Source organism: Microbacterium forte (assembly GCF_031885415.1).
GTDB classification, from domain to species: domain Bacteria; phylum Actinomycetota; class Actinomycetes; order Actinomycetales; family Microbacteriaceae; genus Microbacterium; species Microbacterium forte.
The window spans coordinates 2,786,722-3,241,636 of sequence record NZ_CP116871.1; the positions used below are offsets into that span (position 1 = coordinate 2,786,722).

Annotated in this window: 427 protein-coding genes, 1 tRNA gene, 3 rRNA genes and 1 riboswitch (2 of these 432 running past the window's edge); of the genes, 244 read left to right on the top strand and 187 right to left on the bottom strand. The window is 68.7% G+C overall.

Annotated elements, in window-relative coordinates; genetic code table 11:
* A protein-coding gene (locus OB895_RS13480) for an ROK family protein (protein ID WP_042541267.1) crosses the window boundary here: on the top strand, positions 1–868 show its 3' portion. 35 nt of this gene lie to the left of the window's left edge; only the last 868 of its 903 coding nucleotides appear in the window; its start codon lies beyond the left edge, outside the window; it ends in the stop codon at positions 866–868.
* Here OB895_RS13480 and OB895_RS13485 read toward each other — a convergent pair.
* Complete coding sequence (locus OB895_RS13485; RefSeq protein ID WP_079113697.1) at positions 837–1,037, bottom strand: hypothetical protein; 201 nt, start codon at positions 1,035–1,037, stop codon at positions 837–839. The genes OB895_RS13480 and OB895_RS13485 overlap by 32 nt on opposite strands.
* A 116-nt stretch (positions 1,038–1,153) precedes the next feature.
* On the opposite strand from OB895_RS13485, the gene OB895_RS13490 reads away from it, so the two are divergent.
* A complete protein-coding gene (locus OB895_RS13490) occupies positions 1,154–2,320 on the top strand; it encodes an anhydro-N-acetylmuramic acid kinase (RefSeq protein ID WP_079113696.1) in 1,167 nt (388 codons plus the stop codon).
* Positions 2,321–2,347: 27 nt separating this feature from the next.
* Here the strand turns inward: OB895_RS13490 and OB895_RS13495 are convergent, their stop codons facing one another.
* The 5 genes from OB895_RS13495 to OB895_RS13515 are packed head-to-tail and all read right to left on the bottom strand — an operon-like array spanning position 2,348 to position 4,897.
* Positions 2,348–2,515 carry a hypothetical protein gene (locus OB895_RS13495; protein WP_194285971.1) on the bottom strand — a complete coding sequence of 56 codons (168 nt, stop codon included), beginning with the start codon at positions 2,513–2,515 and terminating at the stop codon, positions 2,348–2,350.
* Entirely contained in the window at positions 2,512–3,081 is a 570-nt protein-coding gene (locus OB895_RS13500; RefSeq protein WP_079113695.1) for a YdeI/OmpD-associated family protein, read from the bottom strand. The genes OB895_RS13495 and OB895_RS13500 overlap by 4 nt, the downstream gene beginning before the upstream one ends.
* Position 3,082: 1 nt before the next feature.
* The gene (locus OB895_RS13505) at positions 3,083–3,892 is read right to left on the bottom strand and encodes an HAD-IIA family hydrolase (RefSeq protein ID WP_042541273.1); all 810 of its coding nucleotides are present in this window, start codon (positions 3,890–3,892) and stop codon (positions 3,083–3,085) included.
* Between the two features lie 55 nt (positions 3,893–3,947).
* Positions 3,948–4,580, bottom strand: a complete 633-nt coding sequence (locus OB895_RS13510) for a metal-dependent transcriptional regulator (protein WP_042541275.1) — start codon at positions 4,578–4,580, stop codon at positions 3,948–3,950.
* 14 nt (positions 4,581–4,594) lie between these two features.
* Positions 4,595–4,897, bottom strand: coding sequence for a hypothetical protein (locus OB895_RS13515; RefSeq protein ID WP_042541277.1), 303 nt, complete (start codon positions 4,895–4,897; stop codon positions 4,595–4,597).
* 158 nt (positions 4,898–5,055) lie between these two features.
* On the opposite strand from OB895_RS13515, the gene OB895_RS13520 reads away from it, so the two are divergent.
* Entirely contained in the window at positions 5,056–7,617 is a 2,562-nt protein-coding gene (locus OB895_RS13520) for a rhamnogalacturonan lyase (RefSeq protein ID WP_079113694.1), read from the top strand.
* A gap of 122 nt (positions 7,618–7,739) precedes the next feature.
* Here the strand turns inward: OB895_RS13520 and OB895_RS13525 are convergent, their stop codons facing one another.
* Positions 7,740–9,029, bottom strand: coding sequence for an Nramp family divalent metal transporter (locus tag OB895_RS13525; protein ID WP_079113693.1), 1,290 nt, complete (start codon positions 9,027–9,029; stop codon positions 7,740–7,742).
* A gap of 70 nt (positions 9,030–9,099) precedes the next feature.
* On the opposite strand from OB895_RS13525, the gene OB895_RS13530 reads away from it, so the two are divergent.
* Positions 9,100–9,759 (top strand): TrmH family RNA methyltransferase, encoded by a 660-nt coding sequence (locus tag OB895_RS13530; protein ID WP_194285970.1) that lies wholly within the window; start codon positions 9,100–9,102, stop codon positions 9,757–9,759.
* A gap of 70 nt (positions 9,760–9,829) precedes the next feature.
* Positions 9,830–10,297, top strand: coding sequence for a VOC family protein (locus OB895_RS13535; RefSeq protein WP_153302259.1), 468 nt, complete (start codon positions 9,830–9,832; stop codon positions 10,295–10,297).
* Between the two features lie 2 nt (positions 10,298–10,299).
* On the opposite strand, the gene OB895_RS13540 is transcribed toward OB895_RS13535, so the two are convergent.
* On the bottom strand, positions 10,300–11,619 hold the full coding sequence (locus OB895_RS13540) for an MATE family efflux transporter (RefSeq protein WP_056374550.1): 1,320 nt from the start codon (positions 11,617–11,619) through the stop codon (positions 10,300–10,302).
* A 114-nt stretch (positions 11,620–11,733) separates the two neighbouring features.
* Here OB895_RS13540 and OB895_RS13545 point away from each other — a divergent pair, with 114 nt between their 5' ends.
* The 4 genes from OB895_RS13545 (at position 11,734) to OB895_RS13560 (ending at position 15,859) form a co-directional block, all read left to right on the top strand.
* A complete protein-coding gene (locus OB895_RS13545; RefSeq protein ID WP_079113692.1) occupies positions 11,734–12,291 on the top strand; it encodes a DnaJ family domain-containing protein in 558 nt (185 codons plus the stop codon).
* Between the two features lie 63 nt (positions 12,292–12,354).
* Entirely contained in the window at positions 12,355–14,319 is a 1,965-nt protein-coding gene (locus tag OB895_RS13550) for a M13 family metallopeptidase (protein WP_079113691.1), read from the top strand.
* Positions 14,320–14,498: 179 nt separating this feature from the next.
* Positions 14,499–15,422, top strand: coding sequence for a serine hydrolase (locus tag OB895_RS13555; RefSeq protein WP_042541288.1), 924 nt, complete (start codon positions 14,499–14,501; stop codon positions 15,420–15,422).
* Positions 15,423–15,463: 41 nt separating this feature from the next.
* Complete coding sequence (locus OB895_RS13560) at positions 15,464–15,859, top strand: hypothetical protein (protein WP_056374541.1); 396 nt, start codon at positions 15,464–15,466, stop codon at positions 15,857–15,859.
* Between the two features lie 19 nt (positions 15,860–15,878).
* On the opposite strand, the gene OB895_RS13565 is transcribed toward OB895_RS13560, so the two are convergent.
* On the bottom strand, positions 15,879–17,321 hold the full coding sequence (locus OB895_RS13565) for an MFS transporter (protein WP_079113690.1): 1,443 nt from the start codon (positions 17,319–17,321) through the stop codon (positions 15,879–15,881).
* A gap of 57 nt (positions 17,322–17,378) precedes the next feature.
* The gene (locus OB895_RS13570; protein ID WP_079113689.1) at positions 17,379–18,842 is read right to left on the bottom strand and encodes a peptide MFS transporter; all 1,464 of its coding nucleotides are present in this window, start codon (positions 18,840–18,842) and stop codon (positions 17,379–17,381) included.
* 42 nt (positions 18,843–18,884) lie between these two features.
* Here OB895_RS13570 and OB895_RS13575 point away from each other — a divergent pair, with 42 nt between their 5' ends.
* The 3 genes from OB895_RS13575 (at position 18,885) to OB895_RS13585 (ending at position 21,737) form a co-directional block, all read left to right on the top strand.
* On the top strand, positions 18,885–19,508 hold the full coding sequence (locus tag OB895_RS13575; protein ID WP_311877940.1) for a hypothetical protein: 624 nt from the start codon (positions 18,885–18,887) through the stop codon (positions 19,506–19,508).
* A gap of 50 nt (positions 19,509–19,558) precedes the next feature.
* Positions 19,559–20,248 (top strand): GNAT family N-acetyltransferase, encoded by a 690-nt coding sequence (locus OB895_RS13580; RefSeq protein ID WP_042541296.1) that lies wholly within the window; start codon positions 19,559–19,561, stop codon positions 20,246–20,248.
* A gap of 103 nt (positions 20,249–20,351) precedes the next feature.
* Entirely contained in the window at positions 20,352–21,737 is a 1,386-nt protein-coding gene (locus OB895_RS13585; protein ID WP_042541298.1) for a glycine--tRNA ligase, read from the top strand.
* Positions 21,738–21,794: 57 nt separating this feature from the next.
* Here OB895_RS13585 and OB895_RS13590 read toward each other — a convergent pair whose 3' ends face one another.
* The 4 genes from OB895_RS13590 to OB895_RS13605 form a co-directional block, all read right to left on the bottom strand.
* Positions 21,795–22,220 (bottom strand): DUF1801 domain-containing protein, encoded by a 426-nt coding sequence (locus tag OB895_RS13590; protein WP_042541300.1) that lies wholly within the window; start codon positions 22,218–22,220, stop codon positions 21,795–21,797.
* On the bottom strand, positions 22,217–22,789 hold the full coding sequence (locus OB895_RS13595; RefSeq protein WP_079113687.1) for an HhH-GPD-type base excision DNA repair protein: 573 nt from the start codon (positions 22,787–22,789) through the stop codon (positions 22,217–22,219). Before OB895_RS13595 ends, OB895_RS13590 begins: the two co-directional genes overlap by 4 nt.
* Positions 22,790–22,825: 36 nt before the next feature.
* Positions 22,826–23,083 carry a hypothetical protein gene (locus tag OB895_RS13600; RefSeq protein WP_079113686.1) on the bottom strand — a complete coding sequence of 86 codons (258 nt, stop codon included), beginning with the start codon at positions 23,081–23,083 and terminating at the stop codon, positions 22,826–22,828.
* A 145-nt stretch (positions 23,084–23,228) separates the two neighbouring features.
* Positions 23,229–24,536 carry a glutamyl-tRNA reductase gene (locus OB895_RS13605; protein WP_079113685.1) on the bottom strand — a complete coding sequence of 436 codons (1,308 nt, stop codon included), beginning with the start codon at positions 24,534–24,536 and terminating at the stop codon, positions 23,229–23,231.
* Positions 24,537–24,597: 61 nt separating this feature from the next.
* On the opposite strand from OB895_RS13605, the gene hemE reads away from it, so the two are divergent.
* The 11 genes from hemE to OB895_RS13660 all read left to right on the top strand — a co-directional run bounded on the left by hemE (position 24,598) and on the right by OB895_RS13660 (position 33,967).
* The gene (gene hemE, locus OB895_RS13610) at positions 24,598–25,620 is read left to right on the top strand and encodes a uroporphyrinogen decarboxylase (RefSeq protein ID WP_079113684.1); all 1,023 of its coding nucleotides are present in this window, start codon (positions 24,598–24,600) and stop codon (positions 25,618–25,620) included.
* Between the two features lie 99 nt (positions 25,621–25,719).
* Positions 25,720–26,058 (top strand): metalloregulator ArsR/SmtB family transcription factor, encoded by a 339-nt coding sequence (locus OB895_RS13615; protein ID WP_079113683.1) that lies wholly within the window; start codon positions 25,720–25,722, stop codon positions 26,056–26,058.
* A gap of 107 nt (positions 26,059–26,165) precedes the next feature.
* The gene (gene hemG / locus OB895_RS13620; RefSeq protein ID WP_079113682.1) at positions 26,166–27,704 is read left to right on the top strand and encodes a protoporphyrinogen oxidase; all 1,539 of its coding nucleotides are present in this window, start codon (positions 26,166–26,168) and stop codon (positions 27,702–27,704) included.
* A gap of 203 nt (positions 27,705–27,907) precedes the next feature.
* A complete protein-coding gene (locus tag OB895_RS13625; protein ID WP_042541310.1) occupies positions 27,908–28,330 on the top strand; it encodes a hypothetical protein in 423 nt (140 codons plus the stop codon).
* A gap of 1 nt (position 28,331) precedes the next feature.
* Positions 28,332–28,739, top strand: coding sequence for a phage holin family protein (locus tag OB895_RS13630; RefSeq protein WP_056374522.1), 408 nt, complete (start codon positions 28,332–28,334; stop codon positions 28,737–28,739).
* The gene (locus OB895_RS13635; protein ID WP_042541313.1) at positions 28,726–29,007 is read left to right on the top strand and encodes a hypothetical protein; all 282 of its coding nucleotides are present in this window, start codon (positions 28,726–28,728) and stop codon (positions 29,005–29,007) included. Before OB895_RS13630 ends, OB895_RS13635 begins: the two co-directional genes overlap by 14 nt.
* Before the next feature lie 67 nt (positions 29,008–29,074).
* On the top strand, positions 29,075–29,752 hold the full coding sequence (gene hemQ / locus OB895_RS13640; RefSeq protein WP_042541315.1) for a hydrogen peroxide-dependent heme synthase: 678 nt from the start codon (positions 29,075–29,077) through the stop codon (positions 29,750–29,752).
* 7 nt (positions 29,753–29,759) lie between these two features.
* Positions 29,760–30,776: a hydroxymethylbilane synthase gene (gene hemC / locus OB895_RS13645; RefSeq protein WP_042541317.1), complete on the top strand. Its 1,017-nt coding sequence runs from the start codon at positions 29,760–29,762 to the stop codon at positions 30,774–30,776.
* On the top strand, positions 30,773–31,564 hold the full coding sequence (locus tag OB895_RS13650; protein WP_056374518.1) for a uroporphyrinogen-III synthase: 792 nt from the start codon (positions 30,773–30,775) through the stop codon (positions 31,562–31,564). The genes hemC and OB895_RS13650 overlap by 4 nt, the downstream gene beginning before the upstream one ends.
* A complete protein-coding gene (hemB, locus tag OB895_RS13655; protein WP_079113681.1) occupies positions 31,561–32,538 on the top strand; it encodes a porphobilinogen synthase in 978 nt (325 codons plus the stop codon). The genes OB895_RS13650 and hemB overlap by 4 nt, the downstream gene beginning before the upstream one ends.
* Positions 32,539–32,644: 106 nt before the next feature.
* Positions 32,645–33,967: a glutamate-1-semialdehyde 2,1-aminomutase gene (locus tag OB895_RS13660; RefSeq protein WP_079113680.1), complete on the top strand. Its 1,323-nt coding sequence runs from the start codon at positions 32,645–32,647 to the stop codon at positions 33,965–33,967.
* A 150-nt stretch (positions 33,968–34,117) separates the two neighbouring features.
* On the opposite strand, the gene OB895_RS13665 is transcribed toward OB895_RS13660, so the two are convergent.
* Positions 34,118–35,521, bottom strand: a complete 1,404-nt coding sequence (locus tag OB895_RS13665; RefSeq protein ID WP_079113679.1) for an HNH endonuclease signature motif containing protein — start codon at positions 35,519–35,521, stop codon at positions 34,118–34,120.
* Between the two features lie 144 nt (positions 35,522–35,665).
* Here OB895_RS13665 and OB895_RS13670 point away from each other — a divergent pair, with 144 nt between their 5' ends.
* Positions 35,666–36,115, top strand: coding sequence for a hypothetical protein (locus OB895_RS13670; RefSeq protein ID WP_056374511.1), 450 nt, complete (start codon positions 35,666–35,668; stop codon positions 36,113–36,115).
* Between the two features lie 79 nt (positions 36,116–36,194).
* Here OB895_RS13670 and OB895_RS13675 read toward each other — a convergent pair whose 3' ends face one another.
* A complete protein-coding gene (locus OB895_RS13675) occupies positions 36,195–38,102 on the bottom strand; it encodes an ATP-binding cassette domain-containing protein (RefSeq protein ID WP_079113677.1) in 1,908 nt (635 codons plus the stop codon).
* 121 nt (positions 38,103–38,223) lie between these two features.
* Between OB895_RS13675 and OB895_RS13680 the strand changes: the two genes are divergently transcribed.
* The 3 genes from OB895_RS13680 (at position 38,224) to OB895_RS13690 (ending at position 43,453) form a co-directional block, all read left to right on the top strand.
* Positions 38,224–39,285 (top strand): enoyl-CoA hydratase/isomerase family protein, encoded by a 1,062-nt coding sequence (locus OB895_RS13680; RefSeq protein ID WP_079113676.1) that lies wholly within the window; start codon positions 38,224–38,226, stop codon positions 39,283–39,285.
* Between the two features lie 200 nt (positions 39,286–39,485).
* A complete protein-coding gene (locus OB895_RS13685) occupies positions 39,486–41,213 on the top strand; it encodes an ABC transporter ATP-binding protein (protein WP_079113675.1) in 1,728 nt (575 codons plus the stop codon).
* The gene (locus OB895_RS13690) at positions 41,210–43,453 is read left to right on the top strand and encodes an ABC transporter ATP-binding protein (protein WP_079113674.1); all 2,244 of its coding nucleotides are present in this window, start codon (positions 41,210–41,212) and stop codon (positions 43,451–43,453) included. The genes OB895_RS13685 and OB895_RS13690 overlap by 4 nt, the downstream gene beginning before the upstream one ends.
* A 101-nt stretch (positions 43,454–43,554) precedes the next feature.
* Here OB895_RS13690 and OB895_RS13695 read toward each other — a convergent pair whose 3' ends face one another.
* Positions 43,555–45,192: a D-alanyl-D-alanine carboxypeptidase family protein gene (locus OB895_RS13695; protein ID WP_079113673.1), complete on the bottom strand. Its 1,638-nt coding sequence runs from the start codon at positions 45,190–45,192 to the stop codon at positions 43,555–43,557.
* Between the two features lie 82 nt (positions 45,193–45,274).
* Positions 45,275–45,384: riboswitch (TPP riboswitch) on the top strand.
* Here OB895_RS13695 and OB895_RS13700 point away from each other — a divergent pair.
* The 5 genes from OB895_RS13700 (at position 45,378) to OB895_RS13720 (ending at position 51,006) form a co-directional block, all read left to right on the top strand.
* Positions 45,378–46,034, top strand: a complete 657-nt coding sequence (locus tag OB895_RS13700; RefSeq protein WP_042541329.1) for an ECF transporter S component — start codon at positions 45,378–45,380, stop codon at positions 46,032–46,034. It overlaps the preceding riboswitch by 7 nt.
* Positions 46,031–47,491 (top strand): ABC transporter ATP-binding protein, encoded by a 1,461-nt coding sequence (locus OB895_RS13705; RefSeq protein WP_228385587.1) that lies wholly within the window; start codon positions 46,031–46,033, stop codon positions 47,489–47,491. The genes OB895_RS13700 and OB895_RS13705 overlap by 4 nt, the downstream gene beginning before the upstream one ends.
* Positions 47,488–48,285: an energy-coupling factor transporter transmembrane component T family protein gene (locus OB895_RS13710; RefSeq protein WP_079113672.1), complete on the top strand. Its 798-nt coding sequence runs from the start codon at positions 47,488–47,490 to the stop codon at positions 48,283–48,285. The genes OB895_RS13705 and OB895_RS13710 overlap by 4 nt, the downstream gene beginning before the upstream one ends.
* A gap of 215 nt (positions 48,286–48,500) precedes the next feature.
* Positions 48,501–49,589: a TerC family protein gene (locus OB895_RS13715; protein WP_042541332.1), complete on the top strand. Its 1,089-nt coding sequence runs from the start codon at positions 48,501–48,503 to the stop codon at positions 49,587–49,589.
* Between the two features lie 94 nt (positions 49,590–49,683).
* Complete coding sequence (locus OB895_RS13720) at positions 49,684–51,006, top strand: hemolysin family protein (RefSeq protein ID WP_079113671.1); 1,323 nt, start codon at positions 49,684–49,686, stop codon at positions 51,004–51,006.
* 3 nt (positions 51,007–51,009) lie between these two features.
* Here OB895_RS13720 and OB895_RS13725 read toward each other — a convergent pair whose 3' ends face one another.
* The gene (locus OB895_RS13725) at positions 51,010–51,735 is read right to left on the bottom strand and encodes an aminoglycoside 3'-phosphotransferase (RefSeq protein ID WP_079113670.1); all 726 of its coding nucleotides are present in this window, start codon (positions 51,733–51,735) and stop codon (positions 51,010–51,012) included.
* Positions 51,736–51,873: 138 nt separating this feature from the next.
* Here OB895_RS13725 and OB895_RS13730 point away from each other — a divergent pair, with 138 nt between their 5' ends.
* From OB895_RS13730 to OB895_RS13740, 3 genes are all read left to right on the top strand, one after another.
* Positions 51,874–52,524, top strand: a complete 651-nt coding sequence (locus OB895_RS13730; RefSeq protein ID WP_228385586.1) for a hypothetical protein — start codon at positions 51,874–51,876, stop codon at positions 52,522–52,524.
* Positions 52,525–52,694: 170 nt separating this feature from the next.
* Positions 52,695–53,456 carry an SDR family NAD(P)-dependent oxidoreductase gene (locus tag OB895_RS13735; protein ID WP_079113669.1) on the top strand — a complete coding sequence of 254 codons (762 nt, stop codon included), beginning with the start codon at positions 52,695–52,697 and terminating at the stop codon, positions 53,454–53,456.
* An 86-nt stretch (positions 53,457–53,542) separates the two neighbouring features.
* On the top strand, positions 53,543–54,376 hold the full coding sequence (locus OB895_RS13740; protein ID WP_079113668.1) for an SDR family oxidoreductase: 834 nt from the start codon (positions 53,543–53,545) through the stop codon (positions 54,374–54,376).
* A 24-nt stretch (positions 54,377–54,400) separates the two neighbouring features.
* Here OB895_RS13740 and OB895_RS13745 read toward each other — a convergent pair whose 3' ends face one another.
* From OB895_RS13745 to OB895_RS13755, 3 genes are read right to left on the bottom strand one after another with little or no spacing between them, the layout of a single operon-like run.
* Entirely contained in the window at positions 54,401–55,150 is a 750-nt protein-coding gene (locus OB895_RS13745) for a sulfite exporter TauE/SafE family protein (RefSeq protein WP_079113667.1), read from the bottom strand.
* Position 55,151: 1 nt separating this feature from the next.
* On the bottom strand, positions 55,152–55,790 hold the full coding sequence (locus OB895_RS13750; protein WP_079113666.1) for a bifunctional 4-hydroxy-2-oxoglutarate aldolase/2-dehydro-3-deoxy-phosphogluconate aldolase: 639 nt from the start codon (positions 55,788–55,790) through the stop codon (positions 55,152–55,154).
* Positions 55,791–55,843: 53 nt separating this feature from the next.
* Entirely contained in the window at positions 55,844–56,398 is a 555-nt protein-coding gene (locus OB895_RS13755) for a ribosomal protein L7/L12 (protein WP_079113665.1), read from the bottom strand.
* Positions 56,399–56,468: 70 nt separating this feature from the next.
* Here OB895_RS13755 and rlmN point away from each other — a divergent pair, with 70 nt between their 5' ends.
* On the top strand, positions 56,469–57,758 hold the full coding sequence (gene rlmN / locus OB895_RS13760; protein WP_194285969.1) for a dual-specificity RNA methyltransferase RlmN: 1,290 nt from the start codon (positions 56,469–56,471) through the stop codon (positions 57,756–57,758).
* Here the strand turns inward: rlmN and OB895_RS13765 are convergent.
* Positions 57,707–58,366 (bottom strand): NAD(P)H-dependent oxidoreductase, encoded by a 660-nt coding sequence (locus OB895_RS13765; protein ID WP_079113664.1) that lies wholly within the window; start codon positions 58,364–58,366, stop codon positions 57,707–57,709. The two genes, rlmN and OB895_RS13765, sit on opposite strands and share 52 nt — an antisense overlap.
* 65 nt (positions 58,367–58,431) lie before the next feature.
* Between OB895_RS13765 and OB895_RS13770 the strand changes: the two genes are divergently transcribed.
* Both OB895_RS13770 and OB895_RS13775 read left to right on the top strand, forming a co-directional pair.
* Complete coding sequence (locus tag OB895_RS13770) at positions 58,432–59,001, top strand: TetR/AcrR family transcriptional regulator (protein ID WP_079113663.1); 570 nt, start codon at positions 58,432–58,434, stop codon at positions 58,999–59,001.
* A 77-nt stretch (positions 59,002–59,078) separates the two neighbouring features.
* Entirely contained in the window at positions 59,079–60,704 is a 1,626-nt protein-coding gene (locus OB895_RS13775; protein WP_079113662.1) for a DUF4407 domain-containing protein, read from the top strand.
* An 87-nt stretch (positions 60,705–60,791) separates the two neighbouring features.
* Here OB895_RS13775 and OB895_RS13780 read toward each other — a convergent pair whose 3' ends face one another.
* Positions 60,792–61,127 carry a hypothetical protein gene (locus OB895_RS13780; protein ID WP_079113661.1) on the bottom strand — a complete coding sequence of 112 codons (336 nt, stop codon included), beginning with the start codon at positions 61,125–61,127 and terminating at the stop codon, positions 60,792–60,794.
* Positions 61,128–61,146: 19 nt separating this feature from the next.
* On the opposite strand from OB895_RS13780, the gene OB895_RS13785 reads away from it, so the two are divergent.
* Positions 61,147–62,652: an aminotransferase-like domain-containing protein gene (locus tag OB895_RS13785; RefSeq protein WP_194285968.1), complete on the top strand. Its 1,506-nt coding sequence runs from the start codon at positions 61,147–61,149 to the stop codon at positions 62,650–62,652.
* A gap of 69 nt (positions 62,653–62,721) precedes the next feature.
* On the top strand, positions 62,722–63,735 hold the full coding sequence (locus OB895_RS13790) for an aldo/keto reductase family protein (protein ID WP_042541345.1): 1,014 nt from the start codon (positions 62,722–62,724) through the stop codon (positions 63,733–63,735).
* Between the two features lie 62 nt (positions 63,736–63,797).
* On the opposite strand, the gene OB895_RS13795 is transcribed toward OB895_RS13790, so the two are convergent.
* The 4 genes from OB895_RS13795 to OB895_RS13810 all read right to left on the bottom strand — a co-directional run bounded on the left by OB895_RS13795 (position 63,798) and on the right by OB895_RS13810 (position 68,287).
* On the bottom strand, positions 63,798–64,703 hold the full coding sequence (locus OB895_RS13795) for a carbohydrate ABC transporter permease (RefSeq protein ID WP_197066066.1): 906 nt from the start codon (positions 64,701–64,703) through the stop codon (positions 63,798–63,800).
* A complete protein-coding gene (locus OB895_RS13800) occupies positions 64,700–65,650 on the bottom strand; it encodes a carbohydrate ABC transporter permease (protein WP_042541346.1) in 951 nt (316 codons plus the stop codon). The genes OB895_RS13795 and OB895_RS13800 overlap by 4 nt, the downstream gene beginning before the upstream one ends.
* 3 nt (positions 65,651–65,653) lie before the next feature.
* Positions 65,654–66,967 carry an ABC transporter substrate-binding protein gene (locus OB895_RS13805; protein WP_042541347.1) on the bottom strand — a complete coding sequence of 438 codons (1,314 nt, stop codon included), beginning with the start codon at positions 66,965–66,967 and terminating at the stop codon, positions 65,654–65,656.
* 84 nt (positions 66,968–67,051) lie between these two features.
* Positions 67,052–68,287 (bottom strand): aminotransferase class V-fold PLP-dependent enzyme, encoded by a 1,236-nt coding sequence (locus OB895_RS13810; protein WP_079113659.1) that lies wholly within the window; start codon positions 68,285–68,287, stop codon positions 67,052–67,054.
* A 164-nt stretch (positions 68,288–68,451) separates the two neighbouring features.
* Here OB895_RS13810 and OB895_RS13815 point away from each other — a divergent pair, with 164 nt between their 5' ends.
* Entirely contained in the window at positions 68,452–69,165 is a 714-nt protein-coding gene (locus tag OB895_RS13815; RefSeq protein ID WP_042541350.1) for a FadR/GntR family transcriptional regulator, read from the top strand.
* A gap of 39 nt (positions 69,166–69,204) precedes the next feature.
* Here the strand turns inward: OB895_RS13815 and OB895_RS13820 are convergent, their stop codons facing one another.
* The 7 genes from OB895_RS13820 to OB895_RS13850 all read right to left on the bottom strand — a co-directional run bounded on the left by OB895_RS13820 (position 69,205) and on the right by OB895_RS13850 (position 74,591).
* Complete coding sequence (locus OB895_RS13820) at positions 69,205–69,639, bottom strand: GNAT family N-acetyltransferase (protein WP_311877943.1); 435 nt, start codon at positions 69,637–69,639, stop codon at positions 69,205–69,207.
* A gap of 10 nt (positions 69,640–69,649) precedes the next feature.
* Positions 69,650–70,165, bottom strand: a complete 516-nt coding sequence (locus tag OB895_RS13825) for a glycine cleavage system transcriptional repressor (RefSeq protein ID WP_042541354.1) — start codon at positions 70,163–70,165, stop codon at positions 69,650–69,652.
* Positions 70,166–70,301: 136 nt separating this feature from the next.
* Entirely contained in the window at positions 70,302–71,360 is a 1,059-nt protein-coding gene (locus OB895_RS13830; protein ID WP_079113657.1) for a PLP-dependent cysteine synthase family protein, read from the bottom strand.
* Positions 71,361–71,380: 20 nt separating this feature from the next.
* Entirely contained in the window at positions 71,381–71,902 is a 522-nt protein-coding gene (locus tag OB895_RS13835; RefSeq protein WP_311877944.1) for a hypothetical protein, read from the bottom strand.
* Positions 71,903–72,411: 509 nt separating this feature from the next.
* Positions 72,412–73,215: a GntR family transcriptional regulator gene (locus OB895_RS13840; protein WP_042541358.1), complete on the bottom strand. Its 804-nt coding sequence runs from the start codon at positions 73,213–73,215 to the stop codon at positions 72,412–72,414.
* 1 nt (position 73,216) lies between these two features.
* The gene (gene rbsD / locus OB895_RS13845) at positions 73,217–73,621 is read right to left on the bottom strand and encodes a D-ribose pyranase (protein ID WP_042541360.1); all 405 of its coding nucleotides are present in this window, start codon (positions 73,619–73,621) and stop codon (positions 73,217–73,219) included.
* A 19-nt stretch (positions 73,622–73,640) separates the two neighbouring features.
* Positions 73,641–74,591: a ribokinase gene (locus OB895_RS13850; RefSeq protein ID WP_079113655.1), complete on the bottom strand. Its 951-nt coding sequence runs from the start codon at positions 74,589–74,591 to the stop codon at positions 73,641–73,643.
* 107 nt (positions 74,592–74,698) lie between these two features.
* Between OB895_RS13850 and OB895_RS13855 the strand changes: the two genes are divergently transcribed.
* A complete protein-coding gene (locus tag OB895_RS13855; RefSeq protein WP_311877945.1) occupies positions 74,699–75,361 on the top strand; it encodes a transaldolase family protein in 663 nt (220 codons plus the stop codon).
* A gap of 16 nt (positions 75,362–75,377) precedes the next feature.
* Here OB895_RS13855 and OB895_RS13860 read toward each other — a convergent pair whose 3' ends face one another.
* On the bottom strand, positions 75,378–76,055 hold the full coding sequence (locus OB895_RS13860) for a FadR/GntR family transcriptional regulator (RefSeq protein ID WP_042541364.1): 678 nt from the start codon (positions 76,053–76,055) through the stop codon (positions 75,378–75,380).
* A gap of 46 nt (positions 76,056–76,101) precedes the next feature.
* Between OB895_RS13860 and OB895_RS13865 the strand changes: the two genes are divergently transcribed.
* Positions 76,102–77,082 (top strand): amidohydrolase family protein, encoded by a 981-nt coding sequence (locus OB895_RS13865; RefSeq protein WP_311877946.1) that lies wholly within the window; start codon positions 76,102–76,104, stop codon positions 77,080–77,082.
* An 8-nt stretch (positions 77,083–77,090) separates the two neighbouring features.
* Here OB895_RS13865 and OB895_RS13870 read toward each other — a convergent pair whose 3' ends face one another.
* Both OB895_RS13870 and OB895_RS13875 read right to left on the bottom strand, forming a co-directional pair.
* Positions 77,091–77,864, bottom strand: coding sequence for an SDR family NAD(P)-dependent oxidoreductase (locus tag OB895_RS13870; RefSeq protein WP_311877947.1), 774 nt, complete (start codon positions 77,862–77,864; stop codon positions 77,091–77,093).
* A complete protein-coding gene (locus OB895_RS13875) occupies positions 77,846–78,706 on the bottom strand; it encodes a fumarylacetoacetate hydrolase family protein (RefSeq protein ID WP_311877948.1) in 861 nt (286 codons plus the stop codon). Before OB895_RS13875 ends, OB895_RS13870 begins: the two co-directional genes overlap by 19 nt.
* 133 nt (positions 78,707–78,839) lie before the next feature.
* Between OB895_RS13875 and OB895_RS13880 the strand changes: the two genes are divergently transcribed.
* Positions 78,840–80,135 carry an L-fuconate dehydratase gene (locus OB895_RS13880; protein ID WP_042541369.1) on the top strand — a complete coding sequence of 432 codons (1,296 nt, stop codon included), beginning with the start codon at positions 78,840–78,842 and terminating at the stop codon, positions 80,133–80,135.
* Complete coding sequence (locus OB895_RS13885; protein WP_042541370.1) at positions 80,122–81,087, top strand: aldo/keto reductase; 966 nt, start codon at positions 80,122–80,124, stop codon at positions 81,085–81,087. Before OB895_RS13880 ends, OB895_RS13885 begins: the two co-directional genes overlap by 14 nt.
* A gap of 123 nt (positions 81,088–81,210) precedes the next feature.
* On the opposite strand, the gene OB895_RS13890 is transcribed toward OB895_RS13885, so the two are convergent.
* The gene (locus OB895_RS13890) at positions 81,211–82,212 is read right to left on the bottom strand and encodes a LacI family DNA-binding transcriptional regulator (protein WP_079113650.1); all 1,002 of its coding nucleotides are present in this window, start codon (positions 82,210–82,212) and stop codon (positions 81,211–81,213) included.
* Positions 82,213–82,426: 214 nt separating this feature from the next.
* Between OB895_RS13890 and OB895_RS13895 the strand changes: the two genes are divergently transcribed.
* The 4 genes from OB895_RS13895 (at position 82,427) to OB895_RS13910 (ending at position 87,067) form a co-directional block, all read left to right on the top strand.
* Positions 82,427–83,296: a sugar phosphate isomerase/epimerase family protein gene (locus OB895_RS13895; RefSeq protein WP_079113649.1), complete on the top strand. Its 870-nt coding sequence runs from the start codon at positions 82,427–82,429 to the stop codon at positions 83,294–83,296.
* Between the two features lie 188 nt (positions 83,297–83,484).
* A complete protein-coding gene (locus OB895_RS13900) occupies positions 83,485–84,987 on the top strand; it encodes a sugar ABC transporter ATP-binding protein (protein WP_079113648.1) in 1,503 nt (500 codons plus the stop codon).
* On the top strand, positions 84,987–86,018 hold the full coding sequence (locus OB895_RS13905) for an ABC transporter permease (RefSeq protein WP_194285966.1): 1,032 nt from the start codon (positions 84,987–84,989) through the stop codon (positions 86,016–86,018). Before OB895_RS13900 ends, OB895_RS13905 begins: the two co-directional genes overlap by 1 nt.
* Positions 86,019–86,065: 47 nt before the next feature.
* On the top strand, positions 86,066–87,067 hold the full coding sequence (locus OB895_RS13910) for an ABC transporter substrate-binding protein (RefSeq protein WP_042541376.1): 1,002 nt from the start codon (positions 86,066–86,068) through the stop codon (positions 87,065–87,067).
* A 63-nt stretch (positions 87,068–87,130) separates the two neighbouring features.
* On the opposite strand, the gene OB895_RS13915 is transcribed toward OB895_RS13910, so the two are convergent.
* The 8 genes from OB895_RS13915 to OB895_RS13950 form a co-directional block, all read right to left on the bottom strand.
* Positions 87,131–87,427: a putative quinol monooxygenase gene (locus OB895_RS13915; RefSeq protein WP_079113647.1), complete on the bottom strand. Its 297-nt coding sequence runs from the start codon at positions 87,425–87,427 to the stop codon at positions 87,131–87,133.
* 24 nt (positions 87,428–87,451) lie between these two features.
* Positions 87,452–88,420 carry a phosphotriesterase family protein gene (locus OB895_RS13920; protein ID WP_079113646.1) on the bottom strand — a complete coding sequence of 323 codons (969 nt, stop codon included), beginning with the start codon at positions 88,418–88,420 and terminating at the stop codon, positions 87,452–87,454.
* The gene (locus OB895_RS13925) at positions 88,420–89,364 is read right to left on the bottom strand and encodes a shikimate dehydrogenase family protein (RefSeq protein WP_079113645.1); all 945 of its coding nucleotides are present in this window, start codon (positions 89,362–89,364) and stop codon (positions 88,420–88,422) included. Before OB895_RS13925 ends, OB895_RS13920 begins: the two co-directional genes overlap by 1 nt.
* Positions 89,365–89,375: 11 nt before the next feature.
* Positions 89,376–90,332 (bottom strand): NAD(P)-dependent oxidoreductase, encoded by a 957-nt coding sequence (locus OB895_RS13930; RefSeq protein ID WP_079114071.1) that lies wholly within the window; start codon positions 90,330–90,332, stop codon positions 89,376–89,378.
* Complete coding sequence (gene xylB, locus OB895_RS13935) at positions 90,332–91,834, bottom strand: xylulokinase (RefSeq protein ID WP_079113644.1); 1,503 nt, start codon at positions 91,832–91,834, stop codon at positions 90,332–90,334. The genes OB895_RS13930 and xylB overlap by 1 nt, the downstream gene beginning before the upstream one ends.
* An 8-nt stretch (positions 91,835–91,842) precedes the next feature.
* Complete coding sequence (locus OB895_RS13940) at positions 91,843–92,433, bottom strand: glucose-6-phosphate isomerase family protein (protein WP_079113643.1); 591 nt, start codon at positions 92,431–92,433, stop codon at positions 91,843–91,845.
* A 224-nt stretch (positions 92,434–92,657) separates the two neighbouring features.
* A complete protein-coding gene (locus tag OB895_RS13945) occupies positions 92,658–93,641 on the bottom strand; it encodes an acetylxylan esterase (RefSeq protein ID WP_079113642.1) in 984 nt (327 codons plus the stop codon).
* A 161-nt stretch (positions 93,642–93,802) separates the two neighbouring features.
* Complete coding sequence (locus tag OB895_RS13950) at positions 93,803–94,339, bottom strand: CGNR zinc finger domain-containing protein (RefSeq protein ID WP_079113641.1); 537 nt, start codon at positions 94,337–94,339, stop codon at positions 93,803–93,805.
* 39 nt (positions 94,340–94,378) lie between these two features.
* Here OB895_RS13950 and OB895_RS13955 point away from each other — a divergent pair, with 39 nt between their 5' ends.
* From OB895_RS13955 to OB895_RS13975, 5 genes are all read left to right on the top strand, one after another.
* Positions 94,379–95,359 carry an EamA family transporter gene (locus OB895_RS13955; protein WP_079113640.1) on the top strand — a complete coding sequence of 327 codons (981 nt, stop codon included), beginning with the start codon at positions 94,379–94,381 and terminating at the stop codon, positions 95,357–95,359.
* 229 nt (positions 95,360–95,588) lie between these two features.
* Entirely contained in the window at positions 95,589–96,257 is a 669-nt protein-coding gene (locus OB895_RS13960) for a GntR family transcriptional regulator (protein ID WP_079113639.1), read from the top strand.
* Entirely contained in the window at positions 96,254–97,780 is a 1,527-nt protein-coding gene (locus tag OB895_RS13965) for an MmgE/PrpD family protein (RefSeq protein WP_079113638.1), read from the top strand. The genes OB895_RS13960 and OB895_RS13965 overlap by 4 nt, the downstream gene beginning before the upstream one ends.
* Positions 97,781–97,976: 196 nt before the next feature.
* Positions 97,977–98,879 (top strand): methylisocitrate lyase, encoded by a 903-nt coding sequence (gene prpB, locus OB895_RS13970; protein WP_079113637.1) that lies wholly within the window; start codon positions 97,977–97,979, stop codon positions 98,877–98,879.
* A 2-nt stretch (positions 98,880–98,881) separates the two neighbouring features.
* Positions 98,882–100,015, top strand: a complete 1,134-nt coding sequence (locus OB895_RS13975) for a bifunctional 2-methylcitrate synthase/citrate synthase (RefSeq protein ID WP_079113636.1) — start codon at positions 98,882–98,884, stop codon at positions 100,013–100,015.
* Positions 100,016–100,089: 74 nt separating this feature from the next.
* Here OB895_RS13975 and OB895_RS13980 read toward each other — a convergent pair whose 3' ends face one another.
* Complete coding sequence (locus tag OB895_RS13980; protein WP_194285965.1) at positions 100,090–100,509, bottom strand: META domain-containing protein; 420 nt, start codon at positions 100,507–100,509, stop codon at positions 100,090–100,092.
* A 340-nt stretch (positions 100,510–100,849) separates the two neighbouring features.
* Between OB895_RS13980 and OB895_RS13985 the strand changes: the two genes are divergently transcribed.
* Positions 100,850–103,060 carry a S1 family peptidase gene (locus OB895_RS13985; RefSeq protein WP_311877950.1) on the top strand — a complete coding sequence of 737 codons (2,211 nt, stop codon included), beginning with the start codon at positions 100,850–100,852 and terminating at the stop codon, positions 103,058–103,060.
* A gap of 225 nt (positions 103,061–103,285) precedes the next feature.
* Here the strand turns inward: OB895_RS13985 and arfA are convergent, their stop codons facing one another.
* From arfA to OB895_RS14010, 5 genes are all read right to left on the bottom strand, one after another.
* Positions 103,286–104,809, bottom strand: coding sequence for an arabinosylfuranosidase ArfA (gene arfA / locus OB895_RS13990; RefSeq protein ID WP_079113633.1), 1,524 nt, complete (start codon positions 104,807–104,809; stop codon positions 103,286–103,288).
* Positions 104,810–104,838: 29 nt separating this feature from the next.
* Positions 104,839–105,744, bottom strand: a complete 906-nt coding sequence (locus tag OB895_RS13995; protein WP_042541398.1) for a carbohydrate ABC transporter permease — start codon at positions 105,742–105,744, stop codon at positions 104,839–104,841.
* On the bottom strand, positions 105,744–106,697 hold the full coding sequence (locus OB895_RS14000) for a carbohydrate ABC transporter permease (protein ID WP_042541399.1): 954 nt from the start codon (positions 106,695–106,697) through the stop codon (positions 105,744–105,746). The genes OB895_RS13995 and OB895_RS14000 overlap by 1 nt, the downstream gene beginning before the upstream one ends.
* A complete protein-coding gene (locus tag OB895_RS14005) occupies positions 106,694–108,031 on the bottom strand; it encodes an extracellular solute-binding protein (RefSeq protein ID WP_079113632.1) in 1,338 nt (445 codons plus the stop codon). Before OB895_RS14005 ends, OB895_RS14000 begins: the two co-directional genes overlap by 4 nt.
* Before the next feature lie 132 nt (positions 108,032–108,163).
* A complete protein-coding gene (locus OB895_RS14010; RefSeq protein WP_042541401.1) occupies positions 108,164–109,210 on the bottom strand; it encodes a LacI family DNA-binding transcriptional regulator in 1,047 nt (348 codons plus the stop codon).
* Between the two features lie 78 nt (positions 109,211–109,288).
* Here OB895_RS14010 and OB895_RS14015 point away from each other — a divergent pair, with 78 nt between their 5' ends.
* The 11 genes from OB895_RS14015 (at position 109,289) to OB895_RS14065 (ending at position 120,715) form a co-directional block, all read left to right on the top strand.
* Complete coding sequence (locus OB895_RS14015; RefSeq protein ID WP_079114070.1) at positions 109,289–110,548, top strand: D-arabinono-1,4-lactone oxidase; 1,260 nt, start codon at positions 109,289–109,291, stop codon at positions 110,546–110,548.
* Between the two features lie 68 nt (positions 110,549–110,616).
* Positions 110,617–111,636, top strand: coding sequence for a LacI family DNA-binding transcriptional regulator (locus tag OB895_RS14020; RefSeq protein ID WP_079113631.1), 1,020 nt, complete (start codon positions 110,617–110,619; stop codon positions 111,634–111,636).
* A complete protein-coding gene (locus OB895_RS14025) occupies positions 111,633–113,180 on the top strand; it encodes a sugar ABC transporter ATP-binding protein (protein ID WP_311877951.1) in 1,548 nt (515 codons plus the stop codon). The genes OB895_RS14020 and OB895_RS14025 overlap by 4 nt, the downstream gene beginning before the upstream one ends.
* A gap of 180 nt (positions 113,181–113,360) precedes the next feature.
* A complete protein-coding gene (locus OB895_RS14030; RefSeq protein ID WP_042541404.1) occupies positions 113,361–114,359 on the top strand; it encodes a substrate-binding domain-containing protein in 999 nt (332 codons plus the stop codon).
* A gap of 95 nt (positions 114,360–114,454) precedes the next feature.
* Positions 114,455–116,062, top strand: coding sequence for a sugar ABC transporter ATP-binding protein (locus OB895_RS14035; protein ID WP_311877952.1), 1,608 nt, complete (start codon positions 114,455–114,457; stop codon positions 116,060–116,062).
* The gene (locus OB895_RS14040) at positions 116,059–117,126 is read left to right on the top strand and encodes an ABC transporter permease (RefSeq protein ID WP_079113629.1); all 1,068 of its coding nucleotides are present in this window, start codon (positions 116,059–116,061) and stop codon (positions 117,124–117,126) included. The genes OB895_RS14035 and OB895_RS14040 overlap by 4 nt, the downstream gene beginning before the upstream one ends.
* Complete coding sequence (locus tag OB895_RS14045; protein ID WP_052492985.1) at positions 117,123–118,160, top strand: ABC transporter permease; 1,038 nt, start codon at positions 117,123–117,125, stop codon at positions 118,158–118,160. Before OB895_RS14040 ends, OB895_RS14045 begins: the two co-directional genes overlap by 4 nt.
* A 176-nt stretch (positions 118,161–118,336) precedes the next feature.
* Positions 118,337–118,627, top strand: a complete 291-nt coding sequence (locus tag OB895_RS14050; RefSeq protein WP_042541407.1) for a type VII secretion target — start codon at positions 118,337–118,339, stop codon at positions 118,625–118,627.
* Positions 118,628–118,641: 14 nt separating this feature from the next.
* Positions 118,642–119,934: a putative T7SS-secreted protein gene (locus tag OB895_RS14055; protein WP_311877953.1), complete on the top strand. Its 1,293-nt coding sequence runs from the start codon at positions 118,642–118,644 to the stop codon at positions 119,932–119,934.
* A gap of 101 nt (positions 119,935–120,035) precedes the next feature.
* Complete coding sequence (locus OB895_RS14060) at positions 120,036–120,431, top strand: hypothetical protein (RefSeq protein WP_231567592.1); 396 nt, start codon at positions 120,036–120,038, stop codon at positions 120,429–120,431.
* A complete protein-coding gene (locus OB895_RS14065) occupies positions 120,431–120,715 on the top strand; it encodes a WXG100 family type VII secretion target (protein ID WP_052492986.1) in 285 nt (94 codons plus the stop codon). Before OB895_RS14060 ends, OB895_RS14065 begins: the two co-directional genes overlap by 1 nt.
* Positions 120,716–120,731: 16 nt before the next feature.
* Here the strand turns inward: OB895_RS14065 and OB895_RS14070 are convergent, their stop codons facing one another.
* The 4 genes from OB895_RS14070 to OB895_RS14085 all read right to left on the bottom strand — a co-directional run bounded on the left by OB895_RS14070 (position 120,732) and on the right by OB895_RS14085 (position 125,770).
* Entirely contained in the window at positions 120,732–122,600 is a 1,869-nt protein-coding gene (locus OB895_RS14070) for a glycoside hydrolase family 127 protein (RefSeq protein WP_153302257.1), read from the bottom strand.
* Positions 122,597–123,487: a carbohydrate ABC transporter permease gene (locus OB895_RS14075; protein ID WP_079113626.1), complete on the bottom strand. Its 891-nt coding sequence runs from the start codon at positions 123,485–123,487 to the stop codon at positions 122,597–122,599. Before OB895_RS14075 ends, OB895_RS14070 begins: the two co-directional genes overlap by 4 nt.
* Positions 123,488–123,497: 10 nt before the next feature.
* The gene (locus OB895_RS14080) at positions 123,498–124,403 is read right to left on the bottom strand and encodes a carbohydrate ABC transporter permease (RefSeq protein WP_079113625.1); all 906 of its coding nucleotides are present in this window, start codon (positions 124,401–124,403) and stop codon (positions 123,498–123,500) included.
* Between the two features lie 71 nt (positions 124,404–124,474).
* A complete protein-coding gene (locus OB895_RS14085; RefSeq protein ID WP_311877954.1) occupies positions 124,475–125,770 on the bottom strand; it encodes an ABC transporter substrate-binding protein in 1,296 nt (431 codons plus the stop codon).
* 190 nt (positions 125,771–125,960) lie between these two features.
* Between OB895_RS14085 and OB895_RS14090 the strand changes: the two genes are divergently transcribed.
* Complete coding sequence (locus OB895_RS14090) at positions 125,961–126,983, top strand: LacI family DNA-binding transcriptional regulator (protein ID WP_311877955.1); 1,023 nt, start codon at positions 125,961–125,963, stop codon at positions 126,981–126,983.
* Between the two features lie 37 nt (positions 126,984–127,020).
* Here OB895_RS14090 and OB895_RS14095 read toward each other — a convergent pair whose 3' ends face one another.
* Positions 127,021–127,866, bottom strand: coding sequence for an NAD-dependent epimerase/dehydratase family protein (locus OB895_RS14095; RefSeq protein WP_042541414.1), 846 nt, complete (start codon positions 127,864–127,866; stop codon positions 127,021–127,023).
* A 57-nt stretch (positions 127,867–127,923) separates the two neighbouring features.
* Here OB895_RS14095 and OB895_RS14100 point away from each other — a divergent pair, with 57 nt between their 5' ends.
* From OB895_RS14100 to OB895_RS14120, 5 genes are all read left to right on the top strand, one after another.
* Complete coding sequence (locus tag OB895_RS14100; RefSeq protein WP_042541415.1) at positions 127,924–128,937, top strand: LacI family DNA-binding transcriptional regulator; 1,014 nt, start codon at positions 127,924–127,926, stop codon at positions 128,935–128,937.
* Positions 128,938–129,042: 105 nt separating this feature from the next.
* Positions 129,043–129,762, top strand: coding sequence for an L-ribulose-5-phosphate 4-epimerase (locus OB895_RS14105; RefSeq protein WP_311877956.1), 720 nt, complete (start codon positions 129,043–129,045; stop codon positions 129,760–129,762).
* Positions 129,759–131,390 (top strand): xylulokinase, encoded by a 1,632-nt coding sequence (locus OB895_RS14110; protein ID WP_311877957.1) that lies wholly within the window; start codon positions 129,759–129,761, stop codon positions 131,388–131,390. The genes OB895_RS14105 and OB895_RS14110 overlap by 4 nt, the downstream gene beginning before the upstream one ends.
* 89 nt (positions 131,391–131,479) lie before the next feature.
* Entirely contained in the window at positions 131,480–133,003 is a 1,524-nt protein-coding gene (gene araA, locus OB895_RS14115; protein WP_042541418.1) for an L-arabinose isomerase, read from the top strand.
* Positions 133,003–133,962, top strand: a complete 960-nt coding sequence (locus OB895_RS14120) for an aldose 1-epimerase family protein (protein WP_311877958.1) — start codon at positions 133,003–133,005, stop codon at positions 133,960–133,962. Before araA ends, OB895_RS14120 begins: the two co-directional genes overlap by 1 nt.
* A gap of 112 nt (positions 133,963–134,074) precedes the next feature.
* Here the strand turns inward: OB895_RS14120 and OB895_RS14125 are convergent, their stop codons facing one another.
* Complete coding sequence (locus OB895_RS14125; RefSeq protein ID WP_311877959.1) at positions 134,075–134,740, bottom strand: type 1 glutamine amidotransferase domain-containing protein; 666 nt, start codon at positions 134,738–134,740, stop codon at positions 134,075–134,077.
* Positions 134,741–134,834: 94 nt separating this feature from the next.
* Here OB895_RS14125 and OB895_RS14130 point away from each other — a divergent pair, with 94 nt between their 5' ends.
* Complete coding sequence (locus tag OB895_RS14130) at positions 134,835–135,734, top strand: LysR family transcriptional regulator (RefSeq protein ID WP_311877960.1); 900 nt, start codon at positions 134,835–134,837, stop codon at positions 135,732–135,734.
* Between the two features lie 129 nt (positions 135,735–135,863).
* Here the strand turns inward: OB895_RS14130 and OB895_RS14135 are convergent, their stop codons facing one another.
* Positions 135,864–136,451: an antibiotic biosynthesis monooxygenase gene (locus OB895_RS14135; RefSeq protein WP_311877961.1), complete on the bottom strand. Its 588-nt coding sequence runs from the start codon at positions 136,449–136,451 to the stop codon at positions 135,864–135,866.
* 200 nt (positions 136,452–136,651) lie between these two features.
* On the opposite strand from OB895_RS14135, the gene OB895_RS14140 reads away from it, so the two are divergent.
* Positions 136,652–137,836 carry a thiolase family protein gene (locus OB895_RS14140; RefSeq protein ID WP_311877962.1) on the top strand — a complete coding sequence of 395 codons (1,185 nt, stop codon included), beginning with the start codon at positions 136,652–136,654 and terminating at the stop codon, positions 137,834–137,836.
* A 486-nt stretch (positions 137,837–138,322) separates the two neighbouring features.
* A complete protein-coding gene (gene pulA, locus OB895_RS14145; protein ID WP_311877963.1) occupies positions 138,323–144,355 on the top strand; it encodes a pullulanase-type alpha-1,6-glucosidase in 6,033 nt (2,010 codons plus the stop codon).
* Between the two features lie 59 nt (positions 144,356–144,414).
* Here the strand turns inward: pulA and OB895_RS14150 are convergent, their stop codons facing one another.
* Together OB895_RS14150 and OB895_RS14155 are read right to left on the bottom strand one after the other, a co-directional pair.
* Positions 144,415–145,380, bottom strand: coding sequence for an aldo/keto reductase (locus tag OB895_RS14150; protein WP_311877964.1), 966 nt, complete (start codon positions 145,378–145,380; stop codon positions 144,415–144,417).
* On the bottom strand, positions 145,380–147,440 hold the full coding sequence (locus tag OB895_RS14155) for a beta-galactosidase (protein WP_311877965.1): 2,061 nt from the start codon (positions 147,438–147,440) through the stop codon (positions 145,380–145,382). The genes OB895_RS14150 and OB895_RS14155 overlap by 1 nt, the downstream gene beginning before the upstream one ends.
* Positions 147,441–147,610: 170 nt before the next feature.
* On the opposite strand from OB895_RS14155, the gene OB895_RS14160 reads away from it, so the two are divergent.
* The 4 genes from OB895_RS14160 (at position 147,611) to OB895_RS14175 (ending at position 152,094) form a co-directional block, all read left to right on the top strand.
* Positions 147,611–149,113, top strand: a complete 1,503-nt coding sequence (locus OB895_RS14160) for a CoA-acylating methylmalonate-semialdehyde dehydrogenase (protein ID WP_079113610.1) — start codon at positions 147,611–147,613, stop codon at positions 149,111–149,113.
* A 68-nt stretch (positions 149,114–149,181) separates the two neighbouring features.
* Positions 149,182–150,387: an acyl-CoA dehydrogenase family protein gene (locus tag OB895_RS14165; RefSeq protein ID WP_079113609.1), complete on the top strand. Its 1,206-nt coding sequence runs from the start codon at positions 149,182–149,184 to the stop codon at positions 150,385–150,387.
* Entirely contained in the window at positions 150,384–151,271 is an 888-nt protein-coding gene (mmsB, locus tag OB895_RS14170) for a 3-hydroxyisobutyrate dehydrogenase (RefSeq protein ID WP_311877967.1), read from the top strand. The genes OB895_RS14165 and mmsB overlap by 4 nt, the downstream gene beginning before the upstream one ends.
* A gap of 46 nt (positions 151,272–151,317) precedes the next feature.
* The gene (locus OB895_RS14175) at positions 151,318–152,094 is read left to right on the top strand and encodes an enoyl-CoA hydratase (protein WP_042541428.1); all 777 of its coding nucleotides are present in this window, start codon (positions 151,318–151,320) and stop codon (positions 152,092–152,094) included.
* Positions 152,095–152,221: 127 nt separating this feature from the next.
* Here OB895_RS14175 and OB895_RS14180 read toward each other — a convergent pair whose 3' ends face one another.
* The 3 genes from OB895_RS14180 to OB895_RS14190 are packed head-to-tail and all read right to left on the bottom strand — an operon-like array spanning position 152,222 to position 153,682.
* Complete coding sequence (locus tag OB895_RS14180) at positions 152,222–152,665, bottom strand: YdeI/OmpD-associated family protein (RefSeq protein ID WP_311877968.1); 444 nt, start codon at positions 152,663–152,665, stop codon at positions 152,222–152,224.
* Positions 152,662–153,144: an SRPBCC family protein gene (locus OB895_RS14185; RefSeq protein ID WP_079113606.1), complete on the bottom strand. Its 483-nt coding sequence runs from the start codon at positions 153,142–153,144 to the stop codon at positions 152,662–152,664. The genes OB895_RS14180 and OB895_RS14185 overlap by 4 nt, the downstream gene beginning before the upstream one ends.
* Before the next feature lies 1 nt (position 153,145).
* Positions 153,146–153,682, bottom strand: coding sequence for a MarR family winged helix-turn-helix transcriptional regulator (locus OB895_RS14190; protein ID WP_309691505.1), 537 nt, complete (start codon positions 153,680–153,682; stop codon positions 153,146–153,148).
* Between the two features lie 131 nt (positions 153,683–153,813).
* Here OB895_RS14190 and OB895_RS14195 point away from each other — a divergent pair, with 131 nt between their 5' ends.
* The 3 genes from OB895_RS14195 to OB895_RS14205 are packed head-to-tail and all read left to right on the top strand — an operon-like array spanning position 153,814 to position 157,344.
* Entirely contained in the window at positions 153,814–154,590 is a 777-nt protein-coding gene (locus OB895_RS14195) for an electron transfer flavoprotein subunit beta/FixA family protein (protein ID WP_079113604.1), read from the top strand.
* 1 nt (position 154,591) lies between these two features.
* Positions 154,592–155,563, top strand: coding sequence for an electron transfer flavoprotein subunit alpha/FixB family protein (locus OB895_RS14200; protein ID WP_042541433.1), 972 nt, complete (start codon positions 154,592–154,594; stop codon positions 155,561–155,563).
* Positions 155,564–155,565: 2 nt separating this feature from the next.
* The gene (locus OB895_RS14205) at positions 155,566–157,344 is read left to right on the top strand and encodes a cytochrome b/b6 domain-containing protein (protein ID WP_311877969.1); all 1,779 of its coding nucleotides are present in this window, start codon (positions 155,566–155,568) and stop codon (positions 157,342–157,344) included.
* A gap of 113 nt (positions 157,345–157,457) precedes the next feature.
* On the opposite strand, the gene OB895_RS14210 is transcribed toward OB895_RS14205, so the two are convergent.
* Positions 157,458–157,964, bottom strand: coding sequence for a GNAT family N-acetyltransferase (locus OB895_RS14210; RefSeq protein WP_042541435.1), 507 nt, complete (start codon positions 157,962–157,964; stop codon positions 157,458–157,460).
* A gap of 130 nt (positions 157,965–158,094) precedes the next feature.
* Here OB895_RS14210 and OB895_RS14215 point away from each other — a divergent pair, with 130 nt between their 5' ends.
* The 11 genes from OB895_RS14215 (at position 158,095) to rrf (ending at position 173,397) form a co-directional block, all read left to right on the top strand.
* Complete coding sequence (locus OB895_RS14215; protein WP_042541436.1) at positions 158,095–158,655, top strand: acyl-CoA thioesterase; 561 nt, start codon at positions 158,095–158,097, stop codon at positions 158,653–158,655.
* A gap of 4 nt (positions 158,656–158,659) precedes the next feature.
* Positions 158,660–159,484: a Rossmann-fold NAD(P)-binding domain-containing protein gene (locus tag OB895_RS14220; protein ID WP_194285964.1), complete on the top strand. Its 825-nt coding sequence runs from the start codon at positions 158,660–158,662 to the stop codon at positions 159,482–159,484.
* 132 nt (positions 159,485–159,616) lie between these two features.
* Positions 159,617–163,327, top strand: a complete 3,711-nt coding sequence (locus OB895_RS14225) for a proline dehydrogenase family protein (RefSeq protein ID WP_311877970.1) — start codon at positions 159,617–159,619, stop codon at positions 163,325–163,327.
* 232 nt (positions 163,328–163,559) lie between these two features.
* Positions 163,560–164,006 (top strand): hypothetical protein, encoded by a 447-nt coding sequence (locus OB895_RS14230; protein ID WP_228385585.1) that lies wholly within the window; start codon positions 163,560–163,562, stop codon positions 164,004–164,006.
* Entirely contained in the window at positions 164,006–164,236 is a 231-nt protein-coding gene (locus OB895_RS14235) for a helix-turn-helix transcriptional regulator (RefSeq protein WP_042541438.1), read from the top strand. Before OB895_RS14230 ends, OB895_RS14235 begins: the two co-directional genes overlap by 1 nt.
* A 1-nt stretch (position 164,237) precedes the next feature.
* The gene (locus OB895_RS14240) at positions 164,238–165,284 is read left to right on the top strand and encodes an NAD(P)-dependent alcohol dehydrogenase (protein ID WP_231567594.1); all 1,047 of its coding nucleotides are present in this window, start codon (positions 164,238–164,240) and stop codon (positions 165,282–165,284) included.
* 164 nt (positions 165,285–165,448) lie between these two features.
* The gene (gene ddaH / locus OB895_RS14245) at positions 165,449–166,336 is read left to right on the top strand and encodes a dimethylargininase (RefSeq protein ID WP_311877971.1); all 888 of its coding nucleotides are present in this window, start codon (positions 165,449–165,451) and stop codon (positions 166,334–166,336) included.
* Entirely contained in the window at positions 166,333–167,532 is a 1,200-nt protein-coding gene (rocD, locus tag OB895_RS14250) for an ornithine--oxo-acid transaminase (protein WP_311877972.1), read from the top strand. Before ddaH ends, rocD begins: the two co-directional genes overlap by 4 nt.
* 599 nt (positions 167,533–168,131) lie before the next feature.
* Positions 168,132–169,656, top strand: a 16S ribosomal RNA gene (locus OB895_RS14255).
* 414 nt (positions 169,657–170,070) lie between these two features.
* A 23S ribosomal RNA gene (locus OB895_RS14260) occupies positions 170,071–173,174 on the top strand.
* Between the two features lie 106 nt (positions 173,175–173,280).
* A 5S ribosomal RNA gene (gene rrf, locus OB895_RS14265) occupies positions 173,281–173,397 on the top strand.
* The 16S, 23S and 5S rRNA genes sit together here, the layout of an rRNA operon.
* A gap of 109 nt (positions 173,398–173,506) precedes the next feature.
* Here rrf and OB895_RS14270 read toward each other — a convergent pair.
* A complete protein-coding gene (locus OB895_RS14270; protein WP_311879926.1) occupies positions 173,507–174,283 on the bottom strand; it encodes an IclR family transcriptional regulator in 777 nt (258 codons plus the stop codon).
* Between the two features lie 52 nt (positions 174,284–174,335).
* Between OB895_RS14270 and hutH the strand changes: the two genes are divergently transcribed.
* Genes hutH through OB895_RS14290 form a run of 4 tightly spaced genes read left to right on the top strand, consistent with a single transcriptional unit; the run spans position 174,336 to position 179,646 of the window.
* On the top strand, positions 174,336–175,877 hold the full coding sequence (gene hutH / locus OB895_RS14275) for a histidine ammonia-lyase (RefSeq protein WP_311877973.1): 1,542 nt from the start codon (positions 174,336–174,338) through the stop codon (positions 175,875–175,877).
* Positions 175,870–177,558 (top strand): urocanate hydratase, encoded by a 1,689-nt coding sequence (hutU, locus tag OB895_RS14280; RefSeq protein ID WP_311877974.1) that lies wholly within the window; start codon positions 175,870–175,872, stop codon positions 177,556–177,558. The genes hutH and hutU overlap by 8 nt, the downstream gene beginning before the upstream one ends.
* Positions 177,555–178,760, top strand: coding sequence for an imidazolonepropionase (gene hutI / locus OB895_RS14285; RefSeq protein ID WP_311877975.1), 1,206 nt, complete (start codon positions 177,555–177,557; stop codon positions 178,758–178,760). Before hutU ends, hutI begins: the two co-directional genes overlap by 4 nt.
* Positions 178,741–179,646 carry an arginase family protein gene (locus tag OB895_RS14290; protein WP_311877976.1) on the top strand — a complete coding sequence of 302 codons (906 nt, stop codon included), beginning with the start codon at positions 178,741–178,743 and terminating at the stop codon, positions 179,644–179,646. Before hutI ends, OB895_RS14290 begins: the two co-directional genes overlap by 20 nt.
* 60 nt (positions 179,647–179,706) lie before the next feature.
* Here OB895_RS14290 and OB895_RS14295 read toward each other — a convergent pair whose 3' ends face one another.
* Positions 179,707–180,228: a DEAD/DEAH box helicase family protein gene (locus tag OB895_RS14295; RefSeq protein WP_311877977.1), complete on the bottom strand. Its 522-nt coding sequence runs from the start codon at positions 180,226–180,228 to the stop codon at positions 179,707–179,709.
* Positions 180,229–180,243: 15 nt separating this feature from the next.
* The gene (locus tag OB895_RS14300; RefSeq protein ID WP_311877978.1) at positions 180,244–181,521 is read right to left on the bottom strand and encodes a DUF445 domain-containing protein; all 1,278 of its coding nucleotides are present in this window, start codon (positions 181,519–181,521) and stop codon (positions 180,244–180,246) included.
* 127 nt (positions 181,522–181,648) lie between these two features.
* Here OB895_RS14300 and OB895_RS14305 point away from each other — a divergent pair, with 127 nt between their 5' ends.
* From OB895_RS14305 to OB895_RS14315, 3 genes are read left to right on the top strand one after another with little or no spacing between them, the layout of a single operon-like run.
* Positions 181,649–181,924 (top strand): type II toxin-antitoxin system prevent-host-death family antitoxin, encoded by a 276-nt coding sequence (locus OB895_RS14305; protein WP_311877979.1) that lies wholly within the window; start codon positions 181,649–181,651, stop codon positions 181,922–181,924.
* A gap of 3 nt (positions 181,925–181,927) precedes the next feature.
* Positions 181,928–182,338 (top strand): type II toxin-antitoxin system VapC family toxin, encoded by a 411-nt coding sequence (locus OB895_RS14310; protein ID WP_079113593.1) that lies wholly within the window; start codon positions 181,928–181,930, stop codon positions 182,336–182,338.
* A 29-nt stretch (positions 182,339–182,367) separates the two neighbouring features.
* On the top strand, positions 182,368–182,640 hold the full coding sequence (locus OB895_RS14315; protein WP_042537810.1) for a metal-sensitive transcriptional regulator: 273 nt from the start codon (positions 182,368–182,370) through the stop codon (positions 182,638–182,640).
* Positions 182,641–182,660: 20 nt separating this feature from the next.
* Here OB895_RS14315 and OB895_RS14320 read toward each other — a convergent pair whose 3' ends face one another.
* The gene (locus OB895_RS14320; RefSeq protein WP_309691471.1) at positions 182,661–184,208 is read right to left on the bottom strand and encodes an amino acid permease; all 1,548 of its coding nucleotides are present in this window, start codon (positions 184,206–184,208) and stop codon (positions 182,661–182,663) included.
* A 156-nt stretch (positions 184,209–184,364) separates the two neighbouring features.
* Between OB895_RS14320 and OB895_RS14325 the strand changes: the two genes are divergently transcribed.
* Genes OB895_RS14325 through OB895_RS14345 form a run of 5 tightly spaced genes read left to right on the top strand, consistent with a single transcriptional unit; the run spans position 184,365 to position 189,399 of the window.
* A complete protein-coding gene (locus OB895_RS14325; RefSeq protein WP_311877980.1) occupies positions 184,365–185,720 on the top strand; it encodes a glutamine synthetase family protein in 1,356 nt (451 codons plus the stop codon).
* Positions 185,701–186,453, top strand: a complete 753-nt coding sequence (locus tag OB895_RS14330) for a gamma-glutamyl-gamma-aminobutyrate hydrolase family protein (RefSeq protein WP_079113591.1) — start codon at positions 185,701–185,703, stop codon at positions 186,451–186,453. The genes OB895_RS14325 and OB895_RS14330 overlap by 20 nt, the downstream gene beginning before the upstream one ends.
* Positions 186,450–187,811 carry an aldehyde dehydrogenase family protein gene (locus OB895_RS14335; RefSeq protein ID WP_079113590.1) on the top strand — a complete coding sequence of 454 codons (1,362 nt, stop codon included), beginning with the start codon at positions 186,450–186,452 and terminating at the stop codon, positions 187,809–187,811. Before OB895_RS14330 ends, OB895_RS14335 begins: the two co-directional genes overlap by 4 nt.
* Positions 187,812–187,856: 45 nt before the next feature.
* Complete coding sequence (locus OB895_RS14340) at positions 187,857–188,636, top strand: 3-oxoacyl-ACP reductase (protein WP_042537821.1); 780 nt, start codon at positions 187,857–187,859, stop codon at positions 188,634–188,636.
* Positions 188,637–188,670: 34 nt separating this feature from the next.
* On the top strand, positions 188,671–189,399 hold the full coding sequence (locus tag OB895_RS14345) for a FadR/GntR family transcriptional regulator (RefSeq protein ID WP_042537823.1): 729 nt from the start codon (positions 188,671–188,673) through the stop codon (positions 189,397–189,399).
* 50 nt (positions 189,400–189,449) lie between these two features.
* Here OB895_RS14345 and OB895_RS14350 read toward each other — a convergent pair whose 3' ends face one another.
* Both OB895_RS14350 and OB895_RS14355 read right to left on the bottom strand, forming a co-directional pair.
* Positions 189,450–190,838, bottom strand: a complete 1,389-nt coding sequence (locus tag OB895_RS14350; RefSeq protein WP_079113589.1) for an aspartate aminotransferase family protein — start codon at positions 190,836–190,838, stop codon at positions 189,450–189,452.
* A 33-nt stretch (positions 190,839–190,871) separates the two neighbouring features.
* Entirely contained in the window at positions 190,872–192,356 is a 1,485-nt protein-coding gene (locus OB895_RS14355; protein WP_079114068.1) for a CoA-acylating methylmalonate-semialdehyde dehydrogenase, read from the bottom strand.
* A 95-nt stretch (positions 192,357–192,451) separates the two neighbouring features.
* On the opposite strand from OB895_RS14355, the gene OB895_RS14360 reads away from it, so the two are divergent.
* Entirely contained in the window at positions 192,452–193,993 is a 1,542-nt protein-coding gene (locus OB895_RS14360; protein ID WP_153302255.1) for a PucR family transcriptional regulator, read from the top strand.
* A gap of 28 nt (positions 193,994–194,021) precedes the next feature.
* Here OB895_RS14360 and OB895_RS14365 read toward each other — a convergent pair whose 3' ends face one another.
* From OB895_RS14365 to OB895_RS14390, 6 genes are all read right to left on the bottom strand, one after another.
* Positions 194,022–195,416 (bottom strand): aspartate aminotransferase family protein, encoded by a 1,395-nt coding sequence (locus tag OB895_RS14365; RefSeq protein ID WP_042537827.1) that lies wholly within the window; start codon positions 195,414–195,416, stop codon positions 194,022–194,024.
* Complete coding sequence (locus OB895_RS14370; protein ID WP_153302254.1) at positions 195,413–195,880, bottom strand: Lrp/AsnC family transcriptional regulator; 468 nt, start codon at positions 195,878–195,880, stop codon at positions 195,413–195,415. Before OB895_RS14370 ends, OB895_RS14365 begins: the two co-directional genes overlap by 4 nt.
* A gap of 88 nt (positions 195,881–195,968) precedes the next feature.
* A complete protein-coding gene (locus tag OB895_RS14375) occupies positions 195,969–197,129 on the bottom strand; it encodes an acyl-CoA dehydrogenase family protein (protein WP_079113587.1) in 1,161 nt (386 codons plus the stop codon).
* Positions 197,126–197,884 carry an alpha/beta fold hydrolase gene (locus OB895_RS14380; RefSeq protein ID WP_079113586.1) on the bottom strand — a complete coding sequence of 253 codons (759 nt, stop codon included), beginning with the start codon at positions 197,882–197,884 and terminating at the stop codon, positions 197,126–197,128. Before OB895_RS14380 ends, OB895_RS14375 begins: the two co-directional genes overlap by 4 nt.
* 44 nt (positions 197,885–197,928) lie before the next feature.
* Entirely contained in the window at positions 197,929–198,843 is a 915-nt protein-coding gene (locus OB895_RS14385) for a sugar kinase (RefSeq protein WP_079113585.1), read from the bottom strand.
* Positions 198,840–200,003, bottom strand: a complete 1,164-nt coding sequence (locus tag OB895_RS14390; protein ID WP_056374294.1) for an MFS transporter — start codon at positions 200,001–200,003, stop codon at positions 198,840–198,842. Before OB895_RS14390 ends, OB895_RS14385 begins: the two co-directional genes overlap by 4 nt.
* A 434-nt stretch (positions 200,004–200,437) precedes the next feature.
* On the opposite strand from OB895_RS14390, the gene nrdH reads away from it, so the two are divergent.
* From nrdH to nrdF, 4 genes are read left to right on the top strand one after another with little or no spacing between them, the layout of a single operon-like run.
* Entirely contained in the window at positions 200,438–200,671 is a 234-nt protein-coding gene (gene nrdH / locus OB895_RS14395; protein ID WP_042537838.1) for a glutaredoxin-like protein NrdH, read from the top strand.
* 6 nt (positions 200,672–200,677) lie between these two features.
* Positions 200,678–201,139, top strand: coding sequence for a class Ib ribonucleoside-diphosphate reductase assembly flavoprotein NrdI (nrdI, locus tag OB895_RS14400; RefSeq protein ID WP_042537840.1), 462 nt, complete (start codon positions 200,678–200,680; stop codon positions 201,137–201,139).
* Between the two features lie 20 nt (positions 201,140–201,159).
* Positions 201,160–203,280 carry a class 1b ribonucleoside-diphosphate reductase subunit alpha gene (nrdE, locus tag OB895_RS14405; protein ID WP_042537901.1) on the top strand — a complete coding sequence of 707 codons (2,121 nt, stop codon included), beginning with the start codon at positions 201,160–201,162 and terminating at the stop codon, positions 203,278–203,280.
* 33 nt (positions 203,281–203,313) lie between these two features.
* Complete coding sequence (gene nrdF / locus OB895_RS14410; RefSeq protein ID WP_042537843.1) at positions 203,314–204,294, top strand: class 1b ribonucleoside-diphosphate reductase subunit beta; 981 nt, start codon at positions 203,314–203,316, stop codon at positions 204,292–204,294.
* 68 nt (positions 204,295–204,362) lie between these two features.
* Here nrdF and OB895_RS14415 read toward each other — a convergent pair whose 3' ends face one another.
* From OB895_RS14415 to OB895_RS14430, 4 genes are all read right to left on the bottom strand, one after another.
* Positions 204,363–205,298, bottom strand: a complete 936-nt coding sequence (locus OB895_RS14415) for a hypothetical protein (protein WP_311877984.1) — start codon at positions 205,296–205,298, stop codon at positions 204,363–204,365.
* Between the two features lie 176 nt (positions 205,299–205,474).
* Entirely contained in the window at positions 205,475–205,915 is a 441-nt protein-coding gene (locus OB895_RS14420; protein WP_079113584.1) for a hypothetical protein, read from the bottom strand.
* A gap of 62 nt (positions 205,916–205,977) precedes the next feature.
* A complete protein-coding gene (locus tag OB895_RS14425; protein WP_079113583.1) occupies positions 205,978–207,324 on the bottom strand; it encodes an MFS transporter in 1,347 nt (448 codons plus the stop codon).
* 5 nt (positions 207,325–207,329) lie between these two features.
* Complete coding sequence (locus OB895_RS14430; RefSeq protein ID WP_042537858.1) at positions 207,330–207,770, bottom strand: MarR family winged helix-turn-helix transcriptional regulator; 441 nt, start codon at positions 207,768–207,770, stop codon at positions 207,330–207,332.
* A gap of 81 nt (positions 207,771–207,851) precedes the next feature.
* Here OB895_RS14430 and OB895_RS14435 point away from each other — a divergent pair, with 81 nt between their 5' ends.
* The 9 genes from OB895_RS14435 (at position 207,852) to OB895_RS14475 (ending at position 215,899) form a co-directional block, all read left to right on the top strand.
* Positions 207,852–208,589 carry a copper homeostasis protein CutC gene (locus OB895_RS14435; protein WP_042537860.1) on the top strand — a complete coding sequence of 246 codons (738 nt, stop codon included), beginning with the start codon at positions 207,852–207,854 and terminating at the stop codon, positions 208,587–208,589.
* Between the two features lie 78 nt (positions 208,590–208,667).
* Complete coding sequence (locus OB895_RS14440) at positions 208,668–209,522, top strand: alpha/beta fold hydrolase (protein ID WP_079113582.1); 855 nt, start codon at positions 208,668–208,670, stop codon at positions 209,520–209,522.
* A 269-nt stretch (positions 209,523–209,791) separates the two neighbouring features.
* The gene (locus tag OB895_RS14445; protein ID WP_079113581.1) at positions 209,792–210,529 is read left to right on the top strand and encodes a DUF1684 domain-containing protein; all 738 of its coding nucleotides are present in this window, start codon (positions 209,792–209,794) and stop codon (positions 210,527–210,529) included.
* A 49-nt stretch (positions 210,530–210,578) separates the two neighbouring features.
* A complete protein-coding gene (lplAB, locus tag OB895_RS14450; protein WP_079113580.1) occupies positions 210,579–211,628 on the top strand; it encodes a lipoate-protein ligase LplAB in 1,050 nt (349 codons plus the stop codon).
* Positions 211,625–212,626, top strand: coding sequence for a DNA-methyltransferase (locus tag OB895_RS14455; protein WP_079113579.1), 1,002 nt, complete (start codon positions 211,625–211,627; stop codon positions 212,624–212,626). Before lplAB ends, OB895_RS14455 begins: the two co-directional genes overlap by 4 nt.
* Before the next feature lie 77 nt (positions 212,627–212,703).
* On the top strand, positions 212,704–212,949 hold the full coding sequence (locus OB895_RS14460; protein WP_042537868.1) for a hypothetical protein: 246 nt from the start codon (positions 212,704–212,706) through the stop codon (positions 212,947–212,949).
* A complete protein-coding gene (locus OB895_RS14465; RefSeq protein WP_042537871.1) occupies positions 212,946–213,290 on the top strand; it encodes a type II toxin-antitoxin system PemK/MazF family toxin in 345 nt (114 codons plus the stop codon). Before OB895_RS14460 ends, OB895_RS14465 begins: the two co-directional genes overlap by 4 nt.
* A gap of 115 nt (positions 213,291–213,405) precedes the next feature.
* Entirely contained in the window at positions 213,406–214,365 is a 960-nt protein-coding gene (locus tag OB895_RS14470; RefSeq protein ID WP_079113578.1) for a DUF1214 domain-containing protein, read from the top strand.
* 67 nt (positions 214,366–214,432) lie between these two features.
* Entirely contained in the window at positions 214,433–215,899 is a 1,467-nt protein-coding gene (locus OB895_RS14475; protein ID WP_079113577.1) for a carboxylesterase/lipase family protein, read from the top strand.
* Positions 215,900–215,930: 31 nt separating this feature from the next.
* Here the strand turns inward: OB895_RS14475 and OB895_RS14480 are convergent, their stop codons facing one another.
* The 10 genes from OB895_RS14480 to OB895_RS14525 form a co-directional block, all read right to left on the bottom strand.
* A complete protein-coding gene (locus OB895_RS14480) occupies positions 215,931–216,428 on the bottom strand; it encodes a DUF3237 domain-containing protein (RefSeq protein WP_042537877.1) in 498 nt (165 codons plus the stop codon).
* Positions 216,425–217,669, bottom strand: coding sequence for a flavin-dependent oxidoreductase (locus OB895_RS14485; RefSeq protein ID WP_042537879.1), 1,245 nt, complete (start codon positions 217,667–217,669; stop codon positions 216,425–216,427). Before OB895_RS14485 ends, OB895_RS14480 begins: the two co-directional genes overlap by 4 nt.
* Before the next feature lie 58 nt (positions 217,670–217,727).
* Positions 217,728–219,350 (bottom strand): amidohydrolase, encoded by a 1,623-nt coding sequence (locus tag OB895_RS14490; protein WP_079114066.1) that lies wholly within the window; start codon positions 219,348–219,350, stop codon positions 217,728–217,730.
* Positions 219,351–219,408: 58 nt separating this feature from the next.
* Positions 219,409–219,876: a DUF3237 domain-containing protein gene (locus OB895_RS14495; protein ID WP_079113576.1), complete on the bottom strand. Its 468-nt coding sequence runs from the start codon at positions 219,874–219,876 to the stop codon at positions 219,409–219,411.
* Complete coding sequence (gene nikE / locus OB895_RS14500) at positions 219,873–221,579, bottom strand: nickel ABC transporter ATP-binding protein NikE (protein ID WP_042537883.1); 1,707 nt, start codon at positions 221,577–221,579, stop codon at positions 219,873–219,875. Before nikE ends, OB895_RS14495 begins: the two co-directional genes overlap by 4 nt.
* Entirely contained in the window at positions 221,576–222,439 is an 864-nt protein-coding gene (locus OB895_RS14505; protein WP_079113575.1) for an ABC transporter permease, read from the bottom strand. The genes nikE and OB895_RS14505 overlap by 4 nt, the downstream gene beginning before the upstream one ends.
* Positions 222,436–223,371: an ABC transporter permease gene (locus tag OB895_RS14510; protein WP_237049533.1), complete on the bottom strand. Its 936-nt coding sequence runs from the start codon at positions 223,369–223,371 to the stop codon at positions 222,436–222,438. Before OB895_RS14510 ends, OB895_RS14505 begins: the two co-directional genes overlap by 4 nt.
* A gap of 40 nt (positions 223,372–223,411) precedes the next feature.
* Positions 223,412–225,061, bottom strand: coding sequence for an ABC transporter substrate-binding protein (locus tag OB895_RS14515; RefSeq protein ID WP_311877988.1), 1,650 nt, complete (start codon positions 225,059–225,061; stop codon positions 223,412–223,414).
* A 110-nt stretch (positions 225,062–225,171) separates the two neighbouring features.
* Positions 225,172–225,606 (bottom strand): DUF3237 domain-containing protein, encoded by a 435-nt coding sequence (locus OB895_RS14520; protein ID WP_042541469.1) that lies wholly within the window; start codon positions 225,604–225,606, stop codon positions 225,172–225,174.
* Positions 225,603–227,261 (bottom strand): CocE/NonD family hydrolase, encoded by a 1,659-nt coding sequence (locus OB895_RS14525; RefSeq protein WP_042541470.1) that lies wholly within the window; start codon positions 227,259–227,261, stop codon positions 225,603–225,605. The genes OB895_RS14520 and OB895_RS14525 overlap by 4 nt, the downstream gene beginning before the upstream one ends.
* Positions 227,262–227,408: 147 nt before the next feature.
* On the opposite strand from OB895_RS14525, the gene OB895_RS14530 reads away from it, so the two are divergent.
* Both OB895_RS14530 and OB895_RS14535 read left to right on the top strand, forming a co-directional pair.
* Entirely contained in the window at positions 227,409–227,978 is a 570-nt protein-coding gene (locus OB895_RS14530; RefSeq protein WP_042541471.1) for a TetR/AcrR family transcriptional regulator, read from the top strand.
* 49 nt (positions 227,979–228,027) lie between these two features.
* Positions 228,028–228,714 carry a hypothetical protein gene (locus OB895_RS14535; RefSeq protein ID WP_042541472.1) on the top strand — a complete coding sequence of 229 codons (687 nt, stop codon included), beginning with the start codon at positions 228,028–228,030 and terminating at the stop codon, positions 228,712–228,714.
* A 47-nt stretch (positions 228,715–228,761) separates the two neighbouring features.
* Here OB895_RS14535 and OB895_RS14540 read toward each other — a convergent pair whose 3' ends face one another.
* Genes OB895_RS14540 through OB895_RS14550 form a run of 3 tightly spaced genes read right to left on the bottom strand, consistent with a single transcriptional unit; the run spans position 228,762 to position 231,007 of the window.
* Entirely contained in the window at positions 228,762–229,109 is a 348-nt protein-coding gene (locus OB895_RS14540; protein ID WP_042541473.1) for a cupin domain-containing protein, read from the bottom strand.
* Positions 229,106–230,512, bottom strand: coding sequence for an NAD(P)/FAD-dependent oxidoreductase (locus OB895_RS14545; RefSeq protein WP_079113572.1), 1,407 nt, complete (start codon positions 230,510–230,512; stop codon positions 229,106–229,108). Before OB895_RS14545 ends, OB895_RS14540 begins: the two co-directional genes overlap by 4 nt.
* Before the next feature lie 27 nt (positions 230,513–230,539).
* Entirely contained in the window at positions 230,540–231,007 is a 468-nt protein-coding gene (locus tag OB895_RS14550; RefSeq protein WP_042541475.1) for an Lrp/AsnC family transcriptional regulator, read from the bottom strand.
* 100 nt (positions 231,008–231,107) lie between these two features.
* Here OB895_RS14550 and OB895_RS14555 point away from each other — a divergent pair, with 100 nt between their 5' ends.
* The 4 genes from OB895_RS14555 (at position 231,108) to OB895_RS14570 (ending at position 235,985) form a co-directional block, all read left to right on the top strand.
* Positions 231,108–232,541 (top strand): gamma-aminobutyraldehyde dehydrogenase, encoded by a 1,434-nt coding sequence (locus tag OB895_RS14555; RefSeq protein ID WP_079114065.1) that lies wholly within the window; start codon positions 231,108–231,110, stop codon positions 232,539–232,541.
* Between the two features lie 77 nt (positions 232,542–232,618).
* Positions 232,619–233,758, top strand: a complete 1,140-nt coding sequence (locus tag OB895_RS14560) for an ROK family transcriptional regulator (RefSeq protein ID WP_079114064.1) — start codon at positions 232,619–232,621, stop codon at positions 233,756–233,758.
* Positions 233,755–234,663 carry a polysaccharide deacetylase family protein gene (locus tag OB895_RS14565; RefSeq protein ID WP_079113571.1) on the top strand — a complete coding sequence of 303 codons (909 nt, stop codon included), beginning with the start codon at positions 233,755–233,757 and terminating at the stop codon, positions 234,661–234,663. Before OB895_RS14560 ends, OB895_RS14565 begins: the two co-directional genes overlap by 4 nt.
* Entirely contained in the window at positions 234,660–235,985 is a 1,326-nt protein-coding gene (locus tag OB895_RS14570) for an MFS transporter (RefSeq protein ID WP_079113570.1), read from the top strand. The genes OB895_RS14565 and OB895_RS14570 overlap by 4 nt, the downstream gene beginning before the upstream one ends.
* Positions 235,986–236,029: 44 nt before the next feature.
* Here OB895_RS14570 and galE read toward each other — a convergent pair whose 3' ends face one another.
* From galE to galT, 3 genes are all read right to left on the bottom strand, one after another.
* Positions 236,030–237,007, bottom strand: coding sequence for a UDP-glucose 4-epimerase GalE (galE, locus tag OB895_RS14575; protein WP_079113569.1), 978 nt, complete (start codon positions 237,005–237,007; stop codon positions 236,030–236,032).
* Positions 237,008–237,071: 64 nt separating this feature from the next.
* On the bottom strand, positions 237,072–238,256 hold the full coding sequence (galK, locus tag OB895_RS14580) for a galactokinase (protein ID WP_079113568.1): 1,185 nt from the start codon (positions 238,254–238,256) through the stop codon (positions 237,072–237,074).
* Positions 238,253–239,494: a galactose-1-phosphate uridylyltransferase gene (galT, locus tag OB895_RS14585; RefSeq protein WP_228385583.1), complete on the bottom strand. Its 1,242-nt coding sequence runs from the start codon at positions 239,492–239,494 to the stop codon at positions 238,253–238,255. Before galT ends, galK begins: the two co-directional genes overlap by 4 nt.
* A gap of 167 nt (positions 239,495–239,661) precedes the next feature.
* On the opposite strand from galT, the gene OB895_RS14590 reads away from it, so the two are divergent.
* The 7 genes from OB895_RS14590 to OB895_RS14620 all read left to right on the top strand — a co-directional run bounded on the left by OB895_RS14590 (position 239,662) and on the right by OB895_RS14620 (position 247,431).
* Positions 239,662–240,612 carry a LacI family DNA-binding transcriptional regulator gene (locus tag OB895_RS14590; RefSeq protein WP_079114063.1) on the top strand — a complete coding sequence of 317 codons (951 nt, stop codon included), beginning with the start codon at positions 239,662–239,664 and terminating at the stop codon, positions 240,610–240,612.
* A 391-nt stretch (positions 240,613–241,003) separates the two neighbouring features.
* A complete protein-coding gene (locus OB895_RS14595; protein ID WP_079113566.1) occupies positions 241,004–242,167 on the top strand; it encodes a Gfo/Idh/MocA family protein in 1,164 nt (387 codons plus the stop codon).
* A 2-nt stretch (positions 242,168–242,169) separates the two neighbouring features.
* Positions 242,170–243,369 (top strand): dihydrodipicolinate synthase family protein, encoded by a 1,200-nt coding sequence (locus tag OB895_RS14600; RefSeq protein ID WP_079113565.1) that lies wholly within the window; start codon positions 242,170–242,172, stop codon positions 243,367–243,369.
* Entirely contained in the window at positions 243,366–244,229 is an 864-nt protein-coding gene (locus tag OB895_RS14605) for a sugar phosphate isomerase/epimerase family protein (protein WP_079113564.1), read from the top strand. The genes OB895_RS14600 and OB895_RS14605 overlap by 4 nt, the downstream gene beginning before the upstream one ends.
* A gap of 206 nt (positions 244,230–244,435) precedes the next feature.
* Entirely contained in the window at positions 244,436–245,194 is a 759-nt protein-coding gene (locus tag OB895_RS14610) for a sugar phosphate isomerase/epimerase family protein (protein ID WP_079113563.1), read from the top strand.
* 81 nt (positions 245,195–245,275) lie between these two features.
* Complete coding sequence (locus tag OB895_RS14615; protein ID WP_079113562.1) at positions 245,276–246,331, top strand: LacI family DNA-binding transcriptional regulator; 1,056 nt, start codon at positions 245,276–245,278, stop codon at positions 246,329–246,331.
* The gene (locus OB895_RS14620) at positions 246,331–247,431 is read left to right on the top strand and encodes a glycerate kinase (protein WP_079113561.1); all 1,101 of its coding nucleotides are present in this window, start codon (positions 246,331–246,333) and stop codon (positions 247,429–247,431) included. The genes OB895_RS14615 and OB895_RS14620 overlap by 1 nt, the downstream gene beginning before the upstream one ends.
* 418 nt (positions 247,432–247,849) lie before the next feature.
* On the opposite strand, the gene pgm is transcribed toward OB895_RS14620, so the two are convergent.
* Positions 247,850–249,493 (bottom strand): phosphoglucomutase (alpha-D-glucose-1,6-bisphosphate-dependent), encoded by a 1,644-nt coding sequence (gene pgm / locus OB895_RS14625; protein ID WP_079113560.1) that lies wholly within the window; start codon positions 249,491–249,493, stop codon positions 247,850–247,852.
* 62 nt (positions 249,494–249,555) lie between these two features.
* Between pgm and pheA the strand changes: the two genes are divergently transcribed.
* Positions 249,556–250,506, top strand: a complete 951-nt coding sequence (pheA, locus tag OB895_RS14630; protein ID WP_042541487.1) for a prephenate dehydratase — start codon at positions 249,556–249,558, stop codon at positions 250,504–250,506.
* 13 nt (positions 250,507–250,519) lie between these two features.
* Here pheA and OB895_RS14635 read toward each other — a convergent pair whose 3' ends face one another.
* The 11 genes from OB895_RS14635 to OB895_RS14685 all read right to left on the bottom strand — a co-directional run bounded on the left by OB895_RS14635 (position 250,520) and on the right by OB895_RS14685 (position 261,463).
* Positions 250,520–252,586: a molybdopterin oxidoreductase family protein gene (locus tag OB895_RS14635; protein WP_079113559.1), complete on the bottom strand. Its 2,067-nt coding sequence runs from the start codon at positions 252,584–252,586 to the stop codon at positions 250,520–250,522.
* Positions 252,583–254,124, bottom strand: a complete 1,542-nt coding sequence (locus tag OB895_RS14640; RefSeq protein WP_079113558.1) for an FAD-dependent oxidoreductase — start codon at positions 254,122–254,124, stop codon at positions 252,583–252,585. Before OB895_RS14640 ends, OB895_RS14635 begins: the two co-directional genes overlap by 4 nt.
* A 2-nt stretch (positions 254,125–254,126) precedes the next feature.
* The gene (locus OB895_RS14645) at positions 254,127–255,518 is read right to left on the bottom strand and encodes an MFS transporter (RefSeq protein WP_079113557.1); all 1,392 of its coding nucleotides are present in this window, start codon (positions 255,516–255,518) and stop codon (positions 254,127–254,129) included.
* A gap of 127 nt (positions 255,519–255,645) precedes the next feature.
* Positions 255,646–255,930: a DUF6457 domain-containing protein gene (locus OB895_RS14650; protein ID WP_079113556.1), complete on the bottom strand. Its 285-nt coding sequence runs from the start codon at positions 255,928–255,930 to the stop codon at positions 255,646–255,648.
* Positions 255,927–256,622 (bottom strand): molybdenum cofactor guanylyltransferase, encoded by a 696-nt coding sequence (mobA, locus tag OB895_RS14655; protein ID WP_079113555.1) that lies wholly within the window; start codon positions 256,620–256,622, stop codon positions 255,927–255,929. Before mobA ends, OB895_RS14650 begins: the two co-directional genes overlap by 4 nt.
* Positions 256,619–257,884, bottom strand: coding sequence for a molybdopterin molybdotransferase MoeA (locus tag OB895_RS14660; protein WP_228385582.1), 1,266 nt, complete (start codon positions 257,882–257,884; stop codon positions 256,619–256,621). The genes mobA and OB895_RS14660 overlap by 4 nt, the downstream gene beginning before the upstream one ends.
* A gap of 91 nt (positions 257,885–257,975) precedes the next feature.
* Positions 257,976–258,185: a methyltransferase gene (locus OB895_RS14665; protein WP_042540132.1), complete on the bottom strand. Its 210-nt coding sequence runs from the start codon at positions 258,183–258,185 to the stop codon at positions 257,976–257,978.
* Between the two features lie 273 nt (positions 258,186–258,458).
* A complete protein-coding gene (locus OB895_RS14670) occupies positions 258,459–258,812 on the bottom strand; it encodes a DUF559 domain-containing protein (protein ID WP_311877991.1) in 354 nt (117 codons plus the stop codon).
* Between the two features lie 829 nt (positions 258,813–259,641).
* Positions 259,642–260,682, bottom strand: coding sequence for an LLM class flavin-dependent oxidoreductase (locus OB895_RS14675; protein WP_056374223.1), 1,041 nt, complete (start codon positions 260,680–260,682; stop codon positions 259,642–259,644).
* A 64-nt stretch (positions 260,683–260,746) separates the two neighbouring features.
* Positions 260,747–260,983: a DUF2795 domain-containing protein gene (locus OB895_RS14680; RefSeq protein ID WP_311877992.1), complete on the bottom strand. Its 237-nt coding sequence runs from the start codon at positions 260,981–260,983 to the stop codon at positions 260,747–260,749.
* A gap of 57 nt (positions 260,984–261,040) precedes the next feature.
* The gene (locus tag OB895_RS14685) at positions 261,041–261,463 is read right to left on the bottom strand and encodes an Hsp20/alpha crystallin family protein (protein WP_042539909.1); all 423 of its coding nucleotides are present in this window, start codon (positions 261,461–261,463) and stop codon (positions 261,041–261,043) included.
* 122 nt (positions 261,464–261,585) lie between these two features.
* Between OB895_RS14685 and OB895_RS14690 the strand changes: the two genes are divergently transcribed.
* The gene (locus tag OB895_RS14690) at positions 261,586–261,870 is read left to right on the top strand and encodes a MerR family transcriptional regulator (RefSeq protein ID WP_311877994.1); all 285 of its coding nucleotides are present in this window, start codon (positions 261,586–261,588) and stop codon (positions 261,868–261,870) included.
* A 69-nt stretch (positions 261,871–261,939) separates the two neighbouring features.
* On the top strand, positions 261,940–263,670 hold the full coding sequence (locus tag OB895_RS14695; RefSeq protein ID WP_311877995.1) for a cation:proton antiporter: 1,731 nt from the start codon (positions 261,940–261,942) through the stop codon (positions 263,668–263,670).
* 63 nt (positions 263,671–263,733) lie between these two features.
* Here OB895_RS14695 and OB895_RS14700 read toward each other — a convergent pair whose 3' ends face one another.
* Positions 263,734–265,161, bottom strand: a complete 1,428-nt coding sequence (locus tag OB895_RS14700; RefSeq protein ID WP_311877996.1) for a dicarboxylate/amino acid:cation symporter — start codon at positions 265,159–265,161, stop codon at positions 263,734–263,736.
* A 266-nt stretch (positions 265,162–265,427) separates the two neighbouring features.
* Here OB895_RS14700 and OB895_RS14705 point away from each other — a divergent pair, with 266 nt between their 5' ends.
* Complete coding sequence (locus OB895_RS14705) at positions 265,428–265,781, top strand: YbjQ family protein (RefSeq protein ID WP_311877997.1); 354 nt, start codon at positions 265,428–265,430, stop codon at positions 265,779–265,781.
* A gap of 1 nt (position 265,782) precedes the next feature.
* Here OB895_RS14705 and OB895_RS14710 read toward each other — a convergent pair whose 3' ends face one another.
* Genes OB895_RS14710 through OB895_RS14720 form a run of 3 tightly spaced genes read right to left on the bottom strand, consistent with a single transcriptional unit; the run spans position 265,783 to position 267,265 of the window.
* Complete coding sequence (locus OB895_RS14710; protein WP_042539919.1) at positions 265,783–266,013, bottom strand: helix-turn-helix domain-containing protein; 231 nt, start codon at positions 266,011–266,013, stop codon at positions 265,783–265,785.
* Positions 266,010–266,645 carry a hypothetical protein gene (locus OB895_RS14715; RefSeq protein ID WP_042539922.1) on the bottom strand — a complete coding sequence of 212 codons (636 nt, stop codon included), beginning with the start codon at positions 266,643–266,645 and terminating at the stop codon, positions 266,010–266,012. Before OB895_RS14715 ends, OB895_RS14710 begins: the two co-directional genes overlap by 4 nt.
* Positions 266,645–267,265 (bottom strand): DUF2975 domain-containing protein, encoded by a 621-nt coding sequence (locus OB895_RS14720; RefSeq protein WP_311877998.1) that lies wholly within the window; start codon positions 267,263–267,265, stop codon positions 266,645–266,647. Before OB895_RS14720 ends, OB895_RS14715 begins: the two co-directional genes overlap by 1 nt.
* Before the next feature lie 227 nt (positions 267,266–267,492).
* On the opposite strand from OB895_RS14720, the gene OB895_RS14725 reads away from it, so the two are divergent.
* The 4 genes from OB895_RS14725 to OB895_RS14740 all read left to right on the top strand — a co-directional run bounded on the left by OB895_RS14725 (position 267,493) and on the right by OB895_RS14740 (position 272,009).
* A complete protein-coding gene (locus OB895_RS14725) occupies positions 267,493–270,018 on the top strand; it encodes an ATP-dependent Clp protease ATP-binding subunit (RefSeq protein WP_042539926.1) in 2,526 nt (841 codons plus the stop codon).
* A gap of 122 nt (positions 270,019–270,140) precedes the next feature.
* Complete coding sequence (locus OB895_RS14730; protein WP_042539928.1) at positions 270,141–270,644, top strand: amino-acid N-acetyltransferase; 504 nt, start codon at positions 270,141–270,143, stop codon at positions 270,642–270,644.
* A 9-nt stretch (positions 270,645–270,653) separates the two neighbouring features.
* Entirely contained in the window at positions 270,654–271,319 is a 666-nt protein-coding gene (locus tag OB895_RS14735) for a hypothetical protein (RefSeq protein ID WP_042539929.1), read from the top strand.
* Between the two features lie 279 nt (positions 271,320–271,598).
* A complete protein-coding gene (locus OB895_RS14740) occupies positions 271,599–272,009 on the top strand; it encodes a hypothetical protein (RefSeq protein WP_042539930.1) in 411 nt (136 codons plus the stop codon).
* 31 nt (positions 272,010–272,040) lie between these two features.
* On the opposite strand, the gene radA is transcribed toward OB895_RS14740, so the two are convergent.
* Entirely contained in the window at positions 272,041–273,408 is a 1,368-nt protein-coding gene (gene radA / locus OB895_RS14745; protein ID WP_311877999.1) for a DNA repair protein RadA, read from the bottom strand.
* A 100-nt stretch (positions 273,409–273,508) separates the two neighbouring features.
* On the opposite strand from radA, the gene OB895_RS14750 reads away from it, so the two are divergent.
* The 5 genes from OB895_RS14750 (at position 273,509) to cydC (ending at position 280,189) form a co-directional block, all read left to right on the top strand.
* On the top strand, positions 273,509–274,186 hold the full coding sequence (locus OB895_RS14750; protein ID WP_311878000.1) for a helix-turn-helix transcriptional regulator: 678 nt from the start codon (positions 273,509–273,511) through the stop codon (positions 274,184–274,186).
* Positions 274,187–274,295: 109 nt separating this feature from the next.
* Positions 274,296–275,711, top strand: a complete 1,416-nt coding sequence (locus tag OB895_RS14755) for a cytochrome ubiquinol oxidase subunit I (RefSeq protein ID WP_042539936.1) — start codon at positions 274,296–274,298, stop codon at positions 275,709–275,711.
* Between the two features lie 14 nt (positions 275,712–275,725).
* Positions 275,726–276,748: a cytochrome d ubiquinol oxidase subunit II gene (gene cydB / locus OB895_RS14760; RefSeq protein WP_079113546.1), complete on the top strand. Its 1,023-nt coding sequence runs from the start codon at positions 275,726–275,728 to the stop codon at positions 276,746–276,748.
* Between the two features lie 208 nt (positions 276,749–276,956).
* On the top strand, positions 276,957–278,525 hold the full coding sequence (cydD, locus tag OB895_RS14765) for a thiol reductant ABC exporter subunit CydD (protein WP_376708840.1): 1,569 nt from the start codon (positions 276,957–276,959) through the stop codon (positions 278,523–278,525).
* Positions 278,522–280,189, top strand: a complete 1,668-nt coding sequence (cydC, locus tag OB895_RS14770; protein ID WP_079113544.1) for a thiol reductant ABC exporter subunit CydC — start codon at positions 278,522–278,524, stop codon at positions 280,187–280,189. The genes cydD and cydC overlap by 4 nt, the downstream gene beginning before the upstream one ends.
* 319 nt (positions 280,190–280,508) lie before the next feature.
* On the opposite strand, the gene OB895_RS14775 is transcribed toward cydC, so the two are convergent.
* Positions 280,509–281,285, bottom strand: coding sequence for a hypothetical protein (locus OB895_RS14775; protein ID WP_079113543.1), 777 nt, complete (start codon positions 281,283–281,285; stop codon positions 280,509–280,511).
* 125 nt (positions 281,286–281,410) lie between these two features.
* Here OB895_RS14775 and OB895_RS14780 point away from each other — a divergent pair.
* A tRNA-Ser gene (locus OB895_RS14780) sits at positions 281,411–281,501 on the top strand.
* A 275-nt stretch (positions 281,502–281,776) separates the two neighbouring features.
* On the opposite strand, the gene OB895_RS14785 is transcribed toward OB895_RS14780, so the two are convergent.
* Positions 281,777–282,733: a LacI family DNA-binding transcriptional regulator gene (locus OB895_RS14785; protein ID WP_079113542.1), complete on the bottom strand. Its 957-nt coding sequence runs from the start codon at positions 282,731–282,733 to the stop codon at positions 281,777–281,779.
* 112 nt (positions 282,734–282,845) lie between these two features.
* On the opposite strand from OB895_RS14785, the gene OB895_RS14790 reads away from it, so the two are divergent.
* Together OB895_RS14790 and OB895_RS14795 are read left to right on the top strand one after the other, a co-directional pair.
* The gene (locus OB895_RS14790) at positions 282,846–284,165 is read left to right on the top strand and encodes an MFS transporter (protein ID WP_311878001.1); all 1,320 of its coding nucleotides are present in this window, start codon (positions 282,846–282,848) and stop codon (positions 284,163–284,165) included.
* 52 nt (positions 284,166–284,217) lie between these two features.
* A complete protein-coding gene (locus OB895_RS14795) occupies positions 284,218–286,650 on the top strand; it encodes a glycoside hydrolase family 2 protein (RefSeq protein ID WP_079113540.1) in 2,433 nt (810 codons plus the stop codon).
* Between the two features lie 127 nt (positions 286,651–286,777).
* On the opposite strand, the gene OB895_RS14800 is transcribed toward OB895_RS14795, so the two are convergent.
* Complete coding sequence (locus tag OB895_RS14800) at positions 286,778–287,407, bottom strand: TetR/AcrR family transcriptional regulator (protein ID WP_079114061.1); 630 nt, start codon at positions 287,405–287,407, stop codon at positions 286,778–286,780.
* A gap of 149 nt (positions 287,408–287,556) precedes the next feature.
* Here OB895_RS14800 and OB895_RS14805 point away from each other — a divergent pair, with 149 nt between their 5' ends.
* Complete coding sequence (locus tag OB895_RS14805; protein WP_228385580.1) at positions 287,557–288,909, top strand: MFS transporter; 1,353 nt, start codon at positions 287,557–287,559, stop codon at positions 288,907–288,909.
* 1 nt (position 288,910) lies between these two features.
* Positions 288,911–291,592, top strand: coding sequence for a family 78 glycoside hydrolase catalytic domain (locus OB895_RS14810; protein WP_228385579.1), 2,682 nt, complete (start codon positions 288,911–288,913; stop codon positions 291,590–291,592).
* Between the two features lie 57 nt (positions 291,593–291,649).
* Here the strand turns inward: OB895_RS14810 and OB895_RS14815 are convergent, their stop codons facing one another.
* Positions 291,650–292,111 carry a MarR family winged helix-turn-helix transcriptional regulator gene (locus OB895_RS14815; protein WP_079113538.1) on the bottom strand — a complete coding sequence of 154 codons (462 nt, stop codon included), beginning with the start codon at positions 292,109–292,111 and terminating at the stop codon, positions 291,650–291,652.
* 167 nt (positions 292,112–292,278) lie between these two features.
* On the opposite strand from OB895_RS14815, the gene OB895_RS14820 reads away from it, so the two are divergent.
* On the top strand, positions 292,279–294,132 hold the full coding sequence (locus OB895_RS14820) for a flavin-containing monooxygenase (RefSeq protein WP_079113537.1): 1,854 nt from the start codon (positions 292,279–292,281) through the stop codon (positions 294,130–294,132).
* An 11-nt stretch (positions 294,133–294,143) separates the two neighbouring features.
* Positions 294,144–295,142 (top strand): SMP-30/gluconolactonase/LRE family protein, encoded by a 999-nt coding sequence (locus OB895_RS14825; RefSeq protein WP_311878002.1) that lies wholly within the window; start codon positions 294,144–294,146, stop codon positions 295,140–295,142.
* Positions 295,143–295,201: 59 nt separating this feature from the next.
* On the opposite strand, the gene OB895_RS14830 is transcribed toward OB895_RS14825, so the two are convergent.
* The gene (locus OB895_RS14830; RefSeq protein WP_194285961.1) at positions 295,202–296,236 is read right to left on the bottom strand and encodes a LacI family DNA-binding transcriptional regulator; all 1,035 of its coding nucleotides are present in this window, start codon (positions 296,234–296,236) and stop codon (positions 295,202–295,204) included.
* A 166-nt stretch (positions 296,237–296,402) separates the two neighbouring features.
* Between OB895_RS14830 and uidA (OB895_RS14835) the strand changes: the two genes are divergently transcribed.
* The 8 genes from uidA (OB895_RS14835) to OB895_RS14870 all read left to right on the top strand — a co-directional run bounded on the left by uidA (OB895_RS14835) (position 296,403) and on the right by OB895_RS14870 (position 307,671).
* Complete coding sequence (uidA, locus tag OB895_RS14835) at positions 296,403–298,175, top strand: beta-glucuronidase (RefSeq protein WP_079113534.1); 1,773 nt, start codon at positions 296,403–296,405, stop codon at positions 298,173–298,175.
* 12 nt (positions 298,176–298,187) lie between these two features.
* Positions 298,188–299,591 (top strand): glucuronate isomerase, encoded by a 1,404-nt coding sequence (uxaC, locus tag OB895_RS14840; protein ID WP_079113533.1) that lies wholly within the window; start codon positions 298,188–298,190, stop codon positions 299,589–299,591.
* Positions 299,588–300,886: a mannitol dehydrogenase family protein gene (locus OB895_RS14845; RefSeq protein WP_228385577.1), complete on the top strand. Its 1,299-nt coding sequence runs from the start codon at positions 299,588–299,590 to the stop codon at positions 300,884–300,886. Before uxaC ends, OB895_RS14845 begins: the two co-directional genes overlap by 4 nt.
* 131 nt (positions 300,887–301,017) lie before the next feature.
* Positions 301,018–302,571 carry an ABC transporter substrate-binding protein gene (locus OB895_RS14850; RefSeq protein ID WP_079113532.1) on the top strand — a complete coding sequence of 518 codons (1,554 nt, stop codon included), beginning with the start codon at positions 301,018–301,020 and terminating at the stop codon, positions 302,569–302,571.
* A gap of 54 nt (positions 302,572–302,625) precedes the next feature.
* The gene (locus OB895_RS14855; RefSeq protein WP_079113531.1) at positions 302,626–303,567 is read left to right on the top strand and encodes an ABC transporter permease; all 942 of its coding nucleotides are present in this window, start codon (positions 302,626–302,628) and stop codon (positions 303,565–303,567) included.
* Positions 303,564–305,387 (top strand): dipeptide/oligopeptide/nickel ABC transporter permease/ATP-binding protein, encoded by a 1,824-nt coding sequence (locus OB895_RS14860; RefSeq protein WP_228385576.1) that lies wholly within the window; start codon positions 303,564–303,566, stop codon positions 305,385–305,387. The genes OB895_RS14855 and OB895_RS14860 overlap by 4 nt, the downstream gene beginning before the upstream one ends.
* Complete coding sequence (locus tag OB895_RS14865; RefSeq protein WP_079113530.1) at positions 305,384–306,208, top strand: ATP-binding cassette domain-containing protein; 825 nt, start codon at positions 305,384–305,386, stop codon at positions 306,206–306,208. The genes OB895_RS14860 and OB895_RS14865 overlap by 4 nt, the downstream gene beginning before the upstream one ends.
* On the top strand, positions 306,205–307,671 hold the full coding sequence (locus OB895_RS14870; protein WP_079113529.1) for a glycoside hydrolase family 43 protein: 1,467 nt from the start codon (positions 306,205–306,207) through the stop codon (positions 307,669–307,671). The genes OB895_RS14865 and OB895_RS14870 overlap by 4 nt, the downstream gene beginning before the upstream one ends.
* On the opposite strand, the gene OB895_RS14875 is transcribed toward OB895_RS14870, so the two are convergent.
* Positions 307,672–308,286, bottom strand: coding sequence for a TetR/AcrR family transcriptional regulator (locus tag OB895_RS14875; RefSeq protein WP_079113528.1), 615 nt, complete (start codon positions 308,284–308,286; stop codon positions 307,672–307,674). It abuts the gene before it with no gap.
* 99 nt (positions 308,287–308,385) lie between these two features.
* Here OB895_RS14875 and OB895_RS14880 point away from each other — a divergent pair, with 99 nt between their 5' ends.
* From OB895_RS14880 to OB895_RS14930, 11 genes are all read left to right on the top strand, one after another.
* Positions 308,386–309,630, top strand: a complete 1,245-nt coding sequence (locus OB895_RS14880) for a family 1 glycosylhydrolase (RefSeq protein ID WP_079113527.1) — start codon at positions 308,386–308,388, stop codon at positions 309,628–309,630.
* 27 nt (positions 309,631–309,657) lie between these two features.
* On the top strand, positions 309,658–311,028 hold the full coding sequence (locus OB895_RS14885; RefSeq protein ID WP_079113526.1) for an MFS transporter: 1,371 nt from the start codon (positions 309,658–309,660) through the stop codon (positions 311,026–311,028).
* Positions 311,029–311,052: 24 nt separating this feature from the next.
* Positions 311,053–311,883 (top strand): SDR family NAD(P)-dependent oxidoreductase, encoded by an 831-nt coding sequence (locus OB895_RS14890; RefSeq protein WP_228385575.1) that lies wholly within the window; start codon positions 311,053–311,055, stop codon positions 311,881–311,883.
* A gap of 78 nt (positions 311,884–311,961) precedes the next feature.
* Positions 311,962–313,755 carry a beta-glucuronidase gene (gene uidA, locus OB895_RS14895; RefSeq protein WP_079113525.1) on the top strand — a complete coding sequence of 598 codons (1,794 nt, stop codon included), beginning with the start codon at positions 311,962–311,964 and terminating at the stop codon, positions 313,753–313,755.
* Positions 313,756–313,785: 30 nt separating this feature from the next.
* Entirely contained in the window at positions 313,786–315,024 is a 1,239-nt protein-coding gene (gene manD, locus OB895_RS14900) for a D-mannonate dehydratase ManD (RefSeq protein ID WP_079113524.1), read from the top strand.
* Entirely contained in the window at positions 315,021–315,536 is a 516-nt protein-coding gene (locus OB895_RS14905; protein ID WP_228385574.1) for a gluconokinase, read from the top strand. Before manD ends, OB895_RS14905 begins: the two co-directional genes overlap by 4 nt.
* Before the next feature lie 23 nt (positions 315,537–315,559).
* On the top strand, positions 315,560–316,597 hold the full coding sequence (locus OB895_RS14910; RefSeq protein WP_079113523.1) for a LacI family DNA-binding transcriptional regulator: 1,038 nt from the start codon (positions 315,560–315,562) through the stop codon (positions 316,595–316,597).
* A 184-nt stretch (positions 316,598–316,781) separates the two neighbouring features.
* Positions 316,782–318,221: an MFS transporter gene (locus tag OB895_RS14915; RefSeq protein ID WP_194285960.1), complete on the top strand. Its 1,440-nt coding sequence runs from the start codon at positions 316,782–316,784 to the stop codon at positions 318,219–318,221.
* The gene (locus tag OB895_RS14920; RefSeq protein WP_079113521.1) at positions 318,214–319,185 is read left to right on the top strand and encodes a Gfo/Idh/MocA family protein; all 972 of its coding nucleotides are present in this window, start codon (positions 318,214–318,216) and stop codon (positions 319,183–319,185) included. The genes OB895_RS14915 and OB895_RS14920 overlap by 8 nt, the downstream gene beginning before the upstream one ends.
* Before the next feature lie 28 nt (positions 319,186–319,213).
* Positions 319,214–320,014 (top strand): SDR family NAD(P)-dependent oxidoreductase, encoded by an 801-nt coding sequence (locus OB895_RS14925; RefSeq protein ID WP_079113520.1) that lies wholly within the window; start codon positions 319,214–319,216, stop codon positions 320,012–320,014.
* The gene (locus tag OB895_RS14930; RefSeq protein WP_079113519.1) at positions 320,011–321,816 is read left to right on the top strand and encodes a family 43 glycosylhydrolase; all 1,806 of its coding nucleotides are present in this window, start codon (positions 320,011–320,013) and stop codon (positions 321,814–321,816) included. The genes OB895_RS14925 and OB895_RS14930 overlap by 4 nt, the downstream gene beginning before the upstream one ends.
* Positions 321,817–322,061: 245 nt before the next feature.
* On the opposite strand, the gene OB895_RS14935 is transcribed toward OB895_RS14930, so the two are convergent.
* Complete coding sequence (locus OB895_RS14935; RefSeq protein ID WP_079114055.1) at positions 322,062–323,177, bottom strand: ROK family transcriptional regulator; 1,116 nt, start codon at positions 323,175–323,177, stop codon at positions 322,062–322,064.
* A 110-nt stretch (positions 323,178–323,287) separates the two neighbouring features.
* Here OB895_RS14935 and OB895_RS14940 point away from each other — a divergent pair, with 110 nt between their 5' ends.
* The 4 genes from OB895_RS14940 to OB895_RS14955 are packed head-to-tail and all read left to right on the top strand — an operon-like array spanning position 323,288 to position 328,643.
* Positions 323,288–325,468, top strand: a complete 2,181-nt coding sequence (locus OB895_RS14940; protein ID WP_311878006.1) for an alpha-galactosidase — start codon at positions 323,288–323,290, stop codon at positions 325,466–325,468.
* Between the two features lie 36 nt (positions 325,469–325,504).
* The gene (locus tag OB895_RS14945; RefSeq protein ID WP_311878007.1) at positions 325,505–326,800 is read left to right on the top strand and encodes an ABC transporter substrate-binding protein; all 1,296 of its coding nucleotides are present in this window, start codon (positions 325,505–325,507) and stop codon (positions 326,798–326,800) included.
* On the top strand, positions 326,797–327,735 hold the full coding sequence (locus OB895_RS14950) for a carbohydrate ABC transporter permease (RefSeq protein ID WP_079113516.1): 939 nt from the start codon (positions 326,797–326,799) through the stop codon (positions 327,733–327,735). The genes OB895_RS14945 and OB895_RS14950 overlap by 4 nt, the downstream gene beginning before the upstream one ends.
* Complete coding sequence (locus OB895_RS14955) at positions 327,735–328,643, top strand: carbohydrate ABC transporter permease (RefSeq protein WP_311878009.1); 909 nt, start codon at positions 327,735–327,737, stop codon at positions 328,641–328,643. The genes OB895_RS14950 and OB895_RS14955 overlap by 1 nt, the downstream gene beginning before the upstream one ends.
* A 112-nt stretch (positions 328,644–328,755) precedes the next feature.
* Here OB895_RS14955 and OB895_RS14960 read toward each other — a convergent pair whose 3' ends face one another.
* Both OB895_RS14960 and OB895_RS14965 read right to left on the bottom strand, forming a co-directional pair.
* Positions 328,756–329,340 carry a TetR/AcrR family transcriptional regulator gene (locus OB895_RS14960; protein WP_311878011.1) on the bottom strand — a complete coding sequence of 195 codons (585 nt, stop codon included), beginning with the start codon at positions 329,338–329,340 and terminating at the stop codon, positions 328,756–328,758.
* A gap of 4 nt (positions 329,341–329,344) precedes the next feature.
* Positions 329,345–329,887, bottom strand: a complete 543-nt coding sequence (locus OB895_RS14965; protein WP_311878012.1) for a hypothetical protein — start codon at positions 329,885–329,887, stop codon at positions 329,345–329,347.
* A 199-nt stretch (positions 329,888–330,086) separates the two neighbouring features.
* On the opposite strand from OB895_RS14965, the gene OB895_RS14970 reads away from it, so the two are divergent.
* Positions 330,087–330,815 (top strand): MerR family transcriptional regulator, encoded by a 729-nt coding sequence (locus OB895_RS14970; RefSeq protein WP_311878013.1) that lies wholly within the window; start codon positions 330,087–330,089, stop codon positions 330,813–330,815.
* Positions 330,816–330,844: 29 nt separating this feature from the next.
* Here the strand turns inward: OB895_RS14970 and OB895_RS14975 are convergent, their stop codons facing one another.
* Complete coding sequence (locus tag OB895_RS14975) at positions 330,845–331,513, bottom strand: GOLPH3/VPS74 family protein (protein ID WP_311878015.1); 669 nt, start codon at positions 331,511–331,513, stop codon at positions 330,845–330,847.
* Between the two features lie 221 nt (positions 331,514–331,734).
* Here OB895_RS14975 and OB895_RS14980 point away from each other — a divergent pair, with 221 nt between their 5' ends.
* Positions 331,735–332,346: a small multidrug efflux protein gene (locus tag OB895_RS14980; RefSeq protein WP_311878017.1), complete on the top strand. Its 612-nt coding sequence runs from the start codon at positions 331,735–331,737 to the stop codon at positions 332,344–332,346.
* Positions 332,347–332,425: 79 nt separating this feature from the next.
* Here the strand turns inward: OB895_RS14980 and OB895_RS14985 are convergent, their stop codons facing one another.
* Positions 332,426–332,929 (bottom strand): hypothetical protein, encoded by a 504-nt coding sequence (locus tag OB895_RS14985; RefSeq protein WP_311878019.1) that lies wholly within the window; start codon positions 332,927–332,929, stop codon positions 332,426–332,428.
* An 88-nt stretch (positions 332,930–333,017) separates the two neighbouring features.
* Between OB895_RS14985 and glsA the strand changes: the two genes are divergently transcribed.
* On the top strand, positions 333,018–333,950 hold the full coding sequence (glsA, locus tag OB895_RS14990; RefSeq protein ID WP_311878021.1) for a glutaminase A: 933 nt from the start codon (positions 333,018–333,020) through the stop codon (positions 333,948–333,950).
* Between the two features lie 22 nt (positions 333,951–333,972).
* Here glsA and OB895_RS14995 read toward each other — a convergent pair whose 3' ends face one another.
* Both OB895_RS14995 and OB895_RS15000 read right to left on the bottom strand, forming a co-directional pair.
* Positions 333,973–334,290 carry an NIPSNAP family protein gene (locus OB895_RS14995; RefSeq protein ID WP_042540138.1) on the bottom strand — a complete coding sequence of 106 codons (318 nt, stop codon included), beginning with the start codon at positions 334,288–334,290 and terminating at the stop codon, positions 333,973–333,975.
* A 38-nt stretch (positions 334,291–334,328) separates the two neighbouring features.
* Positions 334,329–334,769, bottom strand: coding sequence for a hypothetical protein (locus OB895_RS15000; RefSeq protein WP_311878023.1), 441 nt, complete (start codon positions 334,767–334,769; stop codon positions 334,329–334,331).
* 117 nt (positions 334,770–334,886) lie between these two features.
* Here OB895_RS15000 and OB895_RS15005 point away from each other — a divergent pair, with 117 nt between their 5' ends.
* The 8 genes from OB895_RS15005 (at position 334,887) to OB895_RS15040 (ending at position 342,086) form a co-directional block, all read left to right on the top strand.
* Complete coding sequence (locus OB895_RS15005; protein WP_042539970.1) at positions 334,887–335,105, top strand: hypothetical protein; 219 nt, start codon at positions 334,887–334,889, stop codon at positions 335,103–335,105.
* Positions 335,102–335,545: a BLUF domain-containing protein gene (locus OB895_RS15010; protein WP_042539972.1), complete on the top strand. Its 444-nt coding sequence runs from the start codon at positions 335,102–335,104 to the stop codon at positions 335,543–335,545. Before OB895_RS15005 ends, OB895_RS15010 begins: the two co-directional genes overlap by 4 nt.
* Positions 335,546–335,728: 183 nt before the next feature.
* Positions 335,729–336,661 carry an ATP-binding cassette domain-containing protein gene (locus OB895_RS15015; protein WP_311878027.1) on the top strand — a complete coding sequence of 311 codons (933 nt, stop codon included), beginning with the start codon at positions 335,729–335,731 and terminating at the stop codon, positions 336,659–336,661.
* Complete coding sequence (locus tag OB895_RS15020; RefSeq protein WP_311878029.1) at positions 336,658–337,500, top strand: ABC transporter permease; 843 nt, start codon at positions 336,658–336,660, stop codon at positions 337,498–337,500. The genes OB895_RS15015 and OB895_RS15020 overlap by 4 nt, the downstream gene beginning before the upstream one ends.
* On the top strand, positions 337,497–338,684 hold the full coding sequence (locus OB895_RS15025; RefSeq protein WP_311878031.1) for a sensor histidine kinase: 1,188 nt from the start codon (positions 337,497–337,499) through the stop codon (positions 338,682–338,684). Before OB895_RS15020 ends, OB895_RS15025 begins: the two co-directional genes overlap by 4 nt.
* A complete protein-coding gene (locus OB895_RS15030) occupies positions 338,681–339,370 on the top strand; it encodes a response regulator transcription factor (RefSeq protein WP_311878033.1) in 690 nt (229 codons plus the stop codon). The genes OB895_RS15025 and OB895_RS15030 overlap by 4 nt, the downstream gene beginning before the upstream one ends.
* Before the next feature lie 89 nt (positions 339,371–339,459).
* Positions 339,460–340,425 carry a TIGR03885 family FMN-dependent LLM class oxidoreductase gene (locus tag OB895_RS15035; RefSeq protein ID WP_311878034.1) on the top strand — a complete coding sequence of 322 codons (966 nt, stop codon included), beginning with the start codon at positions 339,460–339,462 and terminating at the stop codon, positions 340,423–340,425.
* A complete protein-coding gene (locus OB895_RS15040; RefSeq protein ID WP_079113502.1) occupies positions 340,422–342,086 on the top strand; it encodes an alpha-amylase family protein in 1,665 nt (554 codons plus the stop codon). The genes OB895_RS15035 and OB895_RS15040 overlap by 4 nt, the downstream gene beginning before the upstream one ends.
* Positions 342,087–342,131: 45 nt before the next feature.
* On the opposite strand, the gene OB895_RS15045 is transcribed toward OB895_RS15040, so the two are convergent.
* From OB895_RS15045 to OB895_RS15055, 3 genes are read right to left on the bottom strand one after another with little or no spacing between them, the layout of a single operon-like run.
* Positions 342,132–342,992, bottom strand: coding sequence for an ADP-dependent NAD(P)H-hydrate dehydratase (locus OB895_RS15045; protein ID WP_079113501.1), 861 nt, complete (start codon positions 342,990–342,992; stop codon positions 342,132–342,134).
* The gene (locus OB895_RS15050) at positions 342,976–343,737 is read right to left on the bottom strand and encodes a histidine phosphatase family protein (protein ID WP_311878035.1); all 762 of its coding nucleotides are present in this window, start codon (positions 343,735–343,737) and stop codon (positions 342,976–342,978) included. Before OB895_RS15050 ends, OB895_RS15045 begins: the two co-directional genes overlap by 17 nt.
* Positions 343,697–343,948 (bottom strand): hypothetical protein, encoded by a 252-nt coding sequence (locus tag OB895_RS15055; RefSeq protein WP_042539990.1) that lies wholly within the window; start codon positions 343,946–343,948, stop codon positions 343,697–343,699. Before OB895_RS15055 ends, OB895_RS15050 begins: the two co-directional genes overlap by 41 nt.
* A 127-nt stretch (positions 343,949–344,075) precedes the next feature.
* Between OB895_RS15055 and OB895_RS15060 the strand changes: the two genes are divergently transcribed.
* Together OB895_RS15060 and OB895_RS15065 are read left to right on the top strand one after the other, a co-directional pair.
* Positions 344,076–344,468 carry a hypothetical protein gene (locus OB895_RS15060; RefSeq protein WP_079113498.1) on the top strand — a complete coding sequence of 131 codons (393 nt, stop codon included), beginning with the start codon at positions 344,076–344,078 and terminating at the stop codon, positions 344,466–344,468.
* 18 nt (positions 344,469–344,486) lie between these two features.
* On the top strand, positions 344,487–345,101 hold the full coding sequence (locus OB895_RS15065; protein WP_153302249.1) for a cyclodeaminase/cyclohydrolase family protein: 615 nt from the start codon (positions 344,487–344,489) through the stop codon (positions 345,099–345,101).
* Here the strand turns inward: OB895_RS15065 and OB895_RS15070 are convergent.
* The 4 genes from OB895_RS15070 to OB895_RS15085 are packed head-to-tail and all read right to left on the bottom strand — an operon-like array spanning position 345,087 to position 349,211.
* Positions 345,087–345,938, bottom strand: coding sequence for a galactosyltransferase-related protein (locus OB895_RS15070; protein ID WP_311878036.1), 852 nt, complete (start codon positions 345,936–345,938; stop codon positions 345,087–345,089). The genes OB895_RS15065 and OB895_RS15070 overlap by 15 nt on opposite strands.
* Positions 345,935–346,960, bottom strand: coding sequence for a glycosyltransferase (locus OB895_RS15075; protein WP_311878037.1), 1,026 nt, complete (start codon positions 346,958–346,960; stop codon positions 345,935–345,937). The genes OB895_RS15070 and OB895_RS15075 overlap by 4 nt, the downstream gene beginning before the upstream one ends.
* On the bottom strand, positions 346,957–348,102 hold the full coding sequence (locus OB895_RS15080; RefSeq protein ID WP_052492923.1) for a glycosyltransferase: 1,146 nt from the start codon (positions 348,100–348,102) through the stop codon (positions 346,957–346,959). Before OB895_RS15080 ends, OB895_RS15075 begins: the two co-directional genes overlap by 4 nt.
* On the bottom strand, positions 348,099–349,211 hold the full coding sequence (locus OB895_RS15085; RefSeq protein WP_311878038.1) for a glycosyltransferase: 1,113 nt from the start codon (positions 349,209–349,211) through the stop codon (positions 348,099–348,101). The genes OB895_RS15080 and OB895_RS15085 overlap by 4 nt, the downstream gene beginning before the upstream one ends.
* A gap of 85 nt (positions 349,212–349,296) precedes the next feature.
* On the opposite strand from OB895_RS15085, the gene OB895_RS15090 reads away from it, so the two are divergent.
* From OB895_RS15090 to OB895_RS15105, 4 genes are read left to right on the top strand one after another with little or no spacing between them, the layout of a single operon-like run.
* Positions 349,297–350,226 carry a WcbI family polysaccharide biosynthesis putative acetyltransferase gene (locus tag OB895_RS15090; protein ID WP_311878039.1) on the top strand — a complete coding sequence of 310 codons (930 nt, stop codon included), beginning with the start codon at positions 349,297–349,299 and terminating at the stop codon, positions 350,224–350,226.
* Entirely contained in the window at positions 350,223–351,197 is a 975-nt protein-coding gene (locus tag OB895_RS15095; RefSeq protein ID WP_311878040.1) for a hypothetical protein, read from the top strand. Before OB895_RS15090 ends, OB895_RS15095 begins: the two co-directional genes overlap by 4 nt.
* On the top strand, positions 351,194–352,495 hold the full coding sequence (locus tag OB895_RS15100) for a glycosyltransferase family 2 protein (RefSeq protein WP_311878041.1): 1,302 nt from the start codon (positions 351,194–351,196) through the stop codon (positions 352,493–352,495). Before OB895_RS15095 ends, OB895_RS15100 begins: the two co-directional genes overlap by 4 nt.
* A gap of 15 nt (positions 352,496–352,510) precedes the next feature.
* On the top strand, positions 352,511–352,804 hold the full coding sequence (locus OB895_RS15105; protein WP_042540001.1) for a DUF7882 family protein: 294 nt from the start codon (positions 352,511–352,513) through the stop codon (positions 352,802–352,804).
* A gap of 24 nt (positions 352,805–352,828) precedes the next feature.
* Here the strand turns inward: OB895_RS15105 and OB895_RS15110 are convergent, their stop codons facing one another.
* Positions 352,829–353,110: a hypothetical protein gene (locus OB895_RS15110; RefSeq protein ID WP_042540003.1), complete on the bottom strand. Its 282-nt coding sequence runs from the start codon at positions 353,108–353,110 to the stop codon at positions 352,829–352,831.
* A gap of 109 nt (positions 353,111–353,219) precedes the next feature.
* On the opposite strand from OB895_RS15110, the gene OB895_RS15115 reads away from it, so the two are divergent.
* Entirely contained in the window at positions 353,220–353,546 is a 327-nt protein-coding gene (locus OB895_RS15115; protein ID WP_042540005.1) for a hypothetical protein, read from the top strand.
* Between the two features lie 38 nt (positions 353,547–353,584).
* Here OB895_RS15115 and dinB read toward each other — a convergent pair whose 3' ends face one another.
* Both dinB and OB895_RS15125 read right to left on the bottom strand, forming a co-directional pair.
* Positions 353,585–354,781, bottom strand: a complete 1,197-nt coding sequence (gene dinB / locus OB895_RS15120; protein WP_042540008.1) for a DNA polymerase IV — start codon at positions 354,779–354,781, stop codon at positions 353,585–353,587.
* Positions 354,782–354,831: 50 nt separating this feature from the next.
* Positions 354,832–355,497 (bottom strand): arsenate reductase/protein-tyrosine-phosphatase family protein, encoded by a 666-nt coding sequence (locus OB895_RS15125; protein WP_311878042.1) that lies wholly within the window; start codon positions 355,495–355,497, stop codon positions 354,832–354,834.
* 113 nt (positions 355,498–355,610) lie between these two features.
* Between OB895_RS15125 and OB895_RS15130 the strand changes: the two genes are divergently transcribed.
* The 4 genes from OB895_RS15130 to OB895_RS15145 all read left to right on the top strand — a co-directional run bounded on the left by OB895_RS15130 (position 355,611) and on the right by OB895_RS15145 (position 357,808).
* Positions 355,611–355,871, top strand: a complete 261-nt coding sequence (locus tag OB895_RS15130) for a DUF6458 family protein (protein WP_042540012.1) — start codon at positions 355,611–355,613, stop codon at positions 355,869–355,871.
* 7 nt (positions 355,872–355,878) lie between these two features.
* Positions 355,879–356,553 carry a phosphatase PAP2 family protein gene (locus OB895_RS15135; RefSeq protein WP_311878043.1) on the top strand — a complete coding sequence of 225 codons (675 nt, stop codon included), beginning with the start codon at positions 355,879–355,881 and terminating at the stop codon, positions 356,551–356,553.
* Positions 356,550–357,362 (top strand): DUF1206 domain-containing protein, encoded by an 813-nt coding sequence (locus OB895_RS15140; protein WP_042540016.1) that lies wholly within the window; start codon positions 356,550–356,552, stop codon positions 357,360–357,362. The genes OB895_RS15135 and OB895_RS15140 overlap by 4 nt, the downstream gene beginning before the upstream one ends.
* Before the next feature lie 92 nt (positions 357,363–357,454).
* The gene (locus OB895_RS15145; RefSeq protein WP_042540017.1) at positions 357,455–357,808 is read left to right on the top strand and encodes a hypothetical protein; all 354 of its coding nucleotides are present in this window, start codon (positions 357,455–357,457) and stop codon (positions 357,806–357,808) included.
* A gap of 63 nt (positions 357,809–357,871) precedes the next feature.
* Here the strand turns inward: OB895_RS15145 and OB895_RS15150 are convergent, their stop codons facing one another.
* Together OB895_RS15150 and OB895_RS15155 are read right to left on the bottom strand one after the other, a co-directional pair.
* The gene (locus OB895_RS15150; protein ID WP_311879927.1) at positions 357,872–358,897 is read right to left on the bottom strand and encodes a zinc-dependent alcohol dehydrogenase family protein; all 1,026 of its coding nucleotides are present in this window, start codon (positions 358,895–358,897) and stop codon (positions 357,872–357,874) included.
* Between the two features lie 41 nt (positions 358,898–358,938).
* Positions 358,939–360,183 carry a multidrug effflux MFS transporter gene (locus tag OB895_RS15155; protein ID WP_311878044.1) on the bottom strand — a complete coding sequence of 415 codons (1,245 nt, stop codon included), beginning with the start codon at positions 360,181–360,183 and terminating at the stop codon, positions 358,939–358,941.
* A 102-nt stretch (positions 360,184–360,285) separates the two neighbouring features.
* Between OB895_RS15155 and OB895_RS15160 the strand changes: the two genes are divergently transcribed.
* The 8 genes from OB895_RS15160 to OB895_RS15195 all read left to right on the top strand — a co-directional run bounded on the left by OB895_RS15160 (position 360,286) and on the right by OB895_RS15195 (position 367,005).
* Positions 360,286–361,176, top strand: coding sequence for a helix-turn-helix transcriptional regulator (locus OB895_RS15160; RefSeq protein ID WP_079113485.1), 891 nt, complete (start codon positions 360,286–360,288; stop codon positions 361,174–361,176).
* A 107-nt stretch (positions 361,177–361,283) separates the two neighbouring features.
* Positions 361,284–363,002, top strand: a complete 1,719-nt coding sequence (locus OB895_RS15165) for an MDR family MFS transporter (RefSeq protein WP_082041079.1) — start codon at positions 361,284–361,286, stop codon at positions 363,000–363,002.
* A gap of 1 nt (position 363,003) precedes the next feature.
* Complete coding sequence (locus OB895_RS15170) at positions 363,004–363,459, top strand: MarR family winged helix-turn-helix transcriptional regulator (protein ID WP_042540021.1); 456 nt, start codon at positions 363,004–363,006, stop codon at positions 363,457–363,459.
* A 74-nt stretch (positions 363,460–363,533) separates the two neighbouring features.
* On the top strand, positions 363,534–364,052 hold the full coding sequence (locus tag OB895_RS15175) for a MarR family winged helix-turn-helix transcriptional regulator (RefSeq protein ID WP_042540023.1): 519 nt from the start codon (positions 363,534–363,536) through the stop codon (positions 364,050–364,052).
* A 93-nt stretch (positions 364,053–364,145) separates the two neighbouring features.
* A complete protein-coding gene (locus OB895_RS15180) occupies positions 364,146–364,721 on the top strand; it encodes an NADPH-dependent FMN reductase (RefSeq protein ID WP_042540025.1) in 576 nt (191 codons plus the stop codon).
* Between the two features lie 61 nt (positions 364,722–364,782).
* Positions 364,783–365,418 carry a DUF1684 domain-containing protein gene (locus OB895_RS15185; RefSeq protein ID WP_042540026.1) on the top strand — a complete coding sequence of 212 codons (636 nt, stop codon included), beginning with the start codon at positions 364,783–364,785 and terminating at the stop codon, positions 365,416–365,418.
* Positions 365,419–365,480: 62 nt separating this feature from the next.
* Positions 365,481–366,569, top strand: a complete 1,089-nt coding sequence (locus OB895_RS15190; protein WP_311878045.1) for an alkene reductase — start codon at positions 365,481–365,483, stop codon at positions 366,567–366,569.
* Between the two features lie 91 nt (positions 366,570–366,660).
* Positions 366,661–367,005 (top strand): cupin domain-containing protein, encoded by a 345-nt coding sequence (locus OB895_RS15195; protein ID WP_311878046.1) that lies wholly within the window; start codon positions 366,661–366,663, stop codon positions 367,003–367,005.
* A gap of 20 nt (positions 367,006–367,025) precedes the next feature.
* On the opposite strand, the gene OB895_RS15200 is transcribed toward OB895_RS15195, so the two are convergent.
* The 3 genes from OB895_RS15200 to OB895_RS15210 all read right to left on the bottom strand — a co-directional run bounded on the left by OB895_RS15200 (position 367,026) and on the right by OB895_RS15210 (position 369,872).
* On the bottom strand, positions 367,026–368,429 hold the full coding sequence (locus OB895_RS15200) for a threonine/serine exporter family protein (RefSeq protein WP_042540029.1): 1,404 nt from the start codon (positions 368,427–368,429) through the stop codon (positions 367,026–367,028).
* A 19-nt stretch (positions 368,430–368,448) separates the two neighbouring features.
* The gene (locus tag OB895_RS15205) at positions 368,449–368,793 is read right to left on the bottom strand and encodes a DUF7882 family protein (RefSeq protein ID WP_042540154.1); all 345 of its coding nucleotides are present in this window, start codon (positions 368,791–368,793) and stop codon (positions 368,449–368,451) included.
* A gap of 128 nt (positions 368,794–368,921) precedes the next feature.
* On the bottom strand, positions 368,922–369,872 hold the full coding sequence (locus OB895_RS15210; RefSeq protein ID WP_042540031.1) for a manganese catalase family protein: 951 nt from the start codon (positions 369,870–369,872) through the stop codon (positions 368,922–368,924).
* A gap of 232 nt (positions 369,873–370,104) precedes the next feature.
* On the opposite strand from OB895_RS15210, the gene OB895_RS15215 reads away from it, so the two are divergent.
* Both OB895_RS15215 and OB895_RS15220 read left to right on the top strand, forming a co-directional pair.
* On the top strand, positions 370,105–370,866 hold the full coding sequence (locus OB895_RS15215; RefSeq protein ID WP_446499968.1) for a fatty acid desaturase family protein: 762 nt from the start codon (positions 370,105–370,107) through the stop codon (positions 370,864–370,866).
* Between the two features lie 94 nt (positions 370,867–370,960).
* Complete coding sequence (locus OB895_RS15220; protein ID WP_042540033.1) at positions 370,961–372,145, top strand: zinc-dependent alcohol dehydrogenase; 1,185 nt, start codon at positions 370,961–370,963, stop codon at positions 372,143–372,145.
* A 74-nt stretch (positions 372,146–372,219) separates the two neighbouring features.
* Here the strand turns inward: OB895_RS15220 and OB895_RS15225 are convergent, their stop codons facing one another.
* Complete coding sequence (locus OB895_RS15225; protein ID WP_309691192.1) at positions 372,220–372,657, bottom strand: SRPBCC family protein; 438 nt, start codon at positions 372,655–372,657, stop codon at positions 372,220–372,222.
* A 158-nt stretch (positions 372,658–372,815) separates the two neighbouring features.
* Here OB895_RS15225 and OB895_RS15230 point away from each other — a divergent pair, with 158 nt between their 5' ends.
* Positions 372,816–374,162, top strand: coding sequence for a cytochrome P450 (locus OB895_RS15230; protein ID WP_311878047.1), 1,347 nt, complete (start codon positions 372,816–372,818; stop codon positions 374,160–374,162).
* A gap of 55 nt (positions 374,163–374,217) precedes the next feature.
* Positions 374,218–375,501 carry a hypothetical protein gene (locus OB895_RS15235; RefSeq protein WP_311878048.1) on the top strand — a complete coding sequence of 428 codons (1,284 nt, stop codon included), beginning with the start codon at positions 374,218–374,220 and terminating at the stop codon, positions 375,499–375,501.
* A gap of 350 nt (positions 375,502–375,851) precedes the next feature.
* Here OB895_RS15235 and OB895_RS15240 read toward each other — a convergent pair whose 3' ends face one another.
* The 7 genes from OB895_RS15240 to OB895_RS15270 all read right to left on the bottom strand — a co-directional run bounded on the left by OB895_RS15240 (position 375,852) and on the right by OB895_RS15270 (position 381,523).
* The gene (locus tag OB895_RS15240) at positions 375,852–376,409 is read right to left on the bottom strand and encodes a hypothetical protein (protein WP_311878049.1); all 558 of its coding nucleotides are present in this window, start codon (positions 376,407–376,409) and stop codon (positions 375,852–375,854) included.
* Positions 376,406–377,125 (bottom strand): hypothetical protein, encoded by a 720-nt coding sequence (locus tag OB895_RS15245; protein ID WP_311878050.1) that lies wholly within the window; start codon positions 377,123–377,125, stop codon positions 376,406–376,408. The genes OB895_RS15240 and OB895_RS15245 overlap by 4 nt, the downstream gene beginning before the upstream one ends.
* 36 nt (positions 377,126–377,161) lie before the next feature.
* Positions 377,162–377,977 (bottom strand): endo alpha-1,4 polygalactosaminidase, encoded by an 816-nt coding sequence (locus OB895_RS15250; protein ID WP_311879930.1) that lies wholly within the window; start codon positions 377,975–377,977, stop codon positions 377,162–377,164.
* Positions 377,974–378,669, bottom strand: coding sequence for a DUF899 domain-containing protein (locus tag OB895_RS15255; RefSeq protein WP_311878051.1), 696 nt, complete (start codon positions 378,667–378,669; stop codon positions 377,974–377,976). The genes OB895_RS15250 and OB895_RS15255 overlap by 4 nt, the downstream gene beginning before the upstream one ends.
* A 61-nt stretch (positions 378,670–378,730) precedes the next feature.
* Positions 378,731–380,137, bottom strand: coding sequence for an MFS transporter (locus tag OB895_RS15260; RefSeq protein WP_311878052.1), 1,407 nt, complete (start codon positions 380,135–380,137; stop codon positions 378,731–378,733).
* Between the two features lie 37 nt (positions 380,138–380,174).
* A complete protein-coding gene (locus OB895_RS15265) occupies positions 380,175–381,245 on the bottom strand; it encodes a carboxylate-amine ligase (protein WP_311878053.1) in 1,071 nt (356 codons plus the stop codon).
* A gap of 11 nt (positions 381,246–381,256) precedes the next feature.
* Positions 381,257–381,523, bottom strand: a complete 267-nt coding sequence (locus tag OB895_RS15270) for a DUF7218 family protein (RefSeq protein WP_056374055.1) — start codon at positions 381,521–381,523, stop codon at positions 381,257–381,259.
* Between the two features lie 123 nt (positions 381,524–381,646).
* Between OB895_RS15270 and OB895_RS15275 the strand changes: the two genes are divergently transcribed.
* Positions 381,647–381,811 (top strand): hypothetical protein, encoded by a 165-nt coding sequence (locus tag OB895_RS15275; protein WP_164481676.1) that lies wholly within the window; start codon positions 381,647–381,649, stop codon positions 381,809–381,811.
* Between the two features lie 45 nt (positions 381,812–381,856).
* On the opposite strand, the gene OB895_RS15280 is transcribed toward OB895_RS15275, so the two are convergent.
* Entirely contained in the window at positions 381,857–382,063 is a 207-nt protein-coding gene (locus OB895_RS15280) for a CsbD family protein (RefSeq protein ID WP_079113471.1), read from the bottom strand.
* A 330-nt stretch (positions 382,064–382,393) separates the two neighbouring features.
* On the opposite strand from OB895_RS15280, the gene OB895_RS18275 reads away from it, so the two are divergent.
* On the top strand, positions 382,394–382,669 hold the full coding sequence (locus OB895_RS18275; protein WP_475123665.1) for a four-helix bundle copper-binding protein: 276 nt from the start codon (positions 382,394–382,396) through the stop codon (positions 382,667–382,669).
* Positions 382,670–382,724: 55 nt separating this feature from the next.
* On the opposite strand, the gene OB895_RS15295 is transcribed toward OB895_RS18275, so the two are convergent.
* Positions 382,725–383,072, bottom strand: coding sequence for a hypothetical protein (locus tag OB895_RS15295; protein WP_311878056.1), 348 nt, complete (start codon positions 383,070–383,072; stop codon positions 382,725–382,727).
* A gap of 313 nt (positions 383,073–383,385) precedes the next feature.
* Between OB895_RS15295 and OB895_RS15300 the strand changes: the two genes are divergently transcribed.
* Positions 383,386–383,871: an FBP domain-containing protein gene (locus OB895_RS15300; protein WP_311878057.1), complete on the top strand. Its 486-nt coding sequence runs from the start codon at positions 383,386–383,388 to the stop codon at positions 383,869–383,871.
* A 3-nt stretch (positions 383,872–383,874) separates the two neighbouring features.
* Here the strand turns inward: OB895_RS15300 and OB895_RS15305 are convergent, their stop codons facing one another.
* Genes OB895_RS15305 through OB895_RS15320 form a run of 4 tightly spaced genes read right to left on the bottom strand, consistent with a single transcriptional unit; the run spans position 383,875 to position 389,407 of the window.
* Positions 383,875–386,178, bottom strand: a complete 2,304-nt coding sequence (locus OB895_RS15305; RefSeq protein WP_446499969.1) for a beta-xylosidase/alpha-l-arabinosidase — start codon at positions 386,176–386,178, stop codon at positions 383,875–383,877.
* 49 nt (positions 386,179–386,227) lie between these two features.
* Positions 386,228–387,109 carry a carbohydrate ABC transporter permease gene (locus tag OB895_RS15310; protein ID WP_153302245.1) on the bottom strand — a complete coding sequence of 294 codons (882 nt, stop codon included), beginning with the start codon at positions 387,107–387,109 and terminating at the stop codon, positions 386,228–386,230.
* On the bottom strand, positions 387,106–388,131 hold the full coding sequence (locus tag OB895_RS15315; RefSeq protein ID WP_079113467.1) for a carbohydrate ABC transporter permease: 1,026 nt from the start codon (positions 388,129–388,131) through the stop codon (positions 387,106–387,108). The genes OB895_RS15310 and OB895_RS15315 overlap by 4 nt, the downstream gene beginning before the upstream one ends.
* Complete coding sequence (locus tag OB895_RS15320; protein WP_311878058.1) at positions 388,112–389,407, bottom strand: ABC transporter substrate-binding protein; 1,296 nt, start codon at positions 389,405–389,407, stop codon at positions 388,112–388,114. Before OB895_RS15320 ends, OB895_RS15315 begins: the two co-directional genes overlap by 20 nt.
* Before the next feature lie 163 nt (positions 389,408–389,570).
* On the opposite strand from OB895_RS15320, the gene OB895_RS15325 reads away from it, so the two are divergent.
* Positions 389,571–390,569 (top strand): LacI family DNA-binding transcriptional regulator, encoded by a 999-nt coding sequence (locus OB895_RS15325; protein WP_042540058.1) that lies wholly within the window; start codon positions 389,571–389,573, stop codon positions 390,567–390,569.
* On the opposite strand, the gene OB895_RS15330 is transcribed toward OB895_RS15325, so the two are convergent.
* The 6 genes from OB895_RS15330 to OB895_RS15355 all read right to left on the bottom strand — a co-directional run bounded on the left by OB895_RS15330 (position 390,547) and on the right by OB895_RS15355 (position 397,365).
* Positions 390,547–391,452, bottom strand: coding sequence for a PaaX family transcriptional regulator (locus OB895_RS15330; RefSeq protein ID WP_079113465.1), 906 nt, complete (start codon positions 391,450–391,452; stop codon positions 390,547–390,549). The two genes, OB895_RS15325 and OB895_RS15330, sit on opposite strands and share 23 nt — an antisense overlap.
* Positions 391,442–392,695: a kynureninase gene (locus tag OB895_RS15335; RefSeq protein WP_079113464.1), complete on the bottom strand. Its 1,254-nt coding sequence runs from the start codon at positions 392,693–392,695 to the stop codon at positions 391,442–391,444. Before OB895_RS15335 ends, OB895_RS15330 begins: the two co-directional genes overlap by 11 nt.
* Position 392,696: 1 nt before the next feature.
* Entirely contained in the window at positions 392,697–393,665 is a 969-nt protein-coding gene (locus OB895_RS15340) for an amidohydrolase family protein (protein WP_079113463.1), read from the bottom strand.
* Positions 393,665–394,519: a tryptophan 2,3-dioxygenase gene (locus tag OB895_RS15345; protein ID WP_042540062.1), complete on the bottom strand. Its 855-nt coding sequence runs from the start codon at positions 394,517–394,519 to the stop codon at positions 393,665–393,667. The genes OB895_RS15340 and OB895_RS15345 overlap by 1 nt, the downstream gene beginning before the upstream one ends.
* 93 nt (positions 394,520–394,612) lie before the next feature.
* The gene (locus OB895_RS15350; protein WP_079113462.1) at positions 394,613–396,328 is read right to left on the bottom strand and encodes an amidase; all 1,716 of its coding nucleotides are present in this window, start codon (positions 396,326–396,328) and stop codon (positions 394,613–394,615) included.
* The gene (locus tag OB895_RS15355; protein WP_079113461.1) at positions 396,325–397,365 is read right to left on the bottom strand and encodes an agmatine deiminase family protein; all 1,041 of its coding nucleotides are present in this window, start codon (positions 397,363–397,365) and stop codon (positions 396,325–396,327) included. The genes OB895_RS15350 and OB895_RS15355 overlap by 4 nt, the downstream gene beginning before the upstream one ends.
* A 92-nt stretch (positions 397,366–397,457) precedes the next feature.
* Here OB895_RS15355 and OB895_RS15360 point away from each other — a divergent pair, with 92 nt between their 5' ends.
* Both OB895_RS15360 and OB895_RS15365 read left to right on the top strand, forming a co-directional pair.
* Positions 397,458–398,114, top strand: coding sequence for a TetR/AcrR family transcriptional regulator (locus tag OB895_RS15360; protein WP_079113460.1), 657 nt, complete (start codon positions 397,458–397,460; stop codon positions 398,112–398,114).
* 9 nt (positions 398,115–398,123) lie between these two features.
* The gene (locus OB895_RS15365) at positions 398,124–399,497 is read left to right on the top strand and encodes a pyridoxal phosphate-dependent decarboxylase family protein (RefSeq protein WP_079113459.1); all 1,374 of its coding nucleotides are present in this window, start codon (positions 398,124–398,126) and stop codon (positions 399,495–399,497) included.
* Positions 399,498–399,514: 17 nt separating this feature from the next.
* Here OB895_RS15365 and OB895_RS15370 read toward each other — a convergent pair whose 3' ends face one another.
* Together OB895_RS15370 and OB895_RS15375 are read right to left on the bottom strand one after the other, a co-directional pair.
* Positions 399,515–400,570: an alpha/beta hydrolase gene (locus OB895_RS15370; protein ID WP_079113458.1), complete on the bottom strand. Its 1,056-nt coding sequence runs from the start codon at positions 400,568–400,570 to the stop codon at positions 399,515–399,517.
* Positions 400,571–400,640: 70 nt separating this feature from the next.
* Positions 400,641–401,168: a TetR/AcrR family transcriptional regulator gene (locus tag OB895_RS15375; protein ID WP_042540074.1), complete on the bottom strand. Its 528-nt coding sequence runs from the start codon at positions 401,166–401,168 to the stop codon at positions 400,641–400,643.
* Positions 401,169–401,249: 81 nt separating this feature from the next.
* On the opposite strand from OB895_RS15375, the gene OB895_RS15380 reads away from it, so the two are divergent.
* Positions 401,250–401,960: an MBL fold metallo-hydrolase gene (locus OB895_RS15380; protein ID WP_079113457.1), complete on the top strand. Its 711-nt coding sequence runs from the start codon at positions 401,250–401,252 to the stop codon at positions 401,958–401,960.
* Here the strand turns inward: OB895_RS15380 and OB895_RS15385 are convergent.
* The 3 genes from OB895_RS15385 to OB895_RS15395 are packed head-to-tail and all read right to left on the bottom strand — an operon-like array spanning position 401,957 to position 405,281.
* Complete coding sequence (locus OB895_RS15385; RefSeq protein WP_042540078.1) at positions 401,957–402,508, bottom strand: cysteine hydrolase family protein; 552 nt, start codon at positions 402,506–402,508, stop codon at positions 401,957–401,959. The genes OB895_RS15380 and OB895_RS15385 overlap by 4 nt on opposite strands.
* Positions 402,505–403,950, bottom strand: coding sequence for a purine-cytosine permease family protein (locus OB895_RS15390; RefSeq protein ID WP_042540080.1), 1,446 nt, complete (start codon positions 403,948–403,950; stop codon positions 402,505–402,507). Before OB895_RS15390 ends, OB895_RS15385 begins: the two co-directional genes overlap by 4 nt.
* Positions 403,951–403,997: 47 nt before the next feature.
* Positions 403,998–405,281: a M18 family aminopeptidase gene (locus tag OB895_RS15395; RefSeq protein ID WP_079113455.1), complete on the bottom strand. Its 1,284-nt coding sequence runs from the start codon at positions 405,279–405,281 to the stop codon at positions 403,998–404,000.
* A gap of 263 nt (positions 405,282–405,544) precedes the next feature.
* Between OB895_RS15395 and OB895_RS15400 the strand changes: the two genes are divergently transcribed.
* The 3 genes from OB895_RS15400 to OB895_RS15410 all read left to right on the top strand — a co-directional run bounded on the left by OB895_RS15400 (position 405,545) and on the right by OB895_RS15410 (position 408,987).
* Entirely contained in the window at positions 405,545–406,411 is an 867-nt protein-coding gene (locus OB895_RS15400; protein ID WP_079113454.1) for an EamA family transporter, read from the top strand.
* Positions 406,412–406,556: 145 nt separating this feature from the next.
* Positions 406,557–406,952 (top strand): GNAT family N-acetyltransferase, encoded by a 396-nt coding sequence (locus OB895_RS15405; RefSeq protein WP_228385566.1) that lies wholly within the window; start codon positions 406,557–406,559, stop codon positions 406,950–406,952.
* A 373-nt stretch (positions 406,953–407,325) separates the two neighbouring features.
* A complete protein-coding gene (locus tag OB895_RS15410; RefSeq protein ID WP_153302244.1) occupies positions 407,326–408,987 on the top strand; it encodes an HNH endonuclease signature motif containing protein in 1,662 nt (553 codons plus the stop codon).
* Positions 408,988–409,142: 155 nt separating this feature from the next.
* Here the strand turns inward: OB895_RS15410 and OB895_RS15415 are convergent, their stop codons facing one another.
* Positions 409,143–409,796, bottom strand: a complete 654-nt coding sequence (locus tag OB895_RS15415) for a response regulator (protein ID WP_228385565.1) — start codon at positions 409,794–409,796, stop codon at positions 409,143–409,145.
* A gap of 226 nt (positions 409,797–410,022) precedes the next feature.
* Here OB895_RS15415 and OB895_RS15420 point away from each other — a divergent pair, with 226 nt between their 5' ends.
* The gene (locus OB895_RS15420; protein WP_079113453.1) at positions 410,023–411,165 is read left to right on the top strand and encodes a sensor histidine kinase; all 1,143 of its coding nucleotides are present in this window, start codon (positions 410,023–410,025) and stop codon (positions 411,163–411,165) included.
* 302 nt (positions 411,166–411,467) lie between these two features.
* Here the strand turns inward: OB895_RS15420 and OB895_RS15425 are convergent, their stop codons facing one another.
* Entirely contained in the window at positions 411,468–412,211 is a 744-nt protein-coding gene (locus OB895_RS15425; RefSeq protein ID WP_042540093.1) for a GntR family transcriptional regulator, read from the bottom strand.
* 170 nt (positions 412,212–412,381) lie between these two features.
* On the opposite strand from OB895_RS15425, the gene OB895_RS15430 reads away from it, so the two are divergent.
* From OB895_RS15430 to OB895_RS15455, 6 genes are all read left to right on the top strand, one after another.
* Entirely contained in the window at positions 412,382–413,311 is a 930-nt protein-coding gene (locus OB895_RS15430) for a phosphate/phosphite/phosphonate ABC transporter substrate-binding protein (protein ID WP_042540095.1), read from the top strand.
* Positions 413,312–413,448: 137 nt separating this feature from the next.
* Positions 413,449–414,294 carry a phosphonate ABC transporter ATP-binding protein gene (gene phnC / locus OB895_RS15435; protein ID WP_079114046.1) on the top strand — a complete coding sequence of 282 codons (846 nt, stop codon included), beginning with the start codon at positions 413,449–413,451 and terminating at the stop codon, positions 414,292–414,294.
* Positions 414,291–416,033 (top strand): phosphonate ABC transporter, permease protein PhnE, encoded by a 1,743-nt coding sequence (phnE, locus tag OB895_RS15440; protein WP_079113452.1) that lies wholly within the window; start codon positions 414,291–414,293, stop codon positions 416,031–416,033. Before phnC ends, phnE begins: the two co-directional genes overlap by 4 nt.
* On the top strand, positions 416,030–417,199 hold the full coding sequence (locus OB895_RS15445) for a TIGR03364 family FAD-dependent oxidoreductase (RefSeq protein WP_079113451.1): 1,170 nt from the start codon (positions 416,030–416,032) through the stop codon (positions 417,197–417,199). Before phnE ends, OB895_RS15445 begins: the two co-directional genes overlap by 4 nt.
* Positions 417,196–417,921, top strand: a complete 726-nt coding sequence (locus OB895_RS15450; protein ID WP_079113450.1) for an HAD family hydrolase — start codon at positions 417,196–417,198, stop codon at positions 417,919–417,921. Before OB895_RS15445 ends, OB895_RS15450 begins: the two co-directional genes overlap by 4 nt.
* 9 nt (positions 417,922–417,930) lie before the next feature.
* Complete coding sequence (locus tag OB895_RS15455; protein WP_079113449.1) at positions 417,931–419,019, top strand: alcohol dehydrogenase catalytic domain-containing protein; 1,089 nt, start codon at positions 417,931–417,933, stop codon at positions 419,017–419,019.
* 61 nt (positions 419,020–419,080) lie between these two features.
* Here the strand turns inward: OB895_RS15455 and OB895_RS15460 are convergent, their stop codons facing one another.
* Both OB895_RS15460 and OB895_RS15465 read right to left on the bottom strand, forming a co-directional pair.
* Complete coding sequence (locus OB895_RS15460) at positions 419,081–419,611, bottom strand: CinA family protein (RefSeq protein ID WP_079113448.1); 531 nt, start codon at positions 419,609–419,611, stop codon at positions 419,081–419,083.
* Positions 419,608–420,129: an FHA domain-containing protein gene (locus tag OB895_RS15465; RefSeq protein WP_042540109.1), complete on the bottom strand. Its 522-nt coding sequence runs from the start codon at positions 420,127–420,129 to the stop codon at positions 419,608–419,610. The genes OB895_RS15460 and OB895_RS15465 overlap by 4 nt, the downstream gene beginning before the upstream one ends.
* A gap of 149 nt (positions 420,130–420,278) precedes the next feature.
* Here OB895_RS15465 and OB895_RS15470 point away from each other — a divergent pair, with 149 nt between their 5' ends.
* The 3 genes from OB895_RS15470 (at position 420,279) to OB895_RS15480 (ending at position 422,675) form a co-directional block, all read left to right on the top strand.
* Complete coding sequence (locus tag OB895_RS15470) at positions 420,279–420,623, top strand: DUF7882 family protein (RefSeq protein ID WP_056373992.1); 345 nt, start codon at positions 420,279–420,281, stop codon at positions 420,621–420,623.
* Positions 420,624–420,780: 157 nt separating this feature from the next.
* Entirely contained in the window at positions 420,781–421,665 is an 885-nt protein-coding gene (locus OB895_RS15475; protein WP_079113447.1) for an SDR family oxidoreductase, read from the top strand.
* A 44-nt stretch (positions 421,666–421,709) separates the two neighbouring features.
* Positions 421,710–422,675: an EamA family transporter gene (locus OB895_RS15480; RefSeq protein WP_079113446.1), complete on the top strand. Its 966-nt coding sequence runs from the start codon at positions 421,710–421,712 to the stop codon at positions 422,673–422,675.
* 10 nt (positions 422,676–422,685) lie between these two features.
* Here the strand turns inward: OB895_RS15480 and OB895_RS15485 are convergent, their stop codons facing one another.
* Positions 422,686–423,447, bottom strand: a complete 762-nt coding sequence (locus tag OB895_RS15485) for a YidC/Oxa1 family membrane protein insertase (protein ID WP_079113445.1) — start codon at positions 423,445–423,447, stop codon at positions 422,686–422,688.
* Positions 423,448–423,509: 62 nt separating this feature from the next.
* Positions 423,510–423,782 carry a DUF6412 domain-containing protein gene (locus tag OB895_RS15490; RefSeq protein WP_042540176.1) on the bottom strand — a complete coding sequence of 91 codons (273 nt, stop codon included), beginning with the start codon at positions 423,780–423,782 and terminating at the stop codon, positions 423,510–423,512.
* 105 nt (positions 423,783–423,887) lie between these two features.
* Between OB895_RS15490 and OB895_RS15495 the strand changes: the two genes are divergently transcribed.
* Positions 423,888–424,934, top strand: a complete 1,047-nt coding sequence (locus OB895_RS15495) for an NAD(P)H-dependent flavin oxidoreductase (protein ID WP_079113444.1) — start codon at positions 423,888–423,890, stop codon at positions 424,932–424,934.
* A gap of 1 nt (position 424,935) precedes the next feature.
* On the opposite strand, the gene purU is transcribed toward OB895_RS15495, so the two are convergent.
* Complete coding sequence (gene purU / locus OB895_RS15500) at positions 424,936–425,787, bottom strand: formyltetrahydrofolate deformylase (protein WP_042540119.1); 852 nt, start codon at positions 425,785–425,787, stop codon at positions 424,936–424,938.
* Positions 425,788–425,871: 84 nt separating this feature from the next.
* Here purU and OB895_RS15505 point away from each other — a divergent pair, with 84 nt between their 5' ends.
* Together OB895_RS15505 and OB895_RS15510 are read left to right on the top strand one after the other, a co-directional pair.
* The gene (locus tag OB895_RS15505; protein WP_153302243.1) at positions 425,872–427,086 is read left to right on the top strand and encodes a cation:proton antiporter; all 1,215 of its coding nucleotides are present in this window, start codon (positions 425,872–425,874) and stop codon (positions 427,084–427,086) included.
* A complete protein-coding gene (locus OB895_RS15510; protein WP_079113442.1) occupies positions 427,083–427,541 on the top strand; it encodes a glutaminase in 459 nt (152 codons plus the stop codon). Before OB895_RS15505 ends, OB895_RS15510 begins: the two co-directional genes overlap by 4 nt.
* 29 nt (positions 427,542–427,570) lie before the next feature.
* Here OB895_RS15510 and OB895_RS15515 read toward each other — a convergent pair whose 3' ends face one another.
* From OB895_RS15515 to OB895_RS15550, 8 genes are all read right to left on the bottom strand, one after another.
* Positions 427,571–428,293: a glutamine amidotransferase-related protein gene (locus OB895_RS15515; RefSeq protein WP_079114044.1), complete on the bottom strand. Its 723-nt coding sequence runs from the start codon at positions 428,291–428,293 to the stop codon at positions 427,571–427,573.
* Between the two features lie 66 nt (positions 428,294–428,359).
* Positions 428,360–429,100 (bottom strand): LysR family transcriptional regulator substrate-binding protein, encoded by a 741-nt coding sequence (locus OB895_RS15520; RefSeq protein WP_042540123.1) that lies wholly within the window; start codon positions 429,098–429,100, stop codon positions 428,360–428,362.
* A gap of 54 nt (positions 429,101–429,154) precedes the next feature.
* Positions 429,155–429,562, bottom strand: coding sequence for a DapH/DapD/GlmU-related protein (locus OB895_RS15525; protein WP_042540126.1), 408 nt, complete (start codon positions 429,560–429,562; stop codon positions 429,155–429,157).
* A gap of 82 nt (positions 429,563–429,644) precedes the next feature.
* Positions 429,645–430,418, bottom strand: coding sequence for a DNA-formamidopyrimidine glycosylase family protein (locus OB895_RS15530; RefSeq protein WP_079113441.1), 774 nt, complete (start codon positions 430,416–430,418; stop codon positions 429,645–429,647).
* On the bottom strand, positions 430,418–431,329 hold the full coding sequence (locus OB895_RS15535) for an EI24 domain-containing protein (protein ID WP_079113440.1): 912 nt from the start codon (positions 431,327–431,329) through the stop codon (positions 430,418–430,420). Before OB895_RS15535 ends, OB895_RS15530 begins: the two co-directional genes overlap by 1 nt.
* A gap of 34 nt (positions 431,330–431,363) precedes the next feature.
* A complete protein-coding gene (locus tag OB895_RS15540) occupies positions 431,364–435,938 on the bottom strand; it encodes an ATP-dependent helicase (RefSeq protein WP_079114042.1) in 4,575 nt (1,524 codons plus the stop codon).
* 111 nt (positions 435,939–436,049) lie between these two features.
* Positions 436,050–437,741 (bottom strand): ABC-F family ATP-binding cassette domain-containing protein, encoded by a 1,692-nt coding sequence (locus tag OB895_RS15545; RefSeq protein ID WP_311878076.1) that lies wholly within the window; start codon positions 437,739–437,741, stop codon positions 436,050–436,052.
* 256 nt (positions 437,742–437,997) lie between these two features.
* A complete protein-coding gene (locus tag OB895_RS15550; protein WP_309691065.1) occupies positions 437,998–438,654 on the bottom strand; it encodes an alpha/beta hydrolase in 657 nt (218 codons plus the stop codon).
* Between the two features lie 113 nt (positions 438,655–438,767).
* On the opposite strand from OB895_RS15550, the gene OB895_RS15555 reads away from it, so the two are divergent.
* Entirely contained in the window at positions 438,768–439,367 is a 600-nt protein-coding gene (locus tag OB895_RS15555) for an NUDIX hydrolase family protein (protein ID WP_042538622.1), read from the top strand.
* Between the two features lie 90 nt (positions 439,368–439,457).
* Here OB895_RS15555 and OB895_RS15560 read toward each other — a convergent pair whose 3' ends face one another.
* Positions 439,458–440,525 carry a threonine aldolase family protein gene (locus tag OB895_RS15560; RefSeq protein WP_311878080.1) on the bottom strand — a complete coding sequence of 356 codons (1,068 nt, stop codon included), beginning with the start codon at positions 440,523–440,525 and terminating at the stop codon, positions 439,458–439,460.
* An 89-nt stretch (positions 440,526–440,614) separates the two neighbouring features.
* Between OB895_RS15560 and OB895_RS15565 the strand changes: the two genes are divergently transcribed.
* Positions 440,615–442,084, top strand: a complete 1,470-nt coding sequence (locus tag OB895_RS15565; RefSeq protein ID WP_311878082.1) for an MFS transporter — start codon at positions 440,615–440,617, stop codon at positions 442,082–442,084.
* Positions 442,085–442,099: 15 nt separating this feature from the next.
* Here the strand turns inward: OB895_RS15565 and OB895_RS15570 are convergent, their stop codons facing one another.
* Both OB895_RS15570 and OB895_RS15575 read right to left on the bottom strand, forming a co-directional pair.
* Positions 442,100–442,741, bottom strand: a complete 642-nt coding sequence (locus OB895_RS15570) for an SDR family NAD(P)-dependent oxidoreductase (protein WP_311878083.1) — start codon at positions 442,739–442,741, stop codon at positions 442,100–442,102.
* A gap of 105 nt (positions 442,742–442,846) precedes the next feature.
* Positions 442,847–444,286, bottom strand: coding sequence for a DUF6421 family protein (locus OB895_RS15575; RefSeq protein WP_309691050.1), 1,440 nt, complete (start codon positions 444,284–444,286; stop codon positions 442,847–442,849).
* A 72-nt stretch (positions 444,287–444,358) separates the two neighbouring features.
* Between OB895_RS15575 and OB895_RS15580 the strand changes: the two genes are divergently transcribed.
* The 5 genes from OB895_RS15580 (at position 444,359) to OB895_RS15600 (ending at position 447,764) form a co-directional block, all read left to right on the top strand.
* Positions 444,359–444,817 carry an Lrp/AsnC family transcriptional regulator gene (locus OB895_RS15580; protein WP_079113436.1) on the top strand — a complete coding sequence of 153 codons (459 nt, stop codon included), beginning with the start codon at positions 444,359–444,361 and terminating at the stop codon, positions 444,815–444,817.
* 114 nt (positions 444,818–444,931) lie between these two features.
* Positions 444,932–445,222 carry a DUF4287 domain-containing protein gene (locus OB895_RS15585; RefSeq protein ID WP_042538633.1) on the top strand — a complete coding sequence of 97 codons (291 nt, stop codon included), beginning with the start codon at positions 444,932–444,934 and terminating at the stop codon, positions 445,220–445,222.
* Positions 445,223–445,256: 34 nt separating this feature from the next.
* The gene (locus OB895_RS15590; protein WP_311879932.1) at positions 445,257–445,904 is read left to right on the top strand and encodes a dihydrofolate reductase family protein; all 648 of its coding nucleotides are present in this window, start codon (positions 445,257–445,259) and stop codon (positions 445,902–445,904) included.
* 54 nt (positions 445,905–445,958) lie between these two features.
* Positions 445,959–446,936, top strand: a complete 978-nt coding sequence (locus OB895_RS15595) for a 1,4-dihydroxy-2-naphthoate polyprenyltransferase (RefSeq protein WP_042538638.1) — start codon at positions 445,959–445,961, stop codon at positions 446,934–446,936.
* A gap of 99 nt (positions 446,937–447,035) precedes the next feature.
* Complete coding sequence (locus OB895_RS15600; protein ID WP_311878086.1) at positions 447,036–447,764, top strand: hypothetical protein; 729 nt, start codon at positions 447,036–447,038, stop codon at positions 447,762–447,764.
* 51 nt (positions 447,765–447,815) lie between these two features.
* Here OB895_RS15600 and OB895_RS15605 read toward each other — a convergent pair whose 3' ends face one another.
* Together OB895_RS15605 and OB895_RS15610 are read right to left on the bottom strand one after the other, a co-directional pair.
* On the bottom strand, positions 447,816–448,133 hold the full coding sequence (locus OB895_RS15605; protein ID WP_153302242.1) for a DUF4229 domain-containing protein: 318 nt from the start codon (positions 448,131–448,133) through the stop codon (positions 447,816–447,818).
* 37 nt (positions 448,134–448,170) lie between these two features.
* Entirely contained in the window at positions 448,171–449,064 is an 894-nt protein-coding gene (locus tag OB895_RS15610) for a hypothetical protein (protein WP_042538640.1), read from the bottom strand.
* A gap of 154 nt (positions 449,065–449,218) precedes the next feature.
* Here OB895_RS15610 and OB895_RS15615 point away from each other — a divergent pair, with 154 nt between their 5' ends.
* The 5 genes from OB895_RS15615 to OB895_RS15635 all read left to right on the top strand — a co-directional run.
* The gene (locus OB895_RS15615; protein WP_311878088.1) at positions 449,219–450,199 is read left to right on the top strand and encodes a glycosyltransferase family 2 protein; all 981 of its coding nucleotides are present in this window, start codon (positions 449,219–449,221) and stop codon (positions 450,197–450,199) included.
* Complete coding sequence (locus OB895_RS15620) at positions 450,196–451,554, top strand: polysialyltransferase family glycosyltransferase (protein WP_042538644.1); 1,359 nt, start codon at positions 450,196–450,198, stop codon at positions 451,552–451,554. The genes OB895_RS15615 and OB895_RS15620 overlap by 4 nt, the downstream gene beginning before the upstream one ends.
* Positions 451,555–451,568: 14 nt before the next feature.
* A complete protein-coding gene (locus OB895_RS15625) occupies positions 451,569–452,810 on the top strand; it encodes a cytidylyltransferase domain-containing protein (RefSeq protein ID WP_376708816.1) in 1,242 nt (413 codons plus the stop codon).
* 85 nt (positions 452,811–452,895) lie between these two features.
* Positions 452,896–453,768, top strand: a complete 873-nt coding sequence (locus OB895_RS15630; RefSeq protein WP_309691028.1) for an N-acetylneuraminate synthase family protein — start codon at positions 452,896–452,898, stop codon at positions 453,766–453,768.
* Positions 453,765–454,915, top strand: the 5' portion of a protein-coding gene (locus tag OB895_RS15635) for a DUF6716 putative glycosyltransferase (RefSeq protein WP_311878089.1). Its footprint extends 256 nt past the window's final position; 1,151 of the gene's 1,407 nt are visible here — the first part of the coding sequence; it begins with the start codon at positions 453,765–453,767; its stop codon lies beyond the right edge, outside the window. The genes OB895_RS15630 and OB895_RS15635 overlap by 4 nt, the downstream gene beginning before the upstream one ends.

Genomic DNA, 454,915 nt, shown 5'->3' on the forward strand with positions numbered 1-454,915 from the left:
CACCAAGATGGAGGCCGCGCTCGTGAGCGAGCACGGCGTGCTGGTCGACGGCAGCCGCTCGCGTCAGGCGACCGGCCGCGAGGCGACGCTCGAATCGCTGGACCTGGCCGTCAGTGCGATCGTCACGCATGCTCTGGCTGCGCTCCCCGCTGACGCGGAACTCGTCGGTGCGGGAGCGGGCAGTGCCGGCCCGATCGACCGCGGCGCCGGAGCGATCATGCCGGTGAACATGCCGCTTGCGCGGGGATTCGGGCTCGCGGAATCGGTGCGCTCTGCGGCATCCGCTGCGCTCGGCCGCGAGGTGCCGACCATTCTCGGCCACGACGGCGGGGCGCTCGCGCTCGCCGAGTCGTGGCTCGGTGCGACGCAGGATGCCGGTGCCTCACTGTCGATCGTCGTCTCGACCGGAGTCGGTGGAGGGTTCGTCGTCAATGGCGCATACATTCCCGGCGCCACCGGCAATGCCGGACACCTGGGCCAGGTGCGCCGCGAGGGCGGACTCACGCTCGAGGAGATCGCCTCCGGCCCGGCGAGTGCCGCCTGGGCGCAGCAGCAGGGCTGGACCGGAGCCACCGGTGAAGACCTGGCGCGGGATGCCGCTGCCGGTGACGCCATCGCCCGCGCGGCCATCGAACGGTCGGCGAAGGCGGTCGGCGAAGCGCTGGCGGATGCCGCGACCCTTGTCGACCTCGACATGGTCGCGATCGGCGGCGGGTTCTCGCGGGTCTCGGCCGACTACATCGACCTCGTGCAGCAGGCCCTCACCGCGAGCGCGGCGCACGAGTACTCCCGCCGCACGCGTGTCGTGCGCTCGGGTCTCGGCGACGAGGGGCCGCTCATCGGCGCCGCGGCGCTCGTCCTGCGCTGACGTCAGCGCCGCACTTCGCCAATCTGTCGAGGGCAGCCCCGATATCCGCCTCGAGTGCATCAAGGCTCCTGCCGAGCTTTCGGAAACCGATAAGCAACCCCGTTCCGAGTATCGCGACGATGGCGATGTCGGAGACGATGAGGGCAAGGATGAAGTCCGGGTCGGGCATGGTTCGATGGTGCCCTCCCGCCAAGCATTCTGCAGTATTACGGGTTCGACATGGATTCCGTTCGCCTCCCTAACAAATCGGCCTTACGCTCATAGCAGGCGACGGAAGGAACACGCATGCGCATACTCGGACTGCTCTCGGGCACCTCGCACGACGGCATCGACGTCACGGTCGTGGATTTCGAGGAGAGCGATGGCGCGCTGCACGGCACGGTGCTGCACGAGGACAGCATCCCGTACGCGCCAGACCTCCGTGCTCGACTCGTCGCCGCGCTGCCCCCGTCGCCCACGACCCTCGCCGAGGTCTGCGAACTCGACACTCTGATCGGGCAGGCCTTCGCCGAGGTCGCCGCGGCGGCATCCGACGCGGTCGGGGGAGTGGATGCCGTGTGCACGCACGGGCAGACCGTCTTCCACTGGGTCGCCGACGGCCACGCGCTCGGCACGCTGCAGATCGGCCAGCCGGCATGGATCGCCGAGCGGGTGGGCGCGCCGGTCGTGTCGGACGTGCGCATCCGCGACATCACCGCCGGCGGACACGGCGCTCCGCTGGTGTCGTTCCTCGACGAGCTGCTGCTGCGTGGCCGAGCGGGCGTCTCGGCGGCCGTCAATCTCGGCGGCATCGCGAACATGACCGTGGTGGGCGCCGACGGGCTCTCGGCGTATGACATCGGTCCGGCGAACGCGCTGGTCGACGCCGTCGTCGTGGCGGAAGGCCTGAACGAGCGCGGGTACGACGCGGACGCCGCGATCGCCCGCACCGGAACGGTCGACGAGGCGCTGCTGGCCACGCTCCTCGCCGACCCCTATTACGCGCTCCCCGCCCCGAAGAGCACGGGCAAGGAGCACTTCCACCTCGACTATGTGCGTGCTCACATCGATCGCATGACCGCAGACGGACGAGAGATCTCACTCCCCGACCTCGTGCGCACCCTCACGGAACTCACCGTCCGCACGGTGGCTCAGGACGTGCGTGCCGCCGGTATCCGATTCCTGGCCGTCTCCGGGGGCGGATGCCACAACCCGCTGATCATGCAGGGTCTGCGCGATGCTCTCCCCGGCGTCGAGGTCGTGCTCGCCGATGAGCTCGGTGCCCCGGTGGACAGCAAGGAGGCGATCCTGTTCGCACTGATCGGGTGGTGCACCATGCACGGAGTCGCCGCGGTGACGCCCGGCGGCACGGGAGCGCGCGAGCCGCGCATCCTCGGCACGATCACGCCGGGTGCGGGGCCGCTGCGGATGCCGGAACCGGTCGAGCGCGTGCGCAGTCTGACGCTGCGCTGATCCACGTCGGGTGCGAAACGCCGCCGGTCAGCGCTTGCGGTCGTCGTCGTCCCAGGGGCCTTCCCACCAGCCGGCGCGGCCGTCGCCGTCGCCTCCGCCGCGGCGACGGGAGCGGACGAACTGCACGATGAACACGGTGAGCGAGCTGAGCAGGATCACGAAGATCACCAGGAACAGCAGGTCGGACTGGTTCATGGGCGCTTCCCTTCGGCGGCATCCGCCACGATCTTCGCGATCCGGGCGGATCGCGTCTCTGCACGCTTGGCCATCGCGATGTGCGTCAGGCCGAACTTCTTGACCGACTTCGGGAAGGCGTCCCAGTTGGCTCGTGCAGCGGGCACGGCATCCAGCGCCTCGGTCAGCTCCGGCGGCTCGATGCCCGCCTCCGGTCCGTCGAGCAGAGTCCACGACCCGTCGGCCTTGGCGGTCTCGAGCACGCGGATGCCGGCGGGCGCGAGCAGCCCGGCGGCCTCGAGGTCGATCAGCCGCGCCTTGTTGGTCGCCGCCCACCCGCTGCCGCGTCGGCGGGGCGAGAACCACTGACCCACGGTCTCGTCGTCGAGCGTGCGCACGGGGCCGTCGATCCATCCGAAGCACAGAGCCTGACGCACGGCGTCGTCGTATCCCACCCTGCCCTCGTTCTGACCGCGCACGCTCAACAGCCAGACGCCCGAGGTGCGCTCGTGATGCTCTTCGAGCCAGGCGCGCCAGGCGGCCGCATCCGCTGCGACGACCCGTTCTCCTTCGTCGAGCGCGCCCATCTCAGTCCTCGTCGAGCGTCGGAATCGACTCGGTGACCGTCGGCAGCAGATCGGCGACCGAGTCGACGATCTCGTCGGGGCGGAACGGGTACTTCTCAACCTCGGCCTCGTCGCTGATGCCCGTCATGACGAGCACGGTGTGCAGTCCTGCCTCGATGCCGGCGATGATGTCGGTGTCCATGCGGTCGCCGATCATGCCGGTCTTCTTCGAGTGCGCGCCGATCTTGTTGAGGGCCGAGCGGAACATCATCGGGTTCGGCTTGCCGACGACATACGGCTCCTTGCCCGTGGCCTTGGTGATCAGGGCCGCGATCGCGCCCGTCGCCGGCATCACGCCGTCGGCTGACGGCCCGGTGGCATCCGGGTTCGTGACGATGAAGCGCGCGCCCTTGATGATGAGCCGGATCGCCTTGGTGATCGCCTCGAACGAGTAGTTGCGGGTCTCGCCGACGACCACGAAGTCGGGGTTCGTCTCGGTCATGATGAAGCCGGCCTCGTGCAGCGCCGTGAGGATGCCCGCCTCGCCGATCACGAAGGCCGAGCCGCCGGGCAACTGCTGCGCGAGGAAGTCGGCCGTCGCCAGTGCCGAGGTCCAGATCCGCTCCTCGGGCACGATGAGCCCGCTGGCGCGGAGGCGGGCCGACAGGTCACGCGCCGTGAAGATCGAGTTGTTCGTCAGCACGAGGTAGGGGATCTCGTTCTGCTCCCACCCTGCGAGCAGCTCGGACGCTCCGGGGATGGCATCGTTCTCATGAACGAGCACGCCGTCCATGTCGGTCAGCCAGCATTCGATGTTGTCGCGGTGTGCCATGTGCACAGCCTATGCGGCGGCGGTTACGGGCAGGTGTCAGGTTCTGACGAGGTTCTCAGGCGCTGAGCCAGACGACCTGTGCGGCGCCGTCGGGGAGCTCGGTCGCGGTGCCCTCGAGTTCGATGCCCGTGGGGGTCGTCGTGATGTTCGCGGCGACGGTGACGCCCGCCCCCTCGAGAGCACGCAGCAGTTCCGGGTCTCGGTCGTCGACGCGCAGCACGCGTCCGACGTGCCCCGACGGCGCATCGGCGAGAAGCACGAAGGGCTCGCGTTCGACGACGCCTGCGGCATCGGGGATCGCGTCGCCGTGCGGGTCGAACCGCGGGCGTCCGAGGCGTGCGTCGATGCCCTCGAGCAGACGGTCGCTGATCGTGTGCTCGAGCACCTCGGCTTCGTCGTGCACCTCGTCCCATCCGTAGCCGAACTCCTGCACCAGCCAGGTCTCGATCAGGCGGTGCCGACGCACCATGGCCAGAGCTCGCTGCGTGCCGGCATCCGTCAGCCGCACCGCGCCGTATGGGACGTGCGAGACGAGCCCGGCGGCGGCGAGCTTCTTGACCATCTCGGTGACCGACGACGGGGCGATGCCCAGCTTCGCCGCGAGCACCGAGGGGGTGATCGGCGCGTCCTGCCATTCGGTGTGCGCGTAGACGGTCTTCAGGTAGTCGTCTGCTGCAGGGGATGCCACGGGTCCAGCCTAGATCAGGGGTTCGCGACGTCGACGAGGATGCCGAAGGCGACCTGCCCCGCGAAGAAGATGATGAGGAACCCGAGCAGGGCGGCGAAGAGCGAGAGCCGACCGTCGAACCCCTCGATCTCGGCGATGCCGATCTTGCGGGCGCGGAAGGCCAGCACGAGGGTCGCGATGCCCAGGGCGAGCTGCACCCAGGGGCCGCCGAAGGGCAGCACGGTGGGGAAGGCGACGAGCAGCCCGCCGATCACGCCGGTCGCGATGCCGATCCAGGTGAGGATGCGGACGTTGCGGCGCGCGGTTTCGGCAGACATCCTTCGAGCCTAACCGTCGGAGCACTCCGCCGCGCACGCTGTGAATCGTGTCAATCGGCCCGGATTCCTTGACGGGGGACGAGCTCTGCGGGTAGCTTCGACCGGGCACGGGAAAACGCTATCCGAGCGGGCGCCATGCCCAGAGAAGGATTTCGACGATGAATATCCGACACCAATCGTTCCGCGCCGTCGTGGCGGTGGCCGCAGTCGGCTGCCTCCTCGTGGGAGGCGCGCAGAGTGCGACGGCGGCGTCGCCCACAGCGCCGACGGCCGGTCGCCATGACTCCGGGCCGAAGACGCCACAGCTCGAGACGCTCGACCGCGGTCTTGTCGCCGTCTCGACCGCCGACGGTGTCTTCCTCAGCTGGAGACTGCTCGCCACCGAGGCGAGCGGTGCGACCGCCACGGGGCTCGCGGGTCCCGACTTCGCCGTCTACCGCGACGGAGCGAAGATCGCCACGATCACCGACAGCACGAACTACGCGGATGCCGACGGCGCGGCCGCATCGCAGTACTCCGTGGTGCCGGTGGTGAACGGCGTCGAGCTGACGGCATCCGCTTCGCCGTCCGTGTCTGCGTGGGCGGAGGGGCACTACGACCTTCCGCTGCAGAAGCCCGCCGACGGCGTCACACCGAAGGGCGAGGCCTACACCTACTCGGCCAACGATGTGTCGGTCGGCGACGTCGACGGCGACGGGCAGTACGAGTACGTCGTGAAGTGGGATCCCTCGAACTCGAAGGACGTCTCGCAGCGCGGCTACACGGGCCCCGTCTACCTCGACACCTACGAGCTCGATGGCACGCTGCTCAATCGCCTCGATCTCGGCGTGAACATCCGCGCCGGTGCGCACTACACGCAGTTCCTCGTCTACGACTTCGACGGCGACGGACGCTCCGAGACGATGCTGAAGACGGCCCCTGGCACGAAGTCCGTGCAGTACACCGCCGACGGCAGCGTCGCGAGCGAGTCGTACATCACGCTGCCGAAGGACGACCGCAAGGCGGGCTACTCGAACGACGACGACTACCGACTCAGCGCCGCGGACTACGAGCAGCACCTCGTCGAGATGTTCCTCGGCTGGAGTGAGCGGGCGGAGGTCGTGTCGGGTCAGTGGCCGGCCACTCTCGAAGAGGCGTGGGGCATGCCCGTCACGCACGAGTATCCGCTCTCGCCCGAGTCGGCGCAGGAGCTCGCCACGACCTTCATCGACGTGTACGCGCCCGGTCGCAGCGCTCGCAACCTGCTGCGAGAGTTCGAGGGCTTCATCGTCGACGGACCCGAGTACCTCACCGTCTTCGACAGCGCGACGGGCAAGGAGCTGCAGACCATCCCGTATCCGACCGAGCGCGGCGACGACGGCCTGCTGTGGGGCGACTACGCGATGTCGCGCATCGAGCCGGGCAACCGCGTCGACCGCTTCCTCGCGGGAGTCGGATACCTCGACGGCCAGCATCCGTCCGCCGTCTTCGCCCGCGGCTACTACACACGTACGACCGTCGCGGCCTTCGACTGGGACGGCAAGCGGCTGAAGGCCCGCTGGGATGTCGACAGCGGCCACGTGCCCCTGACGAACCCGTTCAACGACTCGCCGCACGGCCGCGACGGCAGCGACCCCGAGTTCGGCACGATCACGACGCAGGGCGATCACTCGCTGAGCTTCGCCGACGTGGATGGCGACGGCAGGCAGGAGCTCGTCTACGGTTCCGCGACGATCGACGACGACGGCAGCCTGCTGTACAGCTCGTTCGACGTGCTCCCCGAGGGCAGTGCGGATCCCGGAGCATCGGTGCGCCTGGGACACGGCGACGCGATGCACGTGACAGACATCGATCCGAGCCGCGCCGGTGTGGAGATCTGGACGGCTCATGAGGGTGCGACCAGCGCGCCGTACGGGTCGGTGATGCGCGATGCCGCCACGGGAGAGTCCCTCTTCGGCGCCTACTCGGGCCGAGACACGGGTCGGGCGATGATCGGCGACGTGCGGCCGGACGTGCCCGGCATCGAGGTGTGGTCGAGCATGCCGGGCGGCACGGAGGGCAGCGGTCTGCTCAGTGCGACGGGCGAGGTGCTGCAGGCGCAGACGCCCGGCACGAACATGTCGATCCGCTGGGCGGGCGACCTGACGACGCAGCTCGTCAACGGCAGCGGCGACCAGACGCCGACCATCGACGACTGGACGCGAGGCACTGTGCTCACCGCGACGGGCTCGCTCACCAACAACGGCACGAAGGGCAACCCCTCGCTCGTCGCCGATGTGCTGGGCGACTGGCGCGAGGAGCTGCTGGTGCGCACGGCCGACTCGAGCGCGCTGCGGTTCTTCACCACGACCGAGCCCACGGCGCACAAGCTCACGACCCTCATGCACGATGTGCAGTACCGGGCTGAGACCGCGCGTCAGCAGACGACCTACAACCAGCCGGCGTACACCTCGTTCTATCTCGCGAGCGACCTCGACTGGGCGAACGTGCCGGTGCTGACCGCCCCGACGGAGCCGAAGGCGCCGAAGTTCACCGACAAGCCGGGCACCTCTCGCGACGAGGTCAAGGTGCCGACGAACGTGAAGGGCGTCAGCTACTACGTGAACGGCGAGAAGGTCGAATCGCCGGGCGGCAAGGTGCGGGTCACCGGTGAGGTGACCGTCGTGGCGGTGCCGGACGCCGGCTACCGCATCGCCGACGGCGCGACCTCGCGATGGACGGAGAACCTCCGCTCTCGGTGACAGACCGCCGCCCCGAGTCGACTCTTCCCGTGCCGGCTCGGGGCGGTTCTGTGCGCCCTGCGTCTTGCGTCCTGACCTCTGCGTCTTGCGTCCCGGTGCCGGTCTGCTCGAGGGGCTGCGGTTCAGGCTCCGGTGAGCACCAGCCAGAGCAGGGCGCCGTTGAGGGCGATGAGCAGGACGGACGCGATGATGCCGGCCGCCGTCGTCCACAGGCGGTTCGCCCAGACGCCGAGTGTGCGGCGCTGAGCCGTGAGCGCGATGAGCGGGATCAGGGCGAAGGGGATGCCGAACGAGAGCACGACCTGGCTGAGCACGAGGGCGAGCGTCGAATCGAAGCCGATGCCGAGGATCACGAGCGCGGGGATCAGAGTCACCAGCCGACGCGCGAGCAGCGGGATGCGCACGTGCAGCAGTCCGTGCATGATCTCGGCCCCCGCGTAGGCGCCCACCGACGTCGAGGCGAGGCCCGAGGCCAGCAGCCCGACCGCGAAGAACGTCGCGACGACAGGACCGAGCCCTGCGGCCAGCGCGGCGTGCGCGCCTTCGAGCGAGTCGGTGCCCTCGACGCCGGCGAGGTTCGCGGCCGCGAGCAGCAGGATGCCGAGATTCACCGTACCCGCGATGACCATCGCGATCGAGACGTCCCACCGGGTCGCGGTGAGCAGGCGACGGATGCGCGAGGTCTCCGTGCGCACGGCCTCCGTCGGCGCATCGGTCGTCGTCGAGCCGAAGCGGTCTCGGGTGAGCGACGAGTGGGCGTAGATCGCGTGCGGCATGATCGTGGCGCCGAGGATGGATGCGGCGAGCAGCACCGATCCGGTGTCCTCGAAGCGGGGCACGAGGCCGCCGACGATGCTCGAGGCGTCGGGCGGGGCGACGAAGAGGCCCGCGATGAAACCCACGGTGATGATCACCATGAGCGCGATGATCACGAACTCGAAGGGTCGGGGCCCTCGACGGCTCTGCACCGCCAGCAGGATCATCGACACCGCCCCGGTGATGATCCCGCCGAGCAGCAGGGGGATGTCGAACAGCAGATACAGAGCGACGGCGCCGCCGATGACCTCGGCCAGATCGGTCGCCATCGCGACGAGCTCGGCCTGCAGCCAGTACGCGCGTCGTGCCCACGGGTTCTTCAGTCGCGTTCCCAGCACTTCGGGCAGGCTCTGACCGGTGACGACTCCGAGTTTGGCCGAGAGGTACTGGATCAGCCAGGCCATGATGTTGCCGGCGACCACGACCCACACGAGCAGGTACCCGTACTGCGCGCCCGCGGTCATATTGCTCGCGACATTGCCCGGATCGAGATACGCGACGCCGGCCACCAGTGCGGGGCCGAGAAGCCAGAGGCTGCGGGGCGCTGTGGCGCGAGCGGTCGGCGCAGCCGTCTCGAGTGCGGAATTTTTAGGCATGCCGAAATCGTAGCGGATTTTTCGGTGTACCTAAATATGTTGTGCGGGGCTCGGCGGATAGCCTGGCGGAATGGAAGAGCAGGCGGCCGCGGATGCAGCAGAGACAGGCGGATCGTCGGCGCAGCCCGGCTACGGAGTGGGGCCGTGGCCCGGAGGCGAGGCGGAATGGCCCGCGGGAGAGCAGTACGACCCTGAGCTGCTGACGGTCGGCGACACGCGCAATGTGATCGATCGCTACCGCTACTGGCGGATGGACGCGATCGTCGCCGACCTCGACACCAGACGGCATCCGTTCCACGTCGCGATCGAGAACTGGCAGCACGACATGAACATCGGCTCGATCGTGCGCAGCGCCAACGCGTTCCTCGCCGATACCGTGCACATCATCGGGCGGCGCCGCTGGAACAGACGGGGCGCCATGGTCACCGACCGCTACCAGCACGTCGTGCACCATGAGGACGTGGAGACGTTCACCGCCTGGGCCGCGGCAGAGGGGCTGCCGGTCATCGCGGTCGACAACGTCGACGGCGCAGTGCCGGTCGACCGCGCCGACCTGCCGCAGCGCTGCGTGCTGCTGTTCGGCCAGGAGGGGCCGGGGCTGTCGGATGCCGCGCTCGCCGCGGCGTCGGCCCATATCGAGATCACGCAGTACGGCTCGACGCGATCGATCAACGCCAGCGCGGCAGCCGCCGTGATCATGTACGAGTGGTGCCGGAGGCACGCGGGCTGACAGGTGGGCGGACCCTCTCGACACGGCGGCTGCGCGGGCGTAGCGTGAGTGCCGATCTGAGGAGGTCGACATGGCAGAGATCAGTCGCATCCGCCCGTTCCTCTGGTTCGACGGTCAGGCGCAGGAGGCGATGGAGTACTACGTCTCGGTGTTCCCGAACTCGTCGATCGACCAGGTGGTGCTCTACCCCGACGAATCGCTCGATCGACACTTCGAAGGGATGACCGGCAAGGTCCTCAACGGCGACTTCACGCTGAACGGCTCGCCGTTCGGATGCCTCGACGGCGGACCTGAGTTCGCGTTCAACGAGTCGATCTCGTTCGTGATCGGATGCGAGGACCAGGCCGAGATCGACCACTACTGGCAGGCGCTCTCGGCCGTGCCGGAGTCGGAGGCATGCGGCTGGTGCAAGGACAGGTTCGGCGTCAGCTGGCAGGTCGTGCCCGCAGGCCTCGATCTGCTGCAGCAGAGGCCGGAGCAGATCCAGGCGCTCATGCACATGAAGAAGATCGTGATCGCCGAACTCGAGAACGCCTGATCTCAGACCCCGGCAGTGACCCAGCGTCCCGAGCGCACGCGCCAGCCGAGGGTGGCCAGCCGAGCGAGCAGGTACACCCCGAAGAACGCGACCGAGAGCCAGACGAGACCTGCGGTGTCGTCGACGCCGGTCGCGGCGATGACCCAGAGTGCCGGGAGGAACGGCAGGAGGTTCAGGCCACCCGCGATCGCGAGATAGCGCGCGTCGTTCGCACCCATCAGCACCCCGTCGAGCACGAAGACGACACCCGCGATCGGCTGCGCGACCGCGAGGATGAGGAGCGCAGGCTGCACGAGCGCGGCGATCGACGGATCGCCCGTGAACACGATGCCGAGCACACCCGAGAGCGCCGCGATGAGCGCGCCGACCACGACGCCGAACCACACTCCCCAGGCGACCGTGCGTCTGAGCACCCGGTGCACCTGCCGTTCGTCGCCCGCGCCGAGCTCCTTGCCGATCAGTGCCTGGGCCGCGATCGCGAGGGCATCCAGTGCGAACGCGGCCGCCGAGAAGATGGTGAAGACGATCTGCCACCCGGCGAGTTCCTCCGTGCCGATGCCCGTGGCGACCGCGACGGTCGCCAACAGCGCAGCCCGCAGGCTCACCGTGCGCAGGAACAGCCAGCCGCCCGAACGCGCAGTGCTGCCCATGCCCGCTCGCTGCGCCATCAGCGACGCATCGTGCTTCGCGGCGAGGCGCCGGATCACCAGCACGTAGGCGCCGACCATGCCCCACTGGGCGACGACCGTGCCGGCCGCCGACCCGGCGATGCCCCAGCCCAGCCCGTAGATGAACAGCACGTTGAGCAGCGCGTTCGCGCCGAAGCCGATGCCGGCGATCCACAGGGGCGTCATGGTGTCCTGCATCCCGCGGAGCAGTCCGGTGGCGGCGAACACGATGAGCATCGCCGGGAGCCCCCACATCGAGACGACCAGATAGGCGTTGGCGTCGGCGGCCACGGCCTCGCTCGCGCCGAACAGCGACACGAGCCACGGCGAGGCGACCGCCCCGGCCGCGGCGAGCACGGCCCCGATCGCCAGCGCCAGCCACATGCCGTTGATCCCGACCGAGACGGCCTCGCCCGGCCGGCCGGCGCCGAACAGCCTGGCGACGGCCGGGGTCGTCGAGTAGGCGAGGAAGACCATGAGCCCGACGATCGTCTGCAGCACCGCACCCGCGATGCCGAGCCCGGCGAGCGGCGTCGTGCCGAGGTGCCCGACCAGGGCGGCGTCGACGATGAGGAACGCGGGCTCCGCCATCAGGGCGCCGAGCGCGGGGACGGCGAGGCGCAGGATCTCACGATTGAGAGTGCGCTCGGTCATCCTCCGAGCCTATGGGCTGGCGCCGACCTCAGAGCGTCCAGCGCGCCCGCACTCGGCCCGCCGGATCCCGTGCAGTCGTACCCTGGAGGAATCCCGGATGCGACGGAGGCGCCCATGACGGATCCACGAGAGGCCGCGGCGAGGTACCGCGCGCGACAGCAGAGTGAGAACGCCGGCGAGGACGCCGAATCCGGCACGGCACCGGGCATCGCCGCAGCCACCGACCGGGCCGCCTTCATCGAGACGGCGATCCAGGTCGCGATCCGCAGGGGCGACTTCGACGATCTCCCCGGAGCCGGCAAGCCGCTCGAGGGTCTCGGCACGCACCACGACCCGGACTGGTGGATCCGGCGCAAGATCGAGCAGGAGAACCTGACGGGTCTCGGTCCGCCCGCCATCCTGCTCCGGACCGAGAACCGAGAGCTCGACGACCAGCTCGACCTGCTCGGTCGCGAGGTCGACGTGCGGGAGGTGCTCGAGGACTTCAACCGTCGGGTCATCGAGGCTCGACGTCAGCTGCAGGGCGGACCGCCCGTCGTGACGGAGCCTCGCGACATCGACGCCGAGGTGGCCGCGTGGGCCGAGCGTCGTGCGGCGCGCCTGGCCGCCCGGCCGACGCCGGAGTCGATCCAGCCGCGCACGCGTCGCTTCGGCATCCGTCGCCGGGGCTGAGGTCGGCGAGGACCGCCAGCCCGTTCCCGCCCGAATGTCGGAGCGACGCCTAGGCTGGTCGGCATGACCGACGTGCTTCCCTCTGGCCTTGAGACCTCCGAGTTCAGCTCCGACATCCGCCCGCAGGACGACCTGTACCGCCATGTCAACGGCGCATGGCTCGCCCGCACCGAGATCCCCGGCGACAAGGCGCGCTGGGGCTCGTTCCATCTGCTCGCCGAGCAGGCCGAGAAGGACGTCAGGGCGATCATCGAGGAGTCGCAGGATGCCGAATCGGGCACCCTCGCCCGCAAGATCGGCGACCTGTTCGCGAGCTTCATGGACACCGAGCGCATCGCCGAGGCCGGTGTCACGCCGCTCGCCGAGACCCTCGCCGAGATCGAGGGGATCGATGACATCCCCGCGTTCCTGCGCACCGTCGGCGCCTACGACCGCGACGGTCGCGCGCACCTGATCGGGTTCTACGTCGACGGCGACCCCGGAAATCCCGAGCGCTACCTTCCGGTGATCGTGCAGTCCGGCCTGTCGCTGCCGGACGAGAGCTACTTCAGACTCGACACCTTCGCCGAGACCCGAGCGGCCTACCGCGCCCACCTCGAGCGTCTGCTGGCGCTCGCCGGTGTCGCCGATGCCGCGGGCACCGCCGACCGCTCGATCGCCCTCGAGACCGAGCTCGCGGGCCACCACTGGGACAACGTGCGCAGTCGCGACGCCGTCGCCACCTACAACCTCAAGACATGGGCCGAGATCCAGGAGCTCGCCGGTGTCGACCTCGAGCCGTGGCGCGACTCCGTCGCGCCGGCCCACCCCGAGGCCTTCGCCGAGGTGGTCGTCTCGCAGCCGAGCTTCCTCGAAGGGCTCGGATCGCTGCTCACCCCCGAGCGCCTCGACGACTGGAAGGCCTGGCTGCGCGCGCAGGTCGTTCACGCGGCGGCTCCGTATCTCACCGACGACTTCGTGCAGGAGAACTTCTCGTTCTACGGCACCGAGCTGACCGGCGTCCCCTCGATCCGCGAGCGGTGGAAGCGCGGCGTCTCGGTGACCGAGGGCGCGCTGAGCGAGGCGATCGGCAAGGTGTACGTCGAGCGGCACTACCCGCCGACGGCGAAGGCGGCGATGGACGAGCTCGTCGCGAACCTCATCGAGGCCTATCGGCAGAGCATCACCGACCTCGAGTGGATGACGGCCGAGACCCGCGAGCGAGCTCTCGCCAAGCTCGACTCGTTCACGCCGAAGATCGGCCACCCCGCCGTCTGGCGCGACTATTCGAGCCTCGAGATCGACCGCGCCGACCTGTTCGGCAACGTGCGGCGAGCGGCGATCTTCGAGCACGACCGCAACGTCGCGAAGGTGGGAAAGCCGATCGACCGGGACGAGTGGCACATGCCGCCGCAGATGGTCAACGCGTACTACAACCCGTCGATGAACGAGATCGTGTTCCCGGCGGCGATCCTGCAGTATCCGTTCTTCGATGCGTCGCGTGATGCGGCTGCCAACTACGGCGGGATCGGCGCGGTCATCGGCCATGAGATCGGTCACGGATTCGACGACCAGGGCAGCCGCTACGACGGAGACGGCAAGCTCGAGGACTGGTGGACGGATGCGGATCGCACGGCGTTCGAGCAGCGCACCAAGGCACTGATCGCGCAGTACGACGAGCTCGTGCCCGAAGGCCTCGACGCCGAGCATCACGTCAACGGCGCCCTGACGATCGGCGAGAACATCGGCGACCTGGGCGGCCTCGGCATCGCGCTCAAGGCCTACGAGATCGCGCTCGGCGGAGAGGAGGCCCCGGTCATCGACGGCTACACGGGCGTGCAGCGCCTTCTTCTGTCGTGGGCGCAGGTCTGGCAGCAGAAGAGCCGCGACGCCGAGACACTGCGACTGCTCACGATCGACCCGCACTCGCCGAACGAGTTCCGCTGCAACCAGATCGTCCGCAACATCGACGCCTTCTACGAGGCGTTCGACGTCTCCGAATCCGACGCGCTGTGGCTGCCGCAGGGTTCGCGAGTGACGATCTGGTGAGTCGTTCTCTATAACCGATCAGGTGTCGACGGGTGCCCTGCTGTCTCCTGGATGACGATCTGATGACCGTATACCGGAGTATGTAGGGCATCCTCACCTGACGGGGTTACGATATCGGTGCTGCGGAGGATGGACACCGCAGCATCCCGCCAATCCAACCCCCCTATTAAGGATCACGCGTGGGTGCTTCCGAGCCTGCCGACGGCCCGCCACTGGCCTCGCTGCGCCGCTCTCAGCGGCCCAGCCGACGCTTGCCGCGTCGTGCGGCCTCGGGGCGGCGGTCGTTCACTTCGACCCTCCGGGCGCTCGAACAGCTCGCGGACGCGGGCGCGCAGGTGTCGGTTCATGTCGTCGATCTCGACAACCACACGCATGTCCTCTCCGGCGATGACCATGTGACCATGCCTGTCGCGGGGCTCGGGGTCGTACCGCTGCTGATCGAGGTGGCGGCAGCGTTCGATGCAGGCACCCTCGACCCGCTCGAGATCGTCGAGCGCACCGCCGTCGAGTCGGTGTCGACCTCGGGTCTCTGGCGACACCTGCATGCGCCCGCGCTGCCGCTCGAAGATCTCGCCGTGCTCGCGGCGACAGCCGGTGACCCGATCGCGGTCAACGCCCTGTTGCAGCGGGTCGGTCACGATCGCGTGCGTGAGCGCATCGAGGCCCTCGGACTCCGCCGCACAGCCCTTCTCGATCGATTCCGCGACGAGCGCGGTCCCGACGACGCGCCCCAGGTCGCCGTGGGTTCCGCGCGCGAATTCGCCGGACTCTTCTCGGCACTCGTGAACTCGCAGGTGGTGGGCGCCTCGGTGAGCGCTCAGGTGTCCGAGTGGCTCAGTCTGAATCAGGACCTGAGCCTGGTGGCCTCGTCGACGGGCCTCGATCCCTTCGCTCACGACCACGACGCCCACGGTCTGCTGTTCATCAACAAGACCGGGCGCGATCGCGGCGTGCGGGCAGAGGCGGGAGTCCTCGCCGGGCCACGCGCCGGCGTCGCCTATTCCCTGATCGTCTGCTTCGACGACCTGTCGATCACGCACCGGCTTCGTGCACACGATGCCTTCCGCGTGCTCGGGGTCGAGCTCATGGAGTACACGCACTGAGCTCACGGGCGCCCTCGCCGCGGCGTCGCTAGCCTGGAGGCATGCCCCGCCCCGATTGGACTCCGCACCGCCGTGACGACGGCGAGCTGCTCGGATGGATCCACCCCGACGGCGACGAGTGGGTGGCCGTCGACGTGCTGGGTCGCCCGGTCTCCGGTCCCACCGAGTGGCTCGACGCCGAGACCGCGCTCGAGGAGCGGGGGATCGGCTGGCTCGCCGATCCGTGGATGCTCGAGGGTGAAGCCGACAGGCCTCTTCGCGTGCGCATCCTCGAGGTCACTCCCGACGACGAAGGCGTTCCCGGACGCATCGTCGTGAAGATCGACGACTTCGGCGACATGGCGCGTCCGCCCGTGCAGCAGTACGTGCTCGAGTGGCCGATCCCTGCGCGGTTGCGAGCGCCGACGACGGGCGATCCCGATCCGCGCGTGCTCTGATCGCGATCCTGGCTGACGGCTAGCCGGGCAGCGACGGATGCTGCTCTGCTGCACGCTGCCGGGGGATGAACAGCGACAGCACCAGAGCGACGATCCCGGCCCCGATCGCCAGCCAGAAGCACAGATCGAACGCCGCCCTTGTGGGCACCGAGACCCCGCCGACGTCGATGCTCATGGCGGCGAGCACCCCGCCCATCACGGCGGACGCACTCGACGTGCCGATCGAGCGGAAGAGCGCGTTCAGTCCGTTCGAGGCACCCGTCTCGTTCGCGGGCACCGATCGCATGATGATCATCGGCATGGCGGCGAACGTGAATCCGATGCCGACGCCGATCAGCAGGTTGCCGACGAGGATGTGCCAGACCTCGCTCGACCACAGCAGCACGAACACGTAGGCGAGCACGATCGCCGCGGCGCCGACGGTGAACAGCGGGCGAGGCCCGACGGTGCGCTCGAGCCAGCCCGACAGCGGAGAGATCACCATCATCACGAGACCCGCCGGCATGATCACGAGTGCGGCGGAGACCATGTCGAGTCCGAAGCCCGCACCGGAGGCGGTCGGGCCCTCGAGCAGCTGCGGGAAAGTCACGTTCGACGCGAACAGGGCGAAGCCCATGCCGATCGCGGCGATGTTGGTGAACAGCACGGCGGGGCGGGCAGCGACGCGCAGATCGAGCAGCGGATCCTTCGTGCGCAGCTGATACCACCCCCACACCAGCAGCACCCCCACGCCTCCGATGATGCATGCGAGGGTCAGCGGTGCCGTCCAGCCCCACTCCGCGCCGCGCGAGACGAACAGCAGGATGCCGGTGAGGCCGATCGCGAGTCCGATCGCGCCGATCACGTCGAGGCGCCCGGGGAACCGCAGCACATCCTCGGGGATCACGAGCAGCACGAGGGCGAGGCCGATGACGCCGAGAGCGGCCGCGAGCCAGAACAGCCAGTGCCAGTCGGCGTTCACCGCGAGCAGGGCGGCCACCGGCATCCCGATCGCACCGCCCACGCCCATCGTCGCGCTCATCAGGGCGACGGCGGTGCCCAGGCGTTCGGGCGGCAGCACGTCGCGCATGATGGCGATGCCCAGCGGGACCACACCGGTCACCGCCCCCTGCAGCGCCCGGCCGATGATCACGCCGACGATCGAGCCGGACAGCGCGGCGATCAGCGACCCGAGGATCAGCAGTCCGAGCAGCACGATCACGACGCGGCGCTTGCCGTACATGTCGCCCAGTCGGCCGGAGATCGGGGTGGCGACCGCGGCGACGAGCAGCGTGATCGTGACGACCCAGGTGGTGTCCTCGCGGGATGCGTTCAGCAGGTGAGGAAGCTCGGCCTGCAGCGGCACGACCAGTGTGAACATGAACGACGAGCAGAGACCGGCGAACGCCAGCACCGCGACGATCGCCCACTTCGGTGATGTCCGGGAGAGTCTTCTGCGCGCGCGATCGTCGTTCTCTCCCATCGCTTCAGGCTATCGGCGTCTGAGACACCCGAGGCGCGAGCCCGCGTGGGGCGATCGTCAGCTCACGCCCTTCATCAGTCGCAGCACCGGCTTGACGGCGAGGAGCAGTCCGAGGCCGACCACGATCGCGATGGCGCCGAGGATCGAGAAGTAGGGCACCTCGTTCTTCGGGTCGTAGAACTGCACGAGCCAGCCCGAGATCGCCGTGCCCAGCGCGATCGACAGGAAGAACAGCGCGACCATCTGGGTGTGGAAGACCTTCGGGGCGAGCTTCGTGGTGACAGACAGCCCGACCGGCGAGATCAGCAGCTCGGCGACCGTGAACACGAACAGGATGCCGATGATGGCGATCAACGGGGTGGAGTTGGCGCCACCGCCCGCGAACGGCAGGAACAGCAGGAACGCCGCCCCCATGATCATCGCGCCGAGTGCGAACTTGACCGGCGTCGAGGGCTGACGGCGGCCGAGGCGGGTCCAGATCGCCGCGAAGACGCCGGACAGGATGATGATGAACACGGGATTGATCGACTGCACCCACGAGACGGGCATCTCGAATCCGAAGATGTTGCGGTCGAGGCGCTCGTCGGAGTAGACCGTGAGCACGGTGAACTGCTGCTGGTACAGCGACCAGAACGCGACGCTCGTGATGAAGAGGGGCAGGAATCCCCAGACGCGCGAGCGCTCGGTGCCGTCGATCCGGCGGCTGCTGAGGATGACCGCGAAGTACGCCACCGTCGCGACGATCGTTCCGATGATCACGATGGACGCCAGGTTGTCGGCCCTGACCACGCCGACGAGCACCAGCGCCGCGATGAGGGCGACGGCGGCGACCGCGATGATCGCGACGAGCGGGTAGCGCGAGGAGGGCAGCGGGTTCGGCACGCGTCGTGCCTCGTCCGGCAGCGCCTTGCGGCCGAAGGAGTACTGCACGAGTCCGAGCGTCATGCCGATCGCGGCGAGCCCGAAGCCGTAGTGGAATCCGAGGGTCGACTGCAGGATGCCGGTGAGGATCGGACCCATGAAGGCGCCGAGGTTGATGCCGAGGTAGAACAGTGAGAATCCGGCATCCCGACGGGTGTCGTCTGCGCTGTAGAGGGTGCCGACGACGGAGGTCGCGTTCGCCTTCAGGCCGCCCGAGCCGAGCGCGACGAGCACAAGGCCGACCCCTACGCCGATGAATCCGGGGAGAAGGGCGAGGGCGACGTGCCCTGCGACGATCACGATCGCGCTGAGGAACAGCACACGTTCCGAGCCCAGCATCCGGTCGGCGATCCAGGCGCCGAGGATCGTCGAGAGGTAGACCGACCCGCCGTAGGCGCCGACGATCCCGCCGGCGACGGCCTGGGAGAGTCCGAGACCCCCCTCGGTGACCGAGAAGTACAGGTAGATGAGCAGGATGCCCTGCATGCCGTAGAAGCTGAACCGCTCCCACATCTCGACGCCGAAGATGTGGACGAGTGCCCAGGGCTGCCCGAAGAATCGGGTGTCGGACTTCTCGGCCGTCGTGTCGCTGGTTGCCATTCCTCCACGGTACGCCCGGTCGCGTCGTGGTTCGATATGCAGATGAGCGTCGACTTCGAGCAGCATCCCGCCGACACCCCGTTCCACCGCAGGCTCGTCTACGGAGAACGCCCGGACGGTGCGTGGATGACGCACGGGCCTGCCAACGCCTACGAGTCGGTCGTCATGCGTCCGCTCGAGCCGATGCTGGTGCCCGAGAAGCCGCGCAACGGGGAGCTCGATCCCGAGAACTGCGGCTCGTGCAAGCCCGATGAGCACACGATCTGGCACGACGACCTGTGGCAGGTGCGGGCCGGATGGGAGCCGGGCGGGCTTCCGTTCATCGGGGCGATCGCCCCGCGCGAGCACTGGCTGCTCGAAGACGCTCCCGTCGAGGTCCTTGCCGCGCTCGGGCCGTTGATGCAGCGGATCTCGGAGGCCGTGAAGAGCATCCCCGGTGTTGCGCGGTGTCACTTCAGCAGGTTCAACGACGGTTCGGCGCACCTTCACCTCTGGGCTTTCGCCCGGCCTGCCGGGATGATGCAGGGCCGAGGCGCGGTGCTCTCGTACTGGGACGGGATGCTCCCCGAGATGACCGAGGAGATGATGAACGAGTTCCTCGAGATCGTCGCCGCGTTGCTCGCCGCTGGGGGAGGTACGGCCTTTCCGGAGCGCGGGCGAGCCTGAGCAGCCGTGTTCGATTCCGATATCTGCGACCGGAGGGGCAGACTGGGGGCGTGCGAACCATCCGTGATCTGGACACCGTTGAACTCATCATCGCCGCGCAGGGCCTGCTCGACTCCATCCGCGGCCCCGAGCGCGTGATCGACGCCGGCACTCTGCGAGCTCTTCAGCAGTCGGGCAACTACGTCGTCGGACTCTTCGATGCCGAGGACGGGGAAGAGCGGATGGTGGGGGCCTCGATCGCCTTCTTCGGCGCCCCCGGACGCCGGGCGATGCACTCGCACATCACGGCGTTGCTGCCCGAATACCGCGGACGCGGCTGGGGACGAGAGCTCAAAGAGCACCAGCGCCAATGGGCGTTCTCGCGGGACGTCGGTCGCATCACCTGGACGTTCGATCCGCTGGTCGCCCGCAACGCGCACTTCTTCCTCACAGTGCTCGGTGCCCGCGTGACCGGGTACTCGGTGAACCGCTACGGCATCTTCGGCGGAGGCGATGCCGGAGACGAGAGCGACCGGCTCGACGTCGAATGGGCGCTCGCCGACATCGCCAAGTCGCCGGCATCCGACGAGGTTGTGGAGACGCTGGAGATCCCGAGCGACATCGAGAGCATCCGCGTCGAGGATCCGGATGCTGCGCACGAATGGCGCACCCGTCTGCGTGCGCAGATGGAGGGTCTGCTGAGCAGCGGCCTGACGCTCTCGGGGTTCGATGTCGAGAAGGGCTACCTCTTCACGGCCTGAGGGCTCGGACAGACCTGGCCAGGGTCCTGAGGCGAACCGGTCGCGGATAAGATTGATGTGCCCGTGATCACGGGCTTTCCCGCATGCGACCATTGGAGCCACCGTGGCCGAACAGTCCCGTCTTGACAAGGTCATCGCCCTTGCCCGCCACCGCGGGTTCGTCTTCCAGGCGGGTGAGATCTACGGCGGTTCCCGGTCCGCGTGGGACTACGGGCCCCTCGGCACGGAGCTCAAAGAGAACATCCGCCGCCAGTGGTGGCAGACGTTCGTGCGCGGCCGTGGCGACATGGTCGGACTCGACTCGAGCATCATCCTGCCCAAGCGCGTGTGGGAGGCCTCTGGTCACGTCGCGACCTTCACCGACCCGCTGGTCGAGTGCCTGAGCTGCCACAAGCGCTTCCGCGCCGACACTCTGATCGAGGACTTCGAGGCGCGCAAGGGTCGCAAGGCGGAGAACGGCCTCGCCGACGTGCCGTGCCCCAACTGCGGCACCAAGGGCCAGTACACCGAGCCGAAGTCGTTCTCGGGTCTCGTGAAGACGTACCTCGGTGTGGTCGACGATGAGTCGGGCCTCTACTTCCTCCGCCCGGAGACGGCACAGGGCATCTTCGTCAACTTCTCGAACGTTCTGACGGCCAGCCGCAAGAAGCCGCCGTTCGGCATCGGCCAGGTCGGCAAGGCGTTCCGCAACGAGATCACCCCCGGCAACTTCATCTTCCGCACGCGTGAGTTCGAGCAGATGGAGATCGAGTTCTTCACGCCCCCCGCTGACGCGCAGCAGTGGTTCGAGCACTGGGTCGAGGCGTGCTGGAACTGGTTCATCGATCTCGGGATCGACCCCGAGAACATGCGTCAGTTCGACGTGCCCGAGGACGACCGCGCGCATTACTCCGCCGGCACCATCGACGTCGAGTACCGCTTCGGCTTCACAGGCAAGGAGTGGGGCGAGCTCATGGGCGTCGCCAACCGCACCGACTACGACCTGTCGAGCCACAGCGAGGCGTCTGGTCAGAGCCTCACCTACTTCGACCAGGCCACGGGCGACCGTTACACGCCGTACGTGATCGAACCGTCGTTCGGCCTCACCCGCGCCATGATGGCCTTCCTCGTCGACGCGTACCGCGAAGAGGAGGTGCCGAACGCCAAGGGCGGCACCGACGTGCGCACAGTGCTCAAGCTCGACCCGCGGCTGGCCCCGGTCAAGGCGGCCGTGCTGCCGCTGAGCCGCAACGAGCGGCTGTCGCCGCTCGCTCGCGAGGTCGCCGACACGCTGCGCAGCTCGTGGGCCGTCGACTTCGATGACGCGGGTGCGATCGGTCGCCGGTATCGCCGACAGGACGAGATCGGCACGCCGTTCTGCGTCACGATCGACTTCGACTCGCTCGACGACCGTGCCGTGACCGTGCGCGACCGCGACACCATGGCGCAGGAGCGCGTCTCGATCGACGAGCTGCACCAGTACCTGGCTGAGCGACTCAAGGGCGCGTGACGCTCGGACGATCAGAACGAGAGGCCCGCTGTCCGACAGGACGGCGGGCCTCTCGCGTCACCCGGTGACGGTCAGCTGCACCTGATCGGTGCCGCCCGCCTCGACCCAGGCCAGCGATCGCTCGAGGATGCCGCGGAGCACGTCGAGGTCGATCTTCTCGAGATCCTTGATGTAGAGGCATCCGACGCCCGTGCTGTGCGGGCCGAGCTTCTCGAGCGCCTCGGAGTGCGCGTCGACGCCGTCGAACAGGTAGATCGTGGTCGCCGCCTTGCGCGGCGCGAAGCCGAGGAGTCCGCTGTCGCCCTCGGTGCCGGTCGGGTAGCGGTAGTGGCAGCTGCCGAATCCGATGATCGTGCCCCAGGTCTGAGGGTCGCGGCCTGTGATCTCCTGCATCAGGGCGGTCAGGGTCTCGGCATCCCGACGTCGGACCGCCGGAGTGGATCGGGCGATGAGCCCGGCGACGTCGTCGCCGGTGGGCTTCATGCCTTCGCCTTCGCCGCGGCCTTCATGGCCTTCTTGTGTTCGCGCACCTTGGTGAGCGATTCGGGCGAGACGATGTCGGCGACGCTGCGGTAGGAACCCTCGGTACCGTAGTCGCCCGCGGCCTCGCGCCACCCGGCGCCGGTGAACCCGTACTGCTTGCCGAGCAGAGCCAGGAAGATCTTCGCCTTCTGCTCGCCGAAGCCGGGGAGAGCCTTGAGTCGCTTGAGCACCTCGGCGCCCGACGGGTCGCCTTCGGTCCAGAGTGCCGAGGCGTCTCCGCCCCACTGATCGACGATCTCCTGACAGAGCGTCTGCACGCGAGTCGCCATCGAACCGGGGAACCGATGCACGGCTGGGGTCGTCTTGAACGCCTCGAGGAACTCGTCGGGGTCCATCGCCGCGATGGTGGCCGCATCGGTCGCGCCGGTGCGCTGCTCGATCTTGAGGGGTCCTGCGAACGCCGTCTCCATCGGGACCTGCTGGTCGAGCAGCATCCCGACCAGCAGCGCGAGCGGGTTGTCGGTGAGCAGGGCGTCTGCGGCGGTGTCTCCGGTGATGTGAAGGGCCATGCGTCCAGTCTGGCACCCCCGCCGCGGCACGTGGAGTCAGATGCGCTGCAGCTTCGGGAGCGGACCCTCGAGGCGTGCGATGGACACTCTCACGTCGGCGATGTCGGCTGTGAGCTCGACCCTGAGTTCGGTGATCTGCGTCTCGACTCGCGTGAACCTCTCATCGATGCTGTCGAAGCGGGTGTCCAGTCCCCGGGATTGCTTCGCGAGCATTCTGGAGACTCCGCCGAGCACGGTCGCGGTGAACGCGAAGAGGGCGATGATGATGCCGATCACATCCGGATCCACGAGCATCCTCCCAGTCTGCGTTCGGGGAAGGGATTTGTCATGGGTCGACGATATGAAGCACGGACGATGCGTGCAGGCGTCGGAGCCGAGATCATCGGAGCCGGGGGAGAGGGTCTCGGCCGAGGCTGATCGTGCAGTGAAGGTGAGGCCCTCAGGCGGTCGCTGCGTCGTCTGCGTCAGACGCCTGCGCGGGCTCGATCGGCTCGATGCCGTACATCGTCGAGAGCGCGGCGGCGAAGTCGTCTGCCCGGCCGGTGGCGGCGAGCTCGTGCGCTCGCGTGGTCGGCACGTGCAGCAGCACGCCGGTGAGGTGGCGCAGGGCCTGCTCGACCTTGCCGTCGTCGTCGCCCCTGGCGCGGGCTCGGGCGATCTCGGACTCGAGCAGTGCGAACATGTGCGACCGCAGCGCGACGACCGAGGGGGTGACGCTCTGGCGGCTGCCGACGACGTGGAAGGTGTCGGCGGCTTCGCGCACGACGGTGCGCGCGGCATCCGTCGCCTGCAGCTCCTCGAGCGGTGCGTGCAGGCTGATGGTCTCGAGGTCGAGCAGAGCCACGCCCTCGAGGGCAGCGACAGCGGGGTCGACGTTGCGCGGCATGCCGAGGTCGACGACCATCTGGTGGTGGGATGCGACGGGGCAGCCCTCAGGGGCGATGCCGGTCGGCGCCTGCAGGTGCTCGGGGGTGAGCACGGGAGCGGCCGCCGTCGTGCAGGTGATCAGCAGGCTCGATCGCGAGGCGACGCGCGCGTAGTCGTCAGCGGAGACCGGGCGGATGCCGTGCTTCGCGGCGAACTTCTCAGCGCGTCCCGAGGGCGAGTACACCGAGATGTTCACGGCTCCTCGTTCGCGCAGCGTCGCGAGGGTGACGGCCGCATAGGCGCCGGTGCCGACGAGAAGCACGCGCTCGGCCGACCAGTCGACGATGCGGCTGTCGGCGAGCTCGAGAGCGAGGCGCACGAGTGAACGACCGGCGCGGCCGAGCGCAGTGACGTTCTTGACCTTGCGCTGCGCCTGGCTGGCCCGCTGGAAGAGGCGCTCGAGCTCGGGAGAGGTCGTGCCCTCCTTGCGTGCGGACTTGAGCGCGCGACGCACCTGGCCGGCGATCTCGCCCTCGCCCGACACGACGGACTCGAGGCCGGATGCGACCGAGAAGAGGTGCTCTGCGACACGGCGGCCGGAGTGCACCTCATAGGCGCCGTCGAGTTCGGTGGCGCGGATGCCCGTGGACGCCTCGACAGCCTCGAGCACTGCCTCGACGCCGATCGCACCTGCGGCGGTGACGGGCTCGTCCATCTCGACGTAGGCCTCGAAGCGGTTGCAGGTAGCAAGAACGACCGCACCCTGCACGCAGGACGCCATGTCCACAACCGTGGAGGCGACGTCGTCGGGGGTGCGGCTCAGGCGTTCGAGCAATTCGAAGGGGGCGGTCTTGTGACTCGCCGTGACAACCAGCAGCACCTTTCGATTCTACCTGAGGCTTCATGCAGGTCGGCCCAGGGGCGGATGGGAGGATGGACGCATGCCTCTCTCCGACGCTCCGCTGCTGCGCGCCCTCACCGGCCCCCGACCCGAGCACGCCCCCGTGTGGTTCATGCGCCAGGCCGGCCGATCGCTGCCCGAGTACCGCGAGCTGCGGGTCGGAACGCGGATGCTCGACGCCTGCCTCACGCCCGACCTCGCCGCCGAGATCACTCTGCAGCCGGTGCGGCGTCACGGCGTCGATGCTGCGGTGTTCTTCAGCGACATCGTCATCCCGTTGCGACTGGCGGGCGTGGAGGTCGAGATCGAGGCCGGACGCGGTCCGGTGTTCGCGAATCCCGTGCGCACCGCGGGTGACGTCGATCGCATCACCTCCATCGATCCCCTCTCGCTCGACGGCTCCGCGATCGCCGAGGCCGTGGGCATCGTCACCGCAGAGCTCGGGGAGACCCCGCTGATCGGCTTCGCCGGCGCTCCGTTCACGCTGGCCGCCTACCTCGTCGAGGGCGGCCCGTCGAAGGAGCACCTGCGGGCCCGCGCCATGATGCACGCCGACCCCGACTCGTGGAACCGGCTCGCGGGCTGGCTGGCGCAGGTCTCGCGCCGGTTCCTCGAGATCCAGCGCGACGCGGGAGCATCCGTGGTGCAGCTGTTCGACTCGTGGGCCGGATCCCTGAGCACCGCCGACTACCGCGCGTTCGTGGCTCCGCACTCGAAGGTCGCGCTCGACGGCATCGGCGTGCCGAGCATCCACTTCGGCGTGGGCACCGGGCCCTTCCTCGATGACATGCGCCTGGGTGGCATCGCAGACGGCGTCGGCGTCGACTGGCGCCTGCCGCTCGATGAGGCCGCGGCGATCCTCGGACCCGACGTCTCGGTGCAGGGCAACATCGACCCGGCGCTGCTCTCGGCGCCGTGGTCGGTGCTCGAGACGCACGTGCGCGACGTGGTCGAGCGCGGGCGCGCGGCCAGGGGCCACATCGTCAACCTCGGACACGGCGTTCCCCCCGAGACCGACCCCGATCAGCTCACCCGCATCGTCGAACTGGTGCACTCGATCTGACAGAACCGGTGCACCCGATCTGACAGCCAGGGGCGGTTCGTTCCGACGTCGTCATCTCGGACGCAGGACGCTATCTAGCATGAGTGCTATATTGCAAACATGACAGACAGTGCGTCAGATATCTTCGCGGCATTGGCCCATCCGACGCGTCGTCAGATCCTGCAGGACCTCAAGGACGGTGAGCTCGCGGCGGGTGAGATCGCCTCGCGGTTCTCGGCGAGCGGCCCCACGATCTCGCGGCACCTGAGCGTGTTGCGCCAGGCGGGCCTCGTCAGTGAGCGTCGCGATGCCAACCGCATCCTGTACTCCCTCGTCGGCGAGCGTCTCGCGCTCTCCGTCGGCGACTTCCTCTCGACCGTGTGCCCCGAGCAGATCGTGCTCCGCGAGGTGCGCAAGCGCGGCTCCGGGCGCGCCGCCACTGCGGCCGTCGAGGCCTGAGTCGGCGCATCCTCGACTGAGCGGCCCCTGGATGGATCTCCGCACCGTGCCCGTTTCTCCGGTCGCAACCGGCGAGGCAACCGGGTCGCGGGTGAAAGGATTGACGTATGCCGTCGAATCCCGCGAACCGTGAGTCGTCCCGAGCCGAGCCCGCCACGCTGGCAGCCCGCGCGGCCACGCGCCACATCGTCGTCATCGGCGGTGGCATCGGGGGGCTGATCGCGGCTCGCGAATGCGTCAAGGTCGGCATGCACGTCACCGTGCTCGAGGCGTCGGATGCCGTCGGCGGCGCGATCCGTCAGACCGAGATCGACGGTGTGGTCGTGGATGCCGGGGCGGAGAGCTACGCGACGCGGGGCGGACGGGTGCGAGCGCTCCTCGACGAACTCGGCCTCACCGATCGCATCGTCGCCCCGGCGGCAGGCAGCGCCTGGCTCGCGGGCATCCCCGGCGTCGGTGCCGCGCCGCTGCCGGTCGGCGGCATCCTCGGCATCCCGAGCAACCCGTTCCAAGAGGACGTGCGCCGCATCATCGGCTGGTCGGGAGTCTGGCGTGCCTACCTCGACCGCGTGCGCCCGCCCCTCACGATCGGCCACAGCCAGAGCCTCGGCAAGCTGGTGTCTTCGCGCATGGGCGTCAAGGTGCGAGACCGGCTGGTGGCTCCGGTGACGACGGGCGTGTACTCCGCATCACCCGAAGACGTCGATGTCGACATCGCTGCGCCCGGGCTCAACGCCGCCCTTACGCGCGTCGGTTCTCTGTCGGGTGCTGTGCAGGCTCTGCGTGACGAGAGCGCGGCGCGGGCGGCGCAGGCGGCTGCGGCGCAGGCGCCCGGTGCGGCCGTGGAAGGCATCGCCGGCGGCATGATGGTGTTGGTCGAGGCACTGGTCGCCGACATCGAGAAGCTCGGCGGCGTCGTCCGCACGGGCGTGCGGGTGTCTGAGATCGCGCAGTCGGCTGCGAGCTGGACGGTGCGTGCCGAAGGGCGAGCGCTCGCGGATTCGGATGCCGATGCGGAGTCGGCCACGGAGGCCCTCGAGTTCAGCGCCGACGGCGTGGTGCTGGGCACCTCGGAGGCGGTGGCGCGGCGTCTGCTCGAGAACATCGCACCCGCACTCGCCGAGACCACGGCGGCGGATTCGCCCGAGATCGAGATCGTCACGCTGCTGCTGCGGGCCTCCGCACTGCAGGGCGCTCCTCGGGGGACGGGCGTCCTCACAGTTCCAGGAAGCCACACAGCGAAGGCGCTCACGCACTCGACGGCGAAGTGGGAATGGCTCAGGGCCGCCGCCGGGGATCGGCATCTGGTGCGCGTCTCCTTCGGCGCTCAGGGAGAACCGGCCGCCACCGCAGGCCTCGACGATGACGCGACTGCTCAGCTCGCGCTCCGGGAGGCATCCGCTCTTCTCGGCGTTCCGCTCGCCCCTGGCGATCTCATCGGTGCGCACCGTTCGCGGTTCGTCCAGTCGCAGCCCGCGTCGATCATTGGCTCGGGCGAGCGGCGGGAGGCGGCGCGCGCGGCCATCCGGGCCGTTCCCGGCCTCGCGGCGGTGGGTGCGTGGCTCGCCGGCACCGGACTCGCGCAGGTGATCCCCGATGCGCGCGAGGAAGCCGATCGGCTGCGGCGCTCACTGATCTGGGACTGACACGCGTGGCGTGGGGCTGCGTTCCGGGCGCGGCCGAGAGCGTGACGCGCACCCTGAGGTCAACCCGAAAGTCGCCCTGCTGTCAACCCTCTGCCTGACAGATGCCGAAATCGGCATACGGGGCTACGCTGGACACCTGGCAGGCGGCTCCGCGCCGTCGGTTCGCCCCAGGCGTTCACACCGGAACAACGTGAGGAGACCCCATGAAGGGGAAGATCGGACTCGTCGTAGGAATCGGCGTGGGATACGTACTCGGAACGCGCGCAGGACGCGAGCGTTACGAGCAGATCAAGACGCAGTGGCTGAAGGTCTGGAACCTCGACCCCGTGCAGGATCAGGTCGACAAAGTCAAGGGCTACGTCGGCGACAAGGCCGCAGCAGTGCCCGGTGCGATCTGGACCGGCGTGCAGAAGGTCGTCAAGTCGGCCAGCGGCGGCGACAAGACCGCAGGTCAGCGACTCGACTCCGCTGTCGCTGCCGGACGCAAGGCCGCTGACGACATCGTCGACGCCACCGAAGACGCTGTCGAAGAGGTCAAGGACGCCGCGAAGAAGGACGACGCGAAGAAGCCCGCGGCCAAGAAGCCGGCATCCTCGCGCTCCACCGCCGCGAAGTCTGGCAGCTGACATGCCCCGCGGATACCGCGATCGTGCCGAGGACAGCCTGCTGTCCCTGATCGGCGATCTTCCCGAGCTCATCAGCAGCCTCGTGAAGGCCGAGATCAACGCGGCCAAGACCTGGATCTCGAAGACGGCGAAGGATGCCGGAATCGGCTCCGTCTGGTTCCTCGTCGCGCTCTTCTTCCTGTTCTGGGCCGTGCCGGTGATCCTGGTCTTCGCGATCGCCGGGCTGTCGTCGTGGTGGCCGGTCTGGCTCTCCGCGCTGGCAGTGTTCGGAATCCTGATCCTCGCCGTGCTGCTGTTCGCGCTGCTCGGCATCCTGAAGTTCCGCAAGGTGCTCGCTCGGAAGAACCCCGCCCAGGCGGTGGGCGAGGACATCAGACTCGTGAAGGAAGCCGGCTATGACGAACTCTGAGATCACGAGGCCGCTGCCCAAGACGGCTGTCCCCGCAGGGATCGTCGATCCGGTGCAGTCCGCCCGCGCCGAGCTCAAGGCCGCGCTCGCGGCGATCGAGGTCAAGGGCAACTTCCCTCGGCGGATCGACAAGGCATCGAAGCGCGCTGCGGCGAAGGCGCGGGTCTTCGCCGACCGCAACCCAGCCGCCGCCATCGCCGGAGCGGTGGGAGTCGCCGTGATCGTGGGCGGAGCCGTCTGGGCGATCGCCCGCGCGCTTTCTCGCTGACCGGAGGCGCATCCTCCCATCCTGACTCGCGTTCGCGAGTGATTCACAAAGGGGGCAGACTGGATCCATGTCCGATGCACGCGAAGAGAACCCGTCCGGCTTCACCCTCTGGGCCGTCTGGCGACGAAACCCCGATGTCGCGGTCACCGAGTCCGACTCCACGGAACTCGAGACGATCGTCTCCTACATCGAGGATTCCGGAGTCACGGTCCGCGGCTTCTACGACGTCTCGGGCCTGAAGGCCGACGCCGACCTGCTGGTGTGGCTGCACGGGGACACTGCGGAAGATCTTCAGAAGGCCCTGCGGCGCCTGCGGCGCACCGAGCTGCTGCGCACTCTGCTTCCTGTGTGGAACGTCATGGGCGTGCATCGGGATGCCGAGTTCAACCGTGCGCACGTGCCCGGGTTCCTCCGCGGTGTCGAGCCGAAGGACTGGCTGTGCCTCTACCCGTTCGTCCGCACGCCCGAGTGGTATCTCGCACCGGAGGAGGAGCGTCGCAAGATGCTCGCCGATCACGGTCGCAAGGGCGCTGCCTTCAAGGGAGTCATCGCCAACACGGTCGCCGCATTCGCTCTGGGTGACTACGAGTGGATCCTGCCGCTCGAAGCCGACGAGGTCACCGAGCTGGTCGACCTCATGCGTGACCTGCGCTACACCGACGCGCGTCTCTACGTGAAGGAGGAGATCCCGTTCTACACGGGCCGTCGCCTCCGGTTCGACGAGATCGCGGACGTGCTGCAGTAGGTCGACGATGAGCACTCAGAGTCACACTGCCGTCCCGATCCGACTGGGCACTCGCCGCAGCGCGCTCGCGCAGGCGCAGTCGGGTCATGTCGCCGCCGCCCTAGAGAAGATCTCGGGGCGCCCCGTCGAGCTCGTGCCGATCACCAGCGAGGGCGACACGAATCGTGCGTCGCTGTCGGAGATCGGCGGCCAGGGCATCTTCGCCACGCGTCTGCGTGAGGCGCTGCTCGCGGGGGAGTGCGACATCCTCGTGCATTCGCTCAAAGACCTTCCCACCGCGATCCCCGAGGGGCTTGTCATCGCCGCCACTCCGGTGCGTGAGGACGCGCGCGATGTCGCGATCACGCGCGGGGGCACGCCGCTGCACGAGCTGCGCACCGGCAGCAAGGTCGGCACGGGGTCACCTCGCCGCATCGCGCAGGTGCACCGCAGGGCTCCGCACGCGGAGGTCGTCGACATCCGCGGCAACGTCGACTCGCGTCTGCAACGGGTCGCGTCGGGTGAGCTGGACGCCGTCATCCTCGCTGCCGCCGGCCTTTCGCGCCTCGGCACCGACTCGCCGCTTCGCCGTGAGGAGCTGGGGCTGTCCGAATGGCCGACCGCACCGGGTCAGGGTTCGCTCGCGGTCGAGACCCGGTCCGATGCTCCGGCTGAGCTCCTCGCCGCGCTCGCCGAACTCGACGACCACGACACTCGGCTGGCCATCACGGTCGAGCGCGGGATTCTGGAAGGACTCGACTCCGGATGCCAGGCGCCGATGGCCGCTCATGCGGTCGTGGACGGCGATGAGATCCGCGTCAGGACGGTCGTTTACTCGACCGACGGCGGTCGCCGGATCGGCCTCGACGTCACGGAGAGTCTGAACGGGGAGTATATTCGTCGGAACGGCAGCGGCAATGGAGCGGATGCTGCCGGTGGTGCAGACCCGATGCGCACAGCACGCGAGTTCGGGTTGTCTGTCGCCCATCGGCTGCTCGAGCAAGGGGCGGCCGACCTCGTCTCCCGAGAGCATTCCTCATCATGACCAATTCGAAGCAGGACCGACCGCTGGACGGCTGGCGCATCCTCGTACCCCGTGGAGGCCCGTGGGGCGACGGCGTCGCCGCCAGTCTCCGTTCCCGGGGAGCGGTGCCCGTCGTCGCGCCGCTGATCAACTTCGCGGCCACCACAGATCAGGCCGCGCTCGACGTGGCGCTCACCCGCCTGGCTGCCGGAGAGTACGACTGGTTGACGGTGACCAGTGCGACGACCGTCGACGTGATGTTCGCGCACCGCGCTGTGGTGCCGCGTCGTACGAAGATCGCGGCAGTCGGAGAGACGACCGCAGCCGCTCTGCAGGCCGTCGGGTATGAAGTCGCGATGGTGCCGGATGAAGACAATTCGGCTGCGGGCATGGCAGAGCAGCTCATCGCCCTCGAGGCCGAGCCGCGTCGCATCCTGGCTCTGCGCAGCGAGATCGCGAAGCCCGTGCTCAGCGTCCTCCTGCAGGAGGCCGGTCACGACGTCGACAGCGTCGTCGCCTACCGGACCGTGGGCGTGCCGGTCACCGACCGCATCAAGCGCGACGTCGAGAACGGACGCATCAACGCGATCCTGATCACGAGCGGTTCGGTCGCCGAGCAGGTGCGCGAGCAGTTCCCGCTGATCCCGGATGAGACGCTGCTGGCTGCGATCGGTCCGCGGACTGCGAAGGATGCCGACAAGGCAGGTCTTCCGATCACGGTCGTCGCCGATCGTCAGACGGTCGACGCGCTCATCGATGCCGTGTCGAGCTACACCCTCCCGCACGCGGCGGACGAGCTGGCGCCGTGAGCTTCCCCGACGTCCGACTGCGCCGACTGCGGCAGTCCCCTGCCGTCAGGGGTCTGGTGCGTGAGACCTCCCTTGAGCCGCGGCAGCTGGTGCTCCCGCTGTTCGTCCGTGAGGGACTCACTGAGGCCGCCCCCATCGGGTCGATGCCCGGAGTCGCGCAGCATTCGCTCGATTCTCTGCGTGCCGCCGCCACCGAGGCCGCCGAGGCGGGTGTCGGCGGTGTGATGCTGTTCGGAGTCCCCGCAGTCAGAGACGCGCAGGGCTCGGGTGCCGACGATCCCAAAGGCATCCTGAACGTCGCCACCGAGGTGCTCGCGGCCGAGGTCGGGGACGCCCTCGTGGTGCAGACCGACCTGTGCCTCGACGAGTTCACCGACCACGGGCACTGCGGCGTGCTCGCGCCTGACGGCACCGTCGACAACGACGCGACGCTCGAACGCTACGCGTCGATGGCCCTGGCTCAGGCCAGGGCGGGCTCTCAGCTGCTCGGCCTCTCGGGAATGATGGACGGCCAGGTCGCCGTCATCCGCGAGGCGCTCGATTCCGAGGGCTTCACCGACACCCTGCTTCTCGCCTACGCCGCGAAGTATGCGAGCGCGTTCTACGGTCCGTTCCGTGAGGCCGTGGATTCGCAGCTGAAGGGCGACCGTCGCACGTACCAGCTCGACCCCGGCAACCGCCGCGAGGGCGTGCGAGAGGCTGTCGTCGACGAGGAGGAGGGCGCGGACATCGTCATGGTGAAGCCCGCCATGGCCTTCCTCGACGTGCTGCGTGAGGTGCGAGACACCGTGCACATTCCGGTGTGGGCATATCAGGTGTCCGGCGAGTACGCGATGATCGAGGCCGCTGCCGCGAACGGCTGGATCGATCGCCGCGCGTCGATCCTCGAGTCGCTGCTGTCGATCCGCCGCGCTGGCGCAGATGTCGTCCTGACGTACTGGGCGACAGAAGCCGCTCGCTGGCTACGCCCTTGATAGCGGTCCGTCGACTCGACGAGGTCGTCTGAGTCCCTCCCTCAGCTCTGCGGACTAGCCTGGAGGGGATGCCGGGAGAGCTCCGTGCATCGCTGAGGAGTGTGCTGTGACCGACCGCAATGATGACCTGTTCTCCGCTGCCCGCACGGTGATCCCCGGTGGTGTGAACTCGCCCGTGCGCGCATACGGTTCGGTCGGAGGCACGCCGCGCTTCCTCGCGTCGGCCGCGGGTGCGACGGTGACCGATGCCGCAGGCAACGAGTACGTCGACCTCGTCGCGTCGTGGGGTCCGGCCCTGCTCGGCCATGCGCAGCCTGAGGTCGTCGCCGCCGTGCAGAAGGCGGCGACTCGAGGACTCTCGTTCGGCGCCCCGACCGAGGGCGAGGTCGAACTCGCTCAGCTGATCGCAGATCGTGTGCGGTTCGGGGAGACCCGGCCCATCGAGCGAGTGCGGCTCGTCTCGACCGGCACAGAAGCGACGATGACCGCGATCCGCCTTGCCCGCGGTGCCACCGGGCGCGACCTGCTGGTCAAGTTCGCCGGCCACTACCACGGTCACTCCGACGGTCTCCTCGCCGCGGCCGGTTCCGGCGTCGCGACTCTCGCTCTGCCCGGCTCCGCGGGGGTGCCCGCGCCGATCGCCGCACAGACCCTCGTGATCGACTACAACGACCCGGGCGCGCTCGAGGCCGTCTTCGCCGAGCACGGTCCGCGCATCGCCGCGGTGATCGTCGAGGCCGCAGCCGCGAACATGGGTGTGGTTCCGCCGCTGCCAGGGTTCAACCGGCTGCTGGCCGAGACCGCACACGCTCATGGCGCGCTGTTGATCCTCGATGAGGTGCTGACGGGCTTCCGCGTGCACCCCGCAGGCTTCTGGGGGCTCCAGGCCGCGGCCGGCGAGGACTACCTGCCCGACATCTTCACGTTCGGCAAGGTCGTCGGCGGAGGAATGCCCCTGGCCGCTCTCGGTGGACGCGCTGAGGTCATGGACCTGCTGGCACCTCTCGGCCCGGTCTACCAGGCTGGCACGCTCTCGGGCAACCCGCTGTCGGTCGCCGCCGGCCTGGCGACTCTGAGGCTCGCGACCCCTGAGGTCTATGCGACCGTCGACGCCGCCGCAGCCAGGGTCTCTGGCGCCCTGGACGCCGCTCTCGCGGACGCAGGTGCCACCCACGCCGTCGCGCACGCGGGAAACCTCTTCAGCGCTTCGTTCCGCGCTTCAGCGCCTCGCAACTATGCCGAGGCCCAGGCCCAGGAGTCGTTCCGGTACGCGCCGTTCTTCCACGCGATGCGCGAGCAGGGCGTCGCGCTGCCTCCGAGCGTGTTCGAGGCCTGGTTCCTGACAGCCGCGCACGGCGAGGAAGAGCTTCAGCGCATCGAAGCGGCGCTCCCGATCGCGGCCGAGGCTGCTGCCCGCGCACAGGCGTAAGCTGCACGATCCCGCCTCATGCCGGGCGTGAGTGCTTTGCGTGAGGCACGTGCGCGTCGCGCGAAGCGTGTGTGTATCGCGTGAGGCGCGTCTGCGTCGACTGAGTCGTGTGTGCCGCTCGAGATTCGACGGACTACGGCGTGATCAACGTCAGACGAACATGACTCGTCGTGACGGTGAGTCCCGATAGGTGCGGCCGAGTGGGCTGAACCAGTCGATCGTGCCGTCGGGAAGCTGCTGCGCCGTCCAACGATGGTCGTCAGCGACGTCTGGATGCTTGAGAGAGTGGTGCCGCGCGCACAGATGGGCGAGGTTGTGGATCTCCGTCCGCCCGCCCTTGGCATGATCGAAAGTGTGATCGATCTGGCATCGATGCGCCGGCATCCTGCAGCCGGGGAATCGGCAGTGTTGATCTCGCGCACGGAGGAACCGCCGCATGGGTTCTGTCGGCCGGTAGGTGTCGGTCTCGACGACAAGTCCGGTCGGATCGAGGAACAACCGGGACCATCCGCCGTTGCGGCCCGCGAGATCGCGGGCGATATCGGGGTGCAGCGGCCCGTGTCCGTCGAGCTGCGCGGGGCGATGGTCGCACCCCGCGAGCGTGGTCGCGGCGACTGTGACTTGGATGCGCCCCTGGATGTTGTCGAGTCCTGAGCCGTTTGCCGCGCTCGGATCGGAGGCGAGCAGGAGGTCGATCAGCAGATCTACCCGCACCTGATCGATCGTGCGGGTGTCGGACGGGATGTGTTCGACCGTGGGGCCGGTCGGATCGGTTGTGAAAGTCCCGTCGCCGAAGATCGCGTAATCGTCACGCGACGGGTCGTCTTGCGCGATGTCGTCCGGATAGATCGGATTCTCGCCGTCGTCCATCGGATCGAGCGTCGGCTCACGGTCGTTCCGCCCGGCGATGACGACGTGCGCGAGTCGGGTGAGCCGGTCGAGGACCGCCGTCGCGAGATGCTCGGGGAGCACGACTGTCAGCGCACACAGACCGTCTCCTGCCGGGCGTACGGTGACTGTGCGCTCCGACTTCGAGCGCGCATGGCGCTCGGCGACCGTGGAGCCTGCCAGGACGGCGGCCAGCTCGCGCAGGTGCGCTCGTGTTCGTGCAGGGGTCTCCCGCTCGGCCACGATGACCGCGACCGTGTCGTACAGCGGCAGCACATCGGCATCCGCTCGCCCGTTGTTGACCGCCTCCCGGACCACTCCTGCGGCCCGCACGATCTCGCGGACATGCGCCGCCGTGATGCGGCCGGCCCTGAAAGCCGAACGCACACCGGGGTGGCTGGCGGCGAGAAAGCCGGCATCGGTGAACGCGTATTCGACGCTGCCCTGAGTGAGGCGGCCCGCCGCGGAGTACTCCGCGATCATCGACCTGTGGATGGCGTCGCGGTGGAACGGGTTCTCGTCGGAGTCAGACCGGCTCAGGCGCATCCGCTCGGCAAGAAGATCGGACGCCTCGGCTTCGAGGCGTGCGATCTGTCGCCGCTTCTCGACCCACGAGTCGAGCAGCTCAGCGCGTTGCTCGAGGTCGGAATCGGTGGCGGATGTCATGCTCCGACTCTAGTAGATTTGTTCGAAGGTCGAGCAGAACATCGGAATGGAAGAAGGTGGAATCGTGGGAACCGACAACGGATCGTTGCCTTCCTGTGAACAAGACACAGACATCTGGAAGGGTGCCGCTGGCAGACTGGACGTATGGTGACGTTGCTGCTGGACCAGACGCAACTCGAGATCGTGCTCTCGCCGATCGAACGTGCGGCGAGCTTCCACCGCGACAATGTGAGGCTCGTGCGCGACACCATCACCAAGGTCCAGCTGATCGACGACGCATGGACCTGGTTGCGTGGCGTGCCGAATCCGGGAACGCACATCCCCGGGGTGCTCGCCGCCGGAACGTGGAAGGCTGCGGGCAGCGTCGACTTCGTCCTCATCCGCCGCCGACGTCCCAGCGTCGTCATCGACCTCTCCGGTGACGAGCAGTACCGACGACTGATCCTCACGACGAGGCACGGCCTCGCTCTGACCCAGGCGCTCCGACTCGACGTGTCGGATGAACCGGCAGACGTCGAGGAGATCGTGGCCACATCGCCCACGCCGGTGTCGAAGGGGAGTCGCCGTCCGGTGATCCGCCCACGGCCCGCCTGAGGGATCCGAGAACGAGCGAACGCCCTCCTCAGCCTCACGGCGCGGAGGTCGTTCGCGTCGGTGCCCTCGAGGGGTGACCTCAGGAGCGGTCGTGCTCGCCCTCGTGGTGCTCGTGGTGCTGGCCCTCGTGCTGCTCGTGGTGGTCGCCCTCGTGGTGCTCGTGGTGCGCGTCCTCGTGGTGCTCGCCATCGCGACCATCGTTCGCCTCGTGAGCGGCATCCGCCTCTGTCTCCGCCTCTGCTGAGACGTCGACTTCTCCGAGCGGGTAGTCCTTGGGCTCGTCCTCGTAGTACGCGCGAGCAGCGGCGGCGAGCATCGAGGTGACGGCAGCCGAACGAGGGTCGTCGTCGCCAGACGCTTCAGCCGACGCGTCGTCCGACGACTCGTCGGACTCGTCGGACTCGTGTGCCTCGGCGAAGAACTCGACTCCGGAGTGCTCGCCGGTGCCGTCTTCGTTCGCAGTCGGGTCTGTCGCGTCAGGGACGTGACCGTCGGTGTCGTCGCTGACGCGGGCGTCGGTGTCGTCGGCGTGAGCGTCCGGCGCGTCGGCCGGGGCGGTGCCGAAGAGGATGTCGTCGAACGACGGCTGGGCGTTCGCCGCTTCGGTGTCCGCGGGCGTCTGCGGCTCGGTCGATCCACCTGCCGGGTCATCATCGCCGTGGGCGTCCTCGCGGCCCGCATGCGCGGCCTCCGACGCGACGTCGGCCGCATCTTCCGCGTCGTTCGCATCCGAGGCATCGGCCGCATAGCGGAGCTCCGCCGCGGCGTACTCGACGTCACGAGCCGCATCCGCCGCATCAGCCGCGTCGTCGGCCTCGGCATCCGCCGCGTCGGCCTCTGCGCGGGCGGCGTCGGCCGCGTCCGCATCGGATTCGGAGAGAACCGACGCATCCGCATCGGTCGCAGCTGCATCGGACTCGGACACATCGGACCCCGCGACATCCAGAGCCTGCAGGGTCTCGGAATCGGCGTGGTCGGAGTCGGCCACGTCCGACGACTCGGATGGCGCGGCGGAATCGACGACAGGCGCTCCGACATCCGCGACCGGCGCTGCGGAATCGACCGGCGCGGCGGTGATGGCCTGCGGCGCGAGCCTGCCGCCGCGGACGAGCTCGATGAAGACGTCCTCGAGAGTGGGGCCGCGCTGCACCAGGGTGGCGAGGGCGATGCCGGCCGATGCCGCGATGGCGCCGACGGCTCCCGCGTTGCTGCCGCGAACCGTGAGACCCGATCGGAGCACCTCGACCTCGAGGCCGGCCGCCGAGAGCGCGGACTTCAGTGCGGCACGATCCGCCGCGTCGACCACGACAGAACCGGCAGAAGGGTCGGCGAGCGTCTCGATGCCGCTCGAGAGAACGAGCTGGCCCTTCGAGAGCACGAGCACGTGGTCTGCGACCTGTTCGATCTCGCTCAGCACGTGCGAGGAGACGAGAACCGTGCGGCCCTCGTCGGCGAGGCGACGCAGAAGGAGGCGGATCCAGCGGATGCCCTCAGGGTCGAGGCCGTTGGCCGGCTCGTCGAAGACCAGAGCGCCGGGGTCGCCGAGCAGCGCGTGTGCCACGCTCAGCCGCTGACGCATTCCGAGCGAGAAGCTGCCGATGCGACCTTCGGCCTCGTGCTCGAGACCGACCAGCGAGAGGACCTCGTCGACACGCGAGAGCGGGATGCCGTTGGCCTTGGCAGCGATCGTCAGCTGGCGTGAGGCCGAGCGGCGGGGCCGATACGCGGTCTCCTCCAGGACGGAACCGATCGTGCGCAGCGGGTGACGCAGCTCTGCATGCGAGACTCCGCCGATCGTGGCGGTGCCGCTCGTGGCGCGCACCTGGCCGAGGAGGATGCGCAGGGTGGTGGTCTTGCCGGCGCCGTTCGGGCCGAGGAAAGCGGTCACGACACCGGGCTCGACTCGCGCGGAGAAGTCGGACACCGCCGTCACGTCGTTGAAGCGCTTCGTGACGTGCGTGAACTCGAGCACCTGTCCGTCGGGCATCTGCGACCTCTCGTTGCAGTGGGCAGTTCTGTCTATCCTGCCGGAAAAGCCGCAGGATCGTGCATTTACCCTACGAACGCGGCCGGATGCAAGGGTCCGTCGAGCGGGTAGCCTGGCACCCGTGACCGAATCCAGCGCTGCTTCCCGGGTCCTCGTCCGCACCGAAGGGGCCCTCGGCAGGCTGACCCTGAACCGGTCGGAAGCGATCAACGCGCTCGACCCCGGGATGATCCAGCAGCTCACCGAGGCCCTCGAGCGTTGGCGGGACGACACCGATGTGCAGATCGTCGTCATCGACGGCGCGGGCGAGCGAGGCATGTGCGCGGGGGGAGACGTTCGCGCACTGCATGGGCAGATCGTGGCCGGACGCACTGAGGAGACCGCCGAGTTCTTCCGCGCCGAGTACGCGTTGAACGCGATGATCGCCGAGTACCCGAAGCCCATCGTCTCCATCGCCGACGGCATCACGATGGGCGGCGGCGTCGGCCTGTCGGGTCACGCGGCCATCCGCATCGTCACCGAGCGTTCCCGGCTGGCGATGCCCGAGACGCGCATCGGATTCACCCCCGACGTCGGCGGCACGTGGCTGCTGGGGCGGATGCCAGGGCGATTCGGGGAGTACTTCGGACTCACGGGCTCGACGATGAACGGAGCGGATGCGGTGCTGCTCGGCTTCGCCGACCACTTCGTGCCGTCCGACCGGCTGGATGCGCTGCGCGAGGCGCTGGCCTATCGTGCCGACCCGACCGGGCCGGCCGAGATCGTGCTGCTGTTCGACGAGACCCCCGAGCCGTCTGCGCTCCCGGCGTCACGCGAATGGATCGACCGCGCGTTCTCGTCCGACACGATCGCGGAGACCGTGTCGCGGCTCCGTTCCGAGGAGGCTGCGGATGCCGCGGCGACCGCGGACCTGCTCGAGAGCCTGGCACCGACCGGACTCGCCGTCACCCTCGACGCCGTCAGGGAGGCACGTCGACTCCCGAACCTGCGCGCCGCTCTCGAGGGCGAGTACCGCCGCGTGATGTGGTTCGTGACGCAGCATCCCGATCTGGTCGAGGGCATCCGCGCGCAGGTCGTCGACAAGGACCGCAATCCGAAGTGGAACCCGGCGACCATCGCCGAGCTCCCGTCGGATGCCGGTGCCGATGCTCGGGATTTCGTGCCCGAACGCTCGCTCTTCTGAGGTATTTCGATATATCTGCGGTTGTTCGCCGCGGTGCATAAACCGCTGGCCGCGGGCCAAATGGTTCGCTGTCAGCGAAGGTCCGCCCATCGGGGGATACGAATGTCCGAAGTTCATGCCACTCTTGCTTGTGCGCGATCGTCGGCCTGCGTCCGCCCGTCGGGAGATCCGCCGATTCATCCTTCCTAGAAAGTCCGCCTGTGCTGGGAAAAATCCTCCTCCGTTATCTCGCCCGCTATAAATGGCTGCTCGCGGCCGTCCTGGTGTTCCAGTTCGCCAGCGCGCTCGCCACCCTCTACCTCCCGCGCCTGAACGAAGACATCATCAACAAGGGCGTCGCCCAGTCGGACACCGACTACATCTGGCGCACCGGTCTCTTCATGCTCGCCGTCTCGCTCGGGCAGATCATCGCCTCGGTCATCGCCACCTACTTCGCCGCCCGCGCGTCCATGGGTGCGGGCCGCGACATCCGCGCCGACGTCTTCGCCAAGGTCAGCGGATTCTCCGAGCGCGAGGTGTCGCAGTTCGGTGCAGGCTCCCTCATCACGCGCAACACGAACGACGTGCAGCAGGTGCAGATGCTCGCGATGATGGGCGCCACCATGCTCGTCACCGCGCCGCTGCTCGCGATCGGCGGCATCATCTTCGCCGTGCAGACGAACATCGGTCTGAGCTGGCTCATCGCCGTGTCCGTGCCGCTGCTGCTGATCGTCGCCGGGCTCGTCGTCAGCCGCATGGTTCCGCTGTTCCGCAGCTACCAGGGCAAGCTCGACACCGTGAACCGCGTGCTGCGCGAGCAGCTCACAGGTGTGCGCGTCGTGCGGGCCTTCGTCCGGGAGAGCATCGAAGAAGAGCGCTTCCGCGGAGCCAACACCGACATCATGGTGGTCGGCCGCAAGGTCGGCTCGCTGTTCGTGCTGCTGTTCCCGCTGTTCATGCTGATCCTCAACGTCACGATCGTGGCAGTCGTGTGGTTCGGCGGCATCGAGGTCAACAGCGGCACGGTGCAGGTCGGCACGATCTTCGCGTTCATGCAGTACATCGGTCAGATCATGGGCGGCGTCATCATGGCCAGCTTCATGGCGATCATGATCCCGCGCGCCGCGGTCTCGGCCGAGCGCATCGGCGAGGTCCTCGACACGCAGTCGAGCATGGAGCGTCCGGCGAACGGCGTCACCGACTTCCCGACGCCTGGCTCGGTCGCCTTCGACGACGTCGAGTTCACCTACCCCGGGGCCGACTCTCCCGTGCTCAAGGGCATCAGCTTCGCTGCAGAGCCCGGCGAGACCGTCGCGATCGTGGGGTCGACCGGTGCGGGCAAGACGACACTCGTGTCGTTGATCCCGCGACTCTTCGACGTCTCGGGCGGAGCCGTCCTCGTCGGCGGCACGGATGTCCGCGAGGCGGATGTCGAATCGCTGTGGGCGACGATCGGTCTCGTTCCGCAGCGCCCGTTCCTCTTCACCGGCACGGTGGCGTCGAACCTCCGCTACGGCAGAGAGGACGCGACCGACGAAGAGCTCTGGCATGCCCTCGAGATCGCACAGGGCCGCGACTTCGTCGAGGAGATGCCGCAGGGCCTCGAATCGCGCATCACGCAGGGCGGCACGAACGTCTCGGGCGGACAGCGTCAGCGTCTGGCGATCGCCCGCGCGATCGTGCGTCAGCCGCAGATCCTGGTGTTCGACGACTCGTTCTCGGCTCTCGACCTCACCACCGACGCCCGATTGAGGCAGGCGCTATGGCGTGAGCTGCCGCACGTGACCAAGATCGTGGTCGCGCAGCGCGTCTCGTCCATCACCGATGCGAACCGCATCGTCGTGCTCGAAGGGGGCACCATGGTCGGCGTCGGCACGCACGAGGAGCTCCTCGAGACGAGCACCACGTACCGAGAGATCGTCGAATCGCAGCTGGGGGTGGACGCATGAGCGAGCAGAACACGCCCCAGACCCGCCGCGGCCGTGCAGCCAAGGCGACGGCCGCGACCACTGCGGTCGAGCCCGAGATGACCGAAGAAGAGAAGTACGAAGCCGAGCTCGCCGAGAAGGCGCGCCAGGACGGCGGCGGCTGGGACAGCGTCGCACCCGGCAAGGCCGACAACTTCGGCAAGAGCTTCGGTCGGATGATCGGGCTGCTCAAGCCGTCGGCCGTGTGGTTCATCCTCGTGTCGATCGCCGGCGCCGTCGGCGTCGTGCTGACGGTCGCCGCGCCGAAGGTGCTCGGCGAGGCCACGAACCTCATCTACAAGGGCTTCATCTCGGTGCAGCTCGCGCAGGCGAACGGGGACTTCCCCGGATTCCCCGCCGGCACCCCGCAGGACGATGTCGTCGCCGCGCTCCGTCAGGGCGGGCAGGACGACTTCGCCAACCAGGTCGAGGCTCTCGGCAGCTTCAGGGTCGGTGACGGAGTCGACTTCGACGCGCTGCGCTGGGTCATCATCGCCGTGCTGGCGATCTACATCACCGCCGCCTTCCTCAGCTGGCTCCAGGGCTACGTGATCAACGTCATCATGGTCCGCACCATGTGGCGCCTTCGCGAAGCGGTCGAGGCGAAGATCAACCGCCTGCCCCTGTCGTACTTCGACAAAGTGCAGCGCGGAGACCTGATCTCCCGTGTGACCAACGACATCGACAACATCACGCAGACCATGCAGCAGTCGCTGTCCGGTGCGATCACGGCCGTTCTCACCGTTGTGGGAGTGCTCGTGCTGATGTTCTCGATCTCGTGGCAGCTCGCGCTCGTCGCGCTGGTCGCGCTCCCGCTCATGGGTGTGATCTTCGGTGTCATCGGCCCTCGGTCGCAGAAGGCCTTCGGCACCCAGTGGCGCAAGGTCGGTCGCCTGAACGCCCGCGTCGAGGAGGCTTTCTCCGGCCACGCGCTGGTCAAGGTCTTCGGTCGCGAGCAGGATGCGCTGGAGAAGTTCAAGGACGAGAACGAGGAGCTGTTCCAGGCGAGCTTCAAGGCGCAGTTCCTCTCCGGCATCATCATGCCGGCGATGACCTTCGTCGGCAGTCTCACCTATGTGGGCATCGCCGTGCTCGGCGGTCTCATGGTCGCGAGCGGGCAGCTGCGTCTCGGAGACGTGCAGGCGTTCATCCAGTACTCGCAGCAGTTCACGCAGCCGCTGTCGGAGCTCGGTGGAATGGCCGCGGTCGTGCAGTCGGGAACGGCGTCGGCCGAGCGGGTGTTCGAGCTGCTCGACACCGAAGAGCAGGAGGCCGACGCCGCAGATGCTCCGAAGCTCGCCGACGGCAAGGGCGTCGTGGAGTTCGAGAACGTCGCGTTCTCGTACACGCCCGAGCGTCCGCTCATCAGAGACCTCTCTTTCCGGGTCGAGCCCGGTCAGACGGTCGCGATCGTCGGTCCGACCGGAGCGGGCAAGACGACGCTCGTCAACCTGATCATGCGGTTCTACGAACTGAACGGCGGGCGGATCCTGCTCGACGGTCAGGACATCTCCGAGGTCACGCGCGAGCAGCTGCGCTCACGCACCGGCATGGTGCTGCAGGACCCGTGGCTGTTCGCCGGCAGCATTCGCGAGAACATCCGATACGGACGCTCCACGGCGACCGACGACGAGGTTCTCGAGGCGGCGAAGGCGACGTATGTCGATCGCTTCGTGCGCTCGCTCCCCGAGGGCTACGACACGGTGCTCGACGAGGACGCGTCGAACGTCTCGGCGGGTGAGCGTCAGCTGATCACGATCGCGCGAGCGTTCGTCGCTCAGCCGTCGATCCTGATCCTCGACGAGGCGACGTCGGCGGTCGACACCCGCACCGAGGTGCTGCTGCAGCACGCGATGGCGGCGTTGCGACAGGGACGCACCTCGTTCGTGATCGCTCACCGACTGTCGACGATCCGCGACGCCGACCTCATCCTCGTGATGGAACACGGCGACATCGTCGAGAAGGGCACGCACGACGAGCTCATCACGGCGCAGGGCGCGTACTGGCGCCTCTACCAGTCGCAGTTCGAGCAGGCGGCCACCGACATCGACGCAGAGGACGCACTCACGGGTTCGACCCCTGTCGTCGTCAGCGGCGACGCCGAAGAAGCTGCGGCGGCGGCACAGGTCGGGGTCTCGGTGGGGGCGCAGGTTCCTGCCGCCGAAGCCGCTGCGGCACAGTCCGTCGTCGAACGCTCGGACGACGGGGGCCAGAAGGGCTGATCCGCACGACGGCCGATCCGCACGACGGTCGATCCGCACGCCGTCCGAGAAGCAGAATGCCCCGACTCCCGTTCATCCGGGGGCGGGGCATTCTGCTGTCGTCAGCGCTGAGCTTCGGTGATGCCGAGGAGCTCGAGTGGATGGGTCAGGCGCCACCACGGGCTCGGGGCATCGACGTCATCGGCGAGCGACAGCGACGTCGTCACCGTGTTCAACGGTCCTGAGCTCGTCAACGTGCCGACCTCGTCGCCCGACTCGCGGTTGTCGCCCAGGGAGAAGTCCGTCGAAGCCTCGGCCATCGCGCCGTTCCACAGCACGATGCCGGCATCGGCATCCGTCACCACATCGGCGGTCGCGCCCCACGGCGTCGTGACCGTGCCGACGACCGTGCCGGCCGCGACAGCGGGGGCCTGCTGCTCCAATGCCGTCTCGACCTGCGAGAACAGCGAACGGGTCTGGGCGAGGCGCTGCTCATCGTCGGCCTGCCCGAGAACGGACGCATAGAGGTGCACGGTCGTGTCGTCGATTGTGATGACCTTCGCGGTCAACAGGTTCCAACTGTCGCCGAGCGTGCCGGTCTTGACTCCGACCACGCCAGGATCCGCCAGCATCCCGTTCGTGTTCACCACTGTGCCGGCGCCCGGAAGATCGACAGACGGAGTGCCGACGATGCCGGCGAACACGGGGTTCTGCATCGCCAGTTCGGCCAGCGCGACGAGCGACTCAGGCGTGGCCGTGTTGCGGGCGTCGAACCCCGATGGGGTCACGATCGTGATGCTGTCGAGGCCACGGTCGCGCAGCCACACCTCCGCCGCAGCGGTGAACGCCGAGGGGGAGCCCCAGATCTCCTGAGAGAGACGGTCGATGTAGTTGTTCGCCGAACCGAGCAGCGTTCCCTGCAGGAGCTGGAACTCGGTGAGAGTGCCGCCCACGGGCACGTCGAGCGCCGACTGATCGGAGCGGCGGTAGTCCCAGTACGCCAGGTTGTCCGCCCGCGTGAACGAGAACTCCGGGCCCTGCTCGCCCACGGCGAGAGGCATCCGATCGAGCACCATCAGACTCGAGACCACTTTGGTGACGCTCGCGATCGCCGCCGCATCGAGCGATGACGACGTCGTGCCGATGCCGCCGATTCCCACGGCGGCGCTTCCCTGGGTGGGCCAGGTGATGGCGGCTGCGGGCGCGGCGACCGTGGAGAGCTCCACTGCCTGCACGGTCGGCGCCACCTCGTGCAACGGCCACAGCATGGCCGACCCGACATAGGTGCCGAGCAATCCGACGAGAACGCCGAGCGGGACCAGCACGCCGGGGCGGGTGATCGCCGGGCGCAGATGCGCTCCGGTCAGAAGTGCGCCGCCGCTCGCGGCGGGAGGCGTGTCATCGAGCGCCTCCGTTGCCGGGTGCCGCGCCACTTCGACCGCGTCGACCCACGTCAGGGGCGTCCCACCGCTGGCGCCCTCTGCCCACTGGGCGTGGGGAGTCGTCTCGGGAGTCTCGAGAGCCGCCTCGAGAGCGATGAGTCCGGGGGCGTCGTCAGCATCTGATCTGGGTGCCGCATCCGTCGTGCCGGCCGACGAGACGTCGGCATCAGGAAGCGCCGCAGTCGAACCGGCGGGCTCCGACGAGTCAGCCGCGGCACCGGCAGGCGCTGACGCATGAGGCGCTGTCGCATCGGGCGTCGACGCATCGCCCGCAGGAACGGCGGAGGCGGTGGCCTCGGCGGAGTCAGGAGCGGTCACCCCCTCACGGTACCGAACTCGCGCAGGGATCAGTGTCGCTGCAACAGGAGCAGACGTGAGTGTCGTCACTGGGTAAGATCGTCAGAACAACCACGGGAGTCCGGCGAGCCGGGCTGAGAGGGAGCGAATCGCGCTTCGACCGTCGAACCTGATCTGGGTAATGCCAGCGCAGGGAGGAGTCACTGATGAGTACATCCACGTCCGGATCCACCACGGAATCCGCAGCCGTCTCGCGCGCCTCGAAGGGCCTCGGTCGCCCTGAGCTCTGGCGCTGGCGGGTCGTCGACATCGTCGTCGCCAGCGTCATCGCCGTCGCGTGCGCGCTGATCTTCCTGCTCTGGAACGTCGGCTACGAGGTGCCCAGCAGCATCCTGAAGCCGCTGCTCCCCGGCGTGCAGGGCCTGCTCGCCGGCCCCTGGCTCATCGCCGGTGTGCTGGGCGCGCTGATCATCCGCAAGCCGGGCGCCGCGCTCTACACCGAGCTGGTCGCCGCGATCATCTCGGCCCTCGTCGGCAACGCCTGGGGTCCGCTGACCATCGTCTCGGGCCTCGTGCAGGGTCTCGGTGCCGAACTGATCTTCCTCGTGTTCCTCTACGGCGTCTGGCGTCTGCCCGTCGCGATGCTGGCGGGTGCCGGAGCGGGACTCGCGTGCGGCATCAACGACCGCATCCTCTGGTACGCCGGAGCAGACACGCTCTTCACGACCATCTACATCGTCTCGACCACCATCTCGGGTGCGGTGATCGCCGGACTCGGCGCGTGGCTGATCGCCCGAGGACTCGCGGCGACGGGAGCCCTCAGCCGGTTCGCCGCCGGCCGCGAGGTCACCGCACGGGTGTGAGCTCGCGCACGACGCCCGCCACCCTCGAAGCCCACGGCTGGGGGTGGCGGTACGCGACGCGACTGCGGTGGGCGGTGCGCGACGTCGACCTGCGCATCGAACCGGGCGAGCGGGTGCTGCTGCTGGGGGCCTCCGGCTCGGGCAAGTCGACCCTGCTGCAGGGGTTCGGCGGGGTGCTCGGAGGGGCGGACGAGGGCGAGACGCACGGAGGGCTGCTCGTCGACGGCGTGCCGCCCATCCAGGCGCGTGGTCGAGTCGGCATGGTGCTGCAGGACCCCGACACGCAGACGATCCTCGCGAGGGTCGGCGACGACGTGGCATTCGGCTGCGAGAACCTCGGCGTCCCCCGCGAGGAGATCTGGCAGCGGGTGCGCGCGGCGCTGGACGCCGTCGAGCTCGATGTCGCACTCGATCGATCGACGGCCGCGCTGTCGGGCGGTCAGAAGCAACGTCTCGCGCTCGCCGGTGTGCTGGCGATGCGACCGGGCGCGATCCTGCTCGACGAGCCGACCGCGAACCTCGACCCCGAGGGAGTGCAGGACGTGCGGGATGCCGTCGCCGCCGCCCTCGACGCCACGGGCGCCACCCTCGTGGTGATCGAGCATCGCATCGACGTCTGGCTGCCGCTCGTCACGCGGGTGATCGTGCTCGGCGCCGAGCCGGAGGGCACCGTCGTCCTCGCCGACGGGAGCCCTGAGCAGGTGCTCGGCGCGCGAGGGGCCGAGCTCGCGGCATCCGGTGTGTGGGTTCCCGGCCACCCGCCCGCCGTTCCGCCTGCGCCGGCGCACCAGCCGGGGGAGACCCTCCTCGAAGCGCGCGGCCTCACGGTCGCTCGGCGACGGGGGCTCGCGGTCGCCGGGCCGTTCGATGTCGAGGTTCGCGCGCGCGAGGTGCTCGGCGTCACCGGCGCGAACGGCGCAGGAAAGTCGACGCTCGGACTCACGCTCGCAGGGCTCATCCCCGCCGAGGACGGCCGGGTCGCGGCTCTGCCCGCGCTCGCCGCCGGAGAGAAGCCCGACCCCATCCGCTGGTCGTCGCGCGCGCTGCTCACCCGCATCGCATCGGTCATGCAGACTCCCGAGCACCAGCTGCTCGCGAAGACCGTGCGCGACGAGCTGTCTGTCGGCCCTCGGGCTCTGAAGCTCTCCGAGCCCCAGATCACCGCTCGTGTCGACGACCTCCTCGAACGACTGCGGCTCACCTCGCTCTCCGGAGCCAACCCGTACACGCTGTCCGGCGGGGAGAAGCGGCGGCTCACGGTCGCCGCGGCCCTCGCCACCCGGCCGCGGATGCTGGTGCTCGACGAACCCACCTTCGGGCAGGACGCCACGACCTGGGCCGAACTCGTCGGCCTGATCGCACGCCTGCGTGACGAGGGCACGGCGATCGTGGCGATCAGCCATGACGAGGCCGTGCTGGATGCCCTGCATGCGCGGCGCCTGGAGGTCGGCCGATGATCGATCCGCTGACCGCCCGCATCGAAAGACCGGGGCCGATCGCCCCTCGCTCAGCCCTCGCGAAGCTCGCCGCGGCGCTGCTGATCGCGCTGCCGCTCGTGCTGACGATCGACGTCGTCTCGGCATCCGTCGCCCTGCTGCTCGAGATCCCGCTGCTCCTTCTCGCCGGCCTGCGGGCCAAGGAGTTCTGGACCCGCACCGCCGTGCTGTGGATCGCAGCGCCGCTGAGCGCGGTCACCATCGCGCTCTACGGCGCGACCAGCGGAACGGTGCACTTCGAGTGGCTGGTCATGCGCGTCAGCGACGGGTCGCTCGCCCTCGCCGCAGCGACCGCCGTGCGCGTTCTCGCGATCGGGCTGCCGGCCGTGGTGCTCTTCGTCACGGTCGATCCCACCGATCTCGCCGACGATCTGGCTCAACGGGTGAAGCTGCCGGCGCGGTTCGTCGTCGGCGCGCTCGCGGGCATGCGGATGCTGGGCCTGCTCGCCGATGACTGGCGCGCATTGGCACTCGCGCGGAGGGCTCGCGGCGTCGCCGACGAAGGGCGGGTTCGCCGAGCTCTCGGCATGGCCTTCGCGCTGTTCGTGCTGGCCATCCGACGCGGATCCTCCCTGGCCACCGCGATGGAGGCCCGCGGCTTCGGCGGCACAGCGCCCCGCTCGTGGGCGAGGGAGTCGAGGTGGGATCGGCGGGACACGGTGCTGGTCGTCATCGCGGCGGTGATCCCGGTGGTGGCGATCGTCGTGGCTGTGCTCACCGGTGCGTGGAACTTCATCCTCGGTCCGACCGCCTGAGGCGCACGAACGACAGACCCGCAGCATCCACTCAGCTTTCTCATAGCTGGAATGCCGATGTATTCGCTAGCATCGAGTGAACCCAAGGGGAGTACTCCACCACGGGCGGCTCGTCATTACGGATGTCCCTGCATCCCGGGTCCCCGGTTCTCGTTCTCGAGGATGGAGAAGACCTTGGCGTCGACATCGTCACGCCTACGTCTTCTGGAGACCTCTTGAACATCACGCCTCTCGTGTGGATCATCACGATCGCCGTCACGATCGCCTTCTTCGTGTACGAGTTCTTCGCCCACGTGCGAAAGCCCCATGAGCCGACCATCGGCGAGTCCGCCCGCTGGTCTGCCTTCTACATCGGCCTCGCGCTGCTGTTCGGTGTCGGCATCGGCACCGTGTCCGGCTGGACCTACGGCGGCGAGTACTTCGCCGGGTACCTCACCGAGAAGGCGCTGTCGATCGACAACCTCTTCGTCTTCCTGATCGTGATGACCGGCTTCGCCGTGCCGCGCATCTATCAGCAGAAGGTGCTGATGATCGGCATCGTGATCGCGCTGATCATGCGCGGTGGGTTCATCGCCCTCGGCGCCACGCTGATCGAGAACTTCTCGTGGATCTTCTACCTCTTCGGCGCCCTGCTGCTGTTCCTCGCCTACCGACAGGCCTTCGCGCACGGCGAGTCCGACCCCGCCAACGGCCGCTTCATGCGGTTCGTACGCCGTGTCCTGCCGGTGAGCGACGAGTACAACGGCGATCGCCTGACCGTGCAGCGCGACGGCAAGCGCTTCTTCACTCCGATGTTCCTCGTGATCATCGCGATCGGCTTCGTCGACCTGATCTTCGCGGTCGACTCGATCCCCGCGATCTACGGTCTGACCGAAGAGGCGTACATCGTCTTCACGGCCAACGCATTCGCCCTCATGGGTCTGCGTCAGCTGTACTTCCTCATCGGCGGTCTGCTGCAGCGCCTGGTGTACCTCGCCCAGGGTCTCGCGGTCATCCTCGCCTTCATCGGCGTGAAGCTCGTGATGCACGCCCTGCACGTCAACGAGCTGCCGTTCATCAACGGCGGCGAGCCGCTGCTGTGGGTGCCCGAGATCCCGATCTGGTTCTCGCTGGTCTTCATCGGCGCGACCATCGCCGTCGCCACCATCGCGAGCCTCATGAAGACGCGACGCGATGACAAGCGCACCGCGCTCGAGACCGAAGCCGCAGCTGCGCTCCCCGGATCCTCGGATGCCGACTCCACGGTGTCCTCCGCTTCCTCCTCCGACACCGGCACCACCCACACCCAGAAGGAACACTCGTGAACCAGTCGCGCCGCTCCGACGCGTCCGCAGACCCCGACAGATCCGGCGCCCGAATGACCTCGGGCACCCCCGCACCTCGTGAGGTGACCCGCTGATGGGCGACCTCGCGGTGAACATCGCCCTGGTGTTCGTCTTCGTCCTCGTCGGCGGCGTGTTCGCCGCGACCGAGATGGCGCTCGTCACGCTGCGTGAGAGCCAGATCAACGCGATCGCCGCCCGCGGCAGACGAGGTGAGAAGGTCGCGAGCCTGGCTCGCAACCCGAACACCTTCCTCTCGGCGGTGCAGATCGGCGTGACGGTCGCCGGCTTCGCGTCGGCGGCATATGGTGCGACCTCGATCGCCCCGTCGGTCGCGCCGCTGCTCGAGAACCTCGGCGTCGCGGCGCCGCTGGCCTTGACGCTGGCGACCGTGCTGCTGACGCTGGTGATCGCGTACCTCTCGCTCGTGCTGGGCGAGCTGGTGCCCAAGCGCCTCGCGATCCAGCGCAACGCGCAGTTCGCGTACGCCGTCGCGCCGGTGCTCGACGGCTTCGCCACCGTCATGCGGCCCGTCATCTGGCTGCTCTCGGTGTCGACGAACGCCGTGGTGCGCCTGCTCGGCGGCGATCCGCACAAGGCCGCCGACGAGCTCAGCGAGGAAGAGCTGCGCGACATCGTCGCGACGCATCAGAGCCTCCCCGACGATGAGCGACGCATTCTCGACGACGTGCTGTCGCTGCGTGGCCGCCAGGTGAGCGAGGTCATGCGGCCTCGTCCGGAGGTCGTCGCACTCGACGGTGCGGCGACGCTGGCCGAGGCGATCTCGCAGGTCAGGGAGCTGCCGTTCTCGCGGTACCCCGTGATCGACGCTTCGCTCGACGACATCGTGGGCTTCGTGCACGTGCGCGATCTCTTCGAGGCCGCAGCCGACGACGCGACGCGCGAGGTGCTCGGCCTCATGCGCCCGGTCGAGTACGTGCCGTCGACCGCGGGCGTGCTGCCGACCCTGACCCGCATGCGGGCGGCCGGGCACCAGATCGCGGTCGTCGTCGACGAGTACGGCGGCACCGACGGCATCGTGACCCTCGAGGACCTCGTCGAGGAGGTCGTCGGCGAGATCTTCGACGAGTACGACACGGAAGATCGGATGCAGGATGCCGGCGGTGCTCTCGACGGGCGTCTGAATCTGCAGGACTTCGCCGAGATCACCGGCATCGCCCTGCCCCGAGGCGCGTCGGACACGGTCGCCGGTTTCGTGACCGAGATACTCGGGCGCCTCGCGGTGGTCGGCGACTCGGTCGAGGTGCCTGGGGCGACGATCCGGGTCACTGCGGTCGATCGGCGACGGATCGCCGAGATCCGGGTGGTTCTGCACGAGGACGTCGACGTCGATGCCGCCGCGGATGCCGATCCGGGCGCCTCTGCGTCGAAGGGCTGAGGCTCAGGTCTCGTTCCAGAGTCGCCGGTAGTACTCGAGCCGCTCCCGATCGGGGGCGATGCCGTAGGCCTCGATGAGCACGTCGGCCCAGCCGGGACCGAAGTTCCACTCGGTGCTCATCGAGGCGACGGCGATGTCGGCCCAGCGGTCGGCAGTGCCGAGCGCGGCGAGATCGACATGTGCGAGCGGTCGACCGGCATCGTCGAGCAGCGTGTTCGGCATGCACGCGTCGCCATGACACACGACCAGCCTGTCGGCGGGCGGCGGCTCGCGCAGATCGGCGGGCACGGTGACGCCCCGCTCTTCGGCGTTCGCGATCCTCCAGGCCGGGTCCCACGTCCAGGGGCACTGCTCGACGGGCAGCGAGTCGTGCATCTTCTGCAGGGCTGCGCCGACGGCGCGCACCGAGGTCTCCGGGTCGTCGATCCAGCGGTGGTCCACCGCACTGCGGCCGGGCAGCGCGACGGTGACGAGCCACTCGTGAGTGGCGTCCTCGCCCTGATCGATCACCTCGGGAACCGTGATCCAGCGCCGTGCCCACCGCATCCGCTCAGCCTCATCGCGCATGTTCGCCTCGGCGTCGTGCGGCCCCCACTTGATGTAGCGCCCGTCGTCGGTGCGGAATGTGACCCCGCCGATGCCGTTCAGCCACACCGGCGTCAGCGTGGCGCCCGCGGCCAGGGATCGCACGATCGGCGGGATGTCCGTCGTGGCGGATGGGATGCTCATGGGTCGCTCACCTCGTGTCTGAACGTATATCGGAATGCACGTATTTTCCCGGTTCTCGGAGGCCATGCGCGGTTAGTGTCAGTCCCGGTCGCCGTCGGCGGCCGCAACATCCATCCCACTCGACACCCAGAGGTCTTCGTGCGCGTTTCGTCTCGGTCGCAGTGGTGGCGGCGGCACGGCAGCGATGCCGACGCCGCTTCGTCCGCATCCGAGGTGCCCGGTCCGGGCGCCGCTCAGGCTACCGCGTTCGGACTGCCGAAGGCTCCGGCGATCTCGTCGCAGGAGTCCGGTGAACGGGATCTCGACCAGTTCGTGCAGTGGATCTGGAGTGAGGACGCCGAGTCATCCGTGCCGGCATCCGCATCCGCATCCGCGCCCGACGACACCGGCGCACGCATCACCATAGAGGAGCAGTACAACATGAGTTCACTTGACGACGCCCTGCAGCAGCTGCTGGCCATCGAGGGCGCCACGGGCGCCGCGATCGTCGACTACGGCAGCGGAATGGCCCTCGCGCAGGGCGGCAACCCCTCGTTCGATCTGGGGATCGCCGCGGCCGGCAACTCGAACGTCGTGCGCGCCAAGCTCGCGACCATGAGAGATCTCGGGGTCACCGACGAGATCGACGACATCCTCATCACCCTGAGCTCGCAGTACCACCTGATCAACGTGCTCAACGCCACCGGCGCAAGCGGTCTCTTCATCTACCTGGTGCTCAACAGCGCGTCGGCGAACCTCGCGCTCGCACGGCACAAGCTGAAGGGCATCGCCGCGCAGATCGAGGTCTGATCTCGCGAGTCGCCTGGAAGGGGCGGGGCCATGACGGCTCCGCCCCTTCGGCGTGCGCGGCGTAGGCTCGGGATCGACACTGTCGGGGATGCCACACTCCCGACGTGTCGCCTGAAACTCGGAATCAGCTAAACTGACACTGAGTCGCACACGTTTCGAAGGAGAACCGCATGCAGATCCAGGGCTCGAGTGCTCTCATCACCGGCGGTGCGTCCGGTCTGGGCCTCGCCACCGCACGAACCCTCGCCGCCGCGGGCGCCGTCGTCACGATCCTCGACCTGCCGTCCTCGGCCGGAGCCGAGATCGCCGACGAGCTCGGCGGAGTCTTCGCGGGCGGCGACGTGACGAGCGCCGATGACGCCGCCGCGGCCGTCGCCGCAGCTCAGGCGGCAGCGCCGCTGCGCATCGTGGTCAACTGCGCCGGCATCGCCCCGCCGGCCAAGGTGCTCGACCGCGACGGCAACCCCGCGGTGCTCGCCGACTTCGAGCGCATCGTGCGCATCAACCTGGTCGGCACCTTCAACGTCCTCTCGCAGGCATCCGCCGTGATCGCGAAGAACGAGCCGACAGATGAGGGTGACCGCGGCGTGATCGTGAACACCGCGAGCGTGGCGGCCTTCGACGGTCAGATCGGTCAGCCCGCGTACTCGGCATCCAAGGGCGGCGTGCACGCGATGACCCTTCCGGTCGCTCGCGAGCTCGCCCGCTACGGCATCCGCGTCTGCACCATCGCCCCCGGCATCATGGAGACGCCCATGCTGATGGGTCTCCCGCAGGCCGCGCAGGACTCGCTCGGCCAGCAGGTGCCGTTCCCCTCGCGCCTCGGACGCCCCGACGAGTACGCCGCCCTCGTGCAGCAGATCGTCGAGAACGGCTATCTCAACGGAGAGACGATCCGCCTCGACGGCGCGATCCGCATGGCACCGAAGTAGACCCCTGCGGCGTTCGAATCGGGCAACTCACCCGATTCGAGCCCCGGATACAGCAATTCACGCGATTCGAAACGAGAAGGCGGCCGATGAGCACACTGGCAGGCAAGACCATCCTCATGTCCGGCGGGAGCCGCGGCATCGGCCTCGCGATCGCGCTGCGTGCAGCGGCCGACGGCGCGAACATCGCGATGCTCGCGAAGACCGACACTCCGCATCCGAAGCTCGAGGGCACAGTGCACTCGGCGGCCGAGCAGATCCGGGCAGCCGGCGGCCAGGCGCTGCCGATCGTCGGCGATGTGCGTGACGACGACGACATCACCGAGGCCGTGATGAAGACGCAGGGCGAGTTCGGCGGCATCGACATCGTCATCAACAACGCGAGCGTCATCGACCTCTCCCGCTCGCTCGACCTCGGCGCGAAGAAGTACGACCTCATGCAGGACGTGAACGTGCGGGGAACCTTCATGCTGTCCCGCGCGGCGATCCCGATCCTCAAGGATGCGGAGAACCCCCACATCCTGTCGCTGTCGCCGCCCCTGAACCCCTCGCCGAAGTGGCTCGGCGCGCACACCGGGTACACGCTCGCCAAGTTCGGCATGACCATGGTGACCCTCGGCCTCGCGTCGGAGTTCGCCCGTGACGGCATCGCCGCGAACACCCTGTGGCCGCGCACCACGATCGCCACCGCCGCAGTGCAGAACCTGCTCGGCGGCGACAAGGTCATGGCCGCGAGCCGCACGCCCGACATCTATGCGGATGCCGCCTACGCCGTGCTGCTCAAGCCCGCGGCCGAGTACACCGGCCAGACGCTGATCGTCGAGGACGTGCTCGAAGCCGACGGCGTCACCGACTTCTCGCAGTACGCCGCCGTGCCGGGAACCCCCGACGACCGGCTGTTCCCCGACATCTTCCTCGACTGAGGCGCTCCTGCTCCGGCGGGCGGCTCAGAACAGCAGGTAGACGGCGCCGGCGATCGTCAGGACGATCACGATGCGGTCGAACAGCACCTGGTTCATGCGCTTCGCCAGCCGGATGCCGGCCAGTGCGCCGAGCACGACGAGCGGCGCGAGCACGGCATCCATCAGCAGCACGTGCCCCTCGAACAGGCCGAGTCCCGCGAGGAACGGGATCTTGACGAGGTTGATGATCGCGAAGAACCAGGCTGAGGTGCCGAGGAACACCTGCACCGGTGTGCGGGTCGCGAGGAAGTACATCGACATGACCGGGCCGCCGGCGTTCGCGACCATCGTGGTGAACCCGCCGAGCGTTCCGTAGACGCCCGAGAGCACGATGCCGCCCGGCGCGGGTGCCACCGCATCCGCCCGATTCTGTCGCCAGCGGCGCCACAGGGTGACGGCGATCATCGCGAGCAGGATCACCCCGATCGCTCGTCGGACGATCCCGTCGCCCGCGATCGCGAGGAACGCGAACCCCGCCAGCAGCCCCGCGAGCACGGCAGGCGCCAGGCGCAGCAGAGTCGGCCAGTGCGCGTGGCGACGGTAGGTGATCAGCGCGAACACGTCGCCGACGATGAGCAGCAGGAGCATCGCGGCGGTTGACGTGCGCGCGGGCAGCACGGTCGCGAAGAGGGCGATCGCCAGGATGCTGCCACCGGGCAGCGCGGTCTTCGAGATGCCGATCGTGACCGCGGCGAGGCCGAGCGCGGCCCACGCCAGGGGTGCGAGTTCGATCACATCAGCGTCGAGCGGCGGCGAGCGCTGCAGCGAATCGAGCCGAGCGCTGCTCGATGTCGGCCCAGTCGGAGGCGGCGAGCGAGGCGCCGTTCGCCAGGTCGCCACCCGCGCCGACGGCGACGGCACCGACGCGGAACCACTCGGCGAGGTTGTCGGGGCTGACGCCGCCGGTCGGCATCAGCGGGGCGTCGGGGAAGGGCCCGCGCAATGCGCCGAGGTACGAGGGGCCGCCGAGTGAGGCGGGGAAGATCTTGACGACATCCACGCCGAGCTCGAGCGCGCCCATGACCTCGGTCGGAGTCATCGCGCCGGTCATCACGACGCGGCCGGTGTCGAGCATCGCGCGCGTCAGCGAGGGGAGGGTGCCGGGACTCACGAGGAACTCCGCACCGGCGTCGGCGGCGAGTGCAGCCTGCGCGGCGGTGGTGACGGTGCCGGCGCCGATGTATGCGGCATCACCGTGGCGAGCGATCAGCTCGCGGATCACGGCGGGAGCGTCGGGTGTCGAGAAGGTCACCTCGATGCCGGTCACGCCGCCGCGGATGATCGCCTCGGACGCCTCGAGCGCGAGCTCGGGGGAGGGCGCGCGGAGCACGGCGAGGACGCCGGTGGCGCGGGCGCGGGAGAGACGGTCGGACATCGGTGCTCCTTCAGTGGGGGATCGCATCCATTCTCCCCGACCGCAACCTGTAATTACAACTGACGCGGTCGTGGCCACGCCTCGACGACGTCCTTCGACTCCTTGAGTCCCAGGCTCGTGTGCTCCCTCACGAGCTTGATCGCCTGGATCTTCTGGTCGGCGGACACGAGCCGGTCGACCTCCGATGAGACGGATGCGGGCAGCGCCCCGCGCACCGACGACGGCGTCGCCGTGATCGACGAGTGCACGGCCGAGGCGTTCGACACGGCCGCGAGATGCGGGGCAGTGGTGCTGACCGACCAGTGGTCGATGCGATCCTTCGCCTCCTGGAGGCGCACGCCCGTGTGCTGCCGGTAGAGCTTGATGGCGTTGATCTTGTGCCCCGCCGCGACGAGCCGGTCGATCTCGGCGATCGCCGCGGGAGTCAGCTGCGACGCCGAGGCGGTCGACGTCGACGTGGAGGCCACCGAGCGGGCCATCGTGGGCGAAGGGGTGAAGACGTGGGGCTCGGGCGCCTGGGGGCGCATCGACCGCAGCGCTGCGCCGATGATCACCACGCCGACGACGACAGCTGCGATGACCGCGCCGACAGCGATGATGATGTCCATTCGCTCAGTCTAGGGATGCGGGCGCGCCGGCCCCAGGGCCTTCCCACCCGGCACCGCGTACCCTGGAGGTATGACCGAGACTCCCCGCACGCGCGAGACGCGCCCCGCCACGGCACCCGCGTCGTCCCGTTCGGGGGCCGTCCGTTCCACCGGCGTCGCCCAGGTGCGTCCGGCGACCGAGGGATGGACCCAGCAGAAGGATGCCGAGGGGCGCCCGCTGCTGCAGTTCGCGAGCCCCAAGCGCGGCAAGCCGCCGGTGCACCTCGCCGACCTCACGCCGGCTGAGCGCATCGAGAAGGTCAAGGAGCTCGGCCTCCCCGGCTTCCGAGCGAAGCAGCTCTCGACCCACTACTTCCGCCACTACACGTCGGATGCCGCGGAGATGACCGACCTCCCCGCCGACACCCGTGAGCAGCTCGTCACCGGCATGCTGCCGCCGCTGCTCACCGAGGTGCGTCGCCTCGAGACCGACCGCGGAGACACGATCAAGTTCCTGTGGCGTCTACACGACGGCGCCCTCGTCGAGTCGGTGCTGATGCGCTACCCCGGTCGCATCACGCTCTGCGTCTCGTCGCAGGCCGGATGCGGCATGAACTGCCCGTTCTGCGCCACCGGCCAGGCCGGCCTCACGCGCAACATGTCGACGGCCGAGATCATCGAGCAGATCGTCCGCGCCAACCGTCTGATCGCCGAGGGCGGCCTCGGTGGCAAGAAGTCCGACGACCACTCGATGGAGCGCGTCTCGAACATCGTCTTCATGGGCATGGGCGAGCCGCTCGCCAACTACAAGCGCGTGATGGATGCGGTGCGCTCGATGGTCGCCCCGCAGCCCGACGGCCTCGGCATGAGCGCTCGTGGCATCACCGTGTCGACGGTCGGACTCGTGCCGGCGATCAAGAAGCTCGCTGACGAGGGCATACCGGTGACCTTCGCGCTGTCGCTGCATGCGCCGGACGATCACCTGCGCGACGAGCTGATCCCCGTGAACTCGCGCTGGAAGGTCGACGAGGCGCTCGATGCCGCTCGGTACTACTACGAGAAGACCGGCCGTCGCGTCTCGATCGAGTACGCGCTGATCAAGGACATGAACGACCACGCCTGGCGCGCCGACCTGCTCGCCGACAAGCTCAACGAGCGCGGCCGCGGATGGGTGCACGTCAACCCGATCCCGCTGAACCCGACTCCCGGGTCGATCTGGACCTCGTCGACCCGTGAGGCCCAGAACGAGTTCGTGCGCAGGCTCAACGACGCCGGCATCCCGACGACCCTCCGCGACACCCGCGGCAAGGAGATCGACGGTGCCTGCGGTCAGCTCGTCGCGACGACCGAGGACGAAGCGGCTTCCGCCGCGATGGCCTGAGATACCTGACGCTCTGCGGGCCCCGACGGGGTGCGCGAGCTGTCGCGGATCCCGTCACGGCGGCCCAGTGACTCCGCCCGGGTCAGCCACGATGCGATGCGCTCGGGGCTCGCATCTTTGACGCCCAGCATCCTGGTCGTGCGCACCGAGCGCACGCCGCAGAACCGCAGCGTGCCACGGGCGACGTGCGTCTGCGCGGGCAGACCCGTGAAGGGTGTGAGGAACCACGGAGTGTCGGCGAGCAGGAACAGCCGTCCGTTGCGTGCGGGCAGCAGCCCCTCGGGAAGGCCGAGCTTCGAGTAGCGGTACTCCTGCTGAGGGAGCAGTGCCCGATCGAAGAAGCCCTTGAGCAGGGCCGGCACCGACCCCCACCAGAGCGGCGTGAACACGACGACCGTCGCGGCCTCGCCGAGGGCGCGCTTGGCGTCGATGAGGTCGGGCTCGAGCTCCATGCGCTGGCGGTAGCCGAAGCGCAGCGACGGATCGAACTCGAGATCGCGCAGCGCGAGGATGCGCGCATCTCCGTGCGCTGCGGCGTAACGCCGGGCGAGCTCGGCGGTGAGCGAGCGGGCATCGGGGTGGCCGTCGATGATCAGGGCGGAAGGCATGCGGACTCCTATGTTGACAGTGTCAAGCTTGGTGGACAGTGTCAAGATAGGCAACAATGTTGCTTGTGTCAAGTTCTCGATCGGGGTACCACCACGGCGACCTCGCCCACGCCCTCGAGGCGGCGGCGATGCAGTTGCTCGCCGAGAAGCCGGCGGGGGAGATCAGCCTGCGTGAGGTCGCCCGCGCCGCCGATGTGAGCCACAACGCCCCATACCACCACTTCTCCGACCGGCGGGGGCTGCTCAAGGTGCTCGCCGAGCGGAGCATGGCCGACCTCGTCGCCGCGGTGCGCGTGGCGATCGAGGCGGCATCCGACCCGGCATCCGCCGCGATCGACGGCGGTGCTGCGTACATCCGCTTCGCCGTCGAGCATCCGCACGGCTTCGACGTGATCTACGACCCGACCGTCTGCATCCCCGGCGAGCCGAGCGAGACGATGGCCCCGCTGATCGCCGAGCTCGAAGAGCTGCTGTCGACCGCATCCGTCGCCGCAGGGCTCGACAGCAAGAGCGGCGTCACCGGCGTCTGGGGGCTCGTGCACGGTCTCGGAACCCTGTGCGCCGCAGGGCACTTCTCGCTCGACGACGCGCTCGCCGCGAGCGCGGATTCGCTCGCCCGCATGCTGCGGAACTGACCGGTTCTGCGGGCGGAGCGGCGGAAGCACAGGGTTCGTGCACGTTATCCACAGGCGATGTTTCGTAGATTGTCCGGATGCAATATTCTGCTCACCGCCCCGGACGGTTCGATTCGCAGGGCCGGATCATCCTCGACAGCGACCCGAACGCTGACACGGACGACCTCGACTTCCTTCGCGAGTACGAGCCCACCGGCGCCGATCTGCAGGCGCCGGACACGGTCGACTCTGCGCCGGCGACAGAGGGCGAGCGGGATGCCGCAGCATCCACCGAGCCTGCGCGCGAGCCGAAGCCCCGCCGTCAGCCACGTGAGCGCACACCGCGCGTGCCGGGTTCGCGACTGCGGAAGCTCGCGATCCTCGGCGGGGCCGAAGGCGAGATCCTCGACCGCGTTCCGGGCGAGACGCCTCGTTTCGTGCAGATGTTCTTCGTGCTCGCCGGCACCGCGCTGGTCTCGGCGATCTCGATGCTGTTCGCGCTGACCACCGGAGTGCAGGCCGCGATCTGGCTGGCCGTGCCGCTGGCGGTCGTCTGGGCGCTCATCATCTTCAACCTCGACCGGTTCCTGACGTCGACCATGACGTCGACGCGCAATGTCTGGAAGCTCATCGGACTCGCGATCCCGCGAGTGATCATGGCCGCGATCATCGGCTTCGTCGTCGCCGAGCCGCTCGTGCTGCAGATCTTCCACAACGACATCGCCCGCGAGGTCGCCGCCACGAACATCACGCAGGCGCAGTCCGACCAGGAGGCACTGGAGACGGGCCCCGAGAAGAAGGCGCTGGATGCGGCATCCGACCGCGTCGCCGAGCTCGAGAACCAGGCCGCCACCGGCATCGTCGCCGGCACCGACTCGTCGTCTGCGACGGAATCCGCCGCTCAGGCGACGGTCGACGACCTCACCGCCAAGATGACCGCCCAGCAGGCCGTGATCGATCAGGCCCGCATCCTGTACCAGTGCGAGCTCACAGGCGAGGGCGCGGGCACGGTTCCCGGCTGCACCGGCGTGAACGGCGAGGGCGCGAGCTCGGATGCCGCCGAGGCCCAGCTGGCCGAGGCGCAGCAGACCTACGACGCGCTCGCCGCGCAGCTGCGCACCGCCAACGAGGAACTCGCCGCCGCCGGCACCGCCGCCAAGGAGAACACCAGCATGTCGGAGACGCAGAACCGCGAAGAGGCGCAGTCGCAGCTGCCCGCTGCGCGCGACACCTACGACGCCGCGCTCGATGCGTACAACGCGCGGGCCGAATCCGTCGCATCCGGCAATGCGGGAGCGATCGGTCTGCTGAGCCAGATCAGCGGCCTCAACCGCCTGAGCGAGAAGGAGCCGACGATCCTGTGGGCGCACATCCTGATCGCCGCGCTGTTCTTCATGATCGAGCTGCTGCCGGTGCTCGTGAAGGTGCTCACGTCGTACGGCGACCCGTCGCTCTACGAGAAGGCCGCCGCGATCCGCAGGCAGGTCGCACTCGACAAGGTGACGGCCGAGGGATTCCGCGACAGGGCGGCGATCGTGACCGTGCAGTCGCAGGGGATCCAGGCGGATGCGTCGCCCGCCGAGCCGCAGACGCGGGCCGAGCGCAAGGAAGCCGAGCAGGCGGAGCAGGAGCGGGCGCAGGCCGAGGAGCGCGAGCTCGCGGAGAAGCGTGCGCAGGCCCAGACGCTCGAGGAGCAGGAGCAGCTGGTCGAGTCGCGCGCCTGAGTTCGTGTGACGTGCGTTCCGGTCGCCGTTTGTGCCGGTTCCGCACGCGCTCGACCGGCACGAGTGCGGCGGTGGCCGCCGACCGGTTCAGGCCGCGTGCACCCGCAGCCGGGTGGCGAGTTCGCGGAGCCTGACCTGTTCGACAGGGCGTGCGGTCATCGCCGGCGTCGAGATGACGTCACGGACCCGGAGAGCGCCCTGCGTGTGCACAGCCGCGGCGAGCGAGCGGATCAGCGCGACCGTCGACGGCTCTCCCTTCCAGGTGGCACCGATCAGCGCCGTCTCGACGAGCATCAGCGGCCGGCGGAGCGCCGGGTCATGCTGGCGAGAATCCTCTGAGAGCCATTCGACGAGCTCGCGAATGGTCCATTCGGGGGATATTGGCTCAAGATCCTGAGGTTCCATGGTGATCGGTGTGGTCATTGGTCCAGAATCGGATGCCATGAGCATCATCGACAGAGCCAATGACCGGCCAGTGGCCCAGCGATCGGCCGGTGGAGTCGCGCCGCTCGTGCGATCGGGCGAGGTGTCGGCGGAGGTCCTGGCTGCTCGACTCGGTCGCTGGACACAGGGCGAGGGCACTCTGGCGGCGCGGCTGTCTGACGGCGTGGCCGCCCTCATCTCGGGCGGCGAGCTGCGGGCGGGCGACCGGCTTCCGGCGGAGCGCGGGTTCGCCGCAGCGAGCGCGGTCTCTCGGGGCACGGTCGTCGCGGCCTACGCGGACCTCGCCGAACGCGGGCTCGTCGACCGGCGTCAGGGCAGCGGCACGAGGGTCGCCGGAGTCGCGACGCCGGCGATCGCATCCGCGCAGCGGCCAGGGCGCGGAGAGGCGCTCTTCTCGGCGTCGCCGAACGCGATCGATCTGCTGCGCACCGTCCCGCAGCTCTCCGATCTCGCCGTCCAGCTGATCCGCGAGCACCGACCGCGGCTCGAACTCGCCCTGCTCCCCGAGACCGACCCCGCCGGGCTGCCTGCGCTGCGCGAGCTGATCGCCGAGATGTACTGCGCGGAGGGGACGCCGACGACGCGCGAGCAGATCCTGGTCACCCACGGCGCGCAACAGGCGATCAGCCTCGTGATCAACGCGCTGGTCAGCCCCGGCGACGTCGTGCTCGCCGAGGAGGTGACCTGGCCGGGGGTCACCGACTCGGTCGGCCTTCGCGGAGGCGTGGTGCACGGCATCCCGATGGGGCATGACGGGCTCGACGTCGATGCGCTCGAGGTCGCGATCGCCCGATTGCGCCCGGTCGCGATCGCCCTCAACCCCCACCACCAGAACCCCACGGGCACCAGACTCCCTGCGGCCGCAAGACATCGCGTCTCCGAACTGGCCGCGCAGTACGGAGTGCCCGTCATCGAAGACAGGGTGGTCGCGGGCATCTCGTTCGACGGCGTCGTGCCGCCGACGCTGGCGGCGGAACGCGCCGATGCGCCGATCATCGTCGTCGAGTCGGTGTCGAAGTGGGCGTGGGCGGGACTGAGGATCGGCTGGCTGCGGGCCGACCCCGTTCTCGTGCGCAGACTGCGCGCGGCGCGCCAGCTCGCCGACCAGTCGACGAGTGTGCCCGGTCAGCTCCTCGCACTCGACCTGCTCGGGAAGGCTGTCGACCTGCGGACCGCGACCAGCCGCATCCACGGTGAGCGTCTGACGCTCGTGCGGTCGCTGCTGGCCGAGCACCTGCCCGACTGGCGCTGGATCGAGCCTCGCGGTGGGCTCTCCCTCTGGGCCGCCCTGCCGGTGGGGTCGGCCGGCGCCTTCTCCCGGATCGCGGCCGTGCACGGGGTGTCGATCGCCGGAAGCGCGGCGTTCGCGGCATCCGTTCTGCCTGACGATCACATCCGCATCCCGTTCACTGCGCCCGACGACGTGCTCACCGAGGGGGTGCGCCGACTGGGCGTGGCGTGGCGGGAGTATCGGGATGCTCTCATAGCAGCACCGTCGGCCTGACACCTGCTTTTCCGAGACCGGTCACGGAGATCCGGGCCCGGTGTCTGCGGGGGCCGGTAGCGTTGTTGCATGGTCAACTATCGCTATCTCGGCAACAGCGGTCTCAAGGTCTCTGAGATCACCTATGGCAACTGGGTCACGCACGCTTCTCAGGTCGAAGACGACGCCGCCGTCAAGACGGTGCACGCGGCGCTCGACGCCGGCATCACCACGTTCGACACGGCAGACACGTATGCCAACACGGCGGCGGAGGTCGTGCTCGGCAAGGCGCTCGAAGGGCAGCGCCGCGAAGGACTCGAGATCTTCACGAAGGTCTACTTCCCCACAGGTCCCAAGGGCCCGAACGACACCGGACTGAGCCGCAAGCACATCCTCGAGTCGATCAACGGCTCGCTGACGCGCCTCGGCACCGACTACGTCGACCTCTACCAGGCGCACCGCTTCGACTACGAGACCCCGTTGGAGGAGACGTTCCAGGCGTTCGCCGACGTCGTCCGTCAGGGCAAGGCGCTCTACATCGGCGTCTCGGAGTGGACGGCGGAGCAGCTGCAGGAGGGCCACGCGCTCGCGAAGCAGCTCGGCGTGCAGCTGATCTCGAACCAGCCGCAGTACTCGATGCTGCACCGCGTGATCGAGGGCAAGGTCGTGCCGGCGTCCGAAGAGCTCGGCATCTCGCAGATCGTCTGGTCGCCGATGGCGCAGGGCGTGCTGTCGGGCAAGTACCTTCCGGGCCAGCCGGTGCCCGAGGGCTCGCGCGCGACCGACCCGCACAGCGGCTCGGAGTTCATCAAGAGCTTCCTGCAGGACGACATCCTCACCGCGGTGCAGAAGCTCAAGCCGATCGCCGAAGAGGCGGGCCTGTCGATGCCGCAGCTCGCGATCGCGTGGGTGCTGCAGAACCCGAACGTCGCCGCCGCTCTCGTCGGAGCCTCGCGCCCCGAGCAGCTCGCCGAGACGGTCAAGGCCTCGGGTGTCACGCTCGACGCCGACACCCTCGCGGCCATCGACGCCGCACTGGGCGACACGGTCAACCGCGACGCCGAGGCCACCTACTCGGTGTCGCCGAAGGCGCGCCTGGTCTGATGACCGCATGACGAAGGCCGCCGTTCGAAATGAACGGCGGCCTTCGTCATGCGCGGGAGCGATTACTCCTTGACGGCTCCGGCTGTCAGTCCCTGCACGATCCAGCGACTCGCGAGAGCGAACATCACCATCGTCGGCAGAATCGTCAGCACGGCGGCCGCCGACATCGAACCCCAGTCGATGTTGAACGTCGAGATGAAGCCGTTCAGCGCCGACGGCACCGTGCGGTTCTCATCGGTGTTCATGAGCACGACCGACAGGAACAGCTCGTTCCAGCAGTTGACGAAGTTGAAGATGAACGCGGCGATGATGCCGGGGGTCATCACCGGCACGAGCACCCGGAACAGAGCGCCGAAGCGCGAGCATCCGTCGATCATCGCCGCCTCTTCGAGGGCGTCGGGGACGTTCTCGAAGAACCCGCGCAGCATCACGGTGGAGAACGGGATGCAGACCGCGATGTACACGAGGATCAGACCGGGCTTGGTGTCGACCAGGCCGAGGTCGGTCATCATCGAGTACAGCGGGCCGAGCGCGATGAACGCCGGGATCATCTGCGTCAGCAGGAACGCGACCAGCACCGTGCCCTTGCCGCGGAACTCGAAGCGGGCGATCACGTAGGCGCTCAGCAGCGCGATCAGCGTCGCCACCGCGCCCGCGATCGTCGCCACGATCGCGGAGTTGGCGAGGAACACCCCGAACGAGCTCTGCTGGAACAGACTGACGTAGTTGTCGAACGAGGGCTCTGACGGCCAGTACTCGATCGGGAACGAGTTGATCGTGCCCGGCGACTTGAACGACGTCAGCGCGATCCAGTACAGCGGGAACAGCGTGATGACGAGCCAGAGCAGAAGCCCGACCACACGCACGACGCCGCCGACCGACACCTTGCGCGCAGGTCGCGGTGCCTTCGCGATGTCGGGAACGGTGAGACGACGAGTCTCGGTGACTGTTGTGCCGGTGATGGTCATCGCTGCACCTTCCGCATCGCCATCAGGTAGAACGCGCAGAACACGAACAGGAACGCGACCACGATGAGTCCGATCGCACTCGCGATGCCGTAGTTGCCCTGCTGGGTGTAGTTGATCATCCACGTCGTGACGATGTGCGTCTGGTTCGCCGGCCCGCCGTTCGTCATCGCGTAGATGATGTCGGGGAAGTTGAAGATCCAGATGATGCGCAGCAGGATCGTGAGCAACAGCGTCATCGAGATGTACGGGATGATGATCGAGAACAGCTGCCGGACCTTGCCGGCGCCGTCGAGGCTCGCGGCCTCGAGCATCTCGTCAGGCACCGACTGGAGCGCGGCGAGGATCATGATCGCGAAGAAGGTCACGCCGTACCAGATGTTGGCCACGATGACCGCGAACATCGCGAGCTTCGGATCGGCCAGCCAGGGGAGCGGGGCGTCGATCAGGCCGACCTTCATGAGCAGGTCGTTCACGACGCCGAACTCCGCGTTGAACATCCAGCGGAAGAGCATCCCGATCAGGAATCCCGACACCGCCCACGGGAAGAACACGAGGGCCTGGTAGAGCCCGCGGAAGCGGAACCGCTTGCGCAGCGCGAGCGCGATCAGGAACCCGATCACGAGCTGCGGCACGAGCGAGCCGACCACCCAGAGCACCGAGTTCCACGCGACGACGGGGAACGCCGGGTCCTGGAAGACGGTGACGAAGTTGTCGAAGCCCACCCAGGGGGTAGACGTGAGATCCCACAGGTTCCAGTCGTGGAAGGCCATGCGTGCGCCCTGCAGCATGGGCCAGTAGGTGAACCAGCACACGAACACGATCGCCGGGGCCATGAAGGCCAGCAGCGTCAGCGCGTGGCGGCCACGGAACGGGCGGCGCCGGCGGGATGCCGGGGAGGCCCCGCCGGCGGTGCCGACGGAGCCCCCTTCGAGAGCGGTCCGGGTCACGGATCAGCCCTTTTCCGCTGCGTACTTCTCGGTCCAGAAGGCATCCCACGACTCGAGCAGCTCGCTGGTCGACATGTTGCCGAGCAGCACGTTCTGCACATCCTGGTCGGACTTCTGGATCCACTCGGTCCACCAGCTGACGCCACGCGGCTGACGCACGTTCACGTACGTCTCGGGATCCTCCGTCATGGTGACGTAGCTGGTCCACGGGCCGGTCGAGTAGAACTCGTCGTCCGCGGCATCCGAGATGATCGGCACGAGGCTGTTGGCCTGGGCGAACTCGGTCGCGGGCTCGGCCGACGAGAGGAACTCGACGAGCTTGACTGCGGCATCCTGGTGCTCGCTGTTCTCGGCGACGCCCCAGCCGGCGACGGCCAGCGGCTGCGCGGCCTTGCCCGACGGGCCGACGAGCAGCGGAGCGGTGTCCCACTGGTCTTCGGTCAGCGACGAGTCCTGCACCGTGGCGATGACCTCGGGGTCCTGCAGCAGGAACGCCGTGGTGCCGTTGGTGAAGCCTGCGACCATCTCGGGGTAGCCCCACGAGACGGCCGAGGGCGGGGAGGCCTCCTTGAACAGGTCGAAGTAGTCATCGACGGCCTCCTGCGCCTCGGGGGCGGCGAAGATCGTCGATCCGTCCTCCATGAGGAACGCGTCATCGACGTCGAGGCCGTCGATCGTGTAGGCCTCGATCGCCGCGACCACGTTGCTGTTCGCGTTCGCACCCCCGCGGAACGCGTAGCCGTAGATGTTGTTCGACGGGTCCTGGATGGCGCTGGCCTGCTCGAGCAGGTCCTTCCAGCTGTGCGGAGGGCCGTCGAAGCCGGCCTCCTCGACCAGGTCGGTGCGGTAGAAGAGCGACAGGCCGTAGAAGCCGTAGGGCACGAAGTAGCTCTTGCCGTCGGTGGCCACCGACGCAGCCTGCGCGTTGTCGGTCAGGGCGTCCCAGCCGTCCCACTTCTCGAGGTCGCCCGAGATGTCGTGCAGCCAGCCGTTGTTGGCGAACGGGCCGACCGTGATGTCGCGGACCTCGAGGACGTCGACGCCCTTTCCGGACTGCAGCATCTGCTGGATCTTCGCATCCGCCTGCTCGGTGGGCGGCGAGACGAGCTTGACCTTGATGTCGGGGTTCGCCTTCTCGAAATCGTCGAGGAGCCCGCGGAGCAGGTCGGTGCGTGCAGGGTTGGTCAGGCTCTCGACCATCTGCAGGGTGACGGTGCCGTCGGCGGATTCGCCGCCGCTTGCGGAACAGCCGGTGAGCGCGAGCGCGGCGACGGTGCCGATTCCCGCGGCGGTCGTCAAGATTCTGTTCTTCTTCACGAGGTGCCTCTCAGTTGGTGATGGTGGTGGGTCGGGTGGGTCGGGTGGGTGTGGATCGGGTGGTGGGTGGAGCAGGTGGTCGGGTCAGGAGACGATGATCGAGTCGGGGGTGCGGATGCCGGCTCGGCGGAGGATCTGCGGGATGCAGCGCTCGACGAAGGCCTCGAAGTCCGACGCCTCGGTGTAGAGGTGCGCCGACAGGCGGAAGTAGCCCACGCCGCGGAAGCTGGTGAACGCGGTCTCGACGCCGGTCTCGTCGAGCAGATCCATGCGCAGGGCGTCGGCCTCTTCCCGTGTGGATCCGAGTCCGAGCGGCAGACGCACGAGCCGCATCGACGGCACGGGCGAGGGCAGCGGGGTGAGGGGGTCTTCGTCGCCGTAGGGGCGCAGGCCTTCAGCGATGATCTCGGCACCGGCATCCGCCATCTGCACCATCGCCTGGCGGGCGTTGTGCCAGCCGAACTCGCGCTCGATGAACTCGATCGACGCGGGGGTGGCCAGGTAGGTCGTCGCGTCGATCGTGCCCTGGGTGTCGAAGCGCTCGGGGTAGAGCTCGTTCGCGGCCCACGAGTCGATGAGCGGCCAGAGGTCGTCGCGATCGGGTGCGGTCGTGACGAGCAGCGCCGAACCGCGCGGGGCGCAGGGCCACTTGTGCAGGTTGCCGAACCACCAGTCGCCGCCGGCGACAGCCGCGGCATCCGCGACGAGACCGGGGGCGTGGGCGCCGTCGACGAGCGTGCGGATGCCGCGCTCGGCGGCGAGCTCGGCGATGCGGCGCGTCGGCAGCATCCGGGCCGTGGGGGAGGTGATCTGGTCGACCACGATCAGGCGAGTGCTCGGGGTGAGCGCCTCGGCGAAGCGCTGCACGACCTCGTCGTCGGAGGCGAGCAGCGGCAGCTCGACGGCGCGGACGGATGCTCCGAAGCGACGGGCCAGACGCTGCGCCCCCATCGTGATCGCGCCGTAGCCCTGGTCGGTCACGAGGATCTCGTCGCCGCGCTCGAGGTGCAGGGCGTTGTAGACGACGGTGGCCGCGGCCGAGGCGTTGGGGACGAAGACGCTGTCTTCAGCGTAGGCGCCCACGAACGGTGCGGTGCGCTCGCGGGCCTGCTGCACGCGCTCGGCGATGCGGGGGAACCACTCGACCGGGCTCAGGTCGGCGCGGCGGCGCAGCGCATCCTGCTGTTCGACGACGGCGGTGGGGACTGCGCCGAAAGAGCCGTGGTTCAGATGGATCACGTCGGGATCGAGCGGCCACGCATCACGGGCTCGGATGCCGGAGTTCAGCGTGAGCGGTGCGGGGAAGAGTGGTGCAGGCATCGGTCCTCGTCGGTGCAGTGGGGGAGTTGTTGCACAACTTTGCCACAGAGGTTCCGATATGGCTATGGAAAGGTGAAGATGAAACATAGTTGTCATACGAATTTGATGAAGAGCGCGCGTCCGACAGACTCGCAGGGGAGTGGCCGGTGTCAGAGAGGATCACGATGAGCGCTTTGGATACGGCTCTGCACGGGCTGCGTGCGCTGATCGCCGACGGGGCCCTGCGCCCCGGCGACCGTCTGCCGAGCGAGGGCGAACTGTGCGAGACGCTCGGTGTCTCGCGAGGATCCCTGCGCGAAGCCATCCGCATGCTGGCCGCACTCGGAGTGCTCGAGACCCGCCACGGCTCCGGCAGCTACGTCAGCGAACTGCGCGCCGCCGACCTGATCGGCAGTCTGTCCCTCACGGTCGGGTTGCTGCCCATGGCCGGAGTGCTCGAGCTGACCGAGCTGCGTCGCGTGCTCGAACCGCATGCCGCCGCGCTCGCCGCGGCCCGCATCGATGCCGCAACCCTCGAGGAGCTCAGCGGCGTGCTCGATGAGATCGAGGCCAGCGACGACTTCGAGGACCACTCGCGCCTCGACCACGCCTTCCACATGACGATCTCCGAGGTCGCCGGCAATGACGCCCTCACGAGTCTCATCGACGTGCTGCGCTCACGATCGCGGGCATATCGGATTCCGGATGCCGGTGACGCGGCCGAGCTGAAGCTGCACTCGGACGCCGGGCACCGCGCGATACTCCGCGGGCTCGCGGCGGCGGATCCCGTCGCGGCCTCGGCTGCGGCATCCGCACACGTCGCGCAGACCGAGTACTGGGTGCGGCGGTACACCGAGACCGACATCGTCGCCGAGGGGTCGGCCGTCGAGCCGGACTGAGTTCGGCGGGCTCGCGATGCTCGCCTCGATTCAGTCTCCCTACGGTGCGAAGCGCAGCACATTCGTGTTGCGACGGACGAAGCCGACGGACTCGTAGAGGCGCAACGCCGATTCGCGAGACGGTCGGGAGGTCAGGTCGAGTGTCGGCAGCCCCCGCTGTTGCGACTCGTCGATGATCGCTTCGAGCAGCAGGCGTGCGATACCTCGTCCACGGGTGCTCTGGTCGACCACGACGTCTTCGATGCTGCCGTGCCATCCGGTGATGAGCGAAGCCGTCACGAGGGTGGCCATTCCCACGATGCGGCCTGACTCGCGCGCGACGAACAGGTCGGTGTTCTGCGCCTGGAGCAACGAGAGCACCCGTTCCGCGTCGAATCGAGCGGTCGCCGAGAGCTGAGGGAGAAGTGCCTCGATCCGGTGAAGGTCATCCGCTGTGAGGCGGTCCGCGATCGCGATGCTGATTCCGTCGGCCATGGGTGACGTGTCAGGCGAGGGTGATGTCGACCTGGATCTCGGTGGCGATGCGTTCGAGGTCACGGCGCAGGGCGTCGAGGTCGACCGACGCGGGTACCCGTGCGATCACGGACGCCTCGAACAGGCGGCCGCCGGCCATCGCGGCATCCCGGGTCTCGGTCGCCAGCTCTTCGATGCTCAGGTCGTGCGCGCTCAGCACGTTCGACACCTCGCGGACGATGCCCGAACGGTCGTTGCCGAGCACCCGGATCTCGAGCATCTGGTCCTCGGCGTCCGTGTCTGCCGGGGAGCCGGTGAGAACCGCGAGGGTCAGGAGCCCCTGGCCCTGCAAGCCGCGCAGGGCATCCTGCAGTTCGTCTGTGCGCTCCGTTGCGACCGATACCTCGATCACGCCGGCGAATGTTCCGGCGAGCTCGGCCAGCGAGCTGTTCTCCCAGTTGCCGCCGTGGGCCTCGACGACATCGGCGACGGCAGCGACGAGACCTGGGCGATCAGCACCCGCGACAGTGAGGATGAGAGTAGTCATGCGGCCAGCGTAGCCGTTCGCAATTCAGCATCATCGCTCGGAAAGCACCCGAAGACCGTGGCCAGGTGGCCGATCCGGGGTGTCCGTGCTGAGTTGTGAACGGCAGGTCAGTCGAACCCGGTCAGTCGACCCCCGGTCAGTCGACCCAGTCGCCGGTGTCGAGGAAGCGATCGAGGCGCTCGCGGTGCGGGGCGAGGTCCCAGCCCTGCTGCGCGACCCACTCGTCGTTGAAGTACGTGCCGGCGTAGCGGATGCCGCTGTCGCAGATCAGCGTGACGATGCTGCCGGTCTCGCCCGCCGCGCGCATGCGCGCGATCAGCTGGAACGCCCCGTACAGGTTGGTGCCGGTCGAGCCTCCGGCGAGGTGCAGGGTGCGCTCGCGCAGCATCCGGATCGCGGCGATCGACCCCGCATCGGGCACGCGGATCATCTCGTCGATCACCGTCGGCACGAACGAGGCCTCGACGCGGGGTCGACCGATGCCCTCGATGCGGCTGGGGCGCCCGGGAGGCGGATCGACGGTTCCCGCCCATCCGTCGTAGAAGGCCGAGCCCTCGGGGTCGACGACGGCGATCTGCGTCTCGTGGCGGCGGTACTTGACGTATCGCCCGAAGGTCGCGCTGGTGCCGCCGGTGCCCGCACCCACGACGATCCAGCGGGGGATCGGATGCCGTTCCTGCGACAGCTGGCTGAACACGCTCTCGGCGATGTTGTTGTTGCCGCGCCAGTCGGTCGCGCGCTCGGCGAAGGTGAACTGGTCGAGGTAGTGCCCGTGGCACTCGGACGCGAGACGCTGGGCCTCGGGAGACATGTCCTCTGCGCGGTCGACGAAGTGGCAGCGTCCGCCGTAGAACTCGATGAGGTCGATCTTCTCCTGGCTCGTCGACCGCGGCACGACCGTGACGAACGGCAGCCCCAGCATCCTCGCGAAGTACGCCTCCGAGACGGCGGTGGATCCGCTCGACGACTCCACGAGGGTCGAGTGCTCCGTGATGCGGCCGTTGACGAGTCCGTACAGGAGCAGCGAGCGCGCGAGACGGTGCTTGAGCGACCCCGTGGGGTGCACCGACTCGTCCTTCAGGTACAGATCGATGCCCCACTCGGGTGGCAGCGGGAACAGGTGCAGGTGCGTGTCGGCACTGCGGTTCGCGTCGGCTTCCAGCAGGGCGATCGCGGTGCTGGTCCAGTCGCTCATCCTTCGAGCGTAACGCCCCGCTACCTGGCCGTGTAGCCGCCCTCGCCCGTCTCGCCGTCGTACGTGAAGACCTCGTCTTCGAGCGTGATCTGGATGTCGTCGCCGAGCGGCTGTTCAGCGAGCAGGCGCTCTTCGAGCATCGTCATCCGCTCCTCGTACTCCCTCGCCTGCGCCTCATCGACGCCCCAGATCGTCGCGACCTTCATGTCGGTGAGGAAGTACAGGAAGGCCGAGACGGCGGTGCGGTTGAACTCGGTGTCGGGGATGCTCTGCCACAGCGCTCCGCTGTCGCGCAGCCGCTTGTATTCGTCGATCTTCGCCTGGAGGATGTCGGCGATCGCGGATGCGTCGGCGTCACCCGGGTCGTCGGACGGCGACTCCTCGGTGGAGGGGTCGTCGGAGGGCTCGCTGGGAGCCGCGGCCGTCGCGGAGGGCATCGGTGCGGCGACCGGCTCGCGCGAACTCATCAGCAGGCTCACGGCCACGCCGACTCCGACTCCGACGACGATGATCAGCACGAATGCCGCGACCGCCGCGATCACGATGCCGAGGGTCCTGCCCGAGCGCGAGGGAGGACTCGGCGGTGCGGAGGGGTACGGATACGCCGCGCCAGAGGGAGCGGGAGCCTGCTGGCCCGCCGGGTACGGGTACGGGGCCGGATACGAGGCGGGCTGCTGAGGCGGGTAGTTCCCGCCCTGTTGCTGATACTGCCCTGGCGGCTGCTGCGGGTGCTGCCCCGGCTGCCGGCCCGACGCATACGGGGGCAGCGGCGGCGCGACGGGCCCGCCGGGTGCAGGCGGCGGCGACCCGGGAGGTGCGGGCGGCCCACTCAGCGGCGGCGCCAGGGGGACCGACGAAGAGAGAACACCGGGAGCCGCAGTCGGAGGCGGCGGGATGACCGGTTCGGGTTCCGAAGTCGGTGGATGCGCGTCGTCGACCATCGTGTCTGCCCCCCTGCTCGCGTCGCCCGGTGCGACGCATGCTCCGCTGCCAGGCTAGCCGCCTCAGCGCACTCTGCTACCGATCAGTGCCGGTCAGCGAACAGTGCCGGTCAGCGAACAGTGCCGGCGCGCGAGGTGCCGCCGTCGTCGTCGACGTGCAGCAGCGACGCGTGCGACTGCTCCTGCTGCAGCTGGAATTCGAAGCGCGAGCGGTCACCGCGGTGGTGGGCCACGAAGTACTCGATCGGGATGCCGTCGGCGGAACGACTCACACTGCGCAGCCGCAGCAGGGCCGAGCCGGCGCTCACGCCGAGATACTGCGCCTGCTCGTGGGTGGCCACGGTGGCCTCGGCGGAGCGGACGCCGCTGGTGGCCACGATGTCGTGATCGGCGAGCAGTCGATACAGGGATCGCTCCGACAGGTCGACGCCGAGGGTGACGCCGCCGACGGCATCCGGCATCCAGGTCGTGGAGAGCGACCACGGTTCGCCGTCGACGTGACGGAGGCGGTCGAGCACCACGACGGGAGCGCCGACCTCGACCTCGAGGGCCGCCGCGATCTCGTCGTCGGCCAGGGTCTGCTCGTGCCGCAGCACATCGCTGTGCACGTGGCCGCCGCGGCGCTCGACGTCGTCGTACAGACCGACCAGCGTGTGCACCAGGCTCTCGCTGGTGCGCGGGCGGGACACGAAAGTGCCCTTTCCCTTGACCCGCTCGACGAGCCCCTCGTGTTCGAGCTGGGCGAGCGCCTGACGCACGACCGTGCGGGAGATGCCATAGCGCTCGCACAGGCGGTGCTCGCCGGGCAGGGGGTCGCCCGGCTGCAGGCCGTCTCTCGAGATGCCCTCGATGATCAGCTGACGCAGCTGGTCGTACATGGGCGCCGCGGAGTGGCGGTCGATCGTGTCGTTCATGTCAGTACGCCACCCCTGCGTGCAGGATCACATTCGCGTACGGGGTGAACTCTCCCGAGCGCACGAACGCGCGCGCCGAGTGCGTGAGCTTCTTGAACTCGACGTGCGGGATCAGCTCGATCTCGAAATCCTGATCGGCGAAGCGCTCGCGCAGCGCGGCGAGCACCTCGGGGCTCTTCTCGGCCACCTCCGCAGAGACGGTCGCGCCCTCGACGACCAGCTCGGCGAGCACGGTGTCGAGCACGTCGAAGAACGCCGGCGCCCCGGGGCGGTAGGCGAGGTCGATGCGCTCGGACCCCGGCGGAATCGGCAGCCCCGCATCGGTCACCACCAGCAGGTCGGTGTGTCCGGTCTCGCTGATCACGCGCGAGAGGGCGGGGTTGATGGTCGTCGCTGTCTTGCGCATGATGTCTCCTCGGGGGATGTCAGTGGGCGTCTCGTGCGGCCAGGAATGCCTCGACCTCGGCGCGCAGCGGCAGGCTCGGCGAGGCGCCCTGCTTCGTGACGGCGAGCGCGCCGGCGGCCGTGGCGATGCGCACGGCATCCGTCAGCTCCAGGCCGTTCGCCAGCGCCGCACCGAGATATCCGGCGTAGGCGTCGCCCGCGGCTGTGGTGTCGACGGCCTCGACCGGGAACGGGGGGATGACGGATGCTCCGGCTGCCGTCACGACGCACGAGCCCTGCCCTGCGAGCGTGATCACGGCCGCGCCGACCCCGCGGTCGAGGAACCACCGGCCCGCGAGCGCGGCGGACGCGGCATCCGTCACCTCGATGCCGCTGAGCACCGAGGCCTCGGTCTCGTTCGGGGTCACGATGTCGATGTTCGCCCACACCGCGTCGTCGAGCGGAGCGGCGGGTGCCGGGTCGAGGATGACGGTCATGCCGTGCTCGCGTCCGCGCGACGTGATGTGCGCGGTGAGGGCCGACGGGGTCTCGAGCTGAGTGAGCAGCACCGACGTGGTGGGCGCGAGGGCGGTGAGCGCCGCATCGATCTGCTCGGTGCTCAGGGCGGCGTTCGCGAGCGGCACCATGACGATGTCGTTCTGCGCCGAGGCGTCGACGCGGATGTGGGCGATGCCGGTCGGCCCGGGCACGGTGCGCAGGTGTGCGAGATCGACGCCGGCGTCGCTCAGGCCAGTGACGACGAGGTCGTGGAAGAGGTCGTCGCCGACGCATCCGACGAAGCTCGTGCGTGCTCCGGATCGACCGGCTGCGACGGCCTGGTTGGCGCCCTTGCCGCCGAGCATCAGGGTGAACTCGTCTCCGAGGATGGTCTCGCCGCGGGCCGGGAGCCGGGTCGAGAAGGTCGTCACGTCTGCGGTCACACTGCCGACGATGACGACGCCGGTGCGATCGGGCGAGGTGGCGGCTGTCATGGCACTCCTGATCGTCGTCGATGCGGGGTGCTTTGACATCCTCCGCGGCTGTCATTACATTAGCCGAATCCGAACCTGTAACGACAGGTTGTGCACAAGGAGACCCGATGACCGCGCTGGCCCCCCGTCTCTATGTCGACAGCGCGGACGTCGACCGCGTCTCGTCGCTCCTCGCCGCGGGCGTCGTGCACGGCGTCACCACCAACCCGACGATCCTCGAGCGCGGCGGTCGCACCGCCGCCGAGATCCCCGACCTCTACGCCCGCTGGGCAGGCGAGGGTGCACGCGAGATCTTCTTCCAGACGTGGGGCGGCGACGCTTCATCCTTGCTCCGCAACGCCGAGGGCATCAGGGCGCTCGGCGACCGGGTGGTCGTGAAGGTGCCCGCGACGCGCGACGGTTTCGCCGCGGCATCCGCTCTGGTGCGCGACGGCGCGACCGTGCTCGTCACCGCTGTGTACTCGGTCGCCCAAACGCTGGTGTGCGCCTCGATCGGCGCGCAGTACATCGCTCCCTACCTCGGACGCATGCGGGATGCCGGCATCGACGGCGACGCCGTGATCGCCCGCATGCAGGAGATGTGCGCGGGGAGCGATTCGAACGTGCTCGCCGCGAGTCTGCGGTCGCCCGACGACATCACCGGCCTGCGTCTCGCGGGGGTGCCGTACTTCACCGCGGCACCGGACGTGATCGAGCAGATGCTGTTCCACGGGGTCAGCGACAGCTCGGCGGCGGAGTTCGACGCGGCGATGGTGCGGCTCGGGGCCTGAGGCGCGCCGATCGCTCTCAGGCGGTGGCCGCCTGACGCAGCCACCGCTCGACGCCGGCGATGTGCGCGGTGGCGAGCGAGGTCGCGAGGCCCGAATCGCGGCGGGCGATGGCGTCGGCGATCGCCCGATGCTCCGACAGCGTGCGCTCGACGGCTCCGCCCTCGGTGAGCCCCCGCCATACGCGGGCGCGCACGGTCTGGCTGCTCAGGTGCTCGATGAGGCTGGCGAGATAGGCATTGCCCGCCATGCCGACGATCTCGCGATGGAAGCGGATGTCGTGCTCGACGAGCTCTTCGATGCTCACCGTCGAATCGATGGATTCCACCTCGCGCTCGAGATCGGCGATCGCCTCGTCGGTGCCGAGGGTGGCCGCGAGGCCGGTCGCCTGCGACTCCAGCATCCGTCGCACGGCGAAGATCTCGAGCATCGAGTCGTCGTCATGCATGTCGACCACGAACGAGATCGCCTCGAGCAGCAGGTGGGGTTCGAGACTTGTGACATAGGTGCCGTCGCCCCGTCGCACGTCGAGCACTCGGATCACCTCGAGCGCCTTCACCGCCTCGCGCATCGAGTTGCGCGACAGGCCGAGGCGTTCGGACAGCTCTTTCTCGGGAGGAAGCCGATCGCCGGGGGCGAGCTCGCCCGAGACGATCATCGCCTTGATCTTCTCGATCGCGTCGTCAGTCACTGCCATGGCGTCATCCTAACCATTCATCGGATGTCTGCGGCAGGATGGAGGCATGCGCGTACTCGATTCGCACCTACATCTCTGGGATCCCGAGCTTCTGCACTACACCTGGCTCGAAGGCCCGCTCGCCTGGCTGTTCGGTGAGACCGAGATCGAGCACGCGCGAATAGGGAACGCGACCTCCGAAAGAGCGGTCTTCGTGCAGGCCGAGACCATCGAAGACGACTTCCTCGACGAGGTGCGCTGGGTGGCGAGTCTGGCCGCCCGCATCGGAGTGGTCGGAATCGTCGCCGGCGCCCGTCTCGATCGCGGCACCGACACGACCGCCCACCTTGAAGGCCTTGCGGCCGAGCCGCTCGTGGTCGGCGTGCGTCACAACCTGCAGGGCGAGCCAGACGGGCTGGCGGTGTCGGCCGCCTTCGTGACCGGCGCCCGCGAGGTCGCAGCGCACGGGTGGGCCTTCGACGCCTGCATCCGTGCATCCCAGCTTCCCGAGGTCGCCCGTCTCGCGGGGGCAGTGCCCGAGCTGCGGATCGTGCTCGATCACCTGGGCAAGCCCCAGGTCGGCACCGCGGATGCTCCGGTCGCGCCGACGATGGAATGGGTGCGGGATCTCGACGACCTCGCACGGCATCCGAACGTGTGGTGCAAGCTGTCGGGGCTTCCGGCCGAGGCCGGGGGCGACTGGTCGGCTGAGCAGATGCATCCGTTCCTCGACGCCACAGCCGACGCGTTCGGCGCCGAGCGACTGATGTGGGGGAGTGACTGGCCGGTCTCGGTCATCGGCCCCGCCGAAGCGGACGACCCGTATGCCAACGAAGACGGAACCCCGATGTACCAGCCCACGGCGCGCAGTCGGTGGGCGGATGCCGTGAGCGGCTGGGCCGAGCGCCGCGGACACGACGTCGACGCGATCATGTGGCGCAACGCCGAGGAGTTCTATCGCGTCGGCGCCAGGCCCCCGCGCGAGGACGCTCGGGAGGAGCGGCCTCGTCGCGGTTTCCTGGGATGGCTGCGGGGCGACCGCGCGTAGCGGCCGACTCAGCTGCCGACGGGGCGGAGGCGCAGCTGCGCCATGCCGCCGTCGACCTCGATGAACGTGCCGGTGGTCGACCCCGCGGCGGGGCTCACGAGGTAGGCCACAGCCGCTGCGACCTCGTCGGGCGAGACCAGACGACCGTGCGGCTGGCGGGCCTCGAGAGCGGCACGCTCGGCGGCCGGGTCGGAGGCCGAGTTGAGCAGGCGCCCGACCCAGGGGGTGTCGGCGGTGCCGGGGTTCACGGCGTTGACGCGGATGCCGTCGCGCAGGTGGTCGGCTGCCATGGCGCGCGTCAGGGCCGAGACGGCGCCCTTCGACGCGCTGTACAGAGCGCGCTGCGGCAGGCCGGTGGTCGAGGCGATGGATGCCGTGTTGCACACGGCCGCACTCGGCGACCTCTTGAGCCAGGGCAGCGCTGCCGAGGTGACGCGGGCGATGCCGGTGACGTTGATCGAGAGCACTCGGGCCCACTCGTCGTCGTCGTTCGCGCTGATGTCGCCCTGTGCGCCGACCCCGGCGTTGTTGACGACGATGTCGATGCGCCCGAATCTCTCGGCGACGGCGGCCACGGCCGCATCCACCGATGCGCGGTCTGACACATCGGCCGTGAACGCGGCGAACGCGGCATCCGCTCCTGAGGTGTCGCGATCGAGCACCGCGATCTGGGCGCCGTCGGCGTGCAGTCGGGCAGCGACCGCCGCGCCGATTCCTGATGCGCCGCCGGTGACGATCGCGACCAGTCCGTCGAGTGTGCTGCTCACTTCTGTGCCTCCCATGCCACGAACTCCTGGCGCTGGTGCCCGAGTCCTTCGATCTCGATCTCGACGATGTCGCCCGCCCTCAGGTACGGGAACCTGCCGCCGAACGCGACGCCCTGCGGGGTGCCCGTGAGGATCAGGTCGCCGGGCTCGAGCGTGACGTACTGCGACAGGTGGTGCACGATCACGCGCACGTCGAAGATCATGTCGTCGGTGTTCGAGTCCTGCCGCGCATCGCCGTTGACCCAGCTGCGCAGCCGCAGGTCGTCGACGTCGACCTCGTCGGGGGTGACCAGCCACGGGCCGGTCGGGTTGAAGCCCGGGGCGATCTTGCCCTTCGACCACTGCCCTCCGGAGACCTCCATCTGGAAGGCGCGCTCGGACACGTCGTTCGCCGTGACGTAGCCCGCGATGTGCGCGTCGGCATCGTCGGGTGAATCCAGGTAGGCGGCGCGAGCACCGATGACGATGCCGAGCTCGACCTCCCAGTCGGTCTTCTCGCTGCCGCGGGGGATCGTGACCGCATCGTTCGGACCGACGACCGTGTTCGGCGTCTTCAGGAACATGATCGGCACGGTCGGCGGCTCGGAGCCCGACTCGCGGGCGTGCGCGGCGTAGTTCTGGCCGATGCAGATGACGGCGCTCGGGCGCGCGATCGGCGCTCCGATGCGCATCGCTGCGGCATCCTCGAGCACGGGGAGCTCGTCGGCGGCGCGGGCGGCGTCGATCCGTGCGCGGAAGTCACCGGCGAGGAAGTCGCCGTTGACATCGGATGTCACCGACCTCAGATCGAGGTAGCGCTCACCGTCGACGAGGACGGGGATCTCGGCGCCGGGAGTGCCTAGCCGTGCGAACTTCATGTCTCTCCTGATCACTGAGGATTCTGTGTTGCGGGGCGCGCCATGGAGGCCCGTCTCGTTGACAGTATAGACATCGGATGTTTACACTCCAAGAGATCTGCACGAATCCCCACCCCGTGCACGAGAGGACCCCGTGAGCCGCATCGTCGCCCTCGACACGACCGACATCCGCTTCCCCACGTCGCTGAGTCTGGACGGATCGGATGCCATGAATCCCGATCCCGACTACTCGGCCGCGTACGTGATCGTGCGCACCGACGCCGAGGACGGCATCGACGGCCACGCCTTCGTCTTCACCATCGGGCGAGGCAACGACGTGCAGGTCGCCGCGATCGACGCGCTCGCCGGGCACCTCGTCGGGCGCGAGATCGAGCCGCTGCTCGACGACATGGGCACGACGTTCCGCGACATCATCGGCGACTCGCAGCTGCGGTGGCTGGGGCCCGAGAAGGGCGTCATGCACATGGCGATCGGCGCGGTCATCAACGCGCTCTGGGACATCAAGGCGAAGCGCGCGGGGCTGCCGCTCTGGCAGCTCCTCGCACGGATGACGCCGGAGGAGCTGGTCGACCTCGTCGACTTCCGCTACCTCACCAATGCGCTCACGCGCGAGGACGCGCTCGAGATCCTGCGTGCCGCAGAGCCGGGCCGCATCGAGCGCGAACGAGAGCTGCTGGCCACCGGGTATCCGGGATACACGACGAGCCCCGGCTGGCTCGGCTACTCCGACGAGAAGCTCGAGCGGCTCGCCCGCGAGGCGATGGCCGACGGCTTCACCCAGATCAAGCTCAAGGTCGGTGCCGACCTCGACGACGACATCCGCCGCTTCCGCAAGGCGCGCGAGGTCTGCGGACCCGACTTCCCGATCGCGATCGATGCGAACCAGCGCTGGGAGGTGTCGGAGGCGATCGAATGGGTCAACGCGCTCGCCGAGTTCCACCCCGCCTGGATCGAGGAGCCGACCAGCCCCGACGATGTGCTCGGTCACGCCGAGATCGCCAGGGGAGTCGCGCCCATCCGCGTCGCGACCGGTGAGCACGCGCAGAACCGCGTCATCTTCAAGCAGCTGCTGCAGGCCGAGGCGATCGCGGTCATGCAGATCGACGCCGTGCGCGTCGCGGGCGTGAACGAGAACATCGCCAACCTGCTGCTCGCGGCGAAGTTCGGGGTGCCCGTCTGTCCGCATGCCGGCGGGGTCGGCCTGTGCGAGGCCGTGCAGCACCTGTCGATGTTCGACTTCGTCGCCGTCACGGGCACGCGCGAAGGCCGCATGATCGAGTTCGTCGATCACCTGCACGAGCACTTCGTGATCCCGACCGACATCCAGGGCGGCTCGTACATGGCGCCGACTGCGCCGGGCTCCGGCATGGAGATGAAGGCCGAGAGCATCGCCGCCTACACGTGGAAGGGACAGCATGTCGGCGTCTGAGGCTCTGGCGGTCCCCGCTCTCGGGTACGGGGCGGCGAACGTCGGCAATCTGTTCCGCCCGCTGAGCGACGACGAGTCGTGGGCGATCCTGGAGGCGGCGTGGGACAGCGGCATCCGCTACTTCGACACGGCTCCGCACTACGGGCTCGGACTCTCGGAGCGACGCCTGGGCGCATTCCTGCAGACCAAGCCGCGTGAGGAGTACGTGCTGTCGACGAAGGTCGGCCGGCTGCTGCGACCGAACCCCGACCACGACGGCGGGCTCGACACCGCGAACGACTTCCACGTGCCCGACGATCTGCAGCGCGTGTGGGACTTCTCGGACGACGGGATCCGTGCCGGTCTCGACGAGTCGCGCGAGCGGCTGGGCATCGAGCAGATCGATCTGGTCTATCTGCACGACCCCGAGCGGCATGACCTCGACCTCGCGCTCGCCGAGGCGCTTCCGGCGCTCGAGCAGCTGCGCTCTGACGGGCAGGTGTCGGCGATCGGGATCGGCTCGATGGTGTCGGACGCGCTCGCCGCATCGGTGCGCTCGGCGGACCTCGACCTGATCATGGTCGCCGGTCGCTACACGCTGCTCGAGCAGCCCGCCGCTGCCGAGGTGCTGCCCGCCTGTCGTGAGACCGGCACCGGCATCGTGGCGGCATCGGTGTTCAACTCCGGCCTGTTGGCGTCGAGCGAGCCGCGCCGTGACGGTCGCTACGAGTACGGTCAGCTGCCCGACGAGCTGTGGGAGAGGCTGCTGCGCATCGCCCGCGTGTGCGCCGACCACGCCGTGCCGCTGCCCGCCGCGGCCATCCAGTTTCCGCTGCAGTCCGACGTCGTGCGGTCGGTGGTCGTCGGGGGCAGTCGGCCGGCGCAGCTTCGTCAGAATGCCGAGTATGCGGCGCTCGAGATCCCGGCGGCGCTGTGGGATGAGCTCGCGGCGGAAGGGCTGATTCCGGCCTGAGTCGAGCTGCGCGCGTCGACAGCTCAGCAGGAACCGCCCCGGGAGAGCGGGTTCCGGCCGGCGGTATCGGTTTCAGCTCGCGTTCATGCTGAATTGTGCACCGGGTGGGCGCGGCGAGCGGACTCAGCGACCGACGGTCGACTCGCGGACGACGAGCTCGGCGGCGAACGGCGTCGGGGCGGGGAGTGCAGCCGCCGGATCGGCGAGCTGTCGGATCAGCGCCGCACCCGCCGCCCGTCCGATCTCGTACCCGGGCTGCCGCACGCTCGTCAGCGGCACGACGCTCTGATGCGCCTGCGCGACGTCGTCGAAGCCGACGAGCGCGATCTCGTCGGGCACGCGGATGCCGTGACGCAGCAGTTGAGTCATCACGCCGATCGCCACCATGTCGTTCGCCGCGAAGATCGCGTCGGGCCTGTCGTCTGCAGGGAGCGCGAGGATGCGTTCGGCGACCTCGAGGCCGTCTTCCGTCGTGAGATGCGGCACGTCGAACACCTCGACCGTGGCGTCCGAGCCGGTGACGGCGTCGCGCAGCCCCTGCAGCCGGTCGTTCGACTGACTGACGCTCGGCGCCCCGAGGAACAGGATGCGGCGGCGTCCGATCGCCAGCAGGTGCTCACCCGCGAGGCGGCCGCCGCCGCGGTCGTCGAAGAGGACGGAGCCGACGGTCGGGGAGTCGGGGATGGGCCCGACCACCACCGAGCGGATGCCGCGGTCGGCGAGCTGCTCCAGCCGGGGCACCACGTCTTCGAGCGGATAGATCACGATGCCCTGCACCCGATGCGCCTCGAACATGTCGATGTTGCGACGCTCGGTGTCGGCGTCGCGGTTGCTGTTGCTGAAGAACAGCGACCAGCCGCCCTCGCGGGCGACGTCCTCGACACCGCGCGAGAGCTCGTGGAAGTACGGCAGCCAGGCGTCGAGGAGGATCAGCGCGAGCGCCTTGCTCGACCCCGCGCGCAGCTGTCGTGCGGATTCGTTCGGCACGTAGCCGAGCTGTTCGATCGCGGCCCGGACCTTCGCGGCGCTCGATTCGCCCAGCACGTGAGGGTGGTTGAGGTAGTTCGAGACGGTCGAGGAGGAGACCCCGGCGAGGGCGGCGACATCTTTGACGCTGGCGGGCATGGAGCTCCTTGTCGGCTGCGCCAGTGCGCTCGTGCGCGGGGACCACTGCGCACCGGCGCGGCACCGACGAGTCCACAGTAGCCGAGCAGTTGGCACGTGCCAAGAAAGTTCTTGACAGCCCCGTACGACCCCGCGTACCGTGACCTGAACGCGGACTTGGCACGTGCCAAATCCCAGAGGCGATGGTGCCCCACACCCGTCTCCGAGAGGTCTCATGAACATCGGATGCCACGGGCTCGTCTGGACCGGACACTTCGATGCCGACGGCATCCGACTCTCGGTGGAGCAGACGAAGGCGGCAGGCTTCGACCTGATCGAGTTCCCGCTCATGGATCCGTTCACGTTCGATGTCGCCGCCGCGAAGGCGGCGCTCGAAGAGCACGACCTCGCCGTCAGCGCCTCGCTCGGTCTCTCGGGGGCGACGGATGTGACCAGTTCTGATCCGGCAGTCGTCGCCGCGGGGGAGGCGCTGCTGATGAAGGCCGTCGATGTGCTGGCCGAGCTGGGCGGCCGGCACTTCTGCGGAGTGATCTACAGCGCGATGCAGAAGTACATGGACCCGGTGACGACCGAAGGGCTCGAGAGCAGCCGTCGCACCATCGCCCGCGTCGCGGATCACGCGGCCGAGCGAGGGATCTCGGTCTCGCTCGAGGTCGTGAACCGCTATGAGACCAACGTGCTGAACACCGCGCGGCAGGCGCTCGCCTACCTCGCCGAGGTCGATCGGCCGAACCTCGGCATCCACCTCGACACGTACCACATGAACATCGAGGAGTCGGATATGTTCGCGCCGGTCCTCGATGCCGCACCCGCCCTCCGCTACGTGCACATCGGCGAGAGCCACCGCGGCTATCTCGGCACCGGAACGGTCGACTTCGACAACTTCTTCAAGGCGCTGGGGCGCATCGGCTATGACGGCCCGATCGTGTTCGAGTCGTTCTCCTCGGCGGTGGTCGCCCCCGACCTCAGCCGGATGCTCGGCATCTGGCGCAACCTGTGGACCGACAACGTCGAGCTCGGTGCGCACGCCAACGCCTACATCCGCGACAAGCTCGTCGCGGTCGACTCGATCAGGCTGCACTGACCCAGCGCAGGCCGCTCGAGATCCAGACCCGTTGTCAACTTGTTATTACAGGTCTTCCCATCCGAACAAGTCTTAGTTACATTTAGATACAACTTGCGCAGGGTGGGGCGCAGGACGCAGAATTGATCCGATGTTTCCAGGCCCGACTGGAATATCGCATAACGACCTTCAAGGAAGCAGGTGAGCACATGAGTGACCCCATTCTCAGAGTCGAGGGGATCAGCAAGGGATTCCCCGGTGTGCAGGCTCTCAAGGACGTGCACCTCGAGGTGCGGGCCGGCGAAGTGCTGGTGCTCGTGGGCGAGAACGGCGCGGGCAAGTCGACTCTGATGAAGATCCTCTCGGGGATCTACACCAAGGACGAGGGCACGATCACCTTCGAGGGCCGGGAGGTCGAGCTCACCAGCCCCCTGCAGGCGCAGCAGCTCGGCATCACGATCATCCATCAGGAACTCAACCTGATGCCCGACCTCACCGTTGCGCAGAACATCTACGTGGGGCGCGAGCCCACGACCGGTCCCTTCCTGTCGGAGCGCAAGCTCAACGCGCAGACCGCCGCGCTGCTGCAGCGTCTCGACATCAGACTGAACCCGCGGCAGCTCGTGGGCGAGCTCACGGTGGCCGAGCAGCAGATGGTCGAGATCGCCAAAGCGCTCTCGTTCAACGCCAAGGTGCTCATCATGGACGAGCCCACGTCGGCACTCACCGACTCCGAGACCGAGACCCTGTTCGTGCTGATCGAGCAGCTGCGGGCGTCAGGCACCGGCATCGTCTACATCTCGCACCGCATGGACGAGCTGCGGCGCCTCGCCGACCGGGTCACCGTGCTGCGTGACGGCACATACATCGGATCACTGGATAAATCCGAGGTGAGCGTCCCCAAGATCATCGAGATGATGGTCGGCCGCGTGATCGACGAGGGAACCAGACCGCAGGCCCGCGAGCACGCCAACGATCCGATCGTGCTCGATGTGCAGGGGCTCTCGACCAAGAGCCTGCTCACCGACGTGTCGTTCCAACTGCACCGGGGCGAGATCCTCGGCTTCGCCGGGCTCATGGGCGCCGGTCGCACCGAGACGGCCCGGGCCATCATCGGCGCCGACCACCGCGACGGGGGCACCGTGTCGATCGGCGGACGACCGGTGCGCATCGCTCAGCCGGCGGATGCCGTCAAGCACGGCGTCGGCTACCTCTCGGAGGACCGCAAGCTGCTCGGGCTGATGCTCGAGCAGGACGTCACCTTCAACACCGTGCTCGCCTCACTCGGGTCGTATGCCAACGCGATCGGCTGGATGGGCGACGGCAAGGCGAAGAACCGCACCAAGGACTACGTCCAGCAGCTGCGCGTCAAGACGCCCTCGGTCAACCAGGTCGTCAAGCTGCTGTCGGGAGGCAACCAGCAGAAGGTCGTCATCGCCCGGTGGCTGATGCGCGACTGCGACATCCTCATCTTCGACGAGCCGACGCGAGGAATCGACGTCGGCGCCAAGGAAGAGATCTACCGCCTGATGCAGCAGCTCGCTGATCAGGGAAAGTCCATCATCGTCATCTCGTCGGAGCTGCCGGAGATCCTCCGTGTCGCGAACCGCATCGCGGTCTTCGCGAACGGGCGCATCACCGGCACGCTCCGCAACGAGGACGCCAGCCAGGAGAAGATCATGCAACTCGCAGCCCACGGAGAGGAAGACTGATGAGCGCTCCGCAGAACGGGTCGTCGACGACGACGATCATCCAGACGGCTCTCGATGAGAACACCGACAAGCGCGACGTGGTCGGCTTCCTGAAGCGTCAGGTGCAGCAGTCCCTCGCATTCGGCACCCTGATCGTGCTCGTGATCTTCTTCTCGATCGCCAGCCCGAACTTCTTCACCTTCAGCAACATCGCGACCGTGCTGCTCTCGACCGCGGTCATCGGCATCCTCGCCCTCGGCACGACGTTCGTCATCATCACCGGCGGCATCGACCTGTCGATCGGAACCGGCATGGCCCTGTGCGCCGTGATGACGGGTGTCATCGTCACCAATCTCGGCCTGCCGGTCTGGCTCGGCGTGATCGGCGGCATCGCGACCGGTGTGCTGATGGGCCTCGTGAACGGCATCAACATCACATTCCTGCGGCTGCCCCCGTTCATCGCGACCCTCGCGATGATGATGATCGCCGGAGGCCTCGCCCTCGTCATCTCCAACGTCGCGCCGATCTACTTCTCGACCTCGGCACCGGACTTCAAGAAGATCGCGCTCGGCGTGATCATCCCCGGCATCCCGAACGCCGTGCTGATCACCGCCGCGCTCGCGATCGTCGCCTGGCTGGTGCTGTCGAAGACGCTCCTGGGCCGGTACACCTTCGCGATCGGCTCGAACGAGGAGGCCACGCGCCTCTCTGGCGTCAACACGCGACGCTGGACGATCTTCATCTACATGTTCGCGGGAGCCTTCACCGGCATCGCGGGCATCGTGATCGCCGCCCGTCTCGACTCGGCACAGCCGCAGATCGGCACCGGGTACGAGCTGCAGGCCATCGCGGCCGTCATCATCGGCGGCACCTCGCTGCTCGGCGGGCGCGGGTCGATCCTGGGCACCGTGATCGGCGCGCTGATCATGAGCGTGCTCGTCAACGGACTGCGCATCATGTCGATCCAGACGGAGTGGCAGAACATCGTCGTCGGCGTCGTCGTGCTGCTGGCCGTGTTCCTCGACTCGCTGCGCAACCGCCAGCACACCTGATCAAGACCTATCCCCCCCACCACCACACAGAGAACAATGGAGTTTCCATGAAATTCGGCAAGAAGACCGCATTCGCGGCACTCGTGGCCGCATCCGCCCTCGTCTTCGCGGGCTGTGCCGGCGGCGGTGACGTCATCGAAGAAGGCAGCGGCGGCGACGGAGGCAGCGGCGACGGCGAGATGTACATCGCCATGGTCTCGAAGGGCTTCCAGCACCAGTTCTGGCAGGCCGTCAAGAAGGGCGCGGAGCAGAAGGCCGAAGAGCTCGGTGTCCGCATCACGTTCGAAGGTCCCGCGGCCGAGACCGAGATCGCACAGCAGCTCGAGATGCTGACCGCCGCGATCGACAAGAACCCGGATGCCATCGCCTACGCAGCCCTCGACCCCGAGGCGTGCGTCGCCCCGCTCGAGCAGGCGAAGTCGAAGGACATCCCCGTGGTCTACTTCGACGCCCCGTGCGACGGCGACGTGGGCCTTAGCCTCTCGGCCACCGACAGCAAGGTCGCCGGCGCGCTGGCCGCTGAGCACATGGCCGACCTGATCGGCGGATCGGGCGAGGTCGCGATCGTCGGCCACTCGCAGATCAACTCGACCGGTGTCGAGCGTCGTGACGGCTTCGTCGAGAAGATCGAGGCGGACTACCCCGACATCGAGATCGTCGACATCCAGTACGGCGACGGCGACCACCTGAAGTCGGCCGACATCGCCAAGACGCTGATCGCGGCGCACCCCGACCTCAAGGGCATCTACGGCACCAACGAGGGCTCGGCCATCGGCGTCGTCAACGCCGTGAACGAGCTGGGTCTCGAGAAGGGCAAGATCACGATCGTCGGCTTCGACTCGGGCGCAGCCCAGATCAACGCGATCAAGGACGGCACGATGGCCGGCGCCATCACGCAGGACCCGATCGGCATCGGCGAGCAGGTCGTGCAGGCGGCCTACGACGCGGCCAACGGCGACTCGGTCGACGAGTTCTACGACACGGGTTCGTACTGGTACGACAGCACCAACCTCGAGGACGAGGACATCGCAGCGGTCCTCTACGAGTGACCCGCTGAGATCACGGAGAAGCCCCTCGCCTTCGGGCGGGGGGCTTCTCTGCGTGTGCGGGGGTCAGATGCGGCGCAGGAAGGTGAGGATCGACGAGGGCTCGACGATGAGCTGCTGCAGGGCCTCGTTGAACGGCACTCCGGCGGGAGCGGCGAGGTGCGCCTGGAAGGCGGCCTCGTCGCGGTAGACCTCGTAGACGAAGAAGCGGTCGGGGTCGTCGACCAGCCGGGTCGCATCGAACACGACGTTGCCCTCTTCCGCGCGCACGACCTCGGCGAAGTCGCGCAGCAGTGCGGCGACGTTGTCGCCCTGCTCGGGGCGCGCGGTGAAGATCGCGTGCAGGATCGTGGGCTCGATCATGGGAGTGCTCCTCGGAGATGGGGATCAGGCAGACAGGGTGAGCAGACGCGCGGGGTTGGCGACCAGCATCCGCTCGACTGCATCCTCGCCCACCGCCGACCGCAACCGCGGGAGGCAGCGCTCGCCGAGGTAGGCGAGTCCCGGCATTCCGCCGTACGAGATGTACCGGGTTCGACGGGCGACGTCGCCGCCGAGAAGCACCCGGTCGACGGCGCCGAGCTCGACGACCCGCTCGGTCAGGGCGAGCAGCTCGGCATCCGACCTCGTGCGCGGGCGGGCGAAGCCGTCGTATCCCAGATAGGCGCCGCGCTCGGCGAGCGAGGCGTGCAGGCCGGCATCCGGGTCTCGGTCGGCATGCGCGAGCACGACACGATCGGATGCCACGCCCTCGGCCTCGAGAAGATCGAGCACCTCGTGGGCGGCGGTGCAGAACTCCAGGTGCACCATGACCGGTGCCCCGGTCGTTCGATGCGCGTCGGCGACCGCGAGCAGCGTCGTGCGCTCGAAGGTGCTGATGCTCCAGTAGTCGACGCCCGCTTTGAGCATCCCGGCGCGCACCACGGCGCCATCGGGTGCTGCCGCACGGGGGACGTCGGGCGTCTCGAACACCAGTGCATCGTCGACGACCATGCCGCGAGTCACCTCGGAGACGAAGAGCTCGGCGAGGCGCTCGACGCCCCACACCTGCAGCGGATGATCCGCACCGTAATGCGCCTCGCGGTGGCGCCCCGTCGTCGCGACGACATGCATGCCGGTTCCTGCGCTGATGCGGGCCACCGCCTCGGGGTCGCGCCCGAGGCCGAACGGAGTGGCATCGACCATCGCCGTGAATCCGCTGGCCTTCAGCAGCGCGGCCTCGCGACCCGACAGGTCTTCGTCGTCGAGCTCGTCGCCGACGAGCAGCGGCGAGATCTGGAACAGATGCTCGTGATAGTTCGTCGCCCCGAGCTGCGCCGGGTCGACGTCGCCGAGCACGGTTCGGATGACGGGCATCAGCGCACCGACTCGGCAGCCTCGGCGAGCCGCTCGACGATCTCGGGGGTGAGGTCGATCTCGAACACGTCGGCGACGACCTGCGACCAGCCGTGGATGAAGTAGCGCCAGCCGTCGATCACGTGCAGTGCGCGCTCGGCCTGCTGCCCGCGCGCCTGGTGCAGGAACTCCAGCGACCCGCGGTAGTTGAACTCCCACACCCACGCGTCGGTCGGGAACACGACGTCGTCGGGCAGCGGCGACCCGGGGCGGTCCTTGCCGAGGCCCGTGGCGTTCACGATCAGCGACCCCGCCGGGGCGGCCGCGACGATCGCCGCGGCATCCTGCACCGTGTCGGTGCGCACGTAGGTGATCAGCCCCTCGGGGGTGCCGTGCTGGCGGTGCACCTCGCGCAGGTGGTCGAGCTTGTCGTCGTCGCGGGCGGTGACGGTGATCTTCGCCGGAGCGTCCGCGCGCTCGGCCAGCGCCCAGCTCAGGGCCGTGCCGGAGCCGCCGGCGCCGAGGATCACGACCTCGGCACCCGTGCGGGCGAAGTGGTCGGTCGGGAGGAAGTCGTTCAGCGCGAGGTCGACCGTGAGAGGGTCCTTGGCGCGGCCGATCAGACGATCGCCCCGCTTCGAGATGCTCGAGATCTCGGAGCACGATACGGCGAACGGGTCGAGCTCGTCGAAGAGGTCGGATGCCGCCGCGAAGACGTTCATCTTGTGAGTCGTGACGAGTGCGCCGCGGTGGTGGGGGTCGTCGCGGATCTGCTCGACCATCGCGACGTACTGCTCAGGGGTGGCATCCATCGGCAGGTCGTGCCCGATGAGGTTCTCGGTGGGGAGCCCCAGCACCTCGGCCCACTTCGGGAACACCTTCATGATCGACGACGAGCCGGTGCTCACGCCGACGAAGCCCATGTAGCCGCCGGTCGTGGTGGGGGGAGTCTCGGTGATGGTCATGGCCTGGTCCTTCAGAGTCGGGGAGAGACGGGGTGGGCGGGGGAGCGCCCTGCGAGCACGGCGAGCACGTCGTCGAGCGACATCGAGCCCATGTTGTCGACGGCCTGGGTCGTCTGGGCGCCGAGGTGCGGGGTGACGGTCACCCGATCTGCGAGGTCGTCGGCGAGCAGCGGGCTCGCACTCGCCGCGGTGTCGCCGTTCAGGGTGTCGGCGGCGTATGCACCCAGACGGCCGTCGCGCAGGGCGTCCGCGATGGCCGCCTCGTCGACGAGGTCGGGGCGCGCGGTGTTCACCAGGATCAGGCCCGGTCGGATGCTGTCGAGCCGCGCCGCGTCGACCAGCGTCTGTCCACCGGGGGCGTGCAGGGTGATCAGGTCGGCCGAGCGGAACAGCGCATCGAGATCGGTCGGCTCGGCACCGCTCTCGACGATGACGTCGGCCGGGAGGAAGGGGTCGGTCGCAAGAACCCTCGAGCCGAAGCCGCTCAGGCGACGGGCGACGCCCTGACCGATGCGTCCGAAGCCGACGATGCCGACTGTCGCAGCACCGAGCTCCCGCCCCCGTCGCACGCTCCAGTCGCCCGCGCGCACCCGGCGATCGCCGTCGGGGATGAACCGGAGTGCCGCGAGCATGAGACCGACGGCATGGTCGGCGACAGCATCCGCGTTCGCGCCCGGGGTGTTGGTCACGGGGATGCCGCGTCGCAGCGCCGCATCGAGATCGACGGCCTCGGTGCCGACGCCGTAGCGGGCGACGACCCTGAGGTTCGGAGCGGCCGCGAGGTGCTCGTCGGTCACCGGCCCCGTGCCGGCGATCCACCCCTCGGCTGCCGCGAGCAGGGGCGCGAGCTCGGCGAGACCGTGGTGCGCGGGTCCGCGGACGACCTCGTGACCCGCGGCCCTGGCCCGCCCCACGAGGTCGAGATCGCCGTCCGAGAACGACCGACTCGTGGCGAGGATGACGCCCATCAGCGCTCCTCGGCCGGCGGCGCGGCGGTGAACCACGGCTCGAGGGCCGCGTAGGCGTCGACGAAGCGGGCATGCCGCTGCGCGTGCACGGCGTGCCGACCGGCATCCGGTGCGAACTCCGCCGTGACCTCGCTGAGCGCCCTGGCCGCCGAGAAGTCCGCGAGCCCGAGCCCGACCGCACCGGTGACCGCGGCGCCGAGGCTGTTGGCCTCTTCGACGATCGTGCGGCGGCGGATCGGCACGCCCCAGACGTCGGCGAGGATGCCGAGCCACGCGTCGCTCTGCGCCCCGCCGCCGACCGCGTCGATGCGGTCGATCGCGGCTCCGGATTCGCGGAAGGCCTGGATGCAGGTGAGCAGGTTGTAGGCCACGCCTTCGAGCACGGCCCGCGTGAGGTGCGCGCGGGTGTGGTGCCGCCCGATGCCGACGAAGGCGCCCCGGGCGTGCGGGTCCCACAGGGGAGAGCGCTCGCCGAGGAGATAGGGCAGGAAGTAGAGGTCTTCCGTGTCGAGGTCGCCGCCGGCCTCTGCGGTGAGGCGCGCGGTGTCGGGGTGGGCGGGGTCGGGCGAGAGCGCCTCGGCGATCCACTGCACCGATGCCCCGCCGGCCTGCATGGTGGCGGTGGGCACGAACGAACCGGGCACGACGTTGTCGAAGGTCATGGTGCGCATCTGAGGGTCGTGCAGCGGGATGAGGCTGGCGAACGAGATCCACGACGACGTGCCCAGGCACACGTAGGCGCCGTCTTCGGGGGCGACGATGCCCGAGCCCACAGCGGCGAGCGGTCCGTCGCCGCCTCCCATGACCACGCGGACCGATGTCGACAACCCGAGGGCATCCGCAGACGCGGTCGTGAGCGTTCCGGCGACGGTCGTCGACTCGAGGATCTCGGGGAAGAGCGCGGCGTCGAGGCCGGCGGCGGCGAGAACCTCGGCCGACCACGTGCCCCGCAGCTGGTCGTAGGCGTTCGTGCCCGAGGCGTCGGAGCGCTCTGTCGCGAGGCGTCCGGTGAGCCGGTAGACGATGTAGTCCTTGGCGACGCAGAAATGGCGCACCCGAGCCCAGACATCCGGCTCGTTGTCCCGCACCCACATGATCTTCTCGATCGAGTACGTCGGGTTCAGACGGTGGCCGAGCGCGCGATACGCGTCCGCGGCGCCGAGCCGTTCTTCGAGCGCGCGGGTCTGCGCACCCGAGCGCGTATCGGCCCAGATGATCGCGGGGCGCACCGGCTCGCCGTGGGCGTCGAGCAGCACTGTGCCCATCATCTGGCCGCTGACGACGAGGCCGACGACGGTCTCGGGGGCGACTCCCGCGCGGACGAGCAGCTGCCGGGTCGCCGAGGCGACGGCATCCCACCAGTCCGCCGGATCCTGCTCGGCGATGCCGCCGGCGGCGAAGTGTGCGGGGTAGGGCACCGTGACCGAGGTCACGAGGCGCCCGTCGTCGTGGTGCAGGGACGCCTTGTTGCCGGTGGTGCCGAGGTCGTGCGCGATCAGCATGGCCGAGCCTATTCCGCGGAGGGGGACGCGGAATAGGGGCGCAGGTCGACGCCCTCGGCCGAGCGATACGCCCGGGAGCCCATGCCGTGCTCGAGCACCCAGCCGTAGTCGTGGCCGGCGCCGCCCGGATACACCGCGAGGAACGCATAGGGCTCGTCGCCCGTGTTCACCGACCGGTGCGCCCATCCGGGCGGGATGTAGCCGATGGTGCCCGGGAGCATGTCGAGCCACTCGGTGCGCTCGCCGTCGAACATGAGCAGACCGCCGCGGCCCTTCAGCGCGAGGTAGATCTCGCCCTGGTGGTTCGGATGCTGGTGCCCCTTGGTCATCCAGAGCTCACCCGAGGTGTCGCCGGGCATGATCGTCGTGATCGACTGCGGCAGCTCCCGGTCGGCCTCGGGCACGGGCGAGCTGGTCACCGTGTAGACGACGGGATCGTCGCCGGCGGATGCGGCGGCCCAGGCATCCGCGTCGAGGAACAGGCCCTCGAGGTCGGACATCCGGCGCGTGAGGGTGGGCCCCTCGGGCGAGAGCGTGAGCTTCTCGGCGTCGAACGCGATCGCCATCGGCGAGATCGGAGGGGTGTGGAACTGGGGCATCGATGCTCCTCGTGCGGGTGCTGCGGCGCTGCGCAACCTGTAATGACAAGTCGAGTGTACCTGTTATGACAAGTGGCGTCCAGTGCTCGGATGCGCGGGGCTGAGCGCGCGGGTGTGGGCGCGGGTGGCGGGGCCGCTGCCGGCGGGACGCGAGATCAGGAGGATCGACCCGAATCAGGCGAGAAGGGCGAGAATCATCCTGATCTCGACGCATTCTCCTGATCTCAGGATGCTGCGTGCAGCGCGCGTGCGAGGTGGGACCTGCCGTCGCGGACCGCCCCGGACGCCACCTCCTCGACCCCCGGATATTCGGCGTGGCCCGCGGGGAGGACGGCGAGTTCGAGCATCCGAGCCGCGTTCGCGACGCCGAACTGTCCGGGCGGCGGCACGTACGGGTCCCACAGCGCCGCCTCGACGCGCACCGGGATGCGGGCGAAGCCGAGGGCCGTCGAGGCGTCGAACAGGCGCAGCACTTCGCGGGCCTCCGGATGCGCCGCGACGTGGTCGCGCACAGTCTCGCCGCTGCCGACGCAGTGCACGGCGAGGCGCTCGTCGTACTGTCCGAAGCTCGGCACGATGAGGGTCGCCCCGACGTAGCGGTCGTCCCACGGCAGGGCGAGCGCGCCGATGCCGCCGCCGAAGCTCTCGCCGACGTAATAGAGGGGCAGGGCGCCGACGAGGGTGGTGAGAGCATCCGCAGCGAGCCAGAGGTCTCGGGCGCAGAGGCCGAGCACGTACGAGTCCGGGCTCTCGATCCCGGACAGCACATGCTCGGCCTGGGGTGCGGGGGCGCCGACGCCCGTGTTCAGCGTGGGCAGCCCTCGGGCGACGGGGAAGATCGCGGCCGCATCGTCGGGTATGCGAGCGAGGTCGACCGCATCCCGTCCGCCGTAGCCGTGGCTGTGCACGACACCGACGCGCGCCGGGGCGGCGAGGGGGTCGACCAGCCAGGCGCGCAGGCGGGTGCCGTCGACTCCCGCATGCTCGATGACCGACACACGTCGGCCGTGCGCGGTCTCGGCGGACAGCACAGTGGGTGCGGCATCCACCGTCTTCGCCTGCTGTCGCCAGCCCTGCCACCGCTCGGCGAATCCGTCGGGTGCGGCGACCGGAGCGATCGCACGGAGCGTGCTCAGCGTGTGGCCGTAGCTCGCGTCGAACTCGGCGTCGGCGAACCAGATGTCGTAGGGGGAGGGGGAGATGCTCATCGGTCACCGAGGCTACCGGCCGACATCATGAGAGTGTGCCGAGATCAGGAGCATCCCGCGGAGAACCTCCTGATCCGGCGCGGTTCTCCTGGTCTCAGGCGGGGCCGCGGACGACGCCGAGGGCGCGTCGGCTCAGGCCCGGTCGGGCCACGGCGCAGGGCTCAGGCGCGTGCGCGCCGCGCGCGATAGGCGGCCACGGCGTTGCGGTTCGTGCAGGTCGTCGAGCAGAAGCGCTTGGAGCGGTTGCGCGAGAAGTCGAGCGCGAGTGCCTCGCAGGTGTCGTCGGCGCAGATGGAGATGCGTGAGCCCTCATCGGCGCGGATGACGTCGATCAGCGCCATGGCGGTCTCGATCAGCACGCGCTCGGCGAGCGGGCGTTCGTCGGCGACGGCGTGCAGGTGCCAGTCGACCCCGTCGTGGCGCACCAGTCTCGGCGCCAGATGCGCCTCGGCGAGAGCGGCATTGACGTGCTCGGCCATCTCGTCGCGGGGCGCGAGCAGCATGGCGCGCAGGCGCGGGCGCAGGTCTCGCAGCGAAGCCAGCTCGGCCTCGTCCCGGTCGAGCCGGCCGGAGTAGGGGAAGTCGGCGAGGAAGGCGTCGTAGTCGGCGAGCGTCTCGAGAGTTTCCGGGTCCTCTGCCGAGTTCACCAGCCAGACGGCCGAGCGCAGAGCCTCCTCCGTGTCATCGGTGAAGTTCATGTTGACACCTTACATCCCGCGAGAGTAGCGTCACCTGTCATGAGCAAGGTTGCAAATGACATCGTTGCGCCGGGTGTGCGGTTCGGTCTGCCCCTGGCGATCGGCGCGGCCTTCGCGTTCGGGATGTCCGGCGCCTGGGCTCGAGGACTCATCGACGCGGGATGGACCCCCGGTGCGGCAGTGACCGCGCGGGTCTGGGTCGCTGCTCTCGTGCTGCTCGTGCCGACGATCATCTCGCTCCGGGGTCGCTGGGGAGTGCTCAGGAAGAACGCGGGCATGGTCGCCGCCTACGGACTCCTCGCCGTCACCGCCACGCAGCTCTGCTATTTCCAGGCGGTCGCCGTGATGGATGTCGGCCTCGCGCTGCTCATCGAGTACACGGCCCCGATCGCCGTCATCCTCTGGCTGTGGATCCGGCGGGGTGAACGGCCGAGTCGCCGCAGTGTGATCGGCGCGGCCATCGCCTTCGTCGGTCTCGTGCTGATGCTCGACATCATCACCGGTGCCGAGGTCAACGTCGCCGGCATCCTCTGGGCGCTCGCCGCGATGGTCGGCGCCGCGACGTACTTCCTGCTCTCGGCCAAGGCCGACACCGGCCTGCCGCCGATAGCGCTCGCCGGAGGAGGGCTGCTGCTCGGCGCCGTCGCTCTCACGATCGCCGGCCTCGTCGGCATCCTGCCCATCGCCTGGACGACCGATGACATCACCTACCGCTTCGGCACCGTGCCGTGGTTCGTGCCGGTGCTGGCGATCGGCCTCATCGCCACTGCCCTCGCCTACGTGCTCGGCATCGCATCGACCCGGATGCTGGGCTCGCGCCTCGCATCCTTCGTCGCACTCTCCGAAGTCGTCGCCGCACTGCTGTTCGGCTGGCTGCTGCTCGGACAGCTGCCCGACCTGCTGCAGGCTCTCGGCGGAGCGCTCGTGCTCGTCGGAGTGGTGGTCGTGAAGCTCGGCGAGCCGCGCCCTGCGGAGTTCGTCGAACCGGTTCCGGATGCGGTGGGGGTGCCGCAGCGGTAGTCACACGCGGGGGTGCCGGTGCGTGGTCACATTCGCACCTCTGGGCGGCTCTTCGGATGCTCCTTTGACCACCCACCGGGCGTGGGATGCTCTTTTGACCATCCGCCGATCGGGCTGCGCGCACGCCGGGGCCGCGCGGCTCCGGCCATCGGGGCACTCAATGTATACGTCTAGCCACTGATTCAGTGACTCGGTCCGCAAATGCCGCTTCTATGTATACACTGAGGGCATGAGCTCTGTCGCCGATCGCACCACCGCGAGCGACCGAGCCCACGCGGCACTGCTGGAGGAGATCCAGTCGGGCGCCCTCCCCGCCGGGTTCGTGCTGGGCGAGGTCGAGCAGGCCGCTCGCCTCGGCATCAGCCGCACGCCGATGCGCGAGGCCCTGCGCCGCCTCGCGGCCGACGGCCTGGTCGTGCAGCAGTCGCCGCGTGTCACCGTGGTCGCAGACCTGGATGCCGACGACATCCGCGCCCTCTTCGAGATCCGCCGCGCGCTCGAGGAGACCTCCGCCAGACTCGCCGCCCAGCGAGGGGATGCCTCGCTGTTCGCCGCGCTCGCCGACGAATTCGCGCACGTCGATCTCGCCGCCGTCGAAGGCCGCGACGCGTACTACGCCCTCATCGCCCGCTTCGATGCCGCTCTCGACCAGGCCGTCGACAACGACTACATCGCCTCGGCGCTGCGCACCGTGCGCACCCACCTCGTGCGGGTGCGGCGCATGGCCCGCGACAAGCCCGACCGCCTCGCGGCCTCCGCGGCCGAGCACCGCACGATCGCCGCAGCGCTCGGTGCGCGAGACGGCGACCTCGCCGCGCACGCCACTCACGTGCATCTCCACAACGCGCTCACCGGCATCCTCGACTCCCTGACAGCCAACCCAGAAGGTGTGAAATGACCGTCACCCACCACGTCCGCGTGCACCGCAGCGACGAGAACCTCGCTCGAGAAGACCAGCTCGCCTGGAAGATCGCCGAGGTCGCCGCCGACCCGGTCGAGGTCGAGCAGGACGTCGCCGACATGATCATCAACCGCATCATCGACAACGCGTCGGTCGCCGCGGCATCGCTCACCCGCGGCCCCATCAACGCGGCCCGCGCCCAGGCGTTCAGCCACCCCGTCTCGACCGGCGGCATCGGCGCCACGGTCTTCGGCGCGGCGCTCGACCACCGCACCAGCCCCGAGTGGGCGGCCTGGGCCAACGGCGTCGCCGTGCGCGAGCTCGACTACCACGACACGTTCCTCGCGGCCGAGTACTCGCACCCGGGCGACAACATCCCGCCGATCCTGGCCGTCGCCCAGCACGTGCAGGCCGACGGCCGCGCGCTGCTGCGCGGCATCGCGACCGGCTACGAGATCCAGATGGACCTCGTGCGCGCGATCTGCCTGCACAAGCACAAGATCGACCACGTCGCCCACCTCGGCCCGTCGGCCGCCGCCGGCATCGGCACCCTGCTCGGGCTCGACGTCGAGACGATCTACCAGGCCGTCGGTCAGGGCCTGCACACCACCACCGCCACGCGACAGAGCCGCAAGGGCGAGATCTCGACGTGGAAGGCGCACGCCCCGGCCTTCGCGGGCAAGCTCGCCGTCGAGGCGGTCGACCGGGCGATGCGGGGGCAGACCAGCCCCGCCCCGATCTACGAGGGTGAAGACGGCGTGATCGCCTGGATGCTCGACGGCAAGGATGCCGCCTACGAGGTGCCGTTGCCCGCCGCGGGCGAGGCGAAGCGCGCGATCCTCGACTCGTACACGAAGGAGCACTCGGCCGAGTACCAGGCGCAGGCGTGGATCGACCTCGCCCGCAAGCTCGGCACCGAGAACCCGGCACTGCGCGACCCCGCGAACATCGAGGCGATCGTGCTGCACACCAGCCACCACACGCACTACGTGATCGGCTCTGGCGCGAACGACCCGCAGAAGTACGACCCGACGGCCTCGCGCGAGACGCTCGACCACTCGATCCCGTACATCTTCGCTGTCGCCCTGCAGGACGGCGGTTGGCACCACGTCGACTCGTACACGCCCGAGCGGGCCGGTCGCGAAGACACCGTCGCTCTGTGGCACAAGATCACCACGGCCGAGGATGCCGAGTGGACGCGCCGCTACCACTCCGAAGACCCCAATGTGAAGGCGTTCGGCGGTCGCGTGGAGTTCCGCCTGACCGACGGCACGACCGTGGTCGACGAGATCGCCGTCGCCGACGCGCATCCGCTCGGCGCGCGCCCGTTCGCCCGCGCCAACTACATCGCGAAGTTCCGACTGCTGGCCGAGCCCGTGCTCGGGCCGGCCGAGATCGAGCGGTTCCTCGAGCTCGTGCAGCGCCTGCCCGAGCTCACGGCCGCCGAGGTCGGCGAACTGTCGATCATCGCCAAGCCCGGCCTGCTCGACGCGGCGGATGCTCCGAAGGGCCTGTTCTGATGAATCTCACCGCGTTTCGTCTCGGTCCGCTTCGTGGGCCTCGCTCAACGACCGAGGGCATTGCGTTTCGTCTCGGTCCGCTTCGTGGGCCTCGCTCAACGACCGAGGGAGCGGGACCCCCGGTCGTTGAGCGAGCACGGCGAAGCCGAGCGAGACGAAACGCGGTATCGATGCGCGACACGCTTGAGGAGAACTGATGCTGTACTCGCACGTCACCCCGGCCGAGAAGCGCCGCCTGTTCCGCGAACGCCTCGCGAGCGGCGAGCTGCTGCGGTTCCCCGGTGCCTTCAACCCGCTGAGCGCCCGCCTGATCGAGCAGAAGGGATTCGACGGGGTCTACATCTCGGGCGCGGTGCTGTCCGCCGAGCTCGGGGTTCCCGACATCGGCCTCACCACGCTGACCGAGGTCGCGGGGCGGGCGAAGCAGATCGCGCGCATGACCGATATCCCGGCGATCGTCGACGCCGACACCGGTTTCGGCGAGCCGATGAACGTCGCCCGTACGATCCAGGAGCTCGAGGATGCGGGCCTCGCCGGCACCCACATCGAAGACCAGATCAACCCGAAGCGCTGCGGCCACCTCGACGGCAAGAGCGTGGTCGACGAGAGCACGGCGATCCGTCGCATCCGAGCGGCGGCCGACGCCCGTCGCGACCCGAACTTCCTGATCATGGCGCGGACCGACATCCGCGCCGTCGAGGGGCTCGATTCCGCGATCGACCGCGCCAAGGCGCTGGTGGATGCAGGGGCAGACGCCGTGTTCCCCGAGGCGATGCGGACGCTCTCCGAATTCGAGGCGATGGCGACCGCACTCGCCGTGCCGATCCTGGCCAACATGACCGAGTTCGGCAAGAGCGACCTGTTCTCGGTCGACCAGCTGCGCGACGTCGGCGTCAACATGGTCATCTGGCCTGTGTCGCTGCTGCGCATCGCGATGGGCGCGGCGGGCCGTGCGCTCGATACGCTGAACGAGGAGGGGCACCTCACCTCGAAGCTCGGTGAGATGCAGCACCGTGCCGATCTCTACGACCTGATCGACTACGAGTCCTACAAGCAGTTCGACTCGGGCGTCGCAGGTTTCACCGTCACGAAGGAGTGAGCATGACCGAGCCGGACATCAAGAAGGGCCTCGCCGGGGTCGTCGTCGACACGACCGCGATCTCGAAGGTCAACCCCGAGACGAACAGCCTGCTCTACCGCGGCTACCCCGTGCAGGAACTGGCGGCGACGCAGCCCTTCGAGGCGGTCGCGTACCTGCTCTGGCACGGAGAGCTGCCGGATGCCGCACAGCTGGCGGCTTTCCGCGCGACGGAGCGTGAGCACCGCGCGCTGGCAGACAACGTGAAGACGGCGATCGACCTGGTGCCCGTCGAGGCCCACCCGATGGACGAGGTGCGCACGGCGGTCAGCCTGATCGGCGCCTCTGACCCGAACGCGGGCGGATCGGTGCTGGATGCCGGCGGCAGCCCCGAGCAGAACCTCGAGCGCAGCATCCGTCTGTTCGCGGCGCTGCCGGCGATCGTCGCCTACGGTCAGCGTCGCCGCCGAGGGGAGCAGCTCATCGAGCCCCGCGACGACCTCGACTACTCGGCGAACTTCCTCTGGATGACGTTCGGTGAGGAGCCCGATCCGGTGGTCGTCGATGCGTTCAACCGCTCGATGATCCTGTATGCCGAGCACTCGTTCAACGCCTCGACGTTCACAGCCCGCGTGATCACCTCGACCCTCAGTGACCTCTACTCGGCCGTGGTCGGAGCGATCGGCGCGCTCAAGGGCCCGCTGCACGGCGGTGCCAACGAGGCCGTGCTGCACATCTTCGACGAGATCGGCGAGGCCTCGAACGTCGTGCCCTGGCTCGACGACGCCCTGGCCGAGAAGCGCAAGATCATGGGCTTCGGTCATCGCGTCTACAAGAGCGGCGACTCGCGTGTGCCCACCATGAAGGCCGCTCTCGACACTCTCGTCGAGCACTACGACCGCCCCGAGGTGGCCGAGCTGTACGACGCGCTCGAGTCGGAGTTCGTCGCGCGCAAGGGCATCTACCCGAACCTCGACTATCCGTCGGGCCCTGCCTACAACCTCATCGGCTTCGACACCCTCACGTTCACGCCGCTGTTCGTCGCGGCGCGCGTGACCGGGTGGACCGCGCACGTGATCGAGCAGGCCGGAGCGAACGCGCTGATCCGCCCGCTGTCGCTCTATGACGGCGTCGACGAGCGTCACATCGAGGACTGAGCAGGGCACCGGCCCGGGTCAGCGCACCCGGGTCGGGTGCTCGTCGGATGCCGCGCTCGCCGCGGCGGTGGTGATCAGCTCGCGCGGGCGAGGTTTCCCAGCTCGGCGCCGGACGCATCCTTGATCACCAGGACGTCTCCGTCGATCTCGACCGCGCGGATGCCGCGCATCCAGTCGTCGACCCCGGGGCAGGCCTTGAGAGTCGATGCGAACCGGGCGAGGTCGACGCGGTCGCCGTTCACCGAGTAGGTCGTCGTGATGCCGTTGCATCCGTCGCTGCCGTGCACCGTGCCGTCGGCGGCGAACTCGAGGTGCGGCTGGCCCGAGGAATCCTCGCCCCACAGCCCGACGAGCTTCTCGATGACGGCGTCGTCGTCGCTGCTCGAGGTGGGTGCGCCACCCGGTGCCCCCGTCGCGCAGGCCGCGCCCATCAGCGCGAAGGCTCCCAGAATCGCGAGGCCGACGAGGTTTCGTGCTCTGCGGTGGGTGCTCATGCTGGCCATGCTAACGGTGCCGCCTGCGAATGCGATCGCAGTCTCGATCCGGCCGGGGCCGATCGGTTCGCCCTGTCGGACGACGACGCGCGTGCGCGCTTATCGCACAGAGGACGTCCAGGTCAAGGGGTGAAATTCCGGTAAACAATTTCCCCATTCTGTGGATTTACTGGGTACTCTTCTAGAGATCCCTGTTCGTCCCGACGGACAGGATCCTGCTTGTCGGGGGGCCAGCGTCGCAGTTCACGCCTCCACCGGGAGGCGAACGGTTCTGTGTGCATCGCACACTGCCGGATATGAAACTGACTGACGATCCGTGACCAGCAAGGACATACATCACATGAAGCACAGAGTGACAGGCCGACGCCCATTGGCGTTGACGGCCGCCACCACGCTCGCCCTCTCGGGCCTCTTCCTCGGAGCGCCTGCGGCGTTCGCTGAAGATGGCACCGAGCCGACGCCCGCTCCGACCACGGCGTCGGAGACGGCTGCACCGGTCGAGACCGAAGCACCCGCCGAGGGAGTCTCCGAGCAGCAGGCTGCCGACATCGCGAAGGCGAGTGCCGAAGCGGGAACAGAGCTGGTCGCACTCGGTGAGAGCGCCGATGGCGGCAACGTCGTCGTCGTGACCGCCGACAGCACGGCCAGCGACTCCGCGATCAAGGGCATTGCGGCAGACCGGGGCTTCCCCGACGCTGAGGTCGTCAAGGTCGACCGCACTCTGACGTCGTTCGCCGAAGGCGATGTCGTCGGCGGCCAGGGCTACCTGTCGGTCAGCCCTGACCTCGAGAGCTTCGTCGCCGGCGAGCCCGGAAGCGCGGCTTGGGCCTGCTCCGTGGGCTTCTCCGCGTTCACGCCCACGGGTGGTCCTGCTCTCCTCAGCGCCGGGCACTGCGCCTTCGGTGCGAGCGATGAGAAGCTCACCGACACGACGCTGACCGTTCCCGGAGAAGAGCCCGCAGTCGGCGGCGAAGGCGCCCTGCCCGACACGATCGACCTGCTCGGCACGTTCGGCTTCGCCCAGTTCGGCGGCGCGGACGGTGGCCTCGGTTCGAACGGCGAGAGCACCGCAACCGACATCTCGGTCATCGACCTCGACGAGGCCGCAGGCTGGAACCCGGTTCCCGCGGTCACCGACTGGACCACGGCCGGCGACTCGCTCAGCTCGCTCGCTGACAGCGTCATCGAGATCAAGTCCGTCGCCGCTCCGGCGCTCGGTGAGGTCTCGAAGAGCGGTCGCACGACCGGCTTCACCACCGGTGTGGTCGACGGAGACGACATCCTCGATGGCTGGGCGAGCATCGACGGACACTGGGTGCGCGGCTTCTCGAGCAACACGCTCGCAGGCCCCGGTGACTCGGGTGGCTCGGTCATCCAGGGCGATGCGGCCGTCGGCCTCATCAGCGGTGGATCCGAAGCGACCGAGACCGAAGAGCAGTTCACCTGGGCGGCATCGCTCGTGACGGCTCTGCCGCGGACCGGTGGCTACGAGGTCGCACTCGACATCGACGCGCCGGTCATCACCAGCCCGACCGATGGCGCAGAGGTGCAGCCCGGAACGACCGTCACCGGAACCGCTCCCGGAGCGACCGAGGTCACGGTCAGCGGCTTCGGCGCAGACCAGACGGTCGCCGTCACGGACGGTGCCTTCTCGTTCGTCGGACCCGTCGAGCTCGGGGAACAGGCCATCACGGTCACCGCGCGCAACGGCTTCAGCGCCTCGGACAGCACGACGATCGACGTGACCGTCGTGCCGGCTCCGCTCGTCGCGCCTGTCATCACCTCGCCGGCTGACCGCACGACGGTCACCGAAACCGTCACGGCGATCAGCGGCACCGGCCTGCCGACCACCGCCATCACGGTCACGGATGCCGAGACCGACGACGTGCTCGGCACGACCGAGGTCGCCGCAGACGGTTCCTGGACCGTCGACGGACTCTCCTTCGAGTACGGCGAGCACAGCGTCGTCGTGACGCAGACCCGCACGATCGACGGCGAAGAAGAGGTCTCGCCTGAGGCCACCTCGACGTTCGCCGTCCGCCCCGTCTCGCCGGCCGTGACCTCGGTCGCGAACGGCGCGGAGTTCGCCCACAACGACGGTCCTTCCGGACTCGCCGGCTCGGGCATCGACGGCGCGACCGTCACGGTGAAGCTCAACGGCGCTGAGCCGACGTCGGCGAACACGGCTGCTCTCGCGGGCGCCTTCGCCGCCGCGAGCGGCACCTTCACGGCCACGGTCGAGGACGGCGCATGGAGCGTCGACTTCGGTGCGGCTCTCGAGTCGGGCACATACACGGTGTCGGCCACGCAGGCCATCGACGGCGTCTCGTCGGCTCCGACCGACCTGGCGTTCGCTGTCCTCGCGGCCCCGGTCGCCGGTGGTGGCGGAGCAGCTCCCGGTGACGGTGGCGCAGCGGCACCCGGTGACGGCGGACTCGCCGTGACCGGTGCCGACCTGCTCGTCCCGCTCTCCGCCGCAGCCATCGCGCTCGCGCTGCTGTCGGGTGGACTGCTGCTGGTCTTCCGTCGTCGCCAGCTCATCGAGAGCTGACACGCTGATCACCTCCTGAGGGTGTGACCGGCTTCGGCCGTGAACCCCTCGCCGAGAAGCCCGGTATCGAAAGATGCCGGGCTTCTTCGCATCTCCGGGACGCCGCCGTCTCCACAGCGCCGCAGTCTGCGGGGTGCCGCGTGCGCCGACGAGCGGATGCCGTGAGCACAGCGGAAGGCCCGGCATCGGACTGCGATGCCGGGCCTTCTGCTATCCAGGCGAGCCTCAGGCGAGTTCGATCACCGACCACGACAGCGGCGGGAGCGTCGCGCGCACGGCGCCGTCGACGACCTCTGCGGCTGCGAGCGGCACCATGTGCACGGCATCCTGCGTGGTCTCGAGGTTCGCGGTGCGGCGGTCGCCGCCCTCGGGGATCGTCAGCGTCTCGGCGTTCACGACGCGGAGCCCCGTGAGACCGCGCAGCTCGACCGTCAGGTCGCTCTCCTCGTCGAGCGAGCGGTTCGCGACGAAGACGACGACGCGTCCGGTCTCCTCATCCCACGTCGCCGCCGCATCGACCGCGTCGACGCCGCCGTAGCGCTTCGTCTCGATCTGCGGTGCCGACACCGCGAGGCGCAGGATGCGACCCTTCGCGAGGCGAGCCATGCGCTCGAACGGCCAGAAGCTCGTCTGACGCCAGGCCGGACCGTTCTCCTCCGAGCGGATCGGCGCGATCACGTTGACGAGCTGCGCCTGGTTGGCGATCTTCACGCGGTCGCCGTGGCGCAGCAGGCTGTTGAGCAGCGTGCCCACGACGACGGCATCCGTCACGTTGTACGTGTCCTCGATCAGACGCGGGTGCTCCCGCCAGCCCGACTTCGCGACCTCGCCGGCCTCGACGTCGTTGTACTTCACCTGGTCCCACACGTTCCACTCGTCGAACGAGATGTCGACCTGCTTGGTGTGCTTGCCCGCGGCCTTCACGGCGTCGATCGTCGCGATGACGCCGTCGATGAACGCATCCATATCGACCGACTCGGCGAGGAACGACTCGGCGTCGCCGTCGTGCTCCTGGTAGTAGGCATGCATCGAGACGAAGTCGACCTCGTCGTAGGCGTGCGTGAGCACCGTGTGCTCCCACGTGCCGAACGTCGGCATCGACCGCGCAGACGAGCCGACCGCGACGAGCTCGATCGTCGGGTCGACCAGCTTCATGGCCTTGGCCGACTCCTGCGCGAGGCGGCCGTACTCGGTCGCGGTCTTGCCGCCGATCTGCCACGGTCCGTCGAGCTCGTTGCCCAGGCACCACAGCTTGATGTCGAACGGCTTCTCAGCGCCGTTCTTGCGACGCAGGTCCGACCAGTAGGTGCCGCTCGGGTGGTTCGCGTACTCGACGAGCGACCGTGCCTCTTCGACGCCGCGGGTGCCGAGGTTGATGGCCTCCATGACCTCGACGTCGGCCTCCTTCGCCCAGTCCATGAACTCGTGCAGCCCGAACGCATTGGTCTCGATGGTGTGCCATGCCCCGTCGATGCGCACGGGGCGGTCTTCGACCGGGCCCACTCCGTCTTCCCAGCGGTAGCCGGAGACGAAGTTGCCCCCGGGGTAGCGGACGACGGTCGGACCCATCTCCTTCACCAGGGCGAGCACGTCCTGACGGAAGCCCCGCTCGTCGGCCTGCGGGTGGCCCGGCTCGTAGATGCCGGTGTACACGCAGCGCCCCATGTGCTCGACGAACGACCCGAAGAGCCTTCGGGGGACGTCGGCGATAGTGAAGTCGCGATCGATGGTGATGCGGGCCTTGCTCATTGCTCTCCTTGATTGTGGCTTGTGGGGGACTACTGACCGCCGAAGCCGCTGGTCGCGACTCCCTTGACGATCTGCTTCTGGAAGATGATGAACACGATGATCAGCGGCAGCGCGGCGAGCACGGCCTGCGCCATGACCTGCGCGTACTGCACGCCGTAGGCGCTGATCACCGTCTGCAGGCCGACCGGCAGCGTCATCAAAGTGGTGTCGTTGATGACGAGGAACGGCCAGAGGAAGTTGTTCCACGCGCCGATGAAGACGAAGATCGCGACGGATGCCAGGATCGGCCGCGAGAGCGGCAGCACGATCGACCAGAAGATGCGCAGGCGGCTGGCGCCGTCGACGCGGGCCGCGTCTTCGAGCTCGATCGGGATCGCGTCGAAGAAGCGCTTGAGGATGAACACCATCGCCGGGGCGACGACCTGCGGCAGGATCAGGCCCCAGTAGGTGTCGATCATGTTGAACGCGAGCATCTCGTAGAACAGCGGGATGATCAGCACCTGCGGCGGCACGACGATGGAGGCGATGATGACGACGAACAGCCACTTGCGGCCCGTGAAGTCGAGCCGGGAGAACGCGTAGGCGGCGAGTGCCGAGATCGTCAGAGTGATCAGGGTCACTGCGACCGACGTCCACAGGCTGTTGAACGCCCAGGTGTAGACGTTGCCCTGCGACAGGATCGCCGCGAAGGCCTCGACGGTCGGGCCCGAGGCGCCGATCCACGACGGGTCGCCGCTGGCGGCATCCGTCTCGGTCTTGAAGGCGGTCGCGACCGCCCAGAGGAACGGCAGCAGCCAGCCGATCGCGAGGATGATCAGGACGACGAGGGCGCTGATGCGCAGCGCACCGAACGGCTTCTGACCTGGCAGGTGCGAGCGGCGGGCTCGCGCCGGCTTGGCGGTGGTGATGGTCTCGGTGAGTGTGGCGGTGGACATCACAGCTGCGACTCCTTCCGGCGGCGCATGATCAGAGCCTGCGCGACGCCGATGATGACGATGAGAGCGAAGAACACGTAGGAGATCGCGGCCGAGTAGCCGAATCGGTAGCTGACGAAGCCGGCCTCGTAGATGTACTGCACGATCGAGCGGGTGGTGTCGCTCGCGACGCCGCCGAGCATCTGGTACGCCTGATCGAACAGCTTCAGCGATGCCAGGATCTGCAGGATCAGGATCAGCACGGTCGCCGGTCCCAGCTGGGGGAGCGTGATCGACCAGAACTGCCGCCACGGGCCCGCGCCGTCGAGCGATGCGGCCTCGTACTGCTGCGGCGGGATGTTCTGCATCGCGGCGAGATAGAGAAGGAAGTTGAATCCGACCGTCCACCAGATGGTGGCGATGACGATCGACAGCATGTTGGTGTCGGGGTTCTGCAGCCAGGCCAGCGGCTCGAGGCCGAAGAACTCGAGGATGTTGTTCGCCGCGCCGATCTGCGGGTTGAAGATCCAGACCCAGATCTGCGAGATCACGGTCGAGGCGAGCAGATAGGGCATGAAGAACGACAGCCGCCACAGCCACTGGCCGGGAAGGCCGCGATCGACGAGAGCGGCCATGAGCAGCGCGATCACGACGAGCGGCACGGTCGACAGCAGCGTGAACCACACCGTGTTGCCCATCGACTGCCACATCTTGGGGTCGGCGAGCGCCTCGGCGTAGTTCGCGAAGCCGATGAAGGAACCGCCTGCCCCTGTGAGCGACTGGTCGGTGAAGCTGAGGATGATGCCGTGCACGATCGGCCACGCGAGGAACAGCACGAACGCGAGGAGGAAGGGCGCGAGGAACGCCCAGCTGATGAGCTGCTCGCGGTTGCGGGAGGAGCCGGCGCGTCGAGCGGGCAGGGCCGACTTCGAGCCGGTGACGATGGTGCGCGTGGAGTCCGTCGCGGTGGTCATGATGCGAACGTCCCCTCGGGGTCGGCCGGGTTGGGCTGCCGGAGGAGTGTGTTCACGCGGGCCTCGAACCGGTCGATGGCCGCCGCGGGGTCGTCGCCCGAGAGCAGCACCCCCTGCACGGCGGCGCCGAACTCGCCCTGGAAGCTCGACCCCGAGCCGGTGAACCACGCGGTGGGGTCGTAGACGACATGCTGCGCGGCCTCGGCGTAGTTGGCCTGGGGAATGAGGTCGGCGTACTCGGGCGATTCGGTGACCGGGAGGAAAGCAGGGATGTGCCCTGCCTCGGCCCACCCGAACGACCCCTTCAGCATGTCGGCGACGAACCGGTAGGTCAGGTCGCGCTTCGCGGGATCGGCGTTGGTCTGATGCGGCAGCACGAACGAGTGCGAGTCGGCGTAGACCGCCGGCGTGCCGAACAGCGTGGGGATCATGGTGGCATCCAGGGGCAGTTCGGCCGCCTGCATCGTGCGCAGCTCCCACACGCCGGTGAACAGCATCCCGCTCTTGCCTGTGGCGAACTCGGCCACCGCGCTGCCGTAGTCGGCCTGGGCGAGGGCGATCTCCCCGTCGAGCAGGGTGCGCATGAGCGTCAGAGACGCGACAGCGGCGTCCTTGTCGATCACGGCCTTGCCGCCGGCCGGCAGTTCCATCGCACTGCCGTGCTGCGAATAGAACGTGTAGAAGAGACGCCACATCTGGGCGCCGTCGCCGAGGTAGCCGTACGAGAGCGCGTGACCCTCGGCCTGGCCCCCGATGGCGCGCAGCTGATCGAGGAACTCCTCAGGAGAGGAGGTCTCCTGCAGTCGGCCGTCGCTGTCGAGCACACCGGCCGCGTCGCAGATGTCGGTGTTGAACATCGCGACGAACGGATGCGCGTCCAGTGCGACGCTGTACATGTTCTCGCCGACGAAGCCCTTCTCCCAGATCGGCTTCGGGAACGTCGAGGCGTCGACTCCGAGGTCTGCGAGCCGGTCGAGGTCCCAGGTGTCGAGCAGGCCACCGGGTGCCCAGCCGACCGTGCGCGTCGCGTGCATGATCGCGACGTCGGGGGCCCGGCCGCCGGCACCCGCCATGGCGAGCTTCGTGTAGTACGGGGTGCCCCACGCGAGCACCGTGGGGCGGATGCGGTAGTCGCTCTGCGCCGCGTTGGCGGCGTCGAGCAGCTGCGACATGGTCACGCCGTCGCCTCCGGAGAGCAGATGCCAGAACTGCAGGGTCGTGGTGTTCGAACCGGGGACGGTGCCAGGGGCGCAGCCGGCGAGCAGCGCCGCGGCGGCCGTGACGGAGGCGGCAGTCAGGAACTGCCGCCGAGACAGATCGAGCGGGGGCGTCATCGTCACTCCTTCGTGACAGCGGGCGGGGTCGGGTCTCATCATTACATCGATGTAATCGGCCGCGCAAGAGCGAAGTCCGCAACCCGCGTGAGCCGCAGGGCCCACGGGCGGAGAACGCTGCGCGGGTGCGTGTCAGGGGCGGTGGCCGCGCGGGCGGCCCCGTGTGCTGTCACGCTCGAGCAGGTGATGCGACAGGGTGAGCGCCCGCGGCGGGGCGGAGCGGTCGTCCATGCGCGATTCGAGCAGGGTGAGCGCCGCATCGGCGAAGGCGCGGCGGTCGAAGGCGAGCGTCGTGAGCGACGGAGACGTATAGCGCGAGAACTCGACGTCGTCGAAGCCCGTCACGATCACGTCCTCCGGCACGTTCACACCGTGGTCGTGCAGTGCGTGGAGCGCGCCGAGCGCGAGCGAGTCGGTGAAGGCGATGATCGCGTCGAACGCCACTCCCCGTCGGAACAGCGTCTGCACGCCATCCGCCCCGCCGGTCATCGACCACGGCATCGGATTGATCTCCAAGGCGGTGTCACGGGGGATGCCGGCCTCCCGAAGCGCGTCGTGCACTCCCTCGAGTCGCAGACGGCCCGTCGCGGTCGCGACCGACGGATCGTCGTCGGCGCCGATCACGGCGATGCGCGTCGCTCCGCGAGACAGCACGTGCCTGGTCACATCGGCCGCGGCTCGGCGGCTGTCGATGCGCACATGGTCGGCCCTGTTCTGCTCCACCTCGCCGAGCACGACGAGAGGGGGCAGCCGGTCGGCGTACTTCAGCACGCTGTCCTCGAGGCGGATGGGGTTCAGGATCAGTCCGTCGACCAGGTGCGCGCGAGCCCGGGAGACGAGCTCCCTCTCACGTTCGGGGTCGGTCGCGGTCTCCTCGATCTGCACGGCGAGGCCGCGATCATGCGCGGCGTCGACGATGCGGTGCATGAGCTCGGCCGAGAACGCGGTCGCGAGGTCGGGCAGGGCGACGGCGATGATGCCCGAGCGGCCCTTGCGGAGTCCTCGGGCGTTGAGGTTCGGCACGAAGTCGAGCTGCGTCATCGCGGCCTCGACCCTGAGCTTGGTCTCCTCGCGCACGGCGACGGTGCCGGTGACCACGTTCGAGACCGTCTTGGGTGAGACGCCCGCGAGTGCGGCGACGTCCTTCATCGTCGCGCGCGGCGGCGGCATCGCTGTCATCCGGTCAGCCTATCCACCGGCTCGCCCGCGAGCCCGCCGCGCCGCGGAATGTCCGCACTCGCTGACTACTATGGCCCGATGACCATCGAACGCAACTGGGCAGGCAACCTCACCTACCGTGCATCCGCCGTCGAGCACCCGGGCTCGATCGACGAGCTGCGGCATCTGCTCGCCCGGGGCGGAGCCGTGCGCATCCTCGGATCGAGGCACTGCTTCAACGACATCGCCGACACCGACGGCCTGCTCGTCGCCCTCGATCGGCTGCCCGTCGTGTTCGAGGTGAACGATGCGCGTGACGCGGTGCGCGTCTCCGGCGGGCTGCGCTACGGCGACCTCGCTCCGCTGCTCGACGCCGAGGGACTCGCGCTCGCCAACCTCGCCTCGCTGCCCCACATCTCGATCGCCGGCGCAGTCGCGACCGGCACGCACGGCTCGGGCGACGCCATCGGCTCGCTGGCCTCGGCGGTGCGCGCGCTGACGATCATCACCCCGGCGGGGGAGACGCGCACCCTCGCCCGCGGCGACGACGACTTCGACGGCGCGGTCGTCAGCCTCGGTGCGCTGGGTGCGGTCGTCGACGTCACGCTCGATGTCGAGCCCACCTACGAGGTGGCACAGCACGTGTTCGAGCATCCGTCGTGGGATGCGATCCTCGCCGACTTCGACGAGGTGACGAGCATCGGCACGAGCGTCAGCATCTTCTCGCGCTGGGAGCACACCGACTTCGCCGACCAGATCTGGGTCAAGCAGCGCCAGCCCGAGGCCCGGGAGCTCGCCCGTGACGACCTCTTCGCCCGATTGGGGGCGGAGCCGGCGACCGCCAAGCGGCATCCGATCATCGGCGTCGATCCTGTCGCCTGCACCGAGCAGCTCGGCGAGTCGGGACCGTGGTTCGAGCGCCTCGCGCACTTCAAGCTCGAGTTCACGCCGTCGGCCGGCGCCGAGATCCAGAGCGAGTACCTCGTGCCCCGCGCCGACGCCGTCGCCGCGATCCAGGCGGTGCGCACGCTCGCCGGTCAGATCGCGCCGCTGCTGCTCGTGAACGAGATCCGCACGGTCGCCCCCGACTACCTCTGGCTGAGCTCGTCACAGGGCACGGATGCCGTCGGCATCCACTTCACCTGGAAGCCCGATGAGTCGGCCGTGCGCGCGTTCCTGCCCACGCTGGAAGCGGCACTGCCCGAGACCGCCCGCCCGCACTGGGGCAAGGTCTTCACTCTCGATGCCGCAGAGGTGCGCTCGCGCTATGCGCGGTGGGATGACTTCGCCGCCCTCGCGCGGCGCTTCGACCCCGAGCGTCGTCTCGTGAACCCGTACCTCGAGCGCCTGGGGCTGTAGCGGGATCCATTGCACCACCCCGGTTGTTCTCGGTAACATTCTCCGAGGCTCGGCCGACGGAGGTGTGCATGGCGAACGTCGGCTCAGACAAGCCCAACATCCGTCAGGTCGCGACCATCGCGGGCGTCTCGCACATGACGGTGTCGCGTGTTCTCAACGATCACCCGAACATCAAGCCCGACACGAAGCGCCGCGTCCTCGAGGCGATCGAGGAGCTCGACTACCGCCCGAATCTCGTCGCCAGGGCGCTCGCCACCCAGCGCACCCGGCGCATCGGCGTGATCGTCGAGAGCGCGGTCGCGCATGGCCCGACCAGCATCCTGCGGGCCGTCGAGCTGTCGGCGCGCGCCACGGGGTACTCGGTCACACCGATCGCGCTGCACGAGGGTGATGCGCTGTCTCCCCAGGAAGCGGTCGACCACCTCGTGACGCAGGGGGTCGATGCGCTGTGCGTGATCGCGCCACGTTCGTCGTCGGTGGCCGCTCTGCGGCGCATCGCCATCACCGTGCCCATGCTCGTGGTCAAGGCCGACGCCGATCCGACCTTTCTCACGGTGTCGATCGACCAGCACGCCGGCACGACGTCGGTGGTCGATCACCTCGTCGCGCTCGGACACCGAGACATCCTGCACCTCTCCGGCCCGCTGGACTGGCTCGATGCGAGAGCGAGAGAGCGCGCCTTTCACACGAGGGCCAAGTCGTGGGGCATCCGTGAACGGCCCATCGTCGTCGGAGACTGGTCGGCCGACTTCGCCTACGACTTCGCGAAGGGTCTCACCCGGCTGCCGGATTACACGGCGATCTTCGCCGCCAACGACGACATGGCGATCGGCCTGATCCACGGGCTGCACGACAGGGGCTTCGAGGTGCCGCGAGACCTCAGCGTGGTCGGGTTCGACGACATCCCGCTCGCTCGGCATTTCATCCCTCCGCTCACGACGGTGCGCCAGGATTTCGGCGCACTGGGCGTCGCGGTGGTCGAGATGCTGCGCGCGGCCATCGAGGGTCGTGACATCCCCGCGCTCACCCGGATCCCGACCGAGCTCGTCGCCCGCGGATCGTCGGCCGCGCCCAGGGAGGTGCGGTGACTCCCGACCGTGGTCCCGAGCCTGTGGTGCGGCTCGAGGGCATCACGGTCGAGTTCCCGGGCGTGCGCGCGCTCGACGCCGTGGACTTCCGTCTGCTCCCCGGTGAGGTGCATGCCGTGATGGGCGAGAACGCCGCGGGCAAGTCGACGCTCGTCGCGGTGATCACCGGCACGCTCTCTCCCGACGAGGGCGCGGTGGTCGTCGACGGCGAGCCGCGTCGCTTCTCGGGAGTCGCCGACAGTCGAGCGGCCGGCATCGCCACGGTGTTCCAGGAGGCGCAGCTGAGCCCCAATCTCAGCGTGGCCGAGAACGTGATGCTCGGGCGGGAGCGCCGGGGCCGATTCGGAATCGACTGGCGCAGGACCAGGGCGGATGCCGCCGAGGCGCTGGCCAGGCTGGGACTCGACGACCTCGACCCGAAGACGCCGCTGTCGATGCTGACACCGGCGCAGAAGCAGCTGGTCGCTCTCGCTCGTGCGGTCGTCGACGACCCGAGGGTGCTCATCCTCGACGAACCCACCTCGAGCCTCGACGTCGCCGAGGTCGCCACTCTGATGCGGGTCATCCGGGGTCTGCGGCAACGCGGCGTCGCGATCCTGTTCATCTCGCACTTCCTCGAGCAGGCGTTCGCGATCAGCGACCGCATGACGGTGCTGCGCGGCGGGCGACGGGTGGGCGAATACGCGACGCGCGACCTCGACCGAGCCGACCTGATCTCGAAGATGCTCGGCAAGGACATCGACAGCCTGAGGGCCCTCGGCTCGGAGCGCAAGGCTCATCACTACGCGTACGACGGGGAGCCGGCCATGCAGGCGTCCGGTGTGGGTCGACGCGGCGAGCTGGAGCGCATGGACGTCGAGATCCAGAGGGGTGAGATCGTGGGGCTCGCGGGGCTCCGGGGGTCGGGGCGCACCGAGCTCGCGTCGTTGCTCAGCGGTTCGGTGCGCACCGACAGCGGAGAGCTCTGGGTCGACGGAGAACGCGTGCAGCTGCGCAGCCCCTCGGCAGCACTGCGGCACCGCATCGCGCTGTCGGCCGAGAACCGGGGCACACAGGGCATCATCGGCGAGCTCACGGCCCGCGAGAACATCATCCTCTCGCTGCAGGCGCTGCGCGGATGGACTCGTCCTCTCTCGCACGCCGAGTCGAGGGGCCTGGTGGAGTCGTACGTCGAGGCGCTGCATCTCGACCCTGCGGACCTCGACCGCCCGGTCGGTCTCCTGTCGGGGGGAACGCAGCAGAAGGTGCTCCTCGCTCGAGCGCTGGCGGTGCGCCCTCACGTGCTGATCCTCGACGAGCCCACTCGGGGGATCGACATCGCGGCCAAGGTCGAGGTGCAGCGCCGCATCAGCCAGCTGGCCGGAGACGGCGTGGCCGTCGTGTTCATCTCGTCAGAGCTCGAAGAGGTCGTGCGGCTGAGCGATCGCATCGTCGTGCTGAAGGACCGCGAGAAGATCGGCGAGCTCAGCAACGGTCCGGGTGTGACCGTCGACACGGTGGTCGAGATGATCGCCGCCGAGCTGAGTCACAGCGCTGAACTGTGATCGGTAACAACATCCACCGACCGTGATCGGTCCGATTTGGTAACGAAGTCTTGTGTTTCAGAAATTGTTCCCGGTAACATCACGGCAGGACACGCGAAGCAGCTGTCCTGCAATCACGTCAGGACCATGACTGGTCCGCCACCGCCGGAGTGACCGCCGGCATCTCAAAGAGGAGAAGAAATGTCCGCGAAGAAGCGCATCCGCGTCGCGTTCGGCCTGGCAGCAGTCGGCGCACTCACCATCGGCCTTGCGGCCTGCTCGTCCGGCGACTCGGGCGGCGACGGCGGAGGCGGCTCAGAGGAGATCACCACCGTCGGCTTCGTGGCTGTCGGCCCCGAAGGCGCATGGCGCGAGGCGAACGAGCAGAACATCCAGGACACCTTCACGGAGGACGCCGGATACGAGCTCAAGTACGCCCCCGCCACGAACCTCGACCAGAAGTCGCAGATCGACGCCTTCACGTCGTTCGTCGACGAGGGCGTCGACGTCATCCTGCTGTCGGCCACCGAGGCCTCCGGCTGGGAGGACTCGCTCAAGCGTGCGCAGGAGGCGGAGATCCCCGTGATCCTGCTCGACCGCGGCATCGAACCGGACGACGACAGCCTCTACGTCACGCGCATCGCCCCCGACAACGTCGAGGTCGCCAAGGAGGTCGGCACCTGGGCTGCGGCCACGTTCCCCGACGGCGGCAACTACGTCGTGCTCGAGGGCCCGGCCGGTGTCGGCGTCGTGAACGAGCGCAACACGGGCTTCGACGAGGGCCTGGGCGACTCGTCGCTCACGAAGCTCGACGCGCAGACCGCGAACTGGTCGGCGGAAGAGGGCAAGAGCGTCTTCGAGACGATGCTGAAGTCCTCGAACAACGACATCCAGCTCGTGTTCGCACAGAACGACGAGATGGGCCTCGGTGCCGCGCAGGCCGCCGAGGAGGCGGGCCTCGTCGTCGGTGAGGACGTCAAGATCGCCACGATCGACGGCACCAAGAACGCCATGCAGGCGCTGGCCGACGGTCAGCTCAGCTACGTGCACGAATACAACCCGCTCTTCGGTGAGACCGCGCTCGAGGTCGTCGAGAAGGCTCTCGCCGGCGAAGAGGTCGAGTCGTACATCGTCGTCCCCAGCGAGGCGTTCGACTCCGCCGAGGCGGCCCAGGCCGTGCTCGCCGACCGCAAGTACTGACCGAGCACCGAACCCGACGCCGGAGCGATCCGGCAGCGAACCCGGGTGGGGCAGGAGCACTGCTCCACCCGGGTTCTGCGGACGGAGAGACAGCGATGAACGAAGCACTGCCCATCGTCGAGATGCGGGGGATCTCCATCGAGTTCCCGGGCGTGAAAGCCCTCGACGGGGTCGATTTCCGGCTGTTCCAGGGCGAGGTCCACGCGCTCATGGGAGAGAACGGCGCCGGAAAGTCGACCCTGATCAAAGCACTGACCGGTGTTTACCAGATCGACTCGGGGTCGATCGTCGTCGCGGGTCAGGAGCGCAGCTTCGGCGGTGCGGACGACGCGCAGGATGCCGGGATCTCGACGGTCTACCAAGAGGTCAATCTCGCCCCGAACCTCTCGATCGGCGAGAACGTGATGCTCGGACACGAGCTGCGTGGAGTGTTCGGCATCAACTGGACGGCCACCCACCGCGCCGCGACCGACGCTCTCTCCCGACTCGGGCTGGGGCACCTCGACACGCGCCGACCGCTCTCGACTCTCTCGATCGCGCTGCAGCAGCTCGTCGCCATCAGCCGCGCGATGGCGATCAAGGCCAAGGTGCTCATCCTCGATGAGCCGACCTCCAGCCTCGACGCCGCCGAGGTCGACGGCCTCTTCACCGTGATCAGGGCGCTGCGCGACCAGGGCGTCGCGATCCTCTTCGTCTCGCACTTCCTCGATCAGGTCTACGCGATCAGCGACCGCCTGACGGTGCTGCGCAACGGACTGTACGAGGGCGAGTACCTCACCCGAGACCTCGACCGCCATGCCCTCATCTCGAAGATGATCGGCAAAGACCTCGACGCGCTCACGTCACTCGGGGGCAACCGCCGCCGTACACCGCGCGACGCGGACGAGAAGCCGCTGCTGGCGGCATCCGGAATCGCACGACGAGGCGCGGTCGAGGCGACCGACCTCGACATCCGCCCCGGTGAAGTGATCGGCTTCGCCGGTCTGCTGGGCTCCGGACGCACCGAGCTCGCGCGACTGCTCTACGGGGCCGACCGCACCGACGAGGGCACGATCGAGCTGCACGGTCACCGGGTCGACCTCAAGTCGCCGGCCGACGCGCTGCCTCGCCGCATCGCCCTCTCGACCGAGAATCGTCGCGACGAGGGCATCATCGGAGACCTGACCGTGCGCGAGAACATCGTCCTCGCGGTGCAGGCCGAGCGCGGGTGGGCGCGGCCGATGAGCCGCAAGGAGCAGGATGCGATCGTCGACCGCTACATCGAGCAGTTCAACGTCCGCCCGGCCGACCCCGACCGGATGATCAAGAACCTCTCCGGTGGCAACCAGCAGAAGGTGCTGCTCGGGCGCTGGCTCGCCACACAGCCCGAGCTGCTGATCCTCGATGAGCCGACCCGCGGCATCGACGTGGGCGCCAAGGCCGAGATCCAGGAGGCGGTGGCCGAGCTCGCCGAAGACGGCGTCGCCGTGGTGTTCATCTCGTCCGAACTCGAAGAGGTCGTGCGTCTCTCCGAACGGATCGTCGTGCTGAAGGACCACCGCAAGATCGGCGAGATCCAGAACGGCCCCGACGTCACCGCGCAGGTGATCGTCGATGTGATCGCCGCTCATGGAGTGGAGGCCGCGGCCGAGACGCTCGACGACACAGACGGCGCCGTGCCCGATAGCATCGCCCCCACGACCGACAAGGAGGCAGCGCGATGACCGCGTCAGCCGGCACCACCATCTGGCGGGATCTGATCCACAAGCCGTTCTTCTGGGGCATCGTCGCGATCCTCGCACTGCTCGCCCTGAACGTGATCAAGGACCCGACCTACCTCGCGCTCTCGATCAACCCCAACAACGGCAACCTGGTGGGCAACCTGATCGACATCCTGCGCCAGGCGGCGCCGATCATGATGATCGCGATCGGGATGTCGCTCGTGATCGCCACCGGCGGCATCGACCTCTCGGTCGGCTCGCTCATGGCCGTCGCCGGGGCCGTCTCGATGGAGTTCCTCAGCGCCGCCGGCGACTCCTTCGGTGCGGCGCTCGCCGCGGTCGGGCTCGCGCTGGTGATCACCGGCATCCTCGGGGCGGTCAACGGTCTGCTCGTCGCCTACGTCGGGCTGCAGCCGTTCATCGCGACCCTCGTGCTCATGCTCGCAGGCCGAGGCATCGCCAAGGTGATCACGGGCGGGCAGAACACCACGGCGTCGAACGACGCGTTCCGGTGGATCGCCAACGGCTTCGTGATCGGCATCCCCGTGGTGTTCATCCTCGCCGTGCTCATCGTGATCGCCGTCGGCTGGGTCGTCAGGCGCAGTGCGCTGGGTCTCATGATCGAGGCGATCGGCATCAACCCCCGCGCCAGCCGCATGGCGGGCATCAAGCCGAAGGGCCTGCTGCTCACGGCGTACATCATGAGCGGCATCCTCGCGGGGATCGCGGGGATCATGTCGGTCGGCAGCGTCATGACCGTCGACATCTCGCGCACCGGGTATCAGCTCGAGCTCGACGCGATCCTCGCTGTCGTCATCGGCGGCGCGTCGCTGGCCGGCGGCAAGTTCTCGCTCAGCGGCGCGTTCGTGGGCGCGCTGCTCATCGCCACGCTCGACAAGACCGTGCTGTACCTCGGGGTCTCGTCGTCGGCGACGCCGGCGTTCAAGGCCATCGTGATCGTCGTGCTGTGCCTGCTGCAGTCGCAGCGGGTGCGCAGCTGGTTCCGCTCGCGCCGCAAGGCCCGACCGGTCGAACAGGTCCTCGCCAAGGAAGAGGTGTCCGCATGAGCGTCGTGACCGCCACCCCGGCTCCGCAGGCGACCGAGACCATCGTCGAGCGCGTACGCCGCATGATCACGGCGAACCCGTCGGTGCTGCCGACGATCGCCTCGGTCGCGATCTTCGTCGGCATGGTGATCTTCGGCGAGGTGGCCTACGGCCGCATCCTGCAGTTCAACACGCTGTCGAACCTGCTGATCAACAACGCGCACCTCATCGTGCTGGCCGTCGCGCTGACCTTCGTGATCCTCACCGGCGGAATCGACCTGTCTGTCGGCTCGATCATCGCGGTCTCCTCGGTCGCGGGAGTCATGCTCTCGAATGCCGGATGGAACGCGTTCGCCGTGATCATCGCGATGATCGGCATCGGCGTGCTCTTCGGCATCGTCTCGGGCGTGCTGATCAGGTATTTCAACGTGCAGCCGTTCATCGCGACGCTGGCGATGATGTTCCTCGGTCGCGGCCTCGCGTCGCTGCTCAGCACCAAGCCGGAGCGACTCGGTGAGGAATCGCCGATCCGCTGGATCGGCACGCAGCTGAAGATCATCGACGGCCCGAAGGTCAACGACCTCGTGATCACCCCCGCGGTGCTCGTCGCGGTGATCGTCGTGGCCGCCGCGTTCTTCGTCCTGCACCGCACTCGCACGGGGCGCACGGTCTACGCGATCGGTGGGTCGGAGAGCTCGGCGCTGCTGATGGGGCTTCCGGTCCAGCGCACCAAGGTGCTGGTCTACGTGATCAGCGGCGGGCTGGCCGGTCTCGCGGCGGTGCTGTACACCGCCCGACTCGGAACCGCGCAGAACATCACCGGCATCGGATGGGAACTCGACGCGATCGCCGCAGCGGTCATCGGCGGCACCGTGCTGACCGGCGCGTACGGCTATGTGCTCGGGTCGGTCGTCGGAGCGCTGGTGCTGGGGCTCATGAATGTGCTGATCACACGCGACGGCGGAATCCCTCCCGAGATGACCACGATCATCACCGGCGGCATCCTGCTCGTGTTCGTGCTGCTGCAGCGGGCGGTCACTCGAAAACGCGAGTAGCTTCCGTTCGAATGACGTGAAAGACCCCTTGTCCGGTGGACAAGGGGTCTTCTGCGTTCCCGCAGTGTCACGCGTCGACCGCGCGGCATTCCTGAACACCGGTATGTAGCACGGGGAGACCGCAATCCACCTCATATGACTACGTAACATCGTCATTCGGACATGTGGGGGGCGCGATGACAGATGTGGAGACCGACGAGCTCCGAGCTCTCGCGACGCAGGCGGAGAGCGTCCGGGGAGACTTCGGATCGCCGGTGGTCGCGCAGTCGTCGGGGCTGGGAGCGGGCTCTCTCGACGAGGCAGTGGCGCGGTTCGGTGAAACCTGGACGACGGCTCTGGGGCGTCGTCTCGGGGATGTCGACATGCTCGCCGAGAATCTGCGGCAGACGGCTGAGGTGTTCGACCGGGGAGACGAGGCGTCGAGCAGTGAACTCGACCAGATGATCTGGGCCGAGAGCGACTACTGATGCCCGAACTGGGGATGACGAATGACCCGGTCGTATTGGTGCCCGGTTCTCATGCCGCAGCGCACACGGTCGCGTCGGCGTGGCGGTCTCGGTCAGAGGCCGCCACTGCGCTTCGGGACGGGTTGAGAGACCTCGAGGTCGATTCCGCGTGGACCGGGTACCCGTACGACAAGTACCTCGAGCGGGCGGAGTATGTGCGGTCGTCGTGGCAGAGGTGCGGCGAGTACCTGATGAGTGGCGCCGCCGCTCTGTCGGCCTATGGCGATGCTCTGCGATGGGCGCAGGATGAGGCGGCGCGCGCGATCGACCTGTGGGAGCAGGCGGAGGCGACGGTCGTCTCGCGTCAGGCGCACCGGGTGAAAGTGCGGGAGCTGGAGCGCGACCTCGGCCTGCGGCACGTCGAACTCGACGTCCCGTTCATCGATGGCGGGGCGGACCTGCGCGCACAGGCGGTAGACGTCTTGACGAACGCGAGGGGCGTGCTGGATCGCTACGCCATGGATGCCGCGAACACCATCCATGACGCGGCGGACGCGGCGCCCCTGGAGACGCCGAAGCAGACCGAGAGCACAACGAACTGGGCAGTGGCGGGGGCGATCGGCGCGGCGGTGTTCGAGACCGCCGTGCTCAACCCGGCGAGAGAGCAGCTGAACTTCGTCGCCTCGATGGGCAACGCTCTCCTCAACCACCCCGACTTACTTCTCGAACTGCTCGGCGGAGTCGCCCTCGTGGTCGGTGGCGGCACGATGATCGGCGGCGGAGGCGCACTCGTGCTCACGGGGGTGGGGGCTGTGCCCGGCGGCGGCGTCGCGTGGGCCGGAGTGGGCGTCGCCGGAGCAGGCCTTGTCGCCGCGGGACATGCCAGCGCTCGCTGGATGAACGAGGCGACCGGTGATGATGCAGTCCGCATCGCGGAGCGCCCGCCACCTCACCCCGAGTACGGGGGTCGTGACATCAAGGGCCAGTACAACGGCGACGGGCAACGCCCTTGGGTCGACACCGAGAAGATCGGGTTGGACGAAGTCGCTAGCGATACCGGGTACGACATCATCCGCGACAAGGTGCGTGCGACCATCGACGGGTATTACAAGCCCGGCGCGACGGCCGAGCAGCACCGATACTACGACGGCCTATACAAGAATCCCGACGGCACCTACACCGGCGTGGAGGTCAAAGGAGGAACCGGGAGTCGTGACGCATACCAGAGAGGGTTCGACAGCACCGTCAGTCCCGATCGCCCGGCTACAGCCGTCGTCAACGGCGAGAGAATACAGATCACCAAAGTGATACTGAAGGAAGTCAAGTGACGAAGCCCACACACATCACCCAGAGGAATGGGCGTTCCCGCGGCGCGCTCCTCGATGAATTCCGTCCGTACTCCGAACAGATCCGGTTTGTTCTGCTTCAGATGAACGGATCCTCGTTCTGGGCCTACAGTTTGTGGCGTGCGCCCGAAGGTGCGGACCTGCTGGAGAGCATCCCGTTCAGCGAGGAGTATATGCAGTGCGCGGGAACCGCTGACGCGCTGGCGCTGGAGGTGCGCCGCATCGAGGCCGACGGCACCCCCCACCAGTACGCGATCGGCAAGCCCGGTGGTCACCGCACGGGGGAACCCACCGAGGTGATCCACTACGACGACGGTCGCCACAGCACCACGGTCTATCCGCACGAGGTCTTCACCGCCGATGAAGCAGCCGTCGTCTTCTATACGTATTTCCTCACTGACGACGTGTCTCAGCCGTACGAGCTCCGCGATCTGCACCTGAGCTGGCCGAAACCCGGATCCGAAGAGGGTGACAGCTGATGCGCATCCGCGTCGATCACCAGCCGCTCGCTCAGTCGATCGCGGTTCTCGCTGACACCGCAGATCGGATCCGCGGTCTGCTCGACGAACTCGAGTCTGAGGCCTTCGGGCTGAGACAGCTGTGGACCGGGCAAGCCCACGAGGCGTACTCCCGCGCTCAACGCGAATGGACCGAGTGCGCCGACGGCATGCAGACCGCTCTCACCAGCGCCGCGACCGCCGCAGCCCGCGCGCACGCACGCACCCGCGACGCCGAAGCCCATGTCGCCACCCTGTGGAGCTGAATCCCCCTGAGCGTCGTCACACCGTCGGGATCCACACGCGCATGGTCGACGGACCGCGCTGAGCCCAGTCGTGGTACGGAACGAGAGCAACCTCGTTGACCTCATCGGTCGACCGGTGTCGCACGGGCAGCACGACCCTGCCATCTCGCTCGATCGGGTCCCCGGCGACGACCGCGTCGCCGACGTCACTGCCGAGGTCGATCGACTCGAGCGCCAGCACCTCGGGACCGCGTTCGATCACGACGCTGCCCCGCACGGCATCCACCATCGGATGCGGTGACGTGGCCCTCGCCACGATCGGCAGGCTGAGCTCGACGACGTCGCCGGCGCGGAACGCGCGAGTGATCTCGACCCCACCGGCGGGTGCGGGGGACTCCGTGACCTCGCCGCCGCTGTGCACGCGCACCGTCGCTCCTGATGCCCACGACGGCACGCGCAGCTTCAGCGCGAACTGGGCATCCTCGGCGATCACGATCCGCACGTCACCCTCGACGGGGTAGGTCGTCGACACCTCGAACGCCACGACCCGGCCGTCCGGCAGCGTCGTGCGCACGGTCGACGGCGCGTACTGGTGCAGCTGCACGCCGTCGTCATCCGCCGTGGCCACATAGGCGGCGAGGCTCGCGAAGGTGCGCGCCACGTTCGGCGGGCAGCACGACACCTCGAACCACGGGGCGCGCAGCGACGACGAGGCGCGCGCCGACGTGGCATCCGGGTCCGCCGGCGTGCCCGGCGTGCGCTGATGCAGCGTGTTGGCGTAGAAGAACGCGCGGCCGTCGTCGGCCGGGGAGGTCGCGACGACGTTGAACAGGGTGCGTTCGATGAGGTCGGCATGCCGGACGTCACCGGTCGCGAGCAGCAGACGCCACGAGAACATGATCGAGCCGATCCCTGCGCAGGTCTCGGAGTAGGCGCGGTCCGGCGGCAGCTCCCAGTCGTCACCGAAGGCCTCGTCCTGGTGATGCGACCCCTGGCCGCCGGTCACGTACGTGCGGCGCTCGACCGTGCGATCCCACTGACCTCGCAGGGCGTCGAGCAGCTCGACATCCGACCTCTCGATCGCGACGTCGGTCGCTCCGGAGGCGAGGTAGTTGGCGCGCACCGCGTGCCCGCGCAACGCCTGGGCGTCGCGCACGGGCACGTCGTCTTGGAAGTACTCCTGCCCCCACTCGATCTCGCCCAGAGACCCGCGGCCGTGCCGCTCGACGAACAACGCGGCCTGATCGATGTAGCGCTGCTCACCGAGCGCGCGACCGAGCTCGGCCAGGCCCACCTCGACCTCGGCGTGCCCGCAGATCGCGTCGCGCCCGTCGACGCCGAACTCCTGGCATACGAGTTCGGCCGCGAGGCGGGCGACGGCCACGAGTCCGTCATCGGCGTCAGGCCTCGTGCGCGCCCGGGCGACGGCCGCCTGGAAGAGGTGTCCGAGGCAGTACAGCTCGTGCCCCCACTGCAGGGCCGACCAGCGCTCGCCCTGACCGTCGCGGCCGAACATCGTGTTGAGGTATCCGTCGGGCTCCTGCGCGGCGGCGACCCGGTCGACCACGCGGCGGAACCGCTGCTCGAGATCGCTGTCGGCCGCGGCATCCGTGCGCCCGATCTCCCACGCGAGCGCCTCGAGGTACTTGTAGATCTCGGAGTCGGCGAACTCGCGCCCCCGGCGCCCGGCGGGAAGCGTGCCGGCGGCGGCGAGGTCGAAGTTGGGCAGCCAGCCCTCGGACTCCAGGCGCGACTCGATGTGCGTGAGAGTGGCTGAGCCGTTCACGGTCTGGCGGTCGCCCCAGAACCCTCCGGTGATGCGCGCCTCGTCGAGGCCGAGGGGGCGCAGGCGTCCGCGCGTGGGAACCACCGGAGCGGCCGGTGTCGTGGTGTCGAACATGGTCATCCCTTGAAGGCGCCGGACATGAAGCCGCGCACGTAGTGTCGTTGCAGGATCAGGAAGAGCAGGATGCAGGGGAGCGCCAGCACGACGACGCCCGCCTCGGTGGCGCCGTAGTCGACGACACCCTGCACCTGCCCACGGAGGTTCGCCACCGCGAGAGGCAGCGTCATGCGATTGGTGTCGTTGATGAGGATCAGCGGGGCCATGAAGTCGTTCCACGCGGTGAGGAACGCGAACAGGCCGACCGTGACGAGCCCCGGCTTGACCGCGGGCAGCAGCACCCGCCACAGCGCGCCCCAGCTGGAGCATCCGTCGACCATCGCGGCTTCATCCATCTCCCTCGGGATCGACTCGAACGAGATGCGCATCATGAACATCGAGAACGGCAGCTGGAACATCGTGATCACCAGCGCGACGCCGACGAGCGAGTTCTGCAGGCCGACCGAGTTGAGGATCACGTAGAGCGGAATGAGCAGCGTCGCGTAGGGCACCATCAGGATCGCGAGAGTCAGCAGGAACAGGGCGTTCTTGCCGGGGAACGAGAAGCGCGCGAACGCGTAGCCGCCCAGCAGAGAGATGAACAGCGTCAGCGCCACGGTGAGCACCGAGACGAACAGCGAGTTGCCGAGGTACACCCAGATGCCCGCCTGGTACTCGCCGAGGGCGGCGTAATTGCCGAAGCCCCAGCCGTCGGTCTGGCTGGTGCCCGCCATCGGGCTGACTGACGAGACGCCGGTCCAGATGAGCGGGTAGAGGAAGATCACCGCGAGGGCGGTGGTGAACACCCAGTACGGGATGCCGAAGACGACGCGGGCCGCCTTCGAGCGGTACCGGGGCGCGGTGGGCTGATGATTCGGGGCGACGATGGTGCGAGTCAGGGTCTGGGACATGGTTCTCAGCTCAGTTCTCATCCGTGCGGCGGAACGCGCGCAGCTGGAAGACGTTGATGACGATGAGCGCGAGCAGCACGATCACCGAGAGGGCGCCCGCGATCCCGAGGCTGTTCTGCCCCTGGAAGGCGACGTTGTAGATCAGCTGCACCACGGTCATGGTGCTGTTGTCGGGGCCGCCCTTGGTGAGGATGTAGAACTGCTCGAACGCCAGCAGCGACCCGGTCACGCACATCACGGTCGTCAGGGCGAAGGTCGGCTTGAGCAGCGGCACCGTGATGTCGCGGAACGTCTGCCAGCGGTTGGCGCCGTCGATGCGCGCGGCCTCGTAGACGTCGTCGGGGATGCCCTGCAGACCGACGAGCATCAGCAGCATGTAGAACCCCGCGTAGCGCCAGACGATCAGGAAGATCGTCGACCACAGCGCACCCTCGGGAGTGCCGAGGAACGTGATGCCCCACGACTTCATGAGGTTCGCGAACGGACCGGCGATGGGGGAGTACAGCACGTAGAACAGCAGCGAGGCGGATGCGAGGCCCAGAGCGCTCGGGATCAGGAAGGCCGTGCGCAGGAGACCGTTCCACCTGGTCGACTCCTGCACGAGGAGGGCCAGGCCGAGTCCGAGGCCGATCAGGATGACCGTCGTGATGACGGTGTAGAGCAGGGTGAAGCGGATCGAATCCCAGAAGAGACGGTGCATGACGGCATCCGTGTAGTTCTCGGGGAAGTTGATGCCCTGGTTGCCGCTCAGCAGCGGCCAGTCGGAGGCCGACATCTGCACCACGAGCACGAGCGGCACGATGAACAGCAGGGCGACGAAGATCGCCGTCGGGGCCGCATACAGCCAGCCCTGCACCGGGCCGCCGAAGGCGGTACGCGGCCGGCGGCGACGCAGCGGAGGTGCGGTCGAGGTCATCTCGGTCTCTTTCGATCGGGGGGGCTGGCGAGGTGGATGCGGGGGCGGTGCAGCGCCGCCCCCGCGGCGAATCACTGCGACAGGATCGCGGTGATCTCCTCGTTGTCGGCCGGCACCGAGTCGTCGCCGTTCAGCACGGCGTTGCGCACCAGCGTGAGCCAGGGGCTGCCCGGAGCGTTGAACGCCTGCTGGAAGTTCAGTGCCACGGGGGTGTCGCCCTGGGACGCGACCTCGTTGATCGTCACCAGGCGAGGGTCGGCCGCGGCGTACTCGTTGTCGGCGAGGTCACCCCGTGAGACGGCGTTGCCGTCCTTCGCGAGGACCTCGACCTGCGCCTCCTCCGACATCATCCAGTTGAGGAAGTTCCAGGCCTGCGCGGCCTTCTTCGAGTCCTTCGAGATGCTGATGCCGTCGCCGCCGACGAACGTCGAGGCGCCGCCGTCGACACCGGGGATGCCGGCGACACCCGCGTCGAACTCGAGGGAGGGGAGCAGCGTCGCAGGGAACGGCATCACGCCGACCTTGCCCTCGCTGAACGCGGCGGTCCAGGTGGGGCCGGCCTCATCGGTGGAGGAGGGGAGGATCGCGCCGGCATCCTGCAGTTCGGTCCACGTGTCATAGACGGCCTGCGCCGAGTCGCCGTCGAGCAGGGATTCGGTGCCGTCCTCGTTCATGACCTCGTCGCCGGACGCCCAGATCGAGGGGAACCAGGTGAAGACCAGGCAGCCGCCGCAGTTGAGGCCGGTCGCCGTGCCGTAGGTGTCGGGCTTGTTCAGCGCCTGCACGGCCATGGCCGCCTCGGCGAACTCTTCGAGTGTGGCGGGTGCCTTCTCGGGGTCGAGGCCTGCCTCGGCGAACAGCTCCTTGTTCCAGAACAGCATCGAGAGGTCGAGCGCGAAGGGCAGCACGTACTCGGCGCCGTCGACCGTGCCCGCCGAGAGGTGACCGGGGTTGATCTCGTCCTTGAAGTCGAGCGCATCGATCTGCTCGGACATGTCCTGGAACAGGCCCTGCTGCGCCCAGTTGGGCACGTAGACGATGTCGGCGGCGAACAGATCGGGCAGACCGCTGGAACCGGCGGCGGCGCCGACCTTCGCGACGTAGTCGTCGTTGGGGACGACCGTGAGCTCGACCTGGTTCTCGTGGCTGGCGTTGTAGGCGTCGACCAGCAGCTTGGCCTGGCGCTCGATGGGAGCGCGGGTCCACAGCGTGAGTGTCGTGCCGTCATCGGTGCCTTCGGCAGGGATGGGTTCGTTCGACGCCTCGTCAGCGGCGGGTGCACAGGCGGCGAGGCCGCCGACGAGCAGGCCGGCCGCGATGACGACGGCTGCTGCCCGGCGTGCGGCGTGTGTACGGGTGGTGTTCATGGGCGGGGGCTCCTCTGGGCTCGTCCTCGAGCGGGTGCGGTGTGGCGCTTCGACAGTGCAGCGCCGGGTGTGGAGATGAGGTGGAGATCAGGTTCTCCGAAATCTACGAAAACCCTTTCGAAAGGTATAGCGTGGTTTCAGCGGGGGCGTCAACCCTTGTTCCGATAACCTTTCAGCAACAGGGGGAGTGATGAGCGACACGAATGCAGCACGGGCGGTGACCCTCGGTGATGTCGCCGCGCGCGCCGGAGTGTCGATCTCGACGGCGTCGAAGGCTCTGAACGATCGAGGCGATGTCTCGGCCGCGACGCGCGCCAAGGTGCGGGCGATCGCCGCAGAGCTGTCCTTCACGCCCAACGCCATGGCTCGGGGTCTGCTCGCCGGTCGCACCGGCACCGTCGGCCTGCTCACCAGCGACCTCGAGGGTCGCTTCATGATCCCGATCCTGATGGGCGCCGAGGACGCCTTCGGCGCCGGCCGCATCAACGTCTTCCTGTGCGATGCGCGGGGTGACGCGATCCGTGAGCAGCATCATCTCCGCGAGCTCCTGAGCCGCCGGGTCGACGGCATCATCGTCGTCGGCCGACAGACGGATGCTCGACCCTCGCTCGGGCAGGAGATCCCCGTGCCGGTCGTCTACGCGTACGCGCCGTCCGACGACCCTCGCGACCTGTCACTGACTCCGGACAACTACGCGGGCGGACGACTGGCGATCGAGCATCTGCTGGCGTGCGGGCGTCGGCGCATCGCACATATCTCGGGCGACCCGACGTATGCCGCAGCTCAAGACCGCCTCGCCGGGGCCAGGGCCGCCCTCGCCGAAGCCGGCCTCGAGCTCGTCGGCGAGCCGATGTTCTCGGAGTGGACGGAGCACTGGGGGCGGGACGCCGCGGCGATGCTGCTGCACCGGCATCCCGACATCGACGCCGTGTTCTGCGGCTCTGACCAGATCGCTCGCGGCGTGCTCGACTCGGCGCGGGATCTCGGACGCACCGTTCCCGACGACCTCGCGGTGATCGGCTATGACAACTGGGAAGTGCTCGCGACGAACGCGCGGCCCGAGCTCACCAGCATCGACGCCAACCTGCAGCAGCTGGGGCGTCAGGCGGCGCTTCGGGTGTTCGACGCGATCGACGGGATCGACATCGGGGAGGGGTCGCACCATCTGCCGGTGCGCCTGGTGATCAGAGGATCGACCATCGCCCGGCGCTGAGCCGCCCTCTCCTGCCGACCGTCGGTCGCGTCTCCGGTCAGACGTGGTCGCGCCAGGAGTGCTGCGGGTCGAAGCCCAGGATGCGGCGGGCCTTGTCGATCGACAGCAGCGTCTCGTTCGGGCCGAACTCGCGCGCGACAGGGACGTCGGGGAAGACCTCGGCGAGCAGCTCGGTATTCGGACGCGACATGACCGTGTCGGCGGCCGCGATGATGAAGTTGTCGAACCCGGGGGCCGCGACCTCGAGCGCGCGCTCCACGGCCTGAGCGCCGTCACGGGCGTCGATGTAGCCCCAGAGGTTCCACTTGCGGCGCGACGCGTCGGAGTCGAAGTCGGGGAACTCGGCGTAGTCCTCCGGGTTCATCACGTTCGAGAACCGCAGCGCCGTGATCGAGAGGTCGGGATGCCAGCGCACGAGCTCCCTCGCCAGCTGCTCCTCGAGCGTCTTGACCAGCGAGTACACCGATTCGGGGCGGGCGGGGTAGTCCTCGTCGACGGGCACGTAGGGCGGAGGCACGTCGAACGGCAGGCCGAGCACGGTCTCGCTCGACGCGTAGACGACGCGCCGGATGCCGAGGCGCACCGCCGCCCAGAACACGTTGAACGTGGCGGGCATGTTGTTGTGGAACGTGGCGACGTCGCTGCGGATGCCGGGGGCGGGGATCGCGCCGAGATGCACGACGGCATCGATGCCCTCGTGTCGATCGCCGACGGCCGTGAAAGCGTCCACGACCTGGCCGTAATCCGTGAGGTCGACCTGCACGAAGTCCGGGCCGCGGACCCCGGCGACGTCCATTCCGATGACCTCGTATCCGTGGGCGCGGAGTTCCCGCGCGACGACGCTGCCGAGCTTGCCCGATGATCCCGTGAGTGCGATGCGCATGTCACCAGAGTGGCACGAAGAAGAGGCGCCGGGGCCGCTCGGCATACACTCGTCGGCGTGAGTGACACGAGCAGCGAGCCCCGTCGCACTGTCGGCGTGCGTGACGTCGCCGTGCTCGCCGGGGTCTCTCGGCAGACGGTGTCACGGGTGCTGAACGACCACCCCGAGGTCGCCGCCGAGACCCGCGAACGGGTGCTCGCCGCGATGACCGAGCTCGGCTACCGCATGAACAACGCCGCCAGGGCACTGGGCACGCGGCGCTCCCGCACGCTCGGTGTGCTGGCCACCGACGCCCTGCACTATGGGCCCTCGCGCAGCATCGCCGCGCTCGAGGCCGCAGCCCGCGAGGTCGGCTACTGGCTGAGTGCGGCCTTCGCGGATGCCGGAGACGCCGACGCGGTCATCGCCGCGGTCGACCACCTCGTGATGCAGGGCGTCGAAGGCATCGTCGTCGTCGCCCCGCACGCCCACACCCTCGATGCGCTCGACGAGCTGCGCATCGGCGTGCCGGTCGTCACGCTGCACGCGGCCGACCGAGGAGCCCGCGGCCTCTCGGTCGACCAGGCCGCGGGAGCCAGGCTCGCCGTCGCGGCGCTCGCCGACGCGGGGCACACGCGCATCGCGCACCTGGCCGGACCCGCCGACTGGCTCGAAGCAGAGTCCCGCACGCAGGGATTCGCAGACGAGCTCGCCGCGCGTGGGCTCGCCGCCGGCCCCGTGTTCGAGGGTGATTGGACAGCAGGCTCGGGCTACGCGGCCGTCGACGCCGTGCGGAAGTCGGGCGTGACGGCTGTGTTCGCGGCCAACGACCAGATGGCGCTCGGGCTGCTCGGCGGGCTGCATGAGGTCGGGCTCTCGGTGCCGGGCGACATCAGCGTGGTGGGCTTCGACGACACCCCGGATGCCGCCTACTACTGGCCCAAGCTGACGACCGTGCGACAGGACTTCTCCGAGCTGGCGCGCCGAGCGGTGGCGGCGGTGCTGGCGGACAGCGACGGAGCGCCGGCATCCGATCTCCCGCCCGTGGCTCCCGTGCTCGTGACCCGTGATTCGGTCGCCCCGCCCCGCTGAGCCTCCGCACTGCCGCGGCGAGCATCCGCGTCTTGACGGTCGGCAGACCCCCGTGACACACTTCTGTGACCGGTCACAGTGACCACCGCCGACCCTGAGGTACCCGTGAGCAACGAAGCCCCCGTCTTCTCCGCCGAGATCGACGCATCGATCCAGGCCGTCCGCGAAGATGTCGCCCGCCTGCACGCCGAACTGGTCCGCAACGGCCTCGTCGTCTGGACCGGCGGCAACGTCTCCGGCCGCGTGCCCGGCGCCGACCTGTTCGTCATCAAGCCGTCGGGCGTGAGCTACGACGACCTCGCCCCCGAGAACATGATCCTGTGCGACCTCGACGGTGCCGTGATCGCCGGAACCGCCGGGAGTGAACGCGCGCCCTCGAGCGACACCGCGGCCCACGCCTACGTCTACCGCCACATGCCCACCGTCGGGGGCGTCGTGCACACCCACTCGACGTTCGCCGTCGCCTGGGCGGCCCGCGGCGAGGAGATCCCGTGCGTGATCACCGCCATGGCAGACGAGTTCGGCGGTCCGATCCCGGTGGGCCCGTTCGCGATCATCGGCGACGACTCGATCGGTCACGGAATCGTGCAGACCCTCAGCGGCCACCGCAGCCGCGCGGTGCTCATGCAGAACCACGGCCCCTTCACGATCGGGGTCGACGCGAAGGATGCCGTGAAGGCCGCCGTCATGGTCGAGGACGTCGCCCGCACCGTGCACTACGCCCGTGAGGCGGGCCCCCTCATCCCGATTCCGCAGGAGGCGATCGACAGCCTCTTCCACCGCTACCAGAACGTCTACGGACAGAACTCGGACGCCCGACGATGAGCGACACGACCACTACGCCCGACACGACCCGCACCGCAGCCCGCGACGACATCCTCGCCGCCCGCACGAGCCTCGGCATCGAGCTCGGCTCCACGCGCATCAAGGCGTGCCTGATCGGATCGGATGCCACGGAGGTGCTCGCCACCGGCTCGTTCGCATGGGAGAACCGGCTCGAAGACGGCCTCTGGACGTACGCGATCGACGAGGTCTGGGCCGGACTCCAGGCGGCTTACGCCGCTCTCGTCGCCGACGCGGAGAGCCGCCACGGCGTGCGTCCCGAGACCTTCGGCGCGATCGGCATCTCGGCGATGATGCACGGCTACCTCGCGTTCGACGCGCAGGGCGAGCTGCTCGTGCCGTTCCGCACCTGGCGCAACACCAACACGGGTGCCGCGGCGGCCGAGCTGACCGACCTGCTCGGCGTCAACATCCCGCTGCGCTGGTCGATCGCGCACCTGCACCAGGCGGTGCTCGACGGCGAGGCGCATGTGCCGCAGCTCGACTTCGTCACGACCCTCGCCGGGTACGTGCACGAACGGCTCACGGGCGAACGAGTGCTGGGCGTCGGCGACGCCTCCGGCATGTTCCCGATCGACTCGAGCGCCGGCGACTACGACGAGCGGATGCTGCAGGCATACGACGCCCGCGCCGCCGACCGCCTTCCGGCGACCGCACGAGACCTCTTCCCGACAGTGCTCCCGGCCGGAGCGGCCGCAGGCTCCCTCACCGCCGAGGGCGCAGCGCTGCTCGACCCCAGCGGTGCGCTGAAGCCCGGCATCCCGCTCTGCCCGCCCGAGGGCGACGCCGGCACCGGCATGGTGGCGACCAACTCGGTGTCTCCTCGCACGGGCAACGTCTCGGCGGGGACGAGCATCTTCGCCATGGTCGTGCTCGAGCGACCGCTCACCGAGGTGCACCACGAGCTCGACCTCGTGACCACGCCGGCCGGCGACGCCGTCGCCATGGTGCACTGCAACAACGGTGCCAGCGAACTCGCCGCCTGGGCCGGTCTCTTCACCCGCTTCTCCGCGGCAGCGGGTCAGCCGCTGAGCGACGACGCCGTCTTCGACGCGCTGTTCCGCGAGGCTCTCGACGGTGAGGCGGATGCCGGTGGGCTGCTGGCGTACAACCACCTCGCCGGCGAGCCGATCGCGGGTCTCACCGAGGGGCGTCCGCTGTTCGTGCGCACGCCCGGCAGCGCCTTCACGCTCGGCAACTTCATGCGCTCGCAGCTCTACGGCGTCTTCGGAACGCTCGCGCTGGGGATGCAGGTGCTCACCGCCGAGGGCGTCGAACTCGACCGCATGTTCGCGCACGGGGGCATGTTCCGCACGGCCGGGGTCGCGCAGCGCTTCCTCGCCGGAGCGCTGGGTGCTCCGGTCGCTGTCGGGGAGCTCGCCTCCGAGGGCGGCGCGTGGGGCATCGCCGTGCTCGCGTCGTACCTCGCGCACGCCGAGTCCGCCTCGCTGGGCGAGTACCTCGACCGCGACGTGTTCGCGACGGCATCCCTCTCGGTCGCCGACCCCGACCCTGCCGACGTCGCCGGCTTCGCCGCCTACCTCGATCGCTACCGTGCCGGCCTCGCCATCGAGGCCGCCGCAACCACCGCTCTCCGTCCCGGTCGCTGAGCGCGAGGAGCGAGGCGAAGCGCACACTTCTTCGCGTTTCGTCTCGGTGCTTCGCTCCTCGCTCAACGACCGAATATGAAAGGCCTCTCATGACCCGCACCCCGCTCACCACCTCGCTCGACGGCTACGAGGTCTGGTTCCTCACCGGCAGCCAGCACCTCTACGGCCCCGAGACGCTCGCCCAGGTCGCCGACCAGTCGCAGCAGATCGCCCGCATCCTCGACGAGGCGGGCGAGGTTCCCGTGAAGATCGTCTGGAAGCCGGTGCTGACGGATGCCGCCGCCATCAAGCGCACCGCGCTCGAGGCGAACGCCGACGACCGGGTCATCGGCCTGATCGCGTGGATGCACACGTTCAGCCCCGCCAAGATGTGGATCGCCGGTCTCGACGCGCTGCAGAAGCCGCTCGCGCACCTGCACACGCAGGCGAACGTCGAGCTGCCCTGGGCGGACATCGACTTCGACTTCATGAACCTGAATCAGGCCGCGCACGGCGACCGCGAGTTCGGCTACATCCAGACGCGCCTCGGCGTGCCGCGCAAGACCGTCGTCGGTCACGCGAGCGACCCGCGGGTGCGTCAGGAGATCGCGACGTGGCAGCGTGCGGCCGCCGGCCTCGCGGCCTCCCGCTCGCTCAAGCTCGCCCGCTTCGGCGACAACATGCGTTACGTCGCCGTCACCGAGGGTGACAAGACCGAGGCAGAGCTGCGCTTCGGCGTGCAGGTCAACACCTGGGGCGTGAACGATCTGGCGGATGCCGTCGCCGCGGCATCCGACTCCGAGATCGACGCCCTCGTGGCCGAGTACGAGGAGCTGTACGAGGTCGTGCCGGAGCTGCGCCGCGGTGGTGACCGCCACCAGTCTCTGCGTGACGGAGCCGCGATCGAGATCGGTCTGCGGACGTTCCTCGAAGAGGGGGGCTTCGGCGCCTTCACCACGTCGTTCGAAGACCTCGGCGCGCTGACGCAGCTGCCCGGTCTCGCGGTGCAGCGCCTGATGGCCGAGGGATACGGCTTCGGTGCCGAGGGCGACTGGAAGACCGCGATCCTCGTGCGCGTCGCGAATGTGATGGGTGCGGGGCTGCCCGGTGGGGCGAGCCTCATGGAGGACTACACCTACGACATGACCCCCGGCGACGAGCTGATCCTCGGCGCGCACATGCTGGAGGTCTCGCCGTCGCTCACCACCGCGAAGCCGACGCTCGAGATCCACCCGCTCGGCATCGGCGGCAAGGACGACCCGGTGCGCCTGGTCTTCACCGCCGACCCCGGCCCCGCGATCGTCGTCGCGCTCAGCGACATGCGCGACCGGTTCCGCCTCACCGCGAACGTCGTCGAGAACGTGCCGCCGCGCCAGTCGCTGCCGAAGCTCCCGGTGGGCCGCGCTGTCTGGAAGCCGCAGCCCGACTTCACCACGAGCGCCGCCGCGTGGCTGACCGCCGGTGCCGCGCACCACACCGTCATGTCGACGGCCGTCGGGCTCGAGGCCTTCCGCGACTTCGCCGAGATGGCCGAGGTCGAGCTGCTCGTGATCGACGATGCGACCACCCTGCCCGAGTTCCAGAAGCAGGTGCGCTGGAACCAGGCGTACTACCGACTGGCTCAGGGGCTGTGATGACCGACGTCTCCTCCGCCGCCGTCGATGTGGCGACCGCAGCGCGACCGCGCTCAGGACGGCAGCTGCGCATCGCAGGTCACGGCTACGAGGCCGTGATCGCGAGCGTCGGCGCATCGCTGCGTGTGCTCACGTTCGAGGGACGCGATCTGGTCGTGCCGTTCGACGCCGACGAGGTGCGGCCCGGATACCGCGGCACCACCCTCGCGCCGTGGCCCAACCGCATCGTCGACGGCCGTTACACGTTCGGCGGCGCCGAGCAGCAGCTGGCTCTCACCGAACCCGCCCGCGGCCAGGCGCTGCACGGCCTCCTCGCGTGGGCGGAGTTCGAGGATCGCCTCGTGCTCGACGACCGCGTCGTGCTTGCGGCCGTGATCGAGCCGCAGATGGGATACCCGTTCCGCGTCGAGGTCGAGACCGAATACCGCATCGACATCGACGGGCTGCGTCAGACGGTGACCGCGCGCAACCTCGGGGCGGATGCTGCGCCCTGGGGCACCGGACCGCATCCCTATCTCGTCGCCGGCCCCGAGGGCCGGGTGGACGACTGGACGCTCACGCTGCCGGCATCCGAGGTGCTCACCGTCACGCCCGACCGGTTGAACCCGGTTGCTCTCGAGGCCGTGGCGGAGCATCCGGAATGGGACTTCCGCGCAGCGCGCCGCATCGGCGACGTCTTCATCGACCACGCCTTCACCGGTCTCGCCCGTGACGGCGGAGTCGCCGAGGTGCGGCTCGTGACGGATGCCGGAACCGGCGTCGCGATGACGTTCGACGAGCGCTGCCCGTGGGTGCAGGTGCACACGGCCGACAACCCGGGGATCGATGCGATCCACCGCATCGGTCTCGCGGTCGAGCCGATGACCTGCCCGCCCGATGCCTTCAACTCGGCAACCGACCTCGTCGTGCTCGAACCCCGCGCGACGCACGCCGCATCCTGGCGGATCTCCGCCGTCTGAGTCGCTCGGCGGCCGCCGGCGGGCTCCCGCGGCGTGAGTGGTCAAAAGAGCATCCGGACGAGCCGTCTCAGGTGCGTTTCTGACCACCCACGCGCGCGCGGACGGTGACGCGTCAGGCGAGAGCCGCGATCAGGGCCTGGGCGGCGGATGCCGATGACTGCGGGTTCTGTCCGGTGATGAGCTGGCCGTCGACGATCGTGTGATCGCTCCAGGGATCGGTGACCTCGACGTCGGCGCCGAGACCGCGCAGCGAGGTCTCGAGAAGGAACGGTGCGCGATCGGCGAGTCCGCCGATGCGCTCCTCCTCATCGGAGAAGCCGGTGATTCGGCGCCCGGCGACCAGGGGCTCGCCGGCGGAATCGCGCGCGGGCAGCAGAGCCGCGAGACCGTGGCATACGGCGGCCAGCGGGCGGCCGGCGGCGACGGTCGCCGAGATGAGCGCCGCCGAGTCGGCATCCACTGCGAGGTCCTGCATCGGGCCGTGGCCGCCCGGATAGTAGACGGCCGCGTAGTCGGCGGCGTCGACGTCGGCGAGCACCAGGGGAGTGGTGAGCCCCGGGATCTGCGCGAGGGCCGCGGCATCGCCTTCGCCGAGGCTCGACGAGTCGGCCACCGGCTCGACACCGCCGGGAGTCGCGAAGACGACGTCATGACCTGCTGCGGTGAGCAGTCGATACGGGGCGAGCAGTTCTTCGGCCCAGTAGCCGGTGGGGTGCTCGGTGCCGTCGGACAGGGTCCAGGTGCGGGCGCCGGTGACGACGAAGAGGACGGATGACATGGATGCTCCCAAGGGGTCGGACGACGGATGCCGTGCGGATGCGATATCCGGCACAACCGCGGGGATCGAGAGGCGATTCCGATAGATTGCCGATATGAGCAATCGGAATTCCGATGGACTGCAGGACCTCGGGCTGTGGCGCACCTTCCTCGCCGCGCACCGGTCGGGGTCGGTGTCAGCGGCGGCGCGCACACTCGGCCTCGCGCAGTCATCCGTGACGACGCAGCTTCAAGCGCTGGACGTGAGCGTCGGTGAGCCGCTGTTCGTGCGTCATGCCCGCGGCATCCGCCCGACGCCGCGCGCCGACGAGCTCGCAGCCCGGCTCTCCGGTCCACTCGACGCGCTGGCGGATGCTCTCGGCACCCGCCCCGCCGCCGAACCGCCGATCGTGCGACTGGGCGGCGCCGCCGAGTTCCTGGCCAGCGTCGCCGCACCCGCTCTCGCCCCCGCTGTCGCAGACGGGATGCGGCTCGCGGTGACCACCGGCCTGGCCGACGATCTGCTCGAGCAGCTCAGGGTCGGCAGCCTCGACCTCGTGATCTCGGCGGTGCGTCCGCGCGGGCGGGGGCTGCCGTCCGTGCCGTTCTTCGACGAGGAGTTCGCACTCGTCGCGGCACCGGCGCTCGGCATCGCGCATTCCCCCGTCCTCACGCGGGACGCCCTCACCGACGCGCCCCTGCTGGCCTACGACCGCGACGTGCCGATCCTGCGCCGGTACTGGCGGCATGTCTTCGGCATCCGTCTCGACCGCGAACCCGCTCTGGTCTTCCCGGATCTGCGTGCGCTCGCCGCCGCCGCCGTCGCCGGAGCGGGCGTCACCGTGCTGCCGACCTACCTGATCGCCGACGAGCTCGCCGACGGGAGGCTCGTCGACCTGCGTCCGACCGACGACCCGCCGATCAACACCCTGCACCTCGTGCGACGACCGGGGCCGCTGGCCGAGGGGGTCGCGGTGGTCGAGCAGGCGCTGCGCGCCGCCGTCGCCGACCTCTGACCTGCCGCCCTCAGCCTGCCGCCCTCAGCTCGCGCGACGGCGTGCGTGGTCGAAAGCGCATCCGAAACGGCGGTTTCCGGTGCTTTTTCGACCCCGCAGCCCGCCGGGACCGCCGCCGAGCCGGCCGCCTCAGCGGTTGAGCCAGCGGCGCAGCGTGCGCGTGACCCAGGGCAGCACCCAGTAGGTCATGATCGGGGTCAGCACGACCGTCGTCGCGAGCACCCGCAACCAGATCGGCAGCTCGTTCCAGCCGGGGATCGGGCTCATCGCATAGGTGAAGACGAGGTTGAGCGGGAAGAACCCGAGCCAGATCGACACGGCCTGCTTCCAGCGCGGGGGAGTGCTGACCATCGCGACCGTGGTCGTCGAGCCGTCGGCCCGAGGGAGGGTGATGGTGTCGGTGGTCGGCTCGTCGAACCATCCCTCGATGCCGCTGCGGCGGCGCACGCGCTCGCTGCGCACGAACTGCTCGCCGGTCGACTTCCACCACTCGCGCTCGCCGGACTGCTCCCAGGCGAGGAGCGACTTCTCGTCGGAGAAGCGGTAGAGCATGTGCCAGACGTGCGAGTCCTCGCCGTCGCGCACCCATCCGGATCCGAGGAAGCCGGGGTACCGGTGCGCGAGGTTCACGCCGGTCTGCACCCAGGCAGTGGCCTCGGCGACATGCTCCGGGTCGAGCTCGCGGCGGATGGAGACGGTGATGGGTTCGCTGGACATGGTGGGTCCTCGGAGAGTGCGGTCGCCCGGATCACGGGCGCCTCGACGGTGGGGGATGCGCCAGGGTGCGGGCGCACCAACGATTGTATTTCGGATGCCGGGGGCCGCCGTCCGTTTTCGCGGCGCGCGAAGACGTCATCTCACCCATCCGATGCCGCCGTCCGGCGACTCGGCCCCGCGACAGGGTGAGAATAGGAGGCATGAGCACGCGCAGCGAAGCCGTCCTGGTCGATGTCGTCCGCACCCCCGTCGGGCGGGGCAAGCCGGGCGGCGCCCTGTCGGGTGTGCATCCCGTCGATCTGGCGGCGGGCGCGTTGGGCGCGATCCTCGAACGCAACGGTCTGGAATCGCGGCAGATCGACGACGTGCTGCTCGGCTGCGTGAGCCAGGTGGGCGATCAGTCGTCGAACATCGCCCGTCAGGCCGTGCTCGCCGCGGGCTTCGACGAGACGATCCCCGCCACGACGATCGACCGTCAGTGCGGGTCGAGTCAGCAGGCGGTGCACTTCGCCGCGCAGGGGATCATGGCCGGGGCTTACGACGCGGTCATCGTCGGAGGTGTCGAGTCGATGAGCCGCGTGCCGCTCGGCTCGTCCGCAGCCGGCGGAAGCCCGATGTCGCCCCGCCTGCGTGAGCGCTACCCCGAAGGCCTCGTGAACCAGGGCGTCTCGGCCGAGCTCATCGCCCAGCGCTGGGGCCTCGATCGTGCTGCACTCGATGACTATGCGGCAGAGTCGCATCGCCGCGCGGCGGATGCCTGGGGGAGCGGCTTCTTCGACCGCACGATCATCCCGGTCACCGAGGCGCCGGATGCCGCGGTCGACGAGACCGTGCGCGCCGGCACGACGGCCGAAGGGCTCGCGGGGCTGAACCCGGCGTTCCGCACCGACGCGCTCGCCGCGCGGTTCCCCGAGGTCGGTTGGAGGATCACGCCCGGCAACTCGTCACCGCTCACCGACGGGGCATCCGCCGCACTGTTGATGAGCGCAGAGCGCGCCGACGCGCTGGGGCTCACGCCGCGTGCGAGGTTCCACGCGTTCACGGTGGTCGGAGACGACCCGCTGATGATGCTCACCGGGCCGATCCCCGCCACGCGGCGCATCCTCGAGCGCACCGGACTCACGATCGACGACCTCGACGCCTACGAGGTCAACGAGGCGTTCGCGTCGGTGCCGCTCGCCTGGGCCGCCGAGCTCGGGGCGGACGCCGCGAGACTCAACCCACGCGGAGGAGCGATCGCCCTCGGGCACGCTCTCGGCTCGTCGGGCACCCGCCTGCTCGGAACCCTCATCGACCAGCTCGACGCGGTCGGCGGACGATTCGGCCTGCAGACCATGTGCGAGGGCGGCGGCATGGCGAACGCCACGATCATCGAGCGCCTCTAGCCCCGGCATCCGGGACTCTCCCCGGCATCCGGCATACCCGTGCCGAGTCGATGCGCGCCAGCCGAGTCCAGATCCGGTGAATTCGGACGCGCGGAGGGCACGCGAACGTGCGGAGCGCCCGCACGCAGACGGACAAGACAGAGAAGACCCCCGCCGACCCGATTCGACGGGGGTCTCTTCGGGAGCAGACGCTCACCGTAGGCGCGGATGACGTGACTACCCGATCCGGTCTGAGTCTGTGTCCGCGCATGTGCAGTTGTAGTCGGCGAAGGTGTCCGGACGGTGAACGCGGCGAGAAATCCTCATCATCCGAGATCCGCCACTCTGGAAGCGTTTGCGACTTTCGACCAGCACCGCCCCGCGCACCCCTGACTTTTCGCCACAGCACTCCTGCAAGCGCTTGCAGTCCGGAGCGACGCCCTGCTAGCTTCACTCGCAAGCCTTCGGACACGTCGTCGTGTCCGCCCGCCATCCAGGGAGCATCACTTGTTCAAGCCGGCTCGGTCGAAGACGACCGCCTCACGTCCGCTCGCCCTTCTCGCCGCCGCCGCGCTCGTCGTCTCGGGGTTCGGCGCCGCCGGCACCCTGGGCCCACCGCCCGCTTCCGCCGCCGATCGAACCGTGGCCCTCGTGGGATCGCTGCAGTCCGAACTCGGCTGCGCTGCCGACTGGGCGCCCGACTGCGCCGAGACCGAGCTCGAGCCCACGGGCGCCGAGGGCGTCTACTCCGCCGAGTTCGAGGTGCCGGCGGGCACCTGGCAGTACAAGGTCGCGGTTAACGACGGCTGGGACGAGGCGTACGGCCTCGACGGCGGCGCCGACGACATCCCCCTCACGGTCGCGGGCCCGACGACCCTGCGCTTCACGTTCGACGACACCCTCAAGCGGGTGGGTCTCGAGGCGACCGAGGTGCGCGGCGGCTACACGGCAGACGACGACGCGCTGGTCGAGAGCCCGGCACGTCAGGCAGGAGCCGGCGAGCAGTTCTACTTCGTGATGACGGATCGCTTCGCGAACGGCGACACCTCCAACGACGCCGGCGGCCTCGAGGGCGATCGGCTCACCACCGGGTTCGACCCCACCGACAAGGGCTTCTACCAGGGCGGCGACATCGCCGGCATCCGCGACAACCTCGACTACATCGAAGGACTCGGCACCTCGGCGATCTGGCTGACGCCCAGCTTCGCCAACAAGCCGGTACAGGGCGAGGGCGCGAACGCCTCGGCCGGGTACCACGGCTATTGGATCACCGACTTCACGCGCATCGACCCCCACCTCGGCACGAACGAAGAGCTGCAGGCGCTGATCGCCGACGCGCACGCCCGCGGCATCAAGGTGTACTTCGACATCATCACCAACCACACCGCCGACGTGATCGACTACGCCGAGGGCCAGTACTCCTACATCGACCAGGCGACGCGTCCCTACACGGATGCCGCGGGCACCGCGTTCGACCCGGCCGACCACGCGGGCACCGGTGGCTTCCCCGAGCTCGACCCGGCGACGAGCTTCCCCTATACGCCGGTGGTCGCCGACAGCGAGACCGACGTCAAGGTCCCCGCCTGGCTGAACGACCCCTCGCTCTATCACAACCGCGGCAACTCGACCTGGTCGGGCGAGTCGGTCACCTACGGCGACTTCGACGGACTCGACGACCTGATGACCGAGCACCCGACCGTCGTCAACGGCTTCGTCGAGGTGTACGACAAGTGGATCGACCTGGGCATCGACGGCTTCCGCATCGACACCGTCAAGCACGTGAACTTCGAGTTCTGGGAGAAGTGGACAGCTGACGTCCTGGACTACGCGCATGAGCAGGGCAACGACGACTTCTTCATGTTCGGCGAGGTCTACGACGCCGATCCGGTGAAGCTCGCACCCTACGTGCGCGACACCGACATGAACTCGATCCTCGACTTCACCTTCCAGTCCTCCGCCGTCAGCTATGCGTCCGGCAACTCGGCCAAGGGCCTGCAGTCCCTCTTCGCGGGCGACGACCGCTACACGACACCCGATTCGTCGTCGACCGCCCTGCCCACGTTCCTCGGCAACCACGACATGGGGCGGGTCGGATCCTTCCTGCAGTCGACGGATGCTCCGCTGCAGCGCGACGAGCTGGCGCACGAGCTCATGTTCCTCACCCGCGGCCAGCCCGTCGTCTACTACGGCGACGAGCAGGGCTTCACGGGCGCCGGCGGCGACAAGAACGCCAGGCAGTCGCTGTTCGCCACCCAGGTGGCCGAGTACGCGGACCAGAACCTCATCACCGGCGAGCAGGCGGGCTCCGTCGACCGCTACGCGACGGATGCCGCGCTCTACGAGCACATCGCCGCGCTGTCAGAGCTCCGCGAGTCGAACCCGGCTCTCGGCGAGGGCGCGCAGATCGAGCGCTACGCGGCGTCCGGCGCAGGCGTCTACGCCTTCTCGCGGGTGGATGCCGACGACAAGGTCGAGTACCTGGTCGCGGTGAACAACGCCGCGACCGCGCAGACGGTCGACCTCGCGACGCTGACCGCCGACGCCTCCTACGAGGTGCTCTACGGTGACGCCGCACCCCTCACCACGGATGCCGGCGCCGCTGCCTCGATCACGGTGCCGGCCCTGTCGGCCGTGGTCTGGAAGGCCGACTCCACCGTCACGGCGCCGACCGAGGCGGCATCCGTCTCGGTGTCCGCGCCGGCCGCCGGCGCCGGTGTCTCAGGTCAGTCCGCCGTGCAGGCCGACATCGCCGACCAGTGGGCGCAGACCAGCTTCGCCTGGCGCGTCGTCGGCTCTGACGAGTGGCAGGCCCTGGGCTCGGCGGAGGACACCGATCCGCGTGTCTTCCACGACATCCGCGATCTCGCGAACGGCACGCTCCTCGAGTATCGGGCGGTGACGACCGACGCCGCCGGCAATCACGCCGCCGCCTCGACCTATGCCTCGGTCGGCAACGCGGTGACGCTCGAAGTGGGCGAGGAGCCCGAGTCGCCGATCGACATGGTGACGGTGCCAGGCAGCCTCAACTCCGAGATGGGCTGCGCGGGCGACTGGGATCCGGCGTGTGAGAAGGCGAAGCTGACCCTTCGTGCCGACGGCGTGTGGGAGGGGACCTTCGACCTGCCGGCGGGCGACTACGAGTACAAGGCCGCGGTCAACGGCAGCTGGGCGATCAACTACGGAGCGAACGGTGTGCCGGACGGCGCGAACGTCACTCTCGCCCATGCGGGCGGGCCGATCACCTTCTACTTCGACCCGCGCACGAACATCGTGCAGTCCACGGCAGACGGCCCCATCGTGACGCTGCCCGGCTCTCTGCAGGACGAGCTCGGGTGTGCGGCCGACTGGTCGCCCGACTGCCTCGGCACCCTGATGGCCGACGGCGACCGCGACGGCGTCTACGAGTTCTCGACCGCGGATCTGCCGACCGGCGCCTACGAGCTCAAGGTCGCGCACGGCCTGAGCTGGGCCGAGAACTACGGAGCCGACGGAGTGCCCGGCGGCGCGAACATCTCGTTCAGCGCCACCGAGGGCACGGTGACGTCGTTCCGCTACACGCTGGCGACGCACGTGCTCGAGGTCGGCGGGGACACCCCGCAGCTCCCCGGCGTCGGCGAGCAGCGCGCGCACTGGGTCGATGCCGAGACGATCGCATGGCCGGCCACGCTCGGGTCCGTCGAGAGGGCGGCCTTCCAGCTCTATTCCTCGGCAGACGCGTCACTCGCCGTGGTCGACGGCGCGGTCGCGGGAGCAGAGCCGATCGCGCTCGACGTGATCGACGGGGGTCTGACCGATGAACAGCTCACCCGATTCCCGGCGCTCGACGGCTACCTCGCCCTACGGGTGACGGACGCGGATGCCGCGGCGCTGCTGCGCACGCAGCTCGCGGTCGCCCAGCGTGACGAGGCAGGAGCGCTCACCGCGTTCACCGGCGTGCAGATCGCGGGTGTGCTCGACGACGTCTACGCGGCTGCACTCGACGACGTCGATCTCGGTGTGACGTTCTCGGGCAAGAACCCGACGTTCCGGCTGTGGGCGCCGACCGCGCAGAGCGCGACGCTGCTCACCTGGAACGAGGGTGCCGAGGGCGACCCCGTGCGCCACGAGGCCACATGGGATGCCGCGTCGGGTGTGTGGTCGGTGAAGGGCAAGAAGGATCTCAAGGGCGACGAATACCTCTGGGAGGTCGTCGTCTACGCTCCGACCACCGGGGCCATCGAGACGAACCAGGTCACCGATCCATACTCGATCGCCCTCACGCGGAACTCGCAGCGTTCGGTCGCCATCGATCTCGACGACAAGGCCTGGCAGCCGAAGCAGTGGCAGAAGACGCCGTCGCCGATCGTGGAGCGGGCGGTCGACCGCGCGATCTACGAGCTGCACATCAGGGACTTCTCGATCAGCGACGAGATGGTTCCGGCTGCGGAGCGAGGCACCTACCTCGCCTTCACCCGTGACAGCGCAGGCACCGATCAGCTCACGCAGCTCGCGGATGCCGGCATCAACACCGTGCACCTGCTGCCGTCGTTCGACATCGCGTCGATCGAGGAGGACAGAGCGGTGCAGGCGATGCCTGACTGCGACCTCGCCTCGTTCGGCCCCGCCGATTCGGCGCAGCAGGCGTGCATCCAGGCGGTCGCCGATGCCGACGGATTCAACTGGGGCTACGACCCGTACCACTACTCGACGCCCGAGGGCTCGTACGCGGTCGATGCCGACGGCGGGGCGAGGGTCAGCGAGTTCCGGTCGATGGTCGGCGCGCTGCACGACATGGACCTCCAGGTCGTCCTCGACCAGGTGTTCAACCACACCGCGGCATCCGGTCAGGCCGAGAAGTCGGTGCTCGACCAGGTGGTTCCCGGCTACTACCACCGGCTCAACGCGGCGGGCGGCGTCGAGACCTCGACGTGCTGCCAGAACGTCGCGACCGAGCACCTCGCCGCAGAGAAGCTCATGGTCGACTCGATCGTGACCTGGGCGCGCGACTACAAGGTCGACGGCTTCCGGTTCGACCTCATGGGGCACCACTCGACGACGAACATGCAGGCCATCCGTGACGCGCTCGACGCGCTGACGTTCAAGAAGGACGGCGTCGACGGATCGGCGATCCACCTGTACGGCGAGGGCTGGAACTTCGGCGAGGTCGCCGACAACGCCCTGTTCGAGCAGGCCACACAGGGCCAGCTCGGAGGCACGGGCATCGGGACGTTCAACGACCGGCTGCGCGATGCCGTGCACGGTGGCAGCCCGGTCGATGCCTCGTCGACGTTCCGCCAGGGGTTCGGCACGGGTCTCGGAACCGATCCGAACGGCGATCCGATCAACGGCACCGTCGAGCGGGCGCTCGCCGACCTCGGGCACGAGACCGATCTGGTCAAGCTCGGGCTCGCAGGCAATCTGCGCGACTTCACGTTCACGACGAGCGACGGCGCAGTGACGGCCGGAGAGGCCATCGACTACCGCGGCTCGGCGGCGGGCTATGCCGACCAGCCGGACGAGACGATCAACTACGTCGACGCGCACGACAACGAGACGCTCTACGACCTCTCGGTGCTCAAGCTGCCGGTGGACACCCCGATGGCCGACCGCGTGCGCATGAACACGCTGGAGCTCGCGACCGTGACGCTCTCGCAGTCTCCGTCGTTCTGGCACGCGGGCACCGAGCTGCTGCGGTCGAAGTCCCTCGACCGCAACAGCTACAACTCGGGCGACTGGTTCAACCGCATCGATTGGACGGGTCAGGAGTCGACCTTCGGCTCCGGGCTCCCGACAGCCGCCGACAATGAGGAGAAGTGGCCGATCATGGCGCCGCTGCTCGCCGACCCCGCGCTCACGCCCGCCCCCGCCGACATGGCGGCAGCCGAGGCATCCGCTCTCGACCTGCTGCGCATACGCGACGAGGTCGACCTGCTGCGTCTCGGCTCGGCCGAGCTGATCCAGCAGAAGGTCACGTTCCCGAACGGCGGAGCGGGCGCAGCGCCCGGCGTGATCCTCATGCAGATCGACGATCTGGCGGGTCCCGATGCCGACGCAGAGCTCGACGGAGCACTCGTCGCGTTCAACTCCTCGCCCTCGCCGGTCACGCAGACGGTGACCGGCTTGGCCGGGCGCTCGTTCGCACTGACGCCGGCTCAGGCGAACGGAGCGGATGCCGTGGTCAAGACCACCACCTGGGACGCCGCGACCGGCACCGTGACGATCCCCGCCCGCTCGGTCGCCGTGCTCGTCGACGACCAGGTGCAGCCGATCGACACCCGCGTGCGTGCCACGTCGGACACTCTCGTGAAGGCGGGCAGGAGCGCGACCGTGAAGGTGACCGTCACCGCAGACGACGGCAGCGCCCCGGTGGGAACTGTGACGGTGCACGACCGCGGCAAGGTCGTCGCCACCATCGAGCTGACGCCGGCCGACAAGGGCAGGGCCACGGTCTCGGTGCCGAAGCTCGGTCGGGGGATCCACCTGCTCACGGTGCGATTCGACGGCACGGAACCGTGGCAGGACTCGCGCGGCTCGCGCAGTCTGCCCGTGATCGTCTACTAGAACGAGGAGACCGGATGCCGGGGCGCATGTCCCCGGCATCCGGTCTTCGTGCGGGCTCGCTACCAGGCGTAGGTCTCGGGAGCGGTACCGCCGGGACCCGGCCAGATGCGGTCGAGCTCGGCGAGCGTCTCGGCATCCAGCGTCACGTCGAGCGCCTCGACGGCCGAGTCGAGCTGGTCGATCGTCCGCGGGCCGATCACGGGAGCCGTCACCGCCGGCTGGTGCAGCAGCCAGGCGATCGCGACGACACCGGGGCGGATGCCGAGCTCGGCACAGAACGCCTCGTAGCGCTCGATCGCAGAACGACGGTCGCCGAGCGCGTCGAGACTCGACCGGGAGCGATCGGTCTTCTGGAGCACCCCGCCGAGCTGTCCGCTGGCCAGCGGCGACCAGGGCAGCAGCCCCATGCCGTACTGCTCCGCGGCGGGCACCACCTCGAGCTCGACGGTGCGCTCGGTGAGGTTGTACAGCGACTGCTCGGTGACCGGCGCCGGATAGCCCGCGGCCGACGCGATCTCGTGCACGCGCGCGAGGTGCCAGCCGGCGAAGTTCGAGCTGCCGAGATAGGTGATCTTGCCCTGCTCGCGCAGCGTCGCGAAGGCGCTGAGCGTCTCGTCGAGCGGCACCTCGCGGTCGATGTGGTGCATCTGGTACAGGTCGATGCGGTCGGTGCCGAGTCGCCGCAGCGATGCGTCGACCGAGGCGCGGATGTGCACAGCCGACAGACCCCGATCGTTCGATCGCGGGCCCATCACACCGAACACCTTGGTGGCGACGATCAGGTCGTCGCGGGTGCCGCGGTCCTTCATCCAGCGTCCGAGGATCTCCTCCGACTGCCCGGGGTGGTCGCCCCACCGGCCTCCGCCGTAGACGTCGGCGGTGTCGATGAAGTCGATGCCGGCCTCGACCGCGCGATCCAGGATGGCGCGCGAGGCCTCTTCGTCGATCACGGGACCGAAGTTCATGGTGCCGAGGGCCAGGCGGCTCACTCGAGCGCCGGCTCGTCCGAGACGGGTGTACTGCATCAGCTGTTCTCCTTCTGCGAGTGGTGCGGTGGTGGCGAGTCGCTCGTGTCGATGAACGCCCATCCGAACGCGCCGAGCTCGCGGCGTGCAACGGTCGAGCCCGTGAGCACATCGGCGCCGATCACGTCGACGGCGATCGGCTCGGCGCTGTGGTTGATGACGGTGAGGATACTGCCGCGGCGCGCGATCTCGACGTGCTCGGGGAGCCCGGGGATCTCGGCGGCGACCCCGGCCTCGGAGGCCAGCCAGCCCAGCACCGCGGTCATGCCCGCGTCGTCGGGGATCGTCGCGAGGTAGAAGCCGTTCCCGGCACCTGCCCGCTTGCGAGTGAAGGCCGCGCGCCCCGCGGTGCGACCGTCGGTGAAGCGGCCGAGCACCTCGGCATCCTGCACGATCAGCTCTTCCGCGAAGTACTGCCCGACGATCCCGCCCGCTGGTCCGTCGAGCGGTGCCTCCGACTGGCCGGGCCCGTCGGGCACAGCGTGGCTCGCGACCTCTCCGGCCGAATCCGCCGAGCGCACGGACTCGGGCGGCACGAGCGCACCGAAGTCCTCGAGCGCGACTCCGAGAACATCCCGCAGCGAGACGATGAACCCGCCCTCGCGGAACGCGTCGTCCTGGTCGACCACGTCGCTGAACGCCGAGATGAAGAGGTTCCCACCCTGCTCGACATAGGCGGACAGATTGGCCGCGCCCTCGTCGCCGAGCAGGTACTGCTGCGGTGCGACGACGAGCGAGTACGCGCTGAGGTCGCTCGTGGTGTTCACGATGTCGACCGCGAGGTTCTGTCTGTGCAGTGCCGCATGCCAGCGGTGCGCGAGCGTGAGGTAGTCGAGCGCGATCGGGTGGTCGCGGCCGTCGATGGCCCACCAGTTCTCCCAGTCGAAGACGAGCGCGATCCTCGCCCCCGACGAGACGTCCGGAAGGTCGGGCAGCTGGGCGAGCTGACCACCGAGCTCTGTGACCTCTCGCCAGGTGCGGGTGTCGAGCCCCGCCTGCGGCACCATCGCCGAGTGGAACTTCTCGCTGCCCCGGCGCGACTGCCGCCACTGGAAGAACATGATGCCGTCGGCGCCGCGCCCGACCGCCTGGGCACTGATCGCCGCCATCTGGCCGGGTGCCTTCGGGGCGTTCGTCGGTCGCCAGTTCAGGGCGTTCGTCGACTGCTCGGTGAGGATCCACGGCACGCCGGGCTTCAGGCCCCGCATCAGCTCGCGCGCGAACGCCGCCCCGCGGAACGACTCGGGGTCGTTGGGGTCGGGGTAGTTGTCGTCGCTGATCACGTCGACCTCGGCGGCCCACTTCCAGTAGTCGGCCGGCGGGAACGCGCCCATGAAGTTCGTGGTGATCGGCTGGGTGGCGCCCGAGGCGCGGATGATGTCGCGCTCCATGACGTACAGCTCGAGCAGGGTGTCGGAGGTGAAGCGCTTGAAGTCGAGCACGCTCGTCGGATTGATGCTGTACGGCGCCTTGCGCGGCGGCAGGATCTGCTCGAACGCCGTGTAGCGCTGCGACCAGAAGTCGGTGCCCCACGCATGGTTGAGGGCGTCGATCGTCGAGTACCTGCGCTGCAGCCACAGCCGGAAGGCGTCGCGCGCCGAGTCGGAGTAGTCGTAGTGCAGGTGGCAGCCGTACTCGTTGTTGACGTGCCACAGCACGACGGCCGGATGATGCGCATAGCGCTCTGCGAGCGCCGTGACCAGCTCGGCGGCGAGGCGGCGGTACACCGGTGACGAGGGGGCGAAGGCCTGTCGGCTGCCCGGCCAGAAGGTCGAGCCGTCGGCATCCTGGGGCAGCATCTCGGGGTAGGCGGTCGTGGCCCACGGGGGAGGGGATGCGGTGGCGGTGGCGAGGTCGACCCGGATGCCGCCCTCGTGCAGCAGCCCGATGATCTCGTCGAGCCACTCCCAGTCGAACTCACCCTCGGCGGGCTGGATGCGCGACCACGAGAAGATGCCGAGGCTCACCATCGTCACGCCCGCTTCGCGCATGAGCCGCACGTCTTCGGGCCACACCTCTCGTGGCCACTGCTCGGGGTTGTAGTCGGCGCCGTAGTGCATGGGTCTCCAGGGTCGAGGTCGATGACCGGTCCTGACGACCCTACTCGGGAAGCGCTTTCCTAGAAAGAGCATGCCTTGGGGTCTCGTGATACAAGGACGCCCTAGTAAATCGACGGATACCGAAGTACCATCGTCATAGTGCCAACGACGGCGCGAAGGGACATCGCACAATGACTCGTACCATTCCCCACTTCGTAGGCGGAAAGCACCTCACCCCAGAAGGCGGCCGCTTCGCCGACGTGTTCGATCCGAGCACCGGATCCGTCCAGGCGCGCGTGCCGCTGGCCTCCGCCGGCGAGGTCGCCGACGTGATCGCGAACGCCGAGGCCGCGCAGGTCGAGTGGGCCGCGACGAACCCCCAGAAGCGCGCTCGCGTGCTGCTGCGCTTCCTCGATCTGGTGCAGCGCGAGATGCAGTCGCTCGCCGAGCTGCTCGCGAGCGAGCACGGCAAGACCGTCGACGACGCGAAGGGCGACATCCAGCGGGGCCTCGAGGTCATCGAGTTCTCCGCGGGGGCTCCGCACCTGCTCAAGGGCGAATACTCGACCGGCGCCGGTGCGGGAATCGACGTCTACTCGATGCGGCAGCCCCTCGGCGTCGTCGCGGCGATCACCCCGTTCAACTTCCCCGCCATGATCCCGCTGTGGAAGGCGGGGCCCGCGCTGGCCGCCGGCAACGCCGTGGTGCTCAAGCCCAGCGAGCGGGATCCCTCGGTGCCGGTGCGCATCGCCGAGCTGTTCCTCGAGGCAGGACTCCCCGCCGGCGTGCTCAACGTCGTGCACGGAGACAAGGAGGCCGTCGATGCCCTGCTGACCGACGACCGCATCCGAGCCGTCGGCTTCGTCGGCTCGACGCCGATCGCCGAGTACATCTACTCGACGGCCGCCGCGCACGGCAAGCGCGCGCAGTGCTTCGGCGGTGCCAAGAACCACATGATCGTGATGCCCGACGCCGATCTCGACCAGGCCGTCGACGCGCTGATCGGCTCGGGCTACGGCTCGGCGGGCGAGCGCTGCATGGCGATCTCGGTCGCGGTGCCGGTGGGGCAGGAGACCGCAGACGCTCTCGCCGCCAAGCTCACCGAGCGTGTGGCGCAGCTGCGCATCGGACCGTCGCTCGCAGCCGACGTCGACTACGGGCCGCTGGTCACGCGCGCTGCCGTCGAGCGGGTCGAGGGCTATATCCAGCAGGGCGTCGACGAGGGCGCGACGCTTCTCGCCGACGGGCGCGGGTTCTCCGTGCCGGGGCACGAGCAGGGCTTCTATCTCGGCCCGACGCTGTTCGACCACGTCACCACCGACATGGCCATCTACCGCGAGGAGATCTTCGGCCCGGTGCTCGTGATCGCCAGGGCCGCCGACTACGAGGAGGCGCTGCGCATGGCATCCGAGCACGAATACGGCAACGGTGTCGCGATCTTCACCCGCGACGGCGACGCCGCCCGCGACTTCGCCGCCCGCGTCGAGGTCGGCATGGTCGGTGTGAATGTGCCGATCCCCGTGCCGATCGCCTATTACACGTTCGGCGGCTGGAAGCGCAGCGGATTCGGCGACCTCAACCAGCACGGCGCTGACGCCTTCCGCTTCTACACGAAGACCAAGACCGTCACGAGCCGCTGGCCGTCTGCGGGGATCCGCGACGGCGCGAGCTTCGTGATCCCCACCATGCACTGACGATTCTTGTTCGTTGAGCGAGGCCGGCGAAGCCGACCGAGACGAAACGCACGACCCCAGGAGATGACATGACCATGACAACAGTCACCACCACCGCCGAAGAGCGCGAGGCCATTCTCGACGCCGTCCGGGATTTCGCCGACACCGAGCTCGCCCCGTTCGCGGCCGAGCGCGACGAGAAGCACATCTTCCCGCGGGAGTCGCTCGGCAAGGCCGGCGAACTCGGTCTCGGCGGCATCTACGTGCGCGAGGACTTCGGCGGCACCGGCCTCAGCCGCTCCGACACGGTCGCGATCTTCGAGGAGCTCGCCAAGGGCGACCCCGCAGTCGCCGCCTACATCTCCATCCACAACATGGTCGTCTGGATGATCGACACCTACGGCGATGACGCGCAGCGCGGCCGGTGGCTGCCCGCGCTCACCGCGATGCAGGAGTTCGGCGGGTACTGCCTGACGGAGCCGGGCGTCGGATCGGATGCCGCGAACGTCGCCACGAGTGCGGTGCGCGACGGAGACGACTACCTGCTCACGGGCGTGAAGCAGTTCATCTCGGGCGCCGGCGAGGCCGCGGTCTACGTCGTCATGGCGCGCACCGGCGAGCCGGGCGCCCGCGGCATCAGCGCCTTCCTGGTTCCCGGAGACGCCGAGGGCCTCAGCTTCGGCGCGCCCGAGAAGAAGATGGGCTGGCACGCGCAGCCGACCCGCCAGGTGATCCTCGACGGCGTGCGCATCCCCGCATCCGGAATGCTCGGCGACGAGGGACGCGGTTTCGCGATCGCGATGTCGGCGCTCAACGGCGGCCGTCTCAACATCGCGGCGTGCTCGCTCGGCGGTGCGCAGTGGGCCCTCGACCGTGCGGTGCAGTACGTGCACGAGCGCGTCGCGTTCGGCGAGCCGTTGGCCGAGAAGCAGTCGATCATGTTCGCGATCGCCGATATGCGCACCGACCTGCAGGCCGCTCGCCTCATGGTCAGGGACGGCGCTTCGGCGGTGGATGAGCAGGCGCCGGACGCGACGATGCGCTGCGCCATGGCCAAGCGCTTCGCGACGGATGCCGGATTCGACGTCGCCAACCGCGCGCTGCAGCTGCACGGCGGCTACGGCTATCTGCAGGACTACGGCATCGAGAGGGTCGTGCGCGACCTGCGGGTGCATCAGATCCTCGAGGGCACCAACGAGATCATGCGTCTGATCGTCGGACGCGAGATGCTCCGACCCGCGGGGTCGGCGTCGCTCCAGCGGAGCGGCGAAGACCGGATGCGGAGCGCATCATGACTCGCATCGCCTTCCTCGGGCTCGGCCACATGGGCCTGCCGATGGCGAAGAACCTGGTCGCGGCGGGGCACGAGGTGCACGGGTTCGACCTGGTGCCGGCTGCGGTCGAGGCGGCGCAGACCGTCGGCATCCCGGTCGCAGCGAGCGGAGCGGATGCCGTGCGCGACGCCGACGTGGTGATCACGATGTTCCCCGCCGGAAGGCATGTGATCGACGCCTACCGCACCGAGCTGCTGGCCGCCGCCCGCCCGAACACCCTCTTCATCGAGTCGTCGACGATCGCGGTCGATGAGGCCCGTGCGGCGCATGCGCTGGCGCTCGCCGCGGGGCATCGCAACGTCGACGCCCCCGTGTCGGGCGGAGTCGTGGGCGCCGAGAACGGCACACTCGCCTTCATGGTCGGCGGCTCCGACGACGACTTCTCGGCCGCGCTGCCGCTGCTCGAGGCCATGGGAAAGCGCATCGTGCACTGCGGTGGCCCCGGACTCGGGCAGGCGGCGAAGGTCTGCAACAACATGATCCTCGCGGTGTCGCAGATCGCGGTCGCCGAGGCGTTCGTGCTCGGCGAGCGGCTGGGGCTCGAGCATCAGGCGCTGTTCGACGTGGTCTCGCAGGCATCCGGTCAGTGCTGGTCGATCACGACCAACTGCCCCGTGCCCGGGCCGGTGCCGACGAGCCCGGCGAACCGCGACTACCAGCCCGGATTCGCCGGTGCCCTCATGGCGAAGGACCTCGGGCTCGCGCTGCAGGCGATCGAGCAGACGTCGACCGATGCGCAGATGGGACGTCTCGCACAGCAGCTCTACGCGGCATTCGCCTCAGGAGACGGCGCGACCCGCGACTTCTCGGGCATCATCACCGACATCCGCGACGGCTCTGTGTGACGCACTCGCGACATACTGAGATGACCACGACGGAGAGGGTTTCACGATGACCGAGTACGAGACGATCCTGGTCGAGCAGCGCGGACGAGTCGGGTGGATCACCCTCAACCGTCCCGAGGCCCTCAATGCGCTGAACAGCCGCCTCGCCGAGGAGGTCACGGCTGCGGCTGTGGCGTTCGACGGCGACGACGGCGTGGGCGCGATCGTCGTCACGGGGTCGGAGAAGGCGTTCGCCGCGGGTGCTGACATCAAGGAGATGGAGTCGATGTCGGCCGCCGAGATGCTCGAGACCGACCACTTCGGCGTCTGGCACGAGTTCGCCGCGGTGCGCACCCCGGTGATCGCCGCCGTCTCGGGTTTCGCGCTCGGGGGAGGATGCGAGCTCGCGATGATGTGCGACATCATCCTCGCCGCCGATACCGCCAAGTTCGGCCAGCCCGAGATCAATCTCGGCGTCATCCCCGGCATGGGCGGCACGCAGCGCCTGATCCGCGCCGTCGGCTATTACAAGGCGGCCGAGCTGGTGCTGTCCGGCCGGTTCATGGGCGCCGAAGAGGCGGAGCGCTCCGGGCTCGTCTCGCGGGTGGTGCCGGCATCCGAGCTGCTCGCGGAGGCGACGACGCTGGCCGAGACGATCGCGTCGAAGTCGCTGCCGTCGGTGTTCGCCGCCAAAGCCGCCCTCGACGCCGCGATGGAGACGACGCTCGCCGACGGTCTGGCCCATGAGAAGAAGGCGTTCGCCGCGCTCTTCGACACCGAGGACCAGAAGGAAGGCATGTCGGCCTTCCGGGAGAAGCGTGCGCCCGACTTCCGCAACCGCTGACCTCCACGGAGGCGGCGGCGCCCGGCGGTTCACAATTCAGCATGCATGGCGCCATAGAGTCCCGTCGGCGCCGATCTGGCACGCCGGTCAGCGGTTGATGCTGAGCTGTGAACGAGCGGCGGGCGGCTCAGCCGCGCAGTGCGGCGACGATCTTCTCGACGCGGCGGTCGCGGGTCGCGTCCTGCTTCGCGTCAGCCACGGTGCGGGCATGCTCCTTGCGCACGGAGTACGAGAGGGCGTCGAAGGCCCCGCGCAGCGCAGGGTCGGCATCGAGGGCCGCAGCCAGGGCGGGTGGGATGTAGACCTGGCGCTCGGCGGCATCCAGACGGATGACGGCCTCGACCTCCTGGTCGATCTCCACACCGAGGTCGGCCCGCACGGCTTTGCTGAAGCCGATCATGTTCTGCCCGCCCATGCGGGCCACGCGCAGACGTGCGGTGCGTCCTCCGATCGTGACGGCGACCGGAAAGGTCTTGCCCGCCCCGAACGACGCGATCTGCTCGTCGGAGAGGATGATCGCGGCGGCCGGGCCACGGCCTTCGAGAGTCGTGTGCACGCGCAGCTCGCTCATGCGGGCAGTGTACGCCCGTGCCCGTCTGCTTCGGCCTCCGCCTCTGCGGCCAGCTGGTCGTTGCGCGCTTCGATCAGACGACGCATGTACTCGCGGAGCACGAGCCGGTCGACCAGTCGTCCGATCGGGCCGAACGGCGAATGGAACCTGATCGTGTCGCGCATCAGCGTGCCCCGCGGGTGCTCCTGGAACACGTGCTCGTGCCAGAACGCGCCGAAGGGTCCCGAGATCTGCCGGTCGCGGAACCCGCGCGGCGGATCGACGTCGTACACGATCGACCGCAGACGGAACGGGATGCCGAAGTGCCGTGCCCGCCAGGTGACGGTCGACCCTTCGCTGAACACGCCGCCCGCCGGACCTTCGACCATCGTCTCGCCGTACCGTGCCATCGACCGCAGATGCAGCCCGGGGTCGAGGGCGATCGCGAAGACGTGGGCGGGAGCAGCCGAGATCACGCGTTCGAGCACGAACTCGGCCATGTCAGAGGGCGTCCGGCTGCGGCTTCGGGTCGCTGAAGTCGCCGGCGGCCTTGCGCATGCGGGCCACGATCGCGACGAGCTCGGTCGCGTCCGCCTTGCTGACCCCGGGGTCGGCGAAGACATCGGCGTTGAGGGCGGAGGTGGCGCGTTCGACGAGTTCGCGGCCGGAGTCGGTCAGGGCGAGCAGTGCAGCGCGGCCGTCGTGCGGGTGGGGCTCGCGGACGATCAGCCCATCACGCACCAAACGCTCGGCCGTGCTCGTGACGGTCGTCGCATGCACCTGGAGTCGGGCGACCACGCTCGACAGCGGCAGGCGGCCCGAGCGGCTGAACGCCAGCAGGCGCAGCATCTCGTAGCGGGCGAAGCTCAGGGCGAACGGCTTGAGAGCGGCATCCACCCTGGCGAGCAGCAGCTGCTGGGCCCGCATCACCGAGGTGACCACGGTCATGCCGTCGGCGGCATCCGACCAACCGTGCGCGAGCCATTGCCGCTTCGCCTCAGCGAGCGGATCGACAGGCAGAGGACGGGGTCGGACCACGGTTCTACGGTAGGGCATCGGGCCGGGACTCCGGGGATGCGCCCGCCGGAACGGCGAGTGGTCCTCAGTCGCTCGTCGGGTGGAACTCAGTATCAGGGGACTAGAATCGACGCAGTCGTGAGGAGCAATCGATGAAGATCTTCGTCCTGGTCAAAGAGGTGCCGGACACCTACGGCGACCGCAAGCTGAATCTCGAGACAGGACTCGCCGAGCGAGGTGCCGGCGACGTCGTTCTCGATGAGATCACCGAGCGCGCGCTCGAGGTCGCGCTGAGCCATGCCGACAAGAACGAGGGCACCGAGGTCGTCGCCGTGGCGATGGCTCCCGGCGGCTCGACGGCGTCGGTGCGGCGGGCGCTCGCGATCGGCGCAGGCTCGGCCGTGCACATCGCCGACGAGCAGCTCGCCGGAGCCGATCTCGGGCTCACGGCGGAGACCCTGGCGGCGGCGATCCGCCGCGGCGCACCCGACCTGGTGATCACAGGCAACCTGTCGACCGACGGTTCGGGCGGAGTGATGGCCGCGATGCTGGCCGAGCACCTCGGCTGGGCGCACGCGACCGCGCTCACGAGCGTCGAGATCACGGCTGAGGGCATCACGGGCACGCGAGGGGCGGATGCCGGAGCGCAGCCGATCTCGGCATCCCTTCCCGCCGTCATCTCGATCACCGAAGCGCTGCCCGACGCGCGCTTCCCGAATTTCAAGGGCATCATGGCGGCGAAGAAGAAGCCGCTCGAGGTCCTGACCCTCGACGACCTCGGCGTCTCGGCCGACCCGGGCGCGGCTCCCCGCACGATCATGACGTCGGTCGCCGAGAAGCCGCCTCGTGCGGCCGGCGTGAAGATCGTCGATGAGGGCGATGCCGCCGAGAAGCTCGTCGACTACCTCGTGCAGAACAGGCTGGTGTGACATGACCTACCCCGAGAACCCGATCCTCGTCGTCGTCGACCTCGACCCGGCAGGCAACCCCGCCAGCAGCACGGCGGCCCTGATCGGCGCCGCCTCGACCGTCGGCGCACCGGTCGCGCTCGTCGTCGGCGGATCCGCGGATGCCGCATCGAAGGTCGCCGAGGCTGGAGCATCCGTGGTGCTGACGGCCGACGCCGACGAGACGATCCTCACCGTGCCGATCGTCGATGCGCTGCATGCCGCCTTCGAGCAGGTGCGACCGGATGCCGTGCTCATCTCGAACTCGATCGCGGGGCGCGACGTCGCGGGCCGCTTCGCGGTGCGCGCGAAGCTGGCTCTGTCGGTCGATGCCGTGGGCGTCTCGCGAGATGACGAGGGCATCGTGGCGAACCACTCCGTGTACGGCGGCGCCTACCTCACCGACTCGGCCCCCACATTTGGGGCTCCGGTGATCACCGTGCGCCAGGGCGCTGTCGACGCTCGGGCAGAGGCGGTCGCGTCGCCGACCGTCGAAGCCCTGACCGTCGCGGCATCCGGCTCCCCTGCCGCCACCGTCGGCGCTGTCGAAGCGGTCGAGGCCACGTCGTCCCGGCCCGAGCTGCGCGGGGCGACCCGGGTCGTCTCGGGCGGCCGCGGACTCGCGTCGAAAGAGAAGTTCGTGCTCGTCGAAGAGCTCGCCGATGCGCTCGGTGCGGCCGTCGGCGCATCGCGGGCCGCCGTGGATGCCGGATACATCCCGCAGTCTCATCAGGTCGGTCAGACCGGTGTCTCGGTGTCGCCGCAGCTGTACGTCGCTCTCGGCATCTCCGGTGCGATCCAGCACCGTGCGGGCATGCAGACAGCCAAGAACATCGTCGCGATCAACAAAGACGGCGAGGCGCCGATCTTCGACGTCGCCGACTTCGGCATCGTCGGCGACCTGTTCACGATCGTCCCGCAGGTGATCGCGGGCCTCGAGGCGCGGAAGAAGTAGCCATGGCGACGCGAACGCTCAGGCGCGGACTCCCGCGCGTGCCCGGCGGCGAGCCGTGGCCTCCCGGGCTCGCGGTCGACGTCGGCGAAGGCGACGTGTCGGCGTCGCCGTCTTCGCTCGGCGAGCAGGAGAGCGCGTCCCCGGTCGTCGCCGAGCGGGAGAGCGCTTCGCCGGTCGTCGAGTCGGCGGTCGCCTCGCCGGTCGTCGACCCGGTGGAGGCTGCCTCCCCGGTCGTCGAGCGAGGAGCGGAGCGACGAGACGACACGCGCCACGCTGCGAGCGCTCCCACCGCATCCGTGCGTCGCGGTCTTCCGCGCACGCCGGGTGGAGAGCCCTGGCCGCCCGCGGGTGTGGTGCCTATCGGTGCGGAGGGCGTTTCGTCTCGGTCGGCGTCGCCGTCATCGCTCGACGAGCAGGAGAGTGCGCCCCCGGCCGTCGCTGCGGCTGTCGCCTCTCCGGTCGTCGAGAGCGCCGCTCCCTCCCCGGTCGTCGAGAGCGCCGCTCCCTCCCCGGTCGTCGAGAGCGCCGCTCCCTCCCCGGTCGTCGAGCGAGGAGCGCAGCGACGAGACGAGACGCGCCACGCTGCGAGCGAGGCCGCCACCGCGTCATCCGTGCGTCGCGGTCTTCCGCGCACACCGGGAGGCGAGCCCTGGCCGCCCGCCGGCACCGAAGCCGTGGTCATCGAGCGCGTTTCGTCTCCGTCTGCTTCGCCGTCCTCGCCCGACGACCGGGAGGATACTTCGGTCGCCGGTCCGTCCACGGCCGTGGCCCCGGCAGCCGCATCCTTCGCCCTCGGCGATCCCTCGATGCCGCTGCCCACCCCGCAGACGGTCTGGAACGGCAGCGCGCCGCGTCACATCACGGCGACCGCTCCGACATCCGCTCGTCCTCGACCCTCCTGGACCCAGGCGATCGCCGGTCTGCTCGGGGCCGCGGCCCTCGGCATCCTGGCCGCGGCAGCCGTGGCCTTCGTGCGGGCGCTGCTGAGCTTCCCCGTCATGCAGGACTTCCTCGCGGCCTTTCCCGGCGAATACGAGCCGGCCGTCGCCGTCGAGCCCGGGTTCGCGCCGTGGACCAACTGGGCGCACTTCTTCAACGTGTTCCTGATGGTGCTGATCATCCGGTCGGGTCTGCGGATCCGCAACGAGAAGCGGCCGACCGCCTTCTGGACCCCGCGAGGCGACCCCAAGGGCAAGATCAGCCTGACGATCTGGTTCCACCAGGCGCTCGACATCCTGTGGCTCGTCAACGGCGTGATCTTCGTCGTGCTGCTGTTCGTCACCGGACACTGGGCGCGCATCGTGCCGACCAGCTGGGAGGTCATCCCCAACGCGCTGTCGGCGGCGCTGCAGTACGTGTCGTTCGACTGGCCGACCGAGCGCGGCTGGGTGAACTACAACAGCCTGCAGCAGCTGGCCTATTTCGTGACCGTGTTCATCGCCGCGCCGCTCGCTGCGGCCACCGGATTCCGCATGTCGGGCATGTGGCCCAAGAAGGCCGAGCGGCTGTCGAGGGCGTATCCGATCGAGTGGGCCCGTGCGTTGCACTTCCCGGTCATGATCTACTTCGTGGTGTTCATCATCGGACACGTCGCGCTGGTGTTCCTCACCGGTTTCCTGCGCAACCTCAACCACATGTACGCGTCGTCGGATACCGTCGGCTGGACGGGCTTCTGGGTCTTCGTGGCCTCCCTGGCGGTGATCGCCCTCGGCTGGGTCGCCGCCCGCCCGCTGGTCATCGCCCCGATCGCGAAGCTCTTCGGCACCGTGTCGGGCCGCTGACACGATCCTGTCTTCCGCACAGAGTGCAACCGGGCACACAGAGACGGCCCCCGCCGATGGGCGGGGGCCGTGTCGTGCTGCATCGTGAACGCGGTGGTCACGAGACGCAGAGATCAGCGCACGAAGCGCACCTCGGTCAGCGTCTCGCCGAGGAACGGCTCGGTGTGGCTGGCGCCGTCGAGCGCGAAGCCGTTGCGCGTATAGAAGCGATGTGCGCGGGGGTTGTCCTCCGCGACCCACAGATAGAGGGGCTCGTCCTTCTCGACGGCCGCATCGAAGAGCTTCTGGCCGATGCCGGTCGAGTGGTACGCGTCGAGCAGGTAGATGAAGTACAGCTCGCGAAACGCGGGGGCGTCCTTGTCGCGGGCAGGGCCGGAGCCGACGAAGCCGACGATCTCGCCGTCGACGAGGGCGGCGCGCATCGTGAACTCGGGGCCCTGAGCGGCCCAGTGCGTCCACAGCTCGGCCATGCGACGGGGCGAGACCTTCTCGAGGGCTGCCTTGCTGATCAGGTGGTCGTAGGTCTCGTGCCAGCACTGCGCGTGCACGCGACCAAGGGCTTCCGCATCCACATCACGGACCGGACGGACGATGACTTCAGGCTGGGCTTCGGCGCTCATAGCGCGACTCTACGCGCGGCCTCCGCGAACCGGAAATCGAGCGGGAGCGTTCCCAGGCCGCGGATGAGCGGCTGGAGGGATCGCACAACGATGTTCGTGATTCGTTCGCCGATGGCTACGATCAGTCCTCGTGAACGTGATCTGGCGCACTCTCCTCGTGATCCTCTCCGCCCGTCGCCGCGTGCGGCGAGGCAAGACCCTCGACGCAGCATCGGTCAGCAGCATCCGGCTGACGACCCTGCCGACCGACATCGACATCCTCCGTCACATGAACAACGGCCGATACCTGTCGCTCTTCGACCTCGGCCGGTGGGATCTGCTGATCCGCACAGGGCTGTTCGACGCCATGAACGAACGCGGCTGGTATGCCGTCGTCTCGAGCGAGACCGTGACCTTCCGCAAGTCGCTGCAGCTGTGGCAGCGGTTCGAGGTGCAGTCGCGCTTCATCGGTCATGACGACAAGGCGGTGTTCCTCGAGCACAGGGCGGTCGTCGGCGGCGAGATCTACGCCCGCGTCATCGTGCGATCGAGGATGCTGCGTCGCACCGGCGGCACGGTCAGCAACGAAGAGCTGTTCGCCGCCGTCGGCAAGCCCGAGGGTGTGCCCGAGATCGACTCCTGGGTGCACGACTGGGCCGCAGCATCCGCTCTGCCTCCCGTGCGCACCCCGGCGCCGAGCGTGTGGAGCTGACGCCGTGACCGATCCGTGGGGTCTCGAGACGCGCACGCCGGGCTCGGTGCTGCTGGTCGGATGCGGCAAGCTCGGCATCCGCCTCGGCGAACGGCTCGTCGCACAGGGCTCAGAGGTCACGGCCATGCGGCGCAGCGCGGGCGACATGCCGTTCCCGACCATCGAGGCGGATCTGCGGCATCCGCTCGACCGTGAGCTGCCGGAGTTCGACTCGGTCGTGATCACTCTGCCGCCGAGCACCGAGGGCGACTCGATCTATCCACCGGCGTTGCGGGGGCTCGCGAAGGCCCTGCCGACGATGCCCGAGAGGGTCGTGTTCGTCTCGTCGACGCGCGTCTTCGAGGGACGCCCCGGCGAGACACCGCTGACCGAGCGCGATGCGCCGAAGGTGTCGAGCGAGCGGGGCGGCGATCTGGTCGAGGGCGAGCACCTGGCGATGGAGCTCTTCGGCGCGCGCATCGTGCGCCCGGCCGGCATCTACGGACCCGGTCGCGACTTCCTCATCCGGCGGGTGCGCGAGGGCGCAGCGGTCGACCACACCCGCCGCACCAACCGCATCCACGAGACCGATCTCGTGCGGCTGCTCGAGGCGATGCTGCGGGCCGACTCCGCGCCCCCGCTGATCCATGCCGTCGACCGCGAGCCCGTGCTGCTCGGAGACGTCGTCGCGCACATCGCCTCTCGCCTCGGAGTCGAGCCGCCCCCGCACCTCGATCCGGAGGTCGGCGGCGGGACGGTGCTGGAGGGGCGCCTGCTGCAGGAGTTCCTCGGCGATCTCGAGTATCCGACCTTCCGCGCGGGCTACGACGAGATGATCGCCGCGCTCTGAGCGCTTCCGCCCCGGTTCCGGTCGCACTCCGTGGCGTGCCTTCGCTCGATAGACGGCATGAACTGCGACCGGAACCACCCGACGCGACCGTCGCTCAACGGCAGGCGGGCACTGCAGTCCTAGGCTGAGCTCATGGCCGACCCGATGCCCACCGCGGATCCCGAATCCGTCTCGCTCGCGGACCGTGCCGTCGAGCTCGCCCGCCGTTGGGTGATCGAGGCAGCGGCCGCCGATGTCGATCCGGCGGCAGAACGGCTCGCCGGTGTGCTGCAGGATGCCAACGGGCTGCCGTTCACGCTCGGATTCGTCGACGGCGTCATGCGCCCCGAGAGCCTGAGCGCCGCGGCATCCCAGCTGCACCGCATCGCTCCGATCGTGCCCGACTTCCTGCCCTGGTACCTGCGGTCTGCCGTGCGGCTCGGCGGCGGCGTCGCCCAGATGCTGCCGACCCCCGTGGTGCCCATCGCGCGTCGGGTGCTGCGTGACATGGTCGGCCACCTGGTGGTCGACGCCCGCCCCGCGAAGCTCGGACCGGCGATCGCGAAGATCCGTGAATCGGGTGCTCGGCTCAACCTCAATCTGCTCGGTGAGGCGGTGCTGGGTGAGGACGAGGCGCGGCGGCGGCTCGACGGCATCCACGAGCTGATCCGTCGCCCCGATGTCGACTACGTGTCGGTCAAGGTGTCGGCGATCGTCAGCCACATCTCGATGTGGGCGTTCGACGAGGTCGTCGAGTCGGTCGTCGAGCGACTGCTTCCGCTGTATCTGACGGCCGCCTCGGATCGCACCTTCATCAACCTCGACATGGAGGAGTACCGCGACCTCGACCTGACGATCGCGGTGTTCACCCGCATCCTCGAGGATCCCCGCCTCGACGGTCTCGAGGCGGGCATCGTGCTTCAGGCGTATCTGCCTGACGCCCTGCCGGCACTGCAGCAGCTCACCGCCTGGGCGCGCGAGCGGGTCGACCATGGCGGAGCCCCCATCAAGGTGCGGCTCGTCAAGGGAGCCAACCTCGCGATGGAGCGGGTCGAGGCGCGCATGCACGGATGGGCTCAGGCAACCTACGACACCAAGCTCGACACCGACGCCAACTATCTGCGCTGCCTCGACTGGGCGCTGCGGCCTGAGAACGTCGACGCGGTGCGCCTGGGCATCGCGGGCCACAACCTGTTCGGCATCGCCTATGCCTGGTTGCTGGCGGGGGAGCGCGGGGTTCGAGCGGGCGGAGTCGACGCCGCTGCCGCGACCACGGCCTCGAACTCCCAGCGGTCGGTCGAGTTCGAGATGCTGCTCGGCATGGCGCAGGGGCAGGTGCAGGCCGTGTCGCGCGAGGTCGGCGAGGTGCTGCTCTACGTGCCGGTCGTGAATCCGGGCGAGTTCGATGTCGCCATCAGCTATCTCGTCCGCCGGCTCGAAGAGAACGCGTCGAGTGACAACTTCCTCTCCGCCGCGTTCCGGCTGGGCGACGACGAGACGCTCTTCGTGCGCGAGCGGGACAGGTTCCTCGACGCCCTCGATCGTTCGACGTCGTCGACGCTGCGGGTGGGCGCGCTGCGCGGCCAGGACCGACTGGCGCCGGTGCACGAGTCGATGCGCCCGGTGCCCGTGGCGCCCGCGCCCGAAGAGGGTCTGACCCAGGCGGTGCTCGGCATCTCCCGCGGTGCGGATGACACGGGCGGGCCGTTCCTCGAGACGGCGGTCTATGCCCCGCGCGAGCTCGACGAGGCGACCGGCGGTGCCCCCGGCTTCGCGAACACTCCTGACAGCGATCCGTCGCTTCCGGCCAACCGTGACTGGGCGCGCGAGATCCATGAGCGCATCGCCGACTCGACGCTCGGTGTCTCGACGATCGACGCGGCCCGCGTCGACGACGCCGACACGCTCGAGAGCACGATCGCCGGGGTGCGGGAGGCCGCTGCCCTGTGGGGCGCGCGGCCGGCCACCGAACGCGCCGAGGTGCTGCTGCGCGCGGCGGCCGCACTCGAGGGGCGCCGCGGAGACCTCATCGAGGTCGCCGCCTCCGAGACCGGCAAGGTGTTCGCCGAGGCCGACGTCGAAGTCAGCGAGGCCGTCGACTTCGCCCGCTACTACGCAGCCAAGGCCAGAGAGCTGGATGCCGTCGCCGGCGCCGCATTCGAACCCGCGCGCGTCACCGTCGTCACCCCACCGTGGAACTTCCCGCTCGCCATCCCGGCCGGGGGAGTGCTCGCCGCGCTCGCCGCAGGCTCGGGAGTCGTCTTCAAGCCCGCCCCGCAATCGCGCCGCTGCGCCGCCGTCATCGCCGAGATCCTGTGGGAGGTCGGTGTTCCGCGCGATGTGCTCGCGCTCGTGGACATCGAGGAGGGCGACCTCGGCCGTGAGCTGATCTCGCACGAGTCGGTGGACCGCGTCATCCTCACCGGGTCATGGGAGACCGCTGCCCTGTTCCGCTCGTGGCGGCCCGACCTGCCGCTGCTCGCCGAGACGAGCGGCAAGAACGCGATGATCATCACCCCGTCGGCCGATCTCGATCTCGCGGTCGCCGATCTGGTGCGCAGCGCCTTCGGGCATGCGGGGCAGAAGTGCTCGGCGGCGTCGCTCGCGATCCTCGTCGGACCGGTCGGGCGGTCGAAGAGATTCGCCCGTCAGCTGGCCGATGCGACTCGGTCGCTGCACGTCGGCTGGCCGACCGATCCGCTGGCCGAGGTCGGGCCCGTGATCGAGCGTCCCGAGGGCAAGCTCGCCTGGGCGCTCACCGAACTCGACGGCGACGAGAAGTGGCTCATCGAGCCCGCCCTCTCGGACGATGACCCCACCGGTCGGCTCTGGCGGCCGGGCATCCGCGTCGGGGTGCAGCCGGGGTCGCGCTTCCACACCGAGGAGTTCTTCGGGCCGGTGCTGGGCATCATGCACGCCCCGACGCTCGAGCGGGCGATCGAGCTGCAGAACGCGGTCGAGTACGGCCTGACGGCGGGGCTGCACACGCAGGACCCGGCCGAGCTCGCCCTGTGGCTCGACCGGGTGCAGGCCGGAAACCTCTATGTGAACCGCGGCATCACTGGCGCGATCGTGCAGCGTCAGCCGTTCGGCGGGTGGAAGCGCTCGTCGGTCGGCCCCGGGGCCAAGGCGGGCGGGCCGAACTACCTGATCGGGCTTGGGTCCTGGCGCTCGAGCGGATCCGGCACGGTGTCGAGCACGCTGCATCTGCGTGGGCTCGACTCGCGCATCACCGACCTGATCGAGGCGGCGCAGCCCTCGCTCGGGTTCGAGGCGTTCGAATGGCTGCGTCGTTCGGCGCTGTCGGACGCCCTCGCGTGGGATCGCGAGTTCGGCCAGGTGCGCGATGTGTCTCACCTGGGTGTCGAGCGCAACCTGTTCCGCTATCGCCCGGTGCCGGTCGCGATCAGGGCCACTGCGGACGCCGGCTGGCAGGAGCTGCTGCGCGTCGTCATCGCCGCGGTGCGCGCCGGGGCCGGATTCGTGCTGTCGACCCCCGTCGGGCTGCCCCCGGCGGTGCGTCACGCGCTCGCCGAACTCGGCGCGGTCGTCTACATGGAGACCGACGACGAATGGATCGAGCGGATGCGGCGTCGCGGCGACTCGAGCGGGGTGCGCGAGTCTCTCGGCGACGACGAGCTGCGCCCGAGCCGGGCACGACTGGTCGGCCCGCGCGAATCCGTGTCCGCGCTGCACCGTGCGCTCGCCGCGGCTGTGGGCGGCGACCCCGACCTCGCGGTGTACGGCGGTGAGGTCACCTCTGCCGGGCGCATCGAGCTGCTGCCCTTCGTGCACGAGCAGGCGATCGCGATCACCGCGCACCGTTACGGCAACCCCGACGACTGGAGCGCAGCGGTCATCTGAGGCGGTCGCGCTTCGGCATCCGTTCCTCCCTCGCCATCTCCGGCATCCCCTCACCTGCGGTCGAAAACACATCCACCGCCGCTGTGCGTGGTCGAAAGAGCATCCGAAACGGGCGATTCGGATGCTCTTTCGACCACCCCTGTCGATGCGACCCGACCGACAGACCGCGCATGTAAAGAATTCTTGACACAGCGGATGCCGCAGGCGTACTGTCGTGTCAAGAATCTTTTACATGGGAGGCATCATGGTCTACGAAGAGCGCAACGCCTGGGCCGGTCTCATCGTCGGCGCGGTGGTGATCGGGGCGTATGTCGTCATCGTGCTGCAGCAGGCCGCCGGCGGACCGGTGACCGATGTCGACTGGTTCCCGCTCATGATGTGGACGATCGGTCTCGGCATCGTGGCCACGATCGTGCTCAGCATCGTCTGGGGGATGATCGCCGGTGCGAAGGATCCCGACGGGGTCGGCAAGTCCGATGTCCGCGACCGCGACATCAGCCGCATGGGCAGTCGGGTCGAACAGTCCTTCGTCGTGATCGCCGGTCTCGGCGTGATCACCCTCTGCGCGGTGGGCGCCGACCTCTTCTGGATCGCCAACACCATGTTCGCGGGGTTCGCCGTCTCGGCCATGGTCGGCAGCGTCGCGCGAGTCGTCGCCTACCGTCGGGGACTCGTCTGATGGTCAAGCCCACGCTCGTCTCCAACCGCATCCGCGCTCACCGCGAAGCGGCCGGACTCACCCAGGCCGAACTCGCCCGCAGCATCGGCGTGACCAGGCAGACGCTCATCGCGATCGAGCAGGAGAAGTACTCCCCGTCGCTCGAGCTCGCGTTCCAGATCGCCCGCGCTTTCGGCGTGGGGCTCGACGACCTGTTCCAGTACCCGCAACCCACGAGCACGGAGGTGTGACGTGACCGAGACCGACAAGACCCCGACGAACGAGACCGAGATGATGCCGGCGTGGCGTCGCGAGACCTACGGCTCGGCCGATGGCTTCCGCCTCGAGCAGATCCCCGTTCCCACCCCGCGGTCGGGCGAGGTGGTGCTGCGAGTCGAGGCGACCGCGCTCCACGCCGGCGACGTGCGTCTCATGCTCGGCGATCCGCTGCTCGTGCGCCCCATCTTCGGGCTGACGCGCCCCAAGTACCCGGTGCGCGGGATGGAGGTCGCCGGAACCGTCGTGGCAGTGGGCCCGAACGCGATCGGCGCCGAGCTCGGAGAGCGTGTCGTCGGCGAGCTCACCGGGGGCGGGGGACTCGCGTCGCATGTCGCTGCGTCCGCTGCGCGTCTCGTGCCGATCCCGCCCGACGTCACCTCCGAGACCGCCGCGTGCCTGACGATCTCGGCGGGCACGGCCTGGCAGGCACTCGACCGTGCGGGGATCGGCTTCCGTGCCGCCAAGGGCACTGCGGCCGGACACATCCCGCGCGTTCTCGTGATCGGTGCGTCCGGGGGAGTCGGCACATTCGCCGTGCAGCTCGCAGCGCTGCGCGGGGCCGAGGTCTGGGCCACGTGCGGAGAACGCAACTTCCGGCTCGTCGAGCACCTCGGCGCCGTGCGCACCCTCGACCACCGCACCTCACCGCTGGCCGACCTGCCGGCCGCGCATTTCGACGCGGTGATCGACATCGCCGGCGGCCTGGGCCTTCGCGAACTGCAGCGCCTCGTCGTGCCCGGCGGCTCGGTGGTGCTCGTGGCAGGCGACGGAGGGCACGTCCTCGGGCCGATACCTCGCATCCTCAAGGCGGTGTTCCTGTCGATCGGGTCGCGTCGCCGCATCCGCCCGCTGGCGGCGACACCGCGCCCCGAGATCCTCGCCAAGCTGCTCGAGCTCACCGCTGAGGGGCGCATCACGCCGGTCGTCGAGCGGGAGTACCCCTTCGACGAGGCATCCGCCGCCCTGGCCCACCTCGAAGCGGGCCACACGGTGGGCAAGGTGGTCGTGCACGGACCCTGACCGCGACGGGCCGCGCTCTGGCGGCGTTCAGGGGCGGATGACAGAATGGATGCTGGCGTGCCCGAGTCGCATCTTCCCCCTGGCGTCGGCTCTCACCGAGCGACGCGGGTCGAAGGACCGCCGGGCCCCTGGACAGCGTCCGCCGCATCCGTTCGAGGAGCCCCATGTCTGTCGAAACCACCGCGCCGGCATCCGAGACCGCAACCCCGGTCCGCACCGCACACCACCGCCACTATCTGATGTGCAAGCCGTCGCACTTCACGGTGAACTACTCGATCAACCCGTGGATGGAGCCGGCGAAGCCGACCGACACCGCACGGGCCGTCGAGCAGTGGCAGAAGCTGCACGACCTCTACCTCGAGCTCGGCCACGAGGTCGAGCTGATCGAGCCCCTCGCCGGGTATCCCGACATGGTCTACACCGCGAACGGCGGGTTCCTGATCGACGGCCGCGCCTATGTGCCGAAGTTCCGCTTCGTCGAGCGTCAGGGAGAGGCCCCCGCGTTCGCGGACTGGTTCCGCGGTGCCGGCTACGACACCGTGCTCCCCGAAGAGGTCAACGAGGGCGAGGGTGACTTCCTGCTCGTCGGCGATGTGATCCTCGCGGGCACCGGGTTCCGCTCGACCGGCGACAGCCACCGCGAGGTCGGGGAGGTGTTCGGCCGCGAGGTCGTGTCTCTCAACCTCGTCGACCCGCGCTTCTATCACCTCGACACCGCGATCGCGGTGCTCGACCCCGTGCAGGGTGTCGAGAACGGCGGCCCCGAGCGCGCGAACATCGCGTATCTGCCCGGCGCCTTCGACGACGAGAGCCGCGCCGTCCTCGAGGAGCGCTTCCCGGATGCGATCCTCGTCTCGGACGAAGACGGGTCGGTGTTCGGTCTCAACTCGGCGAGCGACGGCTACAACGTGGTCATCTCGCCGCGCGCCCTCGGTTTCGAGAAGCAGCTGCGCGAGCGCGGCTACAACCCGATCATGATCGACCTCTCCGAGCTGCTGCTCGGCGGCGGCGGCGTCAAGTGCTGCACCCTCGAACTGCGCGGTGAGGCGTGACCGCGGTCGACGCCGAGGTGTCGGCTGAGCCGCACGTCGCCCACAACTATCACCCCCTCCCGGTCAACATCGCCCGCGGTGACGGAGCCTGGGTGACGGATGTCGAGGGCAAGCGCTACCTCGACCTGCTCGCCGCCTATTCGGCCGTGAACTTCGGCCACCGGCATCCTGCGCTCGTCGCTGCTCTCACCGAGCAGCTCGGTCGGGTCACGCTCGTCAGCCGGGCGTTCCAGAGCGATCGGCTCGAGCCGTTCGCGGCGGCGCTCGCGAAGCTGGCAGGCAAAGACATGGTGCTGCCGATGAACACGGGCGCCGAAGCGGTCGAGACGGGCATCAAGGTCGCCCGAGCCTGGGGGTATCGCGTCAAGGGCACCGCGGACGGCCGGGCGCGGATCATCGTCGCCGCCGGGAACTTCCACGGCCGCACCACCACGATCGTCAGCTTCAGCGACGACGAGCAGGCGCGGGCGGACTTCGGTCCCTACACGCCGGGCTTCGACGTGGTCCCCTACGGGGATGCGGATGCCGTCGCCGCCGCGATCACCGACGACACCGCCGCCGTGCTGATCGAGCCGATCCAGGGTGAGGGCGGGGTGGTGATCCCGCCGGAGGGATACCTGCGCCGCATCCGCGAGATCTGCGACGAGAAGAACGTGCTGTTCATCGCAGATGAGATCCAGTCCGGACTCGGACGCGTCGGCGAGACCTTCGCGTGCGACCGCGAGGGTGTCGTGCCCGACCTGTACCTGCTGGGCAAGGCGCTGGGCGGCGGCATCCTGCCGGTGTCCGCTGTGGTGGGCGATGCCGACGTGCTCGGAGTCATCCGTCCGGGCGAGCACGGCTCGACCTTCGGAGGAAACCCGCTCGCCGCGGCCGTCGGGCTGCGGGTCGTCGAGATGCTCGAATCGGGGGAGTTCCAGGAGCGCGCTCGCGCACTCGGCGCTCACCTCGGAGCCGCTCTCGAACCGCTGAAGGGTCATGGCGTCACCGAGGTGCGCATCGCCGGCCTGTGGGCAGGCGTCGACATCGACCCCGCCAAGGGCACCGGGCGTGAGATCGCCGAGAAGCTGCTCGACCGTGGGGTGCTGGTGAAAGACACGCATGGGCAGAGCATCCGCATCGCGCCGCCGCTCGTCATCCGGGCGACCGAGCTCGACTGGGCGGTCGAGCAGCTGAAGCTGGTCCTCGGAGCCTGATTCCCCTGTCCGCCGGGCGACACGCCCGGCGGACAACCCGGATTTGCCGGAACCCCGGAACCCACGTAACTTATTACTTGTTCGCCCCACAGGGAAGCGGAGAGGCCGAGAGCTTCACCCCCCTCAAGCGGAGAACCACCTCCACTCGATCAGCTCCTCGGAGCAGATCGCAGACACACTTCTGTCTGACCTGGAGCTTCCACTACGGACAAGCGGTCGATTTGACAGCGAGTCCGGAACGGATAAGCTAGTGAAGTTGCCTCGGCGGCCTTGAGCCCCGAGCTGCAGATCTGGTTCTGAACATCACGGCGTGTCGATTTGACAGCCGGAAATGCGAAGATAAGATAGAGAAGTTGCCCTTCGGGCCTGGTTGTGATGACTGGGTCGTGGGAGCATCCGATCCTTGAGAACTCAACAGCGTGCACTTGTCAAATGCCAAATTATCCTCGTCTAGCTTCGGCTGGGTGAGAATTCCTTTGGATCAAAGACCAACCTCCTTGTGGGGTTGGCATTCGGATGAAGTCAGCAATGAATTTGTCTCTTTGGTCAGCATCAAACTCGCTGCGTCACCGTTTTCCCGGTGTCGTATGCATTTCTTTTTTACGGAGAGTTTGATCCTGGCTCAGGATGAACGCTGGCGGCGTGCTTAACACATGCAAGTCGAACGGTGAACATGGAGCTTGCTCTGTGGGATCAGTGGCGAACGGGTGAGTAACACGTGAGCAACCTACCCCTGACTCTGGGATAAGCGCTGGAAACGGCGTCTAATACTGGATACGAGTGGCGACCGCATGGTCAGCTACTGGAAAGATTTATTGGTTGGGGATGGGCTCGCGGCCTATCAGCTTGTTGGTGAGGTAATGGCTCACCAAGGCGTCGACGGGTAGCCGGCCTGAGAGGGTGACCGGCCACACTGGGACTGAGACACGGCCCAGACTCCTACGGGAGGCAGCAGTGGGGAATATTGCACAATGGGCGCAAGCCTGATGCAGCAACGCCGCGTGAGGGATGACGGCCTTCGGGTTGTAAACCTCTTTTAGCAGGGAAGAAGCGAAAGTGACGGTACCTGCAGAAAAAGCGCCGGCTAACTACGTGCCAGCAGCCGCGGTAATACGTAGGGCGCAAGCGTTATCCGGAATTATTGGGCGTAAAGAGCTCGTAGGCGGTTTGTCGCGTCTGCTGTGAAATCCGGAGGCTCAACCTCCGGCCTGCAGTGGGTACGGGCAGACTAGAGTGCGGTAGGGGAGATTGGAATTCCTGGTGTAGCGGTGGAATGCGCAGATATCAGGAGGAACACCGATGGCGAAGGCAGATCTCTGGGCCGTAACTGACGCTGAGGAGCGAAAGGGTGGGGAGCAAACAGGCTTAGATACCCTGGTAGTCCACCCCGTAAACGTTGGGAACTAGTTGTGGGGTCCATTCCACGGATTCCGTGACGCAGCTAACGCATTAAGTTCCCCGCCTGGGGAGTACGGCCGCAAGGCTAAAACTCAAAGGAATTGACGGGGACCCGCACAAGCGGCGGAGCATGCGGATTAATTCGATGCAACGCGAAGAACCTTACCAAGGCTTGACATATACGAGAACGGGCCAGAAATGGTCAACTCTTTGGACACTCGTAAACAGGTGGTGCATGGTTGTCGTCAGCTCGTGTCGTGAGATGTTGGGTTAAGTCCCGCAACGAGCGCAACCCTCGTTCTATGTTGCCAGCACGTAATGGTGGGAACTCATGGGATACTGCCGGGGTCAACTCGGAGGAAGGTGGGGATGACGTCAAATCATCATGCCCCTTATGTCTTGGGCTTCACGCATGCTACAATGGCCGGTACAAAGGGCTGCAATACCGCGAGGTGGAGCGAATCCCAAAAAGCCGGTCCCAGTTCGGATTGAGGTCTGCAACTCGACCTCATGAAGTCGGAGTCGCTAGTAATCGCAGATCAGCAACGCTGCGGTGAATACGTTCCCGGGTCTTGTACACACCGCCCGTCAAGTCATGAAAGTCGGTAACACCTGAAGCCGGTGGCCTAACCCTTGTGGAGGGAGCCGTCGAAGGTGGGATCGGTAATTAGGACTAAGTCGTAACAAGGTAGCCGTACCGGAAGGTGCGGCTGGATCACCTCCTTTCTAAGGAGCATCTGACTCTTCGGAGTCCAGAACCCAGATCGAGGACGTTCGTTTCTCGCTGGGAGCTCATGGGTGGAACATTTGACATGACATCAGCGCAGCTGAGTCTCGTGAGTACGCTGACCTTCGGGTTGGTTGGAAAGTGGGGCTTCGTGAGCGGGGTGTCTGCACGCTGTTGGGTCCTGAGGGACCGGATGCGATCTTCGGATCGTTTCTGTACCTCTGGGCCTCTTGTTGTTTCCCCTGTGGGGGAGGCGGGAAGGGGTACCGCCCGTACTTTGAGAACTACACAGTGGACGCGAGCATCTTGCAACTGATCTTTGATCGGTTGCACAAGATGATCTTAAAGATCATTAGTCAATTTCAAGCCAGGCCCTGTGCCTGGTGTCGATTCTGATTCAAACTCATGTGATTTATCAAGTCTTCAAGAGCAAACGGTGAATGCCTTGGCATCTGGAGCCGAAGAAGGACGTAGCAATCTGCGATAAGCCTCGGGGAACTGATAAGCAAGTTTTGATCCGAGGGTGTCCGAATGGGGAAACCCCGCTGGGCGGCGTGCCGACCTAGTGACTCCCGCCTGAATATATAGGGCGGGTAGAGGGAACGTGGGGAAGTGAAACATCTCAGTACCCACAGGAAGAGAAAGCAACCGCGATTCCGTTAGTAGTGGCGAGCGAAACCGGAACAGGCTAAACCTAGCGTGTGTGATAGCCGGCAGGCGTTGCACGTTGGGGGTTGTGGGACTTTTCAGTCATCTCTGCCGAGATGGCGGCGTTACAAGATGGTATAGACGAACGGTCTTGAAAGGCCGGTCATAGAGGGTGCCAACCCCGTAGTCGAAATGCCACCCTTGGCGCGAAGAGTATCCCAAGTAGCACGGGGCCCGTGAAATCCCGTGTGAATCTGTCAGGACCACCTGATAAGCCTAAATACTCCCAGATGACCGATAGCGGACAAGTACCGTGAGGGAAAGGTGAAAAGTACCCCGGGAGGGGAGTGAAATAGTACCTGAAACCGTTTGCTTACAAACCGTTGGAGCAGCCTTAGTAGCTGTGACAGCGTGCCTTTTGAAGAATGAGCCTGCGAGTTAGCGATATGTGGCGAGGTTAACCCGTTGAGGGGTAGCCGTAGCGAAAGCGAGTCTGAATAGGGCGATTCAGTCGCATGTCCTAGACCCGAAGCGAAGTGATCTATCCATGGCCAGGTTGAAGCGACGGTAAGACGTCGTGGAGGACCGAACCCACTTAGGTTGAAAACTGAGGGGATGAGCTGTGGATAGGGGTGAAAGGCCAATCAAACTTCGTGATAGCTGGTTCTCTCCGAAATGCATTTAGGTGCAGCGTTGCGTGTTTCTTGCCGGAGGTAGAGCTACTGGATGGCCGATGGGCCCTACAAGGTTACTGACGTCAGCCAAACTCCGAATGCCGGTAAGTGAGAGCGCAGCAGTGAGACTGTGGGGGATAAGCTTCATAGTCGAGAGGGAAACAACCCAGACCACCAACTAAGGTCCCAAAGCGCGTGCTAAGTGGGAAAGGATGTGGAGTTGCCTTGACAACCAGGAGGTTGGCTTAGAAGCAGCCACCCTTGAAAGAGTGCGTAATAGCTCACTGGTCAAGTGATTCCGCGCCGACAATGTAACGGGGCTCAAGCACGCCACCGAAGTTGTGGCATTGACATTATTGGTAGGCCTTCGTGGTCCAGCCGTGTTGATGGGTAGGAGAGCGTCGTGTGGCCAGCGAAGCGGCGGTGTAAACCAGCCGTGGAGGCTACACGAGTGAGAATGCAGGCATGAGTAGCGAAAGACGTGTGAGAAACACGTCCTCCGAAAGACCAAGGGTTCCAGGGTCAAGCTAATCTTCCCTGGGTAAGTCGGGACCTAAGGCGAGGCCGACAGGCGTAGTCGATGGACAACGGGTTGATATTCCCGTACCGGCGAAGAACCGCCCAAGCTAATCCAGTAGTGCTAAGTGTCTGAATCCCAGTGACTGATCCCTTCGGGGTGACGCGTTGGGCCTAGCGCACGACCCCATTCTGGTGCGGTTAGCGTATTAACAGGTGTGACGCAGGAAGGTAGTCCAGCCGGGCGATGGTTGTCCCGGTGCAAGTGCGTAGGCCGAGAGATAGGCAAATCCGTCTCTCACATAGGCTGAGACACGATGCGGATAGAAAGTGGATGATCCTATGCTGCCAAGAAAAGCATCGACGCGAGGTTCCAGCCGCCCGTACCCCAAACCGACTCAGGTGGTCAGGTAGAGAATACCAAGGAGATCGAGAGAATCGTGGTTAAGGAACTCGGCAAAATGCCCCCGTAACTTCGGGAGAAGGGGGGCCTTCGACGTATTAGGACTTGCTCCGAAAGCGTTTGGAGGCCGCAGAGACTAGTGGGTAGCGACTGTTTACTAAAAACACAGGTCCGTGCCAAGTCGCAAGACGATGTATACGGACTGACGCCTGCCCGGTGCTGGAAGGTTAAGAGGACCGGTTAGCCGCAAGGCGAAGCTGAGAATTTAAGCCCCAGTAAACGGCGGTGGTAACTATAACCATCCTAAGGTAGCGAAATTCCTTGTCGGGTAAGTTCCGACCTGCACGAATGGCGTAACGACTTCCCAACTGTCTCAACCGCGAACTCGGCGAAATTGCATTACGAGTAAAGATGCTCGTTACGCGCAGCAGGACGGAAAGACCCCGTGACCTTTACTATAGCTTTGTATTGGTGTTCGGTGTGGCTTGTGTAGGATAGGTGGGAGACTGTGAAGCATGGACGCCAGTTCATGTGGAGTCATTGTTGAAATACCACTCTGGTCACTCTGGATATCTAACTTCGAACCGTAATCCGGTTCAGGGACAGTGCATGGTGGGTAGTTTAACTGGGGCGGTTGCCTCCCAAAAAGTAACGGAGGCGCCCAAAGGTTCCCTCAACCTGGTTGGCAATCAGGTGTCGAGTGTAAGTGCACAAGGGAGCTTGACTGTGAGACTGACAGGTCGAGCAGGGACGAAAGTCGGGACTAGTGATCCGGCAGTGGCTTGTGGAAGCGCTGTCGCTCAACGGATAAAAGGTACCTCGGGGATAACAGGCTGATCTTGCCCAAGAGTCCATATCGACGGCATGGTTTGGCACCTCGATGTCGGCTCGTCGCATCCTGGGGCTGGAGTAGGTCCCAAGGGTTGGGCTGTTCGCCCATTAAAGCGGTACGCGAGCTGGGTTTAGAACGTCGTGAGACAGTTCGGTCCCTATCCGCTGCGCGCGTAGGAAATTTGAGAGGATCTGACCCTAGTACGAGAGGACCGGGTTGGACGAACCTCTGGTGTGTCAGTTGTTCCGCCAGGAGCACCGCTGATTAGCTACGTTCGGGATGGATAACCGCTGAAAGCATCTAAGCGGGAAGCCGGCCTCAAGATGAGATTTCCATACCTTCGGGTGAGAGGCTCCCAGCCAGACTACTGGGTTGATAGGCCAGATGTGGAAGTGCAGTAATGCATGCAGCTGACTGGTACTAATAAGCCGATGACTTGATAACACACCGTTTGTTGGTGCTACGCGTCCACTGAGTGGTTCTCGATGTACGGTCGAGAACCGCATGACAATGACTTTGTTATGTGTTTTGATTGAAACATCTATAGTGTTTCGGCGGCCATAGCGTGAGGGAAACGCCCGGTTACATTCCGAACCCGGAAGCTAAGCCTCACAGCGCCGATGGTACTGCAGGGGGGACCCTGTGGGAGAGTAGGACACCGCCGGACTTCTTTTATACAGAAAAGCCACCCAATGCTGGGTGGCTTTTCTGCGTTAACGTGCATTCGCGATGCGAGTGCCTCGACTGGCGCGGCAATCGCGGCCTTGCGAGATCCGCTATCGCTTGAGCCGTGACTCGAGCACGGATGCAGTCTCGCGGACAGCGGCTGCGAGCATGGTCTCGTCGAGATCCGTCCCGGCCCAGGTCACCGCGACAGCGGCTACGGGCCAGCCCGCGTGATCGCAGACGACCGCGCCGACGCTGCGCAGGCCCTCTGCCACCTCGCTGTCTTCGGTGGCATAACCTCGTGCACGCACCGTGCGCAGCAGCTCGCGCAGTTCGCTCGGCTTCCGAGGCCCGAGTCCGGTGCGGTCGGGAAACGCTGACGCACTCGGGTAGAGAGCTCGCACCTGCTCTCGGGGGAGCGCTGCCAGCATCGCGCGCCCCGACGCGGTCAGGTGGGCAGGGAGCCTCACTCCCACATCCGTGATGAGGGCCTGGCGTCGTGGGGCCCGCTCCTCGACGATGTACAGCACGTCGCCGCCGCTCATCACCGCGAGGTGCGCACTCTCGCCGAGGCGGTCGGAGAGGGCGGCGACGAGTGGGCGCCCCAGACGCGCGAGCGGCTGCTGTCGGGCATACCCGCCGGCGAGCTCGAACGCAGAGGTGCCGAGACCCCATCGTCGGTCCTCGCGGAGGTGAAGGACGAATCCGTGCTCGGCGAGGGTGGCCAGCAGGTGATAGACGGTCGAGCGCGGCAGCTCGAGCTCGCGAGCGATGGCTGATGCGGCGACCGGGGCCGGCCGTCCGGCGAGGTATCGCAGGATCCGCAGCGTGTTGTCGGCCGCCGGGACCTGTGGTGCGGCATCCGCTCTGTCTGGAATCACAGACAAAGGATGCCACGAACCGCTGTCGCCCGCGACCCTGCGGGTGTGGAATCGAGACATGACCGAACTGTCCTCCGTCCTCGTCGGCGATGCCCCACTGAGCCATGCCGATGTCGTCGCGGTCGCCCGCCACGGTGCGCCGGTGGCGATCAGCCCCGCAGCCCTCGCCCGAGTGGCGGACACACGGCGGGTGATCGACGGACTGGCCGCCGATCCGCACCCGCACTACGGCGTCTCCACCGGATTCGGCGCGCTCGCTACGACGTTCATCGCTCCGGATCGCCGGCTGCAGCTGCAGGCCAGTCTGATCCGCTCGCACGCGGCCGGCACCGGCGCGGAGGTCGAGCGCGAGGTCGTGCGCGGTCTGCAGCTGCTGCGCCTGCAGACCTTGACCTCTGGGCGGACGGGCGTTCGCCCGGTCGTCGTCGAAACCTACGCGGGGCTGTTGAACGCGGGCATCACACCCGTCGTTCGCGAGTACGGCTCACTCGGCTGCTCGGGCGACCTTGCTCCCCTCGCGCATATCGCCCTCGCTGCAATGGGCGAGGGCGACGTCCGCGTGGCGGATGGCGAACTCGTTGCGGCATCCGAGGCGCTCTCGGCTGTCGGCATCGAACCGCTCACCCTCGTCGAGAAGGAGGGGCTCGCGCTCATCAACGGCACCGACGGCATGCTCGGGATGCTCGTGCTGGCGCTGCACGACCTCGAGATCCTGCTGCTCACCGCCGACATGGCTGCGGCGATGTCGGTCGAATCGCAGATGGGCACGGATGCCGTGTTCGCGGCCGACCTCATGGCTCTTCGTCCGCAGTCGGGGCAGGCGGAATCGGCCTCGAATCTGCGGTCGTTCCTGCGGGACTCGCCGATCGTGCACAGCCACAAGGGGCCGGAGGACGGCCGCGTGCAGGACGCGTATTCGCTGCGCTGCTCGCCCCAGGTGCACGGGACCGCGCGCGACACGATGGGCTATGCCTCGATGATCGCCGAGCGAGAGCTCGCCAGCGTGATCGACAACCCGGTCATCACTGTCGACGGCCGCATCGAGTCGAACGGCAACTTCCACGGCGCACCCGTCGCTGCCGTCCTGGACTTCCTCGCGATCTCCGTGGCTGACGTCGCGTCGATCTCGGAGCGCCGTACAGACCGGGCGCTCGATCCGGCACGCAACCACGGCCTGCCCCCGTTCCTGGCCGACGAGGTCGGCGTCGACTCGGGACTGATGATCGCTCAGTACGCCTCCGCGGGCATCGTCTCGGAGCTCAAGCGCATCGCCGTGCCGGCATCCGTCGATTCGATCCCTTCGTCGGCGATGCAGGAGGATCACGTGTCGATGGGATGGGCCGCGGCCCGCAAGCTTCGTCGGGCGATCGACGGACTCGGCCGTGTCATCGCCATCGAGATCCTCACCGGCGCCCGCGCGCTCGACCTGCGCGCCCCGCTGCAGGCAGGCCCTGCGACCGGTGCCGTGCGCGATCTGGTGCGCACCGTCGCCGCAGGGCCAGGACCCGACCGATTCCTCTCCCCAGACATGGAAGCCGTGACCGCACTCGTGCAGTCCGGCGCAATCGCCCGCATCGCAAAGGAGCACGCGCATGACTGACGCCACGGCCCCCGACTCGACGACGACGACCGCGACGGGACCGCGCGTCGTTCGCGCCGCCCGCGGCAACCAGCGCACGGCCAAGAGCTGGGGCGCCGAAGCCGCCAAGCGCATGCTGATGAACAACCTCGACGCCGAGGTGGCCGAGCATCCCGAAGACCTCGTCGTCTACGGCGGCACCGGCAAGGCGGCGCGCAGCTGGGAGGCGTACGACGCGATCGTCCGCACCCTCGACGAGCTCGAGCCGGACGAGACGCTGCTCGTGCAGTCGGGCAAGCCGGTCGGCGTCTTCCGCACGCACGAGTGGGCGCCGCGAGTGCTGATCGCGAACTCGAACCTCGTGGGCGACTGGGCGAACTGGCCCGAGTTCCGCCGGCTCGAGGAGCTGGGGCTGATCATGTACGGGCAGATGACCGCGGGGTCGTGGATCTACATCGGAACCCAGGGCATTCTGCAGGGGACCTACGAGACGTTCTCGGCCGTCGCCCGGTCGCTCGGCAGAGACTCGCTGAAGGGCACGCTGACTCTGACCGGCGGTGCCGGCGGAATGGGTGGCGCGCAGCCGCTGGCGGTCACCCTCAACGACGGTGCCGTGCTCATCGTCGACGTCGACGAATCGCGCCTCGCCCGTCGTGTCGAGCACGGCTACCTCGACGAGTACACGACCGACCTCGACGCGGCGATCGCCCGGGTCGTCGCGGCGAAGGACGCCGGCGAGGCCCTGTCGGTCGGCGTCGTCGGGAACGCGGCGGAGGTCTTCCCCGAGCTGCTGCGCCGCGGTGTGCCGATCGACATCGTCACCGACCAGACCAGTGCGCACGACCCGCTCGCCTACCTGCCCGTCGGCATCGCAGTCGCAGAGTGGAAGGCAGAGGCCGAGCGGGACGCCGAGGAGTTCACCCGCCGCTCGCGCGAATCGATGGCGCAGCACGTCGCCGCGATGGTGGCCTTCCAGGATGCGGGGGCCGCGGTCTTCGACTACGGCAATTCGATCCGGGCCGAGGCCCAGCTCGGTGGCTTCGACCGCGCCTTCGAGTTCCCCGGTTTCGTGCCGGCGTACATCCGCCCGCAGTTCGAAGAGGGCCGTGGGCCCTTCCGCTGGGCCGCTCTCTCGGGAGATCCCGAGGACATCTACAAGACCGATCGTGCGATCGCCGAGCTGTTCCCCGAAGACAAGGCTCTGCATCGCTGGCTCGAGAAGGCCGGCGAGAAGGTGCACTTCGAGGGCCTGCCCGCCCGCATCTGCTGGCTCGGCTACAAGGAGCGTCACCTGGCGGGCCTCAAGTTCAACGAGATGGTGGCCTCCGGCGAGCTCGCCGCCCCGATCGTGATCGGCCGCGACCACCTCGACTCGGGTTCGGTCGCCTCGCCCTATCGCGAGACCGAGGCCATGAAGGACGGGTCGGATGCCATCGCCGACTGGCCGCTGCTGAACGCGCTGCTCAACACGGCATCCGGCGCATCGTGGGTGTCGCTGCACCATGGCGGCGGCGTCGGGATCGGCCGCTCGATCCACGCCGGCCAGGTCACCGTGGCCGACGGCTCGGCGCTCGCCGCCGAGAAGCTCGAGCGCGTGCTCACCAACGACCCCGGCACGGGCGTCATGCGACACGTCGACGCGGGGTACGAGCACGCTCGCGACATCGCCCGCGAGCGCGGCCTGAAGGTGCCGATGCTGTGAGCACCTCGCTGATCACGAACATCGCTGAGCTGACGACCAACGTCGGCTCCGACGGCGACCGCTTCGGCACCCTCGTCGATGCGGCCGTTCTCCTCGACGGCGAGCGGATCGCCTGGGTCGGCTCGGCCGACGACGCACCGGATGCCGACGAGATCGTGGACGCGGGCGGACGTGCCGTCATCCCCGGGTTCGTCGACAGCCACAGCCACCTGGTTTTCGGGGGCGATCGTGCCGCCGAGTTCGAGGCGCGGATGGCTGGGCAGAAGTACGCGGCCGGCGGCATCCGCTCGACCGTCGCGGAGACCCGAGCGTCGAGCGACGATCAGCTGCGCGCGCGGCTGCGGGGATTCGTCGACGAACTGCTCGCTCAGGGCACGACGACGATCGAGATCAAGAGCGGCTACGGGCTGAGTGTCGCGGACGAAGAACGTCTCGTGCGCCTCGCTGCCGAGGTCACGCCGGAGGTGACGTTCCTCGGTGCCCATGTGGTTCCCGCGGACTACGCCGACCGTGCCGACGAGTACGTCGACCTGGTGACCGGGCCGATGCTCGACGCTTGTGCACCGCACTCGAAGTGGATCGACGTGTTCTGCGAGACCGGGGCGTTCTCGGTCGAGCAGTCGCGGCGGGTGCTCGACGCCGGCATCGCGAAGGGACTGATGCCGCGCGTGCACGCGAGCCAGCTCGGCCCGGGTGACGGAGTCCGTCTCGCAGTCGAGCTCGGCGCGGCATCCGTCGACCACGGCACCTACCTGACGGACGCCGACACCGCAGCGCTTGCCGGATCCGACACCGTGCTCACCCTGTTGCCCGGGGTGGAGTTCTCGACCAGGCAGCCGTATCCCGACGCCCGCCGACTCATCGACGCGGGAGTCACCGTGGCGATCGCCTGCGACACGAACCCGGGGTCGAGCTTCACCTCCTCCATGCCGTTCTGCATCGCGATCGCCGTGCGCGACATGGGGATGACACCCGCCGAGGCCGTGTGGGCGGCGACCGCCGGGGGAGCGCTGGCACTGCGGCGCGACGACGTCGGCGTCATCGCACCTGGGGCGCGGGCCGACCTCGTGCTGCTGAAGGCTCCCACCCGCATCCACCTGGCCTACCGCCCGGGGGTGCCGCTCGTCGAGCAGGTCTGGAAAGACGGTGTCGCGGTCTTCGACGCTCGCGGAACGGAGGATCATGGCCCTGTCGCACGATGACCTCTGGCCGCGTGCCGGGTCGTGGCCCGCGTTCGCCGAAGGGGATGATGCGGAGGCCGTGCTGCTCGGTGTTCCTACGTGGCGCACCTCGCTGTCGCCGACCGGCGCGCACGCGACACCCGCCGCGATCCGGGAGGCGCTCACCCGCTACAGCGCCACCCTGATGGGTCCGCCGGTCGTCGACCTCACCGAGGCGCTGCGCGTGCTCGACGCGGGCGACGTGGTCGAACCAGACGGAGAGGACGGCATCGCTCCGACGGTCGCGCGGGTGCGCGAGCTCGCCGATGCCACGCGCCTCGTCATCGCGCTCGGCGGCGACAACGCGCTGACCTACCCGGTCGCTCGGGGCGCTCGGGCCACCGGACTGATCACGATCGACGCCCACTTCGACCTGCGCGACGGGATCTCGAACGGCTCACCCGTGCGGCGGCTCGTCGAGGATGCGCCGGAGGGCGAACGGATCGATCCGACGCGGATCGTCCAGATCGGCATCGCGGACTTCGCGAACTCCGCTGCGTACGCCGCGCGCGCCGCCGACTGGGGCATCCGCGTGATCACCCTCGACGAGGTGCGCCGAAGGGGCATCGCCGAGGTCATCGCCGAAGCCACGCGCATCGCGGGAGCGGGCGCCGGTGCCCGCATCCACCTCGATGTCGACGTCGACGCCGCCGACCGCGCCGCAGCGCCCGGTTGCCCGGCATCCGTCCCCGGCGGCTTCGCCGCGTGGGAGCTGCGCGCGCTCGTCCGCTCGATCGTCGCGGATCCGCGGGTCGTCAGTGCGGACATCGCCGAGGTCGACGCGACGGCCGACGCCGATGACATGCGCACGGTGCGCCTCGCCGCGCTGTGCGTGCTCGAGATGCTCGCCGCCCTCGCCACCCGATGACTGCGAGTTCTCTCCGCGCAGCGTCGATGATGCTCGTTCGCGCGGGCGGCGTGCCGGACCTCAGAGGCCGGCAGCCTTCTCCAGCTGCGCGAGCCTCTCCTGCGGGTTCCCGATGAGCGTCACGATCGGCGGCGCACCACCGGCGCGTTCGAGGTCGTCGAGCGCATCCAGAAGAGCGCTCTCCATCGCCTCTCGGAGGGCCGGATCCTCGTCGTCGGGAACGTCGATCGGGTGCCGTAGGTCCAGCGGCACGACGGCGATCAGATCGATGTGGGCCATGGAGGTCTCGACCAGCTCCTGGGCTCGAGAGAGCAGGGCGCCGTCGCCGCGTCCCAGCATCTCCAGCGCGGTGAGGTAGGCGAGGAAGTCGACGGGACCACGTTCCGAGATGACGGAACTCTCGCGCGCCGACTCTCGCAGCCGAGAGACCGTCACGCGGAGCTGCGCCACGAAGCTGGCCGCGCCAGTCGGCGCCTCCGACTCGACGTCGTCGAACGGATCGCCGAGCACCGTGTACTCGGGATGTGCCGCGTGGAAGTCTGAGATCAGGGTGCTCTTGCCGCTCGCGTGCGTGCCCGACACGACGATCCGCACGCCTCAGACCCCGGGAATGACCAGGTGCGCGATCGTGAAGATCGCGAGGCCCGCGAGCGCGCCGACGAAGGTGCCGTTCAGACGGATGTACTGCAGGTCGCGGCCGACCATGAGCTCGATCTTCTCGGTGGTCTCGACCGGGTCCCAGCGCTCGACGGTGTCGGTGATGATCGACGCGATGTCGTGGCGGTAGCGGTCGACGAGGAACACCGCGGCATCCGACACCCACGTGTCGACGCGGTGCTGCAGTGCGGCATCCGTCGTCAGCCTGTCGCCGACCTCCTGCAGAGCCTGAGCCGCACGCACGCGCAGCCCGCTCTCGGGGTCGGCGAGGGCGGTGAGTAGTCCGTTCTTGGCCGTGTTCCACGCCTCGGCGGCGAGGGCGCCCACGCGGGGACTGTCGAAGAGCGACGACTTCGCGTTCTCGAGCTTGGCGCGCGTCTCCGGGTCGTTCTGCAGGCTGTCGGCGAGGCGGGCGAGGTACCCGTCGACCGCGAGACGGGCCGGATGCTGCGGATCGGCCTGCACGGCGCGGACGAACTTCACGGCCTCGTTGTAGGCCGTGTCGTCGACGAACCGGTGCGCGAGCTTCGGCACCCATCCGGGCAGCCTGCGTGAGATGAGACCCGAGAACGACTCGGCGTTCGCGTCCAGCCAGCGGCCGATGCTGTCGGCCGCGAGGTCGACGGCGCCGTGATGCGCGCCGGCCTCGACGATCTTCTCGAGCCAGGCGCCGGCGGGCGGGCCCCACTCGGGGGAGACGAGGTGCTCACGGGCCAGGTCTGTGATGAGGTCTCGCACGTCGTCGTCGCTGAGTGCGTTGAGCACGGCGGTCGCGATCGTCGCTCCCTCGGCGCCCACGCGCTCGGCGTGGGCCGGCTCTCGCAGCCACTCGCCCGCGCGCTTCGCGATCGCGGTGCTGGCGAGCTTGGTGCGCACGACGCTCGCCTCGAGGAAGTTCGTCTCGACGAACTCGCCCAGCGTGCGGCCGATCTCGTCCTTGCGGTTCGGGATGATCGCGGTGTGCGGGATCGGCAGGCCGAGTGGACGACGGAACAGCGCGGTCACGGCGAACCAGTCGGCGAGGGCACCCACCATGCCGCCTTCGGCGGCGGCGCGCACATAGCCGAGCCACGGCTGCCGTTCCTGGAACGCGAACGCGAAGACGAAGACGACGGCCATGAAGATCAGCGCGCCGAGCGCCACGGCCTTCATTCGTCGGAGCGCGCGAAGTCGCGCCTGGTCTGCGGGCGACAGGAGCGCCATCGGGGTTCGCGGCATGACGTCATCCTTTCACGGGGAGTTCGAGCCGAGTACGGCGTACCGCATCGAGTCCTGTCGTCCGTCGAGAGATCTGGGCTGTGTAGTACCATCACTACATTCGGAATCGAGGTACAACGTGTTCACCATGACCGCTCGAGAATTCAACCAGTCCGTCGCGCGCGCTCAGCGCGTCGCCGACGACCAGCCCGTGATGATCACGAAGCGCGGCGAGCCCGCGTACGTGCTCTTGAGCATCGACGAGTACGAACGGCTAGCCCCGGCCCGGCCCGGGTCGATTCTCGAGTTCCTCGCGATGCCGGAGAAGGACCTCATGGACGACGACGGCGAGTTCGATCGCATCATCGACGAGATCGTCGCCGACCGGAAGACGGACTTCGGTCGTCCTCCGATCGAGTTCTGACCGATGTATCTGCTCGACACGAACACGTTCTCCGACGCGAGGCGCGGAATCGGAGCCGGCATCGCCGCTCGCACCTGGATGGAGAGCGGGGAGCCCGAGGCTCTTCACATGAGCGCCATCACCGACTACGAGCTGGAACTCGGTGTCCTCGGACTCCAGCGGCGCGACCCGCGTCAGGCGAGAGCACTCCGACGCTGGCTGGACGCGCTCCGACTCGGGCTCGGCTCCCGCATCCTCCCCGTCTCTCCGCAGATCGCGCGGACGTGCGCCGCTCTCAACGTGCCGGATCGTCGTCCGTGGGCTGACGCGCTGATCGCGGCCACAGCGTTGCATCACGGCCTGACTCTCGTGACGCGCAACACGAAGGACTTCGAGATCCCCGGCCTGTCGGTGCTGAACCCGTTCGAGGACTGACAGCGGCAGAGGCCGAGTACCCTCGAAACGTGATCGAAGACATCAAGAAGCGTGCACTGCACCGCACCAGCATCCTCGAAGGTCAGATGCGCGGAGTCGCGCGGATGATCGAGAACGAGGAGTACTGCATGGACATCATCACGCAGTCCCGCGCGATCCAGCGCTCTCTGGAGTCTCTCAACCGCCTGCTGCTCGAGAACCACCTGCGCACGCACGTGACGCATATGTTCGACGAGGGCGGGGAGGAGCGCGACAAGGCCGTCGACGAGCTGCTGAAGGCGTTCGACTTCGACCGCAAGTAGAGCCGCGCTCCTCCTCTCGATCAGCGTCCGCCGCCGAACACCTCGCCCTCCATGGCGTCGTAGCCCTCGGCCTGCGGGTCTCCGTGCGAACCGCCCGACAGCGCGTACTCCTCTTCGGGGGAGAGCACGAGACGGTGCCGGAAGAACAGGCCGAAGCCGAGCAGGATGATCACGTAGACGATCGCGATCGCGATGATCGCCGGGCCGAACGTGGGGTTCAGCAGGAAGCCCACGAAGATCAGGGCGGCGATCACGAGGGCGATGACCGCACCCGGGATGCCCCACGGGCTCACGTACGGGCGGTCGACGTTCGGGAACTTCTTGCGCAGGATGATGAACGACACGAGCTGCAGTCCGTAGGCGACGACTGCTCCCCAGACGGCGATGTTCAGGACGATCGCACCGGCGACCGTACCCGCGCCCTCGGAGTCGACCGCGGTGAGCACGTCGAGCACGATCAGCGCGACGAAGCCGATCGCAGCACCCACGGTGAGGGCGACCCACGGCGTCTGGCGCTTTCCGGTGAGCGAGAGGAAGCGCGGGTAGTACCCGGCGCGCGACAGCGAGTACATGTTGCGTCCGTAGGCGAACATGATGCCCTGCAGCGAGGCGAGCAGGCCGATGAGTGCGAACAGCGCGAGCACGGCGGCGAGCTGGTCGCCCACGATCGCGCGGAAGCCGTCGAGCAGCGGTTCGCCGGCGGTGCCTGTCGCTTCGGCTCCGAGCACGCCGGTGTTGAGGAACAGCACCAGGAGGCCCGTGATGATGAGGGTGCCGCGAGCCCAGAACCCTGCCTTGGGGATGTCGCGCGTCGGGTTGTGCGATTCCTCCGCCGCGAGCGGCAGCTCCTCGATGCCGAGGAAGAACCACATCGCGAAGGGCAGTGCGAACAGGATCGGCAGTACGCCGTGGGGGAGGAACGCCGTCTGGCCCTCGTCGGGCACGATGTCCCACAGGGCATCCCACGAGAACGCGCCCGAGAAGAGCGCCATGGCGGAGAAGACCAGGATGATCCCGATCGAGATCACCGACACGATGATCGCGAAGCGGAACGAGATCGCCGCGCCCGCGGAGTTCAGGGCGATGAAGACGATGTAGAGGATGAGGTACCAGACCCATCCGGGCAGCTCGAGGCCCAGCAGCTCACTCGTGATGCCGTTCGCATACGACGCCGAGAAGTAGACGATCACCGCCGTGGTCGCGACGTACTCGATGGTCTCGGCCGCGCCGGTGACGAGGCCGCCCCACGGGCCCATGGCCGAACGGGCGAACGAGTAGGCTCCGCCGGTGTGGGGCATGGCCGCCGCCATCTCTCCGATGGCGAAGATCATGCCGTAGTACATCGCGACGAGGATCGCGAAGGCGATGAGCATCCCGCCGAAGCCCGCGAAGTCGATGCCGAAGTTCCACCCGGAGAAGTCACCCGAGATCACGGCGGCGACCGCGAGGCCCCACAGGCCCCAGACTCCGGCGGACCTCTTCAGTGTGCGTTTCTCGAAATACTCACTCCCGGCGCGTGTATAGGTCGCTCCGGCGACCTTGCGGGATTCATTGCTCTGCTGGGACATCCGCTCTCCGTTCGCATGCGTGCAGGCGCCGGGTGCACCTTGCGGACGATTGTGACAGTCAATGGTGGTTTCGTCTACCTTTAAACGGCAAGGTGATCTACTCTGAGGGCGAAGCCGGTCGGCCGATCGCTTCACAGCACGAGAACGGAGCGTCAGATGGCGGGCAACCTGAGCATCGAACAGCTGGATGCCGGCATCGCCGCCGGCGAGATCGACACGGTGATCGTGGCCTTCGCCGACGCGCAGGGCCGGCTGGTCGGCAAACGTGTGTCGGCGCGGCTGTTCCAGGAGGACATCCTGGCCCACGGTGCCGAGGCGTGCGACTATCTGCTCTCGGTCGACGTCGACATGAACACCGTCGACGGCTACGCGATGTCGGGCTGGGATCGCGGCTACGGCGACATGGTGCTCAAGCCCGACGTCGAGACTCTGCGCAACATCCCCTGGCTCGACGGCACTGCTCTCGTCATGGCCGACCTCGTCTGGCAGAACGGCGAGCCGGTCGGGCCCTCGCCCCGGGCCATCCTCGACCGGCAGCGCGACCGCCTCGCCGAGCGGGGATGGACCGCGTACTCCGGAACTGAGCTCGAGTTCATCGTCTTCGACAACACGTATCGCGATGCGTGGGCGCGCAAGTACGAAGGTCTGACGCCCGCGACCGACTACAACGTCGACTACAACCTGCTCGCCTCGACCCGCATGGAGCCGCTGCTGCGCGACATCCGCAACAGCATGGACGGGGCAGGGCTCTACTGCGAGGGCGTGAAGGGCGAGTGCAACTTCGGTCAGCAGGAGATCGCGTTCCGCTATGCGGAGGTGCGAGAGACCGCCGACCAGCACGCGATCTACAAGAACGGTGCGAAGGAGATCGCCGAGCAGCACGGGCAGGCGCTCACGTTCATGGCCAAGTTCAACGAGCGCGAGGGCAACAGCTGTCACATCCACCTGTCGCTGCGCGACGAGTCGGGCGCTCCGGTCATGGCGGGCGACGGCGAGCACGGCTTCAGCCCCGTGATGGAGCACTGGATCGCCGGCATCCTCGCCACGCTCCGCGAGTTCACCCTGCTGCTCGCGCCGAACATCAACTCGTACAAGCGCTTCGCGAAGGGCAGCTTCGCGCCGACGGGAGTCGCGTGGGGAATCGACAACCGCACGTGTGCCCTGCGCGTGGTCGGTTCAGGCTCGGGGCTCCGGGTGGAGAACCGAGTGCCCGGGGGCGACGTGAACCCGTACCTCGCGATCTCGGCGATCATCGCGGGCGGGCTGCACGGCATCGACAACGAGCTGCCGTTGCCCGAGCGGTTCACCGGCAACGCCTATGAGGCCGGGGTCGATCATCTGCCGACGACCCTGCGCGAGGCCGCGAAGCTGTTCAGCGAGTCGACCATCGCGCGCGCGGCGTTCGGCGACGACGTGGTCGAGCACTACCTGAACCAGGCCCGCATCGAGGTGGAAGCCTATGACGCGGCCGTCACCGACTGGGAGCGCATCCGTGGCTTCGAGCGCCTCTGACCCCAGGCCGCTGATCGGCGTCACGACGTACCTGGAGCGCGCGCAGCAGGGGGTGTGGGATGTGCGGGCGGCGTTCCTGCCTGAGCAGTACCTCACGAGCGTGACCTCCGTCGGCGGCATCGCGCTGCTCCTGCCTCCGCAGGATCCGGATGCCGCGGATGCGGCCATCTCGGGCATGGACGGCCTCGTGCTCTCGGGCGGTGCTGATGTGGCCCCCGAGCTGTACGGCGAGGACCGGCATCCGCTCACCGACCCCGCCCGCGTCGACCGTGATGCATGGGAGCTCGCCCTGTTCCGGGCGGCGGAGCGCCGTGGCATCCCGGTGCTCGCGATCTGCCGCGGTCTGCAGCTCGTGAACGTCGCCCGCGGCGGCACCCTGCAGCAGCATCTGCCCGAATCGCTCGGCACCGAGAAGTACCGCATCGGCGGCGGCGTCTTCGCCGAGAACGACGTCGAGGTGTCGACCGACACTCCGCTCGCCGAGATCATCGGCGAGACCGAGATGCGCGTGCACAGCTACCACCACCAGGGCGTCGGTCGACTCGGCGACGGTCTCGTGGCGGCTGCGCACTCCGACGACGGACTCGTGCAGGCCTTCGTCGACACCTCGGCCGGCCACATCGTCGGCGTCCAATGGCACCCCGAGGAGAACGCCGAGGATCGGCGGCTCTTCACCGATCTCGTCGCACAGGCCCGCGCGTTCGCCGCGCGGCGGAAGGAGGACGCCCGATGAGCGCGTTCACAGTCATCAACCCGTCGACCGGAGCGGCGATCCGCGAGATCGCGCGCGCCGACATCGGAGAGACGGATGCCGCGATCGCGCGCGCCGTCGTGGCGCAGCGTCGATGGGCCGCGCTGGCCCCGGTCGCTCGGGCCGATGCCCTCCGGGCGTTCGCTCGCACGGTCGAGGCCGCGGCCGAAGAGCTCGCCCAGCTCGAGGTGCTGAACTCCGGGCATCCGATCGGTTCCGCCCGATGGGAGGCCGGTCACGTCGCGCAGGTCCTCAACTACTACTCCGCCGACCCTGAACGGCTGTCCGGCCGGCAGATCCCGGTGGCAGGCGGACTCGATGTCACCTTCCACGACCCCTACGGCGTGGTCGGTGTCATCGTGCCGTGGAACTTCCCGATGACGATCGCCGCCTGGGCGTTCGCGCCGGCGCTCGCCGCAGGGAACGCCGTGGTGCTGAAGCCCGCCGAGCTCACCCCTCTCACGGCCATCCGCCTCGGCGAACTCGCTCTCGAAGCGGGTCTTCCCGAAGGGCTGTTCGAGGTCGTCACCGGGTCGGGTTCGGTCGTCGGACAGCGGCTCGTCGAGCATCCGGATGTCCGCAAGGTCGTGTTCACCGGGTCGACCGAGGTCGGCATCGAGGTCGCGGCCGGATGCGCTCGAGCGCTCAAGCCCGTCACGCTGGAGCTCGGCGGCAAGAGCGCCAACATCGTCTTCGCCGACGCGGACCTCGAGAAGGCCGTCGCGGCGGTTCCGGGTTCGGTGTTCGACAACGCGGGTCAGGATTGCTGCGCCCGCAGCCGGCTGCTCGTGCAGCGATCGGTGTACGACCGATTCCTCGAACTGCTCGAGCCCGCTGTCGCTGCGTGGCGAGTAGGAGACCCGTCGAGGACCGACACCGACATGGGACCGCTCATCTCGGCCGCACACCGCGACACGGTCTCGGGGTTCCTCGACGACGCGAACATCGCCTTCCGCGGCAGCGCACCCGAGGGCGACGGCTTTTGGTTCGCCCCGGCCGTGGTGCTCGCCGATCCGTCCGACAGGATCGCGCAGCAGGAGGTGTTCGGCCCGGTCGTCGCGGTCATGCCGTTCGATGACGAAGCCGATGCGATCCGGCTCGCGAACGACACCGCCTACGGACTCGCCGGCTCGATCTGGACCGAGAACCTCGGCCGCGCCGTGCGCGTCTCACGGGGTGTGCAGAGCGGCGTGCTGTCGGTCAACTCGCACTCGTCGGTGCGATACGCGACGCCGTTCGGCGGCATGAAGGCCTCGGGTCTCGGGCGTGAGCTCGGGCCCGACGCCGCCGAGCACTTCACCGAGACCAAGAACGTCTTCTTCGCGACCGACGAATCCTGACAGCGACACCCGGCCCGACCTTTTCACTGCAACGGAGAAACACACATGAGCATCGATCTGACCCAGCGCCTCAAGGACCGCGTCGCCATCATCACGGGTGGCGCGAGCGGAATCGGCTTCGCCACCGCCCAGCGCTTCGCCGCCGAGGGCGCGTTCGTCGTCATCGCCGACGTCGACCCCGCCACGGGCGAAGCGGCAGCGGCCGAGGTGGGCGGAGCGTTCCGCATCGTCGACGTGGCCGACGAGGCCATGGTCAACACGCTCTTCGACGGGGTCGCCGCCGAGTTCGGGCGCATCGACATCGCGTTCAACAACGCCGGCATATCGCCCGCGGACGACGACTCGATCGAGACGACCGAACTGCCGGCCTGGGATCGGGTGCAGGACGTGAACCTCAAGAGCGTGTACCTGTGCAGCCGCGCGGCGCTTCGCCACATGGTTCCGGCAGGTCGAGGCTCGATCATCAACACGGCCTCCTTCGTGGCGCTGCTGGGATCGGCCACCTCGCAGATCAGCTACACCGCATCGAAGGGCGGCGTGCTCGCGATGTCGCGCGAGCTCGGCGTGCAGTTCGCCCGGCAGGGAGTGCGCGTGAACGCCCTGTGCCCGGGACCGGTCAACACCCCGCTGCTGCAGGAGCTCTTCGCAAAAGACCCCGAGCGCGCTCAGCGCCGACTCGTGCATGTGCCGATGGGACGCTTCGCAGAGCCGTCCGAGCTCGCCGCCGCTGTTGCCTTCCTCGCCTCGGACGATTCGTCGTTCATCACCGCGAGCGCCTTCGTCGTCGACGGCGGCATCACCAACGCCTACGTCACCCCGCTGTGAAGCGGGATCATGTCGCTGTGACAGGCTGAGAAGCATGAGCGAGAACCCCTCCGACGGCGATCTCGTCGAGGTGCGCCGGGCGGTCTACCGGCCGCTGCGCCGAGGCAACGCCCTCGAGGATGCGGTCGCTCGCCTCGTGCAGACCATCCGTCTCGGCGTGGTCGCGCCGGGGGAGTCACTGCCGCCCGAGCGTGAGCTCGCGGCATCCTTCGGAGTGAGCCGCGACACCGTGCGCGACGCGATCCGCGAACTCGCGGACACGGGGTACCTGGTGCCGAAGCGCGGTCGATACGGCGGCACGTTCGTCGCGGATCCGCTGCCCCAGCCGTCGGATGCCGGGGCCGTGACCGCCGCCGAGCTCGACGACGTGCTGGGCCTGAGGCGGGTGCTCGAGACCGGGGCGGTGCGCGCGGCCGCGAGTCGTTCGCTGGATGCCGCGACGCGCGCCGACCTGTGGGCGCGGCATGAGGCGGCTCTCCCCGCCGGGCCCGAGGAGTATCGTCGGCTCGACACTTTGCTGCACCTCGCGATCGCCGAGGCCGCCGGCATCCCCTCGCTCGTCGCTCTGCTCGCCGAGAACAGGGCCGATGTCAACGCATGGCTCGACACGTTCCCGTTGATGCCGCGCAACATCCAGCACTCGGGCGAGCAGCACGAACGCATCGTCACCGCGATCCTGGCCGGGCGGCCGGATGTCGCTGAAGCCGCGATGCGCGATCACCTCGCGGGCTCTGAAGCGCTGCTGCGCGGCTTCCTGATCTGAACCCGCGCAGCAGCGGCTGCACCTCACGGCACTGTCAGCTCACGGCGCTGTCAGCTCGTGGCTGCTTCGTCGGCGACGGCGAGAGCCTCGTCGAGCACGGTCAGACCGCGCACCAGGTCTTCTTCGCTGATCACGAGCGGCGGGGCCACGTGCATGCGGTTGAAGTGCGTGAACGGCCAGACGCCGGCTTTCTTGGCGGCGGCGGCGAAGGCGGCGACCGGCGCAGCATCCGCTCCGCTGGCGTTGAACGGCACGAGTGGCTCGCGCGTCTCTTTGTCGCGCACCAGTTCGACGGCCCAGAACAGGCCGCGGCCGCGCACCTCTCCGACGCTCGGGTGGGTGTCGACCCAGCGGCGCAGGGTCGGCTCGACGATGCGCTCGCCGAGATCGCGCACGCGCTCGAGGATGCCGTCGCGACGGAACACCTCGAACGTCGCGACGCCCGCGGCACAGGCGAGCGGGTGGCCCGAGTAGGTGAGTCCGCCGGCGAAGGGCGTGGTGTCGAAGGCGCGCGCGATGCGCTCGGAGATGACGACGCCGCCGAGCGGCACGTAGCCCGAGTTCACACCCTTGGCGAAGGTGATCAGGTCGGGGCGGCCGTCGTACGCATCGATGCCGAACCACTCGCCGAGCCGTCCGAAGCCGACCATGACCTCATCGGCGATGTAGACGATGCCGTAGCGATCGCACAGCTCGCGCACGCCCTGCAGGTACCCGGGCGGCGGCACGAGCACGCCGTTGGTGCCGACGACGGTCTCGATGATGATCGCGGCGATGGTCTGCGGTCCCTCGAGCTGGATCGTCTGCTCGAGGTGGGCGAGTGCGCGCTCGGACTCCTGCTCCGGCGTCTCGGCGTGGAACGGCGAGCGATAGAGGTAGGGCCCGAAGAAGCGCACGGCGCCGGAGTCGGGAGTGCCGTTCGCCCACCGGCGAGGGTCGCCGGTCAGCGAGATCGCGGTCGACGTGGAGCCGTGATAGCTGCGGTACATCGAGAGGACCTTGTGGCGACCGGTCGACTGACGAGCCATGCGCACCGCGTACTCGTTGGCCTCGGCGCCGCCGTTCGTGAAGAACACCTTCTCGAAGCCCTCGGGTGCGACCTCGACGATGAGCCGGGCGAGCTCGCCCCGCACGTCGTTGGCCATCGCCGGCTGGATCGTCGAGAGACGCCCCGCCTGCTGCTGGATCGCCGCGACGAGGTCGGGATGCTGGTGCCCGAGGTTCAGGTTCACCAGCTGGCTCGAGAAGTCGAGGTAGACGTTGCCGGCGTAGTCCCAGAACGTCGAGCCCTCACCCGCAGCGACGGGGAGCGGGTCGATCAGGCCCTGCGCGCTCCACGAGTGGAACACGTGGCCGCGGTCATCCGCGCGCACCTGCGCCTCGGCCTCGGGGTCAGGCAGCGGGTGGGATGCACCATGGCGGTCGGTGAAGTTCGTCATGTCTCGTGTCTCAGTTCTCTGTCTGCTCGGAGCTCAGTGGTTGCTCGGGAAGCCCAGGTCGATCTGCGAGGGCGTGTGGTCGGGCCAGCGGGTGGTGACCACCTTCGACCGAGTGTAGAAGTGCACCGACTCGGGGCCGTAGATGTGCGAGTCGCCGAACAGCGAGTCCTTCCAACCGCCGAACGAGTAGGCGCCGATCGGCACGGGGATCGGCACGTTCACGCCGACCATGCCGACCTCGATGTCGAACTCGTACTGGCGGGCGGTGCCGCCGTCGCGCGTGAAGATCGCCGTACCGTTGCCGTAGGCGTTCGCGTTGACGAGCTCGACGGCCTCGGCGTAGGTCTCGACGCGAACCACCGAGAGCACCGGGCCGAAGATCTCGTCGTCGTACACCTTCATGCCGGGGGCGACCTGATCGATCAGGCTGACGCCGATGAAGAAGCCCTCCGAGTCGAACTCCTTCGTCGTGCCGTCGACCACGACGGTCGCTCCTTCTGCAGCGGCGCCCGTCACGTAGGAGGCGACGCGGTCGCGGTGCTCGCGGGTGATGAGCGGGCCCATCTCGCTCGCGGCATCCGTGCCGGCGCCGATCGTGAGGCCCTCGATGCGCGAGGCGATCGCGGCGACCAGGTCATCGGCGATGTCGCCGACCGCGACCAGCACCGAGACGGCCATGCAGCGTTCGCCGGCCGAGCCGTAGGCGGCCGAGACGGCGGCGTCGGCTGCGGCATCGATGTCGGCATCCGGCATGACGACCATGTGGTTCTTCGCGCCGCCCAGCGCCTGGACGCGCTTGCCCGCAGCCGAGGCGCGCTGGTAGATCGAGCGCGCGATCGGCGTCGAACCGACGAAGCTGATCGCGTTCACGCGTGGCGACTCGAGCAGCGCGTCGACCGCCTCCTTGTCGCCGTGCACGACATTGAGCACTCCATCCGGAAGACCCGCCTCCTGGAAGAGCTTGGCGAGCCAGACCGACGCGGACGGGTCCTTCTCGCTGGGCTTGAGCACGACCGTGTTGCCGCACGCGATCGCCGAGGCCACCATCCACAGCGGCACCATCACCGGGAAGTTGAACGGCGTGATCGCGGCGACGACGCCGACGGGCTGCTTGACCGAGTGCACGTCGACACCACGCGAGACCTGTTCGCTGCGCTCGCCCTTGAGCAGGTGCACGAGTCCGGCGGCGAACTCGACGTTCTCGATGCCGCGCGAGACCTCGCCCGCGGCATCCGAGAGCACCTTGCCGTGCTCCGACGTGACGATCGCGGCGAGCTCGGGCGTGCGCTCCTTGAGCAGCTGGCGCAGCCGGAAGAACACGTCGGCCCGCTTGATGAGGCTCGTCTCGCGCCACGCCGGAAGAGCGGATGCCGCGGCGGCGATCGCCCGGTCGACCTCTCCGGTCGCGGCGAAGGCGACCTGCTTCGAGACCTGTCCGGTGGCGGGATCGAAGACCTGACCCGTGCGCGCCGCCTCGGCGGTCTCTGCTCCATTGATGATGTGACGGACGATGTCCACGGGGCTCCCTCGCAGTGCGTGATCCGCATCGAACACTCTGACCGGGGTTCGATACGCTGGCTTCCTCCTATGATCACAGAGCACGGAGGGCAATCTTGGCGTCAGAACGTAGCGACATCAGGGTTATCCGGACAGACCGTCCGGCGCACAGCGTGTACCTCACGGTCGCCGACGTGCTGGCCGACCCCGCCGTGCAGGCGGGCGAGCCTGACGTGCTCGTCGGGGGTGCGGCGTTGGATGCTGCGGTGCGGTGGGTGCACGTCTCCGACAGCGTCGGCGTCGCGCGTCTGCTCGACGGAGGAGAGCTGCTTCTGACGACGGGTGCAGGGTGGCCGTTCGACGACGGAGAGCTGCGCGCCTTCGCATCGAGGCTGCATCGAGCGGGCATCGCCGGAATCGTCTTCGAGCTCGGGACAGCCCGCGATGCCGTGCCGCAGCCGGTCGTGGATGTCTGCGCGACGGTGGGCCTCGCGCTCGTCGCCCTCACCCGCGAGGTGAAGTTCGTCGCCGTGACCGAGGCCGTGCACCACGCCCTGATCGCCGCGCAGACGCAGGCCCTGCACGAGCGGCAGCATCTGCACGAGCTCTTCACCGCGCTGAGCCTGCAGGGGGCGCCGGCCGACGTCGTGGTGGCCGAGACCGCCCGCGCCCTCGGCGCCCCGGTTGTGCTCGAGAACCTGGCACGCGAGGTGATCGCGGCCGAAGGGCTGGGGATGCCGATCGCCGAGGTGCTCGACGGTCGAGGGGGTGCCGAGCAGGTGCCCGTGCAGGCGAGAGGAGTGCGCTGGGGCACGCTTCTCGCGCTGCCCGGCCCGGCACACCCCGCCGGCCGCGTCACCGTGCTCGAACAGGGTGCGACGGCGCTTGCGTTCGGCTGCATCGCCGACGGCGGTGACGCGGAATGGTCGCTGCTGGCGCAGCGCGCCGTCATCGATGACCTCCTCGGTGCGCGGTTCGCCAGGGCGGACGACATCGATGCTCGGCTGCGCGCAGGGGGCTTCGCGCTCGCCGAACGCCAGTGTCACGGGATCGTCGCCCGCGGCTCGGCGTCCATCAGCGAGCTCGCCTATCGGGCGCGGCAGGCAGGCTTCGCGGTCGTGGCCGCCCGCGTCGACGACGACGATGTCGCGCTGCTCTCGCTGCCGGCATCCGCGGTGCTGTCCGACGAGGTGCTGCTGCGCATCGCCGGCCCCGACCGCGCCGTCTTCGTGGGGCCGGTCTCCGACGACGTGCTCGGTCTGCTCGGCTCTCTGCGCGCCGCGCGCGACCTCGCCGACAGCGACAGGGCTGAGGCCGGGGCGAGGGTGCGCCGCGTCGATGACCGACCGCTCGAGCGGCTCGTCGCCACTCTGCGTGACGACCACCGACTGCACGAGCACAGCGAGCGGATGCTGGCGCCGCTGATCCGTCACGATCAGGAGCGGAGAGGCGATCTGCTCGACGTGCTCGCCGCTCTCGTGGCGCACCCGGGAAACCGCTCGGCGGCCGCGGCGGCGAGCCACCTGTCGCGATCGGTGTTCTATCAGCGGATCACGCTGATCGGCGACCTGCTGGGCGCCGACCTCGACGACGGCGAGACGATCGCGGCGCTCCACCTCGCACTTCTCGCGAGGCGGCGCACCGCGGCATTGGTCTGAGCCGTCTCCGGAGCCCCTGCAGCGAGCGTCAGAGAACCGACTGCGCGTCGGTGAGCACGCTCCGCAGGATCTGCTCGATCTCACGGAACTCCGCCGGTCCGACCGTGAGCGGCGGCGCGAGCTGGATCACGGGGTCGCCGCGGTCATCGGCGCGGCAGTAGAGCCCGGCCTCGAACAGCGCGGGGGACAGGAAGCCGCGCAGCAGCCGCTCGGACTCGTCGTCGTCGAACGTCTCGCGCGTCGCCTTGTCCTTCACGAGCTCGATGCCGAAGAAGTAGCCGTCGCCGCGCACGTCGCCGACGATGGGCAGGTCGAGGAGCTTCTCGAGCTCGGCGCGGAACAGGGGCGAGTTCTCGCGCACCCGCTGGTTGAGCCCCTCCTCGTCGAAGATCGCGAGGTTCTCGAGCGCCACGGCTGCCGAGACGGGGTGACCGCCGAACGTGTAGCCGTGCGGGAACGACACGTCGCCCTTCGAGAACGGCTCGTAGATCCGGTCGCTCACGATGGTGGCGCCGATCGGCGAGTAGCCGCTCGTCATGCCCTTGGCGCAGGTGATCATGTCGGGCACGTAGCCGAGGCCGGTGCAGGCGAAGGTGTGTCCGAGGCGGCCGAACGCGCAGATGACCTCATCCGAGACGAGCAGCACGTCGTGGCGGTCGCAGATCTCGCGCACCCTGGCGAAGTAGCCGGGAGGGGGCGGGAAGCATCCGCCCGAGTTCTGCACCGGCTCGAGGAAGACGGCGGCGACGGTGTCTGCCCCCTCGAACAGGATCATCTCCTCGATGCGGTCGGCGGCCCAGCGTCCGAAGGCCTCGAGGTCGTCGCTCGGGCCGCCCATCTCGGCCGCTCGGTAGAAGTTGGTGTTCGGCACCCGGAAGCCACCGGGCGTGACGGGTTCGAACATCGACTTCATCGCGGGGATGCCGGTGATCGCGAGGGCGCCCTGCGGGGTGCCGTGGTAGGCGACCGAGCGCGAGATGACCTTGTGCTTGGTGGGCTTGCCCATCAGCTTCCAGTAGTGCTTCGCGAGCTTGAACGCGGTCTCGACCGCCTCGCCGCCTCCTGTCGAGAAGAACACGCGGTTGAGATCGCCGGGTGCCTCATCGGCCAGGCGATCGGCGAGCTCGATGGCCGCCGGGTGCGCATACGACCACAGCGGGAAGAACGACAGTTCGGATGCCTGCTTCGCCGCGGCCTCGGCGAGGCGGCGGCGTCCATGCCCGGCGTTGACGACGAAGAGACCCGAGAGGCCGTCGAAGTAGTCCTTGCCCTTCGAGTCCCAGATGCGGTGGCCGTCGCCCTTGACGATGATCGGCACGCCGCTCTTGTCCATGGTCGACTGCCGTGTGAAGTGCATCCACAGGTGGTCTTTGGCCATGGCCTGGAGTTCGGCCTCGGACGGAGTCGTGCGTTGCGTGCTCATCTGGTCCCCCAGTTGTAGAGCTGCTTCTGCAGCTTGGCGTAGATGAAGGTCTCGGTCGACAGCACCCCGTCGATCGGGCGGATGTGGTCGTTGATCAGCGCAAGGAGGTCTTCGTCGTCCTCGCAGACGACCTCGGCGAGGATGTCGAAGGATCCGACCGTGATCACCACGTAGTCGATCGCGGCGATCTCGGCGATGGCCTCTGCGACGACGCGAGTGTCGCCCGAGACGCGGATGCCGATCATCGCCTGTCGAGGGAAGCCCAGCTGCATCGGATCGGTCACGGCGACGATCTGCATCACGCCGGACTCGGTGAGACGCTGCACCCGCTGGCGCACGGCGGCCTCGCTCAGGCCGACCTCACGCCCGATGTCGGAGTACGAGCGCCGGCCGTCCTCCTGCAGCAGCTCGATGATCGTCTTGGCCACACCGTCCAGTGGCGGATGCTTCTTCGAGGACATCATGATGCGATCCTCGCACCGCAGCGGGCTGTCTTCAACCGATTCCGCAGAATCGGCGGAGCTGCAGCGGGTAAACCGCAGAATATCGCGGTCAGGACTCGAGCGGGCCCAGCCAGGCGCTCGCCGCGGTGGAATGCGCAGACTCGGGGTCGGAGGGGTGGAATGCCCCCGCCAGGACGTCACGATAGAGCCGCGACAGCTCGTTCGACGAGAAGTACGAGCCGCCGCCGGCGACCAGCATCGCCTGGTCGACGACGTGCTTCGACATCGTGATCGCCCGGTGCTTGACCCCCGAGAGCAGCGTGAACCACCGGGCGCCGTTGTCGACCTTCTCGTCGACATCGCGCGCGAGGACGGCGATCTGCGGCGGAAGGGCGTCGTACGCGAGGCCCATGTCGGCGATGCGCCAGCGGATGTCGGGATCCTGGCTGTACGCGGCACCTGTCTTCTTCGAGCGGCGCTTCTGCGCGGTGAGCACGGCCAGGTCGAGCGCACGGCGCGCGATGCCCGTGTAGACCGAGGCGAGGAGGATCTCGAAGACCGAGAAGATCCCGAAGACGATCGGGTCGGGGTTCGGACCCGGATCGATGCGGCGCACCACGTGCGCCGCATCCGCCGCGGCTCCGTCGAGTCGGGTCGTGCGGCTCTGTGTGCCCCGCATGCCGAGAGTGTCCCAGTCGTCGCCCGTCACGACCGCATCGGTGCGGTCGACGAATGCGAAGACGAGCTTCGGGGCGTCGGCGCTCGTCGTGTCGAGTCCGTGCAGCCCGAGCTTCGTCCACACGGGCGCGAGCGAGGTGAAGATCTTGGTGCCGGTGAACGCGTAGCCGCCGTCGGCGGTGGGTGCGGCCTCGGTGTCGCTGCCGAACAGCACCAGGTCGTTGCCGCCCTCGCTGATGCCGAAGGCGAAGACCTCGCCGGCGACCGCGCCGTTCTGCACGAACTCGAGGCCGGGCACGCCGCGGTCGGAGAAGACCTTGGCGACCCCGGTCCAGACGAGGTGCATGTTGATCGCGAGCGCCGTGGCCGGGGCGGCGGTCGCGAGGCGCTGCTGGAGGATCGCGGCCTCGGCGAGTCCGAGACCCGCGCCTCCACGGTCGGCGGGCACGAGGATCGACAGGTAGCCGGCGTCGCGCAGCTCGGCGAGGTCCTGTTCGGGGAACGTGTTCTCGCGGTCGTGGATGGGAGCCCGCTCGCGGATGCGCTCGAGCAGGTCGTCGGGAAGATACGCGGTCGGGTCGAACGTGCTCACGCGAGGGCCTCTCTCAGCTGTCGGACGGTCTCTTCGGGCTTGTCGCGGTGCAGCGAATGCCCGGATCCCTCGACGACCGACATCGTGACGAGAGGGTTCGAGGCGAGCACGGAGGCTGCGACATCGCCGGTGAAGATGCTGTAGACCGCCGGATCAGAGGCGATCACATGGGTGGGGACGGTCAACCGCGCGGCATCCGCCGTGACATCCCACGGGGTGTTCTGCGCACTCGTCTGCTCGACCGCCCACGCACTCGCTCGGTGCACGGCATCGACCTTGAGCTCCCAGTCCTGCGGATGCCAGTGCGGATGCTCCTGCTGCACCAGCTCCACCCTGTTGTCGGCGAAGGCACGCTCCTGGCTGCGACGCACGATCGCGGCATCGCGGCCGTCGACGAGGATCGCCGGGTCGAGCAGCACCAGGCGGCGGGTCCACTCCGGAGCGGATGCTGCGGCCGCCGTGCCGGCGGCGCCGCCGAGAGAGTGGCCGACCACGGCATCCCACGCTCCACCGCCGTCGGGCTCGGTCGCGACGAGATCTGCCGCGTAGGCGGCGACCGAGTAGTCGAGGGCCCTCGGGGCGTCGCCGTGACCGCGCAGGTCGACGGCGGTCGCATGCCATCCGGCGTCGGCGAGGGCGGTGCCCACCCGCCACATGAGAGCAGCGGAGGAGCCGAGGCCGTGCACGAGGAGCACTCGGCGATCGGCGGCCGGATCACCCCAGGAGATGCGGGGCAGCGTGAGCGGTGCGGGCATGCAGCAAGCCTACGACCGGGTCGTAGGGGGGAGGCGTGCGGAGTTCAGGGCAGCGGTGGCAGGTCGCCGTGCGTGGTCAGCACCCGCGCGGCTGCGGCGTGTCCGGCAGAGAGTCGCTCGGCGAGCTCTGCGCCGTCGAGCGTCGCGGCGAGGAACCCGGCCGCGAAGGCATCGCCGGCGCCGACCGGCTCGACGACCTCGACCCGCGGCGCGGGCACGAACACCGGCTCGTCGTCGCCGAGGAACGCGGTCGCACCGACGTCGCCATCCTTCACGATGAGCAGCCCGCAGTTCGGAAGGTGTGCGCGGATCTCGAGGGCGGTGGCGGTGCCCCAGACGCGCTCGGCCTCATCTCGACCGACGAAGGCGATGTCCGCGGCATCCGCGAGCCGGGTCAGCGTCTCGGCCGCATCCTGCATCGTCCACAGCGCCCTGCGGTCGTTCACGTCGAACGACACGAGCGCGCCGGCTGTGCGCGCGTCGACGAACAGCTGATCGACCATCGCGCGGCAGGAGGGGGAGAGCGCCGGGGTGATGCCGGTCGTGTGCACGATGCGGACACCGGCGAGCTGCGGGGCGTCGAGGAACCCGGGCGCCATCAGCGACGCCGCCGATCCGCGTCGGTAGTAGTAGACGGACGACGACTCGGTGCCCGGATCCTTGAACATGACGCCGGTGGGCGCATCCGCATCCGTCGTCACCCAGAGGTCGACGCCGCGGCGCGCGAGCTCGGTCGAGATGCGCACGCCGATCGGATCGTCGCCCAGGCGCGAGGCCCAGGCGGCCCGATGCCCTGCCGAGACGAGTCCGACGGCGACGTTGCCCTCTGCCCCGGCGAGCCCCAGTGCCGCCGTCTCGGTCTCGGCGAGCGGTGCGCCCAGAGCGGTGACGAGTCCCATGGACTCGCCGATGCAGATCACCTCGGGGGCGATGGATGCGGGGGAGGACGCAGAGCTCATGAAGGGGTGACCGCCAGGGGTTCGGTATCGGGGTGGGGACTCGCATCGCGATGACGCAGATCGGGGAAGGAGCGGACGAAGACGATCGAGACGACGAGTCCGGCTGCGGCGAAGAGGGTTGCCGCGAGGTAGGCGCCGCGTGGATCCGTCGCATCGACGAGGAAGCCCGCGACGGCAGAGCCGGCCGCGGCGCCGATCAGCTGACCGGTGCCGGCCCAGCCGAAGGCCTCGGCGGTCTCGCTGAACTTGACGCTCGCGGTCGTGATGGCGAACAGCACGGCGAGAGCCGGCGCGACGCCGATGCCGGCGACGATCAGGGTGCCGCCGAGCCAGAACTCGTTGAGGGAGAACATGGTGAGTGCGAGGCCGACCGTGACGATGGTGAGGCGGCGGGCCATCGCCCAGGGCCCGATGGGGATGTGTCCGAACGAGAGGCCTCCGGCGAGGCTGCCCACGGCGAACACCGCGAGCACGAGGCCGGCCGCCAGGCTGCCGTGCTCGAACGTCGCGACGACACCGACCTCGACCGCGGAGCACGCGCCGATGAGCAGGAATCCGATGATGGTGGCGAGCAGCACCGGCGGTTTGAGCACGACCTTGCCGAGGGCGCTGCGACTTCGCGGGATGCGCACGCGGCCGACCTCGGGAGAGAGGATGAACCACGCTCCGCCGCCGACCAGCACGACCGCCACGAGCAGCAGCCCCACGGCCGTGCCGATCTGCGTCGACACGAGCGTGATCACGACGGGGGCGAGCACCCAGATGATCTCCTGCAGCGAGGCGTCGAGAGAGAAGAGCGGGGTGAGCTGTGTCGAGTTCACGAGCTTCGGATAGATGGTGCGCACGGCGGCCTGCACAGGCGGGGTCGAGAGGCCGGCGATCATGCCGAGCGCCATGTATCCGGGGACGTTCAGGGGGAGCAGTGCCAAGCCCAGCACGGCGACCACGCACACGCTGAGCGTGAGGGCGAGCACGCGGCGCATGCCCCAGGCGCCCATCCATCGACTCGTGATCGGGCCGGCGACGGCCTGCCCGACGCTGGTCGCGGCGAGCACCAGGCCCGCCGAGCCGTATGAGCCGGTCTGCTGTTCGACGTGCAGCAGGATCGCGAGCGAGGTCATCCCGTTGGGGAAGCGAGCGGTCAGCTGTGCAGCGATCATGCGCGCCACTCCGGGCGTGCGAAGAAGGTCCCGATATCCCGCCACGGGTCAACGCTACCGGGAGGTGCGGACGCCGGTCGAAGCGGCTCCTCCGCGACACGCCGCGACACGCCCAAACCGAGTTTCCACAGAAAATCCGATGTCAGAGGTGAGGCGTACGGTCCGACCTGTGGATGGATCTCTCACAGGTCGTTCCCAGCCGCGATTTCTCGCGGTTCGGAGCTGCTCCCGAGGTGCCCGAGCCTGTGGAAGAAACGGTGGAGAACCTGTGTTTTAACAGTGGAGAGCGGTGGAAAACTACACGTATGTAACTACTACCCCTAGTGGTCACCCTGAATGTCCGTACCTATATGTAGTATTGAGATCCCGGTGAGGGTCTACCGGAAAACAGCCTGATACAGATGCAGGCCAGAGATTTGAGGGGAAGCGAAAAGATGTCGATCACGGTCTACACGAAGCCGTCCTGCGTTCAGTGCAACGCCACCTACCGCGCGCTCGACGCCAAGGGCATCGAGTACGAAATCCTCGACCTGTCGGAAGACGCGACCGCACTCGAGCAGGTCAAGGCGCTGGGCTACATGCAGGCGCCGGTCGTCGTCACCGACGAGGGCCACTGGTCGGGCTTCCGTCCCGACAAGATCGACGAGCTCGCTTCGCGTCTGGCGTGATCCGCCATGAGCGCCGTCGCGACCGCCGCGCCGCTCCTGGTCTACTTCTCGAGCGCCTCGGGTAACACCGCGCGCTTCGTCGAGAAGCTCGGGCTCCCGGCCCGACGCATTCCCCTTCTCCGGCAGCAGGAAGATCTCGTCGTCGACGAGCCCTTCGTGCTGGTCACCCCCACCTACGGCGGGGGTGAGGGGCGCGGCGTCGAACGAGGCGCGGTGCCCAAGCAGGTCATCCGGTTCCTCAACGACGAGCGCAACCGGAATCACATCCGCGGAGTCATCTCCGCGGGCAACACCAACTTCGGCGACTCCTTCTGTCTCGCCGGTGACATCATCAGCCGCAAGTGCAACGTGCCTCACTTGTATCGGCTCGAGATCTTCGGCACACAAGACGATGTAGATCGCGTGAGCGACGGATTGGAGCGACGGTGGGTACCGCAGTTGACGAGCAGGCAGGAACCGACTCAGTGACGGACACGGTGGCGTTCAAGATGAACCCGACCTACGAGGGCCTGGACTATCACGCCCTCAACGCGATGCTGAACCTGTACGACGCGAACGGGAAGATCCAGTTCGACGCCGACAAGCGGGCGGCACGCGAGTACTTCCTGCAGCACGTCAACCAGAACACGGTGTTCTTCCACTCGCTCAAGGAGCGTCTCGACTACCTGGTCGAGAAGGAGTACTACGAGCCCGCCGTGATCGAGCAGTACTCGCTCGAGTTCATCCAGAAGCTCAACGACCTCGCCTACAGCAAGAAGTTCCGGTTCGAGACGTTCCTCGGCGCCTTCAAGTACTACACGAGCTACACGCTCAAGACGTTCGACGGCAAGCGCTACCTCGAGCGCTTCGAAGACCGCGTCGTGATGACGGCCCTCGGCCTCGCCGGCGGCGACGAGAACCTCGCAGTCGCCCTGGTCGAGGAGATCATCTCCGGCCGTTTCCAGCCCGCGACGCCGACCTTCCTCAACTCGGGCAAGGCCCAGCGCGGCGAGCTCGTCAGCTGCTTCCTGCTGCGCATCGAAGACAACATGGAGTCGATCGCCCGCGGCATCAACTCCGCTCTCCAGCTCTCCAAGCGCGGCGGCGGCGTCGCTCTGCTGCTCTCGAACATCCGTGAGGCCGGCGCTCCGATCAAGCAGATCGAGAACCAGTCCTCGGGCATCATCCCCGTGATGAAGCTCCTCGAAGACAGCTTCAGCTACGCCAACCAGCTCGGCGCCCGTCAGGGTGCCGGAGCGGTGTACCTCAACGCGCACCACCCCGACATCATGCGCTTCCTCGACACCAAGCGCGAGAACGCCGACGAGAAGATCCGCATCAAGACGCTGTCGCTCGGCGTCGTGGTTCCCGACATCACGTTCGAGCTCGCCAAGAACGGCGAGGACATGTACCTCTTCTCGCCGTACGACGTCGAGAAGGTCTACGGAGTTCCCTTCGGCGACATCTCGGTCACCGAGAAGTACCGCGAGATGGTCGACAACCCGCGCATCAAGAAGACCAAGATCAACGCGCGCGAGTTCTTCCAGACGATCGCCGAGATCCAGTTCGAGTCGGGCTACCCGTACATCATGTTCGAGGACACGGTGAACAAGGCCAACCCGATCAAGGGCCGCATCAACATGTCGAACCTCTGCAGCGAGATCCTGCAGGTGAACACGCCGACCACGTACAACGACGACCTGTCGTACGACCAGATCGGCAAGGACATCTCCTGCAACCTCGGCTCGATGAACATCGCGCTGTCGATGGATGCCGATGACCTGGGCCAGACGGTCGAGACGGCGATCCGCGCGCTGAGCGCGGTGAGCGACCAGAGCCACATCCGCTCGGTCCGCTCGATCGAAGACGGCAACGACCGTTCGCACGCGATCGGCCTCGGTCAGATGAACCTGCACGGCTTCCTCGCTCGCGAGCACGTCCACTACGGCTCCGAAGAGGGCATCGACTTCACGAACATCTACTTCTACACGGTGCTGTTTCACGCGCTGCGCGCCTCGAACAACATCGCGATCGAGCGCAAGCAGGCCTTCGACGGCTTCGAGGACTCGACGTACGCGTCGGGGGAGTTCTTCGACAAGTACATCGAGCGCGCCTGGGTGCCCGAGACCGAGAAGGTCAAGGAGCTCTTCGCGGGCAAGCACATCCCGACGCAGGCTGACTGGGTGGCGCTGAAGTCGTCGATCCAGGAGCACGGCATCTACAACCAGAACTTGCAGGCGGTGCCCCCGACCGGTTCGATCTCGTACATCAACAACTCGACGTCGTCGATCCACCCGATCGCGTCGAAGATCGAGATCCGCAAGGAAGGCAAGCTCGGCCGCGTCTACTACCCGGCGCCGTTCATGACGAACGACAACCTGGAGTACTACCAGGACGCATACGAGATCGGCTACGAGAAGGTCATCGACACCTACGCCGCCGCCACCCAGCACGTCGACCAGGGCCTGTCGCTGACGCTGTTCTTCAAGGACACCGCCACGACGCGTGACATCAACAAGGCTCAGATCTACGCATGGCGCAAGGGCATCAAGACGATCTACTACATCCGTCTGCGTCAGATGGCGCTCGAGGGCACCGACATGACCGAGTGCGTCTCGTGCATGCTCTGATCCGGCTCTGACCACAGGAAACGACGAAGAACAATGACTCCTCACCCCCCGCTCAAGCTGGTCGACAGCGTTCAGGCGATCAACTGGAACCGCATCCAGGACGACAAGGACCTCGAGGTCTGGAACCGTCTGGTGAACAACTTCTGGCTGCCCGAGAAGGTGCCGCTGTCGAACGACGTCCAGTCGTGGAACACGCTGACGCCCGACGAGCAGCTGCTCACCATGCGCGTCTTCACCGGTCTGACTCTGCTCGACACGATCCAGGGCACGGTCGGCGCCGTCTCGCTGATCCCCGACGCGATCACCCCTCACGAAGAGGCGGTGTACACAAACATCGCGTTCATGGAGTCGGTGCACGCGAAGAGCTACTCCTCGATCTTCTCGACGCTTGCGTCGACGAAGGAGATCGACGAGGCGTTCCGCTGGTCCACGGAGAACCCGAACCTTCAGAAGAAGGCTCAGATCATCATGGACTACTACCAGGGTGACGACCCGCTCAAGCGCAAGGTCGCCTCGACCCTGCTCGAGTCGTTCCTGTTCTACTCGGGCTTCTACCTGCCGATCTACTGGTCGTCCAAGGCGAAGCTCACGAACACGGCCGACCTGATCCGCCTCATCATCCGCGACGAGGCCGTGCACGGGTACTACATCGGCTACAAGTTCCAGAAGGGTCTCGAGAACGAGACCGAAGAGCGCCGCCAGGAGCTGAAGGACTACACCTTCAACCTGCTGTTCGAGCTCTACGACAACGAGGTGCAGTACACGCAGGACCTCTACGACGGCGTCGGTCTGACCGAGGACGTCAAGAAGTTCCTGCACTACAACGCCAACAAGGCGCTGATGAACCTCGGCTACGAAGCGATGTTCCCCTCGACCGTCACGAACGTGAACCCGGCGATCCTGTCGGCGCTCTCGCCGAACGCCGACGAGAACCACGACTTCTTCTCGGGCTCGGGCTCCTCCTACGTCATCGGCAAGGCCGAGGCGACGGAAGACGACGACTGGGACTTCTGAGTCACATGTTGAGCATGATGAAGGGGCGGATGCTGCGGCATCCGCCCCTTCGTCATGTCGTCGCCGCCTCAGGCGCGCTCGTCGGCCAGGCGGGCTCGGCGCTCCTCTTCCCGCTTGGAGTAGGTGGCGGCGCGGATCGCGTCGTCGGACTCCAGGCCCGTTCCCAACGCCCCGCCGAGTGTCGCCGCCGACGCGACGAACCAGGTGAGCACGAACAGATCGCCGACTTCAACGGTTCGGCCGAGGGACTCGCTCATCACCGACGTGTCGAGCACGAAGAGCGCCCAGGCCAGATTCACGACGTACAGCGCCAGATAGCAGATGACGATGCCGATGGTCAGGGTCAGCAGCGTCGAGGTGTTGTAGAGACGGGATCTCTCGCGGGCCTGGAGTGAGTCGTCGTCTGGACGGTCCCAGAGCCTGCCGTCGATCACGATCCACGCGATGATGATCGTGATGGAGGCCACAGTCGCCGCCACCAGGCGCCAGCCCGACAGTGAGCTGGCGAGCGACCACACGGTCGGCTCGATCGTCGCCACCGCGCCGGTCGCCAGCGCTGCGACCAGCGCGGACTTGAGCCCGGCGGCGAGCAGCCACGGACGGTTGGCCAGCACCATCCCCAGAAGCACGCGCCCGCGGGCACTGAGTCCGGGCAGCGGCAGGCGCTGCTCCTCCGGCGAGGCGGGCTCGGCCATCCCGTCGACGAGTCCCCGCACCGCGTGGCGGGCGCGGCTCTGCACCCGGAACCCGCCCAGGGCGGGCAGCGACAGCACCGCGGACTGGCGACGAGGATCGATCGCCGCCAGCAGGTAGCGGCCGTCGTCGTCGCGAAGCGGAAGCTCGGTGACGCCGATGACGAGATCCCACCCGTTCTGCTCGGCATGCGCACGCAGCCGCTCGAGGGCGACGTCGACGTCTTCAGACCCGAGGGTGAACGGCTCGCTGACGAGTTCGACGATCCAGCTGTCGGCCGCAGCGGCGAGCGGTGGCGTGAGGTCGGTCATCCGACGCGCGACGGTAGTGGGCGAAGCCGGGTCGGCTACGAGGCCCACTCGGATCGGCTCCATCTCCGCAACCTACACCCGCCTCGCATCGGCCGCATCGGCTTCTTCTCTTCGCCGAACAGGATGGGAGAGGGCGGATGCCGCAGCATCCGCCCTCTCCCGCATGTGCCCACCGCTCAGGCGGGAGCGTCGTCCGGGTCGAGCGCGCGCAGAGCGTCTTCCTCGACCTCATTGTCGGCGGTCAGCTGCTGTTCGGTGTTCTCGTCGCCGCCGAGGGCCGCGTCGCGGTCGGGGCTGGCGTCGCCCTGAATGGCGCCGCGAGGCGATTCACCGTGTGAGCTGTCACCCTGGATCGCGCCGCCCTGGGCTGCGCCCTGGGCGTTCTCTTCGTCGGCGTCGCCCTGGATGGCTCCGCGAGGGGAGTCGCCGTGCGAGCTGTCGCCCTGGATGGCACCGCCCTGGTTCGAGCCCTGGGCGTTGCCGTCGAGCTCGTCGGGCTGGCGCCCGGCCGAATCTGCCGACTGGCCGTCAGGAGCGGTGTTGTGCTCGGGGATCGCCTCGGGGGAGCCTTCGGCGGGCTCTTCGGCGTGCGGGGTGCGTCCTGTGTTCTGGTCCATGCGGCGAACGTACGTCCGCCCCGCCCGCACGTGGAGGGCATTGACAAACCGCAGTCACCCGCTCAGAACTCCGGGTCGTCCTTCTTCGAGGTGCGGATCGGCGTCGTGACGGCCGCTTCATCGCTGAACTCGACCGGGTCCGCCTTCTCGGCGCGGTCGACGACGTTCAGCGGCCTGGTCTCGTCGAGAGTCATCAGGAATCGGCTGTCCTCCGAGCGGTGCAGTCGGCCGGAGGTGAAGATCCAGATCGCGCCGATCGCACAGGCGACGAAGCCCGCGGTGCCACCGAGCATGATCGCCACGCGCGGGCCGAACGCGTCGGCCACCCACCCGGCGATGGGAGCGCCGACCGGAGTAGAGCCCATGATCACGGCCATGTACAGCGCGAGCACGCGCCCTCGCAGCGCCGGGGCCGTGGTCATCTGCACGTATCCGTTGGCCGTCGTGAGCAGCGTCACGATCATGAAGCCGGTGAACGTCAGCGTGATCGCGTACGACAGATACGTCGGCATGGATGCGGAGATGAAGGCCGCGACTCCGAAACCGCCCGCCGCGAAGACCACGACGCGCACGCGAGCGCGGTCGCGCCTGGCCGCCAGCAGCGCCCCGGCGAGCGAGCCGATCGCGAGCACCGAGCTCAGCACGCCGTAGCCGTCGGCCCCGGCCCCGAACTCGATCGCCATGGTCGATGCGAAGATCGGGAAGTTCATGCCGAACGCGCCGATCAGGAACACGGTCACGAACACGACCCGCAGGTCGCTGCGACCCCAGACATAGCGGAAGCCCTCTGCGAGGCCGCCGGGCCGGCGGTTCTTGAGACGCGGCGCCAACTGCCCGGTGCGCAGCAGCATCAGCGCGACGAGCATCGCGAGGAACGTCACGGCGTTCGCGATGAACACCCACCCCGAGCCGATCGCCACGATCAGCAGACCGCCGACGGCCGGGCCGATCATGCGGGCCAGGTTGAAGGATGCCGAGTTGAGGGCGACCGCGTTCGACGTGTCGCCGGCCGAGACCATGTCGGAGACGAACGCCTGCCGCGCGGGTGCGTCGAAGGCGTTGACGACACCGAACGCGGCGGCGAAGCAGAACATCATCGGCAGGGTCATCACGCCGTTGAGCAGCAGGACGCCTACGGCGATCGCGAGCAGCAGCAGCGCGCTCTGGGTGGCGAGCAGGATGCGGCGGCGCTCGAAGCGGTCGGCGACCCATCCGGTGAGGCTCACCAGCACCAGCGGCGGGCCGAACTGCAGCGCCATCGTGAAACCCATGGCCGCGGCGTCGTTGTCGGTGAGCTCGGTGAGCACGACCCAGTCCTGCGCGGTCGCCTGCATCCAGCCGCCGATGTTCGACACGAGGGCGCCGGCGAACCAGATGCGGTAGTTGATGTTCGAGAACGAACGGAACATCGCGCTCATCGGTCGACCACCTTTCGCATCAGGGCGCTCGCTTCTCGCAGCGTCGTCAGTTCCTGCTCGGTGAAGTCCAGTTCGCCGAGCATCTCGGCCAGCAGCTCGTCACGGCGCTTGATGGTCTGCGCGACGATCTCGGTGCCCGCCTCGGTGATGTCGACCTGCACGCGACGGCGGTCTTCGGCATCCGGAGTGCGGATCACGAAACCCTGCTCTTCGAGTCCGTTGATCATGCTCGTCATCGACGGCGCGGTGACACGCTCGCGCTCTGCCAGGGCCGTGATCGTGCGTCGGCCGTGCATGCGCAGCGTGGCGAGCACCGCGAGCTGCGCGTCGCTCATCGCATCGACGGCGCGGGCCGAGCGCAGGCGCCGTGCGAGTCGGAACGTCGCCATGCGCAGGTCTGTCGCGGTGAGTTGGAGGGAATCATCGGTCGCAGACATTACTTAGACAGTCTAAGTAATTCTGCCGACGATGGGAAGCGGGCGTCGGATCGGCCGCCGCCGACAGGCCAGAATGGACGCATGACCCGATCCGTTGCTCTCGAGCTCGCCGTGCAGGACCCGACCGGAGTGCGCATCGCCGGCGCTGTCGGCGCCGTGCGCGTCGAGCTCGCTCAGGCTCTGCCTCTCGGCGGCCTCACTCCGTCGCCGGCGACCCTCGACCTGTCGATCGACGCGGCACGAGCCGTCGGGGTCGAGGTGCATGTGCTCGTCCGGCCCCGAGCCGGCGGTTTCACCTACTCCGCCGACGAGATCGCGATCGCAGAGAGCGATGTCCGCCGTGCGATCGAGGCGGGCGCCGACGGTGTCGTGATCGGTGCGCTCGACGAAGAGGGGCTGCTCGACATCCCCGCCATGCGGCGCCTGCGCGACGCCGCCGGCGGAGCATCCGTCACCCTGCATCGCGCGATCGACGTGACTCCCGACCCCGTGGCGACGCTCGTCGCCGCCAGGGATCTCGGCCTTCGCCGTGTGCTCACCTCGGGTGGCGCCTCGGTCGCGATCGACGGCATCGACACCCTGCGCGCGCTCGTCGCCGAGGCGGCCGGAGAGATCGAGATCATGGCGGGCAGCGGAGTGGATGCCGCCAGCGCTCCCGCCCTCGTCGCAGCGGGCGTCGACGCTCTGCACTTCTCCGCCAAGCGCATGGTGCACGAAGACGGCGGAGTGCGCATGGGGTCGGCATCGGACGGCGTCGGTGGATACGAGGTCACCGACCTCGCGATCGCCCAGGGCGTCATCGCCGCGCTGTCGAACTGAGCCGCATCGCGCGGTCGAGCTGAGGCTCGTCCCGCAGTCGCCCTGACGCATGTCGCGCACCCTCAGTAGGGTGGGGGCGTGACCGATACGCGCGAATTCACGGATGCCGACGGCATCGCCATCGTCTACGACGTGCACCCGGCGGTGGGCGATGCGCGGGGAGTCGTGCAGCTGCTGCACGGTGTGGGCGAGCACGCCGGGCGCTACGGGGCGCTGATCGCCGCGCTGACCGAGGCCGGCTTCATCGTCTACGCCGACGATCACCGAGGGCACGGTCGCACCGGCATCCGCCAGCACGGAGGCCCCGCCAAGCTCGGCCGCCTCGGCAAGGGCGGACTGCGCGCGGCGCAGGCGGCGATCTGGCAGCTCACCGGCATCATCAAGGACGAGCACCCCGACCTGCCGCTCGTGCTGCTCGGACACTCGTGGGGATCGTTCCTCGCGCAGATGCTCGTGAACGACCACCCCGAGGCGTGGGATGCCGTGATCCTCTCGGGGTCGGCTCTGCGCACACCCGGATCGCTCAACGCGGCACCGCTCAACGCCCGCTGGGCGGCGGACGACGCCACCGGCCTCGAATGGCTGAGTCGCGACCCCGCCGTGTGGACCTCGTTCGATGAGGATCCGCTCACCACGGATCAGCCGCTTCTGAAACTGTTCGGCCCGGTCGAGGCGGCCAAGCTCTACGGTCGCCCGCGCAAGGACCTCGGCCGCGACATCCCGCTGCTGCTGCTCGTCGGCCGCGACGACCCGGTCGGCGGCCCCCGCAGCGTGCACAAGCTCGCCGACGAGTACCGCACGCGATCGGGGCTCATCGACATCACGACGCTGGTCTACCCCGATGCGCGTCACGAGATCTTCAACGAGCTGCAGCAGGACGAGGTGCGGGCCGACATCCTGTCGTGGCTCGACACCCGCATCCCTCCGCGCTGAGCCGTCGCGCGGCGGAGCGGGCTTCTGTCCGGTCGTTGAGCGAGCAGCGAAGCAGCGAGACGAAACGTGGCGAGTGCACGCAATCGGCTCACTGCGTTTCGTCTCGGTCGGCTTCGCCGTCCTCTCTCAACGACCGGGGTCGGGCGCCTTTTCGCGCGTCCGAGTGTTACGCCCGATGAACCCCCGTTACAGCGGGTGAATCCGCGTGACGTCATCCCGGCATACCGGTCTTCCCTCCGCATAGATTCGCGGCGAGAGGCAGGTGTGGGGTGGGTTTCGAAGACGAGTGGCGTGCGTGGCATGACTCGCGGGAGCGCTATGCCGGCGCCGAGTACGGCCCGGCCGCGCTCGAGTCGACGAACTGGCTCATCACCGAGCCCGCTGCCGTCGAGGGGGTGCCCGGGCTCTGGGCGCTCACGGGAGACGGAGGGATCCGCGGCAGCGATCTCGGCACCACCGGGTCGGTCGTCACGCTGAGGGGCCGTGACACGCTGCGGCTCGGACGCCGCGAGCTGCGCGTCTTCGACAGGCGGGGGGAGGTGGCGCTGCGGGTGTTCAACCCGAGGCGGCCGGAGCGGGAGCGGTTCAGCGCGATCGACGCGTATCCGCCTCGGAAGGGATGGCGGATCGCCGCGGTGTTCGAGCCGACGCCCGGCGAGACGATCACCGTCACCTCGGTGGATGGTCGCTCGCACGAGTCCGACCTCGCCGGTCGGCTGCGGTTCACGCTCGACGGCGTCGCGGTGGCGCTCGCCGCGACCCGCACGCCCCAGGGCGGCCTGAGCGCGATCTTCGCCGACGGCACCAACGGCACCGAGACATATCGCTTCCGCTTCCTGCCGATCGAAGAACCGGCATCCGACGGCTCCGTGGTCATCGACTTCAACCGCGCATACCTGCCTCCGTGCGCCTTCTCCGATCAATACGTGTGCCCGCAGCCGCCGCCGGGCAATCGCTTCTCGGCGCCGATCCGCGCGGGCGAGCGGGCTGTCGTGCTCGGGCGGTGAATCCGCGGCGGACCGCGCCCCAGCGACGGCCTCGCCTTAAGCTGTAATCGTGCACGGTGAATTCAAGGTTCCAGGAGGAAAGCTCGTCGTCGTCGACCTCGAGGTCGAAGACGGGAGGATCGCTCGCTTCCGGCTCGCCGGCGACTTCTTCCTCGAACCCGACACGGCACTCGACGACATCGACCGGGCGGTCACCGGACTGCCGGTCGAGACGGATGCCACGGCCATCGCCGCGGCGGTGCGCGGTGCGCTGCCCGAGGGTGCGCAGCTGCTCGGGTTCACTCCCGAAGCCGTCGGCACGGCCGTGCGTCGAGCACTCGTCACGGCACCGGGGTGGAACGACTTCGACTGGGAGATCGTGCACGAGAAGGCGGTCTCGCCGCGCATGAACCTCGCGCTCGACGAGGTGCTCACCTCTCGGGTCGGTGAGGGGCGCCGTCGTCCGACGCTGCGCATCTGGGAGTGGGACCAGTCGGCCGTCGTCATCGGCTCGTTCCAGTCGTACCGCAACGAGGTCGACCCCGAAGGTGCTGCCCGCCACGGATTCGACGTCGTTCGCCGCATCTCGGGCGGTGGCGCGATGCTCATGGCCGCGGGGCAGATCATCACCTACTCGCTCTACGTGCCGGCATCCCTCGTGCAGGGCATGACCTTCGCCGACTCCTACGCCTTTCTCGACGACTGGGTGCTGCAGGCGCTGCGCTCGCTCGGCATCGACGCGATCTACCAGCCGCTCAACGACATCGCCAGCTCCTCGGGCAAGATCGGCGGAGCCGCGCAGAAGCGCCTCGCCAACGGGGGAGTGCTGCACCACGCGACCCTCTCGTACGACATCGACGGCCAGACGATGACCGAGGTGCTGCGCATCGGCCGCGAGAAGCTCAGCGACAAGGGAACCACCTCGGCGGCGAAGCGGGTGGATCCGCTGCGCAGCCAGACCGGACTCTCACGGGCCGAGATCATCGAGCGCTTCAAGGACACGTTCCGCTCGCTCACCTCGGCGGAAGACGGCGCGATCAGTGCCGACGAGTATGCGGACGCCGAGGCGCTGGTCGAGTCGAAGTTCGCCACGGACACGTGGCTGCATCGGGTTCCGTGACCGACCCCTCGCCTGCACCTGCGTCTGATCCGGCGACGCCTGCCCCCGTCGTCCGCGGCGACGTCTCGATCATCCAGGGCGACAATCTCGCGGTCACGGCGACCCTGCCGTCGGCATCCTTCACGCTCGTCTACCTCGACCCGCCGTTCAACACGGGGCGCACGCAGGAGCGCCAGGTCGTCACGGCCCGTCGCACGTTCACAACTCAGCACGAAACGGGCGCCGACGGCGTCGCAGCCACGGAATCCCGCGGGTCGGATGCCGCAGCCGACCCGATTCTGCTGAATACTGAACCGGCGGGCCCCGGGGCCGAGGTGCGACACGGGTTCCACGGCCACGCGTACGAGCGGGTGCGCGGCATGCTGCGCACCTATGACGACCGCTTCGACGACTACGGCGCTTTCCTGATGCCGCGGCTCGAGGAGGCCTGGCGGCTGCTCGCCGACGACGGCACGCTCTATCTGCACCTCGACTACCGCGAGGCGCACTACGCCAAGGTCATGCTCGATGCGGTGTTCGGCCGTGACTGCTTTCTCAACGAGCTCATCTGGGCCTACGACTACGGCGCGAAGTCGCGCCGCCGCTGGCCGACCAAGCACGACACGATCCTCGTCTACGTCAAGAACCCGCGCGAGTACGTGTTCAACGCCGACGACATCGATCGAGAGCCCTACATGGCGCCCGGCCTCGTCACGCCCGAGAAGGCCGCACGCGGCAAGCTGCCCACCGATGTCTGGTGGCACACGATCGTGCCGACGACCGGACGTGAGAAGACGGGGTATCCGACGCAGAAGCCCGAGGGAATCCTGCGGCGCATCGTGCGGGCATCCAGCCGCCCCGGCGACCGCGTGCTCGACCTCTTCGCCGGCAGCGGCACGACCGGAGCCGTGGCCTCGGCCCTCGGGCGCGACGCCGTGCTCGTCGACGACAATCCCGAGGCGGTGCGCGTGATGACCGAGCGGATGCCGCACGCCGTGGTGTCGCGCGTCGGGGAGTAGGAGGGGCATCTTTCGACGCACCCGCGAATGTCGGAAACTCTGACTACTGTCGCGGTATGACCAGTTATACTCTTCCCATGAAGACGGCGATCTCCGTGCCCGATGGCGACTTCGCTCGTTTCGAACGCGTGGCTGCGCGACACGGCATGAACCGGTCGGAGTTCTTCCAGCTCGCCGGGCGACGACTGGCTGATGAGTTGGAAGGCTCTTCGGACCTGACCCGTATCGCGAACCAGATCTTGGCTCAGGCCGATACCGATGCCGACGATGAGTTGTTCGTGCGAGGCAACGAACAGCGGCTGCGCGAGAGCACCGACTGGTGATCCGCAGAGGCGACATCGTCTGGGTCGACTTCGGGATTCCGCGAGGCTCGGAACCGGCGAAAGTGCGTCCGTCCGTTGTAGTGCAAGAGGACTGGCTGCTCGACACGAACGTCACTACCGTCCTCGTCGTGCCACTGACCTCGAACACCGCTCTCGAGGGGTTTCCGGGCAACGTACTGGTGCCGGCCGCGGCGTCAGGGCTCGATCGCGACTCGGTGGCGAACGTGAGTCAGATCGGTCCGGTCACACGCGAGTTCGTCGACACCTACCCGGCCGGCCACCTCGCGCCATATCTGATGGCGCAGATCGGGACCGGCATCCGTCTCGTCCTGGGAGTCTGAGGCGCCCGTCGTCACGTTTCATGCCGATCCCCTTCCGGTCACGCATGAGATGAAGATGGCTGCGGAGAGAAGGTGATCGCTATCGTGGGCGTCACCACCGAGCGGAGGGCTTCCCATGGGCGAGCACGTGAATGTCGACAATTTCGTCGTGGCGGAGACGGCGCGGATGTTCGCCGCCCTGCAGGCCGCGGCGGGCGGGGTGAACACGTTCCGCCACAATTCCGAGCCCGCCCCGATCGACGAACAAGCAGTGGTGCGCCTGAACCGGGACACGCTGTACAGCTTCGCCATCGCGGATATCAATGCGGGGGCGACGCTGACGCTTCCCGATGCGGGAGACCGTTACATGTCCGCGATGATCGTCAACGAGAGCCACCTGATCAACCGGATCTTCCACACGGCCGGTTCGTTCGAGCTGACACCCGAGGAGTTCGGCTCACCTCACGTGCTGATCGCCGTTCGCATCCTCGCCGACCCGGATGACGAGGCCGACCTGGCTGTCGTGGGAGATCTGCAGAAGGGGATCAGCGTCGAAGCGCGCTCGTCGGCCCCATTCGTCCTCGCCGAATACGATGCCGAATCGCTCGAGGAGACGCGCGGCGCCCTGTTGACGCTCGCGAAGGGTGTCGGCGGGTACCGCGGGATGTTCGGCACGGCCGAGGAGATCATCCCGGTTCGGCATCTGATCGGCACAGCATCCGGCTGGGGCGGGCTGCCCGAATCGGAGGCCGTCTATGTCGGCGTCGACACCGCACTCCCGCCAGGCAGCTACACCATGACGATGAGGGATGCGCCGGTCGATGCGTTCTGGTCGATCTCGGTCTACAACGCCGAGGGGTACTTCGAGCCCAACGTCGCCGGTCGCTACACGATCAACAGCATCACCGCGGAGAAGGCGCCCGACGGTTCCGTCACGGTCCGTTTCGTCGACGATCCCGACACCCGCACCCCGAATGCGATTCCTGTGCCTCCGGGGTGGAACCTTCTGGTGCGTCTCTACCGTCCGAAGGCCGCCTACTTCGACGGCAGCTGGACCGTGCCGCTGATCACCGCCGACTTGCCACGCACGCCGTAGTTTCGCGGAGTCCGGTGTGAGTGAGTCTCGGCGTGCGAGTGAGTCTCGTCGTGACAGGGTGAGAGTCATGACCGAGTACGTCGAGGTGCAGACCGCCGCGGGGCGGGTTCGAGGGCGCTGGCGCCCGACGACGGGAGGGCGCGGGGCTCCGCGATCGGCCGCGTTCCTCGGCATCCCGTTCGCCGAGCCGCCGATCGGCGGACTCCGATTCCAGGCACCGGTGCCGAAGGCGCCGTGGGAGGGCGTGCTCGACACGCTCGAGTTCGCGGCGACCGCGCAGCGCGGCGACCCCGGTGTGACGCTGATCCCCGAGCCGAGCGTCGAGGGCGACTCGACCCTGAACGTGAACGTGTTCACGCCCGACCCCGAGGCTTCGGGCCTGCCCGTGCTCGTCTGGATCCATGGCGGCGGATACTTCGCCGGTTCGCCGGCTAGCCCCTGGTACGACGGCCGCAACTTCAACCGCGACGGCGTCGTCACCGTGTCGATCTCGTACCGGCTCGGCGTCGACGGCTTCGGCTGGATCGAGGATGCTCCGTCGAACCGCGGCGTGCGCGACTGGCTGCTCGCGCTCGAATGGGTGCAGCAGAACATCGCCGCATTCGGCGGAGACCCGAGCCGCGTGACGATCGCGGGACAGTCCGCGGGCGGCGGGGCGGTGCTCACCCTGCTCGGCATGGAGAAGGCGCAGCACCTGTTCCACGCGGTCTACGCGATCTCGGGGGCGTTGGGCGATGTGTCGGCGACTCGCGCCGAGGCGTTCGGGCGTGCGCTCGCCGCCTCGGGTGGGGTGGCTCCGACAGTGGCCGGACTGTCGACGCTGTCGGACGAGCGCCTGCTCGCGCTGCAGAAGAAGGCGACCCAGCTCGGGCCGTCGTCACTGACGACCGTGATCGAGGAGGGGCTGCCACTCGGCCCGACGATCGACGGCGACCTGCTTCCGCGGCCGACCCGGGAGTCGTTGCGTGCCGGCGTCGGTGCCGACAAGCCACTGGTGATCGGCGCGACCGACGACGAGTTCACGATGGCGTTCGCGGGAAAAACGGCGAAGGCATTGCGGTGGGTACCGCAGTCCGTGCTGCTGAACCGGTTCGGTGTGCCCAAGAGCATCCGTGCCGAGTATCTCGCCGCGAATGCCGACGTCGTGAGTCTCGGCAAGGCGCGTCTCGCGGGCCGGGTGCTGACAGATCGGATGTTCCGCACCACCGTGCCGGGCATCGCGGCCGACCGTGGCGATGCCCCCACATGGCTCTACCGCTTCTCGTGGCCCTCGGGACGCTTCGGTTTCGCGGAGCACTGCCTCGACGTGCCGTTCTTCTTCGAATGCCTCGACGGCCCGTCGATGGAAGCCCTCGCGGGGCCGAACCCGCCCCAGGAACTCGCTGACGACGTGCACGGCGCCGCGGTCGCGTTCATCACCACCGGCGATCCGGGGTGGGGCAGGCACGACGGGGATGCCGGTGTCGTGCGTGTCTACGACCGGCCCACCCGCGACGTCGATGATGCCTATGCGTCGGTGCGGGCGCTGCTCTGAGCCGAGCGGCCGCCCGCCGCGGCGGCCGGGCTCATGTCACGCGGTAGGCGCGGTAGCGCACGGCGTCCGCCTGCCGCTGGGCGACGGAGAGGAACAGCGAACGCTGCAGGTGCGCGAGCCCCGGTGCCGAGGTCTCGATCTGCACCGTGGTGCGGAAGTAGTACGACCCGGCGTCGACGTCTTCGCCGCGGCGCAGCTGCTCGAGCACGTCGGGGGTTCCGGTGCGGAGCCCCTTCGCGTGCAGCAGCAGCAGGTCGCCGTCGGTCGTGCGCGCCGAGTAGCGGCCGTCGATCTCGATCGTGCCGTCGGAGCGGACGATCTGCCAGTCGGCGCCACCGGGCAGGATCTCGGCGTCGACGGCACCGGTGACGCGGCCGCCGAGGATCGGCACGACGCGTCTGTGACCGACACTCGTGCTGCCGTGGTCTTCGAGCGGCCCGAGTCCGACGGTGACGTCGAAGGCGAACTCGAAGGTCGGCACCGGGAGCAGATCGTGCGGGTCAGGGCTGCCCGTGGAGTCGATGCTCATGCGACCGGGGTGAGCGACGCGCGCTCGTTCAGTACCGACGGCAGGAAGCCGGCGGCGGTCTTGTACCCGGTCGCGATCTGCTCGCGTTCGGCGAACGGGATGACGTCATCGATATCGTCGAACCCTTCGGGTGCACGCTCGGCCGCGAGCTGCATCACGCGCTCGGGACCGGTCGCCCTCGTGCTCGCGAGCAGAGCCGTCATGGCGGGGCGACGGGCGGCCTCGTATCCCGCGAGTGCCTCATCGATGTCGCCGGCGGTGGCGAGATGGAAGGCGAGGGTGCGGGCGTCGAGGATCGCCTGGGATCCGCCGTTCGATCCGTTCGGGTACATCGCGTGCGCGGCGTCGCCGAGCAGTGTCGTGCGCCCGAACGTCCACTGCGGCAGGGCGTCGCGGTCGACCATGGGGTATTCGAGGATCTCGTCGGCCGTGGCGATCGCCGTCGGCACGTCGAGCCAGTCGAAGTTCCAGTCGCGGAAGAGCTCGGCGATGGGGGCAGGATCGATTGCTCTGTTCCAGTCGGCGTCGCCCGTGCCCTCCACGCGGCGTTCGGCGATGAAGTTGACCAGCATCCGCCCGTCCGCGTCGACCGGGGCGAGAGGGTAGGCGACGAACTTCTGGTCGGCGTCGCCCGCCATGATCATGGTGCGCCCGTCGAGGAACGCGGGGATGCGCGTCACTCCGCGCCACAGCGTCAGCCCTCCCCAGGGAGGCGCTCCCTCGGTCGGGTACCGCAGCGCGCGCAGCGCGGAGTGGATGCCGTCGGCTCCGATGATCACGTCGGCGGTCGCCTCGACCGTGCCGGAGGATGTCTCGAAGGTCGCCGTCTCGGTGCCGTCGTCGTGGGTGGTGACGCCGATGAGGCGGTGATCGAGGCGGATGGGCTCGGCGAGACGCGCCTCGGCGAGGTCGCGCAGAGCGAGCTGCAGACGGCCGCGGTGCACCGAGAGCTGCGGCCAACGGTACCCGGCGTCGAGGCCGCGCGGCTCATGCCAGATCGGCTGCCCGAACCGGTTGTAGTAGGCCAGCGTGTGGGGCTCGACGCCCAAGTCGGCGATGGTGTCGGCGATGCCGAGCTCGGTCAGCTCGCGCAGGGCGTGCGGCAGCAGGTTGATGCCCACTCCGAGCCCGCGGATCGTGGCGCTCCGCTCGTAGACGCTGACGTCGTGCAGTCCGGCTTCATGCAGGCTGATCGCTGCGGCGAGTCCGCCGATCCCTGCGCCGACGATGATGATCTTCATCGATCTCTCCTGATCTCTGCTGCGTTCGGCCGCAGCGGGTGGGTGGGTGTGCCGGTTCTCAGGCGCGCATGTGGACCACGGCACCGCCGACGACGGTCACAGCGGTGCCCACGCTGATGAGCGCCTCGGTCGGGATCGCGAACGGGTCGACGGTCGACACCGCGATGTCGGCGCGGGCGCCGACGCGCAGCATCCCTCCTCCGCCCAGCACGAGCTCGGCGGATCTGCTGGTGTAGGCGGCGAGGGCCTCGGTGAGCGTGAGTCGCTGGGTGGCGTCGAGCGGTTCGCTCGGCGTGCCGTCGGGGCCGGGGAGCGTGCGGTTGACGGCCACGTGGATCGCGAGCCACGGATCGGCGGGCGACACCGGCCAGTCCGACCCCATCGCGATCGCGGCTCCACTGTCGGCGATCGCGCGGAACGGATAGCCGGCGCGCATGCGGGCGTCGCCGATCATCGGCACGACGGCCGGGTCGACCGATGCCCAGAGGCCCTGGATGTTGGCGGTGATGCCGAGCGGGCCGAAGCGGCGGGCGTCATCGGGGTGCACCATCGACAGGTGCGCGAAGTGGTGGCGCTGACCGGTGCCGTTGGCGCGGCGGGCGGCCTCGACCGCAGCCAGGGCGACGCGCACTCCGCGGTCGCCCATGATGTGCAGGTGCATCGCGAAGCCCTCGGCGTCGAGCGAGACGACGAGCGCCTCGAGTGCCTCGGCATCGATGTGCAGCTCTCCGCTGCCCGCGTGGCTGCAGTAGGGCTCGAGCAGGGCGGCGGTCTCGCCGTGGGGCACGCCGTCGACCATCGCCTTCGCAGTCGATGTGTCGAAGCCCGCTGCGGCGTTCGCGGCTCGGAGCGCGACGAAGCGCTCGACCAGCGCCGGCACCTGTGCGGCCGTCGTGCCAGGGGGCACCCACAGTGCGCCGGACGTGCGACTGCGCAGACTGCCGTCGGCGATCGTCGCGACGTAGGCCGCGGTGCAATCGGCCTTGCCGTTGTACTCGCCGAGAATCGCCTCGTGCCAGCCGGTGATGCCGAGGGTCCACAGGAATTCCTGCGCGTTGAGAAGACCGGCCGCGATCTCGGCATCCGTGCTCGGCGGAACGATCCGCCCGACGAGCTCTGCCGCCGTCTCGTTGAGGTACCCGGTGGGGTCGCCCTGCTCGTCGTGGTGGATGTGTCCGTTCGGGGGAGCGGGAGTGTTCCGGTCGACCCCAGCGAGCTCCAGCGCGCGCGAGTTGACCCACAGCGTGTGGTGTCCGGCGTCGCTCAGTGCCACAGGGCGGTCCGGCACGATCGCGTCGAGCATCTGCCTCGTCGGGTGGGGGAACAGCTCGTGGCTCCAGCCGCCGCCGGTGATCCACTCGGCATCCGTCGCGTTGGCCGCAGCCACGATCAGCGACAGCGTCTCGTCGACGCTCGCAGCCGTGGTCAGGTCGCAGCTGAGCCGCTCGACACCCGCGAACGCCGCGTGGATGTGCGCGTCGACGAACCCGGGCAGGATGCCGCCGCCTACGGCGTCGATCATGCGGGTGTCGGGTCCCGCGAGGGCACGGATCTCGTCATCCGATCCGATCGCGATGATGCGCTCGCCGCGGATCGCGACGGCCGTGTCGGCGGTGCCGATCCGGCCGTCGAACACGCGACCGTCGACGATGCACACGTCGGCGGGAGAAGTGCGGGTCATGGTGGTGCCTCTCGTCGTTGCGGCCTCGCCGCTCGGGTCCTGCTCGTCGATCATCTCGTCACACCACTCGGAACACACGGATGACGACCTGGTCGTCTCCGGGGCGCGCGTAGCCGACGAACTGCGACTCGGCGAGCCAGCGCAGGGGCTCGGCATCCGTCTGGAAGACGAACGCCGTGCGGTAGTACAGATCCTGTTCGGAGGGCCGCCCACCGGCCTGGAACTGCGCGATGGCCGCCTCGTTCGCCCGCCAGTAGCCGCGGTTCACGACATCGACGAGGTGCCCGTCGATCTCGATCAGATAGTGCGCGTCGAGCTGGGTCGTCACGCCGTGATCGACCCACCAGTCGCCGCCGCCGGGCACCACTCGCCCCTCGGCGCGGGGTCCGGAGAGTCGCCCGCCGGTGATCGCGGTGAAGTGCAGCTCGCCGCCTTCGCCTCGGCCGATCCGCTGGGGCGGGGTCACATCGACCTGCAGCTCGAAGCAGTACTCGAACGCGGGGATCATCAGCTCGGTGTCGGTCATCGCCGTCTCCTCTTCATCGGTCGGTCGAGCCCGATCGTGGGGATCGGGGTGGTGCGCACCGGTATGCGCCGCTGCGGTACCCAGCCGTCGCCCGGGATCGAGTCGAGCAGCAGACGGGTGTATTCAGCCTGGGGGTTGTCGAGCACGGTCCCGGTATCGCCGCGTTCCTCAATGCGACCGTCGCGCATCACGACCACCTCGTCGCACAGACGGCGGATGACGGTGAGGTCATGGGTGATCATCAGCAGGGCGACGCCGGTGTCGAGACGGATGCGCTCGAGGAGCGACAGGATCTCGACCTGCGTGGTGACATCGAGCGCCGACACGGCCTCATCGAGCACCAGGATGCGCGGTTCGGCGGCGAGGGCCCTCGCGATCGCGACACGCTGGCGCTGGCCGCCCGAGAGCGATCGGGGTCGTGCGTCGAGCAGGGCCACGTCGAGGTGCACCGAATCCATCAGCGCCGACACCCGGGCGGAGAGCGCCGCGCGGTCGTCGTCGCGGCGGTGCACGCGAATCGCCTCGGTGAGGCACTGCCGCACGGTCTGGCGTCGATCGAGCGACTGGTACGGATCCTGGAACACCATCTGCGCGGTCTTCGCGCGGGTGCGTCGTTCGGCACCCGATGCTGCTGGTGCGCTCCAGTCGTGCCCGGCGACGCGGACGGTGCCGGCGTCGGCGCGCTCGAGGCCGCAGATCACGCGGGCGGTGGTCGACTTGCCCGATCCGGACTCGCCGACGATGCCCAGCGACCCACCGGCCGCGAGGCCGAACGACACGTCGTCGACCGCGGTGAGGATGTCGTGGCCTCGACCGTGCGCGGCGCGCACCCGGAAGGATTTCTTCAGCCCGTCGACACGCAGCAGCGGCTCGGATGCGGTGGAGGGGGAGGCCGCGGCTGCGGGCGGAGTCACCGGAACGGCGTCGAGCGATGCCGACATCAGGATGCGCGTGTAGTCCTCGGTGGCATCCGCGCGCATGCTCGACCCGCGGAGCGTCTCGATCGTACGGCCCTGCTTCATGACGACCACACGGTCGCACACCGCTCCGGCCAGAGCGAGGTCGTGCGTGATGAAGAGCAGCGACAGATCGCGGTGGCGGCGCAGGTCGCCGATCACGGCCATGACCTCTTCCTGGGTCGTCACATCGAGCGCCGTGGTGATCTCATCGGCGAGCAGCAGTCGGGGGTCCATCGCCAGGGTGGACGCGATCATCACCCGCTGCAGCAGCCCGCCCGACAGCTCGGCGGGACGCTGCCGCAGCCGGCGGGTGGGAGAGGGCACTCCCACCTCGTCGAGCAGTTCGACGGCTCGGCGCTCAGCGGCATCCGGAGTGAACCCGGCCACCGTGACCAGTGCCTCGGTGAGGAAGTCGCCGATCGTCCGCAGGGGGTTCAGGTGGGCACGAGGGGTCTGGAACGCCATGCCGATGCGCAGCGCTCGCAGCTCGCGGCGCCCTCGCTCGTCGAGGGATTCGAGATCCTGGCCCTCGACGCGAATGGTGCCGGCCGTGGTGAAGGTCTCTGGGAGCAGGCCGGCGATCGCCCGCACGCTGAGCGTCTTTCCCGACCCGGACTCGCCGACCAGTCCCACCGATTCGCCGAGGGCGACGTCGAGCGTGCAGTCGTGCACGAGCGTGCGGGAACCGTCGGGCGTGGGCATCGTGATCTCGAGGCCCTGCAGTTCCAGGACGGGTGTCGTCATCGTTCCTTCTCCTCTGCCCAGGTGGTGGCGCGGGCGCCGATGATGCCGACGGCGAGCACCGTCATGACGATGAGCAGAGCGGGGAAGAGCGACTGCTCGGGCGCGCCGGCGAGGATCGCGGCCTGGCCGCCGGCGATCATCGAGCCCCAGTCGGCGGCGGGCGGCTGCTCGCCTAGGCCGAGGAACGAGATCGCCGCGAGATCGAGCATCGCGTAGCCGAATCCGATGGTCGCCTGAGCCGCGACGACCGGTATGAGGGCCGGGATCAGATGGCGGAAGCAGATCGCGGCGCTCGAGACGCCCTGCACTCGCAATGCCGCGATGTACGGCCGACCCAGCTCGCGGGACGCCGCTGTCTGGACCAGTCTCGCGACGACCGGGATGTACGCGATCGACAGGGCTGCGACGGGGGCGACCAGCCCCTTGCCGAACATCGCGACCGCGAGCACGGCGAGCACCAGCCCGGGGATCGCGAAGATCACGTCGATCACGCGGGCTGTCGTGCCGCGGATGATTCCTCCGAACCAGGCCGCGGTGATCGCCAGGGTCATGCCGAATGTCGTGGAGAGGACGACGACGATCACCGGCGCCGTGACGCTGGCGGAGGCGCCGACCAGCACACGCGACAGGATGTCGCGACCGAGGTCATCGGTGCCGAAGAGGTGGTCGAGTGAGGCGGGGTCATTGATCGGACCGGCATACAGCTGATCGGGCGAGTAGGGGGCGAGCCACCGGCCGGCGATCGCGATCACGGCGACGGCGGCGAGCACGACGACGGCCACGACCACGAGGGGATCTCGGCGGGCGAGCCGACGAGTGGCGGCGGGGATGCGCCCCGCGGCGAGCTGACCGACGCTCATGCGTTCCTCCTGGTTCCTGCGGAGTCGGGGTCGATTGCGGCGGCCAGCAGGTCGGCGATCGCGTTGAGCACGACGAACAGGGCGACGAGCAGCAGGGAGACGACCTGCACGACCGGCAGATCCTTGCGGGCGGCGGCTTCGGTGAGCAGCGACCCGACGCCGCCGAGTCCGAACGCCTGTTCGGCGATCGCCGAGGCGGCGAAGAGACCGGCGATCGTCGTGCCCGAGATCGCGAGGATCTGCGGAGCCGCGTTGTGGAAGACGTGCCGGCGGAAGACACGCCCCCACGGGATGCCGCGGACGCGGGCCGTCTCGACGTGCTCGGAGTGCAGCTGGGCGACCAGGGCGCTGCGGGTCACTCGACTGATGTACGCGATGAACATCAGCGCGAGTGACACCGCAGGGAGCACCAGGTGCCAGAGCCGGTCGAGCCCCTCCTCACCCGCCCCGAACGTCGGGAACCAGCCGAGCGAGGTCGCGAAGATCCAGATCAGCAGGATTGCGACGATGAACGTCGGCAGGGCCATGCCGAGCGACGTGGTGACCGAGACCACCATGTCGGTGCGACGACTGCCGATCGCGGCGAGGATCCCGGAGCCGAGGCCGAACACCGCGATCAGCGCGGTGGTCAGCAGCACCAGCTGGAACGTCACGGCGAACCGTGCTCCCACGAGCTCGGCGACATCTGTCTTGTAGACGAACGACCGACCGAAGTCGCCGGTGACGACACCCCCGAGCCAGTGCAGGTACTGCAGCCACACCGGGTCGTCCAGCCGGTACTCTGCGCGGATCGCCGCGATGAGCTCCGGGGTCGGACGGGCCCCGCCCGCCAGCGCCGTCACCGGGTCACCCGGCGTGAGCAGAAGCGCCGAGAAGATGATGACGCTGGCGAGGAAGAGCGTGAGCGCGAGTCCGCCCAGCTTGCCGAGCACCGTCCTGATCATGAGGGTCTGTCCCGTCGTCGCAGACGACTCACTCGCCGCCGAGGCGCAGCGCCCAGGGGGAGCTGTAGATGGCGACGGAGGTGGTGATGCCGGTGAGGTCGTCGGACAGGTAGGTGAGCTGGTAGGCGCCGGCGAGCGTCACCTGCAGCTGGTCCGGGGCGAAGATCTCCTGCGCGCTCACGAACGCCTCGGCCGCGGTGGTCGCATCCGTCGCGGTGCGCGCCGCCTGGAGGTCGGCCGTCACCTCGTCGTTCGCGTAGCCCGACCAGTTGAAGATGCCGCCGAACTCTGCCGGCAGCATGAACAGCTGCGGGTAGCCGAGCACGCCGGGCACCTCGAGGTAGCCGGTCGTGGCGACGAAGTCGATGCCGTCGCGCAGCTCGGGAGTGTAGAAGAGTGCTCCGAAGTCGGCCGGCTGACGCTCGTCGATCGTGACGGTGAGGCCGATGTCCTTCGCCGCGCTCTGGATGATCGATGCCGTCTGCGAGAACTCCTTGGCACCGGCAGGAACGGCGAGCACCAGGGGCGTGGAGGTGTCGATGCCGGATTCGGCGATCAGGTCTTTGGCCGCATCGAGATCGACCTCGGGGGAGGGCAGCGCGTCGTAGGCGTCCTGGTAGGTGTCCTTCGCCTCCATGCCGCTCCAGACGAACGGCGGGACGATCGTCTTCTGCACCTGGCCGAGGCCCTGCAGAACGGTGTCGATGTAGGTGCTGCGATCGATGGCGAGGCTCAGCGCCTGGCGCACGCGCGGGTCGGCCGCCGCGCTGTCGGCCGAGGTCGGACCGAAGCTGTACGAGGCCGTGGAGGGCCCGGAGATCAGGCGGCCCTCGCCGTCTTCTGCTTCAAAACTCTGGCGCGACCCCGGCGGCACGTTGAAGGCGCCGTCGATCTCGCCGGCGGTGAGCGCGGAGGTGAGGGTGGCGCCGTCGGTGACGAAGACGAAGCGGATGCGCTCGGTGAGCGGTGCGCCGTTCCAGTAGTCGGGGTTGGCGGTGACGGAGATCTCGGTTCCGGGCTTCCAGTCGTCGAGCTGGTACGGGCCCGCACACATCAGGCCGCCGCCGGAGGTGCCGAGGTCCGCGCCGACGGTGTCGCCGAAGGCCTTGCTCATCACGGCGCCGCCCCCGCCGCCGAGGGCGTCGCGGAACGTCGTGTCGGGTGCGGTGAAGTGCACGATGACGGTGCCGTCGCTCGAGGTCTCGATGCTCGAGATCAGAGCGAACGCCGCGTACCACTGCGACGCGGGGGTGCGGTTGCGCTCGAGGCTGTAGGCGACATCCGCAGCGGTGACGGGGGTGCCGTCCCAGAAGGAGACGCCGTCTCTGACCGTGATCTCGAAGGTCACCGGATCAATCCACTCGGCCTTCTCGGCGATGCCCGCTTCGAGAGTGAAGCCGGGCTCGACCGTGAGCAGGCTGTCGCAGAGGTTCGGGATGATGATGTTGGCGGATGACGAGGGGTCGAGCGTCTGCGGTTCGCCTTCCACGACAGCCCAGGTGACCTCGTCGACGGCGGTGGTGGCCGCCGGCAGCGAGGTGACGAGAGAAGAGGCGTCGATCTCCTCGGGCGACGAATCGTTCGTCCCGGTGCGCGGGGCGCAGGCGGTGGCGGCGAGAACGGTCGCTGTCGCCAGGGCGGCGGCGACGGTGAACCGGCGTCGGGTGGTGCGGGTCATGTCGGGTCCTCTCAGGTGCGTGCAGCGGGGGCGTCGTCGACCCCGCCGGGAGTAGATGGTGCAGGCAGTGCTGGTGGAGCGGGTGGTGCGGGTGATTCAGGTGGTGCGGCTCATCTGACTACGTAGACGCGGATGCAGATCTGCTCGTCCTCGTCTCGGGCGAGGCCGATGAACTGATTCCGGCTCAACCAGCTGTGCGCCGGGGCGTCGGTCTGGAACACGGGGGCGGTGCGGAAGTACGACGTGCCATCGGCCTCTTCGCGGTAGTAGCCGCGGTTGAGGATGTCGATCGCCGATCCGTCCGATGCCCGCAGCAGGTAGCGCGCTTCGAGCTGGAAGGTGCCGTCGCGCTCGACCGACCAGTCGCCGCCGCCCGCGATGACCGAGCCCTGCAGCAGCGGGCCGTCGACGGTGCCGCCGGTGATCGGTGTGAAGGCGAGCACTTCGTGCGGGCCGCGGCCGAGGTGGATGTCGGTGTCGACGTCGACGCGGATCTCGAAGGCGTACTCGAGGATCGGTTCGGGCTGAGGGGAAGGCGTGGTCATGACAGTTCTCCATCCAGGACGGGAAGGTGGATCGTGAGGCCGTCGGATCCACCGATCGTGAGGTGCTGCAGGTTGGTCGCCGTCGGCCCCCAGGCCCAGGGGTCGGCGCCCGTGCCGGTCTGCGGCACGAACTCGGGGTAGTCGCTGCTCGACACGTGCACCCGAAGGCTGTGTCCGGCGCGCAGCCGGTAGCCGACCTGGCCCAGGTCGAGGTCGAGGGCCGCAGGTTCTGTGGCATCGGCGACCTGACGCTGCCCGCGGGCGATGCGCAGTGCGGTGCCGTCGGGTGCGAGATCGAGCAGCCGGACGAACAGATCCATCACGGGGCCGTCGGAGCGGACGGTCGCGGTGGCGGTCACGGGGCCCGCGAGGTCGACATCGGCCGCGACCGGAGCGGAGGTGAAGACGAGCACGTCGTCGCGTGCGCCGATCGGCGCCTCGTCGGGGAGTTCGAGCAGGAACGAGAACGCATCCTCGGCGCTCGACGGCACGAGGTCATCGGGGTCGTGGGTCCACGTCAGCTCGGTCGGCTGCGCCGCGGCATCCTGTGCCAGTCCTCCCTCGGCGGTCGCCTGCAGCGCGACGGAGCGGATGCCGGCGGGCGGCCACGCCGCATCCGTCCGCTCTTCTTCGGTGCCCGCGAGGTTCCAACGCACGGCGGGGATGTCGGCGGGGGAGCCGTTGCCACGCACGTACACCTCGAAGAACTCGAGCGTCGGGTCGAGGGTGCGGGGGAGCAGGGCGCGAATCTGCTCGTCGGTGCGTTCTGCGACGCGGTCTGCGGGGTCGCTCAGCAGTTCGTAGCCCTCGTGATCGATCGACTCGATGCGCAGGTGGTGGTGTGCGGCCCACGCCGGGTTCTTCGTGATGTCCGCGACGTCGGACCACGACAGGGGCGAGCAGTTGTCCCACCAGCCGATCGTGTGCAGCGCGGGAACCGAGCGCGCGGCGAAGGGGGATCCGAGGGGGAAGCGGGGCAGGTGCACTGGGCGCGGGTACCACTGGTCGTACGAGATCGATCGCTCGCCCGCGTCGGCGAGGAACTCCTCGACCTGAGCTGCGAAGTCGCGTCGCGTCCAATCGGGCTCCCACATGTAGGTGTCGTTGCCGTGGAAGTGGCTGACCGGATACAGGTAGGTGATCGTCCATTCGACGTTCGAGGTGCGCTCGCCGGGTGCGCGATGCACGGGCTCGCCCAGGCCGGTGCCGGTGACGCGGGGTGCGATCGCCTTGAGGGCGGGGTGGCCGCTGGCGGCTGCCGCCCACTGCGTGTAGCCGTAGTAGCTGTCTCCCCACATCGCCACGCGGCCGTTCGACCAGGGCTGCTGCACGATCCAGTCGAGGGTGTCCTCACCGTCTCGCACCTCGTTGACGAAGAGCAGCGCCTCGCCCTCGGAGCGGAACTTGCCCCGCACGTCCTGCGCGACCACGCGGTACCCGTGCGCCATCAGGTATTCGGCGATCAGCGGGATGTAGGTGTAGCTGCCGCTCTTGTCGTAGGGCAGGCGGATGAGGATGGTGTCGCCGGCCGCATCGCCGTCGTCAGTGGGGAGATAGATGTCGGCCGCGAGCAGCACTCCGTCACGCATCCGGACGCGGGCGGGGCGTGCCAGATCGCTCTCGGGAGCCGCGGGAATGCGGATGAAGCTGGTCATGACTCTCCTTCTGGACCTCGGCGCCGGGGAGACCGCGGTGCTCGATGAATCACAACGTAAGTCCGGCGCAGTTAATAGTCAAGTCTGACTAGACTAAAAACTTGTAACATCTATGTATCCTGCTGATGCAGGGAAAGAGGGGGACCGATGGCACGTCCGACCGTGGCCGCAGAACGCCGCGACCAGATCATCGAGGCCACGTTGCAGACCGTGGCGGAGCACGGCATCGCCGGCACGTCGCTCGACCGCATCGCGGAAGCCGCCGGGATGTCGCGCGGACACGTGCGCCACTTCGTCGGCAATCGTGATCAGCTGCTCGCCGACACCGCCCGGCACGTGTTCGCCGACGAGACGGGCACCCTGACGATCCTGCCGTCGACGCTGGTGACGTTCACCGACGCGCTCGACTATCTGTTCGGCGAGGAGTTCACCCGATCAGACACCGAGAACGCCGTCGTCCTCGGGTTCGTCGAGCTCTCGCGTACTAACCCGCCGATCGCCGAGGTGCTCACCGAGGCCTATGGCCACACGCGCACCACCCTCGCCGAGCTCGCCGCCGCTGAGTACCCGAAGGCGGATGCGGCGACATGCGAGCTCGTCGCCGACGGCACGCTCTCAGCCGCGCTCGGCAACGTCTTCATGGGCGACTTCAACCCCGACGAGGTCCGCACCGCCCGGGTGCGCCGGGCCGTCGAGACGCTGCTCGCCGCCCTCTGACGTTCGACGTCGGGGGCCGCTGCGGGCCCCGACACGAGAGGATGGTTCGGTGCCGATCTCCTCCGACCGTCCGGATTGCTTCCGCCTGCCGGCCGTCGACGCCGCGGCGATCCGGACGCGCCCGGACCAGCTGCACCTCGTGCCGCCGGACAGCGCGGCTGACGCGTCGGCGATCATCGAGAGCCACCGGCGAGCGCGCGTCGCCCGCGGCAGGAGCGATGCGATCGGGTGTCTCGTCCCGATCGCCGGCGGTCTCCTGCTCGCGGTCGTGGCCGGCGTGGTGATCGCGTCGCTCCGACTGCCGTTTCGAGACGCGGCCATCGCCGTCGGGCTGCTGTTCGTCCTGGGTGCCGTGGTGACCGCAGTCATCGCCTCGCGCGCGCGACCGACCGCCCTCACCCCGAAGCCCTTGCCGTCGGTGCTGATCCATCCCCTCGTGGTGGCTGGGGCCCCGGCGGACCTGACCGCCCGGGACATCGAGCTCGCGTCGCAGGTGCTCGACGAGCGGGACCGTGCCGACGCCGACCTCCGAAAGGCCCGCGCCGACGCGCAGCTCACCGACGAGGAACGATACGTCTCCCCGGGAGACCGATCGACCTGGTACTTCCGTCCGGAAGACCTGCCCGGCCTCGAGCGCACAGCAGACGACGCGGAGAAGCAGGCGCGTGCTGTCGCCGACCGACTCGGTATCGTCCTCGGTTCGGACGGCGGCAGCGGCTCAGCACCGGAAGCCTGACGCCGCCTGCACGGCGATCCCCGCATTCGCGGCGATACCGGCACCCCTCAGGCGATGTAGATCTTGCGGAGCGTCTCGGTGACCGTCCACACGGTGCGCTGGCCCTCGGACAGTCGCACGACCGACCCGGGGTCGACCTCGATCGCAGGCAGCGCCGGTTCGACGAACTCGATGCGAGCGTGACCTGAGAGCACGACGAACACCTCGTCGGCCTCGGTGTCGGATGCCGTGCCCGGCGTCATCTCCCAGATGCCGACCTCGACCTCGCCGAGGGTCGCCAGCGGGTGCGTGGCGGAGGTCGGCCGGCCGATCAGCACCTCGTCCGACGGCAACGGCGAGTGCGCGAGCGGCAGCGCCGCGGCATCCACTCCGGTTCCCGATGCGAGCTCGCTCACGAGTCGAACCCCATGCCGACGGCGTCCAGCGTCTTGAGGAACAGGTTGCGCTTGCCCTCGTTGTGGTCGGCCTGGTCCATCGCGGCGCGCACGAGGTTGACGCCGATCGAGGCGACGGGCTCGGGCGGGAACGGGATCGGCTTCTCGCGCACCATCGCGAGCTCGGTGCGCTCGGTCGGCTCGCCGGTCAGCTTGTCGAGCATGACGTCGGCGGCGAAGCGGGCGGCGCCGACGCCGAGGCCGGTGAAGCCGGTCGCATACGCGACCCGACCCTTGCGGGCGGTGCCGAAGAACGCGCAGAAGCGGCTCGACGAGTCGATCGCCCCCGCCCAGCGGTGAGTGAAGCGCAGGCCCTCGAGCTGCGGGAACGTCGTGAAGAAGTGTGAGGCGAGCTTGCGGTGGCTCTCGGCACGGTCCTCGTATTCGGGACGCACCTTGCCGCCGAAGTGGTAGACCGCGTCGTATCCGCCGAACAGGATGCGGTTGTCGGCCGTGAGCCGGTAGTAGTGGAACTGGTTGGCGCTGTCGGCCAGGCCCTGACGGTTCGCCCATCCGATCGAGGCGAGCTGCTCGTCGGTCAGCGGCTCGGTCATCAGCACGTAGTCGTAGACGGGAACGGTCATCAGGCGGTTGCGCTTGAGCAGCGAGGGGAAGACGTTGGTGGCGAGTGCCACGGCATCCGCTCGCACCCGTCCGCCGTCGCGGGTCACGAGCGTGATCGCGCTCGACCCGTCGCCGATCACCTCGCGCACGAGCGAGTGCTCGTAGATCTCGACCCCGAGCTCGATCGCGACACGGGCCAGTTCGAGACCGAGCTTCGCGGGATGCACGAGCGCGCACGCGTCGCGTTCCCACGCTCCGGCGAGGAATGTGTCGGAGTGCACCTCGGCCTGCACGGCCTCGCGGTCGAGGAATCCCTCCTCCTCGCGCAGCCACTCCACCTGGTGCGGCTCGACGGCCACGGCCAGCTGGCCGGTGCGCTCGAAGTCGACGTCCATGCCATAGCGCTTCACGGTCGCCTCGATGCCGTCGAGGTTCTCGAGGCCGAGTTCTTCGAGGCGATCGATCTCGTCGGGCCAGCGGGTGACGCCGTTCTCATGCCCGTGCGTGAGGCTCGCCTCGCAGAACCCGCCGTTGCGGCCGGATGCCGCCCACACGATGCGCGACGCCTCGAGCAGCACGACACGTCGCTGCGGGTCGCGCTCCTTGGCGCGCACGGCGGTCCAGAGTCCGGCGTAGCCGCCGCCGACGATCGCGAGGTCGGCCGTGATGCTCCCGGCCAGGGCGGGGTGCGAGACACGCTCGACGTCGTCGAGCCAGAACACGCTGAGAGCCGTGTCGCGCAGCGAGGCGTCGATCACGGCATCCGCGGGGCGGCGACGTTCGAAGACCGTGGTTCCCATGATCAGTCCCGTTCTCGGAGCCGCGCCTCAGCGCGTGCCCCAGTTGTAGAGGTCTTTGTAGAGCCCGGCGTAGAGCAGACTTTCGGTGTGGGTGATGCCGGGGATCGTGCGGATGCGGGTGGCGATCAGGTCGAGCAGGTGGCTGTCGCTCTCACACACGGCCTCGACGAGGATGTCGAAGGTGCCCAGAGTCACGACGACGTAGGCGAGCTCGGTGATCTTCGTCAGCTCCTCGGCGATGAGTCGGGGGTCGCCCGTCACTCGGATGCCGATCATCGACATGCGGTTGAAGCCGAGCTGCATAGGGTCGGTCACCGCGACGATCTGGATGATGCCTGCCTCGGTCATCCGCTGCACGCGCTGGCGCGCCGCCGCCTCGCTGAGCCCCACCTCTCGGCCGATCTCGGCGTAGGGCCGTCGCCCGTCCTCTTGCAGCAGCTCGACGATCCGCTTCGAGATGTCATCCAGCACGGGCTGCTTCGCTGTGGCGCTCATGTGTCGATATTGACATTTTCGCCGCCTTCTGGCAACTGATTCCGTCGTTCAGGCCAGCAGGCTCTTCTGTATTCGCAGTCGGATCGCTAGCATGGCGACCATGGCCACAGAACTCCTTCAGAACTTCATCGGCGGGCAGTACGTTCCCGTGAACGGACAGGGGCGGATGCCGCTCATCGATCCCGTCACCGAGGAGACGTATGGCGAGCTGCCGGTCTCGGACGCCTCTGACGTCGATGCCGCGTACGCCGCGGCATCCGCTGCCTTCCCGCTCTGGCGCGACACGACCCCGGCCGACCGCCAGCTCGCGCTGTTCCGCATCGCCGACGAGATGCAGGCGCGTGCCGAGGAGTTCGCCGACCTCGAGTCGAAGGACACCGGCAAGCCCCGGGCGAGCCTCGTGACCGACGAGATCCTGCAGTCGATCGACCAGCTGCGGTTCTTCGCCGGTGCTGCGCGCAGCCTCGAGGGGCGGGCGGCGGGGGAGTACCTCGCCGGACACACCTCGTTCGTGCGCCGCGAGCCGATCGGCGTGATCGGTCAGGTGACCCCCTGGAACTATCCACTCAACATGGCGGTGTGGAAGATCGCCCCCGCGCTCGCCGCAGGCAACACCGTCGTGCTGAAGCCCGCAGAGTCGACGCCGCTGACCACGCTGCTGCTCGCCGAGATCGTGGCGCTGCACACACCGGCCGGCACGCTCAACGTCGTGCTCGGCGACCGCGACACAGGGGTGGCGCTCGTCGAGCACCCGACCCCGCAGATGGTCGCGATCACCGGCTCCGTGCGTGCGGGCATGGCCGTCGCGCGCTCGGCGGCGAACGACGTCAAGCGGGTGCACCTCGAGCTCGGCGGCAAGGCGCCCGCGATCGTGTTCCCCGATGCGAACCTCGACAAGGCGGCGTCCGGCATCGTCGCCGGAGCATTCTTCAACGCCGGGCAGGACTGCACGGCCGCGACCCGCGTGCTCGTGCACTCGTCGGTGCACGACGAGTTCGTCGCGGCGCTGGTCGAGAAGGCGAAGACGGATGCGCGCACGGGCGGCCCCCACGAGGAGGGTGTGCTCTATGGCCCGCTCAGCAGCGCGGCCCAACTCGCCCAGGTGCAGGGCTTCGTCGACCGGCTGCCCGCGCACGCGAAGATCGAGACCGGCGGGGAGCGTCAGGGTGAGAAGGGCTACTTCTTCGAAGCGACGATCGTCTCGGGTCTGCACCAGGACGACGAGGCCGTGCAGGGCGAGATCTTCGGCCCGGTGCTGACCGTGCAGGCATTCGACACCGACGAGCGGGCGCTCGAGATGGCCAACGACGTGCCCTACGCACTGGCCTCATCGGTGTGGACGACCGATCATGCCCGTGCGATGCGCTTCTCACGCGACCTCGACTTCGGCTGCGTGTGGATCAACACGCACATCCCGTTCGTCTCCGACATGCCGCACGGCGGGTTCAAGCACTCCGGCTACGGCAAGGACCTCTCGCAGTACGGCTTCGACGACTACACGCGCGTCAAGCACGTGATGTCAGCGCTCGACTGAGGATCGGGGTTCTGATTCCTCGACACGTATGACGCGATGTGTCAAGCTGGGCGCACGTCGAATCCGGGGGGATCATCTTGGCACGACCACTCGCGGGGCCCCAGACCCTGCTTCGAACGCTCAACGGCCGCGCGATCCTCGAGACGCTCGCGCGCCGGGGCCCGCTCACGCGCGCGGAACTCGTCGCCGAGACAGGTCTGTCGCGCACGGCGGTGACGCAGGTGCTGCGAATGCTCGAGGCATCGTCAGCGGTGGCCGCGGCCGGGGTCGATCGTGACACGCGCGGACCCGCAGCGGGGCGCGTCGCACTGCATCCGCAGCTCGGGTTCGCCGCAGCCGTGCACGTCGACGCCCACGCCGCTCATGTCGCCCTGGTCGACCCCGCCGGGGCAGTGCGAGCAGAGACTCACGCCGCATTCCCGCCGCGCGGCGACCGGGTGCAGCACATCGCCGGGCTGGTCGACGCGTGTCGCCGCACGGTGAACGGGCCGCTGCTGCTCGCTGTCGTCGGCATTCCCGGCATCGTCACCGCCGACGGAGGCATCCGCGACGACCAGGGTCCCGACGGCGGCGCGTTCAAGAACGGGCTGGCCGTGCGGCTCGGATGCCCGGTGCGGGTCGAGAACGACGTCAACCTCGCGGCGCTCGCCGAGCTCTCGGAGGGCACCGGCGCAGGCCTCAGCAGCTTCGCGCTGCTGCTCCTCGACGACGGTCTCGGGGCCGGGATCGTCATCGACGGGTCCCTGCACCGTGGATTCTCGGGTGTCGCCGGCGAGGTCATGTATCTGCCGCAGAGCCCGCTGCCGATCGGCGCTCCGGTGCTCGGCGACGCCGTCGTGCGCGACCTCGCGCTCGCCCACGGACGCGACCCCGACGAGACGATCGACCAGCACCTCGACGCGGCGTGGGCCGGTGATGCGGCCGCGCTCGCCATGACCGCCGAGATGGGGCGCAGGCTCACCCTGATCGCCGGCAGCATCGCGCTCGTGCTCGACCCGGAGGCGTTCCTGCTCAGCGGCACGGCCGCGCACCCGGCGCTCGCCCGTGCAGCAGCCGAGTTCGCGGAAGAACTCGCCCCGCAGCTGCCGCTCACACTCGTGGTCTCGTCGTTCGGTCCGGAAGCACCCCTGGTCGGCGCGGTCGGCGAGGCGGCATCCGCGCTTCGGGCATCGGTCTTCGCCCGACTGCTCCCCGCCTCGGACAGGAGCCGAAGATGACCTCGGACCTCGCGGATCGCCTCGGACTCGCACCCGGAGCCAGGGGCGTGATCATCAATGCGGACGATTTCGGCATGTGCCACGCGGCCAACACGGCGATCACCCAGCTGCTGGACGCAGGCCATGTCGACTCGACGACCCTGATGGTGCCGTGCGCCTGGGCGCCGGAGGCGATGGCATTCGCGGCCTCGCGCACCGACCTCGACGTCGGCGTGCACCTCGTGCTCACGAGCGAGTGGACGGACTACCGCTGGCGACCGCTCACGGGCGCCGCCAGCACCCTCGTCGACGGAGCGGGGTACTTTCCCGCCGACGTCCTGGCCATCGAAGAGCTCGCGACGGTCGATGACGTCGCCGCCGAGATCGCCGCGCAGCTGCAGGCGGCGCTGGATGCCGGGGTCGACGTGACCCACCTCGACAACCACATGGGATCGGTCTACGGTCTGCTCACCGGGCGGGACTTCCTCGGTCCGGTCTTCGAGCTCGCCGCCCGCAACGGACTGCCTTTCCGGCTGCCGCGCAGCATGGAGGGCACAGACGACGACCCCGCGCTGCAGGCGAAGCTCGCGGAGGCATCGGCCGCAGCCGACGCCCTCGGGGTCGAGATCATCGATCGGCTGTGGAGCCACCCGTTCGAAGAGGTGCCCGGCGAATCCTATGAGCAGGTCCGCGACGGCTTCATCGCCCTGCTGCGCGCTGTTCCGGCCGGGGTGACCGAGATCTACCTGCATCCGATGGTCGACGACGACGAGCTGCGGGCCGTCGTCGACTTCGCCGCCGCCAAGCGCGGACACGAGCTTCGCCTGCTCTCCGACCCCGCTGTGCTGCAGGCGTTCGCCGACGAAGGACTCGTGCGACTCGGCTGGCGCGACCTGCGCGATCTGCAGCGGAGCCGGCGCGCATGACCTCGATGGCGACGCGGCTGCGCGATCGCCGACTCGACGGCGCTCCCACCAGAGCGCAGGCGATCGCGTTCGGCGCATCCGGGTTTCCCACGCAGCTCATGGCGCAGACGTTCTCGGCTTTTGTCGTCTACTTCTACGTCACCCACCTCGGCGTCGCACCGGGGTGGGTCGCCGCGGCGATGATCGCGCACGGCATCCTGAACGCGGTGCTGAACCCCGTCGTGGGCGCGCTGTCCGACCGCATCCGCACACCGTGGGGCCGCCGCATTCCGTGGATCGGGCTCGGCATCGTGCCGCTCGTGGTCGCCTTCGCGCTGGTGTGGATGCCCCCGGAGCTGCCGACCGCCGGGCTGATCGTGTGGTTCCTCGTCGTCGTGGCGGTGTACGACATCGCGTTCGTGGTGGTGGTGCTGAACATCTCGGCGCTGTTCCCCGAGATCTTCCGCACGACCGACGAGCGGGCGCGGGGCAACGTGCCGCGCCAGATCTTCGCGATCCTCGGAATGGTGCTCGGCACCGCGGGCGCCCCTGCACTGTACGGGTCGATCGGCTGGCCGGGCATGGCGATCGTGCTCTCGACCGTCTGCCTCGTGCTGCTGGTGTGGTCGTTCTTCGGCGGCATGGTCGAGCGCCGGGTGCCGGAGGCGGCATCCGAGGCTATGCGGTGGCGCGACCAGCTGAAGTACACGTTCGCGAATCGGGCGTTCGTCCCCTACGTGCTCGGCTCGCTGTTCATCCAGACATCGATCGCCGTGATCCTCGCCGCTCTGCCGTTCTACGTGAGGTATTCGCTGGGCGCCGCCGAGGGCGAGGCCAGCCTGCTGCTGGGTGCGATCTTCGTGACCGCCATCCCGTCGATCGTGCTGTGGAGCGCGGTCGTGCGCCGCACCTCACCCCGCGCGGCGCTGCTGTGGAGCGTCGCGGTGTTCGGCATCGCCATGCTCGGCTACCTGCTGCCGTCGACCGTGCCGGCCGCGGCTCTGGTCGGCGTCGCGGTGGGTGTCGGTGTCGGCGGCCTGCTGCAGCTGCTCGAGGTCGTGCTCGCACAGATCATCGACGAGGACGCCACCCGCACCGGTCATCGACGAGAGGGCGCCTACTTCGGCGTGAACGGGTTCGTGGTGCGCGGCTCGGTCGTGCTGCAGGCCGTCGTCGCGGCGGCCGTGCTGACGGCGTCAGGCTTCGATGCGTCGCTGGGCGATGCGCAGCCGGAGGCGGTCGATGGCGGCATCCGCGTGATGGTCGCCGTGGTTCCGCTCGTCTTCGCCGCCCTCGCGTGGCTGTGCTTCTGGCTCTACCCGATCCGCACCCGAGACCTCTGAGGCCGCTCCCGAGACCTCTGAGGCCGCACCCGAGACCTCTGACGTCAGGACGCGGCCCGACGCGCTTCCCACCCCGTCCGCACCATCTCGTCGACCGTGTACCGCATCTTCCAGTCGAGGTCGCGCGCGGCGAGCTCGCCGGTCGCGACGATGCGGTCGGGGTCGCCGGGGCGACGGGGGCCGATCTCGGGGGTGAAGTCGATGCCGGTGACGCGTGCGACGGCATCCATGATCTGCTTCACGCTGAGGCCGTCGCCCGAACCGAGGTTGTAGGCCGCTTCGATCGGCGCGCCGGTGGCGAGGCGCTGGGCTGCGGCGACGTGGGCCGCCGCGATGTCGCCGACGTGCACGTAGTCGCGCACGTTGGTGCCGTCTTCGGTGTCGTAGTCGTCGCCGTTGATGCGCGGGGTCTCTCCCGCGATGAGCTTCTCGAACACGATCGGGAACAGGTTGTGCGGGCTCACGTCGTAGACGGTCGGGTCTGCGGAGCCGACGACGTTGAAGTAGCGCAGCGACGTGTGTCGCAGCGGCTTGTCGGACTCGGCGGTCGCGATCGCCTGATCGCGCAGCAGCCATTCGCCGATCAGCTTCGACTCGCCGTAGGGGCTGGCCGGCTTCTTGGCGGTGTCTTCGACGACGAGCGCCACATCGGGGGTGCCGAACACGGCGGCCGACGACGAGAACACGATGTTGGCGACGCCCGCGGTCTCCATCGCCTCGAGGATCACGCGGGTGCCTTCGACGTTCTGCGCGTAGGTGTGCAGCGGACGCTGCACCGACACCCCGGCGTACTTGTATCCGGCGACGTGGATGACGCCCTCGGCGTGGTGGTCTCGGAGGGTCTTCTCGACGAGCTCGCGGTCGAGGATGCTGCCCTGCACGAAGGCCACGCCCTCGGGCACGAACGACGCGACGCCACTCGAGAGGTCGTCGAGGATGACGGGCGTCAGCCCCGCATCCGACAGTGCGCGAACGACGTGCGAGCCGATGTAGCCGGCGCCGCCGGTCACGATCCAGGACATTGTGCTCCTCAGGGTGGGGAAGTGTTCAGTATCTCAGGTCGCGATCAGCGGACCCTGACTCCGGTCAGGCGTCGCGGCGCGCTCCGGCCGACGGGGTGACGGTGAAGATCACGGGGGCCGTGAACCCGGATGCGGCGAACGCGGCGTTCACGGCATCCGTCACCTGCTGCACGGCATCCTGCTCGATGAGCGCGATCGCGGCTCCGCCGAACCCGCCGCCGGTCATCCGAGCGCCGATGGCACCGGCGGCGAGGGCGGCCTCGACCGCCGTGTCGAGCTCGGGCACCGAGATCTCGAAGTCGTCGCGCATCGAGGCATGGGAGGCCACGAGCAGGTCGCCGATGGAGCGGGGGCCCTCTTCGCGCAGCACCTTCACCGTGTCGAGCACGCGCTGGTTCTCGGTGACCACGTGGCGCACTCGACGGAAGGTCACGTCGTCCATGAGCTCTTCGGCGCGGGCCAGGTCGTCGACCGAGACGTCGCGCAGGCTCGGCACGCCCATGCTCGCGGCGCCGCGCTCGCAGGCGGCGCGGCGCTCGCCGTAGCCGCCGGTGGAGTGGGCGTGCTTGACGCGCGTGTCCATCACGAGGATCGCGAGGCCGGCCTCGGCGATGCCGACCTGCACGAGGTTCGCGTCGAGCGAGCGGCAGTCGAGGAAGATCGCCGCGTCGGGCTCGCCGAGCATCGAGGCCATCTGGTCCATGATGCCGGTCGGAGCGCCGACTGCCTCGTTCTCGGCTCGACGGCCGACGCGCGCGAGGGCGGTGCGGTCGAGTCCGGCGGCCCAGAGGTCGTTCAAGGCGGATGCCGTGGCGCTCTCGATCGCGGCGGACGACGAGAGTCCCGCGCCGACCGGGACGTCGGAGGTGATCGCGATGTCGAGGCCGCGGCCGTCCGCACCCGCCTGACGGAGCGCCCAGGCGACGCCGAGCGGGTATGCGGCCCATTCGGGCACACCGGGGGCGGTGCCAGACGGGGTGGGGAACAGCTCGTCGAGCTCGTCGAGGGAGACCTCGACCGGTGCATCGGCGAAGGTCGATGCGACGCGCACGCGGCCGAGGCCGTCGTCGCGGATCCCGACGGCCGCGTAGGTGCGGTGCGGGATCGCGAACGGCAGCACGAAGCCGTCGTTGTAGTCGGTGTGCTCGCCGATCAGGTTCACTCGTCCCGGCGCCGACCAGACACCGTCGGGGGCGCGGCCGGTGAGGTCGGTGAAGAGCGCCGTCGCGGCCTCGATGGTGGTGGTCATGCGGATGCCTCGTCTGCGGTGTCTGCGGTGTCTGCGGTGTCTGCGGTGTCTGCGGATGCGTGGGTGGCGTCTGCCTTCGCGATGGCCTCGCGGATGCGGGCGGCGCCCTGTTCGGGGGTGACCTCGGCGGCCCAGGCCCACATCGCGGCCTCGGAGCCGGCGAGGAACTTGAGCTTGTCGGCGGCCCGGCGGGGGCTGGTCAGCTGCAGATGCAGCCGCACGCTGTCGCGACCGACGTTCACGGGAGCCTGATGCCAGGCGGCGATGTACGGGGTCGGGGTGTCGTAGAGCGCGTCGACGCCACGGAGCAGGCGTAGGTACAGCGGGGCGAGTTCGTCGCGCTCGGCATCCGTCGTCTCGGCGAAATCGGGCACGTGGCGGTGCGGCATCAGGTGCACCTCGAGAGGCCAGCGGGCGGCGAAGGGCACGAAGGCCGTCCAGTGCTCTCCGCGGAACACGACGCGCTCGGACGTCTGCTCGGACTCGAGGATGTGCTGGAACAGGTCGGGAGCGGTGCGGTCGATCGAGTCGAGCAGCCGCGTGGTGCGCGGCGTCACGTAGGGGTACGCGTAGATCTGGCCGTGGGGGTGGGGGAGCGTGACCCCGATGGCCTCGCCGCGGTTCTCGAACGGGAAGATCTGCTGGATTCCCGGGAGCTGGGAGAGCGCTGCGGTGCGGTCGGCCCAGGCCTCGATCACGGTGCGGGCGCGCGTGACCGACTGCGTGCCGAACGATCCGGTGTGCTCGGGGCTGAAGCAGACGACCTCGCAGCGACCGACCGACGTGCGGGTGCGACCGAGGCCCAGAGCGCTGAGGTCGTCGAGTCCGCGCGGAGGGTTGCTCGCTGCGGGGGCGGTGCCGGTGGCCTCGGCCAGGGCGGGGCCGAACGCTGGCGAGCGGTTCTCGAACACGGCGACGTCGTAGAGCGACGGCACCTCAGACGGGTTGGTCGGTGACTGCGGAGCGAGCGGGTCGGCGTCGGCGCTCGGCATCATCACGCGGTTCTGCCGGTTCGCGGCGACGGTGATCCAGTCGCCCGTCAGCACGTCGAGGCGCATCGTGGCGGTCTCGCCGCGGGCATCGAGGGTGCGTGCGTCGACCGCGCGCTCGGCACCGAGCGTCGTGTCGGGGTCGTCGAAGTAGATCAGCTCGCGGCCGTCGGCGAGCGTGGTGGCCCGTTTGATGATTCCGGCTGAGAGAGTCTCGGTTCGCAACTCAGGAGATTCGTGCGTGTTCACGTAAACATGGTACGCACATCGCCGTGGTAACGTCAACATTCCAAGAGTTGTGGACGGACTTCGACGGAGACGGACCGAGTGATGGGTGGAGGATGCCGATGAACGACGACCTCGCGCTCAGCGGCGACCGGCCGCGTCGCAGTCGCCCCGCATCGGGTCGGGTGTCGATGGCGATGGTCGCCTCTCGCGCCGGCGTCTCGGGTCAGACCGTCTCACGCGTCGTCAACGACAGCCCCCGCGTCGACCCCGCCACCCGTGAACGTGTCGAGACGGCGATGGCCGAGCTCGGTTATCGCCCGCATCGCGCCGCGAGGGCGCTGCGCACCGGCCGCTCGCAGACCATCGGGCTCGTCGTCACCACTCTCGCGACGGTCGGCAACTCGCGGATGCTGCAGGCCACCGCCGAGGCAGCGGCGGAACGCGGTTATGCGCTCACCCTCGTGACGGCGGGCGACAGCGTCGCCGACGCCTTCGAGCGGCTCGCCGAGCAGGAGGTCGACGGGGCGATCGTGCTGAACGAGGCGTCCGCTCTCGTTCCCGAAGCCCAACGCCCGCCCGGTCTGCGACTGGTCGTGGTCGATGCGCCGGCGTCAGCCGAGATCGCCGTCGTGCACAGTGACCACGTCGGGGGCGCCGCCGCAGCGACCGCCCATCTGTTGAGCCTCGGTCACGAGACCGTGCACCATCTCGCCGGGCCTTCCGGGTCGTTCGCCGCGGCGGAACGCGAGCGCGGGTGGAGGCAGGCTCTCGCGGACGCGGGCATCGAGCCCGCGCCCGTCGTCCGCGGCGACTGGACGGCCGAGGCCGGTTTCGTCGCCGGGGAGGCGTTGCGCGCAGCATCCGCCGTCTTCTGCGCCAACGACCAGATGGCGCTCGGGCTGCTGCGGGCCTTCGCCGAGGCGGGGCGGCGGGTTCCCGAAGACGTCGGCGTCGTCGGGTTCGACGACGTGCCGGATGCCGCGAACTACCGGCCTCCGCTGACGACGATCCGCCAGGACTTCACGGCGCTCGCGCAGCGCGCCGTGGGTCTGCTCGTCGCAGAGATCGAGGGCACGCCGGGCGTCGCGGCATCCGCTGTCGTCCCGACTCTTCTGATCGACCGCGCCAGCACCCGCTGAGGCGCTCGGTTCTTCACGCGGGCAGCCGTCCGTCTCGCCCTGCGGGGTCAGAGGCGCGCCCGGCGCGCGGTGTGGGGCCAGAGATCGCACCCGGCGCACGGTGTGGGGTCAAAAACGCCCCCGGCGAACGGTCTGGGGTCAAAAACGCATCTGGCGCACGGTGTGGGGTCAAAAAAGCACCCGAACAGGCCGGTTCGGATGTGGAATTGACCTCTGCACCCGGCCCCGCCCAGCGAGACCCCTCGCAGAAGTAAAGGAGAGCGTTTTCCCCGCTGCTTGCACATAAGCCTCTAGCGTGGCATGCTGACGGAAAGCGCTTACCCGCGCCGGATCGCACACAGGGGTTTCCCCGCACAGGATGCGGGATCTGAAAGAAGAGAACGGACCAGCAATGTCGCAGACGACAACCCGCGAGATCGGGATCATCATGAACGGCGTCTCGGGACGCATGGGCTACCGGCAGCACCTCGTGCGGTCGATCCTCGCGATCCGTGAAGAGGGCGGCATCGAGCTGCCCGACGGATCCCGCATCACGGTGAAGCCGCTGCTCGTCGGCCGCAATGAGGCCAAGCTCGCCGAGCTCGCCGCCAAGCACGGCATCGAGGACTACACGACCGACCTCGACGCGGCCCTCGCCGACCCGAAGTGGGAGATCTACGCCGACTTCCTCGTGACCAAGGCCCGTGCCTCCGCTCTTCGCAAGGCGATCGCGGCAGGCAAGGCCATCTACACCGAGAAGCCCACCGCGGAGTCGCTGGACGAGGCTCTCGAGCTCGCGCGTCTCGCCGATGAGGCCGGCGTCAAGACCGGCGTCGTGCACGACAAGCTCTACCTGCCCGGCCTGCAGAAGCTCAAGCGCCTGATCGACTCGGGCTTCTTCGGCCGCATCCTGTCGGTGCGAGGCGAGTTCGGCTACTGGGTGTTCGAGGGCGATTGGCAGCCCGCGCAGCGACCCAGCTGGAACTACCGCACCGAAGACGGCGGCGGCATCATCGTCGACATGTTCCCGCACTGGAACTACGTGCTCGAGAACCTGTTCGGCGAGGTCAAGAGCGTCTACGCGCAGGCCGCCGTGCACATCGCCGACCGCTGGGACGAGAACGGCGAGCACTACACCGCCACCGCCGAAGACGCCGCATACGGCATCTTCGAGATCGAGGGCGGCATCATCGCCGAGATCAACTCGAGCTGGACGGTGCGCGTGAACCGCGATGAGCTCGTCGAGTTCCAGGTCGACGGCACCCACGGATCCGCCGTGGTCGGACTCTTCGGCGCGAAGATCCAGCCGCGCAACGCGACGCCGAAGCCGGTGTGGAACCCCGACCTCGAAGACAGTCATGACTACGACGCCGACTGGCAGCAGGTGCCCACGAACGACGTCTTCCTCAACGGCTTCCGTCAGCAGTGGGAGGAGTACCTGGTCTCGTTCGTCGAGGGCACGAAGTACCCCTTCGACCTGCTTTCGGGTGCTCGCGGCGTGCAGTTCGCCGAGGCCGGTCTGACCTCCAGCGCCGAGGGCCGCAAGGTCGCGCTCGAGCCGCTGACGCTGGGCTGAGCATGAGCACTCTCCGACTTCTCGACGCCGCGGGCGCGGTGACGGATGCCGAGCTGCGCGAGGGCGGCGGGTACTCGCGACCGTCCTCGCCGCTGCAGAGCCGCGTCGCTTACGCCGCAGCCCATGTCGTGCCCAAGGTGCACGCCGACAACACCCCGGGGCAGCCCGCCGACATCGATTGGGATTCGACGCTCGCGTTCCGCCGCAACGTGTATTCGTGGGGACTCGGCGTCGCCGATGCCATGGACACCGCGCAGCGCAACATGGGCCTGGATGCCGCGGCGACGCGCGAGCTCATCGCACGCAGCGCCGAGGTCGCCCGCGAGGAGGGTGGCTCCGTCGTGGTCGGCGTCAACACCGATCACGTCGCCGAGTCGCACATCACGCTCGACCAGGTGATCGATGCCTACAAGGAGCAGCTGCACTTCACCGAGGAGCAGGGCGCGGGCCCCGTGCTCATGGCCTCGCGCCACCTGGCCCGCGTCGCGGAGAGCGCCGACGACTACCGTCGCGTCTACCGCGAAGTGCTCTCGTCGGCCACGGTTCCGGTCGTGCTGCACTGGCTCGGAACGGCCTTCGATCCTGAGCTCGCCGGCTACTTCGGCGCGGACGACTGGCAGACGGCATCCGCTGCGCTGCTCGACATCATCGGGGAGCAGCCCGACAGGGTCGCGGGCGTGAAGATGAGCCTGCTGAACGCCGAGTCCGAGATCTCGGTGCGTGAGCAGCTTCCGCAGGGCGTGCGCATGTTCACGGGCGACGACTTCAACTACGTCGGCCTCATCGGCGGCGACACCACCCGGTCGTCGAGCGAGGAGCGAAGCACCGAGACGAAACGCACCCACTCCGATGCGCTGCTCGGCGCGTTCGCGGCGATCACCCCGGTGGCGTCCGCAGCGATCCAGGCGCTGGATGCCGGAGCCCCTGCCCGCTACCTCGAGATCCTCGGACCGACCGAAGAACTGAGCCGCCAGGTGTTCGCCGCTCCGACGTTCTATTACAAGACCGGAGTCGCCTTCCTCTCCTGGCTCAACGGGCATCAGCCCGCGTTCCAGATGGTCGGCGGTCTGCACTCGGCGCGGAGCCTTCCGCACCTCAGCCGCATCGTCGAGCTGGCCAACGCGTCGCTCGCATTGGAGAAGCCCGAACTCGCGCGCGAGCGCTGGCACGGGATGCTGCGCCTGAACGGGGCGGATGCATGATCGTCGATCCCCGCCTGTCGATCAATCAGGCGACCATCAAGCACGCCGACCTCGCGACGGCGCTGCGGGTGACGGCGGATGCCGGCGTCCAGGCGATCGGTCTGTGGCGCGAGCCCGTGAACGAGGTCGGGCTCGACGTCGCCGCCCGCATGCTCGAGGACTCGGGGCTGCGATTCACGACGCACTGCCGCGGCGGGTTCTTCACCCTTCCCGAGGGGCCCGAGCGCGTCGCGGCACTCGACGACAACCGCCGCGCGATCGAGGAGACCGCGACGCTCGCCGCCGCAGGTGCCGACGGGTCGACCGCGGTGCTCGTGCTCGTGGCCGGCGGCATCCCCGCCGGCTCTCGCGATCTGATCGGCGCGCGCGAACGAGTGCGCGACGCGATCGGCGTGCTCGCCTCCGATGCGAAGGCGTCGGGGGTGACGCTGGCGATCGAGCCGCTGCATCCGATGTACGCCTCCGATCGCGCTGTCGTCTCGACGCTCGGCCAGGCGCTCGACATCGCCGCCGACTTCGACGCCGATGTCGTGGGCGCAGCAGTCGACACGTTCCACATCTGGTGGGATCCGCAGGTGCTCGAGCAGATCGCGCGCGCCGGTCGAGAGGGCCGCATCGCGACCTATCAGGTGTGCGACTGGAAGACCCCGCTCGCCGCCGACGTGCTGCTGTCGCGGCATTACACGGGCGACGGCGTGATCGACTTCGGCTCGCTCACCCGCGCCGTGATCGAGACGGGATACGACCGCGATATCGAGGTCGAGATCTTCAACGCCGACATCTGGGCGGATGCTCCCGAGAACGTCGTGCGGCGCACGGCCGAGACCTTCGGTGCCGCGGTCTCGCCGCACCTGCGCTGACGTCGGGGACCCCATCGCCGAAGGCGTGCCGCTCGCGCGCAACCGGCGTGCCACGTGCAGGACCAGGGCACGGATGTCGGGCCGGAACACGATTCCGGTCCTGCATCCGTGCCTCGATCCTGCAGGCGGTGCCGCGCGCTGACACGAAGAGAGCCGCCGGGCGCAACCCCCGAGACACCGACGCAGACCGTTGAGAGGATGAACCCATGACAACGATCCGGCCAGGACTCTGCTCGGTGACCTTCGCGTCGCTGAGCGTCGAACGCGTCGTCGAGCTCGCAGCGGAGGCGCGACTCGAGGTCATCGAGTGGGGTGCCGACGAGCATGTGCCGGCCGGGGATGTCGAGCAGGCGGCGAGGGCGGCGAGGCTGACGACGGATGCCGGGCTGGTGTGCTGCTCGTACGGCTCGTACTTCCGCGCCGGTGCCGACGAGGCGGTCACTCCCGTGCTCGACACCGCCGAGGCTCTCGGCGTCGACCGCGTGCGCGTCTGGGCGGGGTCGATCGGATCCGACGAAGCCGCACCGCAGGACTGGGCGGCGACGATCGCCCGACTACAGGATGCGGTCGACGAGGCGAGCGCGCGGGGCATGTCCCTCGCGCTCGAGTTCCATTCGGGCACGCTCGCCGACACCGCGCCGACGACACTCCGAGTGCTCGAGGAGGTCGCGAGGCCCACGCTCAGCACCTACTGGCAGCCCACTGTCGGTGCCGCGGTCGACGCGGTGCTCGATGAGTATCGCGCGATCGCAGACCATGTGAGCGCCGCGCACGTGTTCTCGTGGTGGCCCGACCACGACCGGCTGCCGCTGCGGGCACGTGATGCCCTCTGGACCCGGTTCTTCGGAGAGGCGCAGTCTGCGCCCACGCCCCCGAGAGACGCACTGCTCGAATTCGTGCCCGGTGATGATCCGGCGATGATGCGTGGCGAGGCCGCGACGCTCCGCTCGTACCTCTCGCTCTAAGGCCGGCATGCACGTCAGGACTCGGGTTGCCGCCGCCCACCGTTCCTCGGCGCCGCCCGCATCGCACAGTATGCTCGGGGCATGAGTCAGCAGGAAAGCCCTTCCCGGGTGCGTCAGCCGCGGCACTCCCGAGGCGCAGCCCCGACCCTGCACGACGTGGCCCGAGAGGCCGGGGTCTCCCTCGCCACGGCATCCCGCGTTCTGAACGGATCCGAGCGCAAGGTCGCCGAGTCCTTCCGTGAGCGCGTCGAGCAGGCGGCGGCCGAGCTTGGCTACACGGCGAACGCGTCTGCTCAGGCCACCGCCCGCGGCAGCTCGCCCGTGATCGCGCTGCTCGTCGCCGACATCGCCGACCCGTACTTCGGACTCATCGCCGCGGGCGTCGCTCGCGGAGCCGACGAGCACGGCCTCGTCGTCACCATCGCGATCACCGAGCGCGACCCGGCCCGCGAGGCGCGCATCGTGCGCGCGCTGCGCGGACAGCGACCCCAGGGCCTGATCCTCGCCGCCTCACGCACGAACGAGCCGGCCGACTCCGACACCTCGCGCGAGCTCGCGGAGTACGCCCGGTTCGGCGGGCAGGTGGTCACCTTCGGGGCCGGCAGTGCAGAGAACCGCCACGTCGAGATCGACAACCGCGCCGGTGCAGAGGCGCTGGGCCGCCGCATGGCGTCGCTCGGCTACCGCTCGGCCATCGCGATCGGTGCGGCCGAGGGGGTCCTGACCTCGGACGAGCGTCTCGCCGGATTCCGCGCCGGCTTCGAATCAGGCGGCGGCACGATCGATCGGCTGATCCGAGGCGACTTCCGCCGCGAATCCGGTGTGCAGGCGATGTCGGCGGCGCTCGCCGACGGCGTCGAGCCGGGCACTCTCGTGTTCGGCATGAGCGATGTCGTCGCGATCGGTGCGATGTCGGCGATCCGCGACGCGGGTCGTGAGATCGGCTCCGACATCGCCGTCTGCGGTTTCGACGATGTGCCGTCGTCGAGCGATGTCACGCCGGCGCTCACGACCGTGCGGGTGCCGCTGAGCGAGGTCGGCTACCAGGCCTTCCGAGCGACGGTCGACGCCGACTGGCAGCAGGCGGCGCTGCCGCTCGAGGTCATCGTGCGGTCGAGCACCCCCGGTATCGCCTGATGACCCGCGTCGTGCTGGCGCCGGACAGCTTCAAGGGCACGATCACCGCGGCGGATGCGGCAGCATCCCTCGCTGAGGGCTGGGCGTCGGTCGATCCTTCCGCGACGTTCGTGCACCGACCGATGGCAGACGGCGGCGAGGGCACCGTCGCCGCCTTCGCCGCGGCCGTGCCGGGGGCGCGACGCATGCCGGTCGTCGTCGACGGGCCCGCTGGCGTGCCGCTAGAGACCAGCTGGCTGCTGCTGCCCCCATCCGCCGGGTCTCCTGGCGGCACCGGCGTCATCGACCTCGCCTCCACCTCGGGCATCGAACTTCTCGACGAGCTGCGCCCGTGGGATGCCGACACCACCGGCTTCGGTCAGGCGATCGCCGCCGCCCTCGACCACGGCGTCACGCGACTGGTGGTCGGCATCGGATCGAGTGCGTCGACAGACGGCGGCACCGGGATGCTGTCCGCGCTCGGTGCCCGATTCCTCGACGCGTCCGGTGAGCCCGTCGCCCGCGGTGCGCGCGGTCTCGCCGACATCGCATCGGTCGATCTGAGCGCCCTGCGTACCGCGCCTCAGGTGCGCGTGCTCACCGACGTCACCAACCCGCTCGTCGGCCCTCGGGGTGCCGCAGCCGTGTTCGGGCCGCAGAAGGGTCTCGACGCCTCCGAGCTCTCAGACGTGGATGCCGGACTCGCCCGACTCGCCGACCTGCTCGGCCTCGATGCCGCTCTGCCCGGCACCGGAGCCGCCGGGGGCACGGGTGGTGCGCTCGTCGTCTGGGGAGCGGCGCTCGCTCCCGGAGCCGCCGAAGTGGCGGAGCTCATCGGGCTCGCGGACGCGATCTCCGACGCCGACGTCGTCATCACGGGCGAGGGCTCGTACGACGGTCAGTCCGGCGACGGCAAGGTGCCTTCGTTCATCGCGGGCCTCGCGGCATCGGCCGGGGCCGTCGCGCTGCTCGCGGCCGGGCGCATCACCGCCGACTCCGATGTGTCGCTGTTCGCGGCATCCGCGTCTCTCAGCGACATCGCCGGATCGTCGGATGCCGCTCTCGCGGAGCCTGCGCGCTGGTTGCGCGAGGCCGGCGCGCTGCTCGCCAGTTCGGTCTGACCGGCCGCTGCTGCCGCCTCTGCTCTTCGGGCTGCCCCCGCGCAGCATCCGATCGCGCTCGACTGCGGTGGTCGAAAATGCATCCCAGGCGGCCGTTTCCGGTGGTTTTTCGACCACGCACGTCTGTGCAACCCCCGGTGGCGCGCAGTCACGGTCTGTGGTGGTCGAAAACGCATCCGAAGTCGCTGCGTCGGATGTGTCTTCGACCCCGCACCCGCGTTGGGTGGCTGTTTCGACCCGGCCTGCGCATGGCGTCCGCCAGGTGGGGTCGCTTTCGCATCGCTGAGCCCAGGCGCCCGATCCCGGATGCTCTCGACCCCGGCATGCGCGACCCCGGCGTGCGCTGACCCCGGATGCACTTCTGCCCCCGCACGGGCGGCGTGCGGGGGCAGAAGACGGACGGAAGCGGTACGCCGGGTCAGTCGCCGAGGGCGGCCGACACCACGGCGCGAGCCTCGGCCTGCACCTCGGCGAGGTGCTCGGGGCCGCGCAGGCTCTCGGCGTACAGCTTGTAGACGTCTTCGGTGCCGGACGGGCGCGCGGCGAACCATGCGTGCTCGGTCTGCACCTTGAGTCCGCCGATCGCGGCGCCGTTGCCCGGTGCGTGCGACAGCTTGGAAGTGATCTCCTCGCCCGCCAGGGTCGTCGCCGAGACGGCATCCGGCGCCAGCTTGCCGAGCGTCGCCTTCTGCGCCGGCGTCGCCGGGGCGTCGACGCGCTGGTAGGCCGACGAACCGAAGGCCTGCTCCAGCTCGGCGTACCGCTCCGACGGGGTCTTGCCCGTCACGGCGATGATCTCGGCCGCGAGCAGGCACAGCAGGATGCCGTCCTTGTCGGTCGACCACACCGTGCCGTCCTTGCGGAGGAACGATGCTCCGGCCGACTCCTCGCCGCCGAAGGCCACGGATCCGTCGAGCAGCCCGGGCACGAACCACTTGAAGCCGACGGGCACCTCGAGCAGGCGGCGTCCGAGCGACTCGGCGACGCGGTCGATGATCATCGACGACACGAGGGTCTTGCCGATCGCTGCGTCGCGCGGCCACTCGGCGCGGTGCGAGAACAGGTAGTCGATCGCGACCGCGAGGTAGTGGTTGGGGTTCATCAGCCCGGCGTCGGGGGTGACGATGCCGTGGCGGTCGGCATCCGCATCGTTGCCGGTGAGCACGTCGTAGTCGGCCTTCTTGGCGACCAGCGAGGCCATCGCCGACGGGGATGACGGATCCATGCGGATCTTCTCGTCCCAGTCGAGCGTCATGAAGCGCCAGGTCGGGTCGACTTCGGGGTTCACGACGGTCAGGTCGAGGTCGTAGACCTCCTTGATGAGCGCCCAGTATTCGACCGAGGCTCCGCCGAGGGGGTCGGCTCCGATGCGCACCCCGGCGGTGCGGATCGCGTCGATGTCGATGATGGTGGCCAGATCGCGCACATAGGCGTCGCGGAAGTCATATCCGGGAAGCGCGTCCCAGTCGATATCGGCGAACCGCTCGCGCTTGACGTCGACCAGACCGCCGGTGATCAGCTCGTTGGCGCGGTCGGCGATCCAGCCGGTCGCGTCGGTGTCTGCCGGTCCGCCGTGCGGCGGGTTGTACTTGAACCCGCCGTCCCTCGGCGGGTTGTGCGACGGGGTGACGACGATGCCGTCGGCGCGGCCGGCGGCATCCGGTGCGAGGTCGCGGTTGAAGGTGAGGATCGCGTGGCTGAGCGCCGGGGTCGGCACCCACGCGTCGCGGGAGTCGACTCGGACGTCGACGCCGTTCGCGACCAGCACCTCGATGGCGCTGCGCTCGGCCGGCAGCGACAGGGCGTGAGTGTCACGACCGAGGAACAGCGGGCCGGTGATGCCCTGCGCCGCGCGGTAGTCGACGATCGCCTGGGTGGTGGCCAGGATGTGGTTCTCGTTGAAGCTCTTGGTGAGCGACGACCCGCGATGACCGCTCGTCCCGAACGCGACCCGCTCGGCGGCGACGCCGGGGTCGGGGACACGATCGTAGTAAGCGGCGATCAGCTCGTCGACATCGATCAGATCGGATTCTTCGGCTGGTAGGCCGGCACGGCTCGTCATGCAGACAGTCTGCCCCCATCTCGGCATCCGCGCATCTTCTGGGCCCCTACCCGTGCCCTAAGGTGAAACGCGTGACTGAACGCCGCACCTACAGCTATCTCGGCCCCGCCGGAACATTCACCGAAGCGGCGCTCGAGCAGGTCGCCGAAGCGCGAGGCCAGGACTGGCGTGCCGTGCACAACGTCGGCGAGGCGCTCGCCGACGTGCTCGAGGGTCGAAGCGATGCCGCCATGATCGCGATCGAGAACTCGATCGAGGGCGGCGTCTCGACCACTCAGGATGCTCTGGCGACGCTGCCCGGCCTGCGGATCGTCGGCGAGTACCTGGTGCCCGTGAACTTCGTGCTCGTGGCTCCGCGCGGCACCACGCTGGCCGATGTGCAGGTGATCGCCGCGCACCCCGTCGCCTATGCGCAGTGCCATGGCTGGCTCGGCGAGCACCTTCCGACGCACTCGCACGTCCCGGCGGCGAGCAACGTGGCGTCGGCGATCGGCATGCTCGACGGCGGTCTTCCCGCGCAGGCGGCCATCGCCGCTCCCGGCGTCGTGAAGCACCTCGACGTCGACGTGCTGGCCGAGGACATCGGTGACAACGCCCAGGCCGTCACCCGCTTCGTGCTCGTCACCCGCACCACCACGGCACCGGCTCCCACCGGCGCCGACAAGACCTCGCTGATCGTCGAACTGCCGAACGACCACCCGGGTTCGCTCCTCGAGATGCTCGAGCAGTTCTCGACCCGTGGCATCAACCTCTCACTGATCCAGTCGCGTCCGATCGGCGACGAGCTCGGCCGCTACCGGTTCGTGATCGACGCCGACGGCCACATCGAGCACGAGCGCATGGCCGATGCTCTGCTCGGCATCCGTCGTTTCAGCCCCCGGGTGGTGTTCCTCGGGTCGTACCCGCGGGCCGACCGGCAGATCGTGCAGTACCCCGAGCGCTACTCCGACGACATCTTCGTCGAGGCACGCGACTGGCTGCGCGGCATCCTCTCGGGCGAACCCGAGGACTGAGACCGACCCCGGGTCAGACCGCGCTGAGCTGCACGAGCGCCCGCTTGAACTCGGGCATCGCCGAGTGCGGATCGACCCGGTCGTCGGTGAGCAGATTCGCGCTCTCGCCGTCGGGGTAGTGGAACGGCAGGAACACCGTGTCGGGTCTGATGTCGTGCGTCAGCTCGGCCCGCGCCTGCACCGTGCCGCGGGAGTTCGAGAGGCGGATGCCGTCGCCCTCGCCGATCCCGTGGCGACGCGCCGTGGCGGGGTGCAGCTGGGCGACGAGGGAAGGCCGCTTCTCGGTGAGTTCGGAGACGCGGCGGGTCTGCGTACCGCTCTGATACTGCTCGAGCAGTCGCCCGGTGATCAGTGTGAGCCGGTCGGCGCTCGGCGTCTGCTGCGCCCGCGCCCGCACCGCCACGAGCTTCGCGCGCCCGTCGGCGTGCGCGAACCGGTCGGCGAACAGACGGGGCGTGCCGAGGCTGCCGATCGGGAACGGCCAGTGCGCCTCGATGCCCAGGTCGAGCAGGGCGTGACTCAGCCCCGAGTAGTCGGCGCGGCCGCCGGCCGAGGCGCGGGCGAGCTCGTCGAACACTTCTGAGGGGTCGAGGCTCCAGACGCCGGGGGCGTCGAGGCGGCGGGCGAGCTCGGCCATGATCCACAGCTCGCTGCGGGCTCCGGCAGGGGCGTCGACGGCCCGTCGGCGACGCAGCACCCGGCCCTCGAGGTTGGTCATGGTGCCCTCCTCCTCGGCCCACTGCAGCACGGGCAGCACGATGTCGGCGGCCTTCGCGGTCTCGGAGAGGAAGAAGTCGGCGACGACGAGCAGGTCGAGCCGGCCGAGGGCCTCTCGCACCGTCGAGACGTCGGGTGCAGACACGAAGACGTTGGAGCCGTGCACGAGCAGGGCGCGCACGCCGCCTGGCAGGCCGGCGGTCTGCAGCAGCTCGACGGCCGGCACACCGGCGCCGGGGAGATCGTCGGGGGCGACACCCCACACCGCCGCGACGGATGCGCGCGCCACCGGGTCCGTGATCGACTGATACCCGGGCAGCTGGTCGGCCTTCTGCCCGTGCTCGCGTCCGCCCTGCCCGTTGCCCTGCCCGGTGAGGGTGCCGTAGCCGCACCCCGGAGTGCCCGGCAGTCCGAGCAGCAGCGCCAGGTTGATGGCAGCGGTCGCGGTGTCGGTGCCGTCGACGTGTTGCTCGACCCCGCGGCCGGTGAGGATGTACGTCGAGCCGGGTTCGGCCAGCCGGCGGGCGAGATCCCGGATGCTGCGCGCGGGCACCCCGGTGACGGTCTCGGCGCGCTCGGGCCACCACGCCGACACCGACTGCCGGAGCGCATCGATGCCCGAGGTGCGCTGCCGCACGTAGCCCGAGTCGTACAGCTCTTCGGCGATCACGACGTGGGTCAGTGCCAGCAGCAGAGCGAGGTCGGTGCCCGGCACCGGCTGCAGATGGATGCCGGCCCCGTCGGCGCACAGCCGGGCCGTCGAGCTGCGGCGAGGATCGACGACGATGAGGCCACCGCGTGCCCTGGCGCCCTGCAGGTGCGACACGAACGGGGGCATGGTGTCGCCGACGTTCGAGCCGAGCAGGAGAACCGTCTCGGCGGTGTCGAGGTCGGTCAGCGGGAAGGGGAGACCCCGGTCGATCCCGAAGGCGCGGTTGGCGGCGGCCGCGGCGGACGACATGCAGAAGCGGCCGTTGTAGTCGATGCGCGAGGTGCGCAGCGCGATGCGGGCGAACTTGCCGAGCTGGTAGGCCTTCTCGTTCGTGAGGCCGCCGCCGCCGAAGACGCCGATCGCATCGTGGCCGTCCTCCGCGGCGATCCCCTCCAGCTGAGCGGCGATCAGGTCGAGGGTGGAGTCCCACTCCGCCGGATGCAGCTCGCCGTCGTCGCCCCGCACCAGGGGAGTGGTGAGGCGCCCGGTGTCGGCGAGCAGCTCCGCCGACGTCCATCCCTTCTTGCACAGACCGCCGCGGTTGGTCGGGAAGTCGCGGCCCGTGACGGTCACCGGCAGGGCTTCTCCCGCGGTGGGAGTCAGCGTCATCGCGCACTGCAGCGCGCAGTAGGGGCAGTGGGTGTCGGTCATGCGACGGCCTCCGCGCGGTCGTGCAGCAGTTCGGTGATCCTGGCTCGGCATCCGCCGCATCCGGTGCCGGCGCGCGTGCAGTCCCCGATCGCGGCGACCGAGCTGCAGCCGTCATCGATCGCATCCTCGATCTGCCCGACGGTGACGGCGTTGCAGATGCAGAGCGTCGCGTCACGACCGGCAGGCGCCACCACGTCGGCATCGGGATCGTCGAGGCGCAGCAGCAGCGATCGGTCTGCGGGCAGCTCGCCGCCGCGCAGATACAGCACGCTCAGCTCCGCGGCGGCCCGCGGCATCCCGACCGCCACGAAACCGGTGAGGATGCCGTCGCGCGTCGCCATCTTGACGTAGGTGCCGTGCTCGGGGTCGGCCCACACCGCGATGCCCGGCGCATCCTCGCCCACAGGGACCGGCGCGAACGGGTCGGCCGAGACGTCGCCGGCCGAGGCGATGTCGACCAGCTCGCCCTTCAGCACGACGACCCCCGGATGCTCGTCCGTGAACTCGGCCGCGTCGCCGATGCCGTCCAGCTCGGCAGCGATGGTCGCGGCCAGCCAGCTCGCCTGCCGCCACCCTGGGCCGATGAGGCCGTGCGGTCCGCCGGGCACCTGGCGCTCGTGCAGGTGCTCGGCGGGGTCGGCGAGGTGGGCGCAGTCGCCGATCGCATGGATGCGGGGATCCGACCACGATCGCAGCGAGCTGTCGACGAGCACGCCGTTGCCGATGCGCAGTCCTGCCGCCTCGGCGAGCTCGGTGCGCGCCCTCACCCCGCACGACAGCACGAGCAGGTCGCCTTCGATGCGCTTGCCGTCGGAGCTGGCCAGCGCGCGGAACCGGCGGATGCCGTCGTCGCCCTCGACGCCGATGACGCCCTCGGCGCGCGTGTGCGGCACGAGCGTGACGCCGGCGGAGGCGAGGGCGGTCGAGAGGATGCTCGCCGATCCGCGGTCGAGCTGACGCGGCATCGGCATCGGGCCGAAGTGGGCGACCGAGGGCACGGCACCCGCATCGGCGAGCAGCATCGCGAGCTCGATTCCGAGCACGCCGGCCCCGAGCACCACCACCCGGCCGCCGCGCTCGACCACGGCCCGCACCTGCTCGGCATCCGCCAGGTCGCGCAGCACGCAGACGCCCGCGGTGAGGCGGGTGTCGAGGCCCGTGCCGTCCGGCCCCAGCGTGTCGAGTCCGTCGAGTGTCGGGACGATCGATCGCGCGCCGGTCGCGAGCACCAGCCGGTCATAGCCGACGTCCGAGCCGTCGGCGAGCTCGACGAGCTGCGCCCCGCGGTCGATGCGCACCGCTCGCGCTCCGAGACGCAGATCGATCCCCGGAAGGCCCGCTGCGGTGGCCAGGGTGAGTTCGTCGGCCGAGGCCTCGCCGACCGCGAGCTCCGCGAGGAGGACCCTGTTGTAGGGGTTCGCCGTCTCCGCACCCAGCACGGTCACCGTCGCCCGGCCCTCGGAGACGAGGGGCAGGAGCTCCTCGGCGAAGCGGATGCCGACGGGCCCCGCGCCGATGACGACGATGCGCTCGGTCATGATCAGATCCGGTGTCCGGCGAGGGAGGCCCGGGGGATCAGGTAGACGAAGATCGTGATCAGGAGCAGCGCGACGTAGCCGGCGACGAAACCGCCGAACGCCGGTGCGTACGACCCTGTGCCGCTCTTCGCCGCGGCGAGCACCTGGGGGATCACGAATCCGCCATAGGCGCCGATCGCCGAGATCAGGCCCAGGGCGGCCGCACCCTTGCGCTGGGTGCTGACCGCGAGTGCATCACCCGCGGTCGCGGCTCCTCGCGCGGCGAAGACGTTGGGGATCATCCGGTAGGTCGCGCCGTTGCCGACCCCCGCGGCGACGAACAGCAGCAGGAAGCATCCGAGGAAGAGCGCGAAGCTGTCCGCTTCGAGGGTGACGAGCAGCGAAAGGGCCCCGACGATCATGAGCGAGAAGGCGGCGATCGTCATCGGCGCACCGCCGAAGCGGTCGGCGAGCTTTCCGCCGTAAGGGCGGGCGAGCGAACCGACCAGCGCGCCGAGGAACGCCAGTGTGATCGAGGCGCTGCCGATCTGGAAGGTCGAGAACTCGGGGAAGGTGTCGGCGATGAGCTTCGGGAAGACGCTGGCGAAGCCGATGAACGATCCGAACGTGCCGATGTAGAGCAGCGAGAGCACCCACAGGTGCGGTTCGCGCAGGGCGGCGGCGGCTCCGGCGAAGTCGGCCTTGGCGGACGAGAGGTTGTCCATGTGGCGCCAGGCGCCCCAGACGGCTACGAGGATCAGCGGCACCCACATCCACCCGGCGAGCGAGAGGTTGAACGTGAAGGCGGCGGTCATCGAGACGACGATCGGCACCGCGAGCTGCGCCACGGACGTGCCGAGGTTGCCGCCGGCGGCGTTGAGGCCGAGCGCCCAGCCTTTCTCCTTCTGCGGGAAGAAGTAGGTGATGTTCGCCATCGAGCTGGCGAAGTTGCCGCCGCCGAAGCCGGCGAGGGCGGCCACGGCGAGCAGCACGCCGAACGGGGTCTCGGGGTCTTGCACGACGATGCCGAGCAGCACAGCCGGGATCAGCAGCAGGAGGGCCGAGACCATCGTCCAGTTGCGTCCGCCGAAGCGGGCGACGAGGAACGTGTAAGGGAATCGCAGGGTCGCGCCGACGAGGCTCGGCAGCGAGATCAGCCAGAACGACTCGGTGGTGCTGAGCGTGAAGCCGGCGGCCGGGAGCAGCACGACGACGATGCTCCAGAGCTGCCAGATGATGAACCCCAGGAACTCGGCGAAGATCGACCAGCCCAGGTTGCGGCGGGCGATCGCCTTGCCCTCGGCGGCCCAGAACGTCGGATCCTCGGGGTTCCACCCGTCGATCCAGCGACCGGGTCGATGGGTGAGCGTGACGGCGGGGGCATCGACGCTGCGTGTTCCGGTGGTCTGTGACATCGCGGCTCCTGGCGTTCGAGAGGGTGAATGCTCTGAACGTAGGCGGCGGATGTTGCAGGGCCGCGCGCATGCCGTTTCGGTGTGATTACTTCTCGATCACATCGGGGAGGGCGGCGATGAGAGAACTTCAGGAATCGTGGTCGTCGGCGCGCCAGGATGCCGCCAGCGCGGTGATCGCTGCGACCGCCGCGGCCGTGTCCTCGCGGCCGCCGCCCGCGCGACCTGCGGCGAGGCCGGCGAGGTAGGCACTGAGCGGGGCGGCGGGGCGCGCGACGCCGTGCGCGACGTCGCGGGCGAGATCGAGGAGCAGCCCGATGTCGACGGACGCCCGGTCGATCCCGAGGGCGGCGCAGGCGGCGGAGGTCCAGTCGTCGAGGGCCTCGACCGGAAGATGCTGCGGCTGGTCGGTCATGTCGTCTCCTGGTTCGGTGCGCTGCCACGCAGGGCGTCTGTGCCGTTGTCGTGGTCGGCGTCTGTGCCGTTGCGGGTGGGTGCCTGCACGGTGGCGCGGGCTCGTTCGAGATCGTCCCACGTGTCGACGTCGGCCGCCAGGGCTCCCGCCGGCAGAGCGCTGATGGTGAGGCCCGCGAGCAGTGAACGGATGGATGCGTCTCGGCCGCCGTCGGGGAGGGTGGCGACAGCTCGGCGCAGCGCGTCGGTGCGATAGAGCCCGATCAGCCACTGCATCCGCCCGGAGTCGTCGGTCAGGCAGACGCCGTCTTCGCCGCCGGCGAGGGGCGGATGCCGACGCAGCAGCGCGACCGCCTCTTCGGCGTTCGGCAGGTCGGCCGCCAGCACGAACACGTCAGCGCTCTCGGTGCGTGCGAGTCCGGCCGCGACGCCGGCGACCGGGCCGCCGAACTCGGGGGTCTCGCGAGTCCAGACGACCTCGCCCTGCACGGGCGCGGGCGGGCCGACGACGATGATCGGGTCGCAGCCTGCGACGGCCGCGACCGCCCGATCGAGCAGCGTGCGACCGCCCACGTCGAGCAGCGGCTTGGCGGCACCGTCGAGCCGAGACGCCCGCCCGCCCGCAAGGACGATCGCCGCGGTTGCGCCGCTCGTGTCGGCGGCGCTCGCGTCGGCGGCGCTTGCTGCGGTCACGAGAGCAGCATCACGTCGACGAGGTCGCCGGCGGCCACCGCCGATACCTCGGCGGGCACGACGGCGTAGGCATCCGCTCTGGCGAGTCCTGCGGCGAGGTGCGCGCCGGACGACCCGTCGGCGGCTGCCGGGTGCACCGCCCAGGCGGCGGGGTCGGATCGGTCGAGAGTCACCGGCACATACTGCTGTCGTCCTGCCGGGCTGCGCCACCCGGCGGTGGTCGTGAGACGGATCATCGGGCGCTGCAGCGGCTCACGCCCCTGGAGAGCGAGCAGTGCCGGGCGCACGAACGCCTCGAACGAGGCGGCGACGCTGGCGGGGTTGCCAGGCAGGCCGAAGATCAGCGCGTCGTCTATTCGTCCGAAGGCCTGCGGTCTGCCGGGCTGCATGGCGACCGCGACGAACTCGATGCGATCGCGCAGCACGTTCTTGACGACCTCGTGGGCGCCGGCGCTGACGCCGCCCGAGGTGACCACGACATCGACGCGGCCGGCGTGCAGCGCACGGTCGACGAGGGCTGTGAAGGCGGCATCTTCGTCGGTCACCGTGTCGACCGAGATGACGTCGGCGCCCGCCTCGGCGCACATCGACGCGAGCAGCACCGAGTTCGACTCGGGGATCTGCCCTCGGTCGAGGTCTGCCCCGGGGGCGGCGAGCTCGGTGCCCGTCGAGATCACGGCGACCCGGGGGCGACGACGCACCTGCACGGTGTCGATGCCCGTGGCCGCGATGGCCGTCAGCTGCAGCGGCCCGAGCACGGTGCCCGCCGGCGCGACGACCTCGCCGGCGCGCAGTTCCTCTGCACGGCGGCGGATGTGAGCGCCCTCGCGGGCAGGAGCCGTGGTCACGATGGCCGGGGCATCCCAGGCCTGCAGCCCGTCACGGGTGTGCTCGAAGGGCACGACGACGGTCGCCGTACGCGGCACGGGAGCGCCGGTCATGATCCGAGCGGCCAGCCCTGGACGCAGCTCGGGCTCCTCGGACGACCCCGCCGGCAGGTCGGCGATGACGCGTAGTTCGGCAGGGTGCTCGGCCGTCGCTGCCTCGACGTCGGCGAAGATGACGGCGTATCCGTCCATCGCGGAGTTGTCGAACAGCGGCACATCGACCCGGGCGCGCACGTCGTCCGCGAGGGTGCGACCGGCTGCCAGCGCGATCGGCACCGCCTCTGCGCGGAGCGGCCGGGCGGCGGCCGACACCTTCGCCTGCTGCTCCTCGACCGTCAGCATGGCACGAGGAGCGAGGGAGGTGGCGTGGTGCATGCAGTCAGCGTACGACGGTCGCGGGGGTGTCCCCGCGACCGCGTCGCCCCTCTTCCCCTTGTTTCCCCGTTCTCGTGTCAGCGCTCTCGAGTCAGTGCTCGCGGAACATCGGCCAGCCGCTGCCCGGCAGCATGTGCGAATGCAGCGCACCCTTGGCCGATTCCAGGGTCGGATACGTGCCCGTCGCGGCATCCGCTCCGGCCATGACGACGGTGTATCCCCCGTCATCGTGTCGGATGCTGCCGACGACGCCGTTCGTGCCGTACGCCACCCAGAGGGCCAGAGTCTTGGTCGTGCTCATCATCGAACCCCTTCCGTTGCTGGTGAGGGTACGCCCCGGCGCACCGGAATACCAGCCCCTGTCGGAGGGTGCGCGGGTGCCGGTGCGGCGGCGCGTGGTCAAAAGCGCAGCGTTCAGTCGGTGGGTGGTCGAAAAGGCACGGCTACGGGCCGGTGGGGATGCGTTATTGACCACTCAGCGCGTCGGTCGTGCGGGCGGTCGTGCGCACGTAGGGAGAGCGGTGGGCAGGCGCAGGCGCGGGCGCAGGCGCGGGCGCAGGGGCAGGGGGGTGTGTCAGGAGCGCGACGCGATCGCACGGCGGATGCGGTCGAGCAGCATCCGTCCTCCGTCGTCGAGGTCTAGTTGCGTCACTCGGATGACGATCCAGCCGATGTCCTCGAGTTCTCGCTGCCGCTGAATGTCACGGCGCCACTGGTCGCGGTCGGTTCGGTGTCCGTCGCCCTCGTATTCGACGGCGATTCGGAGCTCGGGATACGCGAGGTCGCTTCTCGCGATGATCACGCCGTCGCGACGGATCTCGTGCTGGACCACGGGCTCGGGAAGGCCTGCCGCGACGAGCAGCAGACGCGTCTCGGTCTCCTTCGGGGACTCGACGGACGCCCGCACCGCGGGCAGCGCAGCTCGCACGCGCGCACCCGGCGAAGCGCCCCCAGTGGCGCAGGCGTTGATCGATCTCCTCGACCGTGTGCAGGGGGCGGTCGGCGCGCAGCCCCGGGTAGTTGTCTGCGGTCGTGACGAGAGCGTCGAGGGCCACCACGAGCTCGTCGTCGGTGAACGACGCGACGCAGAGGAAGAGGGCGGCCAGAGGGTCGACGACGGGGACGCGGCCGATCCACCACAGCTGTGCTCTGCCGGTTGCGAGCCTTCGACTCCTCACACCCCGCGTGCGCGGCCGGACGGCATCCGTCGCCACGACGACGTCGATGTCGTCGGTGACCTTCCACGAGCCCGGAACGGGATAGCCCCACACGCGCATCGCGGTCGCGCCCCCGATCAGCTGTCCCGGTCTCAGTCGCGAGGCGAGCGCGAACACTCTGTGCAGAGGTGTCGTCTGAGGCGTGAGCGATCGCACACCGTGGAAGGGGCGGTGCAGGTCGGCGGCTGCCGCACGGCCGCGTCCCACCCCCGCTGCCGCTGCCGCTCGAACGGTGAAGGTGGCTCCGAGTGTGGGCGGCAGCACAGATCGACGACGCATCTCCCCAGCATCCGCGTCCGGGGAGCGCCATTCGGAGAGCTGCGCGTTGCGGGCCGGGAGCTGTGCATAAGTCGGTCTCCCCGCCGCCGTGGTGGAGGAGTGATTCAGGCCGTCGTCGCGTCAGCGACGTCGCCCGTACGCCGATGGATGGTCGAAAGCGCATCGGAGCGGAGGAGCGTGGTCAAAAACGCATCCCACGCGGCCCTCAGGCGTGCGCTTTTGACCATCCACGCCCGCGGGCGGGACGCGCGGGGACCGCGACTAGAGAGCGGCGGCGATGAGCTCGAGCGTCTGCGCGCGGCCGGCGGCGGCGTCGCGCGGCTCGGACTCGTAGGCTCCGGCGACGGGCGAGAGCATGACCTCGTCGACGCCGTACTTCGTCGCGAACGCACGCACCTCTTCGGCGACGGACTCTCCCGTGCCGACGAACCACCGCGAGCGGGCTGCTTCGACGACCTGGTCGGTCGCGGGATCCGACTCGGCGGCGAGCGCCTCTTCGACGGTCTCGAGCGCGATGAGCGGCTTGTTCAGCCGCAGGCGCGACATCATGCGCAGCTGCGGCAGGGCACGGGCCTCGGCCTCCTCCTGCGTCGGCGAGGCGACGACGTTGACCGTGAGGAACGTGCGGGGCTCGGGGTGCTCTTCGCTCGGCTGGTAGCCGGTGCGGTAGAGGTCGAGTGCTCGTTCGAGACCCTGGCCCGAGAAGTGGTTCGCGAAGACATAGGGCAGCCCGTGCGATGCGGCGAGCTGCGCCGAGTAGTCGCTCGACCCGAGCAGCCAGACCTCGGGGCTTCCGCCGGCGGCGGGCGTCGCGTGCACCGTGTACTCGCCACCCGACGTGAAGCGCACGGTGGCGCCGTCGCTCGAGAGGAGCGCAGCGATGTCCTGCACGTTGCGGGGGAACTGCTCGACGTCGCTCGTCGTGCCCGATCCGCGCAGCAGCTGGGTGATGACCGGGTCGCTGCCGGGAGCGCGGCCGAGGCCGAGGTCGATGCGTCCTGGCGCGATCGCCTCGAGCGCGGCGAACTGCTCGGCGACGATGAGCGGGGCGTGGTTGGGCAGCATGACGCCGCCGGATCCCAGACGGATCTTCGTCGTGCGCATCGCGGCGGCGGCGATCAGCACCGGGGGAGTGGTGGACGCCACGGCCGGCATGTTGTGGTGCTCGGCGAACCAGTAGCGGCGATAGCCGAGGCGGTCGGCGGTCGCGGCGAGATCGAGGGAGGAGGAGATCGCCTCGGCACTGGTCTGGCCGGTGCGAACGGGGACGAGGTCGAGGACGGAGAGCGCGGTGGAAGTCATCCCCGAATGCAACGGCGGGGGCGGGCGGGGAATTCCCGCCCGCCCCATCGTCGCCGGTGGGTCGTCACGCTGCGGCGAGGGCGGAGGATGCCGACGGTGAGAACTCCTCGGCCAGAGCGTGGCGCGCGAGGTGGTAGCGGATGTGCCAGGCCGCGCTGAAGCTCTGCTCGGGAAGCCGAGCGAGCACCGCTCGATCGTCGGAGTCGAGACCGTCGCGGGCTGCTTCGCGCAACAGGTCGTCGCGCGTCGCCGGGTACTCCATCCCGCGCAGGAAGCGGTCGAGTGCAGCGGAGTCGTGCATGGGTCGTCCTTTCCAGAGGAGGAAGCGGGGGGCGGGTGCGCCCCGGCCCCCGTGCTGTCAGGCAGCGATCGACTGTCGGCTGTCGCTCGACTCGACCTCGATCTTGCGCGGCTTCGCCCTCTCGCTGACGGGGATGATCACCGAGAGCACGCCGCTCTCGTACGAGGCGCTGATCGCGTCGAGGTCCACTCCGTCGCCGAGCGAGAACTGACGGAGGAACGAGCCTGCTCCGCGTTCGCGGGCGAGCCAGCGGACGCCTTCGCGGCCGTCGGCCGTGCGCTGCGCGCGGATCGTGAGCTGGCCGCCGTCGAGGTCGACGTCGATGGACCCCGGATCGATGCCGGGAAGATCGGCGTGCAGGACGTACTTGTCGCCGTCGCGGTAGAGGTCCACCGGCATGAGACGCGGTGCGCGGACGGAGTCCAGCACGCTCGCAGCGAAGCGGTCGAGCTGACTGAACGGATCGAAGGACATGGCCATGAGTGTCTCCTTTCGTGTGGCCCGGGTGGGCGTTGTGGATGCAGATTATCTGCATCTGTTGCTATAGATTTGTTATAGAACAACATCGAATAGAATGCAAGTGCCACGAGAAGGAGCTGCCGATGGATGAGCGTGATCCGAGCATGCCGGTGTACGGCATCGCCGTCGCCGCCCAGCTCAGCGGCGTCCCCGAAGCGAGTCTGCGGCTCTTCGAGGCGAAGGGCCTGGTCACGCCTGCGCGCAGCGACGGAGGCACGCGCCGATACAGCGACGACGATCTCGCCCGCATCCGTCGGGTGACGGGCCTGCGTGTCGAGGGCATCAACATCGTCGGCATCCGACGAGTCCTCGATCTGGAGGACGAGAACGCCGGACTCCGCGACGAACTCAGGGACGATCGTCCCTGACCCCGTCGGAACCGCCCGATCCCGTCGGAACCGCCCGGCGGCGGCGCGGCAGGGCAGTACTTTAGGGGCATGGATGCCGAGATCTTCTACGTGCTCGTCGGTGCTGTGGTCGTGGCGGCGATCGCCCGATGGCGCGGATGGCCGGCTCCGCTGCTCGTCACGGTGGTCGCGCTCGCGGCATCCTTCCTGCCGTTCGTTCCCGAGGTCGAGATCGACGGGCACCTGCTGCTGAACCTCGTGCTGCCGCCGCTGCTGTATTCGGCGGCGCTCGACGTGTCGTTCGTGGGTTTCAAGCGCAGCCTGCCGCAGATCCGGCGCCTCGGCGTCACCCTCGTGCTGCTCACGGCTGTCGCCGTGGGACTGGTGGCGTGGTGGATCCTGCCGTCGCTGACCCTGCCGGGCGCGCTGCTGCTCGGTGCCATCGTGGCACCGCCCGATGCGGTCTCGGCCGCGGCCATCGGCCGCAAGCTCGGGCTTCCGCGCCGCATCATGACGGTGCTGTCGGGGGAGAGCCTGATCAACGATGCGACCTCGCTGACCCTCTATCGCGTGTGCGCGGCGATCATCGCGGGGGCGACCCTGACCGTCTGGGACGGCATCTGGCAGTTCCTGCTCGCGGTCGGCGTCGGCGTCGCGGTCGGACTCGTCTTCGGCATCGTGCTGCACCAGCTGCGCATGCGCATCAGCGACCCGGTCGTGATCGGCACCTTCGGGCTGCTCGCACCGTTCGGCGCATATGCGATCGCCGAGCACCTGCTCGGCTCGGGCGTGCTCGCGGTCGTCGCGATGGGACTGTATGTCGGATACAACTCGCCTCGCACCGACTACACGACCCGTCAGCAGGAGGCGCCCCTCTGGCTCTCGGCCGACCTGCTGCTCGAGAGCTTCGTGTTCGCCTACATCGGCCTGCAGTTCCCGCGCGTGCTCAGCGACCTCGGGGGCGAGGAGGTCGGTCGCATCCTGATGCTGTCGGGTGTCGTGCTGCTCGTCGTCTTGTTCGTGCGGCCGCTCTACGTGTACCCGACGAATCTCTGGGCGAACTTCCAAGACCGCAAACGGTTGGAACGCTGGGATCGAACGGTCGAATCCGGAGCCTTCGACGAGCGCCGCCGCGACTCGAAACGCTGGAAGCAGTACAGCGCAGAAGAGCTGCGCTCCAAGATCGTGCGCGACCGCATGGCGGGGCTGCAGCTGACCTGGAAGGACAACGCCGTCATCTCGTGGGCGGGCATGCGCGGTGTGGTGACGCTGGCGACCGCGCTCGCCGCAGCCGATCTCGCTGCTCTCGACACCGAGCCGTCGCACGCGATCGTCGTCGTCGCCTACGTCGTGACCCTCGGCACGCTGCTGCTGCAGGGCCTGACCCTGCCGCTGCTGATCCGCAGTCTCGGCATCGCCAGCGACGTCGATGACGAAGAGGACGAGCGCGCGATCGCCGACGTCAAGGCGAAGAGCCGCGAGGCGGGCAAGGCCTTCCTCGCCGAGAAGCGCGACGAGTGGGTCGACAAGTACGGCAGCGTCGACATCGGCGTCTTCGATGCCTTCACCAAGCGCATGACCAGGGTCGAGAAGGCCGCAGACGAGGCGCAGGAGGTCGAGGAGGCGGTGACCCGCCCCTCGTACGAAGACCTCGCAGCGCTCACCCGCGGGTGGCTGCAGGTGCGCCGTGACATCCTCCTCGCAGAGCGAGACGCCGGCAACCTCGACGAGGAGGTCATGCGCGAGCTGATGGCCGCGATGGATGCTGAGGAGCTCGCCCTCGACACCCGCGCCGCCACGCGTCTGCAGGGTCGCGCGTAGCGGGAGACAGACGAGCGCCCCGCCCCTGAGTGGGGCGAGGCGCTCGGTCGGTGCGGCGAAGGGTCAGCGGGTGCCGGCCGGCTCCTTCTCGGATGCTGCGGCATCCGCCTCGGGTGCCTCGTCGTCGGCCGAGTCGTCGGCGAACGGCAGGCCCTCGCGCGGTGCGTTGTAGAGCTCCTCGTCGAGGATGCCCTCGCGCTTCGCGACGATGGTCGGCACGAGCGCCTGGCCCGCGACGTTGACCGCGGTGCGGCCCATGTCGAGGATCGGGTCGATGGCGAGCAGCAGTCCGACGCCCTCGAGCGGCAGGCCCAGCGTCGACAGCGTCAGCGTGAGCATGACGGTCGCTCCGGTGGTGCCGGCGGTGGCGGCGGAGCCGACGACCGAGACGAGCACGATCAGCAGGTACTGCACGAGGTTCAGTTCGATGCCGAAGAACTGTGCGACGAAGATCGCGGCGATGGCGGGGTAGATCGCGGCGCAGCCGTCCATCTTCGTGGTCGCACCGAACGGCACGGCGAACGAGGCGTACGAGCGGGGCACGCCGAGGTTGCGCTCGGTCACGCGCTCGGTGAGGGGCAGGGTGCCGATCGACGAGCGGCTGACGAACGCCAGCTGCACGGCGGGCCAGACGCCCGAGAAATACTGCTTGATCGAGAGTCCGTGCGTCTTCACCAGGATCGGGTAGACGACGAAGAGCACGAGAGCCAGGCCGACGTAGACGGCGATCGCGAACCAGCCGAGCGACGCCAGCTTCTCCCAGCCGTATTTGACCACCGCGGCGCCGATGAGGCCGAAGGTGCCGAGGGGGGCGATGCGGATGATCCACCACAGCACGCGCTGGATGACCTTCAGAAGCGACTCGGTGAACGCGAGGAACGGCTCGGCCTTCTTGCCGGCCTTGAGAGCGGCGATGCCGACGGCGACCGCGATCACGATGACCTGCAGGATGTTGAAGTTCACGCTCGACGAGAACGTGCCGTCGGTGGCTCCCGGGTTCGTGCTGACGCTGAGCCCGAGGAAGTTCTGCGGGATCAGACCCAGCAGGAAGTTCCACCACGTGCCGACCGTGTACGGGTCGCCGGGCTCGAGGCCCTCACCGGCGCGGTTTCCCGGCTGGATGACCAGGCCGAGCGTGATTCCGACGATCACGGCGATGAATGCGGTGATCGCGAACCACAGCAGGGTCTGGCCCGCGAGGCGCGCGGCGTTCTGCACTCGGCGCAGATTCGAGATGCTGGCGACGATCGCGGTGAAGATCAGCGGCACGACGGCGGCGCGCAGCAGTGTCACGTACGAGCTGCCGATCGTGTCGAGGGTGGCCGAGAGGCCGTTCGGGCTGTCGGCGGTGGCGCCCAGCTGGCGGGCGATCAGGCCGGCGGCGATGCCGAGGACGAGGGCCGCGAGGATCTGGAAGCCGAACGAGGTCAGCAGCTTCCGGACGGGACCGCGGGTGTCAGGCGCCTTCGTGGGGCGGGCGGTGGTGCTCATTGGATTGGGGACTCCAGAATCGGTGCGCGCCGTGTGCGCGCTATAACGCCCAACGCTATGAGGGCGAGTGAATTCCGAGGCTGAGATGACGAAGGATGACGAGGGCCGCGGCATCCGTCATCCCTCGTCAGGCGACCTGGCGGGTCAGGCCGCGCACTTCTCGAGGTTGTCGGTCAGGATCTGCGTGGTCAGAGCCTTGTCCTCTTCGCTCGACTGCTTATCCTCGCCGCCTGGTCGCGTCGGCTGTGTTCTGCCACGATGGCCTCATGTTCATGGTGACCACGAACGACATCCCCGGCTACCGCATCACCCAGGTGCTGGGGGAGGTCATGGGTCTGACGGTGCGATCGACCGACTTCGGGCAGGGTTTCGCCGCCGGGTTCCGCTCGCTCGGCGGTGGCGAGATCCCCGAATACACGCAAGTGATGTACGAGGCGCGGCAGGTCGTGATGGGCCGCATGTGGGCCGAGGCGCAGCAGCGCGGTGGCAATGCGATAGTCGCGATGCGCTTCGATGCCGGCTCGATCCAGAACTTCACCGAGATCTGCGCCTACGGCACCGCCGTGGTCGTCGAACCTCTCGCGCCGGTCCCGCAGGCCCCGCAGCCGCCGCAGGCCTGACCTACGCCAGCACCAGCAGGTCGCCGACCTCGCACCCGAGGGCGTCGCAGATCGCCCGCAACGTCGAGTACCTGATCGCTCGCGCCCGGTCGTTCTTCAGCACCGACAGGTTGACGATGCTCACGCCGACGCGCGCGCTCAGCTCGGTCAGAGTCATGCCGCGCTCCGCGAGCAGCTCGTCGAGGCGGCAGTGGATGCCGGTGAGTTCGTCGTCGTTCTCGGCCGGGGTCATACGAGTCCCCTCGTCTCGTCCTCGAGGGCCGCGTTCGTGCGCTGCAGGCGGATGCCCTGCCGGAACGCTGCTGCGATGAGTCCCACCGCGACGCCGGTCGCGAAGATCGGGACGATCGACCAGAACTCGATCGGATGCACGGGCTCGCCGGAGCCGAGGCCCACCGCAGCGGACACCCCGTTCAGCCCCAGCTTCTCGAGCAGCACGATGAACATCGGAGCGAGCACGAGAGTCCAGCCGATCGCGTCGAAGGCCCGCGCGTTGCTCCGCACGAAGAAGCGTCCGCGGAGGAAGTTCCAGGCGACGAGCATCACGCCGACGATGACGATCAACGGGGCGAGCGCCCACAGCACGAGCGAGCCGATGATCGCCGCGGTCGCGGCGGCATCCACTCCGGTGGCGAACACCATCGCCTCCTGAGCGATCCCCTCGACCGACGCGGCTCCTGAGCCGACGGTCGCGTCGATCGGCTGCTCGTCGATGGGGATGGACCACGCGATGCCCTGGTCTCGGAAGGTTCCGAGCACGCGCAGGACGGTGCTGATCGCGGTCACCACCAGAGCGGCGGCGCCGAAGAGGATCACGGTGATCGCATCGGCGGTCTGGGAACGTGTCGCGGTCACGGTGCTCATCAGACGAGCCCGTCCGTGTCGCGCTGCAGGCGGTCGCCGATGGAGAACACCGTGCAGATGAGGGCGATGACGAACGCCCCGAGGATGAAGGTGAACGGTTCGACGCTGATCACGGCGTTGTCGATGCCGTTGTCGGTGATCTGTGCCACCGTGGCATTCGCGAGCATGTTGTCGAAGAAGCGCACAGTGGCGAAACCGACGAGTCCGGCGATGCCGGCTGTCGCGACGAGAGCGGTGTTGCGTCGGCTGAACACGCGGTCGGTCAGCACGCTCCGTGCCAGCAGGATCAGGCATCCGATCACGATGACGATCGTGAGGATCTGCGCCACTTGGCCGATGATGCCCGGCACTGCGGCGATCGCCGGCAGCTGAGGCGCGGTGATCACAGCGCTGTCGACGCCGACGGAGATGCTGGTGCCGTTGCTCAGCGGCAGGTCGACCGGCGTCTGCGAGCCGATGAGCTCGATCAGCACCGGCACGTCGACGCCCCGGGCGAGTTCGATGATCCGCATGACCGAGAAGACGGTGATGTAGGCGGCGATCAGCACGCCCGAGATGCAGAAGCCGACCAGGGCTCCGCGGTCGCCTCGGGAGATCGTCCGGTTCTTCGTCGAGGTCATCATCCACTCCTTATCGAGAGTCGTTATTACCGATAATCGTTAACATAACGACTGTCGATAAGTGAGTCAACCCCGGCCGCACGAGAGCGCCGTCACCGACCGTCACGGCGCTATGCCGACGGCGAACACGGGCATACAGCATCCGCACGGTGGTTACTCTCGATGTACAGGCGCGGAGACCCGTCGAGGACTCAGCGCTTCGCCCCGTGCGAATAAGGAGTCACAGCATGTTCGAGAGATTCACGGACCGAGCCCGTCGAGTGGTCGTCCTCGCCCAAGAAGAGGCGAAGATGCTCAACCACAACTACATCGGCACTGAGCACATCCTGCTCGGCCTCATCCACGAGGGTGAGGGTGTCGCAGCCAAGGCGCTCGAAAGCCTCGGTATCTCCCTTGACGCCGTCCGCGAGCAAGTGCAGGACATCATCGGTCAGGGCCAGCAGCAGCCCACCGGTCACATCCCGTTCACGCCGCGCGCCAAGAAGGTGCTCGAGCTCAGCCTCCGTGAGGCTCTGCAGCTCGGCCACAACTACATCGGAACCGAGCACATCCTGCTCGGCCTCATCCGCGAGGGCGAGGGTGTCGCAGCCCAGGTGCTCGTCAAGCTCGGCGCCGACCTCAACAAGGTCCGCCAGCAGGTCATCCAGCTCCTGTCGGGTGCTCCCGGACGCGAGCCGGCAGCCGTCGGCGCGCAGTCGAACGACACCCCGAGCGCCCAGGGCGGCTCGCAGGTGCTCGACCAGTTCGGTCGCAACCTGACGCAGGCCGCGCGCGACAACAAGCTCGACCCGGTCATCGGGCGCGAGAAGGAGATCGAGCGGGTCATGCAGATCCTGTCTCGCCGCTCCAAGAACAACCCCGTGCTGATCGGTGAGCCCGGCGTCGGCAAGACCGCCGTCGTCGAGGGCCTCGCCCAGGCGATCGTCAAGGGCGATGTGCCCGAGACGCTGAAGGACAAGCAGCTCTACTCGCTCGACCTCGGCTCTCTCATCGCCGGCTCCCGCTACCGCGGTGACTTCGAGGAGCGCCTGAAGAAGGTCACCAAGGAGATCCGCACGCGCGGCGACATCATCGTCTTCATCGACGAGATCCACACCCTCGTGGGTGCGGGTGCCGCCGAGGGCGCGATCGACGCGGCCAGCATCCTGAAGCCCCTCCTCGCTCGTGGAGAGCTCCAGACCATCGGTGCCACCACGCTCGACGAGTACCGCAAGCACTTCGAGAAGGATGCCGCTCTCGAGCGTCGCTTCCAGTCGATCCAGGTGAACGAGCCGAGCCTCCCTCACACGATCAACATCCTCAAGGGACTCCGCGACCGGTACGAAGCGCACCACAAGGTGCAGATCACCGACGGCGCGATCGTCGCGGCATCGAACCTCGCCGACCGCTATGTCTCCGACCGGTTCCTACCCGACAAGGCCATCGACCTGATCGACGAGGCCGGTGCACGCCTGCGCCTCAGCATCCTGTCGAGCCCGCCCGAGCTGCGCGAGTTCGACGAGAAGATCGCCAAGGTGCGCGAGCAGAAGGAAGTCGCGTCCGAGGACCAGGACTTCGAGAAGGCCGCATCGCTGCGCGACGAGGAGAAGAGCCTCCTCGCCGAGCGCCTGCGCCTCGAGAAGCAGTGGCGTTCGGGTGACGTCGCGACCCAGGCGGTCGTCGACGAGGGCCTGATCGCCGAGGTGCTCGCACAGGCCACCGGCATCCCGGTCTTCAAGCTGACGGAAGAGGAGTCCTCGCGACTCGTCTTCATGGAGAAGGCTCTGCACCAGCGCGTCATCGGTCAGGAGGAGGCCATCGCGGCGCTCTCCAAGACGATCCGTCGTCAGCGTGCCGGCCTCAAGGACCCGAAGCGTCCCTCCGGTTCGTTCATCTTCGCCGGCCCCACGGGTGTCGGAAAGACCGAGCTGGCCAAGGCGCTCGCCGAGTTCCTGTTCGACGACGAAGCTGCTCTCATCTCGCTCGACATGAGCGAGTTCGGTGAGAAGCACACCGTCTCGCGTCTGTTCGGTGCTCCTCCCGGATTCGTCGGATTCGAAGAGGGCGGCCAGCTCACCGAGAAGGTGCGCCGCAAGCCGTTCAGCGTGGTGCTGTTCGACGAGATCGAGAAGGCCCACCCGGACATCTTCAACTCGCTGCTGCAGATCCTCGAAGAGGGTCGGCTGACCGATGGTCAGGGCCGCGTGATCGACTTCAAGAACACCGTCATCATCATGACCACCAACCTCGGTGCTCGTGACATCGCCGGTGGTCCGGTCGGATTCCAGATCGAGGGCGTCAACTCGACGAACTACGAGCGGATGAAGGGCAAGGTCAACGAAGAGCTCAAGCGCAACTTCAAGCCCGAGTTCCTCAACCGCGTCGACGACATCATCGTGTTCCCGCAGCTGTCGAAGGAGGAGCTCGTGCAGATCGTCGATCTGTTCACCAAGCGCCTCGGCGAGCGTCTGCTCGACCGCGACATGACGATCGAGCTGTCTCAGGCCGCCAAGGAGCGTCTCATCGAGATCGGGTTCGACCCGGCACTCGGTGCCCGCCCCTTGCGTCGCGCGATGCAGCACGAGGTCGAGGACCGTCTGTCCGAGAAGATCCTGCACGGCGAGCTCAACCCGGGCGACCACGTGAAGGTCGACTCGAAGGACGGCGAGTTCCTCTTCGAGCACGGCCCCCGCGGCGAGAAGGTCGCGGTCGGCGTGAACACCGGCGGAGCGATCTCCGGCACCCCTGACCTGGCGGTCGCCAGCGGGGAGTGACCTGATCACAGAAGGGGCGGATGCTGCGGCATCCGCCCCTTCTGCGTGTCCGGGTGGTCCAGCACTCCGGCATTCCGCGTCCGCTCAGGGTCTCGGGAGGTGACGGGTTCTAGGCTTGACGTGTGAGCGAGTACATCGTCCGGCCGGCGCGCAGCGCTGACATCATCGGCATCCGCAACCTGCTGCAGCCGATGGTCGAGCAGCGCATCCTGCTCGGCAAAGACCTGGCAGTGCTCTATGGCGCGGTGCAGGAGTTCGTCGTCGCCGAAGCCGACGGCGAGCTGATCGGATGCGGCGCGCTTCACGTGTTCTGGGAGGACCTCGGCGAGGTGCGCACCCTCATGGTCCGCGGTGACTGGCTGCACCATGGCGTGGGCGGTGCCATCGTCGGCGCGCTCGAAGAGCAGGCGCGCGAGCTCGGCCTCAGCCGACTGTTCTGCCTCACCTTCGAAGTCGACTTCTTCGGCCGGCGCGGCTATTCGATCATCGGCGAACAGGTCGTCGACCCTGACGTGTACTCGCAGCTGCTGCGCAGCGGCGACGCGGGTGTCGAGGAGTTCCTCGATCTCGCGCACGTCAAGCCGAACACGCTCGGCAACACCAGGATGCTGAAGAGCCTCAACTAACCTGAACTAATGCCTCGTCACTCCGCCGCCGTGTATCGTCGCCGGAGATTGGTGACCCTCGTCGCGGCGATCCTCGTGGCCGCGGTCGTCGGCGTGGCGGTATGGCTGCTCGTGGCTCGTCCGTGGGCGAATGCCGCCGAGGCGACGCCATCGCCCAGCGCATCGGCGTCTGCGCCGGAGTCGCCGACACCCGATCCCACGGCGGGCGAGTCGCCCGCAGCCGAGTCGCCCGCGCCTGAGTCGTCGGCCGAGGAGACTCCGGGGATCGTCGCGTGCGAAGCCAGAGACGTCGAGGTGGCTGCTGTCACCGATGCTGACGCATACGACCCCGGGGTCATGCCGCAGCTGTCGATCTCGCTGACCAACCGCGGTTCGACCGACTGTGCGATCGACGTGGGGTCGACGACCCAGAGGCTCACGGTGTCGAGCGGATCCGACGTCTGGTGGACGTCGACCGACTGCCAGGAGAATCCGAGCAGCATGGTCGCCACGCTTCCGGCCGGCGCGACCGTGACGAGCAAGGTGCCGGTCACCTGGGATCGCACCCGCTCGAGCGTCGAGACCTGCGCCGACGAGAATCGTCCGCGTGCACCCGGGGGCGGAGCGTCGTACCACGTCGCCGTCGAGATCGGCGGCTTCAAGGGCACGACCACGAAGCAGATCCTGCTCTATTGACGCCGAAACTGGCCAAACGTCTCGAATACAGTCCTGCACTCAGTTTCGGGTGACACTGGTCGTTCTTTGGGATACCATTGAAGTGACCCTTGCAGACTTGCGGCGCATGCCATCCCCAGTGGCGTCGAGCACAGCGTCCCCAGCGCTTCGACATGCCGCCCGAGGGTCCGAGGGCCCTCTCGAGTACCCCAGTCCCCAATGGATGACTCGAGAGGGCCCCTTTCCATCTCTCCTCCCGTTTCGGGACGCGCATCGCCATCCGCTCAATATGCTGGATGCATGGCAGCGAAGAAGTCGAGATCAGCGAAGAGCGCACCCGCACCCGAGGATTTCCGGTCGGATGCCCTCGCTCAGGCGCTGGAGAAGCAGGACATCGCTGCGGTCGCTCTGGCTCTGCGCCACGGCACCACGGTCGTGCCGCTCGTGAAGCCCGGTGCTCGCGACAATCCGCTCGACAGCGGAGAGGTCTGGACCTATCGCGACCCGAAGTCGGGCGATCTGGCGCTGCTGCTGTTCAGCGACGCCAAGAACAAGCCGGCGAACCTGCCCCCGGGGGTGGGGATCTACACCGCGGACTGGCTGCGCAAGTTCCTCGCCGCGCACCCGATCACGACCGTCTTCCTCGACATCGCCGGGCCGCATCCGATGCAGGCCGCGCCCGACGAGCTGCTCAAGGCGCTCGACGCCTGAGACCCGGCCGCGCTGCGGCGGGATCGCGCGCTCAGAACGGCGGGATGTCTGCGTCGCTGCGCCGGGTGGTGTTGCGGGCGCGCACGTCGTTCAGCGCCGCGCGCAGAGTCTTCGAGCGATCGTCGACCACCTGGTCGTAGCCGAGCCGCGCGGCCTCCGACCGGCGCTGCGCCGACTGGGTCACCGGGCGGATCTCGCCCGCGAGGCTGAGCTCCCCGACGGCGGCGACCGTGCGCGGCACCGAGATCTGCTGGATGGACCCCGCCACGGCGATCGCGATCGCCAGGTCGGCGGCCGGTTCGGTGAAGCGCACCCCGCCCACGGTCGAGACGTAGACGTCGAGGGTGCTGGTCTTGATTCCCGCTCGGCGTTCGAGGATCGCTAACACCATCGCCACGCGGGAGGAGTCGAGTCCGTGCACGACACGACGGGGGTTGGGTGCGGTCGTGTTGATGGTGAGTGCCTGCACCTCGACGGGCAGCGCCCGTCGACCTTCGAGCGAGATGGCGACGCACGTGCCCGGCTCCGTCGCGCCCTGCGAGAGGAAGAGGCCCGAGGGGTCGGGCACCTCGGAGATGCCCGCACCCGTCATCTCGAAGCAGCCGACCTCGTCGGTGGGCCCGAAGCGGTTCTTCAGCGCTCGAATGAAGCGCAGTGAGGTCTGTCGGTCGCCCTCGAAGTGGCAGACGACGTCGACCAGGTGCTCGAGCACTCGGGGGCCGGCGACCGTGCCGTCTTTCGTGACATGGCCGACCAGGATGATGGGCAGGCTGCGGTCTTTCGCGACGCGGATGAGAGTCGCCGCCACCTCGCGCACCTGACTCGGCTGGCCCGCTGCGCCGTCGATGAGCGACGACGACACCGTCTGCACCGAGTCGACGATGACGAGCTGCGGTGCCACTTCGTCGATGTGGCCGAGGATCGTCGCGAGATCGGTCTCGCTCGCCAGGTAGAGCTCGTCGTGCAGGGCACCGGTGCGCTCCGCGCGCAGGCGCACCTGGGCGGGAGACTCCTCGGCGCTCGCGTAGAGCACGCGACGCCCCGCGCGAGCCGCCTGCGCTGCGACCTCGAGCAGCAGCGTCGACTTGCCGACACCCGGTTCGCCGCTGAGCAGGATCGCCGCACCGGGCACGATTCCCCCGCCGAGGACGCGGTCGAACTCGCCGACACCGCTCGTGCGGCGCGGGGCGTCTTCGGTGGTGATCTGCGTGATCGGGCGGGCGGCCTTCGCCGCCGTCGGCGCGAGCGGGGTGATGCGGCTCAGGATGCCGGTCTGTGCGCCCTGCTCCTGCACGGTGCCCCACTGCTGGCACTCGGCGCACCGACCCACCCACTTGGCCGTCGTCCACCCGCATTCGGTGCAGACGTACGCGGGAGGGGCAGGTTTTCGGGTGGCCATGCAGCCAGGCTATCGCCGGGATCAGACATCCCTATCGGTTCGGGCATTATTCACGGCCCAACCCCTCGATGTCGCGCAGCAGCCACGGAATACTGGAGTCATGGCCAACGGCGGGCCCGTCTGCGGGCCGATCTCGACCTTCTCGCGAGTGCGGATCCTGCACGCGCTGTTCGAGGGCGGCTCGGCGCAGAACGACGGCACGCGGACGCGCGCGGAGCGAACGATCGGCGAGCTCTGCGAGGCGACCGGGCTGCACCCCAACACGGTGCGCGAGCACCTGCAGCGTCTGATCGAGGGCGGCTACGTCATCCAGGCCAGCGAGCACCGCACCACCCGCGGTCGCCCGCGCACGCTCTACAGTGCGGTGACGGGCGCAGCGGATGCCTCCAGCCCCATCGCCCGCAACAAGGCGAAGGCGGCCGCCCTCCGCGGCGATCTGCTGCGCCGAGTCCTTCCTGCTTCGGCATCCGCTCTGGGTCGCGATGCGACCTATCAGCTGGATGCCCTGATCGAACACTTGGAGGAGAGCGGCTTCGAGCCCGTCGTCGATGACGAGCAGCTCACCGTCGATCTCAGCCCGTGCCCGCACGCCGCGGGTCGCGCCGAAGACCGTCCGATGCTGTGCTCCGTGCACCTCGGCCTCATGCAGGGGGTGCTCACCGAAGCCGGTGGACCGCTCGCTGCCGAGGCCGTGCGCACCCCCGCCCTCGCGGCGGACTGCGCTGTGCCTGCTGAGTGCGTGGTGCAGCTGCGCCTGACGGAGATGACCGCCGCCTAGGCGAGCATCTGTCTTATTCACGGTCTGCGGCCCCGCGGGGGCAGCGGGCACGTCGTTAGCGTGGCACCCGGGGCACGGAAGAACACGGGCACGGAAGAAGGAGTGGCTCATGGAATGGCTCGACCCGCTGGTCCTGTCTCGATGGCAGTTCGGTCTGACGACCGTCTACCACTACCTGTTCGTGCCGCTGACGATCGGCATGGCGCTCGTTGCAGCCATCTTCCAGACCGCGTGGGTGCGCACCGGCAAGGTGCAGTACCTGCACCTCACGCGGTTCTTCGGCAAGATCTTCCTGATCAACTTCGCCATGGGTGTCGTGACCGGCATCGTGCAGGAGTTCCAGTTCGGCATGAACTGGTCGGACTACTCCCGCTTCGTCGGTGACGTCTTCGGCGCCCCGCTGGCCTTCGAGGGGCTGCTCGCGTTCTTCTTCGAGGCGACGTTCATCGGCCTCTGGATCTTCGGATGGGACAAGCTCCCGCAGAAGCTGCACCTCGCCACGATCTGGTGCGTCTCGATCGGCAGCATCCTCTCGGCGTACTTCATCATCGCCGCGAACGCGTTCATGCAGAATCCGGTCGGCTACGTCTTCAACCCCGAGACCAACCGCGCCGAGCTCACCGACTTCTGGGCGCTGCTGACGAACCCCGTCGCGCTCGCCGCCTTCCCCCACACGATCTTCGGTGCGCTGATGTTCGCCGCCGGCGTCGTGATCTCGGTCTCGGCCTGGCACCTCGCACGGGGCCAGCACTTCGACACCATGCGCATCTCGCTCAAGTTCGGGCTCTGGGCGATGATCGTCTCGACCGCCGGCGTCGTGCTCACCGGCGACCAGCTGGGCCTCGCGATGTACGCCGCGCAGCCGATGAAGATGGCCGCGGCCGAAGCCACGTTCAACACGGTCTGCGGGCCCGATGCCTCGTTCAGCCTGTTCACGCTCGGCACCCCCGACGGCAGCTCCGAGCTGTTCTCGATCCGTGTTCCGTACCTGCTGTCACTGCTGTCGACGCACACCTTCGACGCCTGCGTGCACGGCATCAATGACCTCAACGCCGAATACGCCACGACGTTCGCCGACACCGGCCTCACCGAGTTCGCCCCGATCCTGTGGGTCACGTACTGGGCGTTCCGCTGGATGATCGGCCTCGGCATGGCCGCAGCCCTCGTCGCCGTGGTCGGCCTCTGGGTCACCCGCAAGGGCGCCAAGAACCCGCCGGCGCCGTGGATGTGGAAGCTCGCGATCTGGTCGTTCCCGCTCGCGCTCGTCGCCAACATCATGGGCTGGGTCTTCACCGAGATGGGCAGGCAGCCCTGGATCGTGTTCGGCCTGATGACCACGCAGGACGGCGTCTCGCCCGGTGTGAGCGGCGTCGAGGTCCTCATCTCGCTGATCGCCTTCACCGCGATCTACGCCGCGCTCGCCGTGGTCGAGATCCGCCTCATCATCCGCGCGGCCCAGAAGGGCCCGGACACCGAAGAGCAGCCCCACGAGGAGACGGCCCAGCTGCCGTCCGTCGTGTACTGAGAAAGGGATCAGTCATGGAATACATGTGGTTCTGGATCGTCGCCTTCCTCTTCGTCGGCTACTTCGTGCTCGACGGGTTCGACTTCGGCGTGGGCATGTCGCTGCCGTTCCTCGGCAAGAACGACGTCTCTCGTCGCCAGGTGATCAACACGATCGGCCCGATCTGGGATCTCAACGAGACCTGGGTCATCGTCGCCGGCGCCTGCCTGTTCGCGTCGTTCCCCGAGTGGTACGCGACGCTGTTCAGCGGGTTCTACCTGCCGCTGCTGCTGATCCTGCTCGCGCTCATCCTGCGAGGCGTGTCGTTCGAGTACCGGCACCAGCGCGAGAGCGCGGCCTGGAAGCGCGGCTTCGACCGGATGATCGTGATCGGCTCGGCCGTGCCCGCGCTGCTGTGGGGCGTCGCCTTCGGCAACATCGTGCAGGGGGTGGCGATCGACGAGAACCACATCTACGTCGGCGGCTTCTTCGCCCTGTTGAACCCGTACTCGCTGCTGGTCGGCGTCACGACGCTGCTGCTGTTCTTCCTGCACGGAGTGCTGTTCGTCTCGCTCAAGACCGACGGACAGGTGCACGCGGATGCTCGTCGACTGGTGAAGCTCGCCGCCGGCCCGACGGTGCTCGCCGCCGCGGGAACCGTGATCTGGACCATCGGCATCGCCTGGGGGCGCCAGTCTCCACTGATGCTCATGGTGGTCGGCTGCGGGCTCCTTGCAGCGCTGGCGCTCATCGCCTCGGTCCTGTTCTCGCTGCGCGGACGTGACGGGCGGGCATTCACGGCGGGCGCCGTCACCGTGGCATCCGCTGTCGTGATGCTGTTCGCGGCGCTGTTCCCCTACGTCATGCCGTCGACGATCGACCCGGCCTTCAGCCTCACGATCGAGAACGCATCGAGCACCCCGTATACGCTGACCATCATGAGCTGGACCGCCCTGATCGCCCTGCCGCTCGTGCTGGCGTACCAGACGTGGACCTACTGGATCTTCCGCAAGCGCGTCACCCGCAGCTCGATCGAGGGGGCTCCGGCGCACGCGTGAGAGCTGACTCCTGTTCCGATCGCAGTTCGTGCCGCATCCCTGTTCGGGGCGCGGCACGAACTGCGATCGGAGTGTCTTCGCTCGTGTCTGTGGCGCGGGAGGTGCGCTCGTGAAGCCGGTCGACGTCCGCCTGCTGCGGTATGCGAGTGCCGCGCGCGGATTCCTACTGCTGTCGGGCGCGATCGGGGTCGTGCAGACGGCGGTCACGGTGGCGTTCGCGTGGATGCTGACGCAGGCCGTCACCGGCGTGCTCGCGGGGCGCGATGTCACGGCATCTCTCCTGTGGCTGCTCGGCTTGGCAGCGCTGCGGGGCGTGCTGATCGCCGCCTCGGATGCCGCCGGCACCCGTGCCGCGGCGAAGACGGGCATGCAGCTGCGCGCTGCGCTGATCGCCGCGGTCGGCCGGCTCGGACCGGGCTGGCTCGCGCAGCGCAATCAGGCGGGGCTCGCCGTCACGGCGGGGCATGGGCTCGAGGCACTCGACGCGTACTTCGCGCGATACATCCCGCAGCTGGTGCTCACGGTCATCGCGACGCCGGTGCTGGTGGCGGTCATGTGGTGGCAGGACTGGCCGAGCGGACTCACCGCGATCATCACGCTCCCGCTGATCCCGCTCTTCCTGATCCTGATCGGCATCGCGACCCGCACGGTGCAGCGCACGCAGTGGCAGACGCTGCAGCGACTCGCGGCCCGGTTCGCCGACACGGTGCAGGGTCTCTCGACGCTGCGCCTGTTCGGTCGCGAGCGGCGGGCCGCCGCCCAGATCGAGGCCACGGCCGACGAGTACCGCCGCGAGACCATGAAGGTGCTGCGGTTCTCGTTCCTGTCCGGTTTCGCGATGGAGCTGCTGGCGTCACTCGCCGTGGCGCTCATCGCGGTGGCCGTCGGATTCCGGCTGCTGTCCGGCGACCTGTCGCTCGAGGTCGGGCTGTTCGTGCTGCTGCTCGCCCCCGAGGCCTTCCTGCCGATCCGCCAGGTCGGCGTGCAGTTCCATGCCGCGTCCGAGGGGGTCGCGGCGACGGAAGACGTGTTCGAGGTGCTCGACGCGGCCGAGGCTCGCGTCGTCGGCGTTCACAATTCAGCACGGAACCGTGGCACGGTGCCGGAAGAAGAGCTGAGCGCTGGTTTCGGCCGTGTTCATGCTGAATTGCGAACGGGTAACGCGCGAGACCTCGTCGTCTCGGATCTGCGCGTGCGCGATCTGCCGCCGGTCTCGTTCACAGCCGTTCCTGGAACCATCACGCTGATCGAAGGACCGAGCGGCGCGGGCAAGTCGAGTCTGCTCGCGGCTCTGCGCGGTGCGGTCGAGTTCGAGGGTTCGGCTGCGATCGGCGGTGTCGATGTGCGCGAGCTCGCGCCGTCGGAGTGGCTGGCGTGGAGCGGGCAGCGCCCTCAGCTGAGCCGAGGCACGATCGCGGCGAACGTGGCGCTGGGGGATGCGGACCCGGATGCCGACCGCATCCGCCGCGCACTCGACGATGCGTGCGCGCAGGAACTGGATCCGACGTTCGACCTCGGCGTGCAGGGCAGCGGGCTGTCGGGTGGCCAGGCGCAGCGGGTCGCGGTCGCACGGGCGCTGTATCGGCAGGCCGGTCGCCCCGACGCGGTGCTGGCGCTCGACGAGCCGTCCAGCGCGCTGGATCCCGAGACCGAAGCGCGGCTCTGGGCGTCGCTGCGTGCGCGCGCGGATGCCGGCGCGACGGTGCTGCTCGTCTCGCACCGCCGATCGGCGAGAGTCATCTCCGACCACGTCGTGGAGCTGGGGGTGAGCGCATGAGCGCCGACTCCGCTCGCATCCGCGGCATCCTTCGCCTGGCGCAGCCGCCTGTTCGTCGCTTCCTCCCCGGCCTGATCTGGGGCTTCCTCTCGGCTGGTGCTGCCGTGAGCCTGCTCGCGGTCAGCGGCTGGCTGATCGTCAGCGCGTCGATCGTGGACTCGCTCGTGCCGCTGTCGATCGCTGTGGTCGGCGTGCGGTTCTTCGCGGTGTCGCGGGCCGTGACGCGCTACCTCGAGCGTCTGAGCGGACACGATGCGGCGCTGCGTCAGCTCGCGTCGACCCGCGCCGACATGGTGCGGCGGCTGACTCCGCTGTCGCCTGCGGGGCTCGGGCGCACCGACCACGGCCGGGTGCTGTCGGCCCTGGTCGACGATGTCGAGAACCTGCAGAACCTGCCGTTGCGGGTGGTGCAGCCGCTGGCCGTGTCGGGGCTCGTGGCGCTCGGCGCCGTCGGATTCCTCGCGTTCGTCTCGGTGCCCGCGGCTCTCACCCTCGCAGCATGTCTGGTCATCGCTGCCGCTGCGGCGATCGGTCTCGGCTGGTTGCTCGGCTCCCGCGCCGAGGCAGCCGTGTCGAGTCGCCGCGGAGATCTGTCCGCCGCGCTCATCGACTACTTCGGCTCGCTCGACGTGCTGCTCGCCTATGGAGCTGAGCCGCAGGCCCGCGAGCGCGTGCGACAGGCGGATGCCGAGCTGCGTCGCGCCGTGAGCACCGCCTCGCTCGCGCAGGCGATCGCCGCCGGGGTCGTGTCTGCGGTGGCGGGTGCTGCATCGGTGTGGGCACTGGCGGTGGCCGCGCCGGGTCTGCAGACCGGTGCGATCGACGGGCCCTGGTTGGCTGTCGCTGTGCTGGTGCCCATGGTCGTGTTCGAGGTCTTCGGCGCGGTGCCGATCGCGGCGGCATCCTGGCGGAGCGTGCGGTCGAGTGCCGAGCGCATCGTCGACGTGCTGCCCTCCGCGGTGCCGGGCGAACTGCGGTCGGACGACGGCGAGGACGCCGAGATCGACGGCGTCCCGGCGCTGCGGCTGCGGGGCGTGCGGGCGTGGTGGCCCGGTGGGGCACCGGCGTTGCGTGGAGTGGATCTCGATCTGCGTCCGGGCGAGCGCGTGCTCGTGTCGGGGCCGAGTGGGGCGGGCAAGAGCTCTCTGGCTGCCGCGCTCGTCGGATTCCTGCGGGTCGAGGGCGAGTATTCCGTGGGTGGCATGGATGCTGCGGCGCTGTCGGGTCCCGCGCTCCGCCGCACGATCGGGCTGTGCGAGCAGAGTCCGCAGCTGTTCGACGAGGACATCCGGCAGAACCTGCTGTTCGCCCGCGACGATGCGACCGATGATGAGCTGCTCGCCGTGCTCGACCGGGTCGGACTCGGGCCGTGGGTGCGAGAGCGCGGGGGACTGGATGCACGGGTCGGCGACCGGGGCGGCCTCGTGTCGGGCGGTCAGGCGCAGCGCATCGCCCTGGCTCGAGCGCTCCTGCGGGGATTCCCGGTGCTCGTGCTCGACGAGCCGACCGCGGGGGTCGATCCCGACGCATCCGATGCCCTGCTGCGCGATCTGCTGCAGGCGGCGGGGGAGCAGTCGGTGCTGCTGATCTCGCACGTCGCCCCTCCGGCCGGAACCGTCGACCGGGTCGTCAGGCTGGAAGAGGGGCGCACCGTATCGGGGTAGCCGGCGGTCATCCGTGTCCGCGGGGGCGGCCCGCGGGCACAGCGTCGCATGACGGGCGCGGCGCCGTGGCATCCGTCGTCTCGTGCGGTGTGTCGGTCTCTGCATCCCAAGGTGTGCTCGCTGGCGCGGTGACGATCTCCGTACCTCGTGTCCGTGTGCAGGACGCAGGCACGGATGCCCTCTCGAGACCCGGCCTCTGATCCTGCAGATGTGCCTCGGTCCTGCGATCGGTACGTGTGGACGGTCCCCGGTGTGACGGTGCGGCTCGGTCGGTGAGCGAGGAGCGCAGCGACGAGACGAAACGCGGTGAGCGTCCCCGTCAGATGCTCAGGTCGGCCCGGGGCTCCATCACGATGCCCTGGGCTTCGAAGACGCGGCGGCGCTCTTCGATGCGGCGGTGCAGCTCGACCTGCGCGTCGTCGACGAGCTGCGGGTCGAGCTCGACCGTCGCGGGGTGCGGGTCGCCGTGGTTCGCCTCGATGTAGGCATCGAGCTCGGGGCCGGACGTCCACGACGTGATCAGGGCGTAGCGCGGAGTCGTGCCGCGGTGCCAGACCGCATGCCAGAAGCGCTGCGTGTCGACGATGATGCGCGAGCCCTCGCGCAGCGGCAGGCGGATCTCGGTCGCCGGGTCGAACCGATCGGAGCGCAGGAGCAGCAGCGAGTCGGTGTCGTCGGAGAGGTTGTAGTAGCCGCGCACGACCCAGCCGGTGCCGTCTTCGTTGAGGCGGTTGTTGTCGTCCTGGTGCAGGTTGTAGACGGCGTCGGCGTATTCGTTGGGCTGCAGCTCGATGACGCGGCAGCGGCCGACTCCGGCACCGGGTTCGAGGGCGCGGCGCTGCAGGGTCGGCGCGATAGCGACCTGCGACTCGACCCACACGCCGTCTCTATCGGTGCGAGGAGGGGTGTGGTTCCAGAATCCGTTGCATTCGATCGCGCCGGCATAGCTCGCGAGCGGGGCGAAGCGCGTGACGCCCGACGAGCGCCACCCGATGTACTCGAGATCGAGCCACTCGGCGGGGTCGGATGCCTGGTCGTGGTCGTCGAGCACGACGTAGCCGGTCTCTGCCAGCGCCTCTGACCTGATGAAGCCCATTGCGTCCCCTCCGTGCCTGATTCCTTAGGCCATCCTAACCAGGGGAGATGGCGGCCGACCGAGGCGCGGCCGGGGAAAACCCCGTCGATTCGCGCCGTGGCCCGGGTTGTCGTAAGCTAGTCCGCGGTGACGTGTCCGAGCGGCCGAAGGTGCAACTCTCGAAAAGTTGTGTAGGGTAACCCCCTACCGTGGGTTCAAATCCCACCGTCACCGCCACCACGAAGGCCCCGACTCCCTGGAAGCACAGGGATTGCGGGGCCTTCGTCATGTGCGGAGTGCTGGCAGCGGTAACCCAGCGATGGCCGTCTTGCTGCGCACGCTCAGACGGCTGATCGAGTGGTGAACAGCTTGATCCGATGCTGATACGGATCGCGGAGGTACAGGAACAGCGCATTGCTGATGCCGTGCCGGCCGAGGTCACGATCGATCTCGTCTCCGAAGCCGAGATCTTCGGCGACGTCGGCCGCGTGCAGAAGAGCCGTCCCTCGGCGTCAGGCGGAGTCCCCCGGTACGACGGTGAGGACGACTGGGTCGGTCGGGCGGGCAGGACGAGCGGATCCGGAGACTCGGCTCACGACGTCCCGGATCATTCTGTCCATGGCGGGCGCTGCCTCGACCTTGATCGTGGTGAGGCGTGGCGCCACGAGCGTCCCGATCCGCGTCGCGTCCATGCCCATCAGCGCGACATCTTCGGGAACCCGACGGCCGAGTTCGCGCGCTGCGCCGAGAAGGGCGATGGCCACGTCGTCGTTGTAGCAGGCGATGGCTGTTCCGAGAGGCAGAGTCCGAAGCAGGGAGACCGCCTCGTCGAGCTCGAGCGGAAGCCGGATCGACGTCGGCGCGTCGATTCCGTGCGCGAGGCAGTAGTCGGCGAGCCCCTGTTCCCGAGCGTCGCCGAAGACATCGAGGCGGGCATCTCGGAGGTGCGCGTAGACGAGGTGCCTGTGTCCTTTCGATGCCAGGTACTCGCCCTGGAGCTGGCCGATGCGGTGGTTCTCATCGCGACCGCCCTCCGCGTGCAGGTCGATGAGGGTGATTCCGGCGGCATCGATGGATTCACGCTCCGCGGCTGTGGGAGCGACGAACGGCGCGATGACGGCGCGCGGTCGCACGGTGGTGATGAAGTGCTCGAGCAGCTCCACCGGCGAGCTTGCGAAGCGCAGCACGAGGATCAGTCCCGCGCGAGCGAGCTCTTCGGTGAGAAAGTCGACGAAGTCCTGCAGGTTGGTGCCGAAGGTGGTGTTCGGGACCAGGGCGATGACGACATCGCTCGTGCCTGTCGCGAGAGTGCGAGCCGCCGCCGAGGGGTGATAGTTCATGGCCGCGGCGGTCTCCTCGACCCGTCGGATGGTATCCGCTGAGAAGCGACCGCGACCGTTGAGGATCTGACTGACAGCGGGGCGGGAGACCCCCGCTGCGCGCGCGACGTCGTCGCTGGTCACTGTCATCGGGGCCCCTCCGGTGTCGTCTGCACCAGTCTAGTTGACGCGCGTAATCAGATGGTGTTCACTCGGTGATAACGCGCGTTAGCGCAGTCCCTCACAATGACGTGGAGATCAAATGACCAGCAACATCCATCCGGAAACCGGCCCCTTCGAAGCAACCGTTCCCGGAGCTGCCGTCCGCCCCGATGCCCTCCTCGAGCCGTCGGAAGGCCCGCAGCGGATGAGCCGGTGGCTGTGGGTCATCTACCCCCTTGCACTGATCAGCGTCAACGTCGTGTGGGGTGGAGTGCTCCAGGTCATGCTGGGCAGACAGGTCGCGGAGCTCCTCGGGGAGACGACCGCGGCGGCAGGCGTGCTGGGTCTCGTGATCAGCGCAGGGGCCATCTCGAGTCTGGTCGCGCAGCCGCTTCTCGGACTGCTCTCCGACAAGACGAGCAGCCGCTTCCTGGGGCGTCGCAACATCTGGATTCTCGGATCCGCCATCGCTGCGACCATCGCCCTACTGGTGACGGCCAGCAGCCCGAGCCCGGTTGTGCTCGCCATCACCTGGGCGATCGCAATGTGGCCCCTCAGCGGGTTGCAGGCCGCGCTGACCGCCGTGCTGCCCGAGCGCGTGCCCGTCCGCAATCGCGGCACCATGTCGGGGCTGGTCGGCGCCTCTTCGATCCTCGGCGCCTTCGGCGGTATCGCGATCGCCGGCCTGACGACGAGTCTGTTCGTCGGATATGTAGGCATCGCCGCCGTCATGCTCGTCTTCGGAACCATCTTCGCGCTCACGACCAAGGATTACGTGCCGTCCCTCGCGGGCTCCGGTGCATCCAAGGCGGAGCGTCGCGCCGCCTCCCGTTTCCCCAGCTTCCGCAGCGCACCGGACTTCTGGTGGACATTCGTCGGGCGGTTCCTCATCGTCTTCGGGTACAACTTCATGTCCGGCATGCAGCTCTACATCCTTGCCGACTACATCGGCGTCGGCACGGTCACCGAGGCGGCCGCGGTTCTCGTCGCCGTCCAGGGTGTGAGCACCCTCGCTTTGCTGGTGTTCTCGATCGTCGGCGGGTGGCTGTCGGACCGATTCGGACGAGTCCGGGTGTTCGTCGCGCTGTCGAGCCTGCTCTTCGCACCGGGCGCACTCGTCTACCTCCTGGCTCCCACGCTGACCGGCGCGTTCGTCGCGAGCGGGATCCTTGGTGTCGCGTTCGGTGTGTACCTCGCAGTCGACCAGGCCCTGATCACGCGCGTTCTGCCGAACATGAACAACGCCGCACGCGACCTGGGCGTGATGAACGTCGCCAACGCGGGACCGCAGGTGATCGCCCCTGCCCTCGCCGGGGCGCTCGTCGCCGCGACAGGGCTCTATCAGCCGCTGTTCATCGTGACCATCGTCGCCGTGATCCTCGGGGCGATCAGCGTCCGCTTCATCAAGGGTGCCCGGTGACGACCGACACGCGCTCTTCTCAATCCCTGGCACACAATCAGAAAGCACCGGCATGATACGCACACCCTTCAACAACGACTGGACCGTCGGGCCCAAGGGCTCGATCTTCGACGCCTTCACCGGTGGGGCTGCCAAGACGGCGGTGACCCTGCCGCACGACGGTCTCCGCGATATGCCGCGTTCGGCGAGCAGCCCCAACGGAAGCCACACCGGGTATCACCCCAGTGCACATCTGGAATACAGCAAGACCTTCGACGTGCCCGCAGAGTGGCGTGACAAAAGCGTGGTCCTCGATATCGAAGGGGCATATCGCGACGCCGTCGTCTACGTCAACGGCGACTTTGCCGCCCAGCGCCCGAACGGGTATGCAGGTTTCGCCGTCTCGCTCGATCCTTTTCTCCGTTTCGGCGAGTCGAACACGATCAGCGTGGAGGTCCGCACTCACGAAGACAGCCGCTGGTACACCGGGGCCGGCTTGTATCGCGACGTCTGGCTCGTCGCCACCGCCCCTGTGCACATCCCGCTCGACGGCGTGCGGATCACCACTCCTGTGATCGACCCCGACCTCGCATCCGTGGTCACGACCGTCGAGGTCGTCAACAAGACCCGCCACACCCGCACCGTGCGGGTGGAGACGGAGATCCACGGCGATTCCGGTGATCTGCTCAGCCTGCAGACGGCACCCCTCACCGTGCTTCCCGGCACGACGGGGCTGGTGCACCTGCGCCACTACCTCGCGGAGCCGGTGCTGTGGGACGTCGACGGTCCTCGCCTTCATGTCGCGCGCACCCGGATTCATGAGAGGGGCGCAGTTCTCGATGAGGACGAGTCGGTGTTCGGCATCCGTTCCGTGACCGTCGACCCCATTCACGGACTGCGGATCAACGGGCGCTCTGTGAAGCTCCGCGGGGGGTGCATTCATCACGACAACGGGCCGCTCGGCAGCGCCGCACACCCGCGCGCAGAAGAACGCCGCGTCGAGCTGCTCAAGGCCGCTGGCTACAACGCGATCCGCAGCTCTCACAACAGCATCAGCCGTGCGTTCCTCGACGCCTGCGATCGCCACGGCCTCCTCGTCTGGGACGAGACCTCCGACGTGTGGACGAAGACCAAGACAGCGTTCGACTACTCGCTCGATTTCCCCGAGTGGTGGGAACGGGATGTCGAATCGATGGTCGCGAAGGACTTCAACCACCCGAGCGTCATCATGTACTCGATCGGCAACGAGATCTTCGAGACCGGCAGTCCGATCGGATCCACCTGGGGTCGCGCTCTCGCCGAGAAGGTCCGTTCTCTCGACAGCACCCGGCTCGTCACGAACGCCATCAATGGCATGGTCTCGGCAATCGACGTCCTTGCAGCACATGCCGCCTCGGGCGACGGTGATACCGCCTCGACGAGCGTCAACGCATTCATGGCTTCGATGGAGGACATGGGGAACACTCTCGGTGCATCAGAGCTGGTCTCCGAGCGAATCGAGGAGGCGCAGTCCCAGCTCGATGTCAGCGGTGTCAACTACGCCGAAGCTCGCTATGTCATCGACGCGGAGCGGCACCCCAACCGGATCGTGGTCGGGTCTGAGACCTACCCCCGCGCTCTCGACAGGATCTGGCCGCTCGTCGAGCAGCACCCGACCGTGATCGGGGACTTCGCATGGACGGCCTGGGACTATATCGGCGAGGCGGGTCTCGGGAGAGCGATCTACGCGGATGACCCCGATGCGCCGCAAGGGCCGAGCTCGCCCTTTCCTTGGCTTCTCGCCCAGTCCGGAACCATCGACATCCTCGGGAACAGGCGCCCCATCTCGTTCTGGCGAGAGACGGTCTGGGGGCTGCGAAGCGAGCCGTACATCGCGGTTCATCGTCCTGAGAACCACGACCGTGAGGTGTTCATCGGCGGTTGGTCCTGGGACGATGTCGTCAGCAGCTGGAGCTGGGACGTGCCCGCCGGATTCCCGGTCGTGGTCGATGTGTACAGCGATGCGGAGGAGATCGTACTCCAGCGCGACGGAATCACGGTCGGCCGTGCGCAGGTAGGCGTGCACAAAGCCTTCATCGCAAGGTTCGAGACCGAGTATCGCCCAGGGGAGCTCACGGCGATCGCCATTCGAGATGGGCAGGATGTCGGCGTCAGCAGTCTGCGCACGCGCCAAGACGACGTCCGTCTCGCTCTCGCTGCCGATCGTGCAGACCTGCGCGCCGACGGTTCCGATCTCGCGTACATAGCCATCGAGCTCGCCGATCGCGGAGGAACCCTGGCGACCGACGCCGCTGCCGTCGTCTCGGTGGAGATCGAGGGGCCGGCGGTCCTCGCGGCATTCGCGAACGCGCAGCCGGACTCGATCGAAGAGTTCAGGGCCGTGACCCGCACCACCTATGACGGACGGGCGTTGGCGATCATCCGTCCGATCGGTCCAGGATCGATCACCGTTCGCGCCACCGCGGCGGGTCTCGACGCGCAGCAGGTGGATCTCGTAGCGCGCTGACCGGGGTGGCGGTCGGCGGAGGAGCCGACCGCCACCCAGGACGGGGTGGGCGAGTTGACCCTCTCGAAGCGGTGATGCTCACACCGCCGCAGCTCTCCATCGAGTCGTCCGGCGCGTCGGCAGAACCTCACGATAGCGAGGAAGCGGCGGCTGGAGGCTGAGCGGCCACCAGCCGCATGAACGTGGTGAGCAGGCCGAGGGCGTCGCGGGAAGGATCGAGCAGAGCCTGGATGCGCAGTCCGTCGACCATCGCGAGCACGAGCGTCACCTTCTCGTCGGCCGTGAGGAGCTCGCTGTCGCTGGTGGGCAGGGGGCCGTCTGTGAAGCGCGACCGCATGCGTTCGCGGCGGCCGAGGAAGAACTCGTGTGCAGGGTGCTCCGGGTTCGTCGCGGCGACGGCGAGGGCGAGCCAGTTGCGCTGGAACTCCGAGTTCGAGAACTCGTCGGCGAGTACCGCACTCAGGATCTGCTCACCTGGAACGTTCGCGGTCATGATGCGTGAGGCGAGGTCTTCCTCGTGCTCCTCGCGCTGCGCGAGCGCGGCGGGGAGGAGTTCCTCTTTTCCGGAGAAGTGCCGCAACAGGGCGGCATGGGTGAGTCCGGCCCTGCTGGCGATGTCACGGAGAGACGCCCGCTCATAACCGTGTTCAGCGAAGCTGGCGAGTGCCGCTTCGACGATCTCGGCCCGTCTCGCCGGTGTGGATGCGCTCTTGCCTCGTCGGCGAGGTGATGGCGTTGCGGTCGGCGGTGACGTCATGTGTCCACTTTCTCACTTTTGCCTTCTGTAACCAAAGTGGTTACTATCGCTCAGGATCGACAATCGGTTGCCAAACGGATTTCGACCACATCTCGCGAAGGACGCCCATCGACGGGCGCCGCGGATCACTGAACGATGAAGGAGTCCAGGTGACCAAGAGTGAATACGACCGCAGCGACACGATCGACTCGATCGCCGCGGCCCAGCCGGTAGGCGGGAACACCCCGGACGGCACCCCGCTCGAGACGACCGTCGTCGGCTCCGAGCCGACGGCCAAGGTCAGTGGCGGCTACATCTTCTGGCTGATGCTGGCCAACTTCGGTGCATCCATCGCGATGATGGTGCCGCTCGCGTACGGCCTGGCACTGCGCATCACCGAGCTCGCCCCCGGGCATGAGGAGGTGCTCGGTTACGTCACCGGAACCGCGCAGCTGATCTTCCTGGTGCTGAGCCCCATGATCGGCATCTGGAGCGACCGCACCCGGTCGCGCTTCGGTCGACGCACGCCGTTCCTGTTCCTCGGCGCTGCCCTCGGCCTCGTCGGAGCGGTCATCATCGGCTTCGCCCCGAACCTCCTCCTCGTGGGTGCAGGCTGGGTGGTCGCGATGACCGGATGGTCGACCGCGGGCGCCGCCATCCAGACGCTGCAGGCCGACAAGCTCCCCGAAGAACAGCGCGGCAAGGTGTCGGCGCTCACAGGGCTCATGACGCAGGTGGCGCCGGTGCTCGGTATCGGCATCGCCTACGCCGTGTCGTACAGCACCTTCCTCGTGTTCTTCGTCCCCGCGGTGATCGGTGTCGTCCTGCTCGTGCTGCTCCCGACGTTCAAGAGGGAAGGCAGCTCGAAGGATCTCGTCGTCGACTCGACGGTGACTCTCAAGAAGGTCATCGCCGGCTACGGCTTCAACGCCCGCAAGTACCCGGACTTCGCCTGGAACTGGGTCGGCCGGATGGTGTTCTTCATCGGTCTGTACTTCAACACCACGTTCGGCACGTTCTTCTACGCCCAGCGTCTCGACCTGCCGGTGCGCGAGGTGGCCGGTGTCGTCGCCACCGTCGGGATGCTCGGGGTCGTCGCCGCTGCCGGCGGCGCACTGCTCGGCGGCTTCCTCTCGGACAAGCTCAAGCGCCGCCGTCTGTTCGTGCTCGCGGCCGCATTCATCTTCATCGGAGGCGCGCTCGCCGAGGCGTTCGCCTGGTCGCTGCCGCAGCTGATCATCGGCGCCGTGCTCATGCAGCTCGCGATCGCCGTGTTCGCCACAGTGGATCAGGCCATCGTCTACGCGATCATCCCCGACCGCGCCGAGTCCGGTCGATACATGGCCGTCGTCGCCTTCGCGCAGAAGATCCCCAGTGCGATCGCCCCGCTGATCGCGCCGCTCATCATCACGATCGGTGCCGTCGGCGCGGAGAAGAACTACACGCTGCTGTACCTCATCGGCGCGGTGTTCGCTCTCATCGGTGGTCTGATCATCATGTTCAAGGTCAAGGGAGTGCGTTGAGATGATGCTCGAGTCGACCGCGGCATCCGTGCCTGCTGCACCGTACGACCTGCGGATCGACAGCGGCGGAGACGACTTCACCGTGTCGGAAGCCACACCGCGACTGTCGTTCACCGTGCCCGTCGAGGCGGAGACATCGAACGGTTTCGAGCTCGAGGCGATCGTCGACGGCGAGAGCCGGGCGCGCGTGCCGCTCGATGCCGGCTCTCATCTCTTCGTCGAGTGGCCCTGGGTTCCGCTGACGAGTGGGCAGCGCGTGCGGTGGCGGGCGCGGGTGCAAGCCGGGGACGCCCCGTCGGAGTGGTCCGACTGGTCGACCTTAGAGTGCGGTCTGCTCGACGCCGACTGGTCGGCGGAGTGGATCAGCCCGGTCGAGCACGATGACCCTGGCTACGGAGCTCGCGGCGCCCACACACTGTCCCGCGCGTTCGAGGCGGACGACGTCGTCGCGGCTCGTCTCTACTCGACGGCGCTCGGGGTCTACGAGGCCAGGGTCAACGGACAGCGGGTCGGCACCGCCGAGCTCGCTCCGGGTTCCACGTCGTACGACCGCACGGTCTACGCGCAGGCGGCCGATGTGACCTCCCTGCTCCAGGGCGGTCGCAACGCACTCGAGATCGAGCTCTCCGACGGCTGGTATCGAGGTCAGGTCGGTGCCTTCCGCCTGCCGGCGGGATGGGGTACGACGCTCGCGGCTCGGGCGGAACTGCACCTCGAACTCGCCGACGGATCGCGGCGTGTGATCCGCACCGACGGCGAATGGACCAGCGCTCAGTCGACGATCGTCCGGGCCGACCTGATGGACGGGCAGACGACCGACTTCCGCGCGGAGAGCGGATCCGCGGTGCCCGTGATCGTCGGCGCGGTCGAGGGGCCGCCCATCTCCTGGTCGCCCGCCCCGCCGGTGCGCGTGGTCGAGACGCGCGACGCGGTGAATGCGAACCGAATCGCAGAAGACACCTGGGTGCTCGACTTCGGTCAGAACGCCTCGGGATGGATCCGGCTGACGGACCTCGGCCCCGCCGGCACACGCACGGTGATCGACTACGGCGAGCACGTCGGTCAGGATGGCGATCTCGACACCTCACACCTCGACTCGACCAAGCCGGGCGAACCGTCCGTCGTGTTCGTCCAGCACGACGAGGTGGTATCCGCCGGAGGAGGCGAGGTCTTCGAGCCGCGCCACACGGTGCACGGGTTCCAGTACGCACGGATCACGCGCGAAGGCTCGCCCTTCGAGGCGTCCACGGCGCAGATGCGCATCGTGCAGACGGACCTCCGCCGCACCGCATCGTTCGGGTCGAGTGATCCCTCGCTCAACCGCCTGCACGAGATCGCCGACTGGAGCTTCCGCGGCAACGCGGTGGACGTGCCGACCGACTGCCCGACGCGCGAGCGCCTGGCGTGGACGGGCGACTACCAGGTCTTCGCTCCCACGGCGGCGCGGCTGTACGACGTGCTCGGCTTCACTCGCAAGTGGCTGCAGTCGGTGCGCGATGATCAGCTCGATGACGGGCGGATCGCGAACTTCTCGCCCGATGGGCGGCGCATCAAGCAGAAGCTCGACGATCAGTTCGCGATGATGACCGGATCCTCCGGGTGGGGCGACGCGATCACCTTCGTGCCGTGGGAGATGTACACCGCGTACGGCGACTCCCTGGTCCTGGAGGAGAACTGGGGCGCGATGGTCCGCTGGGTCGAGTGGGCCCTCGGGGCTGCGCGCACGACCAGGCATCATTCCCGCGTGGAGCGGTCGGGGGAGCCGCAGTCGCACGAGGAATATGTGTGGGACGGCACCTTCCATTGGGGGGAGTGGACCGAGCCCGTCCCCAAGGCGGAGGACGGCTCGCGCCTCGACCCGATTAAGTCCAACCCCATGGCCTGGTTCATGGCCGACAAGGGAGAGGTCGGCACGGCCTACCTCTACCGTTCGACGCGGATCCTCGCGGACGCGGCGACGGTGCTCGGGCGGGACGAGGACGCCGAGCGGTACGCCGTGCTGGCCGACCGCATCCTCGACGCCTGGCGCACCGAGTTCCTCGCCGGCGACGGACGCACAGTGCAGGACACGCAGGCCGCCTACGTGCGGGCGCTGACCTTCGGCCTCATCCCGGAGTCGCAGCGCGCTGCGGCGGCGGAGCGGCTCGTCGACCTCATCCGCGCTGCCGGCACCCATCTCGGCACCGGATTCCTCGCCACCGGCGACCTGCTGCCCGTGCTCGCCGACACCGGCCATGCCGGCGTCGCCTACGAGCTGCTGTTCCAGCGGAGCGCACCGTCGTGGCTGCACATGATCAACAAGGGTGCGACCACGATCTGGGAGGACTGGGAAGGCATAGACGACGACGGCGCTGCCCACGAATCGCTGAACCACTACAGCAAGGGCGCGGTCATCCGCTTCCTGCACACCCACACCCTCGGTCTTCGTCAGGACCCGGATTCGATCGCTTGGCAGTCGTTCACGATCGCCCCCATCCCGGGCGGCGGACTCACCTGGGCGACCGGGCATCTCGACACTCCGCGAGGGCGGATCCGCGTCGAGTGGCGGATCGAGGGTGACGAACTCCGGATCGACGCGGAGATCCCGGCCGGGGCGAGCGCGACGGTTGTCTTCCCCGACGGCTCGACGCGCACCGCGCCCCCCGGAGCGTTCACCGGTCTCGGGCGTCTCGCCGTCCGCTGAGTGCGACGGCTGTGTATGGCGACGGGTGCGCAGATCCAGGGCTGCGCACCCGCCGCCTCAGCGGCCGTCGGAACTCGCGGCATGCAGCTCGCGGCTGATGGCTCGCAGGCCGACGGCCAGCGATTCGAGTTCGTCGAGGGAGAGGCCGTCGAGGATGTCGGCACCCATCTCCGGGCGTGCCGCCATGATCTTCCCGATCACGTCGCGACCGAGCAGGGTGGGATGCAGCCGGCGGACTCGGTGATCGTCGGCATCCGTCATCCTCTCGACGAGTCCCTGCTCGACGAGACGTTCGATCAGCTTCGACATCGTCGCGAGGGACACCTCGAAGGTCGAGGCCAGCTCGCTCGCGCTGCTCTGCTCGGACACGACGATCGCCGTCAGCACCTTGAGCTGCTGGATCGTCAGCTGGGTGCTGAGCAGGGATCCCACCATGCGGGGGAGCGAACGCACCGAGATCGCGAGGGTGAGCGCATCGATGTTCTCGAGCGCGGCGGTTCGTCTCAGTTCGTCTCCCACGTCTGTACCGTAGTGCCTTCATAGCGTCTTCCCAGTGAGATTTACTTAGCTTCAAGCTAACCTTTTGTCGAAGGAACCGATCCGGGGTCGTGTCGGGCCCAGGCTCGTGCGCCATCCCCGACGTCGGCCTCCTGTGCCCGCACCCCCGAAGACAGGAGGGTGGAACGATGGCGTATCAGGTGCAGCAGACCCGGAGTGGGCAGGAGCGGGAGCGCTCCCTGCAGGAGATCCGAGAGAAGTATGCGTACGAGCGCGATCGGAGGATCCGCCCGGACGGCGCGACGCAGTACCGCTCGGCGCTGGGCGAGTACGGCTACTACGCGAAGGATCCCTACACGGTGCGTGTCGAGCGGGAGCCGCTGCACGATCGCGTGGACGCGCTGATCATCGGCGCCGGATTCGGCGGGCTGCTCGCGGGGGCAGGTCTGCGCGACACGGGACTCTCGTCGATCCGCCTGATGGACGAGGCGGGAGACGTGGGTGGCACCTGGTATTGGAACCGTTATCCCGGCATCCGCTGCGACATCGAGTCGTACGTCTACATGCCCCTCCTGGAAGAGACGGGATACGTGCCCACCGAGCGCTACTCGACGGGGGAGGAGATCCGCCAGCATGCCGTGCGCATCGCCGAGCACTACGACCTGCGGCGCGACTTCGTCGGGCACACCCGCGCGACGGGTCTCACGTGGGACGAGGGCGCGTCGGAGTGGCAGGTCGAGACGGACCGGGGTGACGTCTTCCGTGCCCGCTACGTCATCACCTCGTCGGGAACCCTGACGCAGCCGAAGCTTCCGGGCATCCCGGGCATCGAGCGCTTCGCCGGCCACACGTTCCACACGAGCCGTTGGGACTACGGATACACCGGCGGATCGCCGGACGGCGATCTCTCCGGTCTGGCAGACAAGCGGGTTGCGGCTGTCGGCACGGGAGCGACCGGGCTGCAGGTGATCCCGCACCTCGCCGAGCACGCGAAGCAGCTGCTCGTCTTCCAGCGCACGCCGTCGACGGTCGACGTGAGGGACAACCGCCCGACCGATCCGGAGTGGGCGGCATCCCTCGCGCCCGGATGGCAGCGCGAGCGGATGGACAACTTCCTCGCCGTGCTCGCGGGGGAGGTCGAGGAATCGCTCGTGCAGGACGGGTGGACGGCGACGCACGCGCTGCAGCGCAGCATCCTCTCCGGTGCCGTCGACGAGGGCGTCTCCGAGGAGGAGCGGCAGCATCGCGAGGAGCTGGAAGACGCCGCGACGATGGACAGGATCCGAGCGCGTGTCGACGAGATCGTCGAGGATCCGGCCACCGCGGAGGTGCTGAAGCCCTGGTACCGGTACATGTGCAAGAGGCCCGGGTTCAGCGATCTCTACCTGCAGGCGTTCAATCGGTCGAACGTTGTACTCGTCGACACGGCGGACACCCACGGTGTCACGGCGCTCACCGAGACGTCGATCGTGGTCGGCGACGCGGAGTACGAGGTGGACTGCCTCATCTTCGCCACCGGATTCGACGTGGGCGTTTCGGGTGTGGTCTCGGGAACGCTCCCCGTCGTCGGTCGAGGCGGGCGTTCGCTGCTCGAGGCCTGGGGGTACGGACCGCGCACGCTCCACGGGTTCAGCACGCACGGGTTCCCCAACCTCTTCCAGCTCGGCCCCATGCAGAACGCGAACTCGGTGAACTTCGTGCACATCCTCCAGGAGCAGGCGACGCACATCGGAGCGGTCATCGCACGCGCCGAGCAGGTCGGGGCTCGCCGTATCGAGCCCACGGCGGAGGCGGAGGATGCGTGGTGCCGCACCGTGGCCGAGACTGCGAGAGACGTCTCGGACTTCCAAGCTCAGTGCACTCCCGGGTACTACAACGGCGAGGGATCCCGATCGATCGGCGGCCTTACATTCTCGCCGGGGCCGGTGGTCTTCCACCGTCTTTTGCGTGAGTGGCGGAGCGGGGACATGGCCGACGTTCTCGTCGTCTCGGATGCCGATGATCACATCCGCGTGACGGCCGCGGTCGGGGTGCCCGCATGAGGGTGCCGATCGTGACGGTCGCGACGGTCGTCGGCGCGACGGTCGTGCTCGCCGGATGCGCGCCCGCGGCGGACGATGGCGGGTCGGTGTGCGAGGCCGCGGGGCCGGCACTCGAGCAGACCTCGACGGAACTCCTGCAGGTCACCGAGCCGCATGAGCTCACCGGGGGGACACTGCTCGAAGGGCCGACCTTCCACGACGACGGCTCTCTGTTCGTGGTCGACGTGATGGCACCCGCGGGCGAAGCCAAGGTGCTGCGAATCGATGTCGAGGAGGCCTCGGCGGAGCAGGTCTTCACGGATGAGACGAGCGCATTCACCTCGGCGCAGTTCCATCCGAGCGACGGGCGTCTGTATCTGACCGACTTCCTCGGAGGCGACGTGCTGAGCATCACGCCCGATGGCGAAGACCCGCAGGCCCACTTCACGGGTGCGGTCGAGGGCGTCGCGATGCTGCCCGACGACATCGCCTTCGCCCCCGACGGGACGATGTTCGTGACCGACACCCGCGGCATGGACGGGCCCGGGTGGGAGACGCCGGGCAGGGTGGTCAGGATCGGCGTCGACGGGTCGGCGAGCGTGCTGGCCGACGATCTGCCCTCGCCGAACGGCATCGTGTTCGACGAGGAGGACGCCGGGCTCTGGGTCGCCCAGTACAACGCGAACCGCATCGACTACTTCGCCCTCGACGAGGAGCGCACGCGTGTCGTCTCGGCGTACCCGGCGATCCATGTCGACGGCGGGATCGGACGCATCGACTCGACCGCGGTGGATGCCGAAGGGAACATCTACCAGGCGTTCCACGAGAAGGCGGAGATCGTGGTGATCGCCAAGACCGGCGAGCAGATCGGGGTGATCCGCGTGCCCGGGGAGGGGCTCGAATCCGCGACGAACATCGCCATCGCGCCGGGGACCACTGACGGCTATCTGGTGGTCAGTGGGCCCGCGGGCGGGTTCGTGCACACCTTCGAGGCGTACGGCGAGGGCATCAGGCAGTCGAACGGGGGATGATGCCCGGACGCGACCCGTACCGGCAATCGCTCGGCTGCGGGTCGCGTCCTCTCAAGGCGTCACCTCGTCGGTGCCGCCGTGGACTCCCGCACGACGAGCTCGAGCGGCAGGACGACCTTCGTCGGTGTCCTGCTCCGCTCAGGGTCGATGAGTGTCTCCATCGCGCGGGTGCCGATCTCGCGGAGCGGAGAGCGCAGAGTCGTGAGCGCGGGAACGGCCAGCTCGGCGCTGAAGATGTCGTCGAAGCCGATCACGCTGAAGGCCTCGGGCAGCTGCAGACCGCCGCTGCGCGCGGCCCGAAGGAGTCCGTGCGCGACGAGGTCGTTGTAGGCGAGGACGGCGGTGACGCCGCTGGCCCGGACGCGTCGGAGGGACTCAGCGCCGCCCGCGACCGTCGGCTCGTCCACGGTGATCTCCACCACCCCCAGGCCTCGTGCGGCCGCGAGATCGAGAGTGAGCTCCCATCGTGCCCGGTTGATCCGGGCGCCGCCGAGACCGAGGTACGCGACGGAACGGTGTCCGAGGTCGCGCAGATGGTCGAGTGCGTCGGTGAGGCCGGACTCGAGGTCTGGGGTGACGCTCGGCAACGACGGTGTGGAGTGATTGGCTCCGACGATCGGCTTGCTCGCAGCCAGCGCTGCCAGCGAGTCGTCGTCGAGGCGAGAGGCGACGACGAGGAGGCCGTCCACGGACGGCTGCAGCGTCTCGATCGTCTCGAGCTCGATCTCGGCAGCACCCTCGGTCTCAGAGACGATCAGAGTGAAGCCGCTCCTCCGCGCGACCTGCTCCGCGCCACGGATCAGCTCGAAGTGCACGGGGTTGGTGATGTCGGGGAGGACGATCGCATATGTCCCCGAGAGCCCTGTGGGAAGCGCCCGAGCCATGGGGTTCACCCGATAGCCGAGTTCTGCAGCAGCCGCGCGGATCTTCTCCTCGGTGGCGACGTTCGTGCGACCGGGCTTGTTCAGGGCGCGCGACACGGTCGACGGATTGAGTCCGACCCGCTGGGCGATGTCGTAGATCGTGGGGCGTCGGCCGATGCGACCGTCGATCGCGGCCGCATCCTGCGAGGCGTTCGGCTCGTCTGTCGACATCGTGCTGTCTTCCCCTCGTCGCGACGGCATCCGGTTCCCCGATCGTACGGCAGAAGTCATCCGTCCGATCGAGACGCGTTTTGGCAACCGCTTGCCAAAACGGGTCGATCATGGTTGTCTGGTCTGACGATGTCGGGGCGGGGCGCCCGGAGAGGATTGAGCGACGATGCTTCGACCCCAGTGGTCCCCGACGCGGGAACTGGTCTCCCTCGACGGCCTGTGGAGATTCGCGGCGGATGACGACGCGGTGCCCGAGCCGTGGTCGGATCGCCTCCGCACCGAACTCGAGGCGCCGGTCCCGTCGAGCTACGACGACCTGTTCGCCGACCAGGAGATCCGCGACCACGTGGGCTGGGTCTGGTATCAGCGCACGGTCCGCGTGCCGCGCGGATGGGACGGCTCCCGGATCCTCGTGCGGGTCGAAGCGGCATCGCACCGAGCCCGCGTCTATGCCGGACATTCCCTCGTCGCCACCCACGACGGCGGGTTCACTCCGTTCGACGCCGATGTGACCGATCATGCGATCCCCGGCGAGGAGTTCCGCCTGACGATCGGCGTCGACAACGAGCTGACGAAGGCCACGCTCCCACCCGGCTTCGTGACCGTGGCCGACGACGGCCGCAGACAGCAGCGGTACCTGCACGACTTCTACAACTACGGCGGTCTGCCGCGCTCTGTGTGGCTCGCGGCTGTTCCGCCCGTGCGGATCGAGGACATCACGGCGGTCCCCGACGTCGACGGCGCCGACGGCATCGTCCGCTACGACATCGTCCTGTCGGACCCGTCCGTCGCCGCCGACCTCTCGATCAGAGTGCTCGACGGCGCCGGACGCCAGGTCGCCGAGGGGCACGGGCGCACCGGGGAGATCCGGATCCCGGACGCGATCCTGTGGCGTCCGGGGGCGGGCCACCTGTACGACCTCGTCGTCGAAGCGACGACCGAGACGGGCGTCCGTGACGTGTACACGTTGCCGGTCGGCATCCGCACCGTCGAAGTGAGAGGAGCCGAGTTCCTCATCAACGGCGAGCCCTTCTACTTCCGCGGATTCGGCAAGCACGAGGACTCCCCGGTTCGAGGCAAAGGTCACGACCCCGCGTACATGGTGCACGACTTCCACCTGATGCGCTGGGCGGGGGCGAACTCGTTCCGAACCTCCCACTACCCCTATGCGGAGGACGTCCTGGAGTACGCCGATCGGCACGGAATCGTCGTGATCGACGAGACCGCGGCCGTCGGTCTCAACCTCGCGATCGGCGCCGGGATGGGCACGGGAGCGACCAGGGCGACGTTCGGACCGGAGGGCTTCGGAGACGAGACGAGAGCCGCTCACGCTCGCGCGATCCGCGAGCTGATCGCCCGGGACAAGAACCACCCGAGCGTCGTGATGTGGTGCATCGCCAACGAGCCGGCGTCGTTCGAGGAGGGAGCCCGCCCCTACTTCGAGCCGCTCGTGGCGCTCACCCGGGAGCTCGACCCGCATCGGCCCGTGACCTTCGCCAACCTCATCCAGGCATCGCATGAGACCGATCGCATCGCTGATCTGTTCGACGTCATCTGCCTCAACCGCTACTACGGCTGGTATGCCGACGGCGGCGACCTGCGCAGCGCCGAACGACACCTCGAGGCCGAACTCCGCGGGTGGGAGAGCACATACGGCAAACCTCTCGTCATGACCGAGTACGGAGCCGACACGATCGTCGGGACCCACTCGGTCTACGACCAGCCCTGGACCGAGGAGTATCAGCTCGCCTTCCTCGAGATGTACCACCGGGTCTTCGACAGGATCCCGGCGGTCGTCGGAGAGCAGGTCTGGAACTTCGCCGACTTCCACACGCCAGGCAGCGCCTTCCGCGTCGACGGCAACAAGAAGGGTGTGTTCACCCGCGATCGACGGCCCAAGGCCGCCGCTCACGCACTTCGTACCCGCTGGCGCGGCTGAAAAGGACCTTCCATGTCACACGCATCACTCGTCCGTCGCGACCGCGACCGACTGCTCCCCGCCGATCCGACGACGCGCTCGGTCGCGCGCGCCCTCTACGAGCGCGTCGCCGATGCCCCGATCATCTCGCCGCACGGTCACGTGCCGGTGGAATGCCTGGTCGAGGATCGCCCGTTCTCCGACCCGGCATCGCTACTGATCACACACGACCACTACGTCACCCGGCTGCTCCACGCGTCCGGGGTCGGCCTCGACGAGCTCGGGGTCGGCGGCAGTGCCGCGGACCCGCGCCAGGTGTGGCGGAGGTTCGCTGAGCGTTGGCCTCTGTTCGCGGGCACGGCGTCGGGGTACTGGATCTCGGAGTCTCTGCAGAATGTGCTCGACGTCACGGTGCCGCTCTCGGCGGCGACGGCGGATGAGGCGTACGACCGCATCGCGGATCAGCTCGCCACGCCCGAGCTGCGGCCGCGTGCGCTGTTCGAGCGCTTCGGCATCGAGGTGCTGGCGACGACCGACGATCCTCTGGACGATCTCGCAGGGCACGCGGCGCTCGCCGCGGAGGGCGCGGTCGGCCGGGTTCTGCCGACGTTCCGCCCCGACCGGTACCTGGATCCTGATGCGGCAGGGTTCGCGCAGAACGTCGAGCGGCTCGTCGCCGAGACGGGCAGCCCGGGCACGTTCGCCGGGTACCTCGCCGCCCTCGAGCAGCGGAGGCGGTACTTCATCGAGCACGGGGCCGTGTCCGCAGATCACGGTGTCGAGGTCCCCGACACGCTCGACCTCGCGCCCGAAGAAGGCGAGGGGCTCTTCGCCCGCGTCGTCTCCGGTGATGCGGATGCCGGGGAGCGTCACTCGTTCCGGGCGCACATGCTGCTGCAGATGGCCCGGATGAGCGTCGACGACGGACTCGTCATGACGGTGCACGCCGGCGTCGTGCGCAACCACAGCACGCAGACCTTCCGCCGCTTCGGCCCCGACTCCGGGCATGACATCCCGCGGCGCACAGACTTCGTCGGCGGTCTGCGGCCGCTTCTCGAGCGCTTCGGCCTCGAGCGCGATCTGCACCTGGTGCTCTTCGCCGTGGATGAGACCGTCTACTCTCGCGAGATCGCCCCGCTGGCGGGGTTCTACCCGAGCGTCTACATCGGCGCTCCCTGGTGGTTCCTCGATGCCCCGGATGCCATGGCACGGTTCCGCTCGGCGGTGACCGAGACGGCCGGGTTCTCGCGCGGGTCGGGGTTCATCGACGACACCCGCGCCTTCCTCTCCATACCGGCCCGACACGACACCGCACGCCGTGCGGATGCCGCATTCCTCGCCCGGCTGGTCGTCGAGGGGCGTGTGGACGAGGACGCGGCCGGCGCCGTCATCGACGACATCGTCGGGCCCCAGCCGAAGAGGGTGTTCAAGCTGTGAGCGGTGTGATGCTCGGAGTGCGCGAGTCGCCGGCACCACCGGTGCGGATCATCCATATGGGGCTCGGCGCCTTCCACCGCTCGCATCTGGCCTGGTACACGGCCCATGCCGGTGACTCGGCGCAGTGGGGGATCGCGGCGTACACCGGAAGGAGTGCCGGGCTCGCGGATGATCTCTCCGCCCAGGACGGTCTGTACACACTGATCGTGCGTTCGCCGGCAGGCGACGACGCCGAACGAATCGGGAGCATCGTCCGGGCGCATCCGGGCACGGACATCCCGTCATTCGTGAATGACGTCGCCGCTCCTGCGACCGCCATCGTCAGCCTGACTATCACCGAGGCCGCCTATGCCGATGATCGGACGGCTCTCGATCGAGCCCTGCTGGCAGGACTCCTCGACGACGACCTCGTCAGCGTGCGTCCTGTCACCGCCGTCGGTCGCCTCGTGCTCGGTCTGGAGGCGCGCAGGCGTTCGTGTTCCGGAGCTCTCGCTCTCGTCTCCTGTGACAACCTGGCCGACAACGGGGGAGTGCTGCGCGCCGCCGTCAGCTCTCTCGCGAGGGAGGTGCCGGGGCTCGTCGACTGGATCGATGCGCACGTGTCGTTCGTGTCGAGTTCGGTGGATCGGATCACCCCTCGACTCTCGGATGAGGAAACGACCGAGCTCTCGCGGCGCTACGGGGATCGTGCACCGGTGGTCGCAGAGAGCTTCTCCGACTGGGTCATCGCCGGAGAGTTCCCTGCGGGCCGGCCGCAGTGGGAAGTGGCGGGAGCCCGCCTCACCGACGACCTTGAACCGTGGGAGGCGCGGAAGCTCTGGCTGCTGAACGGCGCTCATACGCTTCTCGCGTCGCTCGGTCGGCTTCGTGGTCATCACACGGTCTCCGAGGCGATCGCCGACATGGTGTGCTTGCGCGCCGTCGACGCGTACTGGGATGAAGTCTGCCGGCATCTTCCGGCGGAGCTCGGACTGCAGGAATACCGGTTGGCGCTGCTCGACCGCTTCCGAAACCCGCGCATCCGGCATCTCCTCGCGCAGATCGGTCTCGATTCCGACACCAAGATGCGTGTGCGCGTCGCGCCGGTCGCAGAGCTCGAACGCAGGGCGGGGCGCCCCGCCGACGCGTGCGCAGCTGTCGTCGCGGCGTGGCTGGCGATCGGCGGACAGCGAGGGGATCGTTCATCCGTCGAATGCGCGGTCGCCGAGCTCAGCCCCGTGCTCGGCGACGACGAGGCGTTCGTCGATGAGGTGCTCGCGAGTCGGCGATCGATCGATGATCTCACACTTCGATAACGAGTTGGCAATCGGTTGTCATTGACTCGAATCCCTGCTTTACTGACATCAGACGCCGCCGTCCTCGTCCGCTAGACCCTTAATGACAAGCGGTTGCGCATCAAGTCGTTTCATCCAAAGGAGTATGAACAATGTGGAACACCCGTAAGCACCGTCGTGGCGTGGTCCTGCCCGCCGCGATGCTCATCACCGCACTCGCGGTGTCCGGCTGCGCGGCCGGAAGCGACCCCGAACCCGCAGGCACGTCGGCCACCGTCGTCGAGAAGGATCTCGCCATCGCGGCTGTCTCGGCGCCGAACTCGCTCGACCCGGCGCAGCTCGTCGATGGGCAGCAGATGTTCGTGTGGTCATCGATCCTCGACACTCTGCTCCGCAAGGATCCGGCCACGGGGGAGATCATCCCGGGTGCCGCGGAATCGTGGGAGTACAACGAGGACGGCACGCAGCTCACGCTCGTACTTCGTGAGGGAATGAGCTTCAGTTCGGGAGACCCGGTGAACGCGGACGCCGTCGTGGCGACCATGCTCCGCTCGCGGGAGACCGCCGGCAACGTGCAGAGTCGTCTGGCTTCGGTCACGGATGTCGTCGCCGAGGACGACCGGACGGTCGTGGTCTCGTTCGACGGCTTCGACCCGCAGTTCCTCGACAACCTCTCCTCCGGCCCGGGGGCGATCGGCGACCCTGCCACGATCGACGAGGAGCGCACCGCCACAGATCCCGTCGGCTCGGGGCCGTTCACACTCGACACCGAAAAGACCGTTCCCGGGAGCAGCTACGTGCTGGTGAAGCGAGACGACTACTGGGACGCGGAGAACGTCCCGTTCAAGACGCTGACGGTGAAGGTCCTTCAGGATCAGACGGCGTCGTTCAATGCGCTCCAGGCGGGCGAACTCAACGCGGCGACAGTGCAGACGCAGGTCGTCGGGCAGCTCGACAAGGAGAAGTTCTCGATCAAACAGAACGATGCGGTCGCGACGAGCTTCCTGAACATCCTGGACAGAGGCGGGGAGAAGTGGCCCGCTCTCGGAGATGAGAAGGTACGCCAGGCGATCAACCTCGCCATCGATCGGGACGCCGTCCTCAAGGGGCTGTACAGCGGAGTCGGAATCGCCACGACGCAGCTGGTGAGCCCATTCGGCGCCATCTACGACGAATCGCTCAACGACGAGTACGAGTACGACCCAGAGAAGGGGCGTGAGCTCGTCGAGGAGGCGGGCTACGCGGGGGAGAGCTTCCAGATCCCCAGCACCTTCCTGTCGACCACTGTGGAACCCGTTCTCACCCAGGCGTTCGCCGACATCGGCCTGACGCTGGAATGGGTCACGGTTCCTCCGCAGCAGGCGCAGTCGGCGGCTCGCTCCGGCGACTACGGTCTGTACTTCCAGATCCTCGGGTTCAATGCGGACAGCGCGGACCTGGCGACGACCTTCGCCCTGGACGGAGTCGGCAACCCGCGCGGCTACACCGATGACACCTTGGACCGGCTGTTCTCGGAGATCGACTCGACGGTCGCCTTCGACGACCGCGTACCGCTGTATCAGGAACTGAACGAGTACGTCGCCGATCAGGCATTCGTCGCGCCGCTGGTCTACGTCGGCGCTGTGTGGGCTACCGCCGACGGCATCAGCTACGTCGGAGAGGCGAACACCCTCTCCACGATCCGACAGTTCGACGTCACCGAGTGAGTGAGGGGTGGGGATGCGGTCCGCCGCATCCCCACCCGCACCGGGAGTTCTTTGATGCTCAGTTATATCCTTCGCCGTCTCGGTGCCGGGATCGTGCTCGCGATCCTGGTGACCCTGATCACCTTCCTGCTGCTCAGCACGTCGTTCGATGACGTCGCGCAGTCGATTCTCGGCACCGGTGCGACGCCGGATGTCGTTGCGGGGCTCATCGAGCAGAAGGGGTGGGATCGACCTGTCCTCGTCCAGTACTTCGACTGGCTGATCCACGCGGTTCAGGGCGACTTCGGCGTCTCCGTGTACACGTCGCTGCCAGTCGGACCGACCGTTCTCCAGCGCCTCGCCGTCACGCTCTCGATCATCGTCCCCGCGCTGATCCTGACCGTCATCATCTCGGTGGTGCTCGGCGTCTGGTCTGCCTCGCGCGGGGGAATCGTCGACCGCATCGCGCAGGGGATCTCTCTCATCGGGTACATCGTCCCCGGCCTCCTGCTGGCGATCGTGCTGGTGGTGGTGTTCGCAGTGCAGCTCAAATGGCTTCCCGCCACCGGCTTCACACCGTTCGCCGAGGACCCGGCGGCGTGGGTGCGCAGCATCACGATCCCGGTGATCGTGCTGACCATCGGCGGCGTCGCCAACATGGCTGCTCAGGTGCGAGGGCGCATGATCGACGAGCTCCGCCGCGACTACATCCGCACCCTGCGGACGCGCGGCTCATCGACCACCTCGATCGTCATCAAGCACGCGCTGCGCAACGCTGCGAGCCCGGCGCTCACGGTGATGTCGCTGGAGTTCATCCAGATGTTCGGCGGCGCGCTCATCATCGAGAACGTCTTCGCTCTGCCGGGCTACGGCAGCTTCGCGTTCAACGCCTCTCTTCAGGGCGACATCCCCGTGATCATGGGCATCACCGCCTTCGGTGTGCTGCTGGTCACCGTCGTCAACCTCCTCACCGACCTGGCCAACGGCTGGTTGAACCCGAAAGCGAGAGTCCATTGAGCGACGAACGCCCACTCCAGACGAACACCGGAACCGTGACGCCGCCCAGCACCGAGCTGCTCGTCACGCTCGAGAACGCGGCGAAGACCCGGACGTCCACCTGGCGTCGAATCCTGCGGGATCCTCAGGCCGTCGGGACCCTCGGCATCCTCGCCGTGATCTTCCTCCTCGGACTGCTCACGCCGTGGCTCGCGCCGCACGGTCCGAACGACGCCGATCTCGCCATGATCAACGCGCCCGTCGGCACGCCCGGGTACCTGCTCGGCGCCGACGAGGCGGGCCGCGACATCCTGTCTCGGCTGCTCCACTCGATCAACACGGCGGCCATCTCTGCTCTGATCGGCGCCGGCGTGGCGCTGGTCGTCGGAGTGATCGCCGGTCTCATCGGCGGGTACTTCGGCACGGTGACGAGAGCCACCACCGAGTGGCTCTTCAACCTGATCATGACGTTCCCCGGCATCCTGCTGCTGATCATCCTGATGCCGGTCACGGGTGGCGACTACCGCTTCACAATGTTGATCTTCGGTGTGCTCCTCTCGCCGGGCATCTATCGCATCGTCCGCAACCTCGTGCTCGGGGTGAAGAACGAGCTCTACGTCGACGCGGCGCGGGTGTCGGGTCTCGGCAATCTCCGCATTCTCGGCCGCCACGTGCTCTTCGTCGTTCGCGGTCCGATCATCATCGCCGCAGCCTTCCTTGCCGGGTCCGCGATCGCCGTGCAGTCCGGGCTCGCCTTCCTCGGCGTCGGCTCGCTGCAGATCCCCAGCTTCGGATCGATGATCTCGTCGGGCTTCCGCAACCTCTACATCGCTCCGACGCAGTTCCTCTGGCCGAGCCTCCTGCTCGGCGTGATCACGGCGTCACTCGTGCTGCTCGGCAACGCTCTGCGCGACATCCTCGAGGGCTCCATGCCGAAGCCGGCGAAGGTCGGACGCGGTCAGCGTGTGCTCGACAGCGCCGGAGAGGCGACGGCCGCGCGGACGGGGCTGCTCGAGATCAACGACCTCGCCATCGCCTACCCGCGTCCGAGCGGAGGACTGAACGAGGTCGTGCGCGGCGTCGACCTCTCGATCGCCAGAGGGCAGGTCGTCGGACTCGTCGGGGAATCGGGCTCGGGCAAGTCGCAGACCGCCTTCGCCTCCCTCGGCGTGCTCCCCAACGAGGCGGTGATCACCCGCGGGTCCATCCGTTTCGACGGGCGTGAGCTCGTCGGTCTCACGGACGCGCAGATGCGGCCCCTCCGCGGCAAGGAGATCGCCTATATTCCGCAGGAGCCCATGTCGAACCTCGACCCCTCCTACAAGGTGGGCGCTCAACTGGTCGAGGGAGTGCGCTCGGCGCTCGGCGTGACGCGCGCCGAGGCGACCGCTCGTGTGCTCGCGCTCCTCGAGCGGGTCGGCATCGCGGATCCGAAGCGGACCTTCGACTCGTATCCGCATCAGATCTCGGGCGGCATGGCGCAGCGCGTGCTCATCGCCGGTGCGGTCGCCAGCCGACCGAAGCTCCTGATCGCCGACGAGCCGACCACGGCGCTCGATGTCACGGTCCAGGCGGAGATCCTCGATCTTCTGCGCGATCTGCAGTCGGAGCTCGATATGGCGATCCTCCTCGTCACCCACAACTTCGGCGTCGTGGCTGACCTGTGCGATCGCATCGCGGTCATGCAGAACGGCGTGATCGTCGAATCCGGCACCGCCGCGGAGGTGTTCGCCCACCCGACCCACGAGTACACGAAGATGCTGCTCGGGGCGATCCTCGACGAGAGCACGGTCCGCACGGACCCGCCCGTCGCGATCACTGAAGAAGGGACGCAGCGATGAGTCTTCTCGAGGTCGATGAGCTTCGCGTGTCGTTCCCCGGCAAGGGGTGGCGGAAGAAGCCGGTGGAGGTGCTGCACGGCGTCTCGCTGAGTGTGGCGCCCGGCGAGACGCTGGGGCTGGTGGGGGAATCCGGATCCGGCAAGACCACCATCGGTCGCGCGGTGCTGGGGCTGGTGACGCCATCCGGAGGCGACATCCGCTTCGACGGGACATCCATCGCACGGATCTCGGCGCGCGATCGACGCCGGCTGTCGCGAGACATCCAGGTCGTCTTCCAGGATCCGTACACCTCGCTGAATCCCTCGATGACGGTGGGCGACATCCTCGCGGAACCGCTCGTCATCCAGGGGGCGACCGCCAAGGACGCGCGCTCGCGCGTCAGAACGCTGCTCGACCAGGTCGGATTGCCCTCGGATGCGATCGAGCGGCTGCCCCGGGAGTTCTCGGGCGGTCAGCGCCAGCGTGTCGCCATCGCGCGTGCGCTCGCCCCCGAGCCTCGCCTCATCGTGTGCGACGAGCCGGTGTCGGCGCTCGACCTGTCGACGCAGGCCCGAGTGCTCGATCTGTTCGTCGAGATCCAGCGGGCGACGGGGGTGGCCTATCTCTTCGTCTCGCACGACCTCTCGGTCGTCAGGCACATCAGCCATCGCGTGGCCGTGCTGTACCGCGGCGACCTCGTCGAGACGGGATCAGCCGAGCATGTGACGTCGAGCCCCGACCACCCGTACACCCAGAAGCTGCTCCTGGCGGCTCCGGTCGCCGACCCCGCCAGGCAGCGCGAGCGGAGGCTCGAGCGTCGCCGCCTCATGGAGGCGTCATGACTCAGAATCCGATCATCCCCGGCTACCACCCGGACCCCTCGATCTGCCGCGTCGGCGACGATTACTACCTCGCGAACTCGAGCTTCGAGTACTCGCCGGGCGTCCCGCTGTTCCACTCGCGCGACCTGATCTCATGGACGCAGGTCGGCAATATCCTCGATCGGCCGGAGCATCTCGATGTGCGCCCAGGACTCGCGGGCGCCAGCGGAGGGATCTACGCTCCGACGCTGAGGCATCATGACGGCAGGTTCTGGATGATCACGACGAACATCCACGAGGTCGGCCGCGGTCACATCCTCGTGCACGCCGAGGATCCCGCCGGCCCGTGGAGCGATCCCGTCTACGTCGCAGGGCTCATCGGCATCGATCCGGACATCGCGTGGGATGACGACGGCACGTGCTTCGTGACCTGGAGCGATGTGATGCGCGGCGGCATCTCGCAGGCCGTCATCGATCCGGTGTCGGGCGACGTCCTCTCGGAGCCGCGCCCGCTGTGGGCGGGAACCGGCGGGGCGCACGCCGAAGGGCCGCATCTGATCCGTCGGGGGGAGTGGTGGTACCTGCTCGTCGCCGAAGGTGGCACGGGCCCCGGACACATGGTGACGATCGCGCGATCCCCAAGCATCCGCGGACCCTTCGAGCCGGCGCCGACGAATCCGATCCTGACCCACCGCAGCACGAGTGCGGCCGTGCAGTCGACAGGGCACTCCGATCTCATCGAGCTCGCCGACGGCTCCTGGGCGCTGGTGTTCCTCGCGACACGGCCGCGGGGAACATTCCCTCGCTGGCACACCAACGGCCGCGAGACGTTCCTCGCGGGAGTCGACTGGGTCGACGACTGGCCCGTCGTCGACGAGGCGCGCTACGACGTGCCGGTCTCGACGTCATCGTTCGTCGACGAGTTCAGAGGCGAGGTACTGCATCCGCGGTGGATCGCGCCGGGCACCGCACCATCGACCTTCGCCCGCACGAGCGCGGATGGTCTGCGCCTCGACCCGGGTCGGGACGCGCTCACCGCGAGCGCCGAGCGGCTGCTCGCGGTGCGCGCCGAAGACGAGTTGTGGTCGGCTCGCCTGCACGCCACGGGTGACGTGGCGCTCTCGGTCCGTATGGATGACGCGCACCAGCTGCTGGTCGAGCGCATCGGTGAAGAGGTGCGTGCGCGGATCGTCATCGGTCCGCTGAGCGACGTCGTCGCGAGTGCGACGGTGTCGGCTGACGCGGCGCTCGAGATCAGGGCTGTGGAGTTCGAGGCCGAGCGCGGCGCTCGCCGCGGGCCGGATCTGCTGCGTGCCGGGGTTGCCGCGGCAGAGGGCTTCGTCGAACTGGCGGCCCTCGACGGTCGGTATCTGTCCACCGAGGTCGCGGGGGGATTCACCGGACGGGTCATCGGGATCGAGGCGCTCGGAGAGCAGGTCGCCGTCATCCGGTTCGAGTACGAGTCGGGTGCCGCCGCGGGGTGATCAGCCCTGCGCCGTGGGCCTCAGCTCCGGCACGAAGGTCGACATGAGCGAGGCGACGCACGCATCGACGTCGATCGTCGAGCGATCGAAGAGCCACTGCGTGTGCAGGCCGTCCATGGCGGCGATGGTGATCGCTGCCAGATGCCTCGGAGGCAGGTCGGTCGACAGGCGTCCCTCGTCTCGGAGTCGCGTGAAGAGGCGGGTCATGAACGAGCGGATGTTGCGGTATCGAGTCTCGAAGTAGACGTGCGCCGGGTGGGCCGGCGCTGTGGCCTCACCGGTGAGCACGGCGCTCAGCTCCACCAGGCCGACTCGTTGATCCCGTTCGATCAATGTCGTGGCCATTCCGCGGAGGACATCGAGCGGGTCGGCGTCGGTGTCGAGCGCGGCATTCCGCGAGAGATAGTCGGCGCTGCGCTCGTCCTGCAGCTCGAGAACCGCCATGAGCAGATCCTCCTTACGCGGGAAATGATGCAGAAGTCCCGTGTGGCTGATGCCGGCGCGACGCGCGATCTCCGCCATCGATGCGCCGTGGAACCCGGATTCTCCGAAGATCGTGAGACACGCGTCGAGGATGCCTCGGCGTACGGCCGCGGTCTTGGCGTACTGCGCCATCAGTCCTCCTCAGATCAAAATAGTGAGTGCTTTCTAATTTTATGTTACCGTGGTGTGGCAATCGGTTGTCATGATTGCTCCGATCGAGAGGATCCCTCAATGACGAACTTCCCCACCGGCTTCCTCTGGGGTGCCGCCACCGCCGGACACCAGATCGAAGGCAACAACGTCAACAGCGACTGGTGGGAGCGCGAGCTGACCATGCCCGGCATGGAACCCTCGGGTGACGCGGTCGACAGCTATCACCGGTATCGCGAGGACATCGACCTGCTCGCGGATGCGGGGCTCACGACCTACCGGTTCAGCCTCGAGTGGTCGCGCATCGAGCCCGTCGAGGGTCGCTTCTCGCGGGCCGAGCTCGCGCACTACCGACGCGTGATCGACTACTGCTTCTCGCGTGGAGTCGTTCCCTTCGTCACCCTGCAGCACTTCACGACGCCGCGCTGGTTCGCGAACGACGGCGGGTGGACGTCGCCGAAGGCCAAGGACCGCTTCCTGAGTTTCGTGACCGAAGCCACGACGATCCTCGACGGCGTCGAGTGGGTGGCGACCATGAATGAGCCCAACATGCAGGCGGCCATCATGACGGCGATGCGCCGCATGGCCGAGACTCAGGGCGGGCAGTGGACGAGTCCCACGGTCGAGAGCGACGCCGAGCGCGAGGGCGGCGAGGAGACGAAGCTCGAGAAGAAGCAGCACGGTGCATTCCTGCAGGACGCCGACCCCGAGATCGGCCGCGCGTTCGTCGAGATCCACCATGCTGCACGCGAGATCGTGCGCGCCCGTACGGACGCCAAGGTCGGCTGGACCATCGCGGCGGGCGCGCTCACCGCCGCCCCCGGCGGTGAGGAGAAGCTGAAGCAGATCCGCTACGGCAAGGAAGACGTCTACTGGGAGGGATCCCGGGGCGACGACTTCGTGGGCGTGCAGGCGTACTCGTCGCAGGAGGTCGATGCGGACGGTCTCGTGCCGCACCCGCCGCACCCCGACAACACGCTCGTCGGCACCGCTTTCCGCCCCGACTCGCTCGCCATGGCCGTGCGGCACGCATGGGAGGTCTCCGAGGGCGTCACGGTCATCGTGACCGAGAACGGCATCGCCACCGGCGATGACACCCAGCGGATCCGCTACACGGATGCCGCGCTGCGCGGCCTCGCAGACACGATCGACGAGGGCATCGACGTGCGCGGCTACCTGCACTGGACGCTGCTGGACAACTTCGAGTGGGGTCACTGGGCTCCGACCTTCGGTCTGATCGCCGTGGACCGCGAGACGTTCGTGCGCACGCCCAAGCCGAGCCTCGGCTGGCTCGGCGAGGTCGCGAAGCGCAACGGTCTGGGCTGACCGGCACCACGCACAGAGGCCGAGCAGATGACCGTCGACGTCGACGATCCCCAGGGCGAGAGCGCTGCGGAGGCTGCGGGGCGCGTTCCGGAGGGCAACCTCGCGCTTCCGCAGCCACCCTCCCTGACCCCCGCGCCCGACGGCGCGGGGGCCGGGCAGGCAGCCGTCTCGGCGTGGTCGATCGTCCTGCTCGTCGCCGCGACGTTCGGGGCCGGCATGGCGATGATCGTGCCGATGGCTTACTCGCTGGCGGTGCGTCTCGACCAGTTGGCGCCCGGGCGCACCGAAGCCCTCGGCATCGTCCTGGCCCTCGGCTCGGCAGCCACTCTCGTGCTCGCCCCTCTCACCGGCATCCTCAGCGATCGTCTGCGCAGTCGCTGGGGGCGACGGCGTCCGTTCACCGTGATCGGTCTGCTGATCGGCGCGGCTTCGGTGCCCGTCATGGCCCTCGCGCCGAGTCTCGTCGTGCTCACGATCGGATGGACGCTGTCGACCGTCGGCTGGGGAACAGCGGCAGCCTCGCTCGGCAACTGGCAGGCGGACTGTCTGCCGCCGCATCAGCGCGGACGCGTATCCGGACTCACCGGTGTCACGATGCAGGTCGCGCCCGTCATCGGGATCATCCTCGTCGGATTCTTCCGCGATCAGGTGCTCGTCGTGTTCGCGCTCCCGGCCGCGATCGGTGTGGTGCTGGTGGTAGCGTTCCTCGCTGTCGTGCGCGACCCCGACAGCCGGGGGATGGTGATCGAGCGGCGGCTGACCGTCGGTGGACTGCTGCGGAGTTACGGCTTCGATCCGCGCAAAGCGCCGGACTTCGCGTGGAACTGGCTCGGACGCTTCATCTTCTTCTCCGGGCTGACCCTCACCACCAGCTTCACCGTGTTCTTCGTCGCCCAGCGCCTCGAGCTGCGCGTGCCGGATGTCGCGGGAGTGCTCGCGATCGTCTCGGCGTCGAGCATCGTCACGGCCACCCTCGGCTCCCTCGGGGGCGGATGGCTGAGCGATCGGGTGGGCAGGCGCAAGCCGTTCATCCTCACGGGTTCCGCTCTCTTCGCTGCGGGATGCAGCGTCTCGGCGTTCGCCCACGACCTGCCGACGCTCATGGTCGGCACCCTGCTGAACTCCCTCGGCATCGCCACTTTCTCGGCCGTGGCTCAGGCGCTGCTGCTCGACGTGCTCCCCGATCGCGAGCGCGAAGCGGGTCGTTACATGGCCATCGCCCTGTTCGCGCAGAAGATCCCCGGCGTCTTCGCGCCGGTGCTGGGCGGGGCGGTGCTGGCCATCGGCGCCGGCGCCGGTGCCGGCGCCGAGAACTTCACCGCGCTGTACCTCCTCGCTGCCGCGCTCGCCTTCGCCGGCGGTCTCCTCATCACCCTCTCGGTGCGCAGCGTCCGCTGAGCATCACCCCTTCGAAACGGAGCAATGATGTCCTTTCCCTTCCCCGATGTCTCGTCGACCCCCCTCGCCTCGCTGACCGATCTGACAGGACGCACCGCGCTCATCACCGGAGGCGCTCAGGGCCTCGGCCGTGCCATCGCGGATCGGCTCGCCGAGGCCGGTGCGAGCATCGTGATCGCCGACCTCGACGAGGGTCGCTCTCGCGCGGCGGCGGGCGAGATCGGCGAGCGTTTCTCGGTGCGGACGGTGGGCGTGCGAATGGATGTGACCGACTCGGCGTCGGTGTCTGCAGCGACCGACGCCGCGGCGGCTGAGGTCGGTGCCCCGGACATCTGGGTGAACAACGCCGGGATCTTCCCCAGCCAGTCGCTGCTCGAGATGAGCGACGAGACCTGGGAGCAGGTCTTCGCGGTCAACACCCGAGGTGTGCGCAACGGCGCGCGCGAGGCGGCCCGTCGGATGCCGCAGGGTGGCGTGATCGTCAACATCGTCTCGACCGCGGGCTTCCGCGGGACTGCGCCCGGCCTGTCGGCCTACGTCTCGTCGAAGCATGCGGTGCGGGGGCTCACGAAGCAGCTCGCCCTCGAGCTCGCCCCCCAGGGCATCCGCGTGCTCGGCGTCGCCCCCAGCTACGTGCCCACGGAGGGCAACATGGCGATGGCGGCCGCGGCGATCGAGCAGATGGCTGCCGCGGGCATCGATCCCGCCACCATGCCTGCGGCCATGTCGCAGAGCCTGATCGGTCGCCAGGGGACGCCCGACGACATCGCACGGGTGGTGCTGTTCTGCGCGAGCGACCTCTCGACGGTGATGACCGGCAGCACCCTTCTGGCTGATGCGGGCGAGACCATCTGACTGGCAATCGGTTGCCATTTACCTCGAACTCTGCTGTACTGAAATCAAGAACGCAAAGAAGCGCACGAAAGGCCCTTGATGCTCAAGCCCATCGCCACCGCGACCCGTGACCTCGTCAAGCTCGACGGCGTCTGGAAGTTCGGGATCGACTCCCGCCTCCCGGAGGAGCCCTGGCTCGCCGCTCTCGATACGCCTCTCGAAGCAGCCGTCCCGGCGAGTTACAACGACCTCTTCACCGATCCGGCGATCCGCGACCACGTCGGCTGGGTCTATTACCAGCGGTCGGTGCAGGTGCCGCGCGGTTGGGCGGGGGAGCGGATCCTCCTGCGTTTCGACGCCGCCACGCACTCGGCGAAGGTCTACGTCGACGACCGGCTCGTCGGTGGACACGTCGGCGGGTACACGCCGTTCGACATCGACGTCACCGAAGTCGTGAAGCCGGGCACCGCCTTCCGGCTCACGGTGGCCGTGAGCCCCGACCTCACGAACACCACCATCCCGCCGGGCAAGATCGAAGTCGGCATGACCGGCGCCAAGACCCAGACCTACTTCCACGACTTCTACAACTACGCGGGGCTCGCGCGATCGGTGTCGCTGTACTCACTGCCGCAGGTGCACGTTGACGACGTCACTGTGGTGACGACCTTCGAGGGCACCACCGGTCTCGTCGACTACCGCGTCGAGACCGTCGGCGGTGCCCACGTGCGCGTCAGCCTGGCGGATGCCGCGGGCAGTGTCGTGGCGACGTCGTCCGGCCCGGAGGGTCGTCTCGAGATCGCAGACGTCGTGCTCTGGAAGCCGGGCGCCGCGTACCTCTACGAGCTGACGGTCGAGGCCGTCGACGGAGAGGACGTGCTCGACACCTACTCCCTGGCAGTAGGTGTGCGAACGGTCGCGGTTCGAGGCGAGGAGTTCCTCGTGAACGGCGAGCCGTTCTACTTCACCGGATTCGGCAAGCACGAAGACACGTTCGTGCGTGGCAAGGGTCACGACGACGCCTACATGGTGCACGACTTCCAGCTGATGGAGTGGACGGGTGCGAACTCGTTCCGCACCTCGCACTACCCCTACGCCGAGGACGTCCTCGACTTCGCCGACCGCCACGGCATCCTCGTGATCGACGAGACCGCGGCCGTGGGTCTCAACATGGGCGTGGTCGGCGGTCTCAGCGGCACCCCGCCGTTCCCCACCTTCTCGGAGCAGTACGCCGGGGCGGAGACGCAGGCTGCGCACGCACAGCACCTGCGCGAGCTGATCGGGCGTGACAAGAACCACCCGTCGGTGGTGCTGTGGTGCATCGCCAACGAGCCGGCCTCGAACGAGGACGGCGCGCGCGAGTACTTCGCTCCCCTGGTGGACCTCGTGCGCGAACTCGACCCGACGCGTCCGATCACCTACTCGATGGTCATGTTCGCCACGTTCAAGAACGACCAGATCATCGACCTCTTCGACGTCGTGAGCCTCAACCGTTACTACGGCTGGTACATCAACGCGGGCGATCTCGCGACGGCGGAGATGTATCTGCAGGGAGACATCCAAGGCTGGATCGATCGCACCGGCAAGCCCATCATGATGCTGGAGTACGGCGCCGACACGATGCCGGGTCTGCATTCGGTGTGGGACCAGGTGTGGACCGAGGAGTACCAGACCGATCTCCTCGCCATGTACCACCGGGTGTTCGACCGCTTCCCGCAGTTCGTGGGCGAGCAGATCTGGAACTTCGCCGACTTCGCCACCACCAACGGATTGCACCGCGTCGGCGGCAACCGCAAGGGCATCTTCACCCGCGAGCGCAAGCCCAAGGCTGCCGCATTCGCGCTGAGGCAGCGCTGGCGCGGGCTCGACGGACGCAAGCCTGCAACAGACGCCTGACCTACCGGCTTCACGCAGAGGAGAAACCACATGACCATCGACAGAGCCGACGTCATCGTCACGAGTCCCGACCGCAACTTCGTCACGCTCAAGATCACGACCGCTGACGGCGTGACAGGGCTCGGTGACGCGACACTCAACGGGCGCGAGCTCGCGGTCGTCGCCTACCTGACCGAGCACGTGGTGCCGCTGCTGATCGGCGCGGACGAGTCGCGCATCGAGGACACGTGGCAGTTCCTCTACCGCAGCGCCTACTGGCGTCGCGGACCCGTGACCATGGCGGCGATCGCAGCGGTCGACATGGCGCTGTGGGACATCAAGGGCAAGGTCGCCGGCCTTCCGGTCTACCAGCTGCTGGGCGGTGCCAGCCGCAAGGGGTTGTTGGCCTACGGGCACGCCTCGGGCAAAGAGCTGCCCGAGCTGTTCGACTCGATCCGAGCCCACCAGGAGCAGGGGTACCGAGCGATCCGGGTGCAGACCGGTGTGCCGACGCTGAAGGCGATCTACGGCATCGCCTCGCAGTCGGCCGACACCGGAGGAGGAGAGGCTCGATACGACCACGAGCCGGCGCGCCGCGGAGCGAAGCCCGTCGAGGAGGACTGGGACACCCGCGCCTACCTGAACCATCTGCCCGGTGTGTTCGAGGCGGTGCGCAACGAGTTCGGCCCCGACATCCCCCTGCTGCATGATGGGCACCACCGCATGACGCCGATCCAGGCCGCACGCCTGGGCAAGGACCTCGAGCCGTACGACCTGTTCTGGCTCGAGGACTGCACGCCGGCGGAGAACCAGGAGGCGCTGCGCCTGGTGCGCCAGCACACCACCACCCCGCTCGCCATCGGCGAGATCTTCAACACGGTGTGGGATTTCAAGGACATCATCCGCGACCAGCTCATCGACTACGTCCGCGGTGCAGTCACCCACATGGGCGGCATCAGCGCGCTGAAGAAGACGCTCGACTACGCCGCGATGTACCAGATCAAGTCGGGCATGCACGGCCCGACCGACATCTCACCGGTCGGGATGGCGGCGGCGATGCACCTCGGGCTCGCGATCCACAACTTCGGAATCCAGGAGTACATGCAGCACGGCGCCCGCACCGATCAGGTCTTCCAGCAGTCGTTCACCTGGACCGACGGCTACCTGCACCCCGGTGACAAGCCGGGACTCGGTGTCGACCTCGACGTCGACGAGGCGGGCAAGTATCCGTACGAGCAGGCCTACCTGCCCTACAACCGGCTGCTCGACGGCACCGTCCACGACTGGTGAGCGAGTCGATTCGCCCGTCGGTCGTGGTGATGGGCGTCTCGGCCGCGGGAAAATCCACCGTGTCCCGTCTGCTCGCGGAGCGCCTCGGCATGGATTTCCTCGATGCGGACGACCTGCACCCCGCGTCCAACCGGGCCAAGATGAGTTCGGGAACACCACTGACCGACGAAGACCGGCTGCCGTGGCTCGACCGCGTGGGTGAGGAGCTCGCCCTGCGGTCGGCATCCGGTGCCGTCATCGCCTGTTCCGCGCTGCGCCGGGTCTACCGCGACCGCATCCGGGCTCGGGTGCCCGGCGCGGTGTTCGTGCATCTGCATGGGAGTGACTCTCTGCTCGCCGAGAGGGCTGCGGGGAGGACAGACCATTTCATGCCTCCGTCGCTTCTGCGGTCTCAGATCGACACGCTGGAGGCGCTCGAACCGGACGAGATCGGCGTGACGATCGATGTCGCGCCCGCGCCGGAGCAGATCGCACGCGCCGCCGTCGAATGGCTCGAAAAGCCCCGGACATGACACGCTGGGAGCTGGGAGGAACCATGGACGACGAACTGCCCGGCGAACTCGCGGAGCGCATCCGCCGTCGCAACGGCGCTGCGACCATCTACGACATCGCGGAACTCGCTGGAGTGAATCCGTCGACGGTCTCGCGCGCGCTCAGCAAGCCGGGGCGGATCAGCAAGAAGACGGAGGAGCGGATCCGCGCGGCCGCCGATCGCCTCGACTTCCAGTTCAACCCGATGGCTCGCGCGCTTCCCACCGGACGCAGCCACACGATCGGACTGATGGTGGCTGACATCACCAACCCGGTGATCTTCGGGATCGTCCGTGGCGCGGAGCACACCGCGGCTGCTGCCGGCTACACGTTGGTGATCGCGGAGTCCCAGGAATCGGGGGAGGCAGAAGCAGAGGCGGTCTCTCGTCTGCTTCCGAGTGTCGATGGACTGATCCTCGCGACCACCCGACTGGGCGACGAGCGCATCACCGCTCTGTCGGAGCGCAAACCCGTCATCCTCATCAATCGACAGGTCGACGGAGTCGTCGGCGTGCTGCCTCAGGTCGAGGAGGGCGTCGTCGCACTCGTCGCTCATCTCGCCGAACTCGGGCACACCTCCCTCGCCTACCTCTCCGGACCCGAGACGTCGTGGATCAGTCGGCGACGCTGGGAGAGCCTTCTCGACGCCGCTGAACAGCGTGGCATCGCGGTGGTCGAGATCGGCCCGCTCAGCCCCACCATCGACGGAGGGCGAGAGTCGCTCCGCCGAGTGCAGGCGGCCAGGGCGACGGCCGTGATCGCGTTCAACGATCTGATGGCGATCGGCCTGATCCAGGCGGCATCCGCCTCCGGCATTCGGGTCCCCGACGAGCTGAGTGTCGCAGGCTTCGACGACATCTTCGGCAGCGAGCTCATCGTCCCTGCGCTGACCACCGTGCGGGCGCAGTTGGAGCTGGCAGGCGAGCGCGCCGTCGGCAAGGTCCTCGAGGCTCTCGGTGATGCGATGGAGGCCGTGAGCGATGAACCGCTTGCGACCACGCTCGTCGTGCGCGGGAGCACCGGCCCGGTCGCTCGGGGCTGAGACCGGGGGTCCGAGACGTCTCGGAGCGCCAGCCCTCCACCATTTCTGGCAATCGGTTGCCTTGTTGTTCGGAATCTGTTTTGATGGAACCGTCTCAACAGCGAGACGGTCTGGAGTCTTCGATGTCGAATGCACTGTCCCCACTCCCCGGTCGCGGGGAGCGCATCACCGCAGGGCCGCGGCCATGAGCGAGCCCCTCACGCAGGTGGCCGGCGAGGAGTCTCGCTGGACCTCGACGGTCGCGGTGCACTACGACGCGAAGAGGCCCCTCTCGCGCTACATCCGCTGGTATCTCCTGCTCTCGCTGGCCGTCTCGGCGGTCTGGGCGGCGACGAACGGCATCCTGATGCCGAACCAGATCCAGATCCTGGAGTTCGGCTCGTTCTTCGCGGGGGCGGATGCCGGGGTCGATCTGCAGGCGCTGACCGAGCTCGGCCGAGCCGTCGCCTCTGGCGAGGTCACCCCGACCGCTGAGCAGACGCGACAGCTCGCTCTCCTCTCCGACTTCGAGGCGGCGCGCGCGAACGGGCTGGCTCTGGTGACGACGACCAGCGCCATCATCGTGATGATCCTCCAGCCGGTGATCGGTGTGCTCTCCGACCGGACCCGCTCGCGTCTCGGTCGGCGCGCTCCCTGGATCCTGTACGCCGGTCTGATCGGTGCTGTGCTCCTCGTCGCCGTCCGTTACGCGCCGTCGCTCGTCGTGCTCGTCGTGCTGTGGTCCGCGACCGAGCTGGCACTGAACGTCGCGGGCAATCCACTGCAGGCGACGGTGGCAGACCGGGTGCCGCGGGATCGTCGCGGGCGTGTGACCTCGTGGACGAGCATGGGCGCCATCATCGGCGGCATCCTCGGCGGAATCGGCGCCGGCGCTCTCTTCGGGATGGTCGGCCTCGACTTCTACCTGATCCTGGGCCTGATGGTGGCGATCGCCACCATCCTGTTCGTCACGCGCAATCGCGACGAGTCCTCGAGCGACCTGGAACGCGAGCCGTTCGCCTGGAAGCCGTTCCTCCTCGGATACGCGAGCGCGCTCACAGCCCGTAACTACCGCTGGCTGTGGATCTCGCGCGTGCTCTTCTTCTTCGGCTACAGCACGTCGACGGTGCTCAACCTGTACATGCTGCAGAGCTATGTCCGCCCTGCGCTCAGCGCCGCCGAGGCATCGGCGATGGTGCCGATCCTGGGGCTCGCGGGGATCCCCTTCACGCTCATCGCCGTCGCGATCTCGGGCAGGCTCTCCGACCGCGTGGGGCGCCGCAAGCCGTTCATCATCGTCGCGTCTCTTCTCATGGCCGTGTCCATGGCGATCCCGCTGATCTCTCCGACCCTGCCGGCGCTGTTCGCCCAGGTCGTCCTGACCGGACTCGCCTTCGGCATCTATCTGCCGGTCGACAACGCCATGTTCATCGACGTTCTGCCCGATCCTGCACGTGCCGGACGAGATCTGGGACTCGCGATCGTCGCCATGAACCTCGGCCAGGCACTGGCACCCGCCCTCGCTGCTGCTGTGGTCTCGCTGACCGGCGGCTACCAGCTCGTCTGGGGCGCGGCCCTCGTGCTCGTGGCACTCGCGACGCTGACGGTGGCGCCGATCAGAGAACGCAAGGGCGCGGATGCCTAGGTGGGGCATCGTCGGTACGGGAGACATCTCCGACCGGGTCGTCGCCGACCTGCTCGACATCAGCGGTGAGATCAACGGGGTCTGGGGGCGTACCGCTGAGCGAGCTGACGCATTCGCCTCGCGGCACGGAATCCCGTTCGCGACGTCGGATCGTTCTGCGCTCCTGGGGCGTGACGACATCGACGCGGTGTACATCGCCACGCCTGCCGACACGCACACGGCGATCACGCTCGAGGCGCTCGACGGGGGCCTGCACGTGCTCGTCGAGAAGCCGATCACCACGTCCGCCGCCGATGCGGAGATGCTCTTCGCCCGAGCTGCACAGGCCGACCGCTTCCTCATGGAGGCGATGTGGATGCGGTTCAATCCGCTCCACGTCGAGCTGATCCAGCGCATCACCGGAGGGGAGCTCGGCGCGATACGCAGCGTGCGAGCGAGCTTCGGCACGCCGTTCTTCCCTCGGCCGGGCAAGGCGCGACCCGAAGACGGTGGCAGCATCCTTCGAGACCGTGGCATCTATCCCGTGATGCTCGCGCACTGGTTCCTCGGTGATGCCGATGCCGTGACCGCGCGGGGAGTGATCTCGGACGGTGTCGACCTCGCCGGTCACGCGACTCTCGACCACAGCGGGGGCGCGTTCGCTCAGCTGTCGTGGTCGGGCACGGAGTTCCTCGACCTCTCCGCGGCCGTGAGCGGCGAGCGCGGATGGATCACGATCGACCCGATGTTCTGGGCAGGCAGCACCGCTCGTGTGCACGCGGGCACCGCCGAGCGCATCTTCCGCGTGCCGGAGCGGGTGGAGCATCCGCGAGTCGGCCACGGCTACGGGCCGATGCTCGAGGCCGTGACCGCAGCGATCGACTCCGGCCTGCGCGAGCATCCCTGGCACGACGCCGCGACGACGATCTCGGTCACCCGAACGCTCGACCGCATCCTCGCCGACATATCTTCCCCGTCGCTCTGATCGCGACCCACCCACCCAGAAGGAACCCATGGACATCTCAGGCAAGGTCTTCGTCGTCACCGGCGCAGGGAACGGCATCGGACGCGAGGTCACGTTCAGACTGCTCGCCCAGGGGGGCTCCGTCGCCGGCGTCGACCTCAATGAGGTCGGTCTCGACGAGACGGCCCGCCTCGCGGGGGCCGGTGGCCGTTTCACCGCGCACGTCGTGAACATCACCGACCGGGATGCGATCGACGCGCTGCCCGGCGCGGTGATCGCCGCGCACGGTCAGGTCGACGGAGTCGCGAACATCGCCGGTGTCATCCAGAAGTTCGTCAAGGTCAACGATCTGCCCTTCTCCGAGATCGAGAAGGTCATGAACGTGAACTTCTGGGGCGTGATGAACGTGTGCAAGGCGTTTCTCCCGCACCTGCTCATCCGCCCGGAAGCCTCCCTGCTGAACGTCGCGAGCATGGGTTCCTACGCTCCCGTGCCCGGCCAGGCGGTCTACGGAGCGTCGAAGGCGGCGGTGAAGCTGCTCACCGAGGCGCTGTACGCCGAGCTCCTCGACACGAACGTGCACGTCACCGTGATCTTCCCCGGAGCGATCAGCACCGGCATCGCGGCGAATTCGGGTGTCGATCTGGGAGGTGACGCGTCGGCAGAGAACAGCTCGTACAAGACGACCACGCCGCAGGAGGCCGGACGCGTGATCGTCGACGCCATCGTCAAGAACCGCTTCCGCGCGACGATCGGCTCGGACGCGGCCACCATGGATCGCCTCTCGCGCCTCAACCCCAAGCTCGCGACGACGATGATCGCGAAGCAGATGGGAGCCCTGCTGTCATGACCTCGACGACGTCGCCCTCGACCCGCCGGATCTACTGCAACCCGCTCGACCTCGAATACCGCTATCAGGACGTCAGATTCACAGGTGTCGTGCGCGGCCTCACCATCGGAGAACCGCGACGTAGCGTGCACAGGGAGGGTGCTGATCCGTCGCTCGTTCGATACCGCGGTCGGTACTACCTCTTCGTCTCGATGTCGCGGGGGTTCTGGCACTCGGATGACCTCCTCGACTGGCAGTACGTCGCGACGGACAAGATCCCCCCGTACGATTACGCTCCGGACGTCAGGGTCGTCGACGACGCCCTCATCATCAGTGCATCCCGGAAGACGAACTCCCCGTTCTTCCGCAGTGTGGATCCGTTGGCCGACGATTTCGAGGAGATCACTCCGGGGACGTTCGAGTTCTGGGACCCGCACGTGTTCCAGGACCTCGATGACCGGGTGTACTTCTACTGGGGCTGCAGCAGTGACGACCCGATCCGCGGGGTGGAGATGGACTCCACCTTCACGCCCATCGGGCAGCCGGTCGATCTCATCACCACGGACACCACGACCCGCGGCTGGGAGAAGACGGGGGAGGACTATGTCGTTCCCGAGCCGGTCACCGAGCGAGAGAAGCTCGTCGCGTCGTTCTCCAACGGCAAACCCTATCTGGAGGGCGCGTGGATGACGCGCGTGGATGACACGTACTACCTGCAGTACGCCGCCCCGGGAACGGAGTGGAACACGTATGCCGACGGCTACTTCACGGGTGCGCATCCGCTGGGGCCGTTCACCTATTCGCCGACGAATCCCTTCTCCTCCAAGCCCGGCGGCTTCATCACCGGGGCCGGGCACGGGAGCACTGTGCAGGACGAGTACGGCAACTGGTGGCACACCGCCACCATGCGCATCAGCATCAATGACGTCTACGAACGGCGGGTGGGACTCTTCCCCGCAGGATTCGATGAAGACGGAGTCCTCTACTGCAACCAGAACTTCGGAGACTATCCCTGCGCCGTGCCCGCCGGTCCGGTGGATGCGCGGGAACGGATCGCGCCGGAATGGATGCTGCTCTCCTACAGAGCCGGTGCGCGCGCGTCGTCGTCGGCGGAAGGCCACCTGCCGGGCCTTGCCGTGAACGAGAACATCCGTGACTGGTGGGCATCCGACGGACCGGGCCGCGGGCACTGGATCGAGATCGAGATGGACGGCGGGCATCGGGTGCACGCCATCCAGGTCAACCTCGCCGATCACGAGCTCGCCGACTACGCGCCCGAAGACCTGATCGTCGAGGGAAAGGATCAGGGGCACACGTGGCGCGGCATCCATGCGGACCATACGGCGGCGCAGTTCACCGTCGAGGGGTCAATCGACGGCCAGGAGTGGGTCACGCTCCACGACTCGCGTGACGACGAGCGGGAGCGCCCGCATGCCCTGATCCTGCTCGACGCCCCTGCGGAGTATCGACTCATCAGGGTGCGGGCGGATCGGGTTCCGTTCGACGGCCCGTTCGCGGTGAGCGGCATCAGGGTCTTCGGCGTCGGAGTCGGCGAGCCTCCCGCTGAGACGACGCCCCGTGCCGTGCGCACCGATGGGACGACCGCGGAACTGGACTGGCCTCCCGTCGACGGAGCGCACGGCTACAACATCCGCTATGGCCACGCGCCTGACCGCCTGTACCACAGCTGGCTCGTCTACGAGCAGAACCACCTGCGCCTCCCGTCGCTGAACGACGGGGAGACCGTGTGGGTGAGCGTCGACTCCTTCAATGAGAACGGAGTCACTCCCGGCCGCGCATTCGAGGTTCCTCCTCGTGTGTGAGCACGGTCGCGTTTGAGAATCCCCGCTCAAAACCATCGGCCAGGGTTTCATGGTCGGTGTGACCAACCCCAAGAGGATCGTGTTCTCTCATCTCCGTGCGTGACGCGTCGTGGGAGCGGACCTTCGCGTGGTTCGCTGCAAGGCATGCTGCGCACCGCGCCCGAGAACGACGGCAGCCGCTCGCCGGTGTCGACGAGGGCGGGCGATGATCATCGTTGATCCGATGACGAGGCAGCGATCTCGGGTCAGCGTGCCAGTGAGAGGGTCGCGATCGCCGATTGGATCGCCACCGCGGCGGCTCCGCGCGCCCAGGCGGTGAACCCGGGCTCGTCGATATAGAGCTCGATGGGATCCGCGAGCGGGTCGCGGTCGGCGGCGATCGCGCGTCGGATGGCGGGTTCAGCGACCGAGAACAGACCGATGCCATCGCCGGCGAGAACCGTGGCGGGCTGCATCGTCAGGTTCGCTGCGAGGGCGATGAATCGGCCGAGCGCTTCGCCTGCTGCATCCGCCACCGCAGTCGCTGCGGGGTCTCCGTCTGCGGTGAGCGCCAGGAACTCCTCGTAGTCGACCGCGCGTCGCAGGGCACCGGAGACCTGAGCGGTGATCGATCCCGACGTGAGCATCGCCTGTGCGCACCCGCGGTGTCCTCGGTCGCAGAGGGGCCCGTTGGCTGCGAGCGGGATGTGTCCGCCGAGACCCGCGCCGACTTCGCGCGTGCGCACGACCTCGTTGTGAGCGACGACCGCGTATCCGATGCCCTCACCGATGGTGATCACTGAGAATCCGGGCAGGCCGCGGCCCATTCCGAACCACCTCTCGGCCTCGGCGAGCGCGACGAGGTCGTTCTCGACGGTGACGGGCAGTCCGGTCGCTTCGGCGAGCATCGCCGCGAACGGCACGTCGTGCCAGTCGAGGAACGGCGCGAACTCGACGACGCCGTCGTCGACGGAGCCGCCGAGGCTCACGCCGATACCGCGGATGTCGCCGTCGAAGTCGTCGATCGCCGCGCGGATGTCCGTGACCACGCTCGACGGGTCGGAAGCGGTGAGGGGGCGTGTGGAGGAGTCGACGAGAGCGGCGCGGACGTCGGTGAGAGCCGCGTGCAAGGTGTCGCCGGTCAGCTTGATACCGACGAAGAATCCCCGGTCGGGGGCGATGTCGAGAGGCCTGGTCGGTCGGCCGACGGAGCCGTCGACGACGTCGTCGAGCTCGATGAGCAGCCCGGTGTCGAGGAACGGCTTCGCCAGTCGGGTCAGGCTCGCTGCCGAGAGTCCGAGTCGACTCGTCAGGGCCGAGCGCGAGATCGGACCGTGGATCAGGACCGCTTCGGCGAGCGCGTTCTCGCTCTCTGTGAGCATGATCACCTCCTCGTTGTTTCCATTGTGGCAGTAAAACGGGCTTCCTCTCGGGAATCGAGGGGTCGAAATCGGGTCTTGGCTCATAGTTATTTTCGTGATAGAACTAATCCATGCATTTCAGCAATGAGGCTCTGCAGGAGAGCGTGATGGATGATCTCGAGTCCCCGGCCACCCGCGATCGCGTGATCCACCTTCACCGCGGCGGGACGAGTGTCGTCATCGACCTCGAGTCCGAAGAGGTGCCCGTCATCGTCCACTGGGGTGAGGAGCTCGCCGACTCGACTCCGGAGACGCTGCGCAGCCTCGCCGTCGCCGCGCGTCCGCAGCGGGTGTCGGGCGGTCTCGACCGCACGGCACGTCTCAGCGCGGTCGCCACCGAGGCCTCGGGCTGGCTGGGAACGCCCACCATCGAGGGGCACCGTGGGGGAGTCGGCTTCAGCATCAAGCCCGAAGTCGTCGAGGTGCGCGTCGATCACCACGCGGCCGCCGTCGAGCTGCAGGATGCGGAAGCGGGGATCCGCCTTCGGTGGGACGTCGAAGTCGGCGTCGCAGGGCTTCTCCATCAGCGCATGACCGTGAGCAACACCGGCGACGGCGGCTATTCCCTCGATGCTCTGCAGCTCGCCTTCCCCACCCCGGGGGATGCCACGGAACTGCTCGACACGACCGGTCACCATCTTCGCGAGCGCAGCGCTCAGCGGCACGTCTTCACTCTCGGCACCCACCTGCGCGAGAGCCGGAGGGGGCGTCCGGGGGCGGACGCGACGGTGCTGCTGGCCGCGGGGCGGCCCGGGTTCGGGTTCGAGTCCGGTCGGGTGCACGGCATCCACGTCGCGTGGAGCGGAAACCACCGCGTGCTCGCCGAGCGGGTCGTGACGGGCGATGCCTTCCTCGCCGGCGGTGAGCTGTTCGCCCCCGGTGAGGTCGTGATCGCCCCCGGAGCGTCCGTATCGTCGCCCTGGGTCATCGGCTCGTGGGGCGACGGTCTCAACCAGCTGGCGCAGCGCTTCCATTCCGAGTGGCGCGACCGTCCCCAGCATCCGCGCCGTGCGCGTCCGATCACTCTCAACACGTGGGAGGCCGTCTATTTCGACCACGACTTCGACCGCCTGGCTGCGCTCGCCGATACGGCAGTGGCCGTCGGGATCGAGCGGTTCGTGCTCGACGACGGGTGGTTCACGGGGCGACGCGACGACACCCGAGGGCTCGGCGATTGGGAGGTGGATGCCGAGGTCTGGCCCGAGGGTCTGCATCCTCTCGTCCGCAAGGTCACAGGGCTCGGCATGGAGTTCGGGCTCTGGGTGGAGCCCGAGATGGTGAACCCCGACAGCGACCTCGCCCGCGCGCATCCCGACTGGATCCTTCGAGGCCGGTCGTCGCTGCCGCCGTCCGCACGGCAGCAGCAGGTGCTGGACCTCGCGAATCCCGACGCGTACCGACACATCGCCGATCGGCTTCTCGCCCTCCTGGGCGAGTACCCGATCGCCTACCTCAAGTGGGATCACAACCGGGATCTCGTCGATGCGGGCAGCGGCCCCGGCGGATCCCCGCGGGTGCGCGAACACACCCTCGCGCTCTACCGACTGCTCGATGAGCTGAAGGCGGCCCACCCCGATCTCGAGATCGAGAGCTGCGCATCGGGCGGTGCTCGAGTCGACCTCGGCATCCTCGACCGCACCGACCGCATCTGGACCAGCGACAGCCTCGACCCGATCGAGCGGCTCGAGAACCAGCGCTACACCGGCCTCGTCGTGCCGCCCGAGATGATGGGCATGCACCTCACGAGCCCGGTCGTGCATTCGTCGGGTCGCACGGTCTCGCTCGAGCTGAGCGCCGCTGTCGCCCTGCTCGGACACTTCGGTGTCGAGTGGGACCTCACCTCTGCCGACGAGGAGACCCGGGGTCGTGTCGCCGCCTGGATCGCCCTCGCCAAGCGGCTGCGTCCGCTGATCGCCGACGGCACCGTCGTCCACGTCGACGGTGTCGAGCCGGGCATCGACGTGCGCGGGATCGTCGCCGAGGATGCCGCGCACGCGGTGTTCACCATCACGCAGGTCGCGACGAGCGCCGCCTACCCGGCGGGGCGCGTCCGGTTCCCGGGGCTCGACCCTGCCCGCTCATACGCACTCCGCATCCTCTCGCGTCCCGCGCACGACCCTGCGCAGTCGCCGCTCGCGTGGGCCGAAGAGCCCGTGACGATGACCGGCCACGAGCTCGGGAGCATCGGCGTCCGCCCGCCCGTGCAGTTCCCGCAGCAGGCGACCGTCGTCGAGATCGTTTCACAGCACTGACAACCGAGCAGTTTTCCCGCGCAAGGAGGCGCACACATGAGAATCAGACATCGGCAGACAGCCAGGGCGGTCGCCATGGCGGCTGCACTCGGCGCCGTGGTGGCGCTGGGGGGATGCGCGTCGTCGCCGGACGACGGCGTCACCACCCTCAGCTTCTTTCAGTTCAAGGGGGAGGCACTAGAGGACTTCAACGCGATCATCGCGGACTTCGAGGCCGAGAATCCCGATATCCGCGTCGTGCAGAATCAGGTCGCGGACTCCGAGACCCTCATCCGCACGCTGCTCGTCAAGGACAAGGCGCCAGACGTCATCACCCTGAACGCGAACGGGGGATTCGGGGACCTCGCTCAAGCCGGGGTGTTCTACGACTTCTCCGATGAGCCGGTTCTCGAGACCATCAACCCCGCGGTGCAGGAGATCCTCGCAGATCTCGGCACCAAGCAGGACGAGGTGAACGGACTCGGTTACGTCAACAACGCCAACGGCGTCATCTACAACCAGGACATCTTCGAGGAGCAGGGGCTCGAGGTCCCCGAGACGTGGGACGAGTTCATCGCGGTGTGCGAGGCCCTCGAGGCTGCGGGGATCACCCCGTTCTACGGCACCCTCGCGGACTCGTGGACCGGCATGCCGTCATGGAACGCTCTGGGGGCGTACGCCTCGCAAGGCGGCTTCTTCGACGACCTTCGCGCGGAGGGTGAGGATGTCGGCGCCGATTCGGCCGTCTCGTTCGAGAAGGACTTCCCCGAGGTGATGGCTCAGCAGGCAGAGCTCTTCTCGTACATGCAGGAGGGATACCGCGGCCGCACCTACGACGACGGCAACGCGGCCTTCGCCCGCGGCGAGTCCGCCATGCTGCTGCAGGGCATCTGGGCGCTGAACCCCGTCAAGGCCATCAACCCCGACATCAAGGCGGCGATCTTCCCCTACCCGGCGGCGGACGATCCTGATGATCGTCTGCTGGTCTCCGGTGTCGACGTCGTCGTGACCATGGCGAAGGACACACCTCATCGCGAGGAGGCGCTCCGCTTCATCGAGTACCTGTTCGACGTCGGAGTGATCGAGGAGTTCGCCGCTTCTCAGAACATGATCCCGTCGGTGGAGGGCGCCGAGCTGAGCGACGACCCTGCGCTGCAGTCGGTCAAGCCCTTCTTCGACGAGGGGAAGATCACCGGCTTCATCGATCATCAGGTGCCGCCGAGCATCCCGCTGGTCGCGATCGTGCAGCAGTTCCTGTTCGACGGCGACGCGGATGCGGCGCTGTCGACCCTCGACAGCGAGTGGCGCAAAGTCGCCGCCCGCACCATCCCCGTGACGGGAGACGAAGAATGAGCACCCTGACCAGCGCTGTGCGCGCCACGACACCGGGGCCCGAGGGCACGAAGCGAGCGCGCCGGGTCCGCACCGCGAGCTCCCGCGCGCTGCCCGCCTATTACTGGATGGTCTGGCCCGCCGTCATCGCCTTCGCCGCGTTCCACACCATCCCCGTCATCGTGGGCATCTTCTTCAGCTTCACGAACTACGCCGGCTACGGCGACTGGAACTTCGTCGGCATCTCGAACTACCTCAACCTCTTCAAGGACGACAGAGTCCTGAAGGCCTACGGGTTCTCGTTCCTGTTCGCCATCGTCGCCACGATCCTCACGAACGTGATCTCGCTCTCGATCGCCATGGGGCTCAATGCCAAGATCCGCGCACGGAACTTCTGGCGCGGCGTCTACTTCGTACCGTACGTGCTCGCGATCCTCGTGATCGGTTACGTGTTCCAGTTCCTGTTCTCGAACTCGCTGCCGAAGATCCTGTCCGGCATCCCGCTGTTCCGCGACAACATCCTCACCAACCCCGATTGGGCGTGGACGGCGATCGTCGCACTGGCGGTCTGGCAGGCCTGCGCGTTCTCGATCATCATCTACCTCTCCGGTCTGCAGACGATCCCGAGCGAGTTGTACGAAGCCGCATCTCTCGACGGTGCATCCTCATGGCGGCAGTTCGGATCCATCACCTTCCCGCTCATCAGCGCGTTCTTCACGATCAACGTCGTGCTGAGCCTCAAGGGCTTCCTGCAGGTCTTCGACCCGATCGTCGCCCTTACGAACGGAGGGCCGGGCACGTCGACCGAATCGGTCACCCTGCTCGTCTTCCGCGGCGGATTCTCCGGCGGAGAGTTCGCCTACCAGACCGCGAACGCCGTGATCTTCTTCATCGTGATCACGATCGTCTCGCTCCTGCAGTTCCGGGTCCTTCAGCGCAGAGAGGCCGATATCTGATGACCACCGCAACCACGATCCTCGCCGAAGCCGAGGCGACGGCACCTCGCCCCGGATGGCGCGCCAGGCGCGCCTCCGAGAACGACGACACCCGCAAGACGAACTGGTGGGCGACCGCGCTCATCGCCGTCTGCTCGCTGACCGTGCTCATCCCGCTCTACCTCGCGGTCGCCGTCGCACTGAAGACGCCAGAGCAGCTCGCCGCCGGCAACGGGTTCGAATGGCCGAACCCGATCCGCTGGGAGAACTTCGCCGACGCGTGGGCGCGGACCGCGTTCCCGCAGGCGCTGCTCAACACGGCGCTGATCACCGTCGGAGCGGTCGTCTTCACCCTGCTGACCAGCTCGGTGGTGGCGTACGCGCTCGCCCGCAACAGCCACCGACCGTTCTTCAAGGGGGTGTTCTTCTACTTCCTCGCCGCGCTGTTCATCCCGTTCCCGATCATCATGCTGCCCCTGGTCAAGCAGACGTCGCTCCTCGGTCTGGACAACCAGGTCGGCATGATCGTGCTCTACACGATCTTCGGCATCTCGCTGAACGTCTTCATCTACAGCGCCTACATCCGCTCCATCCCGATCGAGCTCGAGGAGGCGGCGCGCGTCGATGGAGCATCCACGTGGCGGGTGTTCTGGCAGATCGTGTTCCCGCTGCTCACGCCCATGAACGCCACCGTCGGCATCCTCACCTGCGTCTGGGCATGGAACGACTTCATCATGCCGCTCGTCGTCCTCACCGACCCCGGTGCGCGCACGATCCCGCTGGCGCAGTACGTGTTCCAGGGCCAGTACAACACGGACTACACGACCGCCTTGGCCTCATACCTGATGGCGATGGCACCGCTGCTGATCGTCTACATCTTCTCGCAGCGGTGGGTCATCTCCGGGGTCACCCGGGGATCCATCAAGTAGGTGTGATCGGGAGATATGCCGCACTGCGCCGAGTGACGGGGCGGAGAGGTCACCTCAGACAGGGCCATGCACGCGGGTATCCGCAGTCTGGGAGTTCGGTCGTCGCGGGGGCTCAGGCCGCGAGGGTGTCGATGTGTCGCTGCAGCACCCGGTCGGCCTGACCGGCGGGGTCGTCGGAGGTGTTCCACAGCAGGTGGAGCGCAAGCCCGTCGAGCAAGGCGTGCAGTCGTGCCGTCTCGAGATCGGGATCGAGAGTCGGGTCTGTCACTCCCGACTCTGAGAGCTGTCGCAGCACTGATGAGCACACTCGGCCGACGCCGTCGTGAAGGTCGGCCGCGCTTTCCCTCAGGCTCTCGTCGGTGAGGGCGAGCCGGCTCAGCTGCAGCTGCACGACGAGCTCTGTGCGTCGTGTGTCGTCGAGGGGGAGCAGTTCCCGCATCCACTGCATCGCTCTCTCGCGACCGTCGCCCGTCACGGCGCGCAGTCGGGCCGCGACGGACTGGTGGATGCGGTCGAAGCAGAAGCGGCGAAGGGCGTCCTGCGTCGGGAACGCGCGTCGGAGCGACGCCGTGGCGATCTCCGCCTCCTCCGCGACCTTGCGCACCGACAAGCCGGCGATGCCATCGCGCACCAGCACGCGGAACGCCGCCGCCCCGATCTCGTCGTTGCGGTCGTCGTGGTCGATGAGGCGGGGCATGACCTCATTCTCGTGCAGTGGCGGGCGATCGCTTGGGCCAGATCGAGTAGCTGACGGCCCACAGCAGATCTATCGCCACGATCATGCCGAGGATCGGGAAGAATCCGAGCAGTTCGGCGGTGCGAGCCGCGTCGCCGACGAGAGCGATGAGGCCCCCGAGGAGCCCCGCTGCGATCGCGGCGGCCAGCATCGTGCGCGCGACGTCCTTCCAGCAGGCGATCGTGTACGCAGAGCCGGACAGGCGCGGTCGAGGCGCCGCCCCACGAAAGCGCGAGGCGAACTTCGCATCCGCCCACGCGACCATCCGGTGGCCGTACGCGACCGAGATGCCGATGTAGAGAGCGGCCAGGCCGTGGTGCCACGAGGCCGTTCCGCCGCTCATGAGATCGAGGGCGACGAGCGCCAGCAGAACCAGGTCGATGACCGGCGCCGCGAGCAGCAGCATCCTGCCGAGTCGGGGGCGGTCGAAGGCGTAGCGGGCGATGAGGCCGGCTCCGATCGCGACCCAGAAGCCCACCTCGCACGCGATGATCGCCACAAGGATCATGGACGGTCCTCTCGGTCGACGGTTCGATTATGTTAGCACGACTGTGCTACCACCTGACGTGCGGACGCCGCGCTACTTGAGTGTGTGGCGACCACAGGGTTTCTACTACGACATGCACTCGACGGAGGAAGGCGTCGCCCCAGGCGTCGCCGCGAGCCAGAATGAGTCAGAAGACGGCCGCGCAGGAAAGGGACCCTTCATGGCGTGGAGCACGAGAGAGGTCGCTGACCTCGCCGGAACCACGGTGAACACCGTGCGGCACTATCACCAGGTGGGCCTGCTCGAGCAGCCGAGCAGGTCGTCGAACGGGTACAAGAGCTATGAGGTGAGTCACCTCGTACAGCTGCTCCGCATCCGTCGTCTGCGCGAACTCGGGGTTCCCCTCGATCAGATCGATCGCGTCTCCGCCGGGGACGATCGTGCCCTCGCGGCGTTGGAAGACATCGACGCCGAGCTCGCCGTCACGATCGAGCGGCTGCAGCAGGCTCGGGTGGAGATCCGCACGATCATCGACGGCGCGACGACGACGGATCTGCCTCGGGGCTTCGAGAACCTCACCGCACGCCTCACCGAGACCGAACGGTCGCTGATGCTCATCTACTCCCAGGTTTACGATGACGAGGCCATGCGGGATCTCCGGGTGATGCTCGAATCCGATCCGGCCGACGTGCGCGCCGATTTCGATGCGCTGCCACCGGATGCCGACGAGCAGACGCGGATCCGCATGGCGGAGAGATATGCGGTCGGGCTCGCTCATGATCTGACGACCTATCCGTGGCTGCAGGATCCTCTGGCGCATCACCGAGGGCGCCCGCAGATGACCTGGGAGGCGGTCGCGGAGTCGGTCGCCGCGCTCTACAACCCCGCGCAGCTCGATGTGATCGCCCGAGCGCATGTGATCGCGCTGGCGACGATCGCCGCCGGCTGAGCGGGAGCACGACTCCGGGCGCTCTCGATTCACAGACGCGGCAGCACCGTCGCCGCGATCACGGTGTTCATGATGACGGCGTTCATTGTGCGCACCACCGCGCTCGATGCCGCTGCGGCACCCCAGTCGCCGTCCTCGAGCCGCTTCGCCCTCGTGTAGACATCGCTGCCCCAGGGGATCTCCGCGTGGAACTGGGAGAGCGTGCCGCTCGCCGACAGGAGGGCGATGCTCGCCGCGGTGCGGGGGTCCGGATCGTCGCCGTCGATGAGCGCGGCTCGCACTCTGCGGATGAGGTCGGAGCGGCGTTCGCCGGCGAGTGTGAGCTTCGTCGTCGGGAAGAGTCCGAGGACCTTGCCTTCCGCGCGGTTCAGATCACCGCGCGCGACGACACGGTCGAGCACCGGGCCGCGCAGCTGGGGACCGATGCCGGCGAGAACGGCCTGCACGTCCTGAGCCTTCTTCGACAGCGACGTCAGCGCCGATGCGAGAAGCGGGTCGGGCGCGTCGCCTTCGCCGACCGCGCGCACCCGGGTGAACAGTCCGTGCTCCTCGGCTTCGACCCGACCGGCGAGCGCGAGGTCGGCCAGCACGGCGCCGCCGAGCACGTAGAAGAGGATGTTCTCGCCGGCGATGGTGCCCGAATCGGGTTGGAAGAGCAGGAGCAGGGTGTCTTCGACGATCAGGGGTTCTTCCGACATGGGTGCTCCTCGGGTCCTCGGCATCGCGGCCGCGACCTGTCGTCACGGTCGTCACGAGCGCCTGTAGACGCATAGTCAAGACGGTGTTCCGACCACAGGGTCAAGCGGGTCGGCGATCGGAGAGCTCACGCTTGACCCTGTCCCGGGCACACGGTCTTGACTGCCTTCAGACATCCGCGGTACGCACCGTCCGCGGCATCCGACAGAGAGAGATATGACCGATGGACAACCCCTATCCCTGGTTGCAGGACTTCATCAACCAGGTCCCCGAGATCCTGCAGCCGATCATGGTCGCGCTCGTCGCCGCCATCCCGTACATCGAGGGCGAGGGCGCCGCCGCGTTCGGCATCATCGCCGGAATCAACCCGATCGTCGCTGCGCTCGCCGCCATCACGGGCAATGTGCTCTGCGTGATCGCGGTCGTGCTGCTCGGATCGCGGATCCGCGGCGGGGTCGTCGCGCGCCGCGCGGCGCGATCGGCTGCGGCCTCGCCCTCAGCGGTCGGTGGCTCGGCGCATGTCACGTCGACGGTGGCGACCGCCACGGCATCCGACGCAGGCGGGGTCTCCGGCTCAGCGACAGCCGACGACGATGACACGACGCGGCGCGGGAAGGGGCGCGCGAAGCTGCGGCGCTGGCTGGTCAGGTTCGGTGTCCCCGGCGCCAGCATCCTGGCACCGATCGCTCTTCCGACGATGCTCACCGCGGCCTTCTTCGTCGCATCCGGCGTGCGCAAGGAATGGGTCATCCTGTGGCAGATCATCGCGATCGTGCTGTGGACGGGAGCTGTCGCGGCCGCTGCCACGGGACTCCTCGCCCTGCTGGGCTGGTGAGGCGGCGCTCCTGCCCGAGAGCATGCGGCGTCGTCCTGGAGATGACGGACCTCGAGATCGCCTGATCAGTCGTCCACCGTCAGCGGAGGACGCCGCAGGCGGTCTCGACTCGGAGCATGACCGTGCCACCTGCTCCCATCGGGTAGCTCAGCAGGTACGAGCCGGTCTCGTCCTCGATGAGCGTGTGCCCGCCCGTCACCGGCCAGGTGGCGCCGTCGGAGTATTCGACGTCCTGCGAGGACGTGCCGGTGGAGGTCACCGCGTCGCCGTATTCATCCTGCAGTTCGGAGATCGTCCCCTCGATGTCGGTGCTGGGGATACCGAGCGCCCATATCCACCGCCCGATGCCGTCGTCTTCGCCCTGGCACGGGTACGCGTTCGCGTCAGCCTCCGCGTAGCGCTCGCCCGCGGGGAACGCGTCCACGAGCTTGTCGACGACGTCATTCGAAGTGTCTCTCACCTCGTTCATGCTCTGGTCGAACTTCGGCGGCTCGACGTCGGTGGGGGCGCTCGGGGAGCATCCGGCCACTGTGGCGAGGGCGAGAGGCAGAGCCAGGAGAGGTGCGAGTCGCGTGGAGCGCATAGGCACAGTCTTGCTCATCCCGACGGGCGACACGTCAACCCCGTCGGCCGATCCCCTCTTTTCACACGACACGTGTCACTGTGGACGGATGAGACCAGACGCGCGAAGCTACGACCTCGACGATCTGCGGCAGCGGGTCATGCAGGAGCAGGGCGGAGCGGTGGATGACAGCATCCCCGAGCTGGCCGACGCGGACGCCGATCTGTGTGCTCTGGCGCTGGTGCTGCCGGACGGCACGATCCGCACCAGTGCTCAGTCATCGGTCCCGTTCAGTGTTCAGTCGGCGGTCAAGCCGTTCCTCTTCGCTCTGGCGCTGCTCGACACCGAGGGTGAAGCGCTCGACCTCGTGGGCATCGAACCGACAGGGGAGGCCTTCGACGCGATCAAGCTCGAGAGCGGGACCGGCCGGCCGCCGAACCCGATGGTCAATGCCGGTGCGCTGCTCACGGCATCGCTCGTCGACGGCGTGACCGTGGACGAGCGCGGCGAGCGGATCCTTCGAGGGCTGTCGGCCTTCGCCGGACGCCGGCTCGAGGTCGACGAGAGCGTCGCGCGGAACGAGCATCTGCTCGGCGACCGCAACCACGCGCTCGCCCACCTCATGCGGGCAGAGGGAACGCTGCATGTCAGCGCCGACGATGCCGTCGCCGTCTACGCGCGGGCGTGCGCCGTGCTCGTCGACGCGGAGGCGCTGGCCGTCATGGGTGCGACCCTCGCCTGTGGCGGGGTGAATCCGGTGTCGGGGGAACGCGTCGTCTCGCAGAGCGTGGCTCGCGACGTCGTCTCTGTCATGGCGACCTGCGGCGTGTACGACGGTTCCGGGCGGTGGATGCGCGAGGTCGGCATCCCGGCGAAGTCGAGCGTGTCGGGTGCGATCGTGCTCTCGGCGCCCGGACGCCTCGGCGCCGCCGTCGTCAGCCCTCCTCTGGACGAGCTCGGCACGAGCGTGCGTGGAAGAGCGGCATGCGACGCGCTGAGCGTCGAGCTCGACCTGCACGCGTTCGGGACGTCGGCGAACTGAGGATCGAGCCCCCGCCGGTGTCTCAGTCTGCGTCGGGGGAGAAGACGGGGCTGAGGAAGCGACGTTCGTAGCGGCGGATGCACTGCGTTCTCCGCGCCAGCTCGAACGCCTCGATGCACTCGGGGTCGCTCTTCGAGGCCGTCCGGTAGATCTCGTACTCAGCCAGGGACGGGAAGGTGAACAGCGCGAACGCCTCGTCGCTGTCGCCTTCGCTCGGCAGGAAGTAGCCGTGGTGGGTTCCTCCGTGCTTGGCCACCAGTCGGATCCATGCGCGCCCGTACTCGGTGAAGTCGTCGAGTTTGTCGGGGTCGATCTCGTAGCGCAGGTGAACGGTGATCATGTCGTTCATCCTCTCAGAGGGTGAACGTCGTCTCGCTCTCAGCCCGCATCCGCGACGTTCCGTTCCTCGTCGGAGTTCGGGGTCCAGCCGAACCATCCGCCGTCAGTGCTCATGACGCTCCAGTCGCCGCACGCGAAGACGGTCTTCGCCGTGTACGGATCGGGAGCGTCGTCGAGCACCCAGGCCGGCGCCGAACTCCGTTCCACCTCGGTGCAGTCGTCGCCGAGCGCGGATCCGCTGGAGAGCAGAACGACGGCGTCCGCGGCGTCCTCGATGGTCGACGTGCGCACGGTGATCTCGGTGGCGTCGGCCGGGATCCAGCCGGCCTCGACCTCGGCCCCGTCGTCGAAGGCCTCGACGTCGTCGAAGGTCGATGTGGCCTGCTTGTGGACGATGCTGTCGTAGGCGGAGCATCCGGTGAGAGAGATCAGCCCCACGACGATCAGGGCGGAGGAGGCGAGGGCCGTTCGTGCGTTCATGTGTTCCACACTGGTCGACCCGAGCGGCGTCGACATCGGGCGAGCGAGGTAGCGGCATACATCTCGAGGATGATCCCGCGCCGACCCCGCCCCTGAACGCGAAGGTACGCTGAAGGCATGGGTGATCAATCGCCGCTCGCCTCTCGACCCCTGTGGGCGAGCGTGGCCGACGGCTTCTACGTGGGCAGCCGGGACGGCTCCTTCCTCGGCTACGTCGACCGTCAGGCGGATGGCATGTGGCGTGCTTTCGACGCGGTCTCGCGTTCCATCGGCGACTATGCAGACCACCACCGCGCGATGGCCGCGGTGACCACTCGGGGAGAGGATGCCGGATGACCGCCGAGCACGCACTCGTCTCGCTCGTCTACTGCAGCAGCGCGACGCACCCGTTCAGCGAGCAGGAGCTCGCCGACCTGCTCGCGGTGAGCCGGGCCCGTAACAGCGCTCGTGACATCACCGGCATGCTGCTCTACCGGGGCGGCGAGTTCGTCCAGATCCTCGAGGGTGCCAGGTCGGACGTGGAGAGCCTGATGGAGATCATCGGCCGGGATCCCCGTCACGAGGACGTGCGTGTGCTGATCGAGGAGCCGCTGCATGAGCGGCGCTTCGCCGAGTGGACCATGGGGTATCAGTCCCTGGTCGCTGCGGAGCCGAAGATGCTGTCGGGATATCGCGATTCCTTCGACGACCTCCGCGTGGGCGACCACGACATGATCGGCCGCGCGATCATGGAGCTCACCCTGTGGTTCCGCGTGCGGGAGTCCGCCGCGCGGTAGACGCGGGCTCGTGAGCACGGGCCGCTCGCCGGCCCGCTTCGCCGCAGCTCGCGCTCACCGAGCTCCCGCTCGGCTCTCTCGGGATGTAGACCCTGGTACTGCCTCGCCACCGTGGTCAGGACCGCAGCCCGATGTGCCCGTGCGCCGTCGTTCGTAGCGTCGAAGGCGAACGAAAGGCGCGACATGATTCGAGTTCAGTCCCTGACGAAGCACTACGGCGAGAGGGTGGCCGTGAACGGCATCGACTTCACCGTCGAACCGGGCACGGTCACCGGGTTCCTGGGACCCAACGGGGCAGGCAAGTCCACGACCATGAGGATGATCGTCGGCTTGGACCGGCCGACCGCGGGCACCGCGGAGGTCAACGGTCGGGCCTATGCGGATCTGCCCTCACCCCTGCGCGAGGTCGGCGTGCTGCTCGATGCCCGGTCGGCGCACAGGCGCCGCACCGCTTACAAGCACCTGCTGGCGATAGCGGCCACCCACGCCATCGGCGCCGCCCGGGTGCGTGAGGTGATCGAGATCGCAGGACTGGATGCTGTGGCAGACAGGCGGGTCGGCGGATTCTCGCTCGGCATGAACCAACGGCTCGGGATCGCTGCGGCTCTGCTGGGAGACCCGCAGACGATCATCCTCGACGAGCCGGTGAACGGCCTCGACCCCGACGGCATCCTGTGGATCCGCGGTCTGCTGCGGCAGCTCGCGGGGGAGGGGAAGACCGTGCTGCTCTCGTCTCATCTGATGAGCGAGATGACCCAGACGGCCGACCATCTGCTGGTCATCGGCCGAGGGACGATCCTGGCAGACGGTCCCCTGCACGACGTGGTCGCGGGTGCCACCAGATCCGTGGTGCGCGTGCGGACCAGAGAGGTCGAGCGACTCATGGGCACCCTCGCGGGCTCACAGGTCGCCGTGACGGCGCACACGGATGGCGCGGTCGAGATCGACGGCCTCGCCGCCGAGGACGTTGCGCGTGCCGCGGCCGGCGCAGGCATCGTGCTGCACGAGATCGCCACCATCGAGGGCTCGCTCGAAGACGCCTACCTCGCCCTCACCGCGCACGACACCGAGTACCGCGCGACCGCGCATGACGCCACCGAAGGAGCCGGACGATGACCCTCACCACGAGTCCCCGACGAGCGGATGCGCGCACTCGCCGCCCCGCGTTCGCCCACCTGCTGCGGTCGGAGTGGATCAAGCTGTTCAGCCTGCCCTCCTCCGTGCTCGCCCTCGCGGCGATCTTCCTCATCGGGGTCGGCGGCAGCCTGTTCCTCGGGGTGACGCTCGAGTCGTCGGGCGCGCCGTCGGTGCTCCTGATCGAGCGCACCATGGCCGATGTCACGGTGCCGACCGTCGTGCTCGGCCAGATCATCACCGGTATCCTCGGAGTCATGCTGATCGGCGGCGAATACGCATCGGGCTCGATTCAGCCCACGTTCGTCGCGGTGCCCGACCGGTTGCGCGTCCTGCGCGCGAAGGCGGTCGTGGCGTTCACCGTCGTCACCGCGACCGCCCTCGTCACCGTGTTCAGCGCATGGGCGCTCACCACGCCGATCTATGCACAGTTCGGCCTCGCGGCACCGCTCACCGCACCCGGGGTCGTGCTCGCGCTGCTCAGCTCGGCGGGGTATCTCGGGCTCTGCGCACTGTTCGGGGTGGGCATCGGGGCACTCGTGCGATCGACGACCGCGGGAGCGATCATCGTCTTCCTGGCCACGCTGCTGCTCCCTGTGCTGACGTCGCTGCTTCCGTACGGGCTGCTGTCCCGCGCTCTGCGCATCGCCCAGCTGGGCAATGCGGGCGATGCGATGAGCCGGGTCGGCGCGGAAGGCGGTCCGTTCCTCGACCTGTGGAGCGGTCACATCAGCGTGGGTGCCGGCTGGCTGATCGCGTCGCTCTGGGCGGCGATCGCGCTCGCTGCAGGCGCGATCGCCCTGCGCAAGAGAGACGTATGACACCGCGGCGATCCGACCTCGTGGTTCTCGGGTCGTACTCGGCGGTCTCGCTGGCCCTCGGCTACCTGTCGCTCGAGTCGTCACTGACCACACCCGCGTGGGCGCTCGTGGCGCTGTTCGTCGCGGGCATCGCGACGATCCTCGTCTCACGTCGGCATCCGTTCGTGGCCTTCATCGCGGTTCTCGTCCTTCTCCCGCTGTCGTTCGCCGGCGGTTCAGGCGCCGAAGGGGTGCTCGCGGTCGCGGCGCTGTACCGGTGCGGAGTCGACCTCCGGCCGCGACAGGCATGGACGGCGTTCGCGGCGGCCGTGGCGTCGGGCATGCTCGCTGCGCTGGTGCTGTCGCTGCGCGTGCGCCTCGGCCCGCCGCTGCTCGGACTGGCGCCGCGAGTGGACCTCGACGCCTGGCCGCTCGACTGGCTCGGAATCGCCACCGTCGTGGTCGCGGTCTCGCTGATGTCCATCCTCGTCGGGCTCAACGTCGGCCACCGGCGGCGCGAGGTCCGCGCACTCGTGGAACGAGCGGAGCAGATGCGCCGTGAGCGAGACCAGGAGTCGCACATCGCTGCCGCGCTCGAACGCGAGCGGATCGCGCGGGAGATGCACGACGTGATCGCCCACAGTCTCGCCGTGATGGTCGCGGTCGCCGACGGCGCGCAGGCCTCCGCCGCCGCTCGACCAGAGGAGTCCCGCCGGGCGATCGGGCAGGTCGCCGAGACCGGACGCCGGACTCTCGTGGAGATGCGTCGCCTGCTGACGACGGTCCGCGGCGAGGGCGACTCGGTCGACCGTCAGCCGACGCAGGCGACCATGGAGCGCATCCCGTCTCTGGTCGAAGAATCGCGGAGCGCGGGTCTGCCGATCCGATTCGAGCAGACGGGCGTCATCGACGCCGACGCGCTGGTGGGGCTGACCGTCTATCGCATCGTGCAGGAGGCGCTGACGAACATCATGCGGCACGCGCGCGACGTGCAGGAGGTCGTGGTGAAGATCAGCATCGCAGACGACGACCTTTCGATCCTCGTGGAGGACACGTCTGCGCCGGCTCTCCCTATCGTCGACCAGGGCCGTGGCCTGGTCGGCATCCGCGAGCGCGCCGCGTTCTATGACGGGCACGTCGAGGCCGGACCTCGACCGGGCGGAGGCTGGCGCGTGTTCGTGCGACTTCAGACGGAGAACCGATGACGATACCCGATGCCCACGCCGCCCGGATCCGGGTGCTGATCGCCGACGATCAGGAGCTGGTCCGCTACGGACTCCGTCTCGTGCTCGAGGCCGAGGACGACATCCATGTCGTGGGCGAAGCCTCCGACGGGGCGTCTGCCGTCGACGCCGCGATCGCGCTGGGGCCCGACGTGATCCTGATGGATGTGCGCATGCCCGGCACGGACGGCATCGAGGCGACCCGGGACCTCACCGCACGGCTGCCACGAACCCGGGTGCTCGTGCTGACCACCTACGACCTCGACGAGTTCGCCTTCGGGGCGCTGCAGGCCGGAGCCGCAGGGTTCCTGCTCAAGAACACTCGGCCGGCCGAACTCGTCGCCGCGATCCGCACGGTCGCGACGGGCGATGCCGTGGTCGCTCCGCGGATCACCTCGAAACTCATCGAAGTCGCCTTGCCGCACCTGGCTCCCCGCACTCGGGCTCAGGATCACGCTCTCTCGGTGTTGACCGACCGCGAACGCGACGTCTTCGTTCACGTCGGCCGCGGCCTCACGAACGACGAGATCGCGAGGGCCCTGCACCTGAGCGAATCCACGGTCAAGGCGCACTTCGGCCGCATCCTCATGAAGCTCGACCTGCCGCACCGTGTGCAGGCGGTCATCCTGGCGTACGAGCTCGGCATCGTCAGGCCCACCGGCCAATAGCCCCGCCGCGCAGGGCCGCCCATCCTCGCAGACTCACTGCGGTGTGTCCACCACTGCCGTGCAGCCCTGTTCGTTGCAAGACTCGGCGCATGGTCTTCATCGGTTTTCATGCCTCGCACGAGCAGATCGCACCGAGCGCGCTTCTCGACGCGGTGATCGGCGCCGAACGCGCGGGGTTCGACGGAGCCATGTGCTCCGACCACCTCGCGCCGTGGACCAGAGCCCAGGGCGAGTCCGGCTTCGCGCTGAGCTGGATCGCGGCCGCGCTCGCCTGCACGGAGTTCTCGATCGGGATGGTCAATGCCCCCGGGCAGCGCTATCACCCGGTGATGATCGCCCAGGCGTTCGCGACTCTCGAGGAGATGTTCCCCGGTCGCTTCTGGGCGGCGATGGGTAGCGGCGAGGCGGTCAACGAGCACGTGACCGGCGACCCTTGGCCCGAGAAGCGGGTCCGCAACGAGCGACTGCGCGAGAGCGTCGACGTGATCCGCCGACTGATCGAGGGCGAAGAGGTCGACCACGACGGCCTGGTGCGTGTCCACGAAGCGCGAGTGTGGAGCAGGCCGGCCGAACCACCGCCCCTGTTCGCGACCGCGGTGAGCGCCGAGACCGCGGAGTGGGCAGCCGCGTGGGCGCAGGGTCTCGCGACCGTGATCCAGGAGCCCGCTGCGCTGCAGCGGGTCGTCGACGCCTACCGAGGCACCGGGGGCTCTGGCCCCTGCATCCTGCAGGTGCACCTCAGCCTCGCGGAGAGCGACGAGGCGGCGTTCGCCATCGCCCGCGAGCAGTGGACCAACGGTCTGCTCTCGCCCCCGCAGACCTGGGATCTCGAGCAGCCCGAGGACTTCGAGGCGGCGGTGGCCGGCCTCGACAGGAACGAGCTGCGAAAGGCCGTGCTGATCGACCATGACGCCTCGGCGTTGGCCGGCCGCATCGCCGATCTCGCGGAGATCGGATTCGATCGCGTGTATCTGCACCACGTCGGCACCGAGCAGTCGTACTTCCTCGCCGCCGCAGAAGCCGAGCTCATCCCCGCACTCAAGGAGCGACTGTGAAGATCACCGATACGAGCGACCTCTGGTGGAAGACCGCGGTCGTCTACTGCCTCGATGTCGAGACCTTCCTCGACTCGAACGGAGACGGGGTCGGCGACCTGCAGGGCCTCGCCCAGCGGATCGACTACCTGTCGCAGCTCGGCGTCACCTGCCTGTGGCTGATGCCGTTCTATCCGAGCCCCGACCGTGACGACGGCTACGACGTCAGCGACTTCTACGGCGTCGACTCGCGCCTCGGCACCCACGGCGACTTCGTCGAGGTCATCCGCACCGCGCGCGATCGGGGGATGCGGGTGATCGTCGACCTGGTCATCAACCACACCTCCGACCGGCATCCGTGGTTCCTCGCCGCCAAGCGCAGCGTCGACTCGCCCTACCGGGACTATTACGTCTGGCGCGACGACGCGCCTCCGAAGGGTCAGAAGAACGAGGTCTTCCCCGGCCAGGCGAACGGCATCTGGGGCAAGGACGAGAAGTCGGGGCAGTGGTATCAGCACAGCTTCTACGAGCACCAGCCCGACCTGAACATCGCCAATCCCCGCGTGCGCGACGAGATCGCGAAGATCATCGGGTTCTGGCTGCAGCTGGGCGTCTCGGGGTTCCGCGTCGATGCCGTACCGTTCCTCCTCGAGATCCCCGAGGGCGCCGGCATCCCCGAGCCGCACGATCTGCTGCGCGACATCCGCCGGTTCCTGCAACGCCGGTCGAGCGAGGCGATCCTGCTCGGCGAGGTCAACCTGCCCTACGACGAGCAGGTGCAGTACTTCGGTGGTGACGACGGCGACGAGCTCACGATGCAGTTCGACTTCGTCGGGATGCAGTCGCTGTACCTGTCGTTCGCGCGCAAGGACCCCGCGCCTCTGATCGAAGCGCTGCGGGCCCGACCCGTGCTCGGCTCTGAGGTGCAGTGGGCGAACTTCCTGCGCAACCACGACGAGCTGACCCTCGACAAGCTCAGTGACAGCGAGCGGAACGAGGTGTTCGAGGCGTTCGCGCCCGACGAGCGGCAGCGGGTGTTCGGACGAGGCATCACCCGGCGCCTCCCGCCGATGCTCGACGGCGATCCGCGCCGCATCCGCATGGCCTACAGCCTGCTGTTCACCCTGCCCGGCACGCCTGTGCTCTTCTACGGTGAGGAGATCGGCATGGGCGAGAACATCGAGATCCCGGGCAGGGAGGCCGTGCGGACTCCGATGCAGTGGTCCGACGATCGCAACGGAGGATTCTCGGATGCCGCGCCCAGCCGGCTCGTCGCCCGTCCGCCGTCCGACGGGTATGCGCCGGAGCACGTGAACGTCGCCGCCCAGCTGGCCGACCGCGGCTCACTGCTGTACTTCATCCGCGCTCTCACCTCGAGCTACCGGATCTCGCCGGAACTCGGATGGGGCACGCTCGAGGTCATCGACCAGCCTGCCGAGTCGCTGCTCGTGCACTCGCTCTCGGCGGACGTCGGCCGGATGATCGCCCTCCACAACTTCGCAGAGGTGCCGGTGACCACGTCCTTCCGGCTGTCCGACGAGCCGGAGGGCACGACTCTCGTCGACCTCCTCGAGGCGTCACGCCTGGCACTCGACGCAAAGGGCGGGGTCGAGCTGGAGGTGCCGGCGTACGGCTACCGCTGGCTTCGCGTATCGCGTCCCGGTGATGGCCGAGTGACCTGACCGGCGACCCATCTCGTCGGCTCCCGGGTGCCGCAGATCGTCGCGTCAGTCGCCGGCGCCGCGTGCACCCTGCACCTCGAGCACCACGGCGGGGAGCTCTCCGGCCAGTTCGCGGGCGAGGAACCCGAGGCCCATCCGCTCGGCCAGCCGGTCGCCCGCGCGGGCATGTGCCCAGGCCCCCCACACCGCAGCGCGTTCCGGGTCGAGCCCTCGGGCCGCGAAACCCGTGATGGTGCCTGCGGCCACATCTCCCGAACCGGCGGTGCCGAGGCCGGGTCCGCCGACATCGAGGCGCCACACCGCACCCGACGGCGCGACGACCGCGGAGTAGCAGTGGATCACGGCATCGAGCTCTCGTGCGAGGGGCCGAAGGTCGCTGAAGAGGTCATCGACAGGGCGCCCCAGCAGCAGCTCTGCTTCGTCGAGGTTGGCATTGATGATCAGGGACCGCGGAAGATCGGACCGCGGCACCTCTCTCACGGCTCCGACGGCGAAGGCGTCGACGACGAGGCAGGCGATGTCGTGGCCTGCCAGCCGCCGCAGCCACTCGGCGGCATGCTCCGGATCATCCAACCCCGGCCCGACCAGGACCGCATCGGCCCCGTCGAAGGCCGTGCTCAGGGCATCCGGTGTCGGCTCGTCTGCAGCGGGCGACTCGTAGATCCCTGCTTCGGGCACGGTGATGCGCACGACATCGGCGATGGCGGCATCGGTCGTCACGGCGACCTTTCCCGCTCCGACGCGCAGCGCCGCCTCGGCGGCCAGGACGACCGCGCCCGCCGACAGAGGGGAGCCGCCGATGATCATCGCCGTTCCCCGGGAATTCTTCGAGTCGCCGGGGTCGGGGAGTCCCCACTGCTGCAGGAGGCGCGGCGTGACGGTCGTCGGCTCACTCGGGACGGACATCGGGGCTCCCTGGGTGCACGGTGACCGCCGCACCCAGCTGCTCGAGGTGGCTCACATCCGAGAAGTCGATGAGTCGCCACTGCTCGCCGTCGAACCGGAGCCGCGTCACGGAGGCATTGAGGACGGTGTTCGCGGACGCGAACTCCATGAGGCGCTTCTCGTCCATCCCGGTCAGCAGCGCCATCAGCAGCATGACGACAGCATCGTGGGCGACGACCAGTCCCACTCGCGCATCCGCATCGAGTGCGTCGTGCAGGAACGACCGCAGACGAAGCGCGACGTCGGCCCAGGACTCGCCACCGGGTGGCCGGTGATAGTACTTGCCCAGACGCGCGCGACGAACGGCCTCCTCGGGGTGCCGCGCGGCGACGCCCCACCGCGTCAGCAGATCGAGGATGCCGAGCTCCCTGTCGCGCAGTCGCTCGTCGGTGAGCACCTGCTCGACGGCCGGGGCGTCTTCCATGCTGAGCGCGAACGTCTGCTGTGCACGCAGGTACGGCGACAACCAGGCGACCTGCGGCGAGATGGCGCCGCCGTGCAGTGCGGCCGACAGCGCCCGCGACTGTTCTGCACCTGTCTCCGACAACGGCACGTCGGCATCTCGGCTCGCGAGCTCGATCATCTCTGCGCGCGCTGCCTCCGCTGCGGTCGCGGCGATGTTACCCACACTCTCCCCGTGCCTGACCAGCCACAGCTCTTCCACGTCACAGCTCCCAATCGTCGAACGGAAGGCTCCAGGGGCCATGGTCCGGCTCGACGTGGTCGTCTTTCTCGACCGAGATCACCACCCGTGTCGTCGCGCGGATGAGCACGCTGATGCTGCGCCCTTCGGCAGACAGGGTCACGAACGCCGGCGGCGAGGACGCAGCCGCTTCGATCTCAGCCATGATCTCGTTCAGGGGCTGATCGTCCTGAAGCACGAAGCTTCTGCCGTCGATCTCAATATGAGTTCTCACGGTTCTCCTTCCCCTCGTGGGCGACGTTAGGCGAGACGGTCGAGTGTGCAGAGGGCCTTGCGCCCGGGGCGCGCAGTGGTTAGCGGTTTCGCCGCCGAGCGCGGGCGGCACTCTCTACGATGGGGTGATGCAGGTCTTGGACACTCTCGCTCTCGTCGGTGAGGTGCTCTCCTGGGTGGGCCTCGGCATCGGTCTGCCGCTGCTTCTGCTGGCGTTCCTCATCCGCACGGTCGAGGGAGCGTGGCTGCCGATCGAGATCGCGGTCATCGAGCGCGAGGGCTCTCTGATCGGCCGCTGGTTCGCCGGCGGCGACTTTCACGAGAGGGCTCTGAGAAGGCACGAGGCCGTCACGACGGATGATGGCTGGGCCGACGGAGTGGTCAGCGCGAACAACCCCGCCCATGCGCGGGTGGGCGAACCGCCTCACACGCGGCGCGTCATCCTGACCCTGGGGATCGTGTTCGCCGGCGTAGGGTTCGTCGGACTCGTCGTGTCGCTGCTGCCGCTGCTGATGTCCTAGCTCGATAGTGTGACGCTCATGCAGGACTCCGCCGACATCCCCCCGTCCACCCCGCTGGATGACTGGTTGGACGCACTGAGTCGACCGACGGGTTCTCCCGGGGGAGGTGCGGCGTCCGGTGTGATGCTGGCGATCGCCGCCTCGCTGATGAGCATGGTCGGCGGGTATTCCGATGACGATCCGCGAGCGGCGGACATCGTCGACCGCCTCGCCCGGCAGCGGGCTGAGGCGCTGCGAGCGGTCGAGGCGGACGGCGTCGTCTCTTCGAGCTTCGGGGCGGCGCTCGCTCTGCCGAGCGACGACCCCTCCCGCGACGAGCGCGTGCGCAACGCTGCTGTCGAGGCGGCCCGGTCAGCAGCGCAGGTCGGCGTGATCGGCATGGCGATGCTGCGCGACGTGCGCGTGCTCGTCGAGGCGGGCAACCCGCATATCGTCGTCGATCTCGCGGTGGCGGCGGAGGCGCTCCGTGCCGGACTGTCGGGGGGAGCCATGAACATTCGCGCGAACCTGCAGATCGCGCGTCGTCACGGCGCCGAGACGCTGGCCGATCTCGAGGCCGACGTCGAGCGCGTCGCGGGTGCGGAGCGAGAGGTCGGGGAGATCATCCGGGAGCTGTCCTCACGCCTGGACTGAGCGAACGCCGGTGCCCGATGCGACCCGGCGATATCCGTCGCCGTGGGGTTCGACCGCGCCGCCCTCGATGAAGCTGTCTATCCAGCCGCGCATCGGCCACTCGCCCCAGCGCTCGGCGAACAGGGCGCCGTTGCGCAGGATGTCGTCGAGGTGGCGCCACGGCGGAGAACCGGCCGGGTGCCACTGGTGGTAGGCGTGCGCGCCGCCGACCCACTGCACTCGCATGCCGAGAGACCGAGCCCGTCGGCCCAGGTCGGTGTCTTCGGCGCCATACCCTTCATACGCCTCGTCGAAGCCGCCGAGACGCGTCCACGTCTCAGTGGTCACTGCGAACGACAGCGACCAGAAGAGATCGAACTCGTCATCGGTCGCCGTCACCACGTCGCCGTCCGGTGGCAGGGGACGAGCCGGATGCGGTCGGGTCATGGTGCCGAGGTCGGCCATCCTCGACGGACGCTGCACGCTGTGCAGGTAGGTCACCGGTCCGCAGAGCAGGTCGTGCGGGTGGTCCTGTGCTGCGTCGACGTATCTCTCGAGCAGGTCCGGACCCGGCAGGCAGTCGACATCGAGGAACACGAGCAGGTCGACACCGTGATCCAGCGCGAGCGCGGCGGCGGCGTTGCGCGCCGCGCCGACGCGCATGCCGTCGCGGCCGGGCGGCACATGCACGGACAGAACTGACGGCACTGCGGGCGGTGCGTCGACGTCGAGCCACGCCTCGACACGCACGACCTCGATGCCCGGCGTGCGCACCTCGGTGAGGAATCGGCGCTGGCGCTGCAGGTGGTCGAGACGGTTCATCGATGCCGGGGTGATGACGGCGACGCGGATGCTCATCGCGCCAGCTCCTCGATCGCGGCCGCGGCTCGTGCGGCAGAACCCGACACCTGCCACACGTCCCAGCGGGGAGCGGTGTCGGCTGCGCGCCGGATGCTGTCGACCACCTCGGCCGGCGACGCGTCAGCCGCGACGGTCCGGGCGAGCCCGTGGGCGGCCAGCACGCGGGCCATCTCCTTCTGCTCGTCGAAGGGTCGCTCCTGGGCGATGACGACAGCTCGGGCATCCGCGGCCGCGAGGTCCGCGATGCTGTTCTGACCCGCCGCGCTCACGACGACGGTCGCACGGCACAGCAGCGGCCACACGTCGTCGATGCGATCGTCGCTGCCCGCCCCTGCGTTTTCGACGACCCATCCGTCTGCGCTCAGCAGCTCCCTCGTCTGCGCGAGCCGCACCGGGTCGAGCGCGCGGCCGAGGAACAGCACGCGGCGCACGTCGTCAGCGTCTGCGTCTGCGTCTGCCTCGGTGCAAGCGCGGCCGTCGTAGCGCGAGATCGCGCCGACCGATCGCACGCGGTCCTCGCGACCGATGAGGGCCTTCGCGGGGATCGTGCCGGGAGCCCAGGGCGCCAGGATGCGGTCGGCGAGGTCGTAGCCCAGACGGTGCGGAGCGTCGGTGCGATCGCCCGGCTGCGCGACGGAGATCGTCGGCACCCCCAGCAGACGAGCCAGGATCGTGACCTCGACGCTGACGTCGACGACGAATGCGGACGTCGGGTGAATCGCCACCCATTCCGCGATCGCCGCGAGGCGGGCCTGGTGGCCAGGGTGCCCGAGCGGCGCCCAGTGCAGGGTGCCTCGGGCTGTGACATCGCCGAGCTCATGCGCCTCGCGGCTCACACCGTCGGGCCCCACGACGGCGTCGGAGTCGGAGGGCAGCTGGACCCATACGGTCTCCGGCGGCAACGAGGCGGGTTCGGGAAGGCTCGAGAACACCGTCACCTCGTCTCCGAGGTGCGGGCGGATCGCTTGCATCCGGGTCATGTGGCCCCAGCCGTGATGATGCACGTACCAGCCGATCATGCTCCGACCGCCTCTGCGTCGGCGAGCTCGTGCGCGGGCACCGCGCTCTGAGCGGCGACGGTGAGGACCCGCTCGATCTCGCGGTGCCTGTGATCGAGCGAGTGGCGCGCGGAGGCGGCCTCGCGCACGACCCGACGCGACAGCCCCAGCCGTGTCTGCTCGACCAGCGCCGTCGCGGCGTGGGCGAGTGCATCGGTGTCGGCGGAGGGCACGATGGCGGTGCCGGGGATTCCGGCCAGCACTTCGCTGGTGCCGCCGGAGTCGAAGGCGGCGACGGGCGTGCCGGTCATGAGCGCCTCGGCCATCACCAGTCCGAAGGGCTCCGACCACACCGGGGTCACGAGAGCGACGGATGCTGCCCCGACGAGGGCCGAGAGCTCGGGCTGACGCAGGGCTCCGACATAGTCGATGCCGTGGCCGAGCAGCGGTCGGACCTCCCGATCGAAGTACGCGGCATCGCCCACGCGGCCGGCGAGCTTCAGCCGCGCGCCTGCCCGCCGCGCGGCGATGATGGCGAGGTGCGGCGCCTTCTCGGGCACGATCCGTCCGAACCACACCCAGTCGCCTCCGCCGGGCCCCAGGCTCCACTGCGCCGTGTCGACGCCGTTGGTGAAGACGAACGCCTCGACGCCCTCGGCCGACCAGGCCCGCGCCGTGTACTGGCTGACCGCGAGGAATCGGTGCGGCGACGTTCCGGTGAGCGCGTTCGAGGCGATCACCATGTCGGCGAGGGGCGGCGTGTGCAGCGTGGTGACGACCGGCACTCCGATGTCACGGCTCCAGAGGATCGGATCCCCGTGGAGACTGTGATTGTCGATGACATCGACGCGTGTCGCGGGGGCGTCGAGCTGATCCCGCACGCGCGCGAAAGCATCCGTCATCAGCCGGCGGTGGCCCTCGGGGAAGTCGGTGTCGGACGCATCCCGTGACTGATGCCAGCGGGGGCTCGGCAGGTGCAGATCGATGTCGGCGCCCAGGAAGTCCGACCCTTCGGCCGCACAGAGCTGCACGTCGTGGCCACGGCTGCGCAGCCAGCGCACGCGGTTCCAGACCACGGCCTCCAGGCCGCCGGCGTGCGGTTGGCGGAGGGCATGACGCTCGGGGGCGACGACCATCACCCGCAACCGCTCGCGGCCGATCATGCGCGTGCCTCCGTCGAGATTTCGGCGCGTGCGGTGGCGTAGAGCAGGGCGTGCGCGTCGCGCACGGCCTCCCGTTCGGCCACTCTCTCGGAGCGTCGCCGCTCGACCAGCGACGTACGGGGCGACGAGGCGCGCGCATCGGAGGCGAGAGCCACGGCCTCGACCAGCGTCTGCGGGTCGTCGAGGTCGATGACGAAGAAGTCGTCGGGATGCTGGGACTTGATGTGCCCGACGTCGGTTCCCGCCACGGGAACCCCCAGGTCGTAGCAGAGCTCGACCCACCCGGAGTGCGTGCCATGCAGGTAGGGCAGGACGAAGAGGTCGAGTCCTCCGATCCACGCATCGATGCCGGCGTCGCTCAGACGCGGAGTGCGCCGCACGCGCACGGCGGGGTGCTCTTCGGCGACCGCGGTCACGCGAGCTGCTGTCGCGTCATCGCGGACGCGCTCGTGCATCAGCAGCTCGAACTCGACGGCTCGCCCTGTCTGTGCGAGCAGCGCGGCAGCATCGACGGCTGCGCGCACCGCACGCTCGGCAGCGATGTTGGGGCGCAGGTCTCGCAGGTGGATTCCGACCCGCAGGGTCTCGTCGACCGCGTGCTCGGACACGGCGGCACCGTCGAGCAGAGTGGGGTGAGCCAGCACCCGACTGCTGCGGTGCCACCGGCGTTCGATCTCGTCCGCTGCCGTCGAGGTGAGCGTCAGGAGGTGATCGGCTGTCGGGATGATCACGTCGAGCAGTTCACGATAGGGCCGCTGATCGACCAGCTGCGGGTTCTCCAGGTCGTGCACGGTGTAGACGATCGGCCTGCCGACCCGGTGCGCGGTCTCGAGAGCCTCGCGCAGCTCGCCGGGAGAGAACGACTCGAGCCCGAAGTGCACATGCAGCACGTCGAAGTCGGCACCGTGTGACGCGAGCCACTGCGATGTGAGCGCCACCGGCGGCCACCACACGTCGGCCGGCGCGCCCGGAACAGCAGGGTCGGGCAGCACACGCACACGTCGTGTGTCGGTGATCGCGCGCACGTAGGGGTGGGCGGCCGGGATCGAGGCGACGCGAATGAAGGCGGGTTCGGTGACGATGTGGTTCTCCGTTGGCGGGCTGAGCACCCGACGTGCGTATATCGCGATGACGGAGAGACCGCGCTGCAATGGGGACGCAAGACTGATGAGATCGAGGGGGTACGTTCGAATCATGAGCCATGATCCCGAACTACGCACGGCCGTTGCGCCGGCTGGCTCCCTGGTGCTAGCGCGCCGCCAACACTACTCGGAGTTCTACGGTCTGGCTCCGCTTCCCGAAAGCTACGGCGTCGTCCTCGGCAACTGCCAGGCCGAATCGCTGCGCATGGTGATGGACGCTCCCGAGCACCGCTTCGTGCGCGTACCCGCCGTGCACGAGATGACCGCCGACGACGCCACGCGCCTGCACGAGATCGTCCGCACCGCCGACACCGTCGTGAGTCAGCCCATCCGTGACGACTATCGCGATCTGCCGTTGGGCACGCGCCAGATCGCCGCGGCGACGGATGCCCGCGTGCTGACCGTGCCCCCGGTGCGCTTCGCGGGCCTGCATCCGTTCCAAGCCGCGATCCGCGTGCCCGGCGTCGAGGGAGACCCGCCGATCGTGGCCTATCACGACATCCGCACGCTCGCTGCCGCCGCAGGCATCCCGGTCGTCGCCGCGCTCGCACCCGACGAGGTGCGTGCCGTGGGGGAGTCGTCGATCGACACGCTGCGCGTCCGCGAGCAGAGCGCCGACGTGCGGGTCTCCGACCTGTTCGACTCGGTCACGGCCGATCACGCGCGCACCGTCAACCACCCGGGCGATGCGGTGTGGATGCCGCTGGGCGCTCGCCTGCTCGAAGCCCTCGGCCACACCGGCGGTCCGACCGATCCCGGGCGTCCGCTGCTGAATTCGGTGCGGGCGCCGCTGCACCCGGAGGTCGTCGAGGCGTGGGAGCTGACCGACGAGCCGCGCGCGCACTGGATCGTCGACGGCGCACCGATCGATGACGCCGAGGTGCGGGCCGCCCACCTCGAGTGGTACGCCGCCCACCCCGAGTTCGTCGATGCCGCCCTGACGCGCCTCGCCCCTCTGCTCGACGTGTGGCGGACGCGATGAGCGCCGCTCCGCTGCTGCTCGTGCACGCCGGAACCCACGGCGTCGCCATGTACGGGCGTGAGATGGCCTCCGCCGTACGGGCACAGGAGCCGTCGATCCGCACGATCGACGCGGCCGATCTGGATGCGACGCCCGCGGATGCCGCGCTGCACGTGCACTTCACGGATCGTCTGTGGGGTGATTCTCCCGAGCAGGCGTCGCAGGCGTTCACCGTTCTCGCCGCGCGGCGGCCGGTCAGCGTCACCCTGCACGACGTGCCGCAGGCGTCGGACGGCGAGCGCAATCTGCCCCGTCGGCGGGAGGCGTACGCAGCCGTGGCCGCGGCGGCGCGAGGGGTGGCCGTCAACAGCGAGCACGAGCGTGCGCTGCTCCGTGAAGAGGGGGTCTGGTCGGGACCGGCGGCGAGCATTCCGCTGCCGGTGGACCTCGAGACCGACGCGGGGCGGATGCCGACGGACGGGTCGGTCGGTGTGCTCGGCTACTTCTATCCCGGCAAGGGACATGACGAGGCAGCTCGCGCGGCCGCGCAGGCGGGCATCGGCAGGATGACGGTTCTCGGCCGTGCCTCGGAGGGGCACGCCGCCGAACTGGAGGACTTCGTACGCCGAGCGGGTGACCTCGGGGTCGAGGTCGAGGTGACAGGCTGGCTCGACGACGCGGAGATCGCGCGGCGGGGCCGCGCTGTGTCGGTGCCGGTGATCGCGCATCGTCACGTGTCGGCATCCGGCTCCCTGGCGTCGTGGATCGGCTGGGGTCGCCGACCGGTCGCGGTGCGCAACCGCTACATGGACGAGATGGCGACACTGCGCCCCGGGACTCTGCACACGGTCGACGAACCCGAGCTCGCGGTGGCGGTGCGGCGCGCCTTCGAGCACCCGGAGTCGACCTGGCACGGGCTGACGAGGCTGCCGATGTCGTGGCCTGAGGCGGCCGAGGCGTACGTGCGCTGGTGGAGAGGGCTGGCCCGGTGACGCGGCGGCCCTGGGTCGTCGGCAACAGGTGGGACACGCTCGACGGCGTCGACCCCGAGACCCTGCCGAGAGTGTCGGTGATCGTGGCCCACTATGAGCAGCCGGCCGAGCTCGCCCGCACGCTGTCCGCCCTGTCGGTGCAGGACTATCCGCACGAGCTTCTCGAGATCGTCGTCGCCGACGACGGCTCCGCCGGCGATGTCCGCGTGCCGGACGGGGTGATCCTCGTGCGCCAGGACGACCGGGGCTTCCGGCTCGCGGCCGCACGCAATCTCGGCGTGCGCGCGAGCAGTGGCGACGTGCTCTGCTTCCTCGATGCCGACACCGCCCCCGAACCCGGGTACGTGCGAGAGCTCACCCGGCTTCCGGCGCTGCTTCCCGAGGCCGTCACCGTCGGACGCCGTCGGCACGCGGACTTCTCGGGCATCGCCCCGGAGACCCCCGTGCTCGAGGCTGTGGTCGACCGTGAGCTCCCCGAGCCGGCGTGGCTCGCGCAGGAGTACGCCCGAAGCCGCGATCTGCTCGACGCCGATGACCGGTCATACCGGTTCGTCATCGGCGCGGTGATCGCCTGCTCGCGCCGCCTGTTCGACGAGACCGGCGGATTCGACGAGTCCTTCTCGGCCTATGGGGGCGAGGACTGGGAGTGGGCGCATCGGATGTGGCAGGCGGGTGCCGTGCTGGCCCACGTGCCCACGGCCGTGGCGTGGCACGACGGCCCCGAGTGGGCCGAGCGCAGCAGTTCGGGGCTCGAGCGGGCGAACGCCCAGACCATGACGCTCGTCTCATCGATTCCGGTCGGCGGTTCCGCCCCGCGAGGTCTGCTGTCGGACGTGCCCGACCTCGTCGTCAGGCTGCGCGGGACCCATACCCCGGAGGCGCTGTTCATCGCCGTGGATTCGATCCTCGCCGCGTTCCCGCTGGCGCGAGTGGTGGTCGATGCGACGATGACCGCCTTCGCGGGCGACCCGCGCATCACGGTCGACGATGGCCGGCTCGACCCCCGGGTGATCTGGGAGCTCGATCGACCGGTCGTGGTCCTCGAGCCGGATTGGATCGTCGAGCGCATCGCGGGTCTCGGCACGGGCGATGTCGGCGGGGTCGATCTCGTCGATGCCGAGGGCTCGTCGCTGGGCGTGCTGCGCTCGCGGCGGGCGATGCGTCGCGCCGTGCGGTGGGGCACGTCAGACGCCTTCGAATCGCACCGTGCCGTCGCGGATGGCATCCACCTCTTGCGCTCAGACCCGAGGGTGGAGGCCTGGGTCGGAGGATGGGGTTCACGCGATCAGTTCTGCTGAGCGTACAGTTCTCCTATGGGGAAACTGGAGTACAACAGCTCGCGACCGGCGATCGAGATCGAAGAAGTGACCTTGGCGCACGTGAAGATCGTGATCGGCACGAAGCTTCGTCGCAACGAGAGCTTCATGATGACCTGGCTGCCGAAGCCGGAGGCGTCATCGGGCCGCCTGACGATCTGGGTGCACCCCGCCATCCCGCTGGTGTTCGAGTTCGATCTTCCGACCGTGCACGCGATCGACCCCGCGCGGGTCGCTCACATGATGGATCAGCTGAACTCGCGGGGCGAACTGGTGCTCGACCAGCTCTGAGCCCGACGGCCCCGTCGCCCGCGGTCAGAGCAGGTCGTAGTGGCCGCCGTAGGGGAAGTCGACGTCTCCCGTGTCGCGGGCGTCGAAGAGGACGGTCGCCACAGCGATCGAGACCTGTGAGCGGGGCGTGACCAGAAGGCTCACCTGACGATTGCCGACGACGACGAAATCGACGAACCTGCCGGCCGTCGCGATCGCGTCTTCGATGCGACGCTTGAGCTCGCCGAGGTCCTGATCCTGAGCGAGCAGATAGGTCACCCCATCGGCCCGGACCTCCGTCTGGATCATCGTCTTCTGATCTGCCATGGAGTCCACATTACGAGGAAAAGCCTGCCCCGTTCGCAAGTCGCTATCAGTCGCACTGCACCGGGGCAAGGGGCGGACGGAACGGCCCGGACTGCTCTAGAACGGAACCATGCAGACGATCATCTACGGCGGCGACGCCTATCTCACGGGGGACGACATCGCAGATGCGCTGCTGGCATACGGGCGCGCACTGGGCGAAGAGGAGCGTGCCGAGCTCGTGGAGATCCCGGTGCAAGAGCCGGACGGCGCGGTCGTCACCGCGAAGTTCCTGATCGGGCCTGCCAGCCAGATCGTGGCCAAGGAAGTGCCCGGCCGAGGGCCCGAACTCGAAGATCCCGCGCTGGTCGACCGCCTGCGCACGCTCACGCGTGGCGTCGAGTCTCCCACGGCATCGCCGGTGGAGATGCCGGACGGCGTCGCCTACGACCTCGGCTAGAGACGCGGCTGACCCGGCTCACGCGGTGCGCCCATCGGTCACTCGTGCTCGGGGAGTATCGGGCTGGACCACCCGGGATCACGACCCATCTGCGCGGCGCGCGAGACCGACGTCGCGCCGAACCGATCGCGCAGGGTGTCGAGAACCGTGTCGAGGCGTTCTTCGTCTCCCCAGTCGATCGGCAGCTCGGGCTGCATGCGGTCTGCGTGATCGAGGTGCGACAGCGACAACCCGATCAGCGTGATGCCACGTTCAGCGATCTCGGGATGCGCGGCGGCGAGCAGTGCGCGAGCGACCGTGAGCAGGATCGCGGTGCGATCGGTGGCGGATCCGAGCGTGCGCGATCGGGTCGCCTTCGCGAAGTCGCCGAAACGGAGGCGCAGCACCACCGACCGGCAGACCCGGTCTCCGTCGCGCAGCCGTCGCGCGAGGCGGTCGACGATCTGCGTCAGGATCAGATCGAGCTCCTCGGCCGAGCGCGAGCCCGTGCCGAGGGCGCGCTGCGAGCCGATCGATGCGCGGCGGCGGGTCGTGTCGACCGGACGCGGATCCCGCAGGCGGGCGAGGGCGTGCAGGTGCGCGCCGACCGCTGTGCCCAGCATCCGCTCGGCAGTGGCTGCCTCGAGTTCGGCCAGCTGGCCGACCGTGCGGATGCCGTAGCGCTGCAGCTTCTCGGCGGTGACGGCGCCCACGCCCCACAGCCGCTCGACCGGCAGAGGGAGCAGGAACTCCTCTTCGCGTTCGGGTTCGACCACGAGCAACCCGTCGGGCTTGCTGACGGCGCTCGCGACCTTGGCGAGGAACTTCGTGCGGGCGACGCCCACCGAGATGGCCAGCCCGACCTCGGTGCGCACCCGCTCGCGCAGACGCACGGCGACCTCTTCGGGGGTGCCGACGATGCGCCTGAGGCCCCCGACCTCGAGAAAGGCCTCATCGATCGAGAGTCCCTCGACGAGCGGCGTCGTGTCGCGGAAGATCGCGAACACGTCTTTGCTGGCTGCGGAGTACGCCTCCATGCGCGGGGGGACGACCACGGCATCCGGGCACAGCTGCAGCGCCTGTCGTCCGCCCATCGCCGTGCGCACTCCGCGCGCCTTGGCCTCATAGCTCGCAGCGAGCACGACGCCGCCGCCGACGATGACCGGTCGGCCGCGCAGCTCGGGGGCATCGCGTTGCTCGACCGAGGCGTAGAACGCGTCGAGGTCGGCGTGCAGCACGGTGGCTTCGCCCCGCATCCTGTTCTCCCGTCGACGTGCAGATCGTCGCACGCACCGGGGACATCGGCTCAGGCGGCGACGAGGCGAGACGAGAAGGCGCCGATGCGCTGCACGAGCGCATCGAAGGTGGCGTCGAAGGCGGCCGGCGTGCCGATGCGGGCAGGGTCGCGGATCGACCAGTGCAGGTCGTCGCGCTGACCGAGACGCTCGTGGGCGTCGTCGCACACCGTGATCACGAGGTCGCCCTCGGCGAGCACGTCGTCGAGGTGGCGGGGTGGATGGTCGCCGTCGATGACGAGCCCGTGCCGAGCGGCCGCCGCGGTGGCCTCGGGATTCACCATCTCGGCAGGTCGGGTTCCTGCCGAGGCGACGGCCACCGGACTCGTATCGCGCCAGATCGCCTCGGCGAGTTGCGACCGCGCGGAGTTCGCGGTGCAGACGAACAGCACACGGCGAGGCGGGGCGACGCTGGGGGGCGCGAGAGTGGTGAAGACCTCGGGGCGCAGTCCGATGTAGCTGCGCCGTCTGTCTAACTCCGAGCGCGTGCGCGCGATGATCTGGGCCGACTCGAGCACTCCCAGGTGGTGCGCGATGAGGTTCGATCGCAGGTCGAGAGCCGTCCCGATCTCGGAGGACGACAGATCTCCGAGCGTGAGCAGGTCGACGATGCGCAGGCGCGTCTGATCGGCGAGTGCGGCGAAGATGCCGGCGCGGCGTTCGAGATCGATCATCATTCCCATCCTTACCACGAGACGCAGGGTGTGTCCATGCCCATTGACTCAATCTGCACTGACCCTATTCTGGGCGTCGCGAGTCCGCGAACGCGGCCTCGGAGAGGAATGGACATATGGGTATCGGAAGCGGCATCGCGCTCTTCGTCATCGGAGCGATCCTCGTCTTCGCACTCAACATCGACACCGGCGGCTATGTCGATCTCGACCTGATCGGCTACATCCTCATGGGTGCAGGAGTCGTCGTCTTCCTGATCAGCCTCATTCTCGTGATGCGCAGTCGGCGCACCGAGACCGTCGACCGCACGGCCGTCGACCCCGCGACCGGCGAGCGTGTGACCCGCCGCAGCATCCGCGACAACGAGCCCCTCGCCTGATCTCGGCATGACCGTGGCGCAGCGCGGCACCGGCGCGATCGTCGTCGGTGCCGCAGCGACCCTCGCGTTCGTCGTGCTGCGCGCCGTGGTGGCCCTCGGCGGTCACGAGCCGCTCGCGGTCGACATCTGGTGGCACGACCTCATGGTCGCGCTGAGCAGCGACGCCTGGCTCGTCGTCGCCTGGGTGCCCGCCGTCGTCGGCGGCACGATCGGCATGATCGTGGTCGGAGCGCTGCTGATCGCGGCTCTCCTCTGGCGCGGACGGCGGTGGGATGCGGCGACGCTGGCGATCGCGATGGTCACCGTGGTCGCCATCGGGGCGACCATGGCCGCGGTGATCGGTCGCACGCGCCCGGTCGACTCGCTCGCAGAGAGCGTCGCGACCTCCTTCCCGTCCGGGCACACCGCCGTCGCCACGACCGTGGTGGTGATCCTCGGACTCGTGCTCCGACGCCGGTGGGTCTGCGTCGTCGGTGTCGCGTGGATCGCGCTCATGATGTGGAGCCGCACCTACCTCCACGCCCACTGGCTCAGCGATGTGGTCGCCGGAATGCTCGAGGGCGTCGCCGTCGCCACGTTCGTCTGGGCCTGCGTGGAAGCGACGCGCGCGCGCCGCCTCGCGCGGTCCCGCAGCACGTCAGACATCTCCGAAGAACCGATCGAAAGCCCCGTGAACCCATGAACACTCGCGACTCGGCCGCCTCCACCGCGAGGGCCGCTCAGGACTCCACCGCCTTCCGCGTCCTCGCCCGCGTCGGGTACGTCGTGCTCGGCATCCTGCACATCCTCATCGGCGGGATCGCGATCTCGATCGCCACCGGCGGCGGCGGCGAGAACGCGGATCAGGGCGGTGCCCTGCAGCAGATCCAGGAGTCGCCTGCCGGCGTGTTCCTGCTCTGGCTGATCGTGCTCGGTCTGTTCGCACTGGCGATCTGGCAGATCGCCGAGGCCGTCATCGAGCGCGATCCCGATACGAAGAAGATGTGGGCGCACCGGGCGAAGTTCGTGGGCACAGCCGTCGCCTACCTGGCGATCGGCGCGACGGCTCTGATCTATGCGCTCGGCGGGCAGTCGCAGTCGTCCGAGTCTTCGCAGTCGTTCAGTGCGAGGCTGCTGGCGGCGCCGGCCGGTGTCGTGCTGCTCGTGCTGGTCGGGCTCGGGGTGGCAGCGGTCGGGATCGCCTTCATCGTGCGCGGCATCACCCGCGCGTTCATGGAGCATCTCTCCGTGCCGTCGGCGAAGGCCCGTTCGGGAATCACCGCGTTTGGAGTGGCCGGCTACGTCGCCAAGGGCATCGCGGTCGGCGTCGCCGGCGTGCTCTTCGTCATCGCGGCGCTCACCCACGACCCCGAGACCGCAGGCGGCCTGGACTCGGCGCTGCGTGCTCTGGCCGGGTTGCCCTTCGGCGCTGTGATCCTGTGGGTGGTCGGCGCAGGTCTCGCCCTCTACGGCCTGTTCTGCTTCGCCCGGGCGCGCTACGCCCGCATGTGAGCCGGGCCGATCCGGCTCCGGAGCGCCTATCGAACCGCGACGGGCGGCGCAACCCCGAACCACGGATTCGCGAGCTCGGCGAGGATGGAGCGATGAAGATCGTCTCGTATGCAGGCCAGCAGCTGGTGACCACCGATGACGTGGCAGATTCCCTCGTGACCCTCGCCGCAGCAGTCGCGAAGGAGGGGGAAGCCGACGCGGTCGAGATCCCCATCCTCGTCGGCGGGCGCGAGGACTGCGCCGATCTCGTCATCGGCGTCGGCAACGACCTGCTGGTCGGACCGCACGAGTTCGACGACGACGAGCCGGACTTCACCGAGCACGCGGCGAGGCTGCAGGCGCACCGCCTCTATCCAGACTCCCCGGACGTCGATGACGACTCCGAGCCCGACTGGCACGTGGACGTGGATCTCGACCTCGACAACTCCAGCTCTCTCCCGCACTGAACCCGACTGCTCCCGCGCCCGCGGGAGGACGCGGTGTGCGCCCTCCCGCGTCATCCATGAGGTTCAGTCAGTGGTGAGCAGCACCTTCGTGGCGCGACGCTCGTCCATCGCCTTGTATCCCTCGGCGGCCCGCTCGATCGGGAGCGTCAGGTCGAACACGATGCCCGGATCGATCTGATCGGTCATGATGAGGTCGATCAGCTCGGGGAGGAACCGGCGCACCGGTGCCGGTCCGCCCAGAAGGCTGACGGTCGAGAAGAAGAGGTCGAGTCCGTCGAGCTCGACGCCATGGCTCACGCCGACGTAGCCGACGTGTCCGCCCGGGCGTGTGGCGTGGATCGCCTGCATCATCGACTCCTGCGTGCCGACGGCTTCGATCGTCGAGTGCGCGCCGTACCCGCCGGTGAGCTCCTTGATCTTCGCGACGCCGTCGTCGCCGCGCTCCTCGACGATGTCGGTGGCCCCGAACTTCGTCGCGAGCGCCTGACGGTCGGCATGACGTGACATGGCGATGATGCGCTCGGCTCCGAGCTGCCTGGCGGCGAGGATGGCGAGCAGGCCGACGGCTCCGTCGCCGACCACCGCGACGGTCTTGCCTGGCCCCGCCTCGGCGGCGACAGCGGCGAACCAGCCAGTGCCCAGAACGTCGGATGCCGCCAGCAGGCTGCGGGTTTGCGCGGGTGTCGGGTCGCCCTCGACCACGACGAGGGTGCCGTCGGCGAGGGGGATGCGGGCGTAGTCGGACTGCGTGCCGACCCCGCCCATCATGACCTGGTGGATGCAGCGCGACTGGAAGCCGGCCTGGCAGATCTCGCACGTGTTGTCCGAGGCGACGAACGACCCCACGACGAAGTCGCCGACCTTGATGTCGCGGACCTCGTCGCCGATCTCCTCGACCACGCCGATGTACTCGTGCCCCATCGGCGTGGGGTGATCCACCGGCTCGATGCCGCGGTAGGGCCAGAGGTCCGAGCCGCAGATGCAGGCAGCGGTGACGCGGATGACCGCATCCGTCGGCTCGACGACGGCGGCGCGGGGGATCTCCTCGACGCGGACGTCTCCGGGGGCGTGCATGACGACGGCGCGCATGGTGCGTGTGCTGACGGTGTCTGTGTTCATGATGTTCTCCTTCAGTGAGTGAGGGCGGTGGATGAGGTCGTGGGCGGGGAGTGTCGTGCCGCTCGCCCCTGTGCGGTGCCGATCAGCACCAGGGCGACGGCTGCGAGCGCGGTCGTGGTGACGGTGACCACGCCGAGCGGCAGGATGCTCAAGGCGCCGGCGACGCCGACGAGCGGGGCGGCGATGCCCCCGAAGCCGAACCGCACCATTCCGAGAAGCGACGAGGCGGTGCCGGCGATCTGCGGGTATCCGATCAGAGCGAGGGTCGTGGCCGGGGGAGACGAGATGGAGACGCCCGCGGCGAGGGCGAACAGCGACGCGAGCACGACCCACAGCGGCATCGGCACGAGTCCGGCGGCGAGCAGGCCGATGGCGCCGGCGGTCGCGACCGCGACACCCGCGGCGAGCACCGCGTGCACGTGACCTCGTTCGGAGAAGCGGCCGGCCAGGTGACCGAAGACCATGAATCCTGCCGAGTTCGCGCCGAACGCGAGGGCGTATCCGAGGGGCGACAGGCCGTAGATGTCCTGCAGCACGAACGTCGCGCCGGACAGGTAGGCGAAGAGCGCGGCGTACATCAGCCCCTGGTTCAGGACGGCGCCGACGAAGACGCGGTCTCGGAGGAGCGTCCGATAGTCGCTCAGGGTGCGGGTCAGGCCGCCCGTCGTCCGTGCCTCGATCGGCAGCGTCTCCCTGAACCGTGCGAGCGCGGCGATCAGGATGGCGGTGCCGATGACCGCGAGGAAGACGAAGAGTCCCCGCCAGTCGATGATCGTGTTGAGGAGGCCCCCGAGCAGCGGGCCGACGACCGCCGCGAAGCCGCCGACGACGGTGAGCCGCGCGTAGAAGCGGATCAGCTCTCGGCCGGAGAACACGTCACGGCCGGCCGACTGTGCGATCACGATGCCGACGCCGCCGGCGAGTCCTTGGACGAATCGTGCGGCGATCAGCAGCTCGACGGTCGGACTGATGGCGCACAGCGTCGACGTGACGATGTACGCCACGATGCCGATGAGCAGGATGCCGCGGCGTCCGTACCGATCCGACACCGGCCCGGCGATGAGCTGACCGGCCGCGAGACCGATGAGGCAGGCGGTCACGGTGAGCTGCGCGACGGATGTGGCGGCGTCCAGCTCCGCCGTGAGAGCCGGAAGGGCGGGCAGATAGAGGTCCATCGAGATCGGTCCGAACACGGTCAGCAGAAGCAGCAGGGCAGGAAGCACCCGGTCGGCGGAGGGGCGGGCTGCGGATGTCATGCCGTCCACTCTGCGCCTGTCGGGTGCTCTGAGGGAGTCCCTGTCGAGGGGTGTACTGCGAGAGCCTCCCTGCGGAGCGCGGTCGGGGGTAGCGTCCTGAGCATGGACAACAGATCCGAGGTCCGCGAGTTCCTGATGACCCGCCGCGCCCGTGTCGCGCCCGAGTCGGTCGGCATCCCGGCCGGCGGGAACCGACGTGTCGCCGGCCTGCGGCGCAGTGAGGCCGCAGCGCTCGCCGGAGTCAGCGTCGAGTACTACGCGAAGCTCGAGCGCGGCGCGATCGCCGGCGCCTCCGCCGCGGTGCTCGACGCGCTCGCGTCAGCCCTCCAGCTGGACGACGCCGAGCGCGCGCATCTGCTCGACCTCGCCCGCGCGGCCGACGGCATCCCGTCGAGCGGTCGCTCGCGTCGCCGGTCGGCGAAGCCCGGGGTTGCACGACCCAGCCTGCAGTGGGCGCTGTCGTCGATCACCGACGCGATCGCGTTCGTCCGGGACCCCCGCCAGAACCTGGTCGCCACGAACGATCTCGCCCGCGCGTTCTACTCGCCGGTGATCGGCGACGGCGGGCGGACGCCCAATCTCGCTCGCTTCCAGTTCCTCGACCCGGCGGCGCGCGACTTCTATCCGGATTGGGATCTCTTCGCTGAGATGTGCGTCGCGATCATGCGCGCCGAGGCGGGGCGCGATCCACACGACAAGGGGCTGCAGGATCTCGTCGGCGAGCTGTCGACCCGCAGCGAGACGTTCCGGCGACTGTGGGCCGCCCACGATGTGCGCATCCACGGCGCCGGCACGAAGCGGTTCCGGCATCCGCTCGTGGGCGAGCTGACATTGGCGTACGAAGAGCTCGCGATCACCGCCGAACCCGGCAACGTGCTGCTGGTCTACACGGCTGAACCGGGCTCGCCATCCGCTGAGCGCCTCGGTCTGCTCGCCTCGTGGTCGATGAAGCAGCGCAGCGCCGAGCCCGCGAACGACACGAGCCGAGGCTGACGCTCCGCCCCACTCAGAGATGGTTGCTCCCGGTCTACAGTTGCACTTTCGCAACCAATAGGCGTATAGTTGACTCTTATCAACTTTCCACACAGGAGCTCTCCACTGTGACCAACATCACTCCCACCTCTTCAGCCGAGGCGACGCGTTCGCCTCGCGAGGTCTTCACCGCGATCTCCGGCCTCGTCGTCGGAATGTTCGTCGCCGTGCTCTCGGGCACCGTGGTGTCGACCTCGATGCCCGTCATCATCGCCGACCTCGGCGGCACCCAGTCGCAGTACACCTGGGTCATCACGGCCAGCCTGCTGGCGACCGCCGTCTCGACGCCCATCTGGGGCAAGCTCGCCGACCTCGTCGATCGCAAGATCCTCGTGCAGCTGTCTCTCATCATCTTCACCGTCGGCACCGTGATCGCCGGCTTCTCGACTGACACGAACATGCTCATCGCCGTGCGCGTGATCCAGGGCATCGGCGTGGGTGGTCTGATGTCGCTCGTGATGATCGCGGTCGCCCTCATCATCTCGCCGCGCGAGCGTGGCAAGTACATGGGCGTGGTCGGCGGCATCATGGCGCTCGGCACCATCGGCGGCCCGCTGCTCGGCGGACTCCTCACCGACGTGTGGGGCTGGCGCTCCAACTTCTTCGTCGGCGTTCCCTTCGCGATCCTCGCCCTCGTGCTGCTGCAGTTCACGCTGCACCTGCCCAAGCCGCAGCGTGACCGCAAGGTCTCGATCGACTACTTCGGCATCGTCCTCCTCGCCGTCGGCGTCTCGACCCTGCTCATCTGGGTCTCGATGGGCGGCAGCGAGTTCGATTGGGACTCGTCGACCAGCATCACGCTCGCCGTCATCGCCGCCGTCGCGATCGCCGGCTTCATCACCGTCGAGTTCTTCGTCAAGGAACCGATCGTGCCGATGTCGCTGTTCCGCAACCGCACCTTCACGCTGTCAGTCATCGCCTCCATCGCCATCGGCGTCTCGATGTTCGCGACCTCGGTGTTCCTCGCCCAGTACTTCCAGCTCGCGCGCGGCGCCACACCGACCGAGTCGGGCCTCATGACGATCCCGATGATCATCGGCCAGATGGGTGCGTCGATCATCATCGGCCAGCTCGTCAGCCGGTTCGGCAAGTGGAAGGGCTGGATGCTCACGGGCTCCATCCTCACCACGGTCGGCGTCAGCCTGATGTCGACGTTGCGCTACGACACCCCGTTCCCGCTGGTCGCCGTCTACATGTTCGTGCTCGGCGCGGGCCTCGGCATGGTCATGCAGAACCTCACCCTCATCGTGCAGAACGACACGGCTCCGCAGCAGCTGGGCGCCGCCTCGTCGAACGTCAACTTCTTCCGCACGATCGCCGGCACCATCGGCGTGACGGTCATGGGCGCGACCCTCTCGACGAGTGTCGCGAACTACATCACCGATGCGCTCGACGGCTTCACGCCGACGACGCCGGAAGAGGTCGACGCCCTGAAGCACCTCGCTTCGGGTGACGTGCCGAAGGTCACGCAGCTGCCTGACACGATCCGCACGATCGTCGAGGGAGCCTACGGCCACGGCATCGCCGACGCGTTCATCATCGCCATCCCGCTGGCGCTGATCGCCATCATCGCGATCGCGTTCATCAAGAACAAGCCGCTCTCGACGAAGAACGCCGCCGAGCAGCTGCGCGAGCAGGCCGAGGAATCGGTTCTCGAGGTCTCGGAGGCAGAGGTCGGCGCCACGATGTCGACCGGGACGATCCGACTCTCGGGCGTCGACTCCGCCTCACCGACCACCGGCTCTGTGACGGTGCTCGAACGAGACGACCAGGAGCCGAGGCGCTGACATGGCCACCCCCGTGGCGGTCGAGCCCGCCGACGTCGACACCGCGCTCGGCGACCTGCAGACGCATCTGAACCTGATCTTCGCGAGGACCAGGACGCTCTGGAAGGAGTCGGCTGCGCGCATCGACCCCGAGCTGCAGGTGGGCGGCTACAAGCTGCTGACCTTCATCGAACGGGCCGAATCGGCGAATGCGCACGAGCTGGCCGAGCGCTTCGAGATGGACAAGTCGGTCATCAGCCGCCAGGTGCGCATGCTCGAGGAGCTGGGGCTGATCGAGTCCCGGCCGGACGAGCGGGACGGCCGGCTGCGGGTTCTGACGCCGACACCGGCCGCCTGCACCGTGCTCGCAGAACTGCGCAGAGATCACGCGTCGCGTCTGCGGACGATCGTGGCCGAGCTCACGCAGGACGAGATCCAGGCAGCGTCCAAGGTCTTCCGTCTGCTTGCCGAGGTCTGACCGCCCCGAGCATCCACCTCGATCGAAGCCCCGCCGTCTCTGAGACGGCGGGGCTTCGCCGTAAGCTGGCGACCATGAGTGCCTCGCCCGACGAACCCGCCCGAGAGGGCGCGCCCGCCGCAGACTCCGCAGGTGCCGAGCCCCTCGATCCGGCCGCCCTCGATCCGGCCGAGCTCGACCAGGCGATCTCGAGGGTCGAGCACGAGCTGGGAAGGCTGTTCGCCCGCATCCGGGTGAGCTGGCGCGAAGCGGCGCAGACCGTGCACCCCGACCTGCAGCCCCTCGGATATCAGGTGCTGACCTCGATCGCGACCGGCAAGGCGACCTCGGCCGGGGCGATCATCGAGCGTCTGCAGACCGACAAGTCGGCCGTCAGCCGTCACGTGCGGCAGCTCGAGCAGCTCGGGCTGGTCGAGAGCGTCCCCGATCCCGACGATCGCCGGGCGCGGGTGCTCGTCGCGACCGAGCTGGCGCAGGAGCGGGTCGCTCTGGCCCGCTCGCGCTACGAGGAGCGCCTCGGCGAGCGGCTGCGCCGCTGGTCGGCCGAAGACCTCGATCACTTCGCGGAGCTGCTCGCCGCGTTCGGCGACTGACCGAGGTCGGCGGCGTTCTCGTCGCGCAAGGGCTGGACTCGGCGACGAGCCAGGACGAGACTGATCCCACGGTTACAGGAATGAGGAACAGTCATGGCGTACAGGGTCGGATACTTCGTCGGAAGCCTCTCGTCCACCTCGATCAACCGCATCCTCGCGACGGCGCTGATCAGGCTCGCTCCATCCGATCTCGAGTTCTTCGAGATCCCGATTAGAGACCTCCCTCTCTACAGTCAGGACTACGACGCCGACTACCCCGCTGTGGCGGTGGATCTCAAGGAGTCGATCGCTTCGGCGGATGCCGTGCTCTTCGTCACGCCCGAGTACAACCGTTCGATCCCCGGGGGACTCAAGAACGCGATCGACTGGGCCTCGCGACCGTGGGGCCAGAACTCGTTCGATCACATCCCGGCCGCCGTCATCGGAGCATCGGTCGGTGCGATCGGCACGGCCGTCGCCCAGCAGAGCCTGCGCGGCGTGCTCAGCTTCTGCAACGCCCGCCAGATGACCGCCCCCGAGGCCTACATCCAGTTCTCGCCCGACACCTTCTCGGATGACGGCACGGTCACGAACGAGGGCACGGCGAAGTTCCTCCGCGACTACCTGGTCGAGTTCCGCGACCACATCGAGCGCGTACTCACCGTGCTGCCGCGCGACACGGATTCGTGAATCGGCCGCCTCGCAGGTCATCGCGGCCGCTGCGCCACCGCATCCGCGTAGCCTGGAGGACATGACGCTCACGAAAGCCCGCACCGCCGCCGAGGTCGTCGACTGGAGGCGTCGGGTCTTCGCCCTCTACGACGCGGTGCGCCGCGCGGACTCCGCCGAAGAGGCGCACGAGCTGTGGCGCATCGAGCGCGACGACCTGATGCTGCATCACGCGGCGACCCCGCTGCTGGCTGACGACCGCCCGCTCTTCGAGGGGCTGCCGATCGCCTCCTACGACCCGCAGTGGCGCTTCGAGCTGCCCATCCTGCCCGCGGAGCCCGGCGGCTTCGACTTCGCGACCGGCACCGACGGCGTGGTGCCGTTCGAGCGCATCGGCAGGGTGGAGATCCCCGACACCGGATCGCTCGACGTCTGGCGGCTGACGACCTACGGCGGTGGGATCTTCGTCCCGGTGCGCGACGCGCTCGCCGGTCGTCCGGGCGGCACGTACGGGGGAGGCCGCTACCTGATCGACACGATCAAGGGTGCGGACCTCGGATCGGATGCCGAGCGCGGCACCATCGTGCTCGACTTCAACTTCGCCTACAACCCGTCCTGCGCGTACGACCCCGCCTGGGCGTGCCCGCTCGCGCAGCCGGGCAATGTGCTGCCGGTGGCGGTGCCCGTGGGCGAGATGTACGGCGGCGCAGCAGGCTGAGCATCCGGCCTGCATATCGCGGCGGGGGAATACCGCACCCCTCGCGCGCCTTACCCCTGAGCGTGACTCTCTTCGAACCGGCCGTCTTCGGCGCCCTCCAGTTGTCCAACCGCGTCGTCATGGCGCCTCTCACCCGCACGCGTGCAGATGATGACGGCGTGCCGACCGAGACGATGGTCGAGTACTACCGCCAGCGGGCGGGTCAGGGCCTCATCATCTCGGAGGGGACGTGGCCGGCGGCCGAGGGCAAGTCGTACTCCGGACAGCCCGGCATCGTCACGCCAGAGCAGATCGCCGGCTGGCGGCCCGTCGCCGATGCCGTGCACGAAGCGGGCGGCACCATCGTCATGCAGCTGATGCACGGCGGGCGCGTCTCGCATCCTGCGATCTCGGGTGAGCCGCGCGTCGTCGCCCCGAGCGCACTCGCCGCTCCCGGCCAGACCCACACTCCTGAGGGCAAGGTCGACATGCCTGTCGCCCACGCCCTGACCCTCGACGAGATCCCGATGGTCGTCGAGCAGTTCGTGCAGGCCGCGCGCAACGCGATCGCCGCGGGCTTCGACGGCGTCGAGGTGCACGGAGCCAACGGCTACCTCGTGCAGGAGTTCCTCTCGCCGGTGTCGAACATCCGCGACGACCAGTACGGCGGATCACCCGAGAACCGCGCCCGCTTCGCCATCGAGGTCACCCGTGCGGTCGCCGAGGCCGTCGGAGCCGATCGCACCGGCATCCGTCTGTCGCCGCAGCACAACATCCAGGGCGTCCTCGAAGAGGATGACGACGACGCGCTCGCCACCTACCTCGCCGTCGCCGAGGGCCTCGCACCGCTCGGCCTCGCCTTCGTCGACATCCTGAACGCCGCCCCGACGAGCGAGCTGGTGCAGCGCATCCGCCGCACGCTCGGAGCGCCCCTCATCATCAACTCCGGCTTCGGTTCTCCCACGACCCGCGACGAGGCAGAGATGCTCGTCTCAGAGGGATGGGCGGATGCCGTGGCCGCCGGCCGACCCGTGATCGCGAACCCCGACCTCGTCGAGCGCTGGCGTGAGGATGCCGAGCTCAACGAGCCTCGTCCCGCGCTGTTCTACGGCCGCACGGCCGAGGGGTACACCGACTACCCGTCGCTGGAGTCCGTGCGCGCCGACGCCTGATGGTCAGGGCCAGGGGCTGAGCGGTTGCAGGCGGCGCAGGCTGCTCGAAATGCCCCTGTCGGAGTGGGATCGCGGAGCGTACAGTGACCGCATGATCACCGACGATCCCACTCTGACGAATCCTGGTCACTACCGGACGCTCTGGGAGAACGAGTTCGTCCGCGTGCTCGAGTACACCGATGAGCCAGGTGATCAGACGACTCCGCACGACCACCCGAACACCGTCATGATCACCCTGAGCGACTTCTCGCGTCGGCTCACAGCCGGGGAGCGAACCTTCGACACATCGTTGACCGCGGGCCAGGCGGTGTGGATCCCGGCCCAGCGGCACTCGGGCGAGAACACGGGAACGACGCCGACGCACACGATCCTCGTCGAGCTGAAAGGGGACGCGGCGGGAGAGGCTGACGCGGGGACGCTCGGACCCCGAGTCTGACAGGGCCGAAACGCGGCGGCTCAGCGCCGTACGACCCGCGCCCGCGTCTTCGCGACGCTGGTGAGGGTGGCGCGCACCGGCGTGCCCAGATACAGACCGAGCGAGGCCCCCGAGGCCAATGCGATGCCGATGACCACGGCGTCGACCAGCGACCCTCCGATGCCCACCACGCCCGATGCCGACCCGGCCGAGTGGATCATCTCGAGCAGCCCCTGGAACACCGCGACACCGGGAACGAGCGGCACGATGGCCGCCGTCGTCACCGCGACCGACGGCACATGCAGCTTCACGGCGATCAGCATCCCGATGAAGCTGGCGAGCAGTGCGCCGATCGCGCTCGCCGCCGCCGGGTGCAGGTTCACGCCGACCATGGCGGAGTATCCGGCGATGGTCACGGCGCTGAGCAGCGCGCTGACGAGGATGATGCGGATGCCGGCGCCGTTGAAGACGGCGACGGCGATCGCGATGATGATCGCCCCGAGGAACTGATTCAGCAGCGGACCGAACGGGGCCGGGTCGTCTGGCAGGCCCATCGTGAAGCCGAGCACGCTGCCGACTTCGAGGCCGACGAGGATGCCGATCACGACGCCGAGCGTCTGCATGGTCAGGTCGAGGATGCGCCCGCCCGCGGTGAGCGCGAACCCGTCGATCGCGTCCTGCGCGGCACCGACGACGGTGAGGCCGGCGAGCATGAGCACGATTCCTGAGGCCACGATGATCGAGGGGCGGATGCCGACGAACGGCTCGATGCCCGCGGAGCCCAGCGCCGAGACGGCGACCGCGACGACCGTGGTGACGAAGCCTCCGGCGATCTGGCTGAAGAACAGGGGGACCCTGGCGCGGGCGAGACCCGCCTGGGTCAGTGCCGCACACAGCGCCGCGACGAAGGTGAGCCCGACGATGAGCGCCGAGGCGCCGAGCATGATGCTGACGCCGACGGCCAGCAGCGCCCTGGCCACGATGACGACAGGCTGCTGGTAGCGGAACGGCACGCGGCGCAGCACGCGGTAGGCGGTGCGCGCCGATTCCAGATCGAGGCCGTCGTCGATGTCGGCGACCAGGGCCTGCACACGCTGCAGCTTGGCGTGGTCGGGCGCCGCCACCCGCACGACGCGCACGAGCGTCTCGGGCCAGACCTCACCGCTCAGGTGGAACGACACCGTGATCGAGTTGTAGGTCACATCGACCTGCACGTCTCGCATGCCGTACGCGGCGCAGACGCGGGTGATGGCCAGCGTCACCTCGTGAGCGGAGGCACCGACACCGAACATCGATTCGCCGATGCGGGTGGCGAGATCCAAGACCCGCGGCACGGTGCGTTCGTCGATGACGGGCATCGCCTCGGTGTGGGCGACGGCGGAGGGATCGGTGTGCAGGATGCGCTGCACGGAGGCGAGCAGTCGCCGCGGGGGGTTCGGGGACACCTCCCCATTCTCCCCTTCGTCAGGCGTGCGCGGGAACGTCGAGACGCTCTGCCGGCGGTGCGCTGCCCTCTGCGGGCTCGGGCACGAGGTAGAGACCGCTCGGCGCGCTGGCCGTGAACGCGAGGGCTTCGATCCAGGCGCGGTTGATCGAGGGCTGACGGCTTCCGCTGTACTTGAAGACGAGCGAGCTGCCTGCGTGCACCCAGACGGTCGTGCGGCCGCCGCCGACGCTCATGTCCTCGCGCCAGGTGAAGCTGAAGGGCTCCCCTCGACGCAGCTTGGCCGTGATCACGAGCTGCAGGTGCGTGAGGGCGCGGTCTTCGATGTCGGCCTTGACGCTGCCTTCGTAGACGAGCTTTCCCATCATGATCTCCTCACTGCGCCACGGAACCCATGTCATGAGACGCGATCGGATGATCACCGGGGGCGATACCAGCATCCCATAATATCGTGGGCCGGCGGCTGTGCATCCGCCGGCCCGCACACCGTCTTTCAGGACATGCGACCGAAGGTGGCGTCGATGTCGGCCATCTCCATCGCGGCGGTCGCCTCGATCAGCGCACGCAGCTCCTTGTCGGCACCCGGCGAGAACTCCTCGAGCCGCTCGGGAGAGATCGTCATCGGCACGCCGACGGGCGCCTGCTCGCTGGCATCCAGGGTGGTGCCGTCGTTCGACGGCGAGGCGCCCTGGAAGATCTTGCCCGCTTCGGACTGCGCGGTCAGATCGAACGAGTAGTTCTTGCTCTGCAGACCGAGATCGAGCAGCTTCTTGACCTCGGGGAACTGCTCGGCGTTGGTCTTGGGAATGGGCAGCGACGTGCGCCAGTTGACGCCGAGGGTCTCGAGCGCCTTGGCATACGCGTTCTCGTGCGCCTGGTCGCGGACGATCAGGTACGAGATGGTGCTGCGGGCGGTCTTGTTGTCGGTCATCTCGTACAGTCGGCACTTCTGCAGGCGGCCGGTCGACTCGAGCATCAGGTTGTAGAGCAGATCGAGCACGAGGTTGCCCGAGTTGTAGACGTAGCTACCCGACCACGGGTTGCCGACCGCGTCGACCGGAAGGGCGCCCTGAGCTCCGACGAGGTAGTGGTGGATGTTGCTCGTGTCGAGGGCGATGTTCAGTGGCGTCGCACCGCCGGCACCGGGCTTGTCGACCGGGTCGGTCGGCTTTCCCTGATACTGCGGCGATCCGTCGAGCAGGCGTGAGATCGTCGTGCCGATGAGCTCGACGTGGCTGATCTCCTCGGTGCCGATGCCCTGGATCAGATCCTTGTACGGCTTGCCGTCGGGGCCTCTGAAGTTGATGCTCTGGAACAGGTACTGCATCATCGTGCGCATCTCGCCGAACTGTCCGCCGAGGCCCTCCTGCAGTGCGTTCGCCGCGGCGGGATCCGGCTCGTCCTGAGCGATCTCGTTGATGAACTCCTGAACGTGGAAATACATGTCGGCCTCCGTCGGTCGTTGCTGGGTGTGGGGCCACTGTGCGCCTCAGCGACGGATCGACACCCTCCCTCGACGTGGCGAGGGGATGGACGTACTATGCGTGCCGACGGAGAGCGGCCGGCCCCACACCCGCACCGGGGAATTGTCAAGGCCCGCTGTGCGCGGACGCGACCGGCGTACCGTCGGCATCAGAGCCCGCAGGACACCACAGTGGGCCGTAGCGGAGCTGTTCGTGTCGACAGCGGATGACTTCGGAGAAGAGGTCGTCATGGACGCCACCGGTCAGACCATCCGCACTCGCCCACGCGACACCGCGCGCGGCGGATCGAGCACCTTCACCGAGCTGGCGCAGCAGATCCGCGAACGCGGACTGCTTCGCCGTCGGTACGGCTATTACTGGACCAAACTCATCGCGGCCCCGCTGGTCGTCGCCGTCAGCCTCGCCGCCTTCGTCTGGATCGGCGACACGTGGTGGCAGCTGTTCACCGCTGCTGTGCTCGCGATCGTCTTCCTCAGCATCCGGATGATCGGATTCGTCACGCTGGTGTTCATCGTGCTGTCGCCGGGCATCGCGTTCGTGTTTCTCGCGGTGCAGCTGGGCCTGTTCGGGTTCTACATGGGCATCTCGTTCGCGCCGAACCACAAGGGCATGCCCGTGGTTCCGAAGGACCTGACCCTGGACTTCCTCCGGAGGCAGGTGCTGATGAGCCGCAACGTGCGGGGGAGTCGCGTGATCGACGTCGTGATGGGCGGCCTGAACTACCAGGTCGAGCACCACCTGTTCCCGTCGATGCCCCGGCCGCACCTGCGCCGGGCAGCGCCGCTCGTCGCCGCCTACTGCGAGGCGCACGATGTGAAGTACACCCAGGTCGGGTTGTTCGCGTCCTACGCGATCGTCGTGCGCTACATCAATCGGGTCGGACTCGGACAGCGCGACGTCTTCTCGTGTCCGCTCGCCGAGCAGCGCGCCCATCTGGTCGCCGCGCCGCGCTGACCCCCGCCCACCGAGGGCGAGGTGTGTCAACCCTCTGTCGTATCGAGCGCGAGCGACGGAGGGTGGGCATTCGACATCCCCCGAGGAGGACACCATGAAGGCACTCACCTGGCAGGGCACGCGCAACGTGACGGTCGAGGAGGTGCCCGACCCGGTCATCGAGCATGCGACGGATGCGATCGTCCGGATCACCTCTTCGGCGATCTGCGGCTCGGATCTGCACCTCTACGAACTGCTCGGCCCGTTCCTCGACAAGGGCGACATCCTCGGCCACGAGCCGATGGGCGTCGTGGTCGAGGTGGGAAGCGCCGTGCGCGATCTGGCGGTCGGCGATCGAGTCGTCGTGCCGTTCAACATCTCGTGCGGCCACTGCTTCTTCTGTCTGCGCGGCCTGCAGTCCCAGTGCGAGACGACGCAGGTGAAGGAATACGGCAGCGGCGCCTCGCTGTTCGGCTACACGAAGCTCTACGGGCAGGTCCCCGGCGGGCAGGCCGAGTACCTCCGGGTCCCGCTCGCCGACTACAACCACATCAAGGTCGCCTCCGACCTGCCGGACGAGCGCTACCTCTTTCTCAGCGACATCCTGCCGACCGCCTGGCAGGGCGTCGAGTACGCGAATGTGCCGGACGGCGGAACGCTCGCCGTGATGGGACTCGGGCCGGTCGGCCAGTTCGTCGCCCGCGTCGGCGCGCACCGCGGTTATCGCGTGCTCGCGGTGGACCCCGTCGCCGAGCGACGCGAGATGGCCGCCCGACACGGCGCCGAGGTCTTCGACCTGACCGACGATGTCGTCGCAGAGCTGCGAGACCTCACGGACGGACGAGGGGCGGATGCCGTCGTCGACGCCGTCGGCATGGAGGCGCACGGCAACCCGGGAATCAAGCTCGTGCAGCGCGCCGTCGGTCTGCTGCCCGACCCCGCCGCAAGGCAGGTCTTCGACAAGGCGGGCATCGATCGCCTCGCCGCCCTCTATGCGTCGATAGACGTCGTGCGCCGCGGCGGCACGGTGTCGCTCAGCGGCGTCTACGCCGGGGATGCCGACATCATGCCCATGAAGACGCTGTTCGACAAGCAGGTCAGCATCCGCATGGGCCAGTGCAACGTCAAGCGCTGGATCGACGACCTGATGCCGCTGGTCGAGGATCTCAGCGACCCGCTCGGCGTGATGGATCTCACGACCCACACCGCACCGCTCGAAGACGCTCCGGGTCTCTATGAGACCTTCCAGCGCAAGGCCGACGGCTGCATCAAGGTCGTGCTCCAGCCCTCCACCGTCTGACGGTGACCGCCGGCTGTGCAGCCCGTACTGCGCAGCCGGCTCACGTTTCTGTCAGCCCCGCTCGGGCTCCGGACTCAGCCGGCCTTTCCCTCGGCGAGGTATCCCAGCCGGTGCAGGGTCTCGGAATTGCGCCAGCGCAGCAGAGGAGCGGTCAGCACGCTCGGCACGAGGGTGGCGGGGCCACGCACCGGCTCTTCGTCGATGCGGACGAGAGATCCGTCGCCGTGCGAACGCACTCGCAGCGTGACGCGGGCCTCGCCGATCGGCCACCCCTTCGCACGCATGACCATCCGGTGCGGGGGATCCCATTCTTCGACCACCGTCGTGTCGTCGAGCAGGGCGGGCCAGACGCCCACCGAGTGGTGCAGTTCGGCGCCGGGCTGCGGCCAGGTGTCATCGACGTCGCGCATGCGCGACGCGCCGACGACCCACGCCGGGTAGAGCCAGGCGTCGGCCAGCACCCGGAACACGTCATCGGGGCGGCAGTTCATCGTGCGCACGTTCTTGGCCATGTCGGCTCCTTCTGTGACGGTTGCCTTCATGCTCCTGCCTCCGCGTCGATCCACCGAGGGGGTTGACGGGCCGCGTGCGGCGCCGACCGGCCGTACCACAGACCCCGCATCGGCGCCTCCCCCTGGAACAGCGCACGCGTCTCTGCGAACGTCGGGTCATGGCACTCATCGATCTTCCCGTTCGCGCCGCTCGCAGACTCGGCGCTCTCGCGCACGACGACGCACCCACTCTGCTCACCCGCGGTTACGGCTTCGGTCCACGGATCTGGCGCAGGGTGCGACCGGGTACGAGGTCGGCGCCGATGCGTCTGCTCGGTGACGACACCGTGTTCGTGCGCGGCGTCGAGGGCGTCGAGCTGTTCTACGACGAGACCCGCATCGCGCGCTCCGGGGCGATGCCGGCCCTGGTGCAGGAGAGTCTGTTCGGCCACGGCTCCGTGCACAGCCTCGACGGTGACGCGCACAAGCACCGCAAGGCGACGTTCATCGACGTCGCCTATGAGGACGAGCAGGTCGAGCGGCTGACACCATGGCTCGAGCGCGAGTGGCAGAGCGAACGTCGGGCCTGGCTCGACGGCGGAACCCGCAGCGCCTACGACGCGGCGGTCGGTGCGCTGGGCCGAGCGATCATGGGGTGGGCCGGTGTGCCCGGCACGCCCGCAGCGAAGACACGGTGGGCGGCCCGGCTCGCCCAGATCGTCGACGGCTTCGGCTCGCCGTACTCACCGGAGTACCTCGCCGCTCTGGCCAACCGCTGGTGGTCCGACCGCCACTCCGCGCGGCTCATCGAGGCCGTGCGGCACGGTGCGCTCAGTGCTGAGCCGGGGACAGCGCTCGAGCAGTGGGCGCACCACCGCGATCACGATGGCGAGTTGCTGCCCGCGCGCATCGCGGGGGTCGAGCTGCAGAACAGCATCCGTCCGATGATCGCCGTCGCGCGCTTCGTCGCGTTCGCCGCCAAGGCGCTGAACGAGCACCCCGAGTGGCGTGAGCGCATCGCCGCCGAGGCCGCCGAACGGGGCGCCCTGGTCGGTGGACCGCTGTCGATCATGTTCGCGCAGGAGATCAGACGGACGTCCCCGTTCGTGCCGATGCTCCCCGGGTGGGCGATCGCCGACGTCGAGCTCGACGGGCAGAAAGTGGATGCCGGTGGCCGCGTCGTGCTCGACATCCTCGGCACCAATACCGACGACCGCTTCTGGGCGCGTCCCGAGCGGTTCGACCCGGAGCGTTTCCGCGATGTCGGCGCAGACTACGAGGCGCTCGCCGCGTTCATCCCGCATGGCGGGGCCGACGTCGCGACCGGCCATCGATGCCCCGGCGAGAAGCTCGCGATCGCGGGGCTCGCCGCAGCGGTCACGGTGCTCAGCGACCCCGGTCTGCGGATCCTCGACGACGGGCTGGACGTCAACCGGCGCCGACTGCCCACGAAGCCCCGCTCCGGGGGCAAGGTCCGCTCGGCGTCGGCACCCGCGTCGGGCGGGTGTCCCTTCCACCGGTCGTGAGACTGCGCCTGGTCGGGGACTCGGCCGCGAGTGCCCGACCGGTACGGTAGGGCACATGTCACAGGCCCTCCGGACGTTCGGGCGCATCATCGCGCGGCACTGGCCTGCGCTCATGGCCTGGTATCTCGGCGGCGAGGCTCTGCACCGTGTGCTCATCGAGTTCGCCGGATTCGTCGGCGGCCACACCACGCTCGGGGGCCTGCTGCTGCTGCCGCTGGCGGTCGCCGCTCGTCTCGTCTCGTACGTCGCGATGTATCTCACGGTGCGGCCGTCGCTGCCGCACAGCCGCCGGGAGGATGCGGGTGGCATCCGCGAGTTCGGCTCGGCCACGCTCGCGGCTATCCTGCCGTTCTTCGCGTTCTACACCGCGTGGGGTCTGCTCGACGCCGACCAGATCGAGTTCTTCCAGATCGCGCTCGCCGTGGCGCTGCCCCAGTCCGGGGAGGGATTCTCGCAGATCGGCGACCGCGGCGGACTGATCTCGGTCGGTGTGCTGCCAGTGACGGTGCTCGTGATCGCCCTGGTCGCGCGACTGCTCTTGACCCGGTTCGCCGCCAGGCTGCCGCGCTGGACGATCATCCTCGCCACCTACGCAGAGGTGCTGTGGACATTCATGCTCTTCACGCTCGTCGCACGGTGGTGGACGAGCGTCCTCGACTGGTTCGCCGAGCGCCAGGCCGTCGGCTGGCTGCGAGGATTCGGCGACTGGTTCGCCGTGAACCTCGAGCCCATCGCCGCGGTCTGGGAGGGAACGACCTGGCTCGTCGGAATCCTGGTCGCCGCACTCATCGTCCCCGCTGCCTGGCTCACGGTGGCCGGCGTGATCTTCGGCACGACCTTCGACTCGACCCCGGCGTTCTCGCGGTTCGGTGGGGGAGCGGCCCGCGGTGCGGCGATGAGCATCGCGCGCACCCTGGTGATGCGGCTCGAGGGCCTCTGGGCGGCCGTCACGGTGATCTGGCGCGGCGGACCGCTGCTCTTCGGCGCCTACGCGCTGGCCTATGCGCTGTGGGCGTTCGCCGAGCAGGCGGGAACCCGCGGCGTGCTGCTGCTCATCGGCGGCCATGAACGGTGGTTCTGGGCCGGGGTCTTCCCCCTCATCGCCGTCGCGATCGCGGCAGTGGCCGAACCGCTGAGGGTGGCGATCGTCGCGACGGCGTATGACAGCGTCATCGGCCGCCCCCGCTCTGGCCTCGACACCCGTCCCTCAGGGGTCGATGCGGAAGCGAGCGAGGTCGTCGTCGCTCCCCTCGATGTCGAGCAGGAAGGGACCTTCGGCGTCCTCGGGCAGCAGGAACGTCAGCAGGATGCGGTACGACGCCGATTCGGGAAGGCATGAGTTCTCGCCTTCGTCGGAGGGTACGACGAGGCTCTTCCGAGAGCTGAGCCAGGTCCGATCCCTGTCGATCTCGGTGAGTGCGGCCTGCCCGCAGAGTGCGGCATCCGACCCGCCGCTCGACGCCAGTCGGATGCTGAGCACGCGTGTGTCCTCGGGCGTCTCGAACTCACCCCACTCGGTCGGGCCGAGCGTGAGCGTCTGCCCCGCGATGTCGACCGTCGACTCGGCTTCGATCACGCGATCGGTCGGCCGGATGCTGGGCACGATGTCGAGCCACACGGTGGCACCGAGCATGGCCACGGCAGCGATCGCCAGCGCGATCAGTGACCGGCGCTGCCTCCTCCACCACGTCACGGCGCGCTCAACTCGGGGTCGTCGAGCTCGACGCTCGGAGTGCGGGGCAGATCATCGAGGTCGAGCGGGATCGTGATCAGGTCGTCGAGCTCGGCGGTGAGATACGACGAGGTGAGACGCAGCTCGGCGCGTCCGGACGTGACATCGGGCGGCAGCTCGAAGGCCAGGGTGCCGACGGTGTCGATGCCCAGCCGCAGCGGGGTCGACATCAACGACGCATCCGGTCGCTCGCTCGCCTGGAACACGCGGTCGCCGACGGCCAGCGTCGCCAGATTCATCGCAGCGTCGACTTCTGTGTGCGCGGCCGAGGCGATGACCGTCACGACGAGCCAGTTGCCCTCCGCGCTCCAGTCGGCACCCGGCACCGCGACCTCGTCGGTGAAGGTCGCATCGGTCGCCGCCGCGATCAGTGTGCGCGACTCGACGGGTTCGCCGAAAGATCCGCGCACCTCGGTGGGGCCGATGACGTCGTCGTCGGTGGGGGTCACGGCGGTCACGGCACCGGCGGCGATCACCAGGGCGGCCCCGAGCAGCCAGGGCGTCGCGCGCCTCACGGTGCCTCCTGCGCGGTCATGGAGATGCGCGAGCTGAGTGCGGCGGGGCGCCAGCTGACGGCTCGCGACGAGAGGACGACCTGTCCGCGGCGCGTCTCCACCTCGTACACGTCGAGCGACACGGCACCGTCGGGGAACGCATCCTCGGGAATCGTCCAGGCGAAGGTCACCTGGCTGGGGACGCCCGGCTGCAGGACCACCTGCCCCGATGAGCCGTCCGCCCGCCATACGTCGACCGAGTCGGTCGCGGTGACGCCCTTCAGCGCGAGGAGCGGACTCTCGGTGTTGACGAACCCCGTGCTCACTCGGTCGGCGGTGGTGCCGACCCCGATCGGTGAATTCGAGAGGTTCTCCATGCGGGTGCTCATCACCAGGAACTTCTCGCCCGGCTCCGCCTCGAGGTACTCCGATTCGATCTCGGTGGCGAACTCGGCGCCGAGCACGGTGATCGCATACATCGAGGTGCGCGCCTCGTCATCGGGGCCGAGCATGGCCGGCGACGCCTCTGCCCGGGTGAGCCCGCCCATCGCCGCGACGACGATGGCCAGGGCGACCAGGGCGGCAGCCGCCACCCAGATCCAGCGGGGGAGCTCTGCGACGGCGTGCGCCCAGCGCGCGAGTGCCTCCCGAACGACGGTTCCGGCACGCGCGGCAGCAGGTGCGGCGAATGGCGCGGCTGATCGCGACGCGCCGTCGTGATCCCCCGTCTTGCTCACGAGGTCAGCCTACCCAGGGGGTTCGCCCGCCGGCGATCAGGAGCACGTCTCGAACACGTACTCCTCGTGCCCCGGCGTGACGAGGTCGCGATCCCGCAGCACCATCGACCCCGGCGCCTCGTCGTCGGCGCACATCTCGGCGAACGACCGCGGCAGCTCGTCGGAGTACTCGATATCGATCACGGCGTCGCCGTAGACACCGGTGAAGGCTCCGCACTCCTGATAGACCGAGCACTCCTCGACCACGGCGAAGTCGAACCCGGCGCGCTCGCGCAGCAGGGGCGCATCCTCGGCGGCGTTCTTCTGCCCGGCCGCGAGCCCGGAGTCATGTGCCACGTCGACGAGCAGCGCCGCGAGGGCGAGGTTGTCATCGAGGGTGAGCGCACCGTCAGAGCGGGTGTACGAGTCGAGGTTGTCGAACTCCACCGCCTCGAATCCCGATTCGGCGCACCCCTCGATCCACGGACCGACGATCTCGGCGATGCGCTCGCGGCGGTCGTCGGTCGAGGTGTCGAGCAGAGCCTCGTCGGGCCAGTCGGGGTCGAACAGGGGCTCGCCGCCGCTCTGCAGCACGAGGTCGTCGGGCCAGGTGTCGAGCTCGCCCGGCTGGGTCTGGAAACCGTTCACGTAGCAGATCGAGTACAGCCCCTCGGCGGGGTCATCCGAGCGGTCCCGACCCACGATGCCGACACCGTCGGCGGGTGCATAGGCGCCGCCGAGCTGGTAGTCGGGTGTTGCTCCCGCTGGTGGAGGCAGGAAAGGCGCAGGCGGGTCGGAGATGGTCGTGACGCAGCCCGAGAGGGCGAGGACCAGCGCGGCGACGGCGGTGACCGCGACCGTCGCGCGCCTCAGCTGCCGACCCCGTACAGAGCGGCGATCTCTTTCGAACCCATCCCTTGATCGTACGTGCCGTGCTGGGGCCATCCGGCCGGGGAGTCCTCCCACTCCTCCTGGCGGCCGTAGGGGAGCAGGTCCACGAGCCCCTGCAGCTGACTCATGCGCTCGGTGCCTCGTCCGTTCGTGTGCCAGGTGCGATACACGGTGTCGCCGTCGCGCAGGAAGACGTTCACGCCGAAGCCCTCGTTCGGACCGGCATCCATGTCGGCGCCGAACGTGCTGTCGGCGCTCGAGAACCACGTCATGCGATTGCCCACCCGGTCGCGGTAGGCCAGTGCCTCATCGATCGGCCCGTTCGTCACGATCACGAAGCGGGCGTCGTAGTACCGCTCGAGGAAGTCGAGCCGCGTGAACTGCGAGGTGAAGCCGGTGCACCCTGGGCACTGCCACTCGTTGCCGTCGGTCCACATGTGGTTGTAGACGATGAGCTGTCGATGCTCGCCGAAGATCTCCGACAGCGCGACCGGACCGTCGGCCCCGACGAGCGTGTAGTCGGGCAGCTCGACCATCGGCAGCCGCCGTCGCTGGGCCGCGATCGCATCGAGCTCTCGCGTCGCCGCCTTCTCCCGCACGCGCAGTGCGTCGAGCTCGCGTCGCCACGTGTCGGCGTCGACGACGGGCGGAAGGGGCGTCTGGGTCGTGCTCACGGTGGACCTCCGGATGCTCGGGAAGACGGTGCCCCCAGTGTGCGCTCGCCCACCGACATCGTCAACCGATCGGCGAAGGGGCGCCGTCGACCGCGGGTGCATTGACCTCTTCGGCCGGATTGCGTCGGATGCCGATCCATGACACGACGCCGCCGAGCACGAGCAGCGCGGCCGTGACCCAGGCCGCGTTGTGGAAGCCTGCGAGGTCGAGCGTGCCGCCGATGATGGTCGACAGCATGGCGACGACGAGCAGTCCGGCGACGCGCGAGACCGCGTTGTTCACCGCGGAGGCGATGCCCGAGCGCGATTCGTCGATCGCGCCGAGGATCGCCGAGGTGAGCGGAGCCACGGTGAGCGAGAGCCCGAGACCCAGCACGATCATGGCAGGCAGCACCTGCCACCAGTAGTCGAAGTCCTCGCTGACGACGAGCAGCATGAGGGCGCCGACGGCCATGACGAGCGGACCGACCGTCATGAAGATCCGTGGACCGAAGCGCCCGGCCCATGAGCCTGCGCGCGAGCTGATCAGGATCATCAGGATGGTCATCGGCAGGCTCGCGAGGCCGGCGGCGGTGGCGCTGAGACCGGCGCCCTGCTGCAGGTAGACGCCCACGACGAAGCCGTTCAGCGACAGAGCGGCGTAGACGAAGAGAGTGGCGAGGTTGCCCCAGGCGAAATCGCGCACCCGGAACAGCGAGAGCGGCATGAGGGGAGAGGCCGACCTCTGCTGCCGCACCAGGAACCAGGCGAAGAGCGCAGCTCCGATCAGGCCGGGCAGCCAGATGGCGGGGGACTGCCAGCCGAGGTTCGGCTGCTCGATCAGCGCGAACACGACCGCGCCGAGGCCGATCGCGCACAGGGCTCCGCTGAGCCAGTCGACGCTCACCCCGCTCGGGTGCTCCTTCAGCTTCAGCCGGGAGAGCAGCACGAGGGTGACGGCGATCGGCACGACGTTGATGAGGAACACGAATCGCCACGACAGGAAGTCGACGAAGAGTCCACCGAGCAACGGGCCGACGAGCTGCGCGGCGGTGGTGAATGCTGTCCACACGCCGATCGCCCGTGACTGCACGTCGGCGCGCATGGTCGCCGTGATCAGCGCGAGCGAGCTCGGCACGAGCAGAGCGCCGGCTGCTCCCTGCGCGGCTCGCGCGATGATCAGGATGAGGGGATCGGGGGCGGCGGCGACCGCGACGGATGCCACGCCGAAGGCGATGAGGCCGATGCGCATCACGAGCACCCGGCCATAGGCGTCCGACAGCGATCCCGCGAGCAGGATCAGCGCGCTGAGGGTGATGAGGTACGCGTCGACCACCCACTGCTGCGTGGTGATGCCGCCGCCGAGTTCATCGCTGATCGCAGGCAGCGCGACCGTCACGACAGTGCCGTCGAGGAAGGTCACGAAGGATGCGAGGACGGCGATGGAGATCACGAGCCGCTGCAGCGGCGCGAAGCGAGAGGATGCCACACGCTGACACTACTGCCGCCGAGGATATGAGGGGCGGTCAGATGGCAGTCGTGCTCGCGCGATACAGGTCGCGCAGACCCGCCGTGCCGTGCTCGGCATAGGCCCTGCGCTGTCGCTCGGCACCCGTGCCGTCGGTGCGGATGCGAGCGAAGCCCTCGGTGACGAAGTCCTCGTCGCCCAGTCGAGCGAGTGCGGGGCGCAGTCTGTCGAGCAGATCTCGCGCGACGTCCCAGAACGACGCGATCCCGCCGCTCGCCGGGTCGACGAGGCGCGCCTCGGTGCCGAATCTCGCTGCCGTCCACAGTGAGGCATCGATCGCGTCGACGCCGATCTCGGGTGCATCATCGATCGCGTCGCTCACCATCAGAGCGCGCGTGAGGGCCACGGCGAGCAGCGTGTCGTCGACCGTCAGTTGCGCGTCGAACACCCTCACCTCGACGGTGGGGAAGCGCTCGGACAGGCGGATGGCCCATGACAGCGAGCCGGCATCCGCGATCGCTGTCATCGCGACGAGTTGCTCGACGTGTGCACGGTAGTCGGCGAGATCGCGGAAGTGCGGCGGGCTCCACGACGACGGCAATCGTCGGATCAGGATGCTGCGCCAGCTGGCGAACCCCGAATCCCTGCCGTGTGCGAAGGGCGCGTTGCCGGTGAGAGCCAGCAGAACGGGAAGCCACGGTCGCACGCGATTGAGCACGCGGACGCGCTCTTCGTCGTCCACCACCTCGACATGCACGTGCAGCCCGTTGACCTCGTGCTCGCGGGTGATCTCGACGAGCTGCGCGTCCACCGCGTCGTAGTGGGGCGAAGAGACCACCGTCAGGCGCTTCGGTGAGATGAACGGGGTGCCGATGGAGGCGAAGACCGCACCCTGATCGGCGGCGTACGTGCCGATCAGGCTGCGCGTCCGTCGCAGCTGCGCCTCGGCATCCGCCCTGGTGGTCGCGGGCGATGTCGCCGACTCGAGCTGACAGGTGAGGTATTCGGGGGTGAGGCCCGCAGCAGCGTCCTCGGGGATGCGCTCGCGGGTGGCTGGGCTCATGGCCGCGGGTACGAGTGTCTGCTCATCGAGCAGGACGAACTCCTCCTCGACGCCGAACCGGGCCATATACGCGAGCCCTAGTGGTCGCGCAGCGCCGAGATGAGCTCGGCCTTGCGCTGACGGCTGTAACCGGTGAGGCCGATCTCCTTGGCGCGGGCGCGCAGTTCGTCGACGGTCCAGTCCTCGTAGTCGCCGTGTTCGCCGCCTCGGCGCCCGACAGCGCTTCGGCCGTCGCGGGCGGCGGCATTGGAGATGCGGGCGGCCTTCTCCTTCGAGGCGCCGTCGTCGCGGAGCTCTTCGTACAGCTCCGGATCCTTCAGCGAGTTGTTCCTGCGTCCTGGCATGTCGTGTGCTCCTCTCGCACGGCGGGAAGGCCCGAGTCAAGGCCCTCGGGGCATGGGATGAGGCGGTCTAGGTTGGGAGACCGTAGATGGGCGCCTCCCCCGCGCCCCGAGAAGGGAAGACCGATGAACATCCTGCTGATCATCATCATCGTCGTCGCCATCATCCTGGCGATCACCGGCGGGCTCGTGCAGTCCCTGCAGTTCCTCCTGTGGGTCGGCCTGGTGCTGCTGGCCATCGCGGTCATCGCCTGGTTGATCCGAGCGATCTCCGGCAACCGCACCCGCTGATCCGCGCAGTGAGGCCCGCTCCGGCGGGCCTCACTCCGTTCGGGATCAGTCCCGGGAGCTGTCGCGCAGGTTGTCGCCGACGTTCTTGGCGGCGTCCTTCACGTTCTCGCCGGCCTGCTTGGCGGAGGCCTTCGCCTGATCGCCGCGGCCCTCGGCTTCGAGCTTCTCGTTGTCGGTCGCCTTTCCGACGCCCTCCTTGATCTTTCCGCCGGCCTTCTCCGCTGCGTTCTTGATGTCGTCTGCTCCACTCATGGGGCTCTTCCTTTCATCAGTCGATCAATGTCCGTCCACCGTCCCACGGGACGAGAATCCTGCACACGGGATTGACAACGACGAGCACTCGTGACAGCGTCCGCCGGGCATCGACGTGGATGCCGCACACGACTAACCTGGCCCCAGGCGGGTGGTCCTGCCCGCTCTCACCTCGGCTGCGGCCGACGAAGGAAGCGGTAGAAAATGGACTCGATGATGATGGGCGCCATGCGCTCGAACATGATGTCGATGCCCGACATGGCGACGATGGACATGTCCGTCTTGCAGGCCTGCATGGACGCGTGTTCGGCGTGCGAGCAGGCGTGCACGGTGTGCTCGACGCAGATGATGGACTGCTCGCCCGCCTGCATGAACTGCGCCGACATGTGCAACACCATGATGCGGTCGATGATGCGGATGCAGGGCATGACCCCCGCGTCGATGATGTCCATGCTCGACGCCTGCATCGCGATGTGCCAGACGTGCATGGACGAGTGCATGCAGCACGCCGACCACAGCGAGGTCTGCAAGATGTGCGCTCAGGCCTGCAAGGACTGCATGGACGCATGCATGGCCGTCAAGGACATGATGATGGCGACCGCCTGAGCCGCATCCCCTGTCATCGAGCGAGGACGGCCAGGCCGCCCGAGACGACGCGCGCTCAGCCGAGCGCGACGTTGAACTGCGCGCGGCCGACGGCCAGCACGCCGTAGCGCACGTGCAGCGCGATCGGCGTGCCCGCGGGTGCCTCGAGCGCCGCACCCGACGCGTTCCACAGCGTGTGCGTGGCGTCGTCGAGCGTGCGCACGAGGAGCTCGCCCGTGGTCGCGTCGGCGTGCTCGACGATCGCGTCCGCCCACTCGCTCGGCGTCGCCGACGCGATGCGCGCCTGAATCAGGTGCAGCGCGTGGCCCGCCTCGAAGGAGGAGCAGGCGAAGCCGTGACGGCACATGCACGCAGAACGCTCACGCACCGAGAGGGGCGAAAGGTGGTTCAGCGGCGTGGACACGGTGGTCTCCTTCGTGAGCGGACGTTCCGGCAAGAGTAGGTCGGTCGCGCGAGAGACGGAACCCGGGCCGACACGCTGTGAAACAAACGGGCGTAGACTCGCCGGGTGCTGTTGTCGAAGAGTGCTCTCCGGATCCCGGATCGAGCGCAGATGGGAGCCGTGGGCGCGTTCAGCGCCACGGACAGAGGCTGACGATCGGCCGGAGGCGGAACACCCCGTCTTCGGAGCCGCGTCGTACCCGGCATCCACTCGGATGACCGCTCCTGTTCCTTCTTCCGCCGCTGTCTGCGGCCCACACGAAAGCACTCTTCTCATGCGTCCCATCGACGAGCGCACCCTGCGCGCCTCCTTCATCAACGCCTCCCGCAAAGAGGTCTCCGACCTCACGCTGCCCGCCGGGTTCCCCGACCTCGACTTCGACAGGCTCGACTACCTGGGATGGGTCGACCCCAAGCTGCCCCGCCGCTCGTATGTCGTCGCGTGGGTCGACGACGTCGCCACCGGGGTGATCCTCCAGCGAGCCGAGCAGCGCGTGATCGCGCGTGCGCAGTGCTCATGGTGCGAAGACGTGACCCTCCGCAATGACGTGCAGCTCTATGCAGCCCGCAAGGCCGGACCCGCGGGGCGCAAGGGAGACACCATCGGCACCCTCGTGTGCACCGAGTTCGGATGCTCGAAGAACGTGCGGGTGCTGCCGCCGCTGGCCTACGACGGCTATGACCGCGAGCTCGCGCGCGAGCTGCGCATCCTCAAGCTGCAGGAGCACGTGAGCGCTTTCATCGCGGCCGTGCGGAGCTGATCCTCACACGATCTCGAGTCGCGCCACCGTCTCCTCGTCATCGCAGGCGCTTCCGACCCACAGGCGGATCGCGCCCGGCTCGACGCGCTTCACGCCGTCGAGTCCCGTGAAGGCGAGTCGGTCGATCGGCACGTCGAAATCGACGAGCGCATCGGCGCCGGGCGCGAGCGTGACCCGCCGGAAGTCCAGCAGCTGGGCGACCGGGCGGGTCACGCTCCCGACCTCGTCGTGCGCATACAGCTGCACGACATCCGTCGCTGCGACCTCGCCGGTGTTGCGCACCCGCACCGTCGCCCGGAAGATCTCGCCCGCGGCGATCGACGCGGGAGCGGTGAGCTCGTCGTGTGCGAACGTCGTGTAGCTCAGACCGAAGCCGAAGGGTCGCACCGGGGTGGAGTCGGCGCTGGTGACATCCGTGCGTCCGCCGAGCACGGGGTGCAGGTACGAGTACGGCTGCGCCCCGGCCGATCGCGGCAGCGACACCGGCAGACGCCCCGACGGTGCGACGCGACCGCTCAGCAGCCGCGCGAGAGCGGGGCCGCCCTCCTCGCCGGGGAAGAACGTCTGGAGCACCGCGGCGGGGATTCCCGCAGACGCCGTGCTCGTCGTCGCCGAGGCGTCGACCGCTCCGAGACCGGTCATGGTCCCGGCGGCACCCGCCCGAGCAGGCAGCGCCCAGTCGAGCACGTACGGACGCCCGGTCATCGCGATCAGGATCACCGGAGTGCCGGTCGCGACCACGGCCTCGACCAGCTCGCGCTGGACGCCGGGGAGCTCGAGGTCGTCGACGTCGTTTCCCTCGCCGACGGTGCCTCGTCCGAAGAGGCCCGCGCGGTCGCCGACGACGACGATCGCGACGTCGGCGGCCGCGGCGGCCTCGACGGCGGCCGGGATGCCGGAGCGGTCGGAGCCCTCGACCCCGCATCCGATCGTCGAGGTGATGTCAGCTGCGGGGAACTCGGCGCGCAGCGATCCGGTGACCGTCGGCAGCTCGATTCCCGCGGGGGTGTCGGGGTGATGAGCGAGCACGTGGTTGACGAACGAGTAGCAGCCCATCAGCGCTTCGGTGCTGTCGGCATTGGGGCCTATCACCGCGATCCGCGAGGTCGTCGTCGGGGCGAGGGGGAGTGCGCCGTCGTTGCTCAGCAGCACGACCGACTCTTCGGCGAGGCGTCGCGCGAGCGCGCGGTGCTCGGCCGGATCGAGATCGATGGCGGTCGGAGGAGTGTCGAAGTCGGCATCCAGCAGCCCGAGCTCCTCCTTCTGCGCGAGCAACCGGCCCACCGCCCTGTCGAGGATCTCCGGTGAGAGCCGGCCGTCACGCACCTGCTCGGCGAGGGTGACGAAGGCGTCGGGCGAGGGCAGCTCGACGTCGATTCCCGCGGTGAGTGCGAGCCGGGCGGCATCAGCCGAGTCGGCGGCCGCGCGGTGCATGCTGTGCAGGAAATCGACGGCGAAATAGTCCGACACGACCACTCCGTCGAATCCCCAGCGGTCGCGCAGGATGCCGGTGAGATAGCGCGCGTCGGCCGTGACGGGCACCCCGTCGATGTCGACGTAGGAGTTCATGACGCTGCGGGCACCGCCCTCGTGGATCGCCATCTCGAACGGCGGGAGCAGCACGTCCTCGATCTCGCGCAGGCCTGCGCTGACGGGGGCATGGTTGCGTCCGGCCTTCGAGGCGGAGTATCCGATGAAGTGCTTGAGGGTCGCGTGCACGCCCTCGGACTGCAGGCCGCGGACATAGGCGGTGCCCACCCGGCCGACGACCAGGGGGTCTTCGGCGATGCACTCGTCGACCCGACCCCAGCGGGGGTCGCGGATCACATCGAGCACCGGAGCCAGACCCTGATGGATGCCGAGGGACCGCATCGACGAGCCGATGGCCCGACCGACCTCCTCGACCAGCTCGGGGTCGAACGCCGCGCCCCACGCCAGCGGCGTCGGGAAGGTCGCCGCCTTCCACGCGGCGAGGCCCGTCAGGCATTCCTCGTGCACGAGCGCCGGAATGCCCAGTCGCGTCTGCTGCTGCAGTCGCCGCTGCTCGGTCCACAGCCAGGCGGCCCGCTCGACGGGGTCGACGGGGCGGGTGCCGTACACACGCGTGAGGTGTCCGATGCCGTGCGTGGAGGCATCCTCGTAGCGCGTCGAGCTCTTCTTCTCGCCCGACATCGGGGCGACCACCTCGACGCCCTGGTCGACCCAGAAGCCGACGAGCTGCGCCTGCTTCTCTTCCAGAGTCATGCGGGCGAGGAGCGCCTCGACGCGGGGGGAGTGCGGCGCGGAGCCTGCGGGCTGCAACATCATGTTCTCTTTCTCGTTCTCGTCGACGTGGGGTGTCGCGACGGCGACCGCATCAGCCCTTGACTGCACCGGTCAGCCCTCCCACGATGCGCCGCTCGAACAGGCTGAAGAAGATCAGCGCCGGGATCATCGACAGCGATGTGAACGCGAGCACCTTCGCGGTGTCCACGGAGTATTGGGATGCGAACGACTGCACGCCGAGCGGCAGCGTGAACGCCGCATCGTCGTTGAGGATGAACAGCGGCAGCAGGTAGCCGTTCCAGCTGCCGATGAACGCCAGGATGCCCGTGGTGATGACCCCGGGGAGCGAGAGCGGCAGCACCATCCGCCAGAAGAACCCGATGCGACTGCATCCGTCGATGAACGCGGCCTCCTGGATCTCGTCGGGGATAGCGCGCAGGAACGGCACGAGGATGATGATCGTCGTCGGCAGCGCGAACGCGATCTGGGGCAGGATCACTCCGCCGAGCGAGTTCATGAGCCCGAGACTGCGCACCACGATGTACAGCGGGGTGATCGCCACGGTCAGGGGGAACATCAGCCCGGCGGCGAAGAACGCGTAGAGCACCCCGCGGCCGGCGAACCGGTATCTTGCGAGGACGTAGGCCGCCATGAGTCCCAGGGCCACCGTGCCGACGGTGGTCGCGAGAGCGACGATGGTCGAGTTGCCCACGAGCCGCCAGAACACGCTGCCGGTGAGCACGTCGAGGTAGTTCGACACCACCCACGGCTGCGGGAACCCCGACGGATCGGTCGTGATCTGCGCGTTCGTGCGGAACCCGCCGGTGATGATGTAGGCGATGGGCGCCAGCATCAGACCGACCGCGATCAGCGCGACGAAATACACGGCGGGGTTGGCCCATGGCAGCCGCGGCTTCGCGACGCGACCCGTGCGGGCCTTGCGCTGGGTGACGAGCACCGAGGTGGCGGTCATCGGACGGACTCCTTCTGTGTGGTGGCGTCGGCAGTCGCGCGGGCGTCTGCGTCGGCCTCCTGCGGCGCGGCGTCCTGCCGCGCACGGGATCGGGTGCTCTTCTTCCGGCCGGAGGCACCGGTGAGGGCGCCGTCGGTGTCCTTGCGCAGCACGGCACGCTGATAGATGAGAGCGACCACGAGCGAGATGAGGAAGAGCACGACCGCGACCGCGTTGCCGTAGCCGTAGTTGCCGGCGTTGCGTCCTTCGGAGACCATGTAGGTCGCCATCGTCGAGGTGCCGGCGGTGGAGGCGATGTACTGCCCCCAGATGATGTAGACGAGGTCGAACAGCTGCAGCGAGCCGATGATCGACAGGAACGCCCAGATGCGCAGAGTGGGTGCGAGCAGCGGCAGCGTGATCCGCCACTGGATCTGCCAGTAGGACGCGCCGTCGATGGCCGCGGCCTCGTTCAGCTCCTCGGGAATGCCCTGCAGACCGGCGAGGAACAGGATGACCGCGAAGCCGACGTACTTCCAGGTGATGATCGCCATCAGCGTCCAGATCGCGATCCCGGGGTCCGACAGCCAGTCGGTCGCCAGGAATCCCAGACCCATGTTGGTCAGCATCGCGTTGAGCGCGCCGTTGGTCTGCAGCATCAGGCTCCACCCCGTGCCCACGACGACCTCGGAGATCACGTAGGGCACGAAGATCAGCACGCGGATCAGCGACTGGCCTCGCATCTTGCGGTTCAGCAGCAGCGCCAGCACGATGGCGACCGGACCCTGGAGCACGAGGGAGAACACCAGGATGAAGCCGTTGTGCGCGAGCGCGTCGTGGAAGAGGGGATCCTGAAGGATCGTGAGGTAGTTCTTCAACCCGACGAAATCGGTGGGCGGGCCGTAGCCCTGCCAGCTGAAGAACCCGTAGTACGCCGCCATCAGCACCGGGAAGATGACGAAGGCGAGGAAGACGAGCAGGGCGGGCCCGGCCAGAAGCATCACTTCCAGCCGGGCACGCGTGTCACGCTTTCGCTGCGGCATCCTGCACAGCCTTGACCAGGTCCTCCGCGCTGCTGTTGCCCGCGAGCAGGTCGACCACCGCGACGTTCAGCGCGTTGCCCACGTTCTGGCCGTAGACCGTGTCGAGCCACTGCGTCGCATACGGAGCGGCGTTGTAGGCCTCGAGGATCGTCTTCAGGTAGGGCTCGGTGACGGCCTCCTGAGCGACGGTGTTGACCGGCGGTGCGTTGAAGGCCTTGTAGTACGCCGTCTGCACGTCTGACGTGCCGATGTAGTTCAAGAAGTCCACGCAGGCGTCCGGCGCATCGACCGAGCACGAGTAGCCGTCGACGCCGCCCATCATCGAACCGGGCTCGCCGTCTCCGCCCTCGACCTCGGGGAACGGGAACCAGCTGAGGTCGGCCAGCGGCTTCTGGTCAGGGGTGAGCGAGCCGATGACTCCGGGGTTCCAGGCGCCCATGAGCTCCATGGCGGCCTGGTGGTTCGCGATGAGGCCGGCGGAGCTGCCGGCGCCCTGCTGTGCCGGAGTCGTCAGGAAGCCCGAGTTGAAGGGCTCGGTCTCGGCGAACGACTGCAGGTCCTCACCCGCACGCACCCAGCACTCGTCGCTGAAGTCCATCTCGTCTGCGGCCTTGGCGAGCGTGTCCGAGCTGCACTCGCGCAGTGCGAGCCAGTAGTACCAGTGCGCGGCGGGCCAGGCGTCCTTGGCGCCCAGCGCGATCGGGTCGATGCCGGCGCCCTTGAGCGCGACCGTGGCCTCTTCGAGCTCGTCGAGGGTGGTCGGGTTCTCGGTGATGCCGGCCTGATCGAAGAGGTCCTGGCTGTAGAACAGGCCGCCGGGCAGCACGGCGACGGGCATGGCGTAGATCTTGCCGTCGAGGCTGTTCGCCGAGTACGACGCGTCGGGGATCTCGTCGGCGGCAGGACCCGAGATGGCGTCGGTGAGGTCCTTCAGCTGGCCGGCCTTGACCATCGCGGCCATCTTGCCGCCGCCGCGCTGCAGGAAGATGTCGGGAGCGTCTCCCGAATTGAGGGCGGTCTGCAGCTTTCCGTCGAGATCCTCGTTCTGGATCGACTGGATGTCGATCGTGACGCCCGGGTTGTCCTTCTCGAAATCGGCGACCGTCTGCTCCCAGAACTCCACTCCGGGGCCTGTCGTGGAGTTGTGCCAGAGGGTCATGCTGGTGTCGCCGCCGTCGCCGGTGCCGGACGAGTCTGCGGTGCAGCCCGAGAGCGCGAGCGCTCCGACGGCCATTGCTGCGACCGCGGAGGCGAGGGGGAGCCTTCTGCTGTTCATGTGATCGTTCTCCTCATCGAGTTGCGCGCCGCTTCGCTGCGGGGCGCCTGCGGACGCTCAGTCGAGACCGCAGTGGCATGAGTCTCCAGTCGGAGCACTCGTCCGTCAAACGTTTTCGAAAACAGTTTCCATATACCGCTGTGCCGGACTACGCTGGCGTCTCATGGGGGGCCGAACGACGATCCACGATGTCGCGAAAGCGGCGGGGGTGTCGGTGTCGACCGTCTCGAAGGCGGTGAACGGTCGATACGGGATCGCGGATGCCACGGTGCAGCGCGTCCTCGACGCGGTGAAGCAGCTCGGGTACGAGTCGAGCCTCGTCGCGAGCAGCATGAGGGCACGGCGCACGGGGGTGATCGGCGTTCTCCTGGCGGACTTCGAGCCCTTCAGTGCCGAGATCCTCAAGGGCGTCGGCTCGGCGGTGCACGACACGGCGTTCGACCTCCTCGCCTACAGCGGGTCGCACCTCGGCGCAGGCGACGGCTGGGAGCGGCGATCGCTGAGCAGGCTCTCGGGCACGCTGATCGATGCGGCGATCATGGTCACCCCCACGGTCGTGAGCGCCGGCACCGAGATCCCGGTGGTCGCGATCGATCCCCACACGGGCCGGGCCGACCTGCCCACGGTCGAATCCGACAGCTTCGGCGGCGCTCTCACGGCGACCAGACACCTGATCGAGCTCGGCCATCGCCGGATCGGATTCGTCGCGGGCCGCCCGGATCTCCGATCCGCCGGGCTCCGTGACGCCGGCTACCGCAGGGCCCTCTCCGACGCGGGGATCCCGCTCGATCCGTCACTGGTGGGCATCGGCCGCTACGAGCTCGACGCGACCAGGGAGTCCGCCCGCATCATGCTGAGCGGCGAATCCCGACCGACGGCGATCTTCGCGGCGAACGACCTGTCGGCGATCGCGGTCATCGATGTCGCTCACGAGCTGGGGCTGCGGGTGCCGGATGATCTGTCGGTGATCGGGTTCGACGACGTGCCTGAGGCGACCAGAAGGGCGCTGCCGCTCACGACGATCCAGCAGCCGATGCGCAGACTCGGGGCCGTCGCAGCCGACATGGTGTTCACGCTGCTCTCGGGGCAGGAGATCGACGAGATGCACGTGATCCTGCCGACGCGGCTGGTGGTGCGGGCTACGACCGCCCCGCCCCGGTGACCTGCGCTCTCGTGGCTTCCGCTCCGGTGGCTTCCGCTCCGGCGGCTTCCGCTCCCGTGACTTCGCGCACGCGCTGCCACGCGGCATCCGACAGCTCCGTCGACAGCCTCAGGAACTCGGCGATGCTGTGCCTTCCCGGCCAGTCGGCCGGCAGCATCGAGGGCGGCAGGCCCGGATCGATGTAGGGCAGCACGCGCCAGCGGTCGATCAGCTGCACGTAGGCGGCGAACGGCGCCTCCGGAAGCGTCTCGAGCGACGACTGGAACTCGAGGTGCTCGGCGCGCAGGGCGTCGAGGTCCCACCAGTCCGCGGCCGCCTCGGGCAGGGTGCGCGCGGTCGTCGGAGTGCCGGCCTGGAACAGCGTCACCCACTCACTGGCGTCGAGATCGTCGACGATCTCGAGAACCTCGCCCTGCAGATGCCCCGGGCAGATCCACAGGGCGGGAGACACGACACCCGCCCCGATCCACTGCAGGCGACGGCGCAGCTGGTGCCTCGTGGCGCGGGCGCTCTCGGGCATCGAGAAGGAGATGAGGCACCAGCTGTCGGCATCCGTCATCTCACGCATCTCGAAGATGCGTCGATCGCCCCGCTCGAGCATCGTGGCGGCATCAGGGTTGAGCCGATAGCCGACGGCGTGTCTGCGCTCGGCGAGCAGCAGTCCCTTCTGCTTGAGGCGGGTGACGCCGGTGCGTGCCTGCGCCGTGGGGATCCCGAGATCGCCGGCGAGCGCGACCAGATCGGCCGTCGAGATCCAGTCGCCGAGCGGTCGCAGATACAGCCCCACCAGGGTGCGCAGCAGCGATGCCGTGCTGCCTGGGCGTGCATCGATGTCGTCGAGCACGGGGCCCGCGGCGATCTGCTCTGTGGGCTCAGCGGTCATACGACTCCAGGGCGTCGCGCACGGCGAGAATGCCGGTGAGCGTCTCGACATATGAGGTGCTGAGCGGCGAGAGTCCCAGGCGGATGCCGTCGGGGAAGCGGAAGTCGGGGATGATGCCGTCGGCCCACAGGCGCTGCGTCACGGCGCGGAAATCAGGGTGGCCGATCGTCACGTGGCTTCCTCGGAGTGCGGCGTCGCGTGTGCTGAGCAGCCGCACGCCGAGCGGGGCGAGCGCTTCGTCATAGGCACGGACGGCGAAGTCGGTGAGGGAGAGGGACTTCTCGCGGATCGCCTCGATCGACGCCTGCTCGATGAGGTCGAGCATGCCCTGCATCGCGAGCATGGAGGTTATCGGGGGAGTGCCGCTGAGCAGCTGCCGGATGTCGCCGGCCGGGACGTACTCCGGCCCCATCGCGAAGATGTCGGCGGCGCTCCACCAGCCCTGGATCGGCTGGCGCAGGACGCCCTGGTGCTCGCGTCGCAGGTAGGCGAACGCGGGGGAGCCGGGGCCGCCGTTGAGGTACTTGTACGTGCATCCGACCGCCATGTCGACGCCCCAGGTGTCGAGCTGCATCGGGATCACGCCGGCCGAGTGGCAGAGGTCCCACATCATGAGGGCTCCGACCTCGTGCACCGCGGTCGTGATGCCTGGCATGTCGGCGAGGGCGCCGGAGCGGTAGTCGACGTGGCTGAGAGAGACGAGCGCCGTGCGCTCGGAGATGGCGGCGACGACATCGGCGATCTGCACGCCGAGCACCGGGTCGGGCTCGATCCAGCGCACCGTCATGCCGGTCTCAGCCGCGACGCCCTCTGCCATGAACCGGTCGGTGGGGAAGTTGCCCGCCTCGATCACGAGCTCGGTGCGCGACGGGTCGGCGGTCGCGCCGGCGCGCATCAGCTTGTAGATCAGCACGCTCGTGGAGTCGGCCACGACGGTCTGGCCCGCGGCGGCTCCGAGCGTGAGGCTGCCGATGCGATCGCCGAGCTCCATCGGCAGCGCCATCCACTGCTCGTCCCACGAGCGGATCAGCCGGGTGCCCCAGTCGTCGCGCACGAACGCCGAGAGCTTCTCGGGTGTGTCTTTCAGCGGCCGCCCGAGCGAGTTGCCGTCGAGGTAGGCGCCGACGCCCGGGGCCTCGGCGAACGCCTCGAGGTGGGCGTGCAGCGGGTCGGCGGCGTCGAGGGCGCCGGCGAGGTCGAGGAGCGAGCGTTCGATGGTCGCGGCGTCGCGGGTGTCGGTCATGTCAAGCCTTCAGATCGGCGCTGGTCAGCGGGCGGGCGAGTGTCGGGTCGGCGTCGGTGCCGGGGAGCCTCAGGAGGAGTGCAGCAGGGTCGAGAGGGTTCTGCGGTGCGAGGGCGCGCAACAGGTCGATGCCGTCGAGACCCGCGTCGCGGAGGGCAGTCAGTTCGCTCGGGTTCAGACCGACGGGCATCGGGCCGTTGCCCATGTCGGTGCCGTAGAGCACGGTGCCGCCGGCGGCATGGAAGCGGCGGACGTTGTCGACCGCTGTGGCGTGCGTGTCGCCCTCGTGGATGGCGAGCGTCGAGATCCACGAGACGGATGCTGCCTGGGCGGTGACCTCGGCATCGTCGAGTCGCTCGGTGAACGGGGCGTGTGCGAGGCGCGCGGCGCCGAGGCGGACTGCTCGCTGCGCTTCTCCCACGCCTTCGGCATGGGCGACGACGGGGAGGCCGCGTGCGGCGGCGGCCTCGACCATCGCGCGGAACAGGAGGTCGCTGAAGACGGGCCCGGCAGTGCTGTTGTTCGCGACCTTGATGCAGGATGCTCCGGCATCCGCCATCTCCGCGACGGCCGCGGTGGCTGCTGCGGTGTCTGCGATCTCGCGGAAGGACCCCGCTGGGGCCCAGTCGCGGTCGCTCGGGTAACCGCCGACGGGCGTGAGGAACGCACCCGCGAACTCGACGGCGACGAAACGCGCCGCGCCTTCGGACAGCGCGGCGACCGCCGCAGGGTTCCCCCCGAGGTCGATCACGCGTCCGAGAGTCGAGTCATGCAGCAGTGCGTGATCGACGAGCTGGAGGTGCACGTGGTGGTCGGTGAAGCCGCCGACGATCACGCCGTCGAGCCTCGGCAGGTCGGACAGACGCAGATCGGATGCCGGTGACCCGGGGCGCAGCAGCATCCGTCCGTCGATCATCTCGATGGTGCCGTCGCGCCATTCCTCGCCATCGAAGAAGGTCGCAGCGTTCATCAGCCGCCGATCTCGGTGCGCACGGTGTAGAGCTCGGGGAAGAACGTCAGGTCGAGAGCGCGCTGCAGGAAGCCGACTCCGCTCGAGCCGCCGGTGCCGACCTTCATTCCGATCGTGCGGGCGACGGTCTTCAGGTGGCGGAAGCGCCAGAACTGGAAGTTGTCTTCGAGGTCTACGAGGTCTTCGCAGGCCTCGTAGAGGTCCCAGTGCTGTTGATGGTTCTGGTAGATCTCGCGGATCGCGGGCACCAGTTCGGGTGTCTCGCGGTAAGGCAGGCGCACGTCGCGCTCGAGGATCTCGGCCGGGATCGGCAGGCCGCGCCGCGAGGCGTAGCGCAGGAACTCGTCGTAGAGCGTGGGCTTGTGCCACTCGGCCGTGAGCAGCGCGAGGTTGGCGGGGTGGTCGGCGAAGACGCTGAGCATCTTCTCGTTCTTGTTGCCGAGGGCGAACTCGACCGCGCGGTACTGCACCGACTGGAAGCCCGAGGAGTTGCCGAGCGCTCCGCGGAACTGCGCGTACTCGGTGGGGGTGAGGGTCGCGAGGATCGCCCACTGCTGCGTCATCACGTCTTGGATGCGCTTGACCCGGGCCACCCGCTTCAGTGCCTCGCGCAGGTCATCGCTCGCGAGCAGTTCGCGGGCGGATGACAGCTCATGCAGCAGCTGCTTCAGCCAGAGCTCGGTGGTCTGGTGCTGGATGATGAACAGCAGCTCATCGTGGTGCTCGGGGACGCTGACCGGATTCTGCGCGGTGAGCAGCTGGTCGAGCGACAGGTACGACCCGTAGGTCATGCGGCCGGACAGATCGGTGACGATGCCGGCCTCGAGCTCGCGCTCGTTGTTCTCGGTGCTCATGGGTCGCTTCCTGTCGTGACGGACAGGCCAAACATATAACAATCGTGGCGAGCGTCACAATAGTGAAATGTCGCGCTGGTGCTGATCAGCGAGTCAGAGCGCGGGCGTCCTCGGCGGCGGGGTGCGGCGCTCGCCCGGTGCGCCGATCGCCTCGAACCCGGCGGCGAGACGCAGCAGCGTCGCGTCGTCGTAGGCGCGGCCTGCGAACGTCAGCCCGATCGGCATGCCGATGTCGGCCATGAGCCCCATCGGAACGGTCACGGTCGGGATGCCGAGGTGGCGCACGGTCAGGTTGCCGTTGGCGATCCAGGTGCCGTTGCGCCATCCGAGGTCGGCGGAGGCCTCATTCACGTCCATGTCGGCGGGGCCTACATCGGCGACGGCCGGGAACACGACCGCGTCGAGCTCGTGCTCGTCCATCCATTCCTCGAGGTCGAGGCGACGCGTCTCCTCCAGGCCGCGCAGGCCGTCGGCGAGCTCGGGCATGTCCTGGAATCCGACGCCCCGGTTGGCGCGCACCCACTCGGGATATTCGGCGATGTCGTCGTCGAAGCCCGTGTAGCGGTCGGGAAGTGCGCCCTCCGGATGCGGGAAGATCGTCGCTCCGTCGACGGCGGCGAGGGTGTGCAGTCGGGGGTCGCCGTTCGCCTGCAGGAAGTCCTCCCACCCCCACGCCGACAGGTCGACGATCTCCTGTCGCAGATACTCCGGCGACACGAGACCGCGCGTCGCGATGGTGGGTGCACCCGGTCGGTCGCCCTCGTAGTTCGACACCACGGGGAAGTCGACCTCGATCACGGTCGCGCCGGCGGACTCGAGGTCGCGTCGTGCGGACTCCCAGCGCTCGATCACCGAGGCGCGCGTCTCGATCCGCTGCCCTGTGGGGCCGCCGATGCCCGGTTCAGCGGCGGTGCCGGCATCCGGGTCCGCGTTGATGTACATGCGGGGGATGCCGATGCGGATGCCGCGCAGGGCTGTCGCCGCCTCGGCGGCCAGGGCGTCGTACGACTCCGGGCGCACCTCTGACGAGAGCGGCAGCGTCACCCACGGCTGCGCGCGCCAGAAGTCACCGCGCGTCTCGGCATCGTCGGCGACGATCACGTCGAGCACCTCGAGCAGGTCGGCCATGGTGCGCGCATGCGGCACGACGACGTCCATGGTCGGCACGAGCGGCCAGTTGCCGCGGGTCGAGATCACGCCGCGCGAGGGCGTGTAGGCGCACAGGGCGTTGTTGGTCGCGGGACCGCGGCCGCTCGACCAGGTCTCCTCGCCCAGGCCGAACGCGCCGAAGCTCGCGGCCGTCGCGGTGCCCGATCCGTTGGACGACCCCGAGGCGAAGGGCGCGGTGAGGAAATCGGCGTTGTACGGACTCTCGGCTCGGCCGTAGACCCCTCGCTGCATGCCGCCGTTCGCCATCGGGGGCATGTTCGTCAGCCCGAGGCAGACCGCACCGCCCGCCCGCAGGCGTTCGATCGTGAACGCATCGCGCTGCGCGACGAGCTCGGCGAAGGCGGGGCTGCCGGCGGCGGCGGTCAGCCCGCGCACCAGGTAGCTGTCCTTCGCGGTGTACGGGATGCCGTCGAGCGGCCCGAGCGTCTCGCCGTGTGCCCGTCGTGCATCCGATGCCGCCGCCTCTGAGCGGGCGTCGGGGTTGCGGACGACGACGGCGTTCAGAGCCGTCTCGGTCTCGGGGCCGTCGTAGGCGTCGATGCGCGCGAGATACGCGTCGACGAGCTCGACGGCGGTGACCGCGCCGGTCTCGAGCGCTCGCCGCAGCTCTGCGATGGAGGCCTCGACCACGTCGATCATGCCGGAACCCCCACGCTCGGCTGCTGCTGGGTGATGCAGTGGATGCCGCCGCCGCGGTCGAACAGCGGGCGCGCATCGACCGTGACGACCCGGCGCCCGGGATAGACGTCGGCGAGGATCGCCCGTGCCGCGGCATCGGCCTGCTCGTCGCCGAACCCGCAGGCGACCACGCCATCGTTCGTGACCAGGTGATTGACGTAGCTCCAGTCGACGAAGCCCTCGTCGTCGCGCAGGGTCGCCGGCGCTGGCAGGTCGACGATCTCGAAACGGCGACCCGCGGCATCGGTCTGTTGCTCGAGATGCGCGCGCAGCCGGCGCGTCACCGCGTGGTCCGGGTGCTCGGGGTTCTGCTGCTCGTGCAGCAGCAGTCGGCCGGGGGAGACGAACGTCGCGACGATGTCGACGTGCCCGTTCGTGCCGAAGTCGTCGTAGTCGCGGGTGAGGCCCCGAGGCAGCCACACGGCCTTCGTCGCCCCGAGCGTGCGCGCCATCTCGGCCTCGACGCGCGCCTTGTCGGCGTAGGGGTTGCGGCGCGGGTCGAGCTGCACGGTGTCGGTGAGCAGCACCGTGCCCTCGCCGTCGACGTGGATTCCGCCGCCTTCGTTCACCAGCGTCGAGCTCACGAGCTCGGCGCCGACGGCTCCGGCGATGATGCGGGCGTGCTGCGCCGCCTTCTGCCACTGCGCCCACGCGGGGGCGCCCCAGCCGTTGAAGATCCAGTCGACCGCGCCGAGCACTCCGGGACGCTCGTCATCGATCACGAAGGTGGGGCCGGAGTCGCGCATCCAGAACTCGTCGACCGGCGCCTCGACGATGTCGATGCTGCTGCTGAGCATCCGCCGAGCGCGGGCGACCTCGGCGGGGTCGACGATCATCGCGACCGGCTCGAACTCGGCGACCGCGTGGGCGACGGCCGTCCAGGTGTCATAGCCCTCGTCGCGCTCGGACGCCGTCTCGCCCAGCGTCGGCCCCTCGGCGGGGAACGCCATCCAGGTGCGCTCGTGCGGTGCGGTCTCGGCGGGCATGTGCCAGGCCATGATTGTCTCCCTCGCTGCTGATCGCGACCTCGGGAATGAGGGGCCGTGATCCCTATTGAACACGTGATCAACGAGTGATACGGTAGCCCGTGATGAAGACCACGTCAAGAGCCGCCGCGCCCCGTCGGCTGCCGCCGCAAGAGCGCGAACGCTCCATCGTCGACGCCGCCGTCTCGCTGGCAGGGGAGAGCGGGCTCGAGGCGCTCACCGTGCGTGCGGTCGCGGCCAGGGTCGGCGTCACGCCGGCTCTCGTCGCGCACTACCGGCCCGTGATGGAGTCGTTCGTCGCCGAGGTCTTCACCACGATCGTCGCGGCCGAGCGAGACGAGGTCATAGCCTCGTACGACCCGAGCGTCGACCTGCGCACGAACCTGCTGCGGCTCATCGAGACGCTGCTCGACGACTCGCGAGACGACGTCGCGATGGTGTGGGTGCAGTCATGGGCGCTCGGCGCCCGCAACGAGGCGCTCGGCGCCAGGGTGCGCACCGAGATGGACCTCTGGCACAGCGCCCTCGAAGACCTCATCGCCCGCGCGATCGCCGAAGACCCGGCGCTGAGAGAGAACCCGCTGCAGGTCGACCCGGACTCGTCGGCATGGATGCTGCTCGCCATGGTCGACGGCATGAGCGCCCACTCGCTCGTGCACTGGGCGCCCCGCGATCGAGCCGATCTCGCTCGCCGCACTCTCTCCGCGGTGCTCGACGTTCCGGTGGTCGAGCCCGTACAGCCCGCAGAAACCCTCAGGTAAGGACAGCTCATGGGAGCAGAACGCATGCACGCGGCCTCGGCCGAATCGACGGCGATCGTCGACGCGGTGCTCGACTACTCGAGACGGCGGATGCTCGCGGCCGACGTGCCGCTCGACAAGCCCCAGTCGCCGGCCGAGCTCGATCGTCTGGTCGGGACGACGATCACCGACGCCGGTCTCGGTTCGCAGCGCGCGCTCAGCGTGTTCGAGCACATCCTCGCCCCGGCCTGCCTGACGACGAGCCACCCGTCGTATCTCTCGTTCATCCCGACCGCCCCGACGATCGCCTCGATCGCCTTCGACCTCGTGGTCTCGGCATCCGGCCTCTACGGAGGCAGCTGGCTCGAGGGCGCCGGAGCCGTGCACGCCGAGAACGAGGTCCTCTCGTTCCTGGCGGCCGAGTTCGGCCTCCCCGACACCGCCGGCGGGGTGTTCGTGCAGGGTGGCACGATCGGAAACCTGTCGGCGCTCGTCGCCGCACGCGAGGCGGCGAAGGCGAAGCTGCTCGAGGCGGGCAAGGAGCTTCCTCGCCGCTGGAAGATCGTGTGCAGCGTCGAGGCGCACTCCTCGAACAAGTCGGCGGCGAAGGTCATGGATGCCGACGTGCTGCTCGTGCCCGCGGGCGACGACGGCATGCTGAGGGCGAATGCCGTGCGTGAGGCGCTCGCCGAGCACGGCGATGAGATCTGCGCGGTGGTCGCCACCGCCGGCTCGACCAACTTCGGCATCGTCGACGACATCGCCGGCATCGCCGCGCTGAAAGACGAGTTCGACTTCTGGCTGCACATCGACGGCGCCTACGGGCTCACCGCGATGCTGGCGCCCGAGGCCCGTGGCATCTTCGCGGGAGTGGAGCGCGCCGACTCGGTGATCGTCGATCCGCACAAGTGGCTGTTCGCCCCGTTCGACTGCTGCGCGCTGCTCTACCGCGACCCCGACACAGGGCGCCGAGCGCACACGCAGCACGCCGAGTACCTCGACACCCTCACGGACGCCGGTGACTTCAGCCCGTCGGACTACTCGATCCAGCTGACTCGGCGCCCTCGGGGGCTGCCGCTGTGGTTCTCGCTCGCGACCTACGGCGTGGCCGCCTATCGCGAGGCGGTGAGCGCGACACTCGCCCTGACCCAGCGCATCGCCGCAGAGATCGCTGCCCGCCCCGAGCTGAGGCTCGTGCGCGACCCGCAGCTCTCTGTCGTCGTGTTCGAACGCGAGGGCTGGGATCGCGCCGACTACGACCGCTGGTCGGACGAGCTGCTCGACACGCAGCGAGCGTTCGTGGTGCCGAGCTCGCACGGCGGGCGACCGAACACCCGCTTCGCGATCCTCAACCCGCTCACGACGTTCGACGACCTCGTGGGCATCCTCGACACGATGAAGTAGACCGCCCGCAGACCCCCTCAGCGACTGGTGTGGGCGTCGAGGAAGTCGATCGTCTGCTGCAGCGCCGTCTGCGCGTCTGGCATGTCGAGGTGGAACTGGTACTCGTGCGGCAGGGCCGGCTCGTGCGCCGCCGGCCAGAACAGGGTCGTGACGTCGACCCCCAGCTCGTCGAGACGCTTGGCCATCGGGATCGACTGCAGCCAGGTGAGCCCGTCGCCGTTCCCGCCCGAGATGTATGTCGTCGGGAAGTCCTCGGTGACCCAGTCGATCGTCGACATCGTCGAGCCCGTCGAGCTCTCCGCCCATGTCTTGGTTCCCGCATACGCCCACATCGACGTCTTGAGGCCCCAGCCGACGACGCCGTCGAGCGATGCGAGTGCCGCGAGGTCGTACACCCCGCAGTTGAGCACGGTCGCCACGACCTGCTCGGCCTTCAGCGCCGGCGTGATGCCCATGATCTCGGCATAGTCGGGGCTCGTCATGAGCGTCGCCATCTGACTGGCCAGTTGGCCGCCGGCGGAGTCGCCGGCGAGCACGATCTGGTTCGGATCGACATTCAGCTCATCGGCGTGCGCGTCGATGTAGGCGAGCGCGTCGTTGAGCTGGTGCACCGCGAGCGGATACTCGCCTTCGGGCCCGATCGTGTAGTTCACCGCGATGGTGGTGTAGCCCTCGGCCGCGAGGATGCGCATGTAGGGGTCGACGTTCTCCTTCGACCCCGAGATCCAGGCGCCGCCGTGGATCCAGACGACCGTCGGCAGCGGCCCGGTGGCGGATGCCGGTGTGAAGACGTCCATCGTGGTGTCGGCGCCGCCGTCGGCATAGGCGACGTCGAGCTGCTCGGTGAGCGCCGTGTCGGGGACGTGCTTCTCCATCTCGGCGGCGGTCTCGTCACCGCCCTTCGTGAACACCGAGCGGATGAGCATGGCCGAAGGCCAGGGGGTGAGCGCGCCGATGATCGCCACCACCGCGGTGACGAGGAGGACCAGCCCCACCGCCACCTTCGTGCGGTGCCACGGGCGTCGAGCCCTCTGCGGGCGGTCGGACTCGTCTTCGTGCGCGGTCGTGGTCATGGAAACCCCTCTCCGCGCATCATCTTGGCAGTATTCCGGTAGTCAGGCATCCGCTCGGGCGCGCGTGCGGTCAGGCGGCCGTGAGCCCGGCGATGATGCGATCCATCGCATAGTCGAAGGCCTCGTCGACGTCGCCGCCGAGACGGAACATGCCGGCGAGCTCCATCTGCAGGAACCCTGTCGCCCAGGCGGTGAACAGGCGGGCGGCGTCGAGAGCATGCTCCGGTCCGACGAGGTCGGCGCAGGAGCGCAGCACCGGAGCGGAGGTCCGGTGGAGGGCGTCTTCGGGGGCGGACGCCGTGAACAGCAGACGGAACGCCTCGGGGTGCTCGTGCGCGAAGGAGCGGTAGGCGGCGGCGAGGAGGGGGAGCTCGTCGCCCGCGGTCTCGAGTCGGCTCGTCAGCGCATCGGCGGAGGCCTCGGCGACCGCCGTCAGGAGGGCGTCGCGATCTCTGATCCGTTTGTAGAGAGAAGGTGCCCGCACTCCGACGCGCTCGGCGACGGCCTGCATGGTGAGTCCGGCGGGGCCGGCGGTCTCGAGGATGTCGCGGCCGGCGTCGACGATCGCCGCCAGCGAGGTTCGTTCGGGGGTCGGCATCGGGGCTCCTCCATGGCTATTGACAATAGCTATGATAGCTACGTAATGTAGCCATCATAGACCACCTCGAAAGGGACGACCATGAAGCTCGCACCGCACCTGCATCGACTCGGAAACGACGTCGTCGCCTCCTATCTGGTCGACCTGCCCGAGGGGATCACTCTCGTCGACGCGGGGCTGCCCGGTCACTGGAACGACCTGCAGCGAAAGCTGGCCGAGCTCGGTCGCCCGCTCTCCGACATCCGCGGTCTGGTGCTCACCCACGGCGACGGAGACCACATCGGCTTCGCCGAGCGATTGCGCAGTGAGGCGGGCGTGCCCGTCTTCATCCACAGCGCCGATGCGCATCGGGTGCGCACGGGTGAGAAGCCGAAGACCCCGATGGGGCCCGCGCGCATCGGTCCGACGCTCGGGTTCTTCGCCTACGGCGTGCGCAAGAACGCGCTTCGCACACGGCACGTGTCCGAGGTCGTGACCGTCGCCGACGGCCAGGTGCTCGACCTCCCCGGATCCCCGGTCGTCATCGGCATGCCTGGTCACTCGCCCGGCAGCATCGCGGTGCACATCCCCGGGGCGGACGCGGTCTTCGTCGGCGACGCGCTGACCACGCGCCACGTTCTGACGGGGCGCGTGGGTCCGCAGCCCGCGCCGTTCACGGACGAGCCGGATGAGGCCGATGCATCTCTCGACCGGCTGGCCGCCGTATCGGCATCCTGGGTGCTTCCCGGACACGGAGCACCGTGGCGGGGGTCACCCGCCGACATCGCGGCGGCCGTGCGCGCTGCAGGCTAGCGCTCCGTCAGCACCCTCGCCGTGTCGCTGACCGTGATCTGCGGCGGATACAGCCCCATGATCCGGATCGCAGCGGCGTGGTTCTCGGCCGTCGAGCCGGCACAGGCGTCTGCGGCGATCGTGACGTGCGCCCCGGCATCCGCTGCGGCGAGGGCGGTCGAGATCACGCAGCAGTCTGTCGAGACTCCCGCCAGCACGACGTGCGCGCCACGGCCGACGATCTCTTCGATCGCGGAGCCCCACTTGCCGAACGTCGGCAGATCGAGGGTCGGGTGCGGCGACAGGCCGATCGCGTCGGGAACCAGGTCGAACATCGGATCGTCGGAGGGCTGGTCTGCGAACGGCCAGGCGGCGAAGTACGCGCCCCACGAGGTCGAGCGGTCGGCGGTCGGCATCCAGCGCGTCACGATCACGCGGTCGCCGAAGGCTTCGGCGAGCTCGCGGATGCGGGGCATCACGTCACCGAAGAACGGTGACCCCCAGGCCGAGTCGGGTGAGGCGAAGATCACCTGCGGATCGATCACGACGAGCCAGGACTCCCTGCTCACGCAGCTGCCTCCTGCGCGCGGATCCGTCCGGCGCGGGCGAACCAGGTGAAGACGAACGACAGCACCAGTGCGAAGAACACCCCGAGGTTCGCGTAGGCCCAGTCGCCGTCGACTCCGCCGACCAGCCCGAGCAGATAGCCCTGCCAGTTGTTCCATGGGGCCGCATCCGCGAAGCCGTTGAGCACGAAGCCCCAGCCGATGACGCTGGCGACGACCATGGTGCCGATCGAGATCCAGTCCCAGGCGCCGTAGCGTCCGCGGCTGTCGAACAGGGCCTCGTCGTCGTAGTCCTTCTTGCGTCGGAGGATGTCGGCGATCAGGATGCCTGCCCAGGATGCCAGCGGCACGCCGAGCGTGATGAGGAAGCTCTGGAACGGGCCGAGGAAGTCGGTGGCGAAGAACACCACGTAGATCGTGCCGAGGGTGAGGATCACGCCGTCGATCGCCGCGGCGGACGGGCGCGGGATGCGGATGCCGAGGCTCAGCAGCGTGAGGCCCGAGGAGTAGATGCCCAGCACGGCGCCCGAGACGAGTGCGAGCACGGCGGTGAGCAGGAACGGCACGAGCACCCAGAGGGGCAGAAGCGTGGCGAGAGCGCCGATCGGGTCGGAGGCGATCGCGGCGCTGAGGTCGTCGTCGGATCCCGCCAGCAGCAGACCGAAGACGACGAGGATCACGGGCGCGACCGAGCCGCCGATCGTGTTCCAGACGACGATCGCCCCATCGGACGCCGTGCGCTTCTGATAGCGCGACCAGTCGGCGGCGATGTTGATCCAGCCGAGCCCGAAGCCCGTCATCACCATCACGAGTGCGCCGATGACCTGGCCGAGGCCACCATCAGGGCGGGCCATGACGGCGGCGAGATCGATGCTGGGCGCGGCGAGGACGATGTAGAGGATCGTCACCGCGCCGGTGACCCAGGTGAGCACCGACTGCAGCTTCATGATCGTGTGATAGCCGAGCACGGAGGCCACGACGATCAGGGCGGCGACGATCACGGTGGCGATGATCTTCAGCGCGATGCTGTCGCCGTCGCCGCCGAGCTGCGTGATGACGGTGGCAGTGGCGAGCACGGCCATGATCGCGAGGAACGTCTCCCAGCCGATCGAGGTCAGCCACGAGACGATGCCGGGCACCTTCTGGCCCTGCACGCCGAACGCCGCCCGCGAGAGCACCATGGTCGGCGCCGATCCGCGTTTGCCCGCGATGGCGATCAGCCCGCACAGCAGGAACGACACCACGATGCCGATGACCGACACGATCGTCGCCTGCCAGAACGAGATCCCGAAGCCCAGCACGAACGATCCGTACGACATGCCGAACACCGACACGTTGGCCGCGAACCACGGCCAGAACAGGTCGCGAGGCTTCGCCGTGCGCTCGGATTCGGGGATGATCTCGATGCCCGCGCGCTCGATGAGAGCAGGCTTGATGTCCGTCATGCCATCATCCTGGCACTGTGCAGGGCCCGCGGGGGCGCCGGCGGCGATCAGCTGGCGAAGAAAGCCCCCGCGACGCGGGTGAGGTCGTGCAGATCCGAGACGCCGGCGAGCTCACGGGCCGAGTGCATCGACAGGATCGGGATGCCGACGTCGACGGTCCGGATGCCGAGACGCGTCGCCGTGATCGGGCCGATGGTCGATCCGCAGCGCACGTTGTTGTTCGACACGAACTCCTGCGTGACCACGTCGGCGCTGTCGCACCAGTCGCGCCACGCGGCCGAGCCGATGGCATCCGTCGCGTACCGCTGGTTCGCGTTGATCTTGAGGATCGGACCGGAGCCGAGCACCGGCTGCACCACGGGGTCGTGCTTGTGCACGTAGTTGGGGTGCACCGAGTGGCCCACGTCGCTCGACAGGCACCACGACGCCGAGAGGGCGCGGCGGCGCTCGGAGGCGTCGGCACCGAGGGCGTCGTACACGCGTCCGAGGATGTCTTCGAGGAACGGGCCGGCCGCGCCGGAGCGGGAGTTGGAGCCGAGCTCCTCGTGGTCGAATGCTGCCAGGATCGCGATCGGTCCGGATGCCGCAGTGTCGATCGTCTCGAGGGCGACCACGCCGGCGTGCACCGAGGCGAGGTCGTCGAGACGACCTGAGGCGAAGAACGCGCGGTCCTTGCCGAACACCGCTCCGCGTGCCGTGTCGGCGATCACGACGTCATAGCCGCGGATGTCGGATGCCGAGACTCCGGCCGTCTCGGCCAGCTCGGCGAGGATGTCCTCCTGCGTCGGGTCTCCGAGGCCCCACACGGGCTGCGTCTGGAACTGCTTGTCGAGTGCGAGGCTCGTGTTCGCGTCGCGGTCGAGGTGGATCGCGAGCTGGGGGAGGCGCAGCAGCGCTCCCGTGTCGGCGAGCACCACACGTCCGTCGGCGAGTGCGAGTCGGCCTGCGAGGCTCAGCTCGCGGTCGAGCCAGGAGGTCAGCAGCGGGCCGCCGTAGACCTCCACGGCTGCCTGCAGCCACCCCTTCGATCCGGTGGTCGGCTGCGGCTTGAGCTTGAAGCCGGGCGAGTCGGTGTGAGCGCCGAGGATGTGTGCGGGCGTGGTGGCGGTGGCATCCGTCGGCACCGTCCACGCGATCGCCGCGCCGTCCCTGACGACGACGTAGCGCCCGCCGGGGGTCACCTCCCACGCCTGTTCCTCGTCGAGGTGCACGAACCCGGCATCCTCGAGTCGCCTGGCCACCTCGGCGGCGGCGTGATAGCTCGAGGGCGAGGCGGCGACGAAGTCGGCGAGATCCTCGGCGTGGGCGAGAGCGTCCGGGGTGACGGGCATGGGAGACCTTCCTGCAGGGGCGGTTCTTCGATCGTAATCGCCGTATCGACGACGGCGATCCGGTCGGGTGGAAGGGCGCGCCGTTCACCTCCCGGTCACCCGCGGCGGTTACTGTCGCTCTCGATAGCGCCTAGGGTTCCGGGGTTCGTCCCGTCTGGTCCGAGCGGCGCCACGGTGCCCCTCCGCAGGGGCGCCGTCATCTGACAGGACAAAAGCCCGGAGGACCCTGTTCGTCGCGCCCGCGGTGAACGGAAGGGTCTCTCGTGTCCGCACTCGCTTTCGTTCTCGTCGTCGCCGCAGCGATCACCCATGCCGCGTGGAACATCGTCGCCCATGGTGTGAGCCGGGCAGGGATGCCGTTCCTGTGGTGGGGAGCCGTCGGTGGAACGGCCGTGTGGATCGGCGTCATCCCGTTCACCGGCGGGCTCGGCACCGATGACCTGCTGGCCTTTCTGCTGGGTGTCGGCGTGTCCGGTGTGCTACACGTCGCCTACATGGCGGTGCTGCAGCGCGGATACCGTGAGGGCAATCTCTCCACCGTCTACGCGACGGCGAGGGGCACCGGGCCGTTCCTGTCGGTGATCGTGGCCATCCTGCTGTTCGGCGAGCGGCCGTCCGTCATCGCTCTCGTCGGCGTCGCGGCGATCATCGTCGGAGTCGTCGCGATCGGTCTCGTCGATCGGGGGCGCGCCGAGCGTCAGGACCGCTCGCTCGATCTAGGGCTCGTGTTCGGACTCCTCACCGGCGTCGCGATCGCGATCTACACGATCTGGGACGCGCATGCCGTGCGCACCTGGAACCTGTCGCCCGTCGCGTTCATGGTCGGGACGATGCTGCTCGAGATCCCGTTCTACTCCTTCGGCGTTCGCGGCCGATGGGCGGCCGTCCGCACCCTCGGACGCACGCAGTGGCGACGCATCGTGGCATTCAGCATCCTGTCGCCACTGTCGTACATCCTGGTGCTCACCGCCATCCAGATCGCTCCGGTCGCCCTCGTCGCTCCGCTGCGCGAGGTCAGTGTCGTGCTCGTCAGCCTCTTCGGGGTGTTCGCGCTCAAGGAGAGCAGGCCGGGGTGGCGTCTGGCTGCGTCCGCGGTCGTCGCCGGCGGGATCGTGCTGCTCGCCCTGTAGCCGTGGCTGTGGTTGTGGTTGTGGTTGTGGCTGTAGCTGTGGCTGTGGCTCCTGCGCGGCTGGGCGTGCTGCTGCTGATGGTTGTATGGATGCTGTGTCAGTGGGATGGAGTCTTCGAGCGAGCGGCCTTTCGGATGCCTCCTGGATGGCCGAGCTCAGGGCCGTCGTGATGAGACCTGACCTCGAGCGTCTCGGCCGATATGACCCCGTGCGCGTGCGGCAGCGCTTCCTCGATGCGTTCGTTCCCGAGAACACCCGCGTGATCGTCGTCGACGGCGATGACGTCGGTCTGGTCGCGGTCAGGCACGAACCGGACGCGCTCTGGATCGAGCACTTCTATCTCGCGCCGGAATCGCAGGGCCGCGGGATCGGGGCAGCCGTGCTCGCCCACCTGCTCGCGGACACCGACGGCACTATGCCTTTCCGGCTCAACGTGCTGCAGGCCAGCGCAGCACGTCGGCTGTACGAGCGCCACGGCTTCGTTCTGGAGAGCGAGGACGCCGTCGACGTCTTCATGAAAGCGGATGCCTCCCGCGCGTGACGGCGTCTGAGCCACTTCTTTCGTCTCGTCTCTTCTCTCTTCTCCTCTCTCTTCTCTCGGCTCGTTGGTGTGACTCGCTTCTCTTCTATCGGTTCGTTGGTCTGACTCGCTTCTCCCTCCTCTCGTTGGCCTCTCTCTTCTCTTCTCTCGCCTCGTCGGTCTCCCGCTCTTCTCCCACCTCTCGTTGGCCTCTCTCTTCTTCTCTCTCGCCTCGTCGGTCTCCCTCTCCGTCCTTCCCATCTCCTGAACTTCCGGCGCCCGGGGGTGCGAATCTCGCGTGTTGTACTGAGAGATTGGAATATGGCGTTGAACTGGGGTAAATCCAGACGATTCGGGGTGCTGAATGTCGGTGGTCGCGGGTTGACTGGGGAGTATGAACAGCACCGCGGAGCTTCTGAATCGGGTCATCACCGACCTCGATGCGGTGCTGTCCGATGACGCGTTGGCGGGGTTGTCCGATGCGGAGCGGATCGGCGTTCTGGTGGCGGCGGGGGCGGCGTTTCGTCGGGTGGAGGCGGTGGTCGTCGAGACCGTCGCGACGGGCGAGATGGGTGACTTCCCGCACTCCGCAGGCTGCCGGGGCGAGAACGAGCTGCTGCAGCGGACGGTGCTCGTCGATGCGCGGGGTGCGACCCGGGTGGGGAAGGTCATCGACCGGGTGCGGCGGGATGTGAGCCTGGTGTCGGGGGAGCGGCTCCCTGCCCGGTGGCCGGAGTTGCGGACGGCGCTGTTGGACGGGGTGATCGGGATCGACGGGTTCCTCGCCGCGACGGGCCCGATCGAGAAGGTCTGGGACCGGCTCAGCGTCGACCAGCGGTTGGCCGCGGATGTCGCGTTGGCAGGGTGCGCACGCGGGCACGGCCTGAAGGTCGCCCCGGATACGGATCCAGATGTGCCTGGTCCGTCGCCGACGACGGAGGATCTGAAAGCTCTCGCCGAGGATCTCGCATCGATGTTCGACCCCGACGGGGAAGAACCCAAAGACCAGGACGCGAGGCGTCGGCGGGGCGTCACGATCGGGCGATTGAAGGATGGTGTGCACGCGATCCGCGGGTATCTGACCCCGGATGTCGCTGCCCAGTTCCAACTCATCATGGACGCGATCCTCAACCCCAAAGGCGACGGCCCGCCCCGGCCAGGGGTGTTCTTCACCCCCGGCGGCGGCGCGGGCTCAGATGCGGATGCGGATGCGGATTCAGGTGCTGGTGCTGGTGCTGGTGCTGGTGCTGGTGCTGGTGCTGGTGCTGGTGCTGGTGCTGGTGCTGGTGCGGATGCGGATGCGGACCCGAACTCTGACACGGATGCGGGGGAGGATCCGTTCAACTCGGATGAGCGGAGCGTGCTCGATGACCGCACCGCGGCGCAGAAACGTCACGACGCTCTCGCCGCAGCGCTGGCGATCGCGGCGCGGCACAAGGACATGCCCACCCTCGGCGGTGCATCACCGGTCGTCGTCGTGACGGTCGACGCGACAGACCTCGCCCACCATGCCGCTCAGGCCACCGGCGCTGCCTTCGGGGGTGCCGCCTTCGGAGGTGCCGCAGCCGGGGGCTCTGGGGCCGGAGCGGGTGGCAATGGTGGGTGGGCGACGATCCCCGGTTCCGGTGCTCATGTTCCCGTCTCTGTCGCCGCGCAGATCGCGTGCTCGGGGGCGATTCAGCGCGTGCTCATGGACGAGGGGCGGATCATCGGGATCACGACCCCGGATCGGATCTTCACCGTGCATCAGCGTCGGGCGATCATCGCCCGCGACAAGGAGTGCCTGATCCCTGGATGCCACGTTCCCGCGTCGTGGTGTGAGATCCACCATGTCACCGAGCACGCCCGGGGCGGCCCGACGCATACGGATAATGGTGTGCCGTTGTGTTGGTGGCATCACCGGTCCCTCGGCACCTCGGGGTGGGAGATCCGGATGAACGACGGCCTCCCACAGGTCCGCGGCCCGGCATGGTGGGATCTCGCACAGCACTGGCGCACCCCGAAACTCAGCCTCCCCGCCGACCTGCCCCAGAAGCACCTCGCCCGAACGGGGTGACCTGCGACTCGGTCGCGGTCGCCTTGCACGCTTTGGGATCTGGTTCGACTTCGGTGGGATCCAGCCGTCGTGATCCGGCTTCAGCGCGCCCCGTGAGCAGACGCCAGCGTGGGCAGCCCCCGCGTGAGCAGACGCCAGCCTCGACAGTCTCCGCGTCAGCGGAAGTCGACCAGGCCGGCGTGCGCCGCCGTGACCAGGATCTGCACACGGTCGCGAACGTGCCACTTCGACATGATGCGGCCGAGGTGCGCTTTCACCGTTCCCTCCGACACGATCAGCGTGCGCGCGATCTCAGCGTTCGACATCCCCTGGGCGAGACGCTGCAGCACCTCTTGCTCGCGGTCGGTGAGCGCCTCGAGCGAGTCGTCGCCGCCTACCGGCTCCGTATCGCGCACGTGCTTGATCAGCAACGAGGCGATGCGAGGTGACAGAGAGCTCGCTCCGCTGTACACCTCACGCACGCCCTCGAGAATGCTCGCCGCGCTGGAGTCCTTGAGCAGATAGCCCGATGCGCCGGCACTGAGCATCGGAAGCACGGTGTCGCTGCCATCGAGCGTCGTCACCGCCAGGATCTTGACCTCGGGCCACCGCTCACTGATGACCGCAGTCGCCTCGATGCCGTTCATCTCCGGCATCTGCACGTCCATCATCACGACATCAGGATGCTCGCGCTCCACGACTTCAATGCCCTCGAGGCCGGACTCCGCCTCCGCGACCACCGTGATCTCCGGGTCTCGTGAGACGAAGTGAGAGAGCGCTGAGCGCACCAGGGGGTCATCATCGACGATCACGACTCGGATTTGGGACATGGAGGAAGCCTAACCGGGGTGTACCTGCGGCGCGATGTCTTAGACCTTTGGCTATCGAGGTCTAGACGTGCGACAGATGTGGTGCGAGAAGATCACCGAGAAGATGAGTACATCGCTAGTCAAAAGTGCAATAAAGGAGGTGAATCTCTATGTCTTTCTGGAACCAGGTTGGACTCTTTTTCGGCTTCTACCGTTAATCTATATGGCGGAAAGGAGATACTGAAGTATGGCTTCAAGTCTTCCGGCGGGTGAACGCGCAGACGTCACTCGACTCGGAAAGGGCGAGAAGCTCAGCACGATCGAACGGATCGCCGTATTGGCGGTCGTCGGAACGATCGTCACCTTCGACATCGTCGGACTGTTCCTTCCTCCGGGATTGGATCCTCTGACGGCGGCACTCGGGATCGCATCCACCGCGGTCTTGGCCCTGTATCTCTGGTCGCCACTGATCGCGACATACGCCCTCGGCGTGGTGTTCGCACTCTCCTTCATCCCCGGCATCGAAGCCCAGGTGCTCACGACCGCCGCTTTCGCGGCAGGCCTGATCGTGCGTCTGGGATGGACCTCCTTGGTCCTGTCCTATGCCGGAGTTTTCCTCCTCGCATCCGCACTGGTCGTCACTGGCGACTCGAGGGATGCCTTCAATATCGCGATCTTCCTGGTCGGCGCCGCAGTATCCGGAGCCGTCGGCTTCGCACTTCGCATCGCGTTCGCCCGAGGGCGGACGCTCGAGGTGCAGCTGGCTGAGAAGGCCGAGCAGGAACGGCAGGCAGTACTCGCTGAGCGACGTTGGATCGCCGGCGAGTTGCACGACAGCATCGCGCACCACCTCACGGTGGTGGCGCTGCACGTGCAGATGCTCGACGACGATCGCACCAGCAGCGAATCGCAGGAGGCGATCCGCATCGCCGCACGCAAGGCGATGACCGATCTCCGCTTCGTGATCGACCTCGCAGACGACGGACCCCGGTCCGAGGGCATGCCCTCGGGTGATCTGGCGGCGTCCGTCGACGAAGCCCAGCAGGAGTTCGAATCCGCGGGTCATGCCGTGCTCGTCGACGGCGACCCCTCTGACGAGCGCATCCCACGCGCGGCCGAGATCATCCTCGCGCGCATCTTGCGCGAGTCGGCCACCAACGTCCTCAAGTACGCAGGCGAGGGCGAAGTCCTGATCCGATTCGACATCGATGACGACTCCGCAAAGCTGACGGTGAGTAGCCCTCTCTCTGTCACGCCGCGTCGCGAGCTCTCGTCGAGCCGCACCGGCATCGGGCGGATGGCCGAACGTGTTCTCGGTGCCAGTGGTGAGTTCAGTGCCGGAGAAGCGGACGGACGCTGGGTCGTGACAGCTCTCCTGCCGATCGTCTGACCAAACCGGTATTCCGGCATCTTGGCGACGGAACGCGGTCAGAATCCTCGTCCAGCATTCCGATACTCTGGGGGAAAACCCGCGGAATTCCGGGGATGCACGCTCAAGGACTAGACGAAAGTCCAGGGTAGGTCTCGACTATAGACCGTGTTCCATGGTGTAGCCGGGAGCTTACATTGGGTATACCCCAGAAATAGCGCATCCCCAGCGCTGTGATCGCGAGCGCGATCTCTGGAATCTGATCCCCAGCGCGCTCGCGATCGGCTTCTTCCCTCGAGGAATCGAAACCGACCTGCTGGCTCCTAGCCGCCGACTGCACGCATGTAGTGCCCGTCTGTCGATATTCCCGACGCTGCGACGGTGAACCGCACCACCTCGCTGAGATAGCGGTCCTCCGATGCTTCGAAGATGCGTCCGCTCGCATCGCGGGAGATGCGGCTGAGCCGGAGGATCGGCGTTCCCTGCGGCACCCGCAGGAGCGCGGCATCCTGGTCATCGGCCGCCACCGCGTCGATCTGGTGCTCGAGGCCGACGATCGGGTGTCCGACTGACCCCAGGTATTCGGTGATCGAGATCTCGTCGGTGTCGACGTCGAACAGCCGGCGCCCGACGGCCTCGGTGTAGAAGAGGCGCTCGAGCATCGTCGGTCGCCCGTCGAGCAGTCGGAGTCGCACGACGCCGACGATCGTGTCATCGGGGGAGACCCCGAGAAGCTCGGCGCGGTCACCTGCCCGGCGAAGACTCAGCTCCTGCGTCTGGGCGCCGGGGGTCACGCCGAGATCGCGAGCCCAGCGGGTGAACGGCACCGACACGTCGACGGCCTGACTCGCCTTGCGCGAGACGACCCGAGCGGGGCGGCCTCTTCCGGTCTCGATCAGGCCCTCGCTGCGCAGCGCAGCCAGGGCGTTCCGGATGGGACCACGAGACGTGCGCCAGCGTTCGGCGAGCTCCGACTCGGTGGGCACGTCATCCCCGGGGCGCAGAGAGCCGGCCGCGATCTGGGCGCGCAGGTCGTCTGCGATCTGGGTGTATACAGCTTCGGCCACATAGGCATACTACTTGGTGACATCACAGGGAGGTCGAGCGTTCTGTCTGTGTTCATCCCAGGAAAGCCCGGGTGAACGAACCTTGAACTCTTGCAAGTTAGGTATATATCTCGGTCCGCGCCCTGTCAGAGTTGCTCGTGGATCACCCCCTCCCACTCTGAAAGGTCCTCATGAAGCTCCGCGCTTTCCCCGTACTCGCCGGCGCCGCGATCCTCGCGCTCGGCCTCGCCGCCTGTTCCGGCACCGCCGAGGCCACCGGCGCGTCCGATGCCGAGGCATCATCGACCGCGAGCGGCTTCGCAGTCGACGAGAACACGCTCGTCTTCGGCGTCGTGCCCGACTCGGTCGACACCGAGACGAACTACCAGCCGCTGATGGACTACATCGCCGAGATCACCGGCAAGTCGGTCGAGTACCACGAGTCGACCGACTACGCCGCGCTCATCGAGGCCGCTGTCGCCGGCAAGGTCGACGTCGCCTCCTTCTCGGGATTCACCTACGTCACCGCCACCAACAACGGTGCGAAGCTCACCCCGATCTCGTCGATCGTCACGGAGGAGGGCCAGGAGCCCGGCTACTTCTCACAGGCGATCGTCCCCGCTGACAGCGACATCTCGAGCATCGACGACTTCGCGGGCAAGAAGGTCTGCTTCGTCGACCCGTCGTCCACGTCCGGATACCTCTTCCCCTCGTACAACCTCATCGAGGCGGGCATCGACCCGAAGACCGACATCACTCCGGTCTTCGCGGGCAAGCACGACGTGAGCGTGCAGAAGGTCGGCGAGGGGGTCGAGTGCGAGGTCGGCTTCGCCGAGGACTCCGAGGTCGAGAAGTCGGATGCCGTCAAGGTCATCGACGAGACCATGGTGCCCGGTGCCCCGCTCGTCTACTCGTCGACGCTTCCCGACGACGTCGCCCAGAAGCTCATCGACGGCCTCTCGGAGATCACGATCGACGACATCATCGCCGCCGGCATCGACAGCGCCGACACCGACTCGTTCCGCAGCGTCTTCTTCGCCACGAAGCCGGTCGACGACGCGTACTACGACCTCATCCGCGACATCTGCAAGGAGACCGAAGCGGAGCAGTGCCAGGGCTGACACCCTGACATCCGCTTGGCTCCCGCTCGTCGAGCGGGAGGTCACGGCGAGCGAGACGAGACGCGCTGAGGTCGATGCGCTTCGTCTCGCTCGCCACCTCTACCGACGAGCTTCAGAGATTCACGAGGAGAACTGACATGAACACGGCATCCGATGCCCTCATCCGCCTGAACGGCGTGACGAAGACCTTCGGCACGACCACGGCGCTCAAGAACGCGTCGCTGCAGGTGTCTCGCGGCGAGATCGTCGTGCTGCTGGGCCTCTCGGGCTCGGGCAAGTCCACGCTCCTGCGCCACGTCGACGGGCTCGAGGTCCCGACCTCGGGCGACATCGAGGTGCTCGGTTCCCCGGTGCCGACTCTGAAGGGCAAGGCGCTCCGCCGCCTGCGCAGTCGGGTGGGATTCATCTTCCAGCAGTTCGAGCTCGTGCCCTCGCTCACCGTGCTCGAGAACGTGCTCACCGGATCGCTGTCGGAGGTCCGCGGACCGCGCCTCGGGCTCTGGGGCTATTCGAAGGCGGCGAAGCTGCGCGCCCTCGAACACCTCGACCGCGTCGGACTCCTCGATCGCGCCTATCAGCGCAGCGACACCCTCTCGGGCGGCCAGCAGCAGCGCGTCGCCATCGCCCGCGCCCTGATGCAGAAGCCCGACATCCTTCTCGCCGACGAGCCCGTCGCCTCGCTCGACCCCGAGTCGAGCGATCAGGTCATGGCGCTGATCCGCGAGATCGCCGCCGACGAGGGCCTCACCGTCGTCTGCAGCCTGCACCAGGTCGACCTCGCGATCTCGTGGGCCGACCGCATCGTCGGCCTGCGCCACGGTGAGATCGTGCTCGACACACCGACCGGCGACCTCACCAAGGCCGAGGTCATGGAGATCTACGGCCGCGTCGCCACGACCACGGCTGAGATCCGCGCCGTCCAGAACGAGCTCACCGAGATCGCGGTCGACATCGCCGACATCGACACGGCCCGGGTCTCATGACCGTGCTCTCGGACGCCCCCTCGTCCTCCGCGGCCCCAGGGCACTCCACCGTCTCCGACCGCGCACCCCGACGCCCGCTTTCGGCCGAGCGCATCGCCGCCGGACTCACCCTGGTGGCTCTCCTGGTGCTCGGCATCCTCGCGGTCGAAGAGGTCGGCATCTCGATCCCGGCGATGGTGCAGAGCTGGGGCAATGCCGAGAACTTCGTGGCCCGCGTCGGCGGACTCTCGTTCCCCGAGCCGGCCGACCTCGCCTGGCTGATCGCCCTCACTGTGGGGCTCGTGCTCGTCGGCACGCTGCTCGCCGCCGTGCTCTCGGTGCCGATCGCCTACCTCGCAGCCTCGAACACGACCCCGGGCAACGGCTGGCGGGCCGCGGCCCGATTCGTGGGAGTGCTCACCCGCGCGCTGCCGGACGTCGTGCTCGCCATGGCGTTCGTGCTCATGTTCTCGCTCGGCACCCTCCCCGGCATCCTCGCCATCGGCATCCACTCGATCGGCATGATCTCGAAGATGTTCGCCGACGCGATCGAGCAGATCGACGAGGGTCCCCGGCTTGCGATCCGCGCCGCCGGCGGATCGAAGATGCAGGAGTTCGCCTCGGGGATCCTTCCCCAGGTATTGCCGAGTTGGGTCGCGACGGTGCTGCATCGCAACGACATCAACCTGCGCGGCAGCGTCGTGCTCGGCTACGTGGGTGTGGCGGGCCTCGGGCTCGAGATGTCGTACGCGTTCAAGTCGCTGAACTACGGCAAAGGCCTGGGCATCGCGCTGGTCATCTTCATCCTGTGCGTCGCGATGGAGATCGTCTCGAGCCTGGTGCGCGGGGCGATGCTCGGACAGCAGAGGCAGACCCGGTCGTGGATCGACCGCATCATCCACCCTCGACTGCGCGGCTCGTCGAGCGCGAGTTCCACGGGGACCGCACGACCTGCATGGGCGGCAAGCCCTCAGACCGCGGTGCGGCGACCGTGGACGGCAGAGCGCGTGCGCAACACGAGCGGCATCATCGTCGCCGTGCTCGTCGTGATCGGCAGCGTCGTCGTCAGCCAGATCAACTGGCTCGACTTCTTCACCTTCTGGGCCAAGCTCCCCGAGGTCGCCGCGAAGTTCTGGCCGCCGTCCTTCGGCAGCTACGAGGCGTCGGCGATGATCGCCGCCATGCGCGACACGATCGCGATCGCACTCGCAGCGACCGTGCTCACCCTGCTGCCTTCTCTGATCCTGGGCTCGCTCGCGGCCAGCAACGTCGCACCCGGCCCTGGCGTGCGCGGCGTCGCACGATTCCTGCTCGTCGGCATCCGCGGCATCCCCGAGCTGATCCTCGCGATCGTGCTCGTCGTGATCACCGGACTCGGTGCGCAGGCGGGAGTCATCGCGCTCGCCATCGGCGGCATCGGACTGCTCGGCAAACTGATCGCCGACTCCCTCGAGGAGGTCGACCGAGGCCCCGAGCGGGCGCTTCGCGCGGTCGGCGCCACTCGTCTGCAGACCTACACCTCGGCGACAGTGCCGCAGGGGATGCAGGCGCTCATCGGACACAGCTTCTACATGCTCGACACGAACATCCGTGCGGCGACGATCCTCGGCATCGTCGGCGGCGGCGGAGTCGGCTACTACCTGCTCAACGCCAGCCAGGGCTCTCGCTACGAGACGGTCACCGCGATCGTGCTGATGATCCTCGTCACGGTGCTCGTCGTCGAAGGACTCGCGATGTGGATGCGGAAGGTGTTCCGATGAACGGCGCTCAGCACAGCGGCACTGAGCACAAAGGCACTCAGCACAGCGCGGATCTCGTCGTCGTGGGTTCGGGGATCATCGGCCTCGGCGCGGCCTACGCCGCTGTTCGGCGGGGCCTCACGGTGATCGTCGTCGACAGGGCGGATGCCCCTGTCGGGGCGACGATCCGCAACTTCGGCCATCTCTGCATCGGCGCGCAGACCGGCGAGGCTCGCCGCTATGCCGACCTGTCTCGCGACCTGTGGCTGCGACTCGCTCATGACGCGGACTTCTGGCTGCGCGAATCCGGCACGCTGGTCGCCGCTCGTCACGCAGACGAGATCGCGGTGCTCGAGCAGGCGGCGGCCGACGGCGGCATCCGGATGCTGGAGACGGACGAGCTGCTGCGTCTCGCCCCGCTCCGTGCCGAGGGGCTCGTCGGCGGGGCGCACATCGAGACCGACCTGCAGACCGATCCGCGCACCGCCGCGGCCGCGATCGTGCGACACCTCGCCGTGCAGGGAGTCGACTTCCGCTTCCGCACAGCGGTGACCTCGGTCGCCGGGCGACGCGTCGAGACGACGAGAGGCGCCATCACCGCCGGCGCGGTGGTCGTCGCGGTCAATCACGACGTCGACCAGCTGCTGCCCGAGGTGGCCGCACGCGCCGGTGTCGAGCGGTGCGCGCTCGACATGATGCGAGCGGCGGTGACGCTGCGGCATCCGCTCGCTGCCCCGCTGCTGACCGGCTGGTCGCTCGTGCGGTACGGACGCTTCGCCGACGGTGCGGCGGCCGGTGCCCTCCGTGAGCGACTGCACTCCGAGCGCCCCGACCTCGCGGCACTCGACCTCAACCAGATGTACACCCAGCTGCCGGACGGCACGCTCATCATCGGCGACTCGCACACCACGTCGAGTGCGCCCGAGCCGTTCCAGCCGGAGGCGGCGTTCGCCGCGTTCCTCGCCGAGGCGGAGGCGCTGTTCGACATGCCCGCACCGCGGGTGCTCGAGCGCTGGCAGGGCGTCTACGCCAAGGCGCAGCACGAATTCCTCATCGACAGGGTCGAGGAGGGGGTGCTGGTGCTCGCCGCGACCACCGGCATCGGAATGACCACGGGTCTGGGGCTCGCCGAAGAGAATCTCACCGCCGCCTTCGGGTGGGCACCCGCAATGGAAGGAACCTCATGACCACGCATCTCTCCGCACCTCCGGCACTCGAACTCGTCGTGCTCGACATGGCAGGCACGACCGTGCTCGACGACGGCGTCGTCGAGACCGCGTTCCAGCGCGCCGCCGAGCGCACCGGAGTCGCAGATCGGATGCCGTGGGACGACGCCCTGGCCCATGTGCGCGCGACCATGGGGCAGTCGAAGATCGACGTCTTCACGCATCTCGCGGGCGGCGTCAGGGCCGCAGCCGAACGGGCGACGGCGGAGTTCGAGGGTGCCTATGCCGAGATCGTGGCGGAACAGGGGGTCGCCGAGATCCCCGGGGCGGCGGATGCGATCCGGAGCCTGAAGGATGCGGGTCTGACCGTCGTGCTCACGACCGGTTTCGCTCCGGTCACCCGCGACGCGCTGATCGACGGTCTCGGATGGAACGGCCTCGTCGACCTGGCGCTCTCGCCGGTCGATGCCGGACGAGGTCGCCCTGCGCCCGACCTCGTGCTCACGGCGCTGATCCGCACGCAGACCTCGTCGGTCGCGTCGGTCGCCGTCGCGGGAGACACCGTCAGCGATGTCGAATCAGGGCGCCGCGCCGGTGCCGGCTTCGTCGCCGGCGTGCTCACGGGCGCCCACGACTCGAGTGCCCTCGAACTCGCCGGTGCCGACGCCGTGCTCGCAGACGTCACGCATCTCCACAGCGCGCTGGCCGAGCGCGGGCTGCTTCCGCTCGTGCCCACCGCCTGAGTGGCCCTCATGGGAACTCTGCTTGTCCGACCTCCCGGCCATCGCCGCGACGTCGCTCTGCGCCCGGCAGCCACAGCGATGGTGTGGATCGGCGAAGGCCACCCGCACGAGACCATCGCGGTGCCCGGTGTCGCTCTCGGCGAGAACGACGTGCTGGTCGCGGTCGAGATGTCGACGATCTGCGGGTCCGACGTGCACACCGTGCAGGGGCGGCGATCGGCTCCGGTGCCCCTGGTGCTCGGCCATGAGAGCGTCGGACGCGTGATCGCCATGGGCGATGCCGGGGCTGTCGCGGTCGACGGCACCCCGGTGCGCATCGGCGATCGGGTGGTCTGGTCGGTCACGATCTCGTGCGGCACCTGCGACCGGTGCACGCGGGGCGTGCCGCAGAAGTGCCGCACGCTGGGCAAGTACGGCCATGATCGCATCGGCGTGCACGGCGATCTCAGCGGAGCCTTCGGCACGCACGTCCAGGTGCGAGCGGGCACCGCGATCGTGCGGGTGCCCGAGTCGCTGCCGGCATCGGTGCTCGCGCCGGCATCGTGCGCGACCGCGACCGCCTGGGCCGCCGTGGCCAGGGCAGCGCGCGACCATGACCTCGAGGGCGCGGCCGTGCGCATCCACGGAGCCGGACTCGTCGGGCTCTCGGCTGCCGCGATCGCCGTGGAGCACGGCGCGACGGTCGAGGTGCTCGACCCCGCACCCGCACGGCTGGCGCTCGCCGCACGGTTCGGTGCCGGCCGGATCGATCGTGACCCGGACATCGTGATAGAGGCCTCGGGGCATGCCGTGTCAGACGCGGTCGCCGGCGTGGGCACCGGGGGCACGGTCGTGCTCGTCGGAAGCGTCTTCCCTGCCGAGCCCGTGCCGCTCGACGCCGAGAGCATCGTGCGTCGACTGGTGACCGTCACCGGGGTGCACAACTACACCGGAGCCGAGCTGGCCGAGGCCGTCGGATTCCTCGCCGGACGAGGACGCGCCTACCCTTTCGCGGATGCGGTCGGCGAGGTGCGGCAGCTCGCAGCCATCGACGAGGCGATAGCCGCGGCATCCGCTCCCGGTGCGCCGCTGCGCATCGGACTCGTGCCTGGCCGGTGACCCTCGGCGGATCCGGCGGACAGTGCACGGCGGAGAGTGCACGGTGGAGAGCGCAGGGCTCTCAGTCGGCCGGCCCGCTCAGCTCAGTCGACGCCGCGCCTGAGCGCCGAGGACCGGCAGGCCTGATGCCCTCGGCATGGAAGGCGAGCAGTCGGATCGCGGTGTCGACCGTCTCGTCGAGCACCTCGTGCGGATCGCCGGTGAGCGCCAGCATCCGATGGCCGACTCCGTCGTCGGTCGCCCATCCGATGAAGACGGTTCCGGGGTCGTGCCCGCCCTCGGGCTCCGGGCCCCCGACGCCCGTGGTGGAGATGCAGACGTCGGCGTCGAAGAGCCGTCGCGCGCTCTCGGCGAGTTGCTCGGCGCACTCGGCCGAGCACGGGTCGGTTCCCGGCGTGAGGCCGAGCAGGCTCTCCTTGACATCGGGGAGGTAGGCGACGATGCCGCCGGCGAACCAGTCGCCCGCGTCGTCGCCCGCGCCGATCGTGCTCGCCAGGCGCCCCGAGGTCAGCGACTCGACGACGCAGATGCGCAGCCCGCGCTCAGCGGCGACCTCGCTCAGGCGATCCAGCGACGGCTGCTCCGCCGTCACTTCTCCTCAGCGGAGTCGGCGTGCGTCGGCGCGTCCGACTCGATGTTCGCCTCGTCGGAGTAGTCGGGCCGCGGGGGCTGCAGCGGCTGGTCGGAGTACTCGCCGCCGAGGCGTCCGCCGAAGGGGCGACCGTGATCGGCGAACTCGTCGCGTGCGTAGACGAGCTCCCACTCTCCGACAGTGAAGCGCGCGCCCGTGCGCAGTGTCTGCGACCGGTCGCCGGGGTGCGTGGCGGTGGCGTCGGGGTTGCTGTTCATCTCGCCCTCGCCGTGCAGCTCGAGCACGTACTCGTCGCGGTCGTCGTGCGTGATCGTCGCGTGCACGGGGTCGGCGCCTTCGAGCCGCAGCTCGTTGTCGGCGGCCGAGCCGATGCGCACCACGTCGACCTCGAGGGCGAACTCCGTGCGCTCGCCGTCGCGGGTCACCCGCAGACGGGGGTTGCCTTCGCCGAACTCGGCGTGAGTGGTCGTGGGGGTGTAGCCCTCGTCGGAACGGTCGTCGATGTGTCGTGCGTTCATGGTGGGTCTCCTCGCGGTCCCTCACAGGATATGCGGGGGAGGAATCCGAGCGCAGGGGGTTGACTTCGGCGGCGGTTTCATCGACGCAGCCGGGCTGGAGATTCCCATAAACTGCAAGGCGAAGACCCGGACACCTGAGGAGACGCGGCATGGGCAAGTTCATCTACGAGGGCAACGTGAAGACCGAGATCGAGGATCGCGCCCTCACCCATCTGCAGCTCGTGATGACCGCCAAGCTGCGCCGCGCGGAGCCCTTCCCCTTCAGCTGGCGTGAAGACGCCAGCGTCGGAGGCGGCCGCACGACCGTATGGGTTCAGCCGGGCAGCTCGCTCGTCTTCAAGTACTTCGGCAGCCGGCAGCCGTCGGTCAACCGGGCCTGGATCGAAGCGCTCGCCTTCACGGCCAACGCTCCGAGCGGTCTCTATCTGGTTCCCGAGCCGCAGGAGGCCTCCGTCTCCACGGGCGACGACGAGCCGTCCGCTCCCGCGGCCTGAGCGCGTCGAGGAACCCGCTCCGCCTCCGCGCCCCGGCCCTGGATCGTGGTGCCGATTGTCAACCCCCTGCCGAGGGCGTCGAGAGGCCACGAGGCTCGGTTGACGCCTGACTCGCGCCACGAACGGTGGTCGCGGGTCGCGAGGAAGAGGAGACACCATGGCCGACAGCACGCCAGACCCCCGCAGCCAGCATCGCCAGGAGGAGTTCCCGGGGCAGCAGCAGGACCAGCCGGGGCTGACCGATCAGATGCGGCCGGTTCCCGACCACGGTGAGCAGTCATACGTCGGTCACGCGCGGCTCGAGGGCCGTCGAGCCCTGATCACGGGTGGCGACTCCGGAATCGGTCGGGGCGTCGCCATCGCCTTCGCCCGGGAGGGCGCGGACGTGGCGATCGTGCACATGCCGGAGGAGCAGTCGGATGCCGACGACACGATCGAGCTCATCCGCGCCGAAGGCAGGCAGGGGCTCAGCCTCGCCGGGGATCTGCGGGACGAGGCCTTCGCGACGGAGGTGGTCTCCGAGACGAGGAGCGGCCTCGGCGGGCTGGACATCCTGGTGCTCAACGCCGCCTACCAGCACGACATCGACGGCTTCGAGAATCTCGAGACCGACAAGCTGCGTCGCGTGTTCGAGACGAACCTGTTCGGACTGCTGTACTCGGCCAGGGCCGCGTATCCGCATCTGGAGCCGGGGTCGAGCATCATCGTGACGGCGTCCGTGCAGGCGTTCGAGCCCTCGCCCAACCTCATCGACTACGCGATGACGAAGGCGGCACAGGTCGCATTCGTCAAGGCGCTCGCCGAAGAGGCGGGAGAACGAGGCATCCGCGTGAACGCGGTCGCCCCCGGACCCATCTGGACGCCGCTGATCCCGGCCACCGGATGGAGCGATGAGCGGGTGAAGACCTTCGGCTCCGACACGCCTCTCGGCCGGGCGGGACAGCCGGCCGAGCTCGCCGGCGCATACGTCTACCTCGCCTCGGCGGAGTCGTCGTACACGTCCGGCGCGGTGCTCGCCGTCACCGGCGGCAAGCACCTCTGATCGCCCGCGTTCGCCGCAGCCTCCCTGCGCCGTAGGCTGGCGGGGTGAAGCAGTCCGCGTCGTCCCGCCCGCTCGTGGGCGTCGCACTGGTCGTCTGCTCCTGCCTGTCGTTGCCGTTCGGGGCCGCTGTCGCGGCACAGCTGTTCCCGGTGCTCGGCCCGTGGGGCGTGACCTCTCTGCGCGTCGCGATCGCGGCGCTGCTGATGGTGGTCATCGTGCGCCCGCGGCCGGTGCGCTGGACGAGAGTGCAGTGGCTGGCTGCCGTACTGTTCGGAGTCTCGCTGGCGGCGATGAACGGCTTCTTCTACGCGGCCATCGACCGGATCCCGCTCGGCCCCGCCGTCGCGATCGAGTTCCTCGGGCCGCTGGTGCTGGCGGCTGCGCTGACCCGACGCCTCGCCGACGCCGCCTGGGTGGGCGTCGCGCTGCTCGGCATGGTGCTGCTCGGCGTCGACGGACTGATCGGCGCCGACCCGCTCGACCCTCTCGGTGTCGTCTTCATCCTGATCGCCGCGGCCTTCTGGGCCATGTACATCCGCATGAGCGCCCGAGTCGGCGCCATCATCCCCGGCACGAGCGGGCTCGCGGTCGGGCTCGTCGTGGCGGCGGTGCTGCTGATCCCGGTCGGAGTGCCGGCGGCCGTCACCGTCTCGGGCGACATGCAGCTGCTGCTGCTCGCCGCGGTCACGGCCGTGCTGTCGTCGGTGATCCCCTACAGCTTCGAGCTCGCGGCGCTCCGTCGCCTGCCGCAGCGCGTGTTCGGAGTGCTGCTGAGCCTCGAACCCGCGTTCGCGACACTCGCCGGGTGGCTGATCCTCGGCCAGTCCGCCACCCCGCTGAGGATGCTCGCGATCGCCCTCGTCGTCGCAGCGAGCGTCGGCACGACGCTCGGCGTGCGGAGACAGCGCCGCCGCGCCGATGCCGCCGCACGAGACGACACCGGCGCGGACGATGAGGGCCGCGGCGACGAGACCGGGCCGTTCACGGCGCCGATCCCGCTGCCGGAGTGAGTGCCGAACGTCAGACGCTGACCCCGGCCGGCACGGGCAGAGGATAGCGACGCCGCAGCAGCATGCGCTGCACCAGAGTCCAGACGACGGTGACCGTGAGGTAGAGCGCGGCCGCCAACGGCACGAACACGGCGAACACTGCTGTCAGATAGTGCAGAGCACTCGTCACTCTCTGCATCGTCGGCGAGTTCAGCGGCGAATCATCGTCGACCGGCGCCGGCCGGAAGACCCGCCGCGTGATCTCGGCCACCGCGATCATCACGGCGATCAGGGCGCCGAACACCAGCAGCGTCTCGGGTGTCGCCGTGCCGCCGAAGACGGCCGAGACGAGGCTCGTTCCCAGCGGCGCACCGAACAGGTCGTGCGTGAGCAGGTCGTTGGCGTGCCCCGCGATGTCGGGGCGGATGAACAGCGTGTACAGGATGCCGACGACCGGTGCCTGCGCGAGAACAGGCAGCATGCCGGCGAACGGAGACGTGTTCTCGGAGCGATAGAGCTCGAGCATCTCCTTCTGCAGGCGTTCGGGATTCTTCTTGTGCCGGCGCTGCAGCTCGCGCAGCCGGGGCGCGAGGCGCGCCCTGGTCTGCTCGGCCTTGGCCTGCGAGACACCCACGGGAATCAGCAGGGCACGGACGAGAAGCGTCACGAGCACCACGGCGAGGGCTGCGGCGGATGCTCCGGCGAGTGGTTCGAGCAGTGAGGAGAGCCCGGCGAGGGCGCCGTACGCCGCATCGAGCAGAAAGGTCAGGGGTGGGAAGGCGAAGATGTCCATGGAAGTCCGTTCGTAGGTCGGGAAGGGTCGGCGAAAGCCGCGCAGTCCCGTGCGAGGACGGACTACGCGGGAACGGCGACTCCCGGCGCACGAGGGCGCGGGTGACCGGCGGCATCAGGATCGCTCTGCGCGAGCAGCGTCGAGACGTCGATCGCCCGCAGCGGATGCGGAGCGGTGCTCGGCGAGGGCGGTGCCAGGCTCAGAGCGACGGCGATCGTGAGCGTCGTCAGGGCGATCAGGGCGATCGCGACACCGAGGGCTGCGGCATCGGGCACCGCGACGATCCCGAGCGCGGCCGCGACGAAGCCGAGCATCTGCCCGAACCACTCGCTCATGTGCGCCTCTCTGATCCCTCCCGCCGAGATTATCACCGGCATCCGAGCAGGGGATCGGTGATCCGCGCTCACCTCCGGGCAGGAGAGCGGAGATAGCCTCGATGTATGACTGATCTGCGTGCGCTGCTCGGCATCGAACACCCCGTCCTGCTCGGTCCGTTCGGCGGGCTCTCGTCCGTCGCGCTCGCCGCGGCCGTCAGCGAGGCGGGTGGGCTCGGCGGCTACGGGCTGTACGGCTACGACGGCGACCGCATCCGCTCGACCGTCGCGTCGCTGCGGGAGGCGACCTCGCGCCCGTTCGCCGTGAACATCTGGCTGCCGACGGGCGACGAGGTCGCGCCGAACCCGCAGCACACCGTGTTCGCGCAGGCGCTGCAGCCGTTCTACGACGCGGTCGGCCTCGAAGCGCCGGCACGACCCGAGCGGTACGTGCCCCCGCTCGACGAGCAGCTCGACGCGATCTGGGAGTCCGCGCCGCCCGTGCTCAGCACGGTGTTCGGCATCCCCTCCGGCGACCTCATCGAACAGGCGCATCGCCGAGGCATCCGCGTGGTGGCGACAGCGACGACGGTCGCCGAAGCCGCAGCCCTCGCCGAGGCCGGGGTCGACGCCGTCATCGCGACCGGCTTCGAGGCCGGAGGCCATCGCGTGTCGTTCCTGCGACCGCCCGAGGAGTCGCTCGTCGGCACCTTCTCGCTCGTGCCGCAGGTCGTGGATGCCGTCGATGTGCCGGTGATCGCGGCCGGCGGCATCGCCGATCGGCGCGGTGTCGCGGCCGCTTTCGCGCTCGGTGCATCGGCCGTGCAGGTCGGCACGGCGTTCCTCGCGACAGTCGAGTCCGCCGCGAACCAGGCGCATCGTGACGCCATCCGCGCGACACCCGCCGACGGCACCGTTCTCACACGGGCGATGAGCGGACGCCTCGCCCGCGGTGCGCGCAACCGCGTGGTGCGGGCGATCGAAGCGAGCGGCACCATCGCCCCGTTCCCGATGCAGAACTGGCTCACAGGGCGATTCCGGGCTGCGGCAGGCGAGCAGAACCTCGGCGAGCTGCAGTCCCTCTGGATGGGGCAGGGCGCGCCGCTCGCCCGCTGTTCCACTGCGGCGGAGGCCTTCGCCGAGCTGGCCGCCGGGGTGCCGCAGAAGCCCTGACTCAGAGGATGACGGTCGAGCGGCCGTGCACGATCACACGGTCCTCGGCATGCCACTGCACGGCGCGCGCGAGCACGAGGCGCTCGACATCGGCGCCGCGGCGCTGCAGCTCGGCCGCGGACTCCGAGTGCGTGACCCGCGTGACGTCCTGCTCAATGATCGGCCCCTCGTCGAGGTCGGCCGTCGCGTAGTGCGCGGTGGCCCCGATCAGCTTGACGCCGCGATCCTTCGCCCTGGCATACGGGTTGGCCCCGATGAAGGCGGGCAGGAACGAGTGGTGGATGTTGATGACGGGGGCACCGAGACCCGTGATGAAGTCATCGCTCAGGATCTGCATGTAGCGGGCGAGGACGACGAGATCGACGTTGCCTCGGAGCATCTCGAGCTGGCGCTGCTCCATCGCCTGCTTGTCGCCCGAGGGGATGTGCACGAACGGCACTCCGAACGAGCGCACCGACTCGGCGAGGTCGGGGTGGTTCGAGACGACCATCGTCACGTCGATGTCGAGCTGTCCGCGTTGCGTGCGCCACAGCAGCTCCATCAGGCAGTGATCGTACTTCGACACGAAGATCGCGACGCGCTTGCGGCGGGCGGTGTCGTGCAGTGACCACTCCATGCCGAAGCGCTCGGCGATCGGGGCGAGGTCGGCCTCGAGCGCGGTGCGCGCGGCCGAGAGACCGGGGAGGTGGATCACGGTGCGCTGGAAGAACCGACCACCCTCGGAGTCGGTGGAGTGCTGATCGAGGGAGATGATGTTCGCTCCGTGGGCGGAGAGCACGCCGGCGACGGCGGCGACGATGCCGGGCTGATCGTCGCAGGCGATCAGCAGGCGGGCGGTGTCGGGCTGAGACATGGGGGCTCCTCGGGGGTGTGCATCGATTCTGCCGTGGATGCGACCACCGGGCGAATCGTCGCCCCGGGTCGCTACTCTGGGAGCGTGGACGCGGGCGATCTCGGACTGGTGCTGATCCCGCTGCTCGCGGTGGCAGCGCCGCTGCTCGCGCGCGGCATCCGACCCGTCATCCGGGTGCCGATCATCGTGTTCGAGCTCGTGCTCGGGATTCTGGCGGGGCCCGCCGTGCTCGGCTGGGTCGAGCCGACGCCCATCCTCGAGAAGCTCAGCGATTTCGGGCTCGCGATGCTCTTCTTCATGGCCGGATCCGAGATCGATTTCCGTGCCGTCTCCGGGCGCCCGCTCGTGCGGGCCTCGATCGGCTGGAGCATCAGCGTCGTGCTCGGGATCGCGATCGGCTTCTTCCTCGCACCCGGCGAGGGGATGGTCGTGATCGCCATCGCGCTCAGCTCCACCGCACTCGGCACCCTGATGCCGATCCTGCGGGATGCAGGGGAGACGGACACTCCGTTCGGTCGTGCGGTCACCGTGATCGGCGCCGTGGGAGAGTTCCTGCCGTTGATCGCGATCTCGCTCTTCCTCAGCACCCGCACCACGCCGCTCGCCACCGCCGTGCTGCTCGCCTTCGTGGCGCTGGCGGGGCTCGCCGTGTGGATGGCCCAGCGGATGCAGCATGGGCGCCTGCATGCCTTCGTGCGCGCCACGCTGCACACCTCCGATCAGTTCGGCGTGCGCTTCGTGCTGCTGCTCATCGCGGCGCTGGTTGGCCTCAGCGTCATGCTCGACCTCGACATGCTGCTCGGCGCCTTCGTCGCGGGAGCCGTGTGGCGCATCATCATGGCGCGCGCGCCCGAGAAGGACGCAGCGGCAATGGAGACGAAACTCGAGGCCATCGCGTTCGGGCTCTTCGTGCCGATCTTCTTCCTCTACACCGGCGTGAACTTCGACCTCCAGGCGCTCACCGGCTCGTCCTCGGCGATGCTGATGCTGCCCCTCTTCCTCGTGGCGCTGCTCGTGCTCCGGGGCATCACTGCACAGCTCTCCGCCCCACTCGGCGCGAGCGTCAGAGACCGCACGGCGCTCGGGCTGCTGGCCGCCACAGGGCTGCCCATCATCGTCGCCGTGACGGCCATCGGGGTGGACCACAAGATGATCGACACCGGCACAGCCGCAGCACTCGTCGGCGCGGGGATGCTGTCGGTGCTGCTCTTCCCGCTGTTCGGCATGCTGATCCGCGGCGACGCGGCGCGACTGGTCGACCCCGAGCTGGTTCGCGCGCGACCCCAGGGGGAGCTGTGACCACGGCATCCGCGCTGATAGCCGACGCCGTGCGTGCGCTCTCGGGCCTGCCGCAGGAGGGACTCGGCGAGGAGCGGGAATCCCGGTGGCGCGGACGCCGCATCGTTCGCGTGGGCGCGGCCTGGCACATCGGAGTGCTGCTGTTGACCGAGACGCAGGCCCTGGCGACCGCAGAGGTGCTGCGCGCTGCCGACCCCGGCCGCCGCGGCTATACGGCCGAGTCCGCGCGAGAGCGCGCCGAGCGTCGCGCGCTGGCTCTGCGGGGCGGATTCGACGAGGGTGATGTCGTGCACGTCGGGTGGTCGGTGATCGACCTCGACGCCGTGGATGCGGGTGGGGCATCGGGGCCGCTCGCGATGATCGACGCCGCGCCCTCGGTGCGGTGGAGCACTGCCGGCGGGTGGATGCCGCTCGAGGCATACCTCCGCGAACGGGTGGAGCTGCTGCGCGGCTGAGCCCTGCTCGCCTGCTCGCCTGCTCGGAGTCAGGCTGCGGCGAACGTCTGCGCGAAACGGCGCAGCAGAGCGGCGCCCTCGGTGACCGACGCTGCGAGCACCTGCCCCTGCACCTCGTCGAACTCGTCGGGGTCGAAGTACCCGGTGGTGCGGTAGAACGTCATCCGGTCGGCGAAGTCCCTCGGGGTCGGCTCCGGGTGGAACTGCGCCGTGTAGAGGTGAGTCCCGACGCGATACGCCTGCACCGGGCAGGTGTCGTTCGTGGCGAGAAGGACCGCACCGTGCGGCAGAGCCGCGGCGCTCTCCTTATGGGCGGTGAAGACGGTGAGGGCGGGCGAGCTCGGGCCGAACACCGGATCCGCTGCGCCGGCCTCGGTCGTCTCGATCACGGTGGCGCTGGCCGATTCGGGAGTGTCCACCGTGATCTCGCCGCCGAGCATCCGCGTCACCACACCGATGCTGAAGCAGGTGAAGAACGCCGCGATCCGGCCGTCGATGGCCCGCCGAGCGATGCGCTCGAGATCTGCTTCGACACGCAGCTGCACTGCAGACTTCTCGGCGTCGCTCACGTTGAAGGGAGAGCCGCCGACCACGACGCCGTCGTATCGCGCGAGGCGCGCAGGGTCGAGGGGCTCGGCGAGCAGGTCGAGGCGGTCGACGACGTCGACGCCGAGCGCCCGTCGGAACGAGGCGTGCTCGGCATCCGCCGCCCCGAGCTCGGGGCGCACACAGAGGTAGAGAAGCGAGACCACCACGAGAGTCTAACGACGACCGGAGGGGGTCGCCGTCATCGCTGTCATCGGGACGTCACGCTCGCATCACCGTGACGAGTTGGAGGTGCGACCCCGCACGATCCCGATGAACGTCTCGACGTCAGGGGTGGTGTGGTCGCGGCGCCAGACGAGGGCGACCGTCGACGTCGGGCCGTCGACGAGGAGTCGATGGCGGACATCCTTGCGGTGGTGCACGCGTGCGAGAGACATGGGCAGGATCACGATCCCGGTTCCGGCGGCAGCGGTCGGGATGGCTTCTGCGACGGTCAGCGGCGCGAACGTCGGGGCGAGGGCACCCGGGATGTCGATCGGACCCAGTGGATCGTCAGTGGGGACCATCACGATCTCACCTGCGAGGTCGGCGATGGTCAGTTCGTCGGCCGCGAGCAGGTGCGAATCGATCGAGGCGACCACGACCGGCACCTCGTCGTACAGCGTGATGACGTGCAGGGTCTCGTCGGTCAGCGGCAGGCGCACCAGCGCGGCGTCGAGGTCGTCGAGCGCCGCGCGCTGATCGGCGACCTCCACCGGCACGAGTTCGAGGGGCACGTGCGGCATCCGCTGCTTCCAGGCGTCGATCCACTTGCCTGGTGTGGCGCCTGGCACGACTCCGAGTCGGAACGTGCGCGGCTCCTCGGACTCGCGTTCCGGCGCATCGAACACCACCTTGGCGGTCTTCTTCGGCGGCTTGGGCGGCGGGAACCGCTGCGCCGGTGCCGCCCTGTTGCGTCGCACGGGCGAGCCTTTGCCGGCACGTCCTGCCGGTCGTCGTCCCTGAGTCGCCATGTGCTCCAGGGTACCCGGCGCACGCGGCGAGACGGTCTGGGATCGCGGCTGTGATCAGGCCGCGAGCCACAGCCCCTTCGGGTCGGTGGCGACCGTCAGGCCGGCGGCGACCGTCTCGTCGTCGCCGATGCGCGCGCCGCGGACGATGCGAGCACCTGCTCCGACTTCGGTGCGGACCCCGATGTGCGCGCCGTCTCCGACGGCAGCGCCCTGGCCGATGTGTGCGTGAGCGTCGACGTGCGCACCCTCGCCGATCACGGCATCCGGTTCGATCCACGCGCCGCGGGCGATGGTCGCCCCCGCGCCGATACGCGCGCCGGGTTCGATGTAGGCGCCCGCTTCAACATGCGCCTTCGGATGGACCTTCGCGCCATGCGCGACGAGACCGCGACCGTTGGCGTGCTTGCGATACCGCAGCGTCGCGCCCTGGTCGTTCTCGATGTCGACGTAGTTCTTGCCCACGATTCCTCCCCGTGTTCCGGAGTGCTCCGGATATATCAATAACCACGGGTGTGCCGGATTCATTCCCGAGCATGGATGCGGGTCATCGCTGACACACGGGACACCAGAAGGTGATGCGTTCACGGGTCGGATCCGCGCCCAGTTCGCCGCGCTGGATGAGCGTTCCGCAGCGACGGCATGGCTTGCCGGCACGGCCGTAGACCCACGTTCCCTGACCGGGCCGATCGACTCCGGTGAAGGTCCGGTGACGACGATCGCGATTCACTCGGATCGTGCGCACGCCGAGGTCGAGCAGTGCGGGCACGTCGACCTCCGGGGCGGGCGTGGTCGGCAGGATCCCGCGCAGGAACAGGAGTTCGGCGGCGTACTCGTTGCCGAACCCCGCGACGTTGCGCTGGTCGAGAAGGGCGACGTGGATGCTGCGGGAGTCGGCGCTCACGCGTCTGGCGGCCTCGACGGCGTCCCAGTCGGGGCCGAGGGGATCGGGCCCGAGGTATCCCACGAGCTCGTCCTCTTCGCGCGTCGGCACCACCTCGATCTCGGCCAGGTCGATGCCCACCGCCTCGCGCTGCGCAGTGCCGACGATCGCGCGCACCTTGAACGCCGGATGCCGCCACTTCTCGCCTGCGCGATAGACCAGCCAGGCCCCGTCCATGCGCAGATGGGAATGCAGTGTGCTGTCGCCGATGCGCAGCAGCAGGTGCTTGCCGCGAGCGATCGAGGAGAGGATCGGCTGACCCGTCAGATCGAGAGTCGCGAAGCGCGGGACGCGCAGGTCGAAGCGCGCCACCTCGGCGCCGACCAGGGCCTCGTCGAGACGTTTCGCCGTGCGGAAGACGGTATCGCCCTCGGGCATCAGACGCGCCCTGAACCGGCGGGCGGCGGAAGCGGCGCGGAGACGCTGCCCGGCGCGGGCGGTGCGGGCGGCGCGGGCGGCGCGGGCGGTGCGGGCTGCGCGGGCGGCGCGGGCTGCGCGGGCTGCGCGCGCTGTGCCGGCTGCAGGGCCGCGAGCGGAGGCGAGGTCTGCTGCGCCAGGGGCGTGCGCTCGAGCATGGTGCGGGCGAGAGTCGTGGCGCCTGCCACGGCGGCGGGCATGACGGCCACCGCACCCCCGGGGATCAGGAAGCAGAGTTGCGTCGCGACGCCGAAGCCGAGCACCCGCGCGCGATTGCCGCGGAACAGCACTGCACGGTCGGCGGGAGTGAGTTCGCGGGCGTCGAAGGCTCGCTGCGTGAGCTCGCGTGCGAGCATGCGGCCCGACAGCACGACGCCTCCGACCGCTGCGAGGACGCCGCCCACGAGAGGGACGAAGCCGAGCACCAGCACGAAGATCGCGATGAGGATGCCGAGGAGCACCAACCGCAGTCCCTCACCGACCGCCATCCAGAATCCGCCGCCGTCGGAAGGCGGCGCGTCGCCGAGGTCAGCCTCGACGGCCCGCCAGATGCGCTGGTAGAACGGGTCGCCGATGGCCAGGGCGAGGGCGCTGAACACGGCGCTGGCCAGGGCGAGCGCCGCGGCGAAGATCACGATGCCGACAGCGGCCCGGAAGATCGATCGCCACTCGGCGATCCAGCCGTCGGCGAAGGGTGTCACCGCGTCGGAGATCGGCCCGAGCGACAGCGCGAGCGGCACGAGACCGGCGAGAAGCACCAGCGCCGCGATGAGTCCTGGTACGAGTCCGAGGGCCATCAGGCCGGGGCGGCGTCGCCAGGTCCCGAAGCCGCGCAGCAGCGTGCGGATGCCGTAGACGAACTCCCCGATCATGCGTCCAGCCTAGAAGCAGCGGTCATGGCGGCGCTCAGATCACCTTGCGCAGCGTGTAGCCGCGGGGCGTGGCGACGAACCCCGCCTCTTGCAACGCGAGGGCGAGCTCGGTGCCGTAGACGCCTTCGCCGTTGACCTTCTCGACCGTGAGGGTGTCGAGGCGCCGGGCGCGCGCCGTCGCGGCGAGGTCGGATCCCGCGGCTCGCAGCACCTCGGAGTCGTCGGTGAAGCACAGCACCGTGCGTCCGCCGCGTTCGAGGTAGAGCACGAGTGAACCGTCGACGAGCACCACCAGGCCGCCGGCCTTGCGCCCAGGACGATGCGACACCTCGTCGCGCTTGGGCCACCCGAGCGCTGCGCCGTAGGGATTGGCGGGGTCGGTCGCGGCGAGCGTCACGGCCTTGCGCGGGGGCGGGTCGGCGAGCCCCGCGAACGTGCGCAGGCGGTCGACGGTGGCGGATGCCGCGAACTGCGCGGCACCCAGCCTCTCGATCACGTAACCGCGTCGGCAGTGCCCCGCCTCTTCGAATCCCGCGAGCACCCGGTATGTCTGGGCGAAGCCGCCCGGCACGCCCTCGGCCTGCACGGCGCCACGGGTGACCACGCCGTAGCGGTCGAGCAGCAGGCCCGCTGTGACGGTCGCCCGCCGAGCGGCATCCGTGTCGACCGAGGGGAGCAGCGACCAGCGTCCGCCGATCGATGAGGGGCGCGCCGCCGTGCGCGCGAGCGACATGCCCCGGTAGGTGCGGGTGCGCGGGGCGCGTCGCGTCACGCGGTGAGCCTGCGACCCCCCGGCCAGCAGCGACCGGATCGGGGCGAAGGTGTCGTTGGTCACGCGCCCCGCCCAGGTCAGCGACCACAGTGCCTCGAGCACGGACTGCTCGTTCTCGGCGCCGGCCATCTCTTTCAGCTGGGCGGCGAAGTACGCCCCGCCTGCCTCGAGTGCGGCGAGCACCCGGGCCTCGAGTGAATCGGCGGCGATCTCGTCGTCGGGTTCGGGGAGTGTGAAGGGCGCGAGATCGACAGGGTGCAGCGAGACCCACCCGTCTCGCCCGGGCAGCGTGCCGTGACCCGACCAGATGACCTCTCCCGCGGCCGTGAGCTCGTCGAGCAGGGCGGGGGAGTAGTCCCGCACTCGAGAGGGCAGCACGAGCGACTCCCAGGCGCTCGCGGGAATGGGCACCCCGGCGAACTGCTCGATCACGGCGAGCACGCCGTCGAGTCCCTCGACCGGACGACCGAGGTGCTGCCAGTCGGGCAGGAAGCGCGCATACGCCTCGGGCGACACCGGTTCGACGCTGCCTCGGATCGCGGCGAGCGACCGCATCCGCAGTCGGCGCAGCACCTCGGTGTCGCACCACTCGGTCTCGTTGCCCGTTCCGGAGGCCTCGGGCAGGAAGTAGCCGCTGGTCAGTCGACCCGAGTGCTCCAGCCTCTGCAGCGTGTGTCGCGCGACCGCGGCGCCGAGGCCGAAGCGCGTCGCGATGGCATCCGTCGTGAAGGGGCCGTGCGTGCGGGCGTACCGTGCGACGAGATCGCCGAGCGGATCGGCGAGGGGTTCGAGGAACGCGACGGGGATGCCGGTGGGCAGCGCCGCGCCGAGCGCATCGCGCAGGCGGCCGGCGTCTTCGATCGCGGCGACGCGCGTGGTTCCGGCGACGGTGACCGGGATCGCGCGGCGCGCGTCGATCAGCGCGGCGAGGTGGTCGGAGGCCGAACCGGTCTCGGGGTCGAGTCGCGCGTCGATCTCGACCGCATCCATCGGACCCAGCATCCGCAGCAGGTCGGCGACGCCCTCGAGACCTCGCGCACGGCGCTCGGGATCGAGGCGCTGCGCCTCGCGCTCGAACTGCGCGATGACGTCGGGGTCGAGCAGCTCGCGGAGCTCGACCGTGCCGAGCAGCTCGCCGAGCAGCGCCGGGTCGACCGAGAGGGCGGCCGCCCGACGCTCGGCCAGCGGCGAATCGCCCTCGTACATGAATGCGCCGACGTAGCCGAAGAGCAGGTCGCGCGCGAACGGCGACGGCTGAGACGGCTGGGTCTCGACGAGTCTGATGCGTCGGTCGGCGATCGACACCGCGAGCGTGCGCAGCGACGGCAGGTCGTAGACGTCCTGCAGCACCTCGCGCAGGGTCTCCAGGATCACCGGGAATGTCGGATGCCGGCGGGCGACTTCGAGCAGCTGCGCCGAGCGCTGTCGCTGCTGCCACAGCGGAGTGCGCTTGTTCGGGTTCATCCGCGGCATCAGCAGGGCGCGGGCGGCGCACTCGCGGAAGCGGGAGGCGAACAGCGCGGATCCGCCGACCTCCTGCGTGACCAGCTGCTCGAGCTCGTCGGGGTCGAACACGAAGAGCTCGGCGCCGGGAGGCTCGGCCTCGGCATCCGGAATGCGCACGATGATGCCGTCGTCGCTCGCGACCGCCGAGCCCTCGACTCCGAGGCGCTCGCGGATCCGGGCGTTGATCGCCAGAGCCCACGGCGCATGGACCTTCATGCCGTAGGGGGAGTGAAGGATGACCCGCCAGTCGCCGACCTCGTCGCGCCCGCGCTCGACCGTGAGGGTGCGGTCGGTCGGCAGGGTGCCCGTCGCCTCGCGCTGCTCGGTGAGGTGCGCCATCAGGTTCATCCTGGCCTGCTCGTCGAGACCGGCGTCGATCAGGCGCTGAGCGGCCTTCTCGGGAGTGGCCGCCGACACCTCGCGGGAGAACCTGCCGAGCGCCTCGCCGAGTTCGAACGGGCGGCCGATTCCGTCGCCGTGCCAGAACGGCACCTTGCCCGGCTGGCCGTATGCGGGAATCACGTTGACGCGGTCATGCGTGATCTCGGCGATGCGCCAGCTCGTCGTGCCGAGCGTGAACACATCGCCGACGCGTGACTCGTAGACCATCTCCTCATCGAGCTCGCCGACGCGGGCACCGGTCGACTCGCCGGCGACGAAGACGCCGAAGAGTCCGCGGTCGGGGATCGTGCCGCCGCTGGTGACGGCGATGCGCTGGGCGCCGGGACGCCCGGTCAGCGTGCCGGCGTCTCGGTCCCACACCAGGCGAGGGCGCAGCTCGGCGAACTCGTCGGAGGGGTAGCGTCCGGCGAGCAGGTCGAGCGTCGCCTCGTAGGCCGACCGCGGCAGGGACTGGAACGGCGCCGAGCGACGCACAATCTCGAACCACTCCTCGACGCTGATCTCGCCGAGGGCGCTCGCCGCGACCGTCTGCTGCGCGAGGATGTCGAGCGGGTTGCGCGGCACCTGGATCGCCTCGATCTTGCCGGCCAGCATCCGCTCGGTGACGATCGCGGTGTGCAGTACGTCGCCCCGGTGCTTGGGGAACAGCGCCGCACGGCTGATCTCGCCGACCTGGTGGCCGGCGCGACCGACTCGCTGCAGCCCGGAGGCTGCCGAGGGCGGCGCCTCGACCTGGATCACCAGGTCGACCGCGCCCATGTCGATGCCGAGCTCGAGGCTGCTCGTCGCGACGACGCAGCGAAGGACGCCGGACTTCAGCTCCTCCTCGACCTGTGCCCGCTGCTCTTTCGAGACCGAGCCGTGGTGTGCCTTGGCGAGCACGGGGTCGGCGCCGGCTGTCGCACCCGCCTGCGCCATCATGGCCGCGGGCACCGACGCCTCGGGCAGGGCGACGCCGATGCGCTCGGAGTAGATCTCGTTCAGTCGCCCGGTGAGCCGCTCGGCCAGCCTTCGCGAGTTCGAGAACACGATGGTCGACTTGTTCTGCAGGATGCGGTCGACGATCGCCTCCTCCACGTGCGGCCAGACGGAGCCGGTGACCTCGGTGTATTCCGCATCGGCGGCATCGCCGGCATCCTTCGGCGCCCCGGGAGGCGGCGGCGGATTGGTCATGTCGTCCATCGGGACGACCACGCCCAGCTCGAACGTCTTCGATGCGGGCGGGGCGACGATCTCGACGGGGGCGGCGCCGCCGAGGAACCGTGCGACCTCGTCGATAGGGCGCACGGTCGCCGACAGTCCGATGCGCTGGGCCGGCTCGTCATGGCCATGAGTGCGGCGCAGCGCGTCGAGACGCTCGAGGCTCACCGCGAGGTGTGCTCCGCGTTTGGTCGCGGCGACCGCGTGCACCTCGTCGATGATCACCGTGTGCACGTCGCGCAGAGTCTCGCCGGCGCGGCTGGTGAGCATGAGGTAGAGCGACTCGGGGGTGGTGATGAGGATGTCCGGAGGATCGGAGACCAGCTTGCGGCGGTCGCTCGACGTCGTGTCGCCCGAGCGCACGCCGACGGTCACGGAGGGGGCCTCGACGCCGAGGCGCCTGGCCGACTGCCCGATGCCGATGAGCGGGGAGCGCAGGTTGCGCTCGACATCGACGCCGAGAGCCTTCAGCGGCGAGATGTAGAGGATGCGCGTGCGCGAGCCGTCTCTGGCCCTGGCGGGCTGCTCGGTGCGCTCGCGGAACACGCTGTCGATCGCCCAGAGGAAGGCCGAGAGGGTCTTGCCCGACCCGGTTGGAGCCACCACGAGCGCGTGCTTGCCGGCTGAGATGGCATTCCACGCACCTGCCTGCGCAGGAGTGGGTTCGGGAAACGCACCCCTGAACCAGTCTTGCGTGGCAGGAGTGAAGCGGTCGAGCACGTCACCCATCAGTCCATCATCACCCGTGCCACCGACATCGGGGCGGCCGTTGTCCCCAGAGACGACCATGCGGTAGGCGTGATCCGAGGTGGCGCCCGCCCGCCGGCGGGCGCCACCTCGTCAGAGCGCCTCGTGCAGCGCGCCCTCGGCGTCGATCTCGAGCGTGAGCCCCAGGTCGAGACGGGCGAGGAACGCGTCGTCGTGACTCACGACCAGCACCGCCCCGCGGTAGGCCCGCAGCGCCTCGACGAGCTGGTCGACGGTGTCGATGTCGAGGTTGTTCGTGGGCTCGTCGAGCACCACGAGGTGCGGTGCGGGATCCGAGAGCAGCAGCCTGGCCAGCGCCACCCTGAATCGTTCGCCGCCAGACAGGGCGGCGACAGGGCGCTCGGCCGTGGCTCCTCGGATGAGGAACCTGGCGAGACGGTTGCGCAGCTCCTTCTCGGGCACCTGCGACGCGGCGTCCGCGATGTTCTCGAACACAGACCGGTTCTCGTCGAGCCCGTCGATCCGCTGCGGCAGGTAGCCGATGCGGTCGGTGAGCGCCGTCGCCGTCAGCGCCGGCCGTTCCGTATTCAGCAGGGATTCCTCCGGCTGGGCGGTAGAGCCGTCATCCGGACCGACCGTCGGCATCGGTGACTCGCCGACGCCGCCGCCGACCCCGGCTCCGGCCACCAACCGCTCGAGCAGCGTCGTCTTTCCGGCGCCGTTGCGCCCGATCAGGGCGACGCGGTCGGGGCCCTGGACGATCCACGACCGCTCGCCGTCGCCGATCATGGCGATGCGCCGCGAGCGCGACACCTGGGGGTCGGGAAGCTCGATCTTCATCGACGCATCCGAGCGCAGACGGCGCCCCGCCTCATCGAGCGCGGTGCGAGCGGCATCCTCCTTCGCGCCGACCTCGGTGCGCAGCTTTCCCGCTGACACCTCCGCGGCCATCTTGCGACCGTGCGCGATGATCTTCGGCACGCGCTTCTCGATCTCCGCCTTCTTCGCCGTGCGCGACCGGTGCGCGAGCTTGACCTCGGCCTCGATGCGCTGACGCTTCTCCTTGCGGAACTCCTGCTTCGCCGTGACCTCTGCCTGCCTGGCGGCCTCCTGCTCGGCATCCAGCCAGGCTCGCCATTCGGAGTACGGGCCCCCGAACACGCTCAGCGTCTGGGCGTAGAGCTCGGCGGTGTCGTCCATCAGCTCGAGCAGCGAGAGATCGTGGCTGACCACGATGAGCGTGCCCGTCCACGATCTGACCATGGCCGCCAGCTTCGCGCGGGCGTCCCGATCGAGATTGTTGGTCGGCTCATCGAACAGGGTGATCGGTGCACGCCGCAGACGGATGCCGGCGATCGCGACCAGCACCGCCTCACCGCCCGACAACTCGCCGACACGTCGGTCGAGGAACTCGGGGGCGAGGCCCGCCTCGGCCAGGGACTGCTCGGCTCGTGCCTCGATGTCCCACTCGTCGCCGACCGCGTCGAAGTGCGCCTGGTCGACATCGCCCGCGCTGATCGCTCGGACGGCATCGAGGGCTTCGGCGACTCCGAGCAGCTCGGACACCCGGCGGTCGACGTCGAGCGTGAGCTGCTGCGGCAGGTACGCGACCTCGCCAGTCGTGGTGAGGGATCCGGTCGTGGGACTCAGCTCGCCCGCCATGAGGCGGAGCAGTGTCGACTTGCCGGCGCCGTTGCGGCCGACCAGCCCGGTGCGACCGGAGCCGAACGATCCCGAGACCGAGTCGAGCGCGGTGGTGCCGTCCGGCCAGGTGAAGGTGAGTCGGTCGAGGGTGACCGACGCGTGGAGGGTGGGTACTGACATGGTGTCTCCTGACGAGTGCGAGGGTGCACTGACACCGGTCGCCCGAGGGCCCGTCTGAGCGGGGCGCTGTCGGAGGACAGCGGGCGTGGTCTGCCGTGGAGTCGGCGATCGTCGGGTCAGCGCGCGGAAAGGTGAGCGCGGAGGCGACGGATCAGATCAAAGGACTTCCAGACACGGCGGACAGGACTCCACGACGATACCCGGGCGTGTCGGACTTTCGCAACCCCGGGCGTGTCGCACTTGCGGACAGGCTCGATCAGGCCTTGGCGGCCCGCTCCAGCCATTTCGTGAGGAAGACGTGCACATCGCGGAGCTCTTCCTCCGAGATGCTGTGCGTGAGTCCGGTGTAGACCCGCCCTGACAGCTCGGAGTGCGAGGGCAGCCACTCTGCGGTGTGGGCGACCAGCGCCTCGGGGATCACCTGGTCGTTCGTGCCTCGGCCCCAGAAGACGTGCGGTCGCGACTCGGTCAGCGCTTCGTCACCCGGAAGCTCGCCGGCCGCGGCGTAGCCGCTGAGCGCCACCACGGTGTCGATGCTCTGCGGGGCGAGGCGCATGGCCTGGAGCGCGACGGCGGCGCCCTGCGAGAAGCCGAGGAGAGCCACCGCAGGAGCATCCTCCCGAGCATCGTCGAGCCAGCGCAGGAATGCCTCTGCCGCCAGCGTCACCGACGCGGCGCTGCGGCCGTCGAGGCCCTCGATGGCATACCAGGAGCGCCCCGGCATCGGCCACGGGGGTGCGAGCGGGGCGGCGACGGATGCCACGGCGATGCCCTCGGGCAGATACGGCACCAAGCCGAACAGGTCGTGCTCGTCGGCGCCGTATCCGTGCAGCAGCACCAGCAGCGGCATCCCCGCGCGGTCTTCGGTCGACCAGCGCGTGAGGAGCCCGTCGATCATCAGTTCTTCGCTCACCCGTCCATCCTGCCAGCGCCCTCTGACACGCGCAGGCGCTGATCGTCGGATCGTATGCCGGTCGTGGCCGCAAGTCGATGTTCAGGCGAGGATGCGGCTGGTAGAAAGGAGACATGTCCGTCCGCACACCTGATCCCGATCCCGAGCCCGACGACGGCCTCGAGGGTTTCGGCTCCGCACAGCCTTCGCGCGACTCCAATCCGGGGTGGTTGAGCGAATACGAGCTCGCAGAGGCGAGACGCCACCTGCCGATGCTCTACGTCGAGGCGATCCCGGTGCGCACCGACGGTTCAGGCCAGGTGACCGAGATCGGCATCCTGCTGCGGTCGACCCCCATGGGCGAGATGACGCGCACGATCGTCTCGGGTCGAGTCCGGTTCGGCGAGACGATCCGCGATGCGCTGTTCCGCCACGTCGAGAACGACCTGGGCCCGATGGCGTTCCCGCTGCTTCCGCCCCAGCCACTGCCGTTCACGGTCGCCGAGTACTTCCCGATCCCGGGGGTCAGCGCCTACCACGATGACCGTCAGCACGCCGTCTCGCTCGCGTTCGTGGTGCCGGTCACCGGCACGTGCGAGCCGCGACAGGACGCGCTCGAGGTCACGTGGTTCTCGCCGGAGGCGGCGGCGTCGGACACGGTCGCCGCCGAGATGGAGGGTGGGCGCGGCACGCTGATCCGTCTGGCGCTCGCCAATCTCGGTCTGCTCCGCTAGCGGCGCAGTCACCGCATACGCGAGAGACCCACCGTCACGACTTCTGATGGTGGGTCTCTCTCGTAGGCCGCGGGCGCCGCGACCGAATTGTCAGCGCGTGGTGAGGCGCGCGAGCTCTGCGACGAACTCGTCGACGTCGGACTCCTCGGTGTCGAAGCCGCACATCCAGCGGACCTCGTTGCGCACGGCATCCCAGTCGTAGAAGCGGAACTTCTCGCGCAGCCGGTCGGCGATGCCGTCGGGAAGGGTCGCGAAGACGCCGTTCGACTGGGTCGGCTGCGTGAACGACACTCCGGTGATCTCGCCGGCGGCGATGCCGGCCTCGATCGCGCCGCGCAGGCGCTGGGCCATGGCGTTCGCGTGCTGGGCGTTGCGCAGCCACAGGTCGCCCTCGAGCAGCGCGATGAGCTGCGCCGAGACGAACCGCATCTTCGACGAGAGCTGCATGTTGAACTTGCGGGAGTACTGCAGACCCGTCGACGCCTCGGGGTTCAGCACCACGATGGCCTCGCCGAGCATGGCTCCGTTCTTCGTGCCGCCGAAGCTGAGCACGTCGACACCGGCGTCGCGGGTGAAGGCGCGCAACGGCACGTCGAGGGCCGCGGCCGCGTTCGAGATGCGTGCGCCGTCGAGGTGCAGCATCATGCCGCGTTCGTGCGCGTGGTCGGCGAGCGCGCGGATCTCGTCGACGGAGTACAGGGTGCCGAGCTCGGTCGACTGCGTGATCGAGACCACGAGCGGCTGTGCGCGGTGCTCGTCGCCCCAGCCCCAGGCCTCGCGGTCGACGAGCTCGGGCGTGAGCTTGCCGTCGTCCGTCGGCACGGCGAGGATCTTGAACCCGCCGATCCGCTCGGGGGCACCGCCTTCGTCGACGTTGATGTGAGCGGTGGACGCCGCGATGACGGCGCCCCAGCGGGGCAGCATCGACTGCAGGCCGGTGACGTTCGCGCCGGTGCCGTTGAACACCGGGAAGGCCTCGACGCCCTCTCCGAAGTGCGCGCGGAAGACCTCCTGCAAACGCGCCGTGTAGGCGTCCTCGCCGTATGCGACCTGGTGGCCGCCGTTCGCCGCTGCGATGGCCGCGAGGACCTCGGGGTGGACGCCGGAATAGTTGTCGCTGGCGAAGCCCCGGACGGCGGGGTCATGCTGAATACTCACCGCACAAGCCTATTGCCGGATGCCGGCCGCAGACGCCGCGCTGCGGAACCGCTCTACCGAATGTCCGAGGCCCCGCCTACCCTCTAATCATGGAGCGCACCGCAGCGAAGACGGCCTTCGCGAACGTCCTCGTCAACACGCTCATCGCGAACGTGACGACGAGCTTCCTGTGGTTCGCGCTGACGTTCTGGGTGTACATCGAGACGCAGTCGGTGCTCGCGACCGGCATCATCGGCGGCGCCTACATGCTGTTCGTCGCCTTCTTCGCGATGATCTTCGGCACGATCGTCGATCGCAACCGCAAGCACACGGTGATGCTGCTCTCGAGCGTCATCTCGGCGGTCGCGTTCCTGATTGCGGGGGTGCTCTACGTCTGGCAGCCCGAGTCGGCGCTGCTCGACCTCGGCGGCCCGTGGTTCTGGCTGTTCTCGGCGATCATCCTGTTCGGCGGGGTCATCGAGCAGCTGCGCAACATCGCGCTCTCGACCACGGTCACGCTGCTGGTGCCCGAAGACCGGCGGGCCAACGCCAACGGCCTCGTCGGCACGGTGCAGGGGCTGGCCTTCCTCGTGACGAGCGTGTTCTCGGGGCTCTCGATCGGCTTCCTCGGCATGGGGTGGACTCTGGCGATCGCGATCGGCGCGATGGTGCTGACGTTCGTGCACCTGCTCTTCATCCGCATCCCCGAGGGGGCACCGCACCCCGACCCCGACGCCAAGAGCGCACTCGACTTCCGCGGCAGCGTGGCGGCCATCAGGCTGGCGCCCGGGCTGTTCGCGCTGATCATCTTCTCGACCTTCAACAACCTCATCGGCGGCGTGTACATGGCGCTGATGGACCCCTACGGTCTCACCCTCTTCGACGCCCAGATGTGGGGGTTCGCTCTCGCGTTCGCGTCGACCGGGTTCCTGATCGGCGGCGGGCTCGTGGCGAAGTTCGGCCTCGGCGCGAAGCCGATGCGCACGCTGCTGCTGGTCGTGATCGCGATGGGCATCCTCGGCTCGCTCTTCATGCTGCGCGAGTGGTGGCCGCTCTATGTGATCGGCATGTGGATCTACATGGCTCTCGTGCCTCCCGTCGAGGCGGCGGAGCAGACGATCATCCAGAAGGTGGTCCGCTACGACCGGCAGGGGCGCGTGTTCGGCGTCGCCGCCGCGATGGAGGCCGCAGCCGCCCCCATCACGGCGTTCCTGATCGCGCCGATCGCCGAGTTCCTGATCATCCCGTACATGAAGACCTCCGAGGGGCAGCAGCAGTGGGAGTGGCTGCTCGGCACGGGGGATGCTCGGGGCATAGCGCTGATCTGCCTGTTCGCGGGCATCATCATGGTGGTGGCTGCCACACTCGCGTTCTTCACGAAGTCGTATCGCAAGCTCACCGAGCTCTATGCGAACGCCCCGGAGCAGGATCCGAACGGCGAGGATGCTGTGGAGGACGGCGATGCCAGCGACGCTGCAGGGGCAGACGCGGTCGCGAATCGCAGCGTCGACGACCGCATCGCAGATTCCCCGCCGCCGCTGCGGGGGCTGCCGCCCGAAGTGCCCGACGCGCGTCGCTAGCCGCGGTCGACCGGGTCAGTCGAGCGTGAGGATCTGGTCGTTGAGATCGGCGGCGTCGCCGTCCCACAGGGCCAGCACACGCGGTGCGAGTGACTCGGGGTCGAGCGCCTTCGCCCGGAACACGACGGATGCCGCGCGCAGCGGCTCCCCGGCATCCCCGGCCGCCTTGGCGAAGCCCTGAGCCACGGCGCGTGTCCACGCCTCGCTCGCCGCCTTGACGGCCGCGTAGTTCGCACCGCCCGCCAGAGGGCGCCCCACGGCGGTGGACGAGACGATCGCGAAACGTCCGGCATCCGACGCACGCAGTGCACCGTCGAACGCCCGGCTGGTCGCGCGCACCGCATCGAGCGCCGGCAGGAGGGCGCGGAAGTCGTCATCGGACTGCCCGGCGAGCCCGCCGCCGCCGCGCCAGCCGCCGACCAGCGGGATCACCGCGTCAACCGTGTCGAGCCGTGAGGCCAGCTCCGTCATCGCCTCCAGTGAGGTCGCGTCAGCCACCTCGACCTGGGCTCCGATCGACCGCAGCGATTGCAGCCGCTCGGCGGAGCGACCGGTGGCGATCACCCGCGCCCCGGCGTCGACGAGTGCCCGAGCGAGCGCGAGTCCCGAAGGGCTGGTGGCTCCGGCGAGGAGGACGGTTCTGTCGGTGACGCTCATGTGCTCAACTCTCGTGAAGAAACAGTTCTGCGGCCACCCCGGGCAGGAATGGCCGCAGATGCTGCGTCCGATCGCCCCCGCGACCGGACCCCAGAAATGCGCGAGTCAGTCGTCGGTGCCCCGGATGCCGACGGTCGACTCGATGACCGGCTTCATCTTCTTGTCGAGGGCTTCGAAGAACATGGAGAGGGGGAACTCGTCGTCCAGCACCGCGTCGGTGAAACCCTTCGGGGCGCCGGCGAGGATCTCGTCCGGAAGACCGCGGGCCCAACGCGAGGCGGGGTTCGGGGTGAGCACGGAACGGACGAGATCGTAGGCGGCCAGCCAGTGAGCCGTCTTCGGGCGATCGATCGAGCGCCAGTAGAGCTCGTCGATCGCATCGCCGAGGGCGACGACCGCATCGGGCACGGCAGCCCAGTCGAACGCGAGGGCGGTGTCGGTCCAGTGCAGCACGCCGCGCTGGTGCAGCCAGGCGAACAGCAGCTGTCCACCGAGACCGTCGTAGTTGCGCACACGCGATCCCGTGATCGCGAAGCGGAAGATCCGGTCGAAGATCACGGCGTACTGCACGAGGTCCGCGTGGTCGAGCATCTCGTGCTCGGAGTCGGAGAGGCTCTCGCCGGCCTCGGCACGCGCACGCAGGGACCGCTCGATGTTCACCGACTCGCGGAACGCGGTCAGGTCGCACCGCAGCTCTTCGAGCGAGTAGAGGAAGAACGGCATCCGCTGCTTGATCATGAACGGGTCGAACGGCAGGTCGCCGCGCATGTGGGTGCGGTCGTGGATGATGTCCCACATCACGAACGCGCGCTCGGTCAGCGCCTGGTCGTCGAGCATCGCGGCGGCGCGCTCGGGAAGCTCGAGCTTGGTGATCTCGGCAGCCGCGCGGGTGACCCGACGGTAGCGGGCGGCCTCACGGTCCTGGAAGATCGCGCCCCACGTGAACGAGGGGATCTCGCGCATCGCGACGGTCTCGGGGAACAGCACGGCCGAGTTCGTGTCGTACCCGGGCGTGAAGTCGACGAGCCGCAGCGAGACGAACAGCTTGTTGCCGTAGTCGCCGGCCTCGAGGGCCGCGATGAACTCGGGCCAGATGGTCTCGACGATGAGCGCCTCGACGAGGCGATCGCTCGAGCCGTTCTGTGTGTACATCGGGAAGACGACCAGATGACGGATGCCGTCGACCCGGTGCTGCTGAGGCTGGAAAGCCATGAGCGAATCCAAGAAGTCCGGCACGCCGAATCCTTCGGAGACCCAGCGGTCGAAATCGACGATCGACGCGGCGAGGTACTCGGCGTCGTGCGGGAAGGCCGGGGCGAGGGCGCGGATGCCGGCGGTGACCGCCCCGACGAGATCGCGGGCTGCGGCGTGGTGCGCAGCATCCGGGATCGAGCCGTCCTTGATCTGCATCTCGCGGATCGCGATCGCCGCGTCCTTGAGCTGCGCCCACGCCGCGGAGGATTCCGCGGTCGATGCGTCTTCGACGACCTCGGGTTCGCCGACGATGGCCTGTGCAGCGGAGCTGTTGGCGGAAATGATGGACATCGGGACCTCCGATCGGAGACTTTCACGGAAAGATTCCGGCATATACGGAATCCTGACGATAATATTACATCCATGGATGACTCCGTCGACCGCGCGATCCTGGCCGAGATCTCACGAGACGGGCGTGCGACGCTGTCTCAGCTCTCCGACGCCGTCGGGCTCTCCGTCTCGGCCGTCCAGTCGCGACTCCGCCGCCTGGAGACCAGAGGCGTCATCACCGGCTACCGTGCGATCCTCGACCCCGAGCTGGTCGGCACCCCTCTCTCGGCGTTCATCGAGATCACCCCTCTCGACCCGGCCCAGCCCGACAACGCCCCCGAGCTTCTCGAGCACCTCGACGCGATCGAGGCGTGCCATTCGATCGCCGGCGACGCCAGCTACATGCTGTTCGTGCGGGTCGCATCGCCGCGTGCGCTGGAAGAGCTCGTGCGCGACATCCGCCTCGCGGCGAACGTCAGCACCCGCACGACGGTCGTGCTGCAGACCTACTACGAGCACCGGCCGATCATCTCGGTCGCCCCCGACGCCTGATCCCGGTTTCGAACACCTGATCGCACTCTGGAAGAACGGCGTCGCACCGGCCATACTGTGACAGATCTCTCGTCGCAGAGGATCCCACGCCAGCGCTGACTCCCAGGAGCATCCATGTCCTTCCAGGCATACCTCGACAAGGTCGAGACCCAGACCGGCCTCACGCCTCGCCAGTTCATCGCACTCGCCAAGGAGCAGGGGTTCGACGAGTCGACCAAGTCGACCGTGGTCCTCAACTGGCTCAAGCAGGACTACGGCCTCGGCCACGGCCATGCGCAGGCGATGGTGCACGTGATCCTCAAGGGCCCGAAGATCAGCGACAAGCACGTCGGCAAGGGCGGAGCGCACGGTGACGCGTCCGACACCCTCTGGCTCGACGGCAAAGACAGCAACCCGAACCCCTGACCTGCGTCTCCCGGCACACGACAGAAGAGAGAGAATCATGGCCGTCCGCGTCGATCTCAACGTCTCCCTCGACGGATTCGCGACCACCACCGACCAGACACCGGAGAACCCCTTCGGCGACGACTGGCCGCGTCTGGTCGCTGCCTACGCCGCGACGCGGACGTTCCGCAGCCGCGTGCTCGGTGACGACTCAGGAGCAGGCACGACCGGAGTCGACGAGAAGTACGCCCACGCCTACTTCGAGGGGATCGGCGCCGAGATCATGGGCGCCGGGATGTTCGGCCTGCACCAGTTCCCGGACGATCCGCAGTGGCGCGGCTGGTGGGGCGATGAACCGCCGTTCGAGGTGCCGGTCTTCGTTCTCACCCATACTGCGCGCGACTCGATCGAGTTCGTGAACGGCACCGTCTTCCACTTCGTCGCCGGGAGCCCGGAAGAGGTGCTGCCGCGTGCTCTGGACGCCGCGAACGGGGGCGATGTGCGCATCGGCGGCGGTATCGACGTGGTGCGGCAGTTCCTCGGGGCGGGACTGGTCGATCGGGTGCACCTCGCGGTGAACCCTCTCGTGCTCGGCCGGGGCGAGCGCATCTGGGACGGTCTGCGCGGGATCGAGAACGGCTACGACGTCGAGTCCGAGGTCGCCGAGTCGGGAGTCACGCATCTGACCTTCCACCGGGGCTGAGCCCGCGGCATCGTCCGCGCGTCGTCCATCGGCGGCCCCAGTAGGATTCCCTGCGTGGCAGCATCCTCGAAGCGCAAGAAGAACCAGACCCGTGTGAGCGGCAATCCCGCGAAGCGGGCGAGCGGCAACCCCGCGAGCCAGGCCGTCATCGACGCCGGGCCCGTGACGTTGGGCGACTGGATCGGCGCCGCCCGTCTGCGCACGCTGCCGCTCGCCGTCGCCCCGGTCGTCATCGGCACAGGCGCCGCACGCAGCACCGGTCCGGAGTTCCACTGGGTGATCGCCCTGGCGTGCCTCGCGGTCGCCGTGCTGCTGCAGATCGGCGTCAACTTCGCGAACGACTACAGCGACGGCATCCGCGGCACGGACGCCGTGCGTGTGGGGCCGGCTCGACTGACGGCATCCGGTCGGGTGAAGCCGCGCACCGTGCTCGTCGCGGCTCTCGTGTTCTTCGCGCTCGCCGCGGCGGTCGGCGTCGCGATCGTCATCCGCACCGAGCAGTGGTGGATGCTGGCGATCGGTGCGGCCTGCATCATCGCCGCCTGGTTCTACACCGGCGGCAAGCGACCCTATGGATACAACGCGCTCGGCGAGGTGTTCGTCTTCATCTTCTTCGGACTCGTCGCGACCCTCGGCACCACGTGGGTGCAGGTCTTCGAGCTGCCGCAGCAGGCGTGGCTCGGAGCGATCGCCGCCGGTCTCTTCGCCTGTGCTGTGCTGCTCGCCAACAACCTGCGCGACATCGACCAGGATCGCGTGGTCGGCAAGCGCACCCTGACGGTGCTGATCGGCAAGCGGGCGACCCAGGTGCTGTTCACTCTGTTCGTGATCGTGCCCTTCGGCATCCTCGTGCTGATCGCGCTGCTGTACCCGATCGCGTGGATCGGTCTGCTCGCGCTGCTCGCCGGACTCCCTGCCATCCTCATCGTCTGGACCTACCGCCAGGCGAAGGAGCTGGTCACGGCACTGGCCCTGACATCGCTGACCGCACTCCTCTACGCCGGCGCGTTCTTCTGGGCGCTCGCCGGCTGATCGTCGTGGGGGATATCGGCGAAAAGGTCGGCGACTGGTTCGTCGACACGACCGGCATCGGCGAGTGGTTCAACTGATGACGGATGCCGAGAGCTAGGCATGCCGAAGGGATCTCGGCGGATCGACGGCTTCGTCGTGCAGGCGCGTCGCCAGGAGCGGGCGGAGCCTCCCACGCAGGCACCAACATGGACAGTTGTCGCGCTCGGCGCTCTGCTGCTCGTGGGTCTGGCCTTCGTCGTGGCGTCCGGGCAACCGGCGCTCTACGCGTTCGTCGCCGCCATGGTGGGTGCGGGTGTGCTGGAGCGTGTGCTCGACGGGCGCGCGCCGTCGTGGGGTGAGGGCCATGTGGTCGCGGATATCGAATCCGATGGTGTGACGTTCCGCACCTACCGCGGTGCGGTCGCACTCGCGATCCTCTTCTTCGTCGCGCTCGCCACAGCGTCGATCCTCTTCGTCGTGGTGTGGATCACGCCCGGTCTAGACCTGGCGATGTTCTTCGGCGCCTTCGCGCTCGTTCTCGCCGCCGGACTCGTGCATGCAGTGCGGCTCGTCGTGCAGAGCGTCCGATCCGTCGCCATTCGGTTGAACGCCGATGGCGTCACGGCCGTTCGCGTTCTCGGGGCGAGCGAAACCGTGAGTTGGAGTTCGCTCCTCGCAGCTTTCCCGGGGGGACGAGTGATCGTGCTCACGACGTCGGAGAACGTCGTGCGGTGGCCGACGGACCGCCTGCGCGCCGACCCCGTCGCCGTCGCAACCATCATCGATCGGTGCGCGGCGCTCGACCGACACGATCGCCAGTCGATCGTCGCCGTCATCGAGGAGCTGTGAGTCGCGCCCGCCGATCGATGACCGGGCGCGACGAGAGAGCTGTTCTCGGTCTCAGCCGCGCGGCGTCGACTCGGTGCTTCCGGAGTCGTGGCGCCTGGGACCGTCGATCGCCTCATCCTCGGCATCCGCATCGTCCTGCTCGGCGGAGCTGCGGCCTCCGCGACGCTCGACGATCCGCGCTGAGGCATCGGTGAGAGGTCGGCGCAGGAACAGCATCGAGATGCTCATGCCGATGAGGGCGGCGAAGATCGCGGCGAGCCACCAGTACTCGCGGAAGATCGGGAAGAAGAACCACATGATCGCCAGCGGCACGAGGAAGGCCAGCAGACGCAGCACGGTGTAGACGAGGAAAGGTGCACGGTTCTTCACCCGCACAGTCTACGTTCGCGAGCTGAGGGGTCTGCTGTCAGCCGTCCAGGCCGAGCGACTGGAAGGGGATGCCGCGTACGACGCGCTTCCACGGGTGCTCGCCGAGCGACCACAGCAGCTTCGCGTCGAGGTCGAGAGCGAGATCCTCGCAGCCGACGGGCAGGGGCACCCGATCGCGCACCAGGGCGTCCCGGCTGCCGGTCCACAGCGCGCCGGGGCGCATGCCGTCGGACTGCGAGACGAAGTGCCGGTCGCCCCAGCGTGCCGCTCCCTGCATCTGCGTGATGCCGGGGGTGAAGCGGCTCTCTTCGCGGAAGTCATCGTCATCGGCGTCGGGCACCGTGAACTCCGCGATCCGCCCCGCGTCGTCTTTCGTGTACTCGCCGATGAGCACTCGCCGCAGTGGCGTGCCGTCGTCGTCGAACACGCGACCCAGATATGAGCACCGCAGCTCGATCGGGTGCACGCGGGTGCGCACCGCGACGAGTGCGGAGGCGCGCAGGCCTCGACCGCTCGCACCGGCGATGCGTCGCGCCTCGGCGCCCCGCACCCGGCGGATGTCGGCGAGATCGAACTCCCAGATGCCGCGACCGGTCGCCGCGACGAACAGCCGATCGTCGAACCACGCGAGGCCGCCGGCGTGGATCGGGGCGGGCTGCAGCTCTCCGCCCTCGTCGATGGCGAGCAGCACGTCGAGATGGCGAGAGCGCTCGAGGTCGACGAACGCGACGCGGGACGCCAGGTGGTGACCGTCGAGCCGCTGACGGAACCAGCTGACAGCGAGTGTGCGGCGCCCGTGCCACAGACCGAGATCGACGCCCTGCGGATACCAGCGGCGCGTCCAGGTGCGAGCGCTCAGCCACCGCAGGTCGACCGTGGCGCGGCGCTTCTGGCGCACCGGGCGCCAGGTGGTTCCGAACGGCCAGAGCATGCACCCATCGTCGCCGATCGTCGGGCCAGGTGCGAATCCGGCAGAGGGCACCGGTGGGTCGGCCGATATCGCGTCACCGTGCGTTCACCCGCCGGCCCCCGACCGGCAAGGAGCGCCTGCGAGCATTCCGAGACCGTCGACCCGGGGGAGTTCTGTGCGCACACCGCTCGTCACCGTCATCCTGCCCGCGAAAGACGCAGGCGCCTACATCGGTACGACGCTCGAGACGCTGACACGGCAGTTCGACGACCCTGCCTCGCTCAAGCTCGTGGCGATCGACGACGGCTCGCGCGATGACACCGGCACGCTCATGAGGCGATACGCCGAGCGGTTCCCGCACGCCGAGGTCATCGTCAACCCTCGGCCGAAAGGGCTCGCGAGTGCCCGCAACCAGGGGCTCGAGCATGTCGAGGGCGACGCCTTCTGCTTCCTCGACGGAGACGACTGGATGCAGCCCCAGCGACTCTCGGTGCTGGCCCGGCGGCTGAACGAGCTGGGCTGCGACTTCCTCCGCACCGACCACGTCACGGTGAAGACCGGCGTGCGCACCCTCGTGCCGGCGCCGTACCCGTGGCGGGAGACCGTCGGTTCGCCCCGTGAGGCGATCCTGCCCGACGACGAGCCGACCATGGTCGACTACCCGTTCGCGTGGGCCGGGATCATGCACCGACGCCTGATCGACCAAGGGCTCGCGGGTTTCACACCGGGCCTCTTCACCGCCGAGGATCGGCCGTGGATCTGGCGGCTGCACCTGCAGGCCCGCTCGTTCGCGGTGGTCGACGCCCCGGCCCTGCTCTACCGCCGCGGGGTGTCGACATCGCTCACCCAGGTGCGCGACCGGCGACAGCTCGACTTCGTGCGCGCGATGGGCGAGGTGCTCGACATCGTCGAGGCGGATGCCGAGTCTGACCGGTTCCTGCCGAAGGCGGTGTGGAGCGTGATGGCGCTCTCGTCGCGCCACCTCGTGCGGTCGAGGAGGATGACCCCGTCGCTGCGCGGCGAGATGCGTGCCGGCCTGCGCGCATTGCTCGGTCGTCTGCCTGAACGAGAGGCATCGGCGGTGCTGTCGCGTCTCGACGGACCCCGGCGCCGCGTGCTGGCGCCGCTGCTGCGCACGGTCGGGATCGCCGCATGACGCAGCTCTTCGCGGTGCACAGCGCCTACGGGCTGGCCACCGCAGCCGCAGCGCTCGACGGCGGATTGCTCGGCGACCACGGTGAGCGCATCCTCGTTCCGTTCGTGTCGTCGCGAGTGCCCGAGACATCGGTGAGCATCGCCGCCGACCCCGCACTGGCGAGCCTCCGCGACAGGTTCGACCGCATCGAAGATCTCGACGCGATGCTCGGCCCCCTGCATCCGAGCTCGTGGAAGCCCCATGCTTCGGACCTGCCGCTGCTGCGCCGCCTGCTGCTCCGGGCGTGGAACATCGACCCCGGCGACCTCGAACTGCTCGTGCAGAGCCCGCAGATCGCCCCGGCGCGCACCCTGATGCTGCTCTTCCCGCACGCGCGACTCACGATCATCGGCGACGGGCTGATGACGTACTCGCCGATGCGGGTGCGGATGCCGCACACGGTGACTGCTCGGATCGGTCGCGTCGTGCACGCCGACGTGGTGCCGGGACTGACACCGCTGGTGGGTGCGCCCACCGCGACGCCGGTGCCGGTCTCACCCGACCTGTTCCGCGCGGTGCTCTGCGAGACCGCCGCGGCGGTCGACGACACGGCAGAGCTCGACAGCGCTCTCGATGGGGAGTCGACCGTGCTCGTGCTCGGGCAGTACCTCTCGGCTCTCGGACTGGTCAGCGAGGGCGAGGAGATCGCGCTGCAGAAGGAGATGATCGACCGCGCGGCGAGCCGGCGACCGCAGCACATCGTCTTCAAACCGCACCCCGCCGCCCCGCCTCGACTGAGCGACGCTCTGCGCGACCGGGCACGGGTGCACGGCATCGACTTCCGCGAGTACCGCGGCGCGCTCGCCGCAGAGATGCTGGCCGAACGCATCGACGCGACAGCCGTCATCGCCGGGTTCTCGACCGCCCTGCCGACCGTGCAGGCGCTGTTCGGCCGCGAGATCGATGCGGTCGGGGCAGACACCGTGCTGGCGCGGCTGACTCCGTATGAGAACAGCAACCGAGTGCCGGCGACGATCGTCGATGCGCTCACCCGCGCAGACTCCCCGTATCGCGACCCCGAGCGCATGCAGCTGCTGATCGACGCGGTCGGCTATGCCATGCAGCCCGTCGTCGCCGGGCACCTCCGCGGTCGGGCCGAGCAGCTGCTCAGCGGCATCCGTCCCTCTGATCGAGATCGGTACTTCGCCCCCGAGAGGCTGGCCGAGCTGCGCCTCCCGGGAGCCCCGCGCGAGACGGCCGTGCGTCGAGCGCTGCGCCCGGTCGGCGGCATCGGCCGGGTCGAACAGGCGAGGCTCACAGTGCTCGCAGCGCGGCGCAGACTCGCCCGCGCATGGCGGGTGCTCAGAGGGCGATGAGCAGGATGACAGCGATGACGGGCGACGACGGCGAGGGGACGAGCGACATGAGCGCGGAACAGCAGACGGCAGCAGCGGGCAGGGTCGTCGCGATCATCCCGGCGCGAGGCGGGTCTAAGGGCGTGCCGCGCAAGAACCTGCGACGCGTCGGCGGGGTGCCGCTCATCGAACGGGCCGTGCGCACCGCGTCGGAGACCGACGGCATCGACCTCGTCGTCGTCTCGACCGATGACGATGAGATCGCCGCGGTGAGCGAGGCAGCCGGGGCGAGAGTCGTGCGGCGACCGGCGGACATCTCCGGCGACACGGCCTCGTCGGAGTCCGCGATCCTGCATGCGCTCGACGTGCTCGAAGGCGAGGGGGAGCCGGCCGAGGTGATCGCGTTCCTGCAGGCGACCTCGCCGTTCATCGCCCAGGACGCCCTGTCGAGTGCGGTGCGCGAGGTGCGCGAGCGCAGGGCAGACAGCGTGTTCGCCGCCCACGAGACCTATGGATTCCTGTGGTCGCGCGGCCGCCGAGGAGAATCGAGCGGCGAAGGGCGAGCGGATGCCGGCGAGGCCGTCGCACTCAACCACGATGCCGCGCATCGCCCGCGGCGTCAGGATCGCGAGCCGCACTTCCGCGAGACGGGGGCGTTCTACGTGTTCCGCGCCGACGGCTTCCGCGAGGCGAGGCATCGCTTCTTCGGCCGCATCCGCATCGCCGAGGTGCCCGAGTGGACGGCGATCGAAATCGACGACGAACAGCAGCTGCGCATCGCCCGCGCGCTCGCCGCCCTCCACGAGAGCCCTGAGCGGGTGCCGGTGCGAGCGATCGTCACCGATTTCGATGGGGTGCACACCGACGACACCGCGACCGTCGACGCCGACGGCGTCGAACGCGTGCGGGTGAGCCGCGAGGACGGCATGGGGGTGTCGTTGCTGCGGCGCGCCGGCATCCCGATGCTCATCCTCTCGACCGAGGTCAACGCCGTCGTGCGCGCTCGGGCAGAGAAACTCCGCGTGCCGGTGCTGCACGGCATCGACGACAAGGAGTCGGCGCTGCGGGGGTGGGCGGAGGAGGTCGGCATCCCGCTCGCCGACATCGCGTACCTCGGCAACGACGTCAACGATCTCCCGGCCCTGCGCATCGTCGGCTGGCCGGTCGCGGTGGCCGACGCGCATCCCCTCGTGCTGGAGGCGGCCCGTGTCGTGCTGAGCCGCGCCGGCGGACATGGTGCCGTCCGCGAGCTGATCGAACGGGTGTTGCCCGCCTGACCGGTGCCGGTAACCCTCCTGTCGTGTGGCGTTCATTCTCGGCGCGTACTCAGGGGAGAAGGCCATTTCGACGACCGGAGGAACCATGACTGTCAGCATCGGCTCACGCGTGATCGGCGGCGGCCACCCCGCCTATGTCATCGCGGAGATCGGCCTCAACCACAACGGCGACGTCGACATCGCCAAGCGTCTGATCGACGTCGCGGCGAAGGCGGGAGCCGACGCGGTGAAGTTCCAGAAGCGCACTCCCGAGATCTCCACCCCCGAGCACATGCGCGATGTCCCGCGCGAGACGCCGTGGGGCACCATGAGCTACCTCGACTACCGTCGCCGCGTCGAGTTCGGCCGCGACGAGTACATCGCCATCGGCGACCACGCCACGATGCTCGGACTCGACTGGTTCGCGTCCCCCTGGGACGTGCCCAGCGTCGAGTTCCTCGAAGACCTCAACGTCGTGGCTCACAAGGTCGCCTCGGCCAGCCTCACCGACACCGAGCTGCTCCTCGCGCTGCGCGAGACCGGCAAGCCGGTCATCCTCTCGACCGGCATGTCGACGATCGAGCAGATCGACCGCGCTCTGTCCACGCTCGGCACCGACCGCGTCGTGCTCATGCACGCCACGTCGACCTATCCGCTCGAGCCCGAGGAGGCCAACCTCCGCGCGATCGCCACGCTGCGCGACCGCTACCCCGGAGTGCCGGTCGGCTACTCCGGCCACGAGCGCGGTCTGCAGATCTCTCTCGCCGCCGTCGCGATCGGCGCGGTCGCCGTCGAACGCCACATCACGCTCGACCGCACGATGTGGGGCTCCGACCATGCGGCATCCCTCGAGCCCACCGGCCTCGAGCACCTCGTGCGTGACATCCGTGTGATCGAGATGGCTCTGGGCGACGGAGTCAAGCGCGTGTTCGAGAGCGAGCGCGCGCCCATGGCGAAGCTGCGGCGCATCTCCGCATGAGCGAACCGGGCACGAGCAGGTCGGGCGCGCTGCGGGTCGTCGCGATCGCCGACGCCGACTCGTTCGTGAAGTGGTCGGCGTCGCTGCTCGGCAGTGTGCCCGGCATCCGTCCGCATCTGCTGCTGGTGCAGACGCCGCTGACCGCGAGCGTCGATCAGCAGCGCACGGCGCTGGCCGGCACCGGGATGCTGTCAGACGACGTCACCCGCATCGGCTTCGCGCAGGCTGCCGCGTGGCTCGAGGGACAGCGTCCCGACGTCGTCCTGCTCGCCGGGCGCGGGCCGTTCGTGCGCCTGATGGGGCGCCTGGTCGACACGCTCTCGCACCGCCCGGTGGTCGTAGCGGGTCTGCCGGGAATGGCGATCCCCGCCCAGCGGGGCGCCCTCGAGTACCGCCGCCATGCCGACCTGCTCGTGGTGCACTCCCACCGTGAGGAACGCGCGTTCGCCGAGCTGGGCCACCGGATCGGCGTGCAGGTGCCGACGGCGCTGGCCACATTGCCGTTCGCGCGATCGCGATCGCGTATGCTCGCCGCTGACCGGGCCCGGGCGCTCGGCGCAGACGCAGGCCACCCGGCAGGAACCCTCATCGCCGATCGTCCTCCGACTCCGAGCGCCGTGCGGATGCCGGCGACCGACATCGTGTTCGCGGCGCAGGCCCTGGTGCCGGTCGGACGGGACGAACGCGCCGAGATCGCCGCCACCCTCGTCAGGGCGGCCGAGGCCGACCCGAATCGTCGAGTCGTCGTCAAGCTGCGCTCGCGCCCAGGGGAGTCCGAGACCCACCTCGAGCGCGATCCGTATCTCGAGCTGCTGCCTGCCCGGCGTCCCGACAACCTCGTGGTCTCCTACTCCTCGATGGCTGCCGCGCTCTCGACGGCGGCCGGACTCGTGACAGTCAGCTCGACCGCGGCCGTCGAAGCCGTGGCGCTCGGTGTGCCTGTGATCGCGCTCGATTCGTTCGGCGTCAGCAAGAGCCTGCTCAACACCGTCTTCGTCGGCAGTGGGCTGCTCGGCGGGCGCAACGAGGTCGTGGCCGGTCGATTCCGGCATCCGCACCCCGCCTGGCTGCGAGACAACTACTTCCACCCGGCGGCCGAGTCGACCTGGTGGAACCACGTCGAGCAGCTGGTCGCTCTGCGCCGGGC

Excerpts from the sequence above, each read along its gene's own strand:
- OB895_RS13485 (WP_079113697.1), bottom strand. The coding sequence starts at position 1,037 with ATGCCCGACCCGGACTTCATCCTTGCCCTCATCGTCTCCGACATCGCC.
- OB895_RS13490 (WP_079113696.1), top strand. The coding sequence starts at position 1,154 with ATGCGCATACTCGGACTGCTCTCGGGCACCTCGCACGACGGCATCGAC.
- OB895_RS13495 (WP_194285971.1), bottom strand. The coding sequence starts at position 2,515 with ATGAACCAGTCCGACCTGCTGTTCCTGGTGATCTTCGTGATCCTGCTC.
- OB895_RS13500 (WP_079113695.1), bottom strand. The coding sequence starts at position 3,081 with ATGGGCGCGCTCGACGAAGGAGAACGGGTCGTCGCAGCGGATGCGGCC.
- OB895_RS13505 (WP_042541273.1), bottom strand. The coding sequence starts at position 3,892 with ATGGCACACCGCGACAACATCGAATGCTGGCTGACCGACATGGACGGC.
- OB895_RS13515 (WP_042541277.1), bottom strand. The coding sequence starts at position 4,897 with ATGTCTGCCGAAACCGCGCGCCGCAACGTCCGCATCCTCACCTGGATC.
- OB895_RS13520 (WP_079113694.1), top strand. The coding sequence starts at position 5,056 with ATGAATATCCGACACCAATCGTTCCGCGCCGTCGTGGCGGTGGCCGCA.
- OB895_RS13525 (WP_079113693.1), bottom strand. The coding sequence starts at position 9,029 with ATGCCTAAAAATTCCGCACTCGAGACGGCTGCGCCGACCGCTCGCGCC.
- OB895_RS13530 (WP_194285970.1), top strand. The coding sequence starts at position 9,100 with ATGGAAGAGCAGGCGGCCGCGGATGCAGCAGAGACAGGCGGATCGTCG.
- OB895_RS13535 (WP_153302259.1), top strand. The coding sequence starts at position 9,830 with ATGGCAGAGATCAGTCGCATCCGCCCGTTCCTCTGGTTCGACGGTCAG.
- OB895_RS13540 (WP_056374550.1), bottom strand. The coding sequence starts at position 11,619 with ATGACCGAGCGCACTCTCAATCGTGAGATCCTGCGCCTCGCCGTCCCC.
- OB895_RS13545 (WP_079113692.1), top strand. The coding sequence starts at position 11,734 with ATGACGGATCCACGAGAGGCCGCGGCGAGGTACCGCGCGCGACAGCAG.
- OB895_RS13550 (WP_079113691.1), top strand. The coding sequence starts at position 12,355 with ATGACCGACGTGCTTCCCTCTGGCCTTGAGACCTCCGAGTTCAGCTCC.
- OB895_RS13560 (WP_056374541.1), top strand. The coding sequence starts at position 15,464 with ATGCCCCGCCCCGATTGGACTCCGCACCGCCGTGACGACGGCGAGCTG.
- OB895_RS13565 (WP_079113690.1), bottom strand. The coding sequence starts at position 17,321 with ATGGGAGAGAACGACGATCGCGCGCGCAGAAGACTCTCCCGGACATCA.
- OB895_RS13570 (WP_079113689.1), bottom strand. The coding sequence starts at position 18,842 with ATGGCAACCAGCGACACGACGGCCGAGAAGTCCGACACCCGATTCTTC.
- OB895_RS13575 (WP_311877940.1), top strand. The coding sequence starts at position 18,885 with ATGAGCGTCGACTTCGAGCAGCATCCCGCCGACACCCCGTTCCACCGC.
- OB895_RS13590 (WP_042541300.1), bottom strand. The coding sequence starts at position 22,220 with ATGAAGCCCACCGGCGACGACGTCGCCGGGCTCATCGCCCGATCCACT.
- OB895_RS13595 (WP_079113687.1), bottom strand. The coding sequence starts at position 22,789 with ATGGCCCTTCACATCACCGGAGACACCGCCGCAGACGCCCTGCTCACC.
- OB895_RS13600 (WP_079113686.1), bottom strand. The coding sequence starts at position 23,083 with ATGCTCGTGGATCCGGATGTGATCGGCATCATCATCGCCCTCTTCGCG.
- hemE (WP_079113684.1), top strand. The coding sequence starts at position 24,598 with ATGCCTCTCTCCGACGCTCCGCTGCTGCGCGCCCTCACCGGCCCCCGA.
- OB895_RS13615 (WP_079113683.1), top strand. The coding sequence starts at position 25,720 with ATGACAGACAGTGCGTCAGATATCTTCGCGGCATTGGCCCATCCGACG.
- hemG (WP_079113682.1), top strand. The coding sequence starts at position 26,166 with ATGCCGTCGAATCCCGCGAACCGTGAGTCGTCCCGAGCCGAGCCCGCC.
- OB895_RS13625 (WP_042541310.1), top strand. The coding sequence starts at position 27,908 with ATGAAGGGGAAGATCGGACTCGTCGTAGGAATCGGCGTGGGATACGTA.
- OB895_RS13630 (WP_056374522.1), top strand. The coding sequence starts at position 28,332 with ATGCCCCGCGGATACCGCGATCGTGCCGAGGACAGCCTGCTGTCCCTG.
- OB895_RS13635 (WP_042541313.1), top strand. The coding sequence starts at position 28,726 with ATGACGAACTCTGAGATCACGAGGCCGCTGCCCAAGACGGCTGTCCCC.
- hemQ (WP_042541315.1), top strand. The coding sequence starts at position 29,075 with ATGTCCGATGCACGCGAAGAGAACCCGTCCGGCTTCACCCTCTGGGCC.
- hemC (WP_042541317.1), top strand. The coding sequence starts at position 29,760 with ATGAGCACTCAGAGTCACACTGCCGTCCCGATCCGACTGGGCACTCGC.
- OB895_RS13650 (WP_056374518.1), top strand. The coding sequence starts at position 30,773 with ATGACCAATTCGAAGCAGGACCGACCGCTGGACGGCTGGCGCATCCTC.
- OB895_RS13665 (WP_079113679.1), bottom strand. The coding sequence starts at position 35,521 with ATGACATCCGCCACCGATTCCGACCTCGAGCAACGCGCTGAGCTGCTC.
- OB895_RS13670 (WP_056374511.1), top strand. The coding sequence starts at position 35,666 with ATGGTGACGTTGCTGCTGGACCAGACGCAACTCGAGATCGTGCTCTCG.
- OB895_RS13675 (WP_079113677.1), bottom strand. The coding sequence starts at position 38,102 with ATGCCCGACGGACAGGTGCTCGAGTTCACGCACGTCACGAAGCGCTTC.
- OB895_RS13690 (WP_079113674.1), top strand. The coding sequence starts at position 41,210 with ATGAGCGAGCAGAACACGCCCCAGACCCGCCGCGGCCGTGCAGCCAAG.
- OB895_RS13700 (WP_042541329.1), top strand. The coding sequence starts at position 45,378 with ATGAGTACATCCACGTCCGGATCCACCACGGAATCCGCAGCCGTCTCG.
- OB895_RS13710 (WP_079113672.1), top strand. The coding sequence starts at position 47,488 with ATGATCGATCCGCTGACCGCCCGCATCGAAAGACCGGGGCCGATCGCC.
- OB895_RS13720 (WP_079113671.1), top strand. The coding sequence starts at position 49,684 with ATGGGCGACCTCGCGGTGAACATCGCCCTGGTGTTCGTCTTCGTCCTC.
- OB895_RS13725 (WP_079113670.1), bottom strand. The coding sequence starts at position 51,735 with ATGAGCATCCCATCCGCCACGACGGACATCCCGCCGATCGTGCGATCC.
- OB895_RS13735 (WP_079113669.1), top strand. The coding sequence starts at position 52,695 with ATGCAGATCCAGGGCTCGAGTGCTCTCATCACCGGCGGTGCGTCCGGT.
- OB895_RS13740 (WP_079113668.1), top strand. The coding sequence starts at position 53,543 with ATGAGCACACTGGCAGGCAAGACCATCCTCATGTCCGGCGGGAGCCGC.
- OB895_RS13750 (WP_079113666.1), bottom strand. The coding sequence starts at position 55,790 with ATGTCCGACCGTCTCTCCCGCGCCCGCGCCACCGGCGTCCTCGCCGTG.
- OB895_RS13755 (WP_079113665.1), bottom strand. The coding sequence starts at position 56,398 with ATGGACATCATCATCGCTGTCGGCGCGGTCATCGCAGCTGTCGTCGTC.
- rlmN (WP_194285969.1), top strand. The coding sequence starts at position 56,469 with ATGACCGAGACTCCCCGCACGCGCGAGACGCGCCCCGCCACGGCACCC.
- OB895_RS13765 (WP_079113664.1), bottom strand. The coding sequence starts at position 58,366 with ATGCCTTCCGCCCTGATCATCGACGGCCACCCCGATGCCCGCTCGCTC.
- OB895_RS13775 (WP_079113662.1), top strand. The coding sequence starts at position 59,079 with ATGCAATATTCTGCTCACCGCCCCGGACGGTTCGATTCGCAGGGCCGG.
- OB895_RS13780 (WP_079113661.1), bottom strand. The coding sequence starts at position 61,127 with ATGACCACACCGATCACCATGGAACCTCAGGATCTTGAGCCAATATCC.
- OB895_RS13785 (WP_194285968.1), top strand. The coding sequence starts at position 61,147 with ATGAGCATCATCGACAGAGCCAATGACCGGCCAGTGGCCCAGCGATCG.
- OB895_RS13790 (WP_042541345.1), top strand. The coding sequence starts at position 62,722 with ATGGTCAACTATCGCTATCTCGGCAACAGCGGTCTCAAGGTCTCTGAG.
- OB895_RS13795 (WP_197066066.1), bottom strand. The coding sequence starts at position 64,703 with ATGACCATCACCGGCACAACAGTCACCGAGACTCGTCGTCTCACCGTT.
- OB895_RS13810 (WP_079113659.1), bottom strand. The coding sequence starts at position 68,287 with ATGCCTGCACCACTCTTCCCCGCACCGCTCACGCTGAACTCCGGCATC.
- OB895_RS13815 (WP_042541350.1), top strand. The coding sequence starts at position 68,452 with ATGAGCGCTTTGGATACGGCTCTGCACGGGCTGCGTGCGCTGATCGCC.
- OB895_RS13820 (WP_311877943.1), bottom strand. The coding sequence starts at position 69,639 with ATGGCCGACGGAATCAGCATCGCGATCGCGGACCGCCTCACAGCGGAT.
- OB895_RS13825 (WP_042541354.1), bottom strand. The coding sequence starts at position 70,165 with ATGACTACTCTCATCCTCACTGTCGCGGGTGCTGATCGCCCAGGTCTC.
- OB895_RS13830 (WP_079113657.1), bottom strand. The coding sequence starts at position 71,360 with ATGAGCGACTGGACCAGCACCGCGATCGCCCTGCTGGAAGCCGACGCG.
- OB895_RS13840 (WP_042541358.1), bottom strand. The coding sequence starts at position 73,215 with ATGAACGACACGATCGACCGCCACTCCGCGGCGCCCATGTACGACCAG.
- rbsD (WP_042541360.1), bottom strand. The coding sequence starts at position 73,621 with ATGCGCAAGACAGCGACGACCATCAACCCCGCCCTCTCGCGCGTGATC.
- OB895_RS13850 (WP_079113655.1), bottom strand. The coding sequence starts at position 74,591 with ATGACAGCCGCCACCTCGCCCGATCGCACCGGCGTCGTCATCGTCGGC.
- OB895_RS13855 (WP_311877945.1), top strand. The coding sequence starts at position 74,699 with ATGACCGCGCTGGCCCCCCGTCTCTATGTCGACAGCGCGGACGTCGAC.
- OB895_RS13860 (WP_042541364.1), bottom strand. The coding sequence starts at position 76,055 with ATGGCAGTGACTGACGACGCGATCGAGAAGATCAAGGCGATGATCGTC.
- OB895_RS13865 (WP_311877946.1), top strand. The coding sequence starts at position 76,102 with ATGCGCGTACTCGATTCGCACCTACATCTCTGGGATCCCGAGCTTCTG.
- OB895_RS13870 (WP_311877947.1), bottom strand. The coding sequence starts at position 77,864 with ATGGGAGGCACAGAAGTGAGCAGCACACTCGACGGACTGGTCGCGATC.
- OB895_RS13875 (WP_311877948.1), bottom strand. The coding sequence starts at position 78,706 with ATGAAGTTCGCACGGCTAGGCACTCCCGGCGCCGAGATCCCCGTCCTC.
- OB895_RS13885 (WP_042541370.1), top strand. The coding sequence starts at position 80,122 with ATGTCGGCGTCTGAGGCTCTGGCGGTCCCCGCTCTCGGGTACGGGGCG.
- OB895_RS13890 (WP_079113650.1), bottom strand. The coding sequence starts at position 82,212 with ATGCCCGCCAGCGTCAAAGATGTCGCCGCCCTCGCCGGGGTCTCCTCC.
- OB895_RS13895 (WP_079113649.1), top strand. The coding sequence starts at position 82,427 with ATGAACATCGGATGCCACGGGCTCGTCTGGACCGGACACTTCGATGCC.
- OB895_RS13900 (WP_079113648.1), top strand. The coding sequence starts at position 83,485 with ATGAGTGACCCCATTCTCAGAGTCGAGGGGATCAGCAAGGGATTCCCC.
- OB895_RS13905 (WP_194285966.1), top strand. The coding sequence starts at position 84,987 with ATGAGCGCTCCGCAGAACGGGTCGTCGACGACGACGATCATCCAGACG.
- OB895_RS13910 (WP_042541376.1), top strand. The coding sequence starts at position 86,066 with ATGAAATTCGGCAAGAAGACCGCATTCGCGGCACTCGTGGCCGCATCC.
- OB895_RS13915 (WP_079113647.1), bottom strand. The coding sequence starts at position 87,427 with ATGATCGAGCCCACGATCCTGCACGCGATCTTCACCGCGCGCCCCGAG.
- OB895_RS13920 (WP_079113646.1), bottom strand. The coding sequence starts at position 88,420 with ATGCCCGTCATCCGAACCGTGCTCGGCGACGTCGACCCGGCGCAGCTC.
- OB895_RS13925 (WP_079113645.1), bottom strand. The coding sequence starts at position 89,364 with ATGACCATCACCGAGACTCCCCCCACCACGACCGGCGGCTACATGGGC.
- OB895_RS13930 (WP_079114071.1), bottom strand. The coding sequence starts at position 90,332 with ATGGGCGTCATCCTCGCCACGAGTCGGTCGTTCTCGGACGGCGATCTC.
- xylB (WP_079113644.1), bottom strand. The coding sequence starts at position 91,834 with ATGCTGATCGCGCACGACCTCGGCACCACCGGCAACAAGGCGTCCCTG.
- OB895_RS13940 (WP_079113643.1), bottom strand. The coding sequence starts at position 92,433 with ATGCCCCAGTTCCACACCCCTCCGATCTCGCCGATGGCGATCGCGTTC.
- OB895_RS13945 (WP_079113642.1), bottom strand. The coding sequence starts at position 93,641 with ATGAGCATCTCCCCCTCCCCCTACGACATCTGGTTCGCCGACGCCGAG.
- OB895_RS13950 (WP_079113641.1), bottom strand. The coding sequence starts at position 94,339 with ATGAACTTCACCGATGACACGGAGGAGGCTCTGCGCTCGGCCGTCTGG.
- OB895_RS13955 (WP_079113640.1), top strand. The coding sequence starts at position 94,379 with ATGAGCAAGGTTGCAAATGACATCGTTGCGCCGGGTGTGCGGTTCGGT.
- OB895_RS13960 (WP_079113639.1), top strand. The coding sequence starts at position 95,589 with ATGAGCTCTGTCGCCGATCGCACCACCGCGAGCGACCGAGCCCACGCG.
- OB895_RS13965 (WP_079113638.1), top strand. The coding sequence starts at position 96,254 with ATGACCGTCACCCACCACGTCCGCGTGCACCGCAGCGACGAGAACCTC.
- prpB (WP_079113637.1), top strand. The coding sequence starts at position 97,977 with ATGCTGTACTCGCACGTCACCCCGGCCGAGAAGCGCCGCCTGTTCCGC.
- OB895_RS13975 (WP_079113636.1), top strand. The coding sequence starts at position 98,882 with ATGACCGAGCCGGACATCAAGAAGGGCCTCGCCGGGGTCGTCGTCGAC.
- OB895_RS13980 (WP_194285965.1), bottom strand. The coding sequence starts at position 100,509 with ATGAGCACCCACCGCAGAGCACGAAACCTCGTCGGCCTCGCGATTCTG.
- OB895_RS13985 (WP_311877950.1), top strand. The coding sequence starts at position 100,850 with ATGAAGCACAGAGTGACAGGCCGACGCCCATTGGCGTTGACGGCCGCC.
- arfA (WP_079113633.1), bottom strand. The coding sequence starts at position 104,809 with ATGAGCAAGGCCCGCATCACCATCGATCGCGACTTCACTATCGCCGAC.
- OB895_RS13995 (WP_042541398.1), bottom strand. The coding sequence starts at position 105,744 with ATGTCCACCGCCACACTCACCGAGACCATCACCACCGCCAAGCCGGCG.
- OB895_RS14000 (WP_042541399.1), bottom strand. The coding sequence starts at position 106,697 with ATGACCACCGCGACGGACTCCACGCGCACCATCGTCACCGGCTCGAAG.
- OB895_RS14005 (WP_079113632.1), bottom strand. The coding sequence starts at position 108,031 with ATGACGCCCCCGCTCGATCTGTCTCGGCGGCAGTTCCTGACTGCCGCC.
- OB895_RS14010 (WP_042541401.1), bottom strand. The coding sequence starts at position 109,210 with ATGACAGCGATGCCGCCGCCGCGCGCGACGATGAAGGACGTCGCCGCA.
- OB895_RS14015 (WP_079114070.1), top strand. The coding sequence starts at position 109,289 with ATGACCATCGAACGCAACTGGGCAGGCAACCTCACCTACCGTGCATCC.
- OB895_RS14020 (WP_079113631.1), top strand. The coding sequence starts at position 110,617 with ATGGCGAACGTCGGCTCAGACAAGCCCAACATCCGTCAGGTCGCGACC.
- OB895_RS14030 (WP_042541404.1), top strand. The coding sequence starts at position 113,361 with ATGTCCGCGAAGAAGCGCATCCGCGTCGCGTTCGGCCTGGCAGCAGTC.
- OB895_RS14035 (WP_311877952.1), top strand. The coding sequence starts at position 114,455 with ATGAACGAAGCACTGCCCATCGTCGAGATGCGGGGGATCTCCATCGAG.
- OB895_RS14040 (WP_079113629.1), top strand. The coding sequence starts at position 116,059 with ATGACCGCGTCAGCCGGCACCACCATCTGGCGGGATCTGATCCACAAG.
- OB895_RS14045 (WP_052492985.1), top strand. The coding sequence starts at position 117,123 with ATGAGCGTCGTGACCGCCACCCCGGCTCCGCAGGCGACCGAGACCATC.
- OB895_RS14050 (WP_042541407.1), top strand. The coding sequence starts at position 118,337 with ATGACAGATGTGGAGACCGACGAGCTCCGAGCTCTCGCGACGCAGGCG.
- OB895_RS14055 (WP_311877953.1), top strand. The coding sequence starts at position 118,642 with ATGACGAATGACCCGGTCGTATTGGTGCCCGGTTCTCATGCCGCAGCG.
- OB895_RS14060 (WP_231567592.1), top strand. The coding sequence starts at position 120,036 with ATGAACGGATCCTCGTTCTGGGCCTACAGTTTGTGGCGTGCGCCCGAA.
- OB895_RS14065 (WP_052492986.1), top strand. The coding sequence starts at position 120,431 with ATGCGCATCCGCGTCGATCACCAGCCGCTCGCTCAGTCGATCGCGGTT.
- OB895_RS14070 (WP_153302257.1), bottom strand. The coding sequence starts at position 122,600 with ATGACCATGTTCGACACCACGACACCGGCCGCTCCGGTGGTTCCCACG.
- OB895_RS14075 (WP_079113626.1), bottom strand. The coding sequence starts at position 123,487 with ATGTCCCAGACCCTGACTCGCACCATCGTCGCCCCGAATCATCAGCCC.
- OB895_RS14080 (WP_079113625.1), bottom strand. The coding sequence starts at position 124,403 with ATGACCTCGACCGCACCTCCGCTGCGTCGCCGCCGGCCGCGTACCGCC.
- OB895_RS14085 (WP_311877954.1), bottom strand. The coding sequence starts at position 125,770 with ATGAACACCACCCGTACACACGCCGCACGCCGGGCAGCAGCCGTCGTC.
- OB895_RS14090 (WP_311877955.1), top strand. The coding sequence starts at position 125,961 with ATGAGCGACACGAATGCAGCACGGGCGGTGACCCTCGGTGATGTCGCC.
- OB895_RS14095 (WP_042541414.1), bottom strand. The coding sequence starts at position 127,866 with ATGCGCATCGCACTCACGGGATCATCGGGCAAGCTCGGCAGCGTCGTC.
- OB895_RS14110 (WP_311877957.1), top strand. The coding sequence starts at position 129,759 with ATGAGCGACACGACCACTACGCCCGACACGACCCGCACCGCAGCCCGC.
- araA (WP_042541418.1), top strand. The coding sequence starts at position 131,480 with ATGACCCGCACCCCGCTCACCACCTCGCTCGACGGCTACGAGGTCTGG.
- OB895_RS14120 (WP_311877958.1), top strand. The coding sequence starts at position 133,003 with ATGACCGACGTCTCCTCCGCCGCCGTCGATGTGGCGACCGCAGCGCGA.
- OB895_RS14125 (WP_311877959.1), bottom strand. The coding sequence starts at position 134,740 with ATGTCATCCGTCCTCTTCGTCGTCACCGGCGCCCGCACCTGGACCCTG.
- OB895_RS14130 (WP_311877960.1), top strand. The coding sequence starts at position 134,835 with ATGAGCAATCGGAATTCCGATGGACTGCAGGACCTCGGGCTGTGGCGC.
- OB895_RS14135 (WP_311877961.1), bottom strand. The coding sequence starts at position 136,451 with ATGTCCAGCGAACCCATCACCGTCTCCATCCGCCGCGAGCTCGACCCG.
- OB895_RS14140 (WP_311877962.1), top strand. The coding sequence starts at position 136,652 with ATGAGCACGCGCAGCGAAGCCGTCCTGGTCGATGTCGTCCGCACCCCC.
- OB895_RS14150 (WP_311877964.1), bottom strand. The coding sequence starts at position 145,380 with ATGCAGTACACCCGTCTCGGACGAGCCGGCGCTCGAGTGAGCCGCCTG.
- OB895_RS14155 (WP_311877965.1), bottom strand. The coding sequence starts at position 147,440 with ATGCACTACGGCGCCGACTACAACCCCGAGCAGTGGCCACGAGAGGTG.
- OB895_RS14160 (WP_079113610.1), top strand. The coding sequence starts at position 147,611 with ATGACTCGTACCATTCCCCACTTCGTAGGCGGAAAGCACCTCACCCCA.
- OB895_RS14165 (WP_079113609.1), top strand. The coding sequence starts at position 149,182 with ATGACCATGACAACAGTCACCACCACCGCCGAAGAGCGCGAGGCCATT.
- mmsB (WP_311877967.1), top strand. The coding sequence starts at position 150,384 with ATGACTCGCATCGCCTTCCTCGGGCTCGGCCACATGGGCCTGCCGATG.
- OB895_RS14175 (WP_042541428.1), top strand. The coding sequence starts at position 151,318 with ATGACCGAGTACGAGACGATCCTGGTCGAGCAGCGCGGACGAGTCGGG.
- OB895_RS14180 (WP_311877968.1), bottom strand. The coding sequence starts at position 152,665 with ATGAGCGAGCTGCGCGTGCACACGACTCTCGAAGGCCGTGGCCCGGCC.
- OB895_RS14185 (WP_079113606.1), bottom strand. The coding sequence starts at position 153,144 with ATGGCCGAGTTCGTGCTCGAACGCGTGATCTCGGCTGCTCCCGCCCAC.
- OB895_RS14195 (WP_079113604.1), top strand. The coding sequence starts at position 153,814 with ATGAAGATCTTCGTCCTGGTCAAAGAGGTGCCGGACACCTACGGCGAC.
- OB895_RS14200 (WP_042541433.1), top strand. The coding sequence starts at position 154,592 with ATGACCTACCCCGAGAACCCGATCCTCGTCGTCGTCGACCTCGACCCG.
- OB895_RS14205 (WP_311877969.1), top strand. The coding sequence starts at position 155,566 with ATGGCGACGCGAACGCTCAGGCGCGGACTCCCGCGCGTGCCCGGCGGC.
- OB895_RS14210 (WP_042541435.1), bottom strand. The coding sequence starts at position 157,964 with ATGAGCGCCGAAGCCCAGCCTGAAGTCATCGTCCGTCCGGTCCGTGAT.
- OB895_RS14225 (WP_311877970.1), top strand. The coding sequence starts at position 159,617 with ATGGCCGACCCGATGCCCACCGCGGATCCCGAATCCGTCTCGCTCGCG.
- OB895_RS14230 (WP_228385585.1), top strand. The coding sequence starts at position 163,560 with ATGGGAGGCATCATGGTCTACGAAGAGCGCAACGCCTGGGCCGGTCTC.
- OB895_RS14235 (WP_042541438.1), top strand. The coding sequence starts at position 164,006 with ATGGTCAAGCCCACGCTCGTCTCCAACCGCATCCGCGCTCACCGCGAA.
- ddaH (WP_311877971.1), top strand. The coding sequence starts at position 165,449 with ATGTCTGTCGAAACCACCGCGCCGGCATCCGAGACCGCAACCCCGGTC.
- hutH (WP_311877973.1), top strand. The coding sequence starts at position 174,336 with ATGACCGAACTGTCCTCCGTCCTCGTCGGCGATGCCCCACTGAGCCAT.
- hutU (WP_311877974.1), top strand. The coding sequence starts at position 175,870 with ATGACTGACGCCACGGCCCCCGACTCGACGACGACGACCGCGACGGGA.
- OB895_RS14290 (WP_311877976.1), top strand. The coding sequence starts at position 178,741 with ATGGCCCTGTCGCACGATGACCTCTGGCCGCGTGCCGGGTCGTGGCCC.
- OB895_RS14300 (WP_311877978.1), bottom strand. The coding sequence starts at position 181,521 with ATGCCGCGAACCCCGATGGCGCTCCTGTCGCCCGCAGACCAGGCGCGA.
- OB895_RS14305 (WP_311877979.1), top strand. The coding sequence starts at position 181,649 with ATGACCGCTCGAGAATTCAACCAGTCCGTCGCGCGCGCTCAGCGCGTC.
- OB895_RS14310 (WP_079113593.1), top strand. The coding sequence starts at position 181,928 with ATGTATCTGCTCGACACGAACACGTTCTCCGACGCGAGGCGCGGAATC.
- OB895_RS14320 (WP_309691471.1), bottom strand. The coding sequence starts at position 184,208 with ATGTCCCAGCAGAGCAATGAATCCCGCAAGGTCGCCGGAGCGACCTAT.
- OB895_RS14325 (WP_311877980.1), top strand. The coding sequence starts at position 184,365 with ATGGCGGGCAACCTGAGCATCGAACAGCTGGATGCCGGCATCGCCGCC.
- OB895_RS14335 (WP_079113590.1), top strand. The coding sequence starts at position 186,450 with ATGAGCGCGTTCACAGTCATCAACCCGTCGACCGGAGCGGCGATCCGC.
- OB895_RS14340 (WP_042537821.1), top strand. The coding sequence starts at position 187,857 with ATGAGCATCGATCTGACCCAGCGCCTCAAGGACCGCGTCGCCATCATC.
- OB895_RS14345 (WP_042537823.1), top strand. The coding sequence starts at position 188,671 with ATGAGCGAGAACCCCTCCGACGGCGATCTCGTCGAGGTGCGCCGGGCG.
- OB895_RS14350 (WP_079113589.1), bottom strand. The coding sequence starts at position 190,838 with ATGACGAACTTCACCGACCGCCATGGTGCATCCCACCCGCTGCCTGAC.
- OB895_RS14365 (WP_042537827.1), bottom strand. The coding sequence starts at position 195,416 with ATGAGCACGCAACGCACGACTCCGTCCGAGGCCGAACTCCAGGCCATG.
- OB895_RS14370 (WP_153302254.1), bottom strand. The coding sequence starts at position 195,880 with ATGATGTCCTCGAAGAAGCATCCGCCACTGGACGGTGTGGCCAAGACG.
- OB895_RS14380 (WP_079113586.1), bottom strand. The coding sequence starts at position 197,884 with ATGCCCGCACCGCTCACGCTGCCCCGCATCTCCTGGGGTGATCCGGCC.
- OB895_RS14385 (WP_079113585.1), bottom strand. The coding sequence starts at position 198,843 with ATGAGCTCTGCGTCCTCCCCCGCATCCATCGCCCCCGAGGTGATCTGC.
- OB895_RS14390 (WP_056374294.1), bottom strand. The coding sequence starts at position 200,003 with ATGATCGCTGCACAGCTGACCGCTCGCTTCCCCAACGGGATGACCTCG.
- nrdH (WP_042537838.1), top strand. The coding sequence starts at position 200,438 with ATGTCGATCACGGTCTACACGAAGCCGTCCTGCGTTCAGTGCAACGCC.
- nrdI (WP_042537840.1), top strand. The coding sequence starts at position 200,678 with ATGAGCGCCGTCGCGACCGCCGCGCCGCTCCTGGTCTACTTCTCGAGC.
- nrdE (WP_042537901.1), top strand. The coding sequence starts at position 201,160 with ATGAACCCGACCTACGAGGGCCTGGACTATCACGCCCTCAACGCGATG.
- nrdF (WP_042537843.1), top strand. The coding sequence starts at position 203,314 with ATGACTCCTCACCCCCCGCTCAAGCTGGTCGACAGCGTTCAGGCGATC.
- OB895_RS14415 (WP_311877984.1), bottom strand. The coding sequence starts at position 205,298 with ATGACCGACCTCACGCCACCGCTCGCCGCTGCGGCCGACAGCTGGATC.
- OB895_RS14420 (WP_079113584.1), bottom strand. The coding sequence starts at position 205,915 with ATGGACCAGAACACAGGACGCACCCCGCACGCCGAAGAGCCCGCCGAA.
- OB895_RS14425 (WP_079113583.1), bottom strand. The coding sequence starts at position 207,324 with ATGTTCCGTTCGTTCTCGAACATCAACTACCGCATCTGGTTCGCCGGC.
- OB895_RS14430 (WP_042537858.1), bottom strand. The coding sequence starts at position 207,770 with ATGTCTGCGACCGATGATTCCCTCCAACTCACCGCGACAGACCTGCGC.
- OB895_RS14435 (WP_042537860.1), top strand. The coding sequence starts at position 207,852 with ATGACCCGATCCGTTGCTCTCGAGCTCGCCGTGCAGGACCCGACCGGA.
- OB895_RS14460 (WP_042537868.1), top strand. The coding sequence starts at position 212,704 with ATGAAGACGGCGATCTCCGTGCCCGATGGCGACTTCGCTCGTTTCGAA.
- OB895_RS14470 (WP_079113578.1), top strand. The coding sequence starts at position 213,406 with ATGGGCGAGCACGTGAATGTCGACAATTTCGTCGTGGCGGAGACGGCG.
- OB895_RS14475 (WP_079113577.1), top strand. The coding sequence starts at position 214,433 with ATGACCGAGTACGTCGAGGTGCAGACCGCCGCGGGGCGGGTTCGAGGG.
- OB895_RS14480 (WP_042537877.1), bottom strand. The coding sequence starts at position 216,428 with ATGAGCATCGACTCCACGGGCAGCCCTGACCCGCACGATCTGCTCCCG.
- OB895_RS14485 (WP_042537879.1), bottom strand. The coding sequence starts at position 217,669 with ATGAAGATCATCATCGTCGGCGCAGGGATCGGCGGACTCGCCGCAGCG.
- OB895_RS14490 (WP_079114066.1), bottom strand. The coding sequence starts at position 219,350 with ATGACCCGCACTTCTCCCGCCGACGTGTGCATCGTCGACGGTCGCGTG.
- OB895_RS14495 (WP_079113576.1), bottom strand. The coding sequence starts at position 219,876 with ATGACCGACACCGAGCTGATGATCCCCGCGTTCGAGTACTGCTTCGAG.
- nikE (WP_042537883.1), bottom strand. The coding sequence starts at position 221,579 with ATGACGACACCCGTCCTGGAACTGCAGGGCCTCGAGATCACGATGCCC.
- OB895_RS14505 (WP_079113575.1), bottom strand. The coding sequence starts at position 222,439 with ATGAGCGTCGGTCAGCTCGCCGCGGGGCGCATCCCCGCCGCCACTCGT.
- OB895_RS14515 (WP_311877988.1), bottom strand. The coding sequence starts at position 225,061 with ATGACCCGCACCACCCGACGCCGGTTCACCGTCGCCGCCGCCCTGGCG.
- OB895_RS14520 (WP_042541469.1), bottom strand. The coding sequence starts at position 225,606 with ATGACCACGCCTTCCCCTCAGCCCGAACCGATCCTCGAGTACGCCTTC.
- OB895_RS14525 (WP_042541470.1), bottom strand. The coding sequence starts at position 227,261 with ATGACCAGCTTCATCCGCATTCCCGCGGCTCCCGAGAGCGATCTGGCA.
- OB895_RS14530 (WP_042541471.1), top strand. The coding sequence starts at position 227,409 with ATGGCACGTCCGACCGTGGCCGCAGAACGCCGCGACCAGATCATCGAG.
- OB895_RS14545 (WP_079113572.1), bottom strand. The coding sequence starts at position 230,512 with ATGGGAACCACGGTCTTCGAACGTCGCCGCCCCGCGGATGCCGTGATC.
- OB895_RS14550 (WP_042541475.1), bottom strand. The coding sequence starts at position 231,007 with ATGAGCGCCACAGCGAAGCAGCCCGTGCTGGATGACATCTCGAAGCGG.
- OB895_RS14555 (WP_079114065.1), top strand. The coding sequence starts at position 231,108 with ATGGCCACAGAACTCCTTCAGAACTTCATCGGCGGGCAGTACGTTCCC.
- OB895_RS14565 (WP_079113571.1), top strand. The coding sequence starts at position 233,755 with ATGACCTCGGACCTCGCGGATCGCCTCGGACTCGCACCCGGAGCCAGG.
- OB895_RS14570 (WP_079113570.1), top strand. The coding sequence starts at position 234,660 with ATGACCTCGATGGCGACGCGGCTGCGCGATCGCCGACTCGACGGCGCT.
- galE (WP_079113569.1), bottom strand. The coding sequence starts at position 237,007 with ATGTCCTGGATCGTGACCGGCGGCGCCGGCTACATCGGCTCGCACGTC.
- galK (WP_079113568.1), bottom strand. The coding sequence starts at position 238,256 with ATGACCACCACCATCGAGGCCGCGACGGCGCTCTTCACCGACCTCACC.
- OB895_RS14590 (WP_079114063.1), top strand. The coding sequence starts at position 239,662 with ATGGCGATGGTCGCCTCTCGCGCCGGCGTCTCGGGTCAGACCGTCTCA.
- OB895_RS14595 (WP_079113566.1), top strand. The coding sequence starts at position 241,004 with ATGTCGCAGACGACAACCCGCGAGATCGGGATCATCATGAACGGCGTC.
- OB895_RS14600 (WP_079113565.1), top strand. The coding sequence starts at position 242,170 with ATGAGCACTCTCCGACTTCTCGACGCCGCGGGCGCGGTGACGGATGCC.
- OB895_RS14605 (WP_079113564.1), top strand. The coding sequence starts at position 243,366 with ATGATCGTCGATCCCCGCCTGTCGATCAATCAGGCGACCATCAAGCAC.
- OB895_RS14610 (WP_079113563.1), top strand. The coding sequence starts at position 244,436 with ATGACAACGATCCGGCCAGGACTCTGCTCGGTGACCTTCGCGTCGCTG.
- OB895_RS14615 (WP_079113562.1), top strand. The coding sequence starts at position 245,276 with ATGAGTCAGCAGGAAAGCCCTTCCCGGGTGCGTCAGCCGCGGCACTCC.
- OB895_RS14620 (WP_079113561.1), top strand. The coding sequence starts at position 246,331 with ATGACCCGCGTCGTGCTGGCGCCGGACAGCTTCAAGGGCACGATCACC.
- pgm (WP_079113560.1), bottom strand. The coding sequence starts at position 249,493 with ATGACGAGCCGTGCCGGCCTACCAGCCGAAGAATCCGATCTGATCGAT.
- OB895_RS14635 (WP_079113559.1), bottom strand. The coding sequence starts at position 252,586 with ATGACCGACACCCACTGCCCCTACTGCGCGCTGCAGTGCGCGATGACG.
- OB895_RS14640 (WP_079113558.1), bottom strand. The coding sequence starts at position 254,124 with ATGACCGAGCGCATCGTCGTCATCGGCGCGGGGCCCGTCGGCATCCGC.
- OB895_RS14645 (WP_079113557.1), bottom strand. The coding sequence starts at position 255,518 with ATGTCACAGACCACCGGAACACGCAGCGTCGATGCCCCCGCCGTCACG.
- OB895_RS14650 (WP_079113556.1), bottom strand. The coding sequence starts at position 255,930 with ATGACCGACCAGCCGCAGCATCTTCCGGTCGAGGCCCTCGACGACTGG.
- OB895_RS14660 (WP_228385582.1), bottom strand. The coding sequence starts at position 257,884 with ATGCACCACGCCACCTCCCTCGCTCCTCGTGCCATGCTGACGGTCGAG.
- OB895_RS14665 (WP_042540132.1), bottom strand. The coding sequence starts at position 258,185 with ATGAGCACGACCAAGACTCTGGCCCTCTGGGTGGCGTACGGCACGAAC.
- OB895_RS14675 (WP_056374223.1), bottom strand. The coding sequence starts at position 260,682 with ATGACTTCCACCGCGCTCTCCGTCCTCGACCTCGTCCCCGTTCGCACC.
- OB895_RS14680 (WP_311877992.1), bottom strand. The coding sequence starts at position 260,983 with ATGCACGACTCCGCTGCACTCGACCGCTTCCTGCGCGGGATGGAGTAC.
- OB895_RS14685 (WP_042539909.1), bottom strand. The coding sequence starts at position 261,463 with ATGGCCATGTCCTTCGATCCGTTCAGTCAGCTCGACCGCTTCGCTGCG.
- OB895_RS14690 (WP_311877994.1), top strand. The coding sequence starts at position 261,586 with ATGGATGAGCGTGATCCGAGCATGCCGGTGTACGGCATCGCCGTCGCC.
- OB895_RS14695 (WP_311877995.1), top strand. The coding sequence starts at position 261,940 with ATGGATGCCGAGATCTTCTACGTGCTCGTCGGTGCTGTGGTCGTGGCG.
- OB895_RS14700 (WP_311877996.1), bottom strand. The coding sequence starts at position 265,161 with ATGAGCACCACCGCCCGCCCCACGAAGGCGCCTGACACCCGCGGTCCC.
- OB895_RS14705 (WP_311877997.1), top strand. The coding sequence starts at position 265,428 with ATGTTCATGGTGACCACGAACGACATCCCCGGCTACCGCATCACCCAG.
- OB895_RS14710 (WP_042539919.1), bottom strand. The coding sequence starts at position 266,013 with ATGACCCCGGCCGAGAACGACGACGAACTCACCGGCATCCACTGCCGC.
- OB895_RS14715 (WP_042539922.1), bottom strand. The coding sequence starts at position 266,645 with ATGAGCACCGTGACCGCGACACGTTCCCAGACCGCCGATGCGATCACC.
- OB895_RS14720 (WP_311877998.1), bottom strand. The coding sequence starts at position 267,265 with ATGACCTCGACGAAGAACCGGACGATCTCCCGAGGCGACCGCGGAGCC.
- OB895_RS14725 (WP_042539926.1), top strand. The coding sequence starts at position 267,493 with ATGTTCGAGAGATTCACGGACCGAGCCCGTCGAGTGGTCGTCCTCGCC.
- OB895_RS14735 (WP_042539929.1), top strand. The coding sequence starts at position 270,654 with ATGCCTCGTCACTCCGCCGCCGTGTATCGTCGCCGGAGATTGGTGACC.
- OB895_RS14740 (WP_042539930.1), top strand. The coding sequence starts at position 271,599 with ATGGCAGCGAAGAAGTCGAGATCAGCGAAGAGCGCACCCGCACCCGAG.
- radA (WP_311877999.1), bottom strand. The coding sequence starts at position 273,408 with ATGGCCACCCGAAAACCTGCCCCTCCCGCGTACGTCTGCACCGAATGC.
- OB895_RS14750 (WP_311878000.1), top strand. The coding sequence starts at position 273,509 with ATGGCCAACGGCGGGCCCGTCTGCGGGCCGATCTCGACCTTCTCGCGA.
- OB895_RS14755 (WP_042539936.1), top strand. The coding sequence starts at position 274,296 with ATGGAATGGCTCGACCCGCTGGTCCTGTCTCGATGGCAGTTCGGTCTG.
- cydB (WP_079113546.1), top strand. The coding sequence starts at position 275,726 with ATGGAATACATGTGGTTCTGGATCGTCGCCTTCCTCTTCGTCGGCTAC.
- cydC (WP_079113544.1), top strand. The coding sequence starts at position 278,522 with ATGAGCGCCGACTCCGCTCGCATCCGCGGCATCCTTCGCCTGGCGCAG.
- OB895_RS14775 (WP_079113543.1), bottom strand. The coding sequence starts at position 281,285 with ATGGGCTTCATCAGGTCAGAGGCGCTGGCAGAGACCGGCTACGTCGTG.
- OB895_RS14785 (WP_079113542.1), bottom strand. The coding sequence starts at position 282,733 with ATGACAGTGACCAGCGACGACGTCGCGCGCGCAGCGGGGGTCTCCCGC.
- OB895_RS14790 (WP_311878001.1), top strand. The coding sequence starts at position 282,846 with ATGACCAGCAACATCCATCCGGAAACCGGCCCCTTCGAAGCAACCGTT.
- OB895_RS14795 (WP_079113540.1), top strand. The coding sequence starts at position 284,218 with ATGATACGCACACCCTTCAACAACGACTGGACCGTCGGGCCCAAGGGC.
- OB895_RS14800 (WP_079114061.1), bottom strand. The coding sequence starts at position 287,407 with ATGACGTCACCGCCGACCGCAACGCCATCACCTCGCCGACGAGGCAAG.
- OB895_RS14810 (WP_228385579.1), top strand. The coding sequence starts at position 288,911 with ATGATGCTCGAGTCGACCGCGGCATCCGTGCCTGCTGCACCGTACGAC.
- OB895_RS14820 (WP_079113537.1), top strand. The coding sequence starts at position 292,279 with ATGGCGTATCAGGTGCAGCAGACCCGGAGTGGGCAGGAGCGGGAGCGC.
- OB895_RS14830 (WP_194285961.1), bottom strand. The coding sequence starts at position 296,236 with ATGTCGACAGACGAGCCGAACGCCTCGCAGGATGCGGCCGCGATCGAC.
- uidA (WP_079113534.1), top strand. The coding sequence starts at position 296,403 with ATGCTTCGACCCCAGTGGTCCCCGACGCGGGAACTGGTCTCCCTCGAC.
- uxaC (WP_079113533.1), top strand. The coding sequence starts at position 298,188 with ATGTCACACGCATCACTCGTCCGTCGCGACCGCGACCGACTGCTCCCC.
- OB895_RS14850 (WP_079113532.1), top strand. The coding sequence starts at position 301,018 with ATGTGGAACACCCGTAAGCACCGTCGTGGCGTGGTCCTGCCCGCCGCG.
- OB895_RS14855 (WP_079113531.1), top strand. The coding sequence starts at position 302,626 with ATGCTCAGTTATATCCTTCGCCGTCTCGGTGCCGGGATCGTGCTCGCG.
- OB895_RS14865 (WP_079113530.1), top strand. The coding sequence starts at position 305,384 with ATGAGTCTTCTCGAGGTCGATGAGCTTCGCGTGTCGTTCCCCGGCAAG.
- OB895_RS14870 (WP_079113529.1), top strand. The coding sequence starts at position 306,205 with ATGACTCAGAATCCGATCATCCCCGGCTACCACCCGGACCCCTCGATC.
- OB895_RS14875 (WP_079113528.1), bottom strand. The coding sequence starts at position 308,286 with ATGGCGCAGTACGCCAAGACCGCGGCCGTACGCCGAGGCATCCTCGAC.
- OB895_RS14880 (WP_079113527.1), top strand. The coding sequence starts at position 308,386 with ATGACGAACTTCCCCACCGGCTTCCTCTGGGGTGCCGCCACCGCCGGA.
- OB895_RS14885 (WP_079113526.1), top strand. The coding sequence starts at position 309,658 with ATGACCGTCGACGTCGACGATCCCCAGGGCGAGAGCGCTGCGGAGGCT.
- OB895_RS14890 (WP_228385575.1), top strand. The coding sequence starts at position 311,053 with ATGATGTCCTTTCCCTTCCCCGATGTCTCGTCGACCCCCCTCGCCTCG.
- uidA (WP_079113525.1), top strand. The coding sequence starts at position 311,962 with ATGCTCAAGCCCATCGCCACCGCGACCCGTGACCTCGTCAAGCTCGAC.
- manD (WP_079113524.1), top strand. The coding sequence starts at position 313,786 with ATGACCATCGACAGAGCCGACGTCATCGTCACGAGTCCCGACCGCAAC.
- OB895_RS14910 (WP_079113523.1), top strand. The coding sequence starts at position 315,560 with ATGGACGACGAACTGCCCGGCGAACTCGCGGAGCGCATCCGCCGTCGC.
- OB895_RS14915 (WP_194285960.1), top strand. The coding sequence starts at position 316,782 with ATGAGCGAGCCCCTCACGCAGGTGGCCGGCGAGGAGTCTCGCTGGACC.
- OB895_RS14920 (WP_079113521.1), top strand. The coding sequence starts at position 318,214 with ATGCCTAGGTGGGGCATCGTCGGTACGGGAGACATCTCCGACCGGGTC.
- OB895_RS14925 (WP_079113520.1), top strand. The coding sequence starts at position 319,214 with ATGGACATCTCAGGCAAGGTCTTCGTCGTCACCGGCGCAGGGAACGGC.
- OB895_RS14930 (WP_079113519.1), top strand. The coding sequence starts at position 320,011 with ATGACCTCGACGACGTCGCCCTCGACCCGCCGGATCTACTGCAACCCG.
- OB895_RS14935 (WP_079114055.1), bottom strand. The coding sequence starts at position 323,177 with ATGCTCACAGAGAGCGAGAACGCGCTCGCCGAAGCGGTCCTGATCCAC.
- OB895_RS14940 (WP_311878006.1), top strand. The coding sequence starts at position 323,288 with ATGCATTTCAGCAATGAGGCTCTGCAGGAGAGCGTGATGGATGATCTC.
- OB895_RS14945 (WP_311878007.1), top strand. The coding sequence starts at position 325,505 with ATGAGAATCAGACATCGGCAGACAGCCAGGGCGGTCGCCATGGCGGCT.
- OB895_RS14950 (WP_079113516.1), top strand. The coding sequence starts at position 326,797 with ATGAGCACCCTGACCAGCGCTGTGCGCGCCACGACACCGGGGCCCGAG.
- OB895_RS14955 (WP_311878009.1), top strand. The coding sequence starts at position 327,735 with ATGACCACCGCAACCACGATCCTCGCCGAAGCCGAGGCGACGGCACCT.
- OB895_RS14960 (WP_311878011.1), bottom strand. The coding sequence starts at position 329,340 with ATGCCCCGCCTCATCGACCACGACGACCGCAACGACGAGATCGGGGCG.
- OB895_RS14965 (WP_311878012.1), bottom strand. The coding sequence starts at position 329,887 with ATGATCCTTGTGGCGATCATCGCGTGCGAGGTGGGCTTCTGGGTCGCG.
- OB895_RS14970 (WP_311878013.1), top strand. The coding sequence starts at position 330,087 with ATGGCGTGGAGCACGAGAGAGGTCGCTGACCTCGCCGGAACCACGGTG.
- OB895_RS14975 (WP_311878015.1), bottom strand. The coding sequence starts at position 331,513 with ATGTCGGAAGAACCCCTGATCGTCGAAGACACCCTGCTCCTGCTCTTC.
- OB895_RS14980 (WP_311878017.1), top strand. The coding sequence starts at position 331,735 with ATGGACAACCCCTATCCCTGGTTGCAGGACTTCATCAACCAGGTCCCC.
- OB895_RS14985 (WP_311878019.1), bottom strand. The coding sequence starts at position 332,929 with ATGCGCTCCACGCGACTCGCACCTCTCCTGGCTCTGCCTCTCGCCCTC.
- glsA (WP_311878021.1), top strand. The coding sequence starts at position 333,018 with ATGAGACCAGACGCGCGAAGCTACGACCTCGACGATCTGCGGCAGCGG.
- OB895_RS14995 (WP_042540138.1), bottom strand. The coding sequence starts at position 334,290 with ATGATCACCGTTCACCTGCGCTACGAGATCGACCCCGACAAACTCGAC.
- OB895_RS15000 (WP_311878023.1), bottom strand. The coding sequence starts at position 334,769 with ATGAACGCACGAACGGCCCTCGCCTCCTCCGCCCTGATCGTCGTGGGG.
- OB895_RS15005 (WP_042539970.1), top strand. The coding sequence starts at position 334,887 with ATGGGTGATCAATCGCCGCTCGCCTCTCGACCCCTGTGGGCGAGCGTG.
- OB895_RS15010 (WP_042539972.1), top strand. The coding sequence starts at position 335,102 with ATGACCGCCGAGCACGCACTCGTCTCGCTCGTCTACTGCAGCAGCGCG.
- OB895_RS15015 (WP_311878027.1), top strand. The coding sequence starts at position 335,729 with ATGATTCGAGTTCAGTCCCTGACGAAGCACTACGGCGAGAGGGTGGCC.
- OB895_RS15020 (WP_311878029.1), top strand. The coding sequence starts at position 336,658 with ATGACCCTCACCACGAGTCCCCGACGAGCGGATGCGCGCACTCGCCGC.
- OB895_RS15025 (WP_311878031.1), top strand. The coding sequence starts at position 337,497 with ATGACACCGCGGCGATCCGACCTCGTGGTTCTCGGGTCGTACTCGGCG.
- OB895_RS15030 (WP_311878033.1), top strand. The coding sequence starts at position 338,681 with ATGACGATACCCGATGCCCACGCCGCCCGGATCCGGGTGCTGATCGCC.
- OB895_RS15035 (WP_311878034.1), top strand. The coding sequence starts at position 339,460 with ATGGTCTTCATCGGTTTTCATGCCTCGCACGAGCAGATCGCACCGAGC.
- OB895_RS15045 (WP_079113501.1), bottom strand. The coding sequence starts at position 342,992 with ATGTCCGTCCCGAGTGAGCCGACGACCGTCACGCCGCGCCTCCTGCAG.
- OB895_RS15050 (WP_311878035.1), bottom strand. The coding sequence starts at position 343,737 with ATGGCCCCTGGAGCCTTCCGTTCGACGATTGGGAGCTGTGACGTGGAA.
- OB895_RS15060 (WP_079113498.1), top strand. The coding sequence starts at position 344,076 with ATGCAGGTCTTGGACACTCTCGCTCTCGTCGGTGAGGTGCTCTCCTGG.
- OB895_RS15065 (WP_153302249.1), top strand. The coding sequence starts at position 344,487 with ATGCAGGACTCCGCCGACATCCCCCCGTCCACCCCGCTGGATGACTGG.
- OB895_RS15070 (WP_311878036.1), bottom strand. The coding sequence starts at position 345,938 with ATGAGCATCCGCGTCGCCGTCATCACCCCGGCATCGATGAACCGTCTC.
- OB895_RS15075 (WP_311878037.1), bottom strand. The coding sequence starts at position 346,960 with ATGATCGGCTGGTACGTGCATCATCACGGCTGGGGCCACATGACCCGG.
- OB895_RS15080 (WP_052492923.1), bottom strand. The coding sequence starts at position 348,102 with ATGATCGGCCGCGAGCGGTTGCGGGTGATGGTCGTCGCCCCCGAGCGT.
- OB895_RS15090 (WP_311878039.1), top strand. The coding sequence starts at position 349,297 with ATGAGCCATGATCCCGAACTACGCACGGCCGTTGCGCCGGCTGGCTCC.
- OB895_RS15095 (WP_311878040.1), top strand. The coding sequence starts at position 350,223 with ATGAGCGCCGCTCCGCTGCTGCTCGTGCACGCCGGAACCCACGGCGTC.
- OB895_RS15105 (WP_042540001.1), top strand. The coding sequence starts at position 352,511 with ATGGGGAAACTGGAGTACAACAGCTCGCGACCGGCGATCGAGATCGAA.
- OB895_RS15110 (WP_042540003.1), bottom strand. The coding sequence starts at position 353,110 with ATGGCAGATCAGAAGACGATGATCCAGACGGAGGTCCGGGCCGATGGG.
- OB895_RS15115 (WP_042540005.1), top strand. The coding sequence starts at position 353,220 with ATGCAGACGATCATCTACGGCGGCGACGCCTATCTCACGGGGGACGAC.
- dinB (WP_042540008.1), bottom strand. The coding sequence starts at position 354,781 with ATGCGGGGCGAAGCCACCGTGCTGCACGCCGACCTCGACGCGTTCTAC.
- OB895_RS15125 (WP_311878042.1), bottom strand. The coding sequence starts at position 355,497 with ATGATGATCGATCTCGAACGCCGCGCCGGCATCTTCGCCGCACTCGCC.
- OB895_RS15130 (WP_042540012.1), top strand. The coding sequence starts at position 355,611 with ATGGGTATCGGAAGCGGCATCGCGCTCTTCGTCATCGGAGCGATCCTC.
- OB895_RS15135 (WP_311878043.1), top strand. The coding sequence starts at position 355,879 with ATGACCGTGGCGCAGCGCGGCACCGGCGCGATCGTCGTCGGTGCCGCA.
- OB895_RS15140 (WP_042540016.1), top strand. The coding sequence starts at position 356,550 with ATGAACACTCGCGACTCGGCCGCCTCCACCGCGAGGGCCGCTCAGGAC.
- OB895_RS15145 (WP_042540017.1), top strand. The coding sequence starts at position 357,455 with ATGAAGATCGTCTCGTATGCAGGCCAGCAGCTGGTGACCACCGATGAC.
- OB895_RS15150 (WP_311879927.1), bottom strand. The coding sequence starts at position 358,897 with ATGCGCGCCGTCGTCATGCACGCCCCCGGAGACGTCCGCGTCGAGGAG.
- OB895_RS15155 (WP_311878044.1), bottom strand. The coding sequence starts at position 360,183 with ATGACATCCGCAGCCCGCCCCTCCGCCGACCGGGTGCTTCCTGCCCTG.
- OB895_RS15160 (WP_079113485.1), top strand. The coding sequence starts at position 360,286 with ATGGACAACAGATCCGAGGTCCGCGAGTTCCTGATGACCCGCCGCGCC.
- OB895_RS15170 (WP_042540021.1), top strand. The coding sequence starts at position 363,004 with ATGGCCACCCCCGTGGCGGTCGAGCCCGCCGACGTCGACACCGCGCTC.
- OB895_RS15175 (WP_042540023.1), top strand. The coding sequence starts at position 363,534 with ATGAGTGCCTCGCCCGACGAACCCGCCCGAGAGGGCGCGCCCGCCGCA.
- OB895_RS15180 (WP_042540025.1), top strand. The coding sequence starts at position 364,146 with ATGGCGTACAGGGTCGGATACTTCGTCGGAAGCCTCTCGTCCACCTCG.
- OB895_RS15185 (WP_042540026.1), top strand. The coding sequence starts at position 364,783 with ATGACGCTCACGAAAGCCCGCACCGCCGCCGAGGTCGTCGACTGGAGG.
- OB895_RS15195 (WP_311878046.1), top strand. The coding sequence starts at position 366,661 with ATGATCACCGACGATCCCACTCTGACGAATCCTGGTCACTACCGGACG.
- OB895_RS15205 (WP_042540154.1), bottom strand. The coding sequence starts at position 368,793 with ATGGGAAAGCTCGTCTACGAAGGCAGCGTCAAGGCCGACATCGAAGAC.
- OB895_RS15210 (WP_042540031.1), bottom strand. The coding sequence starts at position 369,872 with ATGTATTTCCACGTTCAGGAGTTCATCAACGAGATCGCTCAGGACGAG.
- OB895_RS15220 (WP_042540033.1), top strand. The coding sequence starts at position 370,961 with ATGAAGGCACTCACCTGGCAGGGCACGCGCAACGTGACGGTCGAGGAG.
- OB895_RS15225 (WP_309691192.1), bottom strand. The coding sequence starts at position 372,657 with ATGGCCAAGAACGTGCGCACGATGAACTGCCGCCCCGATGACGTGTTC.
- OB895_RS15230 (WP_311878047.1), top strand. The coding sequence starts at position 372,816 with ATGGCACTCATCGATCTTCCCGTTCGCGCCGCTCGCAGACTCGGCGCT.
- OB895_RS15235 (WP_311878048.1), top strand. The coding sequence starts at position 374,218 with ATGTCACAGGCCCTCCGGACGTTCGGGCGCATCATCGCGCGGCACTGG.
- OB895_RS15265 (WP_311878053.1), bottom strand. The coding sequence starts at position 381,245 with ATGGCCCGGTTCGGCGTCGAGGAGGAGTTCGTCCTGCTCGATGAGCAG.
- OB895_RS15270 (WP_056374055.1), bottom strand. The coding sequence starts at position 381,523 with ATGCCAGGACGCAGGAACAACTCGCTGAAGGATCCGGAGCTGTACGAA.
- OB895_RS15275 (WP_164481676.1), top strand. The coding sequence starts at position 381,647 with ATGAACATCCTGCTGATCATCATCATCGTCGTCGCCATCATCCTGGCG.
- OB895_RS15280 (WP_079113471.1), bottom strand. The coding sequence starts at position 382,063 with ATGAGTGGAGCAGACGACATCAAGAACGCAGCGGAGAAGGCCGGCGGA.
- OB895_RS15300 (WP_311878057.1), top strand. The coding sequence starts at position 383,386 with ATGCGTCCCATCGACGAGCGCACCCTGCGCGCCTCCTTCATCAACGCC.
- OB895_RS15305 (WP_446499969.1), bottom strand. The coding sequence starts at position 386,178 with ATGATGTTGCAGCCCGCAGGCTCCGCGCCGCACTCCCCCCGCGTCGAG.
- OB895_RS15310 (WP_153302245.1), bottom strand. The coding sequence starts at position 387,109 with ATGACCGCCACCTCGGTGCTCGTCACCCAGCGCAAGGCCCGCACGGGT.
- OB895_RS15315 (WP_079113467.1), bottom strand. The coding sequence starts at position 388,131 with ATGCCGCAGCGAAAGCGTGACACGCGTGCCCGGCTGGAAGTGATGCTT.
- OB895_RS15320 (WP_311878058.1), bottom strand. The coding sequence starts at position 389,407 with ATGAACAGCAGAAGGCTCCCCCTCGCCTCCGCGGTCGCAGCAATGGCC.
- OB895_RS15325 (WP_042540058.1), top strand. The coding sequence starts at position 389,571 with ATGGGGGGCCGAACGACGATCCACGATGTCGCGAAAGCGGCGGGGGTG.
- OB895_RS15330 (WP_079113465.1), bottom strand. The coding sequence starts at position 391,452 with ATGACCGCTGAGCCCACAGAGCAGATCGCCGCGGGCCCCGTGCTCGAC.
- OB895_RS15335 (WP_079113464.1), bottom strand. The coding sequence starts at position 392,695 with ATGACCGACACCCGCGACGCCGCGACCATCGAACGCTCGCTCCTCGAC.
- OB895_RS15340 (WP_079113463.1), bottom strand. The coding sequence starts at position 393,665 with ATGAACGCTGCGACCTTCTTCGATGGCGAGGAATGGCGCGACGGCACC.
- OB895_RS15345 (WP_042540062.1), bottom strand. The coding sequence starts at position 394,519 with ATGAGCACCGAGAACAACGAGCGCGAGCTCGAGGCCGGCATCGTCACC.
- OB895_RS15350 (WP_079113462.1), bottom strand. The coding sequence starts at position 396,328 with ATGATCGACGTGGTCGAGGCCTCCATCGCAGAGCTGCGGCGAGCGCTC.
- OB895_RS15355 (WP_079113461.1), bottom strand. The coding sequence starts at position 397,365 with ATGGCCTGGCACATGCCCGCCGAGACCGCACCGCACGAGCGCACCTGG.
- OB895_RS15360 (WP_079113460.1), top strand. The coding sequence starts at position 397,458 with ATGAAGACCACGTCAAGAGCCGCCGCGCCCCGTCGGCTGCCGCCGCAA.
- OB895_RS15365 (WP_079113459.1), top strand. The coding sequence starts at position 398,124 with ATGGGAGCAGAACGCATGCACGCGGCCTCGGCCGAATCGACGGCGATC.
- OB895_RS15370 (WP_079113458.1), bottom strand. The coding sequence starts at position 400,570 with ATGACCACGACCGCGCACGAAGACGAGTCCGACCGCCCGCAGAGGGCT.
- OB895_RS15375 (WP_042540074.1), bottom strand. The coding sequence starts at position 401,168 with ATGCCGACCCCCGAACGAACCTCGCTGGCGGCGATCGTCGACGCCGGC.
- OB895_RS15380 (WP_079113457.1), top strand. The coding sequence starts at position 401,250 with ATGAAGCTCGCACCGCACCTGCATCGACTCGGAAACGACGTCGTCGCC.
- OB895_RS15390 (WP_042540080.1), bottom strand. The coding sequence starts at position 403,950 with ATGACGGACATCAAGCCTGCTCTCATCGAGCGCGCGGGCATCGAGATC.
- OB895_RS15395 (WP_079113455.1), bottom strand. The coding sequence starts at position 405,281 with ATGCCCGTCACCCCGGACGCTCTCGCCCACGCCGAGGATCTCGCCGAC.
- OB895_RS15405 (WP_228385566.1), top strand. The coding sequence starts at position 406,557 with ATGGCCGAGCTCAGGGCCGTCGTGATGAGACCTGACCTCGAGCGTCTC.
- OB895_RS15410 (WP_153302244.1), top strand. The coding sequence starts at position 407,326 with ATGAACAGCACCGCGGAGCTTCTGAATCGGGTCATCACCGACCTCGAT.
- OB895_RS15415 (WP_228385565.1), bottom strand. The coding sequence starts at position 409,796 with ATGTCCCAAATCCGAGTCGTGATCGTCGATGATGACCCCCTGGTGCGC.
- OB895_RS15420 (WP_079113453.1), top strand. The coding sequence starts at position 410,023 with ATGGCTTCAAGTCTTCCGGCGGGTGAACGCGCAGACGTCACTCGACTC.
- OB895_RS15430 (WP_042540095.1), top strand. The coding sequence starts at position 412,382 with ATGAAGCTCCGCGCTTTCCCCGTACTCGCCGGCGCCGCGATCCTCGCG.
- phnC (WP_079114046.1), top strand. The coding sequence starts at position 413,449 with ATGAACACGGCATCCGATGCCCTCATCCGCCTGAACGGCGTGACGAAG.
- phnE (WP_079113452.1), top strand. The coding sequence starts at position 414,291 with ATGACCGTGCTCTCGGACGCCCCCTCGTCCTCCGCGGCCCCAGGGCAC.
- OB895_RS15445 (WP_079113451.1), top strand. The coding sequence starts at position 416,030 with ATGAACGGCGCTCAGCACAGCGGCACTGAGCACAAAGGCACTCAGCAC.
- OB895_RS15450 (WP_079113450.1), top strand. The coding sequence starts at position 417,196 with ATGACCACGCATCTCTCCGCACCTCCGGCACTCGAACTCGTCGTGCTC.
- OB895_RS15455 (WP_079113449.1), top strand. The coding sequence starts at position 417,931 with ATGGGAACTCTGCTTGTCCGACCTCCCGGCCATCGCCGCGACGTCGCT.
- OB895_RS15465 (WP_042540109.1), bottom strand. The coding sequence starts at position 420,129 with ATGAACGCACGACACATCGACGACCGTTCCGACGAGGGCTACACCCCC.
- OB895_RS15470 (WP_056373992.1), top strand. The coding sequence starts at position 420,279 with ATGGGCAAGTTCATCTACGAGGGCAACGTGAAGACCGAGATCGAGGAT.
- OB895_RS15475 (WP_079113447.1), top strand. The coding sequence starts at position 420,781 with ATGGCCGACAGCACGCCAGACCCCCGCAGCCAGCATCGCCAGGAGGAG.
- OB895_RS15485 (WP_079113445.1), bottom strand. The coding sequence starts at position 423,447 with ATGGACATCTTCGCCTTCCCACCCCTGACCTTTCTGCTCGATGCGGCG.
- OB895_RS15490 (WP_042540176.1), bottom strand. The coding sequence starts at position 423,782 with ATGAGCGAGTGGTTCGGGCAGATGCTCGGCTTCGTCGCGGCCGCGCTC.
- OB895_RS15495 (WP_079113444.1), top strand. The coding sequence starts at position 423,888 with ATGACTGATCTGCGTGCGCTGCTCGGCATCGAACACCCCGTCCTGCTC.
- purU (WP_042540119.1), bottom strand. The coding sequence starts at position 425,787 with ATGTCTCAGCCCGACACCGCCCGCCTGCTGATCGCCTGCGACGATCAG.
- OB895_RS15520 (WP_042540123.1), bottom strand. The coding sequence starts at position 429,100 with ATGGCGACTCAGGGACGACGACCGGCAGGACGTGCCGGCAAAGGCTCG.
- OB895_RS15530 (WP_079113441.1), bottom strand. The coding sequence starts at position 430,418 with ATGCCCGAGGGCGATACCGTCTTCCGCACGGCGAAACGTCTCGACGAG.
- OB895_RS15535 (WP_079113440.1), bottom strand. The coding sequence starts at position 431,329 with ATGATCGGGGAGTTCGTCTACGGCATCCGCACGCTGCTGCGCGGCTTC.
- OB895_RS15540 (WP_079114042.1), bottom strand. The coding sequence starts at position 435,938 with ATGGGTGACGTGCTCGACCGCTTCACTCCTGCCACGCAAGACTGGTTC.
- OB895_RS15545 (WP_311878076.1), bottom strand. The coding sequence starts at position 437,741 with ATGTCAGTACCCACCCTCCACGCGTCGGTCACCCTCGACCGACTCACC.
- OB895_RS15555 (WP_042538622.1), top strand. The coding sequence starts at position 438,768 with ATGTCCGTCCGCACACCTGATCCCGATCCCGAGCCCGACGACGGCCTC.
- OB895_RS15565 (WP_311878082.1), top strand. The coding sequence starts at position 440,615 with ATGGAGCGCACCGCAGCGAAGACGGCCTTCGCGAACGTCCTCGTCAAC.
- OB895_RS15570 (WP_311878083.1), bottom strand. The coding sequence starts at position 442,741 with ATGAGCGTCACCGACAGAACCGTCCTCCTCGCCGGAGCCACCAGCCCT.
- OB895_RS15575 (WP_309691050.1), bottom strand. The coding sequence starts at position 444,286 with ATGTCCATCATTTCCGCCAACAGCTCCGCTGCACAGGCCATCGTCGGC.
- OB895_RS15580 (WP_079113436.1), top strand. The coding sequence starts at position 444,359 with ATGGATGACTCCGTCGACCGCGCGATCCTGGCCGAGATCTCACGAGAC.
- OB895_RS15585 (WP_042538633.1), top strand. The coding sequence starts at position 444,932 with ATGTCCTTCCAGGCATACCTCGACAAGGTCGAGACCCAGACCGGCCTC.
- OB895_RS15600 (WP_311878086.1), top strand. The coding sequence starts at position 447,036 with ATGCCGAAGGGATCTCGGCGGATCGACGGCTTCGTCGTGCAGGCGCGT.
- OB895_RS15610 (WP_042538640.1), bottom strand. The coding sequence starts at position 449,064 with ATGCTCTGGCCGTTCGGAACCACCTGGCGCCCGGTGCGCCAGAAGCGC.
- OB895_RS15620 (WP_042538644.1), top strand. The coding sequence starts at position 450,196 with ATGACGCAGCTCTTCGCGGTGCACAGCGCCTACGGGCTGGCCACCGCA.
- OB895_RS15625 (WP_376708816.1), top strand. The coding sequence starts at position 451,569 with ATGACGGGCGACGACGGCGAGGGGACGAGCGACATGAGCGCGGAACAG.
- OB895_RS15630 (WP_309691028.1), top strand. The coding sequence starts at position 452,896 with ATGACTGTCAGCATCGGCTCACGCGTGATCGGCGGCGGCCACCCCGCC.